Origin of the sequence: Nostoc sp. UHCC 0302, from assembly GCF_038096175.1 — a bacterium.
Classification (GTDB): domain Bacteria; phylum Cyanobacteriota; class Cyanobacteriia; order Cyanobacteriales; family Nostocaceae; genus UHCC-0302.
This window is the reverse complement of the sequence record NZ_CP151099.1, coordinates 1,385,928-1,847,300: the sequence shown is the minus strand read 5'-3', so window position 1 is coordinate 1,847,300 and position 461,373 is coordinate 1,385,928. Positions and strand designations below refer to the sequence as shown.

The 461,373-nt window shown below is 41.0% G+C and carries 389 protein-coding genes, 2 tRNA genes, 1 other RNA gene and 5 pseudogenes (1 of these 397 cut by a window edge); 207 read left to right on the top strand and 190 right to left on the bottom strand.

All coding sequences use genetic code 11. The annotated features are described in order from the left end of the window. Positions 1-192: 192 nt before the first annotated feature. Positions 193-2,613 carry a sucrose synthase gene (locus WKK05_RS07675; RefSeq protein WP_341529158.1) on the top strand — a complete coding sequence of 807 codons (2,421 nt, stop codon included), beginning with the start codon at positions 193-195 and terminating at the stop codon, positions 2,611-2,613. 121 nt (positions 2,614-2,734) lie between these two features. Here the strand turns inward: WKK05_RS07675 and WKK05_RS07670 are convergent, their stop codons facing one another. The 3 genes from WKK05_RS07670 to WKK05_RS07660 form a co-directional block, all read right to left on the bottom strand. Continuing rightward, the gene (locus tag WKK05_RS07670; protein WP_341529157.1) at positions 2,735-3,286 is read right to left on the bottom strand and encodes a peptidoglycan-binding protein; all 552 of its coding nucleotides are present in this window, start codon (positions 3,284-3,286) and stop codon (positions 2,735-2,737) included. A gap of 550 nt (positions 3,287-3,836) precedes the next feature. Continuing rightward, on the bottom strand, positions 3,837-4,925 hold the full coding sequence (gene cax / locus WKK05_RS07665) for a calcium/proton exchanger (RefSeq protein WP_341529156.1): 1,089 nt from the start codon (positions 4,923-4,925) through the stop codon (positions 3,837-3,839). Positions 4,926-5,419: 494 nt separating this feature from the next. Continuing rightward, positions 5,420-5,581 carry a hypothetical protein gene (locus WKK05_RS07660; RefSeq protein WP_341529155.1) on the bottom strand — a complete coding sequence of 54 codons (162 nt, stop codon included), beginning with the start codon at positions 5,579-5,581 and terminating at the stop codon, positions 5,420-5,422. Between the two features lie 140 nt (positions 5,582-5,721). Between WKK05_RS07660 and WKK05_RS07655 the strand changes: the two genes are divergently transcribed. Then, positions 5,722-8,460, top strand: coding sequence for a DUF3536 domain-containing protein (locus WKK05_RS07655; RefSeq protein WP_341529154.1), 2,739 nt, complete (start codon positions 5,722-5,724; stop codon positions 8,458-8,460). Positions 8,461-8,518: 58 nt separating this feature from the next. On the opposite strand, the gene WKK05_RS07650 is transcribed toward WKK05_RS07655, so the two are convergent. The 5 genes from WKK05_RS07650 to WKK05_RS07630 form a co-directional block, all read right to left on the bottom strand. Then, positions 8,519-8,764, bottom strand: a complete 246-nt coding sequence (locus tag WKK05_RS07650; protein WP_341529153.1) for a hypothetical protein — start codon at positions 8,762-8,764, stop codon at positions 8,519-8,521. 32 nt (positions 8,765-8,796) lie between these two features. Continuing rightward, a complete protein-coding gene (locus WKK05_RS07645; RefSeq protein ID WP_341529152.1) occupies positions 8,797-9,042 on the bottom strand; it encodes an HNH endonuclease in 246 nt (81 codons plus the stop codon). A gap of 326 nt (positions 9,043-9,368) precedes the next feature. Next, entirely contained in the window at positions 9,369-11,654 is a 2,286-nt protein-coding gene (locus WKK05_RS07640) for a dynamin-like GTPase family protein (RefSeq protein ID WP_341529151.1), read from the bottom strand. Positions 11,655-11,701: 47 nt separating this feature from the next. Continuing rightward, positions 11,702-12,756 (bottom strand): IS630 family transposase gene (locus tag WKK05_RS07635; RefSeq protein WP_341525019.1). Its coding sequence is split into 2 segments (ribosomal slippage): positions 11,702-12,361 and positions 12,364-12,756, totalling 1,053 coding nucleotides; the frame shifts between segments, so codons are not numbered across the junction. 363 nt (positions 12,757-13,119) lie between these two features. Further along, positions 13,120-14,013, bottom strand: a complete 894-nt coding sequence (locus tag WKK05_RS07630; protein WP_341525207.1) for a transposase family protein — start codon at positions 14,011-14,013, stop codon at positions 13,120-13,122. 231 nt (positions 14,014-14,244) lie between these two features. On the opposite strand from WKK05_RS07630, the gene WKK05_RS07625 reads away from it, so the two are divergent. Then, positions 14,245-14,646: a PPC domain-containing DNA-binding protein gene (locus WKK05_RS07625; RefSeq protein WP_341529150.1), complete on the top strand. Its 402-nt coding sequence runs from the start codon at positions 14,245-14,247 to the stop codon at positions 14,644-14,646. A gap of 86 nt (positions 14,647-14,732) precedes the next feature. Here WKK05_RS07625 and WKK05_RS07620 read toward each other — a convergent pair whose 3' ends face one another. From WKK05_RS07620 to WKK05_RS07590, 7 genes are all read right to left on the bottom strand, one after another. After that, positions 14,733-14,864 (bottom strand): hypothetical protein, encoded by a 132-nt coding sequence (locus WKK05_RS07620; protein ID WP_341531299.1) that lies wholly within the window; start codon positions 14,862-14,864, stop codon positions 14,733-14,735. Positions 14,865-15,056: 192 nt separating this feature from the next. After that, positions 15,057-15,314: a hypothetical protein gene (locus WKK05_RS07615; protein ID WP_341525374.1), complete on the bottom strand. Its 258-nt coding sequence runs from the start codon at positions 15,312-15,314 to the stop codon at positions 15,057-15,059. Next, positions 15,283-15,537, bottom strand: coding sequence for a hypothetical protein (locus WKK05_RS07610; RefSeq protein WP_341525373.1), 255 nt, complete (start codon positions 15,535-15,537; stop codon positions 15,283-15,285). Before WKK05_RS07610 ends, WKK05_RS07615 begins: the two co-directional genes overlap by 32 nt. A gap of 222 nt (positions 15,538-15,759) precedes the next feature. Continuing rightward, the gene (locus tag WKK05_RS07605; RefSeq protein ID WP_341529149.1) at positions 15,760-17,028 is read right to left on the bottom strand and encodes an MFS transporter; all 1,269 of its coding nucleotides are present in this window, start codon (positions 17,026-17,028) and stop codon (positions 15,760-15,762) included. Next, the gene (locus WKK05_RS07600; RefSeq protein ID WP_341529148.1) at positions 16,988-17,467 is read right to left on the bottom strand and encodes a MarR family transcriptional regulator; all 480 of its coding nucleotides are present in this window, start codon (positions 17,465-17,467) and stop codon (positions 16,988-16,990) included. Before WKK05_RS07600 ends, WKK05_RS07605 begins: the two co-directional genes overlap by 41 nt. A gap of 133 nt (positions 17,468-17,600) precedes the next feature. Beyond that, the gene (locus WKK05_RS07595; protein ID WP_341529147.1) at positions 17,601-18,455 is read right to left on the bottom strand and encodes an ABC transporter permease; all 855 of its coding nucleotides are present in this window, start codon (positions 18,453-18,455) and stop codon (positions 17,601-17,603) included. Beyond that, complete coding sequence (locus WKK05_RS07590; protein ID WP_341531042.1) at positions 18,412-19,260, bottom strand: ATP-binding cassette domain-containing protein; 849 nt, start codon at positions 19,258-19,260, stop codon at positions 18,412-18,414. The genes WKK05_RS07595 and WKK05_RS07590 overlap by 44 nt, the downstream gene beginning before the upstream one ends. Before the next feature lie 284 nt (positions 19,261-19,544). On the opposite strand from WKK05_RS07590, the gene WKK05_RS07585 reads away from it, so the two are divergent. The 3 genes from WKK05_RS07585 (at position 19,545) to WKK05_RS07575 (ending at position 22,568) form a co-directional block, all read left to right on the top strand. Continuing rightward, positions 19,545-20,765, top strand: a complete 1,221-nt coding sequence (locus WKK05_RS07585) for an AbrB family transcriptional regulator (RefSeq protein ID WP_341529146.1) — start codon at positions 19,545-19,547, stop codon at positions 20,763-20,765. A gap of 25 nt (positions 20,766-20,790) precedes the next feature. After that, positions 20,791-21,483 (top strand): phosphoribosylanthranilate isomerase, encoded by a 693-nt coding sequence (locus WKK05_RS07580; RefSeq protein WP_341529145.1) that lies wholly within the window; start codon positions 20,791-20,793, stop codon positions 21,481-21,483. A gap of 269 nt (positions 21,484-21,752) precedes the next feature. After that, positions 21,753-22,568 (top strand): DUF1838 domain-containing protein, encoded by an 816-nt coding sequence (locus WKK05_RS07575; RefSeq protein ID WP_341529144.1) that lies wholly within the window; start codon positions 21,753-21,755, stop codon positions 22,566-22,568. 158 nt (positions 22,569-22,726) lie between these two features. Here the strand turns inward: WKK05_RS07575 and WKK05_RS07570 are convergent, their stop codons facing one another. The 4 genes from WKK05_RS07570 to WKK05_RS07555 form a co-directional block, all read right to left on the bottom strand. Then, positions 22,727-23,101, bottom strand: a complete 375-nt coding sequence (locus WKK05_RS07570; RefSeq protein WP_341529143.1) for a pentapeptide repeat-containing protein — start codon at positions 23,099-23,101, stop codon at positions 22,727-22,729. Beyond that, positions 23,083-23,403 (bottom strand): hypothetical protein, encoded by a 321-nt coding sequence (locus WKK05_RS07565; RefSeq protein ID WP_341529142.1) that lies wholly within the window; start codon positions 23,401-23,403, stop codon positions 23,083-23,085. The genes WKK05_RS07570 and WKK05_RS07565 overlap by 19 nt, the downstream gene beginning before the upstream one ends. Positions 23,404-23,677: 274 nt before the next feature. Next, complete coding sequence (locus tag WKK05_RS07560; RefSeq protein WP_341529141.1) at positions 23,678-24,226, bottom strand: hypothetical protein; 549 nt, start codon at positions 24,224-24,226, stop codon at positions 23,678-23,680. 141 nt (positions 24,227-24,367) lie between these two features. Continuing rightward, the gene (locus WKK05_RS07555; RefSeq protein ID WP_341529140.1) at positions 24,368-24,973 is read right to left on the bottom strand and encodes a YdcF family protein; all 606 of its coding nucleotides are present in this window, start codon (positions 24,971-24,973) and stop codon (positions 24,368-24,370) included. A 298-nt stretch (positions 24,974-25,271) separates the two neighbouring features. On the opposite strand from WKK05_RS07555, the gene WKK05_RS07550 reads away from it, so the two are divergent. Further along, a complete protein-coding gene (locus tag WKK05_RS07550; RefSeq protein WP_341529139.1) occupies positions 25,272-25,862 on the top strand; it encodes a PEP-CTERM sorting domain-containing protein in 591 nt (196 codons plus the stop codon). A 402-nt stretch (positions 25,863-26,264) separates the two neighbouring features. Beyond that, positions 26,265-27,374, top strand: a complete 1,110-nt coding sequence (locus WKK05_RS07545; RefSeq protein WP_341529138.1) for a methyltransferase domain-containing protein — start codon at positions 26,265-26,267, stop codon at positions 27,372-27,374. Positions 27,375-27,887: 513 nt separating this feature from the next. Here WKK05_RS07545 and WKK05_RS07540 read toward each other — a convergent pair. Further along, positions 27,888-28,160 carry a metalloregulator ArsR/SmtB family transcription factor gene (locus WKK05_RS07540; RefSeq protein ID WP_341529137.1) on the bottom strand — a complete coding sequence of 91 codons (273 nt, stop codon included), beginning with the start codon at positions 28,158-28,160 and terminating at the stop codon, positions 27,888-27,890. 369 nt (positions 28,161-28,529) lie between these two features. Here WKK05_RS07540 and WKK05_RS07535 point away from each other — a divergent pair, with 369 nt between their 5' ends. Then, positions 28,530-29,378 carry a CmcJ/NvfI family oxidoreductase gene (locus tag WKK05_RS07535; protein WP_341529136.1) on the top strand — a complete coding sequence of 283 codons (849 nt, stop codon included), beginning with the start codon at positions 28,530-28,532 and terminating at the stop codon, positions 29,376-29,378. A gap of 157 nt (positions 29,379-29,535) precedes the next feature. Here WKK05_RS07535 and WKK05_RS07530 read toward each other — a convergent pair whose 3' ends face one another. The 3 genes from WKK05_RS07530 to WKK05_RS07520 all read right to left on the bottom strand — a co-directional run bounded on the left by WKK05_RS07530 (position 29,536) and on the right by WKK05_RS07520 (position 31,845). Next, positions 29,536-29,841, bottom strand: coding sequence for a CpeR family transcriptional regulator (locus tag WKK05_RS07530; protein WP_341529135.1), 306 nt, complete (start codon positions 29,839-29,841; stop codon positions 29,536-29,538). A 167-nt stretch (positions 29,842-30,008) separates the two neighbouring features. Next, positions 30,009-30,749: a phycobilisome rod-core linker polypeptide gene (locus tag WKK05_RS07525; protein ID WP_341529134.1), complete on the bottom strand. Its 741-nt coding sequence runs from the start codon at positions 30,747-30,749 to the stop codon at positions 30,009-30,011. Positions 30,750-30,981: 232 nt separating this feature from the next. Continuing rightward, a complete protein-coding gene (locus WKK05_RS07520; RefSeq protein ID WP_341529133.1) occupies positions 30,982-31,845 on the bottom strand; it encodes a phycobilisome linker polypeptide in 864 nt (287 codons plus the stop codon). 352 nt (positions 31,846-32,197) lie between these two features. Here WKK05_RS07520 and WKK05_RS07515 point away from each other — a divergent pair, with 352 nt between their 5' ends. The 3 genes from WKK05_RS07515 to WKK05_RS07505 all read left to right on the top strand — a co-directional run bounded on the left by WKK05_RS07515 (position 32,198) and on the right by WKK05_RS07505 (position 35,261). Further along, complete coding sequence (locus WKK05_RS07515) at positions 32,198-32,875, top strand: response regulator transcription factor (RefSeq protein WP_341529132.1); 678 nt, start codon at positions 32,198-32,200, stop codon at positions 32,873-32,875. A 316-nt stretch (positions 32,876-33,191) separates the two neighbouring features. Continuing rightward, entirely contained in the window at positions 33,192-33,731 is a 540-nt protein-coding gene (locus WKK05_RS07510) for a methanogen output domain 1-containing protein (RefSeq protein ID WP_341529131.1), read from the top strand. Between the two features lie 84 nt (positions 33,732-33,815). Then, positions 33,816-35,261, top strand: coding sequence for an ATP-binding protein (locus WKK05_RS07505; RefSeq protein WP_341529130.1), 1,446 nt, complete (start codon positions 33,816-33,818; stop codon positions 35,259-35,261). 284 nt (positions 35,262-35,545) lie between these two features. Here WKK05_RS07505 and WKK05_RS07500 read toward each other — a convergent pair whose 3' ends face one another. After that, positions 35,546-37,078, bottom strand: coding sequence for a YifB family Mg chelatase-like AAA ATPase (locus tag WKK05_RS07500; protein ID WP_341529129.1), 1,533 nt, complete (start codon positions 37,076-37,078; stop codon positions 35,546-35,548). A gap of 55 nt (positions 37,079-37,133) precedes the next feature. Here WKK05_RS07500 and WKK05_RS07495 point away from each other — a divergent pair, with 55 nt between their 5' ends. Then, entirely contained in the window at positions 37,134-37,484 is a 351-nt protein-coding gene (locus WKK05_RS07495) for a histidine triad nucleotide-binding protein (RefSeq protein ID WP_341529128.1), read from the top strand. 172 nt (positions 37,485-37,656) lie between these two features. Then, positions 37,657-38,739: a photosystem II q(b) protein gene (gene psbA, locus WKK05_RS07490; RefSeq protein ID WP_341525488.1), complete on the top strand. Its 1,083-nt coding sequence runs from the start codon at positions 37,657-37,659 to the stop codon at positions 38,737-38,739. Between the two features lie 840 nt (positions 38,740-39,579). On the opposite strand, the gene lpxD is transcribed toward psbA, so the two are convergent. The 4 genes from lpxD to WKK05_RS07470 form a co-directional block, all read right to left on the bottom strand. Further along, complete coding sequence (gene lpxD, locus WKK05_RS07485) at positions 39,580-40,626, bottom strand: UDP-3-O-(3-hydroxymyristoyl)glucosamine N-acyltransferase (protein ID WP_341529127.1); 1,047 nt, start codon at positions 40,624-40,626, stop codon at positions 39,580-39,582. Between the two features lie 211 nt (positions 40,627-40,837). Continuing rightward, positions 40,838-42,070, bottom strand: coding sequence for an NAD(P)/FAD-dependent oxidoreductase (locus tag WKK05_RS07480; RefSeq protein WP_341531041.1), 1,233 nt, complete (start codon positions 42,068-42,070; stop codon positions 40,838-40,840). A gap of 51 nt (positions 42,071-42,121) precedes the next feature. Further along, positions 42,122-42,280, bottom strand: coding sequence for a rubredoxin (gene rd / locus WKK05_RS07475; RefSeq protein WP_341529126.1), 159 nt, complete (start codon positions 42,278-42,280; stop codon positions 42,122-42,124). 218 nt (positions 42,281-42,498) lie between these two features. After that, positions 42,499-42,693: a hypothetical protein gene (locus WKK05_RS07470; protein ID WP_341529125.1), complete on the bottom strand. Its 195-nt coding sequence runs from the start codon at positions 42,691-42,693 to the stop codon at positions 42,499-42,501. Between the two features lie 453 nt (positions 42,694-43,146). On the opposite strand from WKK05_RS07470, the gene WKK05_RS07465 reads away from it, so the two are divergent. The 4 genes from WKK05_RS07465 to WKK05_RS07450 all read left to right on the top strand — a co-directional run bounded on the left by WKK05_RS07465 (position 43,147) and on the right by WKK05_RS07450 (position 47,907). Beyond that, positions 43,147-43,704 (top strand): SRPBCC family protein, encoded by a 558-nt coding sequence (locus tag WKK05_RS07465; RefSeq protein ID WP_341529124.1) that lies wholly within the window; start codon positions 43,147-43,149, stop codon positions 43,702-43,704. 5 nt (positions 43,705-43,709) lie between these two features. Further along, positions 43,710-44,285, top strand: a complete 576-nt coding sequence (locus WKK05_RS07460) for a DUF924 family protein (RefSeq protein WP_341529123.1) — start codon at positions 43,710-43,712, stop codon at positions 44,283-44,285. Between the two features lie 231 nt (positions 44,286-44,516). After that, complete coding sequence (rplI, locus tag WKK05_RS07455) at positions 44,517-44,975, top strand: 50S ribosomal protein L9 (RefSeq protein WP_341531040.1); 459 nt, start codon at positions 44,517-44,519, stop codon at positions 44,973-44,975. 289 nt (positions 44,976-45,264) lie between these two features. Continuing rightward, positions 45,265-47,907 carry a replicative DNA helicase gene (locus WKK05_RS07450; protein WP_341529122.1) on the top strand — a complete coding sequence of 881 codons (2,643 nt, stop codon included), beginning with the start codon at positions 45,265-45,267 and terminating at the stop codon, positions 47,905-47,907. 304 nt (positions 47,908-48,211) lie between these two features. On the opposite strand, the gene WKK05_RS07445 is transcribed toward WKK05_RS07450, so the two are convergent. Together WKK05_RS07445 and WKK05_RS07440 are read right to left on the bottom strand one after the other, a co-directional pair. After that, positions 48,212-48,733, bottom strand: a complete 522-nt coding sequence (locus tag WKK05_RS07445) for an FKBP-type peptidyl-prolyl cis-trans isomerase (RefSeq protein WP_341529121.1) — start codon at positions 48,731-48,733, stop codon at positions 48,212-48,214. A gap of 79 nt (positions 48,734-48,812) precedes the next feature. Continuing rightward, on the bottom strand, positions 48,813-49,136 hold the full coding sequence (locus WKK05_RS07440; RefSeq protein ID WP_341529120.1) for a phasin family protein: 324 nt from the start codon (positions 49,134-49,136) through the stop codon (positions 48,813-48,815). A gap of 1,151 nt (positions 49,137-50,287) precedes the next feature. Between WKK05_RS07440 and WKK05_RS07435 the strand changes: the two genes are divergently transcribed. Further along, positions 50,288-50,485 (top strand): NblA/ycf18 family protein, encoded by a 198-nt coding sequence (locus tag WKK05_RS07435; RefSeq protein WP_341529119.1) that lies wholly within the window; start codon positions 50,288-50,290, stop codon positions 50,483-50,485. Between the two features lie 164 nt (positions 50,486-50,649). Here WKK05_RS07435 and WKK05_RS07430 read toward each other — a convergent pair whose 3' ends face one another. Together WKK05_RS07430 and WKK05_RS07425 are read right to left on the bottom strand one after the other, a co-directional pair. After that, the gene (locus WKK05_RS07430; RefSeq protein WP_341529118.1) at positions 50,650-51,765 is read right to left on the bottom strand and encodes an ABC transporter permease; all 1,116 of its coding nucleotides are present in this window, start codon (positions 51,763-51,765) and stop codon (positions 50,650-50,652) included. A 256-nt stretch (positions 51,766-52,021) separates the two neighbouring features. Beyond that, positions 52,022-52,897: an Npun_R2479 family HD domain-containing metalloprotein gene (locus tag WKK05_RS07425; RefSeq protein WP_341529117.1), complete on the bottom strand. Its 876-nt coding sequence runs from the start codon at positions 52,895-52,897 to the stop codon at positions 52,022-52,024. A gap of 832 nt (positions 52,898-53,729) precedes the next feature. Here WKK05_RS07425 and WKK05_RS07420 point away from each other — a divergent pair. Together WKK05_RS07420 and WKK05_RS07415 are read left to right on the top strand one after the other, a co-directional pair. Further along, positions 53,730-53,801: transfer RNA gene (locus WKK05_RS07420), tRNA-Gly, on the top strand. 97 nt (positions 53,802-53,898) lie between these two features. Then, positions 53,899-54,051: a hypothetical protein gene (locus WKK05_RS07415; protein WP_341529116.1), complete on the top strand. Its 153-nt coding sequence runs from the start codon at positions 53,899-53,901 to the stop codon at positions 54,049-54,051. Positions 54,052-54,091: 40 nt separating this feature from the next. Here WKK05_RS07415 and WKK05_RS07410 read toward each other — a convergent pair whose 3' ends face one another. Next, positions 54,092-54,712, bottom strand: a complete 621-nt coding sequence (locus tag WKK05_RS07410; protein ID WP_341529115.1) for an O-methyltransferase — start codon at positions 54,710-54,712, stop codon at positions 54,092-54,094. A gap of 484 nt (positions 54,713-55,196) precedes the next feature. Further along, on the bottom strand, positions 55,197-56,147 hold the full coding sequence (locus WKK05_RS07405) for an RpoD/SigA family RNA polymerase sigma factor (protein WP_341529114.1): 951 nt from the start codon (positions 56,145-56,147) through the stop codon (positions 55,197-55,199). Positions 56,148-56,540: 393 nt separating this feature from the next. On the opposite strand from WKK05_RS07405, the gene WKK05_RS07400 reads away from it, so the two are divergent. Both WKK05_RS07400 and dpdE read left to right on the top strand, forming a co-directional pair. After that, a complete protein-coding gene (locus WKK05_RS07400; protein ID WP_341529113.1) occupies positions 56,541-57,941 on the top strand; it encodes a Rieske 2Fe-2S domain-containing protein in 1,401 nt (466 codons plus the stop codon). A 385-nt stretch (positions 57,942-58,326) separates the two neighbouring features. Beyond that, entirely contained in the window at positions 58,327-61,635 is a 3,309-nt protein-coding gene (gene dpdE, locus WKK05_RS07395; protein ID WP_341529112.1) for a protein DpdE, read from the top strand. A gap of 199 nt (positions 61,636-61,834) precedes the next feature. Here dpdE and WKK05_RS07390 read toward each other — a convergent pair whose 3' ends face one another. Next, positions 61,835-62,083, bottom strand: coding sequence for an RNA-binding S4 domain-containing protein (locus WKK05_RS07390; RefSeq protein WP_341529111.1), 249 nt, complete (start codon positions 62,081-62,083; stop codon positions 61,835-61,837). Between the two features lie 352 nt (positions 62,084-62,435). Between WKK05_RS07390 and WKK05_RS07385 the strand changes: the two genes are divergently transcribed. From WKK05_RS07385 to WKK05_RS07375, 3 genes are all read left to right on the top strand, one after another. Continuing rightward, on the top strand, positions 62,436-62,639 hold the full coding sequence (locus tag WKK05_RS07385) for a hypothetical protein (protein WP_341529110.1): 204 nt from the start codon (positions 62,436-62,438) through the stop codon (positions 62,637-62,639). A 34-nt stretch (positions 62,640-62,673) separates the two neighbouring features. Then, entirely contained in the window at positions 62,674-63,483 is an 810-nt protein-coding gene (locus WKK05_RS07380) for a glucose 1-dehydrogenase (protein WP_341529109.1), read from the top strand. Between the two features lie 258 nt (positions 63,484-63,741). Continuing rightward, a complete protein-coding gene (locus WKK05_RS07375; protein WP_341529108.1) occupies positions 63,742-65,376 on the top strand; it encodes an alpha-D-glucose phosphate-specific phosphoglucomutase in 1,635 nt (544 codons plus the stop codon). Positions 65,377-65,468: 92 nt separating this feature from the next. On the opposite strand, the gene WKK05_RS07370 is transcribed toward WKK05_RS07375, so the two are convergent. The 4 genes from WKK05_RS07370 to WKK05_RS07355 form a co-directional block, all read right to left on the bottom strand. Next, entirely contained in the window at positions 65,469-65,903 is a 435-nt protein-coding gene (locus WKK05_RS07370; RefSeq protein WP_341529107.1) for an Rrf2 family transcriptional regulator, read from the bottom strand. Positions 65,904-66,241: 338 nt separating this feature from the next. Continuing rightward, the gene (locus WKK05_RS07365; protein WP_341529106.1) at positions 66,242-66,895 is read right to left on the bottom strand and encodes a sigma-70 family RNA polymerase sigma factor; all 654 of its coding nucleotides are present in this window, start codon (positions 66,893-66,895) and stop codon (positions 66,242-66,244) included. A 338-nt stretch (positions 66,896-67,233) separates the two neighbouring features. Beyond that, complete coding sequence (locus WKK05_RS07360) at positions 67,234-68,607, bottom strand: DUF2330 domain-containing protein (RefSeq protein WP_341529105.1); 1,374 nt, start codon at positions 68,605-68,607, stop codon at positions 67,234-67,236. Positions 68,608-68,641: 34 nt separating this feature from the next. Continuing rightward, positions 68,642-69,487 carry an RnfABCDGE type electron transport complex subunit D gene (locus WKK05_RS07355; RefSeq protein ID WP_341529104.1) on the bottom strand — a complete coding sequence of 282 codons (846 nt, stop codon included), beginning with the start codon at positions 69,485-69,487 and terminating at the stop codon, positions 68,642-68,644. A gap of 479 nt (positions 69,488-69,966) precedes the next feature. Between WKK05_RS07355 and WKK05_RS07350 the strand changes: the two genes are divergently transcribed. After that, positions 69,967-70,644 (top strand): polysaccharide deacetylase family protein, encoded by a 678-nt coding sequence (locus tag WKK05_RS07350; RefSeq protein ID WP_341529103.1) that lies wholly within the window; start codon positions 69,967-69,969, stop codon positions 70,642-70,644. A gap of 105 nt (positions 70,645-70,749) precedes the next feature. Here the strand turns inward: WKK05_RS07350 and WKK05_RS07345 are convergent, their stop codons facing one another. Beyond that, positions 70,750-71,088: a helix-turn-helix transcriptional regulator gene (locus WKK05_RS07345; RefSeq protein ID WP_341529102.1), complete on the bottom strand. Its 339-nt coding sequence runs from the start codon at positions 71,086-71,088 to the stop codon at positions 70,750-70,752. Positions 71,089-71,405: 317 nt separating this feature from the next. Between WKK05_RS07345 and WKK05_RS07340 the strand changes: the two genes are divergently transcribed. The 6 genes from WKK05_RS07340 (at position 71,406) to WKK05_RS07315 (ending at position 74,672) form a co-directional block, all read left to right on the top strand. Next, positions 71,406-71,753: a hypothetical protein gene (locus WKK05_RS07340; protein WP_341529101.1), complete on the top strand. Its 348-nt coding sequence runs from the start codon at positions 71,406-71,408 to the stop codon at positions 71,751-71,753. Between the two features lie 220 nt (positions 71,754-71,973). Then, positions 71,974-72,321, top strand: a complete 348-nt coding sequence (locus WKK05_RS07335) for a hypothetical protein (RefSeq protein ID WP_341529100.1) — start codon at positions 71,974-71,976, stop codon at positions 72,319-72,321. A 127-nt stretch (positions 72,322-72,448) separates the two neighbouring features. Continuing rightward, entirely contained in the window at positions 72,449-72,799 is a 351-nt protein-coding gene (locus WKK05_RS07330) for a hypothetical protein (RefSeq protein WP_341529099.1), read from the top strand. An 87-nt stretch (positions 72,800-72,886) separates the two neighbouring features. Then, on the top strand, positions 72,887-73,249 hold the full coding sequence (locus tag WKK05_RS07325; RefSeq protein ID WP_341529098.1) for a hypothetical protein: 363 nt from the start codon (positions 72,887-72,889) through the stop codon (positions 73,247-73,249). A gap of 133 nt (positions 73,250-73,382) precedes the next feature. Next, positions 73,383-73,772 carry a hypothetical protein gene (locus WKK05_RS07320; RefSeq protein WP_341529097.1) on the top strand — a complete coding sequence of 130 codons (390 nt, stop codon included), beginning with the start codon at positions 73,383-73,385 and terminating at the stop codon, positions 73,770-73,772. Between the two features lie 378 nt (positions 73,773-74,150). After that, on the top strand, positions 74,151-74,672 hold the full coding sequence (locus WKK05_RS07315) for a hypothetical protein (protein WP_341529096.1): 522 nt from the start codon (positions 74,151-74,153) through the stop codon (positions 74,670-74,672). A gap of 72 nt (positions 74,673-74,744) precedes the next feature. Here the strand turns inward: WKK05_RS07315 and WKK05_RS07310 are convergent, their stop codons facing one another. Continuing rightward, complete coding sequence (locus WKK05_RS07310; RefSeq protein WP_341529095.1) at positions 74,745-75,209, bottom strand: PIN domain-containing protein; 465 nt, start codon at positions 75,207-75,209, stop codon at positions 74,745-74,747. Positions 75,210-76,326: 1,117 nt separating this feature from the next. Next, positions 76,327-76,692: a transposase gene (locus WKK05_RS07305; protein WP_341529094.1), complete on the bottom strand. Its 366-nt coding sequence runs from the start codon at positions 76,690-76,692 to the stop codon at positions 76,327-76,329. Positions 76,693-76,764: 72 nt separating this feature from the next. Here WKK05_RS07305 and WKK05_RS07300 point away from each other — a divergent pair, with 72 nt between their 5' ends. The 3 genes from WKK05_RS07300 (at position 76,765) to WKK05_RS07290 (ending at position 79,970) form a co-directional block, all read left to right on the top strand. Further along, the gene (locus tag WKK05_RS07300; protein WP_341529093.1) at positions 76,765-77,175 is read left to right on the top strand and encodes a hypothetical protein; all 411 of its coding nucleotides are present in this window, start codon (positions 76,765-76,767) and stop codon (positions 77,173-77,175) included. Between the two features lie 318 nt (positions 77,176-77,493). Further along, entirely contained in the window at positions 77,494-78,345 is an 852-nt protein-coding gene (locus WKK05_RS07295) for an SDR family oxidoreductase (protein ID WP_341529092.1), read from the top strand. Between the two features lie 810 nt (positions 78,346-79,155). Continuing rightward, a protein-coding gene (locus tag WKK05_RS07290; RefSeq protein WP_341529091.1) for an IS5 family transposase occupies positions 79,156-79,970 on the top strand; the annotation gives its coding sequence in 2 pieces (ribosomal slippage) (positions 79,156-79,516 and positions 79,516-79,970; 816 coding nt in all). Between the two features lie 105 nt (positions 79,971-80,075). On the opposite strand, the gene WKK05_RS07285 is transcribed toward WKK05_RS07290, so the two are convergent. Together WKK05_RS07285 and WKK05_RS07280 are read right to left on the bottom strand one after the other, a co-directional pair. Next, a complete protein-coding gene (locus tag WKK05_RS07285; RefSeq protein ID WP_341526991.1) occupies positions 80,076-80,519 on the bottom strand; it encodes a transposase in 444 nt (147 codons plus the stop codon). 135 nt (positions 80,520-80,654) lie between these two features. Further along, complete coding sequence (locus tag WKK05_RS07280) at positions 80,655-81,149, bottom strand: helix-turn-helix domain-containing protein (protein ID WP_341526990.1); 495 nt, start codon at positions 81,147-81,149, stop codon at positions 80,655-80,657. A gap of 247 nt (positions 81,150-81,396) precedes the next feature. On the opposite strand from WKK05_RS07280, the gene WKK05_RS07275 reads away from it, so the two are divergent. Then, on the top strand, positions 81,397-82,143 hold the full coding sequence (locus tag WKK05_RS07275) for an ABC transporter ATP-binding protein (protein ID WP_341529090.1): 747 nt from the start codon (positions 81,397-81,399) through the stop codon (positions 82,141-82,143). 158 nt (positions 82,144-82,301) lie between these two features. Here the strand turns inward: WKK05_RS07275 and WKK05_RS07270 are convergent, their stop codons facing one another. From WKK05_RS07270 to WKK05_RS07240, 7 genes are all read right to left on the bottom strand, one after another. Then, positions 82,302-82,646, bottom strand: coding sequence for a hypothetical protein (locus WKK05_RS07270; RefSeq protein ID WP_341529089.1), 345 nt, complete (start codon positions 82,644-82,646; stop codon positions 82,302-82,304). A gap of 964 nt (positions 82,647-83,610) precedes the next feature. Continuing rightward, positions 83,611-83,835, bottom strand: a complete 225-nt coding sequence (locus WKK05_RS07265) for an NblA/ycf18 family protein (RefSeq protein WP_341529088.1) — start codon at positions 83,833-83,835, stop codon at positions 83,611-83,613. Between the two features lie 537 nt (positions 83,836-84,372). After that, positions 84,373-85,068, bottom strand: a complete 696-nt coding sequence (locus WKK05_RS07260) for a class I SAM-dependent methyltransferase (protein ID WP_341529087.1) — start codon at positions 85,066-85,068, stop codon at positions 84,373-84,375. Positions 85,069-85,296: 228 nt separating this feature from the next. Then, positions 85,297-86,403 carry an iron-containing redox enzyme family protein gene (locus tag WKK05_RS07255; RefSeq protein ID WP_341529086.1) on the bottom strand — a complete coding sequence of 369 codons (1,107 nt, stop codon included), beginning with the start codon at positions 86,401-86,403 and terminating at the stop codon, positions 85,297-85,299. A gap of 246 nt (positions 86,404-86,649) precedes the next feature. After that, a complete protein-coding gene (gene glgB, locus WKK05_RS07250; RefSeq protein WP_341529085.1) occupies positions 86,650-88,944 on the bottom strand; it encodes a 1,4-alpha-glucan branching enzyme in 2,295 nt (764 codons plus the stop codon). A 312-nt stretch (positions 88,945-89,256) separates the two neighbouring features. Further along, entirely contained in the window at positions 89,257-89,580 is a 324-nt protein-coding gene (locus tag WKK05_RS07245) for a hypothetical protein (protein ID WP_341529084.1), read from the bottom strand. A 1,259-nt stretch (positions 89,581-90,839) separates the two neighbouring features. Then, positions 90,840-91,076 carry a hypothetical protein gene (locus WKK05_RS07240; protein ID WP_341529083.1) on the bottom strand — a complete coding sequence of 79 codons (237 nt, stop codon included), beginning with the start codon at positions 91,074-91,076 and terminating at the stop codon, positions 90,840-90,842. 518 nt (positions 91,077-91,594) lie between these two features. Here WKK05_RS07240 and WKK05_RS07235 point away from each other — a divergent pair. The 3 genes from WKK05_RS07235 to WKK05_RS07225 all read left to right on the top strand — a co-directional run bounded on the left by WKK05_RS07235 (position 91,595) and on the right by WKK05_RS07225 (position 95,169). Then, on the top strand, positions 91,595-92,299 hold the full coding sequence (locus tag WKK05_RS07235) for a hypothetical protein (RefSeq protein ID WP_341529082.1): 705 nt from the start codon (positions 91,595-91,597) through the stop codon (positions 92,297-92,299). Between the two features lie 96 nt (positions 92,300-92,395). Further along, positions 92,396-94,231, top strand: a complete 1,836-nt coding sequence (locus tag WKK05_RS07230; protein WP_341529081.1) for a penicillin-binding protein 2 — start codon at positions 92,396-92,398, stop codon at positions 94,229-94,231. 650 nt (positions 94,232-94,881) lie between these two features. Then, entirely contained in the window at positions 94,882-95,169 is a 288-nt protein-coding gene (locus WKK05_RS07225; RefSeq protein ID WP_341529080.1) for a hypothetical protein, read from the top strand. Positions 95,170-95,321: 152 nt separating this feature from the next. Here the strand turns inward: WKK05_RS07225 and WKK05_RS07220 are convergent, their stop codons facing one another. Then, positions 95,322-96,338 (bottom strand): catalase family protein, encoded by a 1,017-nt coding sequence (locus WKK05_RS07220; RefSeq protein WP_341529079.1) that lies wholly within the window; start codon positions 96,336-96,338, stop codon positions 95,322-95,324. 188 nt (positions 96,339-96,526) lie between these two features. Between WKK05_RS07220 and WKK05_RS07215 the strand changes: the two genes are divergently transcribed. After that, positions 96,527-98,743: a CHASE2 domain-containing serine/threonine-protein kinase gene (locus tag WKK05_RS07215; protein WP_341529078.1), complete on the top strand. Its 2,217-nt coding sequence runs from the start codon at positions 96,527-96,529 to the stop codon at positions 98,741-98,743. 231 nt (positions 98,744-98,974) lie between these two features. After that, on the top strand, positions 98,975-102,778 hold the full coding sequence (locus tag WKK05_RS07210; protein ID WP_341529077.1) for an EAL domain-containing protein: 3,804 nt from the start codon (positions 98,975-98,977) through the stop codon (positions 102,776-102,778). A 176-nt stretch (positions 102,779-102,954) separates the two neighbouring features. Here WKK05_RS07210 and WKK05_RS07205 read toward each other — a convergent pair whose 3' ends face one another. Both WKK05_RS07205 and WKK05_RS07200 read right to left on the bottom strand, forming a co-directional pair. Beyond that, positions 102,955-103,521, bottom strand: coding sequence for an IS630 family transposase (locus tag WKK05_RS07205; protein ID WP_341524715.1), 567 nt, complete (start codon positions 103,519-103,521; stop codon positions 102,955-102,957). A 2-nt stretch (positions 103,522-103,523) separates the two neighbouring features. Then, entirely contained in the window at positions 103,524-104,024 is a 501-nt protein-coding gene (locus WKK05_RS07200) for a helix-turn-helix domain-containing protein (protein WP_341524716.1), read from the bottom strand. A gap of 762 nt (positions 104,025-104,786) precedes the next feature. On the opposite strand from WKK05_RS07200, the gene WKK05_RS07195 reads away from it, so the two are divergent. The 5 genes and pseudogenes from WKK05_RS07195 to WKK05_RS07175 form a co-directional block, all read left to right on the top strand. Next, positions 104,787-106,550 (top strand): ATP-binding protein, encoded by a 1,764-nt coding sequence (locus WKK05_RS07195; RefSeq protein ID WP_341529075.1) that lies wholly within the window; start codon positions 104,787-104,789, stop codon positions 106,548-106,550. A 59-nt stretch (positions 106,551-106,609) separates the two neighbouring features. Continuing rightward, positions 106,610-108,700 carry an ATP-binding protein gene (locus tag WKK05_RS07190; protein ID WP_341529074.1) on the top strand — a complete coding sequence of 697 codons (2,091 nt, stop codon included), beginning with the start codon at positions 106,610-106,612 and terminating at the stop codon, positions 108,698-108,700. Next, positions 108,681-109,073 carry a response regulator gene (locus tag WKK05_RS07185; RefSeq protein ID WP_341529073.1) on the top strand — a complete coding sequence of 131 codons (393 nt, stop codon included), beginning with the start codon at positions 108,681-108,683 and terminating at the stop codon, positions 109,071-109,073. Before WKK05_RS07190 ends, WKK05_RS07185 begins: the two co-directional genes overlap by 20 nt. Before the next feature lie 6 nt (positions 109,074-109,079). Next, the gene (locus WKK05_RS07180; protein ID WP_341529072.1) at positions 109,080-109,487 is read left to right on the top strand and encodes a response regulator; all 408 of its coding nucleotides are present in this window, start codon (positions 109,080-109,082) and stop codon (positions 109,485-109,487) included. 130 nt (positions 109,488-109,617) lie between these two features. Further along, positions 109,618-110,424 (top strand): annotated as a pseudogene (locus WKK05_RS07175) (IS630 family transposase); the annotation flags it as partial. A gap of 262 nt (positions 110,425-110,686) precedes the next feature. Here the strand turns inward: WKK05_RS07175 and rpsU are convergent. The 6 genes from rpsU to WKK05_RS07145 all read right to left on the bottom strand — a co-directional run bounded on the left by rpsU (position 110,687) and on the right by WKK05_RS07145 (position 115,461). Continuing rightward, the gene (rpsU, locus tag WKK05_RS07170; protein WP_341529071.1) at positions 110,687-110,875 is read right to left on the bottom strand and encodes a 30S ribosomal protein S21; all 189 of its coding nucleotides are present in this window, start codon (positions 110,873-110,875) and stop codon (positions 110,687-110,689) included. Between the two features lie 128 nt (positions 110,876-111,003). Then, positions 111,004-111,312, bottom strand: coding sequence for an RNA-binding protein (locus WKK05_RS07165; protein ID WP_341529070.1), 309 nt, complete (start codon positions 111,310-111,312; stop codon positions 111,004-111,006). A gap of 376 nt (positions 111,313-111,688) precedes the next feature. After that, the gene (locus tag WKK05_RS07160) at positions 111,689-111,832 is read right to left on the bottom strand and encodes a hypothetical protein (RefSeq protein ID WP_341529069.1); all 144 of its coding nucleotides are present in this window, start codon (positions 111,830-111,832) and stop codon (positions 111,689-111,691) included. Between the two features lie 365 nt (positions 111,833-112,197). Further along, positions 112,198-113,463, bottom strand: coding sequence for a dihydroorotase (locus tag WKK05_RS07155; protein ID WP_341529068.1), 1,266 nt, complete (start codon positions 113,461-113,463; stop codon positions 112,198-112,200). 137 nt (positions 113,464-113,600) lie between these two features. Further along, on the bottom strand, positions 113,601-114,953 hold the full coding sequence (locus tag WKK05_RS07150; RefSeq protein WP_341529067.1) for a histidine phosphatase family protein: 1,353 nt from the start codon (positions 114,951-114,953) through the stop codon (positions 113,601-113,603). A 151-nt stretch (positions 114,954-115,104) separates the two neighbouring features. Next, positions 115,105-115,461: a hypothetical protein gene (locus WKK05_RS07145; RefSeq protein WP_341529066.1), complete on the bottom strand. Its 357-nt coding sequence runs from the start codon at positions 115,459-115,461 to the stop codon at positions 115,105-115,107. Between the two features lie 806 nt (positions 115,462-116,267). On the opposite strand from WKK05_RS07145, the gene WKK05_RS07140 reads away from it, so the two are divergent. The 7 genes from WKK05_RS07140 (at position 116,268) to WKK05_RS07110 (ending at position 122,776) form a co-directional block, all read left to right on the top strand. Continuing rightward, positions 116,268-116,927: a methyltransferase domain-containing protein gene (locus WKK05_RS07140; protein ID WP_341529065.1), complete on the top strand. Its 660-nt coding sequence runs from the start codon at positions 116,268-116,270 to the stop codon at positions 116,925-116,927. A 161-nt stretch (positions 116,928-117,088) separates the two neighbouring features. Then, a complete protein-coding gene (locus WKK05_RS07135; protein ID WP_341529064.1) occupies positions 117,089-117,823 on the top strand; it encodes a class I SAM-dependent methyltransferase in 735 nt (244 codons plus the stop codon). A gap of 220 nt (positions 117,824-118,043) precedes the next feature. After that, complete coding sequence (locus WKK05_RS07130) at positions 118,044-118,883, top strand: hypothetical protein (RefSeq protein WP_341529063.1); 840 nt, start codon at positions 118,044-118,046, stop codon at positions 118,881-118,883. A gap of 734 nt (positions 118,884-119,617) precedes the next feature. Further along, positions 119,618-120,166 (top strand): thioredoxin family protein, encoded by a 549-nt coding sequence (locus WKK05_RS07125; protein WP_341529062.1) that lies wholly within the window; start codon positions 119,618-119,620, stop codon positions 120,164-120,166. 71 nt (positions 120,167-120,237) lie between these two features. Further along, complete coding sequence (gene pyrH, locus WKK05_RS07120) at positions 120,238-120,966, top strand: UMP kinase (protein ID WP_341529061.1); 729 nt, start codon at positions 120,238-120,240, stop codon at positions 120,964-120,966. Then, entirely contained in the window at positions 120,953-121,501 is a 549-nt protein-coding gene (frr, locus tag WKK05_RS07115) for a ribosome recycling factor (protein ID WP_341529060.1), read from the top strand. The genes pyrH and frr overlap by 14 nt, the downstream gene beginning before the upstream one ends. A gap of 153 nt (positions 121,502-121,654) precedes the next feature. Next, on the top strand, positions 121,655-122,776 hold the full coding sequence (locus WKK05_RS07110) for a geranylgeranyl reductase family protein (protein WP_341529059.1): 1,122 nt from the start codon (positions 121,655-121,657) through the stop codon (positions 122,774-122,776). A gap of 128 nt (positions 122,777-122,904) precedes the next feature. On the opposite strand, the gene WKK05_RS07105 is transcribed toward WKK05_RS07110, so the two are convergent. After that, positions 122,905-123,768 (bottom strand): Tab2/Atab2 family RNA-binding protein, encoded by an 864-nt coding sequence (locus WKK05_RS07105; RefSeq protein WP_341529058.1) that lies wholly within the window; start codon positions 123,766-123,768, stop codon positions 122,905-122,907. 267 nt (positions 123,769-124,035) lie between these two features. Here WKK05_RS07105 and WKK05_RS07100 point away from each other — a divergent pair, with 267 nt between their 5' ends. Together WKK05_RS07100 and WKK05_RS07095 are read left to right on the top strand one after the other, a co-directional pair. Beyond that, positions 124,036-124,578, top strand: a complete 543-nt coding sequence (locus WKK05_RS07100; protein ID WP_341529057.1) for a Uma2 family endonuclease — start codon at positions 124,036-124,038, stop codon at positions 124,576-124,578. A 131-nt stretch (positions 124,579-124,709) separates the two neighbouring features. Beyond that, complete coding sequence (locus WKK05_RS07095) at positions 124,710-125,456, top strand: DUF561 domain-containing protein (RefSeq protein WP_341529056.1); 747 nt, start codon at positions 124,710-124,712, stop codon at positions 125,454-125,456. A 103-nt stretch (positions 125,457-125,559) separates the two neighbouring features. Here WKK05_RS07095 and WKK05_RS07090 read toward each other — a convergent pair whose 3' ends face one another. After that, a complete protein-coding gene (locus tag WKK05_RS07090) occupies positions 125,560-126,708 on the bottom strand; it encodes a DegT/DnrJ/EryC1/StrS family aminotransferase (protein ID WP_341529055.1) in 1,149 nt (382 codons plus the stop codon). A 392-nt stretch (positions 126,709-127,100) separates the two neighbouring features. On the opposite strand from WKK05_RS07090, the gene fetB reads away from it, so the two are divergent. Then, the gene (fetB, locus tag WKK05_RS07085; protein WP_341529054.1) at positions 127,101-127,877 is read left to right on the top strand and encodes an iron export ABC transporter permease subunit FetB; all 777 of its coding nucleotides are present in this window, start codon (positions 127,101-127,103) and stop codon (positions 127,875-127,877) included. Between the two features lie 203 nt (positions 127,878-128,080). On the opposite strand, the gene WKK05_RS07080 is transcribed toward fetB, so the two are convergent. Both WKK05_RS07080 and WKK05_RS07075 read right to left on the bottom strand, forming a co-directional pair. Then, the gene (locus WKK05_RS07080; RefSeq protein ID WP_341529053.1) at positions 128,081-128,485 is read right to left on the bottom strand and encodes a four helix bundle protein; all 405 of its coding nucleotides are present in this window, start codon (positions 128,483-128,485) and stop codon (positions 128,081-128,083) included. Between the two features lie 82 nt (positions 128,486-128,567). Beyond that, positions 128,568-130,346: a hypothetical protein gene (locus WKK05_RS07075; protein ID WP_341531039.1), complete on the bottom strand. Its 1,779-nt coding sequence runs from the start codon at positions 130,344-130,346 to the stop codon at positions 128,568-128,570. 613 nt (positions 130,347-130,959) lie between these two features. On the opposite strand from WKK05_RS07075, the gene WKK05_RS07070 reads away from it, so the two are divergent. Both WKK05_RS07070 and WKK05_RS07065 read left to right on the top strand, forming a co-directional pair. After that, the gene (locus tag WKK05_RS07070) at positions 130,960-132,186 is read left to right on the top strand and encodes a succinate--CoA ligase subunit beta (RefSeq protein ID WP_341529052.1); all 1,227 of its coding nucleotides are present in this window, start codon (positions 130,960-130,962) and stop codon (positions 132,184-132,186) included. A gap of 211 nt (positions 132,187-132,397) precedes the next feature. Then, entirely contained in the window at positions 132,398-133,279 is an 882-nt protein-coding gene (locus WKK05_RS07065; RefSeq protein WP_341529051.1) for a CoA-binding protein, read from the top strand. 346 nt (positions 133,280-133,625) lie between these two features. On the opposite strand, the gene WKK05_RS07060 is transcribed toward WKK05_RS07065, so the two are convergent. Both WKK05_RS07060 and WKK05_RS07055 read right to left on the bottom strand, forming a co-directional pair. Further along, entirely contained in the window at positions 133,626-135,380 is a 1,755-nt protein-coding gene (locus tag WKK05_RS07060) for an EAL domain-containing protein (protein WP_341529050.1), read from the bottom strand. Positions 135,381-135,709: 329 nt separating this feature from the next. After that, entirely contained in the window at positions 135,710-136,441 is a 732-nt protein-coding gene (locus WKK05_RS07055; RefSeq protein ID WP_341529049.1) for an isopentenyl transferase family protein, read from the bottom strand. Between the two features lie 377 nt (positions 136,442-136,818). On the opposite strand from WKK05_RS07055, the gene WKK05_RS07050 reads away from it, so the two are divergent. Together WKK05_RS07050 and WKK05_RS07045 are read left to right on the top strand one after the other, a co-directional pair. Then, a complete protein-coding gene (locus WKK05_RS07050; RefSeq protein WP_341529048.1) occupies positions 136,819-137,229 on the top strand; it encodes a hypothetical protein in 411 nt (136 codons plus the stop codon). A 57-nt stretch (positions 137,230-137,286) separates the two neighbouring features. Then, positions 137,287-138,414 carry an acyltransferase family protein gene (locus WKK05_RS07045; protein WP_341529047.1) on the top strand — a complete coding sequence of 376 codons (1,128 nt, stop codon included), beginning with the start codon at positions 137,287-137,289 and terminating at the stop codon, positions 138,412-138,414. A 39-nt stretch (positions 138,415-138,453) separates the two neighbouring features. Here WKK05_RS07045 and WKK05_RS07040 read toward each other — a convergent pair whose 3' ends face one another. From WKK05_RS07040 to WKK05_RS07030, 3 genes are all read right to left on the bottom strand, one after another. Next, on the bottom strand, positions 138,454-139,038 hold the full coding sequence (locus WKK05_RS07040; protein WP_341529046.1) for a Uma2 family endonuclease: 585 nt from the start codon (positions 139,036-139,038) through the stop codon (positions 138,454-138,456). Positions 139,039-139,398: 360 nt separating this feature from the next. Beyond that, complete coding sequence (obgE, locus tag WKK05_RS07035; RefSeq protein WP_341529045.1) at positions 139,399-140,430, bottom strand: GTPase ObgE; 1,032 nt, start codon at positions 140,428-140,430, stop codon at positions 139,399-139,401. A gap of 120 nt (positions 140,431-140,550) precedes the next feature. After that, positions 140,551-141,219 carry a Mo-dependent nitrogenase C-terminal domain-containing protein gene (locus tag WKK05_RS07030; RefSeq protein WP_341529044.1) on the bottom strand — a complete coding sequence of 223 codons (669 nt, stop codon included), beginning with the start codon at positions 141,217-141,219 and terminating at the stop codon, positions 140,551-140,553. A gap of 364 nt (positions 141,220-141,583) precedes the next feature. On the opposite strand from WKK05_RS07030, the gene WKK05_RS07025 reads away from it, so the two are divergent. Beyond that, positions 141,584-142,684 carry a glutamate-cysteine ligase family protein gene (locus tag WKK05_RS07025; protein ID WP_341531038.1) on the top strand — a complete coding sequence of 367 codons (1,101 nt, stop codon included), beginning with the start codon at positions 141,584-141,586 and terminating at the stop codon, positions 142,682-142,684. Between the two features lie 88 nt (positions 142,685-142,772). Here the strand turns inward: WKK05_RS07025 and argJ are convergent, their stop codons facing one another. Beyond that, positions 142,773-144,014 carry a bifunctional ornithine acetyltransferase/N-acetylglutamate synthase gene (gene argJ / locus WKK05_RS07020; RefSeq protein ID WP_341529043.1) on the bottom strand — a complete coding sequence of 414 codons (1,242 nt, stop codon included), beginning with the start codon at positions 144,012-144,014 and terminating at the stop codon, positions 142,773-142,775. A gap of 1,078 nt (positions 144,015-145,092) precedes the next feature. Here argJ and WKK05_RS07015 point away from each other — a divergent pair. Further along, complete coding sequence (locus tag WKK05_RS07015; protein WP_341529042.1) at positions 145,093-145,662, top strand: DUF3611 family protein; 570 nt, start codon at positions 145,093-145,095, stop codon at positions 145,660-145,662. Between the two features lie 204 nt (positions 145,663-145,866). Here WKK05_RS07015 and WKK05_RS07010 read toward each other — a convergent pair whose 3' ends face one another. The 4 genes from WKK05_RS07010 to WKK05_RS06995 all read right to left on the bottom strand — a co-directional run bounded on the left by WKK05_RS07010 (position 145,867) and on the right by WKK05_RS06995 (position 152,418). Further along, a complete protein-coding gene (locus tag WKK05_RS07010) occupies positions 145,867-148,674 on the bottom strand; it encodes an ELWxxDGT repeat protein (RefSeq protein WP_341529041.1) in 2,808 nt (935 codons plus the stop codon). A gap of 632 nt (positions 148,675-149,306) precedes the next feature. Then, on the bottom strand, positions 149,307-150,512 hold the full coding sequence (locus tag WKK05_RS07005; RefSeq protein ID WP_341529040.1) for a DUF4336 domain-containing protein: 1,206 nt from the start codon (positions 150,510-150,512) through the stop codon (positions 149,307-149,309). A 126-nt stretch (positions 150,513-150,638) separates the two neighbouring features. Next, the gene (locus WKK05_RS07000) at positions 150,639-151,193 is read right to left on the bottom strand and encodes a cysteine hydrolase (protein ID WP_341529039.1); all 555 of its coding nucleotides are present in this window, start codon (positions 151,191-151,193) and stop codon (positions 150,639-150,641) included. A gap of 154 nt (positions 151,194-151,347) precedes the next feature. Next, on the bottom strand, positions 151,348-152,418 hold the full coding sequence (locus tag WKK05_RS06995) for a phosphatase PAP2 family protein (protein WP_341529038.1): 1,071 nt from the start codon (positions 152,416-152,418) through the stop codon (positions 151,348-151,350). Positions 152,419-152,474: 56 nt separating this feature from the next. Here WKK05_RS06995 and WKK05_RS06990 point away from each other — a divergent pair, with 56 nt between their 5' ends. After that, positions 152,475-152,606, top strand: coding sequence for a hypothetical protein (locus WKK05_RS06990; RefSeq protein ID WP_341529037.1), 132 nt, complete (start codon positions 152,475-152,477; stop codon positions 152,604-152,606). Positions 152,607-152,861: 255 nt separating this feature from the next. On the opposite strand, the gene glgA is transcribed toward WKK05_RS06990, so the two are convergent. The 4 genes from glgA to WKK05_RS06970 all read right to left on the bottom strand — a co-directional run bounded on the left by glgA (position 152,862) and on the right by WKK05_RS06970 (position 158,173). Then, positions 152,862-154,340, bottom strand: a complete 1,479-nt coding sequence (glgA, locus tag WKK05_RS06985) for a glycogen synthase GlgA (protein WP_341529036.1) — start codon at positions 154,338-154,340, stop codon at positions 152,862-152,864. 419 nt (positions 154,341-154,759) lie between these two features. Beyond that, on the bottom strand, positions 154,760-155,875 hold the full coding sequence (locus WKK05_RS06980) for an ATP-binding protein (protein WP_341529035.1): 1,116 nt from the start codon (positions 155,873-155,875) through the stop codon (positions 154,760-154,762). A gap of 6 nt (positions 155,876-155,881) precedes the next feature. Then, positions 155,882-157,048 carry an FIST N-terminal domain-containing protein gene (locus tag WKK05_RS06975; RefSeq protein WP_341529034.1) on the bottom strand — a complete coding sequence of 389 codons (1,167 nt, stop codon included), beginning with the start codon at positions 157,046-157,048 and terminating at the stop codon, positions 155,882-155,884. A 312-nt stretch (positions 157,049-157,360) separates the two neighbouring features. Beyond that, on the bottom strand, positions 157,361-158,173 hold the full coding sequence (locus tag WKK05_RS06970; protein WP_341529033.1) for a hypothetical protein: 813 nt from the start codon (positions 158,171-158,173) through the stop codon (positions 157,361-157,363). Between the two features lie 138 nt (positions 158,174-158,311). On the opposite strand from WKK05_RS06970, the gene WKK05_RS06965 reads away from it, so the two are divergent. Continuing rightward, positions 158,312-160,003: a M91 family zinc metallopeptidase gene (locus WKK05_RS06965; protein WP_341529032.1), complete on the top strand. Its 1,692-nt coding sequence runs from the start codon at positions 158,312-158,314 to the stop codon at positions 160,001-160,003. Between the two features lie 23 nt (positions 160,004-160,026). On the opposite strand, the gene WKK05_RS06960 is transcribed toward WKK05_RS06965, so the two are convergent. Beyond that, complete coding sequence (locus WKK05_RS06960) at positions 160,027-162,015, bottom strand: ATP-binding protein (RefSeq protein WP_341529031.1); 1,989 nt, start codon at positions 162,013-162,015, stop codon at positions 160,027-160,029. After that, on the bottom strand, positions 162,012-163,283 hold the full coding sequence (locus tag WKK05_RS06955; RefSeq protein ID WP_341529030.1) for a DUF4255 domain-containing protein: 1,272 nt from the start codon (positions 163,281-163,283) through the stop codon (positions 162,012-162,014). Before WKK05_RS06955 ends, WKK05_RS06960 begins: the two co-directional genes overlap by 4 nt. Before the next feature lie 640 nt (positions 163,284-163,923). On the opposite strand from WKK05_RS06955, the gene WKK05_RS06950 reads away from it, so the two are divergent. From WKK05_RS06950 to WKK05_RS06940, 3 genes are all read left to right on the top strand, one after another. After that, positions 163,924-165,843, top strand: coding sequence for a protein kinase (locus tag WKK05_RS06950; protein ID WP_341529029.1), 1,920 nt, complete (start codon positions 163,924-163,926; stop codon positions 165,841-165,843). A 1,317-nt stretch (positions 165,844-167,160) separates the two neighbouring features. Then, positions 167,161-169,395, top strand: a complete 2,235-nt coding sequence (locus WKK05_RS06945) for a hypothetical protein (RefSeq protein ID WP_341529028.1) — start codon at positions 167,161-167,163, stop codon at positions 169,393-169,395. Next, positions 169,352-171,730, top strand: a complete 2,379-nt coding sequence (locus WKK05_RS06940) for a hypothetical protein (protein WP_341529027.1) — start codon at positions 169,352-169,354, stop codon at positions 171,728-171,730. The genes WKK05_RS06945 and WKK05_RS06940 overlap by 44 nt, the downstream gene beginning before the upstream one ends. Positions 171,731-172,005: 275 nt before the next feature. On the opposite strand, the gene WKK05_RS06935 is transcribed toward WKK05_RS06940, so the two are convergent. From WKK05_RS06935 to WKK05_RS06910, 6 genes are all read right to left on the bottom strand, one after another. Then, positions 172,006-172,443, bottom strand: coding sequence for a hypothetical protein (locus tag WKK05_RS06935; RefSeq protein WP_341529026.1), 438 nt, complete (start codon positions 172,441-172,443; stop codon positions 172,006-172,008). Between the two features lie 107 nt (positions 172,444-172,550). Beyond that, positions 172,551-173,735 (bottom strand): FtsW/RodA/SpoVE family cell cycle protein, encoded by a 1,185-nt coding sequence (locus WKK05_RS06930; RefSeq protein WP_341529025.1) that lies wholly within the window; start codon positions 173,733-173,735, stop codon positions 172,551-172,553. Between the two features lie 288 nt (positions 173,736-174,023). Then, a complete protein-coding gene (locus WKK05_RS06925) occupies positions 174,024-175,097 on the bottom strand; it encodes a UDP-N-acetylglucosamine--LPS N-acetylglucosamine transferase (protein WP_341529024.1) in 1,074 nt (357 codons plus the stop codon). A 75-nt stretch (positions 175,098-175,172) separates the two neighbouring features. After that, positions 175,173-175,784 carry an FHA domain-containing protein gene (locus WKK05_RS06920; RefSeq protein ID WP_341529023.1) on the bottom strand — a complete coding sequence of 204 codons (612 nt, stop codon included), beginning with the start codon at positions 175,782-175,784 and terminating at the stop codon, positions 175,173-175,175. A gap of 3 nt (positions 175,785-175,787) precedes the next feature. Next, positions 175,788-176,450 carry a hypothetical protein gene (locus tag WKK05_RS06915; protein ID WP_341529022.1) on the bottom strand — a complete coding sequence of 221 codons (663 nt, stop codon included), beginning with the start codon at positions 176,448-176,450 and terminating at the stop codon, positions 175,788-175,790. 4 nt (positions 176,451-176,454) lie between these two features. Next, positions 176,455-177,357, bottom strand: coding sequence for a hypothetical protein (locus WKK05_RS06910; RefSeq protein ID WP_341529021.1), 903 nt, complete (start codon positions 177,355-177,357; stop codon positions 176,455-176,457). Between the two features lie 194 nt (positions 177,358-177,551). On the opposite strand from WKK05_RS06910, the gene WKK05_RS06905 reads away from it, so the two are divergent. Further along, entirely contained in the window at positions 177,552-178,796 is a 1,245-nt protein-coding gene (locus tag WKK05_RS06905) for a glycosyltransferase family 4 protein (RefSeq protein ID WP_341529020.1), read from the top strand. Here WKK05_RS06905 and WKK05_RS06900 read toward each other — a convergent pair. Continuing rightward, positions 178,757-179,722 (bottom strand): annotated as a pseudogene (locus WKK05_RS06900) (glycosyltransferase); the annotation flags it as partial. The gene WKK05_RS06905 and the pseudogene WKK05_RS06900 sit on opposite strands and share 40 nt — an antisense overlap. 52 nt (positions 179,723-179,774) lie before the next feature. On the opposite strand from WKK05_RS06900, the gene WKK05_RS06895 reads away from it, so the two are divergent. Next, positions 179,775-180,161, top strand: a complete 387-nt coding sequence (locus WKK05_RS06895; protein ID WP_341528461.1) for an IS630 transposase-related protein — start codon at positions 179,775-179,777, stop codon at positions 180,159-180,161. After that, complete coding sequence (locus WKK05_RS06890; protein ID WP_341528462.1) at positions 180,080-180,721, top strand: IS630 family transposase; 642 nt, start codon at positions 180,080-180,082, stop codon at positions 180,719-180,721. Before WKK05_RS06895 ends, WKK05_RS06890 begins: the two co-directional genes overlap by 82 nt. 15 nt (positions 180,722-180,736) lie before the next feature. Here WKK05_RS06890 and WKK05_RS06885 read toward each other — a convergent pair. The 5 genes and pseudogenes from WKK05_RS06885 to WKK05_RS06865 form a co-directional block, all read right to left on the bottom strand. Beyond that, positions 180,737-180,937, bottom strand: a pseudogene (locus WKK05_RS06885) (glycosyltransferase family 4 protein); the annotation flags it as partial. A gap of 186 nt (positions 180,938-181,123) precedes the next feature. Continuing rightward, positions 181,124-182,635 carry an ATP-binding protein gene (locus WKK05_RS06880; protein WP_341529019.1) on the bottom strand — a complete coding sequence of 504 codons (1,512 nt, stop codon included), beginning with the start codon at positions 182,633-182,635 and terminating at the stop codon, positions 181,124-181,126. A 10-nt stretch (positions 182,636-182,645) separates the two neighbouring features. Further along, positions 182,646-183,197, bottom strand: a complete 552-nt coding sequence (locus tag WKK05_RS06875; RefSeq protein WP_341529018.1) for a heme NO-binding domain-containing protein — start codon at positions 183,195-183,197, stop codon at positions 182,646-182,648. A gap of 235 nt (positions 183,198-183,432) precedes the next feature. Continuing rightward, a complete protein-coding gene (locus WKK05_RS06870) occupies positions 183,433-184,152 on the bottom strand; it encodes an iron-containing redox enzyme family protein (RefSeq protein ID WP_341529017.1) in 720 nt (239 codons plus the stop codon). After that, positions 184,149-184,919, bottom strand: a complete 771-nt coding sequence (locus tag WKK05_RS06865) for a methyltransferase domain-containing protein (RefSeq protein ID WP_341529016.1) — start codon at positions 184,917-184,919, stop codon at positions 184,149-184,151. Before WKK05_RS06865 ends, WKK05_RS06870 begins: the two co-directional genes overlap by 4 nt. 601 nt (positions 184,920-185,520) lie before the next feature. Here WKK05_RS06865 and WKK05_RS06860 point away from each other — a divergent pair. Next, positions 185,521-186,531: a hypothetical protein gene (locus WKK05_RS06860; protein WP_341529015.1), complete on the top strand. Its 1,011-nt coding sequence runs from the start codon at positions 185,521-185,523 to the stop codon at positions 186,529-186,531. Positions 186,532-186,597: 66 nt separating this feature from the next. Here the strand turns inward: WKK05_RS06860 and WKK05_RS06855 are convergent, their stop codons facing one another. From WKK05_RS06855 to WKK05_RS06840, 4 genes are all read right to left on the bottom strand, one after another. After that, complete coding sequence (locus tag WKK05_RS06855) at positions 186,598-186,804, bottom strand: phycobilisome linker polypeptide (protein ID WP_138504247.1); 207 nt, start codon at positions 186,802-186,804, stop codon at positions 186,598-186,600. Between the two features lie 227 nt (positions 186,805-187,031). Beyond that, positions 187,032-187,520 (bottom strand): allophycocyanin subunit beta, encoded by a 489-nt coding sequence (apcB, locus tag WKK05_RS06850; protein WP_341529014.1) that lies wholly within the window; start codon positions 187,518-187,520, stop codon positions 187,032-187,034. Between the two features lie 68 nt (positions 187,521-187,588). Next, positions 187,589-188,074 (bottom strand): allophycocyanin subunit alpha, encoded by a 486-nt coding sequence (apcA, locus tag WKK05_RS06845; protein ID WP_341529013.1) that lies wholly within the window; start codon positions 188,072-188,074, stop codon positions 187,589-187,591. Between the two features lie 371 nt (positions 188,075-188,445). Further along, a complete protein-coding gene (locus tag WKK05_RS06840) occupies positions 188,446-191,763 on the bottom strand; it encodes a phycobilisome rod-core linker polypeptide (RefSeq protein ID WP_341529012.1) in 3,318 nt (1,105 codons plus the stop codon). Positions 191,764-192,252: 489 nt separating this feature from the next. Between WKK05_RS06840 and WKK05_RS06835 the strand changes: the two genes are divergently transcribed. After that, positions 192,253-192,783: a hypothetical protein gene (locus tag WKK05_RS06835; protein WP_341529011.1), complete on the top strand. Its 531-nt coding sequence runs from the start codon at positions 192,253-192,255 to the stop codon at positions 192,781-192,783. A 34-nt stretch (positions 192,784-192,817) separates the two neighbouring features. Here WKK05_RS06835 and WKK05_RS06830 read toward each other — a convergent pair whose 3' ends face one another. After that, positions 192,818-193,543 (bottom strand): 2-phosphosulfolactate phosphatase, encoded by a 726-nt coding sequence (locus WKK05_RS06830; protein ID WP_341529010.1) that lies wholly within the window; start codon positions 193,541-193,543, stop codon positions 192,818-192,820. A gap of 124 nt (positions 193,544-193,667) precedes the next feature. On the opposite strand from WKK05_RS06830, the gene WKK05_RS06825 reads away from it, so the two are divergent. The 12 genes from WKK05_RS06825 (at position 193,668) to ssrA (ending at position 204,456) form a co-directional block, all read left to right on the top strand. Next, entirely contained in the window at positions 193,668-194,849 is a 1,182-nt protein-coding gene (locus WKK05_RS06825) for a class I SAM-dependent methyltransferase (RefSeq protein ID WP_341529009.1), read from the top strand. A gap of 305 nt (positions 194,850-195,154) precedes the next feature. Next, positions 195,155-195,700, top strand: a complete 546-nt coding sequence (locus tag WKK05_RS06820) for a PEP-CTERM sorting domain-containing protein (protein WP_341529008.1) — start codon at positions 195,155-195,157, stop codon at positions 195,698-195,700. Between the two features lie 432 nt (positions 195,701-196,132). After that, a complete protein-coding gene (locus WKK05_RS06815) occupies positions 196,133-196,711 on the top strand; it encodes a PEP-CTERM sorting domain-containing protein (RefSeq protein WP_341529007.1) in 579 nt (192 codons plus the stop codon). A 478-nt stretch (positions 196,712-197,189) separates the two neighbouring features. Beyond that, positions 197,190-197,672, top strand: a complete 483-nt coding sequence (locus WKK05_RS06810; RefSeq protein WP_341529006.1) for an ATP synthase subunit I — start codon at positions 197,190-197,192, stop codon at positions 197,670-197,672. 59 nt (positions 197,673-197,731) lie between these two features. Further along, entirely contained in the window at positions 197,732-198,493 is a 762-nt protein-coding gene (gene atpB, locus WKK05_RS06805; protein ID WP_341529005.1) for a F0F1 ATP synthase subunit A, read from the top strand. A 144-nt stretch (positions 198,494-198,637) separates the two neighbouring features. Next, the gene (atpE, locus tag WKK05_RS06800) at positions 198,638-198,883 is read left to right on the top strand and encodes an ATP synthase F0 subunit C (RefSeq protein ID WP_012411162.1); all 246 of its coding nucleotides are present in this window, start codon (positions 198,638-198,640) and stop codon (positions 198,881-198,883) included. A gap of 184 nt (positions 198,884-199,067) precedes the next feature. After that, a complete protein-coding gene (locus tag WKK05_RS06795) occupies positions 199,068-199,496 on the top strand; it encodes a F0F1 ATP synthase subunit B' (protein WP_341529004.1) in 429 nt (142 codons plus the stop codon). 266 nt (positions 199,497-199,762) lie between these two features. Then, complete coding sequence (locus WKK05_RS06790; protein WP_341529003.1) at positions 199,763-200,335, top strand: F0F1 ATP synthase subunit B; 573 nt, start codon at positions 199,763-199,765, stop codon at positions 200,333-200,335. Further along, on the top strand, positions 200,332-200,883 hold the full coding sequence (atpH, locus tag WKK05_RS06785) for an ATP synthase F1 subunit delta (RefSeq protein ID WP_341529002.1): 552 nt from the start codon (positions 200,332-200,334) through the stop codon (positions 200,881-200,883). Before WKK05_RS06790 ends, atpH begins: the two co-directional genes overlap by 4 nt. 237 nt (positions 200,884-201,120) lie before the next feature. Further along, the gene (atpA, locus tag WKK05_RS06780; protein WP_341529001.1) at positions 201,121-202,641 is read left to right on the top strand and encodes a F0F1 ATP synthase subunit alpha; all 1,521 of its coding nucleotides are present in this window, start codon (positions 201,121-201,123) and stop codon (positions 202,639-202,641) included. A 98-nt stretch (positions 202,642-202,739) separates the two neighbouring features. Then, the gene (locus WKK05_RS06775; protein ID WP_341529000.1) at positions 202,740-203,687 is read left to right on the top strand and encodes a F0F1 ATP synthase subunit gamma; all 948 of its coding nucleotides are present in this window, start codon (positions 202,740-202,742) and stop codon (positions 203,685-203,687) included. A gap of 379 nt (positions 203,688-204,066) precedes the next feature. Beyond that, positions 204,067-204,456, top strand: a transfer-messenger RNA (tmRNA) gene (ssrA, locus tag WKK05_RS06770). 235 nt (positions 204,457-204,691) lie between these two features. Here ssrA and WKK05_RS06765 read toward each other — a convergent pair. The 4 genes from WKK05_RS06765 to WKK05_RS06750 all read right to left on the bottom strand — a co-directional run bounded on the left by WKK05_RS06765 (position 204,692) and on the right by WKK05_RS06750 (position 208,621). Beyond that, positions 204,692-205,924 carry a DUF4336 domain-containing protein gene (locus WKK05_RS06765; protein WP_341528999.1) on the bottom strand — a complete coding sequence of 411 codons (1,233 nt, stop codon included), beginning with the start codon at positions 205,922-205,924 and terminating at the stop codon, positions 204,692-204,694. 158 nt (positions 205,925-206,082) lie between these two features. Then, positions 206,083-206,868, bottom strand: a complete 786-nt coding sequence (locus WKK05_RS06760) for a hypothetical protein (protein ID WP_341528998.1) — start codon at positions 206,866-206,868, stop codon at positions 206,083-206,085. A gap of 225 nt (positions 206,869-207,093) precedes the next feature. After that, positions 207,094-208,074 (bottom strand): aldo/keto reductase, encoded by a 981-nt coding sequence (locus WKK05_RS06755; protein WP_341528997.1) that lies wholly within the window; start codon positions 208,072-208,074, stop codon positions 207,094-207,096. Positions 208,075-208,384: 310 nt separating this feature from the next. Continuing rightward, positions 208,385-208,621, bottom strand: a complete 237-nt coding sequence (locus WKK05_RS06750; protein ID WP_341528996.1) for a hypothetical protein — start codon at positions 208,619-208,621, stop codon at positions 208,385-208,387. Between the two features lie 298 nt (positions 208,622-208,919). Here WKK05_RS06750 and WKK05_RS06745 point away from each other — a divergent pair, with 298 nt between their 5' ends. The 7 genes from WKK05_RS06745 to WKK05_RS06715 all read left to right on the top strand — a co-directional run bounded on the left by WKK05_RS06745 (position 208,920) and on the right by WKK05_RS06715 (position 219,894). Beyond that, entirely contained in the window at positions 208,920-210,833 is a 1,914-nt protein-coding gene (locus WKK05_RS06745; protein ID WP_341528995.1) for a GTPase family protein, read from the top strand. Between the two features lie 350 nt (positions 210,834-211,183). After that, entirely contained in the window at positions 211,184-211,681 is a 498-nt protein-coding gene (locus WKK05_RS06740) for a hypothetical protein (RefSeq protein ID WP_341528994.1), read from the top strand. A 174-nt stretch (positions 211,682-211,855) separates the two neighbouring features. Next, positions 211,856-212,905, top strand: coding sequence for a type 2 isopentenyl-diphosphate Delta-isomerase (gene fni / locus WKK05_RS06735; RefSeq protein WP_341531037.1), 1,050 nt, complete (start codon positions 211,856-211,858; stop codon positions 212,903-212,905). A 344-nt stretch (positions 212,906-213,249) separates the two neighbouring features. Beyond that, a complete protein-coding gene (gene sppA / locus WKK05_RS06730) occupies positions 213,250-215,085 on the top strand; it encodes a signal peptide peptidase SppA (RefSeq protein WP_341528993.1) in 1,836 nt (611 codons plus the stop codon). Positions 215,086-215,462: 377 nt separating this feature from the next. Continuing rightward, complete coding sequence (locus WKK05_RS06725; protein WP_341528992.1) at positions 215,463-218,207, top strand: ATP-binding protein; 2,745 nt, start codon at positions 215,463-215,465, stop codon at positions 218,205-218,207. 22 nt (positions 218,208-218,229) lie between these two features. Next, the gene (locus WKK05_RS06720) at positions 218,230-219,507 is read left to right on the top strand and encodes a response regulator (RefSeq protein WP_341528991.1); all 1,278 of its coding nucleotides are present in this window, start codon (positions 218,230-218,232) and stop codon (positions 219,505-219,507) included. Between the two features lie 147 nt (positions 219,508-219,654). Next, on the top strand, positions 219,655-219,894 hold the full coding sequence (locus WKK05_RS06715) for a hypothetical protein (protein ID WP_341528990.1): 240 nt from the start codon (positions 219,655-219,657) through the stop codon (positions 219,892-219,894). 102 nt (positions 219,895-219,996) lie between these two features. Here WKK05_RS06715 and WKK05_RS06710 read toward each other — a convergent pair whose 3' ends face one another. Continuing rightward, positions 219,997-220,710 (bottom strand): GDYXXLXY domain-containing protein, encoded by a 714-nt coding sequence (locus tag WKK05_RS06710; protein ID WP_341528989.1) that lies wholly within the window; start codon positions 220,708-220,710, stop codon positions 219,997-219,999. Between the two features lie 249 nt (positions 220,711-220,959). Then, positions 220,960-222,381 (bottom strand): DUF2157 domain-containing protein, encoded by a 1,422-nt coding sequence (locus WKK05_RS06705; RefSeq protein WP_341528988.1) that lies wholly within the window; start codon positions 222,379-222,381, stop codon positions 220,960-220,962. A gap of 210 nt (positions 222,382-222,591) precedes the next feature. Here WKK05_RS06705 and WKK05_RS06700 point away from each other — a divergent pair, with 210 nt between their 5' ends. Further along, entirely contained in the window at positions 222,592-223,557 is a 966-nt protein-coding gene (locus tag WKK05_RS06700; RefSeq protein WP_341531036.1) for an RsmB/NOP family class I SAM-dependent RNA methyltransferase, read from the top strand. A gap of 475 nt (positions 223,558-224,032) precedes the next feature. Then, the gene (locus tag WKK05_RS06695; protein WP_341528987.1) at positions 224,033-224,470 is read left to right on the top strand and encodes an NUDIX hydrolase; all 438 of its coding nucleotides are present in this window, start codon (positions 224,033-224,035) and stop codon (positions 224,468-224,470) included. Between the two features lie 210 nt (positions 224,471-224,680). Here WKK05_RS06695 and pip read toward each other — a convergent pair whose 3' ends face one another. Continuing rightward, positions 224,681-225,634, bottom strand: a complete 954-nt coding sequence (gene pip, locus WKK05_RS06690) for a prolyl aminopeptidase (protein WP_341528986.1) — start codon at positions 225,632-225,634, stop codon at positions 224,681-224,683. 409 nt (positions 225,635-226,043) lie between these two features. Between pip and WKK05_RS06685 the strand changes: the two genes are divergently transcribed. Then, positions 226,044-227,098 (top strand): IS630 family transposase gene (locus WKK05_RS06685; RefSeq protein WP_341525019.1). Its coding sequence is split into 2 segments (ribosomal slippage): positions 226,044-226,436 and positions 226,439-227,098, totalling 1,053 coding nucleotides; the frame shifts between segments, so codons are not numbered across the junction. Positions 227,099-227,948: 850 nt separating this feature from the next. Here the strand turns inward: WKK05_RS06685 and WKK05_RS06680 are convergent. After that, positions 227,949-228,890 (bottom strand): IS982 family transposase, encoded by a 942-nt coding sequence (locus tag WKK05_RS06680; protein ID WP_341525064.1) that lies wholly within the window; start codon positions 228,888-228,890, stop codon positions 227,949-227,951. Between the two features lie 512 nt (positions 228,891-229,402). Here WKK05_RS06680 and WKK05_RS06675 point away from each other — a divergent pair. The 3 genes from WKK05_RS06675 to WKK05_RS06665 all read left to right on the top strand — a co-directional run bounded on the left by WKK05_RS06675 (position 229,403) and on the right by WKK05_RS06665 (position 232,040). Then, positions 229,403-229,963 (top strand): HdeD family acid-resistance protein, encoded by a 561-nt coding sequence (locus WKK05_RS06675; RefSeq protein WP_341528985.1) that lies wholly within the window; start codon positions 229,403-229,405, stop codon positions 229,961-229,963. A gap of 907 nt (positions 229,964-230,870) precedes the next feature. Next, entirely contained in the window at positions 230,871-231,263 is a 393-nt protein-coding gene (locus WKK05_RS06670) for a hypothetical protein (protein ID WP_341528984.1), read from the top strand. A gap of 33 nt (positions 231,264-231,296) precedes the next feature. Then, on the top strand, positions 231,297-232,040 hold the full coding sequence (locus WKK05_RS06665; protein ID WP_341528983.1) for a gamma-glutamyl-gamma-aminobutyrate hydrolase family protein: 744 nt from the start codon (positions 231,297-231,299) through the stop codon (positions 232,038-232,040). Positions 232,041-232,166: 126 nt separating this feature from the next. On the opposite strand, the gene WKK05_RS06660 is transcribed toward WKK05_RS06665, so the two are convergent. Then, on the bottom strand, positions 232,167-232,757 hold the full coding sequence (locus WKK05_RS06660; RefSeq protein WP_341528982.1) for a DUF4126 domain-containing protein: 591 nt from the start codon (positions 232,755-232,757) through the stop codon (positions 232,167-232,169). Positions 232,758-232,988: 231 nt separating this feature from the next. On the opposite strand from WKK05_RS06660, the gene WKK05_RS06655 reads away from it, so the two are divergent. Beyond that, complete coding sequence (locus tag WKK05_RS06655; RefSeq protein WP_341528981.1) at positions 232,989-233,330, top strand: hypothetical protein; 342 nt, start codon at positions 232,989-232,991, stop codon at positions 233,328-233,330. Between the two features lie 98 nt (positions 233,331-233,428). Beyond that, the gene (locus WKK05_RS06650; protein ID WP_341528980.1) at positions 233,429-234,409 is read left to right on the top strand and encodes an aldo/keto reductase; all 981 of its coding nucleotides are present in this window, start codon (positions 233,429-233,431) and stop codon (positions 234,407-234,409) included. A gap of 502 nt (positions 234,410-234,911) precedes the next feature. Here WKK05_RS06650 and WKK05_RS06645 read toward each other — a convergent pair. Further along, on the bottom strand, positions 234,912-235,637 hold the full coding sequence (locus WKK05_RS06645) for a hypothetical protein (protein ID WP_341528979.1): 726 nt from the start codon (positions 235,635-235,637) through the stop codon (positions 234,912-234,914). Between the two features lie 1,011 nt (positions 235,638-236,648). On the opposite strand from WKK05_RS06645, the gene WKK05_RS06640 reads away from it, so the two are divergent. Then, positions 236,649-238,136 (top strand): MFS transporter, encoded by a 1,488-nt coding sequence (locus WKK05_RS06640; protein ID WP_341528978.1) that lies wholly within the window; start codon positions 236,649-236,651, stop codon positions 238,134-238,136. 594 nt (positions 238,137-238,730) lie between these two features. Next, positions 238,731-239,699 carry a pentapeptide repeat-containing protein gene (locus tag WKK05_RS06635; RefSeq protein WP_341528977.1) on the top strand — a complete coding sequence of 323 codons (969 nt, stop codon included), beginning with the start codon at positions 238,731-238,733 and terminating at the stop codon, positions 239,697-239,699. Positions 239,700-240,174: 475 nt separating this feature from the next. Here the strand turns inward: WKK05_RS06635 and egtD are convergent, their stop codons facing one another. From egtD to WKK05_RS06610, 5 genes are all read right to left on the bottom strand, one after another. Next, positions 240,175-241,212, bottom strand: coding sequence for an L-histidine N(alpha)-methyltransferase (gene egtD, locus WKK05_RS06630; RefSeq protein ID WP_341528976.1), 1,038 nt, complete (start codon positions 241,210-241,212; stop codon positions 240,175-240,177). A gap of 267 nt (positions 241,213-241,479) precedes the next feature. Then, positions 241,480-242,880, bottom strand: coding sequence for an ergothioneine biosynthesis protein EgtB (gene egtB, locus WKK05_RS06625; protein ID WP_341528975.1), 1,401 nt, complete (start codon positions 242,878-242,880; stop codon positions 241,480-241,482). Next, on the bottom strand, positions 242,855-243,643 hold the full coding sequence (gene egtC, locus WKK05_RS06620) for an ergothioneine biosynthesis protein EgtC (RefSeq protein WP_341528974.1): 789 nt from the start codon (positions 243,641-243,643) through the stop codon (positions 242,855-242,857). The genes egtB and egtC overlap by 26 nt, the downstream gene beginning before the upstream one ends. A gap of 50 nt (positions 243,644-243,693) precedes the next feature. Next, positions 243,694-244,748, bottom strand: a protein-coding gene (locus WKK05_RS06615; protein ID WP_341525019.1) for an IS630 family transposase whose coding sequence is annotated in 2 segments (ribosomal slippage) — positions 243,694-244,353 and positions 244,356-244,748 — 1,053 coding nt in all. Because the reading frame shifts where the segments join, the coding sequence is not laid out codon by codon here. A gap of 315 nt (positions 244,749-245,063) precedes the next feature. Then, positions 245,064-246,428: a carbamoylphosphate synthase large subunit gene (locus tag WKK05_RS06610; RefSeq protein WP_341528973.1), complete on the bottom strand. Its 1,365-nt coding sequence runs from the start codon at positions 246,426-246,428 to the stop codon at positions 245,064-245,066. A gap of 212 nt (positions 246,429-246,640) precedes the next feature. Here WKK05_RS06610 and WKK05_RS06605 point away from each other — a divergent pair, with 212 nt between their 5' ends. Further along, complete coding sequence (locus WKK05_RS06605) at positions 246,641-246,805, top strand: hypothetical protein (protein WP_341528972.1); 165 nt, start codon at positions 246,641-246,643, stop codon at positions 246,803-246,805. A gap of 127 nt (positions 246,806-246,932) precedes the next feature. Here the strand turns inward: WKK05_RS06605 and WKK05_RS06600 are convergent, their stop codons facing one another. From WKK05_RS06600 to WKK05_RS06590, 3 genes are all read right to left on the bottom strand, one after another. After that, positions 246,933-247,811: an isoaspartyl peptidase/L-asparaginase family protein gene (locus tag WKK05_RS06600; RefSeq protein ID WP_341528971.1), complete on the bottom strand. Its 879-nt coding sequence runs from the start codon at positions 247,809-247,811 to the stop codon at positions 246,933-246,935. Positions 247,812-247,826: 15 nt separating this feature from the next. Beyond that, positions 247,827-249,557 (bottom strand): GTPase HflX, encoded by a 1,731-nt coding sequence (gene hflX, locus WKK05_RS06595; protein WP_341528970.1) that lies wholly within the window; start codon positions 249,555-249,557, stop codon positions 247,827-247,829. A 324-nt stretch (positions 249,558-249,881) separates the two neighbouring features. Continuing rightward, positions 249,882-250,490, bottom strand: coding sequence for a hypothetical protein (locus tag WKK05_RS06590; protein ID WP_341528969.1), 609 nt, complete (start codon positions 250,488-250,490; stop codon positions 249,882-249,884). 164 nt (positions 250,491-250,654) lie between these two features. On the opposite strand from WKK05_RS06590, the gene WKK05_RS06585 reads away from it, so the two are divergent. The 3 genes from WKK05_RS06585 to WKK05_RS06575 all read left to right on the top strand — a co-directional run bounded on the left by WKK05_RS06585 (position 250,655) and on the right by WKK05_RS06575 (position 253,779). Further along, positions 250,655-251,113: a M67 family metallopeptidase gene (locus WKK05_RS06585; RefSeq protein ID WP_341528968.1), complete on the top strand. Its 459-nt coding sequence runs from the start codon at positions 250,655-250,657 to the stop codon at positions 251,111-251,113. Between the two features lie 173 nt (positions 251,114-251,286). After that, entirely contained in the window at positions 251,287-252,459 is a 1,173-nt protein-coding gene (moeB, locus tag WKK05_RS06580; RefSeq protein ID WP_341528967.1) for a molybdopterin-synthase adenylyltransferase MoeB, read from the top strand. A gap of 114 nt (positions 252,460-252,573) precedes the next feature. Beyond that, complete coding sequence (locus WKK05_RS06575) at positions 252,574-253,779, top strand: MFS transporter (protein WP_341528966.1); 1,206 nt, start codon at positions 252,574-252,576, stop codon at positions 253,777-253,779. Positions 253,780-253,831: 52 nt separating this feature from the next. Here WKK05_RS06575 and WKK05_RS06570 read toward each other — a convergent pair. Then, positions 253,832-253,963, bottom strand: a pseudogene (locus WKK05_RS06570) (hypothetical protein); the annotation flags it as partial. Between the two features lie 7 nt (positions 253,964-253,970). Next, complete coding sequence (purE, locus tag WKK05_RS06565; protein ID WP_341528965.1) at positions 253,971-254,489, bottom strand: 5-(carboxyamino)imidazole ribonucleotide mutase; 519 nt, start codon at positions 254,487-254,489, stop codon at positions 253,971-253,973. 148 nt (positions 254,490-254,637) lie between these two features. Here purE and nagA point away from each other — a divergent pair, with 148 nt between their 5' ends. Further along, positions 254,638-255,801 (top strand): N-acetylglucosamine-6-phosphate deacetylase, encoded by a 1,164-nt coding sequence (gene nagA / locus WKK05_RS06560; protein WP_341528964.1) that lies wholly within the window; start codon positions 254,638-254,640, stop codon positions 255,799-255,801. Positions 255,802-256,045: 244 nt separating this feature from the next. On the opposite strand, the gene WKK05_RS06555 is transcribed toward nagA, so the two are convergent. The 4 genes from WKK05_RS06555 to WKK05_RS06540 all read right to left on the bottom strand — a co-directional run bounded on the left by WKK05_RS06555 (position 256,046) and on the right by WKK05_RS06540 (position 259,387). Next, positions 256,046-256,222 carry a hypothetical protein gene (locus tag WKK05_RS06555; RefSeq protein WP_341528963.1) on the bottom strand — a complete coding sequence of 59 codons (177 nt, stop codon included), beginning with the start codon at positions 256,220-256,222 and terminating at the stop codon, positions 256,046-256,048. A 416-nt stretch (positions 256,223-256,638) separates the two neighbouring features. After that, the gene (locus WKK05_RS06550; protein ID WP_341528962.1) at positions 256,639-258,222 is read right to left on the bottom strand and encodes a B12-binding domain-containing radical SAM protein; all 1,584 of its coding nucleotides are present in this window, start codon (positions 258,220-258,222) and stop codon (positions 256,639-256,641) included. 294 nt (positions 258,223-258,516) lie between these two features. Beyond that, on the bottom strand, positions 258,517-258,825 hold the full coding sequence (locus WKK05_RS06545) for a hypothetical protein (RefSeq protein ID WP_341528961.1): 309 nt from the start codon (positions 258,823-258,825) through the stop codon (positions 258,517-258,519). A gap of 298 nt (positions 258,826-259,123) precedes the next feature. After that, the gene (locus WKK05_RS06540) at positions 259,124-259,387 is read right to left on the bottom strand and encodes a hypothetical protein (RefSeq protein WP_341528960.1); all 264 of its coding nucleotides are present in this window, start codon (positions 259,385-259,387) and stop codon (positions 259,124-259,126) included. A gap of 530 nt (positions 259,388-259,917) precedes the next feature. On the opposite strand from WKK05_RS06540, the gene WKK05_RS06535 reads away from it, so the two are divergent. The 3 genes from WKK05_RS06535 to WKK05_RS06525 all read left to right on the top strand — a co-directional run bounded on the left by WKK05_RS06535 (position 259,918) and on the right by WKK05_RS06525 (position 261,181). Next, positions 259,918-260,217: an RNA-binding protein gene (locus WKK05_RS06535; protein ID WP_341528959.1), complete on the top strand. Its 300-nt coding sequence runs from the start codon at positions 259,918-259,920 to the stop codon at positions 260,215-260,217. Between the two features lie 138 nt (positions 260,218-260,355). Continuing rightward, positions 260,356-260,661: a hypothetical protein gene (locus WKK05_RS06530; RefSeq protein ID WP_341528958.1), complete on the top strand. Its 306-nt coding sequence runs from the start codon at positions 260,356-260,358 to the stop codon at positions 260,659-260,661. 205 nt (positions 260,662-260,866) lie between these two features. Beyond that, on the top strand, positions 260,867-261,181 hold the full coding sequence (locus WKK05_RS06525) for a hypothetical protein (RefSeq protein WP_341528957.1): 315 nt from the start codon (positions 260,867-260,869) through the stop codon (positions 261,179-261,181). Between the two features lie 1,157 nt (positions 261,182-262,338). Here WKK05_RS06525 and nifH read toward each other — a convergent pair. Beyond that, positions 262,339-263,244 carry a nitrogenase iron protein gene (gene nifH / locus WKK05_RS06520; RefSeq protein ID WP_341528956.1) on the bottom strand — a complete coding sequence of 302 codons (906 nt, stop codon included), beginning with the start codon at positions 263,242-263,244 and terminating at the stop codon, positions 262,339-262,341. 1,118 nt (positions 263,245-264,362) lie between these two features. Between nifH and WKK05_RS06515 the strand changes: the two genes are divergently transcribed. Then, positions 264,363-264,539, top strand: coding sequence for a hypothetical protein (locus tag WKK05_RS06515; RefSeq protein WP_341528955.1), 177 nt, complete (start codon positions 264,363-264,365; stop codon positions 264,537-264,539). 475 nt (positions 264,540-265,014) lie between these two features. Here WKK05_RS06515 and WKK05_RS06510 read toward each other — a convergent pair. Next, positions 265,015-266,069 (bottom strand): IS630 family transposase gene (locus tag WKK05_RS06510; RefSeq protein WP_341525019.1). Its coding sequence is split into 2 segments (ribosomal slippage): positions 265,015-265,674 and positions 265,677-266,069, totalling 1,053 coding nucleotides; the frame shifts between segments, so codons are not numbered across the junction. A 60-nt stretch (positions 266,070-266,129) separates the two neighbouring features. Here WKK05_RS06510 and WKK05_RS06505 point away from each other — a divergent pair. The 10 genes from WKK05_RS06505 (at position 266,130) to WKK05_RS06460 (ending at position 276,856) form a co-directional block, all read left to right on the top strand. After that, entirely contained in the window at positions 266,130-266,285 is a 156-nt protein-coding gene (locus WKK05_RS06505) for a hypothetical protein (protein ID WP_341528954.1), read from the top strand. A 38-nt stretch (positions 266,286-266,323) separates the two neighbouring features. Then, positions 266,324-267,010: a magnesium protoporphyrin IX methyltransferase gene (gene bchM, locus WKK05_RS06500; RefSeq protein WP_341528953.1), complete on the top strand. Its 687-nt coding sequence runs from the start codon at positions 266,324-266,326 to the stop codon at positions 267,008-267,010. 366 nt (positions 267,011-267,376) lie between these two features. Continuing rightward, entirely contained in the window at positions 267,377-267,856 is a 480-nt protein-coding gene (locus tag WKK05_RS06495) for a hypothetical protein (protein WP_341528952.1), read from the top strand. Positions 267,857-268,004: 148 nt separating this feature from the next. Then, positions 268,005-268,385, top strand: coding sequence for a DUF423 domain-containing protein (locus WKK05_RS06490; RefSeq protein WP_341528951.1), 381 nt, complete (start codon positions 268,005-268,007; stop codon positions 268,383-268,385). 610 nt (positions 268,386-268,995) lie between these two features. Next, positions 268,996-269,850 (top strand): STAS domain-containing protein, encoded by an 855-nt coding sequence (locus WKK05_RS06485; RefSeq protein ID WP_341528950.1) that lies wholly within the window; start codon positions 268,996-268,998, stop codon positions 269,848-269,850. Positions 269,851-269,928: 78 nt separating this feature from the next. Then, positions 269,929-270,324: an STAS domain-containing protein gene (locus WKK05_RS06480; RefSeq protein ID WP_341528949.1), complete on the top strand. Its 396-nt coding sequence runs from the start codon at positions 269,929-269,931 to the stop codon at positions 270,322-270,324. Continuing rightward, complete coding sequence (locus WKK05_RS06475) at positions 270,311-270,709, top strand: anti-sigma regulatory factor (RefSeq protein WP_341528948.1); 399 nt, start codon at positions 270,311-270,313, stop codon at positions 270,707-270,709. Before WKK05_RS06480 ends, WKK05_RS06475 begins: the two co-directional genes overlap by 14 nt. Positions 270,710-270,718: 9 nt before the next feature. Then, complete coding sequence (locus WKK05_RS06470; RefSeq protein ID WP_341528947.1) at positions 270,719-271,726, top strand: ATP-binding SpoIIE family protein phosphatase; 1,008 nt, start codon at positions 270,719-270,721, stop codon at positions 271,724-271,726. Positions 271,727-272,241: 515 nt separating this feature from the next. Further along, positions 272,242-274,416 (top strand): ATP-binding protein, encoded by a 2,175-nt coding sequence (locus WKK05_RS06465; RefSeq protein ID WP_341528946.1) that lies wholly within the window; start codon positions 272,242-272,244, stop codon positions 274,414-274,416. Beyond that, positions 274,409-276,856 (top strand): response regulator, encoded by a 2,448-nt coding sequence (locus WKK05_RS06460; protein ID WP_341528945.1) that lies wholly within the window; start codon positions 274,409-274,411, stop codon positions 276,854-276,856. Before WKK05_RS06465 ends, WKK05_RS06460 begins: the two co-directional genes overlap by 8 nt. Here the strand turns inward: WKK05_RS06460 and WKK05_RS06455 are convergent. Further along, entirely contained in the window at positions 276,853-277,602 is a 750-nt protein-coding gene (locus WKK05_RS06455) for a nucleotidyltransferase domain-containing protein (RefSeq protein WP_341528944.1), read from the bottom strand. The two genes, WKK05_RS06460 and WKK05_RS06455, sit on opposite strands and share 4 nt — an antisense overlap. Before the next feature lie 428 nt (positions 277,603-278,030). On the opposite strand from WKK05_RS06455, the gene WKK05_RS06450 reads away from it, so the two are divergent. Continuing rightward, complete coding sequence (locus WKK05_RS06450; protein ID WP_341528943.1) at positions 278,031-280,766, top strand: TIGR02921 family PEP-CTERM protein; 2,736 nt, start codon at positions 278,031-278,033, stop codon at positions 280,764-280,766. Positions 280,767-280,954: 188 nt separating this feature from the next. On the opposite strand, the gene WKK05_RS06445 is transcribed toward WKK05_RS06450, so the two are convergent. The 6 genes from WKK05_RS06445 to WKK05_RS06420 are packed head-to-tail and all read right to left on the bottom strand — an operon-like array spanning position 280,955 to position 287,204. Next, positions 280,955-282,112: a cysteine desulfurase family protein gene (locus tag WKK05_RS06445; RefSeq protein ID WP_341528942.1), complete on the bottom strand. Its 1,158-nt coding sequence runs from the start codon at positions 282,110-282,112 to the stop codon at positions 280,955-280,957. 50 nt (positions 282,113-282,162) lie between these two features. Then, positions 282,163-282,573, bottom strand: coding sequence for a hypothetical protein (locus WKK05_RS06440; RefSeq protein WP_341528941.1), 411 nt, complete (start codon positions 282,571-282,573; stop codon positions 282,163-282,165). After that, entirely contained in the window at positions 282,554-282,898 is a 345-nt protein-coding gene (locus WKK05_RS06435; RefSeq protein ID WP_341528940.1) for a hypothetical protein, read from the bottom strand. The genes WKK05_RS06440 and WKK05_RS06435 overlap by 20 nt, the downstream gene beginning before the upstream one ends. A 15-nt stretch (positions 282,899-282,913) precedes the next feature. Further along, a complete protein-coding gene (locus WKK05_RS06430; protein WP_341528939.1) occupies positions 282,914-284,740 on the bottom strand; it encodes an ATP-binding protein in 1,827 nt (608 codons plus the stop codon). Continuing rightward, positions 284,737-285,831: a helicase-related protein gene (locus WKK05_RS06425; protein ID WP_341528938.1), complete on the bottom strand. Its 1,095-nt coding sequence runs from the start codon at positions 285,829-285,831 to the stop codon at positions 284,737-284,739. The genes WKK05_RS06430 and WKK05_RS06425 overlap by 4 nt, the downstream gene beginning before the upstream one ends. Further along, complete coding sequence (locus WKK05_RS06420) at positions 285,816-287,204, bottom strand: HNH endonuclease domain-containing protein (protein ID WP_341528937.1); 1,389 nt, start codon at positions 287,202-287,204, stop codon at positions 285,816-285,818. The genes WKK05_RS06425 and WKK05_RS06420 overlap by 16 nt, the downstream gene beginning before the upstream one ends. Positions 287,205-287,301: 97 nt before the next feature. On the opposite strand from WKK05_RS06420, the gene WKK05_RS06415 reads away from it, so the two are divergent. The 3 genes from WKK05_RS06415 to WKK05_RS06405 all read left to right on the top strand — a co-directional run bounded on the left by WKK05_RS06415 (position 287,302) and on the right by WKK05_RS06405 (position 288,889). After that, positions 287,302-287,574 (top strand): hypothetical protein, encoded by a 273-nt coding sequence (locus WKK05_RS06415; RefSeq protein ID WP_341528936.1) that lies wholly within the window; start codon positions 287,302-287,304, stop codon positions 287,572-287,574. Between the two features lie 74 nt (positions 287,575-287,648). Next, entirely contained in the window at positions 287,649-287,870 is a 222-nt protein-coding gene (locus WKK05_RS06410; protein WP_341528935.1) for a hypothetical protein, read from the top strand. Positions 287,871-287,980: 110 nt separating this feature from the next. Further along, positions 287,981-288,889 (top strand): DUF4351 domain-containing protein, encoded by a 909-nt coding sequence (locus tag WKK05_RS06405; RefSeq protein ID WP_341528934.1) that lies wholly within the window; start codon positions 287,981-287,983, stop codon positions 288,887-288,889. A 64-nt stretch (positions 288,890-288,953) separates the two neighbouring features. On the opposite strand, the gene WKK05_RS06400 is transcribed toward WKK05_RS06405, so the two are convergent. The 10 genes from WKK05_RS06400 to WKK05_RS06355 form a co-directional block, all read right to left on the bottom strand. Beyond that, a complete protein-coding gene (locus WKK05_RS06400) occupies positions 288,954-289,391 on the bottom strand; it encodes a type II toxin-antitoxin system VapC family toxin (RefSeq protein WP_341528933.1) in 438 nt (145 codons plus the stop codon). Then, positions 289,388-289,738 (bottom strand): hypothetical protein, encoded by a 351-nt coding sequence (locus WKK05_RS06395; protein WP_341528932.1) that lies wholly within the window; start codon positions 289,736-289,738, stop codon positions 289,388-289,390. Before WKK05_RS06395 ends, WKK05_RS06400 begins: the two co-directional genes overlap by 4 nt. A gap of 10 nt (positions 289,739-289,748) precedes the next feature. Continuing rightward, complete coding sequence (locus WKK05_RS06390) at positions 289,749-293,267, bottom strand: hypothetical protein (RefSeq protein ID WP_341528931.1); 3,519 nt, start codon at positions 293,265-293,267, stop codon at positions 289,749-289,751. 14 nt (positions 293,268-293,281) lie between these two features. After that, positions 293,282-294,196, bottom strand: a complete 915-nt coding sequence (locus WKK05_RS06385) for a DUF4007 family protein (RefSeq protein WP_341528930.1) — start codon at positions 294,194-294,196, stop codon at positions 293,282-293,284. Positions 294,197-295,005: 809 nt separating this feature from the next. Next, a complete protein-coding gene (gene mutS / locus WKK05_RS06380; protein ID WP_341528929.1) occupies positions 295,006-297,630 on the bottom strand; it encodes a DNA mismatch repair protein MutS in 2,625 nt (874 codons plus the stop codon). Between the two features lie 86 nt (positions 297,631-297,716). Next, positions 297,717-298,238 carry a hypothetical protein gene (locus tag WKK05_RS06375; protein ID WP_341528928.1) on the bottom strand — a complete coding sequence of 174 codons (522 nt, stop codon included), beginning with the start codon at positions 298,236-298,238 and terminating at the stop codon, positions 297,717-297,719. Positions 298,239-298,246: 8 nt separating this feature from the next. Next, positions 298,247-299,506, bottom strand: coding sequence for an AAA family ATPase (locus WKK05_RS06370; RefSeq protein ID WP_341528927.1), 1,260 nt, complete (start codon positions 299,504-299,506; stop codon positions 298,247-298,249). 232 nt (positions 299,507-299,738) lie between these two features. Continuing rightward, complete coding sequence (locus WKK05_RS06365; protein WP_341528926.1) at positions 299,739-300,842, bottom strand: AI-2E family transporter; 1,104 nt, start codon at positions 300,840-300,842, stop codon at positions 299,739-299,741. A gap of 139 nt (positions 300,843-300,981) precedes the next feature. Continuing rightward, positions 300,982-301,422: an NUDIX hydrolase gene (locus WKK05_RS06360; RefSeq protein WP_341528925.1), complete on the bottom strand. Its 441-nt coding sequence runs from the start codon at positions 301,420-301,422 to the stop codon at positions 300,982-300,984. A 34-nt stretch (positions 301,423-301,456) separates the two neighbouring features. Beyond that, positions 301,457-302,065: a hypothetical protein gene (locus tag WKK05_RS06355; RefSeq protein ID WP_341528924.1), complete on the bottom strand. Its 609-nt coding sequence runs from the start codon at positions 302,063-302,065 to the stop codon at positions 301,457-301,459. A 417-nt stretch (positions 302,066-302,482) separates the two neighbouring features. On the opposite strand from WKK05_RS06355, the gene folD reads away from it, so the two are divergent. The 8 genes from folD (at position 302,483) to WKK05_RS06315 (ending at position 313,197) form a co-directional block, all read left to right on the top strand. After that, the gene (folD, locus tag WKK05_RS06350; RefSeq protein WP_341528923.1) at positions 302,483-303,361 is read left to right on the top strand and encodes a bifunctional methylenetetrahydrofolate dehydrogenase/methenyltetrahydrofolate cyclohydrolase FolD; all 879 of its coding nucleotides are present in this window, start codon (positions 302,483-302,485) and stop codon (positions 303,359-303,361) included. A 130-nt stretch (positions 303,362-303,491) separates the two neighbouring features. Beyond that, positions 303,492-304,421, top strand: a complete 930-nt coding sequence (crtE, locus tag WKK05_RS06345) for a geranylgeranyl diphosphate synthase CrtE (protein WP_341528922.1) — start codon at positions 303,492-303,494, stop codon at positions 304,419-304,421. Between the two features lie 90 nt (positions 304,422-304,511). Continuing rightward, positions 304,512-304,967 (top strand): divergent PAP2 family protein, encoded by a 456-nt coding sequence (locus WKK05_RS06340; RefSeq protein ID WP_341528921.1) that lies wholly within the window; start codon positions 304,512-304,514, stop codon positions 304,965-304,967. 132 nt (positions 304,968-305,099) lie between these two features. Then, the gene (locus tag WKK05_RS06335; protein ID WP_341528920.1) at positions 305,100-305,339 is read left to right on the top strand and encodes a hypothetical protein; all 240 of its coding nucleotides are present in this window, start codon (positions 305,100-305,102) and stop codon (positions 305,337-305,339) included. Between the two features lie 299 nt (positions 305,340-305,638). After that, complete coding sequence (locus WKK05_RS06330) at positions 305,639-309,946, top strand: PAS domain S-box protein (protein WP_341528919.1); 4,308 nt, start codon at positions 305,639-305,641, stop codon at positions 309,944-309,946. After that, on the top strand, positions 309,943-310,404 hold the full coding sequence (locus WKK05_RS06325; protein ID WP_341528918.1) for a response regulator: 462 nt from the start codon (positions 309,943-309,945) through the stop codon (positions 310,402-310,404). The genes WKK05_RS06330 and WKK05_RS06325 overlap by 4 nt, the downstream gene beginning before the upstream one ends. A gap of 56 nt (positions 310,405-310,460) precedes the next feature. Further along, positions 310,461-310,763 carry a hypothetical protein gene (locus tag WKK05_RS06320; protein WP_341528917.1) on the top strand — a complete coding sequence of 101 codons (303 nt, stop codon included), beginning with the start codon at positions 310,461-310,463 and terminating at the stop codon, positions 310,761-310,763. Positions 310,764-311,232: 469 nt separating this feature from the next. Further along, positions 311,233-313,197, top strand: coding sequence for a response regulator (locus WKK05_RS06315; protein ID WP_341528916.1), 1,965 nt, complete (start codon positions 311,233-311,235; stop codon positions 313,195-313,197). Here the strand turns inward: WKK05_RS06315 and WKK05_RS06310 are convergent. Beyond that, positions 313,184-313,417, bottom strand: a complete 234-nt coding sequence (locus tag WKK05_RS06310) for a hypothetical protein (protein WP_341528915.1) — start codon at positions 313,415-313,417, stop codon at positions 313,184-313,186. The genes WKK05_RS06315 and WKK05_RS06310 overlap by 14 nt on opposite strands. Between WKK05_RS06310 and WKK05_RS06305 the strand changes: the two genes are divergently transcribed. Both WKK05_RS06305 and WKK05_RS06300 read left to right on the top strand, forming a co-directional pair. Further along, on the top strand, positions 313,406-314,371 hold the full coding sequence (locus tag WKK05_RS06305; protein ID WP_341528914.1) for a protochlorophyllide reductase: 966 nt from the start codon (positions 313,406-313,408) through the stop codon (positions 314,369-314,371). The genes WKK05_RS06310 and WKK05_RS06305 overlap by 12 nt on opposite strands. A 922-nt stretch (positions 314,372-315,293) precedes the next feature. Next, complete coding sequence (locus WKK05_RS06300; protein WP_341528913.1) at positions 315,294-316,082, top strand: DUF1868 domain-containing protein; 789 nt, start codon at positions 315,294-315,296, stop codon at positions 316,080-316,082. Between the two features lie 241 nt (positions 316,083-316,323). On the opposite strand, the gene WKK05_RS06295 is transcribed toward WKK05_RS06300, so the two are convergent. Both WKK05_RS06295 and WKK05_RS06290 read right to left on the bottom strand, forming a co-directional pair. Continuing rightward, on the bottom strand, positions 316,324-317,046 hold the full coding sequence (locus WKK05_RS06295; RefSeq protein WP_341531035.1) for a carbonic anhydrase: 723 nt from the start codon (positions 317,044-317,046) through the stop codon (positions 316,324-316,326). 248 nt (positions 317,047-317,294) lie between these two features. Then, positions 317,295-317,786, bottom strand: a complete 492-nt coding sequence (locus WKK05_RS06290) for a DUF1499 domain-containing protein (RefSeq protein ID WP_341528912.1) — start codon at positions 317,784-317,786, stop codon at positions 317,295-317,297. Positions 317,787-318,139: 353 nt separating this feature from the next. Here WKK05_RS06290 and WKK05_RS06285 point away from each other — a divergent pair, with 353 nt between their 5' ends. The 3 genes from WKK05_RS06285 (at position 318,140) to WKK05_RS06275 (ending at position 319,624) form a co-directional block, all read left to right on the top strand. Beyond that, positions 318,140-318,838: a pentapeptide repeat-containing protein gene (locus tag WKK05_RS06285; RefSeq protein WP_341528911.1), complete on the top strand. Its 699-nt coding sequence runs from the start codon at positions 318,140-318,142 to the stop codon at positions 318,836-318,838. A 74-nt stretch (positions 318,839-318,912) separates the two neighbouring features. After that, entirely contained in the window at positions 318,913-319,350 is a 438-nt protein-coding gene (locus WKK05_RS06280; protein WP_341528910.1) for a (2Fe-2S) ferredoxin domain-containing protein, read from the top strand. A gap of 1 nt (position 319,351) precedes the next feature. Then, a complete protein-coding gene (locus tag WKK05_RS06275) occupies positions 319,352-319,624 on the top strand; it encodes a hypothetical protein (RefSeq protein ID WP_341528909.1) in 273 nt (90 codons plus the stop codon). 77 nt (positions 319,625-319,701) lie between these two features. Here the strand turns inward: WKK05_RS06275 and WKK05_RS06270 are convergent, their stop codons facing one another. From WKK05_RS06270 to WKK05_RS06240, 7 genes are all read right to left on the bottom strand, one after another. Then, a complete protein-coding gene (locus tag WKK05_RS06270; protein ID WP_341528908.1) occupies positions 319,702-320,430 on the bottom strand; it encodes an ABC transporter ATP-binding protein in 729 nt (242 codons plus the stop codon). A gap of 73 nt (positions 320,431-320,503) precedes the next feature. Continuing rightward, a complete protein-coding gene (locus tag WKK05_RS06265; protein WP_341528907.1) occupies positions 320,504-320,731 on the bottom strand; it encodes a ferredoxin family protein in 228 nt (75 codons plus the stop codon). 238 nt (positions 320,732-320,969) lie between these two features. Then, on the bottom strand, positions 320,970-322,181 hold the full coding sequence (locus WKK05_RS06260; RefSeq protein WP_341528906.1) for an ATP phosphoribosyltransferase regulatory subunit: 1,212 nt from the start codon (positions 322,179-322,181) through the stop codon (positions 320,970-320,972). Beyond that, positions 322,181-323,125, bottom strand: a complete 945-nt coding sequence (locus WKK05_RS06255) for a J domain-containing protein (protein WP_341528905.1) — start codon at positions 323,123-323,125, stop codon at positions 322,181-322,183. The genes WKK05_RS06260 and WKK05_RS06255 overlap by 1 nt, the downstream gene beginning before the upstream one ends. 196 nt (positions 323,126-323,321) lie before the next feature. Continuing rightward, positions 323,322-324,134 carry an inositol monophosphatase family protein gene (locus WKK05_RS06250; protein WP_341528904.1) on the bottom strand — a complete coding sequence of 271 codons (813 nt, stop codon included), beginning with the start codon at positions 324,132-324,134 and terminating at the stop codon, positions 323,322-323,324. Positions 324,135-324,256: 122 nt separating this feature from the next. After that, positions 324,257-324,820, bottom strand: coding sequence for a thermonuclease family protein (locus tag WKK05_RS06245; RefSeq protein WP_341528903.1), 564 nt, complete (start codon positions 324,818-324,820; stop codon positions 324,257-324,259). Beyond that, the gene (locus WKK05_RS06240; protein WP_341528902.1) at positions 324,810-325,178 is read right to left on the bottom strand and encodes a 2Fe-2S iron-sulfur cluster-binding protein; all 369 of its coding nucleotides are present in this window, start codon (positions 325,176-325,178) and stop codon (positions 324,810-324,812) included. Before WKK05_RS06240 ends, WKK05_RS06245 begins: the two co-directional genes overlap by 11 nt. Before the next feature lie 105 nt (positions 325,179-325,283). Here WKK05_RS06240 and WKK05_RS06235 point away from each other — a divergent pair. Beyond that, positions 325,284-325,368 (top strand) — tRNA-Ser (locus tag WKK05_RS06235). Between the two features lie 365 nt (positions 325,369-325,733). Here the strand turns inward: WKK05_RS06235 and WKK05_RS06230 are convergent. Then, positions 325,734-326,558, bottom strand: a complete 825-nt coding sequence (locus WKK05_RS06230; RefSeq protein ID WP_341528901.1) for an ATP-grasp domain-containing protein — start codon at positions 326,556-326,558, stop codon at positions 325,734-325,736. Positions 326,559-326,686: 128 nt separating this feature from the next. Here WKK05_RS06230 and WKK05_RS06225 point away from each other — a divergent pair, with 128 nt between their 5' ends. From WKK05_RS06225 to WKK05_RS06210, 4 genes are all read left to right on the top strand, one after another. Further along, entirely contained in the window at positions 326,687-327,460 is a 774-nt protein-coding gene (locus WKK05_RS06225; protein WP_341528900.1) for a nucleoside phosphorylase, read from the top strand. Between the two features lie 376 nt (positions 327,461-327,836). After that, a complete protein-coding gene (locus tag WKK05_RS06220; RefSeq protein ID WP_341528899.1) occupies positions 327,837-328,400 on the top strand; it encodes a retropepsin-like aspartic protease in 564 nt (187 codons plus the stop codon). A gap of 169 nt (positions 328,401-328,569) precedes the next feature. Beyond that, positions 328,570-329,430 carry a GH25 family lysozyme gene (locus WKK05_RS06215; protein ID WP_341528898.1) on the top strand — a complete coding sequence of 287 codons (861 nt, stop codon included), beginning with the start codon at positions 328,570-328,572 and terminating at the stop codon, positions 329,428-329,430. Positions 329,431-329,755: 325 nt separating this feature from the next. Beyond that, positions 329,756-332,173 carry a DUF4082 domain-containing protein gene (locus WKK05_RS06210; protein WP_341528897.1) on the top strand — a complete coding sequence of 806 codons (2,418 nt, stop codon included), beginning with the start codon at positions 329,756-329,758 and terminating at the stop codon, positions 332,171-332,173. Positions 332,174-332,309: 136 nt separating this feature from the next. On the opposite strand, the gene WKK05_RS06205 is transcribed toward WKK05_RS06210, so the two are convergent. From WKK05_RS06205 to WKK05_RS06190, 4 genes are all read right to left on the bottom strand, one after another. Beyond that, the gene (locus WKK05_RS06205; RefSeq protein ID WP_341528896.1) at positions 332,310-333,419 is read right to left on the bottom strand and encodes a Gfo/Idh/MocA family oxidoreductase; all 1,110 of its coding nucleotides are present in this window, start codon (positions 333,417-333,419) and stop codon (positions 332,310-332,312) included. Between the two features lie 47 nt (positions 333,420-333,466). Beyond that, complete coding sequence (locus tag WKK05_RS06200) at positions 333,467-333,934, bottom strand: DUF4870 domain-containing protein (RefSeq protein ID WP_341528895.1); 468 nt, start codon at positions 333,932-333,934, stop codon at positions 333,467-333,469. A gap of 268 nt (positions 333,935-334,202) precedes the next feature. Further along, positions 334,203-334,499, bottom strand: coding sequence for a hypothetical protein (locus WKK05_RS06195; protein WP_341528894.1), 297 nt, complete (start codon positions 334,497-334,499; stop codon positions 334,203-334,205). 232 nt (positions 334,500-334,731) lie between these two features. After that, positions 334,732-335,628 carry a polysaccharide deacetylase family protein gene (locus WKK05_RS06190; protein ID WP_341528893.1) on the bottom strand — a complete coding sequence of 299 codons (897 nt, stop codon included), beginning with the start codon at positions 335,626-335,628 and terminating at the stop codon, positions 334,732-334,734. A 437-nt stretch (positions 335,629-336,065) separates the two neighbouring features. On the opposite strand from WKK05_RS06190, the gene WKK05_RS06185 reads away from it, so the two are divergent. Further along, a complete protein-coding gene (locus WKK05_RS06185) occupies positions 336,066-336,224 on the top strand; it encodes a hypothetical protein (RefSeq protein ID WP_341528892.1) in 159 nt (52 codons plus the stop codon). A 17-nt stretch (positions 336,225-336,241) separates the two neighbouring features. Here the strand turns inward: WKK05_RS06185 and WKK05_RS06180 are convergent, their stop codons facing one another. After that, complete coding sequence (locus tag WKK05_RS06180) at positions 336,242-336,538, bottom strand: acylphosphatase (protein ID WP_341528891.1); 297 nt, start codon at positions 336,536-336,538, stop codon at positions 336,242-336,244. A 53-nt stretch (positions 336,539-336,591) separates the two neighbouring features. Here WKK05_RS06180 and WKK05_RS06175 point away from each other — a divergent pair, with 53 nt between their 5' ends. The 5 genes from WKK05_RS06175 (at position 336,592) to WKK05_RS06155 (ending at position 341,665) form a co-directional block, all read left to right on the top strand. Continuing rightward, positions 336,592-336,720: a hypothetical protein gene (locus WKK05_RS06175; RefSeq protein ID WP_341528890.1), complete on the top strand. Its 129-nt coding sequence runs from the start codon at positions 336,592-336,594 to the stop codon at positions 336,718-336,720. A 38-nt stretch (positions 336,721-336,758) separates the two neighbouring features. Continuing rightward, on the top strand, positions 336,759-337,136 hold the full coding sequence (locus WKK05_RS06170) for a DUF1823 family protein (RefSeq protein WP_341528889.1): 378 nt from the start codon (positions 336,759-336,761) through the stop codon (positions 337,134-337,136). 245 nt (positions 337,137-337,381) lie between these two features. Beyond that, positions 337,382-339,040, top strand: a complete 1,659-nt coding sequence (locus WKK05_RS06165) for an alpha-amylase family glycosyl hydrolase (protein ID WP_341528888.1) — start codon at positions 337,382-337,384, stop codon at positions 339,038-339,040. A 194-nt stretch (positions 339,041-339,234) separates the two neighbouring features. After that, the gene (locus WKK05_RS06160; protein WP_341528887.1) at positions 339,235-340,278 is read left to right on the top strand and encodes a 3-deoxy-7-phosphoheptulonate synthase; all 1,044 of its coding nucleotides are present in this window, start codon (positions 339,235-339,237) and stop codon (positions 340,276-340,278) included. Between the two features lie 445 nt (positions 340,279-340,723). Beyond that, a complete protein-coding gene (locus tag WKK05_RS06155) occupies positions 340,724-341,665 on the top strand; it encodes a class I SAM-dependent methyltransferase (protein WP_341528886.1) in 942 nt (313 codons plus the stop codon). Positions 341,666-341,914: 249 nt separating this feature from the next. On the opposite strand, the gene WKK05_RS06150 is transcribed toward WKK05_RS06155, so the two are convergent. After that, positions 341,915-343,825 carry an acetate--CoA ligase family protein gene (locus tag WKK05_RS06150; RefSeq protein WP_341528885.1) on the bottom strand — a complete coding sequence of 637 codons (1,911 nt, stop codon included), beginning with the start codon at positions 343,823-343,825 and terminating at the stop codon, positions 341,915-341,917. 441 nt (positions 343,826-344,266) lie between these two features. Between WKK05_RS06150 and WKK05_RS06145 the strand changes: the two genes are divergently transcribed. The 3 genes from WKK05_RS06145 to WKK05_RS06135 all read left to right on the top strand — a co-directional run bounded on the left by WKK05_RS06145 (position 344,267) and on the right by WKK05_RS06135 (position 347,521). After that, positions 344,267-344,470 carry a hypothetical protein gene (locus tag WKK05_RS06145; protein WP_341528884.1) on the top strand — a complete coding sequence of 68 codons (204 nt, stop codon included), beginning with the start codon at positions 344,267-344,269 and terminating at the stop codon, positions 344,468-344,470. Positions 344,471-344,779: 309 nt separating this feature from the next. Continuing rightward, positions 344,780-345,619 (top strand): cyanophycinase, encoded by an 840-nt coding sequence (locus WKK05_RS06140; protein ID WP_341528883.1) that lies wholly within the window; start codon positions 344,780-344,782, stop codon positions 345,617-345,619. A 225-nt stretch (positions 345,620-345,844) separates the two neighbouring features. Beyond that, positions 345,845-347,521: an alpha-amylase family glycosyl hydrolase gene (locus WKK05_RS06135; protein WP_341528882.1), complete on the top strand. Its 1,677-nt coding sequence runs from the start codon at positions 345,845-345,847 to the stop codon at positions 347,519-347,521. Here the strand turns inward: WKK05_RS06135 and WKK05_RS06130 are convergent. Beyond that, complete coding sequence (locus tag WKK05_RS06130; protein WP_341528881.1) at positions 347,518-347,760, bottom strand: hypothetical protein; 243 nt, start codon at positions 347,758-347,760, stop codon at positions 347,518-347,520. The genes WKK05_RS06135 and WKK05_RS06130 overlap by 4 nt on opposite strands. A 26-nt stretch (positions 347,761-347,786) precedes the next feature. On the opposite strand from WKK05_RS06130, the gene rpsO reads away from it, so the two are divergent. The 3 genes and pseudogenes from rpsO to aroF (WKK05_RS06115) all read left to right on the top strand — a co-directional run bounded on the left by rpsO (position 347,787) and on the right by aroF (WKK05_RS06115) (position 350,207). Further along, on the top strand, positions 347,787-348,056 hold the full coding sequence (gene rpsO / locus WKK05_RS06125) for a 30S ribosomal protein S15 (protein ID WP_341528880.1): 270 nt from the start codon (positions 347,787-347,789) through the stop codon (positions 348,054-348,056). Positions 348,057-348,068: 12 nt separating this feature from the next. Continuing rightward, a complete protein-coding gene (locus WKK05_RS06120; RefSeq protein ID WP_341528879.1) occupies positions 348,069-348,539 on the top strand; it encodes a PAM68 family protein in 471 nt (156 codons plus the stop codon). Positions 348,540-349,149: 610 nt separating this feature from the next. Beyond that, positions 349,150-350,207, top strand: a pseudogene (aroF, locus tag WKK05_RS06115) (3-deoxy-7-phosphoheptulonate synthase). Positions 350,208-350,547: 340 nt separating this feature from the next. On the opposite strand, the gene WKK05_RS06110 reads toward aroF (WKK05_RS06115), so the two are convergent. Next, positions 350,548-350,832, bottom strand: coding sequence for a hypothetical protein (locus tag WKK05_RS06110; protein ID WP_341528878.1), 285 nt, complete (start codon positions 350,830-350,832; stop codon positions 350,548-350,550). A 441-nt stretch (positions 350,833-351,273) separates the two neighbouring features. Then, positions 351,274-355,083, bottom strand: a complete 3,810-nt coding sequence (locus WKK05_RS06105; protein ID WP_341528877.1) for a PAS domain S-box protein — start codon at positions 355,081-355,083, stop codon at positions 351,274-351,276. Between the two features lie 606 nt (positions 355,084-355,689). Between WKK05_RS06105 and clpP the strand changes: the two genes are divergently transcribed. Next, positions 355,690-356,319: an ATP-dependent Clp endopeptidase proteolytic subunit ClpP gene (gene clpP / locus WKK05_RS06100; protein ID WP_341528876.1), complete on the top strand. Its 630-nt coding sequence runs from the start codon at positions 355,690-355,692 to the stop codon at positions 356,317-356,319. A 99-nt stretch (positions 356,320-356,418) separates the two neighbouring features. Here the strand turns inward: clpP and WKK05_RS06095 are convergent, their stop codons facing one another. Beyond that, positions 356,419-356,916 carry a hypothetical protein gene (locus WKK05_RS06095; protein WP_341528875.1) on the bottom strand — a complete coding sequence of 166 codons (498 nt, stop codon included), beginning with the start codon at positions 356,914-356,916 and terminating at the stop codon, positions 356,419-356,421. A 267-nt stretch (positions 356,917-357,183) separates the two neighbouring features. On the opposite strand from WKK05_RS06095, the gene WKK05_RS06090 reads away from it, so the two are divergent. Beyond that, a complete protein-coding gene (locus tag WKK05_RS06090) occupies positions 357,184-358,077 on the top strand; it encodes a hypothetical protein (RefSeq protein WP_341528874.1) in 894 nt (297 codons plus the stop codon). A gap of 14 nt (positions 358,078-358,091) precedes the next feature. Beyond that, positions 358,092-360,014, top strand: coding sequence for an Hsp70 family protein (locus WKK05_RS06085; protein ID WP_341528873.1), 1,923 nt, complete (start codon positions 358,092-358,094; stop codon positions 360,012-360,014). Positions 360,015-360,716: 702 nt separating this feature from the next. On the opposite strand, the gene WKK05_RS06080 is transcribed toward WKK05_RS06085, so the two are convergent. The 4 genes from WKK05_RS06080 to WKK05_RS06065 form a co-directional block, all read right to left on the bottom strand. After that, positions 360,717-360,917, bottom strand: coding sequence for a hypothetical protein (locus WKK05_RS06080; protein WP_341528872.1), 201 nt, complete (start codon positions 360,915-360,917; stop codon positions 360,717-360,719). A gap of 177 nt (positions 360,918-361,094) precedes the next feature. Then, positions 361,095-361,946, bottom strand: a complete 852-nt coding sequence (locus tag WKK05_RS06075) for an alpha/beta fold hydrolase (protein WP_341528871.1) — start codon at positions 361,944-361,946, stop codon at positions 361,095-361,097. Between the two features lie 102 nt (positions 361,947-362,048). Further along, positions 362,049-362,867 (bottom strand): response regulator transcription factor, encoded by an 819-nt coding sequence (locus WKK05_RS06070; RefSeq protein ID WP_341528870.1) that lies wholly within the window; start codon positions 362,865-362,867, stop codon positions 362,049-362,051. A 158-nt stretch (positions 362,868-363,025) separates the two neighbouring features. Next, a complete protein-coding gene (locus WKK05_RS06065; protein WP_341528869.1) occupies positions 363,026-364,993 on the bottom strand; it encodes a scytonemin biosynthesis sensor histidine kinase in 1,968 nt (655 codons plus the stop codon). Between the two features lie 1,396 nt (positions 364,994-366,389). Here WKK05_RS06065 and scyA point away from each other — a divergent pair. The 25 genes from scyA to WKK05_RS05940 all read left to right on the top strand — a co-directional run bounded on the left by scyA (position 366,390) and on the right by WKK05_RS05940 (position 399,775). After that, positions 366,390-368,270 carry a scytonemin biosynthesis protein ScyA gene (gene scyA / locus WKK05_RS06060; RefSeq protein ID WP_341528868.1) on the top strand — a complete coding sequence of 627 codons (1,881 nt, stop codon included), beginning with the start codon at positions 366,390-366,392 and terminating at the stop codon, positions 368,268-368,270. A gap of 395 nt (positions 368,271-368,665) precedes the next feature. Next, a complete protein-coding gene (gene scyB, locus WKK05_RS06055; RefSeq protein WP_341528867.1) occupies positions 368,666-369,727 on the top strand; it encodes a tryptophan dehydrogenase ScyB in 1,062 nt (353 codons plus the stop codon). A 50-nt stretch (positions 369,728-369,777) separates the two neighbouring features. After that, positions 369,778-370,746, top strand: coding sequence for a scytonemin biosynthesis cyclase/decarboxylase ScyC (scyC, locus tag WKK05_RS06050; RefSeq protein ID WP_341528866.1), 969 nt, complete (start codon positions 369,778-369,780; stop codon positions 370,744-370,746). Positions 370,747-370,802: 56 nt separating this feature from the next. Beyond that, positions 370,803-372,083 carry a ScyD/ScyE family protein gene (locus WKK05_RS06045; RefSeq protein ID WP_341531034.1) on the top strand — a complete coding sequence of 427 codons (1,281 nt, stop codon included), beginning with the start codon at positions 370,803-370,805 and terminating at the stop codon, positions 372,081-372,083. Between the two features lie 132 nt (positions 372,084-372,215). Beyond that, positions 372,216-373,559 carry a ScyD/ScyE family protein gene (locus tag WKK05_RS06040; RefSeq protein WP_341528865.1) on the top strand — a complete coding sequence of 448 codons (1,344 nt, stop codon included), beginning with the start codon at positions 372,216-372,218 and terminating at the stop codon, positions 373,557-373,559. A gap of 173 nt (positions 373,560-373,732) precedes the next feature. Further along, positions 373,733-374,923: a scytonemin biosynthesis PEP-CTERM protein ScyF gene (scyF, locus tag WKK05_RS06035; RefSeq protein WP_341528864.1), complete on the top strand. Its 1,191-nt coding sequence runs from the start codon at positions 373,733-373,735 to the stop codon at positions 374,921-374,923. Positions 374,924-375,098: 175 nt separating this feature from the next. Beyond that, positions 375,099-376,001, top strand: a complete 903-nt coding sequence (locus tag WKK05_RS06030) for an EboA family metabolite traffic protein (protein WP_341528863.1) — start codon at positions 375,099-375,101, stop codon at positions 375,999-376,001. Between the two features lie 117 nt (positions 376,002-376,118). Continuing rightward, complete coding sequence (locus WKK05_RS06025; RefSeq protein WP_341528862.1) at positions 376,119-377,063, top strand: TatD family hydrolase; 945 nt, start codon at positions 376,119-376,121, stop codon at positions 377,061-377,063. 152 nt (positions 377,064-377,215) lie between these two features. Then, on the top strand, positions 377,216-378,139 hold the full coding sequence (eboC, locus tag WKK05_RS06020; RefSeq protein WP_341528861.1) for a UbiA-like protein EboC: 924 nt from the start codon (positions 377,216-377,218) through the stop codon (positions 378,137-378,139). 50 nt (positions 378,140-378,189) lie between these two features. After that, on the top strand, positions 378,190-379,284 hold the full coding sequence (gene tyrA, locus WKK05_RS06015) for a bifunctional chorismate mutase/prephenate dehydrogenase (RefSeq protein ID WP_341528860.1): 1,095 nt from the start codon (positions 378,190-378,192) through the stop codon (positions 379,282-379,284). Positions 379,285-379,370: 86 nt separating this feature from the next. Further along, positions 379,371-380,015, top strand: a complete 645-nt coding sequence (locus WKK05_RS06010; RefSeq protein ID WP_341528859.1) for a DsbA family oxidoreductase — start codon at positions 379,371-379,373, stop codon at positions 380,013-380,015. Further along, the gene (locus tag WKK05_RS06005) at positions 380,012-381,226 is read left to right on the top strand and encodes a 3-dehydroquinate synthase (protein ID WP_341528858.1); all 1,215 of its coding nucleotides are present in this window, start codon (positions 380,012-380,014) and stop codon (positions 381,224-381,226) included. The genes WKK05_RS06010 and WKK05_RS06005 overlap by 4 nt, the downstream gene beginning before the upstream one ends. A 94-nt stretch (positions 381,227-381,320) precedes the next feature. Then, on the top strand, positions 381,321-382,721 hold the full coding sequence (locus WKK05_RS06000; RefSeq protein WP_341528857.1) for a nucleotide pyrophosphatase/phosphodiesterase family protein: 1,401 nt from the start codon (positions 381,321-381,323) through the stop codon (positions 382,719-382,721). Positions 382,722-383,530: 809 nt separating this feature from the next. Next, a complete protein-coding gene (locus WKK05_RS05995) occupies positions 383,531-385,750 on the top strand; it encodes an anthranilate synthase (RefSeq protein WP_341528856.1) in 2,220 nt (739 codons plus the stop codon). A gap of 246 nt (positions 385,751-385,996) precedes the next feature. After that, positions 385,997-386,839: an indole-3-glycerol phosphate synthase TrpC gene (trpC, locus tag WKK05_RS05990; RefSeq protein WP_341531033.1), complete on the top strand. Its 843-nt coding sequence runs from the start codon at positions 385,997-385,999 to the stop codon at positions 386,837-386,839. A 270-nt stretch (positions 386,840-387,109) separates the two neighbouring features. Then, entirely contained in the window at positions 387,110-388,063 is a 954-nt protein-coding gene (locus WKK05_RS05985) for a zinc-dependent alcohol dehydrogenase family protein (RefSeq protein ID WP_341528855.1), read from the top strand. Positions 388,064-388,209: 146 nt separating this feature from the next. Continuing rightward, a complete protein-coding gene (trpA, locus tag WKK05_RS05980; protein WP_341528854.1) occupies positions 388,210-389,043 on the top strand; it encodes a tryptophan synthase subunit alpha in 834 nt (277 codons plus the stop codon). Between the two features lie 156 nt (positions 389,044-389,199). Continuing rightward, entirely contained in the window at positions 389,200-390,432 is a 1,233-nt protein-coding gene (gene trpB / locus WKK05_RS05975; RefSeq protein WP_341531032.1) for a tryptophan synthase subunit beta, read from the top strand. A gap of 82 nt (positions 390,433-390,514) precedes the next feature. Then, entirely contained in the window at positions 390,515-391,657 is a 1,143-nt protein-coding gene (gene trpD, locus WKK05_RS05970) for an anthranilate phosphoribosyltransferase (protein WP_341528853.1), read from the top strand. A 92-nt stretch (positions 391,658-391,749) separates the two neighbouring features. Beyond that, positions 391,750-392,814: a 3-deoxy-7-phosphoheptulonate synthase gene (gene aroF, locus WKK05_RS05965; protein WP_341528852.1), complete on the top strand. Its 1,065-nt coding sequence runs from the start codon at positions 391,750-391,752 to the stop codon at positions 392,812-392,814. Positions 392,815-393,297: 483 nt separating this feature from the next. Continuing rightward, positions 393,298-393,900 (top strand): hypothetical protein, encoded by a 603-nt coding sequence (locus WKK05_RS05960; RefSeq protein ID WP_341528851.1) that lies wholly within the window; start codon positions 393,298-393,300, stop codon positions 393,898-393,900. Positions 393,901-394,657: 757 nt separating this feature from the next. Beyond that, entirely contained in the window at positions 394,658-395,950 is a 1,293-nt protein-coding gene (locus WKK05_RS05955; protein ID WP_341528850.1) for a hypothetical protein, read from the top strand. Positions 395,951-396,136: 186 nt separating this feature from the next. Further along, positions 396,137-396,574: a hypothetical protein gene (locus WKK05_RS05950; protein ID WP_341528849.1), complete on the top strand. Its 438-nt coding sequence runs from the start codon at positions 396,137-396,139 to the stop codon at positions 396,572-396,574. A gap of 939 nt (positions 396,575-397,513) precedes the next feature. Further along, positions 397,514-398,683 carry a sulfate ABC transporter substrate-binding protein gene (locus WKK05_RS05945; protein WP_341528848.1) on the top strand — a complete coding sequence of 390 codons (1,170 nt, stop codon included), beginning with the start codon at positions 397,514-397,516 and terminating at the stop codon, positions 398,681-398,683. A 90-nt stretch (positions 398,684-398,773) separates the two neighbouring features. Beyond that, the gene (locus tag WKK05_RS05940; RefSeq protein WP_341528847.1) at positions 398,774-399,775 is read left to right on the top strand and encodes a PstS family phosphate ABC transporter substrate-binding protein; all 1,002 of its coding nucleotides are present in this window, start codon (positions 398,774-398,776) and stop codon (positions 399,773-399,775) included. A gap of 336 nt (positions 399,776-400,111) precedes the next feature. Here WKK05_RS05940 and WKK05_RS05935 read toward each other — a convergent pair whose 3' ends face one another. Both WKK05_RS05935 and WKK05_RS05930 read right to left on the bottom strand, forming a co-directional pair. Then, complete coding sequence (locus WKK05_RS05935; RefSeq protein WP_341528846.1) at positions 400,112-401,233, bottom strand: Gfo/Idh/MocA family oxidoreductase; 1,122 nt, start codon at positions 401,231-401,233, stop codon at positions 400,112-400,114. A 333-nt stretch (positions 401,234-401,566) separates the two neighbouring features. Beyond that, positions 401,567-401,776 carry a hypothetical protein gene (locus tag WKK05_RS05930; RefSeq protein ID WP_341528845.1) on the bottom strand — a complete coding sequence of 70 codons (210 nt, stop codon included), beginning with the start codon at positions 401,774-401,776 and terminating at the stop codon, positions 401,567-401,569. A 589-nt stretch (positions 401,777-402,365) separates the two neighbouring features. Between WKK05_RS05930 and WKK05_RS05925 the strand changes: the two genes are divergently transcribed. After that, a complete protein-coding gene (locus tag WKK05_RS05925; RefSeq protein ID WP_341528844.1) occupies positions 402,366-403,004 on the top strand; it encodes a TenA family transcriptional regulator in 639 nt (212 codons plus the stop codon). Positions 403,005-403,025: 21 nt separating this feature from the next. Here WKK05_RS05925 and WKK05_RS05920 read toward each other — a convergent pair whose 3' ends face one another. Further along, positions 403,026-404,291, bottom strand: coding sequence for a M28 family peptidase (locus WKK05_RS05920; protein WP_341528843.1), 1,266 nt, complete (start codon positions 404,289-404,291; stop codon positions 403,026-403,028). A 193-nt stretch (positions 404,292-404,484) separates the two neighbouring features. Next, the gene (locus WKK05_RS05915) at positions 404,485-404,937 is read right to left on the bottom strand and encodes a DoxX family protein (protein WP_341528842.1); all 453 of its coding nucleotides are present in this window, start codon (positions 404,935-404,937) and stop codon (positions 404,485-404,487) included. Positions 404,938-405,467: 530 nt separating this feature from the next. Between WKK05_RS05915 and WKK05_RS05910 the strand changes: the two genes are divergently transcribed. Further along, positions 405,468-405,890, top strand: a complete 423-nt coding sequence (locus WKK05_RS05910) for a hypothetical protein (RefSeq protein ID WP_341528841.1) — start codon at positions 405,468-405,470, stop codon at positions 405,888-405,890. 274 nt (positions 405,891-406,164) lie between these two features. After that, positions 406,165-406,734, top strand: a complete 570-nt coding sequence (locus WKK05_RS05905) for a pentapeptide repeat-containing protein (protein ID WP_341528840.1) — start codon at positions 406,165-406,167, stop codon at positions 406,732-406,734. 345 nt (positions 406,735-407,079) lie between these two features. Here the strand turns inward: WKK05_RS05905 and WKK05_RS05900 are convergent, their stop codons facing one another. Next, entirely contained in the window at positions 407,080-409,182 is a 2,103-nt protein-coding gene (locus WKK05_RS05900; RefSeq protein ID WP_341528839.1) for an S-layer homology domain-containing protein, read from the bottom strand. 753 nt (positions 409,183-409,935) lie between these two features. On the opposite strand from WKK05_RS05900, the gene WKK05_RS05895 reads away from it, so the two are divergent. The 4 genes from WKK05_RS05895 to glpK all read left to right on the top strand — a co-directional run bounded on the left by WKK05_RS05895 (position 409,936) and on the right by glpK (position 415,846). Then, positions 409,936-410,223: a hypothetical protein gene (locus tag WKK05_RS05895; RefSeq protein WP_341528838.1), complete on the top strand. Its 288-nt coding sequence runs from the start codon at positions 409,936-409,938 to the stop codon at positions 410,221-410,223. Between the two features lie 315 nt (positions 410,224-410,538). After that, complete coding sequence (locus WKK05_RS05890; protein WP_341528837.1) at positions 410,539-411,402, top strand: oxaloacetate decarboxylase; 864 nt, start codon at positions 410,539-410,541, stop codon at positions 411,400-411,402. A gap of 1,207 nt (positions 411,403-412,609) precedes the next feature. Further along, the gene (locus WKK05_RS05885; RefSeq protein ID WP_341528836.1) at positions 412,610-413,785 is read left to right on the top strand and encodes a helix-turn-helix domain-containing protein; all 1,176 of its coding nucleotides are present in this window, start codon (positions 412,610-412,612) and stop codon (positions 413,783-413,785) included. A 540-nt stretch (positions 413,786-414,325) separates the two neighbouring features. Then, on the top strand, positions 414,326-415,846 hold the full coding sequence (gene glpK / locus WKK05_RS05880) for a glycerol kinase GlpK (protein ID WP_341528835.1): 1,521 nt from the start codon (positions 414,326-414,328) through the stop codon (positions 415,844-415,846). A gap of 213 nt (positions 415,847-416,059) precedes the next feature. On the opposite strand, the gene WKK05_RS05875 is transcribed toward glpK, so the two are convergent. Together WKK05_RS05875 and WKK05_RS05870 are read right to left on the bottom strand one after the other, a co-directional pair. Beyond that, on the bottom strand, positions 416,060-417,094 hold the full coding sequence (locus tag WKK05_RS05875; RefSeq protein WP_341528834.1) for a hypothetical protein: 1,035 nt from the start codon (positions 417,092-417,094) through the stop codon (positions 416,060-416,062). A 13-nt stretch (positions 417,095-417,107) separates the two neighbouring features. Beyond that, positions 417,108-417,353, bottom strand: coding sequence for a hypothetical protein (locus WKK05_RS05870; RefSeq protein WP_341528833.1), 246 nt, complete (start codon positions 417,351-417,353; stop codon positions 417,108-417,110). 1,357 nt (positions 417,354-418,710) lie between these two features. Between WKK05_RS05870 and WKK05_RS05865 the strand changes: the two genes are divergently transcribed. Beyond that, positions 418,711-419,493, top strand: a complete 783-nt coding sequence (locus tag WKK05_RS05865) for a hypothetical protein (protein ID WP_341528832.1) — start codon at positions 418,711-418,713, stop codon at positions 419,491-419,493. Between the two features lie 281 nt (positions 419,494-419,774). Here the strand turns inward: WKK05_RS05865 and dnaK are convergent, their stop codons facing one another. Both dnaK and WKK05_RS05855 read right to left on the bottom strand, forming a co-directional pair. After that, on the bottom strand, positions 419,775-421,673 hold the full coding sequence (dnaK, locus tag WKK05_RS05860) for a molecular chaperone DnaK (RefSeq protein ID WP_341528831.1): 1,899 nt from the start codon (positions 421,671-421,673) through the stop codon (positions 419,775-419,777). A 184-nt stretch (positions 421,674-421,857) separates the two neighbouring features. Further along, complete coding sequence (locus WKK05_RS05855) at positions 421,858-422,352, bottom strand: Hsp20/alpha crystallin family protein (protein ID WP_341528830.1); 495 nt, start codon at positions 422,350-422,352, stop codon at positions 421,858-421,860. A 468-nt stretch (positions 422,353-422,820) separates the two neighbouring features. On the opposite strand from WKK05_RS05855, the gene rnhA reads away from it, so the two are divergent. After that, positions 422,821-423,732, top strand: coding sequence for a ribonuclease HI (rnhA, locus tag WKK05_RS05850; RefSeq protein WP_341528829.1), 912 nt, complete (start codon positions 422,821-422,823; stop codon positions 423,730-423,732). Positions 423,733-423,935: 203 nt separating this feature from the next. Here the strand turns inward: rnhA and cruG are convergent, their stop codons facing one another. Both cruG and cruF read right to left on the bottom strand, forming a co-directional pair. Continuing rightward, positions 423,936-425,132 carry a 2'-O-glycosyltransferase CruG gene (cruG, locus tag WKK05_RS05845; protein ID WP_341528828.1) on the bottom strand — a complete coding sequence of 399 codons (1,197 nt, stop codon included), beginning with the start codon at positions 425,130-425,132 and terminating at the stop codon, positions 423,936-423,938. A gap of 107 nt (positions 425,133-425,239) precedes the next feature. Continuing rightward, on the bottom strand, positions 425,240-426,148 hold the full coding sequence (cruF, locus tag WKK05_RS05840; protein ID WP_341528827.1) for a gamma-carotene 1'-hydroxylase CruF: 909 nt from the start codon (positions 426,146-426,148) through the stop codon (positions 425,240-425,242). A gap of 397 nt (positions 426,149-426,545) precedes the next feature. Here cruF and WKK05_RS05835 point away from each other — a divergent pair, with 397 nt between their 5' ends. Then, positions 426,546-426,980: a hypothetical protein gene (locus tag WKK05_RS05835; RefSeq protein ID WP_341528826.1), complete on the top strand. Its 435-nt coding sequence runs from the start codon at positions 426,546-426,548 to the stop codon at positions 426,978-426,980. Between the two features lie 69 nt (positions 426,981-427,049). On the opposite strand, the gene WKK05_RS05830 is transcribed toward WKK05_RS05835, so the two are convergent. Further along, on the bottom strand, positions 427,050-427,436 hold the full coding sequence (locus tag WKK05_RS05830; protein ID WP_341528825.1) for a response regulator: 387 nt from the start codon (positions 427,434-427,436) through the stop codon (positions 427,050-427,052). Positions 427,437-428,077: 641 nt separating this feature from the next. Between WKK05_RS05830 and WKK05_RS05825 the strand changes: the two genes are divergently transcribed. Further along, a complete protein-coding gene (locus tag WKK05_RS05825; RefSeq protein WP_341528824.1) occupies positions 428,078-428,869 on the top strand; it encodes an SDR family NAD(P)-dependent oxidoreductase in 792 nt (263 codons plus the stop codon). Between the two features lie 34 nt (positions 428,870-428,903). Here the strand turns inward: WKK05_RS05825 and WKK05_RS05820 are convergent, their stop codons facing one another. The 3 genes from WKK05_RS05820 to WKK05_RS05810 form a co-directional block, all read right to left on the bottom strand. Continuing rightward, entirely contained in the window at positions 428,904-429,083 is a 180-nt protein-coding gene (locus WKK05_RS05820) for a hypothetical protein (protein ID WP_341528823.1), read from the bottom strand. A 22-nt stretch (positions 429,084-429,105) separates the two neighbouring features. Then, a complete protein-coding gene (locus tag WKK05_RS05815) occupies positions 429,106-429,270 on the bottom strand; it encodes a hypothetical protein (RefSeq protein ID WP_341528822.1) in 165 nt (54 codons plus the stop codon). Between the two features lie 116 nt (positions 429,271-429,386). Then, a complete protein-coding gene (locus WKK05_RS05810; protein ID WP_341528821.1) occupies positions 429,387-430,334 on the bottom strand; it encodes an NAD-dependent epimerase/dehydratase family protein in 948 nt (315 codons plus the stop codon). 618 nt (positions 430,335-430,952) lie between these two features. Here WKK05_RS05810 and purD point away from each other — a divergent pair. The 10 genes from purD (at position 430,953) to WKK05_RS05760 (ending at position 442,051) form a co-directional block, all read left to right on the top strand. Beyond that, complete coding sequence (gene purD / locus WKK05_RS05805; RefSeq protein ID WP_341528820.1) at positions 430,953-432,254, top strand: phosphoribosylamine--glycine ligase; 1,302 nt, start codon at positions 430,953-430,955, stop codon at positions 432,252-432,254. Between the two features lie 428 nt (positions 432,255-432,682). Then, positions 432,683-432,949, top strand: coding sequence for a hypothetical protein (locus WKK05_RS05800; protein ID WP_341528819.1), 267 nt, complete (start codon positions 432,683-432,685; stop codon positions 432,947-432,949). A 12-nt stretch (positions 432,950-432,961) separates the two neighbouring features. Beyond that, positions 432,962-433,711, top strand: a complete 750-nt coding sequence (locus WKK05_RS05795; protein ID WP_341528818.1) for a hypothetical protein — start codon at positions 432,962-432,964, stop codon at positions 433,709-433,711. Then, the gene (locus tag WKK05_RS05790) at positions 433,672-434,421 is read left to right on the top strand and encodes a Druantia anti-phage system protein DruA (RefSeq protein ID WP_341531031.1); all 750 of its coding nucleotides are present in this window, start codon (positions 433,672-433,674) and stop codon (positions 434,419-434,421) included. The genes WKK05_RS05795 and WKK05_RS05790 overlap by 40 nt, the downstream gene beginning before the upstream one ends. 154 nt (positions 434,422-434,575) lie before the next feature. Beyond that, positions 434,576-434,992: a XisH family protein gene (locus WKK05_RS05785; RefSeq protein ID WP_341528817.1), complete on the top strand. Its 417-nt coding sequence runs from the start codon at positions 434,576-434,578 to the stop codon at positions 434,990-434,992. After that, a complete protein-coding gene (locus WKK05_RS05780) occupies positions 434,980-435,324 on the top strand; it encodes a XisI protein (protein ID WP_341528816.1) in 345 nt (114 codons plus the stop codon). The genes WKK05_RS05785 and WKK05_RS05780 overlap by 13 nt, the downstream gene beginning before the upstream one ends. A 438-nt stretch (positions 435,325-435,762) precedes the next feature. Further along, positions 435,763-437,712: a two-component system sensor histidine kinase NblS gene (locus tag WKK05_RS05775; protein WP_341528815.1), complete on the top strand. Its 1,950-nt coding sequence runs from the start codon at positions 435,763-435,765 to the stop codon at positions 437,710-437,712. A 260-nt stretch (positions 437,713-437,972) separates the two neighbouring features. After that, entirely contained in the window at positions 437,973-439,820 is a 1,848-nt protein-coding gene (locus WKK05_RS05770; protein WP_341531030.1) for a tetratricopeptide repeat protein, read from the top strand. A 106-nt stretch (positions 439,821-439,926) separates the two neighbouring features. Continuing rightward, positions 439,927-440,982, top strand: coding sequence for a DUF2891 domain-containing protein (locus WKK05_RS05765; protein ID WP_341528814.1), 1,056 nt, complete (start codon positions 439,927-439,929; stop codon positions 440,980-440,982). Between the two features lie 43 nt (positions 440,983-441,025). After that, a complete protein-coding gene (locus WKK05_RS05760) occupies positions 441,026-442,051 on the top strand; it encodes a phosphotransferase (RefSeq protein ID WP_341528813.1) in 1,026 nt (341 codons plus the stop codon). 112 nt (positions 442,052-442,163) lie between these two features. On the opposite strand, the gene WKK05_RS05755 is transcribed toward WKK05_RS05760, so the two are convergent. Further along, positions 442,164-442,400: a hypothetical protein gene (locus tag WKK05_RS05755; protein WP_341528812.1), complete on the bottom strand. Its 237-nt coding sequence runs from the start codon at positions 442,398-442,400 to the stop codon at positions 442,164-442,166. 1,405 nt (positions 442,401-443,805) lie between these two features. Between WKK05_RS05755 and WKK05_RS05750 the strand changes: the two genes are divergently transcribed. Next, entirely contained in the window at positions 443,806-444,798 is a 993-nt protein-coding gene (locus WKK05_RS05750) for a cyanophycin synthetase (RefSeq protein WP_341528811.1), read from the top strand. Positions 444,799-444,938: 140 nt separating this feature from the next. Here the strand turns inward: WKK05_RS05750 and WKK05_RS05745 are convergent, their stop codons facing one another. The 4 genes from WKK05_RS05745 to WKK05_RS05730 all read right to left on the bottom strand — a co-directional run bounded on the left by WKK05_RS05745 (position 444,939) and on the right by WKK05_RS05730 (position 450,036). After that, positions 444,939-446,147 (bottom strand): 4-hydroxy-3-methylbut-2-enyl diphosphate reductase, encoded by a 1,209-nt coding sequence (locus WKK05_RS05745; RefSeq protein WP_341528810.1) that lies wholly within the window; start codon positions 446,145-446,147, stop codon positions 444,939-444,941. A 383-nt stretch (positions 446,148-446,530) separates the two neighbouring features. Then, complete coding sequence (locus WKK05_RS05740; RefSeq protein ID WP_341528809.1) at positions 446,531-447,364, bottom strand: SGNH/GDSL hydrolase family protein; 834 nt, start codon at positions 447,362-447,364, stop codon at positions 446,531-446,533. A gap of 394 nt (positions 447,365-447,758) precedes the next feature. Continuing rightward, positions 447,759-449,177, bottom strand: coding sequence for an ammonium transporter (locus tag WKK05_RS05735; protein WP_341528808.1), 1,419 nt, complete (start codon positions 449,175-449,177; stop codon positions 447,759-447,761). A gap of 535 nt (positions 449,178-449,712) precedes the next feature. Further along, entirely contained in the window at positions 449,713-450,036 is a 324-nt protein-coding gene (locus WKK05_RS05730; protein WP_341528807.1) for a YnfA family protein, read from the bottom strand. Positions 450,037-450,171: 135 nt separating this feature from the next. Here WKK05_RS05730 and WKK05_RS05725 point away from each other — a divergent pair, with 135 nt between their 5' ends. After that, positions 450,172-454,827, top strand: a complete 4,656-nt coding sequence (locus tag WKK05_RS05725; RefSeq protein WP_341528806.1) for a GAF domain-containing protein — start codon at positions 450,172-450,174, stop codon at positions 454,825-454,827. Between the two features lie 83 nt (positions 454,828-454,910). On the opposite strand, the gene WKK05_RS05720 is transcribed toward WKK05_RS05725, so the two are convergent. Beyond that, the gene (locus tag WKK05_RS05720; protein ID WP_341528805.1) at positions 454,911-455,327 is read right to left on the bottom strand and encodes an anti-sigma regulatory factor; all 417 of its coding nucleotides are present in this window, start codon (positions 455,325-455,327) and stop codon (positions 454,911-454,913) included. Positions 455,328-455,471: 144 nt separating this feature from the next. On the opposite strand from WKK05_RS05720, the gene WKK05_RS05715 reads away from it, so the two are divergent. Beyond that, positions 455,472-456,662, top strand: a complete 1,191-nt coding sequence (locus WKK05_RS05715; RefSeq protein WP_341528804.1) for a SpoIIE family protein phosphatase — start codon at positions 455,472-455,474, stop codon at positions 456,660-456,662. Between the two features lie 66 nt (positions 456,663-456,728). On the opposite strand, the gene WKK05_RS05710 is transcribed toward WKK05_RS05715, so the two are convergent. From WKK05_RS05710 to WKK05_RS05695, 4 genes are all read right to left on the bottom strand, one after another. Next, positions 456,729-457,055: an STAS domain-containing protein gene (locus WKK05_RS05710; RefSeq protein ID WP_341528803.1), complete on the bottom strand. Its 327-nt coding sequence runs from the start codon at positions 457,053-457,055 to the stop codon at positions 456,729-456,731. Positions 457,056-457,163: 108 nt separating this feature from the next. Next, positions 457,164-457,868: a PIG-L deacetylase family protein gene (locus WKK05_RS05705; protein WP_341528802.1), complete on the bottom strand. Its 705-nt coding sequence runs from the start codon at positions 457,866-457,868 to the stop codon at positions 457,164-457,166. Positions 457,869-458,028: 160 nt separating this feature from the next. Beyond that, positions 458,029-460,041, bottom strand: a complete 2,013-nt coding sequence (locus tag WKK05_RS05700; protein ID WP_341528801.1) for a glycosyltransferase — start codon at positions 460,039-460,041, stop codon at positions 458,029-458,031. 21 nt (positions 460,042-460,062) lie between these two features. Next, positions 460,063-461,373, bottom strand: the 3' portion of a protein-coding gene (locus WKK05_RS05695) for a DUF3131 domain-containing protein (RefSeq protein WP_341528800.1). 210 nt of this gene lie beyond the right edge of the window; the window shows 1,311 of its 1,521 coding nt (coding positions 211-1,521); its start codon lies beyond the right edge, outside the window; its stop codon occupies positions 460,063-460,065.

Below are 461,373 nucleotides of genomic sequence, written 5' to 3'. Positions count from 1 at the left end.
ACAGATAGTTTAAGTAAAGAAGAACACGATGTGAGTGTCTGCTGAAAAGCAGTTAGCTTTAGGGTACACAGGTAAATATGATTTATCTGTGTAAATTCGTGTTTGTCAGTTGTGCAGTAAAAGGTAGAGGCTGAATTTTTCTACCTGGAAACTCAACAATATAAAACAAAATTGTCGTCTAGTGGAGTTACCATGTCTGAATTGCTCCAAGCAGTCTTAGATAGTGAAGAAAAAAGTGATTTACGTTCCTTCATTAGTGAATTACGCCAGCAGGACAAGAAATACTTGCTGCGGAACGACATCCTGAATGTATATAGTGAGTATTGCTCAAAATACCAGAAATCTGAGGCGTTTCGTAGTTCTTCTGACTTAAGCAAGCTAATTTACTATACTCAAGAAATTATTCAAGAGGAACCAAACTTCTGTTTTATTATCCGTTCTAAGATTGCCAGTCAAGAAGTTTATTGGCTGACGTCAGACTTGAGTATTGAGCCAATGACGGTGCAAGATTTACTGGATCTGCGCGATCGCTTGGTGAACAAATATCATCCCAACGAAGGCGACCTCTTAGAGTTGGACTTCGGGCCATTTTATGACTATACCCCAGTGATTCGCGACCCCAAAAATATTGGGAAAGGGGTACAATTTCTCAACCGCTATCTATCTAGCAAAATCTTTCAAGACTCCAAACAATTGCTAGATAGTTTACTAAATTTCTTACGCCTGCACCACTACAATGGTGTCCAGTTGCTAGTTAACGATCGCATTCAAACACAGCAACAGCTTTCTGATCAAGTTAAAAAAGCCATAGCTTTTGTTAATGATCGCGCCAATGATGAATCCTATGATGAATTCCGGTTTCAACTGCAATCAATGGGTTTTGAACCGGGTTGGGGTAATACAGCGGCGCGGGTGCGAGATACCTTAAATATTCTCGATGAATTGATCGACTCTCCCGATCCGCAAACACTAGAAGCTTTCATTTCTCGCGTGCCGATGATTTTTAGAATCGTCCTAGTGTCGGCGCACGGTTGGTTTGGGCAAGAAGGCGTTTTGGGACGTCCTGATACTGGTGGTCAAGTGGTGTACGTCCTTGACCAAGCTAAGAGTTTAGAAAAGCAACTGCAAGAAGACGCGCAGCTTGCTGGGTTAGAGAGATTGAACGTCGAACCAAAAGTGATTATTCTCTCTCGCCTCATTCCTAATAGTGATGGTACTCTGTGTAATCAACGTTTGGAAAAAGTCCACGGCACTGAAAATGCCTGGATTTTGCGAGTACCTTTGCGAGAATTTAATCCAAACATGACTCAAAACTGGATTTCCCGGTTTGAGTTTTGGCCTTATCTAGAAACTTTTGCTGTTGACTCTGAAAGAGAACTGCTAGCAGAATTCCAAGGTAGACCCGACTTAATTGTTGGGAATTATACTGATGGGAATTTAGTAGCGTTTTTGTTAGCACGACGCATGAAAGTGACCCAGTGTAATGTCGCCCACGCGTTGGAAAAATCTAAATACTTGTTCAGTAACCTCTACTGGCAAGAGTTGGAAGAGAAATATCATTTTTCATTGCAATTCACTGCTGATTTGATTGCAATGAATGCCGCCAATTTTGTCATCAGCAGCACCTATCAAGAAATTGTAGGTACACCGGATAGCGTGGGACAGTATGAGTCTTATAAGTGCTTCACCATGCCGGAGTTGTACCATGTGGTAAATGGCATTGAACTATTTAGTCCCAAATTTAATGTTGTACCGCCTGGGGTAAACGAAAATTACTATTTCCCCTACACGCAGAATCAAGATAGAGTAGAGAGCGATCGCCAACGTATTGCAGAAACCCTCTTTACCCTAGAAGATCCAAGCCAAATATTTGGCAAATTCGACGATCCTAGCAAGCGTCCTCTGTTTTCAATGGCGCGTCTTGATCGCATTAAAAACCTTACAGGTTTAGCCGAATGCTTTGGTCAAAGTAAAGACTTACAAGAACATTGCAACTTAATTTTGGTAGCGGGTAAGTTGCGCGTCGAAGAATCAGGCGATAACGAAGAACGCGACGAAATTATCAAACTCTACCACATCATTGACGAGTACAATCTTCACGGCAAAATCCGCTGGCTAGGTGTACGCCTATCTAAAACAGATTCTGGTGAAATTTACCGAGTTATTGCCGACCATCAGGGAATTTTTGTGCAACCAGCTTTGTTTGAAGCTTTTGGTTTGACAATTTTAGAAGCGATGGTTTCAGGATTGCCAACTTTTGCCACACAATTTGGTGGCCCACTGGAAATTATTCAAGATAAGGTTAATGGTTTTTACATTAACCCAACACATTTAGAGGAGACAGCCACAAAAATTGTGGATTTTGTCACAAAATGCGAACAGAATCCTAAGTATTGGAATGAAATTTCCCAACGAGCAATTGAGCGAGTTTATAGCACTTATACTTGGAAAATTCACACTACTAAGCTGCTATCTTTAGCACGGATTTATGGCTTCTGGAACTTTACCTCGAAGGAAAATCGGGAGGATTTGATGCGCTATATTGAGTCCTTGTTCTATTTGATTTACAAGCCAAGAGCGCAACAGCTATTAGAGCAGCATAAGTATCGGTAATTAGTCGTTAGTCATTTGTCAATAGTCATTTGTATTTACAAAGAACAAAGCGCAAAGTCTGCTCGCAGGCTTACGGCGCTCAGAACTTTGTAAGAGAGGACAAAAGACAAATGACAAATAACTAAACTGTCAACGCACGCCAAGTGCGTTGACCGACTATTCCATCCACTGTTAAATCTCGTTGGTTTTGAAAAGATTTAACAGCAGTTTCTGTCAGCGCTCCAAAAATCCCATCAACCCGAATGGCATAACCGTTAGAGACTAATAGCCGTTGCAAGGCTCTAACAGCAATACCAGAAGTTCCAAAATGCAGTGTTGGCAGAGGTTGGCTGCTAAACTTCTGAAATCGTCCTACAGCCTTTGCACGGTTTTGTTCTAGGGATTGAGAATACTTCTTAGATTCAGTTAAGTCCGAAGAGCTAAGGGGCTGATTCTTTTTCCTAATTTTTTTGTTACTTTCCTTCTCTAGTGTAAACCCTGATAAAGCAGTCTGGGAATTTCCATCTGCTTGGATAAACTCAGGTGTTGTTACATCAGCAGTTATCTCTAACTGACTTTGGTTCGACTGTTGCACGCCATTTTCCATCTGAAATAATTGCTGCTTTGGCAAATTGGGCTCAGATGATTGTCTTGTTACTAATACGCCCGTAATTAACAGGCTAATTTCAGTCATGGCATTTCATTTTACTAAGACTAATGCTTCTTTTGAAGAACAAAAACGCTGCTATTCTGTAATCATACATACCGAACTAATTAATAAGATCATGCACTAATTTTTTTCTATAAATAGACATGATCACATTTACTTCCCTCCTACAGTTTAACCAGAACAATTTCATGAGGCTTTGTATATTTTTTATCTTTAATCAAGCCATGAATATGTCAAATACTGCTCCCAAATCAACGGTTTAGACAATAGCATACTATGCGATCTCATGGGAATGCTATCAAGCAAATTTGCCTAATTCTCTTTGACTCGTAGTTATCTGCTGATGCGGCTTTTAGTATGTTTAGACTGGTAGCGGAAACACTGCTAGATGCACAAAATTAGTTGTTTAACTAGTCATCAATACAGCATTTGCCGATAATGATAGACTCTTGATTCAAGAAAATTTGTCCCCCTTGAGAGGGGAGTTCTAAAATTTTTATTAGATAAAATGTGCTGTAATCAAGAAAAAAGCGATCGCTTTCGATGAAGCTACAAGCGATCGCCCCTATGCTAACTACCCCACACTATCCATAACTGGATGGAAGTAGAAGGCAAACCCTAATACTGTGTAGGCAGCTAATAAAAGCGTGCCTTCCAACCAGTTAGACTTACCATCAGAACTAATACTATTTGCAATCAGCACAGACACAGCCACAGCTACCAATTCAAAGGGTTTGAAATCCAAATCCATTGGCTGGCCGAATATCCATCCCGCTACCACTAACACAGGAGCGACAAACAGGGCAATCTGCATACTCGATCCCACAGCCACGGAAACGGAAAGATCCATTTTATCTTTCATGGCTACTGTGACGGCTGTAGCGTGTTCAGCAGCATTACCCACAATAGGAACTAAAATTACCCCTGTAAATAGTGCCGTCAAACCTAGCTGAGATGTCGCCACCTCTAGAGAATCAACCAGTATTTCTGACTCAAATGCCACTAGTAGGGTACATACTAACAGCACGCCAACCCACAGGGCAATATTTGGTTTGGCATGATTTTCTTCTGCCTCTGCCTCTGCAACACCTACATCATATAAATAAGTGTGTGTTTTCATAGAAAATAGCAGCGTTAGGGCATAAACCAGGATTAACACGATCGCAACAGCAATAGATAGGTATTGTAGAGTTTGTGGAGTAATTCCTTTAGCCGTATAGTTCATGGCTGTGGGTAGCAGAATTGCAATCACCGCCAAATTCATCGAAGCAGCATTTACCCGCGCCACAATTGGTTGAAATGTCTGTTCTTTGTAGCGCAGTCCTCCCAAAAGCATCGAAAGACCCATCACTAGTAGTAAGTTACTAATAATTGATCCTGTAATACTGGCTTTGACTACATCTATTAACCCAGCCTTTAAAGCTACTAGAGCAATAATCAATTCTGTAGCATTGCCAAAAGTAGCATTTAACAAGCCCCCCAATGACGGCCCAACTACTACGGCAATTTCTTCTGTAGCTGTACCCATCCAAGCTGCTAAAGGCAGAATCGCTAGCCCAGCTGTAATGAAAACTATCAACTCTCCCCACTCCAAAAAGTGGGCTGCTAAGGAAACCGGAATAAACAATAACAAAACGAAAAGAAGAATGTTTTTACCTGACATTTTTTACCTTAATTTGAGGGTATCCTATGCGAGTCTTGAGTCACCAAACTTCTAGCCTCTCTACGAGCGGCTCTGACTTTGCGCTTAGCTTAGAGTTCTCGCTGAGACTTGAGGAGCCAGCACTGTAGGGGGGAAGCCCCCTTGGGGTGACTGGTGTTGCTGAGTAAAGTATGAAAGTTATGAGTCTTAAGTTGCACAAAGTTTTTAATTCATAACTCATAACTCATAACTCATAATTCAGCAGTCCAACAGCACTCTCATAGGATACTCTCAACCATCTTTCGTTCCATTCAGAGATTCTACTGTTTTCAGACTTATGCTAGATATATAAAATAAGATTGCAATTTATGATGTTTTCGCAATCTTTTGTTGCAAAAGTATGAATTTCAGCCAAAATTCTACATCAAAAATGGGGTTTAATGTATTAAAAGACAATTAAATTGTGATTGCCCCTGCCAACAAGAAAACCCCTAACCAAGGCGTTGTTTAATGGCTTATGATTTCATGCCTTTGGGGAAAGGTCTCTCTTGCAAAGTTCCTTTAAGTTGGCAGAGTCCTTCGGGTTCGGCAGTCCACTCGGCGGCAGAGCCGCACGTGTGGCTGCACTCACCGCCCAACGGACTTTGCGCTGTGCGATAACGCAGATTTCCGATCATCCTAAGACCCCTTCCACGGAAATTTGTCTAAATCCCATAGTTGTCATATATACCGGATTTTGTATCGAAACTGTTGTAGAAAGGTTTACGCACAACATTTCCGACGCAACTGTAAGTTTTTTGTTTTGGATAATATATACATGACTTCTGCTGCTGAAATGCCGGCTAGCTCTGGCTCAACATTCACGTTACATTCAGATTCTCAAAACACTCAGCAAACCGATCCCCTGAGAACGGCAACTGGTGTTTATGTGACGGTGCATGGTCATTTTTACCAGCCACCGCGGGAAAATCCTTATCTAGACGCTATTGAACGCCAACCAAGTGCGACACCTTTCCATGACTGGAATGAGCGGATTCATTGGGAATGCTACCGTCCGAATGCTTTTGCCAGAGTGTTAAATGACCGTGGCGAAGTAGTGGGGATCGTGAATAACTATGAGTACTTCAGCTTCAACATCGGGCCGACGCTGATGTCGTGGCTAGAGCGCTACGATGTGGAGGTTTATCAGCGGATTTTAGAGGCAGATGCCAAGAGTTCACAACGTTTGCATGGTCACGGTAATGCGATCGCGCAGGTATACAATCACATCATCATGCCCCTGGCGAATGAACGCGACAAATACACCCAAATTCGCTGGGGCAAAGAAGACTTCCGTTCTCGCTTCGGGCGTGATCCCGAAGGTATGTGGCTAGCAGAAACTGGTGTAGATTACGCCACTCTAGAAGCTCTTGTGGCTGAGGGTATACGCTTCATTATCCTTGCACCATCTCAAGCACTGCGCTGTCGTCTCCTACCCACCCAAGATGATCCCAATCCTGAATGGTACGAAGTTGGTGGTAGTCAGATTGATCCCACACGTCCCTACCGCTGTTATTTGAAGCCTACACTCAGTAATTCATCTTCACCTCTGAGTGCGATCCCCGCTAGTAATGGCAAGACTGACGGCTCTGTGTCTTCTCACAAAGAAGAACTACCTTATATAGATATATTTTTCTACGATGGCCCAATATCGCGGGATATGGGTTTTAGTGATGTTGTCTATAATTCCAGCCACTTTGCAGGACGCATTGGTTCAGCGGTGCGTGGGGATCATCGTCCAGCACAATTGATTTCTGTAGCGACGGATGGAGAAACCTTCGGACATCATAAGAAGGGAACCGAGAAAACATTAGCCTACTCTTTTATTAAAGAGTTTCCGCAGCACGGTTGGACAGTCACGAACTTCGCCCACTACCTCAGCTTAAATTCTCCTACTTGGGAAGTTGAATTAAAGCCAGTTACTGCCTGGAGTTGCGCTCACGGTGTTGGCAGATGGGAAGATGATTGTGGTTGCGGTGGGGAAGGGGGTGTTTGGCATCAGAAATGGCGTCGTCCTTTGCGCGATGCCTTAGATTGGCTGCGGGATCAGATAACAGAGGTATATGAGGAACACGGCAGGCAGTTATTTCGTGATCCCTGGCAAGCACGGGATGAATATATTCATGTGGTGCGCGATCGCTCTCCTGCCAATGTCAGCCGTTTCCTTACCCGTCATCAAACCCACAAACTAACAGCAGCAGAACAAGTAGATGCCTTGCGCTTGCTGGAAATGCAGCGCCATGCTTTGTTGATGTACACCAGTTGCGGCTGGTTTTTTGAAGAACTTTCTCGCCCAGAAGGAACGCAGATTCTGCGCTACGCCGCCCGTGCTTTGGAACTGGCGGGAGATGTCGCTGGTGTGCAGTTAGAAAAAGGCTTCCTCAAACGTCTTGGTTTAGCTCCCAGCAATGTCGATGACTTCAAACATGGTGCAGAAATTTATCGCCAGTTAGTGTTAACTGCTCAAGTTGGTTTCAAGCAAGTAGCAGCCCATTACGCCATTACTTCTCTGTTTAACAATCAGGGATCAACGCTCAACGCTCAACACGCTGCTCAACCCTCGCTTCCGCTAACAACAATAAATACTCATACAAAACGAGTTTATTGTTACACCGCCAATGAGCTAGATTACCAACTGCAACGCATGGGATCGCTGAGTCTCGTAGTAGGGCATTTAAAGTTAGTATCAGAAATTACTTGGGAAAGCGAGCATTTAGTATTTGCTGTTCTACATTTGGGAGGCTGGGATTTCCACTGCTGTATTCAAAAATTTGCTGGACGGCGTGACTACAGTCAATTAAAAGAAAAGCTGTTTAGAGCGCTGCAACAGGCTAGTGCGGCTCATACCATCTTGGTGATGACGCAGCTATTCGGGGATCAAGCTTTCAGCTTGCAAAATCTCTTTGCTGAAGAACGCCACCGGATTATGCGGCTGTTAAGTCAGGAAACACTGACACGTTTAGGACAGCTTTATACCCAGGCATACCGTGATAATTATGGTGTGATCATGGCGTTTCATCGGGATGAAATCACAGTGCCGCAAGAATTGCAAGTAGCCGCAGAGATAGCTTTAGGACATCGCTGTCTGGCAACATTGCGATCGCTTGAGCAAGACATCACCGAACCGCAAATGAGTTGGAATCACATAGTAGAATTAGAGGCGATCGCCACCGAAGCAAAACATCTGCGTTGTCGGTTGAATATTCCTGAAGCGAAGCAGATATTAGAACAGTTGATTATGCGCTTGCTTTGGCAAATGTTGCATGATGCCAATGGCAGTTTCGATGCAGATATCCAACAGTTGGAAAGGTTGATTGATGTAGGGTATCAGCTAAATCTGGGCGTTTCTCTAGAGCGATCCCAAGAACTATACTTTAGCTGTCTGCACAGTCAAATAATACCGTTGTGTGCCACTAGTCTTGCTAATGAAGACGATACTAATCAGTGTCGTCAGTTGTTCAAATTGGGGCAGAAGTTAGCTGTTGATGTCAGCATGATTTTTAATAAGTTGGGTTAGGATTTGCACCAACAATAACTTTTGTAGAGACGTTGCAGTGCAACGTCTCTACCCCTATTCAACCTGGGGAGCGATCATCGCAATGGTAAGGATAAAGCCATTCACATTTGAAGAGTCCACGAGTATGTTTCTCAAAAAATGTTCCAGCGTGGTGTTTGGGTGATATATCAATCCCAGCTTTAGTTTTTATCTCATATAACTTAGGGAAGGCTGCTATGAAAACAGCTACAACAGCAAGTAGCCATAAGGAAACGGTTTTTAGTTTAAGAAGTCTTGAATAACTGCTGTTGAAGTTTTGCGACATAAATCTTAATAAAACTAAAAATTTATTTTAACCTAAAGCTGAAAATAGCGTCTGAAGCGGGTATCAATATTGTCTGTTTTCTGCTGATTACAGGTGAAGCAAAGAGTGTGCAAGTTGCTGAGATCATTTTGCCCACCACGGGCAAGAGGGATGATATGGTCGATAGTAAGATTAGTTTCTGAAGTTATTTTTCCACAGCTTTGGCATTGGTATTTGTCGCGTTGGAAAACATATTGTCTCACTTCGGAAGGGATGCGAATACGTGGAGTTTTACTCATGGATTACTCTCATTAATCATACTGCGAAGGTCATCAAGAGGTGATTTTACCTCAGCAATTTCGGTTGTTTCGTTAAATTCTGGTTCATCAGGGCAAAATTCTAAAGTGACTTTGATTCTGACTTTTCCTTTTTGCTAACCATTGCCATTAAATCTCAATATTTAAGTTTCTATACCCTGATTCAACCATCTCACAAAGAAATAGTATTAGACTTTATTTACTCTTTTATTTTTGCAGTAGAAAGTTCGTAGTTAGCATTTTAGCGCCAACTACAAGCTGTATACAGATAATTATGCAAAATCATCTGTATTTATCTGCGACTAATACTAAACCTCTGCTAAAATATCTGAAATCACAAAGCCATTGCTAGGAAAGCTGCTATCAATATCTATTGAATCAATAGTAATATCTATAAAATCTGCATTACCTATTTCAGGCAATAAATGGTCATACAACTGCATCGCTTGCAAACAACTGTTGATAGCAAAAACGGCTGAATTATATGCCTCAATCTTTTGCTCAACAGCACTTAATAATCTTCGATTATTAGTAATCTTCTCTTCAGCTTCTTGTTCCAGCATTTTCTCTAAATAAGCACGTGCATAAGGATATTGTTGCAAAATTACATCTGCTTGTTGAACTGCCATTGGTAGTAGCTGAGTTTTGAGAGTTTGGTTAATGATTTGGCGGAAAGATTTGCGAATAGTTTGGGATACCTTTGGCTCAAAATCCAACTTTAATAACTGCCTAATTGCTGGTTCTGCTTCTATTACACTTTCAGCATCATAACCTTGAGAAGTTTGTAGCAAAGTCTGACGAAATTGATATATAGAAAAAGTTCCTTCATCGTAAAATCTGGGACTTTCTCGCACGAAGCGATCGCACTCTACACTAGCTGCACTAACTAATGATTGAGTAACTTGTTTTTCTATAGTTTTGATTGTTTGTTCAATTCCACCGTCATCACCTAACAAACGATACAATTGACGATAATATTCTGACTTGCGAATCTTTTCGATTAACCGCTGGAAAAAATTAACAACAAGTTGCTGAGAAGACTCAATTAAAATATCTTCTAATTGATTCGCTAAATAATAAAATGCCTCTACTAAAATGGCAATGAAAGGTGCAGTAGCATTGCGAGGATGGCTGAGGGTTGCGCGTCGATAAGCGTAAGCAACAGAAAAAGTGTCTAACAATTCATCTAAACGGCGAATCATTCGTGCTTGTAGTTGCCGAAAATCTGCTTCAAAAGCCTCACAAGAATTATTAATTAATTGATTAACTTCTTCTGTGATGTGCTGGCTAAAGTCTTTACCAACTTGCTGTAGTTGCTGATTTAAGCGCTGCAACTCTTGCACCTTCATTGTTTCAATTTCTCGTGGCTGGCTATCTAAATCTCGTTGCGTACTTTGATAATGTTTTTTGAGTTTAATACAAACGTCTTCCAAGTCATCAGCAAGATTTTTAAATAATTGTGGACGTTTTTCTTCGGTAAGATAACGAGTGATAGCTGTGCGAAATTCCTCAATTCCGCTATCTTCAATTAACTTTTCTATAATTTCATTTCCCCAATCTCCAAGAATCCGTGTATAATTTTGATTTGGGGTTTCAAAACCGTTAACAGAGACACGAAATTTAGTAGAAGCAAGCTTGCCTGAATTTACACAATAGTTGTTAAATGCATAGACAAATTGTGGAATTTCTTCTTTACCATCTAATCCTTTGACACTTTCGGCAAAGAGAGAATCTAAACCAAATCTATCGTGTTTATTTGTCTGTTTAATCTGACTACCGTAAAAGCCTAATAATCCACTAGTTTTATAAACTCTATTTGTATCACGAAACTGCCCATTAATTAAATCATCTAATCTTTGCCTTAGTTGGGCATTAAACCAAGTTTCATCGATGCGGTTGAAGATATAGAAAACGCGATCGCGTATACCCCCATTCTCCCGCATCGTTTCTAAAAGTGTCGTTTCTTCCTTTGCCAAGTCACCCGCCGCCGCAGGTTTCAGCACACATACCACGGCTGAAGTATCAGGATGTTGAATTTTGTCATAAGTTAACTGTGCATCCTTCTCTACTGGTGCATCTATACCAGGTGTGTCAATAATTACATTTCCATCTTGCAATAAGCGATGATTGCAGTAGTAATCAATTCGTTTCAATACAGCGCTATTGCTACCACGACGCGCATATCCAGCAGCTTCCTTAAGATTGGAAAAGTTAAATTGTTCCATTGAATATGTAGCATTATTCACCGTGTGAATGCGATCGCGGTTTGCTATATATCCCTCTACCAACAACATTAACGCCTTCGCCTGTTTTGCACGTTCTGATTTATTCTCACCACCCTCCTGCTGGATAATCGCTTCACAACCTTGACGTAGCAAGTTAATTACATCGACTTGATTGATATTAGCTACTGTCTTAAATCCTAATTGCTGACACAAAGAAGCTACTTGTTCTCGAATTTCTGCTTCACTCAAAAACGTTAAAACAACACGTTCTTGATCTACTTGTGCATACTCAATTCTGCATTCTGTACCTGTAGCGTGTCCCTCAGCACTATATAGTAATTCCCTCTCTAACAGGGCATTAATTAGCATAGACTTAAGTAGGTAGGCACCGAAATTTTCTACTATGTAACAAAATCTTAAGTTGATAATCTAGAGCTAAATTTTACACGATGTGTGTTGTGATTGTTTTTTTTTCCTCTAGCTTGAACACCATTGATGACGGCGTAAGCGAGATCTAGCTCATCATCAAATGCTTGCCCGGATAACTCATCTTTCTTGAGATGTTGCCATTCCAATTCAATTGGATTCATTTCTGAGCAATATTTCGGGAGAAAAAAGATGTACAAACCCTGACTTTCCCATTTTTTCCACAATTGTTGAACTTCTTGGCAGCGATGTATTGGCCCGTTATCTTGCACAATCACGCTGATACGTCCAGTTTCTTGGGCTTGTTTGGCTTCTTTCTCCATCATTTCTATATAAGATTTACGGTCAACACCACCGATAACTAAACCGTAAACAAAACTGATTAAAGGTTGGAGAAGCCCGATAATACTTAATCTGCGACCACGGCGTTTAGTCTGTTCTAACCGTTTTTGCTCACCTCTAAAGTAATATGTATAACTAGGTTCGCTCCACATACAGAACCCTGACTCGTCTAGGTATTTCAGGTCTATTTCACCAGTGGCAGCAGCTAATTCCAACATGTCTAGGTCTGCTTGCTTGTTTGCTCGTGCTACTGGGTCTTGTTTTCCTTTATGGCTTTTCCTTGTCCGTTTCCAATCGACCCCCTTTTTTTGAGTACCCGTCTTAATCTGTCGGCACTCATCTCAACGTTGCGTTCTGTTTTCAACTTCAAAGCTAACTGAGAACTATTGTATGTGCGTGGCTCGTTTCTGAGGCATTCTTCTAAAAATATCATGTCATCCTCAAGCCACTTTGGTTTCCCCCCTCGCCCAGGAGATTCCCAAAGCCCTTCTGTGCCCAGTTTTTGCCATTGATGCAAAACTTTTGTGACTGTTTTTTTGTGACAATCAAAGTGATCTGCTATCTTCTCTACATACCAACCATGTGCATTTAGCCTGATTATTTCCGCCCTGTCTTTGACTTTCTGTGGTACATCCTGTTTTCTCAGATTTAGTAAAGTTTGGTCTTGCTCAGGAGTCAGAAATACCCTTAAACGCGCACCCATACACCAACTACCTTGTAGATGCATTATCAGTCTTTACATATCTTAACATAGCTGACTTTTTTGGCACCTACCTACTTACCCGCGCTAAATGCACCTGCAAACACAATCTCAAACTTTGGAGAAATTGCTTTACCAAGAGAAGTTTGTACAGGTGTAATGTCTTGCGAACGTAGCGTTGGTTCTTGTTGTAAAAGTTGTAATAGACTTGTCCGAAAATTCCAAAGCCAGACTGTTCAAAGCTTTGGGGCAAAACTTTGATATCTTCGTAAATACGTAATTATAAGGCTTTGAGATAGTTAGTGATAATTTAGAGGCATAAAAATTAACTCCTAATTTCTAAAAATTTATGATTTTTGCTACTAGCTAAGTTGGCAGAACTAAGCTACCAATTCTTAACCTAACTAATCCGCAAACTGTTAAAATAATCTGCTCATACGTCTCAAGCTTTAAGCGAAATCTTTGTGAGGCTATGCGGAATATTTTAAGTAATCGAATCAAATGTTCAATGAATATCCGATTACTAGATAAAGCCTTATTTTCATCTTTTTGCTGTTGAGTTAATTCTCGTTTTGGTTTCTTTTTATGAGGAGTAGTGATATTCTCACCTCCTTGAAAGCCTTTATCACCTGAAAAGGGTTGAGATTTATCAAATTTATTTTGAGATTGACGAAACAATTTTATATCTGCTGTTGGCCCAGGAACACCTACTTCTACCTCTACAATATCTTTGCCTTCTGGTATGCCAATTATCAGACTTTTTAATGTATGTTGTCTCTTCTTTCCAGAAAAATATTTCTGTTGCTCTTTTTGGTCAGAATCCCTATATATTGGCTGTTCTAAGCTATCGACTAATAGCCTAAAATTTGTTAATACTTCTTGAACAAATAGTAAATCACTTTCATTATTTGATACTTGTTCTAATAAACTAGCAGGTAATATATCACGAAGAATTGGTATCCAGTCGTGAAATGTATCATTAGCTTCGGTTTTGGAAACACCAAATAGCATTCCTAATACTTGGAATGTTGGCATCTGTCTTAGATAAAATAGACATAAACATACTTGTTCTTCGGTTGATAACTTTTCGGGACGACCACCACCAGCCGCATTAATTCTAATTTTATGACTCTCTTGTTTAGCTTTGATGTATCGATTTCGTTTTAAGGCGCAATTTAGCAGTGATTGCAATTGTTCGTAACTAATCCCTAAAATCTGTTTTGTTCGTAGTGGATACTTTTGTATATAATCTAAAATCATAACTAATTGTGGAAAATGGTAGACGCCCAATCTAACGTTTTACCATTTTTCTTTTCCTAAGTTAATATTTCGGACAAGTTTAATATAGACTCAACTTGCTCTTTCAGATTTTTGCACTGAGGTAGCACGTTTGACATACTTAGCACCCAAAAATATTACCGTATATTTTATTAATATTTACAGATGTAGCGGTTGAGTGTTATTACTGATAAAAATCTTGCACTTTTAACAATGAAAGTATTTGCTATCCGACTAAAACCTAACGAGGATTTAAGACAAAGTTTAAAAAACTTTGCCAATCAAGAAAATATCAAAGCAGGGTTTATATTAAGTGCGATCGGTAGTTTGCAACAAGCAACAATTCGCTTTGCTAATCAAGATGTTAGTACAGTATTAACTGATAAATTTGAGGTTATATCTCTCAACGGTACAATAGCAACCACAGGTGTACATTTACACATTGCTATTTCTGATAACAAAGGTAAAACTCTTGGTGGACATCTTGATAATGGATGCATTATTTATACAACTGCTGAAATAATTATTGGTACTAGCCAAGAATTTACTTTTAATAGAACTTTTGACGGGCAAACAGGTTACTTAGAACTAGAAATAACTAGGAATTATTTATAAATTTAGTTGGCTAACTTTAGAGATTTTCAAAAAAATTATCGAGTAATGGCGTGGCAAGGCTAAAATGTTGCATTAGAATCACCTGTTTATTGGGTTTCAAAAATCGGATAAAGATGTTTAAGTTTGACACGAGCATCATCAGTAGTAAAGCGCCAAATGACTTTACTTGCGGTGCAGTTGCGTTCTTGTTGCCAAGCCAATAGCACTAACTCAGGCAACTTGAAACTTCTTAGTTTTCTATCCCCATCCAATTTTCATAATCCCCTTTTTAAAGTCCGCATAAGCGGACTTTATTTGTTTACTCTAAACTTCCAGTTGCCTCTATTCATCAATTTCTCCGAGACACCCCCATCAAGAGCGCACTACTGTGGGGGAGGATGCTTGAGTGTCAGTTTAGCGGCGTCGAGCCGCTAAACTGACAATCTCTGTGGACACGAAACCAGTAGACCCGTTGCGCGTCGGATCAACTGAACTTTAGAAGCAGTAAACTGCCCCAATCGTTTCCAATCAAAATCGGAAACACTAATTTGACGAGTGGTGTCGCCACTCACCCATCCAATACTGATTCGTTTTGCCATCTCTGCTTTGACCAAATCCCCCTTTCTGAATCCATGTCGCGTGGTTGTTCCGCCATATTTACGGGGTACATTCCCAATAGAAGGAACCATCAAGTGAAGCTGTCTTCTTGAAATAGGTGGACGACGAACAATCACAAACGGTGCAGAAGTGAGATTCGCGTCCTGACGGTTCAGACAACAGTCGAACTGCCTTGATCCGCAAATCGGTGTAGACCCATTCTGCTCTACCTTCTTCGACCCAACGTTCGGCGCGTTGAAGTTTTGTTGGCATTGCAGGACTATGATCTGGATTGAGAACTGAAATTCGTTGCATAAGTTGTTAGAGAGATAATCCCAAAACTTAATGTCTCTTAGCTCAATGCTTACGGTGTGTCCGAGCCTAAACCTCGCTGGATAAGATTCCATCCCCTCACAAATAACCCAGTCGAGAGAAGTAACTGGTAGTGTCTGATCCGTAAACATCTGCTGAGCTATTCGCAGCTACGGTCGGGTTATCTCCGACCACTCCCCCACCTCAGCCTAAGCTAGGTGGGGGTCATTGAAACTCTTGCAATGCCCCTAACTTGGCAATTCCTGGCCAAATCATAGCTACTGCCATCACTACAACAATTGTGCCAATTCCACCACCAACAACAGAAAGTACTGGGCCAAAAAAGGCGGCTGTTAAGCCTGACTCAAAGCCGCCTAACTCATTTGAGGCACTAATAAATACACTGTTGATAGCTGCAACCCGACCACGTAAATGATCAGGAGTTCTAATTTGAACCAAAGTATGGCGAATCACAACGCTAATACTATCTAGTGCGCCGCCGAGTGTCAGCATCAGCATAGACAGCCAAAACCAACGCGAAAGCCCAAAGATAATTGTCACAATGCCAAAGCCAACCACTGACCATAATAAGGCTGGGCCGGCTTTGCGTAACGGTGGCAGATATGCCAAGGTAACTGCCATAATCAACGCACCAATAGAATGGGCTGCTTGGAGATATCCCAACTCTACTGGCCCTACGTGCAGAATATCTTTGGCAAAGATAGGTAATAGTGCGATCGCACCCCCCAACAATACTGCAAACATATCCAATGTTATGGCTGCTAAAATCAACTGATTTTGCCAAACAAATTTAGCACCAGCCGCCAGTGCTTTAAATGAAAGTGGCTCGGTTGAGCGAGTAGTTTTTTTCTCTTTAATTGCTACCGTTAAAATAAAACACAGCAAAGCTGCGATCGCAGCTAAAACATATACTCCTGTAGCACTTCCCAGAAGTGCAATCCCAAATCCGCCCAAGGCTGGCCCAATGACTGCGGCCAACTGAAAGCTACTGCTATTCCAAGTGGCTGCATTTGTAAAAGCGCTGACTGGTATCAATTGCCACATCAAAGCATCACTGGCAGGCTTCGAGAATGCCCTGGCAACACCTGTTAATACCAAACAGGCGTAGATTAGAAAAACTGCACCTTTAGTAAAGGAAAGCACCGCTAAAGCCAATGAGCAGAGGGCTAGCAGCAGCACTGATAGCAACATCGTAAGTTTGCGAGCACGGCGATCGGCGACATCTCCAGCAATCAAGGTGAGGGCGATCATGGGCAGTACTTGCGCTAATCCTACGCCACCTAACACTAAAGCTGAGCTAGTACGCTCATAGAGTTCCCAGCCAATCGCTACAGTCTGCATTTGCGACCCCGTGAACAGCAGCAGACGACCAATCGTAAATAAGCGATAGTCGCGAAATCTCAGGGCTGCAAAAGGATCGTGTTGTGCAACCTCACTGTTTGGGGGAGTTGAGTTCTGTTTGCTCGAAGACATTCTTTAGTAGAGCTAAAACTTCTTCAATGTGAGAAATTTCCTCGGCTGTCAGACCTTTGAGCAGGTCACCAATATGAGCGCGAGTATGATCGAGGGCTTGTTGAAGATGATACTTACCCTCATCCGTGAGATTGAGGACTATTCGTCGTCGCTCTTGGGGATGATGAGAGCGTTGCACTAAGTTGCGTTGTACCAACCGTTCTGTAGTGGCTGATGCTGTGGCAGAGGTGATACCCAAATGATCTGCCAGATCAGATAAAGAAGCACCAGGATTACGGTTAATAAATGCTAGCGATCGCAACTGAGGTATAGACAGAAAAGCGGCTTTGTGAGCGCGCATCTCAGCTCGGATAAACCGCATTATTAATGGAACTGTATCCATTACTCTTGCGGCACATTCTTCGGATGTTGCACCTTTAACGGGTTTATCCAAGGTCATGGGATGGTTATTCTCCTAATTACGTCGGTCACCTGTGGATCAAATCGTCCACGAATGATGACCAAGCTGATTAACGTTAATAAGAGAATTGTACAATCCAGACCAAAGTCATAACCGCTAGATTCATTGCTGATTACATTCCCACCCGTGGATAAAGTCGTCCACTGATGATGGCTAAGCCAATTAATGTCAATAAAAGAATTACAACATCCCAACCAATGCCATAGACGCTAGAGCCATTGAGTAGCATTGCACTGCGTAAGCCGTCAACCTGATATGTTAAAGGATTCAAGTGGGAAATAAATTTTAACCAGTCGGGCATCATTGAAATTGGATAAATGGCATTGCTGGCAAAAAATAACGGCATAGTTAACATTTGCCCAATTCCTGTCATCCGTTCGCGGGTTTTTGCCAAACAGCCAACAATTAACGAAAAAATACAAAAACAACCCGCCCCTAGCATTACCAGTAGTAGCACTTGCAAAAAAGCTAAAGGATGGAGATTGAGTTTGACGCCTAAGAAAAAGGCCAATACATAAATGACTGCTACCTGTGATAAGCAACGTACTCCACAAGCTAAAGCTTTGCCTAAAACCATTGCGATGCGGGGTGTAGGACTTGCCAGAAATTTCTGTACAATCCCTAAATCCCGCTCCCAAATTAGTGTCATTCCACCAGTAAAAATAGCTACATTCAACACGCTTTGAGCAAGAATGCCCGCAGCCATAAAGTCTAAATAAGGTAAACTGCCTGTCGGAATCTCTCGAATGCGAGAGAATACTTGCCCAAATATCAGCAACCATAATGACGGTTGCACGGCTCTAACTACTAAATCAGTGGGATCGTGGCGTAGTTTACGTACTTCTAATTCGGCGATCGCAAAAGTTTTAGTAACTAGCTCTCTAGTTGCAGAGATAAAATTTCTTTTGCGAGTTGGTGGTGCTTTAACCCAACCGTTGAGCAGCACGTCTGATTCTGGCTGTATCACGATAGTTCACTCCTGATGTTAACTGGTCACCTGTATAGTGAATAAACACATCATCTAAGGTGGCGTTGGGTTTATTCAAAGAGGCTTTTAATTCGCTTGGTGTGCCTGTGGTCACAACTTCACCTTGTTGCATAATCACCACTCGGTTACATATGCTGTCCGCTTCTTCTAAAAAGTGGGTTGTTAAAAATATAGTTGTGCCGTAATCAGTACAGAGTTGTTGTACAAGTTGCCAGACTTGAGTACGGGCAATTGGATCTAAACCGACAGTTGGCTCATCAAGAAACAAAATTTCGGGTTGATGCAGAATTGATATAGCAATTTCTAGTTTGCGGATCATCCCACCAGAGTAAGTTCGCACCAAGCGCTGTGCAGCATTCTGTAAACCCATGAACTCCAGAATCTCACGGATGCGGCGATCGCGATGCTTAGAAGAAATTTCATACAGCTTGGCAAAGATTAACAGATTTTCATAACCTGTCAGCGTACCATCAGCCGAAAGAGCTTGAGGTACATAGCCAATAACCCGTCTGACAGCGTTAGATTGACGAGCTACATCATAGCCAGCTAGGATTGCTTTCCCAGCACTCAGAGGTAGCAAAGTCGTCAACATCTTAATAACTGTACTTTTGCCTGCCCCATTCGGCCCTAGCAAGCCAAATATTTCACCCTGTTCTACAGATATGTTCAAGTTATTAACAGCGGTTACTTTGCCAAAGTTGCGCGTCAGCCCCTGGGTTTCCAGAATGGTTGGTCTTGGCTCTCTGGCAGGTGGTTCTGACCAATCTGCTTTTTCTCTCAGTATTGTCACAAGTTTAACGCCATCCTTTACTTAGACAAGCTAAATATTAGCTTCTCAATATATTGAGAGGAAGTCAAGAGATTGGCAGGGGAGAATGGGGGAAAAGGAGGACAAGGGAGATAATAAATACTGACTCTTGACCAATGACCAATGACCAATGACCAATGACCAATGACAAATGACAAATTCTGATCATCCCCTTGATATGGTCAATTTAAACCTTGAGCAGATTGCGCAATCGCCTTGGCTTGAGTACATAGTTAAACTAATTAGAAAAGCGCAGTTCAATGAATCAAAGCCTAAGTGTTGCTCCTACTGTGGAGGAACCCACTCATGAAAATCCTGCTGTGACTAAGCAACAGGAGTTTGTCAAGCAATTAACTGTTTTGTTTTTGGAAATGCTTTTGGCATTACCTTTGGGTTTACTCTTAGCAAAATTTCGCAGTGGCGGAATTGCCTGGATATTCGGTGGAATTGTTGCTGGGACAGTGGTTCTTCAAGGATGTCGGATTTTTTATCAATATTCCCCTAAACCTAACCGCACTGCCAGAAAAGTAGGTATGGCACTTGTAGGATTGAATGTTGGCGCTTCTAATGGCTATAGCGATATAGCCACTGTTGCTTCTAATGTCCCAATTTTTATATTTCTGACCTTATTTCTATTGCTGTGTGGCAGCTGCATTGGCTACATTTACTCCCGTGTGAGCAAAACTAACCTATTGACAGCAATGTTGGCTACAGTTCCTGGAGGTGTAGGAGTGATGGCAGCGATCGCAGCGGATTACGATAGAAATGTTAGTCTTGTAGCTTTAGTTCAAGCAATTCGCGTTACTAGTGTAGTTTTTCTGATTCCTCTAATTGCCAAGACATCAGTTGGTAATTATTGGAATTCGCCAACACTTCCCGTCAAAAATGCTTTACTTAATTTTGATCCATCTCAATTAGGACTACTTTTATTAGTATTGCTAATCACTGGATTAGTAGTTTATTTCGCTATTTTATTTAAAATTCCTGCGGGCGATTTTTTTGGTGCATTGTTGATTGGTATAGGGTTTAATCCTTTGCTACATTTGTTGCCTTTTACAGGTGATATTCATTTTAATCCGCCCCAACTAATCAATTTATTAGGTCAAATGCTTTTGGGAATTACCATTGGTGAGTATTGGGGAGATAAAGCCACTTTTGGGAAAAAAACTATAGTTTACGCCTTGATGTCTGTAGCAATGACCCTTGCAGCCGGAGCGATCGCTGCTATACTTGCGATGCAATTAACTAGTTGGGACTGGTTGACTTGTCTGTTAGTCACAGCACCAGGAGGATCAGCAGAAATGATTTTGGTTTCTTTAGCATTGCATCATAATGTTGAAGTTGTCACCACTGGTCATTTAGTGCGACTGATTGCAATTAATAGTTCTCTACCACTTTGGATATTTTTGTTTCGTCGTCTTGATAGTGAAGTTTCAAAAGTAGAGACGCGTCATGGCGCGTCTCTACAAGTCAAGAGTTAGTTATTTCTCCCCCAGTCCCTAGAAAATGGAAAGAACAGCAATCCCAAGAGTCAAAATTTGCTGTATCAGCAGCATACAAGAAGCATGGACTGCTATCCGTTGTGGTGCGTCTGCCCTTGGTTTGGTTTCTCATATGCCGAGTGGCCCAGGTGTAATCTCTGAGGAACTAATTACAAAAATTGTTGCTTCTGTGCCACCACCAATTGCTACCTTTTTACTTACTTCTAGCCAAGATGCTCAAGAGATTATTCAGCAGTTGAGGCGTTGCCGAACAAATACGGTGCAAATATGCGATCGTTTAGAATTGGGAAGCTACCAAGATATTAGAGATGCTCTCCCAGGAATTTCCATTGTCCAAGTAATTCACGTGACTACAGAAGCATCTTTAGAGGAAGCAATTAGCGTTACTCCCTACGTAGATGCAATTTTACTAGACTCTGGCAATCAATCACTGGTAGTAAAAGAATTGGGAGGCACAGGACGTTTACATGACTGGAAGTTAAGCGCCAAAATCCGCGAACAGGTAGATGTACCAATTTTCTTAGCTGGAGGTTTGAAACCTGAGAATGTTGCGATCGCAGTCAAGCAAGTAGCTCCTTTTGGGCTTGATTTATGTAGTGCGGTTCGTAGCAACGGCGAATTAGATGAAAATAAACTCAAGCTGTTTTTCCAGCAATTGAAATATTGTACGCAAGAGTTTTCACCAGGATTTAATTAAAAAAGAATTCAGAAGTCAGAATTCAGGAGTTAGAATCAACGAGCCTAGGAGATTTAAACCCACCACCTATAAGCACCACCAAATTTTGAATTTGGTGCGGGACTTACACCCATTTATTCATCCGCCTTGCGGATTCGGCAGTTCCTTTTAAAAGCCAGATAAAGAGCCAATTTTACTTCTGACTTCTGACTCCTGAATTCTGCTGTATCTGAGTGCTATATCATGCAGAAAGTATTCTTTTTATTATGCAAATTCTCAGGATGCTTTAGATGGTTGCCCAAATTCAAGAACTTGAAGCGCAGCACTGGGTTAAAACTCGCTCTTCTCTCGACCCTACTGAATCCACCTTCCTAATTTGGAAAGGTAAAATCTACGCATTTATTCCTGGTGAGAAGCGACACCTCCTGTTTAAAATTCTGGGATTGAGCGTGAGTAGGTGTATTCCGACTACAGATGGTAGCTGGGATTTTACTTCTAGGGAACTAACTTACTACCTTAACCCACAGACAGATGAGATTTTACGTAAATGGGAGAATCCTTGGACAGGCGAGACAGTACCAGTAATTCACGTAGCGAATGATCCGGTGCAGGGTATCTTTCAAGGAAAATTTCCCGCGCAAGTAGAGGGTGATAGCACAACCTTCGTTTTTGACATATTTCCTTTTTACCCCAATCCTTTGGCAGACGATCCCAAATTTGCTGAGTACAGCCCAAATCAGACTTATCAAGCAGCAGAATTGTTTAAATTAACTGTGCCAACAGCAGATTTATTCAATCCAGCACTCACCTCAGTTTCTCAACTAAAGCTGAGTTGGGATCGGATTGGCCAGTGGGTTCCGTGGATGAAAATGGGCGATCGCCCCGGTCAACTAATCTACAGCGCTGTTGGTAGCAAAGTCAGTGGTTTAACTGAACTGCCCCAACTGTTACAAGACGAAATTAATACCCGGATTCCTCTGTATAAGAATGCTCCGAAAGTATTTCGAGACGGGGAAGATATGACTTCATGGTTGTACTTTCAAAAGCACTTCCAGGCTTATTTGGCTGGCGAAATATTTCCGCTTCCCGCAGCAGAAGAGCTGTAATTCGTATTCGTAATTCGTAATTCGTAATTCCTAATTAAGAAAGCAAGTCTAGTAGTGGCGCGACACAGCTAAAATGGTGTAATAGCTAAAGGCTCATAGTTGGGCTTTAGCCCTAAAAAACATAAATCCTAATGCACAAACTTAGCTGTGCCACGCCACTAAATTTCCAATTTCCGCATATTTTTGCTTACGGGGTCAAAACCTCTAGAAAATCGGGTGCTTTCATCGTAGTAAGCGCCAGTCAGATTTGCTCCATACAATTTAGCATTGTTGAGTTTTGCTCCCCGGAGGTTCGCTTCATTCAGTTTGACACCGCTCAAATTAGCTCTGGTCAAATTCGCTTTAGCTAGGTTAGCTCTACTCAAATCCGCTCCCCAAAGTTTTGCTTTAGCTAGATTAGCTTCACTCAAGTTAGCTCCCCATAAATTGATTCCAGGCAAATAAGCTGCAATTAGTCTAGCCCTACTTAAGGTGACGCCTGGAAAATATCTTTCTCCTGCGGCGTAACGTCGCTTTATTTCGTAAATGTCCATGCTTCGTCAACTTTCTTCAGTAACAAAGAAGTTATTTGTTTCCACTCTTGGTTTAGGTTGCCGGCAAATTCTGGCTGACCACTGCGTCGATACCAGTAACGCGCATTGCTCAAATCGCCTTCTTTACGGTGTAAATAGGCATGAACCCAAGCACTGTCAGCATCACTGGCATTTTGGACTATTTCATGCGCTTTGCGCCAATCGCCTTTTCTATCACACCATAGTGCTTGCAGGGCTGTTGGCAGTGTTTCAGGACATGAGGGCTGTTTTTCAATCAATTGCTGAAATTCTTCAGTAATCACGATCACCACCCAAAAAGTATCAAACCTCTATCTCCAAGATACTCTTTAGCTGGTCTCTAGGCGTTCGGGTTTTCTAGGAAAAATTTAGAGTCGCACATCAGTGCTAGCCTACTAGATTTTCTCTCTGCTGCCTACTGATTACTTATAGCAGTTTGCAATTATAGTGAAGTACAAAACCTAAGCTTCAAAGCCAGACATAAAAACTGTTTGACTCTTGCCTCGCCTCGGCTGCGCTCGGCGACCACCTGCCCACTGTCCACTGCCTCCTGCTGTATTACCTCGGATTTTGCATGGCTGGAATAATTTCAAACTGGAAAGAACCTATCATACGGTCATCAATATAAACTTCCATTTTATGCTTACCAATTGGATCACCGGGAGCGATCGTCCAAAAATTCTCGATTACACCATCTGAAGCTGATTGTGTGCGTCTAGTTACTACCGTAGTGCCGTCTCTTGATATTGAAAAGTCTTCACCATTATCTGTACCCCATGTTTGCGGAGGTTTTGGCAAACGCAAGATTTCCCACCATTTCACCTCACCCTGATAGTCTTTAAGTTTCATCCGCCAACCGTAGGCGATTCCCTCCTCAAGTGGCACTCTAGTTGTAGGAATAAAAGTAGCTTTACCTCTAGAGTCAACTCTCCTCATTCCAAATTCAACTTTGCTGACACCAATCTGCGTCTGATTCGTTGGCTGAGAAAATGGCATAAGCTTCTGCGCCAAAACAGAACTAGCATTGATTGGCTCAGAAGCTATCACCCCAGATATCAGCCAAGAAAAAGCTAGTACAACTCTAGCGGCCCAAATTCTCGTTAGCATAATTTTCCGGTCAGATATTTGGTACTTATTCAAGTGTTCTGACCTATTCTCCGGGTTGAGGTTACTCAAAACTGATTTTTAAAGTAAATCTTAAAAGTAAATTGCTTTTAGTTAAAGATTCCAAAAATATCAAGTTAGCTGCTAGATTTTAAACACTAAGTAGACAAAGTAAAAATAAGTTTCTCGGATCAAAAACTCTATCTGACTGCGAAAACTGCGATAGCGAGTGGTAGGTGTGGGAGACGAATGTGCATCCATTCCTAAACCTTGTGCCATCAATACGGCTCGCTTCATATGCAATGGATCACTGACAATCAGAAACTTGGTTAATTGATGAGCAGATGATACTTCCAGAGCATTTTTGAGGTTCTGGTGAGTTGTGCGAGATTGAGTTTCGGTGAGAATATCGGCAGCTTTTACCTGTTGTGCGATCGCATAATTTCTCCCAACTATAGCTTCGGCTGGTTCATTACTATCGCCTACTCCGCCAGTAAAAATGATCGTCTTAACAACTCCATTTTTATACAGGTTAATCGCGTGGTTAATTCGCTCTCTGAAAACAGGAGATGGTTCTTCTCCCCAAGCTGCCGCTCCTAAAACAATTGCGGCATCTGCCTTGATATTATTACTAATGCTGCCATATAAATAAATACTTGAGGCTGTAGATGCGATCGCCAGCAACAAAGCAGATATCAAAGCCAACATCACCAAAACTAAACATTTTTGGAGAATTCTGTAATTGGGCATGGCTCAATATAAATCTGCAAAAATAATCAGACGCAACGCTTTTAGTAAAGTTTCAGAATGTGATATTAAATAGGGCTAGGTAGTCGGGTTTGAGAAAGAAGTTACTATTCGATGAAGATTGTATGAAGGTCAATAGATGTATCTTGCTTATTTCAAGCATTTATGTAAACTTATCAAAGTCATGAAAAGATAATGTACTAAACGTACTTAGTGGAAGCCTTGCATAAACTTGTAAGGCTTTTTGTTTGCTACAAGGAACACACTCGTTCTGTAAAGTTTTTAGGAGCCTGGAAAAGCCGTGAAAAACGCAATTAAACTAGGTGTTGCCATTACAGTTTCTGCGATCGCTTGGGTTGGTGTAGCAGTGAGAGCTGATGCTGCTAAAGTAAATATTGTGAACAATAATGCTAGTAGTATCGAAGATTTGCAGATTGGGAACAAACTATACAATGTGAACTTTGTTCAAGATTCAGCGATAAATTTGTTTGACCCCACTAAATCTACTAGTACACCATTGTTTGAAGATACGGACGCCTTAACAGCGGTGAATGCAATTACTAATGTGTTGAATAGCCTAACCCCAGTAGCTACTCTTGCTGGGGGAAATAGTACTTTGTTCGTACCTATCGGCCCATATGATTCCGGTTTAATTACAGAGTTTAGCTCAAGTTATGACTCAGGTCAGTGGGATTTAGATGAGCGAACAGCATTTGGTTATCCACAGCCAATTGGGTCAGAAATTAGTTTAAATTATGCCACCTTCACCTTTACAAAAAGTATACCTACTGCGGTTCCAGAACCTAGCGATATCTTGGGTAGCATAGCAGCAGTTGGGCTATTAATCGCTATGAAAAGAAAAATGGCATCTTCTGAAAGTAATAGAATCTAGTAAAATTACTAATTTTTGTCAAGAAGCTAAAAATATCGGTTCTTTAGTCAAAGATAATTCTATTTTGGAGAAGTCATTCAATTTTATATCTATTTGAAAAAAGAATGTGACGAATAGACCATTTGTAGAGACGCGATGAATCGCGTCTTCACCCAGGGATGTGTTGCAATCATTAATTAAATTGGTATTAGATTTTGCGGAAATTTGTAGAGGCTTCTGCGGTGAACTAGCATGGTCTTCTCCCTTTGGGAGAGGCTTCCTCTATTAATTCATGTAAAGTAAAGCCGTTCTTATTCTTTATACTTGCCTTTAGATTTACTAGATAAATAGCTGTTGATATTAACGCATAAATATTATCTACAAATGAGTTTATATTAATTAAAATATATAAAACGAAAAATTATGATAAAAAAATTCTATGTAGCAAGTGCAATATTAACTGCCAAAGATTCTCAAATTGTAGCAATATTTGATTCTAATCATCAGAAAACACAGATTATTGTCAACAAATCTTGGTTGACTATTCTAGAAATTTTCATCCATGAACAATCTTTAGAAGTTGCGTATCAGCGCTTCCAAGAAATTAATTGTTCACTTATTTCAAAATACTTACTAAATCAATGTATCCAAGCCCGTAATAACTCAAATAATTTCTTGGTTTTGTTAGGTAATAAAACATTAAAGATTTCTCAAAAAGAGTTACTTAATTTGAGGAGTGCAGACCAAAAGAATGATTTCAGTGCGATTAGTCTAGAAACTCACCAGGTGCTTATCTGCCTATTTCACCAAGAATATTTAATAGCAGACGAATCAAAAATTTATAGTTTTGATGATTTTAGCGAAACAGTAGAATATTTGGCAACATTGGGTCTGCTTTCCCCAGCGGTAAGTACTTTAGATTGGGGTGATTTGAAACGGCAATTTCCTTTATGCCATAAGTTTGGCTTTACTAGAGGAACCCCTATTGATAGATACTATTTAGATCAATTTGTTAACGAGATTCGGCATCAAGTTGTCGGCTCTGTATTGGAAATAGGTGGCACACTACTAAATAAAGAAATTTATCAGTTTTTTCATGCAACTGAATATCAAACCCTCGACGTAGTATCCAGACCAGGAGTTACTTTAGTTGGTGATATTCATAATTCAACAATAATTATACCAGAGTCTCTAGATACAATATTGCTCTTTAACGTGTTGGAACATTGTCATAATCCTTGGGTGGTTGTACAAAATATTTATAATTGGCTGCGAGTAGGTGGTAAGTGTTTTTGTATGGTTCCAAGCGCCCAAAGATTACATAATGCTCCAAAAGATTATTGGCGACCATTACCAGATGGAATGAAAGAGTTATTTCAAGATTTTTCTGAACATAATTTGCATATTTATGGTAATCCTCTAACAGTTTTAGCAAGTTTTATGGGAGTTGCAGTACAAGAATTATCAACTCAAGATTTAGATGATTTTCATCCAGATTATCCAGTGGCAACTTGTATAGCTGCACTGAAGTAAGAGCATTTGGAAAATGTTTGTCACACATGGATTTAGAGTTAATTTATTAAGTAAATCTAAATTAGTAATGTGGGATAGCTAAAATTGTGCATTATTTTGAGAGATAATCACTTAGCTAATTGGCTGTTAATGATGACCTAAGACCATATTCTGCTAAATCTAGCAGCGTGACTTCCAGTTTTTGAACATCAGTGATCACAACCCTCAAGTTGTATCACTAAGAGTTTGTTTGGAATATCATAGGGGTATCAGAGCGTAATATTTTGTTGTCATTGTGATCGCTGTTAAGCGTAATTAATTAAGCAGACTTAATAACCCTGTTTTGTCACTCTCAAAAAACAATAATCAAAGCAAGGTTCTGCAACTTTGATTGAGTCAAGCTTTGAGCTTCTATTTCCTAATAGTAATTAAAGTTTGTAGCCAAATCCTGAAAATTAAGGCTAATAAAGCCTTTGGGCTATTGGGTTCTACCAAAGTGACAAAACAGGGATAATTAGGCGATCGCATCGCAACTCACCTTAAGCTCTCTAAGGTATAATTTAAAACAGCACGCTCAAGCGAGTAGTATCTTGTCTGACCTTTTTTGTAGTTCTTCACCAAACCCGCTTCCGTCAAAACTTTCAAGTGATGACAAGAAAGTGAAAGGCTAATATCCAAGCGTTGAGCAATTTCTGAACAACTTATTTCGTCAGCACCAAGCAATAAATCTACTAGGCGCAGGCGTGTTGCGTCTGAAAGAGCCGTAAAGACTTTAGCGCGGTTTTCATAGTTCATTTTCTCAATCATCCCTATATCCTAACAGCATCTAACCCCCTACTAAAATACTCAAACCATCATTTGACCATTTTTTGTAAATTCTGCTATGCTAACTACAGTAGTCAAATACTTAAACAAGTATTTAACTTTGACTATTGATCATCTGGAGCTAGAGATAGCTGACGAGATCCAAATTATAAAATTTATTGAAGACGGAATATGTTATTCGCAGTCAATCGCTATTTTGCGTCTTGCTGTAACAAGATTGGGCGAATTGACTACTCAAATGTATTGCAACTTCGCTGATGCCTTTAGATGTAATTATCATTGCGGAGTGTTTGCCTGATATTGAGCTTCACGGGATCTTACCGTTTGAACTTCAGAAAAAGGATGTAACCAATGAGTATAAACAGTCGTTCTCTTCTTGAACTGCCACACGTTGAGGCAGAACTTACCTACCTCACTCCAATGGCAGAAAAGCCTTTCAACTACACCTACGAACCGCCACCAGGAATCCCCCGATCTAACGGCAAGTACGAGACACACAAGCTGCCAATCCATGATGCACGGGCGATCGCCCAAAACATATCCTTAGATCAACAAGGCTTCGGGTTTACTGAACATCATAGCAATGTCAACAATTTCTATAATGAGGATGAGATCCGCCGCATCTATTATCTTGAAGCTGAAGAACTCTTAAAAGAGGTGACAGGTGCAACTCAAGTGGTGGTGTTCGACCATACTTTGCGTAATGCTCAACGCTTACAGCAAGGTGAAACCGGAATCAGGGAGCCAGTGAAGCGGGTACATAATGACTTTACAGCCAAATCTGGCTATACTCGCGCACGTGTGGAGTTAGCAGCGCGAGGCATAGATAACATTGATGAACTGCTGCAACAACGGTTTGCTGTGATTAATATTTGGCGACCGATCGCACCAGTTCAGGAATCACCATTGGCGCTGTGCGACGCTCAGAGTATCGCACCAACAGACCTTGTAGCTGGGGATTTGGTGTATCGCGATCGCGTTGGTGAAACCTACGCTATCACGTATAATAAAACACACGAATGGTTTTACTTCCCAGAAATGCAACCAGACGAGGCAGTATTTATTAAGTGCTTTGACTCCGCCGAAGATGGAAGGGCGAGGTTTGCTGCTCATACTGGGTTCGACGACCCAACAAGCCCAGCAGATGCCCTACCGCGTCAGAGCATTGAGTTACGGACGCTGGTTTTTTATCCTGCATAGATAAAATACTGTTAAATACAGCGGCTACGGTCTATTTCTTCTAAGATACAAGGGTGTGTTTTCGACGAGAGTATAGCACCATTCGAGATTTTTGGTGCGTTATTGACTTTAGTCCATAACGCACTCTTGTATCATTCTTCTTCAATGGCTCTTAGCATCAACAATTTCTATCAAATCTAGTGTACAAACCGCCATACTTAAACCAATATTGCCTCAACTGATTACAAGGCGTAAGTAAACTAGCTTTGACACGATAAAGAAAAACCTGACGATGGTCGCCCATCCAAATTTTGTCAATCGGTTCAACAGAAATTAATGTTCCTCCCAAAGCAGCCATACACTCGGTAAATCTCTCAACGCAGGAATAATCTATAGTTTCAAATATAAAAAAGTTGCCTGAACAGATTAAATGACGGCTTCGTATCCAACATTGGAGCTTTTTGTGTGCTTGTGGTGGCAACATTGTTTTGCTCAAATCATTTTATCTGAATGCAGTTGTGCTTAGCAAATTATTTGATGAAGTTGTACCTGAAAAATAATTTTTGTCTTTAATTGCATACAATAAATTTATAATTCTTTTGCTTTTTTTAAAGGTTGGCGGAAGTGCGATCGCACTTCCTAAATTTTCAGTTAATATCCGCCAAAATTTGGCAGTAAGCCAAATGCAGGTAACAAATAAAATGAGACAATTAGCGCTACTAAAGAAGCTAATATCAATAACACAACATCCCTGTCCGAACTGTGTAGGAAAGTTTGTAAATTGAAAGGTTCCGCTTTTTTATAAGCGGTACTGGGAAGTGGCAAATTATCACGATAGTCTATGCCATAACGAGCCATTCTAGCAAAAGGTAATTCGCCTTGAGAACGCCCTTGTAAAATCCGTCGCCGTTGATAAGGAACTGTGTTATAACCAAAGTTATTGATGTACTCTTCACTATTTAGTAAAGCATCGATAAAACCTTGTAGCCCTTCAGTAGCTAGCACAATTGACCAAGCTAGTTTTTCACGTTCGTTGTAAACTTCACGACCTAAGAAGCGTTGTACACATATCTGAACAAAGCGATAGTTATTGTTACTTTCGTAATTGAGTCGTCGGAATGTATCAGATATTGCTAACCCTCGAATAAAATCCCTAACTGTTATTTGACCGTTTCTAAGTTGGGATTCCAAAAAGGGTTTTTGCGTACTAGATAATATCTGTTGTTCGTGGAAGATTTGGCGATAGGATGCCAGAATTAAAACATCCATTTCCGCTGGTGATGGCAGGTTTTCGGCTGTGTAAATTCTGGGTTGTTCATCGCCAAGAATTTCATATCCAGATACACGATGATTTTGAGATGAAGGAGAATAGTTTAATAAAGGAATAGGCATATTAAAGTTATAGATTGAATAATGGAGTTGGGGACAACGGAAATTACTAACTCTTTCTTTCTGCCTCTTTAATTTCAAGTAATCCAGCGATAGAAAGATTCAACGGCAAAATTTTTAAATGAGGAGGGTAATAATGTTCTCTTCTCTGTAATTCGGCATTTTGTAATAAGTTACACCCCTAATGAAGTAGCTAAAAAGCTATTCATTCATGAGATTTTTCACCGTTATCGAACTAATTAACAGGTGTGATACTGGCAATTACACCGCCTTGTTGGTGAATTCGCTGGTACTCTTGCGAGAGCTTATCAAACGGTACGAGATAGACTTGATTGCTGCGCCGAAATTTAGAAATCTGGTTGACTGTATTTGCTCGATAACCTGTGACTTCAATTCGGTATACTTTACCTTCATCACTGGCTACCACACCATGACTAGTTCTAGAGCCAAGAGGTGGATTGCGGAATGTTGCACCATCGCTGGCTGGTGAAATTACAGGGGTTGGAGTATTTTGAATTACCAAGCTGTTTAAGCGAGGTCGTATCCCTGCCAAGTTGCCTTTTAGACTGCTACTAGAAGCACCTCGTACTAATTGGAATGTATGAGTAAACTGCACAATATTTTGGCAGGCTTCTGTTTTGTAGCCTCGAATATAAGGCACAATATTTTCCCCAAACGTATTTTGATACTCGTCACTATCGAGATAACTATCTATTTCAGCCTCAAAACCTTTCTCATCTAAGATTGTGCTATGTAGCCGCATTTCTTTGAGGTCGATGGGAGCGCGACCCAGGAGATGCCTACAGTTCAACTCAATAGCTCGATAACGAGCGCAACTACTAAAAAACCGGGAACGGTACAAATCAGACTTCGCTACCCAACGCACAAACTCGCGAACGCTGATTTCACCACGCTGAAACTGTGACTCAGGAACTGTGAGCCGCTCACTTTCCATCACATAAGCATTTCCTAAAACCTGTTTGTAAACAGCTCTGATGGTAGCTTCAAGTTCTTCTACTGAATCACCAGACACTCTCTCTGTTGGGTAGCTATCTTCAAACAGGCTGACACCTAAACGTGAACTTGGGCCAAAAGCCATTTTCTGCAAATCTCCTGACGAAAGATAGAATTCTCTTGAATTGGGGGTTGGGGAAGGTGGGGCCCCCTCTGGGGATAAGGGGTAATGGGGATTAGGGATTAGGCAATAATTAAATTTCCTATTTACCCATTCAAGATTTCAATCCAAAATTGTTATGAGGAGGTTATTGAAAACGCACCTAAGAGAGAAAAGTACATCCTAAAAGTAAGGAAATTGCTCAGGAAATTGTAAAGAAATCGGAAAGAAATTGCGAAATGGAAAAATTGTAACTTTTTGCAATATTTTCTCAATGAGAGTTCGCAAATTGTTTTAAACATACTTTTATAGTTAAAAAATATAGTAAAAAAATACTATGCGGATTCTTTTAGTTGAAGATGATGTACGCCTAGCTGAAACTTTAGCGGAAGCCTTGACAGACCAGCGTTATATCGTTGATGTAGTTACAGATGGTGAAGCTGGCTGGAATCAAGCTAAAATTCTGGATTATGATTTGCTGCTGCTGGATGTAATGTTGCCAGAACTTGATGGAATCAGTTTATGTCATCGGTTGCGATCGCACAGCTACAGTATGCCTGTTCTCATGCTCACAGCTCGCGACACTGTTAGCGACAAAATTACCGGACTCGATGCAGGAGCAGATGATTATGTCGTTAAACCAGTGGATTTACAAGAACTATTTGCCAGAATTCGCGCCTTGCTTCGACGGGGTAATGCTTCATCGCCGCCTATCCTAGAATGGGGTGATTTACGTCTTAACCCCAGCACCTATGAAGTAATGTATGAGCAAAACCTCCTACATTTAACTCCTAAAGAGTACGGTATATTAGAGTTATTGCTACGAAATGGCCGTCGTGTCCTGAGCCGCAGTGTAATTATTGAACATATTTGGTCGCTAGATTCTTCCCCTGAAGAACACGCTGTGAAAGTTCATCTCAGAAGCTTGCGCCAAAAGCTTAAAGCAGCCGGAGCTTGTGAAGATTTTATTGAAACAGTTCACGGTATCGGCTACCGTCTCAAGCAACTGGACTAATAGTAAAGAAGCTGTAGCATCCGCAGATTTGAGTTATGTACTCCGAACTCCTTAGTTATTTGTATTCCTCAGAATTGGATGCAGTAGCTCAATTACTCATTTACAAAGCTCAAAGACACGCTCACAGAGTACTAAGACTGATTCATCAGGTGTTAAAAGTTTCAATTGAACCCTAGCAGTTGGGCTTTGATTTCTCCCTCTACTACGCTTCATGCGTACTTTTTAGCCATAATTACTTAGTTTATGAAGTAGTTATTTCACTGGAAAATTGGGGAATCATAAAATTGTAATTCAAAAACTGCAAGATAAAAATTTTATGAATAAGTCCCTTGAGTACTCGGTAGACGCTCTCAATGTACCTTTAGAGCGGGATATATTCTTACGTACATTAATTCGCGAATTATCCGGCACTTTACAGCAAGTAATTGGACTAGAAGAAGCCTCTGGATTTATTAGCGTAGTTGGCGAAAGGATGGGTAGGCAGATTAATCAAAATTATAAGTCTGCTTTGGAAGTTTCAAATCTTTCCCCTGAGCAAGTTGCCGCTGTGTTGGTTGATTTGAAAAAACGAATTCAAGGCGACTTTTATGTAATTGAGCAGAATGAAGAAAAAATTGTATTTGGTAACCGTGTTTGCCCGTTTGCAGAAAAAGTACACGATCGCCCTGCTATGTGTATGATGACCTCAAATGTTTTTGGTACGATCGCAGCTAATAATCTTGGATATGCCAAAGTAGAATTGCAAGAAACCATAGCGCAAGGTGCTGCTGGATGCAGAGTGGTTATTTATTTAAAATCTACAGAAGAGTCAGAAGATGCAGAAGGTCGAGAATACTTTAGAGGGCTAGAAGCATAGTAAATCGAATAGCACTAAGCTGTCTTTAGAGTTTTAGCTTAGTGCAATTTTGCACATATAGCAAAACTCTCAAATTAGAAACCTATGACTCCTGAACAGTTTCTTGAATTTGCCAGAGTTTTACCAGAACCTTTACTCTTAGTGAACAGTGAGGGTCAGCTTTTAGCTGGCAATCAACCAGCAGCAAACTTGTTGGGATTACGCCGTCAGGATTTCAAAGAAAGGATGCTCTTTGATTTGGTTACTGAACCTGCCAACGAGCTAGTCAAGTACTTGCAAGCTTGTTCCACTAGTAGAGCAATGGTTATTGGTACTCTGACTATACACAAAAATGATGGACAAACGTTAATATGTCGTAGCCAAGGCGCAGTCATTCAACCTTTATCTTCTGAGTCATCAGCTTTGATTCTCCTACGTTTGGAAAATCGCGCGATCGCTAATAATAATTTTATCCTTTTAAATAAAAAAATCGACGAATTAGGCAAAGAAATCCAAAAACGTAAACTAGCAGAAGAAGCTCTTTTAAAAGCGAATGAAGAGCTAGAAAGTCATGTTCAAGAACGTACAAAAAATTTAAGAGAAACATTAAATGAATTGCAAATTGCTCAATCTCAACTAGTTCAAGCTGAAAAAATGTCTGCTCTAGGCCAATTAGTCGCAGGTGTAGCCCATGAAATTAATAACCCAATTAGTTTTATCTTTGGTAATCTTACCTATGTTAGTAACTATGTGAGTGATTTGCTGTCATTAATCAAACTCTACCAGCAACACTGTTTCAACACAGAGATAGAAATTTCTAATAAGATCCAAGAAATTGAATTAGATTTTATCTGTACTGATTTACCTAAAGTCTTAAACTCGATGAAAATGGGTGCTAAGCGCATACATGAGATAGTGCTGAGTTTGAGAAACTTCTCTAGGCTTGATGAGGCTGAAATGAAATCAGTTAATATTCATGAAGGCATTGATAGCACTCTCTTGATTTTACAAAATCGGTTAAAAAGTCAAGGAGAACATCCTGATATTCAAGTTATTAAACAATACGGCAATTTGCCTCAGATTGATTGCTACCCTGGACAACTCAATCAAGTATTTATGAACGTTCTGGTTAATGCTATTGATACTTTGAAAGAGTCAACAGTTGGTTGTAAGGTGGCAGCATTTAAAGGAAAAGTAACTGAGAAAGTGGACAAGCCAACGGCTGACTACAAGGTCAAACTAACTACTGACAATCCCACAATTCACATTTGCACTGAAATTTTAGACAGCAATCAAGTGATGATTCGGATTGCAGATAACGGCTGTGGTATGACAGAAGAGGCAAAGCAAAAAATTTTTGACCCATTTTTTACCACTAAACCTATTGGTTCAGGGACAGGCTTAGGAATGTCGATTAGCTATCAAATCGTCAATAAACATGGTGGAGAAATTAGTTGTTTATCTACTCTTGGACAAGGTACAGAAATTGTAATTAAGATTCCTAAAAAACAATTAATTAACTCCCAATACGGTTCGGATAAGGTTTTTTAATGAAAGTTATAGATCACAAAGACGCGATAAATCGCCGTCTTTACAATAATCAGTCCTTTGTAGGCGATTTATCGCGTCTCTTCCCTTAACCGAACCGTATTGAATTAACCCTCATTAGATAGTCTATTTTAAATTCTCTTCCTACTCAAGGAAAAGAGGGTAGATTTAGCTGTCAAACTCTATTACAACGTGAATTAGTTGAGACAGTTGGAGACGGTTTTAATTTCCAAGCGGAGTTAATTCGTTGCTAGTTTACACTTTAATTTTAGCTTCTATCCCCAGTATCACTGCATTCTATCGATAGTACGATACTGAATCGCTTCCGCAACATGATTGGCTTGTAGCTGATCTTCTCCTGCCAAATCTGCAATAGTCCGCCCGACTTTAAGAACGCGATCGCTTGCTCTTGCCGATAAACCTAATTTTCTAATTGCTGCTTCTAATAAATTGCGACTAGCATCATCAAGTTTGCACCACGTCTGAAGATGACTACTCTGCATTTGGGCATTGCAACGCAGATTTGGTTCTTTTTGGAATCGGGTAGTAGCGCGATCGCGTGCTTCTTGTACTCGTTGGCGCACTGATTTTGACGCTTCTCCCATCGGTTGTTGAGTAATCTCTTCTGGTTTCAAACGGTTTACTGCAACTTGTAAATCAATCCGATCCATTAATGGCCCAGAAAGCTTTGACCAATATTGTTCGCGTTGCCGTGGTGAACAAGTACACTGTTGAACGGTATCGCCATAGTAACCGCAAGGGCAGGGATTAGTACTTGCTACTAAAGTAAACTGTGCAGGAAACATTACTGATTGTTTGGTGCGAGAAATCGTTACAAAGCCATCTTCCAACGGCTGACGCAGGAATTCTAAGACATCGCGTTTAAACTCGGTCAATTCGTCTAGAAATAAGATGCCATTGTGTGATAAGGATATTTCCCCTGGACGCGGGAAAGTGCCGCCACCCACCAGAGAAGGCCCGGATGCTGAGTGGTGAGGACTGCGGAAAGGGCGATCGCGTACTAATGAACCGCGATTTTTTAATAAACCAGCGACTGAGTGAATGCGAGTTACTTCTAAAGATTCAGCAAAAGATAAGGGCGGTAGAATTCCCGATAAGCGTCGTGCCAGCATTGTTTTACCGCTACCAGGTGGTCCTACAAAAATTAAATTGTGTCCGCCAGCAGCTGCAATTTCTAAAGCACGACGCGCATGAGCCTGTCCTTTCACGTCGTGTAAATCTGCGGGCTGTAGAGACGTGATGTGCAAAGTCTCTACATTGTCAGCAAACTGTACAGGTTGATAACGCCCTGGATTATTTAAAAAATCAACTACATCAGACAAATGTTTGCAGCCGTAGACAGCCAATCCTTCTACCACCGCTGCTTCTTGGGCATTATCAGCAGGGAGAACTAAACCAGCAATTCCCATCTTTTGAGCATTAGCAGCAATAGGTAAAACACCAGCCACTGCCCGAAGACTACCATCCAGAGAAACTTCTCCTAAAAATAGATAATCTCCCAGCAAATCAGGGTTAACTTGCTCAGAAGCTGCTAAGATGCCCACACTAATAGGCAAATCGAAACAGGGGCCTTCCTTCCGTAAATCAGCTGGAGTTAAGTTAATCACAATCTTTCTCATAGGAAAGGCAAAACCTGCGTTTTTTAGCGTTGCCTTGACCCGTTCTCTTGACTCCTGAATCGCTGAATCAGGGAGACCTAACACAACAATTCCTGGTAATCCCCCTGACACATCGACTTCCACGCCTACTTTGACGGCATCGATGCCCACAATTGATGCACTCCAGACTCTGGCAAGCATTTCTTCTACAGCACTAAACCTTTAGAATCTCTAGCAGAAGAGTAGGTATATTGACATGAGTGAAACCACAGAGACGATTTTCAGCAAAATTATTCGGCGGGAAATTCCAGCGGATATTGTTTATGAAGATAATTTAGCGCTGGCATTCAAAGACATCCACCCGCAAGCACCTATTCACATCCTTGTCATTCCTAAGAAAGCCATTCCCCAATTGGCTGATGCTGAATCTCAGGATCATGCTCTATTAGGGCATCTTTTATTAACTGCAAAGCGTGTTGCCGAAGAAGCAGGGCTGACAAACGGTTATCGCATTGTCATCAATACTGGTGATGACGGCGGTCAAACAGTCTCCCACTTACATTTGCATATCCTGGGAGGACGCCAGTTGGCATGGCCTCCTGGTTGATAAAACCGATGAATCGCGTCTTTCGGCGCGATTCATTAGAAAAACATATCACTATGATAATCAATACTGTTGTTAACATTACTTTACAAATTTTAATTTTGCTTCTAAAGTAGTAAACAGGTAAGCAAGTTTACCTACCCAAACATCATAAACAAATCGCAATCATAAAACCATGACAGCAACCTTACAAAGACGCGAAAGCGCCAACGTATGGGAGCGGTTCTGCAACTGGATCACCAGCACCAACAACCGCCTATACATCGGTTGGTTCGGCGTACTGATGATTCCCACCTTGCTAGCTGCAACCACCTGCTTCATCATCGCCTTCATCGCTGCACCTCCAGTAGACATCGACGGCATCCGCGAACCAGTAGCAGGTTCCTTAATATACGGCAACAACATCATCTCCGGTGCAGTTGTGCCTTCTTCCAACGCCATCGGCTTGCACTTCTACCCAATTTGGGAAGCAGCATCCTTAGACGAATGGTTGTACAACGGTGGCCCTTACCAATTGGTAGTATTCCACTTCTTGATTGGTGTATTCTGCTACATGGGACGTGAGTGGGAACTATCCTACCGCTTAGGAATGCGTCCTTGGATTGCAATTGCATATTCAGCCCCAGTTGCAGCAGCAACCGCAGTATTCCTCGTATACCCAATCGGACAAGGTTCCTTCTCAGACGGTATGCCCTTGGGTATCTCCGGAACCTTCAACTTCATGATTGTCTTCCAAGCGGAACACAACATCCTCATGCACCCCTTCCACCAGTTAGGTGTAGCAGGTGTATTCGGCGGAAGTTTATTCAGTGCAATGCACGGTTCTTTGGTAACCTCTTCCTTAGTTCGTGAAACAACCGAATCAGAATCACAGAACTACGGTTACAAGTTTGGACAAGAAGAAGAAACCTACAACATCGTTGCAGCCCACGGCTACTTCGGTCGTCTCATCTTCCAATACGCTTCATTCAACAACAGCCGTTCCTTGCACTTCTTCTTGGCAGCATGGCCAGTAATCGGCATCTGGTTCACCGCTTTGGGTGTCAGCACAATGGCTTTCAACCTCAACGGTTTCAACTTCAACCAGTCGATTATTGACTCACAAGGTCGTGTAATCAACACTTGGGCAGACATTATCAACCGCGCCAACCTGGGTATGGAAGTCATGCACGAGCGTAACGCTCACAACTTCCCTCTGGATTTGGCTTCTGCTGAAGCTGCTCCTGTAGCCCTAACTGCTCCTGCTATCAACGGTTAATTCCCAAGATTAGCTAAATAGAAAACGCCTCCCAGAAATGGGCGGCGTTTTTGTTTTCCATAACAAAATCATACAGAGATTTTGGTATCTGTGTATTTTATTCACAAAATTCCTGCCTCATATAAATAGGTAGAGGTTTACAGGTATATACCTCTACAACCGATTTGTTGGTTACAAATATTTTTGAAATTTTATGAAGTTGTAGCTTGAACGCTTATAAAAGCTGTACCCATGAATATAAAGTTTTAATCGCTGGAATTATGTCTAAACACTTTATCTTAAATGCTTGATTTTTTCTGTTTAATCAACAAAAATAAAAACAGGATATAAAGATATCATAGTCAACTTAAGTCATGTAAACCCTTTTCTCCTAGTCCGCTAATGCGGACTTTCTTTATGTAAATTTTAACTATGTATCTATTATTTGCTCAAGTTCAAATAAAAAGCGATTTGATATTAAAATTTTTCTAATAAAAAGCCAATTCTGTATGGCATTAAGATGAGTGAAATCTTAGCTAATATCGCTTATGGATATTCTTGATAAAGACTTATTGGCTTTTTTTGCTGGTGTCGGGTTACTAGTTTTCTATCTCATCTTCTCAGCTTTAACTGAAAACTGAAATGGGTACTAAACTCCCCTGGAAGAAATAATCGCCTTTATCTTATAATGGCTAAATGTGCTGAGATTACACCTTTTAAAAGCCGTTTCGCGTCTACATTACTAAAATTTATTCATAGAGGAAAATCCTACTGTTTTAGTAGTGCTTCCCAAAAAAAAGTTAGAAGTTTTTAACTCCTAACTTTGCACCTATTTAAGACAGGGTAAGTTTGTATTCTTACTCACTTTTGCCCTAGTTGATGTTGTAATTGTTTGAGCGATTGATACATTTCTGGCAGGCGGTTAGAAATAGCGCATACTTTCAAATATAGTTTGTGAGGAATTGCTGGCATACCAGAGACAATTTGCCCTGGTGCTATATCATTATGAATTCCAGCTTTAGCAGATGCGATCGCCCCATCACCAACTTTCACCTGATTAGAAACTCCTGACTGTCCCGCCAGGATAACGCGTTTCCCTAGTTTTGCACCGCCAGCTATACCAACCTGACCTGCAATTGCACAGCCAGTATCAATGTGGCAACCATGTCCTATTTGTACTAAATTGTCAATTATTGTATCGCTGCCTATACGTGTTTCCCCGACAGATGGACGATCTATGGCACTGTTGCTGCCGACTTCTACCCTATCTTCTAAGACAGTGTAGCCGGATTGTTCCATTTTGAACCAACCAGTGCGGGTAGGAACAAAGCCAAAGCCTTCTGCACCGATTACAGTGCCACTGTGAATCATGCAATCTGCACCAATGCGGGTGCGTTCGTGGATAGTACAGTTGGCGTGTAAGGTGGTGCGATCGCCGATTTTAACATCTGGATAAATAACTACATTAGGATGAATGATTACACCATCACCAATCTCTGTCCTTTGCTGAATTACAGCATGAGGGCCAATGTAAACATCCTTACCAACTTTTGCTGTGGGGTGAATTACCGCAGTCGGATGAATTTCTGGAGCTGGGCGATATGGTTGGTAAAAAATTGCGATCGCTTTAGCAAACAATAATCGCGGATCTGGGGTTACTATCCAGGCGATACCGCGTTCCTGTGCTTGAATCTGTAATTTTTCGTCTTGAGGCAAAATTAAAGCACTAGCACTTGTCTTACTGACAAAAGATGAAAATTTAGACCCCTCTATATAGCTGATAGTGCCAGTAGTAGCTTCATCAAGGGCTGCTACCCCTGTAATTTCTGGATCATGGTCTGGGTTAGTAGTGAGACTATGAACAGTGGCGGTGTTGCCAAATTGATTTACGATTTCGCTGAATTTCATTATTGGGTATTTAGTGTTTTAAATAATCGAACCGCATTCGCATAGCGTCTCGCAGAGAAGACGCAAAGAACGCAAAGAAAATTCTAGGATTTTTTCAAATGTTATTAAAGGGCATTGAGAGTACAGACGCAATTATACTCTTACGAGAAGCCGAAGCAGAGCGTCTACGCGTCTGTACAGGAGTTAGGAGTTATATTTGTCCCTCTCGCCCCTAGCTTCCCATCGCGTTACCAGCTAAATACGCCGTTGTCCAAGCACTTTGGAAGTTAAAGCCGCCAGTAACACCGTCTATATCTAAAATTTCTCCAGCAAAGTACAAACCAGGAACTAGTCTACTTTCCATCGTCTTGAAGTTAACTTCTTTAAGTTTGACACCACCGCAGGTAACAAATTCTTCTTTAAAAACGCCCTTGCCACTAATTAAGTATTCTCCTTGAGTGAGTTCTTGCACCAGCTGATTTAATGTTTTACTAGATAATTCTGCCCAACGGTCATCTATAGTAATGCCTGCACGAGCGATAATATATTGCCAGAGGCGATGGGGTAGCTCTACGCCGCGATGTAATGCGATCGCTTTTTTTGCCCATTCGGTTTTGACTGCTAAGATTTTTTCCCGCACTTGTTCTTGGTGTAAATCCGGCAGCCAATTAATCGATAATGTGGCTTGATAACGGCTCTCGTGTAGAATTCTCGCACCCCAAGCAGAAAGTTTCAAAACAGCTGGGCCACTCAAACCCCAATGAGTAATTAGCAATGGCCCAGTCTGTTGCAGTGGAGTTTTTCCGCTAGCAGACAACCGCAACTGTACAGAGTTAACACTAACTCCAGCTAATGCCCTCAGCTTTTGATCAAGAATGTTGAAGGTAAACAAAGAAGGAACTGGTGGTTCAATTTCATGGCCTAGCTCTCTGGCTATTTTATAGCCCACAAGACTGCTACCTGTGGCTAAAAGCAAGCGATCGCATTTAATCGTCTCTTGCGACTTGAGAATAATTTCAAATCCCTCAGCTTCGGGAAGTCGTTTCACTGAGGTGACAGGTGTGCCAATGCGAAGTTCTACCCCAGCAGCCACAACAGCTTTCATCAGACAGTTCACGACTGTTTCTGAACTGTTTGTAATTGGAAACATTCGCCCATCAGCTTCAGTTTTTAACGGTACTCCGTGCAGGGCAAACCAAGTTACGGTATCGTTGGCTTGAAAACGAGTGAACGCACCCCGCAACGCTTTTCCGCCTCTGGGGTAATTTTGCACCAACCCCTCTGGTTCAAAACAGGCGTGGGTAACATTACAACGTCCCCCACCAGATATGCGAACTTTTGCCAGTGGTTGACGACTGGCTTCGAGTAAAGTAACTTGGGCTTGAGGATTAGCTTTAGCACAAGCGATCGCGCCAAAAAATCCCGCTGCCCCACCCCCAATAACTACAATTTGTAACGGCAACAATTTCAACAATTTCTCTTCAATAGCACCTACTTTCTAGGCTAGCCGTTATTTTCACTGTTTTTCAAATTCCTCTTTATCTGCACCACAAACTGGACACACCCAATCATCGGGTAAATCTTCAAAGGCTGTTCCCGGTGCTATGTCGTTATCTGGATCGCCTTCTTCTGGATCATATACATAGCCACAAACAGTACAAGTATGGGTTGCCATTTACCTTTCCTCTAGTGAATTGTTTGTACTGCTTCACTATGTAAATACTTTTGACGGAAAGTTACAATAGGCAGGCTACAATTCTTAAGCAGCATTTATCACATCACAGAATTCAGAATCTAGGAACCAGAATTTGGAATTTAACTTGTATGACTAGCGGATTTGAATCCCCAAGCTCTTAAATTCTGACTCTTGAATTCTAGCTACTGAATTCTTCTTCAAAAACGCCACCACGTCCTTTGGACGTAACTGATAATTCCTGTAGCGATCGCTGCTAGCAATATTAGCCAAATAATTCCACCTGGAAGAAAAGTAAGAATGCCAAAGCCTCTCAGTACCCATACGGCTATCCCAACGCCAAGAAGGATACCGAAAACCTGGGTTAGTCTGCGATTTAAAGAAGATTGACTCACTTAATTTTCCTCTCTACTCAACAACTAGCACACTTTCTGTTGACAATATATATAAAGTTACGGTTAAAACAGAAAGAACACATCTAAATGGATTGACACTAGCCCCAAAAATTTTTTATAACTCTTGCTGCTTACCCACCGTATCAGCCTCCAGGACTGATTACAACTTGAATATTAGATAGTGTTTGTGTCATTTTAGCTATTAAATAATTATTTTTTCATAGTATAGTTTTGAGTTTGATAAAACTTGCTTAAGTATTGATTATGTAAATTGTGATAATAAATACTGTTTTTTAAGTAAATTATCGGGAAAATTACCAAAAAATCACAGTTTCAGGAAAATATATATATCAGACTGGAACTAAAATTTAGGGGGTTAGAATTGATCAAGTTTTGACAGCTTGCAATTTTAACCAAGTTTTGTGGGTAAGTTGAGGAGTAACTAAAATTAATATGTCTGCGTCTTATATCTCAGACTCAAATATTACAGGTTCAGATATGGCTTGGAATCAAGACAAGCAAAAGTTACTAGTGCAGGGTGAAATTTTGGTAGAAACGCGATCGCACAATATGTGGGGTGGCGCTGTCACAGCCTGGATGTATTTGCCACTAGTGCGAACTCAAGTATGGCAGCAACTAACTGATTATCCTCGTTGGGTACAATATTTTCCTGATATCACCAAAAGTGAGGTATCACATAAAGGCGAAGTCAAACGTCTGTATCAAGCAGCACAAAAAGCTTTTTTCTTTTTCACAGCGCAAGTCGAAATTTACCTCAACGTTGCAGAAGTGCTGGGGCAGCAAATTCAATTTCGCATGGAAAAAGGAACTTTTGAAGACTTTAATGCCAAATTAGAGTTAAAAGATTGCGGTAACGGTACAGTGCTTGCTTATACTGTCCAAGCCACACCGATTATTCCCATCCCCTCTGTTTTTATTCAACAAGCAATGAACCTTGAGTTGCCTGCGAATATGCGTAAAATGCGACAAGTGCTTTGTAAAGGTCAGTAAAAGCAATGTCACAGGCAAAAGCTATTTTGGAATTTTGGTTTGGCCAATCTGATGAACCGAGTTACGGAAAACCTCGACAATTTTGGTTTAGCAAACAACCAAATTTTGATGAGGAATTGCGAACCCGATTTCTTAAAGATTACCAACAGGCGGCAGCAGGATACTTAGACGAGTGGATTAATTCACCTGATACTTGTCTGGCACTTATTCTATTGCTCGATCAGTTTCCTCGAAATATGTTTCGCGGTACTTCCGAAGCCTTTGCTACCGATTGGGAAGCACTGTCAGCAGCGCAACACGCTGTAGCACAAGGCTGGGATCGCGAATTTTTGCCTGTGCAACGTTGGTTTATCTATTTACCCTTTGAACATAGCGAAAATCTGGTTCATCAACGTGAGTGTGTGAAGCTATTTCAACAACTTAGTCATGATCCTGATTGTGCTAATGCAATTGAGTACGCAATTTATCACTTAGAAATAATTGAGCGTTTTGGACGCTTTCCTCATCGCAATAGCATTTTGGGGCGTTCCTCAACTCCAGAAGAGAAGGAGTTTTTACGGCAACCAAATTCATTATTATAGAAAAATCTGCTACGGTTGGGAGGAAATCTATGAAGTTCTGAGCGTCAGAAGTTGACACTCAGAACTTTTTAGTGATTTTTATGGCAGCTAATGTTGCGATCGCACCCCGCCTTTCGCTACGATCTTTAAGCTTTATGCTATTGGCAAAGCCGCTGGGGATAGAGCTACACTCACATGAGCTATCCAGCCCTAACTCAAATTAACGATATTTTACAGGAAAAACGCAGAACAATGGTGAAACGTGTGCAGTTAGTTTTAACTCAGGATGTCAGCAAGCTAGGAAAATCTGGCGACTTAGTGGACGTAGCTCCCGGCTATGCTCGTAATTTTCTAATTCCTCAAAAGTTGGCAACTCATGCCACTGCTGGCATTCTCAAGCAAGTAGAACGCCGTCGCGAACAAGAGCGTCAACGGCAATTAGAACTCAAGCAACAAGCGCTTGAGCAAAAAGCAGCTTTAGAAAAACTTACTAACTTGACAATTGCCAAGCAGGTTGGTGAAAACGAAGCAATTTTCGGTACAGTCACTACCCAAGAAGTTGCAGATGCAATTCAAGCAGCCATCAGTCAAGAAGTGGATCGTCGCGGGATTACCCTTCCCGATATTAACCACCTTGGTACTTATCAAGCCGAAATTAAGCTGCATTCTGAAGTAACGGCACAAGTTGATATTCAAGTCGTCGCCAGCTAGAAGGCTATAGAGGGGCAGAGGAGCATACTTCTCTACGAGAGGCTGCGCCCTAAGCGCAGCTATGCCGCAGGCTTTACGACTGCGCTCAGTAACCAGGGGGCAGAGGGGCGGAGGGAAAAAAACTTTAAGAGAAATTAGCATATTCCCCCTATCTCCTCCGCTCTCTATCCCTCCATCCTCTCACTAACTCGTGACTCCTAACTCCTAACTTTTGTAGAGACGCGTAGACGCTCTGCTTCGGCTTCTCGTAAGAGTATAATCGCGCTCTACTCCTGACTCCTATTTTTATATGGCTGAAGCACTAAGTTTTCAAGGCGATGGTATTGACCGCCTACCACCCCAAAATATTGAAGCGGAAGAAGCGATTTTGGGGGGAATTTTACTAGACCCAGAAGCGATTGGTCGAGTGAGCGATCGCCTTTTTCCCGAAGCTTTTTACATTAGCGCTCATAAAGATATCTATCAAGCAGCGTTACGCCTCCACGCTCAAGGTAAACCCACAGACTTGCTCTCAGTTACCAGTTGGTTAGCTGACAACGATCTACTTGCCCGGATTGGCGGCAGAAATAAATTAGCAACTCTCGTAGATCGCACAGTTTCAGCAGTTAATATCGATAGCTTAGCTTTATTGGTAACAGAAAAATACCTACGGCGGCAGTTAATTAAAGCTGGCAATGAAATTGTACATCTCGGTTACGAGCTTCAAACCGAATTACCAGTTGTCTTAGACCAAGCAGAACAGAAAGTTTTCGGCGTTACTCAAGAGCGTCCCCAATCAGGTTTAGTTCACATTTCTGACACTTTAATTAATAATTTTCAGGATATCGAAGAGCGAAATCAAGGCATCGCTTTACCTGGCATTCCTTGCGGATTTTATGATTTGGATGCGATGACAAGCGGCTTTCAGCGTTCTGATTTAATTATTGTCGCGGGCCGCCCATCAATGGGAAAAACCGCATTCTGCCTCAACCTTGGTCATAATGTCGCCGCTTCTTATAAATTACCAGTTGCTATTTTCAGCTTAGAGATGTCTAAAGAGCAGCTGACACAACGTCTGTTAGCTAGCGAGGCGGGAATTGAAAGTGGTTATCTGCGTAGTGGACGCCTCAGTCAAACACAATGGGAACCTCTTAGCCGTGCAATTGGTGTCCTCTCGGAAATGCCAATTTATATTGACGATACGCCGAATATTACAGTTACCCAAATGCGTAGTCAGGCGCGACGACTGCAAGCAGAACAGGGAACCGAATTAGGATTAATTGTCATAGATTACTTGCAATTAATGGAAGGAGGAGGTGACAACCGCGTACAAGAATTATCAAAAATTACACGTCAACTCAAAGGTTTAGCACGGGAATTATCTGTGCCAGTGATTGCCCTTTCTCAGCTGAGTCGAGGAGTGGAATCGCGAACTAATAAACGTCCAATGTTGTCAGATTTGAGGGAATCCGGTTGTTTAACTGGTGATAGTCTGGTGACATTAACAGATAGTGGTGTGCAAGTACCAATTAGGGAATTAGTAGGTAAATCTGGTTTTGCTGTTTGGGCGTTAAATCAAACCACAATGCTCTTAGAGAGAGCAATTGTTAGCAATGCTTTTTCTACAGGTATCAAGCCTGTATTTACCTTAACAACTCGATTGGGTCGAAAAATTTGTGCTACAGCTAATCACAAGTTTCTAACAATTGATGGTTGGTGTAGACTAGACGAATTAAGCCCTAGACAACATCTGTGTTTACCAAGACATCTACCTAGTCATGGGCAACAAACCATGACTTATGCTGAGGTTGCATTATTAGGTCATTTAATTGGCGACGGTTGTACATTGCCACGTCATGCCATACAGTACACTACCAGGGAGATAGATTTAGCTGAGAATGTTGCTTTCTTGGCAAAAGAAGTTTTTGGAGATGCAATTGTTCCAAGAATTTCACCTGAACGTGGCTGGTATCAAGTTTACTTATCCGCAGCACAACGCCTCACTCATAGTGTGAGAAATCCAATAGCCAAATGGCTAGACTACCTTGGTGTTTTTGGTTTAAGATCTTATCAAAAATTTGTACCTCAAGACTTGTTCTCGCAACCACAAGAATTAATAGGCTGCTTTTTAAGACATCTTTGGAGTACAGATGGATCTATCAAGTTGGTTGCAGGCAAAAGGCTAAGACCTATTGCATATTATGCAAGCAGTAGCTACAGATTGGCTTTTGATGTACAAACACTTTTGTTAAGGCTTGGCATTAATGCAACACTCAAAATAGTTCCTCAATTTGGCAAAGGTAAAAATCAGTATCATATAAAAATCACTGGTAAGCCTGACCTTGAGTTATTTATTCAAAAGGTTGGAGCAGTAGGAAAATATAAGCTAGCTTCGCTTCAACAGATTTTTGAACACCTTGAAAACTGTATTCACAACACTAATAGAGATATAATCCCTAAAAATGTTTGGAAAACACAAGTTGTTCCTGCAATGAAAGCTGTTGGCATGACAACGAGAGCATTACATTCCAATATTGGAACCTCTTATTGCGGCTCGACGCTTTACAAAGTAAATTTGAGTAGAGAAAGAGCTTTAAAAGTTGCTAAGGTTGTTCAATCAAGTGAATTACTTGCTCTTGCCAACAGTGATGTTTATTGGGACGAAATAGCTTCAATTGAATATAGCGGCGAGGAAGAAGTGTTTGATCTGACGGTTCCTGGCTTGCATAATTTTGTTGCTAATAACATTGTTGTTCACAATTCTATTGAACAAGATGCGGACTTAGTAGTAATGCTCTATCGCGATGATTATTATAATCCTGACAGCCCCGATCGCGGCATTGCAGAAGTGATAGTAGCAAAACACCGTAACGGGCCGACAGGCACTGTGAAACTTCTATTTGATCCACAGTTTACAAAGTTTAAAAACTTAGCTAGACCAAGCCATTATTGAAATGGGGCATTGAGAGTGCTGAGTTAGGAGTTAAGAGTAGAGACGCGATTAGACTCTTACGAGAAGCCGCTCTTCGAGCGTCTGCGCGTCTGTACAAAAGTTAGGAGTTATTCTACTTGTCTCCCCTGCTCCTCGGTTACTGAGCGGCTTGCCTTGAGCGTATCGCTAAAGCGAAAGCTCCGCTAACGCCTTGGTCTCGCAGAGAAGCCGAAAGCAGTCGTAAAGCCTGCGGCATAGCTACGCTTAGAGCGCAGCCTCTCATAGAGCAGTATGCTCCCATGCCCAATGCCCCATTCCCTATTTTCTATTTAACTCCTACCAATTCCACATCAAAAATTAGGGTGGCGTTGGGTGGAATCACGCCACCAGCACCACGAGCGCCGTAACCTAATTCAGGAGGAATAATTAACTTACGACTACCGCCTACTTTCATCGTGCTAAGTCCTTCATCCCAACCTTTGATTACTTGTCCAGCACCGATTTTAAATTTGAAGGTTTGGTTGCGATCGCGTGAACTATCAAATTTCTTACCATTTTCTAGAGTGCCGGTGTAATGAACCTCAACTGTTTGTCCAGGCTCAGGAGTCGCTCCAGTCCCTTCTTTTTCATCGACATACTTCAGTCCAGAGGGGGTAGTTATGGTATTGGCATCAGACATAGGTTTGTTCGCTATTAGGATATTGTTTTCAGTTATAGCTGTGGGCGCTGGCGTCGTTTGGGTTATTTGGGTAGCAATAGCAGTATCCTGTTTACTGCCTACTTGCACCAACACCAAAAGCACAACACTTACCAGCATAAACGCCACGCTGAGGAAAATTGCTTTCAAAATTCAGTTCTCCCTATTTAGGTAGCCTGGTAAAAGGATTATCAACAGGACACATTTAGTTTAAATCAGAAAAGATATCCTAACGCCAAAGCTTATTTTCTAAATCACGCAGTTGACGCTCTAAACGGTCAATTCTACCCCGCAGTTCATCCACTTCCGACTGGCGAGGTACTCCTAAATCCTGCAACATATTTCGCATTTGCCGTTGCATTTGGGCATCCCAGTTTCCCTGTTCTGACTTTAACTGCTGTGCAAGATCATCGATTACCGCCTTGGCTTGTTCAGGATTTAGCTTACCGTCTTTTACCAAATCATCGCTGACTTGCCGCAATTTATCAGCTACTAACGACGTTGTGCCAATCCCCACCATCATTAGCTGTTGCAACCAGTTGTTGCTGTCCATACTCCCTTCCTCTTACTTATTTCAAACCAGCCGACCCTTGCTCGTGAGTGTACCCAATCAAGCTATGCTGGAAGCCTAGTTATTCTAGCCTACAGCTCTATTTTGGCAAATTGGCAAACACAGAGAGCAAAGAGCGTTGTAGTAAAACTCCTTAAGTTTATGGTTAACCCCATTACGGGAAATTTTATTGTCAAGGATGAGGACATTTGGATAGGGTGCTGGTTCAGCCTCCTGGATTTTTAGCCAATTATGAGTCAGCAGAGTAGCAGGTACGGAAATTACTCCATAGTTGATAATAAAGGCGATGTCTAAATCAAAGAGAAACTGATTTTTATACGTCTATTACTTGGTATTTTATTTCTTGATTTTTACAGTAATCAGGAAACTTAAAAGTAAATTGAGTCTCTTTTATTTTCTGGAAAGAGCAATCAAACAGCCATATAAAAACAGTTTTTTGACTTTATTTTTACAAATCTTCAATTTTTATAACTTTTCTTATAACAGGTGTGACAAAATAGCTGATCCAGTCCAGTAGGGATTGAATCTTCTTCCAAGTCCAGAGCGCCTTTTTTGCATAGGCGATCGCTTTTAGTATATGTGCTAAAAGTGCCGTATTGTAAACTATATTTCTGTGTTTAAATATCATTCATTTTAAAAGACATAACTAAAGTAGTTATGCCTGTGTTTTTAATTTGGTTATTAGCGCAAATTCTCACTGAGCGAGGCTCAAAGCAGGCATCTTATAAAGAAATACTTCCACGTAAGTTTATAGCTGTTGTAGTATAAAACCAGTTCTAAGCTTTAGTTGTTAGCTTAATTAAATTAGTTTTTAACTAAAAATTATTCTTTTTGCAATAATTTTATTCATTTTTGACTTGAATGACATACTAAAATATATGTAGACAAAATTCTGTAAATTATGTCTCAAAAACCAATTTTATAGGCTTGATTTATCCCAAATAAATTGTCAAGATCAAAACTGAACTTAGACCAAATATCTTCCTTCTAATTGTACTTTTGCTAAAAACACCCTTTATAACAAAGAGAAAACTAATGGCTAACATCCAAATTTATGAAATACATATTTTTTTGGGAAATAGTTTAAATTCCAAAAATGCAGTCAACTAGCAAAATAAAAGGTATTCAAAGCAATGAGTAAAGTAAATATTAATAACTCTACACAACTGAGTCTAGAACAGCATTTCAAACTAAAAGTTTTAGAAATACATATTCAAGGTTTAAACCAACAGCAAGCACAAAAGCTATTAGTCAAATTTGCTCAAATAGCTATGCTCAAAGATAATATTATTAGTAATTATAAAGGCATTAAATCAATAGATTCGTATTAATTTTTAGACTGTGTGAAATTAGCTCTGATACTGCTATGGTAATCCCAGTTGATTGGTAAAAATTTGAAGTTTAAAAACCCCGGTTTTTTTGAAAAACTGGGGTTATTGTTTCTTACGAATTTTTTGGATTGCTATTTTGTCCAATTTCAGGGCATTAGTCAAAGCTATCTTCTTAAACTGCGAGGGTCAAGAGCATCTCTTAGCCCATCACCAAGTAAGTTGAATGCTAGCACTGTAAGGATAATTAACACCGCTGGCGGCCAGATTAACCAAGGTTGTAGCACCAAGATAGAAGCATTGCTTGCTAAAGAAAGCATATTACCCCAAGAAGGGTCTGGTTGTTGAATCCCCAAGCCAATGAGACTCAGTATCGCTTCTGCGCCAATAAAGCTAGGAACTGCAAGAGTAGCAGAAATGACTATATAAGTAGCAGTTTGCGGTAAAACGTGGCGGAGGATGATATACAGCGGGTTACCACCCATTGCGCGTGCTGCTTGTACAAATTCTCGCTCTTTAATTGATAGTACCTGTCCACGAATTACTCGTGATAAGCCAGCCCAACCAATAATCGAAGTAATTATCACAATCAACAAAAAGCGCTGGGTACTGCTTAAACCTGCTGGTAAGACGGCTCCCAAAGTAACCAAAAGATAAATACTAGGGAAAGTCATCAGCACTTCTGCTAAGCGCATGATGATGGTATCAGTCACACCTCCGAAGTAACCGGAAATTCCACCTATTAGCAAACCAAGAGGAAAGGAAATAGCAACGCCGAAAATACCGATAAACATACTGATGCGACCACCGTGTACTAAGCGGCTGAATTGGTCGCGTCCTTGGTCATCTGTACCTAAAAGGTTGAATTTTGCTGTACCTGTTGTACCAAATAAATGCCAATTTAAAGGAATACCAGGAATTACTGTGACTTCATCCCAACTTGGGGGTAGTGGGAAACTAACCTGGAACAATCGGTATTCTGGCCCAGAAACAAATAAGCGCAAAGGTGAGGGTTTTGTAAAGTCTACAATCAGTTTGCGATCGCCTGTTTCTAAGTTTGTATTTCCCTGAGTCGTTGGATAAACATGAGGCCCGATAAACTGCCCTGACTGAGAACCCCAGTATATCTTAGTTGGTGGCAGTAACGAACCATTAGGTTGTGAGACATAAGGGTCGTAAGGGGCCACGAAATCAGCCGCAATTACAGCTAAATAGAAAATTAACAGTAAAATTGCCCCAAATCGTGCCAAAGGATTTTTCTTTAGTCGTCGCCACCAATCCATAATTTTGAGTCAAGGGTTAAGGGTTAAGAGTCAACAGTCAAGGGTCAAGAGTCAAGGGTCAAAAACTCTAGACTTTTATATGAACTTACGCACAGTGACGAAATCAAGTCATTGCGTTAAGCGTAGCCATGCCCGAAGGGCTTTACGCAGTGATAGCGAAGTGTTCGCCTTGGTGTTGCAGACAAGCAATCTCAAACCTTTATTTTACGTCGAGAGTGCGTAACTCCTGTTTTAGCTACTGACTCTTGACTAATATCTAACCATGTCGCTGCTCAATTAAATACCTTTGTTCTTCCTGTTGTTTTTCATGTTCTACAACAAACACATTTGAGTAAAGATTAGCAAGAATTTGTTTTCCCTGCTGTGTCAGGGAAAGGTAGTGTAGCCCCTCTTGGATATACGGATAGACTCCATTCCAATAAAACTTAGCGTAGTTATTCCGTAAATCGGCAGGCGTTTTGTAACCCAAAACTTTGTTCATCCCCGTTTCTTCAAACTCGTAGAACAAAGAAGTAATTTTTTTTAAGTAACGTGGGTCGCTTAATTGACCAATTAAATCAGCAGCACGTACTAACCCAGCAAAGCACTTTGAATCTTGATGATCTTCGGCTGTAGGCACAGGAAAACGAGTTAATTCAATATTGCTCTTAATCGCTTCAGCATCTATTAACTTATGACCACCAAAACGCTCATCGATAAACAGCTTTGCTCGGTCAACATGATAGGGTGTAAGACTCGCATCAGAAGCGCCAGGAGCGACAGAAATCATTCTGCCATTTTTACCTGTGGCATAGAAACCTGCTGCCTCTCGGTCTTGGCGGCACACTCCCTTAACATAGCCAATATCATGGCAAACTAAGGAGATAATAAAATGTAACCAATCTTCACTGGAAACACCGCCTTCTCTAATGTGTTTACCACGTAAAATCTCTTGACCCACCAAGGTGACAAGGACTGTGTGTTCAACATTGTGATAAAGGGCATCACTATTGGCAATGTTTTCCAAAGCCATGCTACCTGCCCAAGCGATAATATCCTGATAATCATTTTTTAAGCAGCCGTAGGTGCGATGATAGCCTTCTCGAATTTGATTTACAAAGGCATCAATTAGAATCTCAGTGGCATTGAACATATCTGGTTACTCAGGTGGATATAAATTATGTATTGATTTCAAATGGCATAACTTAGAGTTGCCTTGATGGGAATTTAGAATAATCCAGGCTGCTCCTTTGTAACTCAGGTATAGGCGTAGGCGCTAGATTTCCGTATGCCTGGATTGTCATTATATGCTGTGAATTTCTCACAGGGATGGGGTTTCAAAAGAATTACCTGACGCGTAAACCAAATAATAATTTTGTATATTAAAATGCTCGTACTCTGTGAATTGATTGGATACAACATTTAGATTAACCATTTTTTCATCTATGACCTTTGGTTGGCAGTGATCCAAATAGATATACTGTGTGACCTAGATAAGATAAATGTGGTTATAAAATAGCTGTATAATTGATAACTTAAGTATACTGTTTTAAAGCTTTCAACTTGGTAATTACTCGTATGAAAAGCATATAATCGGTTTATAATATACTAATTAAGCTAAGCCACAGATAAGTACCCAAGAAAAGGGCCAAGTCGAAAAATAAGCACAAATTTCAGTTTTATTAAGAAAAACAAAATTTTGGGACGGCGATCGCTTCTTAGCCTTCTTAGTGAGATAGGCGTAGTCATTATCCAACTAGTCAATAAGACGATGAATTGATTCCTGTCTCGCTACGAGTAGTGCAAGTAGTGTAATACATACATTACACTCTAGTTTTGATAAAAAACCGCCAGACTCAGATATTTAGTAAAGATATATAAATTCATTGACAACACTTAGTTAAAAATTTACTTTTTAAATTCTAATTTGGCAAAAACAAGTAGTATAATACTATGTGTTGTTATTAGAAATTAAAGTTCTGTTTGCGGGTGTAATTCAGTGGTAGAATGTCACCTTCCCAAGGTGAACGTCGTGGGTTCGAGTCCCATCACCCGCTTTTGTATATTTGTACATTCGCACATTATATGTCAATCATTAATGTTGACGTTTAATTTGTCATTTAACAAATATACTATCCCTTCATTCTATCTATATTGAAGAATATCTTAGTACCACAAAACTTTGATGAACACTGGAATGATCCAGGTCGTCGCGATCGCCTTTTAAAATCCATCCGTTGGCTAGAAACCGAACCATCCATCATATTAGGAGTGAGCACTCATATCATGGCTGTTGGTCAAAAATAGGCAGCTTAACGATTCCTATGGAGTAAATACACACTTGAATTTAGTCAGCGGTAACGATCGCGATCGCAAAACCATCATACCCTTTGCTGCCCACAGTTTGGATTGCGGTAGCACTAACACGTGGTTCAATCGCGAGTAGCTCGTTGAAGCGACGCACTCCTTGGACACTGAGATCACTGCTAGCGGCATCGATTACCGCTCCGTTACGCACGACATTATCCGCGATGATTAACGTGCCACGCCGGGAAAGCTTGAGCGCCCACGCGAAGTAATCTGGATTGCTTGGCTTATCGGCGTCAATGAAAATTAGGTCAAATGGGCCACAACCTTCGGCGGCGAGTTGCGGCAAAGTATCCAGCGCCCGACCGAGGCGCAAGTCAACAACTTTGGCAAGACCAGCACGCGCAATATTGGCGCGGGCAATTTCGGCGTGCTTTGGGTCTGCCTCCAGTGTGATTAAGCGACCGTCGGTGGGTAGCGCCCGTGCCAGCCAGATTGTGCTGTAGCCGCCTAGCGTACCAATCTCTAATATGCTGTTTGCCCTATGAATCTGCGCTAACAGCAGTAGTAGCTTGCCCTGATTTGGCGAAACGTTGTGCGGTGGTAGACCCTCCGTCGCACTGGCTTCGAGCGCCGCATCCAGAGCGGGGTCGGGCGGCACAAACAAATCGGTGATGTAGCTATCGACCGCAGTCCATTGCTCTTGAGCCATAAATCCTCTTTTTTATTTTGAGGTGTTTCGTTAGTTAATTCAACGTGAGTTCGATGAACCTCTCCCTTCCAACCTGCCTCTCCGAAGCGGAGCTACGGTGACACACAAGAGACCTAACCCCCAGCCCCTTCCCTGGTAGGGAAGGGGAGCCAATCCTCAAAGCCCCTCTCCGCATCGGAGAGGGGTGTGGGGAGAGGTCTGCCGACTTGTCTGTACACGGTAGCTCCTCGTAGGAGAGGGGCTAGGGGAGAGGTCAACATAGCACTTGTCGAACTCACGTTAATTCAGTAGTAATTACTTATGCAAAATAAATTACATAATTGTCACTCCTCCAAGAAAAAGAACTGCGAGAAGGAGTACCTCACTAAAAATAGCTCCTGTTACCAGATCATGGACGGTAGCTATTCCTAGTGAAATGATCAGAGCGATTATCTTAAGAAGACAAATACTGTCCAAGTTCTGGTTGTTGACGACGCAAAATAGTCATAGCTTGCTGCTGGATTTGACGAACTCGCTCTCTGCTGACATTTAACCGTAGCCCAATTTGGGCTAAACTTAGCTCTTGATCATCCTCAAGTCCAAAGCGCCAAATTAAGACATCGCGCTGCATCGGTTTGAGTGATGCCAACAAATTATTCATATCTTGGCGTAGAAGTTCGATGGTTATCTGTTCGCTTGGGGAAATACCTTCATCTGCCAAAAGTTCACCGAGTTCCGTATCTTGATTTTCTCCCACCCGAACATCTAAAGAAAAAGGCTGACGAGATGCACTGTAATATTCACGGATTTGTTCTGGTGATAAATCCATCACAGCGGCAATTTCTGCGATCGTAGCTGGACGTCCCAATGTCACAGACAGTTCCCGCTGAACTTTCTTAATTTTGTTAAGTATTTCAGTCAAATGAACGGGTAAGCGAACTGTTCTTGATTTTTCTGCGATCGCTCTTGTCATGGCTTGACTAATCCACCAATATGCGTAGGTAGATAATTTATAACCACGATTCGGATCAAACTTCTCTATCCCCCTTTGTAAACCAATTGCTCCTTCTTGAATCAAATCTAAAAATTCGAGATTACGACGTTGATATTTTTTGGCAATCGAAACTACCAGCCGCAGGTTGGCTGTTACCATTTTTTGTTTAGCTCTGTGACCCTGCTGAAGTATAGATTGGACTTGTGTTTCGGTTTTTTCAACAAAAGTCGCTAATTCGCTCAAAGTTGGTTCACGCTCTAGCTGTTGGCTGAGTTCATTTTTAGATTGCTCAATGGCAATCATTTGTTGTACCTGTCTACCATAAGCAATTTCTTCATCTGGTTTTAATAAAGGATATTGACCAATTTCTTGCAAATAAATGCGAACCATGTCTGAACTGAGGCTGGACATACAACTTAAAACTTAATTCTCTTTTGACAATCAGGGGGACTTAAAAGTATAAATCAAATAGCTCAATCAAGTTTGGTAATTTCGATAGTTAAGAAATGCTCAAACCATTGCAGGTTAAGGCATTGTGAGGATTAAGTCAATAATGCTTTTTTGATGGGCGAATGGCAAAGGCGATCGCTTTTCTTTTCAGTGCCATAGGCGATCGCTAATTATATCGCTCAACGCACTCAATCTTTGAGGATCACTGTCGTTCTCGGTTTGGCTATACTCACCCTCATGTCCTGGATAGTTCATTGGCAGTAGGGAAATTACCCCTGTTTAACAGGAAACGCGAGAATGCTGGATGTATACAATACACCTAAGAGTTTGTGATCAAGATTAATCAATATAAAAATGCTTGAGAAAGAACTTAATTTAATAGATGGTTTTCAGGAGGAAATATCTCCGGGTGGTAATAAAGCGGATAGTTTTGATAGTAAAGAGGCATGGTATCCCGTCCATTACCTTGAGGACTTAGACAAATCAAAACCAACCCCTTTTACACTGTTGGGAAGAGATATTGTAATTTGGTGGGATAGACTTGCCGAATCTTGGAGGAGCTTTGAAGACCAGTGTCCTCATCGTTTAGCGCCGTTATCGGAAGGCAGGCTTACTAATGATGGGTTGTTGGAGTGTCCATATCACGGTTGGACTTTTTCTGGAGATGGAGATTGCCAAAGGATTCCCCAGCAACAAAAAGGTGGAACAGCAGAGATTTCTAAACGAGCTTGCGTAGTATCATTACCTACTATTGAAAAGCAAGGACTCCTGTTTGTATACGCTGGTATGTCCGAAAATGCTGCCAAAACCAAAGTTCCGGTTATTCAGCCATTAGAAGAATCTCCCGAAGGATGGGTTCTAATTAATACATTTAGGGATGTGCCTTATGATGCGCTAACGCTTTTAGAAAATATACTAGACCCTAGCCACGTATCCTTCACACATCACCAAACGGTAGGAAATAGGGCAAATGCAGCACCTTTAGAACTTGAAGTAACAGAATCTGGAAAACATGGATTCAAAGGTATTTGGAAACAAGGTTTACAACCAGGGCAATCAGGAGAATTATCTACAACCTTCGTCGCTCCTTCTTTAATGTGGCATGACATCAACTCCCAACGTGGCAGAATTTTAACTGTTGTCTACGCTACACCTATCCGTAAAGGAGAATGTCGTCTGTTCGCCCGTTTTCCCTTCAAGTTTCCTTCTGTTCTTCCGAGTTTATTTATTAAGCTAAGACCGCGTTGGTATTATCACATAGGACAAAATGGTGTTTTAGAAGATGATCAAATTTTCCTGCACTATCAGGAAAGGTATCTTGAAGCCAAAGGAGGTAGCCCTAACTTTACTAAAGCGTTTTACCTCCCTACCAAAGCAGATAGTTTTGTTTTTGAGTTGCGTCAGTGGGTAAACCAATATAACGCCGAACCATTTCCCAAAGAAACTTTTTCTCCCCCACTGCCAAAAGATAAACTGCTAGAAAGATACCATTCGCATACAGAGAAGTGTGCCAGTTGTAGCTCGGCGCTAGCTAAAATTGAGCAACTGAAATTCTGGAGTGGAGTTGCAGCAGTACTTGCTTTAGCAAGTGTTCCAATGCTGACGTTATTTAACACAACATCAGTTTTAGCAGTTGTCATTGAAACTGTAGCTCCCTTAATCTTTGGAGTAGTATGGATAGGACTGAATAAACTCCAAAAGCAGTTTTATGATGGACGAGCCGTACCTCCAAGGAACCTACCTGAGAAAAACTGAAACCTAACATAGAGAATCAGCTAGTCCCACATTCTGACTGGCGATAATTAAGATGAGTCGGGATATATCTGCTTTCGCTTCATCTACAACCCTTGCTTTGCGTATAGTTTTGCTTTTGGTTGATGGTGAGCAAGGGCAAATCAAACCATCCACCCAGCACAAGTTTTTGCACTAACACACGCAGTATCAATTTTAAGGGGGTTAGGCAATGTGAGTGCGGAAGTCCTGGTTTTTACGTGGTATACGAAACAGAACTTTCAAAACTTGCCAGCACTATAATGTAACTGGCAGAAACCAGTTACAATTGAAATTCTGCAAAATTTCCAGACATGAGTTTTGAAAACATTCTGGAAAGTTATTTTAGTACGCTTAGGGGACTGAAACTATGATTAAGCTTGGCTCACTAGTAAAGTCCTCGAACAATTCTTTGGGGATTGGAAAGGTTATTGACATCACTCATGGTGATATCCTTGTTGAGTATTTCTGCTCATTAGGGCAACGTTTGCAAAAATCTTTGCCTTTAAATTCACTGTCTCAAGTTAAACTACAGTGTCAGACTCGATGCTATATCAAGTTAAAAAACCAGGATAAATGTATAACTGGCAGAATTTTTGCTTGGGACGAAGACACTCAAAAGTATCAGGTTGATTTGCCAGATAAAAAAACTGTAATTATTAGTGAACAAGAAATTTACGTCCGTTGCAATCTAGCTATAAAAGACCCTATTGAAACTTTAGCAATCAAAGGTCACGAAACGCCTTACTTGCACGACAGAAGATTGGCTTTGCTTAAATGTTTAGTTAAGCAGCGTGCTGTTAGTCGTGGAATGACGGGATTGATTTCGGCTAATATTAATCTTTATCCTCATCAAGTTGAAGTTGTCCGCCGCGTACTAGAAGATGTCACTCAACGTTACTTACTCGCAGATGAGGGGGGACTAGGAAAAACTATTGAAGCAGGTGTAATTCTACGTCAATATCTCCTAGATGAACCAAAAAAAGGTGCAGTGGTACTTGTCCCAGGACATTTACTTCAACAATGGCGCAATGAATTAGAAAAGAAATTTTACATCTCTCATTTTCCAAAACGAGTAGTAGTGCTGGCATTTGATGATATACACAAAATCAACCCGAAAGCGAATATTGGCTTGCTGATTCTAGATGAAGCTCAGCAAGTTGCAGTAATGGCTAATTCTGACGAAACAGCAGTGCGCCAGCGTTTTGAAACTTACAAACATCTGGCTCATAGAAGCGAACGTTTACTTTTATTATCTGCCAGCCCTGTTCTTAGGCATGAACAAGATTTTCTGGTAATGCTACACTTACTTGAACCAACAACTTATAAACTTGATGATTTAGTAAGTTTTCATGCTCAAGACCAAAGTCGTCAACTCCTTGGCCGAGTTATCCTCTCACTAAGAAAAGATACAAATCCTTCCAAAATTAAAACCAACTTAGAGCAACTCCAAAATTTATTACCTGAAGATAAGTATTTACTAAATCTGACAGAAAATTGGAAAAATTGTTTACCAACAAACTCCGCTGAACAAGATACAATTATCCAGTCCATTTGTACACACGTTAGTAATACCTATAGGCTACACCGCCGAGTACTTTCTAACCGTCGTGCTTCCGTAACAGATGTCATATTTAATCGCAAGATTACACCTAAAGAAGAATACGATTTAGATGAGCGCTCCCCAGACATCCACGAACTGATTGAGAAATGGCGTAGTGTCGCTCCTAATCAAGAGGATTATAGACGTATTTTTCTGCTGTTGTTCTTGGCTGCTGGTACGTGGTTAGGCATTTTAGAACAGGTAATTGCAGCACGTTTAAATGGGATTTCTCATCCTGCACTCATCAAAGAGTTTGGCAATGATGATATCAATATCTTGATTCAAACTCCAAAGTTTACTGGAGAAAAAGAGATTTTGATATCCTTGCAACAAATTATTAGTCAACCATCGGAAGATGGAGACCGCATCGAATTACTAAAAATTATCCTCCTCTATCGCTTATCAGAAATTCTGGGGTTGCAATCATTTCGTAGCAATATTAACCAACTAAGCGAGAGAATAAAACAAAGAATTCAAAGACCTATTCCTGGTGATTCTTTGCCAAAAACTGTGATATTCACTGGTTTTAAACAAAGTTGTTTAGAAATTGCTCGTTGCTTATCCATGACTTTTGATAAGGCAAGTGTTGCTGTTCATCAATCAGAACAAACCGTTGCACAAATTGAGAAAAATTTAAACCAGTTTCAAACTAATCCTAATTGTTTTATTTTAGTTTGTGACTCTTCTGCTGAGAACGGTCATAACTTCCAATTCATCGATTGGATGATTAATTTTGACATTCCTTGGAAACCCAATCAACTAGACCAAAGAATTGGCAGAGTTGACCGGATTGGTCATTCTACAGATTTTAACTTTACTGTCTTAGTTGGCGCTGATTTAGAAGATAGTCTTCATGCTGCTTGGTATAACTTCCTCAAAGACGGACTGTCTATCTTTAATCAATCAATTGCCAGTTTCCAGTTTTATATTAGTACGAAGTTACCAGAATTAGAAACGATTCTATTTGATTCAGGAGCTAGTGGACTATTAAAAGCTACAGAAACAATTCAACAAGAAATTTCTGAAGAGGAGATAAAAATCAGTGAAGAAAATGCTTTAGATGAAATTAACGCTCAAGAGCATGGTAGTAGATATTTTCAAGAGTTAGATAATTATGATAGTAAACATCTTGAAATCAAACAAGCTGTGGAAGGTTGGATTGAGCAGGCACTACACTTCAAATCAATTTATAGCCCAGAATTATCAGATGTGAAATCTTATCAAGCAACAAAGCAAACCTTAGTTGCTGCGGATGAATTTAAAACTCACTTTGCTAATAGCAATATAGACCAATTTGGTACTTATAATCGCAGAGTAGCCAACCAGAATCCTGGCATCAAGCTTTTTAGAATTGGAGAAGGATTGGTAGATGGACTCTTGAACTATGTAGAATGGGATGACCGAGGTCAAGCTTTTGCTCTTTGGCGTCAAGATACATCTTGGGATACTAGTAAAGGAAAGGAGTGGTTTGGTTTTGGATGTAACTATTTAGTTGAGGGCAATCTCAAAGTTGTCAAACAAATTTTAGCAGATTATCAACTAGATAATTTTCAATCCAGTATCTGGAAGCGGCGTGTCAATGCTTTATTTCCTCCAATAGTTGAAACTATCTTTATTGATACTCGCTCTGAAGTACTATGTGGTGTTCAAGATGAATTGCTCTTAAATATTTTACAACGTCCATATAGTAAAGATAAAAATAGTAAGGGAACACAAGATTATAATCTGGCAAAGGAACGTATAGAGATTATTGACAATTTTATTGCTGTTAATAATTGGCAAAACATTTGCTATCAAGTGCGTGATACGTCTAAGAAGTTACTTACCGAACGTCCCGATTTTGTTAAATTATCCGAACATTATGCTCAAGTTGCTGAGCAAAAATTAGCGCACAGAGTAGAACAATTACGTTTACGCTTGAATCGGCAACCTTTGAATAAGACTCTAGCTGAAGAACTGGAGATAGAAACTGCTTTAAGTGCAGCCATTCTCCAGGGAATTCGTGAACCGGAGATTCAACTTGATTCTGTCGGTTTCATAGTTGTATCTGGGCGACCTTTTCCTGGGTATTCTTAATGCTTTTTCATTAGCTTTGTAAGTAAGTCGGCGCTACTACTTTCTCTAAGATACAAGGGTGCTTTGTCACCAAGCGCCGCACCTAGAATTGTTAACTATTCAAATGCATTACTCATGCGATCGCGTAGCGTCTCCCTTTTGGGAGAATCGCCTGCTGTATGCTAACGTTGCTTGACTTGTCGAGGTTGCAACGCCTTCCTCAAGTTTCGTCTGGAAGAACTGTTACTGGGTCTTGCTCTTCACTGTTGTTTAGATTGACTTCAAAAGTTTTTCCTTCCACTGTCACTTGATCACCTGGTACTAATCGCCGTCCTCGTCGGGTTTCCACTTCACCATTTAGTTTTACATTACCACCTTGAATCATTAGCTTGGCTTGCCCTCCAGTTGGCACTATACCCATCAACTTTAAAAATTGATTTAACTTTATTGTGTTATCTCTGGGTTTCATAGTAAATAAAAGCACAGTTCCTTAATTGTCAGCTAGCGTTAATTAAGTAGACCTAATTAAACTGAAAATATTTTGTGGTTCGTAGTTTGTGTTTTAGCACTAATTACAAAATTTAATTTCTTCATGTCTACCTAATTATCAAGTTAAAGCAGATACTGCAAAATACAATTACTGCTATTTCCAAAAGATTTTATCTAAAGGAGATAGAAGCTTATTTGTTTTTAGTAAATCTAATAATTTATCTTAACACTATCGCATCATCCAAATAAACCTAATAGTAGTACTTCCTGAGACTTACCAGAGTTTGCACTCTCGTCTTACTGTTACGCTAGTTGAGTTTTTTCAGTCAATTATGAGAGCAATATGGAGTCGACGAGGGGCATTTGTAGCTACTACTAAAGGTAGATTAATCAGTTTGTGTGGGATGAATACGATTGATGGGCAACCAGAGTTAACAAAAGCACCTGCAAGCTCTGAGAAAAAATTATTTTCTCAGGCAGATGAAACAAACTTAACTACGGGTTACAACTCAGGGGAAACATCATCTACTACCTGAAGTTAGCATTCTGTGTTTTGGAGAAAAACTTGTCATGAAAGGATTAGCAGGGAAAAATGCGCTGATTACAGGAGCGAGTTCCGGTATTGGGCAGGCGATCGCCATTCGTCTTGCACAAGAAGGCTGCAACATTGCAATCAATTACCGTAAGAGTGAAGAAGAAGCACAAGACACAGAAGAAATAGCAATGCAAAAAGCTTGCGGACAAGTAGAAGAATGCAGCCTGCGCTCTCTTTTGGTTCAAGGAGATGTTTCTCAAGAACAAGACATTATCAAAATGGTGAATACAGTTGTCGAGAAATTTGGCAGTCTTGACATTTTAGTCAATAATGCCGGAATTCAAATCGAAAAAGCATCTCATGAAATCACAGCAGACGAATTTGACAAAGTTATTTCAGTCAACTTGCGGGGTGCTTATCTTTGTGCGCGAGAAGTAATCCGGCATTTTCTTTCTCGTAATCAGGGCGGCGCGATCATTAATATTTCCAGTGTGCATGAAATTATTCCTCGTCCGTTATACGTCAGCTATTCCATTAGTAAGGGAGGTATGGAAAATTTGACGAAGACTTTAGCACTGGAGTACGCAAACCGGGGAATTCGTGTGAATGCGATCGCCCCCGGAGCAACTATTACTCCGATCAATCAAGCTTGGGTAGATGACCCTGAAAAGAAAGCAGTAGTAGAGAGTCACATTCCAATGGGGCGAGCAGGTAATTCCGATGAAATGGCGGCTGCGGTCGCTTTCTTAGTATCCGAGGAAGCAGCTTACATCACTGGACAAACACTGTTTATCGATGGTGGACTAACCCTCTATGCCGATTTCCGAGAGCCTTGGTCAGCCTAAGTTTGTTACCCTATTTGGGCGAAACGGTCTAATTGTCATGGTGCTACGTCGATTGTTTTCAGAACTATTAAATTCGCTCTGCCTGTGGACAACCGTACTACTGGCAATGCACTTGTGCAAGCAGGGTAAAAGCTTGACAATCTTGGTCTCTTGCCAAGCGTCTAGCCAAGACGAAAAATTTTCTTAACTAAATGAACAGTAGAAATTCTTATAATGAGCATTTGGCAAAAGAAAATGCCTTATTTGTGAAATATTTCCATGAATATCCGTAACATTTCTACTAGTCCCTTCCCCGATCAGAAGCCCGGTACTTCTGGACTGCGAAAAGCAGTTACTGTTTTTCAGCAACCCCATTACCTAGAAAACTTTATTCAGTCTATCTTCGATACTATCGGAGATTTCCAAGGACAAACCTTAATCTTGGGTGGTGATGGACGCTATTACAATCGGCAAGCGATTCAAATCATCCTCAAAATGGCTGCTGCTAATGGGGTTGGACGTGTGAAAGTTGGTATTGGGGGTATAATGTCCACCCCAGCAACTTCCTGTGTAATTCGTAAGTATAATGCTTTCGGTGGCATCATTCTATCAGCCAGCCATAATCCCGGTGGCCCAGAAGGAGATTTCGGTGTAAAGTACAATACCAGTAATGGGGGGCCAGCACCAGAAAAGGTGACCGCAGCAATTTTTGAGCGTAGCAAGTTAATAGACCATTACAAAATTTTAGAAGCACCAGATGTAAATTTAGACACACTCAGTGAGTCTAAATTAGGAGATATGGTAGTTGAAGTCATTGACTCGGTGCAGGACTACGAAAAACTCATGGAGTCGTTATTCGACTTTGAGCGGATTAGAGAACTGCTCAGCAGTGGAAATTTTCGGATGTGCATGGACTCGTTGCACGCTGTAACTGGGCCTTATGCTCATAACCTATTTGAGCAAAGACTTGGTGCGCCAAGAGGGACGGTAATCAACGGGACTCCCTTAGAGGATTTTGGTGGTGGACACCCTGACCCCAATTTGGTCTATGCTCACGAATTAGTCAAGATATTGTTTGGCGAAGCGGCTCCCGACTTTGGTGCAGCTTCTGATGGTGATGGCGATCGCAACATGATTCTGGGACGCAAATTTTTTGTGACACCAAGCGATAGTTTAGCAGTTATAACAGCAAATGCTACTTTAGTTCCTGGTTATCAAGATGGTTTAGCTGGAGTAGCGCGTTCTATGCCCACTAGTCAAGCAGCTGACAGAGTAGCAGCAGATTTGGGGATTGATTGCTATGAAACGCCAACAGGCTGGAAATTCTTCGGGAACTTGTTAGATGCCAATAAAGCCACTGTTTGTGGAGAAGAAAGCTTTGGTACTGGTTCAAACCATATCCGAGAAAAAGACGGGCTGTGGGCGGTGTTATTTTGGCTGAACATATTAGCAGTCAAACAAAAATCTGTTGAGCAACTCTTGCAGGAACATTGGTACAAATACGGTCGTAATTACTACTCTCGTCATGACTACGAAGCCATAGATAGTGAGCGTGCCAATCAACTGCTTGCTAACCTCTATACTCAAATCCCCACTCTCAAGGGGAAAAAATTGGGCAATTACGAGGTTGAATATAGCGATGACTTTAGCTACACCGACCCAGTAGATGGTAGCATCAGCGAAAATCAGGGAATTCGCATTGGATTTACCGATGGCTCTCGGATTGTCTACCGCCTCTCTGGAACTGGAACTCAAGGCGCGACGTTGCGAATTTATTTGGAAAGCTATGAGCCTGACACTAGTAAGCAAAATCTTGAGCCGCAACAGAACCTTGCAGACTTAATTACTATTGCAAATGAAGTTGCCCAAGTACGCACATTTACAAACATGGAAAAACCAACTGTAATTACTTAAGAGGGATGAAATATTAGGGATGAGAAAAATCCTCAGTTTCTCATCTCTAGTGTTTTATTCTCCCTGCTCCCTGCTTCCTGCTTCCTTTCTTGCTAGATATAATACATTAACTCCTGCGCTCGGCTGGCTCGCCTTTCACAAAGGTCTTGGAGTGTATGTTTTTGCAAAACTAAGTTCGCTGCTTGACGTGCTTCCTGCCAGACTTCCTGAATCAACTGGTTTTCTATGGTGTTGGGAGTCGGCTCATCAGTAGGGACAGCAGCGTCTAAGCCTTCCATACAGCTTAAAGCATCTAAAACTGTAATTGTCCGTGGGTCTCTTGCCAGAACATAGCCACCTTTGGCTCCACGTATGCTCTTAATCAGGCCTTGCCGTCTTAACGTTGCCAAAAGTTGTTCCAAATAGCGGTTTGGGATATTTTGTAATGCCGCTATTTCTCGAATTTGTAGAGATTCCCCGTTAGGGTAGCAGGTTGCCAGCTCTAACAGGGCTAGAAGTGCATATTCTGATTTGTTAGAGAGTACCACAGGTGTAATGTTTTAAATTTATTTCATACTACAAAGTGACTGCCTCTGTTTTCCTAAACTTTTGCTCAGGAAAGCTAAAGATTCAACTTTTGAGGGCTAGTTGATCCCAGTTTAAAGACGAATAACGATAGAAGCAAATATTATTTTTTTTCTATTTGATAAATGAAAGTGATGAATTGGTATTAGCTATCGTGTTTACAAGTTGCATTATTAATTAACAAAAGTCAAATAAATTTATGTAAAATAAAAAGCGATCGCACTTTAAATTCCTCATTGAATAGGCGATCGCTAATCTGAATTAAAAATATTAGCTGATAAAAAGTTTCAAAAATCTAGCTTCATAACAAACCCTCCAACTCAGCAAATTTTCGTAAGCGTGGTAGACACTGACGTTGATAAAAACTGCTCAATGTCGGGATTGGCAACCCGAACTCCTCAGACAACTCTCTCCAGCTAACTTCTGGGGGTAGGCGTTTTAAAATCAACACCTGACAATTTACGTCTGGACGCCCTTTAATGTGAGTATGACGCAGTTCTCCATCAGAGTCTGTTTTGATCCATATCTCCAAGTTTTCCAAAATGGGAGGTGCTTGGGGGGTGGCAGGCAAGTTATCTATAGGGTCAATAGTTTCATTTCTGTCACCCGATGTAGACTGATAATGCCTAAGAGAGACTGTTGTGGCTTGTTCCCGGTGCAGGTTTAGGTAAAAGTCTTGTAATCTGCGTTTTAGGTAAGCATTCAGCCAAGTAATAACACTGCCATAAGTAGGGTCATAGGTTTGACCTGTCAAACCTTCACAGACGTTGCGACAGAAATACAACCAAGTTTGTTGCAGTGCATCTTGATAGTAAGGAGTACTTTCCCTCCATAGTTTTCTGGAAGTCAGGCGAATAATTTGCGTGAGCAGCTTCTGACGCTGAATGCTTCCAGGTGGGTGTCCACAGGCTTGGACAACTAAGCCACGTAGCTGTTCATCGAATTCAACAACCATAGCAATCTTGGCGAACAAAGCACGGATATCTTAGTATTACGTATAAAGATGTTCCAGCAAATGACCCTTTATCGTAATCCTGCTTCTTTTTTTAATTTTGTTGCTAAAAATATCTATCCAGAGGTAGAAAAATCTAGCAGCAAGTGGTGTTAGAAGTACTAAGCCATACAGGTGTTTCCACCAGGAAAAAATGACACGGAAACGGCAGACGCGCTTGCACTCTGTAATGCACAGTTTTGAGTTTCCGTTAAGTCCGAACTTGCGAACCTAGAAGTTGACCTCAACACAGAAGAGTCGGTAGGAGAATCCTTCTCCTATGTCTATTTGTTTACGTTCCTTTAATATAATCCTAGCCAAGACCAGAAATTTTCCCACCAAGAATAAGTTAGATTACCAACACTCAGTTTCATTTTGTTACGAATTTCTTGGATATTCCAGTTGGTTAGCTTGGCAAGAGTTTGTGCTTCTTGTTCAAAACGCTTGGGTAAAGACCGCTTATACTCTCTACCAGCCTGACACTTAATTTCCCCTGTAAAAGGATGTTGCAAAATATAACGTCCTTGAAAAGATTCTTGATTGGAAGTTTGTTGAAACATCGGGTCTTCAGGGAATTTATTGCGGGTGTAGCGGATATGCAGACGAGTAATAAACACATTACTGCTAGGAAAGCGACGAAAGTTTGGGGGTACTGACAGATTATTTTCAGAATTATCATCTAGCCAAAATACGCCTGCTTGTTTAAGTTCTTGTGGGGTTAAAGGTTCGGCAGAACAGGGGTCGCAACTACCCATATCCCAGGCGTATTCCAGAAAACCGACTTTTTTATCTTCTTTAGTGTAGGCAGTTTGGAACATTGACTTGTAGAATTCACCAAATTCATCTTTAACAAATAAGGGAATGTTGGTGTCGGAAGGGATTTTCACTGTTCGGTAGTTAGTGATTTCTGCACCTCCTTTCGAGGAGAGGATGTAGACAATCAAATCCTGCTCTGTCGTAGCATTGATCATGCCCAAACGTATTGGCAACATGAACTTCGGTGACTGATAGGAAATTTGCAGCGGACGAAGAAACTGGTAGCCAGATTGCTCGAATTTATCTAGATTGACTTTAGCAACAAAGAACTTCATTGAGGAGCGAATGTAGGGCTGTAGTAACTGTTTTGCTCCTCTAGGAATTTTGTAGCCGTTGCGTTTAAGCCAAGTTTCCAATCCTCCAGATTCTTTAGCACTCAGAATCAAAATGTCGTATTCGCCCACGTTAAAACGGGCTTCGACTGTGACACCCAAATTAGCATCCCCGCCCCTCTCTCTAGCTGCGCCACCTCTTACTGCTGCACTGGGTGCAGGCGCTTGCTCAACCCAATCGGTGGCAGCGCAGGGATCAGAATCAAAATATTCTACTAATCGTGGTGCGCTAAAAGCATCCAAGCGCTCGATAATTTTAGGTTCAGCTACATGAACTTGCTCTTTTTGCAGCACTGTTGGCACAGGTACTACCATTGCAAAATCTTTGACTTCGCCCTGGAAGTCGTTTGCCATCGTCAGAACAGTGCGATCGCCATCCCGCGCCATCACTACCTGAGAAGCTTTGTTATATAGCTTTGTATCTGCTTTAGCTACATAAAATCCACAAAATGCCCAAGCTGCCGGTGCAAAGCACAGCACAGCTACAACTGTCAGCAGTAATGGTGTTAAAAGTCTAAAAAGTTTCATTTTATACCTCTATAAATAAATAGGAGAGACACGATTATCCTGTAGAGACGCGATTAATCGCGTCTCTACAGGAATCTCCTTTATCTGTGCTACTCTCCCAAAACCAAGAAAATCGTGGCGCTGACCAGAGAACATCTATCAGGATGGTCAATGGGGCAAGGGTGAATAGCGCCCAGAAAACTGCGGTGGAGACAAAGAAATAATTCCGTAAGATAAAAGTCAAGATGGCGATGCATATTGCCCAAACTATACGCCCGATTTGGTTGTTGGGAATAGATCGCGGATCGGTGACCATAAATAGGGCAAACAGCAGCAAAGAACCGCTCATCAATCGATGGCAGTAAACATCCCAAGTCCAACCCAGCCAAAGATTACGAATTGCTTCTAATAAGGAGTAAGCACCCAAAAAAGCTGCTGTTGTGTCCCAGCGGCCAACCCGCTGCAAAATCATGCCACCAGTGCCAGCAAATAATAACCCATACCACCAATCCTCGCCCCACTGTCCTGGAGAAACCCAAGCATCGGGGGTCAAAACCAAGGCGGAAATGATCCCAAAATTAGCAGGGTTAAAGAAATGTTTATCGCCAACTTTAAAGATAAATTTACTAGCGATCGCAATTGCTGCGGCGAAAGCCATTGTTGTCCAGTGGTCGGTTCGCAAAAGCAGGCTAAGTCCTAAAGAGCTAATTAAGGCACTGCGGAGATTCGTTATTTGTCCTTTGCAAATGACTGATGACAATATCCATTGCGTTGATAAACAAGTTGCGATCGCTACCGCAATTAACTCTGGTCGCAGCGTCCAGTCTCTAGTACCGATTCCCAAGACTAGAAACAAGCCCAGAAATAAAATTTGATAATCTCGTATATCTTTGAATAGCATTACCCCATATTTCGGGGATTTCCCCTATATTTCTCATCAATTTAGACGAGTACAGGCAGAAATAATATTGTTGTTACAGATTTTGTTACAAACACATACAGCAAGCTGCTGTTTGCTCTCTAGGCAGGGTGGGCAAATGTCACGTTAAGATGTAGTTGAAAGAATACAATATAAGTCTCAAAGTCAGGTATAAAGCCTGTTTTCATTCTGAATTTTGCTATAAATTTTTGTTACCTCGTTACCCTAAGTAAGTGGGTACAATTATTTAGAAGACGCATTTCAACTTCGCTCAATGCTCGTTAGCCTGACTAGAAGAGGGTTGAGCGCAGTCGAAACCCGGCAATTTCAAGTTAGGTTTAATTTAGCCCTTCTACTTATCTCTGTATTATTTTTTAGTCACACCATAATTGACTGTTTATTAACAGAAAATTTAGCTTGCTTTCCACAACAAGATATTAAAAGCTACGCCAAAAATTGAGATGCAGTTTGCTCCTCTTTACCCGATTTTATATCGCTTTCTTCAACCGACTTTTCCCAACTGTCTTTGGAGTGGTGATCGCAATTCCAAAGCGATCGCACTGACGTTTGATGATGGCCCCCATCCCCAATACACACCAGAAGTATTGACTGTTTTAGACCGTTACAAAATCACAGCTAATTTTTTTTGGTTGGGTGTTTGCGTTAACCGTTCACCTGGAATCGCCAAAGCAGTTAGCGATCGCGGACACTGGATCGGATTGCATGGCTATGATCATCGCTCTTTTCCCATGCTTTCCCCCAATGACCTCAAAGAAAGTTTAGAAAAAACCCAAGTTGCTATTCATAGCGCTTGCAACCTGCAACCTCAACAAGTGCGCGATGTCCGTCCCCCCAATGGTTTCTTTACACCCGCTATCTTAAAACTCTTCTCTCAGTGGTATTACCGACCAGTAATGTGGAGTGTCGTACCAGAAGATTGGGTGCGTCCGGGAGTTGCTACTGTGGCACAGCGAGTTATCAACCAAGTGCAAAACGGCTCACTAATTGTCTTACATGATGGTGTCTGCGGCGGGCAAGATGTTGCTGCCACAATCAAAATCCTCATTCCGCAATTGCTACAACAAGGTTACGAGTTTGTTACTGTTGATACCTTATGGCAGCAATCTCAAACCAAATAAGCAATTAAAGACTCAAAACACAGAATAACAGGCATTCTATGAGGTTACAGGGGATAATTTTCTTGAATGTAACCTCTACCCTGTAACCTATTCCCTTGTTTTCTCCTAACTCCTAGCCTGTTGCTGTTGAGTGACTTCAGGTTGCAAGCTAGGTGTTTTAGGCAGATCATCAGTCCCTAATAGAGTATGTATCTCACTTAATGAACTCGGTTTTGCAGCTGGTTCTTCTGATGAATCACTCGCATACTCAATTAGTTCTTCTACTGGGCAATTCAGGGCTTTGCAAAACCTAATGATTCTTTCAATATGATCTGTGCCAGTCCTGCCGCTTTCCCAGTTTTGGATAGTGCTTTCAGTCACGCCTACAAGACGTGACAACTCAAGCTGGGTTAACCCTGCCTTTTCTCGAAGCAAAGCAATCCTTGGTTTTGGCTTTTGTTTCACAGCTATAGCACTTTATATTTTATCTATAGTGGTAGATCCTAACATCAAAAAAAACTCCCGCCCAGGAAATCACCAAAAAAACTTAAGCCTAAACTCTTGACACACTCAAGTTCTTTGGTTAAGATATTTAGGTAGGGAGGTAAATGAAACGCAGACATTCATTTTTCTGTTTAGAATGATGCTAATTTATTTTCTATCTCTCAATAGATTGTGGAAGCGGAATAAATTCCTGAAAACTCTTTAAAGAGTTTAAGGAGTGTAGCTTCTGGTCAATTTTCAACCGAGTTTAAATATACACCACTACGAGGTTTAATACCATGTTGAGAAAAGCTCATGTGTTTGGGCTGTTAGCCGCTGCTTTGGCAGTTGCACCTGCCGCTGCTTTGGCAGATCAAGTTCAAGGTAGTTCTAGTAACACTACTCAAACTTCTGTGACTTCTGGTATCAATAACGTTACAGCTCAATCTGCCAACACCAGAACAGCTCAACAGCAAAGTCAGAAGGGTAGTCCTTTCTGCAGCTCTGGCAACCAAATCCAAGCCTCCAATGCTAGTGCGGCTCAAGCCAGTGCGCTTGCTGGTCTGTACAATGTCACTGGTCAAACTGCCTCAACAGATACTTACCAGAGACAAATTGCTAAAGCTCAAGGCTATTTGTGCCGATAAACCCCAGTGCAGATTTAAATCTTTGGATTCTAGTTTGACTTTTTAATATTCAAAGGTATTTATACCGTTTCTCTAAAATATGACGACAGATTAAATCAGACTTGTAATTGCGCTGAAGCGCTACTACAAACGATATGTTGCTTTCATTTAGAGAATTGGTATTACCTTTTGACCAATTTTTAACCAAGTTCCACACATACCATTAAACAAGGTCTACACCATGTTGAAAAAAGCTCATGTTTTTGGACTGTTAGCCGCTGCTTTGGCGGTTTCACCTGCTGCCGCATTTGCAGATCAAGTTCAAGGTAGTTCTAGCAACACTACTCAAACTTCTGTGACTTCTGGTAATAACAATGTTGCTGCTCAATCTTCCAGCACCAGAACTGCCCAACAACAAATTAATAAGAGTAATCCTTTCTGCAACTCTGGCAACCAAATTCAAGCCTCCAGTGCCAATGCGGATCAAGCTATTGCTCTTGCTGGAATATCTAACGTCACAGGTCAAACTGCTTCTACAGATACTTACCAGAGACAAATTGCTAAAGCTCAAGGTTACTTGTGCCGCTAAATTTCAAGTTACTAATTGGTTAAATGAGGCTCTAGGCGTTGCTAAACCTTTGAAAATTTGAGCAGCGCCAACCCTTAATAACCAGGAAACTACTAATTATCACTTAATTAAATTCAAAAAGATAAATATGCTCAAGAAAACCTCTACTTTCGGTTTTTTAGCAGCAGCTTTGATCATAGCGCCAACCGCTGCCTTTGCTGAACAAAATCAAGGTGGTCAGCAGATTCTAAATCAAAGTGCTACTGTTTACGGCAACAATAATGTTGTTGGTCAACAAGGCTCTCAGTTTAGCAACCAAAGCCAAAATCAGCGAGGAAATAGCTCATTTTGCAACCCTGGTAACCAAATTCAAGCGAATAATCAGATTTTAAACCAAGAAGCGATCGCAATTGGTTCTGGTAATACCGTGGCACAAAATGCCAGCCAAGAAAATATCCAGCGTCAAATTAATGCTGCCAGGAATCGCTTTTGTCGCTAACAACAATTAACTCTATAGGTTTTACCGATTTCCTAGCTAGCAAAGCTAAAAAATCGGTTATTTTACTATTAGTATGGTGATAAAGTTATGCTCACCAAACAATGCATTTCACTACTTGCCCTGCCTGCACTGATGATATTACCTGCGGATATAGTTAGAGCAGGTGATATTGATATTCAAACTGAAAACGCTAGGGTAATAGTTGATCGTGATGGTGGAATTATAATTAATTCAGCTACAACTGGAACAACTATTCTTCCCCAACGCCAGACCACATCAGTAGTACCTATTTACAAAAATCAGCGTTTTCGGATTTTGAAATCATCAAGAAGAACACCAGTTCTCTTGTGTAGGCAGAGGGAGTATACCCGGAATCAAACTTACAGCGATCGCTATGGTAGGGCTATCAACTACGCTTCCAATTCTACAACTGTAACTACGTGCCAATAGCGAACTAAGTAATTCGTAATTCGTAATTCGTAACTCGTAATTCCTCATTTCATAGTGAGATGGTGTGAACAGTTATAGAGTAAAAGTTACGAATTACTTTGACCATTATCACAATCTTTATTAGGAGATAATAATGAATCTCAAATTACTTCCCCTAAGTTTATTTACTTTAGCAAGCGTATCATCGTTTATACCTGCGTTTACGCCTTCTGCAAAGGCAGCCTGTGTCTTAGCTGATGTGGGTGTGCAGGTGGCAATTCATGGCCGCAATAGTACTGCTAACCAAAGTAATAATGTTAATCAGCAAGCTGCTGATGATTGCTTTGGTAATGCTGTTACTACTACAGGAACTCAAGTTTATACTGGTTCAGGCTCAGTGCAACAAACCCGAAATAGTAATCAATATGTTGTTGGAGGTAACAATCCAACTGGAGTGAAAATTCCAACTATTAAAATTCCAGTAGGAGTACAAGTGAATATAGAGAGTCCAGCTTACGATCCAAATTTTCTCCCTCGCAGATAAATATCTTCACAAGCTGTCGCACTAATAGATTTTTTTCTATTTAATAGTTTTTGGTTTTTCTCGGCTATCAGCAGGTAGATGAAGTTCAAAAACCGCTATTTTATCATACCTGCTCTTACCTCGATTTACACTGGACTTACTGTAGTAGTATTGTGTCAAGTTTGATTGGATAAGTTCGTAGTTGCGCTGTCTTCGCTAAAGTTACAGACAGTATATACTTCTCAATTTTTCATTGACAGAGTAGTAGCATAAGCAACTTCTGACAATTTGTTAATTTTTAGAACAATCAAACATCTGCGGTCAATAATTTTACTTACTTAGAGCGCTATAAGGTAAACTATTTAGCAAGCTTGGATTGAAGTTTTGCCAGAAAAGATTATGAAAGCTTTGCTCTTGGTAATTGCTCAAAAATTGTTAAATGTTATACCTATTTTTTCCGTTATCTGCATCCTAGAAATTTTAGCGATCGCTCCTGCTTATCCTCAGTCAGCAACTAGCAATCAAACAAGTAATGTCGGCAATGACGCCAGCTTTAATCAAATATTGCAGTCTAGCCCCCAAGTACCTGTTAATAACAATAACACGATTAACTACCCCAATATTTTCCCTTTAAATAACGTTCCTAATGCTTTTGTCAATACTGAAAATGACTTTGGCTTTAATCTTTCTGCCGGGGTAAATACATTAGATACTGCGAATCTCACGATTTACGTCGGTATCATTTATCAACCCGGACGAACAGAGGATCATAACATAAGAATGACTCGTCTGCGTAAGGAAACAGAATTGCTCGAAACCCAAAAGAAAACAATGGAGGCAAATCTGACTTTACTACAGAAACAAATTGATGAAGCAACTATTCGTTTACAGCGCTTACAACAGCCGATTCAAAATAATTAAATTATACACTTAGCTAGTACCACTGCATAGAATAATTCAACGTGACATTATTAATGATTTTAAAATGTAGCTTTATTTTCGCCGTTGTGTACTAGATATTGTTGCTTGTAGCTGATTTTCTAGGTTTGCACGCACCCATAACTCAGCTACTGACCAAACCCAACACTTGTTGGGAGCTTTGGCAAAATCTTCATATTTATGGGTGACAATTGCATCAAGTTTTTGATAATTGACACATACTAGTTCTACAGCAGATTCAAAATCTTTTAATGGTGATGAACGTGCTTGCTGTAAAATACTTTGGTCTACAGAACAAATCTGAATTTTCACTTGTAACCAACTGACGACAATCTCAGCAATCTTATTATTCCGTAAACGGCTGGCGTAAGCATAAATTTTTTGCCATCCTACATCTGTTAAATGGATTTGAATCGATGGATTAACTCTATCTAATAATTCTCTAACATCTTCTACACATTCGTTACGATTCATCAGAGCTTCTAATATTAAATCAGCATCAACTAAAATTTTGATCACTTTTAACCTCCTTTATTGACTGATAAATTTAGTGTTAGAAGCTGATTCATGTTTAATCTTGTTTACTGACGTTATATCAGTATAGGTTGTTTCTGAATTAACAAAGAGATAAGTCGGTGGTGTGAACTTCAAAAACCACTGCCTACTAACTGTTTGACAAAAAAATATGCAACAGAGAACGTGCATGAGTTTATCAGGATATATCTCAATTTTGTAGGGACATAATATTTAACTTCAATCTGAAAGAATAGGATTTCAGATTTGATATTAAATTTTTCGGAAAGCAGAGATGCTGCAAAAATAAAAACAGCTTTAACATTATCCTGCCTAAGAAAGATTAGCACTCTAGTGACAATAATCTGAAATGACGATAAATAATTATTCTAGTTCCAGGCAAAATTGACAGATTTCTCCAAGTAAGTTGGAGAAAACCCTGTATTTTATCATTTTTTTTCTATTTAGCTAAAACTATTAGACTAAAGTAGAGATACACTGACGTTTTAAAGTAATAAGTACTCTTTAAGAAAAAGATTATATCTTAACATTAATCAGTCTCAAAAATAACGACAAAATAATACTTAGAAATACAACTATTTGTAGTAATAAATTACACAAAAATAAAGCTAAGTACTGAATTTAACTCAAATTCTGCTGTTAATATTTCACTCCATAGTTATAAATTTTCTTGCCTTCTTACTTATTGGAAAGGCAAGACTTTTTTTGAAACAAAACTAGTTAATAGATTAACCGATATCCGTGCCTACAATATTATTTATAATCGAGAAAATTATAGTAAATTTTGACATCTCACGTTCACACATCTCATCTATAAATCAATAATTATATGCAGAAATATCAAAAGAGTCTGGCTGTTTCATGACTGTTGCCTGTCTATTAACTCTTCTGGTATTCATCTACTATTATTTATTTAGTTGCTGCTGGCAAATTTTTTAATTGACCCATTTAGCTAAGAGCTGCCTCTTGGTTTTTGTATTGCATTAAGAGGTAATATTCAGGAGAAAGGTATATAAAGTAGAATGACCTTTTAATAGCAATGGTTTGAGAATTTACCTGCTTTTGCTTGATGTGGTGAAAACAAAAAATTATTCATAACATCTCACTGTAATATTTGAATTTTTTTAAGGCTGATTTCCATCTTCTGTAACATTCTATCTACTGTAGAAATACCAATTATGACTCCTGTTTTTTCTGCCAAAATTGAGCGAATTTCTGATAAAGTAGCATCATTATTGGCTTCTACTATTTCTTTGAGAATATTAAATTGTTCAGAGTTGAGTTTTGGTGGTGTTTGTTCCGTCCTGATTTTAGGTGCGATACTACCTGTTTCTCTATACTGTTTTAGTAATTTCTCGATAAAACTTAAAGTTACACAAAATCTTTTGGCTAATTGACGTTGTGATATTCCCCCTTGTAAATATGTATCCAGAATTTTTTGGCGTAAATCGAGGGAATATGCTTTCATTTTTACCTTTCACTAGGATACGCACCTTTATTTGATTAAGTGTACTTCATTAGATAGATAAACGCTATAAATATGAATAATATTAGTATCTCTGATAAAGATATAGAGATTTTACTGTGTGGAAAATGGCGCTTTGATACAGATTGGGAAAAAAATTATATTGAATTTAAAGATGATATGACTTATGAACAAACCAAAATTCAAACATTCTTTTTATCTAAGCCTAAAGAATTTATAACAAGCAATAAATTTACTGGTGTATGGCACGTAAATGATAAAAAATTGTGTTTAATTGTTAAAACTGTTCCAAAATGTCTTCTAAATTTACATCTATCTCTATTAGTTGAGGTTTCTGCTGTAGATATAATAGCTAGCTTCAGTTCTTTGTTTATTATAGAAAATTATAAAATCAGTAAAATTAATAGAGATAAATTTCTCATAATATATGGAGGTAAAACAATAGTTGGCACAAAAATAAATTAATACTTGAAAAATACTAGATTTTGCTAAATCGCTTTTGCTATCATCGGTGGCTTTTACCACATAACCAAAATTTTTCATCCCTGTAAGAAACTTGTTCTATTACCATACAAATCTCTATCTCTAGAGTATTGTTGTCCGTTAGATTAAGGAGATTGAGTGATTGAAATTTTATTCGTATTTAGAATACTTGTAGACTTGTAGAAGTGTATTTGACCAAGGGCTTATCAGTTAAGGGTTTTACTTTAACGACAGTGCCATTCGAGTGTAGGTCTAAGGTATTGCATGAAATTTAGTACACTCTAACAGGATTTGCTGATAATGCTGAAAATTTTAGTAACGGGTGCGACTGGAAATGTCGATCAAGAAGTTCTTCGCTTACTGCTATCCCAAGATTGTGATGTCTGTGCCGCAGTTAGAAACCCAAAGAGCGCTAAACAGATATTAGGCAAAAGTATCCAGAGCGTCGCGTTCGACTTTACCAATCCTGACACCTTTGTAAATGCTTTTAAGAATATCAATAAACTTTTTTTAGTGCGTCCACCTGCCCTTGCTAATGTTCGCAAACAAATTGCCCCAGCGCTAAATGCTGCAAAACTTGCAGGTGTTGAACATATCGTATTTCTTTCAATACTGGGAGCCGAACGCAACCGTTTTGTGCCGCACTCAAAAATTGAACGCTATATCGACCAATTGGGCATTAAAGCCACCTTTTTACGGTGCAGCTTTTTTATGCAAAATCTTAACACTACACACCGAGAGGACATCAAAACTCGTGGTGAATTGCTTCTTCCCGCAGGTAAAGGTAAAACAAGTTTCATTGATGTGCGAGATATTGCTGCTGTTGCAGTTCGTACTTTAATTGAAGATGGGCATCAGAAGAGAGCCTATGCGCTTACGGGTGGGGAAGCCTTGACCTATTATGAAGTTGCAGACATCTTCACATCGTTTTTAGGTAAACGGGTATGCTATAATCCCTCTTTGCTAAAGTTTGTTCGACAAATGCGCTCATCGGGGTTGCCAATAGACTTTGTTTTAGTGATGGTAGCAATCTACACAACCGCTCGTTTAGGATTGGCGGGCAACATCACATCTGATACAGAGCAATTGCTCAATCGTTCACCGTTGACTATACGGCAGTATGTCAAGGACTATCAGCAGTTCTGGCTATAAGCTAATGTAGTACAATTTTGCTTAACTTAACGTGAGTTCGACAGAACTAAAAAACAGCAGGAGGTCGAGCAGGTAAGTCTTTGGGATAAATATTTTCTAACAGCAATACCTTAGCCAATTTACGAGGGGCCAAAGTCTGTGGAGACGGCATGAATCCGTCCTTGCATAAGTAAGCTTGGCAAAAATCTGGGCTAATAAAATAGGCTCAGGAATTTGTTGTCGTTGTGAGAGACAATAACTCTACTACGAAGCGCTCTACCTCTTCATGCTCTTATTTTGGCAGAGGTATTGAACAGTAAATGAAATTTATAGTCCAAACCTGGAAATTAAAGCTCCCAAGGCTTTCAGTAATTGACTTTTCCCAAAGTGACAGGAGAGGGTTAAGTAGGAAGACAAGAATAAATTGTGTCATTGCGAGCAAAGCTAAGCAATCTCAAATCTTTGCAAATGCTACCCTACGGGATACGTTATGCGAATGCCTACGTTTCACTCGCAGTAACCGTATTCTATTTTATTGTGTTCACTCACTTAAAACCTAAATATTTAGTTCTTTCAACAACATAATAAAACCGCAGATTCATCTTGCTTATATCGGATGATATTGTGAGAATATCGAAAGTCATACTATCTTAAACTTAGAAATAATTCTCTAGAACGAGGATTTTTAAGCTCTAATTGTAAACAATAGAGGCATAGTAAATAGCGCCTAATTGCTAAGAGGCTATTTATAAAGTAAATCAAAAGGCGACCAGGCGGGGATTACCACAAGGATTAAAATACCTCATGTACAGTATATTTACATAGTTGCTCATGGCACGAAAGTCTTATCCCACAGACTTGAATGATATGGAGTGGGAAATCCTGGCACCCTTAATTCCACCAGCCAAAGGAGGAGGGCATCCGCGCACAACTGATATGCGCTCAGTATGCAATGCGATCTACTATCACTTAAAAACTGGATGTCAATGGAATATGCTTCCAGCAGACTTTCCTCCCAGTTCAACAGTTTACAGCTACTACAGGAAATGGCAGCGCAAAGGGGTTTGGGAAAAATTAAACCATACACTACGTGGTCAGGTTCGCTTGAAATTAGGTAAATCAACACAACCAACTGCGTTAGCAAAGCTCGCCGTAGGCATCGCAGCAGACAGCCAATCAGTAAAGACGGCTGAAAAAAGGGGGATGTGTATGGCTTTGATGGGGGTAAAAAGGTAAAAGGACGAAAACGCCAGACTTTGGTTGATAGTCTAGGACTCTTGTTGAAAGTGGTGGTTAGTGAAGCAAATGCCCCAGAAAGATTACTTGCTGCCTACGCTTTGATGGAACTGCTAGAGGAACGTCCAGAATTGTTGGAAAAAGTTGAAGTCATGTGGGTTGATTCCGGTTATGACGGGGATAAATTTGCGCTTTGTGTTTGGTTAATGATTCAAGCTCATGTTGAGGTAATGCGGCGTACTGAGCAAGAATTTCAGATTTTGCCCAAACGTTGGGTAGTAGAAAGAACATTTGGGTGGTTTAACCAGTACCGCCGTCTTAGTAAGGATTATGAGCGTCTCCCAGAAATGAGTGAAGTAGCTATATATGCTGTCATGACTCGTATTATGTTACGTCGTCTTGTTGTCTAAAGATTTACTTTATAAATGGTCTCTGAGTTCAGAATTTCTCCTGCAACAACATCAGGAATGTCTGTTACCCATTTTACCCAATTGTCAGGTGCTAATACCAATTCTCTATGAGCCTGCATAAAATAGAGATTGATGAAAAAGAGCTTCAAGAATGAAATCATAACTTGTAAGAGTTGATACTAACTCAGAAGATAATTGAGCTAATTCATCTTGAACCCGTTGACGCAACTGGTCTAAATTTGAGAAGTTCTCGCCTTTGAACTGGCGTTTAATAAACTGCCATAATCTCTCTATAGGATTAAGTTGAGGACTATGAGATGGTTGAAAAATTGGGATAATATTTTCAGGCCAAGTGAGTGCTAAGGCTTGATGTGCTGAGGCTCTATCCATTTGTATTAAGGCCATATCTGAGCCTAATTCAAGAGAAAGGGAATCAAGAAATTTCTGAAAATTTTCACTGTTTAAATGAGAATATTCTTGGCAAAAATGCCATCCTGATATGGGTTCAACTACTCCATAAAGCCAATATGCTTTTCTTGGCCACTGCACCTTAACTATGGGCTTGACTTGCGCGTGCCGTAATTACTCGCCCAGTTTCGGTTTTCAAACCTAATCTGGTCTCATCCTGGCACAAATAACGTAATCGTTTTCCGCCACCCAATAGGTTTTGTAAAGCTACCAAGGCTAAGGGAATGTTTTTTTAAAAAGGCTTATAGCTTGCTCATCAATAGACGAGCTTATGGGTCGAGGTACTTTTAGTTTTGCCCCTAGTTTATAGCGTACTAAACTATAAACTGTTTTGTACTTTACTTGCACATTCCATTTTTGCTCTATCCATTCGACAATTTGCCCATAACTACTAAATCCCTCCAGGGATTCTAACTTTGACACTAACTCCGAAAGCATTTCTCCTTGAATTACAGGAGTTGCTCCTGGTGCAGTTTTTACTTCTAGAAGCTTGGATAATCCCCCTTGCCGATACCTTTGCAACCACCGTGTTACTGTTGACCCATCTCTGCCCAATCTTCGGCTCAATTCTTGATGCTGTGTCACTTGTTCTGTTTTTATCCACCACAGCATCTGTAAACGCTCTTTTTCAAATGCTGTGCGCGTATTTTTCAAGCTTTTTGACAAATACTCAGCACTTTCTTGAACTTCTAGATTGAAAGGGCGTGCCATCGGTTCCTCATGAGTCTCTATCTTCCATATTCTTTATTCTACATTTATATGCACGCTCATTTAGACTTGGTATAAGCTGATTAATTTTTTGGTACTGACATCGGCAGGTTTTGACATCGGGTTGTAGATTCACTTAAGAAGTGAGATTTATCGTAACTTGAAGTGTGTCATTACCAAAGACTATATTATTGATGTATGTTAATTGTTGTGTCAACATTCAATATTTCTGGATGTAAATAGACTTCTAATGAACGTAGATGAACGCCGATACGAAGATAAACCAAATTTCACAATTTTAGAAGTTCAAGAACTTGATGTAAATTATGGTGGTATTCAAGCTCTAAAAAAGATTAATTTAACTATTCAACAAGGTGAGGTAGTCAGTTTAATTGGTGCTAATGGTGCAGGCAAAAGCACAACTCTTCGCGCTATATCTAAGATAGTTAACCCTAAAAGTGGCAAAATTATCTATAGCGGACGTAATATTACTCGTCGTCAAGCACACGAAGTTGTAAAACTTGGTATCGCTCATTCTCCTGAAGGGAGAAGAGTATTAGCACGGCAAACAGTTTTAGATAATTTACTATTGGGTGCTTATATTCGCTCTAATCAAGCAGAGGTAAAAGCAGATATTCAACACCAGTTTGACTTATTTCCGCGTTTAGCACAACGACGTCATCAGCTAGCAGGAACTCTCAGTGGTGGTGAACAACAAATGTTAGCGATCGCCCGTGCTTTAATGAGTAAACCACAACTGTTACTCTTAGATGAGCCTAGCTTAGGTTTAGCACCTGCGATCGTCCGAGAAATTTTCTCGATTATTCAAAATTTGCGTGCCACAGGCGTTACTATTTTGCTAGTTGAACAAAACGCTAATCTTGCCCTACAAATTGCCGATAGAGGATATGTTTTAGAAGCTGGTTGTATTACTTTAACAGGTGCGGCATCCGAATTAATTAGTGATGAGCGAGTTAAAAAAGCCTATTTAGGATAATCAAACAAACACTTTGTAGGTGTAAATATATGGTAAAACCTTTTGGTTTTAGTCTATCTCTTAAAGCAGCAACCGGAGATTTTGGAAAACAATAAACATTACCTATGCCGGATTTAATCAGCGAATTTGAGTTGACTATAGGATAGCTATTTACCTAATTATTCAGTTGCAACTGGATAACATTTAGGTTCAGTTATGTAATTATCATTTGCACTTGAGTCTAGTTCAAACTTATAACCTGTATCTGAATTTTCATCCTTAACAACTTTAATGATAAATGCTGGATGTTCATTTCGTTCACCTGATGTAAAGCTAATTGCACCTGTTACACCGCATAACTTATTAGTATTTTTTACTTGCTGTTGTAATTTGTATCGTAGTTCTTGTGTGTTTGACTCTTGAGATATATTTTTTAACCCTTCGATAATAACTTTAGTTGCATCATAAGCCCCGGCAGTTCGCCAATTTACTTTTACTGGCCAAAGAATTTTTGCATTGTTCATAAACATACCCATTCAAAGATTTATTTACCCTCCTACATTTGCTCAGTTGACATCTTTCCAGTTATGCATTGAGATATAGCAGAATTCCGAAGCGGAGCCGGAGACGCTCCGCCCCCGGCTAGAAGTCAGAATTCAGAAGTAAAACAGCCTTTATACTTAGATTTGAAACCTACAGGACTCATATTTGATTGTTGAAATACACGTATTGGCGTGACCGGATTAAAATAGTGGATTAATAAACCGCAGAGGCACAGAGAAGCCAGTGCGTTGCGGGGGTTCCCCCCGTTGTAGCAACTGGCGCGACACAGAGAGAGAAAAGAAAATTGTCTTGATGTTTTATGTCCAAAATCAGCCCGGTCACGCCACTACATATACTTAAATTTGGTCAAACAAAAAACGATTATTTACGAGAAATGATTACTGAGGTTTGGGCTTGAGGTTTGGAGCGTAACTACTGACGCTTAGTATTCCAGTCAAAAGAATCTGAAGTTCTTTAAAAACAAGGCAGAAGCAATTTTTAACTAATATAGTTAAAAATCGCTTCTGCTTAGTTGATGGGAAAAATTTTACCCAAGTCTCAAATCTAGAAATTCCGGCATCGGGTTTAGTAGCGTATCTAAAAAAGTTTGGGCAAGTTAAAGTATTTCGGAGAAGTTTCAAAAACGTTCGCGTAGCGTCTCGAAGAGAAACTCACAGATATTACATTATATTTGTAGATGACAAAGATGCATTGCTTTTAATATCTATGGCAAAGTTACTGGTTCCCCAACTTGTTCGTCAGTTGCGTCTACCTTGGGAAGAAGCAACTGGCGAACCCGTAAGGATGAGGTGTGATTGGCTTATCTAGTTCCTTGATTAGTGCAGGTGTTCCTAGTACCGTTACGCTAACGTAATTCATAATTACGTTTTCACAAAGGTTTCAGGCATTCTCAATGGATGGTTTATTTACGCCGTGCTGTACTAGTTAATCAGAGATTGACGACAAAGATAACGATGTAGATTGTATTGATTGTATATCTTTGCTATGACTAATGATATTGTCTTTAATCATACCTATTTTTACAAACTTGACCAATAGCTTTTGTGCTTGCTCTTGACTTAATCCTTGAATATGCATTTCTAAAACTTTTAGCTGAAATTGCTGTTCTAGAGTAAGTTCTATAGACTTCATAATCTCTCTATTATTCATGGATTTTAATCTGTTTATTTGTTAGGGTTTGTATTCTAGAGCCAGAATGCCAAGGTAAGTTAATCAGTTATTTTTCTGCATCTATCTGCACAGAACCATCAAAAACGTTCGCTCTTCATAGAGTATTCTTTTTTGCTGGTTTGAGCCTCCTACACTTGGGTGACCTTAATGGGTGATTTTAACAAGAAAGGCAGAAGTTCGAGGGTAGGTGGAAAGAATTAGAGACCAATTATTTGTATCAGATATTTTGTGAAATGGTATCAGAGATTATTTTTTATACCTTCTAATCATTCAGATACAATCATAGTCTCGTCTGGTTTTATAACAACGGACAGTAAGTTTAGTAGAGTGTTTCATTAATTCGTAGCGAATAGACCAAAAATAAACTTTGCGGCCTTTTGTGTTTCAATAGGCTTTTCCTAACAGCTTTGTCAACTGCTATATTTTGAGCGATCGCCAAGAATAACCCTTGGTATTATGAGTAGAGACGTGCAATGCAACATCTCTACGATGACGGCTTGGTTAAATATTCCTTACTCACAAACTTGTCATTACTTGAGCTAGCTGATTAGATAAATCATTTGCTGATTCTTGGCTTTTACTAAACAAAACACCAGCTAAAAAGTAATAATCGCCAGAATAAAATGCCATGTTGTTTCCTCGTAATTCTTCTATATGTTTTTTGACTTTTGGTTCTGAGCTATAATAACCAAATTTCAAAGGCAAGACTACAAAATTATTAACACTGTAACCGTTTTTTTGTGCCTGTTCAATTGTACTTTTTGGGTTAGAATAGCTAGATACTAAAACTAAAACATTATCGTAACCCAACGATAAAAGCTCATTAGTAACTGTAGCTCCGTCTATACCACCAAATAATAAGGGCATATAAATATCTTGATCTGGTGCAGGTAGATAGGGCGGATTAGCTACAAGGTAATTAGCTTCGGGTTTAGAAGACTCAAACAAACATGAATTATAAATTACATATTTATTTGTGAGATTATATTCATCAATGGTTGAATTTGCAGCTTTCCATGCAGAAGTATTTAATTCAAATCCACGTATTACACCATCAAACTTGTTTCTCAGTAACGAGTTAATTACAGGGCTACCGTCACCCGAACCAAACTCAACAATAGACGCAGCATTTTTACAGTTTCTTAATACAAGATTTTCTAGGCAATTGGAGTAGAAATTAGATTCTTCTGGACAAAAAAAGATGTCTTTCATTTGACTGCACTTCAATGTGTAAGGTAGAATCAATGTAATAGGAGGTTCTTTGCTGCCTTAAAATAAGGCAATAAAAATTTTTCCTTTAGTAACAACTTGCTTACTAAAGAAATTGTGTTTTAGATGGATTAGCGATAGTAATGGTTGAGAATTATCAAATTAAAAACGCCAGAAATAATCTGCCATTTTTAATTTCTAATTATTTGTTGTTTGGATTAATCACATGAGTTAGACAGCTAATTCGGCTGCGCGTATTGAGCGGACTACAGCTTGAGCTGCGCGATCGCCCATTAGCTTTTCCTGGTCGTAGCCAAGTACCAATTCCCAGGCATCATCGGGATAGTGTTCTGCCAAAGGCAAAGCCACATCATCCAGCATCCAGCGCCCGTGGCGTTCATCTTCCTTGATGTGCAGTTCCCAGTAACCCATCGCCGCTTCCGACAGTCCCAGTCGTTGCGCTGCCGTGAGATAATTTCTGTAAGCTGCTGGCCCAGCTACCTCAAAATATGTCAACGCACCGTTGTAACGCAGAAAATAGCGTTTGCGTTCGGTCGTCAGAAAGTTATGATTGTCACAAGCTAAGACTTCCCAAGGTACTAAATCAAAATATCCTTCGGGTTCAGTATTCATGTCAAACTCTGTGAGCATTTGGGCAAAAAATGTCGAGTGCTTGCGAGAGAAGCGACCATTGCCATATTCTTCCAGTAATACGCGCACCAGAGTACACTGCATTTCATTAGCAGCACCGCCCAGAATGCGAGAAAGGCGACTACCTTCCACCAAACCATCAAAAGAAGCGATCGCCAACAAGTGACAATAGCCAGCTACCGTCATTTCCTCGCGGATATAGCGGCTATTTTCTGACAAAGGCGGATCTAAATCAGCATTCGCACGCTCAGTTAAAGCTTGTTTTACATTTAGCTTTTGTAGTGCTGCGACATCGATTTGTGCCAATTCCCACTCTTGCCAAGCAGCTTCAATTTGGTTACGACAGGAGAGCAAATAAAGCGATCGCTCATTAGTATAGTGCTGCAAATCGTCGTACCAAAACAGCTTCAGCCGATTAATTCGATAAAGTATCCGTTGCAGAAAACGGTGAGCTTGTTCGTTACCATAACCGTTTTGGTAAGCAGCGCGAATCGCCGAAAAGAGCGTCCGTTCAAACTCATTAGCATCTATCGTTTCCGCATCTAGTTGATTATCCAAATCCTCCGTTGCCAGCAGTCTTATAAATTGCTGCTCTGCACGGTCGTACTTGGTAGCGGCTCTTTCCTTTTGTTGCGTACTTTTGTCCCCAGTTTTAACGCTAGGAAACTTAACTAAATTGCTTTGCATGGAATCTTCGGTAGCTTTGCAAAGAGTGAAATTAGTTTCACCTCTAATACCTTAATATCCACACTCGTAGCGTCTTTTACATCTTTCCAGGGTTATAAAGAAAGATTAACTCTCAAAGAGGTATACAAAAGGTAGGTGCGATCGCTCGTGGTTATACCTGTCAGATTAAGATAGTTTTAACTACAATTATTCAAAATTCAGAAATGTAAAAGCTTAAAAAGGGTGGGTATAGTCCCACCCTCTCAATTAAGATTTCAGTGCTTGAGCAGTCTTCTGCTTATCCAACTTGAGAATCAACACACCCAAAGGTGGTAGACACAAATCCAACGAATAAGGACGACTATGCAAAGACCAATCATCCGTCCACTTACCGCCTAAGTTGCCCATATTACTGCCGCCATACTGACGAGCATCGCTATTGAACAACTCAGTGTAGAATCCATGTTCTGGTACACCTATACGGTAATGAGAATGAGGTTGAGGTGTGAAGTTGCAAATCACAACCACAAAATTATCAGAATCTTTCTCACGACGGATGAAAGAAACAACGCTATGACGATTATCGCTACAGTCAATCCACTCAAACCCCGGCTCAGCAAAATCCTGAGTGTACAAAATTGGTTCAGAACGATAGAGATGGTTCAGTTCTTGGAAAAACGTTTTTAACTGTTGGTGTGGTTCATACTGCAATAACTGCCAGTCTAAATCAGCCCAAACATTCCACTCAGTCCACTGCCCAAACTCCATGCTCATAAACATGGTTTTCTTGCCAGGGTGAGCAAACATATAGGAAAATAAACAACGCACATTAGCTAACTTCTGCCATGTATCTCCTGGCATTTTGCCAATAATATTGCTCTTGCCATGCACCACTTCATCGTGAGACAGAGCCAGCATGAAGTTCTCGCTGTGGTTGTACCACATACTGAAGGTGATATTGTTTTGGTGGAACTGGCGGAACCAGGGATCCATGCTGAAGTAATCCAGCATATCGTGCATCCAGCCCATATTCCACTTCAAGTTAAAGCCTAGTCCACCTGTATAGGTAGGCCAAGATACCATCGGCCAGGAGGTGGATTCTTCTGCAATTGAAAGAACACCAGGGAAATAGCTGAAAATGGTGTGATTTACTTGACGCAGGAAATCTGCTGCCTCTAGGTTTTCTCTGCCACCATATTGGTTAGGCAACCATTCTCCCGGCTCACGGCAGTAATCATTGTACAGCATTGAGGCGACAGCATCTACGCGGATGCCATCAATGTGGTACTTGTCAAACCAGAAGAGGGCATTTGCTACTAGGAAATTCCTAACTTCGTGGCGGCTGTAGTTAAATACCAACGTACCCCATTCTTTATGTTCGCCTTTGCGCGGGTCAGAGTGTTCATAAAGGTGACTACCATCAAAGAAGGCTAAACCATGACCATCTTTAGGAAAGTGACCAGGAACCCAATCTACTATTACACCAATGCCGTTTTGGTGGCATTTGTCCACAAAATACATGAAATCTTCTGGACTACCAAAACGAGATGTGGGAGCAAAGTACCCAGTTACTTGATAACCCCAAGAGCCATCAAAAGGATGCTCTGCAATGGGCAGCAGTTCTAGATGGGTATACCCCAATTCTTTGGCGTAGGGAATAAGCCTGTCTGCTAGTTCTCGGTAGGTAAGAAAGCGCGCGCCTGGCTTGAGTTCAGAAACAATAACTACAGGTTCAGTTTCACCATTTGGTAGTTTAGCTGGTTCTGAACTAGAAGCGTGTAACCAAGAGCCTATATGTACTTCGTAAACTGAGACTGGTTGAGTTAAAGGGTCAGTGTGACGCCGTTTTTCTAGCCACTCTTCGTCACTCCATTTGTACTTATCTAAGTCGGTGACAATGGATGCTGTTTTCGGACGGGGTTCTTGCCCAAAACCGTAAGGATCAGATTTTTCGTAAATGTGTCCTTCTAAATTTTTGATTTCATATTTGTAATGCTCTCCCACCCCGATTTCGGGAATAAACAATTCCCAAACTCCGGTGGGGCCTTTACGCATTTGGTGTTTGCGCCCGTCCCAGAGGTTAAAATCTCCTAGTACTGAAACATTTCGGGCATTGGGGGCCCAAACAGCAAAATAAACACCTTTAACGCCGTCTATGTCGGTGGGGTGCGCTCCCAGTTTTTCGTAAAGCCGATGATGGTTACCTTCACCAAATAAATGCAAGTCAAACTCAGTCAAACGGGGAGAACGAAAAGCATAAGGATCGTACGTAACACGCTCATGTTCCCCTTCTTTAATCCGCAATTGGTAATTTGTCAGTTCTGCCGTTTCAATTGTGCATTCAAAAAAGTTTGGATGATGCACTGTTTGCATTGGATATTCCTGCCGTTGTTCAGGAAGGACTACCCATGCAGCACTCGCATTTGGTAGATAGGCTCGCACAGCCCAGACAGTTTTGCCATTTAGTTCTATGGGATGAGACCCTAGTATTTCAAATGGATCGTGATGCTGATTCCAAACTATCCGGTTAACCTGTTCGGGGGCAATCGTGGTTATGGACATGAGGCTACCTACGTAAAATAACGTTATTGACTAAATGTGTTGTTTTATTATCTATATATATTCTTTACATTTATTTGCAATTTGTCGCCACAGTTATCGTACCTCAGAATTAGTCATCAATCCTTTTGGTAGAGAAAGGAGTGGGGGGTAGAGACGCGATTCTACTCTTACGAAAAGCCGCTCTTCGAGCGTCTACGCGTCTGTGCAGGGAGTAGGGGAGTAGAGACGCGATTATATCCTTACGAGAAGCCGCTCTTCGAGCGTCTAGGCGTCTGTGTAGGGAGTGGGGAAGAATGACAAATGACAAATTTGTCAAAAATTTAAAAACGGTAAAAACTGGCGTAACGCATTACGTATACGTATGAGGTAAATGTTTTGTCGGATGTTGGGAGTCAGTTTTGGTGGGGGAGCTGTTTGTAGCTGTGCTTGCAATTCGGCATATTCGGCGGCAGTCAGGGGTTTACCATCAATAGGCGATCGCGCATCTACAATAATCTGCGATCGCAATACTTCTTCCGGTATATCTTCTGGGGGCGGTAATGCTATTACTGCTGCTTCCCAATGGCTACTTAGCCCCACGAAGGTAGCGATACTCCCAATTAATACCAAAAATTTGATTGCTTTTCTTGTTTTCACTCTTCCATCTCCCTCTCTTAGCAACGCCACTCGCTTCTTCGTTGGAGACGCTGTGCTACGCCAAAGCATAAGACAGGGCTACCTCACCAACGTAGTGGCTCATCAGCAGTTAGCGTTCAAAGCAATTTTCTCCCATCCCTGCGGCATCTGCTGAATTTATCTCGGTAAAAATAATGCTTTTTTTATTAAGTATTATCTCTTAAGTGGGAAAATTTGTGTGGAGTTGGTGTAGATGCGCTTAACTTTTTCTTTGCCTTACCTAAAGGAGAACCATAGGGGTAGCATAGTAGCTTTTACTAGGACATTACTTTTTGTTATTTCTCAATTTGGGGTAAGAAAAGTTACAGAATTGTCAAACTAGTCAGCGGCTTGATTTTCAAGATATACAAGCCGAAAGCTATATTTTGTTTGTTGTCATTAATTTGCTTATAGCCCAGAACTAGCTCGGCTTAGCAACAATTGTCAATAATGACCAAGCTGCACTAGTTAATATAAAGCTACTCTAGCAGTTTAGTGAAAAAAATATGGTGATGAATTCATGATAATACAGGAGATTTCAAGTTGATGAAGTACACAACATAGGTCTCATGGTTACTGAGCGGCTTGCCTTGAGCGTACCCCTACGGGGAAGCAAGCTACGCCTCCGGTCTCGCAGAGAAGCCGAAAGGAGTCGAAGTAAAGTCATGTATAAAGCCTTTTTACCTTCTGTTAGCATAGCGGGGCGTAGCCCATTCTGACGCTAGGCCGCGAGCGTCTCCGGCTCCGCTCCTGAATTCTGAATTCTGCTGTATATAAATAAAGCAAAGATAATCGCAGCAAATTTTCCCAATAAAAATCTGGCAATGCCGAGAAACACACCAAGTCACTTATCCCAATATGGAATGGACTGTAGGAAATGGTCAAGAGCAATGCCAGCACTAAATAGGTAATAGATTTTTTTGCCCTATCAAAACTCAAGAGTCTACGCTAATGGCATTAAGGTAGCCACAAGACAGTTAAAACTTTCAGGACTTAACTTTACTTGGTCTTGGAAGAAGATTTTCTCGTGGAAAAATTTCAGGCGGACACTTGGTAGCGGCAGAATATAGTCCTCACCAGTGTCCTTTAGGGGCTGCCCCACTTAGCTGAATATTGTAGCCAATTCCAAGTTTTGATGTTCAAAGATTAAGTAGCTCAGTGTTTGACGCAAACCTCAGAGAACCTAGTTATGTAGGAGGAGCGTTGTTACTAAGCTGTTTTGGGCGTTATTTAGACTGAGTTTAGGGTTTTTTGGTAGGACTAGTAGTAGGACTAGCAGTGGGACTAGCAGGTGTAACAGCGGGTGTAGTGGCGGGCGATGTCGTAGCTGCTGGGGTAGACCCAGTATCAGTCGGCTCAGCTGCGCCTGTAGCTGCTGGAGAACTGGTAGTACCAGCATCACCACCACCACCTTCGCAAGCACCGAGAATTGTAGCCAGACTTAACATTAGAGCCAAACCTAAGATTTTTGTTTTCATAACTCCTCTTTCACCAATTGTGGCTAGAACAATTTTTCGCCTGTTGAATACGATACCGTATTTATTGCGTTTTTTTAAATTCATCAGATTACATATTTAAAAGTAATCCTTTGAACTAATTTTTTTTGTCTAAGTGTCATACAGCTAGCTGATTGGTTTCTCCTAACTCACAAGCAAGGTTACTTAATCAGCAAACAGAGATTACCAATTTTGGTAGCGAACGGACATATGATAACAAATATTTTTATTTTTTTGGCAGAGTATTGCACCTTACTCCTCTGGGTTGCCATACTTTAGATGCAGATGCGATACCTACACAGTGAATCTATCCAGTTATTGTTCACTGATGTAGACATTGCAATATTCAATAGAGGCTAGCAAACATCAGTACGGCGAGCTATCGCAACAATTAAAAGGGTGTAGGGTATTATGTGTGCTTATTACACAAAAAGCGATTTTAACGTTAGCAAAAACAGACAATCAATCTAAAATACTGTATTTACAATCCAAAAAAAGTTATGGTTGTTGCTCGTAAATCAGCTGCTTCTGGAAAGGGAACTTGGTTCCGGCGAGATTCTACCTTGCGTTCAGGGAAGCGACGCGCAGCGCGTCAAGAGTCAGCAGTGCCAAGCGCTTCTACACCTGCTGCTCAAAGCGCATCAGTATCTTCTCAAAAACAACGGCATTCCCCAAAAAATTCATCAGTTTCTCTCACGAACGAGGCGATTATGCCCAAAGTAGGGAAAAAGCCGGGTAAGCAACAATTCTCTAACTTAAATAAACAGTCGGGTACAAAACACAAGAGTCCAAAGGAGGATTTACGAAGCGGAAGCGTTCCTGTAATGCCTAGCTCTGAATCGACGCCTTTGTGGTTGCTGCGTTTACACACCTTACATCGTTATTCCTCAGTTGTGACATTTTTGTTCGTAGCAGCGACACTTGCGGTTTATGGCTGGACAGTATATACCCAAGAGCTTTGGAATCAGGGATACCACAGAGTACAAAATCTGCGGCGTCATGAGCGACTATTGACGACTACCAACGCAACGCTAAGAAATAAAATGGCTGACGAAGCTGAACAACCAACAGCTGGGCTATTATCCGCAACTCCAGAAGGAACGATTTTCTTACCTCCAGCATCTCAGAGTCCTAATCCGGCATCATCTACCACAACGCCAAATTCTAAAACGCAAGAGCAAACGTCCTCGCCATTGGGATATTAAGGTTAAGAGTCATTTGTCATTTGTCATTGGGCATTGGTCACTAATAAGGACAAATGACAATTGACAAAAGACATCAAATGATAAAGGACGACGCAAATGCAGAAGTCACCAAGCAAAACAAGATTCAGAAATTTTCGGAAGCCAGCTTTTACAAGGCGGCAGAAGGGTTCTAGACGAGGGTTATTAGAGAGACTAACCTCTCAGGCTCAAGAGCAAACAAGCAATAGCAAATCCCGGCTGTTTATAGTATGGGGCGTGTTGATGCTGGCAGGGTTGGGGTTAGCTGTTAACTTGTATAACTTGCAAATTGTACTTGGGCCAAAGTTAACTCAGAAGGCGCGAAATCAGCAAATGGTCAATTTGCGTCCTTTTATGCCCCGTCGTCCTGTGGTAGATCGCGGTAATAATGTGTTGGCGATTGACCGTCCTGTGTATACTTTGTACGCGCATCCTAAGCTGTTTAATAAGTCTAATGAGGAGATGGCACAGCAACTTGCGCCAATTTTGGCTAAAGAACCTACTGAACTGGTGAAAACCTTTCAAAGTAAAAAAAGTGGGATTATTCTTGATCCTGCCGTGCCGGAAGAACTTGGCGATCGCATTAATTCTTTTCGCTTAAATGGCTTAGAGTTAATTCAAAAATACTCCCGCTTTTATCCATCAGATGATTTGCTTGCTGATGTGGTGGGCTACGTAAATGTAGACCGTCGTGGTCAAGCTGGTGTGGAATACTCTCAAGAGAAGTTGCTAGAACGTCCAGTGCAAACGGTGCGGCTCAGTCGAGCGGGTAACGGGGCGCTGATGCCAGAGCATGCCCCGGAAGGTTTTCTGCATTTTGATGACCTGCGACTGCAACTGACAATCGATAGCCGTCTGCAAAGGGCAGCCCGCACGGCGCTGAAACAACAAATGGAGAAGTTTGGCGCGAAACGTGGGGCAGTTATTGTCATGGATGCGTTCGATGGTTCTTTACTAGCTTTGGTTTCTCAGCCTACTTATAACCCTAATAAATACTCTACATCTGATATTTCACTATTTAAAAACTGGACGGTGGCGGATCTTTATGAACCAGGTTCGACTTTCAAACCTTTAAATGTAGCGATCGCTTTAGAAAATCATGTCATCAAACCAGATGATACATTTAATGATCCTGGTTTCATTCGCGTAGCTGACCGCACAATCAAAAATGCGATGAATAATGGCTATGGGCGGATCAGCATTGCTCAGATTTTGCAATATTCCAGCAATATTGGCATGGTGCAAATTATCCAACGATTGCAGCCTTCAGTTTACTACAACTGGCTGGAACGCTTGGGTTTAGGACAAACTGTTGATACAGATTTGCCTTTTGAAGTTAGTGGTAGCCTCAAAAGTCAAGAAAAGTTTATCTCGTCGCCAATTGAACCAGCTACTACCTCCTTTGGCCAAGGCTTTTCTCTGACACCAATACAACTGGTGCAAATGCATGGCGCTTTAGCCAATGGCGGTAAGTTAGTCACACCTCATGTAGTCCGAGGACTGATTGACAGTAAAGGGCAAATGCATTACCTTCCCAATCGCTCCACACCGCGGCAAATTTTTTCCCCTGAGACAGCCCACACAGTAGTGAAAATGATGGAAAGTGTGGTCACTGACGGTTCTGGCAAAGCTTCACAAATTCCGGGGTATCGCATAGCTGGTAAGACTGGGACAGCTCAAAAAGCTAGTCCCACAGGCGGCTATATCAAAGGTGCTAGAATCACCAGTTTCGTGGGTATTCTGCCAGTAGAATCTCCTCGTTATGTAGTCTTGGCATTGGTAGATGAGCCAAAAGGAGAAAGTGCTTACGGTTCTACTGTCGCCGCACCGATTGTTAAGGCTGTAATGGAAGCGCTGATTCCTATAGAACAGATTCCACCGAGTCAGCCTGTGAGTCAAGGGAGTGGGGAATAAGAGGCAGAAGGGCAGGGGGCAGGCTGACAGGTATAGGTTTTTTACAATTAGGAGGAATTGAAGCAATAGAAATCGTCAACAGGAGTATGAGGCAATACGGTTCAGTTAAGGGCTACTCGTACAAAATTTTGGGTTTTCGAGACGCGATACGCTGTCTCTACGAGTGTTTTGGTCTTATCTGAACCGTATTGGAGTATGAGGAAAAAAGCAATGGCGCAAAACAACTACTCACATCTAGAGTGGGACGCAACTTTCCTTTTTTGGCTTTTGCTTCCTGATACCATTGTTTTAATCGTTGATGTACTGTACTTGCCTTTTGTGAGTTGACTTTGGCAATGAATTTTGACACTTTGCTCAAGCTACTTGATTTTGTCATCACTATGCCAAAACTCCATCTTGCCAGTCCTACTACTTGTGGTAGCGTGACTATGTGGCATTTTCTGTGACACTATATTTGTCCACTGTTTGAGGTACTCATTTTTTAGCATTTGAGCCTCTGTTTTCTTGTGTGAGTCTGCTTTTATTTTTTGTCGATAGTGAATGAATACTCACACCCTTATAAAAAACCTACACCTGTCAGCCTGCTCCCCTGCCCGTTATGATGTGATTACCTTAAGATATAGAGTTGTTTCAATGCAAGGAATGAAAAAATGAAGGTCTGGCTTGCCTGCTTTTTGGTGCTGTTTGCCTTAGCAGAATTCTTTGATTGGTTGCAAGAATTTAATCTACCATTGCCGATCTATATTTTGGGAGGGGCTTTTTTAGCCGTTGCTTCTAACTACGACAAAATTTTTGGCTCCTATTTCAGTGATACTACTAGCATCGAAGCACTAATAGAACAACCTCAGTTAGATTCACTCGGACAATCTACTGCGCCAATTTCCTTTCCAATTCCCAGTTCTGTTAAAGATGATCAAGCATCTGAAGCAGAGCAATAGTAATTTGTAACGATGCTCCGCCCCGCTACGCTAACGTAATTCGTAATTTAGCAACGCCTAAAATCTCTATAGCTTGTGCCAATAACATAGGTGCGTTAGCCTTTGGCATAACACACCCTACTGGACTGTCTAGACTAATTACGAATTACGCATTATTTAGGCTCATCTAGAACGGCAGTATATGGTTGAGGCTCTCTGAGGCGCTGTTCACTATAGTCATGGCGAGACTTGGCAGTTTGCAAGTATATTTTACGAGCTAAATTAATACTACCTAACGGTTCATGTTCAGGTAAGGTGTGCCAAGGGGAGAAAGCTAACCCCTCATCTAACCGCTTGCGCTCTTCAAAGTCGAACTTCTGAGCAGGGATTCTCACAGTTGCCAGCTTAATAAATGGTGAATCTTCTTCTTTCCACTCTTTAGTTGCATCTTCGATTGACGTCTTTTCCTCGTCTACAAAAAACTGTACTAGAAAATCAAACTTTGCTTCTTTGCCTTCCTGGGTGAGATATTTGACTGCTGCCTCACGCAGATAATTTTCGGAATCAGGTTTCGCATCAGGAACTTGATCCTGTTGGTGTGGCTTTAGTGAAAACTTAATGACACGAGAGCCAAGCTTAAAAGGAGTAGTACCCCAGTATTGAATGAGTAAGGGATTAGCTACCTGCCTGCTACTCGCAGCTTGGAGAATTTCAAAAACTGGCGCAAGCGATCGCAACAATTCTGGATCAGCCTGACCGCTACCAGCTTTCCCTAAATCAGCAAACTGTTGGGCATCTCGCGCTATGAAGACTGGATGATTGAGAAAAATAAAGTCTTGTGTATGCTTCTCGTCATCAAATACCTTTTGTCCTTCTACTTCGAGAAGTTTGATGGCTAAACCACGGATATCTGGTTCTAAATCAGATTTTAATTTGCCGCGTTTTTCCGGGGTAGAAGCATTAGATAAACGCAGCCAAATTGGATAAGTCCGTTTTTTAGCAAACACACCTACCTGCAATGATTCGGGTATATCGTCTTCAACAATGAATTCTCCCCAAACCAAACCATGACTTTTAGGATGTAGCTGGCGCAGGTCTGGCCCTCTCTCTGCTTGTTCTTTTAAGGTGCTTGCTAATATGGCATCGGTCGCTGCCTCTTGTGTGGCAGTAGATAAGCTCAAATCGCTCATGTTTTTGTTTCCTTGACTACAAATTTTGAACAAATAAAATTGAAATACTTAGATGAGTATATAGGCTCAAAAATTATCTATTAGTTAAGATTTACTTTATAAACAGGTGAACATAATTAAATGTAAAATGCCAACACTTGAAATCTTCTGAGAAAGCAAGTTTTCCCTCTGCCTCCTGCTGCAACGCTGTGATTAGTGAACTATTAGAAAAACTCCGTGCCGCGTTCGTTAAAGATAAGAGTTCTCGTGAAACTTCTCCCAGCAATCAGTGGGTGCAAATTATTGTGGTTACTAGTGTGGGAGTCACCGCCTTGATCTGGGGAGTTCGGGAACTCAAATGGTTGCAGCCTTGGGAGTTAAGAGTTTATGACGAGATGTTGCGATCGCGTCCCCCAGAAACGCCTGATCAGCGGATTTTACTGGTAAAAATAACTGAAGAGGATCTGCAACGAGAGCAAGGGAATCTGTCAGACCGCACAATTAATCAGCTATTAGAAAAACTAAATTCGTATCAACCTCGTGTTATTGGTTTATATCTTTTCCGACCAGGGCAGAAAAACTTAGCGGCTAACCTTCAAAATCGAAATAACATCATTAGCACTTGCTTATTCAGTAGCATAGGTAGAGATGAAATTCCACCACCACATAATTTTCCTATTGATAATGTCGGCTTTAGCGATATAGTTACTGATAATGAAAGTGATCAAATTCTCCGCCGCAGTTTGTTATTTGCTAACTCTCCAGACAAGAAATGTACAACAGGATTTTCTTTTGGCTCGTTAATTGCGATTAATTATTTAGCAAAGCAAGGTATTAAATACAACTTTACTCAAGAAGGAAACTTTCAGGTAGGTAAAATTCTCTTTCCACGCCTAGAAGCTAATTCTGGTAGCTATAAACATCTGGATGCGGCTGGCTATCAAATGCTGTTAAATTACCGTCATCCAGCTCACCTTGCTCAAGAAGTCAGCCTTTTGGATGTTCTTAGCGATCGCATTAACCCCAATTTAGTTAAAGACCATCTTGTAATTATAGGCAGTACAGCGGCTAGTCTTTCTCCAGGCAGCTTCTACACACCTTACAGCACTTTACCAGACCAACCAGCAAGAATGTCTGCAATGATCATTCATGCAGAGATAGCAAGTCAAATTATCAGTACAGTCTTAGATAGACGGCGGCTAATTTGGTACTGGCCAGACTGGGCTGAACTTATTTGGATATGGGGTTGGTCACTAATCGGCAGTCTTTTAGTATGGCGGTGGCAACATCCTTTACTATTGCTAACTCTAGGAGGCATAACTTTAATTGGCTTGGGAGGAATCTGCATTGGTTTATTTTTCTTAGCTGGATGGATACCAATCATTCCGCCAGCCCTGGCGTTGGTAATTAGTGGTGTTGGTGTTATGGCTTACACTAGCTACCAAACCCAGCAGCAAACTAGGGTAATTATTCTGCAAGTTGAAAAGCAACAAGAAGCGATCGCGCAATTAAATATCCTTTTACAAGACAAAACAGCAATTTCCGACTCAGAACTTGACCTAGTTCCTACAATTGATACACCAGAAAAAAGAGTTGGTGACTTCCTTTTAAGCAGACGCTACAAAATTTCCCAAATCCTCGGTACAGGTGGATTCGGTCGCGTTTATTTGGCAACAGATACTCAGCGGCCAGGTAATCCTATTTGTGTAGTTAAACAATTAATGCCAGCCCGCCAAGATAGCAAATTTTTACAAGTTGCTCGCAGATTATTTAATACTGAAGCCGAGATTTTAGAAACCTTGGGTAAACATGATCAAATTCCGGCACTGCTAGCATATTTTGAAGATGAGCAAGAATTTTATTTAGTTGAAGAATACATTCAAGGACATACTTTAACCGAGGAATTACCACCTGTAATGAACTTACAAAACGAATCCTTTGTAATAAATATGCTCAAAGGAGTTTTAGAAGTTTTGGTGTTTGTTCACCAGCATCGTGTAATTCATCGAGATATCAAGCCAGCTAATATTATAAGACGCGCTCTAGACAATCGCTTAGTGTTAATTGACTTTGGTGCAGTCAAATTGATGCAACCGCCGAGTGAAAAAACAGAATTAGCCACAGTGGCGATCGGGACGCGGGGTTACACGCCACCAGAGCAATTTGCGGGACATCCCCGCTTGTGTAGTGATATTTATGCTTTAGGAATTATTGGTATTCAAGCAATAACTGGAATCCCACCGCAAGAACTCCAGCCAAACCCAGAAACGGGTAATGTAATATGGCGTGAAATGGCGCAAGTTAGTGAAGAGTTAGCGGCAATTTTAGATAAGATGGTTTGTTATCATTTTAGCGATCGCTATCAATCAGCCGCCGCAGTTTTACACGATTTAAAACTTATTGCAGAATCAGTCAATTCTCAATAGTACTTATTATAGCGGTTACTGCTTATCTACAGTAAAGAAATAATTAGCCACAGATGAATACAGTAGGGGCGCACATCTGTGCGCCCTTACTTAAAGAGAGTAACTTTATTTACTACTAGCTATAGTTGTAATATTTACGATTGACCACGTAAGAGCCTTATCTACCCAGAGAAGTATGACTTTAACAGTCTCCTGGCTGTTATAAATTTACATAAATAGCTAGTAATATTTATGACTGTTGTTCAATCAGATCGCCGTCTTCTTACAGTGCTAAAAGCAACTTCACAAATTGCAGGTATGTTTGTAGCTCTGGTTGGCTGCGCCGTACTGGTTGGCTGGTTAGTTGATAATCAAACTTTAAAAAGTATATTACCAGAGTGGATAGCTATGAAACCTAATACTGCTTTAGGCTTTGTGCTATCTGGTCTGACATTAAATTTTCTCAAGTCAACAGCAAAACTCAAACGTAGATTAGCTCAGGGGTTTGCTTTAGCAGTAACCATCTTGGGCTTACTGACAATCAGTGAATACACATTTGGCTGGAATTTGGGAATTGATCAACTGCTATTTTTCGATAACTCAGCGATTTCCACCCCTGGGCGAATGTCACCTATATCAGCATTCAACTTTGTCTTGATTGGCTTTGCTTTATGGCTTTCAACTTCCGCCAGGTTACGTTATCAGCTAGTTCAGCTATTGGCACTGCTCACCACACTGACTTCCCTACAGGTTTTGATGAGCTACATTTATGGAGCCAAAGCACTATTTGGGCTGGCACATTTGACGCACTCAGCTATTCATACAGCTATTACGTTTATTGTACTCTCGCTTGGCACGTTGTTTATAGCTCCCTCTGAGGGCTGGATGAGCCTAGTAGTCAGCAATAGCGCTGGTGGAACCACAGCCAGAGTGTTACTACCTGCGGCGATCGCCATTCCCTTTGGCTTAGGATGGCTCCGGGTGCTAGGGGAACAACTGGGGTTGTTTGATACTGCCTTTGGATTGTCCCTGCACGTGATTGGTAATGTAATTGCCTTCATGGGTTTAATTTGGTACTGTGCCAAACGGCTTTATGGAGTAGATATCCAGCGTCAACAAGCAGAAGAAGCATTGAGAGTTGCTTATGCTGAACTAGAAGTAAAAGTAGAGCAACGCACAGCAGAGTTATTTCAAGCAAATCAAGTTTTAGAGCAACAAATTGAAGAGCGAAGGCGAGTAGAAGCAGCTTTGCGAGAAAGTGAAGATAAACTCCGGGCAGTTGCTGACAATGCCCCAACAGTCATTTATCTCAAAACTTTAGAAGGTCAACTTCTACTGGTAAATCGGCAATTCGAGATGTTGTTTGGGATGCAGCGAGAGCAGATTATTGGCAAGCGCGACTTTGAGCTTTTTCCAGAAGAACAGGCAGCGACTTATCGGGAAAATGATCTCTTGGTAATAACAAGCGGGGAGGCGTTGAATTTTGAAGAAACTGTTTTGCTTTCTAATGAGTTACGTACTTACCTCTCGATCAAGTTTCCCTTGTATGATGCAAATCAAGCGCTTTATGGCATAGGAGGGATATCGACCGATATCACCGAACTTAGACAAGCCCAACTGCAACAGCAACGACTCGCGTCAATTGTGGAAAACAGCCCGCACTTCGTTGGTTTTTACACGCTTGATGGTCAAACTATGATTATTAACTGTGCGGCACAGGAAATAGTTGGTTTAGAAGCTATGGCAGTGCAGCAAACTCAGTTTGCAGATTACTACGAGCCAGAATCTTGGAACTATGTAAAACAAGAAGTTTTGCCAATTGTTTTAGAGCAAGGGCGGTGGGAAGGTGAAACTATTTTCCGCCATTTCCAAACTGGCGAATTGATTCCCGTTCTGCAAACAATTTTTGTTACCCGTGAGCCAAAAACAGGAAAACCAATCAACCTAGCAACTGTTGCTCGCGATGTTCAACAACGCAAGCAGGCAGAAGCAGCATTACAACAATCCCTGAAAGAGTTAGCAGAGATGAAGTTTGCACTCGATCATTCCTCAATTGTTGCGATTACAGATGGCAAAGGAATCATTACTTACGTCAACGATAAATTCTGCGAACTTTCTAAGTATTCTAGAGAAGAATTGATTGGACAGAACCATCGAATAATTAATTCCGGCTATCACTCGAAAGCCTTCTTTCAGCAGATGTGGGCTACGATTTCAACGGGGCAGGTTTGGCAAGGAGAAATCAAAAATCGTGCCAAAGACAATACATTTTACTGGGTGGCGACTACCATAGTGCCTTTTTTGGATGCCGCAGGCAAACCATATCAGTACATTGCAATTCGTTCCGATATCACCAAACGCAAGCAAGTTGAGTACACCCTCCAAGAGCAAGCCCAGTTGTTAGACCTAGTTTATGAAGCCATCTTTGTCCGCGATGCCAACAATGCGATCGCTTATTGGAATCATAGCGCCGAAGAACTGTATGGTTGGACGAGTGCAGAAGCGATCGGCAAGATTCCTCATTCCCTATTGCAGACTCAATTTACACCAAGCTGTTTGAACCTTGATGATATCCTGCGTCAGCAAGGACATTGGGAAGGTGAACTAACTCACACGCGACGAGATGGGAGCCAAATTATTGTCGAAAGTCGTCAGGTGTTAATGCAAGATGCAGAAGGTCAAGTAAAAGGAATTTTAGAGGTTAATCGAGATATTACTGAGCGTAAACGAGCAGAAGAACAATTGCTGCAAAATGCATTTTATGATGCACTTACAGGTCTACCAAACCGCGCTTTATTTATGGAGCGCTTAAAACACGCGCTTGAGCAAGCCAAACGGCAGGAAAATTATTTATTTGCTGTACTTTTTCTCGACCTGGATCGGTTTAAGGTAATCAATGACAGTCTTGGACACTTAATGGGAGACAAATTTCTATTGACTATTGCAGATAGAGTACGAGTATGCATTCGCTCTATGGATATAGTCGCCCGGTTTGGTGGAGACGAATTTACAATCTTGCTTGAGGGAATCCAGAATGTAGCAGATGCCATTAAAGTGGTTGAGCGGATTCAACAACAACTGGCATTACCTTTTGAACTGGATGGACAAGAAGTGTTCACAACAGCAAGTATTGGTATTGCTTTAAGTTCGACAGTAGACTACGACCAACCAGAAAACTTGTTAAGAGATGCTGACGCAGCGATGTACCGAGCCAAAGCCTTGGGCAGAGCGCGTTATGAACTATTCAACCCAGAGATGTATGTTGATGCTCTCGATAGATTGCAATTAGAGACTGATTTACGCCGAGCAATTGAACGTCAAGAGTTCCGGGTTTATTACCAACCGATTGTTTCGCTCACTAATGGTAGAATCTCAAGTTTTGAAGCTCTGCTGCGCTGGCAGCATCCAGAGCGAGGTCTAGTTTCTCCGGCAGATTTTATTCCCATCGCCGAAGAAACTGGACTGATTGTCGAGATTGGTTACTGGGTGTTACATGAGGCGTGCCGCCAGATGCAAGCTTGGCGAGTGAGCCATCCTACCAACTCACCAAATAAAATCAGCGTTAATCTCTCTGTCAAACAATTCTCTCAGTCTGATTTGATTAAGCAGATTGAAGAAATTTTGCACTCGACTGGTCTTGATGCTGGCAGCCTAGTACTAGAGATTACTGAAAGCGCAATTGTAGAAAACGGTGATGAAGCCATTGCTCAACTTTCACAACTTCGAGACTTGGGCATTGAGTTATCAATTGATGACTTTGGGACGGGCTACTCTTCATTAGGTCGTCTTTATCGGTTTCCAATTAGTGTGTTAAAGATTGACCGCTCCTTCGTTAGCCCAATGGATGCTGATAGCAGAAATTTAGAAATTGTTGAAATAATTGTCACGTTGGCACACAAATTAAATGTTGATGTAACCACCGAAGGAGTAGAGACAAAAGAGCAATTAGCACTGATGAGAAAGTTGAACTGTGAATATGGGCAAGGATATTTTTTCTCTACCCCACTCGATAGCTCAGCTGCAACGTTATTAATGGCGGCGAATCCGCAGTGGTGAAGTTTATAGTAATTCGTAGTTCATAATTTCTCAAATGCATTACAGGCTTAGGTTGAGCCAAAAAACCAGATAATCGGGAAAAACTAGAGCAGAATCTTTTACTAGTAGTCTGCCAAACTAAGAATGCCGGGTGGAGGTTGGGAAAAGGTCAATACGGTTCAGATAATACCAATTCTCTAAAAGCTAGCTACAGATAGTGCCTCTAAAATATATTGTCTTCGGGCAATAGATACAATAATTTGTTTGGTTAATTTCCCAATTTCAGCGTAGAGAGCAGTACGTAAATCATCAAGTTTTTTAGGTAATAACCAACGCAGTCGGCGCTTAATATATTGCCAAACCTGCTCAATTGGGTTTAACTCGGGAGAATGTGCAGGCTGAAATAATAAAATGATGTTATCTGGTACTTGAAGACGTTTGGCTTTATGAAAGGCACCATTATCCAGTTGAATAATTAGTACTGAATCAGTAAAATGTTGAGAAATTAGATTGAGGAATATCTGAAAACAGTCAGTATTAAGATGTGAAAATTCCCAAAAAAAGCTTTCGCCAGTCAGTGGTTCGATGATTCCATATAAATATGTTGCTTTGAACTGCCACTGGTGTACACCAACGGGTTTGACACCCTTGCCTGTGATTTTCCGTCCTGTGATTGTTTTCAATCCAATTCGAGTTTCGTCCTCGCACCAAAAACGAATCGTTTTCGTTGTGCATAAAACTGTTAAGCAAAACCAAGACAGCATTGCTAAGTTGTGTGCAAGGTTTTTTTAAATGCCTCTACTTGTGGTTGTTTTTGTTCAACGCTTTTGGGGCGTGGTACTTTTGGCGATGACTCCAAACGGTAATAAACCAGTTTGTGAACTGTCTTGTAGCAAGAATTGACTCCCAAGTTTTGTTCTAGCCACTCTACAATTTCTTGATAACCATTAAATCCAAGTGGTTCTTGCAATCTTTTCTCTAATGCTTTTTCTGCCCAGTTTGGGATGGTTCTTGGTCTTCCTGGCGAAGATTTTTGTTTTAATAGTCCTTCAATACCGCCTGCTTTGTACTGTCGAATCCACTTGTGTAGGGTCACTCGATTTCGACCAATAATTTCTGCGGTTTGAGAAATTGTTTGACCATGCCCTGTTTTGAGTAAATATAGTAGCTGCACTCTTTCTTTAGCCGTCGCAGTTTTTTGTATTGCCAGTAAATCTTTGAGTTCTGCGACAGTCTCTTTAATTTCTAGTTGATATACCCCTGACATTGTTCATCTTTGTATCTAGTTTCATCTTATTATCTCATCTGTAGCCTTATTTCAGAGAATTGGTATAAGACCAAAAAACTTGTAGAGATCGGCGATTTATCGCGTCTCGAAAACCCAAAATTTTGTACGAGTAGCCCTTAACTGAAACGTATTAGGGAAAAGGTTAAAGGAGAAAGAGAAAAGAATTAAAAACCTTGTTCAAAAAAGCGTACCACTAGTTGTAACTGCTGAACTGTAAATGAGTATTCGCCTACTAATTTTCTTAAAACGGTCTACCCTAGCGCAGGAAAAACAAAGGTGATGTACAGTTATAATTGGGTAGATAACTGTACTCAAACAAAGACAAAAGTACGCCCCTTCTATCTGGCTATGCCGTAAGTCGGGCAGGTATCTAGAAACATGAAGATGAGGGCATTTAGTGATATATGTCTAACTAACTTTCAAATTCTTCCCTAAGAAAGTCAGAAACGCCACGCCATTTGTCGTATTCTTCGGTCTGTAATATTCAGAATAAGCAAAGGCAATGTTAGAAACTAAGCGCTTAGAAATTGCAGAATTAGGGGAGACCGCTTTAAAAAGATGCCAGCCTTATTCTTAATTGCTTGTTGTGTGTAGTAGTTCTGGGTGTTGACGCTGGTATCTTTGTTTGAGAGTAAGTACCTTCGCAATTGGCACTGAAGCAGATTGAATAAATATTATGGAACTTGGGTGAACCTGGACAGGAGCTGCTGAGGCAATATTTCTTAGAAGCGGAGTAGTCTAATGACGAATGAGGAAGTGGAGCAGATATGTTTAGACGATATTCTCATTACTGAAGAGCTGTCCCGTCGAGTACCCAGAACCACTGACCTCAAAGAAGAGAATAATGCACTTCATGCCCTGGTACAGCAGCTCGTTGAGCAGCCTGAAATTCTGCTAAAGAAGCTTGTAACAATAACTACTCAACTATGTCGGGCAGAAACAGCAGGTGTAAGCTTACTTGAAGTAACTCAGAGCGGGGAAGAAATTTGCCGCTGGGTCGCACTAGCCGGGATGTTAGAAGCCTATGAACAAACTCCCACTCTTTACACCTTTAGTTGCTGCGGCATCTGCCTAGAACTTCAAGCCCCACTGCTCTATTCCTATCCAGAACGGTATTTTACTTATTTGCAACAGTTTAAGCCAACAATCGTTGAGATACTCGTGGTTCCTTTATTAATTGCCAATCAACCAGTTGGTACGATTTGGATTGTATCTCACAATGAGCATCGGCGGTTTGATGGAGAAGACTTACGGCTGATGACAAGCCTCGCAAATTTTATAGCAGCTGCCCTCTACAGTAACAAGGCCAATCAAGCAGCCGAAGAATTTGCACGCAGCGAGCGAGCAGCACGAGCAGCAGAATCTGCCAATCGTCTCAAAGACGAGTTCCTCGCTGTTCTATCTCACGAACTACGTTCCCCCCTCAACCCGATCTTAGGCTGGTCAAAACTCTTACAAACCCGCAAATTTGATGAAGCAAAGACGGCTTATGCTTTAGCAACTATTGAGCGCAATGCCAAGTTGCAGTCTCAGTTGATGGAAGATTTACTGGATGTTTCCCGCATTCTTCAAAGCAAGCTCAGTCTGAATATCAGTTCTGTTGATCTGTCCGCCGTTATTGAAGTAGCGCTTGATACTGTGCGTTTAGCGGCTCAAGCAAAGTCAATTCAACTTAAGACAATAGTAGAACCGAATGTCGAGAAAGTTCTGGGTGATCCCAGCCGCTTGCAGCAAGTTGTCTGGAATTTACTGTCTAACGCCGTTAAGTTCACACAGACCGGGGGTAAAGTGGAAATACGACTTGAGTACGTGGGTACACAAGCGCAAATCCGGGTGAGTGACACGGGTAAGGGCATCAACCCAGAATTTCTGCCTCACGTGTTTGATTACTTCCGGCAAGCTGACAATAGCACAACAAGAACCTTTGGCGGCTTGGGGCTTGGTCTGGCGATCGTTCGTCAAATCGTTGAAATGCACGGTGGAACAGTCAAAGCAGAAAGCGAGGGAGATGATAAAGGTTCTACCTTTACTGTGTTGTTACCCATCAGGAATGCCGAGCCTGAAGCATGTGAAGACAAGGATTTGCCTGAAAAATCCCCTAATCTTCAGGGGGTAAAGGTGCTGGTCGTGGACGATGAAGTTGACACCCGCGACCTAATAGCCCTCATCCTCAAAGACTATGGTGCTTCTGTGTATGCCGCTGCCTCAGCTTCGCAAGCACTAAACGCCTTTGCACTGCATAAGCCAGATATTCTCTTAAGTGATATTGGTATGCCAGAAATGGATGGCTATATGCTGATTCGGGAAATTCGTAGACGCGAAGCGGCTTGTCGTCAGACATCGCTACCACCTGAGCAAGGAGGAGAAATTCGAGCGATCGCACTGACAGCCTATGCTGGAGAGATTAACCAGCAAAAAATTCTCCAAGCAGGATTCCAAAAACATTTGACTAAGCCAATAGAACCAGCTCAGTTAGCTATGGTAATTGCTAGCCTAGTTAAATAATAAAATAGTTATCCTAAGAAGTTAGGAGTACACAGTTGGGTATAAATTCCGGTTTTAAAATGCTAAAGGATCAGTTCCTTCCAGAACGCAAAGAAGCAATGCTGGCTCGCATGGCGAACCGCATCCGGCAATCACTTAACCTCCAAGAGATTTTGGATGCAACTGTGGTCGAGTTGCGTGCATTTTTGCAAACCGACCGAACTAAGGTCTACCGCTTTGATCACGACGGGCATGGACACGTCGTTGCGGAAGCAAGCGCCCCCAATCGTCTGCCTTCTTTGCTGGGATTGCACTATCCATCTGATGACATTCCGCCTCAAGCACGGGCTTTATTTGTCAAAGCACGTACCCGCTCCATTGTCAATGTCAACGAGCAGCGCATTATCCTCAACTCGCTGCCGACTCCCAAAACAACCGCAATCGGGGACTTGACTGTTGCAGAAGTGCAAGAGCAATCCCTCGAAGATATCTTAAGCCGTCCTGTAGACCCCTGCCATGTAGACTATCTCACCCAGATGGGTGTGCAATCTTCTCTGGTAGTGCCAATCATTTATCAACAGGAACTTTGGGGGCTGTTGATCTCTCATCATGCCGAACCCAGAGAGATTACATCTGAGGATTTGCAGGTCGTCCAATTGCTCGCTGACCAGGTTTCACTGGCAATTACTCAGGCGAGCCTGCTGAGTCAGGTGCAAGAACAGCAGCAGCGCGAAGCGATCATCAATCAGATTGCCACTTTGCTGCACGCGCCTCTGGCCCCTGAGCAGATTTTGCATAACGTTCTGGAGCAAGCAGTAAAAGCTTCTGGCAGTTCCGGAGGAAGGTTGTACCTCACTTCCCCGGATGAGGCTTTACCAGCCCATGTTTATACTTACGGAAATCAGCCGACCCCATCCCAGCTTGAACATCCAGACTTATTAGAAAATCATCCCCTCTGGCAAGAGGTAAAGCCAGTCTCACCTGCTTCCATCGTCCCTAGCTTGTCCCAAGAAGATAGACCTGCTGTGCGAGTAGTAATTAATCTTCAGGAAGAACCGCGTCTGCACCAACTGATTGAATCCTTCCAGACCACACCAATTCGGGGTTTGATTGTTCAACCTTTGTATTATGGTAAAGAATTTCTGGGGTATTTGACGTTCTTTCGTGACCAAATCGGCACAGAAGGTCTTTGGTCGGGCTATGAGGAGGGGGATGAACGCCAACAGCGGCCCCGCCAGTCGCTGGCGCAATGGCAGGCGCTCAAACAAAACAAAGCTCACCCCTGGAGCATCGAAGAGATGGAACTCATCCAGTCTCTGAACATTCACCTATCGCTAGCTGTGCTGCAAAACCGCCTCTATGAGCGCGAACGGCAGCAACGCCTGGTAGTTGAGATGCACAACCAGGCCCTTTCTCATGCCCGAGCGGCGGCGGAGGAAGTGAGTCGCCTCAAGAGCAACTTCTTGGCCTCTACTAGCCACGAACTACGAACCCCTCTAGCCTCGACCTTAAACTACTTAAAGTTGCTCAAAGAGCGCCTTTATGAAGATGAAGAAGAGTTGCGCCAATATATCGACGGCGCTTACCAATCAACGCAAAATCTGGTTACCATTATTAACGATGTACTTGACATTGCCAAGATTGAAGACGGGCGCATAGCCTTAGATTTAGAGACAGTTTATCTGCAACAGCTTTTAAAAGAGCAATGTTTTCTTTCTGGAGCCGAAAGCCGCTACAAGGCAATTCCTCTAAAACTCCACTGTGAAATCGAGACTGTTTTCGCCGACAAGATCAAAGTCCGTCAGGTGATGACGAACCTGCTGGATAACGCCTTCAAATTTACAGATGAAGGTCAAATTGATGTCCGGGCCGTCATCGATAGTACGGGGGCAATGGCTCAAATCTCAGTGCGCGACACAGGCATGGGGATTGAGATGGAAAGCTCAGAGAAGCTATTTGCCCCATTTGTGCAAGCTGATGGTTCTGCCCAGCGCTCCCACGGAGGTACTGGTTTAGGGCTAACTATCTGCAAGCGATTGGTGGAACTGATGGGTGGTAAGATATGGCTTGAAAGTCCTGGACTAGGACAGGGAAGCACGGTGACCTTTACCCTGCCCCTAAACGAACCGAGTCAGATCATAGGTGACAATCTTGAACATCCTACTGGTTGAAGATAACCAACTCCTGGCTAAGGGAACCGCCAAGCTAATCGAACGCTTGGGGGGTCATCAAGTGTTTATTACTGCCGAACCTAAAGAGATTTTCCAACAATGCGAAGCGGGGGCAGTGGAACTGGTGATTATGGATATCAATTTGCCGGGGGCGTGCTGGCAAGGACAAAAAGTCGATGGCTCTATCCTGTCGCGCTATCTGAAGGAACAGTGGAAACAGATACCGATTATCTTGGTCACAGGTTATACCATGCCCGCCGAGCAACATTTCCTATTGTCCGAATCTGGGGCTGATAGTTGCTATACCAAACCCATTACTGACTATGATGCCTTTTTGGGCATGATTACTCTTCTCGGTCAAAGGAGGAATTGAATTCTCATGTACAAGCTGGCGATTTTGGATGATGACGAACACTGGTGTCGTATCGTCCAACGCTTTCTGAAGCAAGAATATACTGTGGCAACCTATAAGTCAGTGTCTAGTTTCTTGTGGGAGTTAGAGGAAGTAAAGCAGTACGATATTTTTCTGGTCGACTTCGTGCTACCTACGGCTCGACATGAGCTAAATACAGATGGCATCCAAATCATTACCGCTCTCAAGCGACGCTTGCCTTATTCTCCTGTGGTCATCCTTGTCACGGCTTACATGAGCAGGAATGAGTTAGAGGTTCATGGCAAACAAATGTGTCCAGAAGCGGACGGATTTTTTGCCAAGGATGCTGGACTAGAAATATTGGCTCACCAAATGAAGCAACTGCTCACACAAGATACGAATGAGGACAGGTAGCGGGAATAGGCGTGAAGAGTAATCAATATAGAAACATTTCGCTATTGGAATATATTACCTTAAGCTGAGATTGTAGTTTTAACTTGACCGAAACGGCGATCGCCGCTTTTCAAATCAAGGAGCAAAGGCGTTAATAGACGACATGCATCAAGCACATCTGTGGCAAGCTTGACAGTCAAACGCGCCAGATGGGGGACTCTGGAATGGACGAAAAGTTGCAGATTGGTTAAGTGAAGTCACCGGAACAAAGATTAGTAGATATAGGGGGTGGGAAATATTACGGCAGATGACGTTTAGACTACGAGTACCTCGTCCGTCTCACACAAACAGCGATCCTTTTGAGCAAGAAGCCTGGAAAAAAACTAGCTACGGAAGTTGCAAAGCTAAGAGCTACTTAACCCAGATGCAGAAATTCAACTTTGGTGCGAGGATAAACACCGTTTAGGACTCAAGCCAATTATTCGACGAGTTTATTTTCCGTCGATAGGAAACACCTATTGCTAAAGTCAATTGGAGGTTTAAGTGGTTGTGGTTGTATGCCTTTGTACATCCCCAAACTGGAGAAAGTTATTGGTGGATTTTCCCTTATGTCAACACTGAACTATTTAATCAGGTTTTAGCAGATTTTGCCTCGGAATTTGAGTTAGGCGTTAATAAACGCATTCTTTTAGCTATTGACCGAGCTGGATGGCATACCAGCAAAAATTTAAAGATTCCAGAAGGGCTGCATTTAACATTTTTACCATCTCATTCACCCGAATTACAACCCGCAGAAAGATTGTGGACTTTGGTTGATGAACCAATTGCTAATAGAACATTTGAGACACTTGATGATTTAGAGAAAATTTTATTTCATCGCTGTCAATCTTTGCTTCAACAGCAAGATTTGATTCAAGGGTTAACTGGTTTTCACTGGTGGATTAAAATCGGGGCTTAATCGTAAGTGATTTACCGAACATGATATCAGTCTACATAGGATACTTTGACACATGGTTTCTACGATATCCTTACAACTCAGCAGTAGAATGATAGCTATGGGTAAGTTTCTCTAGCATTAAAATCCTGTTGACCATTTCCGATTAACTACGACCTCGCAAGAAGGGTAAAGCATTCTTAATTTTTGATTCCTTATGTTGATTTCCATAAAGCAATACCCTCATAGATTTTATGAGGGTATTGCTTTATATCTATGTCAGTTCTTAAGTACGGAAACGTCTTTTACTTTGCTTGTGCAAAGCAAGTTTTTTACGCTTGCATTTTTCTATAGGCGTTTCAAAGTGACGATGCTTCCTCATATCTTGAAAAATTCCAGCTTTGGAAACTTCTCGCTTAAATCGCCGTAAGGCAGACTCAATGTGTTCATTGTCACCCACTATTATTTGGGTCATTATCTCTCCTACTAAATTGACTTACTTAATGGCTCATAGTGGTAAGCTGTCTAGCTGACTAGAATGCAAAAAAGGGAGGCTCTTTGTCTGACCTGAAAATTCACTTGTAAAATTTCAGGTTTCAAAGCTTAGTAACGGTTACGTCCACCGCCCCCGCCGTATCCTCCCCGATTACCACTAGAAGAACCTCTATCTTCTCTAGGCTTGGCTTTGTTAACTTTGAGATCACGACCCATCCATTCAGCACCATCAAGAGCTTCGATGGCAGCTGCTTCTTCAGCCTCAGTTCCCATTTCTACAAATCCGAAGCCGCGTAGCTGTCCTGTTTCACGGTCAGTAGGTAGTTGAACACGTCTTACAGTACCGTATTCTGCAAAAACAGCGGTCAAAGTGTCTTGGGTAACTTCGTAAGAGAGGTTGCCTACATAAATTGACATCGATTATCTCCAAAATTATCACTGTGTAGAGATTTAAATTTCGGAGAAAAGCCTGTAAATACCAAAAGGGAAAAACCTGTCAATACTAAGAACAAAGATACTCACCGAATTAACTCTCGTTTTATAGCATGACATATAAGTCAATTCTCTGCATCCACTAAATGGTTAGTTTACCAGTGATGACGTAGGTGCGATTGCCCGAAAAGCAGTTGTGGCATTCTGGCAATTACAAATTGCCTTACTTATCGATTTTTTTGTCGTAGACTTTCCCTAAGCGTTATATCGCGGTTCTGGTTATTTAATGTTCTAAATTTTCCACTGAGTAACAGCTGTATAATCACCGCTACCTCAACAGGTGTGGATTTGCAGTATACCATTAGCCGTAATATGCGATCGCAACTTGATTGTTTCCATCACGGAGCGTGGGATTGAAATTAATGAACGAAATGTAAGTAAGGTATACTGGTACTCTCTGCACAATTGCTACCAAAACGCGTTTAACGAGTGTGTCATTCGACACAGAAATAGAAATCTATCGCATTGGAGAATCTGTTATATTTTGTCGGTAATTTTCCTGGCTCAGCCGCGCTTCTTCCGAAATAAACGTAACCATACATAAGAAATTCCAATTACAATCATGTTTTTTATAATTAAATTTATACTATTAATGTATGAAGATTTATGTCGTGATATTCTAACTCTGCCAACTAGAGTTGTAGATATCAGTACCGCACATCGTTGCATGGCTGTTACACGTGGTATTGTTTTGTGCGCCTGGACATCTCAATGCGGCTAACTCGGTATGCTGAGCAATGATGTCTGTTCTAAATCTTCCCTATTCAGGGTGGTAATTGGATTTCATTTCGTTACACTCAATATAGGCAACTAACACCAAGTTTGCACAACTCGTCCCTGTAACTGTTGTCCGAGCCAAGGTGTATTGCTAGAAAGTGTATGTAGATTTTTCCTTTCAACTTTCCAGGTTTGCTGGGGGTCAAATAGAGCCAGTTCTGCTGTTTGATTAGGTATAATCGCACTAACTTGCTGCCCCAAACACTCTGCTGCACGGCTACTTAAAGCCTGCCATAATTCTAAAACTGTGAATTCTTTAGTTTCTACAAGATACTGCCACAGCAAAGGCAATGCTAATTCTAAACCAATTGCTCCCGATGGCGCTTCAGCAAAGGCCTGGACTTTTTCTTCGTAGGTGTAGGGTGCATGGTCAATGGCGATCGCATCTATTACACCCGCACGCACTCCTTCACGTAACGCCGTTACATCACAAGGATTGCCCAAAGGGGGATCTAAATGCAAGCTAGTGTTATAACTTTTAACTGCTTTGGTATCCAGCAAAAGATGCATCCAAGTGGTGCTGGCAGTGATCGGTAAACCAGCAGCTTTTGCACTTGCTATCAGTTCCACACTGCGACTTGTAGAGACACGCATAATATGCACTGGTGTGCCTATAGCAGCTACCAATTCTAACAAAGAAGCGATCGCAGTAGTTTCAGCACTAGCGGTTACTGGAGGTAAACCCAGACGAATTGCTTCTGCACCTTCTCTCATTACCCCATTTGCTGCTAATTGGCGATCGCACGGCCAAAATGCTACTGGTTTGCCCAACGGCTGAAGATATTCCAACACTCGCCGCACCAGCCCCAAATTTTCTAACGGTCTACCATCACTAAAACCAACAACTCCAGCATTTGCTAAATCTGCCAATTCCGCCATCTGCTTCCCCGCTACATCTAGGGTAATAGCGCCCCAAACTTGAAGTAGGGGAGAAGAATGCAAACTCTCTTTTGCCCCTCTACTCCTCTGTAACTGTGCCACAAGCGCGGGATTATCAATAGCTGGGGATGTATCAGGTAAAATGCTAACTCTCGTAAAGCCGCCAGCCGCCGCAGCTTGTAACAGAGAAGAAAGTGTTTCTCGTTCTTCAAACCCTGGTTCACCTGAGTGACTGTATAAATCCACTAACCCAGTTCCGAGAACTAATCCCCGACAATCTTTGATTTGAGTATCAGGACTGATATCAGAAATTTTAGCAGCCACAGCTTGGATTTCATCATCAGCAATTAGCACATCAGCTATTTGATCAGTTCCAGAAACTGGGTCAATTACCCGTACTTGTTGTAGCAGTTCAGTCATAAAAGTTTTGAGTTATGAATTAGGAGTGATGAGTTATTTACTCTGCACTTCTAACTTTATTCCTCACTCCTCACTCCTAACTTTTTTACAATTCCCCTCACTCCTATAGAGACGCGCCATAGGGCATCTCTACTTTTTTACAATGCCCCAGCTGCTGTTTTGTCAAGTACGCCTCCACCTAAATGAGCAGTGATGTTCATTGCTTGCACTACTGGTAAACCATTTAACCCAGAGGGATAGTCAATCACACTGACTGCACCATTACCCTGGCGGAAATTCCAGAAATTTTTCAGCGATAAACCGAGAACATGACAAAGCAAGGTTTTATTAGTCGCGTCGTGAGCTACTACTAATACTGTTTTGTGTTGCTTGCTTAATGCTGCTTGCACAATTGATTGCCAAGCTGCGACGCTGCGTTCCCACACTTGTTGCAAATTTTCCCCTTCTGGCATTTGGACTTCTGCTGGCACTGTCCGCCAGCGGTGCAACTCTCCCGAAAACTCCTGCTCTATTTCTGTTTCTAACTTTCCTTCCCAAAGTCCGTGACCGATTTCTCTTAAACCATTTTGTAATTCTAACTCTACACTGGGATGCTGCTTTAAGATAATCTCTGCTGTTTCTTTGGGACGCAGCATTGGGCTACTCACGGCAAAATCAATCGCTACCTCTTGGAGAAATTCACCTGCTTTTTGGGCCTGTTGTCTGCCATTGTCGTTGAGAGGGACATCAATTTGCCCTTGAAATCTAGTTTGGCGATTCCACTCAGTTTCCCCATGACGTACTAGCAACAATCGTACTCCTTGATGATCTGGTCGTAATGAGGGCAGATTTTCTCCAGTATGTTGCGTCTGATTTAAAGACTCTAGTTGAACTGCTTCCCCCAATCCTCCAGAAAAATTAAGTATAGTAACGCCGCAGTTAGATTGCTGGATGGAATGGTAGCGACTTGGGGGAATATCCAAAGCTGTGCTGATGAGAGCGCGATTAATGCCGTTATGCCCCACTATGAGAATGGTTTTGTCTTGATGATGGGGCAAAATCTCTTGCCAAAACTGCTGCGCCTGTTTGTACAAAGCTAAGACAGGGAAATGTTCTCTTGTTCCCTCTGCATCTTTGATAAGCATTCGCAATTCATCGGGGTGTTCGTGCCACGTGCGGTAATCTTCTGCAAACTTCTGTTTGACATCAGATGTAAGCAATCCTTCCCACAAAGGCAGGTCAATTTCCCGCAGCAAATCAGAAACTTGGGGAGTGGTAGCCTGCTCAGGATAAGTAGCTAACTCGTTATAGATAATATCTGCTGTATGTTTTGCTCGTTGTAAGGGACTACTGTAAATTACGTTGAATAGAATATTACTGAGGGCTTTGCCTACTTTACTAGCATCGTTACGACCTTTATCGGTTAATGTTGACGCATCGGTGCGTCCTTGAATGCGCCGCTCGGTGTTGTAGCCGCTTTGACCGTGGCGTACAATGATGACACGAGTCATCGTCTTGCCCTCCTCTATCTAAAGGACTAATTTTACTGCAAAATGTCTGCGGAATTATCTAGTAGATAGATTTAGTATTTAAGCCAGCAGTAAAACTGCCCATCTAAATCCTTTAGATGGGCAGTAACATTGAGTAAAAAATTATACCTAATTACTCCTCGCCTAGATCCAACTGCACTTGCGCTCCTTGATTGTCGTTACCAGATTCAGCTGGTACTAACAAAACAGGAGTGTTTGGCTGCGAGAGTGATTCGTTAAAGCGTATTTTGACTGTAGTAGCGTTGCCTCTGCGATTATTCGTTGAAGAGTTGCTTCCTGGATTATTTGGCTCAAAAAATCTTTGGAAGTCATCTTGGGCTGTTCTTTTATTAATTCCTATTAGAGAATCACCAGTAACTGTGTATTGTTCTGTATTTGAGATTGATGCTGGTGACTGTGCGTACACCGAGTTTCCTAGGCTCATAAAGGCTGCCATCATTCCCAATGAAGCAATAATTTTGGTGTTCATTTGTTTTATCCAAATTCTTTTGCTATTGCTTGTTTTTATTCTCTAACCAGATTTTTTATAAATCTTAATGCTTTAGGCTAACTGGTTCTATAAAGAATTGTATTTTGTAAAATCATAAGTTGTCAATAATGATTAATTTTCTTAACTATAAATAAATAGACAAAATACTATTCTAAAAATGTATCGAATAATGCAGAAATTCAATATTATGTAGTCAAATTATAGCTGTTTGTAGTTGAGTCTAATACAGACCTAACCACTAACCCTTTACCTACAAGGGAAGGAGAGTAATACTCAAAGCTACTCTACTTGTAAGAGAGGTTAAAACTTTACTGCACTCAACCTAGACCGCCATATTAAAATAATATTAATTAAAATTAGATAAACTAATCGTACTGATAACTCAATTTAGAATTTGGCAACAAAAATAATAGTTTTTCTCGAATAAGAAGTGTCTACAGCAATCCAAGCTGAGTTGTAAACTGTTTGTACGAAAAACTGAGGAATAATCAACTTATTCACAAATTACAGATAGATTGCGATGGTAGCGATCGCTTATCCGTGATTTAGTTAACCTAGAGGCGACACTAGCTAGAAAATATCTATTATGAGGGCAGCATCACAAGAAGCCGTTGGTGGAGTTGCTGAGGTTGTCTGCTGTCGGTGATTTTAGCTGTTCAATCACAGCGTTATCATAAAATTTGCCTATAATTAGGTTAGCTTACTGACATAGTATAATACGCAAGATTAAGTGTTAATACGCTAAGTAATAATCAAGCAGGTAGTTAAAATACGTAGTTATATTTGTGAGGAAGGTTATGCAAATAGATAAAGTTATTGAGAGCTACGATCATGGAGCAGTGGATTATGAAGCAATTATGCTGCGTTACTGGCACATTGATCGCGAACCGTTAATTGCTTCCTTGCAACTTAGTCCAGGACAAACCGTGCTGGATGCTGCGGTAGGAACGGGTCTCAATCTTTTAGCCTATCCTGAAGGGGTACGTGTCGTCGGCGTTGATCTTTCTCATAAGATGCTCGATGAGGCACGTAAAAAGCGCGTATCCGCAGATATAACCCTGAAGATAGCGGATCTTCAAAATCTTGATTTTCCAGATAATAGCTTTGATGCCGCAGCATCGGGATTTACCCTTTGTGTTGTTGCTGATCCTGTCCGCGCTCTTGAGGAGATTTTACGAGTTACCAAACCTGGTGCATTTATCGCTATTCTCGATTATTGCAAGTCGCAAGACCCAGAGATAGAGAAATGGCAAGAGTTAATATCTGATGCAACTTCACAGTTAGGCTTTCCGACTGGCAAGATTAAGTGGAATGCATTGATGGATTATGATCAATTAATTTACAACAGTAAGCTTCCGATTGAGGTACTTCTGGATGAGCGCACAGAGAGTCCGAACCCGTTCTTATGTGGTTGTCGATTACTGCTTAAAAACTTGAAAAGTTAAAGACAACAGTATGTTGAGTTTTGTACTGGCAACATCACAACTGCCAGCTAACACTTCAAGGCAGGGGATGGATGTCCTCTGTGCTTAGTTATGGCTTAATATATTATCACTGGGTTTTTTGATAAACACCTATCCACAAAGTAATCCCCTTGAGCAACTCAATGGAAGAGTGGTACAAGCAAGACCTTGCTTATATTCATGATGTTGGTTACAGTGATTACGCTCTCAAATCTGCTCCTGGCATACTGGAAATCCTGGCTCAAAACAATATACACGAAGGTTTAATTGTGGAATTGGGTTGTGGCAGTGGATTGTCTGCATTGGAATTTACCAAAGCTAATTATCGTGTTCTCGGAATTGATATTTCTGAGTCGATGATTGCAATAGCCCGAACCAGAGTACCGGATGCCGAGTTTCAAATTCAGTCGCTGTTTCAGGCTGATATTCCTTTATGCAATGCCGTGACATCAATCAGTGAATGTCTCAACTACCTATTTGATCCAGAGAACAATCGCCAACTACTAGTTCAACTTTTTCATCGCATCTATAAGGCATTAGCTCCTGGAGGTATTTTCTTATTTGACATTGCAGAGCCAGGACAGGTTGACCAAGGAATTACAACCAAAGGGTTCACTGAAGGAAAAGATTGGATAGTTCTTGTTGAGAAGGAGGAAAACCAAGAGCAGGAGACATTGAGCCGTCGAATCATCAGCTTTCGCCAGGTAGGAGAACACTACAGAAGAGATGATGAAGTACACCATTTGCGGCTGTACAAAGCAACAGAGATTGGTGAAGAACTTGAGCAAGTCGGTTTCCAAGTTCAGATCATGCGAAGTTATGGTGAGTATGTACTGCCAAAAGCCCACGCCGCATTTATTGCACGTAAACCAATATAAAATGGCAACAAGCGATCGCAGCACAGCATAAAACCGTGTTTCAACTTCCCTAGCACACTGCAAAAGTTATTTACCGCTGCTGAAACACAAACATTAACTATCAAGCCTAGATCCATTTCAGTGATTGTTTTATAAATTCTGCACGAGATTGCGAGCAGACTGCACATCTTTTGCTACAAGAATAATGCAGTAGAAATAGATGTGAGAAAAAACAGTAAAGATGAAATTAAGCCAAACCTTCACAGTGGTTGAGTTTTTGAGCCGCTCAAAGTACGGAGATCCTGAGCGTGGGGACGATCGCCTTGTGATTACCCAAAACTTCGTCGCTGTCCTAGATGGTGCTACAGAGACTTCAGGCGCTCGTTATGATGGTCTTTCCTCCGGTCGTTTCGTGGCAGAAGTTGGCGCTCAAGTTCTGGAAAATCTTGATGCCAAGATTACCGCAATAGAGGCCGTACAGCAGTTAAATCAAGCTGTGGGAGAGTCTTTGCTACGAGTCAAACCAGATAAAACTCCCAATTATAGTCCTTGCTTCGTCATGGTAGTGTTTTCTGCCGCACGCGGAGAAATTTGGCGAGTTGGAGATTGTCAATACTTACTTGACGGTAAAGGTAACAATCCCTCCTTGCAAGTTGATGTCGTCACAACTAAGTTGCGATCGCTAATTGTGCGTTCCCACCTTGCTCAAGGTAAAACAATAGAAGAACTCCTGCAAGATGATCCCAGTCAAAAACATTTAACAACTTACTATGTACTGCAAACAGTTTTTCGGAATTATCTTGAAGACCCTTTCGGGTATGGGACTATTGATGGTACAAGAGTGCCTGACCAATATATTGAAGTAATTAAAATTCCAGAGCAAACTAAATCTATTGTGCTTGCTAGTGACGGTTATCCAGACCTCAGAGTAAGTCTTGCCGAAAGCGAAACAGCTCTTAGCGAAATATTGGCTCAAGACCCTTTATGCTATGACCTTTATTTAGCACAAAGAGGACTTTCACCTGATAGAGAATCATTTGATGATCGCACTTATGTTCGTCTTGAGTTGACATCAATTTAATTCCGATTCTTGTACCCCTTTCAACAACTACAGTGAACATCCAACTAGGTTTGCAGCTATTGATGGTAGACTACTCACACAAAGTTGGTAAAGTTAGACAAACTCGCGTTAAACGTATGATGCGATCGCTATTAAATTATTGGTGTTTATAGAGGTAAACAACACACTGTTATAAAATACGTTTGCCTTGATGTCGCTGATGCCACTGCCAAGCGTGAGTCAGGATTTCGCTGAGGTTGGGATATTGTGGATGCCAACCCAAAACTTTAGTTGCTTTATCGCTACTGCCGACTAAAATCGGGGGATCACCAGCCCGGCGATCGCCTTTAGCACTTTGCTAACTCCTAAGTCCTTTTGTTACCCGAATGCTTATCGCATAGCTCCTCTGCAAGAGGCACGCGCAATTGCATAAATTAGATAGAACCAGAAAGCTTTATTTCAATTGAAATAGAATAAGGGTTGGCTGTAAAGCCATACCATTGCTGTGTCTCTATCATTGAATTTTTGGCTTATACAAATGAAAAGCGCTGTATGTGACAATTACAATGTTATTGATTGTGAAGTGGTGAAAATAGCACCAGTAGTAGATTCAGTAGTATTACAATTTACGGTAGCTAAATTCGTTTATAAAATTATTTGATATCAGGCATCGGCTTAGGGATGGTTTGCATCTGGAAACTGACGCTAAATTTACCGAGATTTTGTTTATTCCTAGTTCCTTCAAGTTAGAGAAAATGACTATACTAGAAGCAATTGGCACTCCAATTGGAGGCTACGCACCTGATTTTGAACTGCCAGGAATTGATAATCAAGTACATCATCTCAGCCGTTATTTAAACAAATTCCGCGCAGTCGGCGTCATTTCCATGTGCAACCACTGCCCTTATGTAGAGTTGTATATAGACAGGCTTAAGAGTATTCAAGCGGAATTTGCTGAAAGCGGCTTCATCCTAATTGGGATGAATGGCAGTAATGGTGATCATAAAGAAAGCTTTGACAACATGAAAGCTTTTGCCGAACGTTACGAATTCAACTTTCCCTACCTGTGGGACTCAACCCAAGATGTTACCCGCAGTTTTGGTGCCACGAAAACACCAATGGCTTTCTTAATAGATAAAAATGGTATAGTACGCTACAAAGGGCAAATCGATGATCATGTCCATGACCCAGCATCTATAGGAGAAAATTATTTAAGAACTGCGATCGCCTCTCTGTTTCAAGGTCAAGAAATACATCTAGTGGAAACAGAACCAGTGGGTACTTCATTGATCTGGCGCAACTAGACATAGATAGTCCCTGTAACTGCTATCTTAAATTGGAGGCAATTGCAACTTTTTTGATAAAGCGTAACTTCATGGGAACGAATTACCGACGGGTTTTACTCAAACTGAGCGGTGAAGCCTTAATGGGCAACATGGGCTATGGCATTGATCCAGAAGTGGTCAAAGGCATAGCACAAGAAGTAGCAGAGGTGATAGCCACTGGCACTCAAATCGCCATCGTCGTTGGCGGCGGCAATATTTTTCGGGGCGTCAAAGCGGCGTCGGCGGGGATGGACAGGGCAACCGCTGACTACATTGGCATGATTGCCACGGTAATGAACGCCATGACGCTGCAAGATTCCCTAGAACGAATAGGGGTTCAGACGCGGGTACAAACTGCGATCGCTATGCAAGAATTAGCGGAACCGTATATTCGTCGTCGTGCCATCCGTCATCTTGAGAAAGGGCGGGTGGTAATTTTTGGTGCAGGTTCTGGAAATCCCTTCTTTACCACAGATACCACTGCTGCTTTAAGAGCCGCAGAAATTGATGCCGAAGTGATTTTTAAAGCCACCAAGGTAGACGGAGTATACGATGCTGACCCTCACGTTTATCCTGATGCCAGGCGTTACAACAGCCTCACCTACGCGCACGTCTTGGCTCAAGATTTGCGGGTAATGGATAGCACTGCGATTGCCTTGTGTAAAGAAAATAATATCCCAATTCTTGTATTTGACTTGTCGGTGCGAGGCAATATCCACCGTGCAGTTTTGGGAGAAACTATCGGTACCCTTGTGGGAGGTTCTTGTGACATTAGCTGAAGCTGAAAGTACGATGCAAAAGACTGTTGAGGCGACTCAACGTGCTTTTAACACAATTCGCACTGGTCGCGCCAATGCGAGTTTACTAGATAAAGTAGCAGTAGACTACTACGGTTCGCCTACGCCCTTGAAGTCACTGGCAAACATTAGCACACCAGATGCCACAACGATTCTGATTCAGCCTTACGATCGCAGCAGCTTAAATCTGGTCGAAAAGGCGATTTCCCTGTCAGATGTGGGATTAACCCCCAGCAACGATGGTTCTGTAATTAGGCTAAATATTCCGCCATTAACAAGCGATCGGCGTAAAGAATTTGTCAAAATTGCTGCTAAGTATGCCGAAGAAGGTCGCATTGGCATTCGTAACATTCGTCGCGATGCCATAGATGCCATTCGCAAACAGGAAAAAAACGCTGAAATTTCCGAAGACGAAGCACGCGACCAGCAAGACAAACTGCAAAAACTGACAAACAAGTACACTGCTAAAATAGACGAATTATTGGCAGAAAAAGAAAAAGACATCTCAACTGTCTAAAGTGTGATGTATAAAGAATAAATGCTGAAGAATTTATCGATGATTCTTCAGCATTTATTCTTTTTGGGGATATTTACTAAAATTTATCTAAATGGCCAATATTTCCTAAAAAAACAAAAAAATTAACAAATTTAGGAGCCAAAATTTAGCCATATGTACGACTGCATCATCGTCGGCGCTGGGCCAGCTGGTGGAACAGCTGCATATCATTTAGCCAAGCAAGGGCGCTCAGTATTAGTATTAGAAAAAGAATCCTTACCAAGATATAAACCTTGTGGTGGTGGTGTATCGCCAGCGATCGCTCAATGGTTTGACTTTGACTTTAGTCCGGCGATTTCTGTGAAAGTAGACTCCTTGCGCTTTACCTGGAAATTGGGTGATCCTGTGGAAGCGAAAATCGCCACAAAAGAACCAGTCTGGATGGTGCGGCGAGATGTTTTTGACCATTTCCTAGTACAGCAAGCCCAGAAGCAAGGCGCTGAACTCCAAGACAACACAGAAGTAACAGGTATTGAGTTTAAAAGCGACCATTGGCAAGTTAACACAGCCAATGGCCCAGTTACAGGTCGCTACTTAATCGCGGCTGATGGTGCTAAAGGGCCGATGGCAAAATGGCTAGGCTTCAAAGACCGCAAACGCCGCTTAGCTGGGGCTTTAGAAGCAGAAGTTCCTGCTGTTGTAGAAGATAAATCCACCATTCACTTCGAGTTCGGCTTGGTGAAAAACGGCTATATTTGGAACTTCCCCAAAGCTGATGGTTATTCAATTGGCGTAGGTACATTTATCGGCGGTGAACGCCAAGACTTCAAAAAGATTTTGGATGAGTACGCGCGATCGTTCAATGTAGATATTAAAACTAGCAAGCAGTATGGTCACCCCATTTCTATATGGGATGGCACTCAAAACTTGCATACTCAAAATGCCGTTTTGGCAGGGGAAGCTGCTTGTGTTGTTGACCCCATGACAGCAGAAGGTATTCGTCCCTCAATTTTTAGCGGATTGCTAGCAGCGGGAGCTATTAATGAAGCCCTTGCTGGTGATTTCGACGCTTTAGAAAAATACAGCAATGCCATCAATGAGCAATGGGGTAGTGAAATGGCTTGGGCGCAAAAATTAGCTGGAGCATTTTATCGCTTTCCCGGCATTAGCTATAAAGTTGGTGTCAAGCGTCCCTCCGGCGCTCAGATCATGGGTAAGATTCTCTGTGGAGAACTGCGCTATGGCGATGTTGCAGGCCGAGCGCTGAAGCGTTTAATTCCAGGTTTTGGGGGCTAGTCATAAGCAGGAGTGGGGGGGCAGGGAGCAAGGGGGGCAGAGGAGCAGGGGGAGCAGGGGGGGCAGAGGAGAAAAACTCCTAACTCAGCACTCAGCACTCAGCACTTTCAATGCCCTATGCCCCACTCTCAAACTATATTTATTTCTTGCAACAGCCAAAAACCAGCAAAAGATTCTGCTTGGGGATCGGACTGCACTCCTATAAAATGCACTCCATTAGCTTTTTGCTTGGACTCTTCAAAACCTTTAGCTTCAGCTAAAGTTTGGGGATTCTTAATATTTGCTAAAATCCAGCTTTCAGTCACACCAGTTTCTAAAACCAATCTCTCCCCTTTGCTGGTGTCAAATCTTAAAAATGCCAACTCTAAACCAGACATCCAAGCTGCTAAGGGCAACGCTCTGGGTGAAAAAATCAAAACGCCAGGAATACGAGTTTCTGGGGACACTTTTGCCAACTCTAAGGGAAAAGCTTCACCAAAGCCAATTTCCCATTCTGACATTTCTAGAAAATCCGCGGCTTGTAAGCTGACAAAAGTCCATTGCTGTCCTTCTAAAGCATCTGGTAAACGTTGGGGTAAGGGTTTTTCCAAACGTACTGAGGGATTAGTTCCTCCTTGATACCCTGGTTCTTGAGGGTACACTTGCTCCATCCGTTCTTCCAGCCATTGGTTGAGAACTAGAGTGCGGCGGCTAGGCTGGGCGGGAACACCTAACTCTTGGCAGGCTTTAGTTATCATGTTGCTCATTTGACGGCGGAAAAAGCGGATTTTAATTGGTGCTTCTCCTGCTTTGTCAATGGCTTCTTGCAACGCCGTCCTTAGCCAGCCCGAATTTACTTGAGTACTAGAACAATATTGAGCATAGCGAAACAAAGAATCTGTTTTTGTGCTGATATCCGCAGGACTCTCGCAAACTAAGACTTCCCAAACTTTTTTCTGATTTTCGTCCAGAATAGGACGGGAGTAAAAATCGATTTCCCAAATACTGCCCATGTTTTGCGGTAAAAATCTGGCTGTTATATTTATCCTGATATTTTGATCATACGAGTGTTAGGGCAGCATTGGACATTAGGAGTGCTGTTAGCGATAGCAGGACATTGAGCAGCCTGCTGAGTGCTGAGTTAGGAGTTTTTCTCCTCTGCCCCCCCTGCTCCCCTGCCCCCTCATCTCCACGACTCACCAATGCCATACACACTGTTTCGTTAAAATAAGGTGGCGTTGAATGTCCAGGAAAACCCAAACGTTTCTATCAGAGGTTCTATGTCCCTGACAATTCAAGACTTGGAAAAAATGCAGCAGCAGTATCCTGACTACCGCATGGAACTAGTTCAAGGAAATATCATTGTTATGAGTCCGTCAGGATATGAATCAGATGAGGTTGCAGCGGCGATGATTGCTCAGCTACATAACTGGGTTCGACCTCGTAAACTTGGACGGGTAGCAGCTTCCAGTGCTGGTTTCAGACTGCCAAACTCGGATTTACGCGCACCTGATGCGTCGTTTGTTTTGGCACAACGCTTGCGTCGCAGTCCTAAGTCTTTTGCTCAGTTGGCTCCTGATTTGACGGTTGAAGTTAAGTCCCCCAGCGACAATTTAAAGGAATTGCGAGCAAAAGTTCAAGAATTTCTGGCTTTGGGAACGAAGGTAGGAATTCTGATTAACCCTGATGAACGGATTGTTGAAGTTTACGACTCTGGAAAAGAAGTAATCATACTTCGTGATGGGGATGTGCTGACGCTTCCCGATTTGCTTCCAGGACTGGAAGTGCAGATTTCAGATTTGTGGTCGCCAGAATTTGATTAACAGTAAAAATTAATAAATGGGCAGTTAATCGCGGTTTTTGTGGGCTAGTTGTCTCTCCTTTACCCTCTACCCCTAGCGGTTAACGCCTAGTAGTGTAAAAATATTCCTACTTTCGTAACTCAATAAAAAATATGACTATGCATTCCACACTTCAAGGTGCATTTACTAACCGCCGTGTTCTGAAAGTTATTAGCGGTTTGAATAACTTTGACAGCGATCGCGTTGCTGCTATTGTTAAAGCTGCTGAACTTGGCGGTGCTACTTTTGTCGATATTGCTGCCGATCCTGCCTTAGTCCAATTAGCTAAATCTTTGATAAATTTACCGATTTGTGTTTCAGCAGTAGAGCCAGAGCAATTTGTGCAAGCTGTGGCGGCTGGTGCTGATTTAATTGAAATTGGCAATTTCGATTCCTTCTATGCCCAAGGACGTCGCTTTGAGGCTCCTGAAGTACTAGAGTTGACTCAGCAAACCCGCGCTCTCCTCCCCGACATTACCCTATCTGTCACCGTTCCCCACATCCTGAAACTAGACCAACAGGTACAGCTAGCAGAGGAACTGGTGAAAGCCGGGGCAGATATCATCCAGACTGAAGGCGGTACTAGTAGCAACCCAGTTCATCCAGGAAGCTTGGGATTAATCGAAAAAGCTGCTCCCACCTTGGCAGCAGCTTATGAGATTTCCCGTGCAGTTTCAGTGCCTGTATTGTGTGCTTCAGGGATTTCTAGTGTCACAGCACCATTAGCGATCGCCGCTGGTGCTGCTGGTGTTGGTGTTGGTTCTGCCATCAACCAACTTAATAGCGAAGTGGCAATGATTGCTGCTGTGCGTGGCTTAGTAGAAGCTTTGGTGACTGCTGGCAGTCGCGCGATCGCTTAGATAATAGGAGTGGGAGAGGGGGAGAGGGGGGGACAAAAGTAATTGTTGACTTAATATCCTCCACTCTCCCACTCCCCCACTTCCCCACTCCCCCACTCCTCCTTTATCCCAAACAATCCTTCAAAGCATAAATTACCTGATCTTGCTGCTGGTCTGTAAGTTCTGGGAACATGGGCAAGGATATGACCTCATGACAAGCTTGCTCTGCCACTGGTAATTCCCCTTGCTGATAGCCCAAACTTTGATAAACTGGCTGCAAATGTAAAGGGTAAGGGTAGTAAATCATTGAACTTACTCCCTGCTCTTGCAATTGATTACGTACCCAATCTCGATATTTGGCGCTAGAACCATTTCGATCCTCGCCTGAGATCCGAATAGTGTATTGATTCCAGACCCCAGCTCCCCCCGGTAATTCTTGGGGTGGAATGATACCTGGAACTTGACTGAGGAACTGGTAATAATAATTGGCGATCGCTCGCCGTCTATCATTCCAAATATCTAAATAACGCAGCTTAATTTGCAAAATAGCCGCTTGTAGAGCATCCAAGCGGCTATTTACACCTATTTCCTCGTGGATATAGCGAATTTTACTCCCATGATCTCTTAATATTCGCAGCTTGACTGCGATCGCTGAGTCATTAGTCGTGATTGCGCCGCCGTCACCACAACCCCCAAGATTCTTGGTAGGGTAGAAACTAAAGCAACCAATATGTCCAATGCTTCCTACTTTTTGATTCTCCCAAATTGCTCCTGTAGACTGAGCGCAATCTTCAATTACTGACAAATTGTGAGCCTCGGCGATCGCCATCAGCGCCGTCATATCTACAGGCTGTCCAAATATGTGAACCGGGATAATCGCTTTGGTTTTAGGTGTAATCGCTGCTGCTATTTTCTCCACATCCAAATTAAATGTAGTGGCGTCAATATCAACGAAAACTGGCTTTGCACCCACGGCGCTAATCACTTCAGCTGTAGCAATGAAGGTGAAAGGCGTTGTAATTACTTCATCGCCTGCACCAATTTCTAAAACTCGTAGCGCTAAATAGAGCGCATCAGTACCAGAATTACAAGCTACACATTCAGATACACCGTGATATGTAGCAAACTGTTGTTCAAAGCTTTCGACCTGGGGGCCGCCAATATAACGACCAGAAGCCAGAACCTCTAAGACGACTGCACTCACTTCTGCTTCGATAGTGGTGTATTGCTGCTTGATATCAAACGCAGGAACGGGATTTACACTTTGGATCATGAGTTCTCATTTTATCTGAAGATACAGAGGATGCAATTCGACGGTCAATTTTTGCTGATTGAATTGTTAATCAAAAAGCTAATTGTAAGACCGTCGCCCAGGATACGAATCTGTTATGGTTTTTACTAAAATTGTGGTGCAGTAAGCGATCGCACATTTAATTTACAGATATAAGGATACTAGGTATTTGCCATGTTAGTGCTGTGCTATTTTGAGCAAAGCCGGAGATACTCTGTTTTCAGAGAAGTCTGAGGGCGGGCTTTTGCTGCTCTGAAATTCAGTGATTTTGAATTGCAGAAAGTGATATATATCAACCAAGATCCAACACATAGAATCAAAGTTCCAGGTGTGGAGGCTGTTTTAAACAGAAAATACCAGGAGATAGATCAGCCATGCAGGGTTTAATCAAGCTAGATATGGTAGATTTGGCTTTCGCTATAGGATTAATGGCGATCGCCATTGGTTTATCTGCGTGGGAAAAAATAGGACTAGAGTTAAATTTAGCCCTTGCTAGCGGTAGAACTATCCTACAACTACTCGTATTGGGATACATTTTAGATTTAATCTTTGCCCTGGACAATGTTTGGGCAGTTTTGGCGATTTTAGTAGTATTGCTGACAATTACGGCGATTGTCGCACGAAATCGCATCAGCCAAAAGATTCCTTATGTCTTGCCTTTGGTGTGGGGTGCAATTTTCGCCAGTACTGCTTTGACAGTGCTTTACACTAACTTCTTGATTATTCAACCAGATAAATGGTATGAGCCACAGTATATGATTCCCCTAACAGGGATAGTTTTGGGTAATGCTATGAATGCAGCCGCGATCGCCGGGGAACGCCTTGTCAGCACCATCAACGCGTCTACTTTAGAAATAGAAACCCACTTGAGCTTAGGCGCAACTCCAGAGCAAGCAGTTAGCCAATACCGAAAAGAAGCTATCAGAGCCGGATTCATTCCTACCCTGAATCAAATGATGCTTATAGGTATGGTAGCAATCCCAGGAATTAGCACCGGACAATTGCTGGCTGGAGTCAAACCCCTAGATGCTGTATCCTATGAAATTTTGATTATGTTCATGATTGCTTTCGCGAATTTATTGACAACACTTTTAGTTACTAAGGGATTGTGTCGTCAGTTTTTTAATTCCGCCGCGCAATTGGTGAAATGAGGGGGAGTGGGGGAGTGGGAGAGTGGGAGAGTGGGGGAGTGGGGGAGTGGGGGAGTGGGGGAGTGGGGGAGTGGGGGAGTGGGGGAGTGGGGGAGTGGGAGAGTGGGGGAGTGGGGGAGTGGGAGAGTGGGGGAACGGGGGAACGGGGGAGTGGGAGAGTGGGGGAGTGGGAGGTGGGGGAAGCAATATCTTCCTTATCTGCCTCATTTTCTCTTGTTATCTGAAGTAGGAATGATCCATTTATCTGAGTTGTGAATCATGCTCACGAGGATACTAAGAATCGAATTATAAGTGCGATAGAGGTTCCGTCCGTTTTCAACATCAAGATAATTACAATTAACCGCAAATTCTAGCCACGTTTGAGTTTCTCCTGCTTCTGCTTCTGCATCACTCAGTTTGGCTATAAATGCTGCTTCATATCTCCGTTTGCGCCATGCTTCTGCTAAATTAGCGCATACCGAACGTGAGGCGCGACGAATATGATCTGTTAAAGAATACTTTTCTTCCACAGGAAATTTCTTAGAAAATTCAAAAATTTGCATAGCAGCATCAAATGCTATTTGATACACGTCCAAATCTCTATGACCCCTAATTAATTCCCTTGGCATCTCTCCCCATCACCTCATACATGGAAATACAGAAAAATTCACTCCCCCCTCTCCCACTCCCCACTCTCCCCCACTCCTCTTCCTACCCTTCTAGTGTGCGCGTATAAATTATCTGACCTTGGGCGTTATAGAGGAATAGGGACAAGTTGGCATTCTCACTAATTATGCCTAGCGCTTCCTGTAAGATTTGCAAGTGATTGGCAATGTCATTAGAAGTACTTGGGTTCTCTGAATAGCTACTAGCCAAGCTATCTTGAATTAATTGGTCATATTCAGGAGTCAACCGGACAATAATTCCTTTGTTGTCTATGCTAAAAATACAAATTTGGATTGCATTAACACAAGTTTTATCTAAGTCAGCGCGGGTTTGTTGCAAACTACTAACAACTTGTACTTTTTCTTGTGCTTGTTTGAGTGCAGCTGAGTAGGGTTCGATAAGGGTCTGAGCTTGACTGTAGTAAAAGCTATCCCGAGTAATCTGTTTACTAGCTTGCAAAGCTTGATCCCAATATGTAGCTGCTGCTTGCCATTGGTTTTGCTGCTCATAGGCTTTGGCCTGTTTGGCGGTGCTAATAGCTTGTTGGTAGGTTTTAGCAGCTAATTGTTCTTTAGTAGCGCGATCGCGTGCTGTTGCTAGTTTAGGTTTATAGTCTACTAACAGCTTTTGTGCTTCTTGGTATTCTGGGCTACTCAACGGAATAATATTCAAAGCATTAACTGCTACTTGCCAAGTAGACTGAACTTTTTGCCAGTCATTCAAGGATTTGGCGGTAGTTTGTCGGTTTGCGGCGACATTAGCCACCGCTTTGGCTGCTGTGAGTTTTTTTAACCATTTTTCCTCAGTGAGTATCTGTTGATTAACAGTGTGTAAGCTCACACGATAATTAAGTAATTTAACTTGTACTAGTGCATACAGTTCGCTATTAGAAGTTATCGCCTCTAGTGGTGCGATCGCCTGCCGCCATAAATGTTGCCTAGCTTGCAATTCCTCTAGGCTATTTGCAGGAGTTTGAGTTTTTTGTACCGCTAAGGATGCTGTCTGTAAAGCCTTTACCACTTGGTCAATTTTTTCTGACCGTGCAGACAAACTTACTTTTAGTTCTTCTGAGGTTTGGTAACGGGGTGACCAATGAGGAATTATCTTCAAGGCTGTGCTGGTTGCTTCAAGTTGCTGTTGTACAGCTACTAATTCCTGTTCAGACTTCGCACGGCGTATTAGTTGCGGAGATTCTGTTTTTAATTGTTCAGCAGTTTGTATTTCTTTACATTCAGACATCACACAAGGGCGACTCAGTAAGTAACCAGCACTGACTGAGACTACAACTCCTACCAAAGCTGCACCCAGCAAAATCGGTTTAATTTGACGTGCTGGCTTAGAGTTGGAAAAATTAGCTACATCAGTGAAAGAGTCAAACAGTTCTTCCTCTTCAGTCTCATCAGTTGATGATGAGTAGGTCAGAGAGGAAGCTGAGGGAGGAAGAAAGGGAGAAGGAGGGAATAATAATTGTTCACTAATTCCTGCTTTTCCTGCTTCCTCTATCTCCTCTGCCCCCCTGCCCCTCGGCTTGACTGCGAGAAAACGTTTGGCATAAGGGAGTTTTTCACTGAAGACTCTGAGGAAACACTGAACTCGCTGCTCTCTAGGGGGTGAGAGGGAATCGAGTACTTCTTCAAGTACTGCAAAGATTTTCTCAGAATCAACTATCGTTGCTGATGAATGTTGCGTTAAAATCAATAACTCGTCTTTATTGATCGCGCACTTAATCTGGAAGACTTCAGCAGATGGAACTTGTGCAAGCAAGTGTTCTTGGAAAGTTTTAGCTAAAAGCTCTAAATCTTCCTGCTGAACTGCTTCTTTTATAGAACGTTCCTGCGGATCTTCTAGATAATAATTTTTCTTATTGTTAAGGGTAGGAGTTGAAATTGTTCGGTTTGTTGAATCCAGATGCACAGCTTAACCAACCATAGCCAGAAAATTATATGACCAACTTTCTAACACAAATTCTGATATTTCAGGAAAAATTAAAAGAGCAGCCATTGTTTGCGTTGCTACATTTTTAAACTGCTAGATGCCAAATTTGGCAATTTGACTTCAAGTAGAATTTAGCGATAAAAAATGGGAATAATAAAATTTTTGAGTAGCTATCGCCCTCAAATCATTTACCAACTAGTTGTGAACAAATTATCTAAAGGTTAAGGAAAGGATGCTATGTTAGAGGTTTTTGACATAAATGCTGGTTATCTTCTATCCTGGCAAATTTACGGAGAATATTAATCACGTATTATGGATTAAAAAAAAGCAGATCAGGTATAGAAATTAATTTGCCTCATTTGCTGAATTCGATAAGATTGATCCGTGAAAAAGAAATTTTTATAGCTGCCAAAAGCTGAATTTCACAATAAAGGTGCTGCACAAGATTGAAGAGAGTGCCAAACTAAATGCTTTGCAAGTCACGATACTAAGGTGTGCATCAATGGATTTATTGGAGTACCAAGTTAAAGAATGGTTTGGGAAAATAGGCATTCCTGTATTGCCTTCGCAACGAATTGACCATCCCACAGATTTAAAACGTTTAAAAATCCGCTATCCAATCGTTCTGAAATCTCAGGTACATGGAGCTGAGAGAGCAAAAGCTGGTGGAGTCAGGTTTGCAGAAACGACAATTGATGCGATCGCTGCCGCGCAAAGTATTTTCAATTTACCGATTTGGGGTGAGTTACCAGAAGTTCTCTTAGCAGAAGCTCAATACGACGCTAACCAAGAATTTTATTTAGCAGTGGTTTTAGACACAGCTGTTTGCCGTCCAGTACTTTTAGGTTGCAAAGAAGCAGACATCGATTGGGAATCGGCTGGGGAAAAAATGGAGTATGTTGTCGTTGAACAAGAATTTTCCCCATTTTATGCCCGACGACTAGCTTTAAAAATGGGCTTGAAAGGTACGTTGATGCAATCAATCAGCAGCGTTGTAGAGAAGATGTACCATTTATTTGTGCAGAAAGACTTGGACTTTGTGGAAATTAATCCCTTAGCAGTCAGTACTTCTGGTCAAGTGATGGCTCTCAATGGTAAAGTCAGAGTCAACGAACGGGCAATCAAGCGTCATCCAGACCTTACCGAGATGGCAGCAAAAATCATCAGCCGTCATCCCTCTACTGAAATCAATAGTATTTTGGGCGACTGGGATGGGGTTACGATGCGCGGTAAAATTGGTATCTTGGGCAATGGTACTGGTTCAGTAATGGCAACTTTGGATTTAGTCGCTAATGCTGGTGGTAATCCTGGTGTATGTTTGAATTTACGTCATGCGTTCCTTACAGATAAAACACCAACTACCTTCCGCGATCGCTTAGAGACAGGTCTAAAAATTCTCGCTGCTGACAAGGGTATTCAAGTAATTCTAATTAACTTCCTGGGTAGCATTCCCCAGCTTGAGGAAGTGGGACAAGTCATTGCGGAGTTTGTACAGTCAGAAAAGAGCGAACTAAAATCACAAGTTGTACGCTCCAATGGTAGTAAAAGCCGACGAGAAGTTTCTGTTCTACCCTTAGTTATCCGTCTTGCTGGTTCTGAGTTCAATGCTGTTAGAGAATATCTAGATACAATAAAAACCCACAGTGATGCCCTGGTAGTAGTAGAAAATTTAGATGAGGCAGTAGACGAAGCAGTTCGTCTTGCTAAATCAACCGTTTCTAAAAAGTAGATTGAGACACACTGAAGTGCTGATCCAATAGCGCAGTCTTAGCGAGTCTGTAAGCATCGGAAGTATAGGAAGAGACTTCATCTCTCATGCAAAATTCGTTTTTAAAAGTTTGCTACAGAGGGTTTCCCTCCTTGCACGCCAGTTTGCACAACAGGGTAACCCCTACAAACAACTGGCTTAACTTTTCGCAAAATTCAAAAATTATTTTTCTATGAATTTAACACCAGACAGCAAAGTTATTATCCAAGGTTTTTATGAATTCATCTCAGCAACTCACATTGCTCAAATGAAAGCTTATGGCACAAATTTAGTAGCTGGTATCAATCCTGGATCTGGTGGAGAGCAACAGTATGGTGTGCCAGTATTTGACTTAGTGGAGGAAGTAATAGAGCAATTTGGAACAATTGATACAACAATTATTTGTGTACATCCTTACCAAGTACTGGATGCAGCATTAGAAGCGATCGCTTCTAATATCCGTCAGATTATTATTATCTCTGCTGGTGTGCCACCTTTAGATATGGTGCAGTTATTACGTAAAGCTGAGGCTTGTGAAACTCTAGTGGTAGGGCCTAACAGTCCGGGGATAATTGTACCAGGAAAAATTCTTTTAGGTACTCACCCTAGTGAATTTTATACTCCTGGCCCCGTAGGCATCGTTAGTCGTAGCAGTACCCTCACGTACGAAATCGCTTGCGAGTTAACAAAAGCAGGTTTGGGACAGTCGATTAGTGTGAGTATTGGTAGTGATGCGATCGTTGGTTCATCGTTTCTGCAATGGCTGCAAATTCTTGATGAAGACGATACCACAGAGGCAATAATTTTAGTTGGTCAACCTGGAGGTGGTAGCGAAGAGACTGCGGCGCGGTATATAGCTGAGGCAATTGATAAACCAGTAATTGCTTACATTGCAGGTAAACAAGCACCACCAGCGAAACATTGGCGTCAGACTGGAACTTTAGCCACGATTATCGGACGTGATCCTAACTTTGGCACAGCCCAAAGTAAATTAATTGCTTTTAAAGAAGCAGAAGTCCCCGTAGCTGAACGCCCTTCTCAAATTCCAGAATTGCTGAGAAAAGAGATTAATTGATCTGCTCTTTAGGGTAATTGTAAACTTGTAGTGGGTATTTCTAAGTTGAGGTGGCATGTTCCCGGCACTTATCTTATGGGTTAGAGTGCGGGGCTTACCGTTTAATAGCTAAACCTCAAACCCTCTCTAAATTAGCTTTTGTCATTCTAGTTTAGAGAAATGGTATTACTACAGGCGATCGCAGAAAATTCCTAAAGCGATAAGGTCGAATAGTCAACATTACACTCTTGAAATCTACTGTTTCCTCCAGTTGAGCAAATTCTTGGTATGTTAGTTTAATTCTGAATAAGGAAAACGGCAGACTTAAACAGCATAAATACCCGCAACAAAAACACAGAAACAAAAGTCACCACTGTGGATTTGCCATAATTAACGCCTCTGCTGCCTTGCTCTCCAATGGCTTCGAGAAAAAATATCCCTGGCTATATTCACATTTCAAATCTTTGAGCTTTTGAAGTTGCTGCTTTGTTTCCACACCTTCGGCAGTCACATCTACACCTAGTTTTTTTGCTAGGGTGACAATTGTCTCAACAATATCTAAATTCCCTGAATCAGCACTGTTTCCACTAACGAAGGACTGATCAATCTTCAAGCCATTAATTGGAAAGTGGTGGAGACGACCTAATGAGGAATAGCCTGTACCAAAGTCATCAATTGACAACTGAATTCCTAAATTTCTCAGTTGCTTAAGCATAATAATCGCTTTCTCGCCGTTTTCCATAATGATGTTTTCTGTAATCTCCAGCTTCAAACTCTGCGGATCTAAACCAGTTTCTTGTAGTACTTGATTGATGTGTTGTAATAACTTTTGTTGACTGAACCGAGAGCTACAAAGATTGACATTGATGCTCAAGGGACAGTTCATATTTGCTGAGTCTAGCGGAAATCGCTCTTGCCACTGGTGTGTCTGACGACAGGCCTCACGCAGCACCCACTCGTCAATAGGAATACTCAGCCCAGTTTCTTGCGCGATTGGCATGAACTCCTCTGGCACAAGAATTCCTTGTTGGGGATGTAACCAGCGTACAAGCGCTTCAAAACCAGTTATCCTCCCCGTCTTGAGTGACACAATAGGCTGGTAGTAAACCCGGAACTCCTGACATTCAATTGCTCGCCGCAGGTCATTCTCTAGCTGCAAGCGTTTTATTATCTGAAGATGCATATCAGTGTCAAATATCTCGTAGCGTGCCTTGCCCTGTTCCTTAGCTCGGTACATAGCGATATCGGCGTTACGCAGGAGGTCTTCGGCTTGGTTATAATTTGTTGCGCTCCAAGCAATACCAATACTCACTGTGGTAAAAATTTCTTGTCCTTGTAGAGTCAAGGGTTTTGCGAGTTGTTCTTGTATCCGCTCAGCAACGCGTACCGCATCGCTGATATCTTCAATACCTTCAAGCAGGATTGTGAACTCGTCTCCTCCCAGGCGTGCAGCTACATCTATAGAGCGCAAACATTCCTTAATCCTTTGAGCAATGATCAGCAATAATTGGTCGCCAAATGTGTGTCCCAGGCTATCGTTAATAAATTTGAAGCGATCTAGGTCTAGAAAGAGGACAGCAAATAGATGGTCTGAATGCCGTTTTGAATACTCCACCGCATACCTTAAGCGGTTCATAAAGAAACCTCTGTTTGGAAGTCCTGTCAATCCATCATGAAGGGCGTCATAAACTAGTTGCTCTTCAGCAACCTTGCGTGCGGTAATATCACGGGAGTTGATAACTATGCCTTTTACAGATGGTTCGGCAAGAAGATTGCTACCAGTCGATTCCAGAAAGCACCACGAACCATCCTTGCGTCGAAAACGAGACTCTACTCTGACAGTTGAACCTAAGTTTTGAATTAGATAATTAAAGATGTTAGAACTTTTTGGAATATCTTCAGGATGAATAAACTCAAAAGCGTTTTTACCGATTAATTCCTCTGGCTTATATCCCAAAATCCTCTCAATAGATGGACTTTCGTACCGAATAGTCCCATCTGGTTCAAAAATACCAATAATGTCAGAGCTATTTTGAATCAGCGAACGGAATTTAGCTTCACTTTCGCGCAGTGCTGCTTCAGTTTCCTTGTATTCAGTAATGTCTCTACCACTGCTTGCCATGCTAATGAGGCTCTCCGCTTTACTTTTTACGGCTGACTTCATAACCCGCTCGGTCGAGACGCTTGTGACTACTTGTATTGGTGAGTTTAGCATTCTATCTTTAAGATACACCGTTTATAAGTTTATTTACTTTACCAAATTGGTTACATATAGATGTTCTCAATGGATGGTGTAAATAAACTCAACAAAAAAAAACCAGCTTCTTCAAGAAACTGGGTTTTTTATTGGAGTGTTGTACTTACGTTTGTTCAAACCGACTTACTTGGCTCCTCTTTTATGACTCTTTTGATGAAAAAATATCATGTGTATTTTAAACACAACTTCACGATTTAGGAGATGCCAATTTTTGTCAAAGATTGTCGTTGCTCATACTCGACCACAAGCCTATCAAAAGCTTGGCACTGCGATCGCGAGTACTGTAAGTAACCCGAAAACATTTCGCCAGTCAGCTCAGCGCTGAGGCAATCTTCTTGAACACTATTCCACATTTGATGCGGTGATTGCCCAAACCGCTGGCACCAGTCTAAAAGTATGTCATAACCAAGAACAGTTCGGACAAATGCCAATTTGCGCTGCTCTGGCCACATTCTGTCCAGTTCCTCTACAAGTGATGGTTGTCCAGGGCGAGATATCAGTGCATCCTGCATTCGACGCCACAAATGGCTGTAGTACGCGGCTTCGTTCGGAATCTTCAAGTACTCAATTGTGGTTTGGTACTTGTCCAGAATACCGCTGTTAAACAAAGCTGTGCATAGCGAAACTGATCCTCCCTCAAGGAGCAGCAAATCATGCCGAAGTGAGAGTTGGTCTATGATCTGCGAGGTTAATGATAAAGCTTCAGCTGTACTCATGTCTCCGTCTGCTACCTGACGTTCTTCAAGATATATACGAGTCGTTCCGTCAAGCTCATCAATCAATGGCCTCCCGCTACCAGTAGCAAGCTCCTGATAAATTTGTATGCGATCAAGCACAACAACTGGAGCTTTGCTTTGCTTTGCTAAGACAACAGAACGAGTAGTTTTACCGACGCTGGTTGGGCCAAGAATTAGATGCAGTTGCATAACGGGTAACACTTAAGTGCCGAGAAATTTTACGTCATGAGCTTAAAACAAGGCACTCTGGAGAAAATATGAGATATTTACGGTAATTTTTCTCAATACAAAATAAATCTAAGTATTAATACTTAAAGATACTTTGCAGGCTAAATTCCGGATGAATAAATTTACTCAACCCAGAGTTTTTTTAATCCCTTTACTACTTCAACGCCATGTTGAACTTGAGCTTACCTGCTTTACTGGTTGTGCTTTCAGGAGTGCGATCGCCGTAGGCTTAAGCTTCGCTTATCGCAATGAGGTACAATCGCTCATTACCCGCACAGGATTTAATTTATGTTTTAAAGTTGAAAATAGTTTGATAACAAGTGTTTGTTAATAAACCAATGAAAATTTTAGGGTTAGTTCTGCCTGCTTTGTTAGTGCTGATCTCGCCTGCAATGGCAGTTGAGTTTAAAGGACAGAATATTGACGGTAAAAAGCTACCTGCCAAAGCTTACTATTATGCAACTGGTGGAGTCTATAACGTTCAGGTACGCTTTCATAAAAAACAAGCGACACTTTATTTTGCTGACAGAAACCAAATAACCATACAGTTGAACCAACAGGTAATCACAGACTCCAATAATATTGAAGGCTTTGGAAAAATAGGACAATATCCTGTCAATAGAACATTCAGTATTGGGTTGGTGTATGACAATAATTGGTTAGGCAACAGCAGTGATCAATTACAACAGTCAAATCCGCTGGAAGGTTTTTGGAGAATTAGTCTAGACAAAGGTTTAGACAAAGAGTAGTAAGTAAGAAATGGTGTAGTCTAAATCAATAGAAAAACCCTGTAATTAATCGTTTCAATGCGCCTTACCTCACTTGATGTTTTTCGTGGCATTACCATCGCTGGGATGATTCTCGTCAATATGGCGGGAGTCGCAGATGACGTATATCCACCCCTTGCCCATGCGGATTGGAATGGTTGTACACCAACCGATTTGGTATTTCCGTTCTTTCTATTTATTATTGGTGTAGCGATGACTTTTTCTCTGTCAAAGTACACCGAAGCCAACAAACCCACCTCAGCAGTTTACTGGCGTATCTTTCGCCGCGCTGCGATTCTCTTTGCCTTGGGGTTGCTGTTAAATGGCTTTTGGAATAAAGGCGTTTGGACTTTCGATTTGAGTAGCATCCGTATTATGGGGGTATTACAGCGGATTAGTCTGAGCTACCTCTTAGCTTCCCTTACAGTCCTCAATTTACCGCGTAAAGGGCAATGGATACTAGCAGTAATTCTACTAATCGGTTACTGGTTAGCAATGATGTATGTACCAGTACCTAATTATGGCGCTGGTGTGCTGACACGTGAAGGTAACTTTGGTGCTTATATTGACCGCTTGATTATACCTGAAGCACATCTGTATGCTGGCGATGGGTTTAAAAACTTGGGAGATCCAGAGGGACTTCTCAGCAGTATTCCCGCCATTGTCAGCGTTCTCGCTGGCTACTTTACGGGGGAGTGGATACGCAGCCAACCGAAACAATCACGTACAAGTGTAGGGTTAGTATTATTTGGCATTGGTTGCTTAATTCTCGGTTGGGTGTGGGGGTGGACATTCCCTATAAATAAAAAACTGTGGACGAGTTCCTACGTTATCTTTACCAGCGGTTGGGCATTACTCTTGCTTGCAGCTTGTTATGAACTCATCGAAGTGCGGTTGATACGTCGCTGGAGTAAAGCTTTTGAAATTATGGGTTTAAATGCGATCGCACTTTTCGTTGCATCTGTTTTACTAATTAAAATATTAGTCAAAACCCATATTGGCAGTGGAGAAAATGCTCCTAGCACTTACAATTGGATTTATCAAAATCTTTTCGCATCGTGGGCGGGTACATTCAACGGTTCCCTGCTATTTGCTCTAGTCACTGTATTATTGTGGTTAGCAGTTGGCATATTGATGTATCGCCAACACTGGTTTCTTAAAGTCTAACCTCTGCACCTCTGCGTCTCTGCGTGAGCCACTTCTATCCTACTTCTCCACATTAAAATTCACCTTATCGTAAACATCTGTCAGCAAAATTTGGCAAGGAACAGAAGCTAGATTTAAACTTGCTTCCCCATCTTCATATTCCGAAAATATCCATCTATTATTATCCGTTTTAAAGTACTGCTCAACGTGCATTTTGTACTGGTCAATTAGAATATACTCCTGAAAACTAGGAATCGACCGATAAGCAGCAAACTTCTCATCTCTGTCATAACCTTTAGTTGATTTTGATAACACCTCAGCAATAAACACTGGATTAATCAGAGTATCTCGTCTTCCTTCTTGATATTCCAAAGGAGTTCTCACTATCATTACATCAGGGTAAGTGAGGATTCGTCTATTAGGAATCCAAAGACGCTGATCTGTTACAAAGACTCGATAAGGCTGACGCTTCAGAAGAAAGTTAAGTGTACCACTTAAGTTAAGAGAGATTTGGTTATTATCCGGTGTTCCACCTGTCATTTGAATAATTTGTCCATCAACATATTCATGACGTTCTTCTGAATTAACTTCGAGTTCTAGGTATTCTTCAGGTGAGTAATAGCGTTGTTCTTGTGCAATAGTCATAAGATTTTACCCCCCAAGGCTGCTAGCTGTCGGTATGGCTGCATCGGTTTCAATAATTTTTCTTGGAATTATCTCTGGATTTAATTTACATCCAAAGATTACTAATACCTTTATCACAATATTTGATTATGCAAAATTTTGTTGTTGCTAAGAGATATAGAAATAAGAGAGTAGGAGAGAGAACTAATAACTCCTGTGCAGACGCGTAGACACTCGAAGAGCGGCTTCTCGTAAGAGTATAATCGCGTCTCTAGTCCTAATAACAGACGCGATTAATCGCGTCTCTACTCCTAACTCCTGTACAGACGCGTAGACGCAGGGAGTGCGGCTTCTCGTAAGAGTATAATCGCGTCTCTACTCCTAACTGAAAACTGCTTCTTCTGCCTCCGCTGCATTGAGTTCATCGAGAATTCGCCAAACTTCTTGTAACATCGGGTCTAAGCCAGTGCGGGTAACCGCTGAAATCAAAAAAACTGGAGCATAAGAAAGGTGATTAAGTTGGGTAGCTAGCGCTTCCAAATCCACTGTTTCCGTATCAACTGCGTCAATTTTGTTTAATGCTAGAATTTGCGATCGCTCCGCTAACCCTCGTCCGTATGCTTGCAATTCTTGCTGAATTGTATTGTAATCCCTCACCACATCATCACTAGTAGCATCTATTACGTGCAGCAAAACCCTTGTCCGCTCAATGTGGCGCAAGAAATCGTGGCCCAGCCCTGCCCCTTGAGCTGCTCCCTCAATCAGTCCGGGAATATCAGCGAAAACTGTCCCATCGCCAGTGGGTTTCCGTACTACGCCCAAATTGGGAATTAGAGTAGTAAAAGGGTAATCGGCAATCTTTGGGCGTGCAGCTGACAAAGATGAAATTAAGGTAGATTTTCCGGCATTTGGCAGTCCAATAATCCCCACTTGTGCCAAAAGTTTCAACTCTAAGCGCAGTTGCTTAATTTCTCCTTCTAAACCTGGGAGGGCGTATTCTGGGGCGCGGTTACGGTTGCTCAAAAAATGCTGGTTTCCCAGTCCGCCTTTACCACCTTGGGCAATACGCAAACTTTCTCCATGTGTGGTTAAATCACCTAGCAATGTTCCAGTTTCCGCATCATAAACAGCCGTACCGCAGGGAACTTCGATAATTAAATCCTTGCCATTAGCTCCAGTGCAGTTATTTGGGCCACCACGCCCACCATTTTCTGCCTGGAAACGATGATTGTATCTAAAGTCCAGCAAAGTTTGCAGGTTCTCGTCGGCAACGAAAATTACCGAACCACCTCGTCCCCCATTACCACCAGAGGGACCACCAGCTGGTACGTACTTTTCCCGCCGGAAGGCGACAATACCATCGCCACCCTTGCCTGCTGCAACTTCAATTTCTGCTTGGTCGATAAATTGCATATTTTAGAGTCCTGAGTGCTGAGTTGTGAGTCATGAGAGTGAGTTATAAATTATAAGTTTTAAAACTTCATTCCTCACTTTTTACTTTTAACTTTCCATTCAGCACTTAGGACTCAGCACTCAGATATATGGTGAAACATCTTCACCACAATCATCTGCCAGATAAGAGAGGGCGCGAAAACGCAAGCCTACTAGTTGCTCATACAGGGGATTAATTTTACACATTGGTGGAATATGAACAATCTTACGTCCAAATAGGGTGACATCCCGCTCAAAAGGACATTGAGCAGGAATCATTTTACATAAAAAGCGGGCTACTCTTGGGTCTTGGATATCTAATCCATCTAGCCATTCCCGCAAGGGGTGTAGTGCGTTAATTTGACGCTTTGTCAGCTCAGCAGTGGGGGTAATTTGCTGTGGGTGTTCTAAGGTATGGCGCAGTGACTCTAGTACATTGTTCGGTTGTTCTAAGGCTTGGCACAACTGGTGAAGAACTTCATCTTCACTGGGAGAATAAGTACCATCTGCGATCGCTACCATGACAGCTGTACGTAGAAAATTTTCTGCTGCTGGTGTCCCTTTACCTAATACAGTGGCTAATTCTTCTGGTGTGATTACCTCGAATGAATCCAAGCTAATCCCAGGAGCTAATTCATCCTCGGTGATACTAGCAATTAATTGCTGTTCTTGGGCATCAAAATTACCATCAGCCCAAGCAATGGTGAGCAGTCCACGTAACCAAGCGGCAATTTGTTCGCTGCTATAGGGGGATTGAACGGCACTTATCATAAACTCACGCCTTAAGCTTTCTCAGACAATACTAAGCTACCTCTAAGGTGGTTAAACTGTTACATAGTTAACTTAAAGGCGCTAAAGATTGTTTTTATGTTGAATAATCACAAGAAAAGCTCAACGACAGTTGCTTCAAGTGGCGTATAATCCCCCAAGCTATCTACGCAATTACTGCGCTGCGTAGGGTAGACAAAAATAAGCAAAACGATCGCTTCAGAATAGAGCGTAAATTAGAGAGATTTTCTGATTGTCACGTCGGTCTTAGGGTAAAATCCGTTTGGATCATCTTGAGAATTTTTTCTACTAAAGACCAAAATCTAAAGTTGTTTAACCGTAAGTAATTGTAATTAAGGTATAGATGATGTTTTTTTTCGGCATTGAGCATGAAGTCGCTTTTATTAATAAGGAGGGAAAGTTCGCTGATTTTTCTTGTACAAAATTTGCTGACTTCAGCCAAATTGTCGAAGAACTGCCTACATACCCTAATGACTATCCTCAGTTACGTGTCGGAGATGCTGGCATTAAGCAGAAGAGATGGTACATTGAAGGGTTTGAACGATTTGCTGATTCTGACAAGGTGATTGACTGTCTACCTAAAGGCATCGAAATCAGAACAACTATACACTCAGATATTCAAGGCGCTATTGCTGAATTATCAGAAAGTTTTCGCTTACTGCGTAAGGTTGCTGCTAGCTTTGGTTTCTCACCTGTTTTGTTGAGTTTTAATCCCTATAAAACAGTTTTTGAACCTCAACCCCCGTTAAATGATTATGAAATTAAACAGCTACAAGCTTATCCTGATGAGCAAACTGCCAATATTTATATGGTGACATACGGCCCAGATTTAAATATTTCTGTGGCAGATTTATCTATTGAACAAATGATAGATATTGGTAGAAAGTTAACTTATTACAGTCCGTACATCGTTCCTTTTAGTTATAGTTCTCCTTTTTATAATGGGAGTTTGTGGGAAGGGTTTTCAGTACGAACGTTTGTTAGAACAGGCAAAAGACCAGCAGCACTAGTTTTTGTTGAAAATCAGGAACAACTGATAAAAAGCGTACCTTCATTAACAAAAATTGCACGTATTCCGGCTGAAGTGGGTCGCATTGAATTTAAGGCTTGTGATAGTTGTGATGATTTTTCGATTTATGCCGCTTTATTGGCATTATTAAAAGGTTTGGTGTTAGATAAAACGTTGCTAGGTAGAGCAACTATACCCGATGCGAGCTTACACCAAGTATCTGCAAAAAAAGGATTTGATCATGAAGAGATTTTAGCGATCGCCACCCAGATTTTGCAAGCAGCTGAGGTTGCCCTTGGGGATGATCCAGATGTTCATCTTTTAACGCTGTTAAAAGAGATGCTGGCAAAACGAAAAACAAAATCCCATGAACTAATAGAATTATTCCAGCGTGTAGGTTCAATAGAAGAGGCATTAACGCAGACTTATCAAGAATAAAGGGACTGGGGACTGGGGACTGGGGTGGGTAAGTTGCTTTCCTTACCCAAATATCTCTTAATTACGAATACGAATTACGAATTACGAATTAAGTAGTGTATTCAGCGTTAATTTTCACGTAGTCGTAACTCAAGTCGCAACCCCAAGCTGTACCTGTACCATGTCCATTACCAACACTGACTGTGATTAACACTGTATCCTCTTGGAGATATGCACTTATGGCTGCCTTTTTTAAATAAGCACTCGCGGCTGCACGGTCAAAGGTTAAAGGTTGACCATTTTCAAATAGTAAGAAATCTCCTAACTTAATTTGCAGGTCGTCTGGCTCAAAAGGTATACCTGCACGTCCAGCGGCGGCGGCGATGCGTCCCCAGTTGGGATCACGACCAAAGATTGCAGATTTAACTAAGGATGAACCGGCGATAGTTTTAGCGATTTGACGGGCTGAGAGTTCGTCGTGCGCTCCAGTTACTTGCACTTCAATCAAGCAGGTTGCACCTTCGCCATCACGGGCGATCGCTTTGGCTAAATGCTGGCAAACTGCTGTTAACATTGCCTCTAATTTCTCTGCTTCTGTCCCAAATTCGGTAATGGCTGGGGTGCGGGATTGTCCATTTGCCAGGGCAATTAAGGTGTCATTAGTACTGGTATCACCATCAACTGTGATCGAATTGAAACTTCTATCAGCTGCCCTTGTTAACATTTGCTGCCAAAGGGTGGGTGAAACCGCGGCATCACAGGTGACAAATGCTAGCATCGTCGCCATATTGGGATGAATCATCCCGGAACCTTTGGCAATGCCGCCAATTCGTACCGGGCGATCGCCTATAGTTGTTTCTAAAGCAATGGATTTTGGCACTAAGTCAGTGGTAATAATTGCCCTTGCGGCGTTATCTGATCCTGTGTCGGAGAGTGCTGCTACTACTTTGGGAATTCCGGCATTAAGTTTATCCATCGGAATTCGTTGCCCAATTACTCCCGTGGAAGCCAATAACACAGAGTCGGAGGCGATGTTTAGTGCTTGGGCTACTGCCATTGCAGATTGTAGAGTATCAAACCAGCCTTGAGTTCCTGTAGCTGCATTTGCTTGTCCGGCGTTGCAGAGAATTGCTCTAGCGCTATGTTTCGCTTGTAAACGTTGACGGCAATAGTCTACACAGGCAGCTCTAACTTGACTGGTAGTGAATACACCTGCTGCGATCGCTTCCACATCTGAGAATATCAAAGCTAAATCTGGCAACCCTGAAGGTTTCAGTCCTGCGGTTATTCCTGCCGCCCGATACCCTCTAGCTGCTGTAACGCCACCACTAATTTTTCGCCAATCTGCCATTATTTTTCCCCACAACTATTAGTTTGGTAGGTAAGTACATCACTGCTCTATCCTCCCGTCACAACCAGCCGTGCTTGTGACTTTTACCGCACACGGCTGAGGTTAGTTATTCAGCTACCAAAGAGGTGGCTTTTCTTAATGAGTAAAAATATTCATTAAGATTTTATCTGCTGAAGGCAATAATAATAGAGCAACTGGCAATTAGCATAATTGTTTTTACCTTTCTTATGAAGCGGGCATGATTTCAGGTAGACAGTAAGCTTCTACCGTCTTGAAGGTGATAACGGTGAAGACAACCCTATGGCGGTGACGGTAACGACACTCTTTTCGGAGGTAATACCAATTCACGAAAATCTTGATACATATAGATTTCTCGTAGGGACACGGCAATGCCGTGTCCCTACCAAAGTATTTGTATCATTCTTAAAGTGAAATGGTATAACCCCTGTTTTGTCACTCTGGGAAAAGAAAAATCAAAGCCAAATTTTGAACTGTAGATAGAACAGGCATTTGAGTGTTTATTTTCTAACACAATGGCTGAAATCATGGTTTTTTGGTAAAAGTCTTATGCTGTAAGCATTCCAGATTATTCTCTCCCGAAAGTGATAAAAGAGGGATAACGGTCAAGATTTACTCGTTGGCGGTGCGGGTAACGATTCCTCAACGGTGGCAAGGCAGATGATAACCTAACTGGCGGTACTGGTAGCGATATTTTCGTGCTGGCGACAGCCGCAGGTCGAGCGAGATACCATTATCGACTTTACTTTAGGTCAGAGCGAAAAAATCGGCTTGTCTGGCTTGAGTTTCAATCAGTTATCTTTTTCTGGCAATGAGATTTGATCGCATAAATTATTGGCGTCGTTGTTGAGCTTGGGTTGTTGCTTGTACTGTGTACTGAAGTAATTTAATCTACTTCACTCTTGACTCCTAACTCAGCACTCTCAATACTCCCTGATAATTGAGATTTTATTTCTCAGGATGTTGGGGTGTTTCTGTCTGGGGGTGGGGGTATATAGTGAACTGTAGAAATATTCTTTGTAGTTGGGGGATATGCCAATTAGGCTTAATGGAAAAAAATATGCAAACTGAATCAGAAGTGCGATCGCCAGCACCAGAAACTAGAGGAATTGGTAATACTATTCGCTTGACAGGCTGGATTGTTTTGTGGATACAATTGGGGCTTGCAGTGGTTTCTGGTCTGGCTTTGTTGTTTGCCTCTACTGGTCGTGGCTTTACTGAGCAACCTAACGCCGGTCTTGGGGTTGGCATATTTTGGGCTATATGTGGTCTTTTAATACTGTTGTTTAATGTGTATTGGGATTTTCGCTATACTCGCATAGGTAAAAGTCTAGAAAATCCTAATCCAGCTCTGCATCCCAGTAAGGTGGATACAGTTAGAATCATCAGATTGGGAATATTTCTGAGTTTGGTCGGAATATTACTAACCATCTTGGGTGCTGGTGCAACTGTCGGAGTGCTAGTAGCAAAATCTATATCCCAACCCCCAGGCGTAGCAATCACCGACCCCTACAAGATTATTCGAGCGCTGGATGTTTTTGTGATGGTAGGCAACATTAATGGAATTGCTGCTCACTTTGTGGGTACTGTCGCTTCTCTATGGTTGCTGGAACAAGTGCATAAACACTAATCAATTTAAAATTTACTTATTCACAATCAAGACTTGTGAATGAAACTCATACCATTTCTAAAAATTTTGTAACAATGAATCGACTGTAGGGGCGTACAGCTAGCTGTACACCCCTACCCGTATATTTGTATCAAGATTTTAGTAAATCCACCTCAGAACTCCATTAGGGAATGGGGTAAATTTCCCATTCCCTATCCCTAAAAACTACGCTTGAATCACGAAATTATTTGCTGTGAGAGTTGGAGTGTTATTCAGAGTAGCAAACTGACCACCTTCCTCAAAACCGCTAAGACTGCCATTAGCGTTGTAATACAGTGCGCCACTAGATGAGTTGTAGACAATAAAAGCAGAACTAGTGGAAGCAGATAACTCACTGGTAACAACAGCAAATTCACTACTTTTGCTAAACCCATTACCCGCCGCACTAGTTAACTGCGTGAAAATGGTTTTATCTAAGACAATCTTGTCGCCTTGTGAGTTGTTGAAGTCAGTGATGGTATCGTTACCCAAAGCAGATGTGTTGTAAACGAAGCGATCGCTACCAGCACCACCAGTAAGAGTATCATTTCCAGCACCACCTACGAGAGTATCGTTGCCAGCACCACCAATGAGAATATCCTTGCCTGCATCGCCCCGCAGTAGGTCGTTGCCACTCTTGCCGTCGATAGAATCATTACCCCCCTGACCATTAATCACATCGTTGGAATTGTCAAGCCCCGCAATGTTATTGTTCAAGTCATTGAGAAAAGTGACGATATTAGCTTGCGAAATCTTAGTCGGATTGGCGTTAGCATCTATGACATTAATACTGTTACTAACGCTAGTCTCTCCGTTAAATACTATATTACCTATAGCTTGTTGTGAGCCAGATGCAGCAGCATTCTCCAGGCTTTCTAAATTAAAGTTTTGCAGTGTGACTAAAGTATCTGCTACACCTTCAAAAGTAAGTTCTAAATTCTTCCCATTTTGAGTTAATTGCAGATTTTGGGCAGTTAAACCAGCCCCGGAAAATTGTACTGTGTCCACTTCGGCGATTACTGCTGCTGAAGGGTTTGACCCAGAACCAAAACCACCAAAATCAGTGATGCTCTGACTATCCCCAATACTCACTAAAAACTTGTTTTGACCACCTTTGCCCGTCAGAATATCGTTACCAACTTTAGGATCACTCTGAGTTTCTTTAATCTTCAGACCCCACAGTTCTGTACCGTTAGTGCCGTTATCTGCGGAGAAAAACAGGGTGTCATTCACCAGAATCAAGTCGCCCGGTTGAGAATCATCTCCGTTGGGATTAATATTGTTGACAAGGACAGTGCCCCCCGCCGTGCCATCGCTTTTCCAAAGTTCAGATCCGTTGATGCCATCATCGGCTGTAAAAAATAAAGTACCATCAATATTAGTCAGGTTTTCTGGAAAAGAAGTAGAACTGCCAGAATTAATATCTTTGACGAGGAAAGTGCCTGCGGCTGTGCCATCACTCTTCCACAGTTCTATTCCGTTAGTTTTGTCATAAGCTGTGAAAAATAGAGTGCCACCGACATTAGTCAAGTTACCTATATAGGAATTGGTACTGCCGGCATTAATATCCTTGACGAGGACAGTGCCTGCTGCTGTGCCGTCGCTCTTCCATAACTCCTTTCCGTGGGTAGGGTCAAAAGCGCTGAAATATAGGGTGTTGCCGACGCTAATCAGGTCAAATTGAAAAGAACTATCGTTGCCAGGATTAATATCTTTGATAAGGACAGTACCTGCTGCTGTACCGTCAGTCTTCCACAACTCTAATCCGTGAGTGCCATCATTAGCGCCAAAATAGAGGGTGTTATTGATATTAACTAGTGTGGTAGGAAACGAATCATTTTTGCCGGGATTAATATCTTTGACGAGGACAGTACCTGCTGCTGTGCCGTCGCTCTTCCACAACTCTGCACCATTTTTACCATCATTAGAGACAAAAAACAGAGTCCCATTAATGTTGATCAAGTTGGTTATGAAAGAACCACTTTTGCCGACATTAATATCTTTGACGAGGACAGTACCTGCTGCTGTGCCGTCAGTTTTCCACAACTCTGCGCCATTTTTACCATCATCAGCGGTAAAAAATAAGGTGTTGTTGACGTTGGTCAGGTCGCTGAGGTATGAACCATTGCTACCGGGATTAATATCTTTAACAAGGACTGTCCCTGCTGCTGTACCGTCAGTCTTCCACAACTCGTTGCCGTAGGTAGCATCAGTAGCATTAAAAAACACAGTGCCATTGACATTAATCAGTCCATCTGGAATAGAAATGTCTGGGTAATTATCACCGCCTGGAACGATATTCTTAATCAGGGCAGTGCCTGCTGTCGTACCATTGCTCTTCCACAAATCAACTCCGTTACTGCTGTTATTAGCAGTGAAAAACACAGTGCCATTGGCATTGATCAAATTTCTTGGGGAAGAACCATTGTTGCCCGGAATAATATCCTTGACTAAGAAAGGGTTCGCCAGAACGGCGCTATAAGTCTCCATCACTTCTGGTAAAAAGGCTAGGGAAGGATTAAATTCATTTGTCGTCACTTCCAGTTCCCAGTCACCTCCTAATGTGCTGCTCCCAGTTGGTTTGGCAGAAGCGGCAATATTAGCGCCTGTGAGTTGGTGCAGTTTCTGAATAAATTCTGCTCCTGCATCACCTGCCGCCACGTTACAGCCATAGAGGAGGAGAGAGGCAGAGGAGGAGAACCAAGTTTGGATCTGATTTGTGTAGCGCTCTAAGTTATCTAATCCTAGATGGGAATTACCCAAATACAAACAGCCTGGTGAACCGTGACTAACGATGTGAAGGGTTGCTAGATGAGAGTATTTAGCCAACGCCGCGGTAATTTGGCTGACACCATCGCTATTTGGGTTTAAGACTAATATTTCAACTCCCGATACTGCACCTGCAATCAGCTTTTCATAATTACTTACTGCTGAATCAATGACTATGAGGTTGCTGATTTTGATGTTAGAGGTGCTGAATGATGAAATAACCATGAAATTTACCTTAATTTTTCAGTTTATTTAGGAACACAAATAAATTAGTCAGCCTATTCTCAGGTTTTCTCCTGATTTCCCGCACTTTTGTGCAAGCTTCTACTTAGACGTTTCGGGTTAACCAGATATGTATCAATTTATTAGATGCGTTTCTGCTGTAATACCGATTGATTGGATGATATTGTTATAAAAATGCAACGTAAGTGTTTTTGATCACATGATTAATGTGACCCCTATGACAGTCAATCTGAAGAAATCAAATAGGGTTGTATCAAAAAATACTTATGGTCTAGTCTTGCTTGTTGAGGCAGAGTTAGGGATGCGAGATGTATTATCTAGGATGAGTTATAGCGTTTTTGTCTACATATTCCTTAAATTTTGACTTTTCACTCACCTGTGAAAGCCTTATCAGAGCAAACCTTTGTAAAAACAGAAAAATATAGGAAAAAGCGAACTTTGCCAGCTATCCAATATTAGGGTCACAATTAATTCAATTACTTAAGTAAGGAAGTATTAAATTCAGCTTCGTATTTTGTATTTTTGCTTAGTTATTTAATTGTTCTACTACTTAGACCAGTAGCGAAGTTCGATTGGGCAAAACTTAGCGTGGCAGTAAATTTGATTGCACATCTCTAGACTCTTTCCTGGGCTGGGGTTGCGATCCCGCGTTTAACTAGACCCGCCTCAAGTTCTCTGATAAATTTAAAATCCTTCTCCAATAAGGGTTGGCTTGTGCTTTCAGATAACTCATCACTTACCGAGCGGTTTTTCTCAAGGAAAGTGAATGCTTGTCGGAATTGAGACGGACTTGCTTGAATTTGCGAATCAAAGTGACAGGGAATAATTCGTTGAAAATCCCAAGTAGCAACTTTATCAGCCCAGTTAAGTACTTGTCTTGGTGCTTGAGGAAGAATCAGGACTTGCAAAATTGGTGCAACAAATGGCCGTCCGTTACCTCTTAAGGCATAAAATGATTGCTGCCAGTTCTCTTCCCATCGAAAGGGATATAGTCCAAAGTATGATTTTGGCGATCGCTCTGGTGCTTTTAGAGCATCACGAAACATCTGCTTCAGTTCAGTTACCTTCAGCACACTGGGACGAAAGTAAAGCGCAAACAATGAAATGCGTTGCCATCCCTTACGCCGATTTGCTTCATTGTCGGTAATTACCTCTAAAGCATTGTCTCTTGCGTGAAACAGCAAAGGGTAAGGGTCTAACTGAAGAATTTCCGGTGGTTCTTCTGGTATGGACACAACTGAATCAGTCACAAGTAGGCTGCGCGATCGCTTATGGAAGAGAGCTACTTCTGCAAAAGATCCCCGTCCCAAATTGATATCCAGTACCTCATAGTCGAATTCATCAGCGAAGGGAGCAAGGCTTTTATCTTCAGGAAGTATCTGAGTGCGTTTTTGCGGAAAGCCAAGCCAACTCAACGGTAGGTTTAGCGGAAAACTCCACTGATTCGGAGCTACGAAAACCTGCGCTTGGGGAAACCGTCTAGCGAAGGGGCCAACGAAGACTTTGTGTTCCAATCCAGAACTAGTTGGCAGTATGATGTACTTGACATCGCCGTGCTTTGCCACCAACTCGCTAACCAAGCGTACACATTCTATAGTTGGAGCAACAGGTGCATAAACTAGCAGACCCCCTGCTTCGAGCTTAACAACAGTCATCCGAATTGGCACAATAGTGTAAAGGATGCCGTGAAGCTGGTCAAATGTCCAGATAGTGTCTTTAATTATTTCTTTGCAAGTTGTCCGCCGCCTACTGTATGGATAAAGTGGTACAGCAGGCCAGAACGTCCATGACCAATCTCTTGCATGGGTGCTTGATTGCATATATTCCTCCTACGGCTGTCTCTGTACATTTATGTCTTCTAGCAATTTCGTGTTTTTAACATTAATTTTTATATTAGAAATGTAGTAAATTTTATTAGGTAAAAGCTCAACTTTTACAATAAAAAATTATCCTTTGTGAGAAATTATTATTTTATCTAAGTATTTATTGAGATTATGTTTATCTAGAGGTTCAGTTATAATATTGTTGATTCCAATTAGCTGGCTTAAAATTAAAATAGCTGCTTGGTGGTAGTTCTCACCTCCATTTGATGCTGAGTAGTACTCTAAAACATAAGAAATAATGTTGTTTTCAAAAAAATCTATAGCAGTTTTTAATACACAGCCTTCAGTATCAATACCGCAAAGCAAGACTGTTTGAATATTGTTTTCTTTCAGAAAACTAAGAGTTTCTTCATTACAAGCAGTATATATAGTTTTATCAAAAATTACTTGAGCAAATGGCTCAATTTCATCAACAATTTTTTGTTCCGTTTTAGAAAAAAGTTCATGCCAATTGAGATATTTTACATAAGGGCTGTTAGGTGTATTTATAAATCTTGTGAAAACGACGTATTCAAATATATTTTGCTCTAATAGAGATTTTACCCTTTGTGGAACATGATTTGTATTGTGAGATATAAATCCATTTTGAATATCAATGATAAATAGGCAGAAGTTCATATAGTAGCTGTTATGCTTGATTAGTTTGTTAGATATAAGTCAGTCAAATATTTATGCGTAGACGCCTTAGCGGCTTGCTGAAGGCATTGCTCGAAAGTCAAAAAGGAAAGCTCTAAGGCCTCCCTGCGTTATAAAATTATGCTGGGAAGCTTTTCTAAATAAGCGCTAGCTTTTTATCAACTAGGGAAGCTCTATCTAACAGGTCGGATTTCTGCACGGCTTTTAAAATGAAAATACAGAAGATCAACCATACTAAGCCTATCGCATAGCCAGCTAATATATCAGTAGGCCAATGTACGCCTAGATAAAGCCGACTAAAGCCTACCGCAATAATTAAGATAACAGTTAAAGCTGAAATCTGTTTTTTCCATTGAGGAAATTGCTGCGTTAAAATATAGGCAATAAAACCATAAATCACGATTGAAACCATTGCATGACCACTAGGAAAGCTATGTTGACCAACATCAATAATATGGTTCCATAATGCTGGACGCGCCCTCCCAAAAATTACTTTCAACAAATAATTCAAGCCTATCGCACCTGCTGTAGCTAGACTTAAGGTAGTTGCTTCCCAGTGATGGTTATAATATTCCCAATTTATTTCCAATCCCAAACAAATCACCAGCAAAGTCAGTGGGTCAGCAAGAGAAGTTACACCAAGCATGATGCGGTCAAATAGTGGTGTGTGTAGTTTCTGGATTGCTAACAAAATGCCTTGATCTACACCATATCTGTGTAGTAAGGCGGTAACAACTACAAGCGTTCCAACAGCACCTGATACTATAATAATATTGCGTTTGGTTGAATACTTATTAAGGCTAACGCGGAGATTTTGGAATGACAAGTAATTAGACAGGTTTGATAGAAACTGACTGCCCACTTCATTTGTAGCTAAAATTTTTGCTTTTTTTCCTGCTGTGCTGATGTGAGCTTTATTGACAAAGACTTTGCTGGTTTTCTTTGTATAATCTAAGACAATATCTCTGAGGAGGAAGCCAATATCTTTAAAAGTAAAATCTTCATGAAAAATAACCAGAACATTGCCTGTGAATTGATTAGCAGTAGCTCGTGCAATTATTTCTTCCTGTGATAATCTCAATTCCAGGTATTTTTTGAGAGCTTCAGAATGAAGAAGTCCGCTTACCTTATATCTAGCTCTTCCTTTTATAGTAGTATGTATTGCTTGAATCCAAGGATTATCGATAGTATTTAAATAATTATTCATATTTTTAAAAGTAACTTTCTGTCAATTGTTATCTCTAAAGAAGATTTTACTACTGAGTGAGGCTGAGGCGGTTCTCCCAAGAGGGAGACGCGATCGCCCTAGAATATGTTTTCAAACCCCAAACTGGAGAAATCTGCCTTGGCTTAGGTTTCGTTCCTCAAACGCCACTTGTTGAACTGTTGGCATAACCGCAAGAGCAAGGTATAAAAAAGACTAAGGCAGCCGCCTGAGCGTACTGCCTGTTACAAAGAAAACTCAACGAGGGTAATGCCAAAATAATTCCTAATTGTTAACCCATAATTGTAAACGTGCAGGCCAGCAACAATAAATACAACTTCTCGTTCTCGAAAAAAGAAAGTTAGTTGCTAGTTACACAATTACGAATTACGAATTACGAATTACGAATTACGAATTACGAATTACGAATTACGAATTATTTAGACTTACCATTTGTGTCTTATCCAGTCGTAAATCTTTAAATACTCCGCCGCTGGATTATTCCACGAGTAGTCATACTCCATTCCTTGAATAGCTAGTTTGCGGAAGTCTTCAGGAGACTGATACCACAAATCAATTGCCCGACCCATTGCTGACTCCAGAGCAAGGTAATCCGTCTGATAAAAGACATAGCCATTGCGTTTTTCTGGAGGTAAATTTTGTTCGTAATCTCGGTCAAATACTGTATTCACCAGCCCACCAACACCGCGAACAATGGGTACAGTGCCGTACTTCAAGCCAATCATTTGAGTTAACCCACAAGGTTCGTAATTGCTAGGGACAACAATCATATCTGCCCCTGCATAAATTAAGTGGGATAATTCTTCGTTAAAACCCAATTCTAAATGCACATCGGGGTTACTATTTAAAAATTGTTTTTCGTGCTGGAAATGAGCGTTTATTACTGATTCTGTTGCTGAACCTAGTAATACAAATTGCGCCTCTTTAGCTAGTGCATAATAAATTGCGTGATGAACAAGATGCACACCTTTTTGATGATCTAAACGACCAATGTAAGCAATGATTGGTTTATCAGCATAGCGGAGCATCAGGCGCTCTTGCAAAGCTTTTTTGTTATATAGTTTTTGTTCAAAATCGTCTTGTTTGTAGTTGTAGGGGATATAGCGGTCAACTTTGGGATTCCAAAAATCATTATCAATACCGTTGAGAACCCCACTGAATTTATCTTGTTGCAAATGTAATGTATGACCTAAACCGCTACCAATCTCTGTATACTGGGCTTCCCAGGCATGGTTAGGTGAAACTGTGGTGACTGCATTGGAGTAAACGATACCCCCTTTCATAAAGTTCAAGGCAAAAGGATTAAAATTATCACGTAGGCGAGCGTAATCGAAGTAGTAAGGCGCTCGATTTAATCCTGTGCCGCGGAGAACGTCAATACCACCTATCCCCTGATGCTTAAAGTTGTGGATGGTGTAGCAAACCCGTTGATACTCCATGCCATGATATTTGTAAATTTCATAGAGCATCACAGGAACTAAGCCTGTTTGCCAGTCATGGCAATGAATGATATCGGGACGCTTATTGCTTTTGTGCAGAAATTCTAAAGCTGCTTTGCTGAAAAAGGCGAAGCGCATATTGTCATCATCGCAACCGTAATAGCAGCCGCGATTAAAGAAATTATCCTCACTGTGAGGTTCAATGAAAAAACATACCCGTCCATGTACCCAACCGCAATAAACTGAACAGTGAATTGCTGCATCAAACCAGGGAACCCACAAGTTAAGGTAGGCATCATGCAACCCCCAAATATGGTCGTAGCGCATACAATCGTATTTGGGCAGTATCAGTTCTACACAATTTCCCTGATTTTCTAATTCTCTACTTAGCCCGTAAACAACATCCCCTAAACCTCCTGCTTTAATAACAGGAGCGCATTCCGAGGCAATCTGTACAATGTACATACTTATGTCCTCGCTTCACAAATATTTATTTAAACTCTATTTTTATCAGTATATAAAAAATGTACTTATTGACAAGGGAGTGGCTTAATGGTGGTGATAAAAAGTTGACATACACCCCCTAATTAGGAAATTTAGTGGTATCAATTTTAGCCAGAAAATACTACTAAAGATACCAAAATGCAGAGAATAGTTAGATAATCAACTACTAAATGGCTGATTAAAATCGCAAATAATGCATTGCAGATATCTTCAATTGGACATAATTATAAGTTTAGGAGCTAAAGAATTGCCGCGACCAATGCGATCGCTAAATGTAATTTATGAAGCAAGTATAATTATTAACGGTTTTTAACAGCATTTTTACTCGTATTTTACCAATTATTGGCTGTATTATTATTTCAGTTAAACTTTTAGACTCCTTAGTATTCTCTGGTAGTCTTTTTTATAACTAAATCGGATTCCTGTATTAATTGAGATGTTATCGGTAGCCTCAAAATAAATTCTGTACCTTCTCCTAGTATGGAATTAAAATAAAGTTGACCTTTATGTAATTCAGTCACAATTTGATAGCTAATAGATAAACCTAATCCAGTTCCTTTACCTACAGTTTTAGTTGTGAAAAAAGGGTCAAATAATCTAGATTTAATTTTCTCTGAAATTCCAATCCCATTGTCTTTGATTAAAACAAGGATTTGATTTTCATTGATTAGACGAGTCTGAATCAAAATCGTATTGGGATGAGTAATAATGTCCTCAAAGCTGCGCTGCTGATTTGCTTCTTCTAACGCATCAATCGCATTAGACAGAATGTTCATAAATACCTGATTGAGTTGGCTGGGATAACACGCCACCAATGGTAGTTGTTGATAATCTCGAATTACTTGAATAGTATTAGGATTTTTTGAAGTTCCTTTCAAGCGGCTATTTAAAATCATTAGTGTGCTATCAATTCCTTGATGAATATCAACTATTTTAAAAGTTGCTTCATCCAATCGGGAATAGTTTCGCAGGGATTTGATAATATTAGAAATTCGCTCTGCTCCACTATACATTGATTGTAACATATTTTCTAAATCGTTCTTAATAAAGTCCAGTTCTATAGCTTTAACTTCTTGTTTAATTGCCACCGCAGGCTCAGGATAATACTGCTGATATAGTTGAATTAATCTGAGTAAATCTTGAAAATAAGAATTAGCATGAGTTAAGTTTCCGTAGATAAAGCTAACGGGATTGTTAATCTCGTGGGCGATACCAGCAACCAGAATACCAAGAGCAGACCTTTTTTCAGATTCAACAAGTTTTACCTGTAATGCTTTGAGGTCTTTTAAGGCAATCTCTAGCTCACGACTGCGGTTTTCTAAAGCAGTTTGTGACTCTTCTAACTCTCGAATCACACCTTTGAGGATGGCTTCGCTGCGATCGCTGGCATCCTCTAATTGGTTGCGATCTGCTTCAGACCGCTCTAGCTTTTTTTTCAGAGTCCGAATTTCTTTTTCTAATTTTTTAATTTGCTCTTGAGCATCTGCTGACTCCATAAATTTTTATTTTGTACCTAAAATTAGAGTAACAAATGTTTCTTGATGATAATAATTTATTCCTTGTAATCTTAGTGGAACAAATTCGCCATAACTGTAGAATCCGCAGATGGGTGTAGTTTTAGGGAGAGCTTTTTTCACGAGATGAAACTCTTCTTTTGCTCTTGTACCTAAAATCCAACGACGACAGCAACAAGAGAATAACAACACTGCTTCTGGTTGCGTACCTGGATAATTTTCTAAAGCTATTTTTAAGGAATTTTCTGCTGCTTCAATAACTTGATTACGACTAATTTCTGTTACTTGTACTATTGCTTGTTCAGGAATATTACACAGAAAAGTAATGCTGCCTGTTTCAGTATTGCAACTATTAGGAACCCTCATGTAATAGTATTCGCTATCTTGTTCATAAACTGCTAGTGCATTCTCAGGGCTTGGTAAGCGATCGCCTAAATAGCGTCTATAAAATTCTAGTGCTGGTTTACCATCAATCTCATGTAAAACTGTCTCGTGAGCTTTGGTGACAATACTCTTATGACCAATCGGTTGTAACCCACATCCTCTGCCAAAAGAGAATTGCAGGTTTCCAGCAAAGATGAGGACGGGTAGAGCATCTGTTAGGACTTCAGTTCGACAAAATTGGTAGGTCGTTTGCATTCGGAATTGATCTCCGGCCATACCACCAATAATCGGAACCTGTGAACCTAAAGCTAAGTCCAATCCGCAAAGAATCGAATCACTGCTAGTTATCGAACCATCGCTTGTGTAACTTGCAGGTAGCGTAATACAGAGTTTGGGAGGTGTGTTAATGTTTTGAGTTGCCTGTTTAACCGCCGCCAAAGCAGCTGCGATCGCATTCTCTTTGGTTCCATATCCCACTCCTGCACGGATTTCTACCGTATCAGAGCAAAAAAGCATAAGTGTGAGAGAGTCTTGCTGAAAACCTAATATTGAAGACATCTCACCATCTGTCGTACAACCAATCAGTTCGATTCCGGGAAACTTCTCATTGATTGCTTCGAGGATTAGGGTATGTTCAAAATCAATCGCAGCAAATAATAGACCCGCTTGAGGAATAGTGTCTGTCAACGCTGTCAGACATTGATCTAAAACTTCCTCAATAGCACTTTGAGAATCAGGATCTTCACTGTGGCCAACAGCAACTTTTAGCATTATTACCTCTTAGCAAGTTTGCCTCACTTCCAGACTTAGTATTCCCACTTAGTTTGGTAGAATTGCAATATTTCAGAACCCCGCTTTCTTTAATAAAGTTAAATTCTCAGTTCTCACCAATGATTCAGTACTTCTAATGCAGTTAGCTGTGTAATAACTATTCGCAAAAATATTTGTAGCACACAAATCAGATATAGAAGCGTACTTATGTACGTCCATCCATATCTGTTGCATTCGTTTTAAAATTGCTATAAAACGAGAATGGACTTTCAAAGCTATCACGCCCGAAAGCCAAAAAACACGATTAATTGCCTAATTAAAAATATTAATTGATATTTTGGGAATGCCAAAATATTCTTCTGCAACTTTTTTGAAAGCGCGTGCTAATGTCTGACAATCTCCTTCTGAAGTGCCTCTTAAAAGATTTTCATGGCTTTTACTCACCATTGTGTATTGAAATTGAATATTACCAAAGTTTTTGAGAAGTTGCTCTAAAATTTTGTCGCGTGGTAATGTTTCATCAATATCATTTACTAGGGTTTTTGCTAAAGAATATTCTTGTAAAAACTTTTCTTTTTTCTTGGCTGCTAATATTTCTTCAAGTCTTACTGGTTCATTACTGTTTGTCGGTAACCCTGTTTGCTGTGCATCCTCGTTTTGTGAAGCAGATGTATTAATTTGATTGACTACAGAAGCAGCTACTTCATCAGCTTCTTGTTCATACTTGTCTCCTGGTTCACCAACTGTTAGTGCTGGTTGTACAAGTGGCTCAGAAAGGGATTGAATTTGTGGTTGTGTAACTTGATTTTGACGTTTAATTGCTATGTCGGCAAGGTTATGGCCAAACTTAGATGAGTGTTCTTTTTCTTGCTGCAACGACTCATCCATCTTGGTTTGTAACAAAGTAAGTCGTTCCTGTCCTTCTGAGGTAATAGTGCCGTACTTTGCCTGTATTTTGAGTTTTGTTGCTTCGACCTGATACTGTTGAAGTTTTTGATTTTCCAATTTCGCCTGTATGAGAGGCTTATGAGAGCGAAGTTGAGGATAACTAGTTAAGGGCTGACTTTGCTCTGATTTAGCAGCAGATGAGTCAGCTTTTTTGTGGATTTGTAGCCGTTGTTTCATCGCTAATCTGATAAGTCAAGAGTGGATGTTAAATATATTATCTCACCCACTATTGCCTTAATTCTTTAGACTTCAGTCGAATTTATGGAGTTGGCGTATGCGCGATCGCTCAGCTTCAACTTCTTTTAAAATATATTAATGAACTTACAAAAAATAAAATATCCTAGATCAGAGAATACTAATTTGAAGAGGGGCTGTAAAATGAAATTCTCTACAACTCGCTTATCCACTGCCTCCAATCCCAAAACCTCAGAAAATACCTCTTCGCTTGCGCCTCAATTTTCTAGTATTCCACCAACAAATGCGACAAGGGGACATAAGCTAGTTGAGGATATTGAAAATGATGCTTTTGCTAAGCAACAAATGGAGACAAGTAAACTAGAGCTACAGGCGAAGTATGGCATGATTACGCCAGAAGGGCAGGAGTGCCTAACTGTATTGCAAACTAAAATGGATGGATTATTAAATGCGAGACTGCAAAGAGCAACTCGACGTGCTCATAATTTTGCCAATATTCCAATAAGAAGACCAGATACACCGACATCAATTCAGGCAAAGCTGACTATTGGCGAGTCTGGAGATAAGTACGAGCAAGTGGTGCAACAAATTCATCAGTCACAAAGTAACAAACTTCAAAGAGAAGCTTTGCCTGAAGAAGATGAATTGCAAATGAAATCGGCAGTGCCGAATAGTAAAAGGTACATCCCTACTCTCAAGAACCAAGAAAAAATTCAGTTAGTGGAATTTAAAAAGAATAAATTGCAGCAAGAAAAAACAAGATATCAAAGACTTCAAGAAATTTTTATAGTTAAAGGCATTAAGCTGGAAACACCAATACATTTTAATATTCCAGCCATGAAGCAAGGGCTAGATTCTATAAATGAATTAATTGAAAAGGGTCTCGAATCTGTAGAGCAAGAATTAAGTATCAGAGAGAAAAACTGGTTTGCTAGAAAAAATAAAATTAAGAAATTACGTCAAGGTAATGAATTATACGGTGGTGTAGATGAACATAAAGTAGCCAATATTGATCTGGAAGCAATCAGCCAGGGATTAGATGCGATTGAGAAAGAATTAGTAACAACAAAAACTGAAGCAATAGATGAATATAATCAAGTCGCTAGTGATGTCACCAATAATGACAAAAAACAACCGACAGTTAATATAACAGCAGAAATAAAAGGTGATGAAATCGTTGTCGGCAATAATATTAAAATTAAATCTACATATTTTGCTGAGACTATAGATAGACCAAATGATGAATTACAAATAAACTTATTAACAATAGTAAGAAAGATAATTCAAACACCAATCGGTTTTAAATTAATAAGTGAACTAGTAAATAGTAAAAAGGATGTAGATATATTCTTGACTTCACCTTCTCGAAAAAATGGTTCATCTCAGAGATCAATAGATGCTGCTGGTACTGGACATGGAGCCAAGAAGGGCAAACCCAGCCAAGATCCTAATCATCGAGGTACGGGTCTGCCTTCTCGAAGTCAAGTGTTCTTTGATCCAGACCAACAATTAGACCTAAGTACTAAAGATCCCAGCAAGCAACCCGCGAATATATCTTCTACGCCGACATACAATGTACCAGACGATGCCAAACTTTTCCATGAGCTAACTCATGCGCTTCATGCTGCTCACGGCGAACAAGACGTGACCCAACTCAAACAACGTAACTCAAACGACTTGTACACTTTAGGTGCTTGGAACAATCAGGAAGAGAAAAATACTGTGAAAGATGAAACTGAATATCTTAAACAGATAGGTTTTCCAGTCCGGCGAATTATGTATGGCAAACTTGGGGGACGGATAGATAAATAAGTAATTTGTAAATTGACTTAAAATCACATCCACCCGCCAATTTCTGCCTCAGTCAGCGGCTTCTCTAGCTTGGTATATTCTGTCTGAGCCGCCCGCAACAAGTGCTTCATCTGTACTGGTTCTGCGGCATCAGCAGCTAGAAAAGCGGCGTTTAAGGCAATGTTACGAATATTACCACCAGCCACATTCAACCGCGCTAGTTGCATTGCATCCAAGCCTTTTGTCGGTGTATCTGCGGGAAAGACGCGTCGCCAAATTTCTGCTCGTTGCGTTGTATCAGGGAAAGAAAACTGCACAACAAAGCGGATGCGTCGCAGGAAGGCTGTATCAATTGCACTCTTAAGGTTAGTTGTGAGAACTGCCAAACCTGGGTAAGATTCCATACGTTGCAATAGGTAGCTAACCTCAATGTTGGCATAGCGATCGCGTGCATCTTTGACTTCACTACGTTTACCAAATAAAGCGTCAGCTTCATCAAACAACAAAATCACCCCGCCTTGTTCGGCAGCATCGAACACCCGTCGCAGGTTCTTTTCTGTTTCCCCAATATATTTACTGACTACTGACGATAAATCAATCCGATAAAGGTCGAGGCGCAACCTCCGCGCTAGCACTTCCGCACCCAAGGTTTTACCTGTACCGCTGGCTCCGGCAAATAGAGCGCTGATTCCCAACCCCCGTCCACTCTTGGCAGCAAAACCCCAATTGTTATATACGGTACTCCTTTGCCGGACATGAGCCGCAACTTCCCGCAAAATCTGCTTCTGTGCTTCTGGTAATACCAAGTCTTCCCAATCAGCAAAAGGCTCAATCCGTTGGGCGAGTTCATCCAACTGCGGCCGTGCTTGTAGGCGACAAGCATCCCAGACAATATTACCTATATCACTATCCTGTTTTTGGGCTAGCTGTCCTGCGGCTTCTGCACAAGCAGCGCGAATGGTTGCGGCGCTCAGGTTAAACTGATCCACGAGATTTTTTACTTGCCCGTTCATTTGCGGTGCTAAGTCAGCTAGTGCATCTTGCCAAACGGCATCTTGTTCTTTGGAAGTAGGTTGATGCACATCAAAACTGACTACTAGGCGTTGTTGCAAGCCAATGCGTTCTCTACTTGTGATGATCAAAAAGCCTTTAGTGCGTTCGATGAAATGAGCGATCGCATTGATTCGCGCTACATCATTTGTCTCTAGTTCGTTGCAATCGATTAGTAAGGCACTTCTACTTAAAATTGTCTCGCGAGTCCACAGCCGGATGAGATTATCCAACTCGCTGGGAATGAGTGGGATAACTTGTGCTGGCATTACCCACAAACTCAAACCCTGGAGTTGACAAATTTGGTTTGCAATGGTGCGTTTGCTTGCAGTTTCGTTACTACATAACTGGATGATTGGTGAAGTATTTGTCTTCTGAGCTTGCGTCCAGACTGCGGCTATGCGCTCTGCCAAAGCTTGGTGCGACGGTACTAAATCATTCACCTCTTCTAATGGTTCGATAATTCCAGCTAAGCGTTCGTCAAGATATTGGATGCCAGTTAGATAATGCAAAATCCGCTCGTCAATTCTCAGGGGACTGAGGGTAAGAGCATGGCCATCGCCAATTTGAATCAACCGCCAACGACGTAAGGGTGCATTTGGAGCGATCGCATCCCAATGGACGTCAGGCAAGGCAGCTAGAGCTAAACTCAAGGTTGGGTAAGCACGTTGGGCATCTGAGTGAGCGACACTACACAATCTAGCAAAATCTCCGCTCAATTCCATCCCTGCACACAACAGCAACAAATCGCGCTCAAAAGATGACAGAGCAAACATTCTGCATAGTTTATCCAATGCTGATGGTGCAGGCATTGCCGCAGCTGCTTGCTGTAGAGCTTGCTGTAAACTCTCTTGCTCTTCAACCAGAGGTTGATTTTGTGAATTTGCTGTGTAATTTTCTAAAATACCTCGCACCACGGCTAAGGCTGCTGCTAGGTGCTGCTGGTTTGCCTCATCCCAATTGGGAGCGATCTTCTCATTCATAAAATTGTCACCTGTGGCGAATCATATTCCCCTGTCTTATTTTTGTGTAGCGGACTTTGAGCGCCGTCTACTTGCACCTGTACAATATAATTTCCTGGCTTGACTTTAACTGGAATAGTAATGACATCAGTGTCTTCGGTGCGTGCTGCAACGGGGAAATAATAAGCTACCGAATTAGTAGCTGACACCTCATTAAGTACCAAAACTACCCGCTGTGTTTTACCGACTTTTGGAGAAAATTTAACAGTAATTTCTGCTGAACGTAAATCTTCGCCACTATTATCAGCTTGAGTAACCGATGCTGTAATTGTGGGATGTAGTACAAAAGCCGCAACGTTGGATTCTACTAGATCAATCGGTTGCCCTGCATTATCCATTGTCAGATGTACAACTTGTACACCTTGGACGCTTGCGTATAAATTTGGGGGTATTAACAAGCTGATTTGGCTTTCTTTGACATCCTGTGGTACTAATAATGTCTGGGCATTACCTAATCGAACTCTTGTGACATCTCCCTTTAACTGTTTACCACGAATTACTAATTTACTACCTGCAACAATCAATTGCTCTGTATTTCCTGGAGCAATAACTTGCTCAATGTTCGGTTGAGACACAGGCAACATATAAAAACCTTCAGGATTCTCCAAGTTACTGCTCTCAATTAATATCATCGATGCCAAATATGTAGCTGAAGGTCGGTAATGGGTTTGTAAAATAGACCATAACTTGGAAGTTTCTTCCATGTTAAAAAATTCTGGATTCAGTTTTATTTGTCCCATTTGCTCAGCTAAATCGGACACGGAAATACCAGCCAAAGCTTGGGAAAAAGCACTTGAAGTATTAGTTGTAGATGCATTTATTAAAGTATTCTCAATAATATCTGCTGTAATCACAGGTGTTTTATGTAACATTTGCAGCGCGTAGCCCAATAAAAGCTCTGCTTGAAAATCTTTTGCTCCGTAAGCTGTGATTACGTAATGTAAGTCTAGAGCTAGTGGCGGAGTCGTAGAGCGTGGAGTTCCATTTAGGCGTGAGTGTCTGTTCCGAAATTCTTGAGAAATCCAATCTACATTTCGATTCTGCGTCACTTGATAGAGAAAGAGGTTAAGTTGAGCGCGTTCGTCAGCTTCAACTGAAATTCGATCAGGTGGTAGGGCTGTTACCATTACATCACCAAGACTGGCAGTGATCGGATCACTGACTAAACCATTTTCCAGCAAGACTTTTAGTACTGCTGTCACGGCGGCTATAGAGAGCGCATTACTCATTCTCATTCCTCATGGCTACAGCACATCTTAATCATGTACGCCAGAGTAAATTGACAGAATATATTTTGCAAAAATTTGAACATCCTTTTGCTGGGAATTAGTACCCTGATCCAAAAACATCCTGTCAATCTAATATGGGCATGGGGCATTGTGGCATCTATATTGATACTGCTCGAAGTAGTATTTTCAAATCAGCTAGACATCAATAAATTAAAGTTTATAGTTGCGCTTTAGCGCTAAAGCGCAACTACGAGCCACAAGTATCTTTAGTTTTATTATGTCTACTTACTTAGCAGCTTAAATTAAGCTTAATTCGAGGGGTAGAGTTTATATGACGGAAGAATTAGGGAACAGCTTTCAAGAGATGATCAAAGAATCAGGTAGATAACGCTCGTCGAATCGGCGTTAAATCAGATATCAGGAACAAATTTCAACTGCCATTAGTCATAATTTTAAACATTTTAACAGATAAGTAGCCTTATTTTAAGTTGTTAATATGCTAAGCTGAGTGTAATTCAATAAACCTTAGTAATATAAATCACTAATGTCTGACATTATAGAGCAGACAAAAAATTTGTGATATTTAGTTGTATTTCAGATTAAAACTAACTCTTTAAAGTAATAGGATGGGTTCCATCAGATGAAAACCCCACCTTCATCAAATTCTTGGAATGGTCGCTTTGTAGGTGATAACCAGCGATACCGTTTAGACCAAAAGTTAGGCGGGGGTGGCATGGGAGAAGTCTTCCTCGCGATGGACACCCGTGTAGGTCAGCAGGTGGCGTTGAAGCTACTCAAAGATACGCTTGTAGCATCACAAGAGATGAGGAAGCGCTTTGAGCGTGAAATTGCAGTCTGTGCAGCACTCCAAAGCGACCATATTGTCAAAATTAGTGACTGTGGAGTGACTCCTGAAGGTTTTCCATTTTATGTAATGGAGTACTTACGGGGACAAACACTCAGGCAACTACTGCTGCGCGAAAAACGGCTATCTGTTGAGCGCACTGTGAAAATTATGGCTCAAGTTTGCAAAGGTTTACAGCTTGCCCATCAAGGAGTTACCTTACAACGAGATGGTGGCAAAAGCACGGAACATATTAAGGTTGTTCATCGTGATTTGAAGCCAGACAATATTTTTCTAGTACCTACAGATTTGGGAGAGTGGGTGAAAATTTTGGATTTTGGCGTAGCCAAAATCCGTAGTGAATCTACAGAGAATACGAATATAACCAATATAACTAGTACATTTATTGGCACATTTCGTTATGCACCTCCTGAGCAAATCCAAAGTGATCTAAACCTGAATTCAAGGGGAGATATTTATAGTTTAGGGATTATCCTTTATGAAATGCTGAGTGCAGCAGACCCATTCGGGATCAGCATTAAGGGTAATCAGGTGAGTGAAGCATCCTGGGTATTAGCTCATGCTTATGAGCCACCTAAACCGTTGCGATCGCAACCAGGATGTGAGAATTTATCTGTAGAAGTGGAGGCTGTAGTTATGAAATGCCTCCAAAAGAACCCAGACAATCGCTTTGCAACAGTAGAAGCCTTAAATCAGGCTTTGCAAGCGGCTGCGAAATCTGTAACGGGGACTATTAGCACGTCTGGACAAGCTAATGTCCATCCGCAACCTTTGTACAATCAAGGTTCCAATTACGAAACCGTTACTCGTTCCTCAAGCGACGATACTATTCTGCGTCCCCAACCTTCCTACAATCAAGATTCCAATCACGAAACCGTTACTCGTTCCTCAAGCGACGATACTATTCTGCGTCCCCAACCTTCCTACAATCAAGGTTCCAATCACGAAACAATTCCTCGGCCTTTGAATCCTACTACGCCAAGTCAACCAGAAGAAACCCTTATAGTTCCGCCACCTCAGTACAATCAAGGTTCCAATCACGAAACGACTCCTCGACCTTTGAATCCTACTACGCCAAGTCAACCAGCAGGTATCAATCCTCAACAGCCTCCTGTGAATAACCCTCAAGCAGCCAAACCGGATGCCACGTTATTTCAACCGCGTCATCCATCCAACCCCAGCGGGCAACAAGTGCCGCCAGATGGCACGTTGTATCAACCACGGCAGGCATCCAACGCTAACAGCCAACCAGGGCCACCGGATGCTACTTTGTATCAACCACGGCAAGCATCTAACGCTAATAGCCAGCCAGGGCCACCGGATGCTACTTTGTATCAGCCACGTCATCCATCCAACACTAATAGCCAACCAGGGCTACCGGATGCTACTTTGTATCAGCCGCGCCACACATCCAACACTAACAGCCAACCAGGGCTACCGGATGCTACTTTGTATCAGCCACGACACGGTTCTAACTCCACTAAGCCACAAGTTTCACCGGATGCCACTATTTTTCAACCAAGGCAAGATAAGCAGCCAAACAATGAAACTAATAGTCATTTATGGCGAACCATAGGAGTGGTTTGTGCTAGTGTACTTGCTTTAGCGTTAGCATTCTATTTGTATAATCGTCTAGCGAATAGCAATAACTTAGAAAATGGTATAGAATCACCAAAAACTAATATTACAAGGTGATTTTTGCGACATTCTGAACTTATACTCAATTAAATCAGTGAAGGCGGTTAAGTATATAAGCCAAGTACTATAGTGCTTCTGGGTTGAATCCAATACAGGCCTAACCCCCAGCCCCTTCCCTGCAAGGGAACTACCGTGTACAGACAAGTCGAATTTCTTCTTAAATCCCAAAGATTACCCACTTAATCGCAGTGATGGTTAGGGTGCGGTAAAACTAAAGCTAAAACCTTAGTTAATCAGGTTTAAAGTGAGGTCTTGAGAATTCATGCAATCAGTATATTGAATTCGGGTGGTCGTTTATTGAATTCAGGTAGTCGTTGATTGAATTCGGGTAGTCGTTGATTGAATTCGGGTAGTCGTTGATTGAATTCGGGTAGTCGTTGATTGAATTCGGGTGGTCGTTTATTGAATTCGGGTGGTCGTTTATTGAATTCGGGTGGTCGTTTATTGAATTCGGGTGGTCGTTTATTGAATTCGGGTGGTTGTTTATTGAATTCGGGTGGTTGTTTATTGAATTCAAGCAGTGGTTAGGGTGGGGTAAAACCCAGATTCTTGAGCAACTTCAGACTTGTGTGTACACCGTAGGCAAGGGAAAGGGAGTAAGATTCAAAGCCTCTCTCCTTTTAGGAAAGAGGTCAGAGTGTATGTCATACAAACGAGAAGCGCTAGATTCAGAAGAATATCTAGTGGCGTAGGGCTTACGCACACTCTACTGGCGTGACCGGATTAAAATAGTTGATTAATAAACCGCAGAGGCGCAGAGAACACAGAGAGAAAAGAAAATTTTCTTGATGTTTTAGGCACTAAATTAGCCCGGTCACGCCATTACTGGTGTGATCAGACTAAATTTGGCATTATATTTATAGTTGATTAAGCCAAGACAGCGCTACTATAAATTTCTATTCCACTATTTTAGTTTTGCCATGCTAAGCGAATTGTTGGCATTATTGGAGATTTTCCCCTAAGTCTCAATGCATTAGAAAAAGCTAAAAGGAGTTTGGCAATTATAAATACTGGCATTATCGTTTTCTTAATTGTACTTTTGAAGATTTTATAAGGGTAAAAAAATCTGCGATCGCAACTGTTTTGAGTGAAGCCTAAATGGTTTTGCTCTGGTTAAATTAAGAAATTCGTATTTTGATATAGATATTTGTATTAATGTGACTTCTATCGATTGACAGATATGTCAACAATATATTAAATATATAAACTTCGATAATAAAAAGCAAGGAGCTACTATCAAAGTTTTTGCAGACATTAATTTTCTACTCAATACTACTATTTATGTATATTAAAAAAATATAAATATATAAAAGCATGGACAAAAATGTTATAAGTGCTAGTTGTTCTACTCAAAACTTAACATTTAGACCAGGTGATCCTCCGGCTGCGTTTGAAGTTATTGTTAATAATGACAGCGATCGCTTCGCAAATTTTCAACTAGAAGTTCTCGCAGCAGGAGAGAATCGCAACCCAGCATATCGCTGGTATAGACTTGAACCGGAAGTTGCAGCAGCTAAACCTCCCGGTAGTAGTACTGTATTTCAAGTCTTTATACTTAATACTCCTATTCCTGGATTTGTCGGGACAATCAACTTAACTATAAATATTTTTTCCCCGCAGTTAGCACAACAGCGCAGACTTGTACTGCGTTTGAAAATTGAACGAGACAATAGCCCAACTCATTTAAGTGTAGAATTGCCTGTTAGGGAGTTCCAAGTTTATCCCCGCAACACAGTAGATATACCTGTGCGAGTGCGGAACTTAGGACAACAACCAACTGATGTGGTATTACGTTTTACAGGCGTTGATCCTTCGTGGCTGCTTGGTAGTGCAGAGCGGCGCTTAGCAGTAGAACCAGGTGGACAAGCAGAAGTAACTTTTCAATGCCAACCTCCATCTGTTGTGCAAGCACCCAGCCAAAACTATCTGTTTGCCATTGAAGCTGTTAGTAATAATAGTTACCCAGCAAAAGCTGAAGGCAGTGTGGAAGTTTTACCTGTGGGTTTTATTGAGTTTACCACCAAAGAAAAACAGCAAAAAATCCCCAGTAAAAACGCATGGTTACCAGACTGGAAATCTGATACAGGCTCCTTTGAATTGCTATTTAAAAATACTAGCAACCTGCAACAGCAAATTGATGTACAAGTTCAGGGTAGAGACTGGCGAAAATGTACTTTTAAGAAGTCACCGGAAACAGCGAATCTGAATTTAGGTGAGACAACGAAAGTTATTTTAGATGCTAAAACGAAACGTCCTTGGATAGGTATAGGAAAAACTTTGCAGTTCGAGGCGAAATCGGAGTTATCAGACCAGCGGTTGGGTAGTACAGACCCTGCCACGCAGACATTAGAATTACAGGCTTTGCCAATTATACCCTTATGGTTGCAACTGGCAGCGATCGCATTATTAGCATTACTCCTAGCATGGTTGCTGCAAACAGAGCCAATTATGCATACTCGTTCTGTGAACTCAGTTGGTTTTAGTGGTATTGGTTTATCTGTTGTCAGCGGCTCAGACGATTGCACCTTAAGACTTTGGAGCATTGGTGACAAAAACTTAGAACCAGAAAGAATCAAGTATGATGGGCAGTCTGTTGCTTGTGGTAGACAGCAAAACTCTAGAGGACTTTTGGCAATTACCAATAACCCTGTGCGGGTCTCGCGCTTCATGCCATTAGAAAATAATCGTGTTGCAGTTGGTCTAGACAATGGTGTAATTGAGCTAAGGGATGTACCTTCAGGTAGAAAAATCGGCGAACTTCAAGACCGCCAAGACCCAAACGCTATAGGTGACAGGGTTTTTGACCTAGTATTTACTTCTAACTCACTTTACTTATTCAGCAGTTATGGCAGTGGTAAAGTTAGAGTATGGTCAAGACTATCGCCCAATAGAGATTTTCTGCCAGAAGCAACATCTGTTGATGTCCAGCGTGAATTGAAATTATCAGGTTTTGAAGCTCGCGCTCTCGCTTTGAGTTCTGATGCTAAAACTCTAGTTGTTGCTGGAAACTATAAGCGTTTCGTACTTTTACAGTGGGATGCAACTCAGTCTAAAAAACAATTTCAAAGTTTATCAGAGCAAAAACTAGAAAAATTCGACGAAAGAGTAGGGCGTCAAGATTATGTTTGGGCATTAGCCTTTGTACCTAACTCTCCCGAAAAAATATTAGCAACTTCTGATTCGGCGGGATTCATTACGATTTGGAATTTAAATCAATGCCAAACCATCAAAAATTCCAATCCGCAAGAGCAAGTAAACGAATTAAATTGCTCGCCCATAGACCGCTGGTCAGCATCGAAAACATCGGTGCGGACTTTGGCATTTAGCGAAGATGGTCGGTTGTTAGTAAGTGGTGGAGATGATGGACGAGTCATTGTTTGGGACTTAACCGCTGAACATAAACTCGACAAAACAAAAGCAGCCGAAGGTACAAAAATTTACGAAAGCCCCAAGAAAATCAATAGTATTGACTTGAAAGAAATTAATCAACAAAAGCTAATTGTCAGTGGCAGCGAAGATTCTCAGGTCAAATTACACAGCATCAAGTAAGGGAGTCGATGGTATGCAAGCTAAACTCAATCCATTGAAAGTTATCATCAACCCACCGGGAATTCAATTTGGTATGCCAGGAGATACCATTGAACTCCATGCCGTCGTCATCAACCAGGGAGACCAGAGTGCTGTTATTGACTTATATTTTGTTTTTGATGAGGTATTTCAAAATTTAATCGGCTGGTCTAGTTCTCCGAGAGAAAGCCTAGCGCTAGCTCCAGGGCAAACTAGCGACGAAGTAACATTTGAGTTTCATATTCCAGTTGAAGCCTTCCCTGGAACCTATGACTATACCCTAGTCGTAGACGCCCCTCAGCATTATCCCCAAGATACTCCCATAACCTTCCCGCACCAAATTAAGGTTCTGCAAAAAGAACAGACCGCCATTCGAGTAAACGACCCCACATTTTCTATCAGACCTAACACCAACCCCAACAAGGCGCTGATTTTTAGTCCGAATGAGCCTTTGCAAGTGGAGGTAATAGTTGACAATCGCTCTAATTTGGTAGACCGTTTCCGTTTGGCTTGCCCAGACTTAGACGAAGATTGGTTCACAATTAGATATCCCACAACTGGATTAGAAGGGACAGGGTTAGTATCTGAGGGAGCTGCACTAGAACTTAACCCTGGTTCTAAAGGTCAAATATTGTTACAATTTCACCCACCAGGGGACACCCTTGCAGGCAGCTATTCTCCAACAATTCGTTTGTATTCGGAGAACTCTCCAGATTTAGTATTACTGGATTTGGTTTACATCCAAATTCCGACAAGTTATCGCCTTGATGTAGAACTGACTACTATATTGGCAAGAGTCAGCCGTAGCCTTGGCAAGTATGAATTATCGCTGGCTAACCGGGGCAATATTGTCCGTGAATTGATATTGAGTCTTGAAAGCCGAGACGAAGAAGAACTGTATACATACAGTTTTGACCCAACCGAGGTAAGATTATTACCCAGTAAAAGTAATGTTGCTAATTTGACCCTCAAACCTAAACCGTGGTGGCGGCGACCGTGGTTTGGTGCGGGGTTAGAGATCAATTTTCAAGTAGGTATTAAAGACAAACAAGATTTACCCCTACCTAATACATTGCCCCAAGGAACCTTAGTATGGAAATCCCGCCCTTGGTGGCAATTTGTATTGTTGATTTTATTAATTTTGGGAATATTGGGAGTTTTAGGATTTCTGATTTGGCGAATTTTAAATCCCGACCCTTTGAGATTAGAAAATTTTCGTGCCAATAATTCTCGAATTACAGAAGGTGAGGATGAGGTAGCTTTGAACTGGGATATTCATAATTACAAACAGTTGCAAAAGCTGGTTTTAACAACCAAAGGGTCACAACCCATTCAACCTAAGACCTATGATTTTAGCAATGGTATTCCCGATGAACTTGGCAAGGGAAACACTGAAATACCTCCTTGTCAAGTAAAAGAAAAACAAGAACTGATTTGCAAAAATGTTAAACCTGGATTCAGCCAAAAAGGAAATTATACTTTTGAGCTACAAGCCTTTTATCGTAAGGGACTGCAACTTTTTTCCAGAAATACTCAAACAACTACCCAAACAACTCAAGTAGAAATAGCTGAGAAAGAAATAGCAGAAGTGCTGAATTTTAAGACTGATAAACCGCAGTATAGAAAAGGTGAAAACATTCTTTTAAGTTGGGCAATTGCGCGTCCTGTGCTGCTTGGGCAAATTCAGATTTCTGGTAATGCAGATAATGGTACATCTTATAGTGAACCAGTTACTTACAAGTTTAATCAGGGTAATATTGACCCAAAACTTCAAAAACTTTGTACAGAAACAAATCAATTGCAGTGTACAAATGTTCCTCTACTAGCATCTAAGGCTGGGACGTTTACATTTGAAATGAAAGCTTTTTCCAACAATGGAAGTGCTAGAATTAGTTCTAAAAAAACAGACTCTAAAATTGAAATACTGCCGAAACCATTTAAGATTGTTTCTTTTACAATCAATGGTAGTGAACAACCAAATGTGGTTCTCAATGAAGGAGCAACTGTTACTCTGGGTTGGAGGGTAGAGGGAGAAAACATTCAGGTTAAACTTCTGCCATACGGCAATGATGTTTCACCAGTTGGTTCATTACGGTTACCAGTTAATCAAGCATTCCCAGAGCAAATCGCACTGCAAGTAAATGATAATTCTGGTAAGCAACAGCCTCAACAAAGAGGATTTGCAATTACAGTTATTAAAAAAGTAGTGCCTACTCCTACTCCCAGCATTAATCCAGTTCCGCCTGTTTTTCTACCTAATAATAATCAACCACCTAAGAATAACCAACTACAAACTAATCCTATTCCTGGGAGGTAAGATTTATCAAAGGTTGACTGATAAATAGTGCTAAGAAGTAATTCACATAGTGGTTAGTGGTTTGCGCTTTAGCGCTAAAGCGCAAACTACAAACTTTAATTTATCGCATCTGTGAAAGGTTAAATTAAAACACTAGCTAAAATACTTAAAATTTGGCTCTTACAGCTAATATCAAGTTGGTGAAGTACACAAGCTAAGTCTCAGTCCCTCGCGTAAAGCCTATTTTACTTCTGAATTATGCTGTATTATTTTTTTTCGAGAATGATAAAACAGGGCTAATTTAAATCGTCAAGTTCACCAACTTTAATCACTGAAACTGTCACATCTCCATCGTTATCGCCAACTTCAACATCAAAAAAGAAGGCGCACAGTGTCGAAGTTTCTGATACCGCTAAGGTTAGGGTATCATCATAACCGTTCAAAGTTGACCAGCCTGCTGGAACCTCTATATTGGTTTTTAAATTCTTGAACTTACCACCATAAATCCATAGCATTACTATGGGTTCGCCCTTCTGAACATCACCTTGGACGTAATCAAAAGAACCTTTCCGAATTCTAACAACGTGAATTCCTGGCTTGATTTCTGTGTTGACTCCTGTGTTTTGAATCTCAGTCATGCGTTGCGAAAACAGGTGGTAGCAGTTCTTTTTGCTGTTAACCACTAAATCTATAATATTAGTTGTTTGAGTTGTTGCTTGAGATGCTGCTGTCATTGTTTTCCATCCTTTAATATTTGTGCTTATATCATCTAGCGATCGCCACTAAAGATGCAAGGACAGTTAAGACAGTTAAGAAAAAAGTCTTAAAAAATTGTGGTTTTCTATAAAGACCGACGCTTGCCCCCATTTTGCAGTAGAGGTCTTTGCAAAGGTACTACTTCAGCTTCACTACTCTCACGTGCTACCCGAATCAGCAGCCCAGCAGCTAACAAGCTGGCAATCATGGAATTACCACCATAGCTAAACATGGGCAAGGGTAAGCCTGTGGTAGGTAGAGAACCTGTAGCAACACCAATATGCAGCAATGATTGTCCTACCATCAAAATCGTCACACCAATCGCTACCAGTCGATGTACTGGATTTTTAGCTTTTAGTGCCACAATTAATCCGAGTGTGGCGAATAAAGCTAACATTAACAACAACACAATACTGCCAATAAAGCCAAACTCTTCGGCAAACACGGCAAAAATAAAATCGGTGTCTTGAATGGGTAGATAAAATAGCTTTTGTTGAGAAAGTCCGTATCCAGCGCCCCAAGTTCTCCCAGAACCCACTGCTAGTAAACTTTGTACTAACTGGTAACCATCTCCTGTAGGATCAGCCCAAGGATTGAGGAATGACATTACCCGTTTACGCTGATACTCTTTAAGACTAATACTTAGTACTGCTAACACGACTCCACTGAGTGCTGTTCCGCCTAAATATTTGTAAGGTAACCCGCCTGCTAGGGCAATTAACCAAATCGTCATACCGCAAAGGGCTGTTGTACTTAAGTTAGGCTGAGCAAGAATTCCTAAAAGTATAAAAGCGAAAATCCCCAACCAAGCGAGGCGAATTCGCCAACTTATTCGTTCCCACTGACCAAAAAGTCGCGCACTTTGCAGCACTAAAAAGGGTTTAATTAATTCTGAGGGTTGTATAGGAACTGGGCCTAGTAGCCTACGGGCTGAACCAAGGTCTGTCTTTCCCAATCCTGGTAACAGAGTAATGATTATTAATCCTAATAGCAGGATTACTAACCAAGGAGATAACCCCAAAATTTTACGCAAGGGAACGTTAGCAAAAATATTGAATCCTATTAAGCCAACTAGCATCCACAGCAGCTGACGTTTAATGTAGTACAGACCATCTTGATAGTTAGCGTCAGCAACGGGATAGGATGCTGAGAATAACATGATCAATCCGACAAACAGCCAAATCAATGTTAGCCAGCGTAACACCCGCGCCTCTAATGCCCAGCGGGAGACGGAATTGTCAAAAATTGGAATCAGGTGGCGTAGATTCACGGTACAAGGAGTAAAGAGTTAGGAGTAGAGACGCGATTATACTCTTATGAGAAGCCGCTCTTCGAGCGTCTACGCGTCTGTACAGGAGTTAGAAATAAAATTCATAAGTTATAACTTACAAGTTATACCTCATCTGCGTAAATTAGTCTGGCGATCGCTACTGTCAATTGTTAAATTGTTCAACTGAAATCATCAAAATAGTTCTGAAGCTTAACCGCTGGAGGAAGCTATAAATTCTCCAAAGCCGCCTGTAGGATGCCGATGCAGGCCGAGATTCGCTTTTAATGCCTATAACTCGTAATTATGCTGGGCTGCTTGTACAGCACCATTAATGTAAGATGGCACATACGAGTTGTTTCTTGGTGGTGTTTGGTCTAAAAGTATGCCTACAGTAGTGATTGCCTCTTCAATATCCTTGACCAAATAAGCTTTGCTAGCTCTTTTTGCTTGGCGATCGTACAGTCTAGGAAAAGCCAATGCTACCAACGGTACACCCACAGATGCACATTCGTAAACTGTGTTGTAGCCAGCCCCACCAACGACTATATCAGCTGCAATTAAACATTCAATTCCCGGCTGGTGAGACACCCATAAAGCCTGTGGGCAATTTGCAGGACAATTAGCAGCTAAAATCCTGACTGCACATTCAGGAAAAGTTTTATGTAAATTTAGTGCTATTTGACCAAAAATGTGTAGTTCAGAAACTTGGCCAGTTGCACACACAAGAAGAGTGTTGACAGATTGATCTACTTTGAGGATATGCGATCGCACTGTAACTCTATCTGGTAACTCCCAAGCATTACGAATCAACCAAGGTGCTGTATGCTGCACACAAGGCAAATCACACAAAGATAAGTCTTCTCCTTCTCCTGGTACAATCACCAAATCAAAATTTTCTACCACAAAAGACCGCAAATCTTTGGCGGTAATATAACGAGGATTGATGTCACGATGAATTAAGATTCGCGGCAAATAATGCAATTCTGGTAAGATATCTGCTAACTCACCACCCAAACCTCTAGGAAAAGTATCAATAATCAAGCGATCGTAGTGAGTATTGCATAAAATTTCCCGTACTTGCCTACAAGTTGCAGAGAAACCAATATTATCGGGAATCCAATCCACTAAGCAACCTTCATCACCTATCTGCTGTGCATAAGGGCTATTTGTGATAATCCTCACTTTTATGTGATTGGCTGCTATTCTTCCCAAGGACAAAGCACGAGTCAAATGTCCCCAACCACCACCTAAAGCGTAAATTAACCACTCTTCAGTGCTATTAGCGGTAATGGGGCGTTTAGCCCGTGCTGAGTTGGGAGTTATGAGTGAGGAGTTTAAGGAAGTTTTTAATTGATAACTCAAAGTTAAAACTCTATAACTAAATAATTTTATTGCTTTTAATTTATAGTTTTGTACTCAGCACTCAGTACTGTAGCTTTAACTTGCTCCCATATTGCTTTCAAAATCAGCATCGTTTTCATTTTCAAAACTCGTAGCATCAGCTTCTGTAAAGTCTACATTGCCAGTATTGGGGTCGTAGGAGTATCGGTCACGTTCATAATAATAGTCACTACCCCAATAACCAGACTGATAATTGCCATATCCAGAATAATAGGCGTAGTCTTCTTCGTATGACTCGTTACAGTAGGGACAGTCTGTTCTATCAGTACGTCCGCAGCAGCGTTTGAATAGAAAGCCTACCATGCGATCGCATTCCCATGCTGTATCTGCGAAGTTTACCACAATTTCGCAAGCACCAATTTGGATGCGATCGCCATCTTTCAGGTTACCAGTAGTCAACTGCTCGCCATTAATTTTTATGCCAGTACTTGTATTTTGGTCAATAATTATTAATTCTTGATTTTGCCACTCAATCAAGGCGTGGTAGTCTGCAACTAGGTCATCTTGGATTACCACTCTAGAGACTCTTTCACCATTGCTTTGTTGCGGCATTTGCTGAAATTCTCGCCCAATTGCTACTGGAGTTTCTAATAATGGTTTTCGGCTTTCTCCTGTATTAGGGTCTATCCAATTTAGCTGAATCTGCAAAGTTTATTGTCCTCCTGTTGAGTTGACAGCATAAGCTAGAGCTGCCCTTTGTTCACGGCTAAGAATATCAAATCCTAAACAGGAAAATGCAATAGGTGATATTTCAAACTTCGTATATAAAGTTGTTTTGGAATTAGGATTTATCAATGAAGTTTTACCTTCTTTGACTCTCACTGTATAAACTAACTTATTATCTGGTGTTCCAATCTCTAAACCATTGTTGCGTGTTTGAATCCGATAAATTTCTTTATTCCCAAAATATTGTAGCTTATAGTTTCCATCGTTTTCTCGTTTCAAAACATATAATTCTTTATTTTTATCTGATTCCAGCTTCCATTCACCTTTAGCAGTCACTACATAACCTAAGACTTTATCCGAAGCATTTTTAATTTTAATTCTACCTGGCTTATCTACCTTGATCCTTGCTAACTCTTTGTCATTTCCATCAACTAGTTTTGTTCCATCTGCTTGTGGTTTTAGAGCGTATAAATCAGAACCACCATCTGTTTTGAACTTAATTTTATCTGTCTGAGCAGTAACATTAATTGCAGAAGGTATTGGTTGAGAACTGTTCAGTTGAGATACTTCATTACCTGTTTTACTACAGGAAAAAACTGAGGTACTTAAAACACCTAGAATTAACACTACTAAAATTTTGTTTTTCATATTTTTATTTAGAAAGTATTTTTGCTAAATTTAATACTTGATAAAGGCTCAAAAACATTGCTGTAACTGTTTGATATACTGCTTCTTGTTCCTCTGCAATCTGTGGTGATATTCTTACAGAAATATGCATTGCTTTCTCTGTAACTTTTAAGCCTTTTAGATAAGTTAAATCAGGCAGTATTATCGCATCATTGACTTCATTTTTTAAAATTTTAACTGCTCCATAGCGGCGCTGAGGATAAGTTAAGCTTAAGTTAATGTCTAATCCCAAAAATTTTGTTTTTGATTTATGCTTGCTTTTACCACTGCGGCCAGTTTTCCAGCCATATTGCCTTTTACATATACCACTTGTACTTAATTCAAAGCGAGTTTTATCTAAAAACTGTCCTTGAACTTTCAACCATGTATCTTCATAATTATCTATATTCCATCCTGGCTTATTAGGATGCTTTATGGTATTTATCTTATTTTCTTTTCTCTCTATTGGCTGAAAGGATAATTGCAAATCAATCAAAGCTGATTGATCCATATCTCTAGACAGCATCTGCACGATTTTTTTTGTGAGTTCAGAACGAAAAAAACTAATCTTTAATTGGTTGAATTTATAACGTTTTACTAATGCATAAATCCCTGCGATAACCAAAATAATAAAAGCCAAAAATAGAAGAATCACAATCAGAGCTTGTAATCCCTTATCAAGGCTAATATTACCTACAATCATAAATAATATAAATAAACCTACTATCCCTAATAAATAGTAAAGTGCTTTATTCGCATATTCTTTTTGCTTTAATTCAGAAATTGTATTAATTTCTTCTATCTTATATAAATCAGCTATCACATTGGCAACTGGTGCTTGTATTGCATAGCTGAGAGTTTTTCGGAAATCCTTTAATTCAATTGCCATATTACCTAAATACTATAAACTTAATTAAAACAAACATCTACTAATTAGATATTGAGGAAGTTTTCATTATTATTAAATTTATTTAAATTATTTTAAAATTTATGTTTATAAAAATATATTAAATAAAACATATACAATTTCGCCGTCAGTATAACAAGGGAAAAATTAGCTGTCAATGAAACTTATAAATATTTATGACGCAACCAAGAATTGCTTATATTTCCTTTGATTTAGTTCCCGCACCAAAGGGAGCAGCTATTCATATTGTGGCTTTTTCTATGGCTTTAGCAGCAGCTTTTGGTGATATTCAGTTAGTAACAGTTTCTCCTCTAACAAAAAGTATAGATTCTAATGAAATTCATCCGCAAGTTATGCAGACAATGTTACCAGCTTTGGGAGATAATTTGATTCAGAGAATTTTGCATTTTCGCCAATTGCTAAGAGTATGGTTGCAAGGACGGCGATTTGAGACAGTGCATATCCGTTCGATTTACGAAGGTTTTGTCATTGCAGTTAATAAAAAGCAATACTGCGATCGCCTAATCTTTGAGGTGAACGGCTTACCTTCTGTAGAACTAAAATATCGTTATCCAGCCGTGGCTGATGATCCAGAACTGCTGCATAAACTGCACTCACAAGAGCAAATTTGTCTAGAAGCCGCAGACTTAATTGTTACACCCAGTAGTGTCACTGCTGAATATTTACAAAACCGTGGTGTACCAGCAAATAAAATTCGAATGATTCCCAATGGTGTAGATCTAGATGTCTTTACCTACTGTGTAGGAAATATAAACAACGCCCAGTCTGCCTTCTCGAACTTAGTTTGTGTAGCCACAGACTTCCAGTCTGAGAGTGTCTTACAGATGTTGTATTTCGGCACGCTTTCATCTTGGCAGGGTGTAAATTTAGCGATTGAGGCTTTAGAACTAGTAAACCGAGATTTTCCTGCCTGCTTAACAATCATTGGACAAGCCAGAGATTATCAAATTAAAAGATTAAAGCAGCTAGCATTAAAGTTGGGAATTGCAGATAGGCTAACTATTTTAGAACCAATGTCACAAAAACAGTTGGTTGAACATATCCATGCTTCAGATGTAATTTTAGCCCCACTAACGCCCAACGATCGCAATTTAGTCCAAGGTTGTTGCCCTTTGAAGATTTTAGAAGGTATGGCAACGGGAATACCTGTGATTGCTAGCGATTTGCCAGTAGTACGAGAATTAGGTGAAGATGGGGTACATTTTTTGTTAGTCAAGCCGGGTTCAGCAAAGGCAATTAAAGATGCAGTATTGCGGTTGCGAAATGATCGAGAATTGATAACCCAGCTTGCAGCCAATGCCCAAAGACGAATTGCAGAGTATTACACTTGGAAATGTGCAGGTGAAGCTTTGATTGCTGCTTATACAGAATTGGGAATTAAACGGTCAATTAAAGTTTGAAGTAGTTGTTGTTCCTGAGTTATAGAATACTCATTGAGGATGCGATCGCGTGCTGCTTGAGTAATCTTATTTTTTTCCTTTGCTGACAACGCCAAACATTCCAATACAGCTTCGCCTAACTTATGCAAATGTGAACGAGGCAGCAAAAAGCCATTTTCACCATGTAAAATTACCTCTGGAATCCCACCAGCATCACTAGCAATACAGCAACAACCACAAGCCATCGCCTCTAATAGCGCATTCGGCATTCCTTCCCAGAGTGAAGGCTGAAGGTAAACATCGCATAGCCGCAGATATTCGGCAACTATGCTAGGGTTAGGCAAGTGTCCTGTGATAATAATCCGCTGGGCATTTTCTGGCTGGTGAGTTGCATAAAGTTGCAGCATAGATTCCTGAGAAGCCCGTACCTCGCCAATAATTAACAGACAAGCCGAACGTTGAGTGCGAACCGTTGTCAAAGCATTTAGTAGAAACTGCTGACCTTTTTTTTCACGCAATTCTCCACAAAATCCGAGTATCACTTCATCTGCGGTAATTCCCAAAGACTTCCTAGTAATTTCTCCCCTTTTTGCCTCTGGAGAAAATATTTCTGTATCAACCGCATTTTTCAACACCAAAACATCATTTCGTCCACTTAATAGCTGAATTTTGCAAGACATATCAGCACTTACCGCAGTGATTAAATTGGCGTTTTGCAGCGTCCATTGCAGCCGGGCAAAATCTCCAGGCGGAAACATCTCTCTATCAATATCATTACCACGGGCGCTAACTGTACTGGGTATTCCTTTGAGTGCTGCAAACCAAGTAGCCAGAAAACCACTTGGGAACAAATAATGACCCCACACAGCATCATAAGCACGATTCTGATGCAACCAATCCAGAACGTTTAGAGTATAGGGCATCGTCATGTCCCAATGACGGTATACAGCACTTGCGTCTATTATAAGGTACACTAAATAAAAATATAAATACTTTTAAATGAAGTCCTACTCTGTCGATCTTCGAGAAAAAATAGTTGCAGCACATCTTGAGAAAAACATTTCAATCAGGAAAGTGGCTGACATTTTTTCAGTCTCAAAGAGTTTAGTACAAAAGCTTGTAAAACAACAAAAACTTGAAGGAAATTTGCAATCCAAGGCGCGAGGAAAGCCACAATTTAGTCATTTAACAAATGCTGACACAGAGTTGAGAGAATTAGTTGAATCATATCCAGATGCAACATTGATAGAGTTGTGTGAATTATTTGCAGACAAGACTGGTAATTGGGTAGGTCAAAGTGCAATGTGTCGTGCGTTACAGAAATTAGGATTAAATCGGAAAAAAAAACAAAGCGGAGTACCCAAGCAGGGACGGAGAGAGTCCTAAATTTAAGACTAAATTTTTGGGATAAGGTCAAACATATAGAGCCAGAAAACTTAGTATTTTTGGATGAAACTGGTGCTCTACTTGGGTTAACTAGGACTCATGCGCGTTCACAAAGGGGAACAAGAGCTTACTCTACTAACCCCTTCTACAGAGGCTCAAAAGTTACGATAATTGGAGCAATTAGTATTAAAGAAGTAGTTGCATTGATGACAATAAATGGTTCAATGGATGGCATTGCATTTGAATTATTTATTGAAAAGTTTTTAGTGCCAAATTTATGGTCAGGAGCAGTGGTAGTAATGGATAATTTATCCGCGCATAAACTAGATTCAATTGTGCCAATGATTGAAGCTGTCGGTGCAAAAGTTATATGTTTATCACCATACTCCCCCGATTTTAATCCAATTGAATTATGGTGGTCACAACTTAAATCTTTTTTACGTACTTTTGCTCCAACTACAACAGAAATGGTTGATCAACTAATCTCAGTTGCACTCGATTTAATAAATCCTCAACATTTAAGAAACTGGTTTGCTAGTTGCTGCTACTGTACCTCATAACAGCCGTAAATGCTGTAAGCCTATACGATAGATCCGAGAATTTGCCTTTAGAATTTCTGGTGGCAAAAGTTCACCAGGTTGCAGATAACGACTCCAAGTGACAACATCGATTTCCATACCCAGTTGGCAGAGGGTAGCTACCAATCGCGTTGCACTACTAGCCAAGCCCCCCAAATCTGGCGCAAATCGTTCTGTAATCAACAGAAGACGTTTCATAATAAGTATGTAGTCAACAGTTTAATAATGAGTTTAAGATAACTTACTCACACTCTAAAAATTGACTTTAAGTATCCTTATACTACGCAAATTAAATAAATCCTTCTCTGCGAGACACTGTGCATAGGTTGCTTCTCCATAGCAGTAAGCACGGCAATTGCTGCAAGGGAAGCACGAAGCTACCACTCAAATTTTTCTTTGCAACGCACTGCCTTGTCTTGGCAGTTCAATATACTTTTTATTTAAATAATATTTAACTAAACTCAATGATTTATTGCTACTAGGTGGCTGGCTATTAATAGATAAAGGGATTTCAATTAAGAACTCAGTTCCCCGACCATGTTCTGATAAACATTTAAGTATTCCCTTATGTTTGTCAACTACAATTTGATAGCTAATTGATAAACCCAAACCTGTACCCTTACCTATAGGTTTAGTGGTGAAAAATGGATCAAATAGTCGTTCCTTAACTATTTCTGTCATTCCCGAACCATTATCAGTGATTTGAATAACACAGTTTGTTCCTATAATTTCTGTTGTAATTGTAATTTTATTAGGATTAGCGTGAATTTCTGCGATCGGGCGCTGACTATTATAGTTATCCAATGCATCAATCGCATTACTGATAATATTCATAAATACTTGATTGAGTTGTCCAGCATAGCACTCTATTAAAGGCAAATTTCCATAATTTTTAACTACTTCGATACCCGGATGCTCAACGTTATCCTTTAATCTATTCTGCAAAATTAGCAAAGTATTATCTAGCCCTTCGTGAATATCAACACTTTTCATTTCTGCTTCATCAAGACGGGAAAAGTTACGTAATGACAACACAATTTCAGAGATACGCTCAGCTCCCATTTGCATTGAATTTAAGATTTTAGGTAAATCATCTATTAAAAAATCTAAATCAATTTCCTCAATATAGTATTCAATTTCTGGGACAGGATGAGTATAAAATTGCTGATAAAGATGCACTAACCTCAGTAGAGACAGTGTATATTCTTTTGTATATTTTAAATTGCCATAAATGAAGTTAATAGGGTTATTAATTTCGTGAGCAACTCCCGCAACTAACTGTCCTAGACTAGACATTTTTTCAGCCTGGACTAATTGAGCCTGGGTTTGTTGTAGCTCCTTAAGAGATTTTTCTAATTTTTTGGATTGTGCTTCCGCAATTTCTGCCAACTTCCCCTTGATTTGCAGTGCACTTTGTAGTTGCGCTCTTTGCTGTTTTAGCTCATTAGTTAACTTTTTAGCATCAGACAAAGCGGTACTCTGAGCTTTTAGTAGAAAGAGAAAATCAATAATTGGGTCGTGAATTGCAAAATCTTTGAGTTTGATACCCAGAGGTGCGAGGCTGGCTGTCTCTGTAATCCAAGGAGAACCTAAGAAAAACATTACCTCCTGCTCTGCCTGATACATCATCTGACCCTTTAGCTGCATTCCATTATGGAGAAACTCCAATATGAAGAGAGCGCGGGATTGTTTATTAATTGCATCAAAATCAACTGGAATTTTTGGACGATTAATTTGGAAATTCTGGTCAATTAATTGACCAACTAATGGTTCAGGACTAATACGTCCTAAAACATCACCAGCTTGTACAATTTCCAGATTACGATTAAAGGCAAAGTGAAAAGGAAAAGCTTTCACCAGCAATTCTGGTGAAAGAGTAAGGTGAGGAGAAGCCATGCTGCTGCACTCAATTTGGTTTATAAATTACTAAAAATTCATCATGTTCAGCATCTTCATCCCGGCTCTGGGTTTGGGTAATATCAACTTTGGTATCAAATCTTGCTCCCAATCCTTTCACTAACCCCAGAATCATAGGAGACAGCCCTTCTCTACTAGAGCGATAGTGTAAGTTCAAAGAATTTTCCTCCATCTCAGTACACTCAAATGATGGGGGTTGGAGTTTAGGAAAGCTCACTCCTACACGAGCGTGAAGATTGTCAAGGTTTTCTAAAAACTCTGGCAGTGTATCCCCACTCATATCCATCATTTCGCCATAGCCTTCTTGAGCCGTGTACTGAACCCAGAATTCTCCAAAAGCTTGCATAATCTCTGCGGATGATAAACCCAAAATGACACTAGCAGCTTTTACCAGCCTATGGGTGATGTCATCAGGATAGCCTTCCATACTGAGGAAAACATCTACGTCTACCTCAGCTTTCTGCTTAATTTCTTTCCAAGTCTGTTCACTAAATCGACTGCACACCATGTCTTGAATCGCCTTATTCACTAATCCGTACATGGAAGCCTCCTGTTGCTACAACTAAATTTTGCTTTGTGAATATAACTGAGACTGGATAACTAATGCTCTAAACAAGTTATTTAAGTAACTATTTCTTCGGTTGCAACTCTTGAGTTGATTTAGTCTCCAGTTTCAAAAAAAAGCAAAAATTAGAATAATATATCTGTATTGTATTGGTGCAAAATAGGCTTTAAGCAACCGTATTTTTACTTACTAAGTGTCCTAAAGTTAATTATTAAGTAAAGAGTAAAGAATGATGAGACAAGTTATATTTAGAGCTTTGTCGGTAAATTCCATTAAAAAATTGGACACGGGCATCCATTGCCTCAACAATAGCCTGCTTTACAATCTCCTCTTCACGCATTGTAATCCGAGGTTCAATCGCTGCTGCAAGCTTTGCTGCATGGCTATCGTCTACATCAATATGGACTTCAAAAAATATCAGCGATTCTTTCGGCAAAGGCGCAGCACCAATAATTCCTTTGTATAGTTGTGTATACAACGAGCTAACAATTCCTTCAGAAGCATAACAAACAGCACCCAGTGCAGCTAAATAGCCGTACTTATGTGGAATACTCAAGTAAGTTTCAATGAGGGCGCGAGTTTCAGGAGCAGTGGGTAGTGCTGCTAAAGTTTCGTCATCAATGCCAAGTGCGCGGGTAAATCGCCGAAACAATTCTGGATGAGACTGAGTGACATCGCCCTGTCCCATTTCGTCAAATAAATTTTCTAAGATTACTAACTGTGTGGTTTCATCTTGGCAGCAAGCCAAGATACTAGCCAGAATTCGATTAAATTCTTTGGAAAATTTGTACATTTGAACAGCTAGCAACTGTACGTCTGCGAGAAATAAATTTTCAGTACGACAGCGGATGAGAAACTCATGGTTCCATAGAGGATGATTAACCGTGATTTCACGGAAGGGATTTTTCACTAAAGAATATATCTGTGTCATCGTGATACTTGTATAGCTAAATGAAGTGGTTGGTCAAATAAAGGTTTAAAAAATGATTCGTCTAGAGCGATATGTTCGGGAGTAACACGTAATTCCCGTAGCGATGGCATTGTATTAAAGCCAGCAACTTTAAGAGCATTAAAATAATCCTCAAGAGTTTTGTGAATTAATTGAACATTGAGCCAAGAGCCGTCTCGTTTCCAAATACGACCTGGAAACTGCTGGTCTCGCTTACTAAAGTAGCCTTTACCTTCAACTTGAAAATAAAACGGGTATGCTGCCTCACGCATATAGGGAAAGGATGGATGGGGAACACTGAATACGAATCGGCCGCCAGGGCGAAGAATACGTATAATTTCCGCCATGCATTCCTGGGTCTGAGCAATTGTTAAATAGTTGAATAAAAATACTGCAACAACTAAGTCAAATTCACTATCATCAAACTGTTTGAGGTTAGTAGCACATCCTACTTCGTAGCTAATACCCAAAGCATCTTCTACTTCTTGCAAACTAGCTGCTTCAATCATGCTTTGAGAAAGGTCTATACCATGTACACGTTCAGCACCACGTCGCCGTAGCTCTCGGCTGCAATAACCTTCACCACAACCAAGGTCGAGTACTCTTAACCCAGCTACAGGCTCACAAAGCTCTAGTACAAAAGGGCGTGCTGTAAAGTCTGAGAGAGAACTGGGTTCTCCTCTAATCCAATCTGATGCTGTGTGATTATATAAGTTTCTAGTTGAGTTTTTATGAGTTAAATTTGACATTTTCAACTATTTACATTTGGGTTATTTTTGTTGAAATTCAGCTAAATATATAAAATTGTCTTGGATCTGCGAATGAATATCATCGATAGGCTAGCTATTAGTCCTAGTTTTTCATCCAAAAATAGCGTATGTATTTCAAATTTTGTCTTCTCAAATAAAACAATCTATTTATCTTCTAACATTTGCTTTTTTGATTGATAATGTTGAATTTACTTATTTTTATATTCTTGATGACTTACAGACAGCAAAAAATTCTAGTTTTAAAGAAAAAGTCAATTTGCCTAGCTAACTACTTTTTAATTTCTTTAAATAAAAACAGCTAAATAAATCTATCTTTATAAATCTTGTAGGATTAAAATTCATAAATATAGATTTGTTTAAACTAGTTTTATTAGCGTATTTAAAAATTTTATAAATATTAAAAAATATTAGTTGCAAATGCTCTTTGACTCCAAACAAATAATAAATAAAAAGCAGTATATTTTAGGAGGTATAAATAAAATTACATTGCTAATTTATAAAAGTCAGATTTGTTTTACAAATAAATCTTTTTTGTATTGATAAATAATTTAGTTAATTTAAAACAGCTGCAGGAGAAACGATGCTAGAAGAACTGTTAAGAGAATCATCAGTGTGTAATCAATTACAATATGAACGTGCGATCGCATTCTCTGAGCTTGGCGATCGCCTGTTTGATCAGCTTGCTGATAGCATGGCTACAAGGCGACAGTACCGACTACTGTTTGAACACAAATTAAAGCCTGAGTTATTCCAGCAGATCCAAGTTGCTGCTGCGGCTTATATTTCAGAATGTCTAAATAGTCCAATCATTCTTTCAGAAGCTGAAATGCTTCAACGGCTATTAGAAGCCAGAAATACTTTGCCGAACTACACTGGTACAGGTCTTTTAATGCCCAAGCGAGAACATACTCTAGCATTTAACCTATTTCAAAAAAGTGTTGCTGAGGCTTTTTGCCAACTGGGAGGGCAAGACTTGATTGATGCAGTGGATTTACCAGTAAATCTCCGCATGGTCTATGGTAAGACTGATATAGAAAAGACACGTCTGCCTTTTGCTAGTTCCAAGTGCCACAGCGATGTTTGGGCAGGTGTTCCCGCTGATGCCACTGTAGTAATTTTGCCACTGTTTGGTGACATTGATAATATCACTATAGAAGCGGGTGAAATGCCCCGTCAGATGGAACTACAGGCTATGCGGGTGATGTCAGACTTCGATGAAGGACGGGATATTCCAATGGTGGTTTCTTACACAGAAGCACAACTACGACACGGCACGATGTACTTTAATGATGCCCGTGGATTGCACCAAACAGTTAGACGAAAAACTGAAGGTCTAAGAATATCAGTAGATTTCCGGTTCCGTAGGAAATTTAATGAAGCTTATCGGGCAATGGTAGCACCGAGCAGTGGTGGTGTTGAAGAAGATATGAGTGTACCTTATGAAGATTGGCTCAAGGTTGGTAAAGAAACGCTAATTGTGTTTGATGAAACTGTTGAACAGGCTAAGAACAGGCAGAAACCTAGTTCTCCAGTTCCACTTTACACTCGCGGTTATCGCCTCATAAATATATTTAATACCAAATTGGAATAAGCAATAAAAAAGAGGTCTTTTTTGACCTCTCAACAATTCCCTACAATAATTTTCTTTTTACAAAAACTATGACAATCCAGCGTTAGCACCTTGCTTACCAGTGGCTAGTTCCACTTTGATAATTTTGCCGCCTGCTTTTTGAATCCGTTGCTGTTCACGGAACCAGTTCTCATAGGGAACTAGCTTGGTGAAGTAAGTATTTTGCAGTTCGCGTTGGGTACGAATTCGGGTTTGGCTAGGAACAAGTGCAGTAATTTTAAACAAACGAGCCATATTTTGTGAATCTCCTGTAGTATTTGTGGAAACTTTTTTTATCTCAATATTTTGAGTGCAAATCTTAAATTATTCATTCCAAGGCTGGAAATCAAACATCAATACTAGACCGCTAACACTCATCAGTGAATATTTAATCAAAGTAAGCAATAAAACGTTCTAGCACTCACGATTGATTTCCAGACCTTAATACAGCCGCACCTAAATTCTTAAGCGCAAACCAACTCCTAGCTTAAGCCAGAAGAGATATAGTCTAAGTAAACGCCCATTTCCTTACCAGCTTCAGAACCTACCAAGCTAGAAGTTACTTCTTTAATAGATTGGATAGCTTGCACGGTAGCACCAACGGGAACACCCAAAGAGTTGTAGGTTTCTTTCAAACCATTCAACACACGCTCATCTAGGATGGAAGGATCTCCAGCCAACATAGCGTAGGTAGCATAGCGCAGGTAGTAGTCCAAATCGCGGATGCAAGCAGCATAGCGACGGGTGGTGTACATATTGCCACCGGGACGGGTGATGTCAGAGTATAGCAAAGACTTTGCTACAGCTTCTTTGACGATCGCAGCTGCGTTAGCGCTGATGGTGCTAGCAGCACGTACGCGCAGTTCGCCTGTAGAGAAGTAAACTTTCAGCTTCTCTAAAGCGCTACTGTCGAGGTACTTACCTTGAACGTCCGCAGAATTAATTACAGCGGTAATTGCATCTTGAGCCATGTTGTTATTTCCTTATTTCCAACAGTATTGCAATACTTCGTGTTTCGTGCCGAGGAAACAGCTTCGCCCTACAGCAAAGCGCCAATTAGGTAGTCGAAGTAGTTACCAGCTTCAGCTGCGTCATCACCAGACAGCAGTGTAGCAGATACATTCTTCAGTCCGCGGATACCTTCAGCAACACCCTCAATAGGAGTTCCCAAGGACTTGTAGAGTTCACGAGCGCCAATAACACCGATTTCTTCGATGGGGGTGACATCACCAGCAACGATACCGTAGGTGACGAGGCGGAGGTAGTAATCTAGGTCACGCAGACAAGTAGCGGTCAATTCTTGACCGTAAGCGTTACCACCAGGAGACACAACATCAGGACGCTTTTGGAACAGTTGATCGCCAGCTTGCTTAACCAGACGTTCGCGATTTTCTGTCAAAATTTGAGCAATCCGCAGACGGCGCTCACCACTAGCAACAAAGTTTTTGATCCGATCTAATTCACCAGGGCTGAGATAGCGAGCCTCTGCATCAGCATTCACGATGGACTTCGTGACGATACTCATTAATGGATTCCTCCAGTACGAATGAAACCAGGATTTGATTAAACTGGTGCGACTTGAATTTGGTTGACTGAGATTATTTTCTCGTCTTCTTAGAGACAACAGTTAAATAACTGCTATTGCTAATAGATTACGAGTTTGCTTGACTTAATACAAGTACACAAGCTTTTAAACTCAGCTACCTTCCGCAAAACATTTTCCGGCATTCTGTTGAGCATTTATGACTGCTCTTAATACTTTGTAATATTAATTTTCAGATTTAGTATTCTGAAAGCATTATTACGAAAGGTTGCGAATAGGGCATAGGGCATTGGGAAGGGGGCATTGGGAAGAGAATTATAATTTCTATTCCCTAATACCCCAGTCCCTAGTTCCTACTCAGCCGCTGTCTGTACACTGCCGAGGTAGTTACCTGTTGGCAAGGATGGAAAGCGGTTGTAAGGCACCACGTCTTCTCCAAAGAAGCGGGAATATTCTGGGCTATCCACAATTGCTTCTACAGCAGCTTGTAAACCACTATCAGCTAGCAGTTTGGTATGCTGATGAATTTCTTCTTGAGTTGCAGGTGTGCGCCCCACGAGGTGACGGAAAAGGAACTCAATTACCTTGGCGTGGGGATAAGGTGTGTAGAAGCGCTGACGATAAATTTCCGAACTTGCTAGTTGACGGACAAACTCCCGCACGGAGATTTCGCCATTCTGGAGTTTGTTGTCTAGGTCAGTACGGCGGAAATTATCAGGCACTTCACTGCTAAATACATCCAAAACCTGACAATAAATGGCGTTAATAACCTGTTGTCTTTCGACTTGGTTTATGCCATCACTCACGCGGTAAATGCGTACGTGTTTACGGTAGGTTGTACCTCTACTAACTTGGGTGGACTGTTCGCTTACGCCGTTGTAGGAACGACCGAGTTCACTAACCAAAGCTTGGCTATCGTTAGCGGATATATTTGCGATCGCCTTCACCGTCAGAGGAGTAGAGACATACCCGACACGAGGTTGCACTGGCTTAAAGCTAGGTACAACTACGTCATCGTTTTGCTTGGTAAGCTGGTTGTAAAGCTTCTCTGTATTCGGGAAGTTCGCCGCTGGTAAGGTTGGGAAGCGACGGTAAGGCACTGTATCTTCACCAAACACTTCGCGATACTCCTGACTATTCACCAAAGCACCAATAAAGGCACGAATTCCTTGAGTAGCCAAAATCTGGTTATACTTGCGGATTTCTGCCTGATCTAATGGTGCGCGCCCCAAGAAGTGTTTAGTTCCTAACTCAATCACCTTGGTATTGGGGTAGGGTGTATAGAATTCCTTCAGGTAGAGGTTTGAGTAACCCAAACCTTCAATAAACTCCTTCACACTAATTTCGCCGTTCCCCAGCTTGCTTTCCCAAGCCGTGAATTCGTTTTTGGCGATGTATGGTGCAATATCGCGCTCAAAAATCTGCCGATATGCAGCGCTAATCAAAGTTTTGACAGCAACTTTGTCACTGGTATTTGCCACCAGTTTGAAGATTTTGGTTTGTTCGCGTTGCTTGCTGACGCCTTGGTTAATCCGGAACTGAATATCTGGTTCTGTACGTTTTTCTGTAACTGTACCCAGTTTCACAAAGTTCGGCGTTTCTTCCTTCTGGACTTTGACGCCAATATCTTCGCCAATACTACCAACACGCAACTGTCGCCCTGCGACACCACCAGGAGTCAGATACCGTTCATAAGGAACTGTATCTTCACCAAATGCCTCATCGTACTCTGGAGTGTTAATGATGGCGTCAACCACCGCATAAAAGCCCTTCTTAGAGGCCAGATCAAAGTACTTGTTGAGTTCTTGACGACCATAAGTTGGACGACCCAACAAGCGGCGGTGAATGTACTCAATCGCTTTACAAACATACAGCGATGACCAGTACAGATTGCGGAATACATCCGACTTAGCCAAAGCCCGAATAAACTCCCGCACGGAAATCTGACCACTTTCCAGTCTGATTTCCAATGCCTTCTGGCGCTGACCTTCGTACACATCCCGACCAAAAACTTGCAAGTAAGCAGCTCTAATCACTGCTTGCGTGGAGCTTTCAGAGAATTTTACACTCGTACTCTTGGGTATTTTTTTACCAATGGTGGTTGGGATTTGATCCAACTTGAACACCTTGGGCCCAAGCGTACCTGGTGCTTCACCCCGCGCTTTGGGATTGCTATTTTGGTTATTAATTCCTGGGCCTTGGTGAATCAGGATGCGTTTGGTATCCTTGCCAAAAGGAGCCGGGCTGGTGCTGGGGTTGCGAGTTTCTTTCGGGAAAATCGCCCCAAACTGAATTTCTAACGGGTCGTTACCAGAACCGTAGGGGTGCTGATCTGGTAATGGTTGTTCGTAAGCGGCGAATGTCGTGATGAACTGAGGTATCTTGCGGAAAGGCGCACTGTAGTTAAACAGGTCTTGCTGCGGCCCCCAGTTGCGGCATTCTTGTGCCTCTTGACCCAGACCCCGGAGGTAAGGTACTGTCTCTTCACCAAAATAGTCACTATATTCAGCAGAATCCACCAAGGCATCTACCAAGGCAGGTAAACCACCATTAGAAATAATCGCGAAGTATTTTTGTACTTCTTCGCGACTGCTTGGCCCTCGTCCCAAAATGTGACGGAAAGCCAGTTCAATGACTCGGCTGTTAATAAAAGGCTGGTAAAACTGTTTTTGGTAAAGGGGAGATTTAGCTAAACGACGAACAAACTCCTTCATGGAGATGTCGCCATTTTTCACTTTGGATTCAATATCAGATATCGACAAACTATAAGCACGGGTAATGTCGCGCTCAAAGACTTGCCGATAGGCTGCTTTGATCACCTCATTTTTTTCAGAAGCTGACAACCCAGACTTCATGACAAATTTGGGTCGCCGTTCTGCCGCATTAAAGTAAATTTGAGGTAATTGCAGCCCTTGTTGGTCGCCAGAAGGACGTTGACGTACTTTATTCGAAGGTGTGGCTGCTTTAAATTCTGTCAGCAGAACATCCATGTACTGAGACACAATTTCTGTAGCCTCAGCGTCCCTACGGAAAAAGGAAAGGGATGCAGCTTTAATTTCTTGCAAAGCCACCAACGTTGCTTCACCAGAGCAAGCATTTTCAATTATTTCCCGCAGACCTCTTGTATTCACGGCGATGATGTTGGGGTCACCAGCAACGATCGCATAAGTAGCGTAGCGCAAGAACCACGATAAGTCTCGTAAGCTCTTGGCCATGTTACTTGGGCCATAACGAGCAATGTTAATTGGCCTGAAACCTGGAGGAGTTGGGCCGCTGGGCGATGAGTTAAAGATTGAACGTAAATTTTCTAGGAATCCACCACGGCTTTCAACGTAGGTTACAGTTCCTAGTCTCATTCCATCTCCAACATCAGCACCAGCAGCAACGGGTACTATTTCTACTTCTCTTGGCTTTTCTAAAAAAGCCATTGGCGAACCACCGACAAAAATCCGGTTAGCAGCCCGAGATACGATAATCTCAGAATTTTCCGTGAGCGTCTGGGATATTTCTAGACGCTTTGCACCAGATGCAAAATAGCTTGCTAGTTCATTTAATTCCCCGTTTACCAAAAAGCGGTCTTGCTGCTCCGCTTGGGTAATTGTAGCTACAGCTAGGGTTTGATATAGTTGCGGACGCGCAACTGAGCTTCCACCACTTGCCTTAACACTCATCGGATTTTTAAAACTCCCATCATAATTATTTATGTGTTAAGTCTGGGTCGCTTTGAGGCTTGACACATCGGTGTATTTATGCCTTAAGAGCTTAAGAGTACCGCCTTCAAAACTGCCAGTAAATTAACCCAGTTAGCTTTTAGATTAGAACGTTTTGCGTTCTCAGGGCTGGTTTATTAAGAACTATGTAGATCCTGTAATCTTAATGCATCCATTTTTAAAACTTGATGGTCTTGTTTTCCTGAAACAAAACCTGCGTTTTCTAACTCAGTAGTAGAGTCGCGACTCTCTACTGCTATTACAACAGATGCAAAATCTGAGTTGAAACAAAATTGCTTTTAGCAATATCAGTGGACAGTAGTTTAGAGTCAATGTTAAGTTGTTTTTGCTACTAGCAATAAATGCTGTAGCTGACACTACCTTTTGAATAATTCCCAAATCAGGGACGTTTAAACTGTAGCTACAAGTATTTATATACAAGAAAAGAATATGTATAAAATTTATAGCCACAATAATTTAATCAGTGCTACTTTATCTGCCATAGGTATTATTTTGGCTGTTGCTCCTGCAAATGCGCTTCCAGGACAAAACATTAGCACTGTTGTCCAATGGGCAAAGACCAAATCTCAACTACCAACTCTGAGATACAACAGCGAAGCCCACGGTTATGACGGTACAAAGGGAAAATTATACTTTTATACTGATGTCACCTCTCAAAATGGGACAGTGACTAAAGAGGGAATAACAGTTAGTGGTGATAATCGCCTCAAATTCACCACAAAGAATGCCAGAGCAGTAAAATTATTACAAAATATTTATAATTCGGACATTGCCACCGACTTCCAGAAGTCTCGATATGTGATCAAAATTGGTCGTGACCAGTATTATCGCGGGCAAAAGTTTGCTTACATCACTGCTGAAGTGCAGGGTGGGTCATCATTTCAGATAATTCCTTTAAGGAATTTACAAGAGTTTATAGATAACGCAAAATATTGCCAAACCAATCAATGTGACCTTTGATGTAACCCTGTAGCTGAGAATTTTGAATTGCTGCTCATGGCTGTTTGACATAAGCATTATCAGTAAACAAAGGCACGCAATCGCTAATATTGTAGGCAGCAGCCAGTTCAACGTCAGATTCAAAACCTGCTGCAATCAACTCTTTACCTGAACTACATTTTTGCAAGTACCCTAAAAAATCATGCTCAAAAGCCTGAAACGTCGCCACAGCCATTTGAGCTTCTGGTGAGAGACTACCATGCAAATAACTAAGAATTGCCCCAGCACCAATTAAATCTTCAAATGCAGGTCGTAGGCTACCATCATCTTTCCATCTCTCACCACCAGGAATTACTGCAATTTTATTGCCATACTTTTGGGCAAACTGCGCTACAGCTTGGCAATTTCGTAAGCAGCCAGCCAAAGTTGGTTTATTCCCAGTTGTTAAAGTTAGAAAAGAACCATTAGGTGAAGGCAAAACTAATCTAGTTCCAGATGGAATCTGCTCTATTGACTTTGGTGAAAGCGAATATCCAGTTGTAGTCCAGCGTTGTCTATGACTTGCCAACTCTGCTTGCACTGACTTGGCATAATCTACAACTGATTCATCTTTATATGCATAGGGAAAAATTATCGCGCCGTTGTTAGTGGCAATTTCTACACAAGTTGTAAAAGACAGAATATCAACTATTACAACTACATCACTGTTCGGAGCCAGTTGAGCAACTCCATGTAGACCCCACTCACAACATAAATCAAACTCTGACTGGTCGTAAATCATATTAGTCTGAATATTCTTGATCTGATTGTGGAATAGGTATCTTGCCCGTCCTACAATAGATTACCTGATGTACCTCAAGTCTCTAGCATTTACTAAATTCAAAATTGCCACAATTTTGCTCATCATGTCAGATTCCCAAACTGTTAGCGCTGCTGTTGCCAAACTCTACAACACCTACCCTTTTCCACCAGAAGCCCTGTTAGATGAACCCCCTCCAGGCTACAATTGGCGCTGGAATTGGTTAGCCGCTTATAACTTCTGCACAGGTCAAAAACCCCAAAAGCAAGATATCCGCATTTTAGATGCTGGCTGTGGTACGGGAGTGGGTACAGAGTACTTGGTTCACCTCAACCCGCAAGCTTCTGTCGTGGGAATTGACCTGAGTACTGGCGCTTTGGCTGTAGCAAAAGAACGTTGTCAGCGTTCTGGAGCTAACCGCGTCGAGTTTCATCACCTGAGTTTGTTCGATGTGGAACAGTTACCAGGTGAATTTGATTTAATTAACTGCGTTGGGGTTTTACATCATACCCCCGATCCAATTCGTGGTATTCAAGCCCTGGCGAAGAAATTAGCCCCAGGTGGTTTGATGCACATTTTTGTCTATGGAGAGTTGGGGCGCTGGGAAATTCAACTCATGCAAAAAGCGATCGCTCTTCTCCAAGGTGACAAAAAAGGCGATTACCGCGATGGTGTCCAAGTCGGACGACAAATATTTGCTTCCTTACCAGAAAATAACCGGATTGTCAAATACGATAAGCAGCGTTGGTCACTAGAAAACCACAAGGATGAATACTTTGCGGATATGTATGTTCATCCGCAAGAAATTGATTACAACATAGAAACATTATTTGAATTAATTGATACTTCCGGCTTGGAGTTTATTGGCTTCTCGAATCCAGCTTTTTGGGATTTAGAAAGACTTTTGGCGAAAGCACCAGATTTAATCGAACGAGCAGAAGGATTGAGCGATCGCCAGCGTTACCGCTTGATAGAATTACTAGATCCAGAAGTTACTCATTATGAGTTTTTCCTGGGTCGCCCTCCTCTAATTAAAGCCGACTGGTCAAAAGATAACGCTCTATTAACCGCAATTCCCGAACTTAATCCTTGTATTGATGGATTTCCTAGTCAATGTTTCTTTAATTACGATTACCAAATCGTCAACTTGTCAGTAGCAGAGTTTGAGTTTCTACAAAAATGTGATGGTAATTCAACAGTGGCAGAGATTTTAGCAGGTGTGCAATTGGGATTGGATGGAGTTAGAACGCTCCTCAAGCAGCAGTTGATTTTATTGACACCAGTTTAGGTTTAGGGGTGTAGGATAAGAAGCTTTTTTTACACCCCTTCTCCCTTCTGCTAAATTTTGCTTACCTAAGAAAAAACGCAGTCAAGAACTAAAATTTATCAAAATCACAGTTGTTTTACGTATGCAGATTCAACTGAGCAGTGCAGTATCTATTTACACTAACTTCATGAATAATGGAAAAAAGTGAAGATTTCATCAATCATGCTTTTTCCCTCTATGTATAAAAATATAAACAGAATAAATTCTTTATAGCTTCATTTAAGAGCTTGTACTGTGATTAGCAAAAATTATAGGAAAAATTTTTGATGAAATTACTTAAACAGTTAGGTGTTGCTACTGCTGGTGTTGCAATCTCTTTCGCTGCTGTTGGTGCTAATTCAGCACAAGCAGCTAGTGTTACATTTTTGGGCCAATCTGGCAACAGATTTGATTACGCGCTCAAGTTTGATTCTGCTAACCTTCCAGGTGATTTTGAAAGACTGAGAGTTGGTTCATTAATAAATTTATCAGGATTGGAGGGTGTAACTAACGTGACTACTGACTACCCAAATAGGCTGTCAGCGGTAACGATAGAACCTGACTTTGTGACTTTGAATTTGATAAACTTTGCTCAAACTGGAAAAGTAAACACACTGTCTACATTCGGTAAATTTTCCATTTTTAGTTCTGTGACAACACTTGGTCAGCTTCAGTGGGATATTATCCGCCGAAACCCTACTGGTACAGCAACAACCTTTTCTGGTACACTCCCAGCATCCGTTCCCGAACCCTTTACAATCAGTGGTTCAATGTTGGCTTTTGGGTTGGGTTTGTGGATGAAGCGTAAGCAAGCAGTTTCCCAAAAAGCGTAGTAAATTCACTAGTTATCATCCTAATTGACACCCATTCGGGTTTCGGTGCTAAAAATTATGCCCCTTAAAGAGTATGTCTGTAATGCTCTTTAAGGGGCATAATTTGCACTACAAAATTTTACTCGAACTACTGTAAATATATTGCGATCGCCAAGGGACACTGGCAAAGCCAATCGCTAATTTCTTTAAACAACTGAATTAATTTTATGGAGTTGAATATTATAAAACGCTGTCAATGTAGCTATGGACACATTTGATTAAAATTTAATATAACTTTGTAGTAACTTCATGAATAACATAAATACAGTAAAGATTTAGCCAATCAAGCTTTTTCTTTTTCCGTATATAAAACTATAAGATTACATTCTTTAAAGGCTCGTCTACGAGCTTGTACGGGAATTATAGGATTTAGAATTCTAGGAGAATCTTCGGATGAAATTAGCCAAACAGCTTGGTGTTGCTACCGCTGGTATTGCCCTCTCTTTCACAGCTATTGGTGCAAAACCAGCAGATGCAGCCTTTGTAGGAGTATATGATCCAAATAAATGGACGTTAATTAACAGAGAAGCTGATGGATTTGTAGACACTAGTGGTTCCCCCGAACAGATACAACTGTTTAGTGGGGATAACGGCTCTACTAATTTCGGAACGACTGATTACTTAGTAAAAGCCCCAGTTGCTGGAGCAGTGACCTTTAAATGGGATTACGCAACTGAGGATGATTATGCTTTCTATGATGCATTCTCCTTTGTGAAGAATGGCAGTGTCCAAGATATTTTCTTTGACATTACACAAAGTGGGCAGGGGACATTTACCACGACACTTGCTCAAGGTGATGTATTTGGCTTTAGATTAGAGACATTAGACAACATCGCTGGCAGAGGAAATGTAACAATTTCCAACTTCAGTGCACCTGTACCTGAACCTTTCACGGTGGGTGGTTCACTAGTTGCTTGCGGGTTTGGCTTGTGGATGAAGCGTAAGCAAGCTGCTTCCCAAAAAGCTTCATAAATTAGTCAGTACCACTGAGACAAGTGTGTAACTGGTTTCGAAATTCTGTTTGACAACTTTAAACTTAAAATATATTGTCCCCTGGCCGCTTAATATGCTCTTTCAGGGGTATTTTTTTGGTTAAATCAGGAGTGAGAAAAAAATTTTCATGCTTTGCTATTCTCAAGTAGTAATGATGCTTGAATAGTAGAAGCAATTTTTACTACATAAGAACAGCGATCGCTCAAGGCGTACTAGCAAAGCCAATCGCTGCTCATAACTCTTAGTTAATATAAAGATGGGCAGTACACACTCCACTCTTGCCCTTGCCATTGCCTTTGTCCACTTCAATTTTTCTGTGCTACTCACTTGTAGCTACCTGAAAGTTAAATGGTCTAACCTCCTACGCCTTATGTGCTTGTGGTTGTTTGCTGACAAGAAGTTAATTGTTTTTTTCTAAAGTATTGTTACCGGATCGTGATATGATTCAGCTGACTGAATGTGCAGTCATCATAAGTTAGCTGTACTAGTTTCAAGTCCTGTGAGCTTGTCAGACGAATCAATTGCACCAACTCCGACAACACGACAAGATGCTAAAACTGGTTCTGAAGACACAGAATCGAGCAACTCTATGCAAGAGTTCTATCAACTCTACCAAAAGTTGTTAGTAATCACACTTGTCTTGACGGGGATTATTTTTATCTCTGTGTGGATTTTTTATTCCTTAAACATTGCTCTGAATTATTTGATTGGAGCGTGTACAGGTGTGGTTTACTTAAAAATGCTGGCTAAAGACGTTGAGCGACTCGGCGGTGAGAAACAGCGTCTGAGCAAAAATCGTCTTGCTCTGTTTGTTGGGTTGATTATATTAGCAACTCAATGGCATGAGTTAAAGGTTTTGCCCATATTTTTGGGGTTTTTAACTTACAAAGCCACGCTCCTTGTCTATACAGTGCAAACTGCGTTTATTCCTGATTCTTAAGAAGTCAGGCTCACAAAGACAATAATCCCATCCTCGCTTTTGGGGAAAATGCTTGAAGAATGCAAATGCTTACTGTCTTAAACGCCTTTAATTCTTTTCCCCTCGCCGAATTAGAAGTAGGTCATCATCTCTACTGGCAATTAGGCAATCTTAAAATTCATGGGCAAGTTTTTCTCACCTCATGGTTTGTGATTAGCATTTTAGTAATAGCTTCCATAGCTGCTACTCGCAACGCACAAAGAATTCCCAAGGGCATCCAAAATTTGATGGAATATGCCCTAGAGTTTATCCGGGATTTGGCAAAAAACCAACTTGGTGAGAAAGAGTACCGCCCCTGGGTGCCATTTATTGGCACATTGTTCTTGTTTATCTTCGTATCGAACTGGTCGGGTGCTTTAATTCCCTGGAAGCTAATCAAGCTGCCATCAGGTGAATTGGCAGCTCCCACTAATGACATCAATACGACCGTAGCATTGGCACTGCTAACATCTTTAGCGTACTTTTACGCTGGTTTTAGCAAGCGGGGTTTGGGCTACTTTAAGAAATATATAGAGCCAACACCTGTGCTATTGCCGATCGCAATTCTAGAAGATTTCACCAAGCCCCTCTCCCTAAGCTTCCGTCTTTTTGGAAATATATTGGCGGATGAATTGGTAGTAGCGGTGCTGGTTCTGCTTGTTCCTTTATTTGTACCTCTGCCTGTAATGGCTTTGGGTTTGTTTACCAGCGCCATTCAAGCTCTGGTATTTGCTACCCTAGCTGGGGCATATATTCATGAGGCAATGGAGGGACATGGTGGAGAAGAGCATGAGGAGCATTAAGCTTCTCAGTTGATAGCACAGTTCCAACGAGCGTAGGCGCTCAAAACTTCGCAAAGCGCGATCAAAGAACTCGGTGCAGCGTGAAAAACACGTTTCTAGTCGTTAACGTTTGTTAGTTTTGTAATCAAAGCAAGGAAAATCAACATGGATCCATTAGTGCAAGCTGCTTCAGTTCTCGCTGCTGCTTTAGCAATTGGTTTAGCTGCAATTGGCCCTGGTATCGGTCAAGGAAATGCTGCTGGACAAGCAGTAGAAGGTATTGCTCGTCAACCTGAAGCAGAAGGAAAAATTCGAGGAACTCTGCTATTAACCTTGGCTTTCATGGAATCCTTGACTATCTATGGTCTAGTGATTGCCTTGGTGTTGCTATTTGCTAACCCCTTCGGCTAATACCTAAAAATTTGTGTGAGTGTGGAGACGTGAATCATCACGCCTCTACAAAAATCGGAATATTTTGGGTATTTAGTAGTTCTGATGTTAAGTTGACCCTTGTTGGTTATGGGTCTCTAAAATATGAAAGGTTGGACGATGTTGCTAGCCATGAAAACTGCTACTCCAGCCAAAGAGGAGAGAAATGTTTGATTTCGATGCTACCTTGCCCTTCATGGCATTGCAGTTCCTGCTATTAGCAGCTTTGTTGAATGTAATTTTCTACAAGCCACTGACCAAGGTACTAGACGATCGCGACAACTACGTCCGAACGAATAACCTAGAAGCACGGGAACGTTTGGCAAAAGCCGAGCGCTTAACCCAGGAATATGAGCAGCAACTAGCAGAAGCTCGCAGACAATCGCAAGCTACTGTAGAAGCAGCTCAGGCTGAAGCAAAGAAAATTACAGCCGATAAAATCGCTGAAGCGCAAAAGGAAGCTCAAGCTCAACGAGAACAAGCTGCTGTTGAAATAGAACAACAAAAGCAAGAAGCTTTTAGTTCTTTAGAACAACAGGTTGATGCTCTAAGCAGACAGATTCTAGAAAAATTATTAGGGCCAACTTTAGTTTAGATAAACTCACAAAACTGGCCCTGTGAAAGCATAAGCGCAGCTGGGCGCTTGTCCCAGAGCGCTTAATTAAGTGTCAAAAAAAGGCACTTTTTCCCCCTGGGAAAAGACACTTTAATTTGCCTTTGGGAAAATACAAATTGTTTCCCTTTGGGAAAAGACACTTTATTTTCCTTGGGGCAAACACAAATTGTTTCCTTTGGGAAAAGACACTTCATTTCCCAAAGGGAAAATACAACCGTATTAGCAAGCGAGCAGCGCACTTGTAAATGGGTATCATGGGGACATTCTTATTACTTGCCGCAGAAGCGAACGCTGTTCACTCTGAATTGGCAGAAGGCGCAGCCGAAGGTGGTTTCGGTCTAAATATAGACATCCTAGAAACCAATCTTATTAACCTAGCAATTCTGATAGGCATACTATTCTACTTTGGACGTAAAGTTTTAAGCAATATCCTGAACGAGCGACGAGCCAATATTGAAACCGTAATTCAGGAAGCAGAAGGACGCTTAAAAGAGGCACAGACTGCCCTATCGCAAGCCCAAGAGCAGTTAACTCAGGCTCAGGCAGAAGCACAACGCATCCGCAAAGCTGCTGAAGAAAACGCCCAAGCAGCGAAAGAAGCTACGTTAGTGCGGGCAGCGCAAGATGTAGAACGGTTGAAACAAACAGCAGTAGCTGATTTAAACAACGAAAGAGAGCGAGCGCTAACTCAACTGCGGCAGCGGGTAGTTGCTTTGGCATTGCAAAAAGCCGAATCGGAACTCAAAGGTGGGATTGCCGACGATGCTCAACAAAGTTTAATTGACCGCAGCATCGCACAACTGGGAGGTAGGGTATGACAAGTCAGGTAGCAGCAGCTGAAATAGCCCAACCTTACGCACAGGCACTGTTGTCGATCGCGCAGTCAAAAAACTTGACCGAAGAGATCGGAGAAGACGCACGCACTTTGCTAAGCTTGCTCTCAGAAAATAATCAGCTACAGAACTTTATTGGCAACCCTTTTATTCAGTCTGAGAATAAAAAGGCTGCGATCGGGCGAATCTTTAGTGAAAGCTCTAACCCCTACTTACGCAACTTTTTACTACTATTAGTAGATAGACGGCGTATTGTATTCTTGGAACCGATTTTACAGCAGTATTTGGTGTTGTTGCGGCAGTTAAATCAAACCGTATTGGCGGAAGTCACTTCAGCCGTTCCCCTCACCGAAGGTCAAGAGCAGGCAGTTAGAGAAAAGGTCATCGCCATCACCAATGCCCGCCAAGTAGAATTAGAAACTAAGGTAGACGGCGAATTAATCGGTGGTGTGATCATTAAAGTAGGTTCGCAGGTAATTGACGCCAGTCTCCGGGGTCAGTTGCGCCGCCTTTCCTTGCGCTTGAACCAGTAGCTAGAAAGTTAGGAGTTAGGAGTTGGAAGTTAGGAGTTGGAAGTTAGGAGTTGGAAGTTAGGAGTTAGGAGTTAAGTAAATAGTAATTTATTTTGACTTTTAACTTTGTAACTTTGCTTTTTAACTCATCACTCTTATATTTATCACCTCCAATTCATTACTTTTCACTCATCACTCCTAACTCTTAACCCTAACTAAAATTACTTCTTCCGTCTCGAAAGTAAAAAAGATAGACACATGAGCATTTCAATTAGACCAGACGAAATTAGCAGCATTATCCAACAGCAAATTGAGCAATACGACCAAGAAGTCAAAGTTGCTAACGTCGGAACCGTCCTCCAAGTTGGTGACGGTATTGCCCGGATTTATGGTCTGGAAAAGGCTATGGCTGGGGAACTATTAGAATTTGAAGATGGCACAGTTGGCATCGCCCAAAACTTAGAAGAAGACAACGTGGGCGCGGTGTTAATGGGTGAAGGGATAGAAATCCAAGAAGGTAGCTCCGTAACAGCTACTGGCAGAATTGCTCAAGTGCCAGTGGGAGAAGCTTTAATTGGACGAGTTGTAGATGCCTTGGGTCGCCCCATCGATGGTAAGGGAGATATTAAGTCCTCAGAAAGCCGTTTGATTGAATCTCCAGCACCCGGTATTATTGCGCGTCGGTCTGTACACGAACCCATGCAAACGGGTATCACAGCTATTGACTCGATGATTCCTATCGGTCGTGGTCAGCGGGAATTGATCATTGGTGACCGCCAAACAGGTAAAACTGCGATCGCAATTGATACAATCATCAACCAAAAAGAAGAAGATGTAGTCTGTGTCTACGTCGCTATTGGTCAAAAAGCTTCCACTGTTGCTAACGTAGTCCAAACATTGCAAGATAAAGGCGCTATGGACTACACCGTTGTCGTTGCCGCTAGTGCCAGTGAACCAGCAACACTACAATACTTGGCTCCTTACACTGGGGCAACTATTGCTGAGTACTTTATGTACAAAGGCAAAGCTACCCTAGTAATTTACGATGACCTCTCCAAGCAAGCCCAAGCTTATCGCCAAATGTCCTTGCTGTTGCGTCGTCCACCCGGACGGGAAGCTTATCCTGGAGACGTATTCTACATCCACTCTCGTTTGCTAGAACGGGCAGCTAAACTCAGTGACGAATTGGGCAAAGGTAGCATGACCGCCCTGCCAATTATCGAAACTCAAGCAGGTGACGTTTCGGCATACATCCCCACCAACGTGATTTCGATCACCGATGGTCAGATTTTCCTATCTTCTGACTTGTTTAATGCTGGTGTTCGTCCCGCAGTGAACCCTGGTATTTCCGTATCCCGCGTAGGTTCTGCCGCTCAAACCAAGGCAATGAAAAAAGTTGCCGGTAAAATCAAATTGGAACTAGCACAATTTGACGACCTGCAAGCCTTCGCACAATTTGCTTCCGACTTAGATAAAGCCACTCAAGATCAGTTGGCACGCGGTCAACGCTTGCGGGAACTGCTCAAGCAGTCCCAAAACGCTCCACTCTCCGTATATGAGCAAGTGGCAATTCTATATGCAGGTATCAACGGCTACTTAGATGATATCGCTGTAGATAAAGTCACCGTCTTCACCAAAGGTCTGCGGGACTACTTGAAGACTGGTAACACGAAGTACGCGCAAGCAGTACAAGCCTCGAAAGCACTAGGTGACGCAGAAGAAGCTGCTTTGAAAGAAGCACTAACAGAATACAAAAAGACCTTCAAAGCAGCAGCGTAACTATAAAGTTATGAGTGAAGAGTTAAGAGTTAGGAATTAATCACACACTCCTAACTCCTAACTCCTAATTCCTAACTCCTAACTCTGAATAAAAGAATATGCCCAATCTTAAAGCAATACGCGATCGCATTCAGTCGGTCAAAAACACCAAAAAAATCACAGAAGCCATGCGGCTTGTGGCGGCTGCGAGAGTCCGTCGTGCCCAAGAACAAGTACTCTTGACTCGCCCCTTTGCTGACCGTTTGGCACAAGTATTGTATGGCTTGCAAACTCGTCTGCGCTTTGAAGAAGCAGACTTGCCACTGCTGAGAAAACGGGAAGTTAAATCAGTTGGACTGCTGGTAATATCTGGCGATCGGGGTTTGTGTGGCGGTTACAATAATAACGTCATCCGTCGTGCAGAAAACCGCGCCAAAGAAATTAAGGCAGAAGGTCTAGACTACACATTTGTGCTTGTTGGGCGCAAAGCTACACAATACTTTCAACGCCGTAATCAGCCTATTGATAAAACCTACAGTGGCTTGGAGCAAATTCCTACCGCACCAGAAGCCACTGAGATTGCCGACCAACTGCTTTCCTTGTTCTTATCAGAAAAAGTAGACCGGATTGAGTTAATTTATACTAGATTCGTCTCCTTGGTTAGCTCCCGTCCCGTAGTGCAAACCCTGGTTCCCCTTGATATCCAAGGTCTCGAAGCAGCTGATGATGAAATCTTCCGTTTGACAACTCGTGGCGGTCAGTTTCAAGTCGAACGGCAAAAGGTAACTAGCGAAGTCCGCCCGTTGGCTCGTGATATGATTTTCGAGCAAGATCCAGTACAAATTCTGGATTCTCTGTTACCTCTGTATTTGAGTAACCAGTTATTGCGGGCGCTGCAAGAATCAGCAGCTAGTGAACTAGCAGCACGAATGACAGCCATGAGCAATGCTAGCGAAAACGCTGGTGAATTAATTAACACCCTAACGCTGTCTTACAACAAAGCACGTCAAGCTGCAATTACCCAAGAACTCCTTGAGGTTGTTGGCGGTGCAGAAGCACTAACTTAGGGAATAACTTAATTGCTAGTTGTAATTAATAGCTAATTGCTAGTTTTTTGGAAATTAGCAGTTAGCTATTTTTAGTAGCTGGGATTTTTCGACCAGATGACCAAATAATTACTAATTCGTAATTCGTAATTCGTAATTACTTCGTGTCATAGTCCCGATTGAAATCTTTGATAAGCGTGGTCTTCTCCCTTGGCGCTAGCCTCTCCCTTTGGGAGAAGGGGAGACGCCTGCCGTAGGATGCCCAAAGGGCTGTAAGGCGAACAATCAGTGGAGGGTTTTTCAGCAGTACTGGCTTAAATCGAAAGACATAAATCTCAAAATTCTTCGTCTGATAACACATTTAAGAACTGGCGTATTATAATTAGAATATGAAGTGCACGGGTCCGTCACGGTTTCGACAGGTTGGCGAACGCTGCTCTGTGATTCAGGTCGAGAGTGAGTCGTCTCTCGGAAATCAAAGACTCGAAAAAAAAGTAAATGCGAATAACATCGTTAGCTTTGCTCGTAAGGACGCTCTAGTAGCTGCCTAAACACCTCTTATAGGTTCGAGCGTCTTTGGTTTGACTCCGTTAAGGACTAAAGACAAAACCCCAACGGATGCTCTAGTAAGCGTTCTCTGGTTGGCTTGCTAGCTAAGATTAAATCAGAGCATCCTACGTTCGGGATAATGAACGATTCCCGCCTTGAGGGTCAGAAAGGCTAAACCTGTGAATGAGCGGGGGGTCAATACCCAATTTGGACAGCAGTTCGACTCTGCTCGGATCCACTTACAATAATAAACAAGTCCATCTAGCAGTTTTAACCTCTAGATGGACTTTGTTTTATGAGCAGAAGTAAAGATTTTGGATTGCAACGTCTCTACACAGATGAAATTTGTACAAACAATCCTTAACTAATACCAATTCAATTAATGATTGCAACACATACTTGGGTGAAGACGCGATGAATAGCGTTTCTACAGATGGTCTGTTTGTCACATTCTTTTTAAGATTGGTAATAAGTTGTTACGTTTTTTCCTTAGCTGGTGGCACAATGCCATACTTGTTTAGACCGTAATCAATTTTCCTCAGTATTTTAAAATCCTCCTCTGGCAAAGGATAACTGCTACTGCTGAAAAAACCGCCACCGCTAACAGGCTGCCTTTCTAAGAAAGAGAAAGCTTGGCGAAATTGATAGGCTGTTGCTTTGATTGGTGAGTCAAAATGGCAGGGAACAATCCACTGGAAGTCCCAACTTGCCACCTTATCAGCCCAATTGAGAGTTTCACTAGGTGCGCGGTTCAGAATAAGTGTCTGCAAAATTGGTGCGACAAACAACCGCCCGTTCCCTCGGAGTGCATCGAACGATCGCTGCCAATTCTCCTGCCATTTAAAAGGATACAATCCAAAATATGCTTTCTTAGAATGTTCTGGTGCTTTGAAGGCATCGCGAAATACCTCACCCCAGTCAATTATTTCCAGCGCACTTGGTTGGAAATACAAAGCAAACAGAGAAATCCGCTGCCATCCTTTACGGCGGTTTGCCTGATTATCTGCAACGATATCAGATGCATTATCCTTGGCATGAAACAGCAAAGGGTATGGATCTAATTGGACGATCGCAGGCGGATTTTCTGGTATGGAAACCACTGAATCTGTTACTAGTAAAGTGTGCGATCGCTTATGGAAAAATGCAACTTCTGCAAATCTTCCTGGGCCAAGGTTAATCGGCCCAAGCATTGCATAATCAAATTGATCAGCAAAAGGTACTTTGCTGCTATCTTCTGGCAATAGCTGAGTACGTTTAGCAGGTAAGCCAAGCCAGCTAAGTGGTAGATTAAGCGGAAAACTCCATTGATTGGGAGCTACAAAAACCTGTGCTGCGGGAAAGCATCTAGCAAAAGGGCCTACGAAGACCTTATGTTCTAGTCCAGAGATAGTAGGCAAGATAATGTATTTGACATCACCGTGTTCTGTCACCAACTCATTTACAAGCCGGATACATTCGGTCGTTGGTGCAACAGGAGCATAGACAAGCAGACCACCCTGATCTAACTTAACTACAGTCATCCGAATCGGCACGACAACATAGAAAATGCCTTGAAGCTGGTCAAAAGTCCAGATTGTGTCCTTAATCACTTCTTTGCGAATAGTCCGCCGCTTGCCGAATGGGTAGAGTGGCAAAACAGGCCATAATCGCCAAGAAAAGTCCCTGGCATTAAACAGTTCTGTGTTTCCTACGCGTTCATCATCAGCCACTCTGCGACCCCCCAGTTGCCAATCCTCAAATTTTTGATTCGCCCTCCCCGAAGTTGGAGTTTAGCAAATTCTGGTACTGACGACTAGGGAGTGTGGAAAGTAGGGAGATGAGGGAGAAATAACTCCTAACTCCTAGCTCAGCACTCCTAATACCCCTACTAGATTGGTGGTGGGTTTTCAATGATTTCGGTTGGAGAAAGAGTAGTCATATTGAAAGCCTGCCACTCTTTGGTCACGTACTTAAACTTGCCAATGGCTATATCCACAATTTTAGGACGTTCCTGCCACTTTGCAGTTAAATCAGGCCAGTAATCGCCGCTCATGCTTAGTAAATAGCGAGCCTTAGCGCGATCGTCTCGTGTTTGGATATTGTCAACTTTTAGCCGCGCTTGAGCAGTGGTAAAAATACCATCCACGTCGTCGGGAGCAATTGACGCTCGACCAGTTTCACACCAAAAGTGAAAGTTGTATCCATTGCCAGCCTTGACTGAAATACTACCATCCTGCTCGTAACGCACATCTGTGACTTGATTAGTATTATTAGCAAAATCCTCTCGAAAAGCAGCCCCTTCAACTCCTTTGGAACTTTGAAGGAGATGCCATTTACCATCCTGCTTACTGAGCATATAAGCCTTGATATTTTTGATCTCAACTCTAGTATTCCAAGCAGGATTACCTTCGGCAGCTTCATACAGTTGCCCCCATGCAATCATGGCTCTAGAGCCTTCTGGATTGTCTCCCATACCTATACGAGGACGAGACGCCCAGTCATAACTTGGAGGAACACCATGCGGTATTCCCTCATGAAAGGGTTTCATATCGTCAATGATAGTTGTGAGCAAATTGGCTGTCTCTGGAATCTGTGCATTGACTCTGAAAGTAAAACAGCAAACAACTGCAATGACAAATATTGAGAAAAGTATGGGCAGTTTTTTGACTTGCATATCACTCCTCTTTGTTACTCACTGGGTAAATTTATTACCAGCAGTCTATTTGGCATGGATGTAGCCGTTTTTAGACCTTGCTTGATGCGTAGACGCGTCAGACATCGCTTGTTGCTCCAGCTATCCTTTGAGGATGGCTGCACTGTACCAATGGCAAAGCTGAGGCTTACTAATACAGCAAGCCTCAGCAACCTATAAGTGGTCGCACTGAGCAAAGTAAGTATTTTACTTTGTTTGGAAAATATTTTGTACCATTTTTTTATCTGCACTCGCCGCAGCTTTATCTAACTCAGTAATTTCACTGGAGTTCAATTGCCAACCCAATGCACCAATATTATCCCTAGCTTGCTCTAAAGTTTTCGCTCCAGGGATGGGAATTGTGCCTTTACAGATGCACCAGTTAATTGCTACCTGTGACATGGTTTTGTTCCTGTATTCTGCCACTTCTCGCAAACATGATAAAAGCGATCGCGCTCCTGGTAATAGCTGTCTAAAAAGTATTCCTCGCACGCCTTTGGGAAAAGACCCTTTTTCAGTGAACTTCCCTGTCAACAAGCCCAACGCCAGAGGGCTATAGGCAATTAGTTTTATTCCCAGTTCATCACAAACGTCTTTAAGCCCTAGTTCCGTAACAGGATACGTGGACAGCAGCGAATACTGGACTTGCAGTGTGGCAATTGGGACTCCTCGCTCAGCAAACTTTTGCTGCACACGCTTGAGCCGTTTAGGGCCATAATTGGATAGTCCTACTCCCTTCACTAGACCTTGCTCATAAAGATCGGCGAGACCATCCAATAGCCCTCCTTCTTGCCAGGGAGCATAGTTTGCCGTAGACCAATGCATTTGTACCAAATCTACATTTCTTCCCAAGCGTTGAGCAGACAACTTACAAGCTTTTACCATTGACTTGCGTGTCCATCTCCAGGGATACGCAGCAAGTTTGGTAGCAATACAAATATTTTCTCTGCCAAAACCTAAATATTCTCTAGAAAATTGTCCCAAGAGTAGCTCACTGCGCCCATTCAATCTGCCAGTGCCGTAAGAATCTCCTGTATCAAATAAAGTTACGCCGTTATTTACACATAGATTAAAGACAGCTTGCAACTGTTGATCCATACTTTCGTCATATCCCCAGAGCAATTGGTTGCCCCATGCCCAAGTTCCGCACCCCATGCTTGGCAGGGATAATTTTTGGCGAGTCTGCATCTTTGCTCTCTGTAGATTGCCTTAATAATTATCAGGCAATTCATTGTCCTTACTTTGGCGATATTCCTTGAAATTGAGTCTCAAAAGCTTTCCATCACCGAAATAAGCAGAACCATTCCTAAGTACCTCAAAATTGGCGTTGCTGAGTGAGAATGTGAATTTGTTTCACGCAGAGGCGCAGAGACGCAGAGAGTAAGAGTTGAGAGTATCCGATTTTTGCATTTCATATCTAAATTCAGCAACGCCTCAAAATTTATACTTTCAAGAATAGTGAGGATTTTTATTTTATTATGGTGGTCTAACCTGAAGGTCATAAACAGGCTTCTAGCCAGGAATAATAGCGTCTGACAAGTTCTTTCAGAAAATTTAGCTCTTCACCCTCAAGATTGCTAAATATCTGGCGATATTGCCAACCTCGCTCATAGCGACTTAGCATTTCCTCTGGAGTAAACCGATATACATCTCTTGTTTGCCAACAAATTGACTCCAAAAATGGCAGATGTTTTGGGACAACAAGTGGATGAATTGTTGGTTCAGGGGTTTTCATTGCTACCCTAATCGAAGAATTTAGCTATCTCTACTTCTAGAATAATCTAGGCGATCGCTCTTCATCTCCCAAAATCTCATCAAAAAGCGATCGCACTCTAAATCTTCGATTTGACTCAATTTTGCTCCTATAGCAACTGAGCAATATAACTAGCAGTCTAGTACTCATCCAAGAATACGAAACATCCTCCACAGACTGGAGACGATAGACTTTTTACAAGAGTAATTTTTGCAAAAAGCAACTTTACAAACTTAATAGTTATTGTTTTTACAAAAAATTTACTGGCAGGTATGGGGCAATGGTACAACTAAAACCGTGGCAGTGGGTTGTCTTAGCAACCCCGATCGCTTTCATTATCATTTTTTTACTCATATCCGCAGGCTTGCAAATCCATGCATGGGGCATTAACTGGATTTGGGCTGTGTTCACCCTCATATTCGTAGGCTGGCGTTGGCTGTTGGTGAAGTGGACTCAACCAGCGGTAAATCAAGTAGAAGCTGTATTAGCACAAGTCCGCGAAGAACTAGAATCAACTGCGGAAGATACAGCTACATCACCGAGAGAAGGTGACGCCACTAAGCAAGCAGAAACCGCACTTCAGGAGATTCTCATAGCAGCACAAAGCGATCGCCCGATTTGGGAAGACTGGCAAACCTTTTGGACGCGCTGCCAAGATTTAGTTGTGGCAGTTGCCCATATTTACAATCCTGAAGTTCAATATCCCTTGTTAAACATTTATGTTCCCCAGGTTTATGGATTGATTCGGGGAACTGTGGATGATATGGATCAGTGGATGCAGAATTTATCCCCTGTTCTGAATCAGGTGACAGTTGGGCAAGCATACCAAGCATACGGAGTTTACCGGAAGTTGGAGCCATCCGCTCGCAAATTTTGGCGGGTTTGGAATTGGGCGCAGTGGGTTTTAAATCCTGTGGCGGCTGTGGCAAAACAAGCTAGTCAGGGTTCTAGTAACCGAGCAACTGAGCAATTATTAGTAAATTTGAGCCAATTAGTCCGAGAAGCTGCCCTCAGAAACTTATGCCGACAAGCGATCGCTCTCTACGGACGTACTACACTAGCTGTTACAGCATCTGCTACATCTACACCAACTTTACCCAGAGTCAAAACTCAAGCACTCCGAGACATTCTCAATCAGGCAGAACCAGCCGAAACGGTTGAGCAAAAACCCGTCAATATTCTCCTTGTGGGGCGCACCGGGTCTGGAAAAAGTAGCTTAATTAACACGCTATTTCAAGCGGATCTCGCCGCTGTTGATGTCTTGCCCAGCACTGATCGCATTCAGAATTACCAATGGCAGTCTCAAACTGGGGCAACCCTCACTCTTTGGGATACACCTGGTTATGAACAAGTCAACCGCGCAGATTTACGAACATTAGTACTTGATTATGCTACCAATGCTGATTTACTGCTGTTAGTCACCCCTGCCCTTGATCCTGCCTTACAAATGGATGTGGACTTCCTGCAAGATATGAAGGCAGAAGTTGCAGACTTACCGACAATTGCGATCGTCACTCAGGTGGATCGTCTGCGTCCAATTCGTGAATGGCAACCGCCTTATGATTGGGAATGGGGCGATCGCCCAAAGGAAATTGCAATTCGGGAAGCTACGGAGTATCGTGCTAAGCAACTAGGTAACTTCTCTAATCTAGTTCTACCCCTCGTTACGGCAGACAGCAAAACAGGTCGAGCCGCCTGGGGAGTAGAAACGTTATCCTTGGGACTAATAGAAGCGATCGCGCCTGCTAAGCAACTCCGACTTGCCCGCTTTTTACGTAACCTAGAAGCCCGTACAATTGCTGCTGCGAAAATTATCGACCACTACACCTTCCAGATGGCGACGACACAGGGACTAACGGCATTGCTCAAAAGTCCTGTCCTCCAGTTCGTTTCTACCCTATCAACCGGATCTCCAAAGTTAGCCTATCTGTTGGCAGAGCAAATTCCTGTAGAACAGTTGCCTGTTGTAATTGGCAAACTTCAGATGGCGTATGAGCTTTTCTCGCTATTGAATACTGGTAACTCTAACCCGCTCAACTTTGAGTTGCTATCTCTGTGGCCACTGCTGTTAGAAAACCCCACCTCACCTGAGCGCAACGCCTGGGCATTCGGTCACGCTTTAGTAGAATACTGGAGTCAAAACCTCACAGTTGAACAACTCCGGCAGCGCTTTGAATACTATCTTGGACAATAAAGTACTGTATTTGTCATTTGTCATTGGTCGTTTGTCATTTGTCACTTGTACTGAGCGTTCGCGTAGCGTCTCGCAAAGAAGTCGTAAAGCCTGCGGCATAGCTACGCTTAGGGCGCAGCCTCTCGTAGAGAAGTATTTGTCATTTGTCGTTTGCCAGTACTTATTCTCCTTCTCCCCTCTGCTCCCACAATCCCAATTAGGAATTACGTTAGGTGAGTCCGTGTATCGTTAAAGCGAAAGCTCCACTAACGCCTTGGTCTCGTAGAGAGCGTCATTACAAATTAGTTTTTCCATAATCTTTTTTGAAGATTTTATTAATAGCTCACTCTTTAATAGACAAGGATAAAAATATGAAATTTTTCAATATCACATTATCAGTAATAATTTTTATTTTAACCTTTTTTAGTATGTTGTTAACTGCTAAAGCTGGAGAAATTTATCACTTTAAAAATGGCTTAAAACTTTACGTAAATGTAGTAAATTTGCACCCTTTTCTTGTAGACCATGAAAAAGTGCTAATTATTCAAGATAATCAAAAACAATTAAAACAAATACCATTATATGCTGATGCAGGCTTAGGAAGCCCAGCATTTTTATTTAAGCAAGGCAAAGATATTATTTTAATTGATAGTAATGGCTATTGGTATAAATTCAATCAACAAGCTGTCTTAATTGAAAAGCTGTGGAAATGGGACGAAGATTTACCAAAAGGTTTTATTGGTATCATTGCTTATGATAAGCAAAAAAATGATTATATTTTAATAAAAAATAAAAATATCGCAAAAAATGATGTTTATAGGTATAAAGATCCTGATATGCCCGACTTATTGAACAAGTCGAGGTTATAAGCGGATCAGCAGAATATCAAGACAGTATTACCTACATTCCTTTATAACTTATGACATAAAACAATGTCTGAATCTTCGCTCTGCAAAAACCGGTGTTGAAATATGCTAATAAGATTGGACTATAACAATGTAACAATAGCGATCGCAAGCAAATTTTCTAAATCATACCCACTAGTGAACGCCCCTACCAACATCTCCGCAGAAACTCAGTCTCGCAAAGCAGATCATATTCGTATCTGTCTAGAAGAAGATGTTCAGTCCCATCAAGTCACCACTGGGCTAGAACGCTATCGCTTCAACCATTGCTGCTTACCAGAAATAGACCACAACGATATTGATATTAGTACAATTTTCTTAGGCAAACACCTTGGCGCACCCCTGTTAATTTCTTCCATGACTGGAGGAACAGAACAAGCGGGAATTATTAACCAACGTTTGGCCGAAGTCGCACAACACTACAAAATTGCAATGGGTGTTGGTTCCCAAAGAGTAGCGGTAGAAAAACCACAGGTGGCTGATACATTTGCTGTTCGCAAATACGCTCCCGATGTTCTCTTATTCGCCAACTTAGGTGCTGTGCAACTTAACTATAAATATGGATTGGATGAATGCCTGCGGGTAGTTGATATCCTAGAGGCTGATGCCTTGATTTTACATATTAATCCTCTTCAAGAATGCATTCAACCCAAGGGTGATACTAACTTTCGAGGTTTGCTTGACAAAATATCTAAATTATGCTCTGATTTGCCAGTGCCAGTCATTGCTAAGGAAGTAGGTAATGGCATTTCAGGAGCGATCGCAGAAAAACTGATTGCGGCTGGCGTGACAGCAATTGATGTGGCTGGTGCGGGTGGAACTTCTTGGGCAAAAGTGGAAAGCGAACGGGCAGAAAATGCCTTGCAGCGCCGTTTAGGGAAGACGTTTGCCGATTGGGGTTTACCAACGGCAGAGTGTATTACAAGTATTCGCTCTCTGTCGCCGGATGTACCATTAATTGCTTCCGGGGGATTGCGTCATGGATTAGATGTAGCGGTAGCGATCGCTTTAGGAGCAGACATAGCAGGTTTAGCAATGCCTTTTTTGCAAGCAGCAGCAGCATCAGAAACCGCAGTTTACGAACTGGCTGAGGTATTAATCGCCGAAATCACCACAGTATTATTCTGCACTGGCAACACTAGCTTGTATCAGTTAAAGCACTCCGGCAATTTACAGCGCATAGAATAGGTAAATAAGTCATCTGTCATTAGTTATTTGTTATTTGTCATTTGTCCAATGAACTCTTGACCTTTGACCCTTGACTGAATGGCACTAAGTTAAGCGTAAACCCTTGATATAAATGGATGAGAGGGTGTGGCGTGTGGGGTGTAGGTATTGGGGAATCAAGAAAATGTTGAACTCCTTAACGCAACTAAAGTTTAATTGTCTTAAACACGAACCTGCAACCCTACCCCCAACACCCTGCCCTGACGAGGTTTTACATGAGTCTTAGTGCCATTCGACTCTTGACTCTTGCACAGACGTGTTAATCGCGTCTCTACGATTTTTGACTCTTAACCCTTATCTTAATTATGCGTAATTTTCTTAAACAAACTTTTGCTAGCTTAATCGGCAGTTTACTGGGGCTGTTTATTTTCGCGGGTCTGGGAACAACTGGACTGTTCTTGCTAATATTGGCTGCTACCTCTTCCAAAAATACTGGCCCAGAGGTAAAAGATAAGTCAGTACTGGTTTTTGACTTGTCGATGAAAATCACCGATGGCGCACCTAGTTCTAGCGAAGTGCTTCAAAACACACTCTCAGGTGTAGATGACGAAAGGATGGCACTTTACAAAGTTCTAGAAACTTTAGAAAAGGCGCGACGTGATCCGCGAATTGTTGCTATTTATTTAGATGGAACGCGTACAAACGAAGCGAGTGGTATTGGCTATGCTTCCCTCAAAGAAGTCCGTCAAGCACTGGAGAAATTCCGGGCGGCGGGTAAAAAAATTATCGCCTATGGCGGAAACTGGAGTGAACGAGAATATTATCTAAGTTCGGTGGCAGATACCGTTGTACTTAACCCTGTGGGAATGATGGAAGTCAACGGTTTGAGTTCACAACCGATGTTTTTAACGGGAGCATTACAGAAGTACGGTATTGGTGTTCAAGTCGTGCGTGTAGGGAAATTCAAAGGAGCGGTTGAACCATTTATCCTCCCGAAGTTAAGTCCAGAGAACCGCGAACAAACTCAGAAATTATTGGATGATGTCTGGACAGAGTGGCGGGCCGCTGTGGGAACAAGTCGTAAAATTAACCCCCAACAGTTGCAAGCGATCGCAGATAATCAAGCAGTACTAGAAGCAACAGAAGCTAAAACCAACGGTTTGGTAGATCAGGTAGCATACCAGGATCAAGTGGTAAGTGACCTGAAAAAATTGACAAATAGCGAGAAAAAAGACAAAACATTCCGGCAAATTAACTTGTCTAACTACGCGCAAGTTCCTGGTAAATCCTGGGGTATAGAACGCGAATCAGCAAATAAAATTGCCGTTGTTTATGCCGAAGGTGAAATTGTTGATGGTAAAGGTGAAACTGGGGAAGTAGGAGGGGAACGCTTTGCCAAATATTTCAACAGACTGCGACAAGATAATAATGTTAAAGCTGTTGTACTGCGGATTAACAGTCCCGGTGGTAGCGCCACCGCAGCTGAAGTCATGCAGCGAGAAGTGCGGCTGACTCGTGAAGTCAAACCAGTTGTAGTCTCAATGGGTGATGTCGCCGCCTCCGGTGGTTACTGGATAGCCAGCGATTCTAATCGGATTTTTGCCGAACCAAATACAATTACAGGTTCAATTGGAGTATTTGGCTTACTGTTCAATGGGCAGAAGTTAGCAAATGATAATGGTATCACTTGGGATTCAGTAAAAACTGGACGTTATGCTGATAGTCAAACAATTTCTCGTCCGAGATCACCTCAAGAATTGGCAATTTATCAGCGTAGTGTTAACCGCATTTACAGTATGTTTTTAAATAAAGTTTCTCAGGGGCGGAAACTGCCAGAACAAAGAGTTGCCGAGATTGCCCAAGGACGGGTTTGGTCAGGTGTAGCAGCTAAAGAAATTGGTTTAGTGGATGAAATTGGCGGTTTGAATACTGCGATCGCATACGCTGCTAAGCAGGCGAATCTCGGAGATAATTGGGAAATACAAGAATACCCTCGGTCTAGCGGCTTTGGAGAACGCTTTTTCGGGCGAGTAACCGAAGAGGCGCGGACTGTTTTAGGAGTTGAAGAGGCAAAACTTAAACAATCCAATCCCCTTAATGCAGAATTCCAAAAACTGCAACAGGAAATAGAAATGCTGCAAAATATGAATGATCCACAAGGAATTTATGCTCGTTTGCCTTTCAACTTAAAGATTGAGTAGAGATGTAGGATGTAAATGAAATACTAGGGGTATGGGGTTATAAGAAAAAACTTCTTCTCCTATACCCTTACACTAATTCTTTAAAATTAGGCCTTACGCACACTCTAAGAATTCTTCTCTTTTGCCTATTAAATTACGAATTACTACTCATACCAATTCTCTTGTAGAAAAGCAACACATCGTACCACTTCGTGGAAGCAAGCTACGTAGTAGCGCTTAAGCGCAATTCCTTGCCTGATTTAATCTGTAATCTGTCGTCATATTTTAGAGAAACGGTATTACGAATTACGAATTAGTATAACTGCTGAGAATTTTTGATACTCAAATGGGGAATGCTAAGGCTGTGAGATGTGTCCCTTTGGTTAGGACTTGAGCCTATGCAGCTCCCCCAGCAACAGAAATCTGTCAAGTTTCATAGCTTTAACCAGAAAATCCCTTTGCAACTAGTTCTAGTTGTGCCATTTGTCTTACAGATTTTTGCTGTTGTCGGGCTAACAGGATATTTATCGCTGCAAAATGGGCAGAAAACAGTCAACAATCTGGTTAATCAGTTAATGAGCGAAGTGGGGGGTCGGGTAGACCAACATTTAGATACCTATTTAGCAGTCCCTTTGCGACTCAATCAGATGAATGCTGATGCTGTAGAAAGAGGGTTGATAAATCTACAAGACTTGGAAAATACAGGTCACTATTTTTGGCAACAGATGCAGATCCATGAGGTCAGCTATATTTTTTATGCCTTGACCACAGGCGAATATGTAGGTGCTGGGCGTTGGATAAAAGACCAAGGAGTGACAATCGATGAACTTTCCCCAAGAACCCAAGGGAAAAGTAATACTTATCAAACAGACCATCAGGGAAACCGCATCAAAGTACTGACAAACGGCGAATACGAACCTCTAAAAGAAGATTGGTATTTAAGAGCAGTTCATTTAGGCAAACCCGTTTGGAGCAAAGTTTATAACTGGGACGACACTCCAGAATTTGTCTCTGTTAGTACTGCCCGTCCAGTGTATGACAAGAACAAACAGATAATTGGGGTTTTAGGAGTTGACCTGCTGCTATCTAATATCAGCGATTTTCTTCAGCATTTAAAGGTGAGTCCATCTGGAAAAATCTTTATCGTAGAACGGGATGGACAAATCATAGCTAGTTCTAGTGATGAAAAACCTTTCATCTTAGTAAAAGGAGTTGCACAACGGATTAACGCGCTCAAAAGCACCGATAACCTAATACAAGCAACTGCTAAACATCTAAAGGATCAATTTGGTAGCTTCAGTCAAATTCAGAAGAATCAAGAACTAGTAGCTACCCTCAATAACCAGCGCCAATTCATTCAAGTTACCCCTTGGAAAGATGAAATTGGATTGGATTGGTTAGTGGTAGTAGTAGTGCCAAAATCTGATTTTATGGCGCAGATTAATGCTAATACCCGCACAACTATTTTGCTTTGCTTGGGTGCGCTCTTTCTAGCCACAATACTCGGAATTTACACTTCCCGCTGGATTGCTTATCCGATTCAACGACTAAATATAGCTAGTGAAGCGATCGCTAATGGACAACTTGATCAACAAGTCGAAGTCAAAGGAATTCAAGAGTTAGGTAATTTGGCTAAGTCATTTAATCATATGGCGAAGCAACTCCAAGAATCTTTCACCACTCTTGAGCAACGTGTCGCCGCAAGGACAACTGAACTACAAGCAGCTAAATTAGTAGCCGATTCCGCTAATCATGCCAAGAGCGAATTTTTGGCAAACATGAGTCATGAACTGCGTACACCACTCAATGGCATTCTCGGTTATGCTCAAATCTTGCTACGCGATAAAACTGCAACTCCGAAGCAAAAAGACAGCGTTAGTATTATTCACCAGTGCAGTTCCCATTTACTAACACTGATTAATGATATTTTGGATCTCTCAAAAATAGAAGCTCGAAAACTCGAACTCTTCACCAAAGATTTTCACTTTGAAACTTTTCTCAACGGTATAGTTGAAATTTCTCGTATCCGCGCTGAACAAAAAGACATTTCCTTTACCTTTGAGCCACGCAATAAGCTGCCGTTGGCACTTAATGCTGATGATAAACGGCTACGCCAAGTATTAATTAATCTGCTGGGTAATGCGATTAAGTTCACAGACAAAGGGAGCGTCTGCTTGAAAGTCGGAGTAGTCAATGACTCATTACCCATTCACCGCATCCGTTTCCAAATTGAAGATACGGGCGTTGGTATGACTCCACAACAGTTAGAAAAAATATTTCTGCCCTTTGAACAGGTTGGTGATCAGCAACGTATGACAGAAGGTACTGGTTTAGGACTCGCCATCAGTCAGCAAATTGTGCAAATAATGGGTAGCCAATTGCAGGTAGAAAGCACAATTGGCGAGGGAAGTACCTTTTGGTTTGAAGTAGATTTACTTGAGGCAAGTGGATGGATTGAACTGGATGCGACTAAATCTGCAAATCAGATTGTAGGTTACCAAGGCAAGAAACAGAAAATTCTAGTAGTAGACGATCGCTGGGAGAACCGCTTTGTTATTCTCAACTTACTCGAACCATTAGGCTTTGAATTGATCGAAGCTGAAAATGGTCAGGATGCTCTTACCAAATATCAACTACATCAACCCGACTTAATCATTACTGACATCGCCATGCCTATTATGGATGGCTTAGAAATGCTTAAAGAATTACGCAATCAACCAAAAGGGCAAACCCTGCCTGTGATTGTGTCGTCTGCCAGCGTATTCAGCTTTGATCGCCAGCAAAGCTACGACGCAGGCGCAAATAATTTCTTACCAAAACCTGTCCAATCAGAAGAATTATTTTATCAGCTTCAACAACAATTACAGCTAACTTGGCAGTATGAAACAGCAAGCATTTCTGTTCATGATTCTGCTTCTGATGTCATTGATGCCACATTAGTAATTCCACCCGTTGCAGAATTGCGATCGCTCTACAGTGCTGCTCGAATTGGTGATATTCAGGGAATTAAACTGGAAGCACAACGTCTTCAACTGCTTGACGCACAGTATCAGCAGTTTGTGCAATCAGTTTTGCAACTCGCAGAAGCACTCGATAACAAAGCCATTATTAAATTAATAAAACCCCACCTTAACGGTAATTAATTAATATAAATAGAGCAGACATATGGATACTTCACAACCGCTCATTCTAATCGTAGATGATACTCCTACTAATGTGAAATTGCTGTTTGAAGTGCTGGAAACAGCAGGTTTTAGGACATTAATTGCCCAAAGTGGCGAAGATGCACTCTTAATTTTAAACGAGGTAAAGCCAGATTTAATTTTGCTGGATGTAATGATGCCGCCAGGAATTAATGGCTTTGAAACTTGCCAACAATTCAAAGCTAAGCCTTGTACTCAAGAAATTCCTGTAATTTTTATGACGGCACTTTCAGATAGCCAAGATAAGGTCAAAGGGCTAAGTGTAGGTGCAGTAGACTACATCACCAAACCTTTTCAGCAAGAAGAGGTGCTAGCACGGGTGCAAATTCATTTGCAATTGCGGCGACAAGCCGTAGAACTGCGACAGCTTAATGAAACATTAGAACAGCGGGTGGCAGAGCAAACAGCTCAACTGGTACAGAGTGAAAAAATGTCTGCTTTGGGAAATTTGATGGCTGGGGTTGCTCATGAAATTAATAATCCTGTCAGCTTTATTGCCGGAAATATTCCGCCAGCTTTAGATTATATTAATGATTTATTTAAATTAATCAACTTATATCAACAAGAATTACCAAACCCTAGTAAATCGCTGTTAGCACAAGTTAAGGCAATTGACTTTGAGTTCCTGCGTGAAGATTTGTGGAAACTACTATTTTCTATGAAAGATGGTGCAGAGCGGATTTGCAAAATTAGTACCAGCTTACGTATATTTTCGCGAGGAGATTCTGATAATACTCAACTATTTGATATCCATGAAGGAATCGATAGCACAATTCTGATTTTGCGTCATCGGCTCCAGAAGAATAAAAAACGCCCAGAAATTAAAATTATTAAAAACTATAGTGAACTGCCATTAGTAAATTGCTATCCTGGTCAACTTAATCAAGTGTTCATGAATTTATTGGCAAATGCTATAGATGCATTAGAAGAATCTGATTTTGGGGAAAGTAAAAAACAAAATTATCAAATAATAATTACGACAGAATTGAACTTAGATACTAGTATTAGTATTTATATTAAAGATAATGGGCTAGGAATGTCTAAGGACATCAAAGAACGTATTTTTAATCCTAGATTCACAACGAAAGCGGTTGGTAAGGGAACTGGGCTAGGATTAGCGATCGCTCATCAAATTATTGCAGAAAAACATAAGGGTCAGCTAAGTTGTACCTCGACTCCAGGACAAGGAACGGAGTTTACAGTTAAAATACCCATAGCACTCGACGGTTCACTTGGCTAATCAAGTTTGGTAGGATAAATCAAGTATAAATTGCTTATTTTCTGCTGTCCTAGTGCTGAGTGTTGTTGAAACCAGCTGACAATATCAGCAAGGATGTGTAAAGTAGTTGAGAACTGATTATTACTTTTACACTCGACACATCCATCTATGGATAGAAAAATGAAACGTCTTTTGCTGCTAGTTATCTCCTGTAGTGTGACTGGGGTAGTATTAGGAGGAACCGCAAGTTGGGCAGAAAGCAGTCTCTGCTTGCAAAACAGTAACGTTACAAATGAGTGCCTGACTCTAGATCCAATACAAAAGACTATAGAAGGCATGAGTACTGGACTGGTAGCAGGGGCTGGGGCCGCTTGCGGTGCAGCATGGCGTCTACGGCATGAAGATTAACTAACGTGCGTCTAAATAGCAGATTCTTGCCGCTTAGCAAAGTCCAAGGTTAAGGGTCAAGAGTATTAACCCTGACCCTTGACTATCCCGCTTAAATGTATACTAAAAGCGATAGTTGCGATCGCGTACCCACATACTAATAGGTACGGCGTTACCTTGTGGATCGACTTTCGCTTTTACTACCACAGGGGGTCGCTGTCCTCCTCGGTTTCGTTGGGCTTGTCGGATATCGTTGTTAATCTGCTGCCGTTGGTTTTCAGGGATGTAATATGTTTCTAAACCATAGTTGACAGAGCCATCTTCATACACCCCTTTTAAAGCTACCTGATTTGCCCTTAACGAAGTGGGGCGCTCTCTAGTAACTCGTAAAGGTCTCCAAGCTCTGGGAACACCACCACCAAAAGATGGCTGCTCTTGCAAAATCACATACAAGTTCGTTCCATCTGGCACTCGTCTGCCACTTCCACGGCCTTTCATAACCAACTGTTGCCAGCCTGGTAATCTTCTCAAGGTTTCAGTACGGGATATGTTATAGTTTAAGTCCAGAGCGTTAGACTGCCGTACATTAGCGGGGTTTACAGGCGCAGTTTGCAAAATTACGGTCTTGCCCGTCACGTCTGTGTACAGCGCTTGAGCTGGTACTGCCATAATTAGCCCTGTTTGGATCAGCAAAGGAGCTACTAGCCGCCAAGCAGGTAAGGGTTTATTCGATTTCTGTTCTGAGGCTATCAGATAATCGCGAAAAGTAACCTTTTCAGAGAATTCGGCTTCAGGAGACAAAGATTTATTTTTAGATTCAGAAGAGCTACTTGTCATGAGCGTAGTCCTACAGAGAAATGGGTGTTGAAGAGGTCAAAAGTAACGAAATTAGGACTGACGCAGAGACATAGGGATTGGGGATTAAGGGAGCAGGTGGTCGCACCTCGACTGCGCTCGGCGACCACCGAGCGTAGCTGAGGTGGAGCAGGGGAGAGAATAATAACTCCTGTACAGACGCGTAGACGCTCGAAGAGCGGCTTCTCGTAAGAGTATAATTGCGTCTCTACTCTTGACTCAGCACTCAGCTTAGTTCTTACTTTTAGAACTAGATGCAGCAGGTTTGCGGCGTTCAAACCAGAGTCCAGCACTAATTAGACCTGAACCGCATAAAACAAAGACCAACGACTTAAAAAGTAAGTCGGTGTCGTACTCTAGTATTCGACTAATAATTTGCAGCGTGAACAGCAGCATACCGCCCCAAAATGAGCTTCTTTTGTTTAGCTTCAATCCTTCTTGAATTAGCCCCCAAGCTAATATCGCCAAAAGTACATTGAAAATAAAAATGCCTAGTTCATCAATGCGAGTGATAGCTTGATGCCAAAAAGGTACTATGGCAATGGCTGCAATAAAAGTGGTAATCAGCGCAGTTGTGAAAATCACTTCTCGGCGAGGAGGATTGTTTCTTTGACGCAGCAGAAACAACCACTGCAATACCGCTAAACCACTGAGAATCCCCAAATCGATTATCGGCAGAGACTGGAATAAATTCGCCAAAGTCGTTGGCGGATTATAAGTATAGTTTGGAGTTTGCCAAAGCCAACGAAAAGACAAGACATAAAAGACAAGACCAAAGAACACCAGCGCTAAACTACGAGCCAGGGGTAAAAACAACCTGTAATTTATCGTTGGGAACAGTAAGTCATCATAACTCCAGAATAATGCAGGTGGTAGTGCAAAAGCAAAGGATGCCACCCAAGGTGCTACATCAGCATAATTGAGAAGTGGCAGAGGATTGAGGCTGGCTTGTAAGGAACTAGCAAAGGCTAAGGCTGCCATACCAAAAATCCAACGCGAACGACAAAGGTAGGCTAGGGGAACATACAACAGCCATGATAGTAAAGGCATATGTTGCACGACCAGCCGTGACCAAGTCAATTCACTTTGAGAGTACCACAAGTCTCCTAGTCCCGTCCAATATCCAATTTGCATGAGGACAATTGCCAAAATGCCCAATGAATTTAAGGACAGGCTGTAAGCCATGACTAAAACACCAATCCCCCAAGCGAGAAACAGTTGGGAATTTGAGCCGTCAATATTAAACATCTGAGCCATCAACGCGAAATTTGCGCCTAAAATGAGAGCGCTAAGAAAGAGTAATCCTTCTCCCAATAAGCGCTTGCTGCGTTGTGACTTTTTACCTTCAGGTTGTCTCCACGTGTAAAAACCAGTGATAGTAGTCGATAGAAACAAACTCATTAACAAAATGAACTTGACTTCTCGTGACCACGCTTGCCAATTTGCTGCTACAAAGGTAATGATACCTAAGCATAAAAGTATGCTGCCTACACTAATGACGATGACAATAAAGCGATCGCGTGCAACAGCGTCCAGATTTTTAAATTGATAACGGTCTGCTATTTGCTCATACTGCGAAGAACTAATTAATCCTTCATCCCTCCATAATTGTGCTTCTTTGCGTAATTTCTGCTGAAAATTATCTAAGAGCATGACCTTCTCCGGTGCAATGGGCTAATGAGAGCGATCGCGTCTGGTCAGCTTCTAGTTTTTGAATGAAAGCTTAGGCAGATGCACTCTTGCGATCGCAATTTTAATGGCGGTCATTATCTTTTCAGTATGAAGCCAAATAGCTTAATTACATTGTTCTTGTGTAACAGTTTTATTGTTATTCTGATACAACACAATTATTTATATATGCAAATTGAAAAACCTTCTAATTTATTACTTAAAGTTTCACGCCGTTTGTTTGCAAATCTTGATGAGCGTGAAAGTTTTATTGAGGCTTTAGTTAACCCCCAGCCTTTTCAACCCAGTATTCTTTGGTGTCAAGATAAGCCAGATATGTCGCCTTTTCCAGTAGAAATACCAACCGATTGGCAACCACAATTTATTGACCGTTTATGCTTAGGGGAAAAACCTGGACAGCATCCTTTGCATGAGCAAGGATATTTCTATTGTTTGGATTTTTCTTCTGTCTTTGCATCTAGTACTTTATTAACAATTCCTCAACCAGTGCGTTTAGTATTTGATATGTGTGCTGCACCAGGAGGAAAGAGTATCTTTGCTTGGAAAGCTTTGCAACCAGACTTACTGATCAGTAATGAAGTTATTGGTAAACGCTTGGGAATGCTAATTTCTAATTTAAAGCGTTGTCATATTAGTCCTAGTACAGTGGTTAATAGAGATTCGAGTATCTTTGCTGAAATGATACCTTTTTCTAGCAATCTAGTGATTGTAGATGCTCCTTGTACTGGTCAATCTTTACTTGCAAAAGGTGAAAAAGCTCCCGGTTGCTTTCATCCAACGGCTATTAATAAGAGTGCAAATAGACAAAAACGGATCATAGCTAACTCTGCTAAACTTGTCTCACACCAAGGCTACCTAGCTTATATGACTTGCACTTATTCATCTGAGGAAAATGAGCAGGTTTGTGAATGGTTTTTGGAACGCTTTCCTCATTTTCAAGCATTAGAAATCAGCCATTTAGCAAAATATCAGTCACATTTAACTACAATGCCTTGTTATCGAATGTTTCCTCAAGATAGGTTAGGGGCTGGTGCATTTACAGTCCTATTCAAAAATACTTATGAGGATGAAGATAAAGAAATAAATTTAGATACAATATCCTCATATTACATATATCAAAATATAAAAAAGCTAAGTTAATTACATTGAGGCTTAACATTTCAGAGCGATGCTAGATTTTAAGCGATCGCCTCAACAAGAATGTGCTTGTCAATCAGCCATAAGGAACACATTTTTTTACTCAATCGATTTTATGATTGTAAAATCATAGACATAATAATTGTTATTTAGATGCAACTAATTACAGAAAATTCTTGTCTTTCTATGAATAGACTGTATTACCCTAAATGTAAACTTATGAATAATACATTTTTTCTCGTAAAATTTGTAGTCTACAATACCATGTTTCTTAATCTTTGCACAATTCTCTACTTGGGAGTAAACCCCAATATTTAAAAATCAACAACTTTCACTATTAACTCATGCAACAGAAAATCTGCTATATAAGGCGTTGGCAATTTAGTATTCATCTAAAATAAAATCATCCGAAATCAGCTCTCGACTTTTTGAAATAAAAATTGTACAAAAAGACTAGATTGTAGAGGATCGAAGTCACATGACTCGAAAAGTTAGCAAAGTTTTTAAACAGTCTGGAGTAATTCCCTATAGAGTCAAAGACGGCAAAATCGAAATCTTGCTGATTACAACCCGTAACTATCAACACTGGGTAATTCCGAAAGGAGATATCCCGAATGGAATGAGTCCACCTGCTTCAGCAGCTAAAGAAGCGTGGGAAGAAGCCGGGGTAATTGGGCAAGTAAATGTCAATGAACTAGGTACTTATAAATACCGTAAACGAGGTAAAATTTATCGAGTCAAGATGTATTTGCTACCAGTTGAAATGCTCAGCGAACATTATCCAGAAGCAAGCCAAAGAAAACGGCAGTGGCTAGATGTGAACAAAGCTATCAGACGGGTTAAATTTAGTTCACTCAAACGCATTCTTAAGGGCTTTTTTCTACCTAAATCTGATTCTTGTGCATTTCGATGCTAGTACAAAAAAGTAAAAGCTAGCATAAAATCTTTGTCTATTTTTAACTGTTGGATACCTTCGTCAGTGCTTGCTAGCCGAATAATGATTTTGTAAATTATAATGGCTCTAAATTGCCTGCGATGTTCTCACGCTTGGGGAGACAAGAAACCGAAGTATTTTAAATCTGGTTTTGGACTACCCAAGCAAACAAAAATACTACTTAAATTTGTATCAGCTAATTAAATTTACCAACTTCTCTGTTGCCTCAATCAAAGCACTGCGAATTCCTGGTTCACTCATCGAATGTCCAGCATCAGGAACAACAATAAATTCTGCTTCTGGCCAAGCTTGATGTAATTCCCAAGCAGATATCATCGGACAAACTACATCATAACGTCCCTGAACGATCGCAGCAGGAATCTGACGGATGCGGTAAACATTTGAGAGTAATTGATCTTCTGTTTCAAAAAAACCCTTATTCATAAAATAATGGCATTCGATACGCGCAAAAGCTGAAGCAAACTCACTTTCACCAAACTTTTGCATGAGTTCTGAATCAAAAAAAAGTCTACTTGTACTAGCTTCCCAAATCGACCAAGCACGCGCTGCTGCCAATTGAACTTCTAAATCTGGACTGGTCAAGCGTTTGTAATATGCTGCGATCATATCATCACGCTCAGTGATGGGAATTGGTTTTAAATATTCTTCCCAAGCGTCAGGAAAAATATAGCTAGCACCCTCTTGGTAAAACCATCGCAACTCTTTTTGTCTCAACATGAAAATCCCCCGGAGAATTAATCCCAAGCATCGAGAGGGATGAGTTTGACTATACGCTAATGATAAAGTACTACCCCAACTGCCGCCGAAGACTACCCACTTTTCAATACCTAAATGTTCACGTAGTTTTTCAATATCACTTACTAAATCCCAAGTAGTGTTTTCTCGTAATTCAGCGTGAGGTTTGCTTTGCCCACAACCACGCTGGTCAAACATCACCAACCGCCATTTCTCTGGGTGGAAATATTGTCGATAAAAGGGTGGACACCCACCTCCAGGGCCTCCATGCAACAAAACAATTGGCTGACCTAGAGGGTTACCTGACTCTTCAAAATGAATAGTATGGAGGTCAGAAACCTGTAAACTACCTTCTAGGTATGGTTCAATCGCTGGATACAGTTCTCGCATTCTGCGTATCTTAGTAGATTTTTACCCTATTCGAAACCAACTCCACTGCTGTGCTATTGGTTTAAGTGAATAGTATTTCTATTAAACAGGACTTATGCAGAAAGATACTTCATTTTTTCTCTCTCTTACACCCCTTAACCAAACCCTTGATTTTTCGCGTGTATGCGTAAGTTCTAAAAAAAATTTGTGTAAGTTTCCGGCTACAACGTACCCCTAAGAGAAAAGGATTTTAGACTTTCATCTTATCGCTACAGCTTGTTGGTAGTGATTGTGGTTGGTCTGTTTTCTCGTGTCAAACTAACTTAATTTTTATCCCACTAAAAATAAATATTAAGTAGGTAGGTGCCAAAAAAGTCAGCTATGTTAAGATATGTAAAGACTGATAATGCATCTACAAGGTAGTTGGTGTATGGGTGCGCGTTTAAGGGTATTTCTGACTCCTGAGCAAGACCAAACTTTACTAAATCTGAGAAAACAGGATGTACCACAGAAAGTCAAAGACAGGGCGGAAATAATCAGGCTAAATGCACATGGTTGGTATGTAGAGAAGATAGCAGATCACTTTGATTGTCACAAAAAAACAGTCACAAAAGTTTTGCATCAATGGCAAAAACTGGGCACAGAAGGGCTTTGGGAATCTCCTGGGCGAGGGGGGAAACCAAAGTGGCTTGAGGATGACATGATATTTTTAGAAGAATGCCTCAGAAACGAGCCACGCACATACAATAGTTCTCAGTTAGCTTTGAAGTTGAAAACAGAACGCAACGTTGAGATGAGTGCCGACAGATTAAGACGGGTACTCAAAAAAAGGGGGTCGATTGGAAACGGACAAGGAAAAGCCATAAAGGAAAACAAGACCCAGTAGCACGAGCAAACAAGCAAGCAGACCTAGACATGTTGGAATTAGCTGCTGCCACTGGTGAAATAGACCTGAAATACCTAGACGAGTCAGGGTTCTGTATGTGGAGCGAACCTAGTTATACATATTACTTTAGAGGTGAGCAAAAACGGTTAGAACAGACTAAACGCCGTGGTCGCAGATTAAGTATTATCGGGCTTCTCCAACCTTTAATCAGTTTTGTTTACGGTTTAGTTATCGGTGGTGTTGACCGTAAATCTTATATAGAAATGATGGAGAAAGAAGCCAAACAAGCCCAAGAAACTGGACGTATCAGCGTGATTGTGCAAGATAACGGGCCAATACATCGCTGCCAAGAAGTTCAACAATTGTGGAAAAAATGGGAAAGTCAGGGTTTGTACATCTTTTTTCTCCCGAAATATTGCTCAGAAATGAATCCAATTGAATTGGAATGGCAACATCTCAAGAAAGATGAGTTATCCGGGCAAGCATTTGATGATGAGCTAGATCTCGCTTACGCCGTCATCAATGGTGTTCAAGCTAGAGGAAAAAAAAACAATCACAACACACATCGTGTAAAATTTAGCTCTAGATTATCAACTTAAGATTTTGTTACATAGTAGAAAATTTCGGTGCCTACCTACTTATGTGATATTAGGCGATGATACGGTTAAATTTAAAGAAGTCTTTTCTGTTGGGAGTGAAATCAAAACTTTTTTTCGGAATTTACTGAATTTTTTATTTCTTAGATCAGTAGTGATTTTACCATCGTTCGGGTTAATACTAATGCTTAAGTAGCTTAACTTTTAATACTTTCAGTGTTTATACGGTTAAATGGGATGGCATAACTTCTTCAATCCTAGGTCAGGAATAGAAGCTTATAGCTTGTCAGATTAACTTACTAGCTTTCCTCATATCGTTAACACATATAGCTTTCAAGGTTCTTCTAGTTAAGCAGTCGCTATTAACAGAGACTTGTAGCTCATACGCATAAGCTGGATAAAAATTTTACTAAGCTAATTCACACATACTAGTAATGACGAATGTAAATAGAGCAGTTAAAGTGTGTGTTAGAGAGATTAAAAATAGGGAAAGAGCTTAAGTTGCAAGACTTTCAGCTTTTCATAACAGGTTAGAGTTCAGTAGTTCACAAAGTTACCGTAGTAGTCCAGCTACGGTTTTTTCATATCTACTTTTAAAGTGGGTGAAAATCATTAATGGAAGTCTTGCATATTTATTTAGCCAACACCTGATAAGTTGCGTAATACTATCAGTAATACAGTTGCAGCCACTACTGATATGCCTTCAAGCAACAAAGATGCAGTTCCTTGCCCATCGTAAATGAGAATTGAATTGTGCAAATACTTTTGGTGATTTCCTAATTCTGTTTCAGTTTGTCTCTCAATAGGAAAAATTTAGATCAGCTTACTAATGACGATTAACGCCTAATGTGAATTAAATAGGTTGAGACTGAAAAGTGAGAACATTGATGCCAAAACGGCGGCGAAGCAATAGACGTAGTGTGTGAGATGCAACTTTGGCAGCAATATGTACACAAAAGCCATCAACAGTTTTATTAAGTAGGCGTTCGGGATTACGGCCAGTATTTTGAATTTCGTGAAAAACACCTTCAACGCGTTGGCGAACACGACTAATAAAACGTTTCAAAGCATGAGAATGTTGAAGATGCTGGTTATCGCGCTTGTTTGTCCAGATACGATTACCAGTGCGGCGAGCGATGGCAGCTTGCCAGTCGGCAGAAATAAAGCCTTTATCTGCGTAAATATCGCTGTGCTGAACCATCTCTAAAACAGCATCAGCGGCAATTCTTTCATCAGTATTAGCAGGTACTATGTCATAAGCAACGGCAATTCCATTCCACGTTGATAGCATTACTAGCTTGTAGCCAAAATAACTCATTTCTCTAGCAGCACATCGACCAGGGGCAGCGTTTCCGGCAAAGTCACTATATCGCTTGTCTCGTTTGAGTCCTAATACTGGTAACGGTTTAGTATCGAGAAGGAAATATTTTTCACTTCCTTCAACCAATTGCTCTACCCAACTGCGGCGTAAGTTCTCTAACATCCCATCTAATTTGCGTAACCGCCGATTAAATTGACTCTGGTCGAGTAAATTTGGAAACCATTGCTTGTAATTTCCCCTGATGAAACCAAGAAATTGTGTTTCTCCGGGAAATGGTAGATAATCCATGACCAATGCTAGTGTCATGATTTCGCTATCACTCATTCTCGTCTTCGCACCCGGTTTTATCAAAGTTTCATTTTTTACTTGCTTTTGATACCAATCATCGACTACTACAAATATTGTTGTAATTAATGTTCCAAAGTCTATGCTAGTCATGGGGGAAGTCTGAGTTAAAAGTCTGGTAACTTTCATCTTCTTACTTCTCCCGCCTTTTTTTCTAATTCACATTAGGCGTGATTAGACTTCTTATACAAATAGTGTATAAGCTTTCTCCTTCACAGCCAGAAGCGATCCATAGCATAGTCTCCGCTGTTACCAGCATCAAAGTCAACCCTTGCTACTTTTTCCACCCCACTATGATTTTTTTCAAGACAACTCTCTAGAGAAAGAATAATTACAGCTAAATCTTATAAGTTGGGAAGACTTACTTTACTACAAGGGGATGAGGAAGTCGCAACATAAGATAATATATGCTATTTGTCTATTCATAACTAATTTCTTTCTCCTGATTCCACTAAAAACTTGAGACATATTTGTCTATGTCTAAAAACAAGTAATTACATAGTAAAAACACAAGTAACTCTGTCTTACATATCTCTCAAAAATTAACTAAGTAAATAGGTAATTGCTTGGTAGATTTATTACTCATTTATTTAGCAAAAATTGAGATATTTAGGAAAATACCAACACATTTTGGAGAAGCAATGGATTCTCAAATTATTAGAGAAGAAAAAAGAAATTTTGGATTGGCAATAGTATCAGGAACTTTGATGGTTCTGCTAGGAATTGCAGCGATCGCAGAACCATTTATAGCCACGATTGCCATCACAATCGTACTAGCGTGGATTTTACTAATCGGTGGTGTTATCCGCATTGTCCATGCATTACAATCACGGCATAAACGAGGTTTTTGGTCACAGCTACTGATTGGTATTCTATACTTAATTGCTGGAGTTCTATTAATTAGTAATATTTTGGGTGCTGCGCTTTCCTTCACTTTAGCCTTGGGATTTGTCATTTTTTTTGAGGGTGTCTTTGAGGTAATTGCGGCATTTCAAGCGCGTCGTGACCGAAACTGGGGTTGGATATTGTTTAGTGGCATCACAGCTATTATTCTGGGTATTTTAATTTTGGAGCAATGGCCTTTCAATGCAGCTTGGCTAGTGGGAGTATTCGTAGGTATTGATTTTTTGTTGACGGGTATTTGGATGATCATGCTCGCATTAGCTATCAGCAGACTTCCTAATGATCGGGCAAGGGTTTGATCTCCATACAGGTTTTCACACTAGACTTGTAGAGAGAAATTTTGGTCAGTTTAATTTAACGAGGTAGCGAATTATCCTGAGTCCAGCGCTGCCTCATCTAACTATATAAATCCTAAATCTTCGTGAACAACAAGAACCCCGCTTGATTGGAGAAACTGGGGTTATGAACTTTACAATTTTTACAAATTAGATAGGATTGCTATATAGGACTCATATTTGATTGCGTGAAAAAAGCTCAGTACACTTTTATTCCTTTTTACCTGTTTTCTATCTTTACGAGTGTTTCAAAAATCAAATCGGATTATTAAGTAGGTAAACACAAATAAATTAAAGCTTGTAGTTGCGTTTTAGCGCTAAAGCGCAACTACAAACTATAAAGCATCTTCAGTTGAATTATTTCTACTTACTTGTATATGATTTAGTAAGGGTATTAAATCGATATATTAATCTGTTATTCGTACATAATGAATACTGACTTTTGACTCCTGAATTCTGTTTTTAGAAAAAAGTTTTTATTTTTATATATTAGCTAGTTAAACATAAAAAATAACTTATACGAAAGCAGATACGCTAGAGAAAGTTTTAGCTACTCTCAAGACAGACAATTTTGGCGCACTAGAAGGCAGTATTTGTTTTGCCAAGTTTGATAAAAATGTTCGCTTGAATATTGAGGAAGGATTAACCAATTATTAAAAGCGATGTATAGAAACCTTCTTCACTTGGCGATAAGCTCTATTTACTTGGCTGTAAGATGTCATAAAGCTGGAGCAATTACAAAAAATATTGGCGTTCAAAAGCTTTTCGTATCCTGGTTAAATGACCTAGTAAGCTAAAGTGACTTCTCTTTAGTAAGCCCCACAAGAAGCAAATCAGCGATACACTGGAGAAAATTTTTGAGGAAGCGTTGATGGCAAAAAAAAACGGGGTGAAAGGTGAAACGTCTGAACAGGAATTGTCTACGGTTTCAGATATTGAAGAGTCCGAAACAATTGAAGATTCGCCTGCACCAGTGGAGGATGTCCCTGAGATTGACGACATCTTGAACTCACTCAAAAGCTTACTGAGTAGTGTAGAAAAGCTGCAAAAAGTCCGGCAGGAAGTGGGCGATATCAAACCTTTGATCGGGCGAATGCTTGATGGCGAACTGCTTGCTGGTGAAGAACTTGAGCAACTTAAAACAGGCGTCAGCAGTCTTTCTCGTCTTGTTCGTGCTTATGGTGACCATCAAGCAGCACTTACTAAAGCGCAACCTGCTAGAAACCTGCTGGATCAAGTGCTGAAAGAACGTCAAGCTCAATAAAACGTTCTTTTGGGTCTTTAAAAAAGAAAAACGATGAGTATAAAATCTCGAAAAGCATTAATTGGCATTACGACCTACGGTCGGCAGGCAGCATTACCATTTTCGCTGCCCAGTAATTATATAGATGCAGTCCGTGCCGCTGGTGGCACTCCTATATTATTACCACCAGGAGAAACTGACCCGGCCATAGTCTTAGAGCCTCTGGATGGTTTGATACTTTCTGGTGGCGGAGATATTAATCCTGTTTGCTACAAAGGTTGTGATCACGCGAGTATTTATTCTGTAGATTCCGAGCGTGATACTTTTGAACTGCAACTAGCCAAATTTGCTTTAGAGCGTCATTTACCTGTCTTGGGTATCTGTCGGGGTTTACAAATTCTCATCGTTGTTTGTGGCGGTACTCTGATTCCTCACGTGCCAGAGGTGTACGGTACGTCAGTATTACACCGTCTAGAGCCTGAACCTGGACGGCGTTTACCAACAGAACACATAGTCAGCATAGACGTCGAAAGCCGTTTAGCTGACTGTGTACAAAATACTCACATAACCGTAGTTTCCTGGCATCACCAAGCAATACACAAAGTACCATCTGGTTGGCGTGTTGTTGCTCATGCTTTAGAAGATGGAGTAATTGAAGCAGTAGAACATGAACATCATCCTTGGGCGATTGGTGTACAGTGGCATCCGGAGCTTTCAGTTAATGATCCAAATCATCAAAAAATTTTTGAAGCTTTTGTTCAAGCAACACGTACTAGGCAAAGTTTACTAACAGCGTAAAAGGGGTTGGGGATTGGGGATTGGGGATTGGGTAAAAAGCGGAAAAATTATGTCCGGGGCTTTGAATGTGGATAAATTTTTGAACGATTTCTCAATACCCAGTCCCCAGTACCCAGTACCCAATACCTAGTATTGAGAAGATAGTTTGCTGGTAAAGAATTTCCAGATTCTTTGAATAGCAAATATTAAAATACTAATCACAATGATTCCTGCTACGGCTGGTAACGCGATCGCTAGTAGAGAAAGTGCGATCGCGCTCACTAACTCGATGGTTGACACAACTGGATTTGTTAATCCACCTGAGACGCCTGTAGAAGTTAGGCGCAAGATATTCATCAAACCCTTGGTTATTCCTGCACTTCCCCCGCCTGCTATTAAGGCAATTGTCCATTGGGCGATCGGATTCATGTCAGGAGTAACTGAAGCTGCTACGACTGTACCAGCGATCACTGCGGCGGGTGTAGCAGCAATATCCAGTATGTGATCTAACCAAGGTATGTAATAACCAGTAATTTCCAGCACGCAAGCAACTGCGAACACCGCAAATGCTTGAGGGGATTCCAGCCAATTCAAGTCAGTGGGGTAATCTAAATGCCCAAAAACAGAAGCAGCACTCAATACCAGTAGTGGAACAAATACTCTAAAGCCAGCCGCCGCGCTTAAACTAATCCCCAATAGGAATTCAATAAATGTATTTAGGTCAAGTGTGGGAGTCAAGCTATCCTCCTAATAATCAAGCTTGAAAGTACTGAGTGGGGAAGTGAGCGAAAAATAAATCTTAACTGCTAACTGCTAAATCCTAGCTTTTTACCATCACTCAACGGTAATTTAACGTTAACAGTAGCAAATTCTGCTCAACCCTTCATCAGCCTTTAGGTTTTACGAGGGTTATTTTTTATCTGGCTAAAATCAACTCAATTTTTTGTTGCCTGCTACATTGTGCGACTTTTGTCTAACGTAAATCTCAAAAAAATTATTAATACATCACTCGGTTATGCCAATGCATCGCTTGGTTATGCCAATGCATCACTTGGTTATGCCAATACATCGCTCGGTTATGCCAATGCATCGCTCGGTTATGCCAATGCATCGCTTAGTTATGCCAATACATCGCTTGGTTATGCCAATGCAGACCTGGAAAAATTAATTTATGCTTCTCCTTATACAAATTCAATGAATGGTTGCAACACACCGTTGGATGAAGGCGCGATTCATCGCGTCTCTACAGATGGTCTATTTGTCGCATTCTTTTTTAAAATTGGTATTAAATGTCTCAACATACTTGTTTGAGAAAATACTTCTAATACTAGATGACTTAGTAATTAGGAAAGGGATAATGCGGAAAGACTCGTTTTTATCTTCCTAATTACTGACTTGGAAATTATTTTATGAGAACCAGAAAGCTAGGCAAACAAGGTTTGGAAGTTTCACAGATAGGGCTTGGTTGCATGGGAATGTCTGAGTTTTATAGTGGTCGTGATGAACAGGAAGCGATCGCCACAATTCATCGGGCATTAGAACTGGGAGTTAATTTACTTGACACTGCTGATATGTATGGCCCCTTTACTAATGAGCAACTAGTAGGTAAGGCAATTAAAGCTCACCGAGACAAAGTAGTAGTAGCAACCAAATTTGGTAATGTCCGTACTGAGGATGGAGGTTGGAAAGGAATTAGTGGCAAACCAGAATACGTTCATCAAGCTTGTGAAGCTTCACTAAAACGTCTAGGGGTTGAAGTGATTGACCTTTATTATCAACATCGGGTAGATCCAACTGTGCCTATTGAAGATACTGTAGGGGCAATGGCAGAGTTAGTGCAGCAAGGAAAAGTCCGTTATTTGGGACTTTCGGAAGCTGCCCCTGCGACAATTCGACGGGCGCAGGCAGTTCACCCAATTACTGCACTACAAACAGAGTACTCACTTTGGAGTCGAGAGCCAGAGGATGAAATTTTATCTACTGTGCGCGAATTAGGAATTGGATTTGTTGCTTACAGTCCATTAGGCAGAGGTTTTTTATCAGGTGCAATCACTAGCCCTGATGACCTCGCAGCTGATGACTTTCGCAGAAATTCCCCCCGCTTTCAAGGCGAGAATTTTTATAAGAACCTGCAATTAGTGGAGCAAGTAAAGACAATTGCCACGGAAAAAGGAGTAACTTCTAGTCAGCTTGCACTTGCATGGCTTTTGGCTCAAGGCGAAGATATAGTCCCAATTCCTGGTACTAAACGCCGTACTTATTTGGAGGAGAATATTGCAGCGACGGAAATTACTCTAACGTCAGAAGAGTTGAATCGACTTGAAGCAGTTGCGCCTAAAAATGTAGCAGCAGGTGAGCGATATCCTGACATGAGTACTGTTAACCGTTAAGCCATAATGTTGTCAACCTGAAGTAAGCTCTGAATACAAGTTAGTTTACTTAATAAGTAGTTCAATAGAAAAAACATCAATTGTCAGGTGTGTTATGCGAAACGATAACGCACCTAATTATTTTTTTACTCTCTGATAGAGAGCTTAGTTTAACGTGAGTTCGACAGATTTCAAAAACCCCTCTCCAAACCTCTCCTCCAGAGGGAGAGAGGCTTTGAAACCTTGATTTTTTCGTTGAAAACTAAGAATATTTTTGCCCCTCTCCGATGCGGAGAGGGGTTGGGGAGAGGTCATCGAACTCACGTTAGTTTAAGTTGAGAGGATAGTTAAGAAATCAATTAGTTTTATTAAAAATACTTTCCAAGCAAAAAAATATCAATAAATGCTTGAGAGAAGTTTTTAACTTAATTTGATAATCATGATTAATAAGTAGCTTGCAGTATAGGGACTGGTGTTGCAAGCGTCTCTTGTCAACACATTATGCACCAAAAAGTTTTATTAATTATTTGCCTTTAATTTGTTGAGATGTAGCTTCCATAAAGTTAATAAAAACCTGTATTATCTTATGAATCCCCTCACTACCTCCTGCAATTAAACCTCCTGTAAGTAAGGCATCTAAACAACGAAAAATAACAACTTGTATTAGATTATTTGAATCAATAAACACAAGTGGCTCAATTGAGCGAATACCGATTGCGCTCATTAAAAGACCGAACAAAAGGGATGTCCATAAGGCAATGATTCGTGTATCAGATTTATAAGCTGCTCTTTGGCGCTGCTTTTCATTTAAATTATCAATTTCTGGGTTAAGTATTTTTAATGCTTCTTCTTGTTGTTGTGTAAAATTATCAATTATTTGTTGTTCAAAACTCATTCCTTCAGGTGGTAAACCTGTGAATTCGTTCAATTGTAAACTAGTCGTTGGGGTTTGTTTTTGTTGCGATTGTATAAGTCTTATCTTCTCGTCAATTAGATATTTATCTTGCTGAATACTAATATCTAATTGCTCAACGTATGGCCCGCGCCAAGTAGTTATAAAAACTTCTAAAGAGCGCTCTAGTAATAAAGAAATAAACAATGGTAAAGTGAGTACCTGTATAACGTCATTAAGTCCAAATGGTTTTAAAGTAAATGGTTGAGATGATAACCAAGTTGAAAAAGTTACTACTAGAAAACTAATAATGATTAATAAAATAGGCATAGGAGATTCTGAAGAAAGCTTTAGCAACGTTTCTATACTCCTGTTGAGTATCACAACATTTAAAACAGCGTTAAGGTGAGAACTACACCTGCTGAGTTACTTAACAGCATTAATTTGACAGAACAGTAAATAATTTATGATTCAACCCTTTTCTCTGGGAAGGCGATCGCTTTGCTTTGTAGAAAGAGCGATCGCGCCAAGTGCAGATCGCTTGACTCACGAAAGTACTAAAATAAATTAGGCGCAAAACCCAGACCAGACAAGGCACTAAGAACCCTTTTAAAAGACAAATCACGACCAAATAGAGAAAAATTACAGATATGCTAACCGAGAACATGGAAAGCAGATAACTACTTCCCCTTCTCCTTCTCCTTTCTCGCTAACGGTGTGATTACTGCTCTCCAAAAGGCAATACAAGAAGTCTAATGATCAGCCGTTACGCAAATAAACTTGCACAGATAGCTTACAGATTCTGTATATGAAATCACTATCACTATTAAAGTAAATGAATAAAGTCGAACCTAGTAGACCTCTGCTATATACAAGGTAGGGCTTCGCTACACTTACTGAGAGCAATGGCAGAAATTGGCGAGAAATCCTTAATAATTCTTCAGGATTAGGTATCATAAAAATATAAGTCAATCCATTTCTGTAAAGTGTAAGCTTATAGACCCTTCTAGCTGGCAGAGTCAAATTGACCGCGCACCAGATGGGTTTGCTGATACTTATGATCAGATTTAGGAGCTAGCAAAACGTGATCAGTGCTGGAATACCACCAAGCTTCACCACAAGGTTTACAAGCCAGTGCGCGAAGCAACCTGGTTGAAAGGTAGTCATGTTTTTCCGATGAAAACTCAGATTTACAAGGTTAATACATTGAATTTTATTCTCAGTGATTAGTGTAGTGATTGCTGCGGCTATTCAAGACAACAGTTGCGCCTAATTTGTCACTAATCTATCCAATGTTGTATTTAGTTTTTCGCATTGGGAATAATTCTAGAATGCTTCGCTATTACACGTTTTAATATTTATAAATTTATGGATTTAGTTCAGGTTGAAACAGATGCACCTGTTAGTCTAGAAATTGCTCCGATTGCTTCCCCATCACCAACACTTTCTCCAGCCTCAATACCTAGCCCTCGAATTTCTAAAGATGCCATTCGTAGGAGTTTGAAAGCCTCTACTGTCGATGCTATTTTCGCAGCGGCTTTCACTATTGGGACTGGTGGAATTTTGCTTGGTAATTTCTTGGTGGAGTTGAATGCAAGTCCAGTGGTGTTTGGAATGCTTTCCTCTATCCCCATGTTGGTGAATCTGATTCAGCCTTTGGGTGCGTACTTGTCTGAACGTACCACTAGCCGCTTTCAGTATGCGTTACGCACTCATGGGATTGCTCGGCTACTATGGTTGATTTTAGTACTTGGCATAGCCATGTCAAGTTGGGGATGGCTTAATTCGGAGCAATTGGTAGATTTGACGCTTTTGATTGTCGTCGTCACTCATCTTTTAGGAGGACTAGGAACTGCATCCTGGTTCAGTTGGATAGCAATGCTAGTTCCACGGCGATTGCGAGGCAGATATTTTGGGCTACGCAATAGTGCAACCAACTTAACCGAGTTTATCTGCTTACCCCTAGCGGGTTTAGCTGTATCACATTGGTACGGAGGGGCTATTCAAGGTTATGGAGTGATTTTGCTACTAGGCATTGTGTTTGGAATTATCGGCTTGGGATGTCAGTATTTCCAAGTGGATATGAATCCACAATCACAAAACACTCATGGCGTCAGCTTACCTCAAACAAGTGAGATTGAGTTAGATACTGTATCAGATGAACCAAGCGGAACTTCTGAACCGATTTCTCTACCACAGATAGAGACTCCACAAAACGAGTTAGTTAGCAGCGTCTGGAAAAACTCCAATTTTTTGATGTTTTTGGTTTATTTTGGCTCATGGACGCTTGCTGTTAGCCTCAGCGCCCCGTTTTTTAACTTCTATATGCTTGATACGCTGAGTATAGATGTGAGCTGGGTAACTCTCTACAACAGTTTACGAGCCGGGGCGCATCTGCTAATGCTGATTATGTGGGGTAAATTAGCAGATAAGATAGGCAACCGCCCTATTCTAATTTCTAATGGAATTCTAATTGCAATTATACCGTGGCTGTGGCTGGCAATTGGTTCTACTCAGCTTGATCTCTGGTTATGGTTACCGCTGTTACACATTTTTATTGGAGGTGCTTGGGCGGCAATTGATTTGTGCAGCAACAATCTCCAGATAGAAATTGCGCCAGTTAAAAACCAGTCTATCTATTTTGCGATCGCAGCTGCTGTTGCTGGGGGAAGTGGTGCGTTAGGCGTAACTATAGGTGGCTTTATGGCTCAATTTGCTGGGTCTTTTGGCATTCTACAATTGTTTGTTGTATCAGGATTTTTGCGATTAGCAGCACTTATTCCACTAATGATTAACAATAAGCCGAAATCGTTAGGTCAAGATAGTAAAGATCAGGAATGTAGCAATCCTGCTTAATCTCTGAAAATAGAAATCCTCAGATTCCCGACTTATTAAATAAGGCGGGAATTTTATTATAAATTTTTTATTTATATCGAGTTTAACGTATTAATATAAAGTAGTTTTTGTCAATAAGCTGACGTTGCAAACCTATAACTAACGCATAGATACGAATAATCAAGAGTTTAGGTAATACCATTTCATTTTAATAATGATACAAATACTCTGGTAGGGGCATGGCAATGCCATGCCCTTACGAGAAATCTATATGTATCAGGATTTTCGTGAATTGGTATAAGAAGTGCCACCTTTACCTTTTTATACCATTTAGCTTGAAAAGTGATCCAAATATGTTGATAGTGACATGACAATGCCGTGCCTGACGATAAATCTGTATGTATCAAGATTTTCGTGGATTGATATTATACTCCTAGTTTTAATGGAAAAATTTTCTGTGTACGCCCTGAAACGAAACTGATACTGATACAATTGCTCAAGCAAGTAGATTATATTCTCAAATTTTTAATTTTTCATTCCAAGGTGTTTCAGAAAAAGGAGACTGCAAATCTAGCGCTATTAAGTTTAGCTTGTAGGCTTTTTCAGCAAAGTATCATGTACATACTTAATAATCATTTCTATCTGATTTGTCTTGGTTTGATTTCACTTACGCCTTTAGCAATTTGCTTGGGAACTGTTTCCCAAAAAGACACACCAATAAAACAACTTTGGGTTAGTGTTGAAGCTGCAAAAGGACAAAAAGACAGTACATCCAGAATTTCGGCGCTAGAAAAACTAGTCAACGCTGGTGTTCCTCTAAATAATATTCCTCTAAAGGATGCCAACCTTTCCCATGTCAAGCTCTCTTCTGCCAATCTAAGTAGCGCCTACCTTGTAGGCGTCAACCTTTATCGTGCCAACCTAAATAGTGCCAATTTGAAAGGAGCCAACCTAGAAGGAGCTAACCTTATAGGAGCTAACCTTGAAGGAGCTAACCTTGAAGGAGCCAAGCTAAGTAGTGCCAACTTAAGTAGCGCTAACCTCAAAGGTGCTAATCTCAAAGCTGCCGATCTCTACCGTGCCAACCTTTTTAGTATCAACCTAACAGGCGCTAACCTGAACGCAGCCGACCTCTCCCGTGCTAAGCTCTATCGTGCCAACCTCAGTAATGCTGACCTTGTAGGTGCAAAGCTTTCTCGTGCTGTGCTAGAAGATGCGAAGCTGTTCCATGCTCAGCTTTCCCGCACTACTCTTTTTAGTGCTGACCTCACAGGTGCTGACCTTTTTAGTGCGAACCTGAACGCAGCCGACCTCTCTTACGCCAATCTTAAAGATGCCAAGCTTTCCATCACTAACTTAAGTAGTGCCAACCTCAGTAATGCCAACTTAAGTAGTACCAAGTTTTCTAGTGCCAATCTTACTAGTACTAACCTGACTGCTGCTCAACATCTAACTCTTCATCAGATAAAAACTGCTAAGAATTGGGATAAAGCCTGCTACGATCCTGAATTTCAGCAACAACTAGACTTGTCTCTAAAAATTACACACAATGCTGAGCAAGATTGTTCCTCTGACAGTTACTAAACTGTCAAAATTTCAACAGTTGACAGTTGACAATTGACAGTTGATAAAAAGAATTACTGATTACTAATTAATACCTCTTGAATCCTGCTCACTATCAACTATCAACTGTCAATTGATAAGTAGGGGGGGTCAACCTTAAATGAGCCAATTATCAATTGATAATAATTTATTTTTTAACTGATATCTTGCGTTAGTAAATAATATAGTTTCTCTAGAATATTACGATATATAAAATTAGGATTGTAATTGCACTTAAGCGCTACTACGTAGCTTGCTTCCACGAAGTGGTACAATGTGTTGCTTTCATTTAAGCAATTGTTATAACTTTGAGGCACAATTTAAATAGTTGCGATCGCACAGAATTGCTATATTCTCACAATTGATATAAGTAAATGTAAACTGCTAACGGAAAGTATAATAATGCTTTTCGTTAGCAGCTAAGGTTAACTAGCTATAAATCCTCAAAACGTCAAAATTACGCTCTTTGTAATTGACACAACAATAAACCAAACCACTGATTTGGATCTGTCCACACATTCAGAGGTATTAAACCCTGCGTGGTTAGTTGTTGCTGAAGGATGTCAAGGTTGAATTTGCGAGAAATTTCAGTGAGTATAGTCTCACTTGCTGCAAAATTAACCGTGAGGTTGAGCGCGTCTAATTTTACTATTTGCGATCGCAAACTTCGTAAATGCATCTCTATTTGATGCTCAGTTTCGTTGTAAAAGCAAGAGTGTTCAAACTGCGTCGTGTCAAAATTTCCCTGAAAGCGCCGATTTAAATGCTCCAGCATATTAAGGTTAAACGCTGCTGTTACCCCTTGGCTGTCGTTATAAGCTGGTTCCAAAATATTTTTTGGTTTTTGTAAATCTACCCCCAATAATAAATATTCACCTACCTGTAAGGGTTCTATAATTTGAGAAAAGAAGACATCACACTCTTGGGGTTTGAGATTGCCTAAAGTGCTACCAATAAAACAAATCATCCTATTAGGTAGTTGCGTTGGTAGGATTTGTGCCAGAGCTAATTCATAGTTTCCTGCTGTTGCATAAACTTGCAGTGAAGGATAATCTGCTAGTAACTGCTTAGCACTACTTTCCAAAATACCTGCACTTACATCAATTGGCAGATAGCGCAGGGGATAACCTAGCTGATTATAGGCATCTAATAAAATTCGGGTTTTGGTAGAACTGCCACTGCCAAGTTCCACTAATTCACAAGCGCCAGTTATTTTGGCAATTGCTCCAGCACACTGCTTTAAAATCGCCGTTTCTGTACGTGTTAGATAATATTCTGGCAACTCACAGATTTGCTCAAACAACTCAGAACCACGGTCATCGTAAAAGTAAGCGGGAGGTAGAGATTTTGGCGTTTGAGTTAAACCTTTAACTACATCACTTCCTGCACTAGGCGCAACTATTCGGGTTGCTTCGACCAAACGCTGTATCTGCAAGCGGTTTTCAATACTGTTTTGGGAAGAGAACTGGCTGCTTACAGCTTTAGATACTGACATTTAACCTCCGTATGCTTGGGGTAATGGTTGCTTTTGAGAACAAACCCTTACCTCAACCAGTGAAACACATAGTGATAGCCTATAAAATCATTTCTGAGCTAGTTTACTCAAGCTTTAGAGTTATGTAGGAGAATTCAGGAGTAGAGACGCGATTATACTCTTACGAGAAGACGCTCTTCGAGCGCCTACGCGTCTCTAGAGGAGTCAGAATTTATTATCTCCTCATCTCCCTACTCAGCACTCAGAATTTATTATCTCCTCATCTCCCTACTCAGCACTCATCCCTGTACTAGCAGCACAGCGGAACCCTGCAAAAATCTGGCGCACGCCAGGATGATACCAGTTGCGAAAACTAGAACGCAGTACCCAAGAACGAGTTGCCCAACTCCCGCCTTTTAAAACGCGGTGCTGTTGGTCAAAATAAACTTGTGAGTAACCGATGTAAGGGTAACTTTGAAAACCGTCATACCCAGCGAACCAAGAAGCTGTCCACTCCCAGACATTGCCTAGAGTGTCGTATAAACCATAGGCACTTTGCCCAGCAGGGTAGGTATCTACTGGTGTTGTCTTACCGATTAGGCGATCGCAATTACAATTTTCTGATTGGGCTGTTGGTTCTTCATCACCCCAAGGATATGTGCGGCGACGATTGGCATTAGCATCCCAACTAGCTGCTTTTTCCCACTCAGCTTCTGTCGGTAGCCGCTTGCCTACAAACTGGCAGTATGCTTCTGCCTCATACCAACTGACACCACAAACTGGATGATTATCCCATAGGCGTAGCTTGCCGCCGTAGGCATCGTCATTGTACCAGTAGAGAGGTTGTTGCACCTGCTCGGTTTGTAGCCATTGCCATCCAATTTGTGACCACCAGCGAGGATTTTGGTAACCTCCTGCTTCCATGAATGCCCGATACTGTCTACAAGTCACAGGGTAACGGTCAATCCAATAGCTATCCAGATAAACTCTATGGACAGGACGCTCATTATCCAAAGCATCACTTGAGTCACTCCCCTGCTCAAATTCACCTGCCGGAATTAGAATCATCTCGGTGGAAGGAGTGGGAGAGTGGGAGAGGGGCAGGGAGCAGAGAGGCTGAGGGGCAGGGGGGCTGAGGAGAGAAGGAGAATAACTAGTAACTTTTGACTCTTGTACAGACGCGATTAATCGTGTGTCTGCTCCTGACTTCTGTACAGACGCAATTAATCGCGTCTCTTGACTCTTGACTAATTCCAATACAAAACTAATAATTTCACAGTGTTGGCTTTCATGCTGAATCAAAAAGCGCCAGAGACGTTGTTGCTGGTCAATATCAGCTACTTTAAAATATTCAAAGACTTTTTCTCTAACTGTGTCTAGGTAATAACGAATTTCCTCTAAATTTGGTAATAAAACACGTTCTGATTTGGGTAAACCATCAGCGGCAAACAGCCTCCGATATTCTGGGAACAGACAAGGTTTACTGGCGCTCCGCTCTAGCAACCATAAAGACTCTGTATAAGCAATATGCCCTAAATGCCAACCAACAGGGCTAAAGTCAGGATGAGGCTGACTACAGAATGTGGCTTCATCTATACCTTCAAACAGTGCGAGGGTTTTAAAACGACATTCATCAAAGGCTTGAAAAATAGCCTCTTTTACACTATATTTGCTCAACTTTGATATCACAGTTTTCTCCCACACTGATGATGCTATTTTCTGGAAAAGCAATCCAATTAGCGACAAATAATGGTTCAGAAGCAATGATGACAGATTTAGGGAAAGTTAAATCATCTTGCAGCCAGTACAGCGATGGTGCTGGTGAAGTGGTGGAAAAGCGGGAGGCAATCAAGCGATTTCCATCACTAAAAACTACGTTTGCAGAAACTTTTACTTGATGGCGTTTTGCCATCTCTAAAAGCGTTAATAACGTACTACGTAAAGCATACTCTGGAGGTCGATGTTTGTTATTTTGTGCCTGCGAAAGTAGTAATGCAAAAATATGTTCGGAATCAGTACTACCATTAATTTTTTCGTAAAAATCGTGATTCAAAACACTACGAATTTTTCTGTGTAATGTTTGCCGAAAATTTTCTATCCGTCCATTATGAATAAATAGTAATTGTTGATAATTAAATGGTTGACAATTAGCAAAATCTAGGGCTTGTCCTGGTGTGGCACTGCGGACATAAGCAAGTACACACTTGGACTCAACGTAACGGCTAAGATGGGGCAGATTTATGTCATTCCAAATAGGCAGCGTATTTTTATAAGTAAAAGGTTCGGCCTCTTTTTGACTATGATACCAACCCACGCCAAAACCATCTGCATTTACTACTCCAGATGACATTTCGCGGGGTTGGTAACTCTGAACTATTAATGAATGTTCTGGTTTATACAAAAGATGCTCTAGAGAGACAGGCGAACCTAGATATGCAAGTAAACGGCACATGATAAAAATAAGTAGGTAGGCACCGAACTTTTCTACTATGTAACAAAATCTTAAGTTGATAATCTAGAGCTAAATTTTACACGATGTGTGTTGTGATTGTTTTTTTTTCCTCTAGCTTGAACACCATTGATGACGGCGTAAGCGAGATCTAGCTCATCATCAAATGCTTGCCCGGATAACTCATCTTTCTTGAGATGTTGCCATTCCAATTCAATTGGATTCATTTCTGAGCAATATTTCGGGAGAAAAAAGATGTACAAACCCTGACTTTCCCATTTTTTCCACAATTGTTGAACTTCTTGGCAGCGATGTATTGGCCCGTTATCTTGCACAATCACGCTGATACGTCCAGTTTCTTGGGCTTGTTTGGCTTCTTTCTCCATCATTTCTATATAAGATTTACGGTCAACACCACCGATAACTAAACCGTAAACAAAACTGATTAAAGGTTGGAGAAGCCCGATAATACTTAATCTGCGACCACGGCGTTTAGTCTGTTCTAACCGTTTTTGCTCACCTCTAAAGTAATATGTATAACTAGGTTCGCTCCACATACAGAACCCTGACTCGTCTAGGTATTTCAGGTCTATTTCACCAGTGGCAGCAGCTAATTCCAACATGTCTAGGTCTGCTTGCTTGTTTGCTCGTGCTACTGGGTCTTGTTTTCCTTTATGGCTTTTCCTTGTCCGTTTCCAATCGACCCCCTTTTTTTGAGTACCCGTCTTAATCTGTCGGCACTCATCTCAACGTTGCGTTCTGTTTTCAACTTCAAAGCTAACTGAGAACTATTGTATGTGCGTGGCTCGTTTCTGAGGCATTCTTCTAAAAATATCATGTCATCCTCAAGCCACTTTGGTTTCCCCCCTCGCCCAGGAGATTCCCAAAGCCCTTCTGTGCCCAGTTTTTGCCATTGATGCAAAACTTTTGTGACTGTTTTTTTGTGACAATCAAAGTGATCTGCTATCTTCTCTACATACCAACCATGTGCATTTAGCCTGATTATTTCCGCCCTGTCTTTGACTTTCTGTGGTACATCCTGTTTTCTCAGATTTAGTAAAGTTTGGTCTTGCTCAGGAGTCAGAAATACCCTTAAACGCGCACCCATACACCAACTACCTTGTAGATGCATTATCAGTCTTTACATATCTTAACATAGCTGACTTTTTTGGCACCTACCTACTTATCTGCTTTTAATTACTATATAAAATAAGCTTACTCACAGTAAATCTTAAGTACTGGCGTGACAAGTCTAAAATGCTGCATCAAAATCCTCTGTTTTTGAAGTTTCAAAAACGGCATAGATATGCTTATAGCGATTCTCATTTGCATAAGCAATACGCTTCGGGAAATACAACTAGCTGTACTATCCGAAGCGTAAGCGTATTCATCTATGGTTAATTATTTATTTACTCAGCACTGTTTAACCAAGCAACTGTAATCCTTTAATTTGCAAGTTATGCTCGATGTGCTGCATTTCCTCGATTGTCTCTCCAGTAACTATTCCGTAAATATCGGTGTGGATTTTTCCGTATTTGATTTTCTCTAGCGCCGACAGGATGATAAAGTCTTTACGTTCTAGTTCTGCTTTTAAGGTGACTAAAATAGATTCCAATGACCCAACCATGCGATAGTCACTAGAATATTTAGCTACTTCTTTTCCGATTCCTAGTAGAGTATGGCGCTGTAAGCAGAGTGGAGTCGAGCCATTAACTCGGAAATTAGCATCGATCGCAAAAAGCTGTCCATCTTTATCTTCCAACACGTCAAAGCCAATAACGCCGAAATAACCGTGCTGGTGAGCATACTGACCAATAGCAGCAATCATCTCAGAAAATATACTCATGTCAGTTTTGCGGTAGTCAATCAGTCCCCCTAAATAGTTTCCTTCTGGGGTAACGAGTTGGGTTGTAGTACCAATGAGCGTTATATCTCCCGTTTTACCGACATAAAACTGCACGCAGTAGTTCTGTACGGCATTCTTGACGAACTCCGAAACAATAATTGTATCTAGTAACTCAATTTCAAGATATTTTTTCAGTTCTTCCAAACAGTAATCCAAATCGCTGGCGCTCTTAATAATATATGTACCTTCTCCTGAGAGTCCGTGAGAGGTTTTAATTAAATATGGGAATTGTTCTGGTAGATGAATGTCTTCGAGATTAGAGGTGTGAAGATTGTAGCTTTCGTATTTTGGACATGGCACTCCCAATTCTGCTAACGTCACTTTGCTGAGCAAGTGGTAGTGGATGTCTGGATCTACGGCGTGTTTTTCTTGTTTTAGATGATCAAAGGGAAATAAAGTGATTAGTTTGTCAAAGGGTTCGCGATCGCGTAGTATGCGCTTTGCACTCAGCGACTCCGTACCCCTATCGGGAAGCAAGCTACGCGCAGCGTCCTGAAGGGCAGGAACCTTGCTTTGGCTGAGATCATCTAGATAAGTCGAGCAATCGAATATTTCTATATTGGAATAGCTAAAACCAAAATGCTCCCGCCAGTAATCAATCAACAATTTTCGCGGCGGACTAATAATAATTCCTGGAATGGCATCGCCTAAAACAGCCAGAATTTTCCAAGGTTCCTTCTGGCAAATCTTGTCAAAAGAGGTTTTGGTAGCTTCACTACTGCCATCTTGAATAAAGTATTTTTTCCTGTTGGGATAAGCAGCCCAACTAGCAGTTGCAGGATAATTTAAGATGAACGCATAACGTGCATCTGTAATATCTGATGCAAACAGATCAGAAAGAGAACTCCCTTGAAAGTAATGAAAGTCGTATTTTGAATTCATGTCTAGTTTAAATTTAACTATAGCGATTCTAAATTCTCTGTAACACCTCTCTTTGGTAAGAAGATACAACTACCATTGGTATCAAATTAAGCATCAAAGCACCTCGTAACACCATTTCAGGTTAAGGTTGATGCAAATAGGGGGCAGGGGAAGTAACAATAACTATTGCATCGGCGTGCGATTTTAACGCAACCTCTTACATTAGCAATGTATTGACTCACATTGTTAATGCATCAACTTACATTGGCAATGTATCGACTTACATTGGCAATGTATTGACTCACATTGTTAATGCATTAACTTACATTGGCAATGTATCGACTCACATTGTTAATGTGTTGGCATACATTGCTTATGCATCAGCTTACAAAAATTGAAGTACCCTTTTTTTAAACTAGCCCTCCCTGCTCCCTGACTCCTGTAGAGACGCGTAGACGCTCGAAGAGCGGCTTCTCGTAAGAGTATAATCGCGTCTCTACTCCTGACTCCTGGCTCAGCACTGCTTCAGTAACGCTTGGTAAACGCAGCTACTCTATCTTGCCCTGCGGTTATATAAGCACAAGCCATATCTGATGAGTTATGCGCCCAACCAACTCGTCCTTGACGGTCTATGAGAATACACCCAGCTTCTCCCTTAACCTTGGATGCTAAAGCGTCAATTGCCATTTGTGCCGCTTCGTCTGGGTGTCTGTCTCCAGTCAAGAAATCAATTGCAGTTTTAGCCAAAACTACCGGGATAATTGACTCCCCATCACCAGTTGTTGAACAACCGCCAAATTTATTATCAGCGTACAAGCCAGAGCCAACTAGTGCGCTGTCACCAACGCGACCAGGTGGTTGATTCATAATGCCTCCAGTTGAAGTACCAGCAACTAATGTGCCGTTAGCATCTAAAGCTACACAACCAATGGTGTTGGGACGATCAATAACTTCTTGTTCTTCTTCCCACTCTTGCTGTAACTCATCGGCAATTAAGTCTTCTTTGGCAATCATCTCAACTCCATTATCTGCGGCAAAGCTTTCAGCATTGCGGGCTACTAAAAGCATGGGTTTAGTGTCCATAATCTTCCGTGCCAAGGAAACAGGATGACGCACACGTTGAACAGCTGCTACTGCTCCCCAACTTAAAGTACTACCTTCCATGATTGCTGCGTCTAATTCTACTTCTCCTTTAGAATTGAGAACCGCCCCGAAACCTGCATTAAATGTTTGGTCAGATTCCAAAACTCGGATAGCTGCCTCAACAGCTTCTTCAGCAGTCCCACCGTTTATTAGCACTGTCCAACCAGCTTCGGCTGCTGCTGTGCAACCTGCATTATTAGCTGCTACTTTCTCTGGTGTGATGGTTTTTGCTCCACCGTGAACAATGATAGTTGGTATCATATAACTCTCTTTAGGTTAGTAGGAATTTTGGGAAACTACGTTTTGTGCTTCCGGGATTGCCTCAACGGTTTCATCTATTAGTTGGAGCGATCGCACCTTTAAAGTTTCTAAACCTAAGCCCTTTGTTGCTGAGATAAAGACAGCTTGTGGATAGTCTTGCTGTACTTTAGCTAAAGTTTCGCTATCTACTTGGTCAATTTTGTTAAAAGCAATCAAACTTTTTTCTGGAATTGTCGGCATATCTTGGAGTATTTCTTGCACACTAGCAATATGGCTTGCCCAAGCTGGATGGGATAAATCCACGACATGAAGTAAGACATCTGCCTCAACTACTTCCTCTAAGGTGGCACGGAAAGCATCTATTAACGATGGCGGCAATTCGTGAATAAATCCTACAGTATCTGTTAACAGAATTGTCCTACGCTCTTGAGTTTCTGGTTCTGTAATTACCACTTTGCGGGTTGTTGGATCGAGAGTGGCAAATAGTTGATCTGCTGTGTAAACTTCTGCGTTAGTTAACACATTCAGCAAAGTGGATTTACCTGCATTGGTATAACCAACTAATGCCACAACTGGAATTTCTTGCTCTTGGCGTTGGTGGCGGATGCGGGCGCGATGGGCTTGTAATTGGTTGACTTCCTGCTGTAGTTGGGCAATTCGTCGCTGAATCACTCGCCGTTCCGTCTCTAGTTTGGTTTCGCCCGGCCCCCGTGTACCGATCCCCGCCCCTAATCTAGACATTTCCTGACCGCGACCGCGCAGGCGAGGTAACATATATTCGAGTTGCGCTAGTTCTACTTGTAATTTTCCCTCTTGAGTGCGAGCGCGTTGAGCGAAAATATCTAAAATTACTCCTGTGCGGTCTACAACTCGAATGCCAATTTCGCTTTCTAAGTTACGGGCTTGAGATGCAGATATATCTCGGTCAAAGACAATCAAATTAGCTCCTAACTTTTGAGCCAAAAGGGTGATTTCTTCAATTTTTCCTTTTCCAACAACTGTTTGCGGGTGAGGATGAGAGCGTTTTTGCCGCATTGTGTCGAGTACAATTCCCCCAGCACTTTCTACCAGACGCACAAGTTCTCCAAGTCCATCTTCAAATCGTTGGGAAGAGATATTGTCTGTTTGCACTCCCACCAGCAACACTCTATCTTGCTCGGATACAATTTTTTGCGATAATAATATTCCATCTCCGGCTTCAGAGATTTCTTTCTCCCATTCCTGAACTAAATCGTCAAAGTCTAGTTCAGTTATGTCATCTAAACTTAGAGGAGGTGAAATTATCCAAGGAGTTTCTAAATCAGGAACAAGGTTTGCTAAAAAACCTTCTTTGGCTTGGCGATCAGCTTTGCTGGTGCGCTTCGCGCAATCGCTTACATTTAACATAACAAGAGCATCTAGCCGCTGGCGTTGCATTGCAATCAATGCTGCTTGACTTGGTGGTTCTGATGTAAATTGAGTAGTAAGGCAATGAATTCCACTCAAGCGTTTTGCGCTGTGACGGGGTAATTCTTCCGGTGGTATTTGGGTTTGACTTGGTGTACCTACAGCAACTCGAATGACTTGTCCGCGTCGATTGATATAACAACAAACTGGTTGATGAATATCTGTACTGATTGCAGCTAAGGCTTGGGCAAACTCCGGCGTAACTAGTCTGTCTCCTGGCTGTCGCTCTTCGTAAAGCTGTTGTAATTCTTTAAGTTTGCTCGTCTTTATGCCCTGAATATTTCCATAAACTTTGTGCATAATATTAACTTGGAAATGTTATATAATCTCAATCAGTTAATACTTGCTTTATTTTAATTAAAATTAATCTGCCAAATGTAATAATCTAACAACCTTATTAAATACTCCAAAAGAAAGTTTGTCTAATACTAAAAGTCTTTAAAGATGTAGAAATGTAAATTTAAAATGTGTTGTACTTGAGATATTTTGATATTTTAGACAATTGTCGAAGGTGAGGTTTGGGGCATCGCACTATTAAAATTAAAATCCTCAGTAGAGACGTTGCAATGTCTCTACTGAAGTTATCGGTTGTGCAAATTATCTTATCTCAGGCGTATTGCGGTACTAAGGGTCTTGAACTTTGACCACATCAAATTTAGAACAGCCGGGAGCATTCAATACATTCCCAACCATCTTTTTATCTGAGGGTGAGACATTTCCTTGCAGGTCAACAGTTATATAACCACTGGGTCGAGAAATCCAGCTACTAGCTTTTAATTCTAAAGTATTAGGTATTTCTGGTGAATTGAAAATTGTATAAATTCCTTTCATTCTAAAAGAACCAGAAGGAACAGTTGGGTTACTAGCATGAGCTGAAAATAGAAAAACAGCATCAATATCAGTTGTGCTTTTAGCTGCAATCACTAATTTTAAGTTTGTTAAACCTTGAGCGCATAAATATGTTCCTTGCCAAGTCCCATTTAAAAATGCTACTTGAGAGGCACTTTTAGATAGTTGCTTCGATTGATGATCAGCAAATGTTTGAGTTTTATCCTGGCTATCCTCAGCTATTACAGCTACTGAATTAGGCAAATATGAACTAGATAATAGTGCAGTAGTTGTTAAAATTATTAACTTGATAGTATTTATGTAAGTCTTCTTAACGTCTTTTGTAGCAATTTCTGATTTGAATAATACTAAGCATTTTGAAACAATACTGAGAATATAGTTCACAATTACCTCGCCTCCTAAAAAAGAAAATATAGTATAAATTTATGCAAAATTCGAACAAAAGTACATAATTTTACATATAAAATAGAATATTAGTAACAGTAAAGATATCTGTCATACTGTCGTTACAAATGCTCGCGTAGGTTGCCAAAATTAGAAACGCAGAGATGATACGACTTAACGAAGAACACTTGCAAGCCATCCGTACCCACGCCGAAAGTACTTATCCCGAAGAGTGTTGCGGTATAATTTTAGGTTATCTAGCTAGTGAGGGCAAAACTGTGGTAGAAGTAATGCCAACAGAAAATGCCTGGAATACAGAGATAGCGGATGATTTTCTAGGTGATCGCACAGCAGAAAGTAAAAAGCGGCAATATGCGATCGCACCATTAGTTATGTTACAAGCACAAAAAGCAGCACGGGTGCGATCGCTGAATATCATTGGTATTTTTCACTCTCATCCCGATCATCCTGCCATACCCTCAGAATGCGATCGCATATACGCTTGGCAAGGCTACTCGTATATAATAGTTTCCGTCCAAAACGGCAAAGCTAGAGAACTCAAAAGCTGGAGTCTTGATGATACTCATCAGTTCCAAGCTGAGGCAATTGAAAACATAATTTAACTGGGCTGAGTACTGGGTACTGGGAAAATGTTCCAACATTTAGGTGAGGTCAAAGCAAATTCCATAATTTTTCCGTTTTTATTCCTAATCGCTAATCCCCAATCCCCCAAACCATAGATATCGTTTTTCGATAGGATTAATATTCCCCTCTTCCACATCAATAGATTACTGCTATGCTCAATCCCAATCTGGATGAAATCCAGTTGACAAAAGACGATTACGAACGCTACTCCCGGCACTTAATTTTACCGGAAGTGGGATTAGAAGGACAGAAACGCCTAAAAGCTGCCAGTGTTCTGTGTATCGGTACAGGTGGATTAGGTGCGCCGCTGTTGTTATATCTCGCCGCGGCGGGTGTCGGTCGCATCGGTATTGTTGATTTTGATGTCGTCGATACTTCTAACTTACAACGGCAAGTAATTCACGGCACATCTTGGGTGGGTAAACCCAAGATTCAATCAGCAAAAGAGAGAATTTTGGAGATTAATCCTTATTGCCAGGTTGATCTGCATGAAACTCGTCTCACTTCTGAAAACGCCCTGGAAATCGTCCAACCTTACGATATCGTTGTGGATGGTACTGATAACTTCCCCACTAGATATTTAGTTAACGACGCTTGCGTATTGTTAAACAAACCTAACGTCTACGGTTCAATTTACCGTTTTGAAGGGCAAGCCACTGTATTCAACTACGAAGATGGGCCAAATTATCGTGACCTTTACCCAGAACCACCACCACCAGGAATGGTTCCCTCCTGTGCAGAAGGCGGCGTACTGGGAATTTTGCCAGGAATTATTGGTGTAATCCAGGCAACAGAAACGGTAAAAATTATTCTGGGACAGGGCAACACCTTGAGTGGACGGTTGTTGCTATATAATGCTTTAGAAATGAAATTCCGGGAGTTGAAACTGCGTCCCAATCCTATCCGCCCAGTAATTGAAAAGCTGATAGATTATGAACAATTCTGCGGTATCCCACAAGCTAAGGCAGAGGAGGCGAAACAGCAGATGGCAATTGAAGAAATGACTGTCACAGAGTTGAAGGAATTACTTGATAGTGGTGCAAAAGATTTTGTACTGCTAGATGTTCGTAACCCCAATGAGTACGACATAGCTAAGATTCCTGGTTCAGTGTTGGTTCCCTTACCAGAGATTGAAAATGGGAATGGCGTTGCCAAAGTGAAGGAAATATTAAACGGTCACCGCTTGATTGCTCATTGTAAGATGGGCGGGCGATCGGCAAAAGCTCTCGGCATCCTCAAGGAAGCCGGGATTGATGGTACGAACGTCAAAGGCGGAATCACCGCTTGGAGTCGGGAAGTTGATTCGTCAGTTCCAGAGTATTAAGTAAGGATGAGGGGGATGAAGAGGATGAGGGACATAAGGAGGATAAGAGGGACAAGGGGAATAACTTCCGACTCCTGACTTCTGACTTCTGCCGTCTACTCCTCTACTCCCCTGATGACTACCTCAAAATCTCATTACAATATTCTCTGGGTACAAGTTTCGGCATTGGCAGTTGTGCAGGGGGCAATTACTCTCGCTTGGTTGATTTATAACCTATATGTACCCCAACTTTTAACTCTATTTGGTTTTCCCGCCTCGTTAGCAATTGGCTTGCTGATATTTGAAAATGCCTTGGCTGCGGTGATGGAACCACTGATGGGTGGACTTTCGGATCAAGCTAGGCGCTGGGTAGGAAGTCGTTTTCCCTTTATCTCGTCAGGTGTGATTCTGGCAGCGACTTTGTTTATTGCAATACCATGTATTGTGATATTTATCCCACCAACTACCGTGATTCGCTCGCTACTACCAATCACATTGGTAGCCTGGGCATTGGCAATGACAGTATTTCGTTCTCCAGCTATTTGTCTATTGGGAATGTATGCAGCACCAGCTGAGTTACCCTTGGCAGGAAGTTTTGTGACTTTAGTCGGTGGTGTTATCGGGGCTTTTAAACCAGTTGCCTCTAAGTTTCTTCTCAGCTTAGGGCCAGTTTTGACTTTTGCGATTGCTTCTTTTGTGCTGCTGGGGGCTGCGGCTGTCTTGCGGTTAGTCAATCCTCCTGAAACCCCAGTTGATAAACACCTAGCAGATACAGTCAAGTTACCTTTACTAAAATTAGCTTTGATTTTGACAACTGGTTTTAGTCTAGCCTGGGGTATCCGGTTTCTGATGGATGTCTTGGGCAAGCTGTTAAAAGTACAGTTTAGTACTGATAATATCGATGTGCCGATGGTATGGATTGGATTAGCGATCGCTTTTGCAAGCATCCCCGCTGGAGCCTTAGCAGTTAAAATTGGTAACCATTCAGCAATGTTAACTGGTATCTGTGCAACCATTTCCTCGTTACTGGTAATGGTATCTGTGGGCGCACAAATTCCTCTAATATTATTAATAGTCGCAGGTTTTAGTCTAATTATTAACGGGGCAATTCCTTTTGCTTTAGAGCTAGTGTCTCAACGCTGGTCAGGATTAGGAATTGGGACGTATTTTGGTGGATTCGCTTTAGCGATGAGTTTGTTTGCAGTAGTGTTTCCTCACCAGCAAGGAATGACATCTTTTGGTGGTGCGATTGGGTGTACATTAACTTTTTTGCTAGCTGGAATTTGCATTGCAGGGAGTAGTATTTTTGAAACGCAAAGAAACACAGAAGTTAATAAGTAAGAATAAAGGTATAACTCTGAGCGGCGGCTTCCGCCAAGCAGAAATTCAGAGAGATTGTGGCGAGAGCAAACACAATCAAGTTTTTAGTAAGAACTTTGACAGCGTTTTTCTGGCAGCAGAACCCGGTTTCTAGCATACAAAAACCAGCATTCATGAAGAATACCAAAAAGGCTGCGATCCCAATCGGATTACTAGAGCATCTGTTGTAAATATTCTTCATAACCGATTTGTTCTAGTTTTGCTTGCTTTGCTAACACCGATTCAGATAAAGTTTGGCGATATTGCAGCACTTTTTCTAGTAATTCTGGTTGCCCAGTTGCAAGAATTTGCACAGCTAAAAGACCAGCATTTTTGGCATTACCTATTGCTACTGTTGCCACTGGGATACCCGCTGGCATCTGTACAATCGAATACAAAGAATCAACGCCTTGCAAATTACGGGTGGGTACAGGAACGCCAATCACAGGCAGAGGCGTGAGAGATGCTACCATACCGGGGAGATGAGCAGCACCACCAGCACCAGCGATAATTACTTTAATGCCACGTTGGTGGGCAAGTTTAGCATATTGCACCATGCGTTCTGGGGTACGATGGGCTGAAACGATCGCCACTTCATTTTGTACACCAAATTCGTCACAAATTGCGATCGCGTCTTTCATAGTGGGCAAATCCGAATCGCTGCCCATAATAATGCCAACCAGAGGAGTCATAATAATTAAAAATTAAAAATTGTTAGAGCCAAGTATTAAAGGTGGCTGATGTCGTTCATCATCTCATCTATTGGCCTAGCTTTGCTTGATTAATTGGCATAAATTACATCTAAAATCGGGTCATATTCAGATATTTTCTCGTGAAGTGATGAGCAAAGCAGCACAAAGTACCGTAGATATTATTAATGCTAGAGTTCCTGGTTACAAGGATTTGCAGATGCTCTTAGTGAATCAAGAGAGCATAATTGAGCAAATCTTGCCAATGACAACAGTAGAAGCACACAGCCGTAATACCCAACTGGATGTTGCAGGTGATTGGATTTCTTTGGGCGGTGTCGATTTACAAATTAACGGGGCGTTAGGATTAGCATTTCCTGATTTAAACACAGAAAATGCTCATCTGCTCCCAAAAATATCCCAATTCTTATGGGATGTCGGGGTAGATGGATTTTTACCGACATTAGTGACAACTTCTATAGAAAATATACAGCGATCGCTAGCTGTCATAGCAGATGTTTTCCCTAATCAACAAGCAGGAGCGAAGATTCTCGGAGTACATCTAGAAGGCCCATTTTTAAATTTCCAAAAGCGCGGCGCACACGCAGCAGAGTATTTGTTACCCCTAACAATTGAGGAAGTAAAACGGGTTCTGGGCGATTATGCAACGCTTGTAAAAGTCATCACTTTAGCACCGGAGTTAGATCCCACTGGTGTAGTAATTCCATATTTGCGTACCTTGGGTATCACGGTGAGTTTAGGACATTCGCAAGCCACAGCAGCTCAAGCAAGACGTGCCTTTGAATTGGGTGCAACAATGGTAACCCACGCTTTTAACGCTATGCCACCATTACATCATCGGGAACCAGGGTTATTAGGTGCAGCCATAATTGATCCTGATGTGATGTGTGGTTTTATTGCGGATGGTCAGCACGTTTCACCTACGATGCTACAAATCTTACTCCGCGCCAGTGAGTACAAGCAAGGGCTTTTTCTGGTTAGCGATGCCCTTGCTCCTTTAGGATTACCCGATGGGGTGTATCCTTGGGATAGCCGACAAATTGAAGTAAATGATGGCACAGCACGATTGCCTGATGGCACTTTATCAGGGACGACTTTACCTTTATTGGTTGGAGTGCAGAATTTGGTGAAGAGGGGAATTTGCGACGTGGAAACTGCGATTATGTTAGCTACGGATGCTCCTAGACAAGCAATTGGTTTACCAGGCATTACTTCAAATCAACCTGCTAATTTATTACGTTGGCATTGGAATAAAGCTACAAAAGAACTAACTTGGCAGCGATTACTAAGCTAAATTTTGTCCTTGCATATTGCAGTTCTGTATCAGCCTACAGAACCTTACAACGAAATTTAAAGTTAGTGAAGTACACAACCTAAGTCTTATGGTTACTGAGCGTAGTCGAAGTAAACCCTTACTTAAAGACTGTTTTACTTCAGGATTCTGACTTATGAATTCTGCTGTATCTTCTGGGATTTTCGATTTACTAACTTTTTAGAAAAACAGACACCGATATACTGCAACAGCTTTTACATGAAAGCTATTCATCTTCGTCTCCTGCTGGCCGTTCGCTACCACTTTGTTGGGCGTTCCACTCCACCACAATACGTTCCAACATTTCAGACTGCGTACAGTTATTAACATCTGCGTAGGTTTTAATTAACTGTCTCACTTTAGGACTAATGTAGCGTATCTCTAGTTGGTTACTTTCAGCCATGTCCTTTAAGGTTGGGTATCTACTACGTATGTTGAACTATTAAACTATGTCTCTTCTAATAAGCTTTGTTAATAGAAAACACCCCCTATCGGCTGCTATCCCCAACGTCACTAATGCAAAAACAACACAATCATTAAATTGGTGCTGCTTGTTTAAGCCATAGTTATGTTCTAGCAAAAAAGGCGATAACTTTATTTTAATGCAGGCGATCGTCCACTCGTTTGGTTTTTCCAAAAGAAAACAGAGAGGGACTTTTTACCCCTTTGCTTTGAGACTATTTGTAGTTATAGCGGTTCTCACTTGAGTCAAATACAGAGCTAATCCCCCAGATTAAGCCTTCAAGCCTCTTTACTAGAAGCAAAGAGGTCAAACTATATTGCATACCAATGAGAAGCGCTATAGTTACATCTATAATTTTATTTGACCAGCATTGGTTCTGGCTCAGGCTGCACAGGTACTCTCAATGGGTCGTAGCCTAGTTGTTGAGTAATTCTTTCCCTAGCTAAAGCGCGATACTCCCAAAAATGTTCTCCAGCAGCACATAGGCCTAAATACATATTGAGAACTTGCGGCTTTGTCCGCAGAATTATCCATAGTTGTCGCCAGAACTGCAAGCGAATTTCAGGTCGCCGTATGCCCTGATGCCAGATTAATTGAGCAACAAGCCGCAACCCTTTACCTGGAGAAAATTGCATCGTTTGCTTTCGCTCTGCTAGGGAGCCGATACTGAGACATTGCTGAAAACAGCGTCTGAGATAATTTCTGGGTTCATATAAAGTCCAGAAGCCTTCTACATAATCTTTAGCAACTTCATCAATTGAGCGGGTGGGGATGAAATTCATTAAGGTGTTCTGGTCACCCAACTCAGTACCACCAATACCTTCTACTAAACGCTGCTCTGTTTGCAAACGGTTCCATAGAGCAGTATTAGGCAACGCTTGAAGGATACCCAGCATTGGTTGAGGAATACTGGTTTGCTCAACAAAAGCTTGAATTCGTTCTCCTGCTCCTGGGCGTTCTCCATCAAAACCAAGGATAAACCCTGCATAGATGAGCATCCCTGCATCGTTGATTTTGCGACAGGCTTCGATTAATGGATTACGAGTATTTTGCAGTTTTTGTGTAACTTGCAGGCTGTCTTGGTCAGGAGTTTCTATGCCGAGAAAAACTGCATAGAAGCCTGCTTCATTCATCAGATGCAGCATTTCATCATCTTCTGCCAAATTCACAGAAGCTTCAGTGATGAAGGTGAACGGGTAGTCGTGCTGCTTCATCCAAGGAACCAATTCTTTGAGGAAGCGTTTGACGTTACGCTGATTGCCAATAAAGTTGTCATCAACGATAAATAGTGATCCTCGCCAGCCTAAATCATAAAGAGCTTGCAACTCGGCTATGGCCTGATGAGGCTCTTTAGTGCGTGGTTTCCGACCGTAGAGGACGATGATATCGCAAAATTCGCAGTTGAAGGGGCAACCGCGAGAAAACTGCATAGCCATCATTAAGTAGGCATCCCGTTGCAGCAGGTCAAAACGCGGCATTGGGCTTTGGGTGACATCAGGTTTTTCCAAAGAGCGAAAGATTCCTTGCTCTTTACCGTCTTTGAGGGCTTCGAGAAATTGTGGAACTGTCAACTCCCCTTCATCCAAAATTAAATAATGCGCTCCAGAGTCTAGGGAATCTTGGGGGATTGAGGTAGGGTAAGGGCCTCCGACTGCAACTTTTTTACCTAATCGCACCGCTTTTTTAATTAGGGCATGGAAATCTGGTTTTTGCACCAGCATTGCAGAAAGAATTACTAGGTCACACCACTCCCAATCTGCATCTGTCTCTTGATTAACGTTGCGATCGCAAAACCTAATTTCCCAATCTTTGGGTAAAAGTGCTGCTACTGTAATGATCCCCAGTGGTGGTAGAACAGCTTTAAGTCCGGCGATTTCCATGAAGCGATCGTAAGACCAAAACGACTGGGGAAACTGAGGGTAAATTAATAGTGCTTTCATAAAATCCTTTTTGCACAACTTCTTGTACTACGAACACCCATCAAAAGCTCAAAGCATCTCATAGAGATTTGCAATTGGCTCATAAAACTGGAATGTTACCCCAAGCCAATTAACGCTTGTAGGTAGTATTTAATACTCTAGTCAAGGTATTAGAAATAGGTATATGATGATAAACACACTAAAATTATTAATTTGTCCTTGCCCATTTAAAGTTGCAGCACACTTATTAGAATCATTGTAATACCTTCGTCAACACGTTAACGAAGATATTGTATCTCCTAAAAAATAAAAACTTTAGTTTTCTCTATTTAATGTAACAAAGTTAGAGTTAGCGCTAGCCTGCATACTGCTCACACAAAAATTAATGTGTTCACGGATAGCCCGTTCATAAACTATAGTCTGCTTTGTTCGTATTCCTACAGGCTGATATATCAAGTTAATTTCGGGAAATTCGCTCCAATACATCAGAAAAATGTCTTTTGCAGGAGTGATAATTTCATAGTTATTTTCTTGTCTTTTCTTCTTCAGCCTACAGTTATTTAGTTGTAATTTTTGTCTAAATAGTTTTTCAAATTCTGGAATTACATTTGATGCAGTGTTCATAGTTTATGGACGTTTAAACGTGCTATTTAGGTAAAGAGTGTGGTGTGAGTCAAGTATAACACTTCAGTTACCTATTACAATTTTTTGCAACAAAGCTCAAATTATTCCCATTAACTGCGCTTCGCGTCGCTGTCTGCACAAGGAAGTTCTCTAGTAGCATTTAGATAAGTTTGCAGATGAGTTACTAAAGCACCTAATATATACTAACTTCAATCAGATTTACACCACGCCGGGAAAAATTACCACCTAACGACTCACAAAATATGACTCCACAAGAGTCTGCTACCTTAATTTTGCTCTATCTTGATTCAACATCTTGCTCAAAAACCAAGATAAAATTATTTATAGTTTTTTTGTACTGAAAACCATAATCTAACAAAGCTTGCTTTAAAGTTTGCAACTCAGCTTCCTTGAGTATATATTTATTGAGTGATATCTCAATAGCTTCTTCGTGTACAGTAAAAATGAAACAGTCTTTAAACTGATTATAATCCCAATTTAATTTTCTAGCTGCATTTAATTCGATGGCAGCTAAAGTATCATCAAATTTGTTTGTAGCCATAAATTTTCTCTTCCCTGAGCTTAATTATATTTTAACAATTACTACAGAGAAAAAATAAAATATCAATATTAATGAAGAGTAAAGAAGTAAGGCAAGCCATGTTTTATTTTCCAAAATATCTACCTTTAGGTCAATGTTTTACTCAAGAATGTATCTTTAGGTATCTAAAAGCCCATCCTCATATAGCAAAACCCGTGTGATATCACTTCTCACACGCCTCTTGTGTTTCAGTATTCAGCTACAGCAGACGGCAGCATTAATTGAATGTGTCTACATCAGATTCAACCTGTACAAACTATGCTTTTAAGCTGTGCCACAATTGTACTTAGCAGCACATTGCTCACATAACTTTATGTAACGCTTTTTCCAACTTTCTCTTTAAAAGTTGTCTGCTATGTGATGATTAGAAGTGAGAGTTAATTCGGTTAACAGCTTTTGTTTTTAATATTGACAGGTTTTTTGTTTTTGGTATCTACAAACTTTTCTCCGAAATCTAAATCTCTACACACTTATGATTTCGGAGACAATCTATGTCAGTTTATGTAGGCAATCTTTCTTACGAAGTTACAGAAGATAGCTTGAATGCTGTGTTTGCAGAATATGGTTCTGTAAAGCGGGTTCAACTACCTACAGATCGTGAAACAGGTCGGATGCGCGGCTTTGGTTTTGTAGAAATGGGTACAGATGATGAAGAAACGGCTGCCATTGATGCGCTCAATGGTGCAGAGTGGATGGGACGTGACCTGAAAGTCAATAAGGCTAAACCCAAAGAAGACAAAGGTTCGTTTGGTGGAAGCCGGGGAAACAACAGCTTCCGCAACCGCTACTAAGCTTCATAGATTTAGCTCTTTGAGCTAACTCAAATAATCTAGTAAGTGAATTTTATTTAGCAGTGGCTCAGGCAAGAATGCTTGAGCCTTTTTGATCTAACATTTGGAAGAAACCAAAACTCATTCTCTGAAATTCTTATGACAAACTCAACCTTTCCCGTTGAACCTGCCGTTCTGATCACTATCATTGGCGAGACAGTACTCAAAGACCGTATTGTTAGAATACTAGGAAGCCACGATGTAAGCGGTTACACTATTACTCAAGTACAAGGTGAGGGCGGTCATGGAAGACGCTTATCAGACTTAGCAGGCTACAACACTAACATTGAAATTAAGACTATTGTTTCACTAGAAGTATCTGATGCTATCTTTTGGGCATTGAAAGAAGAGCAGGGCAAGCACGCTTTAATTGCCTTCCGACATAATGTAGAAGCTTTCTATTAATTAGCTCTTTTTTATCAGTTTCGTTTTCTAAACCACTAACTTATTAGCTGTCAAGAATTTTAATGGATCTTTACTTGGGTTGAATTAACAGAGTAGTTTCGGTTATCAACTTACAAAATTCTAAAGTCCAACTATTTTTTAGAATTCAAGTACAAAGATCCATATAAATATATATAATTTTTTGCAATTTAACCCAGGTAAATTAATGATCAATACCTTAATAATATTCTCAAGCACTTACTGTATTAGCATTTGTGCCTTTTTAATTCCTGCAAACCTGATTGCTACCTCATCAACAATAATTCTTACATTATTGGGTCGTCCAGCTATACAAATATTGCAAAGTGTTGGAATTGCTAGTTTCTTTGCTCTATTGATGATACTGCACGTTTTTGCTTGGTTTGTGATTGGAGTAGTTATGGCTCCCACATACATTTTATTGGGGCTAGGAAGCATCTGTTTGTTGGTTAATTTAAGAGCGATTTTCTCATCTAGAAGTTTTGCGATCGCACATAGCTAAGATACCATTTGCTTTTAAGTCAGCGCCTCGCAGCTAAAGCCACGAAGGGTTCGAGCAACGATGGACAAACCAATCCTGGAAAAAGATGGGGCTAAATCTGAGTTGGAAGTTAATATACCGTGGTACGTGGCGGTACATTCGTGCCTTATGGACTTAATAAAATAACCCGTGCAAGCGGGTTTAGTCTGTGTAGCAGCGATTATAAATCGCTATGTTCAAAAATATTTAGAACACATGAATCAGTTGTAGAGGTGTACAGTTTTACGCCCCTAATAGCTCATATAGTTATTGATTTGATCCATTATGTCTATTTGGGTCTTTTTTCTCCTTTTTTTTATCAGGATCTTGTTTTGGTTTTTTGGTTTCTCTATTACTCTTTTTTTCTTTCGACATAATTATTCTCCAATATAGTCATATGTAAAATCTTTACAAGGTGATATTTTTTGCCGAAAGAATTCGTCTGAAACCTCAAGAAGGTTCCAGCAAGAGAGAAAGCTTTAGCTAGAAAATATTTCCATGAAAGCCGCAAAAAAACTGATTATTGCTAGGCGATCGCTGCAAGTTTCAAATTAAATTTTGCTTATCTAAAAATTTACTTGCATTTATTTTGACTGCCTAACTAAGTATAACGTTGTCGCTATTTTTATATTGCTATTATAGCAGTTATATTCTATTAAATAATTTTAAGTTATGAGTTAGCCTTAACATTTTTAAAAATTTTCTCTTATTTGTCTTATTTAGCTAGTACTTTCTATAAGTGATTCGAGGAAGCAACCGAAGCTGTAGTTCGGAATCGTTTATATTGTATGTAGAGAAAAGTCTTGAAGAGTAATTTAATTATTACTCAGTATCTCCAAAAAAAAACAGCGACATTTTGCGCTGTAGTAAATACCATCGGATAATAACCAATAAGCTAATTTTAGTCCTAATATATTTAGATATGTAGTCAAGTATTTATTTCTTATTACTATAAAAAAATAACTAACAGAAAAAATCTGAAAGTAAAGATTCATATCTAGGTATAGTAACCTGTAAACATCGATAGTTAGACCTACAAATAAACCGAATTTCACCCCACATTAATGTGGGGTGAAAACTACAGCAGATTGCAGGTCACCATAGCTTAGGGTGGGTATTAGCCCACCCTAAAGTATTGCTTACTTAGTAGTACTTTCTACTGGTGCTTCAGCAGATGACTTGCCAATCAACATGGCAGCATTTTCTTCGCTTTCAAGGACACCGAATTCAATCAACAACTCTTCTAGCTCTTCCATTTCAATAGGTGTAGGAATGGTGAGATTTTTGTTGTTAATGATCTTGGTAGCCAATGCGCGGTATTCTTGACCTTGATTGCTGTCAGGTGCGTACTCGTTAACAGTCATCCGGCGCAACTCAGCGTGTTGCACGATGTTGTCACGTGGTACGTAGTGAATCATTTGGGTGTTCAAACGTTTTGCCAAGGTTTCGATCAGTTCGATTTCCCGGTCAACGTTACGGCTGTTACAAATCAAACCACCTAAGCGCACGCCACCGGTGTGAGCATACTTGAGAACACCACGAGCAATGTTGTTAGCTGCATACATCGCCATCATTTCACCTGATGTCACGATGTAGATTTCTTGTGCTTTACCTTCACGAATAGGCATAGCGAAACCACCGCACACAACGTCACCCAATACGTCGTAAGACACGAAGTCAACGTCTTTGTATGCACCGTTTTCTTCTAAGAAGTTAATAGCGGTAATGATACCGCGACCGGCGCAGCCTACACCAGGTTCTGGCCCACCAGACTCCACACAACGGACATCCCGAAAGCCAGTCAGCATAACTTCTTCGAGTTCTATGTCTTCCACAGCGCCTCGTTCAGCAGCTAATTGGAGAACGCTTGTTTGGGCTTTGCTGTGTAGCATCAAACGGGTAGAGTCAGCTTTAGGGTCGCAACCAACGATTAAGATGCGTTGACCCATTTCTGCCATAGCTGCTAGGGTGTTTTGGGAGGTGGTAGATTTACCGATACCGCCTTTACCATAGAAAGCTATTTGTCTAATTTTTTCGTCAGTCATGGTTGGTGTTTTCCTACAATTATTTTGTCTATGGATTTCAGCGGTGATGTAAGACGTTGTTCGCTTGGGTGGCGAGAGGAGCAAAGGGTAGACGCAGCAGGGCTTGCCGTGAGATATCCCTCAAGGGACATTGCAAGTATTACCAGACGCACAGTAAGATGACCTAACCAAAGGAAATGATGCTTGTGTAGCAAAATCCTGTAGGTTCAGCTGCTTGGAGTTGATGTAGAAGAAATCTATATTTACCGATAGGAAGTTTTTAAGACCAGACTGAAGCATTGCCGATTGTTGTAACAGAATCCCATAGGTTGCTCAGACCCTAAGAGTGGTTACAGTAGGACTTGAAGTTTACGCAGACTTTTTCCCTGAACCCACAACCAACCAATAATGCAATCTACTCTAAATGGTCGCTACAACTTTCATGATTTTGCTTATGTCATAGCTGTTGATAACTTCTAATCGGAGCTGAATTTCCCTATATCTTCAACTAAGAGCAACTTATGCACTGGTGTTTATTGCAAATATTCCTTGAGAATCAGTAAATCACGCCGTGATTAATGAGTGAGGATAAATCTTAGCTTAAAGGTGGCAAGCTACAAATTCCTTGCTATGCCTTGGCCAACATCTTGATAACTATTTATTCAGAATGTGGAACGGTACTTGCTCTGATTGAAGTTTCCGCGGCAATATTAAGCAACTACCGAAACATGGTTCGGTAATAAAATAGTTGCTCTTGCTTGCACTAAGCTTGTAACCGTTCTGATTACTATGGTTTACCAGACTGTGCTAAAAGTCTTTCTTCCCAGACTTCAAAGCTAATCGCATCTGGCGGATAATCCTAGCTAGGTTAGCCAACTCTTGCTGACTAATACCGAGGTAAGTTCTGATTGTCTTCGAGTTGTTACGAAGAGCACTATTCTAATTCATCTGGTTTGATTTCTTCGTTACAAAAACTTGTAACGAATGAAGTGGATTTACCAGAACAAAAAACTTTATTGAGCATACCTCAATATTGCTGAAAGTTTTTTGTGCTTTTACTTTTTGATTCCTATAACAACCATAACACAGGTCTTCCTAATTTATTGGGTTAAGGCGAAATTATTTATTTACTTGACCTAATGTTGTCTTTATTTGCTTTAATAGCTATAACCGATGCACTGGCAGCTAGAAAATTTATAAATTTATTGATTACAGTATATTCTCAATATGAAGTATTTTTATTCTGCAATTCTAAATATAGAAAACTAGTTGGGCAAAAAGCTGAAAAGCATACTGCAAAAGAAAATTTTGCCTAAATTTTAAAGTTTTTACTCTTTTTGTACAGCTAAGTAATTCAAATTTACATTGAAATTAAAACTTGAATAACGTGCTGAAAAACTCAGCACATTAGCTATTACAATCTTAGAACTCATAGAAGTTAAATATTTTTGAAATTATAGTTACAATATTTAGCAAAGTAAGTAGATATGATTGAAATTAAGATATATTATGGTTTGTAGTTGCGCTTTAGCGCTAAAGCAAACTTTCATTCATTTGTGTCTAATACTTAGATGTAATCTTATAATCTTTTAGCAACCAAACAACTATTTTATTAATTAACGGTTTCAAACGTAACTAACTAAAAGTGTTTCTATATTTTCTATTACAGTAATGTTAGGAGTTAATTTTGAAACTATATGTAGTTATAGTTACTAACTAGGGTAAAACATCTTAATTCTGTGAAATGTGTAAGTAGGTAGGCACCGAAATTTTCTACTATGTAACAAAATCTTAAGTTGATAATCTAGAGCTAAATTTTACACGATGTGTGTTGTGATTGTTTTTTTTTCCTCTAGCTTGAACACCATTGATGACGGCGTAAGCGAGATCTAGCTCATCATCAAATGCTTGCCCGGATAACTCATCTTTCTTGAGATGTTGCCATTCCAATTCAATTGGATTCATTTCTGAGCAATATTTCGGGAGAAAAAAGATGTACAAACCCTGACTTTCCCATTTTTTCCACAATTGTTGAACTTCTTGGCAGCGATGTATTGGCCCGTTATCTTGCACAATCACGCTGATACGTCCAGTTTCTTGGGCTTGTTTGGCTTCTTTCTCCATCATTTCTATATAAGATTTACGGTCAACACCACCGATAACTAAACCGTAAACAAAACTGATTAAAGGTTGGAGAAGCCCGATAATACTTAATCTGCGACCACGGCGTTTAGTCTGTTCTAACCGTTTTTGCTCACCTCTAAAGTAATATGTATAACTAGGTTCGCTCCACATACAGAACCCTGACTCGTCTAGGTATTTCAGGTCTATTTCACCAGTGGCAGCAGCTAATTCCAACATGTCTAGGTCTGCTTGCTTGTTTGCTCGTGCTACTGGGTCTTGTTTTCCTTTATGGCTTTTCCTTGTCCGTTTCCAATCGACCCCCTTTTTTTGAGTACCCGTCTTAATCTGTCGGCACTCATCTCAACGTTGCGTTCTGTTTTCAACTTCAAAGCTAACTGAGAACTATTGTATGTGCGTGGCTCGTTTCTGAGGCATTCTTCTAAAAATATCATGTCATCCTCAAGCCACTTTGGTTTCCCCCCTCGCCCAGGAGATTCCCAAAGCCCTTCTGTGCCCAGTTTTTGCCATTGATGCAAAACTTTTGTGACTGTTTTTTTGTGACAATCAAAGTGATCTGCTATCTTCTCTACATACCAACCATGTGCATTTAGCCTGATTATTTCCGCCCTGTCTTTGACTTTCTGTGGTACATCCTGTTTTCTCAGATTTAGTAAAGTTTGGTCTTGCTCAGGAGTCAGAAATACCCTTAAACGCGCACCCATACACCAACTACCTTGTAGATGCATTATCAGTCTTTACATATCTTAACATAGCTGACTTTTTTGGCACCTACCTACTTACTGTTTGGGACACAAGTCATAAATAAAGCCACGCGGCTCACACTTACTGTGCTAAAAACTGATACTTGGCGTGTTTGCGTGAGCCATCATCCCAAAAAATCTGTGAAAGCGATCGCTCTTAGCGCTTCCTATCAATGATAATTTTAAGCATTGGGAACCGTTAGAAATCGAAGTTTATGAACGCAGCCGACGATAAAACGATTGTTCGTGAGTATTTCAATTCCACAGGGTTTGACCGTTGGAGGCGGATTTATGGCGATGGCGAAGTCAACAAAGTCCAATTAGACATCCGCAACGGACACCAGCAAACCGTGGATACAGTTCTTGGCTGGCTGAAAGCTGATAATAATTTAGCTGACCTGTCAATCTGTGATGCTGGGTGTGGTGTGGGTAGTCTCAGCATCCCTCTGGCCGCAGATGGCGCTAAAATCTATGCCAGCGATATTTCTGAAAAAATGGTCACAGAAGGTAAAGAAAGAGCCTTACAAACCTTGGGAAACGCTGAAAATCCCACTTTTGCTGTGCAGGACTTGGAATCATTAAGTGGTAGTTACCACAGCGTTATTTGCTTGGATGTTTTGATTCACTATCCGCAAGAAAAAGCAGATGAGATGATATCTCACCTTTGTTCTTTGGCACAGTCGCGGATAATTCTCAGTTTTGCACCTAAGACCTGCGCTCTAACTATACTCAAGAAAATTGGCAGTTTCTTTCCTGGGCCGAGTAAAACAACTCGTGCTTATCTGCACCGCGAAGCTGATGTAGTGAAAATCTTAGAAAGCAATGGTTTTGCTGTGCAACGTCAGGCGATGACAAAGACTCGCTTCTATTTTTCTCGTTTGCTAGAAGCTACACGTAAGTAAGCGGAAAATCGCAGCAAAATAAATACTATCGCTTTTGCTGCGATTTGACTTTCTCAAGTGTAAGAGTTGATAGATTCTAGCTTGAGGATTAGTCAAAAAGGTGGCATTTATTATCACCTTATATTCATCTTCAGTAGTGATATTAATTACAGGCGATATACTTGTTTGCATTCAACCTTGCAATGCCGACAAGTAGGATGCCTACTTTACAGTTTTATTTTTGTATGCAACTCCTTATGGAGCGTAAAATTTCTCCATCTCATGGCAGAATTTGATGATTCAACTGTTGCCATAGTTTTCTGATTACTGGAAGCTTTGCGAAAGTAAGGTTAAAATCGCTAGCAAAGTGTAAATCTGAAGTGAACTATGAAAACTGCTGAAAAATTGGCCGCTGGTTGGCTACTAACACTCGGATTCATGTTTTTGACACTATCAGTCTCAGCGGTATTTGATAAATATGCTACATCTAAGGTAATCCCCGTATCTCACGAGCAGTATGAATTTGACGCACCAAATGCTAATTACGAAGATGATAATACTGCTGTTGGCGGCCTGATTTTTGGCGTTCCTACCCTGATACTGGGGGGATGGTTAGGATTGGAATTATACCGTCAAAATCGGCAAGAAAAAAAGGTACTGAAACAACAAGCAAGCGATCGCCTGCAATCGATTTTCTACGAAATGCTGCAAGATAATAGTGGGCGGATGACTGTACTGGGCTTTGCCATGCAATCACAACTCCCAGCAGCGGATGCCAGAGAATATCTAGATAAGAAAGCTAAAGAATTCAATGCTAATTTTAAGGTGAGCGAAGAAGGGGCTGTATCATATCATTTTGAAGTTTAATCGAGCAAGAATTCAGGAGTCAGAACTCAGAATAATTCTGTACTTAGAATTATGACTACCTTTTTGAAGTCCTAAGTAATTGCATTCTGACTTCCGAATTTTGCATTCTGTATTCTTCATTTAGAGATTTCTATCTTCGCTAAGTCTAATGACACAAATTTTCTTGAGCATAGCTGCCATTTTAGGCGGTTTGTCTGTTGCCGCTGGAGCCTTTGCTTCTCATGCCTTGCGTGAAAAAATCACTGAGCGATCGCTAGAAATTTTTGAAACCGCCGCTCGCTACCAAATGTATCATGCTTTAGCACTTTTCCTAGTAGCATTATTAATTAGTCGCACCGAATCACCTCCAGCCACTCTCATAGCCAGTGGCTGGCTATTTATCGTCGGCATTGCTATTTTTTCAGGAAGCTTATACGCTCTTAGTTTAAGTGGTGTTAAAGTCTTAGGAGCAATAACACCATTGGGCGGTGCAGCTTTTCTGGCTGGTTGGGGTGCTTTGGCTTTTGCTGCTTGGAATTTGAAGTTTTAAAACCTAAATTCTCTGCTACCAACTGTCACATCAAAATCTGTTTTATACTAGTGTCAGTGAATAAACTAACTACCTGAAAACACTTCAATATTTTTAAAATTCAGGTAGTTAGTTAACTAAAATAACTCATTTTGAAGCGCAAACTTTGCTTCTAATTAAGAGATGCGTAGTCGCTGATAAGGCAGAGTATGAACTAATCAGCACAATCATCAGAATATTCTCATTTCTAGAATTGATAAAAAGCAGTATTGCCTCGCAAACAGCAAGCTGAAGATGGAAGGTCAAGTTAATGCAAGCTTGCTTTCCTGACGAAGCGAAGAAAAAGGTGGTGTGAAAAACTGTCAGCTAGGTAACGTAACTCGTTAAGTTTATTGTTACACCTTATTTATATAATAAAGCAGTTGAGTCATTAGCCTTCAAGGAACTACCTGAAACTGCATATTTGGTTACTATCACCTCGTGACTCATTAGAAAAGTCAATAAGGAATTTTTAACCAACCCAACCTGGCAAGGTGGGTTCGCGGCGAGGAGTCAGTTAATTAACCTGATGGACTGAAACTTAATTTTTACACTCACTTACTCTATTAAGACAGAGAAAAGGAGCCTTGCTATGGGCTTGAGCGGCAAAAGTCATATTCCGGAAATTCTGGAGAAATACGAAACAGAACTGTTAGCAGACTGGCTGCAAGAGCTAAAGTCCGCAAGTACCCGCAAAGGGCTGCTTAAAGAGGTGGAACTGCACCAGGAGTGCAGAGAGTTCTTGGAAACGTTGAAAAAAACTGTAAACCAAGGTAACTTGAATGACATTCAAGCTCCTGAGTGGAGAGAGGTACGAGATACACTGAGCGGAATTTCCCGTGTGCGTAGCCAAAAGGGCTTTACCCCAACGGAAACGGCAACTTTTATTTTCTCATTTAAACAACCCTTGTTTACCCGTCTACGTTCTGAACTGGCGCAAGATGCAGCAGCTTTGGTTGATGATATCTGGTTAGCAACCACCCTTATAGATAAGTTAGGGCTGTTCACAACAGAGGTGCATCAAAAAGTCCGTGAAGAAGTGATTATGCGTCAACAAGAGGAGTTGTTAGAACTTTCCACACCCGTTGTCAAGCTGTGGGATGGTGTTTTAGCTCTACCAATCGTCGGCACGTTAGATAGTGCGCGTACCCAAGTAGTCATGGAGTCCCTTCTGCAAAAAATTGTAGATACGGGTTCAGAAGTAGCCATTATTGATATTACTGGTGTACCAACTGTAGATACCTTGACGGCTCAGCACTTACTCAAAACCGTTACCGCTGCCCGTTTAATGGGTGCTGATTGCATTATCAGCGGCATTCGACCCCAAATCGCTCAAACAATCGTTTATCTGGGAATAGATTTAGCTGACATAATCACAAAGGCATCGCTGGCGGATGCTTTTGCTTTAGCGTTAAAACGCATTGGCTGCAAAATTGACTGCGCCTAAAACTTGTCTTGAAAATGGGCATGGGAGAGAAGAAATCTTTTTGACGATTGGCTGTCTTGAGGTTGAAGAGGTGTAATTATGGAGCGCATTCCAATACTTCAGATCGGAGAATTCCTGCTAGTAACGATTCAGGTTGATATGCACGATCGCCTAGCGATGACTTTGCAAGATGACCTGACAAACCGCATTACTCAAACAAGCGCTCGTGGTGTGTTGATAGATATTTCGGGTTTAGATATCGTTGATTCTTTCATTGGTCGTATTTTAGGGCAGATTGCCAAAATATCACGAGTGCTTGACGCCCAAACCGTTGTAGTCGGAATGCAGCCAGCAGTAGCTATTACATTAGTAGAGCTAGGACTTTCCCTGACAGATGTTCGCACAGCCTTAAACCTTGAGAAAGGTATTGCACTCTTGCAAGCCGAGTTAGGGACATCTCCTTTTGGGCGCAAGACTGGATATGCAAAAGGTTGAAACGATGAGCATTCAGTCCCCCGCAGATATTGTTTTGGTTCGGCAAGCAGTGCGGGAGTTGGCTGTAAGACTTGGCTTTAGCCTAGTAGACCAAACAAAAGTTGTGACAGCAGCAAGCGAAATCGCTCGCAACACTTTAGATTATGGAGGCGGTGGCACGGTAAAATTAGAAGCCCTAGAAGAAGGCAATCGCCGTGGTCTGCAACTAACTTTTGAAGACTCTGGCCCAGGAATTGCCGATATTGATTTAGCCCTAAAAGATGGTTACACCACTGGCAAAGGTCTAGGTATGGGGCTTTCTGGAACTAAGAGGCTGATGAATGAATTTAACATAGTTTCTCACGTTGGCGAGGGTACTTGCATCACGATTACTAAATGGAGGTAATTCAACATAATGATCGGCCCCGTTGCCTTATCTATTTTAGAGCCTAGTCAGGTTGGAGAAGCGCGACGGAAAGCGATCGCTCTTGTTGGTCGTTTGGGTTTCAACGAGACACAACAGGGGAAAGTCGGTATTGTAGTTACCGAAATCGCTAATAACTTGGTGCAGCACGCTAGAGACGGTCTAGTACTTCTACAATCAAAGTTCAAAAACGACATTGCAGGCATAGAAATCATCGCTTTAGACTCCGGGCCAGGGATGGCGAATATCGATGAGTGCTGGCGCGATGGTTTTTCCACAGGCGAGACACCAGGCAATGGCTTGGGTGCAATCACACGCCTTTCAGCTTTTGTCGATATTTATTCGATGCCAAATTTGGGAACAGCAATAGTTGCCCAACTTTGGGCTAAGCCTTCATCAAACAGCTTGCTAACTGACAAGCTTGAAGTTGGTGTGGTGGGTCTGCCTAAAACGGGTGAAGAGATTTCCGGCGATGCTTGGGCAACTTATCAACAGACTACCCGGAGTTTATTGCTAGTTGCAGATGGCTTAGGTCATGGCCCACAAGCCGCTCAAGCATCGTCAGCAGCCGTGAGATTTTTTCAAGAAAACGCCTCGATGAATTCAGCAGCGATTGTAGAAGCAACTCATGGGGCATTGCGGAGTACACGGGGAGCAGCTATGGCGATCGCTGAAGTAGACTTTGAACACCAAGTCGTTCATTATACTGGAGTTGGCAACATTGCTAGCAGAATTCTTACTGCTCAAAGTAGCCATAGTATGGTTTCCCACAACGGCACAGTTGGGCATGATGTGCGTAAGATTCACGAGTTCAGCTATCCCTGGTCTAGCGAAGCGGTGTTAATCATGCACTCCGATGGCTTAAAAACCCAGTGGCACTTAGAACGTTACCCCGGACTGCTATATAAACATCCCAGCCTCATCGCCGCCATTCTCTACCGGGATTTTAATCGAGGGCGCGATGATGTAACTGTACTGGTTGCCCGTGAAGGGGAGTAGCGCTTCTCTACGAGAGGCTGCGCCCTAAGAAGCGTAGCTATGCCGCAGGCTTTACGGCTACGCTCAGTGACCGAGGGCAGAGGGCAGGGAGCAGGGAGGGATAGTTCACAGAAAGAGTACTTTAATTTTTGTAAGCTGATGCATTAACAATGTGAGTCAATACATTAACAATGTAAACTGATGCATTAGCGATGTGAGTTGATACATTAACAATGTAAGTCGATGCATTAGCAATGTGAGTTGATACATTAACAATGTAAGTCGACGCATTGGTAATGTGAGTTGATACATTAACAATGTAAGTCGACGCATTGGTAATGTGAGTTGATACATTAACAATGTAAGTCGATGCATTGGCAATGTGAGTTGATACATTAACATTGCAAGAGGTTGCGTTAAAATCGCAAGCTGTGCAATAGTCATTTTTACTTCCCTGGCCCCTCGGTCACTGAGCGTAGCCGTTCGCGCAGCGTCTCGTAGAGAAGTGCTGCCCCTTGCCCTTTTGCCTCTAAACTATGAGTACAACCATCCTGACCTTAGAAATTCGCTTTGAGCAAGATGTTGTGATGACTCGTCAGCGAACACGGCACATAGCAGAGTTGTTAGGATTTGATTCCCAAGACCAGACTCGCTTGGCTACGGCTGTCTCAGAAATTGCTCGGAATGCCTTTCAATATGCCAAAGGCGGGAAAGTAGAATTTCGTGTAGAAGGTACGTCTCCTCAGCACTTTCTCATTTGCATTCGTGATACTGGCCCAGGTATCCCAGATTTAAAAATCGTATTAGAAGGACAATACAAGTCAGTTACTGGATTAGGATTAGGCATCCTTGGCACACGGCGACTGATGGAACTGTTTGAAATTGAGTCTACGCCAGGAAGTGGCACAACTGTGCTGATGGGGAAACCCTTGTCGAAGCAGGCTTTAGAACTGACATCTGAGCGATTAGTACAAATTGCTGATGAGTTAATCATGCGCTCATCGCAAAGTCCTTATGAGGAAATTCAGCAACAAAACCAAGAACTGCTTCGGGCTTTAGAATCATTACGTAAGCGTGAAGAAGAATTAATTCAGCTAAATCGGGAACTTGAAGCAACTAATCGCGGTGTTGTCGCTTTATATGCAGAGTTAGACGAAAAAGCAGATTCTTTAAAACGAGCTAATGAACTCAAAACCCGCTTTCTTTCAAACATGAGTCATGAGTTTCGCACACCGCTGAATTCGATTATTTCTCTGTCTCGATTGCTGTTAGACCGAATAGATGGGGACTTAACGCCAGAACAGGAAAAGCAAGTCACGTTCATGCAAAAAGCTGCTGAAAATCTTTCTGAGTTAGTGAATGACTTGTTAGATATAGCCAAGGTTGAAGCCGGAAAAATTGTTGTACATCCGGCTCAATTTGAAGTACGCGAGTTATTTGCAACCTTAAGAGGAATGCTGCGTCCTCTACTTGCTCATAATTCCTCAATTTCCCTGTTGTTTCAAGAACCAGATAATATCCCCACGCTTTACACAGATGAAGGTAAAGTTGCCCAAATTCTCAGAAACTTTGTCTCCAATGCACTGAAATATACCGAGCAAGGTGAAGTAAGGGTGAAAGTAGAAATGGCTAACAACGCCATTACTTTTTCTGTCGCTGACACAGGTATTGGCATTGCACCAGAAAATATTGAACGGATTTTTGAAGAGTTTATCCAGATAGAGTCACCACTGCAAAAACGTATCAAAGGTACAGGTTTGGGACTACCACTTTCACGCAAATTAGCTGAACTCTTGGGGGGAAGAGTCTGGGTAACCAGTACTTTGGGAGGTGGTTCGATTTTCTATGCGTCCATCCCGATAAATTATCCTGGTGCAACTCTTGAGTCACCCTCACTACCAGGTACTTGGCAATTAGATCCGATTCGTATTCCTGTACTTGTCATAGAAGATAACGCCGAAACACTTTTTACTTACGAAAAGTATTTTCAAGGTGCGATTTATCAACCTATCCCAGTACAGACACTCGAACAAGCCAAGCAAGCACTGCAAGCATTTAGCCCAGTTGCTATTATGTTAGACATTTTACTAAAAAAACAAAACACCTGGGCTTTACTCTCTGAACTCAAGGAGAATCAAGCTACTAAAAATATTCCCATTATTGTGATTACCGTCATTGATAATGAAGCCAAAGCTAAGGCTTTAGGCGCTGATGCGTTTTTAATTAAGCCTGTAGATAGATTGTTACTGTTAAATCAAATTAATATGCTGGTCAAGCAAGGTAAGACCCAAAAGCTCTTGCTCATCGATGACGACTCGACATCACGATATGTGTTAAAACAATTTTTGAATGATTCTACGGGCGGATCAAGTACGTGTCTACGCGTAATTGAGGCAAATGATGGACGCGAAGGACTTAATGTAGCTCGGTTAGAAAATCCTGATTGCATCATTCTGGATCTTTCTATGCCAGAACTTAGTGGTGCTGAAGTTGTCTCGCTACTGAAAAGTGACTCAGCCACTAGAAATATACCAATAATTATTTATACTTCACAACCGCAGGAAGCCGAAGAAATCACAGAACTAGCACAAAGTACAGTCGCTATTGTCTCGAAAGAAATGGTATCCTCTGAAGTAGCGATCGCTCAATTAAAAGAAGCACTGATCAAAGCTGGACTGGCTTTTTCAAGCTTAGGTGTAGGCCATGTCTAACCATCCACCAGCCACTATTTTGCACGTAGACGATAACGAAACTACCCGTTACATTGTGACGCGGATGCTGCGAAATGAAGGGTTTATTGTGATGGAAGCAGCTACAGGTGAAGCCGGATTGCAATTAGTTGCTTCTCACCCCCCAGACTTAATTGTCTTGGACGTGAAACTTCCTGATATCAGTGGATTTGAGGTTTGCCAAAGAATTAAATCTAATCCAGCTACTGCCTTTATTCCTGTACTTCATCTCTCCGCCAGTTATATCGAAAGCAAGGACAAGGCACAGGGGCTAAATAGTGGTGCAGATGGCTATCTTGTGCATCCTGTCGAATCGATAGAGTTGATTGCAACAGTGAAATCTCTACTTCGTATCCGGCAGGCTGAAGAGTCAGCTTTGGCTTTAGCGCGGCAGTGGCAAATTACATTCGATTCTATCAGTGATGGCGTTGGTTTACTGGATAAAGAAGGTAGATTTGTTCGATGTAACACAACAATGATGTCGCTTTTGCAAAAACCGTTGAGTGAGATTATCGGTGGTTTACACCAAGAGGTGACGCAAACGCTAGTTGGTTCCATTGATGCTACACCCTTTACAAAAACTCAGGAAACTCGTCATCGCGAGAGCCTAGAGGTACAGTCTGGTAGCTCTTGGTTTTCGGTAACTATAGACCCGATATTTGATCAAGCTGGATTTACAGGTGCTGTTTACATCCTCGCTGACATCACAGACCGCAGACGTGCAGAAGAAGCCCTGCGTTTTCTGGCGGAAGCTAGTACTGTAATGGCTAGCTCACTTGATTATGAAACTACACTAACTAATATCGCTAACTTGGCAGTATCGCAGATTGCTGATTGGTGCATCATCGATATGGTTGAAGATGACGGGTTGGTTCATCGCTTAGCTGTTAGCCATCGAGATGCAGCAAAGGCAGAACTGGCGAGGGAGTTAGCACGTAGCTACCCGCTAAACTCAAAGGCGATCGCTGGAATGCCAAAGGTAATCCGAACTGGAATCCCAGAGGTAGCAAATGAAATTTCTGAGAATTTACTGCTGGAATATGCTAGGGATGAAGAGCATTTACAACTTCTCCAGAGTTTAGGAATCCACTCTTTGATCATGCTGCCGCTGATTGTTAACGGGCAAGTTATTGGGGCAATGGCTTTGATAAGTGATCAAGCAGATTGTTCTTACTCAACAGCCGATTTAACTTTTGCCCAAGACTTAGCGCGGCGTGTGGCTTTAGCTGTAGATAATGCCAGGCTTTACCGCGAAGCTCAAAATACTAATCGCATGAAGGATGAGTTTTTGGCAACACTTTCGCACGAGTTGCGATCGCCTTTAAATGCAATGCTTGGTTGGATTCGGTTACTCAATACCCGCAACTTTGATGAAGTGACAAAAACGCGGGCGATGGAGACAATTGAGCGCAGTGCCAAATCACAAGCGCAGTTAGTTGAAGATTTACTCGATGTCTCTCGAATTATTCAAGGTAAGCTGCGCTTGAATGTCCGCCCAATTGAACTAAGTTCAGTGATTGAGGCAGCAATTGAGACGGTGCGTCCCGCTATTCAAGCCAAGGAAATTCAATTCCAAGTTGTACTTGATCCAAAAGCTGGCCCAGTTGCAGGTGATTCTGACCGTTTGCAACAAGTTGTGTGGAATTTGTTATCAAATGCCATTAAGTTCACACCCAAGGGTGGAGATGTGATTGTGCGCTTAGAACCAGTAAATTCCCATGTGGAAATTACAGTTAAAGATACTGGTCAAGGCATTAATTCTGAGTTTGTTCCCTATGTTTTTGATCGGTTTCGCCAAGCTGATAGTTCAATCACCAGAGTTTACAGTGGGCTAGGGCTTGGCTTAGCAATTGTGCGCCATTTGGTAGAACTACACGGTGGTACAGTCATGGCTGACAGTCAAGGTGTGGGACACGGAGCCACTTTTAAAGTGAAGTTACCCCTGATCCCTGCTCAGGTTCGAGCCAATTCCATCTTGCGAGTCCACCCAACCGTTAAATCAGAAGTGCTTCTGGACAACCTGCCATCGCTCAATGGCGTACGAGTTTTAATTGTCGATGACGAGACAGATTCTCGCGACTTTCTCTTTGCAACTTTAGAACAGTATGGGGCAGATGTCACCGCCGTAGCTTCAGCCAGCGAAGCACTGGCAGGCATGATCAAAATGAAGCTAGATGTTTTAATCAGTGATATCGGGATGCCATTTGAAGACGGCTACAGCTTGATTCGTAAGGTGCGGCGATTGACAAAAGAGCAAGGCGGACAGATTCCGGCGATCGCCCTGACAGCTTATGCAAGACCTGAAGACCGGATGCGAGCGATCGCGGCTGGCTTTCAGATGCACGTTCCTAAGCCTGTGGAGCCAGCTGAATTAGCGACAGTCGTAGCAAGTCTCACAGGAAGAACTGGGCAATTTATTTAAGCCAGTCTCAATCGTACCAACAAATCATGCAAATCTGCTTTAGCTGAAGGTGTTTCAGGTAGTGAACTTGCTTCGTATGCTTGTTGCAATTGATCACGCGATCGCTCATACTCTCTTTGATGAAAAGCTACATCATCATTTGACAAAACCGACTTCTCTAAACCTGTCAGCTTTTGGGAAATTAAATCATCAATGTACGGTAAATTAAAAACCTGATTAAGATTAATTAAATTAGCTTCAATCTCGCCTGTTTGCATCAAGTAAATGCCTGTTAATAATACACGATAAACATAAAGCAAGGGCTTAACTCTTTGCGGCTCTTCTTTGACAAATAGTTTCCATTGGGTTTGGGCAAAACCAAAGTAATGGTGACTGTGATGACGAGTAATACAGTTTTTAGCAATTAACTTTAATTCTTCATGTTCTGGTGTAGTTTTTAATATTAAAGGTGAATATAATTGCTCTAAGACATACCCATTCTTTTTTAGTAGCATCAAAAAGAATTTTTTGATGTCATGAGTTACTAAATCAATTTCTAAAGATTCACGGACTTCTGAAATTTCAATAGTTTCAGTCCCATTGTTTAATCCCACAACTTCCCGTACTGGTAAAATGTGGACACCCCGCAAGTCATAGTCAGAATCAGGTGATGGAAAGCCATATAAATGGGAACCGCTGATAGTAGCAAATAAAAGTGGGTAAGGCTGTTGATTGGTAATTGTACTAATAGAAGTTGGAATATTCATATTGTTTTTTATAGTTTTAGGTATTGCACAAACTTAAAATTAGATGTAGTAGCGTAACCGGGCTAATTTAGTGCATAAACCATCAAGACAATTTTTTTTTCTCTCTCTGCGTCGCGCCAGTTGCTACAACGGGGGGAACCCCCGCAACGCACTGGCTTCTCTGCGCCTCTGCGGTTTATTAATCCACTATTTTAATCCGGTTGTGCCGCACCTCGATAGACGGATAATTTCAAGATGGTGCGTTTCAATAGACTTGTCCTAATGTTATTGGCGACTGCTATAACTACATTTTTCAATTTGCCGATTCAATCAGCAATGCTGGTAAACCCGCTTCAGTAGTCATGGTTTAATGCTTGGATACAGGAATTCGCTGTAAAAGGTGTGTATAAATTAATAACCATAGACTAAAGACTGGGCGGAGGTTTGCTTTGAAGCCTTTTTGGAACGCTATTTTTTATGCGATATTTGGGATTTGGAATATAATTTTTCTGCTACTTGTCTATGTCGGAATATTACCTGTAGTTGGTGTGCCATTAGTTCTAGCTACATTAGCAGGTGACATACCCACCGAGTTTTCTTTAACTCTGGCAGCTTTGATAGCAGTACCAAGCATTTGTACTTTAGTTGGATGCTTAAAGTTTGCAGGACAGCCACGGCAACTGATTCGGTTATTCTATGGTGTGGAAGCACCACTGATTTTACTGTGTCTGTTGCGGTTATTTGTGATCCGGGAACTGACCCCTGCTAGCACTCAAATTATCGCTACACTGAGCGTGTGCATAGCGGCGTTTTTCCTAGAACTATTTCACGGCTACGCTAGCAGGCAAAAAAGTGCAGCATGGCTACAGATGCTTATTCATAGCTTAATGCTACTGATTGGGTTGTATGTCAGTGCTGTGCTGCTATTTTACGCAGTTCCTCTAGCAGTGGTGATTGTACAGGAATTTTTGAAATTCGAGTGGGCTAGAAACCTTTGGCAGGTGCTTACCCCAGATAATTTTTTCTTGACACTATTAACGTTGCTTCTCTGGGGCTTCAGCACTACCTTATTCGTTGCTATGCCTTTAGCGTTTGTGGGGTTGTATGTTAACTCTACACGCCGGATATTAGTAAGATTTGCGTCTCAGTATGGGCGGAAGCGATCGCTTGCAGGTGCTTTAGGAATCGCTTTTGCTTGGATACTCATCTTCATTTCTTTGCAACAACAGCCACAAGTCCAAGCATTTTCTTTGTTAGAAAATCCTGCAACTACTGATAGCAATCGGCAAACGCTTTTGGCAAAGTCGAATGTAATTCGAGAAGGTTTGGTTAACGCTTACTTGTCAGACTATCGCTACCTCAGCAGCATCAAAGATAATAACCATATCTGTGCTATGTATCGTAGCGTTTTTCACTTACCAGAATCGCAGTGTCAGTGGCTACAAAAGCAATACAATTACTTGATGTCACCTTGGTTGTACAACGGTTCTAGTAAAGATAGCGAAAAAGCCGAAAAGCTTTATGCAGAATTTTTTGATACACCGCTGCAAAAAGCCGAACGCAACGCAGTCAGTCATGCTGTGCAATCTACATATAATCAGCAAGAAGTGAAAGCAGGGCTGCTGAATATTAATGAGAAAAAAGTTTGGCTGCGTGAGCAACAAGTTACAGTCGCAGAACATGGTGATTGGGCTGATGTCGAACTTTACGAGGTGTATAAAAACGAAACACCAGAAGTTCAAGAAGTATTTTACTCCTTTTCGTTACCTGAAAGTGCTGTGATTTCAGGGTTGTGGCTGGGTGATACAAGCGATCGCACTCACCGCTTCCCCTTTGTTGTCTCGCCTCGCGGTGCTGCTCAAAAAGTTTATAATTCACAAGTCAGACGTGAACGTCCGATAGATCCAGCATTGTTAGAACAAGTCGGGCCAAGACATTATCGCCTGCGGGCATTTCCCATTCCCCCGAAATCATCGCCACTCGTTGACAGAGTAGCACAACAGCGACCAACAGAAATGCATCTATGGCTGACTTACAAAGTTATGCGACAAGATAAAGGTTGGGCATTACCGAATTTAGGAGAAAAACGCAATATTTTCTGGACTAATTACAGCCAGCGCCTCCGCAATGGCAAGGCGGTAGCACCAGAGGGGGATGTTTGGTTAGAATCATTCCTCGCAGCCAGCCAACAAGCACAGCCAACATTTCATCAAGTCAACTTCAGCGAAGGCTACAGCATCACAGCAAATCCTATCAGTAATTACTCCTTACCCAACGGGCAGCGATTTGCTGTTGTTCTCGACAGTTCTCGCAGTATGGGTAACCACCTCAAGGAGTTGTCGCAAACTTTTACATGGTTGCAAAAACCCAGCTTTGCTAAGAACGATGTTGATTTGTATATCACTACTGCCAAAGGTGCTGTACCCAGAAGATTAGACGATATCCAGCAGTTTCAACCCGAAAAAACTACCTTTTACGGCACAATTCAACCACAAGAGATGGTACAGCAGTTTAATCATTTACAGGGTGATACAGCTTATGATGCTGTTTTGCTGGTGACTGATGAAGGTAGTTATGAACTATCTGAGAAAAATGGCACGTATCCCGCCATTTCTGCGCCACTGTGGATGATACATTTAGGAGACTTGCCAGCAGCTTATGATGATGCCACTATCAAAGTCATGGAAGATAGCGGTGGCGGAGTTTCACAAGAATTGCCAGAGGTTTTACAACGAATAGCAACCAAAACCGCTTTAGGAAAATCTGTAGTGAATGTCGTGGATGGTTACGCTTGGGAGATGATTTCTAATCCTGCTTCTGTTGCCACAGACGGTTTCTTGCAACTGGCGGCGCGGCAATTGATACTAGGGTTGAGTAAACAAATCAAGCTCAGTCAGTTGGATACTCTAGATGCTGTTCACAGCATAGCCAAAAAATCGGAGATTGTGACACCATATTCTTCAATGATTGTGCTGGTAAACGATGAACAAAGAGAAGTACTCAAACGCGCCGAAGCAGAAAGCGATCGCTTTAACCGCAAAGTCGAAAACGGCAAAGAGGAGTTAAGCAAACCCAGTAATCCTTTAAGTGTCAGCGTACCTGAACCTTCTGATTTATGGTTTGTGGGTATAAGTGCGATCGGGTTTTTACTGTTGAGGAGATATCAACGCCGTACTGTTAATTGAGATGTTAAAGAAGACGCGGTGTTTATTCTTCGCGTCTTCTGGTTACTGTAATATATACTCTAATCTTACGGTTCTCACCGTAATTTTTTTTTGAAAATATAGATAAATATTGGATTTAGTTGCGCTAAAACGCATACTATTTTCAGGCGCTCAAACACTACTACTAAGGTAAGTTTTTTTGTATATTTTTAGAGAAGTTGATAAATTTCATTTACTGCGCTGATTATTATAAAAGATGCTTTTTTAATTTCTTCTTTGGTTGTAAATTTTCCAATACCAATTCTTAACGCTCCCTCAATTATATTCTCTGCAAGATTCATAGCTTGCAGAACGTGAGATGGCGCGACAATGCCTGATGAACAAGCCGCACCTGTAGAAATAGCTAATTGATGGCGAACTCTAGCAATAATGGCACTATTAGGGATGTCAGGGATAGAAATATGTAAGTTACCTGATAAACGGTTGTTTAAGTCTCCATTCACCAGTAAATTAGGAATTTCAGCTTGAAGTAAGCTTTGCAGTTGATCTCGCAAAAGTGCAATCGCATTTTCATCTGCTGACATTTCTAATCGTCTTAATTGACAAGCTTCCCCCAAGCCAGCGATTCCGGGGACATTGAGTGTACCTGGTCTTATCCCCTGCTCATGTCCACCACCATAAATAAGTGGTTCAAGAGGATAACCTTTTTTCACTACTAATGCACCAACGCCTTTGGGTGCATAAAGTTTATGTCCAGAAATAGCTAGATAGGTAATCCCCCAGTCTTGGAAGTTGATGGGAATTTTACCGACTGCTTGGGAAGCATCACATAAAAAAGGGATATGGTATTTTTGAGCGATCGCTCCAATTTTTTCTACTGGGTAAATTGTCCCTACTTCATTGTTAGCCGCCATCACACAGAGTAAGGAAGCACCGCCAGAGCAGACTTTTTCTAGATGTTCTAGATCAATTTGGGCTTGTTGATTGACATTTAACCAAATAATTTCAGCAAGCCCTTTTTTGGCTAATACTTTACAGGCATCTAAAACTGCTTTGTGTTCAACTGGGGAAACAATTATTGTGGCGGGAGTATTTTGTTGAGAAATATGTCCTTGAATTGCTAAATTAATACTTTCTGTTGCACCAGATGTAAAGATAATTTCCTTGACAGAAGCATTGATTAATTCAGCTATGTGTTGACGAGCTTGTTTAACTGCTTGTGCGGCTTGATTGCCATAACCATGATCTACACTATTAGCATTACCAAAAGCAGTAGTCATATAGTACATAACTGTTTCTGCTACTCTAGGGTCAACGAGAGTAGTTGAATGGTAATCAAGGTAAATTATGTTTTCTTGTGTAGTCATTGCCTGTCAAAATTTTCCGCTTGAAATTTTTTACATATTTTTTTAAGGCTTTACTGAATAGTTAAATATTCTAAAATTATTAATCGTAGGTAATCTAGCATCTGTAAATAATATTTAATATTATCATATTGTTGAGAATTATTAAAATAAAATTGAGTAATATTAGGAATATCAAACACTCGCTTATGTTGTAATTCTTTAATTGCTTCTTGTGGGTTGTCTATAGAACCTGTGGCTTTAATTTGGCTAGCATAACCCCGAATGTCTGTAGTTAATAGCTCAATTTCTTCTAACACTGTAAATTCTTCTTCGGATGTAGAAGATTGATGAGCGATCACTTTTCGTTCTGATTTAGTATTTTGATAATCAATAGTTAATTGGTCTAACAGTTTAATAATATAATTTTTAGTTAATTCAGGATTTTGATTAGTTAGGGTGGTATTAGTCATCGTTAACTCCATAGGTGACAATTTTTTCAATGCCAAATTTATCTGGACGCACAATTAAATATTCATTTCCTTTACGATAAACTGCTGAACCATCTTGACGATAGGCTGATTTCGGTACTCTTAATGCTCCTTTTTTGTTAAAATTGTGCGCTTTACGGAGTAATTTTAACGGTTCAATTTCTTTTCTAGCTGCATGATCTAAAATGTTATGGGCAACGCTGATATAACTGGCTTGATCCCATTCGGTTAAGTATTGTTCAATTTCAGCAATTTCTGAGGATGTGTATTCTTGACAGAGTTGTGCAAAAAACGGGTCACTTTGTGGTTCATTTGCCATTATTTTATCAGTTACTTACTCATTCTCTAAAAATCTTCTGGCAACTCTCCCCCAATCAATGCGATTATCTTGAGCATTCTCTTTGCGTTTACCTTCTAGCTCATCTTCATACCTTGCCCAAGCCATTAATAGTAGTTTCAATCCATCTAAGGAGTTAATCAACCGAGAACGTAAAGTATCTATATCGGCTTTCTCCACATCTTCCTCTAATATTTCTACTAAATTTTGATAAGCAGGATGATTGGTATTTAATGTAACAATAATTGCTCCACCTCTGGATTTGACAGAGAAGAAAGCAGCAGTATCAAGAGGAGATTGTGCAAAGGTATATTTTAAGCCGTCATCTACTGTAGTTGCTGCTAATAGTTCTGCTTGGGCTTCAGTAACTCCCTCTTCTTTTAAAGTTTCTTTAATAACTTGTTTGCGTTCTTCTTTTGGTAATTCTTCATCTGCATCACTTTTACCTGTGTAACCCTGTAATTTACGTTCTTGAGTCACAGTAGTAGCTACTTTTTCAGGTTTATAGGGGTCGTGTCCGTGCCGTTTTTCAGTGGTACGAGTGCCTTTTGTTTGGGCTTTGATTAAGCGACGAATCAGGCTTAATTGACTACTAATTTTATGAGCAAGTTCTAAAAGAGGAAGTTTTGGATCTTCATCTTGAAGTAATTCTTCTTTGAGTTGAGCAACGGTTTTTCCTTCTTCTAATAAAGATTCAATATCTAGTTGTAAAATTTCTCCAAAATTACGGGCTGATTGCTTGTTATTTGTGACTCCAAATATGTCATCAAGAGATGGTGGAAATTCTACTTCAATACCCCACCAGCGTTCTGTAGGATCATAATTATTAACTAAGTTTTGGTCTAATTCTAATTCTCGTCCAGCACGCACAACAGAAACTCCCACGTTTTTAGCTGCGTGTTGTCCGTGTGGTAAACTGCCAGGATTTTTTCCAGGTTCGGCTAGACGTGCTTCTTCTTTGGCGTAGGAAAAACGCACTTTTACATCATGTTCTTTGTCTTTAAAATTAATTTTATAGGTGGCTTCATAAGATGTATCGCCTTCCCAAGGTCGGAACATTGCCTGATTATCAAATGGTTGAGGACAGGAGGTTTTTTCGATTAGATAACCAGGGTCATTAGGTAGGGCATATTTTTCTATAATGATGTCATATAAAGCATCTAAATCAAATGCTAACATCCGAATTTTGACTTCATGCCTATTGATAAATTTGCGATACATTCTCCCAATCACAAATTCAGAATTATCAATAATCGCTTTTCCTGTCCGCCACATACAACGGTCGATTTTTGACCACACTACTAATGTGCCACTGTCACCAAATTTCTGACCGATTTTTGTCCAAGTCATTGGAATTGATCTAGCGGTAGGTTCGGGTACTTCCGTCAGTCGCCGATTTTTGATTTCATCTAAGTCAAGGTAACTGTGGAGTGCATTTTCTATGCCATTTTGCCATGACCAGACATCAACCCGTTGGCATTGAGAAATGGAGGATGAGGGTAAACCCATACCAAAACGTCCGATTCCGGTATGTTTATCTTGGTCTAAATATGTACCATTGCCAAATTGCAGGGCTAGACGTAAAACATTTGCATCCATACCACGACCATTATCTAACACGGCGATTTGTTCAATACGCGATCGCTTTCTCCCCTCTACTTGTTGTTTTCGTTCACCACACAGTAACTCTACTTGGGATGCACCGGCTTGAATGGCATTATCCATTAATTCGGCGATCGCATAAGCGGCGTTTTTATAACCGTTATCGCGCATTGCTTGAACAGCCAGGTGAGTCGGAACGATATCATGGGCGTTAGCATTCATGGGTTTTTCCTCCAAACGTCTTCCCAATTGTGAAAGGCTGATGCAACTGAACCAAAACCGGGGAGTTGGCTATCCACAACGGTGACAATTTCGGCGGTAGCATTACCCCCAGCTTTGAGTCCGCGAATGGCGCGTCCTACCATTTGGCTGTAGAGGACAAGGGATTTGGTAGGACGGGCGATAACGGCGGCGCTGGTTTTGGGTGCATCGAATCCAGTGGTTAAAACGCCGTAGTTACATAAAATCTTGGTTTGGGGCTGTTCGTCTTTAAAACTTTGAATCAGCCTTTCCCTCTCTGATTTGGGGGTATCACCTGTAACAGCATCAGCATTAAATCCTCTGAAACGCAAAATTCCGGCGATGAGTCTAGCGTGTTCAACGGAGGTATTAAAAACGATAATCCGTTGATGATGTTGGGCGAGTACTTCTAGTTCGAGGATGATGCGGAGGTTGCGTTGTTCGTCTGCTGCTAACCGATTGAGGATATATTGGGGGATGTCTAATTCTGTATTAATCCGATTCAGGTCTTGGGGAGTTAGTTCAATACCCGTTTCATAAAATAAGGAACGATAGTTAACTTTAGCGAGGTATTGTTCATCGACGAGATAATCAATGGGGTTGTCATAACCTGGGATTTCTAAAGTAACTTTCTGTTGGGCGAAGAATTTTGCTAGTTGTGCATCGGTGTTAATATCAGCCCAAGTCCGTCCGGGTGTAGCGGTTAAACCTAATAAGGCGGTCTTTTCGTAGGGGATGACTAAAGCATCTAAGACGAGTTTATAGGTTTCGGCAACTGCTTGATGGGCTTCATCGATAATTACCAATGAACAACGCACACCCAGTTGATTAATAAAGCGAATACTCTTTTTTGCGGCGTGATAGACTTTCGCTAATCCTGCTACTACTAAGCCATCTTGAGCTTGTGCTAAGTCTAACTCATGGCTACCCCAGAAGCGGTAAGTGGTGGTGGTGCGATCGCCTAAACAGTCCCAGGCTTTTTGAAATTCTGTAACTGCTTCTTCACACAGTTCTTCACTATATGCCAACCAAATTACTAAAGTGGGTTTATTGTTTCTTAGGCGTAAACCCAATTAGCACTAAAACCTTGCATAGTTGCTAAGGAAATTAAAGGTAGGGTTGTTATTTTATAAGCCTTGCTCAAAACTTCTAAATTTAATAAATCCTCAGTTTGACTAACTTTTAATTCCGATACAAATGACTCAGTATATTTTAACCATTGATTTCTAGAAATATTTGCATAGGCAATATTTAAACCTATATGTTGCAATTCTACAAAAGCTTTAAAATAGTCCTCATCTGGTAAATTATTAGACTTGGAAGAATTAACAGATTTTGTAGTGGGAATTAAATTCCATAATTGATCGTGAGCCACAAATGACCAAGGCAGATAATGATCTAATGAAATCTCATCCTTATCCAATTTAACTTTAGAATAAATACATTCAATATCTTGATATTCTAAAATAGTTTTCCAATATTTTTTTTGATTGTCTAAAGAATCTCTTTCTTGCGGCATAAATAATTTGTTAACCACATTAGGAGTGCTGGGGTTTCTTTGCTGCATATAATTTAACCATTCCCAAGATGCCCAGCCTCTAACTATTGTGTAATTTTCCTCTAAATACTGAATCCAATCTGGATGTAAAATAATTGCGTTACAATTTTTCTGGTCTTCAGCGTTAAAACAGTATAAAGGCTTCTTACTATCAAATTGATTATTAGCTAGATTAATTATAGCTTGATTAACATCATAATCTTTTAATCCTCTAGTTTCTTGAGCAAATAAAGGACGAATTAAACGATAAGAAACATAGCGATTAATAGAAATAACAGTATCATCAATATTTTGATTATTAATAGTATTACGTAAAAGTTTTTTATCTGTATCTCTAAACTTTAAAATTGGTTCTGTAATTTCTAGCTCAAGAGCATTTAATTTATTAGCAATTTGGTCTTGTGTTCCAAAAGACAGTTTAAAATAGTTATGAGGATACCAAGCATTAGCTAACATCTCAACAATAATCTCTCGGAAGCTAATAGGCGATAGAGTGTCGAATCTTCTTCTTTTTACAATATCTAATAATGATAAAAAATAAAGGTATTTGTAAGAGTTAGTTGTATCGTTAAATATTTGTGCTAAACCTGTAACATTAACTTTATCTGATAGTGGTAAATTTTGAGTCATAATTTTATTTTTAGATAATGTTAAATCCCCTAAATATATTTGAATGAAATCATTTGCTGCTGATTTATTAATCTTATTTAATGCTTTAACAATGTCTGCAACAGTTTCAGCCGTGGGGTCAATTTTTTCGTGATACCAACGGAAGACAATCGGACGATCAACACCTAAACCTGTCGCCAGTTGGCTTTGGCTGATGTTGTACGACCCTAAAACCTGTCTGAGCGCTTGTCCTGCTTTTCCCATAATTTCTATTATCACAGGTCAGGGAGCAGAACTTTGTTAACATTTATGATAACTTATTCTTGCATTTTGTTATCATATATGATAACTAAGGTTGTAGAAAAAACTTAAGACTATGCAAGTAGAAGATTGGCAAATGTTCGATGAGGATGGGAATATAGCCGTTTCTCAGATGATGCAAGACATTAAACAGGCTCTTTCTAACCAACCTTTACCAAAAGTACGTGAGCAACTTCATCAAAAAATTCAAGAACTTTCAAAAAAGTATGGTGAAGTCTATGACACAGAAGTTAGATATAGAATCTCATCTCGATTGACTGCTTGGGCTTCTGAAGTTCACGATCTTAACTCTGCTTTTGGTTTTAATTCTCAATACTGGGATTTGTAAGACTATACAAAAATCCTTAATTTAATTGTTTGGTTTGTGACGAATCCTACTTTGTAATATTAAACAGGTGCGTTATGGCAGAAGAATTTGTGACATTAGAAGATAACAGCAGCAATCAAGTCCAGGTAAGTAGAGAAAAGATAAAACACCTGCTAGTTGGTAGTCCTAATGTAGTGAAAAATACTATCTATCGCTTGCATACTACAGGTTATGCAGAAATAGGCTCTTGGTCTAAACCTGTAAAAGCAGGTAGCTTAGGTAAATCAGGCGATGTAGTGAGCGTATTAATTAGATAGCAAGTCTAGGAAATAAAAGGTGTAGGGAGTTGGGGCAATGGCTACGCCCGCCAAAGGCATCGCGCATTGCACCGACTCTTAATAATTTAAATAACTAGAGAACTAATTGAATGACACGTTTCATACATGATAAATTTGCCAAAGACTATCTTGAGGAATTGCTAAAAGATTACGGAGAAGTCAAGTCATCAGAAAAAGTCTCAGGAGAGATTAAAGAAATAGATGTTTTCTTCACTCCTGACAAACAGCAAAGCTCTAATTTACAAATACTGGGTTTATTAGGAAGATTTGCTGAAAACCCTGCACTCATAGAACCCTTCCGCAATCCAGCTTCTACCGATGAAATATGCGACTGTATTCTCAAATTATTAGAAGTCAAGGCTCTTTTACGACGAGAAGCTAAAGCTAATAAAACCAAACTTCAGGACTCAGGAATTCCCAAATTGTGGGTTCTTACTCCAACAGTATCTGAAACTAGATTGTCTAGCTTTGGAACTATGCAAAAAGAAGGTTGGTTATCAGGAGTACATTTTCTCGCAGATGCTTTGCGGACAGCAATTGTAGCGATACATCAATTACCACAGATACCGGAAACGTTATGGTTGAGGCTTTTGGGTAGGGGAAGCGTACAGTCACAGGCAATTATCGAATTGCAAGCGTTACCATTAAATCATCCATACCAAAAAGCAACCCTGGAATTAGTTTACAACTTGCGCGAAAACTTGAGAGTAAATCAAGAATTAGAAGCAGATGATAGGGAGTTAGTTATGCGATTAGAACCACTTTATCAAAGAGATAGGGAACAAGCCAAACAAGAGGGAAGACAGGAAGGAAGACAGCAAGGAGAACAACATTTAATTATACGTCTGCTCAATCGCCGTGTTGGGGAAATTAGTGAATCATTAATCGAGCGAATTAAAGGATTATCGATTGAACAATTAGAAAATCTAGGAGAAGCATTACTAGACTTTTCTAATGTTGCTGATTTAGATGCTTGGTTAAATCAACAACAAGGATAAAAAGTGTAAGGAGTTGGTGCGATCGCGCCAATTCTTTATTATTTAAATAGCACGCACAGAGACTTCATTTATCTTGTTGTGACCAATCCTCAATCTTTAAAGAAGGTACTTGAGAAAAATCCCGATAGTTTCGCGTCACTACAACTGCATCATTGCTCAAGGCAATTGCTGAAATTCGCATATCCTTCTGCAATCGCTGTTTTGATAAAGTTGGATTTTCATTTAGCAATCGCTGAAACCTTTGGCCTGCTTTTTCATCAAAATCTAATACCCTCACTCGTCCGAATAAAGCAACTGTCCGGTTTAACTTGCCATATAGTCGCACAACATCTTCAACTTCCCGCGCATTGTTGATTCGTACTACCCAACCATTAAACAATTCCTGAACCGTCACGATGGAAATCGCTACCTCTGCTCCCACCTCTGCAACTCGACGGCTCACTTGTGGATGTCGTTCTAATAACAGCGACACATGATCTGTATCTAACAGCCAAAGGCTCATACAGTGCTATTTACATCTAACTCGCGCTCAGTACGCAGTTCCTGAGCCAGATCCGCAAACTCTTTATCTCCCTCAAACATCCCAATAAAATCTGTCCAAGGATTATTCACCACTTCTAGGGTCAGCACCTCAATATTTGCCAGTCTAGCTTTAATTTGCTCCTGTACAGCTGCGATCGCATCTAAACGGGTTTGGGCTTCAGCTGTACAATTAGGCAACTCTGGGACTGATGCGATAAAAAGTCCCGACTGAGCCTGTTCAACCAGAACATGAAGAGACAGCCTATTAAAACTTGTGACGGCTAGAAGATTCATAAATACTGGTACTAGGTTCTCCTTCCCCATCATAATGCTTCTTTTAACCGAAGTTCTTCTCATCAGCTCGCTTTTCATCTATCTGAATAACCGTCTCTGGCAAATCAGCATTTAAAATCCGTTCACTCAACTTTGCCAAAACCGCTTGTCGTAACTGCTGATCGTCAGGTAATTTAGCCAAAAATTCGTCAACAATCTGTTCAACCTGCGATTCTCTCCCATGATCCACCCATAGCATTCGATTGATTTCTTGCCCATCGGGACGAGTCATTGTAATTCGTCGGGCTTCAAAACCTTCTCCCTTGGCGGCTACTTCCTTTTGCAAAGCTTCCAGATTCTTAAACCGTCGCACCAAATCCGCTAATTTCATCTCAAATGTAGTGGCATCATCATCCGTCCATGATTCAGCAGGTTTATCCGCAACAATCATCACCAAAGCTTCCAACCACTGAGAATCACTTGCAGTTTCATCGGATGCTGCTCGAATAAAGCGTTTTAGTGAGGATTCAATACATTTTCCGGCTAAATAATTCGCCCTTACCCGCAAATCTTCTCTGAGTTTTGTTTCCTTACTTCTGACACCAAAGCCTTCATAAATCAGTTTTTGACAATCACTCAATAAGCGATCGTAAGCTGTATGAATCTCTCTGAGGGCATGAACTAACTTAGTGCGTAAAGTTTTCGCAGTGATACCATCATCCTCGGCTTCAGTGCCGATAGAGGGTAAATTACAAGCTGCTGGTAAAGCTTTAAACAACAATTCATCAGGTTCAACAGTAGTTTTTAATGCCTTTAAAATTGCTCTTGGTTCATCTGCTAACCGTCGGGTTTTTTGAGTATATTTAGGCAGTTTATTAACAAATTGATAAAGAGGAGTAACTACCGTTAACAGAGTGGCATTACGAACTTTACCCAATTTTTTTAACTGAGGATTGCGTAAAATTGCTTCTAATTCTTTGAAAACTTCTGCTCTTAATCCGACTACTGCAAAATACTTAACTGCAAAGCGTTCAGGATATTTAACTAATAATTCAAAATGTTCTGTTCCTAATACAGGAATAAATGTACCGTCTTGATAAAGCCCCAAATCATCAGCATGATACAACAGTACCGCCGCTAAAATAACTGGTACTGCACCTTGTTTTACACCGTAGGGAGGTGCTGCTAAATGTTGATAAAGTAAATCAAAAGTTTGGCTTGTTTCTGTTGCTGCTAAACAAAAATTCTCAACCGCTTCCCACAGATAATTCAAACCCGAATTTTCTAATGGTGGATAAAAATCCCAATAATTATCTTCTTGGCGATAAATCCCTGTTTCTTCTAACAGAGAATAATACATACTAACTTCAGGGCCATAACCCTCTAAAGCTAATCTTTCTTCATTTTGATGTTCCAACATTGCCTGAATTAATTCTCGTCTAGCCTTTGCCCCTTGAGAGGTTAAATCTCGACGGTTAATTAATTCATTCCACAAAATTGCACTGCGATGATAAACGCGATCGCAAATATCAGAAAGCTTACTATTAAAGTCAGTAATGTTATTGAGTATTTCGACTTGCCCTTGAATCCAACATTGCTGATTTACACCTATACTAAATGACTGATTGAGAGTTTCATCTAAAAATTCTTCAGCTTCTTGTAAACGATAATTTACCTCTTTTCTCGCTACTCCATCAGTTTGTAACTCTTTGGCTGTTTTTTTGATATTATTTAAAGCTACAAATTCTAGAGTACGAATTCGCAAAATATCTAAGTTAATTGCACTCAAAATAACTAATGGTTTACCATCGCTAGTTGTGGAAGGAACAGAACTTGTGGTGAGCGCAGTCGAACCACTAGGCATTTCGTCATCTACCCAATACCCAACAAAACCATCTGCATCTACACTACTACAACGTAATTGATTCAAATCTTGGGAATTATCTAAATAATGCCGTTCAAAATAACGTAAAGTCCCCGTCTGATAACTATGACGTTGGGCTACTATTGGTCTTAAAGGACGCTGGAGAGATAGCAGTTTAACTAAAGGCGATCGCTCTTGTTCTATATATGTACTTAACTCACTATCAACATTAAAATCAGAACCTTGCCAAATCCGCAATTCATCCAATTGACGGCGATGAGTAATTAGATTTTGTTTTAGTAGTTTATCAATAATTTGTTGCCAATAATTAATTTGTGTTTCTGAGGGGCGATCGCACATTGCTAAAGATACTAAAGTTCTTGTCGCCCTCATCGAACCCGTCACTGTAATCAGGTTCAACATCCCAATAGTTTTTAGTACCCTCAGACTATCTTCTTCTAAGCGTTTAGCATCATTAATTAAATCTTGAATTTCTACCCATCTTTGCAAATTAGGGCGAGAGGCTAAACCCATTCCCGCAGCTTCAATAAAATAGTCATAAACTCGATCTAACTTAAGGCTTGGTAAGTTATTATTTTTAACTGTTACTTCTTCTAAAAAATTACGAAATGATAAAGGCTCACCACTTGTTAAAAATGTGAATAAAGAACGGTCATTTTGAGCATACCGTTGACAGAGGGTTGGTAAAGCTAACGCAGATAAGGGATGTAGCGGATAAACTTTTTTTATAACTTGATCGGTTATTTCTTCATCTACAATTATTGGTTCTAAATATTTACTCCATTCCTCAGAGTCACTACGAATAGCACAGCTTATATTGTCTGCTGCCGACGAATCAATCACTTCTCCAATTAGACTCATCATTTGTCCAGACGATTCAGTAAAAGCAATATCCTCAAATCGCCCTTGAATCTTTGCCCATTCGTTTTTTTGAAAAGTTGCTAATCTTTGAGTATATTCTGCAAATGCTTGATGTAAAATACCTAAAATGTAAATAGGAGCTTTGCTATCTTTTGGTAATTCGGCTAATTGTTGTAAAAGATATAAATCCTCAGCACCTTGAGCATGAGCAGCATACTCTAAATTCTTACCCAGTTCATCAATAACAAGTAAAATACCAGTTTTAGATTCATTGGCAACTTCTAACACCAAATTAGGAATCTCTTTACCATCAATTTTTCCCCCATTATTAATTTCTGCTTCTAAATCTACCAACTGACGAACAACATTGATTTTATTTTTTTGGGTAGCAGTCCAAAAAGTATCAACACCTGTTAATAAAGCTCTGATAATGGTATGACTAATCGGTTCTCTTTGTCCCGTAGCCACAGCCCTCATTAATCCTACCGAGTTAATTTTGTCTTGAATTAATTGATAAATCTCACTATCTTTACCTAATTTATCTTCAGCTATTGATAAAGCTTTAGAGTGCATTTTGTTTTGAGAATTAGCACATAGCGAAATTAAATAATGAGCAAAAGCAGATTTTCCAGTACCATAAACACTGGTTAATGTCCAAGCTCTATTTCCTTCATCAGAACTAAAACTATTTAAGATCCGTGAGAGAGAATCAATTGCTCTTTTAGTCAGAATATAACCCTCTAAAGCTTCCACACTATCTAAATCTCTTTCTAGGTTAATAGAACGAGAATAGCGGCGCTGGAGGCTGAAATAATGCGATAGCTTTTTGTTAGTCATAATTTCCTTCATTATTATTTAAAGTTATAATATTTATCTAAAATTTCTTCTGCTAATATCTCTGGGCTGTCGGGGAAAGATAGCTGAATTAATCCGGCGGTGTCGGAAAGAACTATCGTATCAAATTCTTTAGAAACTATCTCAATAGCTGCACATAAAATACTTTCCGTCAGTTTAAAGACCATCCCCGGACTACCTTCATCATAAAGTAAACTGGGAATGTTAATGGTCTGTCTTCCCTGACTTGCCCAACTAGCATATTCTAAACAAGTAGCGACTATAACTGATGGAGGTAAATTCGCTTTTGCACCGATTTTAAACTGATAATTTTTCCCAAAATGGCGAATTAAACCCAGTTCGTTAAAAGGACAATCAATAGAATCTTCGACTGGGCTATTGTCTCTCATTAAATCTTGTGTCGCATACATTCTTAAAATACAATTTACATCTTTAATAAAAGAAGATTCAGCAATAGTTTTATTGAAATTATTTATATAATCTTTCAGACCCACTAAAATATCTTCTTTTGTAAAATCCAAATCTCGAAAAACATTAAAAATATAATACCAAGCAGCTGCTTCACAAGTGGGTTTTAACAAATTCCAATGTAATAACCATAATGATGCCGGATCTTCTAAATAAGCATCCCATCCATTATTTCCTAAAAGTTTCTCCCCAAATTTTGTTGGTAAATTATTTTTATCAAGAAGTTTGAATGCACTAGACCAATAACGAATAGCACGTACCATATTTTTCCCAACACCTAAACGTACAGGAGCATCATCCTGCGAGAAGATATCTGGATTTTTCTTGGCTGTATCAAATCCTTTTTTCAACCAACCAAAACGAGGGTGAAAAGTTTCATGGTTAGCAAATACAGGATTTACTGCATTTTCAAGATATTTAAAGTTCAGAGTAGTTTGGATCACGGTAGTATAAGGATATAATAGTAAGTCTCTTGTTTATTCTGGCTCAAAGTAGACACAATGTTAATTGGGTTAAAAGAGCATGAAATTAAAATTATACTAAAAATGTGATTTTTATTCCATATATTTACTTGATTTTAGTTAAATAAGTAGACTGACCTTGTAGAACTAAAATAGTTACATGGAGAAAAAAATATAAATACAACACTTTTTAAGATTAAAGATTCTTGTTAGCGTTGCATTAATAGCACTTCAGGAATATTAATGCACAAGCTTATCAGTAAGTTAGATATAAGGGTTATTAACTGTAATTAAATCGTACTCACTCAAGAATATTTTCTCTATTTAGTTGATTAAGCAACTTTCACCTTTAGAATCTTGGCACAGTCGCTAGCCTGTTAGAATCATTCATCATGTGTTTTATTTTTCCGGCTGCACCACTGCTAAATAAAAATTATAAATTAGGATTCAATAATCTAAAAATTTCCTTTGAAGACGTAGTTGATGCTGGTTTTTTGGTCTAATCTTGCTCTCAATTAAGTAATACTGCTTTTCATAACAATAAGATATAGAATCTTATTGTCTTACCACAATCTGTGGAGCGGGATTCAAGACAAAGTAAACAAAAATCAAATGTTATAGAAGTCAACCCAAAGTATACTAAAAAGTACCGAGTTAGCGTCTATGAGTGGAGCTACGGTAGATTGATTACAAATATAATTTAACAACAATAAATTGTTAATAAATACGCTATTTTGGCAACACTAACATTAATCGATCAACGCGGACAAGAAATTAGTCAATAAACAACATCAATCGAGGTTTTGCAAACCTAGAGCAATCTTACTGTGTTTCTCAATTTGTCCCATAACTTGTCTTGCTCGTTGAATCACCACTGCTGGTAAACCCGCTAACCGTCCGGCTTCAATTCCATAAGATTTATCAGCGCCTCCCGGTTGAACTTGGTGCAAAAAGATAATTTGGTCAGGTAATTCCTTCACCGTCACCTGATAATTTGCCACATTCGGTAAAATAGTGGCGAGTTCATTTAACTCGTGGTAATGAGTTGCAAAAATCGTTCGCGCCCGAATATCGACTGCTATATATTCCGCTACCGCCCAAGCAATCGAAAGACCATCAAATGTAGCTGTACCGCGGCCGATTTCATCTAATAATACCAGCGACCTAGAAGTGGCATGGTTGAGAATATTCGCCGTTTCATTCATTTCCACCATAAAAGTAGATTGACCAGTTGCCAAATCATCTACTGCACCTACACGAGTGAAAATGCGATCGCACACTCCTAACCTAGCAGACTTAGCAGGCACAAAACTGCCAATCTGCGCCATTAACTGAATCAATCCCACCTGGCGCAAATAACAACTCTTGCCACTGGCATTCGGGCCAGTGAGGATGACTAAATCAGGGTTGTCATTTGTAATTTTTTCTGGGTCATATGCTAATGACTCCTGTAGAGACGCGATTAATCGCGTCTCTACATCTTGACCAAGTTGCGTTGAATTCGGCACAAAGAAACCCGCAGGCAAAGACTGTTCCACCACCGGATGACGCCCATCAACAATCGTTATCTCCCTTCCTGACAACATTTCTGGACGACAATAACCTTGTTGTACAGCCAACTCAGCCAAACCACACAACACATCCGCCGCCGCCACTGCACGAGAAAGATTGCGAATTACCTCTGCCTCTTGTCCCACCTCTTCCCGCAGTGTGGCAAAAATCTCATATTCCAACTGATTTAAATCATCCCGCGCCGTGAGAATCCGCGCTTCTCGTTCCTTCAACTCTGGGGTAATGTAACGTTCCTCATTCGTTAGCGTTTGCTTGCGAATGTAATTAGCAGGAACTTGGTCAGCTTTGGCACGAGAAATACTAATGTAGTAACCAAAGGTTTTGTTAAATCCTACCTTCAGCGTGGGAATTCCCGTTTTTGCTCTTTCGTCAACTTCTAAATTTGCAATCCATTGCTGGTCTGCTTCGACAGTCGCCTTTCTCTCATCCAACTGGGGATTAATCCCAGAACGAATCAATCCACCTTCTTTAATCAGTATCGGTGGTGACTCGACAATATGCGCGTGTAATTTTTCTGCCAATTCTGATAAAATCGGCGGCACTTTTTGCAAAGCTTTTAAAAAGGGAGAACGAGCATCCGTTACTAAGCGAGATAATTCTGGTAAGCGCGCCAGAGAATCTGCTAAAGCCACTAAATCTCTAGCACTAGCATTCCCAGAACTCGCCCTGCCTGTGAGTCGTTCTAGGTCATAAATTTGTCGTAACAACTGCCGTAAATCTTGACGCAGGGGCGTATTTTCTTGCAATTCTTGGATGGTGTCTTGCCGCGCCCGAATGCCTTTAATATCGAGTAGCGGTTGCAACAACCATCGCCGCAAAGCCCGCCCACCCATTGCTGTACTAGTTCTATCTAATGCCCAAAGTAGGGAACCGTGAAAAGTGCCATCACGGACTGTTTGAGTAATTTCCAGGTTACGGCGAGTTTGATTATCAACAATTAGATAATCAGTGGGGGTGTAGGTGCGTAGCCTCTGGAGGGAAACTGGATTTTCTTTTTGAGTATCTTCAACATATTCCAGAAGACCACCAGCGGCGCGGACAGCGAGGGGGAGATGGTCGCAACCGAGTCCTTCTAGCGATCGCACTTTAAATTTCTGCAATAATTTAGGTCTAGCTTCGGCTTGCGAAAAGGGAACTTGCGATCGCAAACTATAACAAAATGATGGCGGCAAACATTGGGGGAGATGCGGCGAAGTTTCTCCGGGACGGAGTAAACTACCTAAATCGGGCGCGTTGGTAGGAACTAACACCTCTGAAGGCTGCAAGCGCATTAATTCTTGTGTCAGGAGTTCTAAATCGCTACCTTGAGTTGTGAGGAATTCTCCTGTAGAGATATCTGCGTAAGCTAAACCCCAATGATTTGCAGCAATAACTACTGCTGCTAAGTAATTATTGCGGCTCGATTTTAGCATTCCATCTTCGAGCAGAGTACCAGGGGTGAGGATGCGCGTTACTTCCCGCCGTACTAATCTTCCAGTAGCTTCGGCTGCATCTTCTACTTGGTCGCAAATTACCACTGCATAACCTTTCTCTACCAACAGTGTAGTGTAGCGTTCCCAAGAGTGATGCGGAACACCGGACATTGCTACCCGTCCCTGTTCTCCGGCTTGCTTGCTAGTGAGGACTAATTCCAATTGTTGGGCTAGCGTCACAGCATCTTGGAAATAGCATTCAAAGAAATCTCCTACCCGATACAGCAACATCGCGTGAGGATATTTATCTTTTGTCTCGACATAGTGCAGGTACATTTGACTTAACTTGCTGCGGTCTACCTGTCTATGGTCGGCAATAAAAGTACTAGCGTCGGGCTTGCTAGATGGAGTTTCGGAGTGAGAAGCGGTCATAGATGCTAGGAGTTACGCACAAAAAAGCCACAGTATTTGATGATAGCTTGATGTGAAAGTTGAATGGGCGATCGCTCAAAGATTTTTTATGCTTTTCTGCGACTGCTACGACGTGTAGGTTGTTGCGGTGGAGGTGGTTCTTGAGATTTTAGCCCATCATCATCAGTTAAAAACTCTACATAGAAACCTTTTTGGTGATAGTGCTTACCTAAGATCACAATACTAGCATCGCCCATAGAAGTCTCTTGTACAGCTTGAGTAGGAAATTGAGCCGCTAAATTTTTTAGTGCTTCTGCCTGCCAAAGCACAATCTGCTCACTAAAAGCTGCCCAAGGTGTTGTTTCATCAGCAGCATAAGTTATGATTTCAGCAAATTTTTGAGCTGTTGGGTACTTATTTATTGTGTTTGTTTTGGCTTGTGCAATATGATTACCTGTTTCTATAACGCTGGCTAAAGGAAGTACTAGCGTTGTCCCTTTAGCGATTTCTGCTTGAATTTTTTGATTTACGCGCTCAAAATTCCATTTATTATTACCAGCGATTTCTTTACCTGGAACTTGTAACCAAACACATAAAAGCGATGTATCAATGAGTAGCACCTTTCTCATATTAGTCACTATTCGCCATGAGAAAGGCTTCTTTCAATTGCACCCTTAGTTGTCATATCACCTAAAGAATAGGATGCAAACAACTTAGGAAAATTCTCAATATCTTCTAAAAGCGTAAGTTTACTTTCTCCGGTTTCATTATCGCGGTGTGCAACAACCACAAATGGAACTATCTCTGGGCCTAAAGCATCAAGTAACGCTGGGTTATGGGTAGTAAGTAGAATATCAATTTTTCTTTTGCTGCCAATTTCTCGTAAGATTCTGACAAGTAATTCTGCACGCGATGGATGCAGCCCACTATCTATTTCTTCAATTACAATTTGACTACCTTCTGGCCTTGTGAGTAATGCTGTGAGTATTGCCAGAAATCGTAAAGTTCCATCTGACATACTTCTGGCATCAATTTCTGTAATATGTCCAGGCTTCCATTCTTCCTGACAGTAAAGCATTGCATCAGTGCCAAATCTACCAACTTTTTCTGCCCATACTCTTTGAATATCACCTCCCGGTAAATATTTAATATATTCAGATAAAGTTGATTCTATTGCTGCTTTTTGTTCATCAGATAATGCGGCTAACACGCCTGCAATATTAGATGCATCACCCTCTAATTTATCATAAACTATTGAATAATTACGCATTTTATATGGAAGAGGATTGAGAATAAAAATATTTTCTATATATTGAATTAAATTATATATTTTATCAGCCATATCTTGATTTAATTCACTCAGAAAGCCTGAGCTAGCATCGTTTAATATAGTTTGAGTTTTAGAAAAAATATCTCCCCAAATCACAGATGAGACTACATCATTTTCGAAAACATCAATTTTTCTATCATAATTACTCAAATTTGAAGACGCTTTAAAACAAAATATGTTTTTAGGCTTTTCTTCTCCATTGTTTTGGTAATTTTGACTGATTATACTTTCATTCAAAATACATATTATTGGTTTTGTTTGTATTGTAATTGAGTAAATATAATCTGTATATTCATTTTCACCTGAAATAACAGCTTGTAATGTGAATTGTTTTTCTGGCTTAAGTGCAGCCCACTCTAAGCCTCCGCGAATTGAAGAAAGTGTTGAATCACCTAATAAAGCTGGTTTAACATCTTTCTTAATAAATGTTCTTTGTAAGAATTCTAAAGCTTCAACTACATTAGATTTACCACTCGCATTTGTACCAATAAGAACAGTCAACGGGTCAAGTGGAAGTTCTGCATAACGAAAACTTTTCCAATTTTCAAGGATGAGTTGCTTAAGCATAACCCGCTCCAAAAACTCTAGTGTTTCACTTTAATTAATAATCTAAATAGTAGCTAGCGACTAGAAGTCGCAGCTACACAAACTCTCGTCCACCTGCATGGATTCAAGATATGAAGCTACTTTTACAGGCGTTGTTTGTATAGTCTCACACTTCTACTTTGATGGGGCAAGTTGAGATTCGCTACTACAGAAATTGTGAATCCCAAATGTGATCCATTATCAGCGTCGAATTTTAGCTATGAGTTACGACTACATCACTCGTGACTTTTGCAGGTTCTAACTCTATATTCTCTGACGGATTAAACTCACCTGCGCGCCAGCTATCAGCTATATCTTTGATAAAACTAGCTACAGGTATGGCAATTAACAAACCTAATACTCCTCCTAATTTTGCTCCCAGTAATAAGGAAATCACGACCCACACGGGATTTAAGCCAGTTAAATCACCGAGAATCCGAGGTGAAATAAAATTAGAATTTACTTGGTCAATTGCCACAGCTACACCTAAAACTTCTACTCCTAACCAAAAGTTTTGCAACGCTACCAAAGAACTCACTATGGCAATACCTACGCCTGTCCCAAAGGGGAATAGAGAAAACAAGCCAATTCCAATACCAAAAAGTAAAGCTAGGGGAACTTGCAGAGCCAAAAATGCCAATGTAACTGTCACTCCCAGTACAGCCCCTAATATTGCCTGACCAATAAAGTAATTGTGAAAATCCTCTTGCAATAATTGCCGAACTTTTGTCTGAATGTTAAGGGGAAACCATTGAAAAATACCATCCCAAAGACGGTTGCCATTCAGTACCAAGTAAATAGTCAATACCACTGTTAGCAGTACATTAACCACAGTCCCAATGGTATCGACCGCAAAACCGAGAATTCTACCAGTGAAAGACTGAAGTTGGTTAGATACTTGTTCGAGTACTTGGGTAACTAAGGCACTTAAATTAATCGGAAGGTGCTGTTGCTGTAACGCCCAATCTTGAAAAGCTTGCAGTTGTAAAGTGCCAGAATCAACCCAACTGGGCAAAATGTTAGCTAGCTCGTTAAGCTGTTGTAAAATTAGCGGAACTAAGGTGATACCCAAACCTACTAAAATCACCAGAGTCAAAAGCAACACTCCCCCAGTCGCTAGGTTGCGTTTGACGCCTTGTCTTTGTAGAAACTGAATCGGATAGTCTAAAACAAAAGCTAGAAGGATGGCGGCGGCAATAACGTTGACTAGGGGTTGAAAATATTGTACAACCTGGAGTAATAGCCAACCGTTGAGAATGGCAATCGGAAATGCTAGTCCTAAACTTATCCATCGCGGCAGTTTGTTTACTGAGTGCATTCGTGATGACTCCACAAGATATCTAACTATATTGTGGCTTGTAGACACTAGGGAATAATAACAGCGATCGCTTTTGGACTAGATTTATGGCTAGTTTCAGGTAAATGAATTTTTTTGACCCCATTAATGTCTTCAATTATCAAAAAGTTTGTTGCTTTTTCTCGATAAAGTCCAGCATAATTCGCTGATGCATTTGCCCCAAAGGTCTGACTTCAGCAGCGTTTTGCGAATAACAATCACCTCGGCGAATATCTTCAGCTGTCAATAACCCCATATCCCAACCTTCATTGAGAACCAGTTGATTTAATTCCACTAACAGTGGTGCATGGAAAACATGACGAACAGCTTTATCATCCTGATAACAGCCAAATTCAAAAAAGGGCGGTAGATTGTAGCCGATTTCTTCTAAAACTTCTCGCTTGACTGCTATATCTGGAGTTTCACCGGGTTCAATGTGACCGCCAAATAGCGCCCAGTAACCAGGATAGGCAATAGTAGGAATATTGTCTCGCAGTTGCATGAGAAACTTGTCTTCTTGGTAGAGAATTGCGATCGCTACAGACACCAGTTGATCACTCATAATTTTTTTATTTGGCTGTTTTCTGTTGTAATTATTACTCTTCTTCTAGATAAACTTCCCCAAATTCTTTGCCAGCTAAGGGGATACTTTGATAGCGAATTTTACCCTTAACTACCATTTGCGATCCCTCTTTCAGACCACTTTGATTAGTAATAACCCAGATTTTGCCAGTTGAGTCATTGATTTGATAAGCCCATCGTTTTACCAAGGGAGCTTGCTTTTCCACCTTACCCTGGATGTAAACTACAGTCTGATTGTTTTGTTTTGGTTTAATTTCCCGAATAGGAGTAACGTTACTGCCAATTTTGAAGGGGAGTATCCCATTTGACCCAGCTGATGTTGAATTACCGCAACTACAAAGCCCTATTATCAACAAACAGGTCAAAAAGAGGTAAAAAGGACGCTTTGAATTCTCACCATTCCCTTGTAAAGTAGGGTGTTCGGGGGTTAGGTTTTTCATTGGCTTTTCCCCATAACGCGAAAACTGAGATGTAGCGAGAGGCATTTTTGCCGAAAGTTTGATACTGTACCTGTACAAGAACCAACAAGAAAAATTTTTTGCTTGTTGCATAAAAGCCATCGGTTGAGCAAATTTTTGCATCGCTACTTGCCTTATCGCCAGTTTCATTAGGTCTGTTTCCATTTATACTGTTTTCTTCTTGATCAGAAACACACTCTCAACTGAGCAAAAAACGTTCTGATTTCGTCCTTAATCCTTTATTCTTCAGATAACACCACTGATCTGAGAAAATAAACATGATGGACTTGCAAAAACTAGGGGGGTAAGGGTGTGGGGTATATGGGAAAAAAGATTCTTCACAATGCAGGGTTTAGGAATTGGGCGAAGTTCCCCTAATCTTTTGAATGGAGTTTGAATCACTATTCAGTCCCTAGTCTCCCTTCGGTTTCGCCAGTCGCTCATGGGGAAAATCCCCTACAGCCCTTCTCCTAAAGGAGACGCACTCGCGTTCGGGCATCCTACGGCAGGCGCTAGCCTCTCCCTTTGGGAGAAGACCGCGCTGGCTCACCAGTCCCCAGCCCCCAGTCCCAAGAAATTCTTATGGAAACAAAAACTGGCAAACTTATCGATGGTAAAGCAATAGCTGCAAAAATTCAGCAAGAACTTGCTGTTGCCATTACACAATTACAACCAAAAATTGGACGACCTCCTGGTTTAGCTGTGCTAATGGTTGGTGATAACCCAGCCTCAGCAGCTTATGTACGCAATAAAGAAAAAGCTTGCGCTAAAGTCGGTATTGCTTCTTTTGGCAAGCATTTTCCTCGCGAAACCACCCAAGCGGAATTAGAAGCAGTAATTGCAGCACTCAACCAAGATGAAAAGGTAGATGGAATTCTTGTACAACTACCCCTACCTGACCACTTGGATGCTGTTACTCTGCTACATCAAATTGATCCCGATAAAGATGCTGATGGACTACACCCTGTGAATTTGGGGCGACTAGTGCGGGGAGAAGCGGGTTTACGCAGTTGTACCCCAGCTGGTGTAATGCGGCTTTTAGAGGAATACAAGATTCCCTTGCGCGGGAAACAGGCGGTAGTCGTGGGACGCAGTATTTTGGTGGGTAAGCCAATGGCATTAATGCTACTTGAAGCTGATGCTACAGTCACGATCGCTCACTCGCGATCGCATGACCTTAAAACTATCACCCAAAATGCTGATATTCTAATTGCAGCAGTGGGTCGTCCCGGATTAATTACTGCTGACATGGTGAAACCGGGCGCTGTTGTGGTAGATGTGGGGATGAATCGCATTACTGATGTTAGTGGCAAAAGTCGCTTGGTCGGCGATGTCGATTTTCAACCAACTGCTGGCGTGGCAGAATTCATTACCCCAGTTCCTGGCGGTGTTGGGCCGATGACTGTCGCCATATTGTTGCAAAATACATTTGCCAGCTATTCCAGAGCAGCAAGGAAGTAAAAAGTGATTAGTTAAAAGTTATGAGTAATTGTTCCTAATTCTTAATTTTTAACTCTAACTCTTTTAGCTCCAGACCACCTTAAAATTGTGTCGTATACGACAAAAATCGTAAAATGTCAGGAATTTGATAATGGTAGCAACGGATAACGTTCAAAAAACACCAGAGGAAGCCACGTTTAGCTTAACAGCCTATCTCAAAGAACGACAAAAACTTTGCGATACTGCTTTAGATCAGGCTATCCCCATCATTTATCCCGAAAAGATTTATGAGGCGATGCGTTACTCACTATTAGCAGGAGGTAAGCGCGTGCGGCCAATTCTCTGCCTTGCTACCTGTGAAATGCTCGGCGGTACTATCGAAATGGCAATGCCAACAGCCTGTGCCGTGGAGATGATCCATACAATGTCGTTGATTCACGACGACCTACCAGCGATGGATAATGACGATTACCGTCGCGGTAAACTGACGAATCACAAGGTTTATGGCGAAGATGTCGCGATTTTGGCGGGTGATGGTTTGTTAGCTCTGGCTTTTGAGTTTGTCGCCACTCAAACCCCTCAAAACGTTGCCAGGGACAGAGTGTTGCAAGTGGTTGCCCGTCTGGGGCGGGCGCTAGGGGCTGCTGGCTTAGTTGGTGGTCAAGTCGTTGACCTAGAATGCGAAGGAAAGTCAGACATTTCTTTAGAAACGCTGAATTTTATTCATGAACACAAAACAGCCGCCCTTTTGGAAGCTTGCGTTGTTTGTGGTGGGATCATCGCTGGGGCATCACCTGAAGATGTACAACGACTAACTCGTTATGCTGAAAATATTGGGCTAGCGTTCCAGATTATCGATGATATTCTCGATATTACTGCCACTCAAGAACAATTGGGTAAAACGGCTGGCAAAGACCTCAGAGCCAAAAAAGTCACCTATCCCAGCCTTTGGGGACTTGAGCAATCCCGCTCAAAAGCCCAAGAACTAATTAAGGCAGCTTGTACAGAATTAGAAACATTTGGGGAGAGAGCCAAGCCACTCCAGGCGATCGCTCACTTTATTACCAGTCGTAATCACTAAGTTAATTTGGGACTTTGGAATTTAGGTTGAATCTAAATGTTTCCTCAACCAACAACCACTTCTGATATTTACTAACCTAACCAAAATATCATGCAAGACATAGGCAACATTTTAGACAACCGGGTGCTACTGGTTGCTCTGATAGCTTGTTTAATTGCTCAAGCATTGAAGCTAATCATTGAGATAGTTAAACATCGCAAACTGAATGTGCGTGTTTTAGTAACAACTGGAGGGATGCCCAGCGCCCATTCAGCTTTAGTTACGGCTCTAGCGGCTGGTGTTGGGCAAACACTTGGTTGGGCATCTCCTGATTTTGCTGTTGCTGCCGTTTTTGCAATCATCGTCATGTACGATGCAGCAGGAGTTCGCCAAGCCGCCGGGAAGCAAGCACGTATTCTCAATCAAATGATTGATGAATTATTTCATGAAAAACCAGATTTTAGCCAAGACCGTCTTAAAGAATTACTTGGACACACACCAGTTCAAGTCATAGCTGGGTCGGCTTTGGGTATAACTATTTATTGGTTAGCTAGGTATACTTACTAAGTTACAGCTAACAAATCTCTGTTTAAGCCTGTGTTGGTAATCGAAAATTAATAATTAATTGGTAATTTGGTGAGCCATTGTGTTAAAAGGGTTCCCAGCTTTAAGGATCTAGCCATCTGGCGAAGCAGTCCGATGAGTCCAGCACTCTTGGCAGGGTTTCCCCTTCGAGCAATTTTTGTGTGGAGAAAAGTCAGAGCTAACGCCCGCCGGAAATATAGCTCCTGGGTGGTGTTAGGTGACTGGCGTCAAATGGCTACACTTATCGCCTTGGGTATTGACGCGGCTTTCCAAGGCATTTCTGTTAGGTGGGCAATGTCTGACTTGAAGCATTGCCGCCAGTTGCCGTTCTGGCGTAGTTTCTTCCATGAGTAACTGGTGTAAAGTACTTCTTTAATCAGTGGTTATTAATCATCAGAAAAACTACTAAAAAATCACCGTAATCATTAACCATTACCACACCTATAAATATCGCCAATGTTATAAATATTCATTCATTATGTAATAGCATTTAACGAAATATCTGCTACATCATATATATAGCTATATAACAATTCTATTGTCCTCAGATGTCCCCAAACCGATGAAATTAATCGTACTCCTCTTGCTGAAGTGCAAAAACTTAGCCAGAAGCTTATAGACAGATATTTTTCCAAAGCAAAGTTGAGATTTAGATGACTAAGGCAAAAGCGGCAATTTCTAATAACCACTTTGCCAGAGGTGGCGAAATGGGAGCGCTGATCCAGAGCATCAACTGGGCTGCAACACCAGTTGGATCTGCCAAAACTTGGTCACAAAGTTTACGAACATCTATAAATATTTGTTTAACATCTCGCTTTCCAATCATCATTTTTTGGGGTGCAGATTTAGTTCAGTTTTATAACGATGCCTGTCGTCCAATTTTGGGAGAAACCAAGCACCCCAGAGCTATGGGACAGCGGGCGCAGGAGTGTTGGTCAGAAATCTGGGATGTAATGGGGCCAATGTTGCAAGGCGTGTTAACCACAGGTCAAGCAACGTCGTTAGATGACCAGTTACTCTTAATTAATCGTTATGGTTATCTTGAGGAATGCTATTTTACCTTTTCCTATAGCCCAATCGAGGATGAGACAGGAGCGATGTCTACGACGGTCACTGAGCTTTGTCGAAGTGCGGGCTATACCTACGCAGGAGTATTTACAGCAGTTACAGAAACCACAGAGCGCATTTTAGGAGAGCGCCGTCTGCGAACCCTACGGGAATTAGCCAGCAATACAGCCGCAGCCAAAACCATCAAGTCAGCCTGCCAGGCTGCTACGAATACCTTATCTGCTAATCCTGATGACATTCCTTTTACCTTGCTGTATCTAATACAAGCTGATGGCAAGCAAGCACAGCTGGTTGGCACTGCCGGAATTAATCGGGAAATACCAACTATTCCAGCACAAGTAAACTTGACTCAAGAAATAGATACATGGTGCTTGGCACGAGTCAGCCAAACTGGGCAAGCAGAAATTGTTGATGATTTAGCAACTCGATTAGGTGCATTGCCTGATGGTATGTGGAACACATCTCCATCCACAGCCTTCGTCATGCCCTTAGTGAAGCCTGGGTTTAACACTCAATCGGGTAAGCCCGCGCTAGCTGGAATACTTGTGCTGGGAATTAGTCCTCAGCATAAGTTTGATGATGACTACCAAGGGTTTTTTGATTTAGTGGGCAGCAATGTGGCAACAGCGATCGCGATTGCTGGTGCTTACGAAGAAGAATGCAGGGGAGCAGCACTTCTCTACGAGAGGCTGCGCTTAGTGGCCGAGGAGCAGGGAGCAGGGAGCAGGGAAGAAGAAGATAAATTCCCCTCTGCCCCTCTGCCCCTCGGCTCCTCTGCTCGAATTCTCTTGGCTGATGACAATGCAGAGATGCAAAATTACGTCAAGTGTCTATTAAGTCAAAAGTATGAAGTAGAGACAGTAGCGGATGGCATAGCTGCTTTAACTGCCATTCGTCGGCAAATACCCGATCTAGTTTTAACAGATGTGATAATGCCTGGGTTAGACGGATTTGGGTTGTTGCGATCGCTTAGGTCTGATCCAGAAACGAGAGAACTGCCGATCATTATACTTTCTGCTGGTGCTGGAGAGGAGTCTGGTGTTGAAGAGCTACAAGCTGTAGCAGATGATTATTTGATGAAGCCGTTCTCGGCTCGTGAACTCTTAGCTTGCGTTGAGGCAACCCTAAAACTGTCGCAAACTCGTAAGCAAGCAGCCCTGGCAGTACGTGAACACGCCCGCGAAGCCAAGGAAGCACAACGCCTGCTGCAAATCCTTTTAGACTATGTTCCAGAGGGAATTACAATCGCAGGTGGGCCACCTGATTTCCCCATTATCGCCAACAGTAAATTCGCGCTAGATACGCTGGGTATTTCGGGCGAAAGTCTTACTGGCATATCCTCTGACGAGGATATTGATTCCTACGGAATATTTCTAACCGATGGTGTAACACGTCCAAATCCTGAGCAAATGCCTCTGTACCGCGCCACGCGCTACGGTGAAATTATCTCTAATGAAGAATGGGTAATTCAACGCCCAGACGGTACGCGGATTACTGCGATCGCTAATGTATTACCAATCCGAGACACACAGGAACAGATTATTGGTGCAATCAACTGCTGGCGAGACATAAGCAATCGCAAGCAGATGGAAGAAGCACTACAGCAAGGAGAAGCGGAACTTCTGTTGATCGCAAATGCACTACCAGTTTTAATATCCTTTGTAGATTCAGAACAACGTTACCGCTTCAATAACCGAGCCTATGAAGTCTGGTTTGGACATCAAGCAACAGAAGTTTATGGCAAGTATATGTGGGAGGTTTTAGGTGAATCTGCTTATGAAGCGATTCGTCCCTACGTAGAACAGGTATTGGCAGGAGTGCAAGTCACCTACGAGACCCAAGTACCTTATAAAAATGGTAAACAACGCTATATTAGTGCCACATACGTTCCTCAATTCGATAATCAAGGAAACGTTCAAGGATTTGTCGCTTTAGTGAGTGATATTAGCGAACAGCAAGCTGTTTTGCAGCAGCGTGACCAGGCTGAAGCAGCATTGCGTGAGAGTGAGGCACGCTTTCGCCAAATGACAGACACCGCTCCTATACTAGTTTGGATGTCTGGGACTGACAAGCTCTATTACTACTTCAATCAAACCTGGCTAAACTTTACCGGGCGGACTTTAGAACAAGAAATGGGCAATGGGTGGACAGAGGGAGTTCATCAGGATGATTTTCAGCGTTGCTTAAGCATCTATGTGAATGCTTTTGATGCTCGACAAAATTTTGACATGGAATATCGCCTCAGACGCTTCGATGGCGAATACCGTTGGATTTTAGATACCGGAGTACCCAGGTTCGCACCAACAGGAGAGTTTCTCGGCTATATCGGCTCATGTGTAGACATTCACGCTCGCAAGCAGGCAGAAGCAGCATCTAAAGAGAGTGCTGAGCGCTTGAGTTTAGCTTTAGCCGCAGCCTATATGGGTGACTGGAGTTGGGATGCGGCAAACGATGTAGTTACATTATCAAAGCAGGCAGCCCAAATCTATGGCATCCCACCTGGCCCCCACATGACTTGGACACAAATGCGCGAACTGCTGCATGAAGAAGACAGGAATCGCGCCCATCTGGGAGTGATACTGGCAATTGAAGAACACAGCGACTATGACGTTGAGTACCGTGTGATTCGACCCGATGGAACCCAGTGCTGGGTTTGTGCCAAGGGACGCGCTCAATATGATGCCAAAGGACAGGTTTTAGGAATGTTCGGTGTTGTGCAAGATGTGACCGATCGCAAACTCTCAGAAGAAGAGCTACGTCAGAGCGAAGAGCGATACCGAATTTTAACAGAAGTCTCGCCGCAAGTTATTTGGATGAGTACTCGCGGTGGTTATATTACATATTGCAACCAGTACTGGTTTGATTATACCGGACTGACAATAGAGCAAACTGTTGGTGATGGTTGGGCTAGTGTTATTTACCCGGATGACCGCGATCGCGCTTTGACCACCTGGAAGCAAGCTCTTCGTAATGGTACAAACTACGACGTAGAAATCCGCCTTTGCCGCGCCGCTGATGGTTTATATCGTTGGTATGTTATCCGAGGTTTGCCAGTTCGAGATGCCGCGGGGCAGATTATTAAGTGGGTGGGCATCGCCAGCGATATTCACGATCGCAAACTTGCCGAAGCCGCCATGAAACAACTAAATGAAACACTAGAGCAAAAAATTCAAGAGCGCACCGCCCAACTAGAAGCCGCCAACAAAGAACTGGAATCCTTTTCTTACTCAGTCTCTCACGACTTACGCGCACCGTTTCGCCACATTGCTGGATTTGTCGACTTACTTCAGAAACGTCTTGGCTCAACGACCTTAGATGAAACGAGTCAACGTTATTTAAAGACAATCGCCCAAACTGCAAAACAGGCAGGAATATTGATTGATGAGTTGCTCACTTTTTCCCGGATGGGGCGCAGCGAAATGCGCTACATCAACCTGAATATGCAGCAACTAGTGCAAGAAGTGCAACGTGATTTACTGACAGAAACCAAAGGACGCAGAATCAATTGGCACATCGAAGCCTTGCCAGATATCCAAGGTGACCCCTCCATGCTCCGGCTCGTCCTCTACAATCTGATGAGCAATGCCGTGAAATATACTCAGACTCGAACTTTAGCAGAAATCTCCATTGGCAGCACCATCAATGAAAACGAAGTTATCTTTTTTGTGCAAGATAACGGTGTTGGCTTTAATATGCAATATGTACATAAGCTGTTTGGAGTATTTCAACGGCTGCACAGCGACCAACAATTTGAAGGCACGGGCGTTGGATTAGCAAACGTACAACGCATTATTCATCGACATCAAGGTCGAGTCTGGGCAGAGGGTGTAGTTGACAGTGGAGCCACTTTCTATTTCTCTCTCCCTAAGCTGTTGAAAAAGGAGAGTGAATGAACGAACTAAGGCGAATTCTGCTGGTTGAAGACAGTGCAAACGATGCAGAGTTAGTACTGGCTGCCTTGTCAGAAAATCATCTCGCTAACGAAGTAGTGGTGGTACGTGATGGAGAAGAAGCACTGGATTATCTTTATCGACGTGGGTTGTTTCGGTTGCGGATGGAGGGGCATCCTGTTGTCGTGCTACTCGATTTGAAACTACCTAAAGTTGATGGACTAGAAGTGCTAGCAGAATTGAAGTCTGACCCAGTAATGCGAATGATACCAGTAGTGGTATTGACCTCTTCTCGCGAGGAACCAGACTTAATTCGATGCTACGAATTAAACGTTAATGCTTATGTCGTCAAGCCTGTAGATTTCAACGAGTTTGTCTATGCCATTAAAGGTGTTGGATTATTTTGGGCAGTGATCAATCAGCCACCTCCGGGTGCTTTACCTCCTGCACCTAGTCGTTAGTAAGGGCAGGGGAGATGGGGGAAGTAGGGGAAGCAGGGGAGGCGGGGGAAGTAACAATGACTATTGCATCGGCGTGCAATTTTAATGCAACCTTTTACATTGGCAATGTATCAGCTTACATTGTTAATGCATCAACTTACATTGGCAATGTATCGGCTCACATTAGCAATGCATCGACTCACATTGGCAATGCATCGACTCACATTGGCAATGTATCGGCTCACATTGGCAATGCATCGACTCACATTAGCAATGCATCAACTTACATTGGCAATGTATCGGCTCACATTGGCAATGCATCGACTCACATTGTTAATTTGTTAGCATACATTGCTTATGCATCAGCTTACAAAAATTGAAAGTAAGTGGACACAATAAAATATAATACTGTCACTACGAGTCGAACGAAGTGAAACGAAGCAGTCGCAAGGATTTGAGCTTGCTTCTCTTCGAGACGCTAGGCGTAGCTTGCTTCCACGCAGTGGTACGCTTTGCTCGCAATGACACAACTTATTTTTGTCTTCCTACTAAGTACCCTTTCTTTAAACTAGCCCTCCCTGCCCTCTGCTCCTCGGTCACTGAGCGTAGCCGTAAAGCCTGCGGCATAGCTACGCTTAGGGCGCAGCCCCTCGTAGAGAAGTGCTGCTCCCTGCTCCGCCATCTCCCCTGCCCCCTAGCCTCCCCTGCTCCCCCAACTCGGTATAATATTAATGAACGTGCATCATAGCGTCCCAAACCATAAAAATTAAATTTCAATTAAATAAGCAACTGTCAGAAAGGTTTTATGGCTGAACACGCTGGAACTGCTCAATGGATGTATAAGTACTGATGTGTGTCCTTCGTTTCCTGCTTTTGGAAGACAGCCCCTTGGATGCTGAGCTTGTCCAAGCGATACTATCTGAGGGAGGAATTGATTGCGAACTATTGCGAGTCGAAACCGACGTTGATTTCCTGGGTGCTTTGGAAACAAAGGCTTTCGACTTAATTCTTGCTGATTTTGTTTTACCATCTTTTGATGGAATGTCTGCCCTGGAAATTGCCCGAAATTACTGCCCAGATATCCCTTTCATTTTTGTCTCTGCTGTACTGGGTGAAGAATTGGCAATTGAAGCCCTGAAGAAGGGTGCAACCGATTATGTGTTGAAGCAACGAATAGGACGATTGGTTCCCTCGGTGCAACGAGCATTGCGGGAAGCGAAAGAGCGTCATGAGCGCAAGCGAGCAGAGGAGTCTTTACAAAATAGTGAAGCCAAGTATCGCAGAATTGTAGATACCTCTTATGAGGGGATCTGGATGGTTGACTCCCAAGCACAAACAGAGTTTGTGAATCAGCGGATCTTTGAAATGTTGGGTTATACGGCAGAAGAAATGATCGGTTGTTCCATATTTGATTTTATGGATGAAACTGATGATATAAGCAACCAACAGAAACTAGAATGGCTCAAGCGAGAAGGTAATGGTTTCAAAGAAGGTCGATGGCGTTGCAAAGATGGTTCGTATATATGGACACTGATTTCAGCTAGAGCGATTTTTAATGAACACAGTGAGTTTGCAGGGGCGATCGCTATGCTTACTGATATCACAGATCGCAAGCGCACCGAAGAAGAACGCGATCGCCTCTTGCAACTTGAGCAGTTAGCCCGTACTGAAGCCGAAACAGCCAACCGAATTAAAGATGAATTTCTCGCAGTCCTTTCCCACGAATTGCGATCGCCCTTAAATCCTATTTTGGGTTGGGCAAAATTACTACAGAACGGGAAATTTGATGCAGCAGCACTCAAAAAAGCGCTGGAAACTATTGAGCGCAATGCCAAATTACAAGCGCAGCTAATTGAAGACTTACTCGATGTGTCACGCATACTTCAAGGTAAACTTAGCCTCGACATGGTTCCAGTCAACCTAACAACCATAATTGAGGCAGCAATGGAGACTGTGCATCTGGCAGCAGAGGCTAAAAACATTCAAATTCAGACAAAGCTGGATTCATCTGCTGGGTACGTTTTGGGTGATTCAGGTCGTTTACAGCAAGTCATGTGGAATTTGCTATCGAATGCTGTCAAGTTCACACCAACTGGCGGCCAAGTAAATATTTGCTTAGAGTGCATCGACAAAGAAGCTCGGATTAGTGTCAGCGATACCGGCAAAGGCATTAACCCGGAATTTCTTCCTTATGTATTTGAATATTTCCGTCAAGCAGACAGTGCCACAACCAGAAAGTTTGGTGGCTTAGGATTAGGCTTAGCGATCGTCCATCACTTAGTAGAACTGCATGGTGGAACAGTTTGGGCAGAAAGTCCAGGCGAGGAGCAGGGAGCTACCTTCACAGTTAGTCTACCGTTAATCAAAGAAAGGTTAACCATCAAGGAGAAAGCAACTGCTGACACCTCAATAGCTCCTGCTACCTTACCGCTGGCAGGGATACAAATTTTGCTTGTAGATGATAATGCAGATACCCGCGACTTTTTTAACTTTGTACTGGAAGAGTTTGGTGCGATGGTTACCCTAGTATCATCAGCAACTGAAGCATTACAAATATTGTCAAATTCCAAACCAGATATTCTACTGAGCGATATTGGAATGCCAGAGATGGATGGGTATACACTGATTCGGAAAGTGCGGGCTTTAGAGGTAGAAGAAAGAAGACCACAAATACCAGCGATCGCCATGACTGCTTACGCAGGCGAAATCAATCAGCAGCAAGCAATTGCCGCCGGATTTCAACAGCACATTGCTAAACCTGTAGCACCAGAAGATTTATTAAAAGCGATTTTCAACTTAGTCAAAAATACTTGACAGCTATAGACAATAATTTCTTCCCGCCCCCTGCTCCTCGGTCACTGAGCGCAGTCGTAAAGCCTGCGGCATAGCTGCGCTTAGGGCGCAGCCTCTCGTAGAGAAGTGCTGCCTCCTGCCCCCTGCCCACATCAAAAATACCACCTACTGGTGAACATGGTGTGAGATCATGGTGACAGTCAAAGGTGATTAACGTAGTCTGAACAGAATGGAACAACATCGGAAGTCAACAGTCGTGATCACGGGGACATCTTCGGGGGTCGGTTTGTACGCGGCGAAAGCTCTTGCCCAAACCGGGAAATGGCACGTGGTAATGGCCTGTCGGGATCTGCCGAAGACCGAAAAAGCTGCTCAATCTGTGGGAATACCCCAGGACAGCTACACAATCATGCATATCGACTTGGCCAGCTTAGAGAGCGTTCGGCAGTTTGTGAATAACTTCAGAGCCAGCGGAAGGTCTCTGGACGCTTTGGTGTGCAATGCCGCCATTTATATGCCTTTATTAAAGGAGCCGTTGCGAAGCCCAGAGGGATTTGAGTTGAGCGTAGCTACAAATCACCTCGGTCATTTTCTTTTGTGTAACCTCATGCTTGAGGATCTGAAAAAGGCATCAACTTCGGAACCGAGGTTGGTTATATTAGGAACCGTCACGCACAATCCCAAAGAGCTTGGTGGAAAAATTCCGCCGCGTCCCGACTTGGGAGAGCTTAAAGGCTTTGAAGCCGGATTTAAAGAGCCAATAGCGATGATTGACGGCAAAAAGTTTGAGCCAGTCAAAGCTTACAAAGATAGCAAAGTCTGTAACGTGCTAACCATGCGGGAACTGCATCGACGCTATCACAACTCAACTGGGATTGTCTTCAGTTCTCTCTATCCGGGATGCGTTGCAACAACGCCTTTATTCCGAAACCACTATCCCCTGTTTCAGAAACTCTTCCCGCTTTTCCAAAAGTACATCACGGGAGGATTCGTTTCTGAGGAATTGGCTGGTGAGCGGGTAGCAACTGTTGTTGCTGCTCCTGAATACAACAAATCTGGAACCTATTGGAGCTGGGGAAATCGGCAGAAGAAAGATCGCAAGTCGTTTGTTCAACAAGTCTCGCCGGAAGCAAGCGATGATGACAAAGCTAAGCGCTTGTGGGAACTGAGCGAAAAATTGGTTGGACTGGCGTAAAGGCAATCAAAGGAAGCCTAAGATTGCAAAATCCAGAATCTCCTGTAAAAACGCTGCGCCTACCGCGCAGCGTCTTTGCTAAAAGAAGGAGATACCCGAAGGTCATTTGTCTTTAGAAAAGATAAAGAACAAATGTCCCATGACTCCAACAGTTTGCCACGGGTAGGGGATTGCACCCATGTCGATTTTTCGCAGTAATACCAATTAGAAAAAACAATGCAACAAATAGTCCATTTGTAGAGACGCGATGAATCGCGTCTTCACCCAAGAATGTATTGCAATCATTAATTGAATTGGTATAAGAAGTCAATTCTATTTAGGTAATTGTCATTTATTTTTACATGATGATTTCGTTTGTAGTAGGGACTACAACTCTGATTTTATGTAAATTTAATGTTTTTTAACAATGTACAATTGACAATTAATATCAAGTTCGTTTAATTACTTATAAAATGTCATTGCGAGCGAAACGAAGTGGAGCGTAGCAATCACAAAGTCTCTGCGATTGCTTTTCTACGAGACGCTGCGCGAACACTTCGTACACTGCGGGTTCACCGTAGGAGTACGCAATGATAAATATTTATACGAACATGATATAACAAGCACCTCTGGCTTGAAGGGAGAGGATTGCTCAAAGGAAAATTTTTATCTTTTTCCCCTTCTAAGGGGAGGTTTTGAACCTTGAATGAACCAACTGTCAACTGTCAACTATACTTGTGAAAGAGCCTTTAATATTAGCGAATAAGTCTTTGAGCCTCGTGAATGAGTATTTGTTACTGGCGAATTACTTAAAAATTTTGCCTTCTCCCCTCTCCCAAAAAACCTTCCATTCCACAAAAAAGCTAAATACTTTTTAAATCACTCAGTTAATCGAGATAATTTTCCCTAAAATCTATGCAGTGAGAGCGCGAGGCTAAGAAGATTGGACGACAATTATCAAACCTACTTAAATCGGGTAGCAAGAATGCTGCTGCCAGAAGCTTACAAATCCCAAGTCCAGCATATCCAGGAATCTTCTAAGTTTCAGTTGCATTCTGGGGCGAGACAAGCAGTGCCTTTTCCTGGCTATACGCTAATTACCCCGTCTGCGGATGAAGAATCAGAAAACTCCACTTTCTATGCCAAATTAAAAGCTTACCAGCAGGAACTTTTACAGTTGCCTGTTAACAGTGATTTGATTATCCCTGTACCCCCTGCGAGCTTTCATTTTACTTTGGCAGATTTGATTTGGGACAGTGCTTACCGTCACGCCTATGAAAAAAATCCTGAATTTGAACAACAATTACACTCTTGCTGTAATGAAATATTTCAGCAATATCAACAATCCATAACACGCGGAACTAATCCGATTTCTTGGCAAATGCTGGGATTGATTGTAATGCCAAGAGCTATAGCTGTTTGTTTAGTACCCAAGGATGAACGCTCTTATGACCAGATTATTAAATTTCGCCGTACAATTTATCAAAATCCCAAGTTAATTGCTTTGGGCATTGAACAAAATTATCACTTTACAGCCCATATTACTTTAGCCTATTTTGGGCAGATTTCCCCTGATCTAGACCGCGGCAAATTCAGCACCTTGCTTTCTCAGTTGAATCAGCAATGGTTGATGGATTCCCCAGAATTTTTGATTCACCGCGTCGAACTGCGAAAATTTGACGACATGACGCGCTATTATCGTGAACCAGATTGGCCAAGTTTAGATTTTTGAACTTGAAGTTACGTTAGCTAGATTATGATTTAGGAATTAGTAATAGGTAATAGGGAGTGCTTTAGAAGTTTACCTGTTACCTATTTATTTTATAGATATAACTAAGAACGAAAGTTAATTAAGTAGTGCAGTGCAACACACCATTTTGAACTCGTCTATTACGGTGCGTTAGGCGTTCCGCCGTAACATACCCTACATTTGCTTCTTACGTTTTTTTAGGTTGAGCTACTTAGTTGAAACTTTAACTAATAATATTAACTTTACCAGTGTCAATATCGTAACAAGCACCAATAATTTTTAGTTTGCCTGCACTGAGAGATTTGGCCAAAATTATTGAGCTTTCCTGCAATTTTTCAGCCTGATATTGAATGTTAGCTATAACTACATCCTGGGTTATGTCGCCCGTCGTTAACTTTACCCTTTCTATAGATGGTTTGATACCCTCAACTATCAAACTAATTCTGCCAGGAGGTGGTTCGTTTTTGATTGCTTCTGCTACTGCGCCGCATCTTTTGTGACCTAAAACTACAATCAATTGAGAACCTAATACTGCTGTAGAATATTCTAGACTACCTATAACCGTGTCGCTAACAAGATTACCAGCCACTCGCACGACAAACAAATCTCCAAGCCCCTGATCAAAAACAATTTCCGCTGGTACTCTGGAATCTGCACAACCCAAGATGGAAGCAAAAGGATATTGAGCTTTAGCCACTAGTCGCAGACGTTCTAGTGATTGATCAGGATATTTACGTTTTTGATGTATAAATCTTTGGTTACCATCCAGCAAACGTCTAAGAGCTTCATTAGGACTGACTGGATTGGGGTTGGCTGGATGAACGTCAGCAACTGCAACTTGCTCTGTATTCCAAAGGCGATCGCTAACAGCAGCAGCTGTAATACCTAGCACACCTGCCATTTGTAAAAAATTACGACGTCCTATAAATCCATTAATTCGACTCATCAATCGACCTGCACCTGACAACAGCTTTGTGGTTGTCAGGAACATATCAGACTTATGGGGGATGCAAGAGTACCCTTAGACACGATTTAAGAGTCATTTAATCTTGAGGGATTGGGATTGAGCCTCTCCCACAGCCTCCAACCTCAACGGCGATTATGGGCTGCGTTTTCAACCTGCAACTACAAAACAAACGCGTTCAACAATGTTGCTTTGATTATAGATTTCACGGTTAAAGGAACTTCGATGTGTCAAATGTTTAAATCGCGCAGAGCCAGACGAATTTGCTCAACGCGTCTACGGTTAACACCAAAATCCGAATCTCCTACGCGAGAGGCCGATCGCAAATGAATTACTGACTCATTAGGAGGAAAATAAAACTCTACGTCATCAACGAATTTGAAGATGCGGCTTTTAGAAAGAGCATGAATGTAATTATCTGTTTGTTCTACAACTTCTGTACGGGGAACAACCGTTAGAACTTTTAGTAGAGTTTCTCGTACTTGATTCCGATCTAGATGATAAGTGATCGGATCAATGGCGTGTTTGGGATCAGCATTTTGACTGACAACACAGTTGTCTGAAGCCGGACAAGAACTAAGATGACCACTATCAACTCCCAAGGTAGAATAGCCAGCCCAACTAGCGTTAGGAAGTATTAAACTACCAGCTAGGGTTAGGAATAATACAAAAGTGATATTCCACAGGAGTGGTTGCACAAACGCTTTTAGCAGACGAAACATTATAAATTTACTCCTCAAGGTTTAAATAGCACTCAATTATTTTCGGTCATTTCGGCTGCTTGTTGCGAACTGTCGATTTGTTTTCAACCGAATTATCTATCCAGCTAGATGCGTACAATAGTACTATTAGACTAATCTATTTATATAAATGTCTCAGAGGATGTTTAGAAAGTCTCAAAGTATACTAAAAACCCCTCTCCAAACCTCTCTCCGTTTCGGGGAGAGGCTTTGAAACTCCCATTACCTTGTACTGAATAGGAAACTAGGGGGTTAGGTTTAGGAGATTTTGTGTTAACAATAATATTTTTAAAACATCCTCTCACGATTCTCATAAAATCAATTTGTAAACTTGAATGAAAAATATAATTTTTACTAGTTTTAATAGCTTTTTAAACCGTAAAAAAGAATCTGTTTTACTATTCGACTCAATTGCTGCTGCTAATGAAGTTGCTCTGATGCTTAACGGGGAATGGGATGGCTGTAATGCTGTAGTGATAACCAAATGTGACGAGATAGCTGTAAGCACTGCGACTAAACTACTATCAGCTGAGTGGTGCTATCAAGGCGCATCAAGAGCTGTTTTAGCTAGGTTAACAACTAATGAACTTTTGCGCCGTTATGCACTTGGAGAAAGGAATTTTATTAATGCTAATTTAAAATGTGCAGTACTGACCTCAGTCAAATTGAGTCAAATTAATTTAAGCTATGCAAAATTGAGTATGGCTGATCTAAGTCAAGCTGATTTAACTCAAGCTGATTTAACTCAAGCTGATTTAAGCGAAGCCAATTTAATGGGATCTGATTTGAGTGGAGCTAACTTAATTAGAACAAATTTAACTCAAGCAGACTTGCAAAAAGTCAATCTGAGCGGGGCTAACCTAACTAGAGCAAACTTAAGTGAAGTAAACCTCATGAGTGCAAACTTAACAGGAGCAAATTTAGCATTTGCCGACCTTAGAGGCGCAAATTTTCACTTTTCTAAATTGAATGGGGCTAATTTGACAGGAGCCAAAATTATTAAAAGTGATTTGGCTTTTGCTAGCCAAGAATAATATTGTATGATCTGCGAGAACAGACTCAAGGCGAAATTTACATTATCCTGTCAGAGAAATAGATAGGGTCATCCATGAAAAAACTGCTCCGACGGATCAACGCACTGATCCAGCGCATCATTCAGCGGTTCTCATCTAATTCTCCACAACCTTCGCCTTTGAGTTATCGCCCGTCAAGCACTCCTATTCCAACTGTTTCACCCCGTTGGGAGTCTGGTTTAATACTTGTATGTTCACAGTGTGCATACGAGCAAAAAGGTAGTTCCTATCGAACTGACAGAGGCTCAACGGCTTCAGAAGAATTACAGAATTGGTTGAAATCTCGGCTAAAATTTGAAGGATTATGGGGTGAATTTCGGGTTGTCAGCACCAGTTGTTTGGGAGTTTGCCCCAAAGAGCGGATTGCTGTGGTAGTTACAAGGGATGTAGGTGGTAGCAGTAGTCAGTGCTTAATTACCGATCCGCAGAGCGATCGCGAACTTCTTTACTCATACATCAAGCAAAGATTTTAGGATGAACATTGGAATAATTGAGCCTCATAGTAGCGGTTTTTTAGAAGTTCTCCCGGAAGGTGAAGGGAGTGACTATTGGCAAATTACAGCCATACACATCAATGGGGAAGCGTTCCGTCCTAGCCCTCGGCTTTATCGTTCAGCGTCGGCGGCATTAGCAAAAGCTGCACAGATATATGATTGGATAGCTGACCACAAGCACGAAATTAATAATGGAAGTTGCTACTGCTCACCATTAAATCTCTTGCTGTGGTCTCAAGCAAAAGTATGTTAGTTGCCTTTGGATAAAGATGCGATCGCCTATTTTGTAGGAGAGCAAAAGTTTGAAAACACGCCCTAGTTAACACTTTCTCAATGCCTTTTACCTGCTCCAAGGTATAGTTCACCGACTTTAGGATCATTCAACAATTCTTCACCAGCGCCGGACATAGCATCACGTCCAGACTCCAGTACATAACCGCGATCAGCCATTTCTAAAGCTTTACGGGCATTTTGTTCCACTAATACGATCGCTGTACCTGCTTGGTTGATTTGTCTCACCTGCTCAAATACTTGGGTTACCAAGATGGGAGATAAAGCAGCAGAAGGTTCATCTAACAGTAACAAACTAGGTTCCAACATCAATGCTTTGCCCATTGCTAGCATTTGGCGCTCCCCCCCGGAGAGAGTCCCAGCGCGTTGACGACGGCGATCGCTCAGTCTAGGAAACATTGTAAATATTTTATCTTTAAGCGGTTTTAGGGGAATATTACGAACAAAAGCTCCCATTTCTAAATTTTCTTCGACACTCAGAGAGGGGAAGACATTAGCTATTTGTGGGACGTAGCACATTCCCTTTTGAACAATTTGATTTGACTTTAGCCCTACGATATTTTCATTTTTGAAGGTAATTGTGCCTATGTGGGGGGTCAAAAGCCCAAAAATAGTTTTTGCTAAAGTGGATTTACCTGCACCGTTGGGGCCAATTACTGTCACTAATTCCCCTGGTGCAACCCGAAAATTGACACCTTGTAGAATATCTACGTCTTTGATATAGCCAGCGTGGACATTTTGAACTTCTAGTAAATAATCATTAGTCATTGGTCATTAGTCATTTGTGATTTGTCGGTGGTCAGTGGCAATAAACAACTGATAACTGACCACTGACTATGAACTATTGCGGAGTTTTTTGCAACTCTGGTCGTTCTTCTGCGATGATCGCCCCTTCTACCGGGCAAACTTGGAGACATATGCCACAGTCGATGCAGGTGGAAAAGTCAATCCAGTACCAATCAGTCCCCTTAGCGTTTTTGCCTGGCCCATCATGAATACAAGCCACTGGACAAGCATCTACGCAGTCAGCAACGCCTTCACAGACTTCTGTAACAATCGTGTGCGGCATATCCTTGATTCCCTCTGTATATAAAATAAATCGGCTATTTCTAGCCTAGCAGGGGAGTGAGGACTGGGGAGTGGGGAGTGGGGACTGGGGAGACAAGGGGGACAAGGAGGACAAGGGGGACAAGGGAGACAAAATATAATTTCTGCCTCCTTCCATATGACAAATGACAAATGACAAATGACTAATGACTAATACCCTATTCCCTATTCCCTATGCCCTATGCCCTATAAACATTCACTTAACTCAATGATTCGATTGTGGGTGAACCATCGGGTTTGATCCAGGCAATTTGGGCAATGCTGCGATCGCGTGCATATTGGCGGATAGCTTCTGCATCTCTTCCGCCCAAATCCATTTCTACCCGCACTAGATGGGTAGAAGTTCTCAGTTTTTGAGCATAGGCAAAGGCAGCAGCCTCAGCACTCGATGTTTCTGGTACTACCAGCCAGTTACTAGCTGGGGTAGTTTGTGGTAATTGCTGAGTAGACAAAAGTACTTGGTATAAATCTTCTATGTTGAGTACAAAACCAATGCCGGGGATATTTTCTCCTTGAGGATGATATAGTCCCAAAAGCTTGTCGTAGCGACCACCCTGCCCTAAAACTCTGGCTTGCGACTCCATATCAGTCACAACTTCAAAGACTATCCCAGTGTAGTAGTCTATGGTTTGAATCAGGCTGAGGTCAAGGATTAACGGAAAATTGCGCTCTGATTCTAGTAGTTCAACTAAGGATTTGAGGTTATTTACCGCTTCTTGCTGCGCTTCGTCTAAATCTAAGCTGCTGACTTTTTGCAATACTTCGGTACTCGTGCCGCGCAAATCTAGCATGATTCTGGCACGTTGACGCAGTTCCTCGCTCAGTGGCAAATTATCTATGGTAATGCGATCTAGATGAGCGATCGCACTGCGAACTTTATCCTGTAAATGAGCGGGAAAAGCATTTAGGAGCGATCGGGTGATCCCCGCTTCACCTAAAATTAAATGCCATCTCCGTAAACCTAGTGCTGCTAAACAATCTGCTACCAACAGCAGTACTTCTGCATTAGCCAGCAACCCACCCGTACCTAATAATTCAACTCCAGCTTGATAAAATTCCTGCTGGCTATTGTGTTTACTTTTCCAGGTGCGACGGAAAACATTGGCGTTGTAGTATAACCGCTGTGGATAAGTTACACCTGCCATCCGAGTAACAACGGTGCGGGCAATAGACGCCGTTAATTCTGGACGCAGCCCTAATTCATCATCTTCGGTATTTTGCAATTGAATCACCATCTGGCGCTGGATTGCTTCCCCTGCCATCAGGGTATCCATACGCTCTAGAGTTGAGGTGATAATCCTGTGATATCCCCAACGGTGAAATACCTGCTGTAACCTATCTTCAATCCAGCGTTTTTTTGCCACATCCAAGGGCAATAAATCCCTGGCTCCTGCTGCTGGTTGATACACCATTATTTTTTCTTCCCACCAAACAAACCACCAAACAAACCATTGCCCCCAGACTTATCTGGTTGCTTACCTCCTTCATGAGGAGGTGTACTCACTTTAGTAACATTAGATTGTACCCCTAAAGCTTTATCTATTTTAGGTTTCCATTGCAACGCTGTTTGGTCGTTAGGGTCTAATTTGAGAGCATTATCAAAGTGAATTTTTGCCATTTTTAACTGATTTTGCTTTAAATACACCAATGCAATCAAGCTATGGCAGCGACTATTCTTCGGCTCTAGCTTCAATCCATCCTGCAACTCTACTTTGGCTTGGGCAAATTGGTTTTTGTCAATCAAAGATTGAGCGCGACGGATGTACTGTTCGACGATTGAGTCTTCTTTAGCTGGGGCTGGGGCTGGTGCTGGTGCTGTATTTGGCTTAGGTGTAGCTGAGTTAGTTTTTGGTTGAGTTGGGGGCGGTGGTGCAGATACTTTGCCTGCACTCCGCATTAAATATACTAAGTTCAACTCACTAACTTGGGCGATAACTTGTAGTACTTCTTGTAAAGAATCATATTGAGTTTCTGCGATTTTAGCGATCGCACTTCTATAAGAATGGTCGATATTATTAGCACCAGCTAACTGTCTAGCCAAGTCTGTATGCAGTTCTACGGTAGTAGGTTCTTGTACTAAGCGCTTGCCCACTTGTGACAACATGAGAATATATTCCGCACGAGTGCCTTCTTTAGAAAGTTTTTCGTAAGCTGGGTTCACTAACTTAGATAACAACTCGTTGGCTAGCTGTTTGTCTGTAGGGTTTGCAGTACTAATATCTGGGTGCAAGCTACGGGCGATTTTTAGATAGCGTTTGCGGATATCTTTGACATCAGCATTAACTGGAACGCACAAAACTGCGTGATGATCAATGAAATCATATTTAAAAAGTCCACGATCTATTTTGGAAGACATAGAGCGGTGTTGCACCAAAGGGGCAGTTAGATTTTTTCTAGTTTACTTCGCTTGATCAGTAGTAGTCAGTAGCAAATTGTCATTTGTCATTTGTCATTGGTCATTTGTCATATGGAAGGAGACAGGAATTATATTTTGTCTCTCTTGTCTCCCTTGTCCCCCCTGCTCCCTGCCCCCTGCCCCTCTTCCCCACTCCTCATTGCCAGGCTGACAGCGGCGGAGTTTGTAGAAGTTCATGGCTAAGCTTGTCATGAATATAACCATTGGTAGCCAGAATTCTACCTGATTCAATTTTTAAAGGAGTGCGATCATAGGCAGTAACTTTACCCCCAGCTTCTTGTAATAAAATTATCCCAGCGACAATATCCCAAGGAGAAAGCCCTCGTTCCCAGTAGCCATCAAGTCGCCCACAGGCTACATGCGCTAAATCTAAGGATGCTGAACCGCTACGCCTGACTCCTTGAGTCAGATGGGTGAGATGACAAAATTCTGCATAGTTGTTGTCAGATGTTTCGCGACGATCATAGGCAAATCCCGTTACTAAAAGGCTTTTACTCAGTTCTGAAGTTTGTGAAACTTTGATGGGACGACGGTTACGTGTTGCTCCTAAACCAGCAGCAGCACGGAATAACTCATTATGTAATGGGTCGTAAATTACACCAACTTGCGGAATATTATCAATTAACAGCCCAATGGAAACAGCGAAAAATGGGTATTGATGGGCGTAGTTAGTTGTGCCATCTAAAGGGTCGATTGCCCAAAGGTATTGATTCTCCTGATTTCCTAGTTTGCCTGATTCTTCAGCGAGTATGGAGTGTTGGGGAAAGTGGCGGTGCAAGACTTCTAAAATCAACTTTTCTGAGGCTTTATCAGCGGCGGTGACTAAATCTCCAGGGCGTCCTTTTTCAATAATTGCATCCTCTAACTTACCCAAGTAATCTTGCAATAAAGCACCAGCCGTTAGTGCCGCTTCCGTGGCAATGTCTAGGAAAATTTGTAGATTTGTCATTAGTCATTAGTCATTGGTCATTGGTCACTTGTCATTTGTCATATGGAAGGAGGCAGGAATTATATTTTGTCTCTCTTGTCTCCCTTGTCCACCCTGCTCCCCTGCTCCCCTGCTCCCTGCTCTTAAAGATTTTGGCGGCGAAATTCATTAGGAGTAAGGCGCATGGGTTTGTCTGGGTTCCAAATTCCTTGCCCCATGAGTCTAGCCCATTGTTGAGCGCGTTCTAAACGTTGGTCATATTTATGGTTGGGCGATCGCGTTACAAATAGTGCATTCCCTTGTTTGACCAATTCTTCATTTAACAACACCTTATTTTTCCACACATAAGCCAAAGTTCGCCCGATTTTGTCTTTCGCTTCTAAATCAAACTCCAGCGTTACCGATTGTTCTGTGCCGCCAATTAGATTCTCTAACTGTTCTTTTGCTTGTTCTCCCCAAGGCCGTTGTCGCAAATCTGGTGCATCAACACCAACTAACCGCACCTGGGAAATCAAATTTGGTTGTTCAGCCATGCCTAATACTTCTAAGCTTTGGCCACTGACTACCCGCGCTACTTTCACGTCAGCCTGATTGTTCGCTTGCTGATTTTTGCCCTGGCAACTCACTAGAAGCAACAAGCAAGCTAAAATAGCGATTTTTCGCGCCCAAGCGCCAAGACTTTTAATTTTTAACTGGTTACTCTTCATCTAACGGTAAACCCGCTTTAACTCTCCCTCTAGCAAAATAACGCCCAAACTGGAGTTCATAAACTTCATCTTCGTCTTGTGTCTCCACTTCTAAGTCAGAACGGGGATAACTCACACACAGCAACGCATAACCTTGCCGACGCAACTCTGGCGACAATCCAACCGCCTCCGGTTGGTAAATTTCTCCCGATAAGACTCTAACAGCACAAGTGGTACAAGCCCCATTCCGACAAGAAAACGGCAGTTCTACTCCTTGTTTTTCGCCACTGTGCAAAATGTAGCGGTCTTCTGGCACTTCCAGGGTGTATTCAGTATTGGTGGCGCGATCGCGAACTCTAATTGTGTATGTACGAGACATCTTGTTTGGGATTTAGAATTGGAACTTTCAAATTTAATCTAAAATTCCTGCTTTTATCTTTGCATTTTTTGGAATTTTAGAGTAAGATTGTAATTCGTGACATCTGGAGAGATGGCCGAGTGGTTGAAGGCGCAGCACTGGAAATGCTGTTTAGGGCAACTTAACCAGGGTTCGAATCCCTGTCTCTCCGTTTTAAAGTAAGCAGGGTAAGGGTTTTAGCTCTTGCCCTTTACTATTTTACCTTTTTGTGAGTGTGAAAGTTGTGAAATAGATTGGTGAAGTTGGTTGAAGAATTGGTTGAGAAAAAATCACCTCTATTTCACCGCTGGCAATGTCAGCAGTCAAGGCAGCTTTTTAACGCAAAGGTAGGCGGAGGTTTTCTAAAGATAATTTGTTATGTCCCAAAATAATTAGGTGCATCTTAATATAGAGAATTGGTATTAGAGCGATCGCATTTGCATTGTAAGTTAGGTCACCCAACTATAGTAGGGTGCGTTGTTGTGCAGTGCAACGCTTTTTCCGCAGCCTACGGCAAACACATCCTTACAATTAAAGTTAGTCGTTTACAGCTTCGTAATCTTCTAAAGCTGCTTTTGCACCGGCTTCTATAATCAAGCTCAAATCACATCCATACTCTCCACTACAGCTAAAAGAACCAAGTTCTAGTACATAAAGTTCCTCTTCTGATTCGCAGATGTCTACTGTGTAAAGAGATTCTGGATACCATTTCACAACCTTTAATACGTCACTAAGGTAGCTTTCTAAATAGCCGCCCTTAATCGTTTCATCAATTCTTTCTTCTCCAACTAGATAGAGGGAGCCAGTAATAATTTGATTTTTATAAACGAAGAATCTCCACTCTTTGGTGATTGGCTTCTTACTACTGACTAATACAAAAGTTGTTTCATCTCTTTTGAGTTCGCTTCCTAAAAACTCTATAGTATTTAATACCTTTAGGTTAAAAACTCCGGCACGAAATGATTTCATATTACTATCAGGTCTGATAAATAAGTCCCCATCAGAACTAAAATATTCTAGAATTTCTTCTCGCCTGCGGATTAGTTCACCTAAAGAAATAAAAAAATACTTATTATTGAGTAAGTATTGACCAAAATAAGTATAGTAGGTAGAACAACGAAGATTCTTTTCATCCATATAGGCCCCAGGAATCCAAGAAGTTCGTAAAATATTCCGACCTAAATTTAGAGTTCCTCGAAATAAAACACACTCATGTTCAGGAAAATATTGATTTGCATCACTGGAATGAAATTTAAGGTAGCTTGTCTCTTTCCACTTGTAGCCTTGGCTTTGCAATTTTTCTAGAAATTGCTCATCAGCATCAAAAATATTTCTTTCAATTAGCCAATTTACCTTTTTCATAGTTTTCCTATATTATCATTTTATCAATATAATTATTTTGCAAAAATTAATGTCAGTGATATATATTTTTCACCAAAATGGCAAATAATTGAAACACTTTAATTTTGCGTTACTGTACTCTAAACTATATGACTAGTAAACGCTTCTATCACATTGGCTTTGGACAAGAAGATTTGGGATCATCGCCTCCTCGCATCGCTTTATTATCTGGTGATCCTGAACGTGCGGCTTTCATTGCTCAAACTTATTTGCACAATGTGCATTTGTTGTCGGAGAATCGGGGGCTCAATAGCTATGTAGGATACTTATCAAATGGTCGCCCTATTTTATCAGCTAGCAGTGGTATGGGTGCGCCTTCGTTGAGTATTGTAGTCAATGAGTTAATACAAGTAGGAATAAAGCAAATTATTCGGATTGGAACTTGTGGCTCAATTCAACCTTATATCAGTGTCGGCAGCATTATTATTAGTAATGCAGCATTGTGTCGCCAGGGTGCAGCCAATGACATTGCACCTGTAGAATATCCAGCCGCAGCTGATCCGTTTCTCACAGTTGCATTAGTGAAAGCAGCAAGAGAATTAGAGGTTGAACATTACGTAGGAATTACGGCATCAGTAGATACTTTTTACGAAGGACAAGAACGCACAGATTCAGCAAATCCAAATTTAATGCGATCGCTACATGGAATTACAGAAGAATATCAGCGCTTAAATGTCTTGAACTACGAGATGGAATGCGGTACGTTATTCAAAATGGCAGGAGTGTATAATTTTGCTGCTGCTGCTGTTTGCGGTGTAGTTGCTCAACGTAGTGTTGCTGAAAATATCGTTTTGTCTAAGAAGGATATTGCTGTAAAGAATGCGATCGCAGTTGCTGTACACGTAGCTGCAAACTTTGATTAAATCAGCAAATATCTAGCTACATCAAATTTAAGCTTTCATTATTTAATACTCTTGAAAAATTTTTTGCTACATAATTAATAGACTGTAACAGCACACAGTTGTGCCACGCTAATCATGCGGTTTAGGTAGTTTTATCATGTCTTTACTTAAACTTTATTTATCAATTAGTGATTATAGGTAATATGTATTGAATAAGATACTATTTCATCTTATAAAAACACATAAATACAAAATAAAAGATGCTTACAAGTAACTTCGGGATTAATTAATACTGCATTATAGTGTAATTTGTGTTAATTACTAAGTGCTAATTTTTACAAAAAGTTCTGGTATTAAGTTATCAATAAATATAGGAAAATTCGGAGAAAAAAATAAAATGAATAAAGCTTGGAGGTGTTGGAGAACAAGCATTAACCTAGCTTTGATAGTAGCAATACCGATGTTGATATATTTACCATTTTCCCATCAGGCAACAGCGGAAGATCCAGGAGCATGTTTTATGATCACGTCCTCTGGTAAAACCGTAGGATTAGCAAACCTTTGTGGGACAACTGCACCCTTAGAGAACGATAGTAGAGTTTTTCGAGTTCCTATTAAACGCCGTCTTGGTGGAACTCCGATAATTGATGTTACCTTCAACGATAAACAAACCTTTGAGATGGTTATGGATACTGGTGCAACCGGCACAGTGATTACTCAAGAGATGGCAAGTACACTCAAACTCCAGGCTACAGGTAGAATGCAAGCTCAAATTGCTGATGGGAGCCTAGTACAATTTTTTACTGGTAAGGTAAAATCTATTGCAGTCGGTGGAGTTACAGCCAATAATCTTCAGGTAGCGATCGCTCCAAAAGCAGGCATTGGATTACTGGGTCACGATTTCTTTGGTAATTACGATATTAAAATTTTAGAGAAACAGGTGGAATTTCAGCTTCGCTAACAGGAGCCACAAATAAAACAGGTTTCATATTTTACTTTTAAACCTAGACTTTGTACTTAATTAACTTACAAATTGTAAATATTTTACCTAAGACACATAAGATTTCCATAAAAACTTGATAGGTCTTTGTAGTGAGTAAAGTATTCTCTTATACAAGGGCAGACAACTTATGTCAACAGTTGAAGGTATTGACGTTGCTGAATTCAGCGGGAATATCGATTGGGAAAAAGTAAAAGGTCAGGGTATTCGCTTTGCTTTTGCCAGAGTTAACTATGGAACCAGGAATAAGGATACTCAGTTTGCGTCTTACTGGGCTGCCATTAAGAAAGCTGATATTATCCGTGGGGCATATCTCTTCTATCGTCCTTCTGAAGATATTGACCCTCAAGTAACAATGTTTGCTCAAACTCTGGAAATAGAACCAGGTGACCTCCCACCAGTCGTAGACATTGAACAAGACTACTACAATCATGGGGAGAATGATCATTGGGATGACTTAAGTCAGACAGAAAGGGTTAACCGGGTTGCCAAGGTCTTATCTGCCGTAGAAACTGCTACAGGCTATAAACCGATCATCTACACTGGGCCTAGCTTTTGGAACGATAAGATTAAGACTTCACGTTTTGCTGATTATGACCTGTGGATTGCACATTATAAAACAAATACTCCTAAGATTCCCGGCGGTTGGAACCTTTATACTTTCCACCAGTACGAAGGGGATCAAAAAGGTTTTCCTGGTATCCAAGGTGATGTAGACCGTAACCGATTCAATGGTACTCTTGATCGTCTCCAAGCTTTAACAGTTCCTGCTGTTGCACTTCAACAAGGCCGTATCGGCCCGAAGGTGAAGAAGTTGCAGCAGGCTTTGAAAAAAGTCGCTCAAGACTCAAGTCACCCAGAATTCGATCCAGGTGCAGTAGATGGGATGTTTGGGCAAGGTACTAAAAAAGCTCTAATAGCTTATCAGAAAGCCAATAGCCTCGAAGCTAATGGTATTGTTGCACCTGGAGATAAATTAGCGATCGCCTAAGCTATAGATTCGACTGTTAACAAATACAAATACCCTAAATTACGTCTCTAGGTTACACAAAACCAAAAAAGCATTTTTCTACAATCGGTTACCACTATATTTCTAAAACGTAAATTATAGTGGTTTTTAATTGTGTGCAAATTAAAAGTACTTTTACCTTAATAGCTTGATCATCTTATACTATATTCCACTCAAGCACGAATCTCTAAAGTACCCTCAAGGGTACTTTTTTTTAAAACTTTATCAATACTAAACTATAGCAACAGCACTTAACCTTTGTAAAGAAGCTGTTAACTATTCAAATATCATACATGAGTAACTTAATATGCCTACCGCAACAGAGCCTAATTTTATTGATTATATAATCAGTAATGACACAAATATTCAAAGTTTTACATTATTTGAGAATAAAGATCCCAGATTTGATGGTGCAATTAATGGTGGTAGCACATCATTAGTTTCTGGCGATGATAAACCTTATGATATTGGTTTTAAATTTAAATCTTCTCAACCTGGTAAAATTAAAGCTCTTAGGTGTTGGATATCCTCCCAAGATAATATCAATCAACCTCATAAAGCTAGACTATGGGATGCTGAAACACAGCAGAAATTAGCTGAGGTTACATTCACAAATATTATTGGCGATGCTTGGAATGAAGCAGTCTTATCTACACCAATTGATATTCAACCTAACAAAGTTTATATCGTCTCTGCTGATGTGCTGAAAAACTTACCCCGACAAGGTAGTTTTTTTGTCACACCTTTTCTCAAAGGCCCAATCACAGCACTAGCTACAAGCGAATCTCCAAATGGTGTATTTGCTTATTATGATTTAGATGGAGGATATGACGATCCAGCTTTGGCTCCCGTTTTTCCTCAAAGAAGTTTTGAAAATAGTTACTACTATCAAGATATTGTTTTTGAGACTCAGGCTCAACCTCCAACGCTCCGAGTGAGAGAGCATGTTACAAATCATCCCATCTTTTTAGAAAATCTCAAACCTGGGACTGAAAATTGGCTGCCAACTAGCTATGCTACTCGGCTAGAGATTGCTGCTTTTATGTCTGCTGAATCTATTAATAAAGGCGAGACAATAGATATCAAGGCAAACGTTCTTACTCCTAGTAATATTAAGATTGAAGTTTATAGATTAGGATATTACGGGGGGATAGGGGCAAGATTAGTTAAAAGCGACGATAATATTGCTGTAAATAAACAGTCTATATCTGATGAGTTAGTCGACCCAGCAAGACTACTTGTTCGTTATAACTGGGAGAAAACCTACACCATTGCAACTGATGACACTTGGGTTACTGGTTGTTATATGGTGAAACTAACCGAGAAAGTAACAACTACACAATGTTTAGCATTTTTTGTCGTCCGAGATGATGCCCTAGATTCAGACATCATCTATAAATTTGGCTTTGCAACTCATCTTGCTTACAATAGTTTTTCTTACAGGGGTGGCAATCGAAAATCAACATACTCAGGTGGCGAAAGGGCTTTGCAAATTACTCATGATCGCCCTTGGGAAGCTAATGCTTATAACCCCAGTGCAGTAAATAGTAATCCCTTACGTTGGGAATTTAATACTGTTCGCTGGCTAGAAAAAAATTCCTATCGTGTTTCTTACTGTACTGGTCAAGATATTGATAAACAAGGGTCAGCTTTTGTTAAAAAATATCGCACGTTTATGAATAGTGGCCATGATGAATACTGGAGTTTTAAAGAATATAAGGCTATTAAAGAAGCAATAGAATCTGGTGTAAATATTGTTTCACTTTCAGCCAATACTTGTTATTGGAATATCAAATGGCAAGATAATTATAGAGTAGCTGACCTTTATAAACTGAATGAACCTTTAGCAGGGGGCGTTGTAAGTAACTATATAGAAGACATTTTTAACTCTCCTCCTACTTATCGCTTTCGTAATCCACAATTATTTAATCAAACATTTGATGGATGCAAAGTCACAGGTGAGTGCGGATTATTGGGCGTTGGGTATATCGGCGATATTTCTAATATTTATGCAGGCTATGACCTGACAGTAAAAAAAGAGGATAATGTTTTTAGAGGAACTGGCTTGTCTGTAGGTTCTAAAATCACTCAGTTAGTCGGTTATGAATGGGATCATATCGATCCTGATTCTCAGGCTCAGCCTCAAACTAAATCAGACACACCCAGTTTTTTAGACTCTATAATTTTTGAGTCAAATATCTCTGATCCTATTCCTCCAACTTCTAATGTCTCTGAGTCGTTTATAGGGGCTTTACCTTCAGAAGCAGTGCAGACAGCGCAAGGTGTCTACTTTACTGCTCCTAGTGGTGCTAGGGTTTTTACTGTTGGCTCCATACAATCATCTTGGGGATTGGATTCATGGGGACTAACAAGTCCTAGAGAATCTACAGCCTATAAGCGAGTAATTTACAATGTATTTGAGGACATGGGCGTATGGGGAGGATTCCCGCCACCTACGTCAGTTCAATTACTAAAACCTGTTATGACATCAAACTTTTTAAGCAACCCTCAATTAAATTCCGAGCCACATCATTTTAATAGCCTGTTGCATCAAATTTCTGCTTTAGCAAGCGAGGCTAAAGATGAGCATGTGAAGTATAAATTAGAGCTAGCGCTTAAGCAACTTAGATATGGCGATTATCAGGCAGTAAGTACATACTTAATTGATGCTGGTTATCCTGAGCTAGTTTCACAGGTTCCTAATCCCCCATCAATTGAAGAGTAAGTATATAGATAGGGTGTACAGGTTGTACACCCTAGATTTTGGTGTATTTAAGATAAATGGGAAACGCTATAGAATTATCGCAAAATTCCTAATTTGAGATTCTTTATCTGCATCTCTGCGTCAGCCAAAAAAATATTTATGCAAGAGGTTGATTCCCTAGAAATGTTTCCAAATCGGGTACATCAACCCAGCTTGATGTTGCATGAGATTTATGAGATAAATCCATCAACAACTGAGAATAAACTCCTTCTCGCAACGATGGTGTAATTTCTTGCAGGCTATTAATTCCTTGCACCCATTGATCAACTACACGGATAAATGCAGAAATGCGTCCATCGGCATAATTTTTCGGAAATATTAATCTATTAGGTATTTCTATTTCAGTGAGTGGTTTACCTGGCTGAGAACCCCAAACACGAAAGCCATGTATATAGTCTTTTTGATTTTCACTACCTAATACTAAAGTACCGCGATCGCCATACACTTCTACCCAATGTGTCCTCGGTGCATGAACAACGGCGCTAATGGAGACTTGACAAGGTGTGCCATCAGCTAATTCTAGTGCCAGTATACAAGTGTCATCTGTATTTACTGGTTTTGATTCTCCGCTAGTTGGGTCAACTCGTGTAGGAATGGCAGTACTTAAATGAGCATTTAATCTGCGTACAGACCCAAATAGCCAATAAATGTAATCGAAGGCGTGGGAACCTAAAGAACCTAATGCACCCCCTCCTTTATCTTGAGAAGAATACCAGTTCCAAGGACGTGAAGCATCAGCACGCGAAGAACCTAACCAATCAATTCTAATTAGGCGCAACTCACCTACATAGTCAGCTGATAACAGTTCTGCAAACAGCTGCCATCCTGGTACAAAGCGAAATTCAAAGTCTACAGTTGCAATCACGCCTTTTTCTTTAGCTAATTTATAAAGTTCTTTAGCTTCAGTAGCATTTAAAGCAGTGGGTTTTTCGAGTAATAAATGTTTGCCTGCTTGCAGCACAGTTTTTGCCATTTCATAATGCAAAAATGGCGGTGTGGAAATGCTGACTGCTTGCACTTCTGGTAATGCCACAATGTCTGCAATTGTATTGCAGGCATGGGGAATATTATGGGAGTCTGCTATAGTCTTAGCTTTATTTATATCCCGATGATAAACAGCAACAACCTCAGTATGAGGATGTGCTTGAAATCCAGGAATGTGGACTTTTTGACCAAATCCAGTACCTGCGATCGCCACTCCAACCATATGAATAATTCTCCTAATCTTTAACTACTTTTATCGTGTGACTCCTTTTACCGCAGAATTCTTATTGTCAAAGGATAGCGATAATGCTGCCCCCTAAAAGCTTTAATGGCAGCAAAAGTTACTAAATATGATTGTAGTAGCAATATTAATAAAATTAAAGACAGGAAGGTAATTACTAACCCATCTAAAGTTATATTGATTTGATTTACTGCACCATTGGTAGTAAGTGCAACACTAAAACTAGTTAATATTACTATTAAAGATATAATTATTACTATTAATGTATAAAATGTTAACGATATTTGAAAATTTAAAGATTCTTTGCCTTGAAAATCAATCCAGGGATATCGTGCTTTTTTGAATCGCCAAATCAACAGTGGCGCTAAAAGATTCAATGGCAGATATAAAGGTACGCCAAGAAACACTAAAAAAAACAATACTATCCACGCTAACAAAGCTGAGAGATGACACCACATCGCCCATATACGCATTTGTTGTTTGGGTTTTTCTCGCATGGTTTTTTGTTTTTAATTAGATTTGCGGATATTTGTCAATTTAACTATATGTAAAAATGCTAAACATGAACTAAAAATCTGAGAAAACTTAGGTATAGTCTACCAATTCTTCTCTGCAAGACGCTACGCTTTGCTTGCTTTTCTGTGAAATTAGTCGCTCTGCAAAGGGACGGCATTAATGGCAGTTTCTGGTCTACAGCAAGTAGCAGAAGCGTCTACAGACTTTCCGCGTTCATCCCCGACTAATTGATTCTGAACTCTTCTTCAATTATTTTATCAGTCTATATTCTTCTACATGACCTTCATACACAAACCAAGTCGAAATAGGCTCACCTCCTTCTCTGGGTTTAAGTTTATCCTTAAAAGTGACTTTCCAGTGATCGCCACCATAATAATTTGGACTTTTCGGATCTTTAGAACCACGATCAATAGATGAGACAAAAAATAGCGTACCTGCTTTAGCTACATATGTGGGATCAGATTTTAATAGTTTGTCTACTTGTTGCGGTTTAGGCTTGAAAGTAGTATCACCAACATCTTCTTTTATCCTTAAAATACTTGACATTGATTATCTCCTGCAATGGTAGTTATAAAGCTTTGAAGCATCAGTTATTGACTGACTGAATCTGCAAAAATAACCAGATAAATACTATTAAGTAATGTATCATTGCTTACTCAGATATATAGTGCTAAGCAATACAATTGCAATTTAATTTTACAAATAGTCATCGTAAGTAATATTTTTCTCAAGAGGCGCTTTAGAGTAGTACAGACTTTGTTTCTACAAAGAGATAATACTAGCATTTTTCATTGTTATTTAGTGGGTACCATCCTTTACCAACTTCTATCAGAGCATTAGTTGTTTTTTTACGATTCATCATTAAACGAGGAATTTTATAAAAGTTTTTTAAACAACCATAATTTAGGATTTCATTGTTATATAAATAACTTGACAAATAATATTTAGATACATAACGCTCTACCTGTTTATTATAAGCTCCATAAGGGTAAGCCAGATGAGATGCAACTTTCTGCTCTGGGTCTAAGTCTTGTGTACATTTTCTCAGTTCAATCCTCGCCTGCAAGATTTCATTAACTAACTGATAACGAGGTAGTTTCGTTAAATCTTTATGATTAAGTCCATGAGATTGAATATCATAAAAGCCTCTTCGCAAGCCTTCTCTTAATTCTCGGCATCCTAAATGAGTTACATCTCTACTATTACTCTTAGCTAAAGTACCTGGATTAATAAATAAAACAACTTTTACTTTAATACCATATTTCTTTTCTAGCTTAGATAAAATGGGTAACAAAATAGTATATACTGTCTTATATCCATCATCAAATGAGATCATTACAGGCGTTTTATTTCGATGATCATCAGGGATGTGTTGTGATTTTTTTAAGAAATAATCGTATAAATCTTGAGAAGTTAAAAACCAATAGTCATGAAGAATAAAATACTCTAAGAGTTTTTCTAAATCTTGTTTAGGGTAGTCCATCTCTCCTTGATATGATTGTAAAGTAGTATTTTTAGAATCAATAATCCCATGAAAGCCTAAAATAGGAATTGTCGGCTGAGTGTGGGTAAAGTTGAGAATAAAAAAAAATATAATGGCTACTAAAGCCAAAGTAAGAGGAAAAGATTTAGGTTTTTGTGAGTTAAAGAAGTTATTATTGTTATTACCAATCATTTTACTAGTAGTATCTCCCCGAAAAGTTTTATCAGTGCTACGGAGAAATTTGCATTGGGATTTATGGCGCTTCTCGTTTATATAAAATAGACTTTGACCTCTCCAAACCTGTCTGCTTGTATAATAAAAGCTTTAAGGCTTACTCCCCTTCCCTTGTAGGTAGGGGGCTGGGAGTTAAGTCTGTATTGAATTCAACTGCAAACCGCTATAATTGAAATACCAAAATCGTTTAGTAGCATTAAGGTAGTGTATCCTTTTTTGCTTCCAAAGAATCTATACAGCTTGTTAAAATTTCCCTTTTACAAGGCTATCTTTGTAATTTATTTTAGTAATATTTAGAATTTTACAAAAAGCTACCAATGCAGACTTTCTTAAGTAGGCGAGAGAATCAGTAATACAGCAGATTACAAGCTGATGAAGTACACGATATAGGTCTCATGGTTACTGAGCGACTTGCCCTGACTTGTGCCGAGCATCTCGACTTCGCTCGATGGAACCGGAGCCGAGGTAGCGTAGTCGAAGTAAAGTCAGGTATAAAGCCTGCTTCCCTTCCCCATTCTGACGAATGTATTCTGAATTTTGCTGTAATTAGTTAATTAACAATATTTTATTGCTAGTGGCCTACTTCAAATCCGCGTAATCCTTCTGGTTGTTCATATTCAATCACAACTTCTTTGACCACAGCCGCAGGTGGGCCAGAGTAACACCAGCGAACCATCTCTTCCACAACCTCGCGCGCTCCTTCAAAGACTGCTTCTACACGACCATCAGGGAGATTCCGCACCCAACCTGTTAATCCTAACTGGCTAGCTGTATCCACGGTAGCGTAACGATAGCCCACTCCCTGGACTCGGCCAGAAACGAATACATGGGCGCGGATGATCTTTGGCAGCGATGTAGAATTCTGCATAGACTGGTCTATTCTTTACGATTTCCAGTCTACCTAGTTTGTGTATACACAACTTGCTTTTAATTCAAAGTCGCAAAATTAATCGTCGTCTTCGTCTTCATCGCCCCGATATGTGTACTGGCGATCGCGATTATCCTAGCTATCATTATGTCGTTTCTGCTTATCGCGTATTATATCTCTGAACATACCTAACTAAAAATTTTAAAATTTTAAAGTGCTTATGTCTAACTTACCACCACTTAATACAGCAACTATCTGGGCAATCCTCGAAGAAAAACTTGATGATGCCACAGTCAACCAGTTGGTATGGCATTATTTAGGCTATCGCTACGACTCTTCTACTGAAAAATGGGACAATAGTGAAGTAAAACCAGAGTGGCGTGATGAGTATCCGCAACCGCCAGACTTTATTGATAGTCGTCCTGCGACAGTCAAATTAACTCGTTCTATTCCTCCAGAAAACAAACAAATTCTGAAAGAGAAACTAGGTTTCAAAGGTTACAAAATCGGCGAATTTGGGCCTCGGCAGACTCGTAGGGCAACAGCGGCAAATTGGTTATTAAGTTATCTCCACAAAACTAACATCAAAATAAAATAATTTTAAGCAGCAGATATTTAATATATTCCCCTCTTTACTAAATATCTGCTCTTGTAACTATTAATAATAGTTCATATTCTTTCACGAAATTTATCTAGAGGAAAGTAAAAAAAACTATTAAAAATTACTAATTTATTCCTGTAGATAGAGGTAAAGCTTATTTAATTATTTCTGCCGAGCGATTGGCAAACTTAATTTATCATTAGAAAATACTTCTAACAATACTTTCTATTTCAACCACATATATGGCGAAGCCAATTGAATTTAACTTATTTGCACCTTATAACGAAGGAGCTGCATTAATTGGTTCTTTTTCTGATTGGCAAGAAATTCCGATGGAAAAAGGAAATGATGGTTATTTCCGTACAACTGTTGACTTAGAAGACGGTGTTTATCAATATAAATTTCGTGTTCAGTCAAAATCATGGTTTTTTGAAGCTGATCAGTGGGTTGATGTTACAGATCCCTACGCAACTAATATTGATGAACCGAGTGGAAAAGATGATGGTATTGTCAGAATTAAAGATGGGCAAAGAATTGTCGATACCTATGTTTGGCAACATGATGATAAACCTCTTCCTGCTGACCATGAATTAGTGATTTATGAACTACACGTTGCCGACTTTTCTGGTGGTGAAGATGATCCTTATGCACGAGGAAAGTATAAACACGTTATTGAAAAATTAGATTATTTGACTGAACTAGGAATCAATGCTATTGAGTTGATGCCACTTAAAGAATATCCTGGCGATTATAGCTGGGGTTATAACCCGCGTCATTTCTTTGCTACAGAATCTAGCTATGGTACTACAGAGGAATTAAAACATCTAGTTGATGAGTGTCATGCCAGAGGTATTCGGATCATTATTGATGGTATTTATAACCATTCAGAAGCATCAAGTCCGTTAACACAAATTGACCATGATTATTGGTATCATCACGAACCCCGCGACCCTGATAATAACTGGGGGCCGGAGTTTAATTATGAACATTACGATGAAAATCTAGAGACTTATCCAGCACGTAAATTTATCGGCGATACAATCCGATTCTGGATTGAAGAATATCATATAGATGGTATTCGTTTCGATGCTGCACGGCAAATTGCTAATTACGACTTCATGCATTGGATTGTTCAAGAAGCGAAAAAGACTGCTAGCATGAAGCCTTTTTATACTGTTGCTGAACACATCCCTGAAACTACCAGCATTACCAATGTAGATGGCCCAATGGATGGTTGCTGGCATGATAGTTTCTATCACTGCATTTTAGAACATATCTGCGGTGATACATTTGATTTAGAGCGTCTCAAAGATGTTATTGACTGCAAGCGTCAAGGCTTTTTAGGTTCCACAAATGTGGTAAATTACCTCACTAACCATGATCATAACCACGTTATGGTAGAGTTAGGAAATCGTGAAATTTTTAACGAAGAAGCCTTTAATCGGGCTAAATTGGGAGCAGCAATTTTGATGACAGCAGTCGGCGTACCTTTGATTTGGATGGGTGAAGAATTTGGTGAGTATAAACCCAAACAAATTGAATCTGCAAAAATCGATTGGACGTTGTTAGGTAATGACCTAAATCGTGGTTTATTTGAATACTATAAAGGCTTAACAAACCTACGTAAAGATAATCATGCTCTTTACACAGAAAATATTGATTTCATTCATGAAAATCCAGAGGCAAAGGTAGTAGCTTATAGCCGTTGGAATGATGAAGGTTCTCGCGTAGTTGTTGTAGCCAATTTTTCCGAAAACTTCTTAGGTGGCTATCATGTTCCTAACTTTCCCAGCAGTGGCACATGGCACGAATGGACAGCTAATTATGATGTCGAAGCTGGTGACGATGGCATCATAGTCGACTTAGGCGCATATGAAGCTAAAGTCTTTGTTTGGCAGTAATAAAATACACTGCTACTATACAGTAGTTAAATAACGCAGAAAAAGGAGACAATATTGTCTCCTTTTTAATTATGTAAAAAGAGACTTCTAGCAGTAGTTATTATCTTTGTCAAGCATCAAGAAAGCTATTTTTAAAATATATAAGTATGATACAATCTTGATTCTGAGTGCGTATATAATGCGAGAGCCGCGCCATGCACAATATATTATTTAACGCTAATATTGAGAACTATCACGTTTTATTAACGCCCAATGAAGTTAAATCAAGATTACCTATAACAGAATCCGCTGAACAAACAGTTGTAAAATATAGACAAGAAATAGAGCAAATCCTAGATTTTCAGGATCGCCGAAAATTTATAGTAGTTGGCCCATGCTCAATTCATGATCCGGAAGCTGCGATCGCATATTCCCAAAAGCTCAAGGATTTGGCTGAGAAAGTCAAGGATAATCTGCTACTAATAATGCGGGTATACTTTGAAAAACCCAGAACAACTGTAGGGTGGAAAGGATTAATTAACGATCCAGACATGGATGATTCTTTCCATGTCGAAAAGGGGTTACTAATTGCGCGTAGCCTGCTATTAAAAATTACAGAATTAGGATTACCTACTGGCACAGAAGCATTAGACCCAATCATACCACAATATATTAGCGAACTAATTACATGGTCTGCCATTGGAGCGCGGACAACCGAATCGCAAACTCATCGCGAAATGGCCAGTGGACTTTCAATGCCTGTAGGTTTTAAAAACGGCACTGATGGTAACATTCAAGTAGCTTTGAATGCTTTGCAATCAGCTAGAAATCCTCACAATTTTCTCGGTATTAATCAAAACGGACAGGTAAGCGTATTTCAAACTAAGGGTAATGCTTACGGTCATGTAATTTTAAGAGGTGGTAATCAGCCCAATTTCGATCCAGATAATGTCAAACTGGTAGAAGAAAAATTAAAACAGGCAGATTTATCACCAAGAATTGTTATTGATTGTAGTCACGGCAATACAAGTAAAGACTACAAATTGCAGCCTGCTGTATTGGAAAGTGTGATTCAGCAAATAGTTGATGGTAATACATCAATAGTTGGGATGATGCTGGAATCAAATTTGTATGAAGGTAATCAACCAATTGCTGATAAGCGAGAAGAATTAAAATATGGTGTTTCTGTAACTGATAAATGTATTGGCTGGGAAGAAACTGAAAAAATTATTTTGGCAGCTCACGAAAAACTAAAGTAGTATAGCAGTACTCGAAAGCAGCCACCGGATGGTATTTGGTTTAGTTACCCCAAGCCTGAAGGTGGTTTTTTCATATTAATTGATATATTTTTCTCTAACTAATATATATAAAGATTTGTAAGTATTTTAAAATACCCAGTTTTTTTTCAATAAATCATGTTATTAGTAATTCGTGCAGCAGTTAACACTGTCTTGTAAATGCTATTTACGTTTGCGGTGCGATCGCCTATAGCGACTGTTAGTGAATTCTCAGATTGAGATAGGATTGCTGTGTCAATGCACTATTCTCTGGACATCGCAGCGGCGGCGCGTGTAGCCTTCACATAAGTTAATCTCTATTATACATATACCTGTTTGTCTGTGTTGAACAAAACTTGAATAATAAGCAAACTCTCTATATATGAAATTAGTGGAATCAACTCTGATTTTTGTGGAGAATTAATTTATGAAAACCTTCTCTAGTTTGAACACGGATGAAAAAGAAATATTGTCTTTATCAAGAAGAAGACAAAAAGAAATTCAGCAATTTATTTTTTTTAAGCTTTTCCCCAAAATATTTAAACAATCCATTCGTCAAACAAAGCATTTCCGCGAATGGTATAGAATTCCGATGAATTACGTGAGAATAATGGAGTTACCATTAACTATCGAACTATTAGATTTAAATATTAAACAAGCAATATTAGACATTTCAAGTCCTAAATTGTTGCCGTTATACTTAGCCGTTAGTGGTTATCAAAAACTTACTATATCCGATTTATTAGACTATTTTGTTGAAGATTTTAAATCTTTTTCTCAAGAATTCACTATTTCACCAAAGCTCGATGTTTTTGACGCAACAAATATTCCTTATGATGACAGGACATTTGATCGAGTTTTCTCAGTTTCAGTATTTGAACACATACCAGACTTTGGGGATATAGATGCTGTACGAGAAGTAGCGAGAGTGCTTAAACCTAGAGGAATATTTGTACTCACACTTCCAGCTAGCAAGAATTACATGGAAGAATGGGTTATAAACCACAACTTCTATTGGCCTGGATACACAAGAGATGATGGTTCTGTATTTTATCAGCGTCGGTATAACGAACAGTCAATACGAGAACGCTTTGGAAACTTAGGATTGGAGATAGAAGATATAATCTTTATTGCTGAGCATCCTATTAAACCATCTGTGCTGAATGAAAATGGTAAGTTACTTCATAATGACTCTTATGTTAGGGATTTATGGCCCCTTAAAGTAGCGAATAAGTTACCTAAAGCTCCACTGTTACCTTATTTGTTATATTCTTCGCTATCAGAAAGATATCACTATCTTACAAGAAACTCGGAGGACGAGAATATACGGCAAGTAGCAGTCAAACTAAGACGTTTAGCAACGATTTAACTGGTCAATGTAATACTATTGTCAAAAAAACCTTTGTAATAAATTGGCTGTAGGTTAACATAGCTGTACTACCTTACCTATGAATGTATAGCAGGTATTTCGTGAGATGGTGTTAGCTAGAGCAGCATAAAACCGAATTTGCAACGCCTGCTGGAATAAACAAATTATAATTAACCTCCTCAGTGAAATTAGCTGAGGAGGTTTATGTATCAAAGTCTAAACGCGTTAAGGATTTCTTTGCTACTTAAATCACAAAATCGCCCCAGTTTCTTTTAGATAAACCCGTGTAAATGGCTCTTCTTCTCCCAAAGTGTAGTCTTCAATCAACCCTTTGCGACGAATAGAAACCTCATTTCCTTTTTTAATTACCACAGTAGAACTGTCGAAGACATCCCGCACCAATATCATCTCAGTTTCGGTAGGATTATCCAAAACTACTAGATTACTATTCTGGTAAAACATACCATCTTCATCTAGTATGTCCTCACTGTACTCGGCAATTAGTAAATCCAGTTTGGGATTACGCAGCAAAGTTTGGACATTGCTGTTGTAATCTGGGCTTAATACCTTTTTCGACCGATTTATAAAAACTGCATCACGACAAACAGCGCCTATTACCCACTCTGGATGTTGCAAAAGAATATGGTCAATAGTTTCTTGCAGTTCATCAACTGAGATTTTATTAAAGGTGATAATTGGTATTCTGGCATATGTACCCGATTCAAAAAATGTTTCTAAGATACGGGAAGGCACATCAACACTGTCACCAACCGCTGGTTTAAGATGCATCAAAATTCCAGGTGCAGCATTAATTTCCAGAATTGCAAAGTTGCTGGACTTCCAAGATTCTGAAAGACTTTTGGTAATGATATCAATACCCAAGCAAGTCAACTGGAAATGTTGGGCAATATCTTGTGCCAAGATGATATTGTCGTGGTGAACTGTATCTGTTGCATTGATACTCACACCGCCAGCGGAAAGATTAGCGACTTTACGGAGGTAAACAGTGCGGTCTTTTTTAATAACGCTATCTAGCGTCAAACCTTGTTCTTCTAAATACAATTCCATCGCCTCATCACGCTGAATCTTACTCATCGGCGAGGTAGGTGTATCCAAACGTCCAGGCTGACGGTTTTCTTGGCGAATTAACTCCTCAAGAGTTGAGTTACCATCACCAACAACCGATGCTGGACGGCGTTCGGTGGCGGCGACGAATTTGCCATCGACACACAGCAAGCGAAAATCCGCTCCTGAGATGCTTTTCTCGACAATTATCCTAACTGGCTGCTCTTCGGGAATCGCTGCTAGCGCTCTAGCGTAAGCTGATTCTAATTCTTTTGAGTCTTGTACATCAGCTGTGACACCAATTCCTTTATGACCTACCACAGGCTTAATTGCTACTGGATAACCAATTTCTCTTGCTACCCCTAAAGCTTCCTTTTCTGAATAGACGATCGCACCATTCGGTACTGGGAAACCTAAAGTTTTCAAAAATGCCTTACAATCATCTTTCCGGGTAGTAAACTCTGAATCTAAATGGCTATCATTATTAAATGTTGTCGCAACCCCGCGGACGTGTTTTTTACCAAAACCGTATTGCATTAGTCCTTCCTCCCACAAATAAAAGGCAGGAATACCTTTTTCGTAGGCTGTCCGCAATAAGGCGTAAACTGTAGGCCCGCCGTAAACAGATTGCCGGAATCGGTTTTGCAGCCTCACAAGCTGCTCATCAAACAGGAAGTCTCTGTTTTGGTTAATCGATTCAAACCAATCCCAAACAAAGTAAACTACCTCTCTTGTTGTGCGTTCATGTAGCGATTGCACGCTAATTCGCACGTAAGTGGGATATACCTTAACACCCCAACGGTTGAGGTGCAAACCCATATCAAGCTTGCCCACTTCTGATACAACTTGGGCAAACAGATGAGCATAGGATTCATAGGTTTGCTCACCTAATTGTGGATAGCGATCGCCAATAGCTGAGATATAATTCTCAATTGGTAAAGGCTCTCTATACTCAGTTAGAGCAAAGTCAAATACTAGCGCCCCTGTCTCTAAATACGGGTTGGGGCCAATGTAATGCTGGAAGTTGAAAATGTCGAATATATCATTTTTTCGAGCATTGATACGGATTGCATCGACGCTTTTTTGTTGAACCATTGATTACGAACCTCTGGCTAAACACCCTGAAAGTTAAAGTCTGATTTGTGGTTACTCAGACTCATCGATTCTAGATTAATTCAGATTCCCTTTTGGGGATTCAGTAATGTAATACTGAGTCTTGAGTCCTGTGTCGTTCCCTACGACTAAAATCGCTTATTTATAACCAATTTGCTGCTCCAAACAAACCAAAAGTGTTTTTACGTACCTTATATTACTCAGTAAGCAGCACTCATCACTCAATTCAGCATTACACTAACCCAATTACTACGCATTTCCAACTATCTCAGGGCATAATTAAGCGGCTATGAGTCAGTAGGGATGAAATATCAGTCCGTACACAACTACCAGGGATGATAAAAGATATAACCTTTGAAAGGTGCAGTACTCTTCCAACAAATCGTATAAAAGAGGATGAGCTATTTAGGAGATAGCAATATTATGAATAGCACGCAAGCTGCTTTAAGACACGAAATTCGACAACTTGCTGAGGAGGCTTTCCACAGCAAGCTGATTTCTGGGCATGGAGATGGGCCAGATATAGATGAGTATCAAATTGTCTTCCAAGGCAAACCTAGACATCTCCCATTAGAACAAGCACGTTTTTTCTTAACTAACTTGCTTTACAAAAACGGTATTAAGTAGTACGTGGCATTCACTCAATCAAAATTCAACAAACCAATTAAGTTCACAATCCGCAATTAAGAAAAAAATAAATTTCGCCTCTAGAAACTACCTCTAGAGGCTGTTGAATTAATAGAATTAATCTTTATTAATTAAAAATTAATTATTAATAAAACTATTACTTCTGTCTTTTCCCTCCAAAGTTTCATACCGCAACTTAGGGATGAAATATTAAGCTTACATTTTGTATCTTAATCAACCTAATGGACGATTTTATAGTTTGAATTGTCATGATTCATTGAAATTAGTTAACTCAAATCAGGAGAACTTATGACGGATAGCAATATTAAGCGTCAGCTGGTGATTATTGGCGGAGCCGAAGATAAAGATGGAGATTCCCAAATTTTGCGGGAGTTTGTGCGACGCGCTGGCGGTACGAAAGCGCACATCGTGATTATGACCGCAGCAACAGAACTACCCAGAGAAGTGGGAGAAAATTATATTAGAGTGTTTGAGCGATTGGGAGCAGAGGATGTTCGCATAATTGACACAGAAACCCGTGATGATGCAACTTCTTCTACTGCATTAGCAGCAATTACTAAGGCAACTGGCGTATTTTTCACCGGGGGAGACCAAGCTCGGATTACTAGTATTCTTAAAGACACCGAAATTGATCAAGCTATCCACAAACGTTTCGCTGAAGGCATAGTTATTGCAGGAACTAGCGCCGGAGCCGCTGTTATGCCAGATAAAATGATTGTGGAAGGCGACTCACAGACACATCCGCGCATTGAAACTGTGGACATGGGCCCCGGTCTTGGTTTCTTACCTGGGGTGGTGATAGACCAACATTTTTCTCAGCGCGGTCGCTTGGGACGCCTAATTTCAGCTTTATTACTAGAGCCTGCTAGCTTAGGTTTCGGTATTGACGAAAACACCGCTATGGTAGTGACTGATAACCAAATTGAAGTAATTGGCGAAGGTGCTGTCACTATTGTGGATGAGTCAGAAGCTACATATAATAACGCTGACATAATCCTTAAAGATGAGCCTTTGGCGATTTGCGGAGCTAAACTGCATATCTTACCACATGGCTACAAATTTGACCTGAAAACTCGCAAGCCTATCCTGAATAATGGTGCTGTGCCAGCTGCTGCCACAAATGTCTAACTTTTAGCAGATACATTTAAACTGAGTAACTAGTCAATACTTCTAGATTATTGATATTTATCTCTTGAATGTCCTCCCAGAATCTTTTAAAAAGGGGAAATATTCCTCCTCTTTATTAGGATACAAGGGAGGATTAATTATTTTATTCTGACTTCAGAAAGAAGCTATAAGTAATATTAAATACCACAATAATTCTAGAGATTGTTACTAGAGGAATTCCCTCCAATGGGTGAAAATACAAATCTAATAGAATTTAATTTATTTGCTCCTCGTAACCAAGGAGCCGCTTTAATTGGGTCTTTTTCTCCAAACAAAGAGATACCAATGCAAAAATGTGAAGATGGTTATTTTCGGACTCAAATTGAATTGCAGGATGGCGTTTATCAATATAAATTTCGCGTTCAAACCAAAAGTCCAAATTTTGCGCCAGATGAATGGATAGATGTTATTGATCCCTATGCAACAGATGTTAATGAAACAGAAAAGTTTGGGATAGTTAGGGTTAAAGATGGGCAACGTATTGTTGATACTTACGTTTGGCAGCATGATGACAATCTCTTACCTAATAATGAGGAATTAATTATATATGAAATGCACGTTGCTGATTTTACAGGTGATGAAGCTGATCCTGAAAAAAGAGGCAAGTATTTAGGAGTAATTAATAAATTAGATTATCTTTGCGAATTAGGAATTAATGCAATTGAATTAATGCCAGTCAATGAGTACCCTGGGAATTATAGCTGGGGTTATAAAGTTCGCCACTTCTTCGCCACAGAATCTAGTTACGGTTCAACATCAGATTTAAAACAGTTAATTGACGAATGTCATGCAAGAGGCATTCGCGTCATAATGGATGGAATTTATAACCACACCGATGAAGAATGCCCATTAATGCTGATTGACCGGAATTACTGGTACTACAAACATATGCATTATCCTGAAGACCCAAGTAATTACTGGGGGCCAGAGTTTAACTATGATAATTATGACGAAAAACTGGATGTCAAACCAGCATGGAAATACGTCGGTGATGTAGTGCAATTTTGGATTAAGGAGTATCACATTGATGGAATTCGCTTTGATGCAGTGCGCCAATTAGCTAACTTTGAATTTCTAGACTGGCTGGCTCAACAGGGGAAAATTCATGGCTCACACAAACAGTTTTACAACATTGCCGAACATATTCCCGATACAAGTACTGTAGTTAAGCCGGATGGGCCATTAGATGGGTGTTGGCATGAAAGTTTTCGTTACTTTGTAATTCCAAACATTACCGGAGAATTTAATTTAGAACAACTCAAGGAAGTATTAGACCCCAGAAAACAGGGTTATGCAACTGCTACGAATGTGATAAATTACTTGTCAACTCACGATCGCGAACGAACCTTGCGAGAATTAGGCGATCGCGGTATCTTTGACACACCTGCATTTGAGCGAGCCAAACTAGCAGCCGTTCTCTTGTTTACAGCGATGGGTATACCCATGTTATGGATGGGGCAAGAGTTTGGCGAATACCAAAAAAAGAGCGAAGACGTCACTAAGCCACAGAAGATTAATTGGTCTTTATTGACAAGCGAGCAGAATCAGGATTTATTTGAGTATTATCAAAAACTTATTGCTCTACGCAAGCAAAATCTAGCCCTGCAAAGTGACAATATAGAGTTTTTCCACGAAAATGCAGAAGCTCAAGTACTAGCATACGTCCGCTGGCATGACTTAGGCTTTCGTGTCATCGTTGTCACCAATTTTTCTGACCATAATCTAACTGGTTATCACATTCCAGATTTTCCCACAGCTGAGTCTTGGCGAGATTGGTTCACCAATCAAGAAGTAGAAATTGGTGAAGATAGTCTAGTTGCCGACTTGCCAGCCTATACAGCTAAGATATTTGTTTGTTACTAGTTAAAGCGCTTGGCGCGGGACTGGGGATTGGGTATCGGCGACTGGGGACTGGGGTTATTAGTTATTTCTCCCCCTGCTCCCTCTGTCACTGAGCGTAGCCGTAAAGCCTGCGGCATAGCTGCGCTTAGGGCGCAGCCTCTCGTAGAGAAGTGCTGCCCCCTGCCCCCCACTTCCCCGCCTGGTAATACCACATACACCTTAAGAGCGGCTGTGATATTATGGGAGACTGCTACATACATTTGAAAAACTAGAAATAAAATCGATCATGGCTCTCACGCAACTGCGAAAACAGGAGATTATCTCCAGCTACCAAGTTCACGAAACTGATACCGGTTCTGCCGAAGTCCAAATTGCTATGCTAACTGAGCGCATTGTCCGCCTCAGTGAACATCTCCAAGCAAATAAGAAAGACCATTCCTCCCGTCGCGGGCTGTTAAGGCTAATTGGTCAGCGCAAGCGTCTTCTAGCTTATGTCCAGCAGGAAAGCCGGGAAAAGTATTTAGCTTTGATTGCTCGTCTCGGTATTCGTGGATAAGGATGAGAGCTTATGTCTGCTGAAGAATCTGAACGCAGTCGCTTACCCTTTGAGCCAAACAAAAAGCGCCAAAAGCCTGCAAAAACTCAAAGTAAGCCACCAGCACAGCTCAATACCTCTGAGAAACAGCCTGACAGAAAGCCGCCTTACACCAAAGAAGAGATGGCAATTCCCCAGGTAGTCAGTCAGCGGATGATCCGGCGAGTGGCTGCATTCTGTGGTATACCAACAGTTTTGGGCATCGCTACCCTGATTGTCAGCTATTTACTTGCAATCTACTCTGATATCAAACTACCTCCCATCGCCGTATTATTGGTGAACATGGGACTGTTTGGTTTGGGGGTACTGGGGATAACTTACGGAGTCCTTTCTGCCTCTTGGGATGAAGAAAGACCTGGAAACCTGCTAGGGCTGGGTGAGTTTAGTACCAATTGGGGACGGATGGTGGCGGTTTGGCGCGAAACTCGACAGAAGAAAGTATAGTTACTGGCGTTCAGGTTTCGGATAGCTGGGGTATTGGGTAGATTTTAAAGTGAATGTTGAAGTTGAAATTTTATAACTTCAACATTGCTAATTAAAACTTTATAATTCTTGTCTTACTCAATATTCAGCTATTACTTCTCGCCGCTCGTTCGCTGTCAGGCGTTCTTCCTGGGTAGAATATCTAAATTTTTAACAAACCACATTCTCTGTGAGAGGCTTCCGCCAACACCTCCGGTCTCGCAGAGAAGGAAGACAAGGAAGAGAGTAGTTAAATACCTGAGCGCTATATACAGCAGATTTCAAGTTGACGAAGTACACAATATAGGTCTCATGGTTACTGAGCGACTTGCCCTGACTTGTGCCGAGCATCTCGACTTCGCTCGATGGAACCGGAGCCGAGGTAGCGTAGTCGTACCCCTCCGGGGAAGCAAGCTACGCGTAGCGTCCCGCAGGAAAGGGAGTCGAAGTCAAGTCAGGTATAAAGCCTCTTTTCCTTCCGTTAGCATAGCGGGACGTAGCCCATTATGAATTCTGCTGTATATAATATTTTTTTGTTCTAATTATTTTTATTTTGCTAAATAAGCTACTCAATTAAATTAGGAACTTACACATGATTATAGTAATGAAAAGTGGTTCCCCGGAGGCGGAAATAAACCGGATTGATGAGGAACTATCCAGTTGGGGATTGACACCAGAAAAAATTGTCGGTCAACACAAAGTAGTAATTGGTCTAGTAGGTGAAACCGCCAGTTTAGACCCACTAAGCATTCAGGAACTTAGCCCCTGGATTGAGCAAGTCTTGCGGGTAGAGCAGCCTTACAAACGGGCTAGCCGCCAGTTTCGTCATGGGGAAGCTTCTGAAGTAATAGTTGATACTCCCAATGGAGCAGTTGTATTTGGTGAACACCATCCCTTGGTAGTTGTTGCTGGCCCCTGCTCTGTAGAAAATGAAGAAATGATTGTGGAGACAGCGCGGCGTGTCAAGACGGCTGGAGCCAAGTTTTTGCGCGGTGGGGCATACAAACCCCGGACTTCACCTTACGCCTTTCAAGGACATGGCGAGAGCGCTTTGGAATTGTTAGCAAAGGCGCGGGAAGTCAGTGGGCTTGGGATTATTACAGAAGTGATGGATGCCACAGACTTGGATAAAATTGCTGAAATTGCTGATGTAATTCAGGTGGGAGCAAGGAATATGCAGAATTTTTCCTTGTTAAAAAAAGTGGGAGCGCAGCCGAAGCAGTTCTTTTAAAACGGGGGATGGCAGCTACTATTGAAGATTGGTTGATGGCAGCTGAGTATATTCTGGCGGCAGGAAATCCAAATGTGATTTTGTGTGAGCGGGGAATTCGTACCTTTGACCGTCAGTATACTCGAAATACCCTAGATATATCAGTAGTGCCAGTGTTGCGAAAACTGACCCACTTACCAATTATGATTGACCCTAGTCACGGCACAGGTTGGTCTGAGTTTGTCCCTTCAATGTCAATGGCAGCGATCGCAGCTGGTACTGATTCTCTCATGATTGAGGTTCACCCCAACCCCGCTAAAGCCTTATCTGATGGTTCCCAATCTCTCACGCCAGACCGTTTCGATAAGTTGATGCAAGAACTTGCAGTAATTGCTAAGGCAGTTGGGCGCTGGCAGCAACCAGCAGTAGCTTTAGCTTAAAATGCAGTTGCAATTACATCTATAAAGCTGATTTTGGGCATATATCATGATATATGTCCTTTTTTCTATAGAGTCGCTTTAATTGAGGAAAAAGCGATCGCTTTTTTTGCCCCATTCCAAGCATAAAATTTTGAAATAATAGATGACCCTAATAAATATACTTTATTTAACCGCGCATGATGTAGAAGATAAGCTGTAAGACATTTAATTTTTAGACAGTAAACGGTTAGAATGCTTGTTAACTGTTTAATTTGAATATTCGGTTTTAGCTCATTATCTTAGGATTTAAATAAATAATTAAAGCGCCTGCTCTCGGAGTTTTTTAAGTTGTAAATTTACTCTATGATTGCCAAATGCTTTCATACTCTCTAACGAAAAATTGTACCTGTCTTAAAACTAAATGAATCATGGCGGAAGAAGTCTTCCAAGATGAGATTACAGAATTTGCCCAGCAGTCTACTAATTCAATTCCAACTAATTCCGAATTCTGATCCCAACTAAATCTAAGTAAGTAATCATCATGCCCTGGCATACGACACTGGATGAATTTTTCAGCAATAGTGCCAGAAGTGAAACCGTTATCAGTAAGAATTTTAGTGAGAATTGCAGCGTGTATGCTATCCATTGAAGTGCCTTAAATCAAATATTATGTGTAGCGCTGTTACGGAAATTACTGAAAACGATAATTTATTGATAATACCAATTCAATTAATGATTGCAACACATCCCTGGATGAAGACGCGATTCATCGCGTCTCTACAGATGGGCTATTTGTCACATTCTTTTTTCAAATTGGTATAACTATACTGCTCCCGCTTTAACTACTAGCAATGCATTCCCTGATGTGCGTTATCAGCAAGATAGTTCATCCCTAGATTAGTTTGTCGATGGTGCTATGTCCCCTGTGAATCTACTCCAATTAGCTTTATTACACCTTGAACTAAATCCGTACTAAAACGGAACTAGTAGCGTAAAAGGCTTTCCCTGTTTAGGTTTCAATTTTTTTATACTTATAAAAGTTTATTAAAGCTGTAGAAATTGAAAAATTGATTAATGCCCGGCCAGACTAGTTAAGAAGATTGTTTAAGACTTGCAATAGTTGCCACATAGTGTAAGGTTTTAACAAGAATGTTTGCATACCACTAGCTTGGACAAGCTGTTGGTTATCTAATAGTCCGCTAGAGGGAATAATTTTAACTAGTGGATTCATTTGCTGCAAAGTACGGATAGTAGTCAAACCATCCATAGCTGGCATCACCATGTCTACCAAAACTGCACTAATTTCTTGGCGATTTTGCACATACAATGCGATCGCTTCAATGCCATCATTAGCAGTAAGCACTCGATAGTTGTATTTTAAAAGCATTGTTTTGGTGATTTCTCGAATTTCAGCTTCGTCATCTACCACTAAAATCAATTCTCCATTTCCCGCCGGGAATTCTAATTCTTCTTCTGATTCCGTTTGGTTTGCCAGCACTGCTTTTAAGAACACCTGAAATTTTGTTCCTTTACCGACATTACTAGTTACATTAATAAAACCACTGTAACTTTTAATAATACCAAGCACAGTTGAAAGACCAAGACCTGAACCTTTACCAATTTCTTTAGTTGTGTAAAATGGCTCGAAAATTCTATCTAATATTTCTTGAGGCATACCGATTCCGGTATCATTGACAGTAATAACAATATAAGAACCAACATCTGCATCAAGATTCATTTTGGCATAGGTTTCATCCACATAAAAATTTGTAGCAGAAATACTCAAACTTCCACCGTTTGGCATGGCATCACGACCATTTATCACTAGATTTAGTAATACTTGGTGTAGTTGTGTAGCATCTCCATATATAGACCAAAGATTTGGTACTAGGTCAGTCTCAACTTTAATATTTCTAGGGAATGTTTGTTGAGCCAACTGTTGAATTTCTAATATTAAAGGTTGGACTTCCAAAAGTTCCCGCTTACCTTCAACGCCACGGGCAAACAATAGTACTTGCTTAACCAAATCTGCACTGCGTTGAGTATTGTTTTCTAACATTTGAAGCAGTAGCTGATTTTGCTCATCACTAACTTTCATCTGTAAAAGTTGAGCGGATAACAGCATGGGAGTTAGGATGTTATTGAGTTCGTGAGCAATGCCGCTAGCTAGTGTACCTAAGCTCTCCAACCGCTGGGCGCGTTGAAATTGGGCTTCGTGTTGTTTCTTTTGCGTTATATCGGTGTTAACGATGAGAATAGATTTTGGGTTCTCTTGCTCTACCAGACTCCAGCGACTTTCAACTATGATTGTCTGCCCTTGTTTTGCTATTTGATGCAATTCCCCATACCATTGACCTGTGAGCTGAGTTTGGTACACGGCTTCTTGCAATTGTGGCAAATTATCCTTGTACAATAGCTCATTCACATTCTTGCCTAGAGCTTCTTCTGATTTCCAACCATAAATTTGTTCAGCGCTTTTGTTCCAAAATATAATTTTATTTTCTAAATCTTGAACAAGAATTGCATTTGTAGTTACATCAAGCAACGCTGCTTGTTCACGAATTTTTGCTTCGGCTTGCTTGCGTTCGCTGATATCTACTGACACGCCCACCATGCGTATTGCTTTACCAGTTTCGTCATAGAATACTTGGCCTTTATCCCCTAACCAACGTACTTGACCATCAGGCCAAACCACTCGAAATTCAGTTTCATATTCTGTGTGGTTTTCAATCGCATTCTTCACATCAGTAGCTATGCGATCGCGGTCTTCAGGATAAATACCATTAAGAAAAGCTTCATAAGTAGCCAGGCTATCATTTGGTGCAACTCCAAATATCGGAGTGTCTTCGTTAAAATACACCACGTTATTAGTTAAGATGTCCCAGTCCCAAGTACTCATGTGGGCAGCTTCTAGGGCTAACCTCAGTCGTGCTTCGCTCTCTTGCAGTGCTTCCAGAGCCTGCTTATGCTCAGTGATGTCAGCAGAAATGCCAATGATGCCGACTAATGTATTTTCGTCATCATAGATTGGGGAATCTGTAACTAGTACCGGGAAGGTTGTACCGTCTCGACGGCGCACGAGAAATTCACCTGACCAACTTTCACCACGCTGCAAGTGAGACATAATTTCAGCTGCTTGCTCTTGTGAGGTTTCAGGTAATATAGTCTCCAGGATGTTTTTACCCTTCACTTCGTCAGCTAACCAACCGTAAAGGGTTTGTGCAAAGTTATTCCAATAAATAATTATGCCGTTCAAGTCAGTGGCAATAATTGCCTGTTGCACTGCTGATAGGAGATGCGCCTGAAAATAAATTTCTGTCTCAGCCCGCTTGCGTTCGGTAATATCACTAGCTGCACCCAAAATCTGCATGGGGATGCCGTCTGCATTTTGGGCAAATACAGTCTCTCGACTATGTAGCCAACGCCACTCGCCATTGGCGTGTCTCATTCGATACTCTATTTCAATGACTTCACTATCTTTAAGAGTATGAAACCGTTGCAAGTGTTCGTTGATGCGTGCTATGTCATTTGGATGAACGAGATTTGGCAGTACAGCCTCTCTCATTGTTTGAATTTCTTGGGAAGTGTAGCCAAGGATTTCGACAATTTGACGGTTTACATAAATATTGCGCCGTTCAACTAAGTCATAGACATATACGATATCCGGGGTTGTTTCTGCAATTCTCTGAATAAAATGCTGTTTTTCTTGCAGCGCTGCTTCTACTTGCTGACGCTCTCTCAGTTCGGTTTGCAACTGCTCAAAGAGCGTAGATTGTTGAATGGCGATCGCTAACTGGTCGGCAACTGCTAAAGTTAATTCTACTTCTTCTTCTTGCCAAGATAAAGATTCTTTATTTCTCAAGACTGCAAGGCTACCCCAAACCAATGAACCAAAGTGTAACGGTACAATTAACCATGCACCCCGATAAATTTGCCCCAAGTTGCGGTTAATTTCATCTGAACAAGTGCTAGCGTTTTCAATTTTAAATACTTCTAATCGCTTGAGCCTAGCAGTAATTTCATTACCAACATCAGAAATTTCTAGCCCTAAAGAATCTGGTAAATCTGGGTTCTGGCGATAGTCCATGACATTTAGCCACAGTTGCCGTTCGGGGAGATACTGCATAATTTCAGCTCTATCAGCTTGTACCAGATGAGTAATCTCACGCGTTGCTGTGGAAAAAATAGTTTCTAAGTCCAAAGAATTCCGGATGCTTTGAATCACTCGATTGAGCGCCTGCTCTCTTTGAAAGAGGCGTTGAGTTTGTTCGTACAGTTGGCTTTGTTGTAAAGCGATAGAGAGTTGAGTTGCTAATTGCTCAAGCAAGTCAATCTCCAACTGCTGCCATTGGCGCGGTTTTGAACAGTAGTTTGCTACTAGTAGTCCACATAACTGTTTTCCTTGAAGAATAGGAACTACTAAGTTTGCCCTGATTTGCAGATTTGCTAATAAATCAACGTGACATGGAGATAAATCTGCTGTGTAAATATCTGTTATGGTTTGGATGCGATTTTGTTCGTAAAGCTCTCGTCTACTTGGATCTGCAAAAAATGAGTCTGTAATTTTCCTTCCTAAGATAGATGCATAACTAGAGTCTACAGATTCAACAATTACAACTCCACTCCAATCGGCTTGAAAGCGGTAAATAAACACCCGATCTGCTTGCAGAAACTGCTGTACTTCTTTTACTGTTGTGTTCAAAATCTCTTCTAAATTCAAACTCTGCCGGATGCGTTGAGCAATCTCTGCCATCAGTTGCACCCGCTGGGTTTGCTGCCGTAATGCCGCTTCTGCTGCCTCCTGCTGTGCGGCTAATTTTTGGATATTAGAAAAACTTTCACGCAGCGCCACTAACTCTTCAATGACCTGCTCTTTGCTCTTTTGTTCATCTCTCATTGCTTTACAACTCTAGAAAAAGATTTTTTTAAAGCAACAGATAGTAAGATTTCTTAAAAATTCTATCCTTGAAGCAGAATTATTACTAACAAATTTTGTAAAGTTTGTTCTGTTTTGACAATTAGCAAAGCTTTGGTAAAAGCAGAATGTCATGAACTGATTACATTGGTATAGTTAACTAAGAACGCTTATACTTTAACAAAGGCATAAATACACGCTTCATAACGTATAAATGTACTACTATCTGTCCGTAGTTGTGCTAAAGCGAAGACAGCGCAACTAACAACCTATCAAATCAAACTTGACAGAATAGTACTCAGTCAATTTATTTGTTGCAAGATTTTGACAAATGATATAACTGTCACATTTGTGCCGGGTAAACGCTGTAAAGGTATGATGCAGAGCATTCTGGATGCAGGTTATCCATATCCACATCAAAAATTCGCCATAATCCTTGCACCTCAGCAAACTTGACATTTAAGCAATTGCTTATATATTATTTATATAGTTAAGCGAATGCTTAACTATATGTTTTATCGGAATGAGTACACCTGTAGATAGAAGTACGAAACTGCAACTTTAAGATTAAGAGTTGAGACAAAAAATATGAATTATTCTTCTCAAATCAGTATCCCAATTATTATTCAACAATCAGAACATGGGGAGCGATCGCTAGATATTTATTCGCGTTTGCTTGCAGAGCGAATTATATTTTTGCGAAGCGAAGTTACAGATGAAGCAGCTAATCTGATTGTTGCACAAATGTTATTTCTTGACGCAGAAGATCCAGAGCGGGATATTACATTGTATATCAATAGCCCTGGAGGTTCGGTATCCGCAGGAATGGCTATTTACGACACCATAAACCAAATTCGTTCAGAAGTTTGTACAGTATGTATCGGCATTGCAGCCTCAATGGGAGCATTCTTACTGGCTTGCGGAACTAAAGGCAAAAGATATGCTCTACCAAGCGCTCGGATTATGATTCATCAACCATCAGGAGGCGCTCAAGGAAAAGCATCAGATATTGAAATTGCAGCCAAAGAAATTTTGTATTTCCGCAAATTAATTAACAGAATACTTGCGGCTAATACTGGTAAAACGCCAGAGCAAATTGAACTTGATTCGGAACGGGACTTTTTTATGAGTGCTGAAGAAGCCAAAGCCTATGGATTAATTGACAGTATCATTTTGAAAACTGCAAATATTCAATCTCCAACCAATTCTGATATATAGGAATCATATTTGATTTTTGAAATTATCTGCGTAGGCGGGGAGTGGGAATTAGGGAGTAGGGAGTAGGAAATCAGGATTTTCGATTTGTACTGAGTTTTTTCAAAAATCAAATCCTAGCCTTATAGGAATCCGAGTTGATTCCTGAATCACTCGTAGAGACAGGAAACAGATAATACCAATTTCAAAAAAGAATGTGACAAATAGACCATTTGTAGAGACGCGATGAATCGCGTCTTCACCCAAGGATGTGTTGCAATCATTAATTAAACTAGTATAAAAAAGAATAAAAGTGTACTGAGTCTTTTTCAAATAGAAACCGCTAGAGAATGGCAGTAAAAAAGGCAGAGAGGCAAGGAAGACAAGAATAGCTAGGTTAAAAAACGGGTGCGTTAATTTATTGCAAACCGATGCATTGACAATACAGGTAAACGTTTTGGCATAACCGAGCAATGTTTTGGCATAACCGAGCAATGTTTTGGCATAACCGAGCAATGTTTTGGCATAACCGAGCAATGTTTTGGCATAACCGAGCAATGTTTTGGCATAACCGAGCAATGTTTTGGCATAACCAAGCAACGTTTTGGCATAACCAAGCAACGTTTTGGCATAACATCGACTTGATTTGATAGCCAGTAGGGTGCGTTATAGACGTTAGTCCTAGCGCACCGAATATCTGGGATGGTGCGGCGCTTGGCGACAACATACCCTACTAGCTGCCTCACTAATCACAGATGAGAAAGGATACCTCTTAGGAGTTAATGTGCAAGTTTATTTGCAATATCTTCGGTAGATAGCGATCGCTCAACAAGTCATAGCACAATCAATAACGCTAGGGTTGTATGTGTGGATGACGGCGACATCATAATGAAAACAATAACTTCAATTTTTACAGAAGAACGCAACCAACTCCAGATAGATATTGAGAACACAACCAGCGTTGAGCAGGTAGTTAAGCTGGTTCAGAACCGACTTGATAATCTGGAAAGAACTTACATTAGCCAGTTAAATGTCGCTCAAGTACGTCTGGCTTCCTTTTTTTTGGATACACTGCGCCAGTCTATCGCTACGCTTGCAGCGGCTCACTTTTCTCAAATTGTTCCTACAGAGCAAAAGCAAATTACTAACCCAACTACAAATCCTCCCAACAGAATAATCCTAAAACTGCTAAAGGCACTGATTTATATAGGTATTTTAGGTTGGTTGTTTTATTTAACTCAAACTAGTCCAGGTGCGTGGATGGGTGTCTTACTGGCTTTTGTGCTTGTGGGGCTAGAAGTTGTGCTGCAACTCGACAAAAACGATTCAACCTCACAGCAATTATTGCAATCAGCTCAACCTGTACTTCGGGTTGATAGCAAAGTCCTTTTAGACAACCTTGCTGATGCTCTTAACACTATTGACTTAGCAGTCGCTAGATTTGAAACTGGAAACAAACTAGAAAACGATCGCGGCGTAGAAGAATTGCCAGAGTTACTGACTTTTCTGCAAAGGCTAATCGGCGCATCATTTCTTGATAAATCCCAAATGGTGAGTGAACTAGCAAAACTTCTGCCACAAATTTTAATGTCTCAGGGAATTCGCACTCAAAATTACCAACCAAAAGATCCAAACAGCGATCGCGAATATTTTGACTTTGAGCCAAGTATTGATCCATCTACCAGAGATTTTGTGACGATAACCCCCGCTTTGTTGAAAGGCGATCGCTTACTCAGACGCGGGCGGGTAATTGAACCAGCATATTCTGAGGCGAGAGAATAAAAGATAATAAGAGTATGGAAATTTTAGAAACAATCGGTTTTGATTTGGGACACGGTGAAACAGCGGTAGCGAAAGCTATAGTAGAGAGCATTGAACCTCCCCAGATGTTGGAGATTAATAACAGAAAAAACCAAATCACAGCTCTTGCTTGGCATCCCAAACTTGGTTATCTTGTTGGAGAACAAGCATTAATTCAAGCTGGTGTTACCCAGCTGACAATCTCTTTCAAGCAAAAACCCAACAATGATCCTAAGTATCGGGAGACAATTAGCACTTTTGTTGCCACTTACTACCATCTTTTAAAAGAAAGTAGACAAATTGAAGCCGGAGAAACTACTTACTTTTATGTAGGTTGTCCTTCAGGATGGTCAACAAGCGATCGCTTAGAATATCAAAAGCTACTTCAAGCCGCTGGCATTCCTTTACTGAATGTTATCCCTGAATCGCGGGCTGCTTTCATGCAAGCTAAAGAAGGCGGTAAGCTAGAGTATGAAAAACTTCTTTCATCGGTATTAATTATCGATATTGGTTCTTCAACTACAGATTTTACTTTAGTTAAAAGCTTAGAAGAAATCCCGATAGATTTCGGGAGTAATGCTTTGGGTGCATCTCTAATTGACAAGGCGATTTTTGCCCGTACTCTTGCCAATCACGAGCAATCAAGCTTACTCGAAAAAGTATTTATTGAATATCCCCATCACCAAGCGCGTTGCGAACTTGCCTGCCGCAAAACAAAAGAAGATTACTTTTCTAACGAACAGCTATACAACGATCCGCAATCGTTTGCACGCGGTTTTGAATCTATCAACGAGGAAATTTATTTTATTCCTCAAGTTAATAAATTAATTATGGAGGAAATTTTAAATCAACCCCTACCTGAACTAGGGCAAAAGAGTTGGATTCAATCCTTTCGCGACTCTGTAAACGAGGCTAAAGAAAATCTCAAACAACTTGGCGTTATACCGAAACTTGTGCTGATGACTGGTGGTGCTTCCCGGATGAAGTTTACGCACCAAATTTGTCAAGAACTCTTTAGTGAACCAGAAACACTGCTTCGTCCTGATCCTGAACCTGAACGCTGCATTGCATTAGGTTTAGCGCGGGTAGGAAGATGGGATTTGCGTGCTGCTGCCTTCAAAGAAGAAGTCAACGAACTGTTTGAATCAAACAAGCTCAAAAAGTTGATTGAAAAACATATCCCAGAGTTAATTGAATCGTTGACTAAACCATTAGCCGAGAGTTTAATTGACAACGCAGTTAGACCAGGGATAAAAGATTGGCAGAAGAACAAAATACGCACTTTAGCCGATTTAGAAATATCTATGAAAAGTCTGGCAGAGCAGTGGCTTAAAGGTGATATTGCTCAACAGATAATTAACAAGCAATGTATTAATTGGTTTAATAATAAAATCCAACCTGATCTAGCCGCCGAAACTGACCCTATCTGCCGCAAATTTCAGATACCCAGAAGTAGTTTAAGGTTTGAAGATAGTATCGACCCAGCTTTTGTTAACCCAGAGCTAAGAATTGGAGACGCTATTCTTGCTGATACAGTGGCATTTATTGTCAATGTAGTAATTGGTAGCGGCGCTGTTGCTAGCATTATAACTTTAATACTTACTGGACACTTAACTTGGCCGATTGCATTAGTATATGGTGCTTCGGTTATGGCCGCTGGAATGGAGCTAAATCGCAAGGGTGTTCAAGAAGCAATCAAAACAAATGTAGATATCCCCGGTTGGCTGCGTTCTAGTTTTTTAAGTGACAAGAAAATTGACGATATGTGCCAGCAAATAAAGCCTGAGTTAGAAAAGGTTTTTCGTGAACAACTGACAGCAAATCAGGAAGCTTTTGACCAACTAATTGAAAAAGTTGGAGATGGGTTACAAAAAGCCCTGACTACTAAAGTTCAAGAGGCAGTAATTCTGATTCAATAGAGTATTTTCTTTAAATTAAACTGACAGCAGAATTCAGAATTCAGGTGGTCGCACCTCGACTGCGCTCGGTGGCCGCCGAGCGCAGTCGAGGTGAGTCAGAAGTCAGAAGGAAAACAAGCTTTCTACCTAACTTTGAGACCTATATCGTGTACTTCATCAACTTGAAATCTGCTGTAACTCATACCAATTCACGAAAATCCTGATACATATAGATTTCTCGTAGGGGCATGGCATTGCCCATGCCCCTACCAGGGTATTTGTATCATTATTAAAATGAAATGGTATAAGAGCCTTTAGCTGTGTCACGCCACTACATATACTTAAATTTTTTAAAAAATAAAATTCAGATTTCTATAGTAATCATTTTAATTACTAATTAAATTTGCTGAACTGTTAACTAAAGTTAAATAAAACCCTACAATCTGTGAGATTAATAAGATAGTAGGGAAAGGAAATAGAAGAACTAATTTTGTTATTTTTCCAATATCGCTCATTAGTCAGCGGATTTTGTACCGTCTCTAGCTAGATATAATTGTTAAAAACTTTCGTGAGTATGGATACATTTTACTAATTTTCGCTCAGAATCACCCTAAGAGGTTTTACTACGTAAAGCCTGTCCCGCTCTGAGTTGGAGAGGGACAGACTTGAACAAAAGTTAAAGGCAGGGAGAGTTTTGTTGAACTCACGTTAAACGTGGAAATCTTAACTTATTGACTGCGGACTCCATGCTGAAATTACATCTTCTACTACAGATACTTTATTTTGAGAATTAGTAGCTCCTTCATCTATTAAAACTTTGAGAGTGACAGTATACACATTGTTTATTAGTTGGTGTCCGTAACCTATAACTTTCCCTAGTTTTCCAGTTTCTTGGTTTAAGACATATTCATCAATGTTGAACATAACAACCTCCCTCATCAGTTGGGGGCTTATGAATGGTATGTCATTCATTTTCTAGAAGTTGCTAAATAAACACTTCACTCTTCTAGTAGGTTTTATACTAAACTCAAGGAATATTTTATAGCCTTGGTAAGTATATCCTTAAAACTCAGAGATTGTTATAATTGTTAATATTTGGAACTAAACTAAAAACCTACTTATTGCATCTAATAGTGCTTCCGGCTGATCAGCACGAATCAAGTGTCCGCTGTTTTCAAATATTTTCAAGTCAGCATTTGGAATAGCTTGAGCAATTTCTTCAGAAAACTCTGGGGCGCAAATCCAGTCGTGTCGCCCTGCAATCACAAGTGTAGGTGAAGTAACTTTATGCAATTCATTGAGGATGTTATAGTCGCGCAAGAAGCCACTAAAAGCAACATTGATTGCGTCAACTGAGAGAATAGTTTGATCTGAAGCAGGGGAGTCTGACTGTGAGTTCTGGCTGACGGAGTACATTGACCCCATCACTTGAAAAAACTCGCGCAGCTGTTCCTCAGTTTCAAATTTACCTTCCCAAAGTCGAACAGCAATTGCTTTTTGTTCTTCAGTTCCCCGTTGCGCTAGAATCTCTTTAGCTCGTTCTAGAAACCGGGAATTAGCTGCTGTGGCTATGACAATCAAGTGGGATACATTCTGGGGATAGCGTACTGCATAAGAAAGAGCAACCATCCCGCCATAAGAAGAACCGATTAAAATAATTTTCTCTAGTCCCAGATACTTGCGTAAGGCTTCCATATCCTCGACATTATTATCTAGGGTATAGGTTTCTTTGAGTCCACGCGCTGACCTTCCCTGACCGCGATGGTCAAAATAAATCAGTTGCAGTTGACGGCTGAGAGGAGAAAATGCACGTTTATAAGAAGTATGGTCAGCCCCTGGGCCACCGTGAATAATAAAAGCAACAGGCTGTTCGCGTATTCTTTGCCCTTCAAATACTAAAGCGGAGCCTTCGACATCAAAGTAGATTTCTGTATCCCGAATTTTAGCTCGCATTGTTTAAGTCTGACTCTAAGTTTGCAATGCAACTTGCATCTATTATGAAGACTCGCACAATCCGGCGCTTTTTTTACATCTAAGTACCACCTAGCGTCTCGCTCATCTTTGCAATGCTACCTGATGTTCTCTACGCCAAGCTTGCGGAGGTAAGCCGTGATGTTGGCGAAACTGACGGGAGAAATGAGATACATCTTGATAACCCAATGTTTTAGCAATTTGCTCGACTGTCTGATCATTATTTTGCAGTAAGTACCGCGCTCCCGCCATGCGACGTTTAACAATCCAGTTATTTACAGTCTCTCCTGTCTGCTTTGCGACTCTGTTAGTTAAGTAAGCAGGTGAGTAACCAACTGCTTCAGCCACATCACACAGAGTAATTCCTTGATCATAATGAGCTTCGATGAAGTCGAAAATTGTTTTTAATTGGGGATCACAAGGAAAGATTGACTTCGGCGGAACAATTCCTGAAGATTTAGTTGCAGGTACTGATTTGGCTGCTTTCTGGAATTTCGCAACACACCAGTATTGCAGAGTCGCTTGCCTTTCTAGCCTAATTGCGATCGCTCTGAGTAATTCGTCTAGTGTAGACGGTTTAGTCAGATAGTCGTCTGCTCCTAATTCCATAGCTTTGCGAACATTTGCCTTAGTACCACTACCAGTGAGAAAAATGAAAGGAATAATTGCTGTTACAGAATCTTGACGTAGCGTATTGAGAACGGTGTAACCATCCATGTCAGGCATTGTAATGTCGCAAACCACTAAATCGGGTAAATGCTCTTGTACTTGTTGAATACCCACACGACCGTTTTCAGCACCTAACACATTAAAACCTTTAGCCTCCAGACCTGTTAAGTAAAGGTTACGGGTGACGTTATCATCTTCAATGACGAGAATTTTTTTTGCTGATTCGTACATCATTTTTTTTACCACATCTTTTAGCTGGCAATGGTGACTCAACACTGCTCTAAGTATTAATTAAGGATAAGAGTAATAGCTTCTTACAAAAGTTATAAACTTGAGTTTTCTATTAACAACCATCCTCGCCTCAATACTCATAATTTCTAACTACTAGACTTTTAATTGGTTGATGGCAGCATTACAGTAAATGTAGTACCTACACCAATTTCACTTTCCACAGCGACTTGACCGCCATGTAAATCTACAAGGGTTTTGAGAATCGATAGCCCCAGCCCAGTGCCAGGTATACTATCAACATTACTACCACGATAAAATGGCTCGAATAATCGTTCTTGATCTACAACAGAAATGCCAATTCCTTGATCTTTAACCTGAAAAATTACTTTTCCATTCTTGTTAGAGACTCGCAAATCAACTCCTACATTAGAGGGAGAATACTTAATTGCATTATCGAGCAAATTTTGTAGAATTTGCTCTAGCAACCTTTTATCCACACAGGCTATGAGAGAGTTACTTTCACTTATAAAATTAATTGGTTTTCGGCTACTACTCATCTGCATTCTTGCCACTAAATCATTGCAGAACTCGACTAACTCCAATTCTTTTAGCTCAATATTAATTTTTGCAGCTTCTGCTTTAGCAAAGAACAAAATATCATCCAGCATCTGGCTGATCTGTTCAATAGCTTTTTGAATGTGATCTAGTAATGGTTCTATTTTCTTGCCTGTCCGTTTATCTACTTGTTCTTTCAGTAAGCTATTAGAAAATGAAACAATATTCAACGGAGTACGGAATTGATGGCAGACCGTAGACAAAAAGTGCGATCTCAGTTCGCTAAGTTGTTTTGCTTGTTCTAAAGCTTGATTCAGGTCTGATTCTGCATATTTGTAATCAGTGATATCAATACCTGTAACTAGTTCGACTGGTTTTTTATTAAAATCCAGCACTCCTTCAAGCTTTGTAACCGCACAACCTAGCCAGCGTTCTGAGCCACTTTTTGTTAGAAGATTTATCTCTTGGTATTCAAAGTTAGCTGCTTGATTTTGGTTGCGTACCTGCCTACTTTTTCTGCTCTTAATCAATCGTCGAAGATCAAACCCATTCAGCAATTCCTGCTTGGTGTAGCCAGTAAGCTTTTCTACAGCCGGATTGACGTAGCACAGCCGCGTGCCTTGAATCAAAAAAGTGTTAGCATCTGTTGTTTCTGCTAAAGTCCGAAATCTAGTTAAATTCAACTGTAGTGCTTCTTCGCTCTCTTTGGTTTCAGTAATGTCCCAAATGCTCCACACTCTACCAATAATTTTGTCACCCAGCCAGTGAGGTTTGGAGTAGTGTGCAAAGAACCTTCCATCATTCAACTCTAAAATATCGTAGCTTTCAAAATCTGATTGGCTAGAAACTTCCCAAATGAGTCTAAAAAAAGCTTCTGGATCTTTAAGTTGGCTCTCAAAAAAGGCTCGACATTGAGGACATTTCTTTGATAGCATCAGGGATTCTGGAATCTGCCACATATCCATAAATCTCTGATTCAAACTTAGAATATCTCCCTCAAAGTTAACTGCAACAATACCAATAGCAGTAGATTCAAGAGTCGAGTGAAGTAAAGATAAAGATGTTTCTAATTCTGCTTCTTTTGTCTTTAATTTAGAAACTTCCTGTTGCAAATTCTCTTTAGTGCCACTTAATTCATCAGCCCATTTTTGCATACTTAGCTCTACTACCTCCTCGCTTTTATCATAAGCAAAGGCACAGCTAAACTTCTTACCTTCATGTTCTACATAAGTAAGGGATATTTCTACTAAAAATATCCGACCTCCTTTTGTCCGATAGCGCGATTTAAAAGTAATCGAATTTTGCGACTTGAGTTCTGACCAATTATGTATGGAAAAATCTACATCTACATCACGCAACGTCAGAGAAAGCAATTCCTCACGGGAATACTCCATCATTCGGCAAGTCGCATCATTGACGTAGAGAAACTCTGCATTTGCTCCTAAACAGAAAGCAGCATCTACAGCTTGATTTATCAGTAAATGAGCAAACTTAAACTCTGATTCTGGCTGTAGCGCCCGTTGAGAGTTGTAGCTAGCTAAGGCATAATCGCCAGAATTCATATCTTTAGCCATTGTTTAGATATAAACTTTAAACCCTTATTTTCTATGCAGATAAAATATCTGAATAATTTCATAATTTACAAGTTAAATTTTATACATAGACTTGTAATTGCTGATTTGGATGCATACAGTTCACTTGCCGTAGATTTACCTTGTAAATTTTTGACTCTGCACCTAAAATCTTAACTTTTCTTAACCACTTCTCTCAGAGATTAAACTACAGGAGTATGATTTTGAGCATCTGTCATAAGAAATACATAGTAATTAAGTGGTAATATGTAAAGTATTGCAAATAATGTAACAAGAAAGACATGAAGTTTTGAAAGATTATGTAAAGATTGCTTAAAGATTCTTAATAGCTAAAATCTGCCAATGTTTATTATTTGAATGTAGAAAATTATTTATAAAATTGGTTTTACAGCCTGTTGCTGTAAAGCAAAGCCAGTTTGCTGCTCTAAACATATTTCACCTATTAACCCTGCCCAAATAGGCATAATTTTGCTCGTGAATTTAGCTTCGTAACTTTTCTTAACTACCTTTCTCAGGAATTTAACTATACAATAATATGCCCAGTCATCTCCCCTAGGAAATAAGCTTTTATTAAAAAATTCCGTATTTGCTGATACTTACTCGTATAAAGAATTCATCCCCCGCAGCAAGTTACCTGAAAAATACTTAGACATCTACCAAAAGATATAAAAAATCTAATATCAATTTTTTTATGTGTTTATTAACACAAGAAATTAGTAAGAAATCAAAGTAGTAATAGTTAATTTTTCGCCTCAACTTTATTTTGAATTTTATTTTGAACTTTATATTAATAGCCCTTAAACCAAAATTAGTTAAAAAAATTATGTAACGATTACAACAAAAACGAAAAATATAACAACTTTATCTAAATATTGTTCATTGTAAATCCGACTACATAGTTTACTAGCTTTTATTTGGTATCAATATTTTAAAACAGTTAAGTAAGCACTATGGAAATCACGATAAAAGCAAAAAAAATGATATCCCCACCAAAAGATTTTTGATTGCAAATAATTTTTTTTCATGTTACCACTTATAGATTATGAATCTATCTAAAGAGATATAAGTACGTACTATAGCAATCATTATCAAAACGAAAAAATTGACATCCCCATCAAAAGATTTTTGATTGCACTAACGTATGTATCGCCTATACTCTGGTTACTAGGAGCATACATTTACTTGACTGTTGTACGGTTTACATAAAATTTTTGGTACTGCGCTCAAAAGCATCAATTAGCGGCAATTAACCATCTCTACTACTGACCGAGGTTGGTCATAACCGTAGCAAAACAACAGGTTGCTTGTATTAAATATTCTCAATCATTGTGATTGTATCAAGTGCCTTCGTGCAAGTTTCTAGAATTACGAGAAAGCAATGAGTCAAAACTATACTGGTTCAAATTCTCCTTCGATCGCCACTGAGGTGTACAAGGAAATTCCATCAAACAGCTATGTAGAATCTGTGCCTCGTGATTTACATCAGCTTCAAGAATTAGACAATATTACACAAGTTCAGCCTTTTTTAGAGAACGAAGCAGCCCCACCACTGATTGTTTCAGAAGCGATCGCCCAAATGTTAGCAAACTTGGGAGTAGCTTACGCTTTTGGTGTTGCTGGGGGCGCGATGGCTAGTCTTTGGGGTGCATTATCCAACAGCACCATCGACTTGCTCAACTTCCGTCATGAAGCCGGAGCCGCTTTTGCAGCTACTGAAGCATACTTTGCTAGTGGTCGTCCTAGCGTAGTCTTCACCACCGCTGGCCCCGGAATTACCAATGCTCTCACTGGGTTATTTGCTGCTCGTGGTGAAGGTGCAAAAGTGATTTTGTTATCGGCTTGTACATCAGCACCACAACGCGGACGTTGGGCAATTCAAGAAACTAGTAGCTACACATTACCCAGTGGCGGAATTTTCACATCCGGAGCGCTATTTAACTATGCAATCACGATTGAATCTGCGGCACAACTGCCACAGATTTTTCGCAAACTTGCACTCGGTTTAGCTCAACCAGGAGGGTTTGTAGCCCATTTGAGCATTCCCACTGGAGTGCAAACAAGTGTAGTTGAGGATATATCCTTACCTAATTTAGATGTGGCGCAGTATCCAATAACTGCTCCCAAAGAAGCGATCGCTAAATCTGTAGAGTTGTTATCTGCTGGCCCCTTTGCCATCTGGGTTGGTTTCGGCGCTCGTGATGCAGCAGACGAAATCCGCCAACTTGCAGAGAAAACCGGCGCAGCCGTGATCTGTTCTCCCCGTGGTAAAGGTATCTTTCCTGAAGATCATCCTCAATTTGTGGGTGTTACAGGTTTAGGCGGTCATGCTTCCGTCTTGGCTTATATGGAACAGCAACCTCCATTACGCACACTTGTATTAGGCACGCGTCTCGGCGAACCGACTTCTTTCTGGAGTTCAGCTATGGTTCCCAGTGGCGGCTTCGTACACGTAGACATTGACCCAGAAGTACCAGGGGTAGCTTATCCCCACGTTGAGACCTTCTCGGTTCAGTCTGACATCAAAGCATATTTGCAAGAACTATTGCAGATTTTACCAGATGCTGCTCACACCAAAACTTTATCGCTACCCAATCCCGAACGCAAAGCAATTGAACCAGACATAGACTACCCAGTCCGACCAGAAGTCTTAATGGCAGCAATTCAAAAAATAATTGTTGAAGGTAGTGATGCGATAGTTATGGCGGAGTGCGGTAACTCGTTTACTTGGTCAACACATTTACTGCGATTTGCCGAAGCCAATCGTTACCGAGTCAGTACCGGAGTTGGAGCAATGGGTCATGCTGTCACCGGCGTTTTGGGTGCAGCACTGGCACGGAATAGCAAAGCTGTAGGTATCGTCGGCGATGGTGCAATGCTGATGAACAACGAAATCAGCACAGCTGTGAAATACAACATTCCTGCCATCTGGATTGTACTCAACGACGCCCGTTACAATATGTGCCATCAAGGCATGAAAATATTGGGATTAAAGGGTGCAGATGCCACAATTCCCCCGACAAATTTTGCCATGATTGCGCGTGGTATGGGAGCAGAAGCTGCGACAGTTGCTAGAGAGTCAGATATTGAAGCAGCATTACAACAAGCGATCGCTTCAAATGTTCCCTTTTTAATCGATGTCGTCATTGATCCCGATAGACCAGCGCCTTCTGGTGCGCGTAATAAGAGTTTAGCAGCACAAGGAATCAAAGCAAATCAGGTGAAAAATTCAGCCAAGCCTGTTTCGTTTCCTGCTGTTTAACTTCCAACTACAAGTTTCTAATTCCCAGCCACGTTGAATTTAGAGACTCACCTCTTAATGTCGTCAGTGAAAGAAAGAAGTATGAAGTAAAAGCAGCAAGACTTCATTTGAGCAATAATTACGCCACAAAAACTGTGATTCTGCTTTTTTGATTTCTCAGCATTATTATTTTCATATTTGATCTCTGATTAACCAACGCCACTCATCGAAGAGCTGCTTTAACCTGCGGCAAGTTACATTAAGTCCCGGTAATCACTTGTTATTAAAATCTCTCTGCTTCCTTGCGTCTCTCTTAATAACAAGTCTTTCACCGGAAATGAAATTAGCTCGTACCTACATTTTTTACTGCTCATTAATTGCTAAAACCATACAAAAATCAAGATTGAGAGACCACAATGCTGCTATTTGAAACTGTTAGAGAAATGGGTCACGAACAGATTCTCTTCTGTCATGGAAAAAACCCAGATATTAGAGCAATTATTGCAATTCACGACACGACTTTGGGGCCAGCAATGGGTGCTACAAGGCTCTACCCTTATGTTAACGAAGAGGCTGCTTTAAAAGACGCTCTTCGTCTTAGTCGTGGTATGACTTATAAAGCTGCTTGTGCTAACATTCCTGCTGGTGGAGGAAAAGCAGTAATCATTGCTAATCCTGAAAATAAAACAGATGAAATGTTGAGAGCCTATGGACGTTTTGTTAATAGTCTCAACGGACGTTTTATCACAGGGCAAGATGTTAACCTTACTCCTGACGATGTACGAACAATTAGTCAAGAAACTAATCATGTAGTTGGAGTATCAGAAAAATCTGGTGGGCCGGCTCCCATTACATCGCTAGGGGTTTTATTAGGTATCAAAGCTGCTGTAGAATTTCGTTTGCAAAGGAAAAATCTTGAGGGGCTGAAAGTTGCTGTTCAAGGTCTAGGAAATGTAGGTAAAAATCTTTGCCGCCATTTACATGAACATGGAATTCAACTTTTCGTTACCGATATAGATCCAGTAAAGACAGAAGAAGCAAAAGAACTTTTTGGTGCAACTGTTGTGACACCAGAGGAAATTTACACACTTGATGTAGATGTTTTTGCTCCATGTGCTTTAGGAGGAATTCTAAATAGTCATACAATTCCTTTTTTGCAAGCTCCGATTATTGCTGGGGCAGCAAATAATCAATTAGGAAATGAACAATTACATAGTCAAATGTTAGCGAAAAAAGGAATTCTTTACTGCCCTGATTATGTAATTAATGCTGGCGGGCTAATCAATGTATATAACGAAATGATTGGTTATGACGAAGAAAAAGCCTTTAAGCAAGTAGATAATATTTATGATACGCTGCTAGCAATATTCAACATTGCTAAACATCAAGAAGTTTCTACTAACGATGCGGCAAAACGGTTAGCAGAAGATAGGATTAACAGTGTTAAACGTAGTAATACAAAAGAAATTGCTGCTTAATTTTTAATCCAAAACAGTGAATTATTAACTGTAGATTTTAGGAGTGATAAATGGAAAAAAATACGTTTGCAACATCAGCTTATATTGCTAGTTCACCAAAGACCGTCTTTGAGTATCTTTCCAGTCTAAAAAACTTGGATGAATGGACGCTTTATAGCCGGATGAAAGAGCAAATTGACGAAGATACTTGGCTGGGAACTGCTTCTGGCTATCACAAAAATCTTTACTATCATGTTAAAAAACTAGAAAATCCGCTTTTCTACGGCATTGAGTGGCACTGCGGGTTAGAGTATCAAAAATATTATCAAGTTTATCCTGTCTTACTTTTTCCTACTGACTATATCGAGCCGGGAACGGATGAACAAGGCGTGTACTTCCATTGGTTGAGCTTTGTCGATCCCAAACGGCAGACTCAAATGATTATGCAGGGAATTCACACGGTACACACTTCTGAGTGTCGTTCTCTTAAAGGGAATTTAGAACGTAAGGCTGGCCATACCTCAGCAGTTAAAGGGCGCCACTTCATCGATACTGACACCATCTATGTTGATGCTCCAGTTGAACTTGGGGTTGAATACTTAAAAGACTTACAAAACATCGATGAGTGGGCGCATTTACTACGACCAGATGGCGAGATTGCCTCTGATTCAGGTGAGTTCAAAGATGAATATGACCAGAAAGTAAAAGTTTCAGTGCGGATTCATGCTTTGAGCAAATACTATCTAGTTGAGCAAGAACACTTCTATCCAGACTACGAATATTATCAGCGTTCTGTAGCGCTACTTATCCCAACTGCCTATGCTTTCGCTGATCCAGAAGCTTCTGGTTTCATCCTGCATCGGATTACATTCTGGAAAGCAGATGGTTCTGTTAGTCACGGCAAACTCCAGATTGAAGACTTTGGCGCTGAAAGTATGAACATTAAACGCCTACTCGAAGCTAAAGCCGGCAACCTTCAGTCATTTGACCGAGGGATGAGCTATATACCAAAAACTCAAGAATTAGTTAATAGTCGGTAAGCATCGGCATTGGTCATTGGACAAGGGACTAATGACTAATGACAAAGGACAAAATTATGAAACCAAAGCAAGTCACCATTACTTTTATCACTTTTTGTATTGCGGTTTTTTCTGGAATGAAAGCTGCGTCAGCTGCATCGTTTTCGGTAATTGCCGACGGTCTTGACAATGCAAGAGGTTTGAGCTTTGGTTCTGATGGTAGCTTGTATGTTACAGAGGCGGGAACGGGAGGAAATGGTGCTTGCGTCCCACCAGTAAGTGGTCAAGGTGATTCTCTCTGCTACGGCGCAACTGGTGCAATTAGCAGAATTGAGAATGGGACAGCTAAACGTATAGTTACAGGACTTCCTTCTATAGCATTACCAGATGGCACTGGAGCAGCAGGGGTTCGCGATATTCAATTTGATGCCGCAGGTAAACCTTATGTTCTAGTGGGGTATGCAGCTAATCCAGCCGATCGCGATCGCAATCTCGGCAAAACTGATCTCGGAAAAATTATTGCTCCCAACTTTAATACCAATTCCTGGACAACTATTGCTGATTTAGCAAACTATGAACTCGCCAACAATCCCGATGGTGGCGATGTGAATAGTAATCCTTTGGGTTTTTTCATAGATGGCAATAATCTGGTAGCAGTTGATGCAGGTGCAAACGACTTACTCAGTGTGAAAACTGTTGGTAGTGGTTTGCGAACCTTAGCAACTTTTCCTCAAGATATATTGAGTAATCCAGTCTTTCCGCCTTCTGGTACTCCATCTAATGAACCTGGGCAAGTGCCAACTCCAACAGAAGCACCGCCATCAAATTTACCAATTCAATCAGTACCCTCAAGTGTTGTCAAAGGCCCTGATGGTGCTTATTATGTCAGCCAATTTACTGGTTTTCCTTTTCCTGAAGGTGGAGCAAAAATCTATCGAGTTGGCGCTGATGGCAAACCAACAGTCTATGCAGATGGCTTTACACAACTAACAGACTTGGAGTTTGATAGTGCAGGTAATTTGTATGCTTTGCAGTACGCCAATCAATCAGCTTGGAAAGGTAATCTAGAAGGTTCTCTAATTAAGATAGCTGCTGATGGTACACGTTCAACCATCCTCAGCGGCAATGGATTAGAGTCGCCTAGTGCCTTGACAATTGGTTCTGATGGTGCGCTCTACGTCACTAACCGAGGCGATCGCCCAGGACAAGGACAAGTCATCAGAATTGAGAATACAAAGTCTGTCCCTGAACCTAATTCTACTTTAGGCGTATTAATGCTCGGCGCTTTAGGCGTTGGGTGGCTGCAAAAGAACAGAGTCACCAAACAGCTTAAAAATCAAGCCGTGGCACACAGGTAAAGAGTTTCAAACCAAAGTTAGTGCCTCTTAAAAAGGGCATTAATCTACATTGCCTTCCCTGATAACTGGGATTCGTTGTCTTCAAAACCATAAAAACCTCCCCAAATTACTAAATTGTTAATCTCCAAAGGTATGAAACTCAAATCATTTGCTCTTACTCTTTTGACTATTTCTATTGCAACTGTTGCTGGAACCAAAGCAGCAGAAGCTGCTAGTTTTACAGTTGTTGCTGATGGTCTTGATAACCCAAGAAACATTGGTTTTGATTCTAATAACAATCTCTATGTGACAGAGAGTGGCAAGGGTGGCGATGGCAAAGACGGCAGATGTATCCCATCACCTAGCTCCCAATATATTCCTTTATGTGCTGGTAGTACTGGCAGCCTGCTGAAAATTACTCCAGACGGTAAGAAAGAAACTGTACTCTCGAATCTCACATCTTTAGCATTAACACCCTCTGGAGAACAAGCTGCTGGGCCTGCGGATATCAAATTTGATAACAAAGGTAATGCTTATTTTTTGACAGGCTTGGCTGGCGACCCGGGCAAACGCGATACCGTCTTAAAAAGCCCTAGTCTCGGACAATTATACAAACTTGATTTAAATACCAAGAAATTAACAAGTCTCGCGGATTTTGGAGCTTATGAACTCAAAAATAATCCTGATGGGACTGACATAATTTCTAATCCCTATGCTTTAGCAATTAAAGGTGATACTGGTTACGTCGTTGATGGGGGTGGAAACTCGATATATTCTGTGGGACTCGATGGCAGCGGTATTAAGAATGTACGTGCGATTCCAGAGAAACTAATATCACCAGATAAACTCGAATTTCCCACCCTTCCTGAAGGTACAACAGACCCAACAGGAGGCGCACCATTACCCCCAGGGTATACCACTGGTGAAAATGGTCTACCAGTATCAAACCAATCAGTACCTACAGGTGTTGTAGTTGCGCCTGATGGCAGTTTAACAGTAAGTGAATACACTTACTTCCCTTATCCAGAAGGAGAAGCACGCATCTTTAGCATTGACCCTAATACCTTACAAGCAAGAGTTCTCGCTGATGGCTTTACACAGCTAACAGGCGTGGCATACGACCCAGATGGCAACTTGTATGCTTTGCAACACATCAATAATTCAGAATGGAAAGAAATTCAACAAGGTGGTGTAATCACCGGTGATATTAGCGGTTCTGTGTTGAAAATAGCTCCTGACGGTAAGATCACAACTATCTGGGATGGTAAAGGACTAGAAGCTGCTTCTGGTATCACTTATGGCCCTGATGGCAAATTATATATCTCAAATAGAGCTAGACTCGCAGGAACAGGACAAGTTATCAGCATTGATCCTAGAGCCGCGAGCGTCCCTGAACCTACTAGCGTACTAACTACACTAACAGCTGCTGCTTTCGGCGGAGCGTCAATGTTAAAGCGTAAACGCAGCAAAGAATTAGCTAAGGCAGAGACTGTTTAATTCCTGTTTCCCTGGCAGAGCCAGGGAATGCTTACAAAATAGGCTGCTGACTCATATAGAAAGTTGCATTCCAAATAAGAGGCAGCAGTCCTAAATTAGGGTTCCCAAACTAGGACAGGGAACGAGATTAATCTAGCAACGAGTATAACTCAAACAACCAGGACTTAAAACTCATGGGATTAGCAAAAAATTTGTCAATTGGCATTCTCGGTGCTGGATTTATGGTAGTGGCAACAGCTGCCCAAGCCAAGTCTCTAACATTAACTTACGACAGTAGTATTGGTGAGCCTGGCTTCGGCCCTGGGCAACTTTTTGTTCCCCAAGGCATAACAGTAAATAAATCCGGCAATGTCCTTGTAAGCAACGGTCGCGGTCTTAATTCTGACGGCAGCTTTAATCCAAATATTGGTAACAAGGTCGAGGTATTTAGTCCTAAAGGTGACTATCTTGGAGCAATTGGCAAAGGCGGGAAAGACCCTGGAGAATTCGACGAGCCATCAGCTCTAGAAATCTCCCCGAAAACTGGGAATTTATATGTAGGTGATGTTTACAACAACCACGTTAGTGTTTTCGATTCCCAAGGTAAATTCATTAAATCTTTTGGCTCATTTGGCGGTCTCATACCGGGTAGGGCTTTCTTTGGGCCATCTGGTGTGACATTCGACAAAACAGGCAATGTGTATGTAGGTGATTTTAGCGGCGACAAAATTAATAAATACACTGCCGACGGTAAGCTAATTGGTTCCATTGGCACATCTGGCACTGCACCTGGGCAGTTCCAAGGGCCAGCAGGTGTAAGAATTTCCGAAACCAGCGGAAATATTTATGTTAGTGACCAGTTTAATAACCGCGTTCAGGTACTTTCTCCAGAAGGTAAACCTATCTTGACATTTGGTAAGCAAGGTACTGGAGATGGAGAGTTTAATCAGCCCATTGGTCTTGAAGTAGATGAGTATGAAAATATCTATGTAGCTGATTCTATTAACAGCCGCGTCCAGGTATTTGATAAAAACGGTAAGTTTCTTACTGCATTTGGTAAACCTGCCCGTAATCCAGCTGGTGAAGTTGTAGCCGCTCCTAAACTAGGAGACCCACCTTTTGGTGATCCTTTAGACCTCACACCAGGTTCATTTAACTGGACGGGTGGTACAGCCTATAAAGATGGCAAGCTCTATGTAGGTGATTTCTTCCAAGGTCGCGTTCAGGTGATCAAAGTCAATGGTGCAGCCCCAGTGCCTGAACCTAGTGCAGCATTAGGCATAGGATTATTCGCAGTTGGGATTACTGCTGCTAAATGGCGCAAAAATAAACAGAAAAAGTCAGTTATCACTCTAGAAAAGGAACTGGTAAATACTTCTATTTAACAAAGTTCTAAAGATTAATACCATTTTGAAACAAGAACGTGACAGATAGAACATTGTAGAGATGTTGCATGGCAACGTCTCTACGAAGGATTTGTTGCAATCATTTATTGAATTGGTATAAGCATTCCCTGGCTTTGCCAGGGAATTAAGAAAAACAAATATTTAAATAAAAATAATGTCTGCTGTAATTATTCACAAACTAACTCGTATTAATGACTTATTACATCACTGGGTTACACAACAAGTTAGTCAGGAAGCTGTTACTTGGTTAGATGAAAAAAGTAACCAAATCAAAAGCGACGCGAGTGCGCGAGTTTTCTTTACTGCGTTTAGTGCAGTACCTCGCTATATAGGCAAAAACCAGCTTCATCTAACTCCAGAAGATTTAAAAGCAGCTTCGGCAATACAAACAGGCTGGTCGCCGAATGATTGGAGTATAGATCAAGCTGCTCGTACACTACTAGTATTAGCTCTGCCACAAGATAATGCAGAAAAATATTTAAACATCTTAGAGCAAGTATTTATAACTGCTGATGTCGGAGAACTAGTAGCACTTTATCAAGCTTTACCCCTAATGTCTTATCCAGAACGTTTGCAAAAACGTGCTGCTGAAGGGGTTCGTAGCAACATGACAGCAGTATTTAATGCTGTCGCTTTACGAAATCCCTATCCAGCACAGTATTTTGACACTCTGGCATGGAACCAGATGGTATTGAAAGCTTTATTCGTAGGTAGTCCTCTACATCTAATCCAAGGTCTTGATTCTCGTGCTAACCATGAGCTAGCGAGGATGTTAATTGACTATGCCCACGAACGTTGGGCAGCTTCTCGCTCAGTACCTGCTGAATTGTGGCGATTGGTGGGGCGATTTGCCGACCTTGCCACTTTAGCAGATTTGCAGCGATCGCTCAATGACCCAGACCCAATTCAACAAGCTGCCGCTGCACTTGCTTGTGCTGACTGTCCCTTACCTCAAGCTCAAGTTATCCTCGCCACTTACCCAAATCTACAGAAGTCTATACAAGCAGGGTATTTAACTTGGAATAGTTTGAATCAAAAAGTCAAAAGTCAAGAGTAGAGACGCGATTATACTCTTACGAGAAGCCGCTCTTCGAGCGTCTATGCGTCTCTACAGAGGTCAAGAGTCAAGAGTTATCTCTCTCTCATCCCTTCATCCCCTCATCCCCTACAATCCATGACCAATATGATGTTTATCGACCCCCACATTCACATGAGTTCGCGCACCACTGACGATTACCAGATGATGCGTAAGGCGGGAATTGTAGCAGTAATTGAACCAGCTTTTTGGTTTGGGCAACCACGTACTAGTGTCGGCTCTTTCCAGGACTATTTCAGCAGTTTAGTTGGTTGGGAAAGGTTCCGAGCATCTCAATTTGGTATCAAGCATTATTGCACAATTGGCTTGAACTCAAAAGAAGCTAATAATGAAGCCCTTGCAGAACAAGTCATGGAACTATTGCCTCTCTATGCTTGTAAAGAAGGTGTAGTGGCTATTGGTGAAATTGGCTACGATGATATGACCCCCGCAGAAGATAAATACTTCCGCCTCCAATTAGAATTGGCAAAAGAGCTAGATATGTTGGTGATGATTCATACACCACATCGTGACAAAAAAGCGGGTACAAGTCACAGCATGGATGTCTGCATTGAGCATGGGTTAGATCCATCACGGGTAATTGTAGATCATAACAATGAAGAAACAGTAGAGGAAGTACTAGAGCGGGGCTTTTGGGCAGCATTCACAATTTACCCAAACACCAAAATGGGGAATGCCCGCATGGTAGAAATTGTCCGTCAATATGGGGGCATTAGCGAAGCGGGACGTGATAACGTTCGTCGCATTATCGTAGATAGTAGTGCTGACTGGGGAGTTAGTGATCCTCTGGCTGTTCCCAAAACTGCTTTACTAATGCTAGAGAGAGGAATTCCAGAAGCTGATGTGCAAGCAGTTTGTTATCAAAATGCTCTTGCAGCTTACGGCCAAAGTGGACAAATCCAAGAGTCAGACTGGCTTAATCCCTCACTCATCGACCAACGACAGAAGTTTAATGATAATTCTGTACTGCGGGGACAAACACCACTGGTAGAGTCCAGCCGTGAATATGCATTAATTGAGTAATTTGTCATTGGTCATTGGTCATTTGTCAGTAGCAATACATCCTTGGGTGAAGACGCGATTCATCGCGTCTCTACAAATGGTCTATTTGCCACATTCTTTTTTTAAATTGGTATTACTTCCCTGCACCTTGCTCCTCTGCCTCCCCACTCACTATGAATACTGCAATATTAAGTTCCCATCGTTCATGGGCATATCTACAATTGATGCGACCTGCCAACATTGTCACCGCATGGGCAGATATCATGGCTGGCTTTGCTGCTTCAGGCTGTTTTGTCCTCAGCAATCAAGCAATTGACAGCGAAGTTAGTTTTGTACCACTTGCATGGTTATTGTTAGCCACCACAGGTTTATATGGTGGAGGTATCGTATTTAATGATGTATTTGATGCAGAATTAGATGCTCAAGAGCGACCAGAGAGACCGATTCCTAGCGGGAGGGTATCTCGTACAGAGGCAACCTTATTAGGAAGCCTACTTTTGATTGTAGGTGTGATGGCAGCTACTCAAGTGTCTTGGTTGAGCGCTAGTTTGGCTACAAGCATTGCTTTAGCTGCTTTATTTTACGATGCTTTTGGGAAGCATCACCCCATCCTTGGCCCAATTAATATGGGGATTTGCCGTGGAGGCAACTTATTACTAGGGGCGAGTGTTTTGCCGGCAATATTAGGGCAATGCTGGTTTTTAGCTGTGATTCCCATAGTTTACATTGCTGCTATCACCGTTTTGAGTCGTGGTGAAGTACATGGAGCAAAGCAGAGTATTGCAGTAATAGCGCTGCTGCTAGTTATCGCAGTTATTGTGGGACTTTTAGGGCTAGGGTTGTTGACACAGTATGAGGCCTTGGCAGCATTACCATTTATTAGTGTGTTCGCTATTCGGGTGTTGCTTCCTTTTATTAAAGCTGTACGCCAACCTACTCCAGAACAAATCCGCATCGCAATCAGGGCTGGGGTATTATCACTAATTGTTTTAGATAGTACACTTGCTGCGGGTTTTGCAGGGTTGCCCTATGGTTTACTCGTCTTGAGTCTGTTGCCAATTTCAACAGTACTAGCGCAAATCTTTGCTGTAACTTAAAGCAACTAGCGTCGCAAAGAATAAACTTTTGAAAATCGGAGGCAAGGAAAATGCCTTTGCAATCCTCTTATTCGGATAGGCTTAAACAAACCGACCAAAGCTTGATTGCTTTGTTACGCGATCGCCTATCATTAGTATCATTACTAGCAGCATCAGAAGTTCCTTCTTTAGAAGAACAAATCGCTAATGTCGCTCCCTTACTTGCTCAAGCTGGAATCCCTGAATCTGTTTGGACAAGTGTAGTTAATAGCTGTCATGCCACGCTGATTCCAAATCCTACATTAAATCATGTCAAACCCCGACAAATTACGATTATCGGTGGGTGTGGCAGGATGGGAAAATTATTCCAAGAGCAACTTGAGTTAGTAGGTCACAACGTTAGTATTCTTGAGCAAGAAGATTGGGATTATGCAGATAAATTGTTGAGCCACGCAGAACTAGTAATAGTATCTGTTCCGATTGAATATACAGTTGACGTTATTAAACGTGCAGCTCAATACCTTTCTTCAACTACAGCTTTATGTGACATCACCAGTATTAAAAGTCAGCCAACTCAAGTAATGTTGGAACATCATTCAGGCCCCGTCATGGGATTACATCCGATGTTTGGGCCAAATATTAAATCGTTTTCTGGACAAAAAATAGTTGTATGCCCAGGACGAAATGATGATTTATTTGAATGGTTATTAGACTTTATCAAAAATCAGGGCGGAGAGCTAGTTGTTTGTACGCCTGAAGAACATGACCAAATGATGGTATTTATTCAAGCAACACAGCACTTCTTACGATTTAGCTTTGGTGTTTTTTTAGCGCAACAAAGAGTAGATATAGGCCGTAGCTTATCAATGTCAACTCCTAATTACCGACAAGAAATTGATATTGTCAAACGTTTATTTTGTCAAAACCCTCGCTTGTGTGTTGACATTATGCTAGCAACAGAAGAGAGATGTGATGCAATCAATTCTTTGGCTAATACATATAGTCGTTTGGCAAGACTGGTGGCTAAGAAAGATAGAGATGCATTAATTCGAGAATTTGAAAATGCTCAAGGATTTTTTGTAGAGGAAAACAAGTCTTTTTTAAATAACGAACTGCGTTCGCCTCCGGTCTCACAGAGAAGAACACCTTCGCGTAGCGTCTCGTAGAGAAGGACGCCAAATCTTATCAAGTCCACCTAGCTAAATATAATAAAGCTTAAAAACTCTCTGCGCCTCTGTGTGAAATAAAAACTATGCTGATAGATATCTTCCACGATACAGTTTGCCCCTGGTGCAGAATTGGAAAAAAACATCTTTTTGATGCACTAACACAATGGAATAAAGAAGCTGTAAACATCCGCTGGCATCCCTTTCTTCTCGACAATACTGTTCCTAGCTCCGGATACGAATTTCGTAGCTTTATGCAAGAGAGAAAAGGTATCAAAGAAGAACAACTTCAGCATTTGTTTGATTACACACGGCGTGCAGGTGAAGCAGCTGGCGTTAAGTTAAATTTTGAAAAAATTCGCTTAGCCGTCAATACTACGCTTTCACACAGACTGATTAATCTAGCGCCAGCGAACATCAAAAACAATATCGTAGAAGCAATTTATCAAGCTTATTTTGAAGATGGTTTAAACATCGGAGATATTGACGTTATTGTTGCCATCGGTGCAGCCCACCAAATGGATTCTACCGAATTAAAGCTGCAATTAAGCGATAATGCTGCACTTAATGCAGTTGTGGCTGAATCAGAATCTGCTCGGTTAAATGGCATTACCAGCGTGCCATTCTTCATCGTTAATAACAAAATCAAAGTTGATGGTTCTCACTCAGTAGACGTGTTTCTGGAAGCTTTGAATCGTGCCGCCCTTATAGAAATATCAGCAAAAATATGATAGTAGATATTAAGCAAAAAAGTATATCTCATCTGCGATCGCTTCAGCAGAGTGTTTCGGTTCGCTTCAATTATGAGGTTTTATTCACGAACAATCTGTTTGACTTAAAAAATCCCACTTTAGCGCAGGTAATTGCATCTGATGGGGAAAAAAAGCCAAAGAAAGTATTAGCAATCATAGATGCTGGTTTATTGCAATACTGGCCTGATTTATCTAATAAATTAGCAGCATATAGCAATTTTTATGCAGAAGTACTAACACTTCCTGTTGAACCGATAATAGTTCCAGCAGGTGAAGCTGCTAAGAATAATCCAAAGTTACTAGAGCAAATTCACCAAGTTATTGAATCAGCAGGAATATGTCGCCATTCCTACTTATTAGGAATTGGAGGCGGTGCTGTGTTGGACTTGGTAGGATATGCCGCTGCTACAGCCCATCGAGGAATCCGTCTCATCCGAATTCCGACAACAGTTTTAGCACAAAATGATTCTGGTGTCGGAGTCAAAAACGGTATCAATGCTTTTGGTAAAAAGAACTTTCTTGGCACATTTGCCCCACCTTATGCAGTGATTAATGATACTGCATTCTTGACAACCTTAGATGATCGCGACTGGCGTTCTGGGATTGCAGAAGCCCTCAAAGTAGCCCTAATTAAGGATGCTCACTTCTTTAATTTTATCCACTCCCACACCGCAGCCCTTGTCCGTCGAGACATGGATGCAATGCAACAGCTAATTTATCGTTGCGCCCAGTTACACCTCGAACATATTGCTAATAGCGGCGATCCTTTTGAAATGGGTTCATCTCGCCCTCTGGATTTTGGTCATTGGGCTGCCCATAAACTAGAGCATTTGACTAACTACAATTTACGTCATGGCGAAGCAGTAGCGATCGGCATCGCTTTGGATACCACTTACTCCTATCTTCTAGGAATACTTGGTTACTCAGAGTGGCAAAGCATACTCAGCACACTCTCGGCGCTGGGTTTCACCTTGTACGTGCCAGAGATGGCTGACCAATCATGTTTATTTCAAGGTTTGACCGAATTCCGTGAACATTTGGGCGGCGAATTAACCTTAACTTTATTGCAAGCTATTGGCAAAGGAATTGAGGTTCACGAAGTCGATTTATCTTTATACAAGCAGGCAATTTCGTTATTAAGTGATTTCGTCGAAACAAACCAAGCACCAATCACATTCAAAGTGGTGTAATGCCAATATTCTTCGTGTCTTTGTGCCTCTATGGTAGATATTAACCACAAAGACACAAAGCATCGCTTTAATATAAAATTTACTGTTTGTTCTTATGCAAAAAACTGTTGTTCTCAACGTCGTAGGATTGACGCCTAGCCTTGTAGGTGAGTATACGCCCTTCCTTTCCCGTTGGGCAGAACAGGCAAAAGTCATACCGATTGAACCCGTGTTACCTGCTGTTACCTGTACAGCACAAGCAACCTATTTGACAGGGAAGCTACCTAATGAACATGGAATAGTTGCCAATGGTTGGTATTTTCGGGATGAGTGTGAAATTAAGTTTTGGCGACAGTCTAACAAACTTGTTCAGGCTCCCAAGTTGTGGGACATGGCGAAAGCAATAGATCCGAACTTTACTTGTGCCAACTTATTCTGGTGGTACAATATGTACTCTTCGGTGAACTATGCCGTCACTCCCCGACCGATGTATCCTGCTGATGGCAGGAAAATTCCGGATATTCATACGCAACCGAAAAAATTGCGATCGCAACTCCAAAATGACTTAGGTCAGTTTCCTTTATTCAATTTTTGGGGGCCGAATACATCCATCCGTTCCACCCAATGGATTGCAGATTCAGCAAAGTGGCTTGAAGAACGTTCTAACCTGACGCTGACACTCGTTTATCTGCCACATCTAGATTACTGCTTACAAAAGTATGGCCCTGACATCAATAAAATAGCTAAAGATTTGCAAGAAATTGATGCGGTTTGTGCTGATTTGATCCAATTCTATGAAAGTCGGGGCGCTGAAGTTATTGTCTTATCAGAATACGGAATTACATCAGTATCCAAACCAGTTCACCTGAATCGGATGCTGCGAAAAAAAGGTTTGTTAACGGTGCGCGAAGAATTGGGTAGAGAACTCCTAGATGCTGGTGCTAGTAAAGCATTTGCTGTTGCAGATCACCAACTTGCCCATGTTTATGTTAATGATCCAGATTATATTTCCACGGTGCGATCGCTTCTAGAAGAAACTGAAGGAGTTGCCTACGTTTTAGATCAGAGCGAAAAATCAGCCTATAATCTGAATCATTCGCGATCGGGAGAATTAGTAGCAGTAGCCCAGCCAGATGCTTGGTTTACTTATTATTATTGGCTTGATGATAGCCGCGCCCCCGATTTCGCTAGAACTGTAGATATTCACCGTAAACCTGGTTATGACCCTGTAGAACTTTTCCTTGACCCGAACATCAAACTTCCCCAGGTCAAAATCGGTCTGAAACTTTTAAAGAAACAGCTCGGACTTCGTTACTTGATGGACGTGATACCCTTAGATGCTTCTTTAGTACGTGGTTCTCACGGTTGTCTTCCATCTTCTCCTGCTGAGAGTCCCTTATTGATCACTAAACAAACTCACTTGCTTGATTCATCATCAATTAAAGCGACTGATGTTTGCCAATTGATCCTTGGACATTTGAGTAAACAAGACTTACGCGCAAAAGTTGTTTTTTGAAATTAAGGGTTTAACACTAATTCGTAATTAAGAGGTGGGTGACTGGTGTTCAAGAGTCAAAATGAGCCAGCCACGCCACTATAAAAGAGCTTAAGTCCAAGTTTACAGAGGTATTAGCTTCAAGCTAATACCTCTGATACTGTTTCTCTGTGAAGCTGCATCATATTTAACCCCCGCCTTTGGCGTCCCCCCAAGGCATCGGGGGGACTACAGAGAGGTCGAATTAAGCGTATCTTTAAATAGAATTGGTATGACAGATGTACGCTTCTAACTGTGTATTCATATCAGGCATTTTGTAAAATAAAATGGTGTAATACCAATTCACGAAAATCTTGATAAATATAGGTTTCTCGTAGGGACACGGCATTGCCGTGTCCCTACCAAAGTATTTATATCATTCTTAAAGTGGAATAGTGTAAATTGTATTAAAAACGGGAATTAATCATATTAATTTTTCTATTTTTTTAATTCTACTAAAGAAAATTTATCTCAATATATATATTATTTTTATAACCATAGATAGAGGCGGATATTAATAAAAATTGCTTTTCAAAATATACTAAATGAGGTGAAATGACAAGCTAATAAATTGACACCTGAATCGAAAAATTCTTCATTTATATGTTGTTTTACATTGAGTAAGCTTAATTAAGAATAAATAAATAATTGCAAATATCTGCACTTCAGAAACAATAAATAATTTGAAATTGTTTCCAGATATTTAACCATTTAAATTTTACTTTAAATCAACTTAGTTATCAATAGTTATGAAACGCTTGTGACTAATAACTAATCTAGAGGGTCTATCTATGATTGCTGATTCCCATTCCTATACAACTCTTGGCGGTGTCAATGTCTCTCGCTCCATCACAGAAGTTAAGATGGAGACTGCTCTCGAAGAAATTTTATTCTATCTAAATTCTCAGCGTGGAGGCTTGCTAGCGAGTAGTTACGAATATCCAGGGAGATATAAAAGATGGGCGATTGGATTTGTCAATCCACCAATAGAATTGTCAACGCGGGAAAATGCTTTCACTCTCAAAGCCTTAAACGATCGCGGTAAAGGAATTTTACCATTACTGTTAGAGCGTCTATCTGAGTCGAACCAACTTCAAGAAATTAACTTTAACGAAGATAATAACTATATTGCAGGTTTTGTTAAACCAACAAAAGAATTTTTTGCTGAAGAAGAACGCAGCAAACAGCCTTCAGCATTTACAGTTATTCGCGAAATTTTACATATTTTCTCTAGCCAAGAAGACGAACATTTAGGTTTGTATGGTGCATTTGGTTACGACTTAGTTTTCCAATTTGAGCCAATCAACCAGCAGTTAGAACGTGCTAGTGATCAACGAGATTTGGTACTATACCTACCTGATGAATTGATAGTTGTTGACTACTATCAGCAACGAGCATTTAGTATTCAATATGAATTAGAAACTATATATGGCAGCACTAATAATCTGCCTCGAACAGGTGAGTCTGTTGATTATCTAGGCAAACGTCTAACACCGGCTCAAACTGCTGACCATGAAAGAGGCGATTATGCCAAACACCAAGTTGAAGTGGCACTCGATTATTTCCGTCGGGGTGATTTATTTGAAGTAGTTCCTAGCCAAAACTTTTTTGAAGCTTGTGAAGAAAAACCCAGCAAATTATTTGAAACTTTAAAGAAAATTAATCCTAGTCCCTATGGGTTTATTTTTAATCTTGGTGGAGAATACCTGATAGGTGCATCGCCAGAAATGTTTGTGCGGGTTGAAGGTAGACGCGTCGAAACTTGTCCGATTAGTGGTACTATCACCCGCGGACAAGATGCTCTAGACGATGCTGTGCAAATTCGCCAGTTACTCAACTCACACAAAGATGAAGCTGAGTTAACGATGTGTACTGATGTAGATCGCAATGACAAGTCCCGGATTTGCGAACCCGGTTCAGTGCGAGTCATCGGTCGTCGGCAAATTGAATTATACAGCCACTTAATACATACAGTAGACCATGTAGAAGGGACACTGCGATCGCAATTTGATGCTTTAGATGCGTTTCTCAGTCATACTTGGGCAGTTACAGTTACCGGCGCACCTAAAAAGGCAGCAATTGAGTTTATCGAACAGCATGAACGCAGCGCTCGACGTTGGTATGGTGGAGCAGTTGGTTATTTAAATTTCAATGGTAATTTAAATACTGGATTAATCCTGCGAACAATTCGGTTAAAAGACTCCATTGCTGAAGTCCGAGTTGGCGCAACTGTTCTGTATGATTCGATACCACAAGCAGAAGAACAAGAAACCATTACCAAAGCAGCCGCTTTATTTGAAACAATTCGTAGTGCTAAAGAAAGTAGCGGCACAATTAAGCCGCGTAGTTTCGCAAAATTGAGCAAATACCTCCCAGATGTAGAATCCGGGAAACGCGTCTTACTCATAGACCATGAAGACTCATTTGTTCATACACTAGCCAATTACATCCGTCAAACGGGTGCAAGCGTCACCACTCTACGTCACGGCTTCTCAGAATCGCTGTTTGATACAGAACGCCCTGACCTTGTTGTTTTGTCTCCTGGCCCTGGTAGACCTAATGATTTTCGAGTTCCTGAGACTGTTGCCGCCTGTGTCCGTCGCCAAATACCCCTGTTTGGAGTTTGTCTAGGACTGCAAGGCATCGTAGAAGCTTTCGGTGGAGAGTTAGGAGTTCTCAACTATCCTCAACATGGTAAATCTTCGCGGGTTTTCGTCACAGATTCAGATTCTGTTCTATTCCAAGGTTTACCAGAAACCTTTGCAGTAGGTAGATACCACTCATTATTTGCTCTACCGCAACGCTTGCCAAGAGAACTCAACATCACAGCGATTTCTGAAGACGATGTGATTATGGGCATTGAGCATCAGACACTTCCGATTAGTGCAGTTCAGTTTCACCCAGAGTCAATCATGACGTTATCAGGCGAAGTTGGTCTAACAATGATCAAAAACGTTGTGCGTGCTTATACGCTAAGTAAAGAATCATTAGTTATTGGGCATGGGGCATAGGTCATCCCTTCGGCTTCTCTACGAGACGCTTGGCGTTAGCGAAGCTTTCGCTTTAGCGATACGCTCAGGACAAGTGGGCATGGGGAATAAAGCTATTAGTTTGCTCTACTCTCCACTCCTCTTAAGAAAAAATGCCTCGTTTCACCCCACTGAATAAAAATTTGAAACCCCTTATATCAAGCCTTTTGCTATGCGTCATAATTACGAATTACGTAGCTTGCTTCTCGCCAAAGGCGAGTATTACGAATTAGTATGACTAACCAAGTTGCCCCGCCTCAGCATATTCTCGATGAAATTGTGTTGCATAAGCAACAAGAAGTTGCACAATTGCAGCACGAGTTGCCTTTAGCTTCTTTGCAACAGCAGTTAACTACTGCCCCAACTGTGCGAAATTTTCTGACTGCTTTGCAAGAAAATCCCAGCAAACCCAGCTTAATTGCTGAAGTTAAAAAAGCATCACCGAGCCGCGGAATTATCCGGGAAGACTTTGACCCAGTGGCGATCGCTCAGGCTTATGAACGAGGTGGTGCAGCTTGTCTATCAGTTCTGACAGACCAAAAGTTTTTTCAGGGTGGTTTTGCTAATCTGCGTGCAGTGCGAGCAAACGTAACATTACCGCTACTGTGTAAAGAGTTCATCATTGAACCTTACCAAATTTATTTAGCACGAACAGCAGGCGCAGATGCAGTATTATTAATTGCTGCCATCCTTTCAGACAAAGAACTCCAAGACTTTTTGCAAGTGATTCACGATTTGGGAATGACTGCACTAGTGGAAGTTCATACCTTGGCTGAATTAGATCGAGTGCTAAAGCTAGATGGTCTACGTTTAGTAGGAATTAACAACCGTAATCTAGAGGATTTTACAGTTGATTTAGGAATAACACAGCAACTTTTAGCACAGCGGCAACAAGAATTACAAAGCTTGGGTATCACTGTTGTCAGCGAGTCTGGACTGCATACACCTGCTGATTTATCTCTTGTAGCTGAAGCTGGTGTTCGTGCCGTTTTGGTAGGAGAGTCTTTAGTTAAACAAAGCGATGTAGAGCAAGCTGTGCATAGTTTATTGAAACAAAATCTCTCTGCCTAGAAAAAAAGCATTGAGAAAATTTAGCTCACTTGAAAGAGCGAGCCAAGTGATTTTACTTTGTGTCTTTGTGGTTGAAAAATAAATCTTATTAACCACAAAGACACCAAGAAAACTAAATTTTGAAGATTCCACTTAGACAAAGCTAGGGGATTCAGTGCAATCAAAATATACTTCTTGCAGAACTTGGGCCAAGGGGCAAGATAAAGGACTAAATTTCCCTTTCCCCTTAACCCTTTTCCTAAAAGCAAGCCAATGCTTTGAGGCAATTGTATGAAAGCGATAGTGATCACAAGCTTTGGAGACCCAGAAGTCTTTGCACAGCGAGAAGTAGATAAACCTACACCAAATGATAACGAAGTTTTAGTCAAGGTTTATGCAACCTCAGTCAACCCAGCCGACTGCGGAGTGCGTCAAGGATTTTTTGGAGCAAGGATTAAACTACCAGCAATATTAGGCTATGACGTTTCAGGTGTCATTGAAGCTATTGGTAAAAACGTCACAGATTTTCAAGTAGGTGACGAAGTTTATTACGCTATAGGACTTTTAGATGGTGATGGAGCTAATGCAGAGTATCATCTCGCAAATGAATCAATTGTTGTCAAAAAGCCTGTAAATATATCCCATATCGAAGCGGCTAGCGTACCTATAGCAGGAGGTATCGCATGGGCTGCACTCATCACCAGGGCAAACATCATCATTGGTGAAACCGTCTTAATTCATGGTGGTGCTGGCGGTGTTGGCACATTCGCAATCCAAATAGCTAAAGCAGCTGGTGCTTATGTATACACAACCTGCGGCGGCTACGACCTTGATTTTGTATATTCTATTGGTGCAGATAGAGCGATCGATTACCGTAATGAAGACTTTATTAACATTATTATGCAAGAAACAGGTGGTGAAGGAGTTGATGTGACTTTTACTACTGTTGGCGGCAATATTTTAGCCAAAAGTTTGATAGTGACGAAGCCTGAAGGACGTGCTGTTACTATAACTAGTGTTGCAGGTGATCTTAATACTGCCATTTTCAAAAATATCACTATCCACTTCGTACATTTAGATAACGCCCGCCCCAAGCTGGATGCCTTGCGAAACCTAATTGAACGAGGTCAAATCCTACCTATTGTTGGCATGACTTTTCCGTTGACTCAAGTAGCACAAGCCCATCAAAGACTTGAGGAAGGCGGTGAAGGTGTGCGCGGCAAAATAGCTGTCGAGGTTGCATGAATAAGTAAGTGTTTAAGCTGTGTGACATTTAATTTTCCATGTTTGCAGAGTGGCAAAAGGTAGGAGTGGAAGATAAAGGAGAGAATAACAAGCAATCCCCAATCCCTAGTCCCCAGTCCCCAGTCCCTTTTAGGTGAATTATTAAGATGACTTCTATATCTGAGTACTTTCAAACTTTACGTAATCGCAAACAGTCGGCGTTGATTCCTTTTATTACCGCTGGCGACCCTGACTTGGAAACAACTGCTGAGGCTTTACGCATCTTAGATCGCAATGGTGCTGACTTTATAGAGTTAGGTGTTCCTTACTCTGACCCCTTAGCAGATGGGCCTGTGATTCAAGCAGCAGCAACTCGCGCTTTGCAAAAAGGTACAAAATTAGAGCAAGTGCTAGAGATGTTGCAAGCCGTGAGTCCTAGCTTGAAAGCACCAATAATTCTATTTACTTATTACAATCCAATTTTGCACCGGGGTATTAAGTCGTTTTTAGCGGATATTGCTAATGTTGGGGTGCGAGGCTTGGTTGTACCAGATTTACCACTAGAAGAGTCAGAAGAATTAATAGAAACTGCTGCTAATTTCGGAATTGAGGTAATTTTACTCGTAGCGCCTACCAGTTCCAAAGATAGGATAGAAGCGATCGCCCGTCAATCTCAAGGATTTATCTACCTTGTGAGTGTAACTGGTGTTACAGGTGTACGCTCTCAGATTCAAGACCGTGTGAAGCATATCCTAACGGATTTGCGAACCATCACTGATAAACCCATTGGCGTCGGCTTTGGCATTTCAGGCCCAGAACAAGCGCATCAAATAGTTGAATGGGGTGCAGATGCAGTAATAGTTGGTAGTGCCTTTGTCAAGCGTTTAGCTGAAGGTAGCCCAACTCAAGGACTGCAAGCTGTAGAAAAACTTTGCCAAGAACTTAAAGCAGCAATTACAGAAAGTCGGCGAGAAAGTGCATCCCTTCAAGGGGTGAAATAAATTTCAACTTAGGGCATTGGGCATTCTTCGTTAGTTATTTCTTCCCCACTCCCTCACCCCCTACACAGACGCGATTCATCGCGTCTCTACCCCCAATCTCCCTTCTGCTGTTCGATAAAGACTTTAAACATCAAAGGATTTTAACAAGTGGTAAGCATACAAGACATTGACACTGCAATTTCGTCTGCAACTGCGCGGCCTGATTCTTTAGGCAGGTTTGGCAAATTCGGTGGTAAGTACGTGCCAGAAACCTTAATGCCTGCATTAAGTGAATTAGAAACGGCTTTTTATCAATATCGCAATGATCCCAGCTTTCAAGCTGAGTTGCAAGGTTTACTCCGGGATTATGTAGGCAGACCCAGCCCGTTATATTTTGCTGAACGTCTCACAGCACACTATGCTAAACCAGATGGCACAGGTCCGCAAATTTACTTAAAGCGTGAAGATTTAAATCATACTGGCGCTCACAAAATCAATAATGCTTTGGCTCAGGTGTTGTTAGCCAAACGTATGGGCAAGCAACGAATTATTGCAGAGACAGGTGCAGGTCAGCATGGTGTAGCAACTGCAACCGTATGTGCGCGTTTTGGGTTGAAATGTGTGATTTACATGGGCATCCACGATATGGAACGGCAAGCCCTAAACGTGTTTCGGATGAAGCTGATGGGCGCAGAAGTTAGCCCTGTGGAAGCAGGTACTGGAACTCTCAAGGATGCAACTTCTGAAGCAATTCGAGATTGGGTGACAAATGTAGAAACGACCCATTACATTCTGGGTTCTGTTGCTGGCCCTCACCCTTACCCGATGCTGGTGCGTGACTTTCATACAATAATCGGTCAAGAAACTCGCTCTCAATCTCAAGAAAAGTGGGGAGAACTCCCAGATATTCTTCTGGCTTGTGTGGGTGGAGGTTCCAATGCGATCGGATTGTTCCATGATTTTGTCAATGAACCTTCTGTGCGCTTGATTGGTGTGGAAGCGGCAGGTGAAGGTGTAGATACAGAAAAACACGCAGCAACTCTAACACGAGGACAAGTTGGAGTTCTGCACGGCGCGATGAGTTATTTACTTCAAGATGATGATGGGCAAGTAATCGAAGCACACTCAATTAGTGCCGGACTAGACTATCCTGGCGTTGGCCCTGAGCATAGTTATTTAAAGGATCTTGGTCGCGCCGAGTATTACAGTGTCACTGATAAGCAGGCACTAGAAGCATTTCAAAGGCTTTCCCAATTAGAAGGAATTATTCCAGCCTTAGAAACTGCTCATGCGATCGCCTATTTAGAAACTTTGTGTCCTCAGCTAGATGGCAGCCCCCGCATTGTGATCAATTGCTCCGGCAGAGGCGACAAGGATGTGCAAACTGTAGCAAAAGTCCTTAATCATTAGTCCCCAAAGTTCTGAGCGTCGCAAGCCGGCGCTCAGACTTCTCTGTTTGTTCTTCGCTAATGACCAATGACAAATCACCAATATGACAGCCGTAACTCAAGCTTTACTTGACAATATACTCGTTACTCCTGACTCATACGACTGGCCAAGTTTATTACAACAGTTGCTTGATCGGCGATCGCTAAGTGTTTCTCAATCTCAGGCTCTGATGGAAGGTTGGCTCACAGATGCCATTCCTCCGGTACTATCGGGGGCAATTTTAACGGCGCTTCAAGCCAAAGGCGTATGTGCAGAAGAATTGGTTGGTATGGCCAGTGTCTTGCAATCCCAAGGGCTGGGGACTGGTGATTCGGGATTAGGGATTGGGAAAACTTTTGCCCAATCCCCAGTACCCAGTACCCAGTCGCCAATCCCCTTAATCGACACTTGCGGAACTGGAGGAGATGGGGCTTCAACCTTCAATATCTCTACTGCTGTCGCTTTTGTTGCTGCCGCCGCAGGGGTAAAAGTTGCCAAGCATGGCAATCGTTCAGCATCTAGCAAGGCTGGTTCAGCTGATGTATTAGAAGCTTTGGGAATAAATCTCAACGCCAGTCCTGAGAAAGTTCAAGCAGCAGTTGGCGAGATTGGAATAACCTTTTTGTTTGCCCCAGGCTGGCATCCAGCACTAAAAGCAGTAGCTGCTTTGCGAAAAACGTTGAAAGTACGTACTATTTTTAACCTGTTGGGGCCTCTAGTAAATCCGATGCGACCCACAGGACAGATTATTGGTGTGAATGACCCTCTTTTACTAGAGCCGATCGCTGAAGCTTTATCACAATTAGGATGTCGGCAAGCGATCGCACTCCATGCAAGAGAAAGGTTAGATGAAGCTGGTTTGGCTGACATCACTTATTTAGCTGTACTCCAAGAAAAAAAAGTACGTTCTCTCACACTCAATCCTCAAGAACTCGGTTTGAGTCCTGCACCAACAGAGGCACTACGAGGCGGAGATATCCAAGAAAATGCAGAAATCCTCAAAGCAGTTCTGCAAGGTAAAGGCACTCAGGCGCAGCAGGATGTAGTTGCTTTAAATACAGCGCTAGCACTGCAAGTCGGTGAGGCCATTGATCGGGAAACCGATATTATATCCGGTTGTATCAAAGGAATTGTCCTTGCAAAACAAGTTCTGCAAAGCGGTGCTGCTTGGACAAAACTAGAACAACTTGCCCAATTTTTGCATTAATAGCCAACTTCTATTAACAACACACGGTAGGAACGCACATCTGTGCGCCTCTACTTAATTACACCCAGCCAGTATACAAAAGGAAAACGAAGATGATTGTAGTACTTAAAACTGGTACACCTACTGACGAAATTAATCGGATCAGCGAAGGTTTGAAAGACACTTGGGGAGTCACAGTAGAAAAAAGTGTCGGTGAACATAAAGTTATCTTAGGGTTAATTGGCGATACTACTGCCATTGATCGGATGCAAGTCCAGGAGTTCAGCCCTTGGATTGAGCAAGTATTGCGAGTAGAAAAACCTTTCAAACGGGTTAGCCGAGAATTCCGACATGGGGAAGCTAGCGAGGTTGTTGTACCCACGCCTAACGGTCGCGTTTACTTCGGAGAGCATCATCCTATAGTGGTGGTAGCTGGCCCTTGTTCCGTTGAAAATGAAGAGATGATTGTGGAAACTGCCAAGCGCGTGAAAGCCGCAGGAGCAAAGTTCCTGCGTGGAGGAGCTTACAAACCTCGCACCTCACCTTATGCGTTTCAAGGACATGGTGAGAGTGCTTTAGATTTGTTAGCAGCAGCGCGTGAAGCTACAGGTTTGGGGATCATCACAGAAATTATGGATACTGCTGACCTAGCAGCAGTGGGAAGAGTGGCTGACATTATCCAAGTCGGTGCTAGGAATATGCAGAATTTCGCTTTGCTCAAAAAGGTAGGCGCTCAAGATAAACCTGTGTTACTAAAGCGGGGAATGTCCGCCACTATTGACGAGTGGTTGATGGCTGCTGAATATATCCTGGCATCGGGAAATCCAAATGTGATTTTCTGTGAGCGGGGAATTAGAACTTTTGATGCCAAATATGCTCGCAACACCTTAGATTTGTCGGTGATTCCAGTATTGCGATCGCTCACACATCTACCAATCATGATTGATCCTAGTCATGGTACTGGTAAGTCTGAGTATGTTGCACCTATGGCAATGGCTGCGATCGCAGCTGGTACAGACTCCTTAATGATCGAGGTTCACCCGAATCCAGCTAAGGCTTTATCTGATGGGCCTCAGTCCCTGACCCCTGATAAATTTGACCGCTTGGCTCAAGAAATGTCAATTATAGGCAAAGTAGTTGGACGCTGGTCTATACCTGCATTGGCAACTGCTGTTTAGTTATATAAATAGGGCAGATATTTTCATCGCTTCTTCCTATTACCTGCCCTACGTTTCCTATTTAATGCAACTCGGCATTGAGCAAGAATTAGCGCTTGAATATTTTACAGATATCATGTGCTAATAAACAATAACACCAGGGATTTAGAGCTTGTTTTTAACTCTTTAATCTCTCGTTTTGTCTATCAAAATTAGTTAAAAACAGTTAGCTAAATTATCGACAATAAATCTAAATATTGTTCATTTCAATATTAGTAAATCTTGTTTACTATATATGAGGTTAGTAGAAGTTGAAGCGTAACTTTACTTATCCAATATTTAGATAAATCAATCAATAGTGAACTCCCTAAGTTCCATAGGCTAATAGCTAGCTCCAGCAATAGAAGAGTACAACAGTAAGTTATAAGCTCGGTTAATTCGTAGCTACTTGATGTTGTAACACTAACAAAGTTTTTAACCGTACAAATAGGAGGACAAGTTCTGATGGCAGATACAAATAATAGTGGTAGTAGTAACGCCCCTTCTAACGAAGAGTTAATTAACCAGCTTAAAAACTCACCCTTTGGCCCTGTCTTTGAGATTCCAAATGCAGACCAAGATGAAATACTAGCAGCTTTTGGCAAAGCTTTTGGTGATGGAGGTGGTAAAAATCCATTTCCAACTGGAAGTAGTCCAGATAACTTACCTTATGATGGCAATCCTTTCGCTGGTGAAAACTTCTGGAATATCTTCGCTGGCGGTGTAGATCCCACCAAAGGCGGCGACCCTTTAACTGGTGGCGGTGGTAGTCCATTCCCTACAGGTGGCAGTGGTAGTCCATTCCCTACAGGTGGCAGTGGTAGTCCATTCCCTACAGGTGGCAGCGGTAATCCACCTACAGGTGGTGGTAGCCCATTCCCGACTGATGGCGGCAGTATCCCATTCCCTACAGGTGGCAGCGGTAGTCCATCTACAGGTGGCGGTAGCCCATTCCCGACTGATGGCGGCAGTATCCCATTCCCAACAGGTGGCAACGGTAGTCCATTCCCTATTGGTGGTAGCGGTAGCCCATTCCCAACAGGTGGCAGCGGTAACCCATTCGCTTAGTAGCAACACTCATTAGAATTACAGCAAAATCCGCAGATTAATATAGATGAACTATCTATATTAATCTGCGTTTTAATTTGAATAATTTCAGCTATCGCCAAATAATTACTCTGTTGTTTTTTGAACTACACTATCACTTAAAAATCAAAACCTTCATTGTTAATATACTGACTCTTGAATGGGGCAAGTATTTATATTTACTATTTTATTTAGTAAAATGTAAAATTTTTTACAAGACAATACTGCTTTAATAAATGCTTAGGACAAGCAGCAGGGCGATCGCATGATGTCAATAAAACTATTCTCCTCTCAAGGGACTTCCAAAAAATAAATTATTACAAAATTATTTGTACATTTGTAGAGGCGCAAGGCCTTGCACCCCTACTGGAAGTCCCCAATAGACTCAAAATAATCTCATTAATCTCTGCTTTGGGATAATTGCCCAAAGTAACTAAAAAATTGACAAGCCAATCAAAAGATTAGTCATTGCAATTAAGATATTATTCAGGTAAATTTTTTAGTAAAGTATAGATAACAACACTTAGTAAGTATTGTATAAATCATAAAATTAACAACTTTTAAGTTGCTAAGACAAAATTTAAATTATCTGACTTAGTAAAATTAGTTTTTTAGAGAAAAAACGAAAAAATAATATTAGAAAATACACCTTAATTTGATTTAATTAATTTTTAATCTCACTGTAATGTGTCGAGTTTTGAAATTCCAAACCTGAATTAAAAATAGGAGATTATTACTGATGGTAGCGTCTGCTGTAAACTCCGTTAATGATAGTGGCAACACATCTACTACTGGTAATGCCTTGACTGGCGGCAATAGCAGTCTGCCTCAGCGATCGCCATCAACGTACCTAAAATTAATTGAGCGTGATCAGACATCTTTAGGTAGCAATGGCAATCCTCTCCCAGGTGGTGGTTTTAACCCGTTTGCAGGAAATGGTAGTAGTAAACTTGAGAAAATAATCTTCAACCGCTTAAAGTCGGTTCTCGGTGACGATTACTTTAATGGTACTAACAACCCGTTTACTAAAGGTGGTAGCAATCCATTTGTAGGTGGTGGCAGTTCTATTCCTAACAGTGCTAGTAACCCGTTTACAGGTAGCGGAACTAATCCATTTGCAGGTGGCGACAATCCACTTCAACAATCGCCTTTCGACCCTTTAAAAGAAGTTCTTGGCGGCAATTTACCCTTTAACAGTAATACATCCAATGCTGCTGGTAACCCGCCTTTTAATGAAAGCAACGCACCAATTGGTAATGGCAATAGGAATTCTGGCAGTAACAACGGAACTATTGGCAACTTCAACTCAGACTTTGGTAATGATAGTGCAACCATTGGTAATGGCAACTGGAACTATAAGAATAACAACGCAACCATAGGTAATGGCAATTGGCACTTCGGTAGTGACAACACAACCCTTGGTAATGGTAACTGGTATTGGGATGAGGGAAGTAACAACAAAACCCTTGGTAATGGTAATTGGAACTTTGGCGGTGATAACGCAACTGTTGGAAACGGCAACTGGGGCTTCGGTACTGACAATGCAACCATTGGAAACGGTAACTGGGACTTCGGTACTAACAATACAATAATTGGTAATGGCAACTGGGTATTCACCAGCGGTAATACAGTGGTTGGTAATGGCAACTGGTTAGAAAATGGTGACAACACAGTTATTGGTCTTGGTGACAAAACTATTCCACCAGGGATTAAGGGAGATGTTGAGGTACTAATTAACTCCCTTATAGGTAGAGTAGGTAAGGATTTCGTAGGATTAACAGGAAACTTGGGAGCATCAGATATCCAAACGCTTAATCGACTTATTTTTTCTAAAGGCGTTGGTGTTAACGATGGTGATATATCTACTGATGTTCAGCAGTTTTTGGGATCACTTAAGGCAATTTCGGGGAATGCGATCGCTTACCCATCTGTACCCAATCCTCAGTCTGTTCCTGAACCAGACTCCTCAACGTTGTTGGTAGTAACGGGACTTTTTTGTTTGCTATTGAGAAAGTTCAAAAAATATACATAATTCTGGTTGCTAAAATAGACGTTTTACAAAAAGCTGGACTGCAATTTTCAAAAAAAGTCAAGTACTTAACTGTATTTGTAACATATCTTTGTGAAATCTTTAAGTTGTATAACGAGCTAAAGATTCCATTCGCGACGAAAATTAGTTGAATAGAAATAAACTAATTTGACAATAAAAAGGATTGAAATGGGACTTCGCGACGGACTTTTGAACTCAAACAAAAAGACTATGGTCGTAAATGACTGCTGTAGCTTGATAGAAGCACAACTTGCTTCAAAGTCAGGCATAAGCGGCGTCGCTCTGAAAACTGCCTTCGCCGCTCTTAAAGGGGTCAAGCCAGGATATATCCCCTACGTTGTCGAGCAGATTCTGCCGCAGTGCTTCACAGCACTTGATCCTATTTGGAGCGAGGGTGAGCAGAAGGGCGACCCAGTTGGTCATCTTGCTGCGAGTCGTTCTGAAACAGCGGACGCGCTACTTAGCGTTACTGACGCAAGGCTTAAGGACGTATCGCGGGCGATTGTGCGAGGAACTTATCAAAAACTCCGCGGCTCAGCCAAGAAACACGTAGAGGAAGCAGTGCCAGACTTAGCTAAAGTAATCGATAAATATACCAAAGTCTGATCCATAAAAGAATGTACGCCGCAGTCCAATGCTGCGCCAAAATAGGTCAAACCCTGACTGAATTAGTAATGCTGTAAGAAGCTCTCCCCAAAGTCTCTTTACCTATAAGGAAAGCTTGGGGGAGAGCTTTCCGAAGCTTAGATGTTAATAACAATACTTTTTAAACATCCTCTAAATGTAAGGTTTACTTATATCTTGCACCAGGCGACTGGAAGTCGCGGCTACACAGGCAAAACCCACCTGGTGGGTTTCAAACCCTTGATGTTCCGTCAGTCCGCGCAGGCGGTGAGACCAGCGCTGCGGGAGGGTTTCCCTCCGCAGGCGACTGGCGTTAGCGTCAGCGTAAAGCCTTCGGCATGGCTTCGCTTAGAGCGAGCTTGCGTATCGCTAAAGCGAAAGCTCCGCTAACGCGCAGCGTCTCGCAGAGAGCGTCACCCGAAGGGACTTCGTTTGTATAGCCGCGATTTCTAATCGCCAAGCCTAGGTGGAAGATATCAGTTTAGGGAAAATTATCAAAGCCTCACTAAATATTATCCTTCATCCTAAGAAACATTTCTATTTCTTAAAATCTATAACGATTAGGCGATCGCTTTAGATTTCATTAGTTTCGTAATTTCCTAATTTAACCTGAATTCGACAAACCTCTCCCTGCCTTGAACTAAAGTTCAAGTCTGTCTCTCTCCGAGTCGGAGAGGGACGGTTTTGCGTAGTAAAATCTCTTAGAGGTCTTTTATTGGGCTAATTAAGCAGACATCATAGAGCTATCGAACTCACGTTAATTTATGGCTCTTCATAAAGGTTTGTGTCTATCAGCAGTTATGTAAACCATCCAAAATTTTAGAGGCGAAATAACAAACCTATATACTCATTATCCGCCTTATAATACTCATAATTCACGGTAACTCGATTAAGATACCGGATATTATTTGGAGAATATTGATGCGGAAGTGGCAGAATACGACAAAATCAGTGACTTTACTGGTTGGGCAAATTCAAAGCTATGTTGTGCAAGCTATATCTATTATTAAGCACTGCTGCCAACGAGCAATAGAAAGTTTGTGGAAAAAACATTCTCTCTACAACTTCCTGTGTCTGTTTTTGGTCGGAGTTGGCTTGAGCATGGTACTTGCTGCTTGTTCTTTTAGCAATGCTGATACCAGTGCAAATTCCCAGCGTGATGTCAAGTTAAAGCTTGTTTCCTACTCAGTTACGAAAGCAGCTTATGATCGCATTATTCCGAAATTTGTAGAAAAGTGGAAGCAAGAACATAATCAAAATATTACTTTCGAGCAGAGCTATGGAGCTTCTGGTGTCCAAGCTGGTGCTGTAATTGATGGTTCGCAAGAAGCAGATGTAGTACACCTGTCACTTGCCCTTGATACCTATAGAATTCAGCAAGCAGGGTTGATTCAACCAAAATGGGAAAAAGAAGCTCCCAAGGGTGGGATTGTCAGCAGATCAGTAGTTGTTCTTGTTACCCGTGCTGGTAATCCTAAAGGCATCAAGACTTGGACAGATTTAACCAAAGATGGGTTAAATATCGTTACACCTAACCCAAAAACATCTGGCGGTGCGATTTGGAATTTTTTAAGTCTGTGGGGTTCTATCAGCCAAAAAGGCGGTGAAGAAGCTCAAGCGATCGACTTTACCACCAAAGTCTATAAAAATGCTCCTGTGCTACCAGAAAGTGCGCGTGCGGCTACTGAGCTATTTTTCCAGAAAGGTCAGGGAGATGTTTTAATAACCTATGAGAACGAGGTAATTTTGGCTGAACAAAATGGCCCAAAACTCCCTTATTCAGTACCAGACACTAACATTTCTATTGATAACCCTGTCACCGTTGTTGACAAAAACGTTGCTAAACACGGTACTAGAAAAATTGCTGAAGCGTTTGTCGATTTTCTTTATACACCAGAAGCCCAACGAGAGTTTGCTAATTTCGGATTCCGTCCCGTGCAACCCTTCATAGCAGCAGAAGTGGCATCAAAATATCCTCAACTCCAAACCCTGTTTACAGTTGAAGATTTGGGAGGATGGGATGCTATTCAGAAGAAGTTTTTTGTGAATGGGGGCATTTTTGACAAAATTCAGTCTGCTAGCAAAGCATGAACAGTTTCTATTTCACAGTAATGGCTTAACTCAAGATAGCCATTTGCTGGCAAATTTTACATCAAGCCACTTTTTTACTATCTTTAGATTATGAACATTTACAATCAATTGAAGCATCACAGTTTACTTACCTCTCTAATAATTTGTACCTTGGGAATAACTTCCTGTGACAGGGCGCAGGAGATGAAAAACGAGGTAAGTGTTGATGGTGCAGCTGTAGGTTTTCCAATTGCTCAAGCTGTTGCTGAAGAATATCAAAAACTTAAACCTACTGCTCAGGTTAGTGTTGCTTCCAGCGGTACTGGCGGGGGTGTTAGTAAGTTTTGTGCTGGTAGCCTTGATGTCGTTAATGCCTCGCGTCCGTTCAGAGATGAAGAAATTGCAAACTGTCAGAAGAAGAACATTGAGTTTGTAGAGCTACCTGTCGCTTTAGATGGGATTGCAGTTATTGTCAATGCTAAAAATAATTTTGCCAAATGTCTAAGTATCGAAGAACTTAATAAGATTTGGAATAGTAAATCAACCAACAAAGTAACTAACTGGAACCAAGTTAATCCAAGTTTCCCTAACCAGCGTTTAAAACTTTATGCTCCAGCTTCGGATACTGGGACATTTGATTATTTCACACAAGCTGTCACTAAAAAAGCTAAAAATAGCCGCACTGATTACACTCCTAGCCAAAATCAAAATGTTCTTGTCCAAGGAATCGCTGGTGATGTAACTGCTCTGGGATACGTTGGGATATCTTACTATATGCAGAACCAAAATAAGCTGAATTTAGTTGGAGTTAAAAGTCCAAACGGTACTTGTGAGAAGCCTGTTCCTCTAGATAATATCGTGAGAAACGTTTATACACCTTTGTCTCGTCCTCTGTTCATTTACGTTAGTAAGAAGTCATTAGATACTAAACCCTTAGTAAGGGATTTTGTGAGTTTTTATATAGATAATTCTTGGAAATGGGTTGATGAAGTTGGTTATGTGCCGCTACCTGACCAAGCTTATGTGAAGGTAAAAGCAAAATCTGTATCTGGTCAAACGGGCAGTAAGTTTAATAAAGCAAAACCAGGGAAACCAATCTTAGACTTTATTTAACTTATGGGGGTTTAAGAATAGAGAAAAAAGGACGAAATCCAACACCTTAAAAAGGGGAATTAAACCTGAATTTTCCCCTTTTTAAGACGTAGTTATGGGATTTGCTACTGGTTAATATACAGCGCATTTAGAATTCACAAGTCAGAATTAGGAAGAAAAACAAGCTTTCTCGCTGGCTTTACTTCGACTCCTTTCGGCTTCTCTACGATACCGGAGGCGTAGCTTGCTTCCCCGTAGGGGTACGCTCAAGGCAAGCCGCTCAGTAACATGAGACCTATATTGTGTACTTTATCAACTTGAAATCTGCTGTATTTTTAGCGGCTTTAGAATAATCTTCTAAGACTTGCCAGAAGGTGGAGCAGCATTAATTAGCTCTGGTTTTTCCTCAGTGGCAGGATGCTCAATAGCTTGATCCGATGTCGGACGTGTATCTCGATCAATAGTTTCTATCCGTACAGGTTGACCTATCTCAATTGAGCGATAGAGTGCTTGAATAATCCGAACATCGCTTAATCCTTCTGTCCCGGATGGCTCTGGATCTTTATCTTGTAAGATGCAATCTGAGAAGTAGGTAAATTCAGCTGCTAGCTGGTCGTGCGCAGGAAAGGTGCGTTCTTGAGTCTCACCATCAATTGTCAGGTAGTGCTTCAAATCTCCATGCCAGGTATAGGCAGATTCTACCCGCAAGTCACCTTTGGTTCCTACAACTTGATAGGTGGAAACCTTTGCTCCTCCAAAGCTACAGGTAAATGTCGCGAGTCGCTCATTGGGAAAGCGTAAGGTAGCAGTAGCCATTTCTTCGACTTCGCTGAAGCGTTGTTCCCCTTTATTGGCTGCTACGGCAAAAACTTCGGTTGGTTCGTCTTGAAACAGGTATCGTACAGCGTTAATACAATAGATGCCAATATCATACAGTGTTCCACCACCTGTAACATTACGTAAACGAATGTTACCTTCTTCTACTTGCTGACTAAAAACTGAGTTGAAAATTCGCGGTTCACCAATTTGCTGCGATCGCAAAATTTCGACTGCTTCTAAGTTTGCTGGCTCTAAGTGTAAGCGATAGGCAATCATCAACTTTACACCGTTGTCATTGGCAGCTTTAATCATGGTCTCGCACTCTTGTTCAGTCACGGCCATCGGCTTTTCACACAGCACATGAATTGCCTGATTGGCTGCCCGCACAGTGTACTCGCAATGTAGGTGATTAGGCAGCGCAATATAAACTGCATCAATCTCTCCGCTTGTAAGACAGTCTTCGTACTCTTCATAGGAATAAGTACGTTGAATGCCATATTGTTTACTAAGTTCTTCTCGCTTAGTAGGGTCATCCGAAACTAGCGCAACTACTTCAGAGTTTTCCGCAGGGGCAAATGCAGGCAAGGCGGCTTCTTGAGCAAACCAACCTAAACCCACGACGGCGTAACGAATTTTGCGTTTTTCGTTTGTAGCTGCCATTTCTAGACCTCTTAATCAAGAACTTATTTTTAAAACATCGCTCTTTTACTGTGATGAAGTTCTTCAACTATTCCATCTTGCCGATGAGAGAGACTTTAATCATACTTATGAAATACATGGTCAAATAAAAAACAAGCTTCTGATGAGATTTACTTTCTCAATTATCCTGTTTGGAGGTCAGATACATTGTTACTGATGATGATTGAAGACATAGATCCCCAGCTTCTTAAACGAAACCGGGGATCTTGTTTCTCACGAATGATTTAGGATTGGTATAGTTGCAACTGGGTAATAGAAATTTTTCTATGTTCTCAACGTGTTCAACAACGAAATTCAATCATCTAACAAACTCATTAATGTTTGAACCTCTAAGTCTGGCGGTTCTGATATCTGACACCGTAAATCTAGCAACTGACTCTCTAATGCTTCAGCTACATATGCCATATTAGATTGTTGGGCAATTTTTAACTGATTTTCTTTGATTTTGATTTGTTGTAGCACGTTACTTACAACATAAATTGAATCGTAATCTTGAGAAATCATAGCTTTACATTTGTTAAAAATTTCTAGATTGAAATCAAATTGCTGATTAATCTATTCTCTTGAGAGTATCTAATTTTAAGTAAGTAGTATAGATCATATTAGTGCAAATGTGTCAACAAAAAGAGTAAAGATATCTCAAGTGCTAACATGACTTGTGCAGCAAGATTCTTAATTGAGACTGGCATAAAACTAAAACTGTGGGTGGGTAATACCATTTCACTTTAAGAGGGTAATATCGTGTCTGGTAAAACACTTATAATTAGGCTCGTAGTTGCGCTTGAGCGCCGTACATCTTCTTGCACTCAAGCGCAACTACAAACATACATTTTATTTCTAAGTAATTAGTCGGACTTGACATAACACAAAATTAAGGTCAGGGCAAACGCATCTAAATTACTCTTGACAATAGACAACATCGGTGAGTTGCTGTTTGTCTGTTAGCATCTTAGGGGCTGAGCAAAAACAAGTTGGAACTTGCTTTTCGTCACCCCACGATTAATGGTCTTGTGCATTCCGATCACCCAAAAAGTGGATGCTTAGCAGTCTGCCCCTCTCCATACCATCTCCCCGAAACACCTATTGAGCCAAAATGACTATTACCTGCAAACTTCTTTTACAAAATCACGCTCAAGATTGGCAAGAAGCAACTGTGCATCCCTTCCTAGAACAGTGTCAGTTAGGTATAATTCAACTCCAGCAATTCAATACATGGTTAATGCAAGATTATCTGTTTGTTGTAGAATTTACGCGGATGGTAGGGCGAGTATTAGCCAGCGCACCTCCACAACATTTTGATGTGATACTTGGGGGATTGGCAGCTCTTAAAGACGAACTCAATTGGTTTCAAGAAAAAGCTACCCAACGACAACTGAATCTTAATATAAATAAACAACCAACCTGTAGAGAATACTGTGAATATATGCAGAGTCTTGCAGAAAAGCCTTATCCTGTGCAAGCAACTGCATTTTGGGCTATTGAATTAGCCTATAATCAAGGTTGGCAACTACCAGGTAAAATGCCTGCACCTTACAATGAATTTGCAGAAAGATGGGGAAATATTGATTTTACAAAGTATGTAAAACTTTTGGAACAGCAAGCTAATGATGTTTTAGAAACGGCAGAAGAGGAAATTCAAAAACAAGCTGAAGAATCTTTTTTGATGGTGGCAAAATTTGAACATAATTTCTGGCAGATGGCTTTTCACATAGCACAGCATGAATCAAGATAATTATTTATAAATTTAACTTGGCTATTTCAGTAACTCTCTGACAATACTCAGCCCTACTTGCGTAGTTTCATTCAACATTTTTGTATCTACTATTTTATCATTCGGTGTATGGTAATTCGGTTCCTGTCCCCGGTAGAAAAAAAGGATTGGCACATCTTTGTTAGCAAATGATGCATGGTCGCTACCACCATAGGAAGAACCAAAGATTTTTACATCCGGGTCAACAGCTTTAGCGAATGCGATTAACGATGATGTACCACCAATAAGAAGCTGGTTGTTAACACCAACCATGTCGAAATTCAGCATTCCTTTCAATTCTGAGAGAAACTCTGGTGCAGCAGCATTCACAAAAGCCCGTGAGCCGTGCAAGCCGTCTTCCTCGCCATCGAAAGCAACGAACCAAGTTTGACGGGCAAGAGTTGTGTTAGCTAAATTACGAGCTAGCGACAGCACAACTGCTGTTCCAGAAGCATTATCGTTTGCTCCTGGAGAACCTACCACAGAGTCGTAGTGTCCACCAAGTAGAAGCTTTGGCTGAGTTACCCCTGGTAAATGAGCAATAATATTACGTCCAGTAATAACCTGCTGTTGAACATTGACATTTAAGCTGATATTGACTGGTGGATTTTGCGCCTGCTGAAGCAAGGAATTACCGCGATCGCTTGAAAGTGCGAGGACAGGAATTTTCACTGGTTCGCCTAATGTACCGCCATTTAAATTCCCTGGTTGATTGTTGACAATAACTAAACCAACCGCCCCCGCCGCAGCGGCATTTTTAGCTTTTTCAGAAAAGCGGATTTCACCACGCCGAACGATCGCGATCGCACCTTTAACATTCACAGACGCAAAGTCGCTAGGTCGTCCAAAGTTGGGAATTGCTACTAGTGCTGCATTCAGCTTGCTAGAAATTGTGCCATTGATTGCCCGACCTTCAATAATCGCACCATTAATAGTGAGGTTTGAACCTAAGTCTGCAAACTTTTCATACTTAAAAGTCTGAACTTTGGTAATGTAACCAACTTTACGGTACTGATTAATTAAATAGGTACTTGCCTTTTCCATAACTGGTGTACCAGCTACTCGCGCACCCATATTTACCAAAGCTTGCACATCTGCATAAGTTGCATTGGTACTCTCGTTCTCTTTAGCTTCAGCTTTTGGGAAATAATCTACAACATTTTTTAAGTGAGCTACTTGCGAATTGCCAGCCGTCGGTAATGCAACCAGGACAGCTACTAGTAGGGCTTTTAAATAAAAATTTGTTTGGTTTCTCTTTAAGGGAGTCATTAATGGTCGGTTCAATAAATCATATACTTTTTGGTTTCTCTGATTTTAATTATTTATAGATAAGAATGACAAATTAGTAGTTTAAAGCTTTAAAGCGATCGCTCAACAGGTATTGGCAAAGCCAATAGCAGTATATCCATCAAGTGGGTAGATAAAACGCTCGGTAACACACCTGTGCTACCCGTCAAGCTCTTTAGACATCTTTAGAAATCAACTTTGTCTGTTTAATAAATTCTGATGCTCCTCGTTGCGTCTCTGGTTGACGAGTACACCAATATGCCCAGGCAATCAACACTGCCTGAAATGGTAATCTTATTAAATAAAGTAATTGATTATGAGGAATTCCATCAACTTGAATATTGTGCAAAGTCATATAAATATTGGCAGGAAACACAGCAATAAATAAGGAAATTAGTCCCCATGCTGCTGCTACACTGACAAATGGAATTGTTAAGCCAATACCACCTAGAATTTCAAAGAAACCGCTAACATAAACAGATGTTAATGGCGGAAATGGTGGCGGTACAATGCGAGCGTATTGCTCTGGTCTCAGAAAATGGGTGATACCGACGATAATCAGAGCAACGGCAAAAATACCACGTAATAATTCTTTGCGGTGATGAACTTTGTCAAGTACAGAATTCATAGAAAATTGCAGATATACTGATTTGACTGTAAATATCGCTTTACAATTTTACGTCTATCTGAAGTTATTTTTTTATGCTGTTATGGGCGTAAAAAATCATCTTGCAAATGTAAATATGGTGTTTTCAACTCCAGTAAGGTACAAAATAACCCCTCCCCAACCCTCTATTTACCTTACCAAGGGGAGGGTGCGCGACAGCGCGGGTGGGGTGTATTTCATGTGCCTGGCAATTATTGTATAACTATTATTTAATCGATTAGACATGGTACAATCCCCAATTTATAGAAGTTAGAGTACTTATTAATAACTTTCTTAAGACTTACTATTTTTCTGTATCAGTGCTTCTAAAGATAGAAGAATTTAATGTATAACATGAGTAAGATTTTAGTTACATAATTTAAAAATTAGCAGGGATTTTATTCTTCCTGATTCAAGCTGGATTTTGGAAAGCAAGTTTAACAAACAGTAATGTTGCTAAGCTCAACAAAAGCTTTACAGGCTAATAGCTCTGTATTTATAGGAGTTGGAAAATGAGTAAAAATCAGAAAGATAAAGTTGATAACAGTGCAAATAAGTTGCAGCCAAATAAACATCTGAATAATGAAGCTAATTTAATTGCTCAAGAATCACCACAAAATATTAAAACAATAAATATAGATGGTCAGCGTCCAGTTGATCCAAGTTCTTTTGAGGTTAAAGACACCTTTAACATTGATGGTCAGCGTCCAATTACCTCAAATGATACTGAGGTTGAGGAAATAATAGACATAGATGGCGAGCGTCCCATTGTCTCTAGTAATCTTGTCTTTAATGAGACTCTCAATATAGATGGACAGCGCCCGATTGACCCAAGCGACTTAGAGATTGAAGATATTCTTGAGATAGATGGCGATCGCCCAATCGTTTCAAGTAATACTGCTGCTCCTAAAATTACAACCGATTACATAGACTAAAAAGACTAAAAAGTCTCGTTGAAGAATTTTTTGTGCCTTTGTAGTTTAAAAATAAACAGTCAGAAAGATACAAATATACTAAGTAAAATCGCTAAGGTATCTCTTAGGGATGGAATTTAGTAGTAACTTTAGATAGTGGCATAAGCAATTCTGAATAGCTAGCCTAAACAGGGATATTTCAGTATTCACTCTTGATTGAGTCACCATGCTGATTTTTAGTGACTTGGGCTGCGAATTTCCTGCCTGTCTGGGTGGGCGATATTGGCTCAACTGAATGTTCCTTAGCACAGCTACAGATACTGGTAAAACAGATATGAAAGCAGATGAACTTCTGAACAACTATGCTAGAGGCATCAGAGACTTTACTGCTGTTAACTTGAGCGAGGCAAACTTGAGCGGAGCCGATCTTAGGGGAGCAACTTTAGATAGAGCTATCTTAGATGGAGCTAATCTTAGCAATGCTAATTTAATGCAAACTAGTTTAATTGAAGCTGACTTGAACGGGGCAGATTTGAGCAATGCCAACCTAAGTGGTAGCAATTTAGGTGGAGCTATCTTGGATGGAGCTATCTTGGATGGAGCAACTCTAGATGGAGCGAATTTGAGTCAGGCTGATTTGACTGTTGCTAAATTAATTGATGCAAACTTGAGCGAAGCAGAGTTGCAGCAAGCAACCTTACAAGCTGCAAATCTGGATGGCGCTGATTTAAGCGGAGCAGACTTAAGTGTAGCCAACCTAACGCAAGCCAATCTCACCAAAGCAGACTTACACGAGGCAAATCTAAGTGGAGCAAATTTAGAGGGTGCTAATACAGAAGGAACAATTTTGGATGAGAATGCGTAAAGCAAAATCGGCGTTACTAAATAAAAGCATCAATTAGTAAACTAATCGCCATTCATTTTTACCGATTGATTTGCTTCTAGTAAAAGCTACCTTACGTGAACGCTTCTCTATGAGAGACTACGCCAATGCGAACAGCTCTGATTTTATGCACTTAAATGCTCATTAGTTAATCACGCTCCAGAACTGTAGGCACAGATAATTAAGAGAAAGGAGAAAGGAACAAGAAAAATGGGGGAGACGCGAAGGCTAATATTTCCTGACTCCTGTACAGACGCATAGACGCTCGAAGAGCGGCCTCTCGTAAGAGTATAATCGCGTCTGTACTCCTCACTTCTAAATCAGCACTCAGCTGGTCTTATTTCCTACTATCCACGTTGAATCACTTGTCTGGATAGCACCGAGTTTAGCTGTACTGCCGTTAGTAGGTACGTAATATGGTGAAGGCAAAGTTCCTGAAAGTTTGAATTTAGGATCAAATTGCTTTGCACCAGAACCTGCTGGTTTAACGTTGAAAAACAGGTTATTTTGTACACCAACTGATAATCCCAGCGAATTGTTAGGCGTCTTAGCTAAATTATAGAAAATATTATTACTAATCTTCTGGTTCTTACTCTCTCCTTTGTGAAAACGGAAGATTGGATCTTTGGAGTTGTTAATATACACAGTGTTGTTAGTAAACTTGAAATTGTCCTTTTGGTTACGGAAATTACCAATTAAAATGGGGCCGCCTGTTTTTTCAAAGACGTTGTGATGGACATTCAAGTTCGGATACTTATACCCAAACGAAGCAATAGGATAAGAGCCTCCGCGAATATAGTTATGGTCAAATTCAATATTGTTGCTTGATACTTCGCAAGCATAGAAGGGATTTTTGGGCCCATACCAAAGATTATGATGTACACGAATGTTAGTTGGTAGCTTATTCTCAGGGGATGCTAAGGATACCGTACTATTAAAGGTAGAATTATAAACTTCGCAGTTGTAACAATTGTGATTCCAAAGCTCTATAGCCATTTGTGGAGTATAGCCGCTACCCCAACCATTCCACTTATCGACCTTAATATCCAAGTTATAAAATTTAACATTCCTTAACTCCCCAGCTGGGCGATTTGAGCCAGGCCCCTTTGCCCAAGCATCACTGGTAGTTCCCATTGCTCGTCCACCACGTGTGGTGGTGTCAATATTTATGTCATGGAAATCAACATTTGTCAGGTTCCCAAAATCAAAAGCAGATGATTGCTTGGTGCTTTTGCCTGGAACGCGATTGTTATAGGTACTATCTGTAACGTTAATGTTGTAGAAGTTAGCATTAGATACCCTCTCCATATTCAGCGCTGAATTGGCGTAGCTATTAAATGCCAAATCATGAATTTCTAATTTATTGGCATCTCGAATACGCATACCCACTTCATAAGCACGATTTTTGCCATCAAATTTAATCCCACTTACGGTTAGGTTTTTAACTTTAGCTAGCTGAACCTGTCCCATGATGGTGGTCGAATTAACTCCTGAACCTACAAGCTTTACTCCTGATGGGACTGAGACTGCTTTCTCACCTAAATCAAAAGTCCCGGCTCCAACTCGGATAGTATATCCTTTATCAGCAGGAACGGAGGCTAGAGCTTTGTTCAGGGTACGCCAGGGTGAAGACTGTGTGCCTTTACCTTTATCTGACCCTTGGCTACTTACGTAGTATGTAGAAGTGGAGTTACTAGATGTAGAGCCACTAGATGTAGGGGTAAAGCTACCACTACCTGCAATGTACTGCTCAGGGATAGCATTAGAAATTTTTCCAGAGCCAGCTAAAGCTTGACACAAGAAAGCTGATACCTCAGCACGAGTGGCTAACTTATTGGGATTGAGGTACTTAACGTCAGGATAATCAACAACAAGACGTTTTTCAGTTGCTGCTGCTATTCCATTTTGTGCATAGTCAGGAACTTTACTTGCATCAGCAAAATTAGCTTTCAATGTTGTAATAGCAGACTGACTCGGAGAATAATTTAGGCCGCTAGCCAAAGCCACCAAAACTTGAGCGCGAGGAATATTTTGGCTAGGTTTGAAAACTTTACCAGGGTAACCTGAGAGGAATGCTGTTTCAGAAGTTGTTTTAATCGCAGAGTAGGCCCAGTAATTCGAGGATACATCCACAAAATCAACTGAGTTGCGAGTCTTAGGCGCGTTAGGAAAAGCCTTACCTATCATTGCTGCAAACTCGGCGCGAGTCACAGGGGAATTTGGTCGAAAAGTACGATTTGGGTAACCACTAATAATGCCTTGACTGGCAAGTTGTGTAATGCATGACTCAGACCAGTTACCTTGAATATCCGTAAATTCAGATTGAGCTAGCTTTGGTGCTGCTATCACTAGATGGGTAACTGCACTAATCATTATTCCCAATCCAACTAGTAAAGCAAAGCCAGACTGCCATTTGGAGACTTTAATCATTGAAATTATTACCTCATTAATAGTTTTTTCTGGTTTACGCAGATACTAGTGCCTTTTAAATATTCTAGAGTTTTTTTCTCTAATACCTTTGATATCTTTTGAGAGGTGTTCAAATTGCTGCAAGTAATCACCGCAGAGGATGCGTACCATTGTTGTATCGTGGTATGCTAACGAGTTAAAGTTTTCGCAAAGCGTTTACCTTTACAGCCAAAATTCTTGCGATCGCCTATAAAAAGTCACTTTTGGCATCTAACCTTAACTCTAGAATTATTTAGCTAATTTAAATTTGTGACTAAAGTCATGGGTCTATTTATGACTTTTGCCTGAATTAATTTTTCTAGAGGTGGGCGTTAATAGTAATTAAAGTATGATTTTACTTTGTTCACTCACATAATACCGAAAAGCTGCGATAAAGTAGCTTTTTTCCTTTTGCAAACAAATTTTGACTAAAAGCCGTTCTTAAAAGTTCGCATAAGTAAAATTGTGCCTAATTTTATACAACGTTACTTGATTTAATTGATTCTTGTTTGTTTTCCGGATATTTCACAAAAAAGCTGTATACGACTACAGACAAAATCCACTATACCTAAACAGACAACTAGAAAGTTACTTTAATGTCTTTAGAAGCCGTTGGTAAACTTTATACCAAAATGGAAAAGATTTTCTTGTTTAAGAAATAGAGGAAGGTAGTAAAAATAACCTACCTTAAGCCTTTGTCTGCCTGTTTTCATGTATTTAGGAGAAAGTTTTTAAATGAGTTACTACAACTTTAATGACCATTTTTGGCCTCGACAAACAGTTTGTAGTCAATCATTAACAGCAAAGCCAGTTAAAAAAACTACTCGCAAAAGTATAATAAAAGAAATCTTACCAATAGTATGTTTTGCTGTTTGGACAACGCTGTTAATCCAGGTTTTAGTTCTTGCTGCAACTAAGAATCAGGAAAAAAAATCTTTGGGAACTAGCAACTCTAATGGCGATTGTCTGATGTTTAGGGGTAGCGATCGCGTACAAATTTATTGCTCTACACCACACAAATAACTAACAGTTGAGATTTTGTTGATTTTGCAAAATGGATAATTTTTTAAATAACTAGAGACGAGTTTGTGGGATAAGTACTTTTGCGATCGCTTTTAAAATGCCAACTTTCAACCTTTTAACTCGGAATGTCGTCTTCAAAACTTAACACTTACTGTTGAGAACTCGAAACATCGAGCTTTTATCTCCAAAAACAAAGCTCAGAACTCTCTATTGTCTAAAATTTTAAACCACTAAGGTAGAGGCGTACAACTGTGCTAGGCTACTGTATTCTCAAAAGAGAGATATTTTTAGATCATTCTCCGTATCTATTGTTTTATGTCTTCTTCCCAAAAACTGCGACAGTTACTTGCTCGTCCTGAAATTATTGTGATTCCTGGTGTCTACGATTGTCTAGGAGCCAAGCTGGTTGAACAACAAGGTTTTGATGTAGTGGCTACTAGTGGCTTTGGTATTGCTGCTTCTACACTGGGTTTACCAGACTACGGCTTTCTGACGGCTACTGAAATGCTCTACAGCGTGGGACGAATTGCTCAGTCGGTGAGTATTCCCCTAATAGCTGATTTAGATACAGGTTACGGTAACGCCTTAAATGTTGTCCGCACGATTAAGGAAGCTGTGCAGTTGGGCGTGGCTGGTGTGCTGTTGGAAGACCAAGAATGGCCAAAAAAGTGTGGTCACTTTGAAGGAAAGCGAGTGATTCCCGAAGCGGAACACGTTGGCAAAATCAAGGCAGCTGTGGAAGCGCGGGGTGATAGCGGTTTGGTAATCATTGCTCGCACAGATGTGCGTGCGCCGTTGGGCTTAGAATCAGCGATCGCTCGTGGTCGAGCTTACATTGCGGCTGGTGCAGATATACTATTTGTAGAAGCTCCTCAGTCTGTTGAAGAATTAAAAGCGATCGCAGCTGCTTTCCCGGATGTGCCACTGGTAGCTAATATTGTTGAAGGAGGCAAAACTCCCGAAGTTTCTACGGCGGAGTTACAACAATTAGGTTTCAAAATTGCGTTTTTTCCTCTGACTGCCCTACTAGCTGTCACAAACGTCATGGCTGCTTGTTTCCATCACTTAAAAGAACAAGGAACCACGGCTGACTTACCAAATTTGGTTAAATTTAAAGATTTCCAGGAACTCGTCGGTGTTCCTCAATATTTGCAAATGGAGCAGAAGTTTAAATCTTAAATTTGAAACAATTCATAATTGAAAACAAGCTTAATCTTCATCCTTTGCTGCAAAATTTACCTGCTCGTAAAGGTCAATAAGTTTAATTTGAAAATCAATCGTTTGCAGCAGTAAGGTTGCAGATTGGTCTTCCAACTCAGTAAACACTTATCTATGCTTTGTCGAAGCATTTGGCTCCATATTTTTTTAATCAACTTAAAAAATAAATAACACAATCTCATCTAAGATATATTGACAAATCAAATAATCTAAGATGTAGATTAAATTCATCTAAAGGTAAATAAGAAAAAAGGAGAGATGAGACTTTATAGTATTTAAAACTTACCCATCACTCCTGATAACTAGCGTGTTGATAAGCTGTTACGTATTCTTCAATTACACCAGCGTACTACTTGTTCTTACCTCTAACTAAAGAGACGAATAATTATTAAGTTCTTCTGTATGTATGTATACAAACTTTTCCTTATTAAAAGCTATTTAGTAATTCAATTAATATAGATTTAATATAGACAACATCACAATATTTATTGATATTGATTAACAAGTAATCTATTTTTAAAGTATCAGTTATTAGATATATTTTTTAAAAAACCTAGAGCGAAGAGACTTCCAAAAAATAAATTATTCAGTAGTGGTGTGGCACAGCTAAACTTGTGCATTAGATTTATGCTTGTTGGGGCTGAAGCCCAACTACGAGCCTTTAGTTATTGCACGATTTTAGTTGTGTCGCGCCGATAAGTGTATTACGCTGTCACGTTAAAATTACGAAAATAAAGCGGGAGGCAGATCCACACTGCTTTTTACCTCCCCTACGATAATTGTTTAGAGATTTTTTTAATTGGAAGCCCCTAAGTCAAAAACCCCATAGTTAATTAAGCGATTAATTTTAATAAAAAATTAAAGTTTATATAATTTTGTATATGTGATCACAAAGAAAGAACTACTGGATGGTAGTAGAAAGTAGTTGCTAAAAAATGAGAATACTTCGCTGTTATCGGGTGTAATTGGATAGTAAATATTAGCTTAGAATTCAGTTATTTTTTCACTCAGCAGCTTTGTAAGTGTTGTAATGTATCTTAATATTATATTTAAGACTGCTGTTAGTGAATTAGTAAAATTTACCTTCCAGTAACTATCCTCACCGATTTCAATAAGAATATCTTGACTTTTTTATTCAACATTTCTAAACAATTTGCAGGATTTTAAAGTGAACATAGAACAATTTGTCCAACGCGCAGAATCATTGCACAAACATTTAGAAGATTTATACCAAACTGCTACTGTCTTACCTTGGATTCCACCGGATTTGCTGCCAGAAGCTTTTAAAGAACTCTATAGCACCTCAAAGATAGTCCAGTTAGCAGTGGAGGAATTGTATCAACAACATCACCAATTAATACAAACACAAAATTTGTTAGAAGTAGAACGTCAGCGCTATCAGGATTTATTCGAATTGGCTCCAGAGAGCTATTTAATAACTAATGTAGAAGGCGTAATCCAAGAAGCAAATCATGCAGCATCTAGGTTACTTAATGTTTCAAAACCTTTTCTGATAGGTAAAGCATTGATTAACTTTGTTTCTATGGAAGAACGTCAGCATATTCGCAGCGAACTCATCGGGCTATCTCAATTAGAGACGCACAGAGTTAGAGAATTAGTAGTACGTTTGCAGCCACGTCATTGCGAATCTTTTCAAGCAGCTTTGACAGTAATAGTTGTCCGGAATCAGCATAGTCAGGAAATATCTCTACGCTGGGTGCTGCATAATATTACAGAACGACAACGAGCAGAATTAGCTGTAGTCAAAAATGACAGTGACCTTATCCAAGCTCGTCCTGTACAGAAACATTCCAAAGGAGAAAATATTTCCGTTAATCCGCTAGAAATTTTGTATGTTTCTCAGGGTTGGGTAAAACTAACTACTTTCTGTGAAACAGGGGAAGAAGTTTTGATAGGGTTGGCAACAGCAGGAATGGTTTTTGGTTCTAGTATGACCTCTCTGAATATTTATCAAGTAACAGCCCTATCTGATGTTGAGTTAGTGTCAATTTACGTAACTGAAATAGAAGCTTCCCCGACGTTGAGCCATGTGCTTTTACCAAAAATTAATCAGCGTTTACAACAGACAGAATCTTTTCTAGCCATTTCAGGAAGGCGACGAGTACAAGAGCGCTTATATAATTTATTAGAACTATTAAAACAGACAGTAGGTGAAACTGTGCCGGAGGGAACTCGCCTCTGCGTTCGCTTTACTCATGAAGATATTGCTAGTGCCTGTTGCAGTACTAGAGTAACAGTGACACGATTAATAGGCAAATTACAAGCACAAGGCTTACTTAGTTTTGACTCAAAAAAACATATGATTATAAAAGATTTATATTAGTTAATTAAACATTATTAAGTTATGTAATTTTAAACTTAGTAATTATTAAATAGCTATCTAATTTGATTCATGAAATTACTTTTCTAGAGAACGAATGAGGAACAGGTAACAGTCAAGAACGTTATATGGCAAGGTTATAGCATGGTTAAGGTATATAAAAGAATTAACCACAGATGAACACACATACTCGCAGCGACACGGCAATGATGTGTTCTTTATTCAAATTATAATTGCTATATATGTACTGGTTTTTTCAAAAATTAAATAAAAATTTGAATATAAAAAATTATTGAACAATAAATTCGGATAAATATTATTGTTTGAGAGGTCTGAAACAATGCAAATATAAAACTCAACTATCAAAATTAAAGTTTTATATTTGATTTAAAGTTATGTTTTGACAAACTGGAATTCAACAACAAGCTGTTTTGAACATATACAGTTAAAATGTTGTATCAAAATGAGAACTTTTAAAAAATATAATATACAGATGATGTGTCCTAAATTGGTAAAATTGCTATCACGGCATTAAAAGCAGCTATGCAGACACTTGGCAGCACAACTCCATCATTGGGCTACATCTTAGCACTGGATTTAGGTACGACAGGCAACCGCGCCTTTGTATTTAATGCAGATGGCAAGATTGTTGGGCAGGCGTACAAAGAGTTGACGCAGCATTACCCGCAACCAGGATGGTTAGAACATAATCCTTTGGAAATCTGGCAGGACACTTGCTGGGTAATGCAAACAGCTATTGTAAATGCCCAAATTACTCCATCAAAAATTGCTGCCCTGGGACTAACCGTACAGCGGGAAACCTGCTTAATTTGGGATAAAACTACTGGGCTACCACTCCATCAGGCAATTGTCTGGCAAGACCGCCGCACTGCTCCTCTTTGTAACCAGTTGCAAGAGCAAGGCTATGCTCAAGATATTTACGATCGCACAGGTTTGGTGATTGATGCTTACTTTTCTGCTACCAAGCTTAGGTGGCTGTTAGACCAATTTGTAGGCATTGACCTGAAAAACGTCTTGGCAGGCACAATCGATAGTTGGGTACTGTGGAAACTGACGGGTGGTAAAGTCCACGCGACTGACCACAGCAACGCTAGCCGAACAATGCTGATGAATCTCAAAACCTGCGAGTGGGATGAGACACTACTAGATATATTCCAAATTCCTGCTCATATATTGCCTCAGATTCAGCCCAGCTTGGGATTATTTGGAGTCACCGATACGGCTTTGTTGGGCGCTGAAATTCCCATTACTGCCATCTTAGGAGATCAGCAAGCTGCTCTATTCGGTCATGGCTGCGATCGCCCTGGTTTGATGAAATGCACCTATGGCACTGGTAGCTTTTTGGTAGCTCACACTGGCTCTCAAATCGTGCGCTCAGAGCAACAACTAATTTCTACTGTGGCATGGACGCAAGTAAAGCCAAGCGGAACTTTAGATATAGGCTACGCCCTAGAAGGCAGTATGTTCACTAGTGGTGCTTGTATCCAATGGTTACGTGATGGCATCAAGCTGATTAAAACTGCTGCTGAAACTGAGGCAATGGCCAATCAGGTCGCAGATAATGGTGGAGTCTACTTTGTACCTGCATTTAGTGGACTGGGCGCACCTTATTGGGATATGAGTGCAAGGGGGGCTTTTTTTGGTATTACCGCCAGTGTACAACCACAACATTTAGTCCGCGCCGTCTTGGAAGCGATCGCCTATCAAGTTCTGGAAGTGGTGCAGGCAATTAATGCATCAAGCAGTATTCCAATGGGGCGATTAACTGTAGATGGTGGTGCTTGTGAGAACGATTTCCTCATGCAGTTCCAAGCTGATGTCTTAGGGATTCCAGTGGAACGCCCAAAAATGCGCGATACAACTGTGCAGGGTGCAGCATTTGCAGCTGGACTGTCTGCGGGATTTTGGGATAGTTATGAAGCCCTGGTGCAACAACGATACATTGAACGCGTATTTGAACCTAGCAAAGAGAGCGATCGCGCATTGTCCAACTTCACCACTTGGCAAAAAGCAGTTAAACGAACTCTCGCTTGGACAGAGTAGTTATCTGTGAGACATTTAATTTTCCCATGTTGGCAGAGGGGGAGATGAGGAGGACAAAGGGAATAACTTCTGCCTCCTGAATTCTGTACAGACGCGATTAATCGCGTCTGTACTCCTAACTCCTGTACAGATGCGTAGACACTAGAAGAGCGGCTTCTCGTAAGAGTATAATCGCGTCTCTACTCCTGACTCCTAAATTCTAACTAGCTGAGTTTAGCGAGAGTTTCCCCCCGCAATCAGATTGGAGTCCCAGGTATAAAAGCCGATTTTGTCAGGAACCCTAGAGAATCTCCCTGTTCGATACCCTCTAGATAGTTCATTCAGCACCTTATTTTTTACCTCTCTGATTTGCTGAGAATCAAGTTCTCCATAAATTCCAGCGATTACTTCAGCAACGCTGAAAACTTTCCCAGGATTTTGTTCAAGCAGAGAAGTGAGGGCATCAATCAAAAATTGACCATCAAATGCTCTGAGCATTGGTACTACTTTTGTCTGGGGAGGTACAAAAGCTTTCTTCTTTTTGTGTCTGCTACTCTTCGAAGCACCATTACCGTTATTTGGGACTACTAAATTTAAATCTAGTGTGTAACAACCTGGTTCTTCGGGAACAGCTGCCCAAGCATTTCTTTCTCTGCCTTGTGTCAGGGAAGATTGAACTCTACCTTTAACTACTTTGAATAGATTTGAGTCTAACTCTCCGTAAAGCGATCGCACGATGAAATCAATATGACAGACAATGCCTTTATGCTCTTGCAATAGCTGTTTTATAGCTTCCATCCGAGATAGAGCTTGATACTCAGACAGCATAGGAACTTCTGACACTTTCGCTGAGTTATCGTTACTCTCTGAAGGCGTCTCTATAACTGACAGTGTATTTGCAGGTTCACTCTCTTTCGTGTCAACAGTAGCAGAATTCTCTAGCTCAACGTTATCCGAGCCTTGAGGTTCTGAGTTTATAGATTCAACTAAGTCGATTTCAGAGATATCATCAGGCGGTGAGAGAAATAATAGCGGGCTTTCTTGGGAAGAATTTGAAGTTTCGTCAGTTGAGGCTAGTCTTGATATATGGTTTTTGCCATTTGAAAAAGACCAGTTAGACAACAAAGCTTCTACATGATCAAGCTGCGATCGCGCTTGCACAAACAGACGTTCGTACTCTTCTGTGAGGCGAGCATAGTAGTCTCGTAATTCCAACAGTGGCGAGAGGAAGTTACCTGGAGGTGGTTCTAACTGTACTTGTGGAGTCATAATAGGGCTTCAATCAATTTAGATCAGTATCACTTTTATAAGTCATTGGCCGAGGTTTTGCTTTGTGAGCTGCTTGCTGAGATTTCTTAGGTGCTTGCGGAGGGCGACATCTCTCGCAATAGAAAGGTCGAGGCCCAAAAGTCTCACGTTTTGTCACCTCGTTACACTCTTTACAGACAAACTGAAAAACACGAGTGTGAATCTCTCTTTTGTGCGCCCTAACAGTGTATTCTCTAACATCAATCAGTTTAGTTGCCATAATTAGGAATTTAGAATTTCCTGCGTATCAATGTCCTATCCATATAGCTATTCAAGCAAATGAAACCGCATCAGTGTGTGTTTATGTGGAAGTTTTATTCAAATCAATAAATTTGATTCCTAGTACAAGATGCAAATGTTGCTTGATAATAACCTGAGAGTTATTCATCGGTTTCTCCTCAACATATAGTTCATGATGAGCAGACACTACTACCATCCCTATATTGCTTGATTAGAGTAACGACTTTTATTGCCTGTAACGAGCTGCTTCTGCCTAATGCAACCTACTCTGTATTGAGAGTGGGTAGCTTTTAAATAGACACAATCCCTCACAATCATGCCATTGCTGTAACTCAAGTACTATATCTAGCACTGACCTCGCCAAAAGAAGGCAACCACAAACTGGTTTGGCTGGATAAGACTATGCTTTGACAACAGTGTCTTAAAGATTTTTTGAAGGTGCTTGAACAGGCTGTAAAAATCTTACCAAAGTATTCGTGCTTCAGTCCCAGGTTTTTATTTATAAGGATAAATTTTATTGATCGGGATGTCAGCGCATGAGGAAGTTTCTTCACCGTAATCAAGGGAATTGGGGATGGGAAACTGTGGAATTCTTAATTTCCGTAAGGAAAGCAAATCAATTTATCTCAAGTTGGTCTAATTGCCCATCATAAAAGTACCGAACTTCTAACCCCTCTTCCTGATGGTAGAGGGATACTCATTAACAAAGTTATTTACGTATAATGAACAACTATCTCCTGCTGTTAGGATGTAATTCCTCTTACTGCTCAAAGCAGAAGAGAGACTGAAAAACCCGTTAATTTTAGTAATCAAAGCCTTTGCCTATACATGCATTAGGAATAGCATATGCCTTCAATTTGGGTTCAGTATTGTTAACTAAAATACATTCGTTGTTAGCAGAGTACGAATAATAGAAGCTATGTTTTACTGTGCAGAACAGGCTACTTTCAGAGGTGCGACAATGCCTACTGCCAAAAATATCGATGAATCATTTCTGACTGCATCATAGCCTATAAGTAGGTAGGCGTAATTAAACGTAATATGTCATTGCGATGAGAAACAACGTTTGCAGAGCCTTACTGTAGGCTAGGAATCGCAATGACAGTCAATATTATATTTATTTACACCTATCTGTTATTAAATTGTCGAAAATCGAAATTAAGACAATCAAGGTTGTATCTATCTATTCACACTCCCAAAACAGGTAATGCATTTCAAGTCTGTCACAGCTCAAACCATTTGAGCAATTTGTCCAGTTTGATGAGGTTAATATTATTTTCGATCATAATCTCATCGTTGATATTAATAATATTTGCGTTGCGTAAGGAGAAAACTATATGCCTGACTTTGCTAGACTAACTCGCTTATCTCAATTAATGGCTTTTGCTGCTTGTGGTACTCTCGTGGCAGCAGTTCCTATAAATACACATGAATCCTCTGTTTTCGCGCAAGAGAGCAAACTCACTTCTACTCCTTTGCTGATATCCCAGTATCGACGTGGACGTGATTATGATCGCAATACCCGCAGACTCAGAGCCGAGTCAGGGCCAGATAATAGAGGACGTTGGCGATTTTATAAACCGGAAGATGTATCACGGGATGCAATGCAATCTCAAGGTTGTACTGATGTCGGCTCTGGCGCAGCAAATTGGCGCTGTCCCCGCTCTACTATTAGGGTGGAAGTAGATAACGAGCGTCCTGATTACGAACGTCCTGATTACAATCGCAATACCCGCAGACTCAGAGCCGATTCAGGGCCAGATAACAGAGGACGTTGGCGATTTTATAAACCGGAAGATGTATCACGGGATGCAATGCAATCTCAAGGTTGTACTGATGTCGGCTCTGGCGCAGCAAGTTGGCGCTGTCCCCGCTCTACTATTAGGGTGGAAGTAGATAACGAGCGTCCTGATTACGGACGTCCTGATTACAATCGCAATACCCGCAGACTCAGAGCCGAGTCAGGGCCAGATAACAGAGGACGTTGGCGATTTTATAAACCGGAAGATGTATCACGGGATGCAATGCAATCTCAAGGTTGTACTGATGTCGGCTCTGGCGCAGCAAGTTGGCGCTGTCCCCGCTCTACTATCAGGGTGGAAGTAGATAATCGGCGTTGATAGAACTTAGGGAATCCTACACTAACAAACTAAGTTTGATAGTGTAGGACTCAATACGTTTCGGATAAGCAGGGGAGGCATGGGAAGCAGGGGGAGAATTGGAGGAAATATTGAAGGCATTTTTTAATTCTTCTTCCATTTCCTCCCCTGCCCCTCTACTCCCCCCGCCTGCCTCAACCAAAAAGTTCCTTAACCGAAAGGTATTGGTGTAGGACTTACGCATGAAAATGAAAAATCAATTAAGCGATCGCCCCCTAAGTTTTGTGGACAAGCTGAAAATATTACTTGTTTTCCACAAAATCTGCATCAATTACATCATCAGTGCGATCGCCAGAGCCGTTAGGAGAGCCAGCAGCCCCATTAGCCCCGGTACTTCCCGCTTGAGCATAAACAGCACTACCCACTTGCATTAAGGCTTGCTGCAACTCATTGGTGAGAGACTTAATGCGATCGACGTTCTCTTGATTAATCGCCTCTTGCAAATCTTGCACCAGCCCTTCAACGCGACTCTTATCGGCAGCACTTACCTTATCACCCAAATCATGAAGTTGTTTCTGAGCCTGATAAACTAAAGAATCTGCCAAATTCTTCGTATCAATTTGTTCACGCCGTCTCTTGTCTTCTTCAGCGTGGGTTTCTGCATCCCGAACCATGCGTTCCACATCTCGCTTATCGAGAGTGGAAGCACCTGTAATCGAAATCGACTGCTGTTTACCTGTTGCTCGGTCTCTGGCAGTCACTGAGAGAATACCATTAGCATCAATGTCAAAGGTGACTTCGATTTGCGGTACACCTCTTGGTGCTGGTGGAATTCCGTCAAGGCGGAAAGTACCTAGACTCTTATTGTCTTTGACTAATTCTCGTTCACCTTGGAGAACGTGGACTTCCACGTTTGTTTGACCATCCGCCGCCGTCGAGAAGATTTCAGATTTTTTTACAGGGATAGTTGTATTGCGAGGAATAATCTTAGTCATCACACCACCAAGGGTTTCTACGCCCAAAGACAAAGGCGTGACATCGAGTAGTAAGATATCTTTGACTTCGCCCGCCAAAACACCCGCTTGAATTGCAGCACCAACAGCTACAACCTCATCAGGGTTAACGCCTTGGTTAGGATCTTTACCTGTTATCCGCCGCACTAATTCTTGCACGGCGGGGATGCGAGTCGAACCACCGACGAGTACAACTTCATCCAGTTCAGCATTGCTAAGTTTGGCATCTTGCAATGCTTGCTGCACTGGTTTGCGACAACGGTCAAAAAGATCCGAACACATTTCCTCAAATTTAACTCGCGTTAACGTCATATCAAGGTGTTTTGGGCCTTCTTGAGTAGCAGTGATAAAGGGGAGGTTGATATTAGTTTGAGTGGCACTTGAGAGTTCGATTTTTGCTTTCTCTGCTGCTTCAGTCAGTCTTTGTAAAGCTTGCTTATCTTTACGCAGATCAACACCTTCATTACGCCGAAACTCATTAGCCAGCCAATCTACAATCTTTTTATCGAAGTCGTCACCACCTAAATGAGTGTCGCCGCTGGTGGATTTCACTTCAAATACGCCATCACCCACTTCCAAAATAGAAACGTCAAAAGTTCCACCGCCAAGGTCAAATACTAAGATGGTTTCATTGTGTTTTTTATCTAGACCGTAGGCAAGGGCTGCCGCCGTCGGTTCGTTAATGATGCGGAGGACTTCTAATCCGGCAATTTTACCTGCATCTTTGGTGGCTTGCCGCTGGGAATCATTGAAGTAAGCAGGAACCGTAATTACTGCTTGAGTAACTTTCTCTCCCAAATATGTACTTGCATCATCAACCAACTTCCGTAGGACTTGGGCAGAAATTTCTTCGGGAGCAAATTGTTTACCTAGTGCGGGACAGTTGAGTTTGACGTTTCCGTTACTGTCACGCAGGATTTTGTAAGAAACTTCTGTCGCTTCATGGGTGACTTCTTCGTATTTACGCCCAATAAAACGTTTTACAGAATAAAAAGTGTTTTCTGGGTTCATCACTGCTTGGCGTCTAGCGATTTGACCCACCAAGCGTTCGCCAGTTTTGGTATAAGCTACAACCGAGGGAGTGATGCGCTGTCCCTCAGCATTGGGAATCACGACGGGTTGTCCACCTTCCATGACGGCAACACAAGAGTTCGTCGTTCCTAAATCTATTCCAACTACTTTTGCCATATATCTCCTCTTCAGTTTCAGGCAGGGAGCAGCACTTCTCTACGAGAGGCTGCGCCCTAAGCGTAGCTATGCCGCAGGCTTTACGGCTACGCTCAGTGACCGAGGAGCAGGGGCTGGAAGCAGGGGGGAAATATTATTAATTTCCAGTACCTAGTACCCAGCCCCAATACCCAGTCCCCAACCACTAACCGAGATTAACTTTGACAGCTTTGTGTTTTTCTGGTTCAGCTTTCGGCAAAGTTAAGCGGAGAATACCATCTTTGTATTCAGCTTGCACTTTGTCGTTTTGAATTAAAGAAGGTAACGGAATTACCCGCTGGAATTTGCCATAACGAAACTCAGAGCGAGTGAGACCATTTTCTTCGGTTCTGGTTTCGGACTTCCGCTCACCGCTAATTAAAACTGATTCAGGAGTCGCTTCTACATTTACATCTTTTGCTTCTAGACCTGGTATTTCAAGTCTTAAATGAAATGAATCATTAGTTTCTTCTATTTCGGCAGCAGGAGTAAATGTGAATCCAGTCCTTTCCCCATCATCAGTTGGGATCAATCTATCAAACAAGCGATTCAATTGACGCTGTAGGGTATCAATTTCTCGAAATGGTTCCCAACGTTCACTATCCCGCAACGATTGTAAACGTCCAATATCGCGGAATGGCTCCCAACGAATCAGTGCCATATCTATCACCTCTAAGCTACACTACTTAGTCTTAGGAGGCTCAATCTCAAGCTTCATCTTTGTGGATGACTTATATACCTTTCTCAATCAATCTTCAATTTTTAAAAGCTTAATCTCAAGCTTCCTAACTAACACGGTAGAGCAACTGAAATCTTGGTAGGTTCGGTTTTATCTCAATGAGCGATCGCAATAACCGTACCCTTTTAGCAGGTTCACAAGTCGTTACAAATTTGAACTATTATGATTCCAGTTGCTAGGTAGGTGCAGCATTATGAGATAGAGTATCACCACTTGGTGGTTCAGCAGTCGCTCATGGGGGAGACCCCCTACAGCCCTGCGGGCATCCTACGGCAGGCGCTAGCCTCTCCCTTTGGGAGAAGACCGCGCTGCCTCACCAGTTGATACTCTTCGGGAAGTCGCATACTCTACGAGAAGCGGCTAAAACATTGGCTGATAGATATTTATACCATGCCCACCCAAAACATAATCCAAAGCATATATACAGATGGCGCTTGTACTGGTAACCCAGGCCCTGGTGGTTGGGGTGTCGTTGTTTACTTCAGCGATGGCTCAATTCATGAGATGGGCGATGCATCAGCCCATACCACCAACAATAAAATGGAAATGCAAGCGGCGATCGCGGCCCTACAATTCCTGCATACGTCTGGACAAACTGAACCGATCACTCTCTATACTGATAGCGAATACCTAATCAACTGCGTTACCAAGTGGGTGAAAGGCTGGAAAAATAAAGGCTGGAAAAAAGCAGATGGTAAACCCGTTCAAAACCAAGACCTTTTGGAAACTTTAGACCAGCTCAATACTAAGCAAATCAAATGGCAATACGTCCGTGGACATTCTGGTAACATAGGCAACGAACGGTGTGATGTAATTGCTCGCACCTATGCCAGTGGCAAAATACCATCGCTACAGCAATTAGTCCCAACAAGTTCTTACAAATCTTTACCTTCTACAAGTGAACTAAATGTAGCAAAAGTGTCTGATTATGATACTAACTCTAGAATAATTAACAAAAGGATACCAGAAATCAGTACTTCTGCATCAGAAATAACCCCTATGGAACCATCAACTGGGCCAGCTGCGATCGCAACCGATGAAAAACCGTCTGAGATGAGGGTTTCGCAACTCCGGAACTTGGTCGAAACTCTGCGTATTGCTGATGAACTTGCCGAAAAAGGCTACCTAATCACCAGTTCCGAATTAGCAGACTTGATGGATGTCCACGCTAGCGCCGTCACCAGTCGGGGAGACGAGTGGCGCTGGCGAAACTGGATAGTGTCACGCGTACGCCGTGAAGGAAATCAAATACTCTGGGAGCTAGAACGCGCGGATCGAGTAGGAGGTGAAAGTGAGGAATAAGGTTGAGGAGGTAGAGGGGCAGCACTTCTCTACGAGACCGGAGGCGTAGCTTGCTTCCCCGGAGGGGTACGGCTACGCTCAGTGATCGAGGAGCAAGGGGGACAAGGGGGACAAATAAAATACTAATTCTTGACTCTTGTAGAGACGCGTAGACGCTCGAAGAGCGGATTCTCGTAAGAGTATAATCGCGTCTCTACGACTCATCACTCAGCATTGTACTTCCGTCCTCGCCACTCGCGGGGAGTACGGAATGCAGATAAGAAGATTCGCAATACAGCTATGGGATCAGCCAAAGGGGAAAGCCAGAACAACCAACTGCCTGTCGCACTTTTGCGATCATAGGAAGGTGCGATCGCTATAAGCATTGCAAAGCGAATCACTAGTAGGAATAAGTTTAGTCCCAGTAGTAGGTGAGGGGGAGAGGGAAAAAGGGGCAGAGTTGGGGAAAGGAGGAGGTAGGCTAGGACAACTAAAAGGGGTAAAGCTTGAACTGCCGAAAGTACCCATAAATCTCCCCATAGCTGAGCAATAGAAGAAGCATCTTTAAGGTCGAGACTTCGACCCCATTCTTTCCAAGTCTCCATTGCTCCCTCATACATCCGCACCTTCAGCACTTTCGCACCATCTAAAAAGCCCACGTTAAACCCACGGGCAGCAATATTCCGCGCCAAAGTGACATCATCACAAAAAGAACTACTGGCACTGATATACCCACCGACAGCAGCTAAAACTTGGCGACGACATAAAAAGCACTGCCCGTTTGCCATCACCCGTTCTGGCTGCTCCGTATTAATACCAGCTGGGTCAAATCGATACAGTAGAGTCATCAACAAAGCTGGTTGTAGCCAGCACTCTCCTGGGTATTTGAGGATAAACTGAGGCGAAAGGGAAACCAAATCATAGCCTTCTGCTTCAGCTGTCTTCACTAAACCAGCAACCAAGCCAGGATGGGGTTGAATATCAGCATCCAGTCCGAGAAACCACTGACTCGCCTCTGAACTATGCAAAAAGCCGTTATGCAACGCCCAAGGACGCCCCACCCAACCAGAGGGTAAAGGATCATCTGTCATCACGCGAAAGCGGGGATCTTGTTGCTGTGCTGCTTTGACTAATTCAGGGGTTCCATCTTGAGACTTGCTGTCTACAACAATAATTTCTCGAATTTCGTAGCTTTGCCGACTTAAGCCAGCCAACAAAGGACTAATGCGAAGCGCCTCGTTGAGTGTAGGCACGACAACGCTGACGCTCCCCAAAAGCTCTAACGTTGGCTGTTGGGGTTCTATTGGGGGATGGCGTCTTGGCCCTTTTAATAGGCGCGAAAGTAGAATTGCTGTTGCAGGTAATTGGATAAGTAACAACAAAAGCGATATGGCGCTTTCTATTGTCAAAGCGTTGTCCACTGTTAAATTTTACTATGGGAGTAGGGGAGTGGGGAGTGGGGGAGTAGGAGAGTGGGGGAGAAATAATAACTAATGTTCAATCCCCAATGCCCCATCCCCCATCCCTTCTATTTCAAAGCAACTTTGACGCTGGCCACTGAGACTTCTTTTGCTACTGGTTCAACGGTAAGTTGAGCAGATGTGCTTGAGCCTCTCAACCAGAGCGCCACGGCGGGAGTGACACCAAGCACTAAGCCTAGCAACACAGGGATGGAAAATCCAGCTGCCAAACTCATCACTGTAGCGAAACCAAAGTTACTTAAATAAACCACCAAGGGTATATTGAGTTGCGATCGCTCCAATGTAATTGGGTTGTTTCTCCACAAAACTGCTGCCACAGTCATAAATACTGAGCCGGTTCCCATCCACCCTAGAAAGTTTTGGTAAGGCATTCCAAAGAAAGCACCTGGTTGTTGCCAATACCAGAAGGGGAGAGAGGTTTGACTCATGGCGGGATCAAGTACAAAATCCCAGGAGGTGAGTAACAAAGCACCCAAGGCGATCGCACCTATATGACGCAATAAGCTGGGTTTTTTGTCCACTTCTAAACCTGCACGCGCTAGCAGGTAAGAAACGCATCCTACATAAAACCATGACAATGGGATTGTAAATGGAACTAAACCCGCGATTTTATAGCCTAAACCACTCAGGTAGCTGTAGTGACCAAAGGGAAATCCAGTGCTGGTTCCCAATAGTTCACTTCCTAAAGAAATAAACACTGACGGCAGCATAAATGCTAAGGTGCGACCTAAACCTAAAGTCCGCAAGCCATACAGAAACACAGCTACTGCACCCAAAATCATATAAGCCACACCGCCTCCAGCCATACTCCACTGCATGGCGGTCTGTCCTACGTCGGATAAGTTTAAAATTATTTCGGCATTGGGTACGACCAGTAGTATACCTACCAATCCAAACACCATTGACACAATATGACCAATGAGGCATACGCGCTCAACAATAACAAGTTGTCTCATGATAATTCCTTAACAAGATGTGACACGCGGCTACTCGGCTGCTAACAGTTTACAAATGTTTAAGAACATATTTAAGTACTTTGTGCCGCAATTCTCTGCAAACTTGTTTTGCTTTCTTGGGTAGAGCATAACAGCTTATTCATTGAAGCTATAAGAAATATAAGATAGACTTACTAGTCTAAGCCATGACCGTCAAATTCTAAATAACTTCATCTGGTTTGCTTTTAGTTTCTTGTTGCACTGTTAACCACAGGGTGAAAAACTTCCTCTATAGCAGAATATCGTTAACGGGAGACAACTGTCACGAACTAAATCAAATGCTTAGGTAAAGTAAACCCCTTGGTTGCTGCATAGAGTCGTGAAATAATAGCTTTACTCAGTACTGTAAAACCAACCCATGTCAATTTTAAAAAGAGTTCCTTGGGTTTCCCTGGCGCTAGTACTGCTTAGCTACAGTACTTTAGGCTGGATGATATCTGAAACAAATGCCCCACCGTTTGTGTGGGAGGTGGTTATATTTGCTATCTTGCTTTTACTGTTAACTTTGACTACTTCTTGGTCAAGGATGTCACGCTATTTTACTTTTTTGCTCAAATCAAAAGTCAAGACTTTCGCTATTTCCGTTTTAGCCGCTTTCTTGTTCTTTCTCATGCTTGCCTGGTTTCGCGTATTTCTTGATACCTTACTGATTCTTTCTGCCACTATATTAGTCAGGATAGACTTTCAAGCAGCTGGTTTTAACCAAAAGCTAGCCTTTGGGATGACCTCTATATTTTCATTTGCAGGTTTAGCTTTAGGTGCGCTAGTCTACAAGTCACTCTCAATCTTTTAACGGCTCTACAGCAACTGCATCATTTATAACTATTGAGCTCAGGATGAAGTCCTGACTCAAAGGAGATTTTTAAGAGTTACTGTCTAAAATTGCTCGAACTTGAGTTATTACTGCATCAGGATCAATAGGTTTCTGGATAAATCCATCAATCTTTATATCAAGAGCCTTCTTTGCATCATCTTCAGCAATACCTGTCACCAACAAAATAGGAATAAATTGAAATTTAGTCGATTCTCGAATGTATCGAACAACTTCAAATCCATCCATTTTGGGCATCATCACATCTAGTATTAGCAGGTCAGGTGGGTTAGGGTTTGTTTCAAGGAAGTCTAGCACCGCTGCTCCTGAATCAACAACTTCAATCTGGCATGACTCTGCTTCTAGAATCGTTTTCATCAAAAAAGAGTTATCAGCCACATCATCACAAATCAATATACGCTTAATAAAACCCTGCATTAGTCTTAATTTGAAAAAAATAGCTTTTTACTGGAACTACTATAAAAATGCCAAATTCTACAATCTTATATACACATACAAGCTTTAGTCTGTCCGGTATCAGACATATACGAACTCCAAATAATAAAATACCCACCCCCTCTAGGATGATGCTACGTAGCGTTAGCTACGTAGGAGCATCTCCTTGGCACAGTCTCTTGTAGAGAAGGCGCTAGCCTCTCCCTTTGGGAGAACACGTTACTGCCTTACTGTTTCAATGATATTTTTTATTTAACCCAACTATTGTGGCAGATAACCTCCAGCGTACTTTATTTGGGCGATCGCTTAAATAAAGTACGATCACCCTTAACTGCTCAACAAAGCTGCTTGCTGCTGGCTAAAAAGGCAATTGTGAGTTGCATATGCGTTGTAATAGAGTAACTCAACAGCGTAATATCTTAAAAAATTTCATAGTTATAAAAATGCTCTTCTTGAAGTTTAAAAGAACTTTTTAAGTTAGTTAATACTAAGTTTAAGTTATATTTAATACTAAGTTTAAATTATATCTTGGTAATAGCCAAATTATAAAATTATATTTTATAATTTGACTATTATTTCTTACTATGATAAAAGTATTAAATATTTAAATAAAGGGGAGAAGCGTGACAATTATTAGAGGAAAAACGGTACTTTTAACTGGTGCATCGGGTGGTATAGGAATATATATTGCCCGGAGTCTAGCAAAAGAGCGAGCAACTGTAGTGGCTGTTTCTCGTTCCGAAGCAGAACTAGAGAAAATATGCGATGAAATTAAAGTTTTTGGGGGAAAAGGGATAAGTATTCCTTTTGACATAACGGAGCTTACACAATTGCCTACTCTTGTGCAAGATATTAATAAAGCTGTAGGCGCAGTAGATATTGTAATTAATAATGCTGCTATACTAATTGTTAAAGCTTTTGTAAATTATTCTTTCAAGGAAATACAATCACTAATAGAAACTAATTTGCTTGCTCCTATTGAATTAACCCGTTTGCTACTACCAGGTATGTTAGAGCGCGGAACAGGACACATTGTTAATATTGCTTCTCTGGGTGGTAAAAAAGGAGTTGTTAATAACAGTGTTTATTCTGCAAGTAAAGCTGGTTTAATCATGTGGAGTGATGCTGCCCGGCAAGAACTAATTGGTACTGGTGTACATATTTCGACAATATGCCCAGGATATGTAAATGCCGGGATGACCATTAATAGTAACTTGTCAGTAAACCGATTAGCAGGTATTTCCACACCTATTAAAGTTGCGAATGCAGTTATCAAATCTATTAAACAAAACCGAGGCGAAATAATAGTCAATGAAAATCTGTTCAAAGAAAATTTGACTAAATTAATATTTGCTATTGGACAATTTAATCCAGAATTTATAAATAAAATTTATCAACTAATCAGTGTCAATTAAATGAAGTCAGGAGACGAGATAGAAGTAATTTTTGCTACTTGAGTAACTCCAAGGCACTTAGTAGTATTGAAGGAGACAGTCCGGCTTGAGGAAAGGAAAGTTTCTTGACCTCTGCCTCAAACAGGACTGCCTCCTGCCTTCTGATTTGAAAATAAAACTTTGGCAAAAACCCAAAAAAGGTATATGGCTGAAGTTGTTGAATGGCGACAGCCAAAACTAACACATTGATTGCGGGTTTAAATTACAACCGTAATCGGCTCAAAACTAACTTGATAACCAAAGTTATCCAAGCGTTTAATCAATTCTTTATTAACACTTTCGGGTTGTTGTTTGTCAAAATAATCAACTCCTAAATCTTTATAAGTTTCTTGGCAAAATATCAGATGATATGCGCTCGTCAAGATAGAAACTGCAACAGCAGCACGTTTCTTACCCCTTAGTCCACTAAATTAGGTTATTAAACCCAGGCCACCAGTACTCTCCAGTGAGATTTTTTCATTTGGGCTGCCTTCTGAATTTAATACAATGACTTAATCCACTGCCATTCCTGGCTCAAACCTTCCCTTAAAGAAACTTGCGGCTGGTATCCAAGAATTTTCTGCGCTTTAGATACATCAGCAGCGGTGTGGCGGGCGTCTCCCGTAGCTTTTTCTAAGTAGTTTCTGTTAACTGGTTTCGCGACAATTTCTGCTATTATGTCCAACACCTCTGCTAAAACCACTCTGCTACCACCACCAATGTTGAAGATTTCTCCAACTGCTTCGGGTACAGTAGCGGCAGCTAAATTAGCAGCGATGATATCACTAACAAAGGTAAACTCCCGTGTTTGCTGTCCATCACCAAAAATAGGAATTGCCTTATCCTCCAAAATAGACTTAAAAAATTGATGAAATGCCATATCTGGGCGCTGTTTAGGCCCATATACTGTGAAATAGCGCAATGCCACAAATGGCACACCAAAGTTTTTGTAATATAGTCCGCCTAATTGTTCAGCCGCTAGTTTAGTAATACCGTAAGGAGAAACTGGTTGTGGGCAAATCCCCTCGTGAGTAGGTAATGTTTCTGCATCACCATAGACACTAGATGAAGAAGCAAATACCAACCTTTTCAAATTTTTAGCATTTTTAGCTGCTTCTAGCAAAACTTGTGTAGCATTAATATTTCGTTCAGTATAATCTCGAAAAGACTGACCCCAACTCGCCCTGACACCTGCTTGCGCTGCTTGATGGTAGACTACATCAACATCTTTTAGAAGTGCTTGCCAATCTAAAAATTGCATATTTCCTTCAATTAATGTAAAGCCAGGTAAGCAATGTAAGTGGGCAACATTTTTACGCTTTAATATAGGATCATAATAATCATTAAATTCATCAATCCCAACGACTTCTTCTCCTTGTTGCAACAACGTTTCTACAAGTTGAGAACCAATAAATCCTGCCGCTCCAGTGACAATAATTTTAGCCATGTCTGTTTCTGAATGTTCTATTAATCACAATATTAACAGGTTAATACTTATATTCCATATCGTCATTACTTGAGGATTATTTTTTTAACCATTTAAATCACACAAAATTTCTAATAGATACTTAAAGAGTCTGATTAGTTTTGTCTGAGTTTCAGTATATTTATTGACTTGTTGTAAGTAGTAAAATTTATAAATATTTTAATTTGCTAAGTTAAATGTTAAGAACAAATACAGTATAAATTCTTTAGCTAAGGCAGATAAGCAAATAAGAGCAATTAAACTAAGGTATGGTGTGATTAGGTAATACTGAAATGCCATTAAATATAGCAACTAAAAAATGAGGAGGCACTGCGTTACACACAGAAGTCGGTTGCGAAGCTTCATCCGAGCCTCAAAACCAGGAGCAACGCTTGGCAGAACTTAGAAAAGTTTCTTTCGTTGCAGCAACCCCGCGTAGATCAGGGAGATTAGGAAAATTTTGCTTACGCTATCGTTTCCATGACTGCACACAATTTCTAATTGAACCAAGGGCTTGCATAAGTGTAAGAATTGGTGAAAAATTGATCCGCGAGAGCCGCTAGGGGATTCTCGTTTCGCAAGGCACGCACGAGGAAATCAGTGAAAGTTTTAGTTGTCGGTAATGGAGGGCGAGAACACGCTCTAGCATGGAAGTTGTTGGAATCCAAGCAAATTGAGCATGTGGTCTGTGTGCCAGGCAATGGTGGGACAGCAAGGATGGAACGTTGCCAAAACTTGCACTTGGGGGTAGACGATTTTGAAGGCATCAGCCGATTTGCTCTAGAAAATGGCATTTCTTTAGTGATAGTCGGGCCAGAAGTGCCTTTAGCCAGAGGAATCACAGATTACCTAGAAGAAAAAGGATTGATGGTATTTGGCCCTAAAAAAGCGGGAGCGCAAATTGAGGCGAGCAAAGCTTGGGCAAAAGCCTTAATGCAGGAAGCAAAGATTCCAACTGCACGAGCTGCGGTATTTACAGAGGCATCAGCGGCAAAATCCTATGTCAGAGGTACAGGCGCACCAATTGTTGTCAAAGCTGACGGCTTAGCAGCTGGTAAAGGTGTGACGGTAGCTGAAACAGTGGAACAGGCAGAAAAAGCGATCGCCGCAATTTTCCAAGGGCAGTTTGGTAGTGCTGGGGAATTTGTTGTCATTGAAGAATTTTTAATTGGTCAAGAGGTGTCAGTCTTAGCTTTGACAGATGGATTAACAATTCGACCGTTACTGCCAGCTCAAGACCATAAGCGGATTGGTGAAGGTGATATAGGCGAAAATACTGGTGGGATGGGAGCCTATGCCCCAGCACCCATTGCTACGCCAGAGTTAATGTCACGCATTCAAACAGAGGTATTAGAAAGAGCGATCGCCACTTTAAGAGCTAAGGGCATTGACTACCGAGGCGTGCTGTATGCTGGGTTAATGATTGCGCCCAATGGCGACCTGAAAGTTTTGGAATTTAACTGTCGCTTCGGCGATCCTGAGACGCAGGTAATCTTACCACTCTTGGCAACACCTCTAGAAGAATTAATCCTGGCTTGCGTACAGCAACGCTTAGGGGAACTGCCGCCGATTGCCTGGAAACAGGGAGCAGCTGCCACTGTCGTTGCTGCTTCAGGTGGTTATCCAGGGGAATATCAAAAAGGCAAAGTGATTACTGGTATTGAAGACGCAGAAACAGCAGGCGTGACTGTATTTCATGCAGGGACGAAATTGAACCAGCAACAACAAGTAGTAACCGATGGTGGTCGGGTTTTAAATGTGACTGGCGTCGGAGAAAATTTTGAGCAAGCGATCGCCCAAGCATATGCTGGCATCAAAACAATTCACTTTGAAGGGATATATTACCGTAGAGATATCGGTTATAGAGTGCTGAGTGGGAAGCAGGGGGAGCAAACCCCATAAGCGATCGCGTGATGTTACTTGTTGAAGATGGTGTGCAGGTGATTCGTTACGTTATTAAACTCTGTTATGTGCCAATAGGCTAACAGTGGGATACACTGCATGGACAATCCTGCACACTTAACAGGTATAGGGTAGCTAACGATGCCTAAATTGAACTATGCTTAGGCATTGTAGACATACAGCAGATTGCAAGTTAGTTAAGTACAAAAATACCCCTCCCTAACCCTCCCCTTGGAAAGGGGAGGGAACTAGATTGGCAATTTTCCCCCAATACATCGGGGGGATTAAGGGGGGTAAAGGATGTACTCCATTTAGATACAAAACGCTGTAAATAATAATGCTTCTACGACCAGCTACTCGACAAATATTATACTGAAATCATAAACGTTAGGTAAAATCTTCTAAAGCAATACTGTTAAAGGCAAGATATGCCAGGAAAAGAAATCCCTGATAGTGCTATTGAGTTGGTTGCGAAACATATCAACACAAGAAGCAACAAAAGTTATGGTATTCCTGTGATTGGACACGAGGAGAATATAGAAACTCCTCAAATATTTGAAATCATTCCATTCGATCAAATTGATGACAGTGACAGAAGATTTTATGCGATAGATGGCAGTTATAACAATGAGCAATTCTACAACGGTCTATGCATCGCTATTTATGCTGCTGGTTACATCTGCTTACCCTTGTGAAAGCAGATTAGGATGAACTCATTAGACGATCCAGTAATACTTGGGCAGGCATATTATCCACATAATATTCTTATTACACATCCAGGCCACTTGAATGATATTTACGATGAACTTCTAACTTTAGAGCCAATTAAATATCTATTCAAGTTTTTAGATGATGTACCAGATAAGGTTTTCGCGTACAAAAGAGAACAAATTTGTGCAAATCTATCAACACTGCTGGGGTTCTGTCAGGAAGTTTTGGAGATTGCGCTTATTCTTGAAATTATTGATCGTCCAGAAACAAAGGCTGGAGATTTTATTTTACGAGATGGTACGTTGCGGCCCCTACAAGTGAAACAGTCTTACTTAGTGAAGTTAGGAGAATATGCTCATCATAAGGGAGTTAAGGTAGTTGCTGTTACTAAACAATCTTTGACCAAGATGGAACTAGCTTATACATTTAAACAGATTGATAATTATCTTCAGGATCAACTTAAGTATGAGTATCCTTTTGTAGAAACAGATCCAAAGCGCAAGAAACTTTGTTGCTGGTTTGAGATTCCTGATGTAGTTCTCAAGGCAGCATATCAGGGAGATATGTTTATCAAAAAATCGATTCGCGGAGGAAGAGGATTTGGGTTGTTTATGGCAGCTCGATTAGATTATGTGGAAAAGCTACAAAACTACGATTGGCTTATACTTGATGTCAAGTACCTGTTACAGTCGGTTATGGAAGACGCATTCGATACTTTGTCTTTGATCATCAAAATGAGAAGTTGATAGGGATAGTTGGTCTTTGTGATCCTGTTATTGGTTTGGGTGTTAGAGATGACCAATCTATCGGGTGGACAAAAGATCAAAAAATGCAGCGACTATATAACTGCATGACTGCATATATTCTAGGAGCAATACCGCCATATAATAAGGTACTTGGTTCTAAGCTCATTGCCCTGACTTTAATGTTTCCAAAAGTTCGTAATGATTTTTATCAAAAATATAAAGATAATCCTTCTGTTATTACTGGAGAAAATAAAAAGCCTTATCTTGTTTATATCGATACACTAGGAGCATTTGGTAAATCAGCAATTTATAATCGTCTAGCAAACTGGGATTTTATAGATTATACGAAAGGGCAAAGTCATCTTCATATAACAGCAAATGGCAGATGGGAACTAATTAGGCAAGTTGTACCAGACGATGTTTTCAATAGTTACAAATTTGGCGAGGGTCCAAATTGGAAAATGCGTATCTTGAAAAGAGGTTTGCATGAACTTGGATTGTCAGCAGATATGCTTAGCATTGGTTGGCAAAGGGGATATTATCGCTGTACCCTGGCTGAAAATTGGCAGGAGTATCTGTTGGGAGATACAAATCAGGTGGTATGGAAAGATTTTACTCAAATAGATTTAGTAAGCTACTGGCATAAAAAATGGGTTACTCCTAGATTGGAGACTTTGCAAACTAATTTAGAGTTAGAACTTGGTTTGTAAATTTTTCTAAAGCTTATACGTTAAGATACCTGCAATACTTTTAAAAGTTAATTTAATATTCAAGGTATCTAATCTAATCTAAACCCAGTCTAGGATCAGCTTTAAGACTGGCGCTGATTTTTATCAGGTAGCGAAGCTGACTTATACTTAAATTATGCCCAAGTTAGACATTATCCATAATGCGGTAAAAAATGCACTGGTGAAGGACGGCTGGGTAATTACAGACGATCCCTACATAATTCAGTATCGAAGAACAACGTTGTATGCTGATCTTGGTGCTGAACGCCCCATTGCAGCTGAACGAGATGGTCAAAAACTTGTTGTTGAAGTGAAAAGTTTTATTGGCGCATCAAAGATACAAGATTTGAAAGAAGCTCTCGGTCAGTATGACATCTACCGTTATCTTTTAGAGGAAACAGCGCCAGACCGTAAACTTTACGTTGCTGTCGGTGCAATCACTTATAAAAGCTTTTTCAACCAGGATGTGATTCAACTCATCCTCCACAAACATCAACTTCCACTCATTGTCGTCGATACAGAGACAGAGGAGATCACACAATGGATAAATTAACTGAGTATCCTAAGATAATTAAGCGTATCCTGACGCAGTATGTAGAACTATGTAACCATCGTCCTAACCAAGATATCGAAACATTCTTGATTATGGATGAGCCGAAGGGTCATTATATTTGGATGAACCTTGGTTGGCAAAACGGCGATCGTATTACTGGTATGACCGTTTATGTTCGGATTCGAGATCGCAAATTTTGGATCGAGGAAGATTGGACTGAAGATGGTATCGCAACTGACCTAGTTCGTGCAGGTGTTAATAAGGAAGATATAGTGTTGGCATTCCATGAGCCTAAGATGCGGCAGTACACAGATTTTGCAATAGCATCGTAGCGGTGGCGCTCTCTTATAATGCAGTGCAGCGGAAGGTACAACAAATATTTTCTTACTGAGTTTAAGTTTACTAGCTGCCCCTAACCTGAGCCAAACAACTAGATTAAGATTTTGACAGGTTGGATTTTTTTTACACTACTACGCGTCTGTGCGTAACCCACCAGTCAAAAAATGGGGTTTAATGCGTTAATCCTCAACTGGATATCAACTCTGATCGCTGGAATAAGGTAAATTCGTTAAAGCTACTTTAACAAGTATACCCCCTGCACTCCCTAATCCCTTCCGTTGCCTTGGTCTCCAATAGGAGAAGTTCTGATCGCCGTCAGTCGGCGCTTAGACTTCTCTCCTCATCTCCCAACTAACATATTTGTCGAATTAACTGTTAATTTTTTAGTTGTTGGGGTTTATAACTAAACACTACTGACAACTTTATTTAAGATGCTGGCTCTGTTAAAAACAATTCGAGAAGCGATCGTCAATTGGTGGTCTGAGTTTACTCTCCAGACTAAGCTGTTGGCTGTAGCCACTTTAGTGGTTTCGTTGGTGATGAGTGGTCTGACCTTTTGGGCTGTAAATACAATTCAGCAGGATGCACGTCTGAATGACACCCGCTTCGGTCGTGATTTAGGACTGCTACTTGCAACCAATGTTGCCCCCCTAGTTGCTGACCACAATCTCACCGAGGTTGCCCGATTTTCTCAACGCTTCTACAGCAGCACCTCTAGTGTGCGTTATATGCTCTACGCTGATGAAAATGGGGAAATCTTCTTTGGTATTCCTTTTTGGGAACCGGAAGTAGAAAACTCTCTCACCATTAAACGGCGGATACAACTGCCAGAAGATTACCCTGGTGATGGGGAAAAGCCAATGGTACGGCAACACATGACCCCAGACGGGGCAGTCACAGATGTGTTTATTCCCCTAATCGTCGATGGCAAATACCTGGGCGTATTGGCGATTGGGACTAACCCCAACCAGGCGGCAGTTATTTCTACCAATTTCACTCGCGATGTTACCATTGCCGTTTTTATCACAATTTGGGTAATGGTGATTTTAGCAGGAGTGATTAACGCTTTGACAATCACTAAGCCGATTAAAGAACTGCTGGTGGGGGTGAAACAAATTGCTGCTGGTAATTTCAAGCAGCGCATTGACTTACCCCTAGGAGGCGAGCTAGGAGAGGTAATTTTTAACTTTAATGAAATGGCAGAGCGCTTAGAGCGCTATGAAGAACAAAATATTGAGGAACTGACCGCAGAAAAAGCCAAGTTAGAAACACTAGTTTCAACGATCGCCGATGGTGCTGTGCTGATTGATAACAATATGCAGGTGATTTTAGTCAACCCCACCGCACGGCGAATTTTCGGTTGGGAAGGCACTGAGGTGGTAGGCAGCAATGTTTTACATCACCTACCCTCAGTAGTACAAATGGAAATCACCCGTACCTTGTACGAAATGGCAGCAGGCGAATGTGAAAGTGCCGAGTTCCGCCTTCATTTAAACCAACCAGCCAAGCGGACAATCCGCATTCTGTTGACTACAGTACTCAACTCACAACGAGAAAGTATTAAGGGCATTGCCATAACCGTCCAAGATATTACCCGTGAGGTCGAGCTAAACGAAGCAAAAAGCCAATTTATTAGCAACGTTTCTCACGAACTACGAACGCCATTATTTAACATCAAAACATATATTGAAACCCTGCATGATTATGGTGAAGACTTGGGTGTACAAGAACGCCAGGAGTTTCTAGAAACTGTAAATCATGAAACTGATCGCTTAACTCGCTTAGTTAACGATGTTTTAGATTTATCCAAACTTGAATCTGGTCGAAGCTACAGCTTTGATGGAGTAGATTTGGCACAGGCGATTGAGCAAACACTACGTACTTACCAACTCAATGCTAAAGATAAAGGCATTGAACTTATTCAGGAAGTTGCTCCTGATTTACCCCTAGTAATAGGTAATTATGATTTGTTGCTACAAGTGTTTGGCAATTTGATTGGTAATGCCCTCAAATTCACCAAAGCGGGTGGTAAAGTGGCAATCCGCGCCTACCAATTAGATTTTAAGCCCAACTCTCATACTCAATCTCCAGGTGTGCGAATTGAAATTTCCGATACTGGAATTGGGATTGCCCAAGAAGACCAACACTCAATTTTTGAGCGCTTCTTCCGCGTCGAAAACCGAGTTCACACCTTAGAAGGCACAGGTTTGGGTCTATCTATTGTCAGAAATATCATCGACAGGCATCGCACTAAAGTTCATCTAGTGAGTGAAGTTGGCATTGGCACGACTTTTTGGTTCGACTTAACCGTATTTGAAGAAGAAGTACCACCAATTCAACTTGAGCCTGCTGTTGAAGCACCCAAAATTATTACAGCCTGAAGGAAGGTAGGGGGCAGTCGCTTCGCTCCAATTAAAAATGAAAAATTGATAATTAAAAATTGGGAGAATCCTCTTAAATTTTGAATTTTTAATTCTTAATTTTTAATTGGCTTGTGCTGGGTTTGAATCCCTCAAGAAGAGTGATTCTGAATTCTGCATTATTCTTCAAGTGCCGTTAGGTTGCTAATTTCCTTCAATTCTTTCCCCTACCCCCCTAGAAGACTAGAATTAGAATTGACGTGACTTTATCTAGTGTTAAAGTGTCAGACTCTTTGCCATTGCGCGATCGCTACATAGCCTTAATTGATGAAATTGTCGAAACCACCCTCAAGGGCAAGATTAGCTCTGTGGAACAAGTGTATCAAATGCTGCTCAAAGGTATCACTTCAGGTACAGGAGAAGTGTTTGAGCTAGCTTTGAGCGATCGCTTGAGTAGTATCCAAAGCCAAGTAGACAGCGAAAAAGATGAACTCAAAAAAGCGAAGGCTAGCCGGAGTTTGAGAGCAATAAAAACAATCCAAACTCAATGGCAACGTTGGCAAGAGCAAAATAAAGCCACAGAAGCGATCGCTTCTGCGGTTACAGAAATTACCACAGCCCCAAAAGACGAGCGTTTAGAGACATTTTTACGCGTTACTGACCCCAATCAGAAATATCCGCTGAATTTCCAACAATTACAGCAGTTGTCAAAAGCGTTACTGCAATTTGCTCAGGCAGATTCAGATTTACAGCAATTCTCAGAAGGCATTACCCGTGGTTTAGCTTCTTGGCAGCGTTTACAAGACAACTTGCTCAGTTGGATGTACGAACAAAATCAAGGTTCTCTGGGATTTGGCGGCGTACCGGGAGAACGTGGCCCTTGGGCAAGTTGGGCGAAGCAACTTAATAGTGAGTTATCCCAAGGCTTGTTTCGCACCTTAGCGATGGAAGAATCTCCAATTGAATTTGCCCAAAAGCAGCGCGGTATCACCCTCAGAGATTGGGTAGAGATGGCATTAACTTTACAGTACTTGCAACGCGGATTAATTAATTGGTTTGATCAACAAGCTTACGATGTGAAAGCAGGGCCAAAGTTGTCAATCTCTACTTTCTTGACCTTTGCAGTGATTTGGAGTCAATTAGCAAGTGGTTTTCAAAGCATTGGGGCAGTATACAGTAATGCTTCTTCTCAAATCATGCTCCAGATTTTGCGAACCTTTGCTCAACGTCCATATTTTCCCTTCTACGGCGGGATTTTTGCGTCATTTTCTGGTAGTTATTTACGCGATGCCTTAGATTATCTCAATGAACCGCTGCGACAAGTCGAAGGAACTCAGGAAAAAGCGCGGATATTGACACTTTTAGGCTATTCACAGCGTGCTTTAGGACAATACGAGCGTTCCATTGATTTGCATCAGCAAGCATTGGAGATAGCCAGAAATGCAGGCGATCGCGCCTGTGAAATTGCTAACCTAAACCACCTTAGCCGCACCTACGTGCAACAGCAAAATTATGGCGAAGCAATTAACAACAGTCAACGAGCATTGATACTAAGTCGGCAAGCAGGCGATCGCATAGGAGAGGCGAATGCACTCGTAAATTTAGGTTACAGCGAAGTCATGCAAGCTCAGCAATTAGAAAATACTGAACCAGAAATCTATGAATCAGCAATTAATTATTTAGAACAAGGTTTAAAGCTCTCTGAAAAATTAGGTGATATTCAAAGTAAAGCCTTATGTGTCAGCAGCTTAGGAATTGCTTATTTAGTGATTGGACAATTTCAAGCCGCGATTAAATATCTCGAAGATGGCTTTAAAACAGCACAAATTTCTGGTGACTTGTATCTTCAAGGGCGGAACTTAGCTCATTTAGCTGAAGCTTATTATCATCTACAAAATCCTGATAAAGCTATTTACACAGGTTCTTTAGGAATGTATCTTTTAGAGCAAATTGCTTCCCATGAATGGCGTCAACCAGCCGGTTTACTCACTATTTTGCAAGGACAAATAGGGGCAGATGCTTTCCAAAACTTCTTACAGCAACACCGTCCTAAAATCATTGCAGTTATCGGCGTAGATGGGTATGATCACATTCCGCAATTGTTAGCAGAATATAAACAAGATATTTAAATAATTCGTAATTCGTAATTCGTAATTAAAGAAATTTGTCAGTACTAAGTAGAGTGCATTATGGCTAAAGCCGTAATGCACTGCAACTAGACACGTCTCACGAAGTATGATTGAAGAATTAGAAATTAATGAAACGACTGCGGCACAATTTGCTCAATTAGTGCTGAATTGTGTTGAACAGGAGTATCCCAACAGTAATCTGTATTGGGCTGAGAGTGACGAAGATATAAAACCACCGCGTGAATTGACTCCTGCTTTTTATGGCTGCTTAGATTGGCATTCAGCTGTACATGGTCATTGGTTGCTAGTACGTCTGATGCGTCACTTTCCTGAAGCCAGCTTTAGCACAGCAGCAAAGCAAGCACTTAATCGAAGCCTAACGCTTGAGAAAATTCAAGGAGAGATTGCCCATTTCCAGCGGTTGCCCTTTTATGAATTTCCTTATGGTGTATCATGGCTTCTGCAATTAGCTGCCGAACTATACGAGTGGAATGATGCTCAAGCCAAACAATGGTTGATTGTATTGGAACCGCTAGAGAAATTGATTGCAGGTAACTTACAGCGCTGGATTAAAGCACTCACACGCCCCGATCGCACAGGGATGCATAATCAAACAGCTTTTGCATTTGGTTTAATGCTGGATTGGGCAAGAATAACCGAAAATACAGACATCGCTGAGTTAATAGAGAACAAAGCACAGCAATTTTATCTGGGCGATCGCAACTATTCCTTACAATTTGAGCCACTAGGCTACGATTTTTTATCGCCTAGTCTTGCAGAAGCAGACTTGATGCGGCGAATACTGCCAACAACAGCTTTCACTGACTGGTTAACTAATTTTCTTCCACAAATACCCGTTGAAAATACAGCAAATTGGTTAGAACCTCTGAAAGTAGATAATCCTCAAGACTATATGCAATCTCACTTCCACGGTCTTAATTTAAGTCGCGCTTGGATGCTTGAGGGCATCATTTCGGGATTGTCTAAAAGCGATCGCCGCAGAGAAACACTTCGCTCTACTGCTGTTGTGCACCGTCAGACTGGACTAGCACATATAGTGAGTGAACATTATGCAGCTACTCACTGGATAGGAACTTTTGCTGTTTACCTCACAACAAATCGTGGGTTGCAAAGGCAAATTATATCAATTCGTAATTCGTAATTTTGCTCTAATTAGCAACACTCGTAATTTGTATTACTCAGTTATGGAAAGCTCCAAAAACTCGCAGTTATCTAAACAAGAGATTGTTGAATTACTTAGTGCATGGTCATTTAGTGGGAATTTAACAATTCAGCCAACAAACCAAGGTACAGTCAACACAACCTTTTTTGTAGAAACGCAAGTAGGCAATTTTGTCTTAAAGCTTTACAACGATTCTACACCTACTGCACAAATTGAGTATGAACATTCATTACTGACATACTTGCATTCGTGCAATTTGTCTTTTGCGGTTCCAACTCCTGTACCAACAAGGACGGGCGAAACACTAATTTTGGTGAATCGAAATAACTCATTACTACGAATTGCTCTACTTCCTTTCATTTCAGGTCAGCCTAGCGATCGCAAAAATCTTGCTCATACTCATGCTGTTGGCGAGACACTTGGAGAACTGCATCATGCCCTTGCTGGCTTTGGTTCAGCAGGACAAATGGCTCAATTACCCGCCTGGGGAGATATTTATCATATCCATCCGTTAGTAACAGATCCGCTGGAAGTAACACAGTTACTAAAATTGCCTTTAACGCAGCAACAGTACATTATCAAAACATTCACAGAAATTTTGGAAGCTGCACCCAATCTATATAAAACTCTTCCAGTTCAAACAACTCATGCAGATTACCTTAGCCCTAACGTTTTACTGATAGAGAATCGTGTAGTCGGGGTTTTGGACTTTGAGTTTGCTACTTTTGATTTGCGCTTAATGGATTATGTAGCAGCACTCGACCACTTCACCCGATTCTCTTGGAAAGAAGCACCCAATTTGGAGTTTGTCCAAGCTTTTAGTACAGGATACGCCAAGTACAATTCTCTCACGCACTCTGAGGCAGAGGCACTAAAGTTAGTTTGGCGCTTGCAGCGAGTAAGCTGCATTGTCTACTGGACAGGCTGGTTTCGCGAGGGTAAAGTAACCTGCCAAAGTGTAGTTGATGCGGTGACAAACACAAGTCTACTGGAAGAGTGGTTGGAGGAAAATACAACTAAGCTGTTGAGTTACACTGCTCAACTGTGAAAGCACTGAGTTAGGAGTTAGGAGTTATTATTCTCACCCTTTTCCCCTTGTCCCTTTTTTATTCACAGTAATAAAATTTTTTCATTAGAACTACTTGGGAACTACTTGCATTTTAAATTACAGCTTCTTCGCGCTTACAATCAAAAACAACCATAAAAGAAGCGTTTGGCTTTTCCTGGCGTAGATGCTGCATATAGCCATCTGCATCGGAACGGCTGCGGAATCTAGCAACAATCTCCCGTTGTGTATCAGGAAGTAACCGCGCGATCGCCCAGGAATTAAGCCGCTCTCTGTATGCAATCCCTTGGTTTTCTGACTTAGGAGCTTTGTAATCAGTATTTTCTGGCATGATTTATGTTAACCGTATGAAGTTTTAGTGAATGTCGCTAATTGTTTAACGGTAGAAATGCACAAAGACCTTTTTTATGATGCTGCCACCTTGTTATTCGATTATTAATTAATTGTCAATAGTTAAAAGGAAATTTTGGATTAGCTTAGTTGCAAGGTTCATTTAGCCATCAGCCTCAAAGCCTTGATTTACAAGTACTAGAAGAAAAAACAAGGATAAAGTGTGAGGTAAGACAATTTATTCAGCCTATACAATTTGTACTAATCTACCCCTAGCAAAACTAGTACAAATGCTTTAATGCTAAATTTTTGCTTTAAAAACTACTAAGTTTTTTTAGCATAAGTATTATTACGCAAAATTTATCAGTAAGTAGACGTATAGGAATTTCCTAGATTTAAAATTTTGAGAGCAGTTTTTGTTAGACATCTGTTTTTTGCTGTTGCAATAACTCGTTACAATAACTTCCATTATCGTTAAGTAAGGTTTCTTAGGCAGTATTTATTGCTTATATAACACTGTGCTAATAAAGTATTTTTTGACCCTGATATAATACCGTAATACAAGCTTTATTATTTCAAAAGCAATCTCTTATCTTTATTCATTAAGTTAATTAAATTATTAATTTTTTGTAATTTATAAATTTATTAAATTTACATAAAGTATCTGATTATATTGCTTGCTCCATTCTTTTTAGATATTTTTATTTCTAGATAAATTAGAAATAAAAATTGTTTGTAAATTAAATTTTATTCTAAAATTTAATTTAAGGCTCAAAATTTAGTTTTGATGTTAACAACAATTGACTGATGGGAATAATTTTATTATGAGAGTTTTTGAGATTAATTGTCGAACTGAGGTCAAAATAAATGAAAACAGTGCTGGATTTGGCACTTGTAATGGAAGGATACCAACAGGATCATTGCTTTGGTGAAAACTATGCAGAACAGAGTTTACAATAGTACTTCCTGTTACTGTTAAAGTGACCACTATTTAGCCCCAAGTAAAACATGAAACTTCAAAAAGGTAGAGAGCAGAATAATCTACTTTGTGAACTCAATTATCAACTTTGACAATCATTTCGTTCTTGGCGGCTTTTAGTGCATCCGTTGCGCGATCGCAAAGCGTCTCATAGAGAAGACAGTTTGTGCATTTTCACAACTCAGATAGGATTCCTATATATGTTGTGTTGAGTTTTTTTAATCAAATAAGAGTCCTGTCGTTAGTTTAGAATAATTAAAGTTTTTCAAGTTTATTTAGTTATTTTAAAATTAATTTTACTGAAAAAAGAAACAACCTTTTATGAAAACTGCAAAAGCCGTTCAATAGTAGAGTTTTGAGATTTTTATATCTTGACCAATTGCTACAAATTAGTTAAAATTTTTACGATTAAGTTCTAATTGTAATAATGAAAACACCATTCATAACATCAATAATTGAAAAAGTAGCAGAGGAAATAGGTGCAGTAGTTGTAGTAGAGCCAGAATATCGCTATGTAGGATACATTAAATTCAAAAATGGGAATAGAACTTTTTTTCGTAATTACAGATTTAATATCAATTATCATGCCTCAGCAGAAATAATAAAAGATAAAGATTATACCAAGTTTTTTCTCAAGGAATTTGGGTATAAAACTACTGAAGGTAAAACGTTTTTTACTGAGCAATTTTGTCAAGCAATAAATAGTAATAGAAATATTGAGGTGGGATTTGATTATGCCCAAGAATTGGGATTCCCTGTTATCGTCAAGCCGCTTAATCTCACTCACGGGATACTGGTAACAAAAGTTTATACTAAAGAAGAGTACTATAAAGTTGCCCAAAAAATTTTGCAAAATAACTATGCATTAATTATCGAGCGATTTTATAGCGGTAATGACTATAGAATTTTGGTATTAGATGATGAGATTGTTGTAGCGTATCAAAGAATTCCTTTATTAATAAAAGGGGATGGGAAATCAACTGTTTTAGAACTTATGCAGCAGAAACAAGAAAATTTTATAACCAATGATAGAGGAAAAATTATCAAGTTTGAGGATGAGAGAATCCAAACAAACTTACAAAGACTAAACTTTAATTTTAATACGATTCTACCTAAAGATAAGATTGTCTATCTTTTAGACAATGCAAATTTATCCAGCGGAGGTGAGGCAATTGATTTAACCGAAAGTATTCATCCTGATTTTAAAAAATTAGCGATAAATGTCACAAAAGATATGGGGATGAGATTAGCAGGGGTTGATATTATTACAAATGATATAACATCGCCAATGGTAGACTATACCATAATTGAAGTTAATGGCTCACCAGGCTTAGATCATTATGCTTCATTAGGTGAAGCTCAACATAAAAGAGTAGAAAATTTATATCTCAAAGTTCTCAAAGCACTTGAAAATCAGTAAAAAAATTCGTAATTAAGAAGAGGTAGATTTACTCTAGCTTTCTTAATTACGTTAGCGCAGCGGGGCGTAGCCCATTATGTAGCTTGCTTCTCGCCTTCTCTACGAGACGTTATGCAAATGGTGAGTATTACGGATTATTATTAAACTAGTGTTACTGTAGCCTTCACTTCAAAAATTTTCTCAATCACATCTTCTACCACTTTATCTGGGGTAGAAGCACCAGAAGTAATTCCTATAACAATTTCTCCATCTGGTAACCATGTGTCTGCAACTACTAACTGCCCATTTAACTGACGATGTTCAATAGAATTTCGTGATTTAATTCGCTCAACACTATCAATATGATAGGAAGGTATTCCGCGCTCAAATGCAATTTGTTGCAATTGAGTCGTATTTGATGAATTAAAACCACCAATTACTACCATCAAATCTAAATTTTGTTGCACTAACTCCAACATCGCATCTTGACGTTCTTGGGTAGCGTCACAGATAGTATTGAAACTTTGAAAATGCTGATTCAACTCGGTGGGGCCGTACTTCTGCATCATAGTATGCTCAAGAAGCTTTCCAATCTTTTCAGTTTCGTCTTTGAGCATTGTAGTTTGGTTAGCAATACCCACCCGTTCTAAATCTTTATCAGGGTCAAATCCCGCTGAACAAGCTTTAGCAAATTTTGTCAGAAATTCGTCACGATTCCCACCATTGAGAATATAGTTAGCAACGTATTGTGCTTCCTGCAAATTTAGCACTATTAAATATTTGCCAGCAAAGGAACTAGTCGCAACAGTTTCTTCGTGTTTATATTTACCGTGAATTATGGAAGTGTAATCAATTTTTTTGTGCTTTTCAACTGTATTCCAAACTTTAGAAACCCAAGGACAAGTAGTATCGACAATTTTGCAGCCTTTCTCGTGAAGGGTCTGCATTTCTTGGACACTTGCTCCAAACGCAGGTAATATAACCACATCACCAGTGCCAACCACCGAAAAATCTTTTTGATTTCCTTCTACTGGGATGAATTTTACTTTCATCTCCTGCATACGTTGGTTGACAGAAGGGTTGTGAATAATCTCATTAGTAATCCAGATGCGTTCTGTGGGGAAATGCTGACGAGTTTCATAAGCCATAGCCACCGCACGTTCTACACCCCAGCAAAAGCCAAAGGCTTGCGCTAGTCGAATTGTGACATCACCACGTTGTAGAGTGTAGTTGCGATCGCGAATTTCCTGAATCAAGTTACTTTGATACTCAGATTGCAACTGGGTAGCAACTTCAGCTTGATGTCCAAACCCCTTGCGGTTGTAGTTTTCTGAATGTTGGAGCGATCGCTTAAAAGCTTTTGTATCCATTGAATTTGTCAACTTAAATCACTATTTTTTATTTTCTCGCGCTCAGACGCGATTTATACACAGTTGTGTTTAAACATATTACTTGTTCTTGGAGAGGAAGGAGTGGGGGAGCAGGAGGCAGGGAAGCAGGGGGAGAGATAACTGACTCTTGACCCTTGACCGAATGGCACTAAGACTCATGTAAAACCTCGTCAGGGCAGGGTGTTGGGGGTAGGGTTGCAGGTTCGTGTTTAAGACAATTAAATTTTAGCTGCGCCGCGGAGTTCAACATCTTCTTAATTCCCCACACCCGAACCTACACCCCACACCCAAAAGCAAGTTATATCAAGGGTTCGTGCTTAACAAGCGTGCCATTCACCCTTGACCCTTGACTCCTTCTATTCTTAAAGCCGAGATTTTAATTCGATGCCGCTATAAATCTGCAATGCAGAACGCCAAACTATATAACCTTCAGGACTTAAGTGCAAGCCATCAGTAGTGAACTCGCGGCGGAGATTACCTTCCTTGCTAGCAAACAAGGGGTATAAGTCTAAATATTTCACGCCTTGTTTGTTAGCGATGTTTTGCAATTGCTGGTTCAACTGGCTAATACGAGTATTGGTAACAGCCAGCAGTTTATCTCGTCCTTGCCAAGTTGCTTCTTCTCCCCCGTGGGGCAAAATCGACTGAACAACAATTTGCGCTGTTGGATGCAGCTTTCGCAGGTAACTTATAATTTGCCGCTGATTATCTAAAATTTCCTCATCGCCTGTTCCTCTGATCAAGTCATTAATACCAATCATGACAAAAATCGCCTCTGGCTGAGCGCGGTCAAAGAGATCCAATCGTTTCAATAATCCATTGCTGGTTTCGCCAGAAATTCCCTGATTTAGCCAATTTTTATTTTCAGGTAATAACTCAGTGGGAAACCATAGACTTAGAGAATCTCCCACCAATATATTTAAATGCGGAGGACGTTTTTCAGCAGCTACATTAGCTTCTTGCTTGAGAATATCTAGCCACTGCTGATAATTAAGTTGGTGACGTGGGCCTAAATTAGGTGTAGCAGCTTGGAGTTTGCTGTTCAGGTTGAGCTGAGATGCAGAAGTTGTAGTAGCAAAAAAAGCGGTCAATCTCTGCTGTTGCCAAAGCAGCAGGATAACCGCCAACATAAGTAAGCCGTTGGTTAACAGCGAGAAAAATGCCCAAATAGGAAAGGTTTTAGCAGAAGTGGACACGACTAGCGAAATTTCCCAATTGTTTGAATCAGATTCTAACTGATTCGCAATTAGTACTTTGCCTATCCACAGGAAAGTTAGGAATTAGGAGGCAGAAGGCAAGAGGCAGGAGGCAGAAGTAAAGAATTAGATTTCCCCCTTGTCCCCCCACTCTCTGCACAGACGCGATTAATGAGCCAGCGCGTTGCGGTGAATCAGCACTGCGGGAGGGTTCCCGGAGCAGGCGACTGTGTTAGCGCAGCCTCTCTAAGAGTTGGCTTTACGCTGCGCTAACAGCAGTCCCTCTACTTGGGGAGACCCCATCGGACTGCTTCACGCACGTGTGGCTGCACTCACCGTCCAACCAGTGGCTCCCCGTTGTAGCGACTGGCGTCGCGTCTTTACCCCCACCCTATTACTTAGGGCGATCGCCAAACTCGGAGTTATATCCCTCTTCGCCGTGTTCGTTGATATCCAACCCTTGGTATTCCTGTTCCTCCTTGACTCGCAGGCCAACTGTTGCATCAAGAATCTTCAGAATAATCCACGTACCAACTGCTGCGATTACATAAGCAACGACAATTGCAACTAGTTCAACCCCCAGTTCGCCAAAATTACCACGTAGCACCCCGTCTTTACCTGCTGAGTTGACTTGAGCAGTCGCAAAAATTGCTGTTAAAATCGCACCCACGGTGCCACCAACGCCATGCACAGGATAAGTATCCAAAGCATCGTCAATTTGCAGCTTGTGCTTGAAACTCACAGCGTAGAAGCAAACAAAGGCGGTGATGAAACCAATTAAAATCGCTGCTAGCGGTGTTACAAATCCGGCTGCTGGAGTAATACCCACCAATCCAGCAACTGCTCCTGTAGCGGCTCCCACTGCGGTTGGTTTACCTCTTAAAACTGATTCCAAAATCAACCACATTAAAGCCGCCGCTGCTGCCGCTGTATTTGTGGCAACAAAGGCTGTTGTTGCCACATTTGTGACAACATTACCCGAAGTACCGCCAGCTACAGATAAAGCACTTCCAGCGTTGAAGCCGAACCAGCCAAACCAGAGCAAGCCAGCACCCAACAAAATGAACGGAACGTTATGCGGTGGGCTAAGACGCTCAGGATAAGTTTTGCGAGGCCCAAGGACGATCGCTGCTACAAGGGCAGAGACACCAGAACTAATGTGTACTACTGTGCCACCTGCAAAGTCCAGCGCACCCAAACCACCAGCCAAACCTAAGAATCCGCCTTTAGCCCATACCATGTGGGCAAGGGGGGCGTAAACAAAAGTTGACCACAGCAGTACAAACAAGGAATAGGCACGGAAACTCATCCGCTCAGCGATCGCCCCTGAAATTAAGGCTGGAGTGATGATGGCAAACATAGCTTGATAAATCATGAATGCCTGATGGGGAATTGTCCCGGCATAAGAAAGTATTTCTGGTGGGTTTGACCCTTTGAGATAATCAGTTACCTCTAGCCCTACACCGTTCAAGCCGAACCATTGCAATCCACCAATAAATGGCAATCCTGGTGCAAAGGCAAGACTATAGCCCCACAAAATCCAAGTCACTCCGACGATCGCCATCAGCATAAAGCTCATCATCAACGTATTTAGAACGTTGCGCGATCGCACAAATCCACCATAGAAAAACGCTAATCCTGGTGTCATCAACAAAACCAGCGCTGCTGAAATCAGCATAAATGCTGTATCTCCAGTATCAGCAGTAGGCGGAGGCGGAGCGGCCGCTGGTGTTTGGGCAAAAGCATTGCCCATCAGCGGTACTCCCAATATTAGTAGGGTAATAGCCCCTATCATGAAAACTTTCTTCAACACTTCTTTTTGTCCCTAACCACCAACAATTTTGTATTACATTAATACATTTCAGTACTATTTGATACTCTTTTTTGTCTTGAAAATTACTCTACCTGAATTTTTTTGAAAGATTAACAAGAATATAATCACCTGTGTAGTTGTCAACCCTTAAATATGGTTGTAATAATGCATAAAAATGAAGTTATTTTTGGATTACTAGCATTTTGTCCAATTGTTACAAAATTCCAAGTTTTTATTTACCTACGGGCAAAAATAAAAACTATGCTGAGAATTTTGAAGTATTACAATTAGCAGTATTTGTTTCAGTAAATTCGCACAAATAAATATAAAATGATATTTATTTATAATTCACACTTGAATACGTAGTCGTTATCATTGCTACTTATCCTCAAGTAGGTAATAAAAAGCCTTGTTTTCATCTTGACTTAGTAATCGGGCAGCAGCTTCTGTTCAGATTTGCCGCTGTATCTTAGCGTGAAATTATTATGTGTTTAGTACAATGCAATACAAAATAAACATTGATAAGTATTATTACTTATCCTCTGGGTGCAAACATGATAATTAAAACACTCGCCACAGCTAAACAGGCTCCTAGGAGGTCGTAAAAGTCTGGAGTTACACCATCAACTTTCCAACCCCAAAGCATTGCCATAACGATAAACACGCCACCATAAGCAGCATAGACTCTGCCAAAGTTAGCGCTTTGGAAAGTAGCAATGATCCCATAAACAGCTAGAGCAATTCCACCCAATATCCCCCACCAGAACGACTTACCTTCGCGCAACCATAACCAGATCAAGTAGCCGCCGCCTATTTCAAATAAACCTGCCCAGACAAAATAAAGCAGAGACTTAATCATTTAAATCAATTTTTGAATATAGATTAAGTGGAACTCAGTGAAATTACGCTAACGCTTTTAACCAAACTCTTGTCATTAATTGAAGTAAGTCTGTTTATCTCCAGTAACGACTTCAGACCTAGATAAGACTCCAGGATGAAAGCACCATTACCTGATAACGAAGCACAGAGAATCGAGACACTTTCGCAGTATAAGATACTCGATACTCCATCTGAAGCCGCTTTTGATGACCTTACCCGTTTAGCCTCATATATTTGTGGGACTCCTATTGGCTTGATCAGCTTAGTTGATACAAATCGCCAGTGGTTCAAGTCAAAAGTCGGTTTGGAAGCATTAGAAACACCACGAGATATCGCATTTTGCGCTCATGCTATCCTACAAACTGACGTTTTTATTGTGCCTGATGCCACAAATGACGAACGGTTCGCCGATAATCCACTAGTCACTTCTGAGCCTAATGTCCGGTTTTATGCTGGTGTACCCTTAACTAATCCAGAAGGATACGCATTGGGAACACTTTGCGTAATTGATCGCGTACCACGACAGCTTTCTCCAGAACAAGTCGAAGCATTACGAATATTGGGTCGCCAAATCATCAAGCTATTAGAACTGCGGCGTAATTTAACCAGTTTAGTACTTGCAACTAAAGAACGTAAACAAGCACAGAAAGTACGTCGGCAATTCTTTAGAAGAGTTGCAGGAGGCTTTGGATTAGCATCGGCAATTTTAGTCTTAATTGGGGTAGTTTCTTACCAAAACACTAGAGGATTGATTGATAGTAATAACCGGATACAAAAAACCCAACAAAGAATCAACGAGTTGGAAGAACTCTTCTCGCAAATAAAAGATGCTGAAACTGGACAACGCGGCTATATCCTGACTGGAGAAGAGAGTTATTTAAAACCGTATAATCAAGCACTTAAAATTGGTAATCTAGAAATTCGGGAGTTAAGAGAATTAACAGATAGTCAATCCAATCAACACCAGCAGATCAATACTCTTGAAGCTCTAATAGCAGCAAAACTGGCTGAACTAAAACAGACCATTGACTTGCACCAAAACAAGGGATTGGCAGCCGCATTGCAAATGATTCGGACAAATCAGGGACAGAAGTTGATGGATGATATCCGCAAGCTCATTCATGAGATGGAGAACAAAGAAAAGCAGTTACTCCAGCAGCAGTCAAAAGCCGCAAAAGTTGGCGCTCGTAATACAATCCTGACAATAGCGATCGCTATCTCTCTAAGTTTGGTCATTCTAGGTGGAATCTACTACTTCATTTATCGCGAGGTCGCTGAGCGCAAGTTAACAGAGGAAACTCTTAACAAAGAGCGCGACTTTATTTCAGCAGTTGTTGATACAGCTGCCGCTTTGGTAATAGTCCTCAACTCACAAGGGCAAATCGTTCGCTTCAATCAAGCTTGTGAGCAAACAACAGGTTACTCATTTGATGAAGTCAGGGGTAGGTATTTCTGGAATCTATTCCTACTTGCTGAAGAGGTGGAGCCTGTAAAAGCGGTTTTCGGGCAGCTGCAAGCTGGTCAAGGTTCTAATGAGTACGAAAACTACTGGTTAACAAAGGATGGCAATCGACGGCTAATTGCATGGTCGAACACCATCCTACAAGACTATGAGGGTTCCGTTGAATACGTTGTTGCCACTGGGATTGACATCACCGATCGCAAACGCGCTGAACAACATCTGACTGTACAATATGCGATTACCCGCGTCTTAGCAGAATCCACTACGACTGACGAGGCGACTTCTCAAATTCTGCAAAGTATCTGCGAGAGTTTGGGGTGGGATTTGAGTGAAATTTGGCTCGTAGATCAGCAGGCAAATATACTGCGTTTTCTCGACAATTGGCATAGAGAATTGCTGGAGATGCAAGAGTTTGTAGCAGTGACGCAGCAAACCATCTTTGCACCAGGCATTGGACTACCTGGTCGTGTCTGGGCTAGTGCTGAACCTGTTTGGATTCCTGATGTCGTTAATGATCTCAGCTTCATCCGCACCAAAGTTGCTGCTCAAGTAGGACTGCATGGAGCTTTTGGCTTTCCGATTCATATTGGTCACAAAATCCTCGGTGTTATTACCTGCTTTAGCCGTGAGGTTCAACCACTTGACCAAGATTTGGTGAAAATGATGAATTCTATTGGAGACCAAGTAGGGCAGTTTATCAAGCGCAAGCAGGCAGAAGAAGAACTTCAACGCCAAAACTTGCGAGCGCAACTGTTTACGGAAATCACCCTCAAGATTCGCCAGTCTTTGCAAATTGAAGAAATTCTTCAAACTACCGTTACAGAGGTGCAAGAGATTCTTCAGACTGATCGCGTCTTGATTTATCAGCTTTTACCTGATGGCTCTCAAACCTTGGTTATAGAAGCAGTAGTTGCTGGCTGGCCCGCGATTAAAGGGCAAAACAGCACCGACTCCTATTTTCGAGCCGAATATCTCCAGCAGTACTGTTTACAACTTTACCGCCAAGGGCGGATGCAGGCGATCGCTGACGTGGATCTTATGGAAATCCAACAAAGCCATATGGAATTACTGCAACAATTTGGTGTCAAAGCCAATTTAGTTGTACCCATTCTGATCAAAGAAGAACTCTGCGGTTTACTAATTGTTCATCAGTGCAGCAAATCCCGGCAATGGTCTAGTTTTGAAACTCATCTTTTACGGCAAATAGCTGATCAAGTAGGCATTGCTTTAGCCCAAGCCCAGCTATTAGAAGCAGAAACTCGTCAACGACAAGAACTTGAAATTGCTCGTGGACAAGCCGAATTAGCTTCTCATACCAAAAGTGCCTTTTTGGCTAACATGAGTCATGAAATTCGGACTCCGATGAATGCTGTGTTAGGGATGACCAGCTTGGTATTAGAAACTCCCTTAAACCCGGAACAGCGAGATTTTATTGAAACAATTCGCATTAGTGGAGACGCTCTTTTAAGCCTAATTAATGAGATTTTGGATCTGTCTAAACTTGAAGCTGGTGAGATGGCTCTAGAAACTCTAGATTTTGACTTATCCATCTGTATAGAAGAGGTGGTGGAATTATTAGCTCCCCAAGCACATAATAAGGGATTGGAAATTGCGGCGTTAATCTACCGCAACGTTCCTACTCATCTCCAAGGAGATGCTAGCCGTCTACGGCAAATTCTCATGAACCTGATTAGTAACGCTGTCAAGTTCACTAGTGCTGGAGAAGTAGTGGTGCGAGTTGAATTGCGAACACAAACTTCCACTACAGCGACTATACACTTTGCTGTCACAGATACTGGTCTTGGCATTACTTCTGAAGACCAAGACAGGCTCTTTACCCCATTTACGCAAGTAGATGCTTCTACCACTCGCAAATATGGTGGTACTGGTTTGGGATTAGCCATCTGTAAACAACTGGTGGAATTAATGGGGGGAGAAATTGGGGTAGAAAGTCAGTTTGGGAAAGGATCTAAGTTTTGGTTTGAAGTAACTTTCGCCAAGCAACTTCAGCCTGTTTCTTCCATACACGATCGCGGACTTCTAAACAATCGCCGCTTGTTAGTAGTAGATGACAATGCTACTAATCGCAAAATTATCTATCATCAAGCTACCCGTTGGGGGATGCTGGTAGAAGAGGCTGATGCTGCTGATATTGCCCTGAAAGCTATTCAGGAGGCTGCTAAACAGAACAGACCTTATGATGTTGCTTTAGTTGATATGCAAATGCCCGAAACGGATGGCATGACATTAGGAGAGCAAATTAAAGCAAATTCTGCGATCGCACAATTACCTTTAATCATGCTCACCTCTACCAACCAACGTGATGAAGTGCAGCGGGCATTAAAAATTGGATTTGCGGCTTATTTGGTCAAGCCTGTTAAGCCTTCTCGGCTTCTCGATACGGTCATGACTATTTTAGGAAATCAGCTTCAGCCAGATAATTCCCATACAGTAGGTGTTAAAAATATGCCAGATTCGCCACCTATTAAACAAACTGATATCTTTGATAAATCTAAGATTAGAATTCTGCTAGCTGAGGATAATCTGGTGAATCAAAAAGTAGCCTTAAAGCAACTCCAGACCTTGGGCTATAAAGCTGATGTCGCCGCCAACGGTGAAGAAGTTTTGCAGCTATTGGCAAAAATTCCTTACGATTTGATTCTGATGGATTGCCAAATGCCAGTTCTTGACGGCTTGGAAACCACAAAAGAAATTAATCGTTGGCAAGAAAGCCAGTTTGCCAGCCGTCGTCGTCCTGTGGTAGTTGCAATGACAGCTAATGCTATGACAGAAGACAAACAAATGTGTCTAGATGCAGGTATGGATGACTATCTTAGTAAGCCTGTATCGAAAGATAAATTGGCAGCAACTTTAGAGCATTGGGGCAGCCTAATCTTCTCTCAAAAAGAAACAGTTACTGATGAGCAAATAGTTTCTAGCACAGATGAGCGTATAGTTGACCTACCAATTGATTGGGAACACTTGCATCAACTTTCGGAAAACAATACAGAGTTTGAATTTGAGCTATTGCAAATATTTGTGGAAGATAACCTACCCCGTTTAGAGGTACTTAAAGCAGCGATCGCGATTAATGACTTTCAGCAAATTTTACGAGAAGCCCATCACTTTAAAGGCGCTAGCGCTAACATGGGTATCTCAGCTATGTACTTAGCTGCCGACAAACTAGAACAAATAGCTATTCATCAAGAACGTCGAGGAACTACTAGCTTAATCTCAGAATTAGAAGAGTTTATCAACCGCATTCAAGCCTTCTTAATGAAGAGCCAGGAGTTGGAAGTTAAGAGTTAGGAACTCATAAAACTCATGAATCAGCACTTAGCACTTTCAGCGAAGGATTTATCAGGTTGAACTTTTGACTTACAGGTCTAAATTTAATAATATTTACTAATAAATAAACAGTAACGATTATCTGCTGCTCGCTCATAACTTAACTTATCAGCGATTGCGGACATGATTTTCAACCCACGTCCACGCTCTTGATCATTATCCTCGAATTCAGATATTTCTCGCAATTGCTGCTCTAGATCAAACGCTTCTCCTTCAGACCAAATGCGAATTTCTATATTTTCATTTAATCGTACAGCTTCTATCTCAATCTGTGTTTCGATTGGTAAATTTTTATGGGCGTGTTCAACAATGTTAGCAAACCCCTCTATCAATAGGGTTTGACATTGCCACCAAATCACTTTATTTGGAATAGGCGGTTGGTTGATTTGCTCAAACCAAGACAACACTTCCTGCGAAGCTGCTAAGTCTGTATTAATTTTTAGGCAGAGTTTATTATTCACTTTTTAGCCACTATAATATGTTGATAAAACCATATGTATAAATTAATTTATTTCAACGTTTTTGTCATATATTACAAACTAAATTAACTGCAATTTGCATTTGATGGCTTACTAGTTTTTATCCTGTTTAGTCAATGGCAATTTATGTTAAAAATCTTGGTTATAGATGACGATCCTATCGTCAGGGCAGCACTGAAAAGAACACTGGAAAAGCAGGGTTATGATACTACCGTAGCTAGTAATGGCGAGGAAGGAATCATCCAAGCACAACTGCTACGCCCTGCTCTAATTATTTGTGACTGGATGATGTCCCAGTTAGATGGGCTGGAAGTGTGTCGCCGAATCAAGGCTGATTCCGATTTAGCAACTACTTTTTTTATTCTGCTAACTGCTAAGGGAGCGACTCCAGGAGAAGCAGAAGATAGAGTTAGAGGACTTGATGCTGGAGCAGACGAATTTGTCTCTAAGCCAATTGAGATGAATGAATTGAAGGCACGAGTCAGGGCAGGGCTAAGGTTACACCAGCTAAATCAAGATTTACAAAGTCAAAAGCAAGTTTTGGAGATACTTAATCAGAATTTGCAAGCGCAAAAGCAAATTTTAGAAGCAGAATTAGCTGAGGCAGCTCATTATGTGCAGTCTCTGCTGCCTCCAAAGTTAGAGGGAGAAGTAAGCGTAGAAGCACTGTTTATTCCTTCAACACAACTAGGAGGTGATTCCTTTGATTATTACTGGATCGATGACGAAAATTTAGCAATTTATCTGTTGGATGTATCAGGACATGGGGTAGGTTCAGCCCTACTGTCTGTATCCGTGCTTAATGTTTTGCGATCGCAATCCCTACCCAATACAGATTTTTGTCAACCCAGCGAAGTCTTAAAAGCACTTAATCATGCCTTCCAGATGACAAACCACGGTGATAAGTACTTCACAATGTGGTATGGAGTTTATAACCGCTTGAAACGTCAACTCATATATGCTAACGCCGGACATCCACCAGGGGTGCTGCTATCAGGTTCCTCTGGCACAACAATCCAAGTTAAACAGTTAGGCTCTTTGGATTTGCCAATTGGCTTTTTGCCTGATGTTCACTTTGATGATGCTGCCTTTGAGATTGAAGAAAACAGCACTTTATATATCTTTAGCGATGGTGTTTACGAAATTAATCAGCCAGATGGTAATATGTGGGGACTCGATGCTTTCATTGATTTATTAACCAACTGTAGCCAGGAAAATACACGTCATTTAAACCAGGTATTGGCACACATTGTGACTTTAAGTAGTAAAGCAAATTATGATGATGATTTGTCTTTACTGAAAGTAAACTTTGGTTAATCCAGTATAACTTGTATATATTCACCAAAGACATTTATCATTTTAGATTGGAAATTTTTAAGTGAGTTATTGTGCTGCAAGTACTTGACGATTAAAATCCTCTTGGTCAGCAAATGTTTGAAAAATCCGATCCAATTTAGTCAATTCAAATAACATCCTGACCTGATCGTTGACAGAACAGACAAATAGTTTAGCATCGGCTTTTCGCACAGTTTGCATTGCTGATACTAAAGCGCCTAAACCAGAGCTATCAACAAATTTTACTTCTTTCAGGTCAATTAATAAGATATCAGAACCGCTCTCGATAATATCGCTAACTTCTCGACGTAGCTGATTACCTCTAATACCATCTAAAATTCCAGATAATTCTAGTACTGTTACCTTTAAACTCATATTTGCTCCTGTTGTTTTGTTGAATAAATTTATACATTGCTATTTTGGCATCTACCTTAAGTAAACGGCAAGATATATCGCAATATTTCTGCGATGAATATACAACTATTATTGTTGTAGTACTTGCTTTTTACTATTGGCGATCGCTGCAAAGAAGCTAGCATCAACCCATTGACGGGAAATTTCAAAAGCTTCAAAATAGCCATCTTTTTGTCCTAATTCTCTCGCCCAAAATCGAGACAAGACGAGAATAGCATCGAGTTGCATGAATGCTTTACTTAACTCAGACTCATAGCAACCGATAGCTGCAATCTTTTCCTCAATTACAGATGTAATATCTACAAAAAAGTTTGGCTCAAACCCCCGCAAAAAAACGGGTGGTGCTGAATACCACAGAGGGATATTTTTGCGGGTAGCAACATTAGAAACTGCAATTGCACATACTTCATGATCTCGATGTCCATATTTTTCAGGTTGTGGTGCGTGAGTTATGATCAAATCTGGTTGCGATCGCTGTATCGATTCTTCAACAACTTTGATAACTGGTTGTGTTGAAAAATTACATTCTTCCAGCGCATAAAACTCATAATCTGCACCGATGATTTTACCCGCTGCCTCTGCTTCTTGATGACGTTTACCCTTAATAGAAGAGCTAGAAAGGCTGCCGTCTGTTAATATTAAACAGCGAACATTCCATCCTGACTTCGACATTAAACTTAGAGTACCAGCAGCAGGTAATACTTCATCATCAGCATGAGCATAAATTGTTAAGACAGTTCGCTGATTATAGTTGTTGAAATCAGAATTATTCATGATAGTTTTTGTTGGTAAATTGCATTGAATAGAGATTTGAAGAGTGGGAGAAAAATAACTTAATACCCAATATCCCAATCCCCATTGCCCCTTCGCCCCTAATCCCCAAAGGGGGCCCCGAGTTCCCCAGAGGGGGCCTCACCTTCCCCAATCCCCAGCATTAAGCATTCTTCGGAGGTTGCCAGAAAGATGCCCGGATGATAGCCCACAAAAGTGACAAATTGTAGACAGCCCAGGCGCTATTAAGTAAGTGAACCCAAGGATTATTTAGATGACCAATTGCAAAGCGGTAAAGGCTCCAGAAGATTCCTAAAATAGTGAGAGCAAAGACAAGTAATTGAGGCCAAACTAGCCGCAGATAAATTCCAGATTGTCGCTGTTTTGGCGTTACTTGGAAGTTAATTTTTTGTCCAGTGAAGACGCTGATGACAGCTTGGATTAATAAGGGAAATAAAGCGATCGCATATTGTTCAGAGCGCCAAACTTCTCTAGCTGGAATACCCCAAGTAGCTGCCAAAAAAGTCAAGCGATTAAGGATAAAAGCTGGAAAAAAATGTATAGCAAAATCTGCCCCGTAGGTTTTCACTGGTACAATTTCTGTGAAAAAATAGATGATTGGGCAAGAAATAAAAACCAGAGTAGAAAAACCAGAGAAATAGCTATACATCGTCTTAAAATAGTGCAGTTTTTGCCAAAAACTTAATCCTGGCTCTGTCAGTGGGTTCTCTCGAATTAGTACTTGGATAGTACCTTGCGCCCAGCGTAGCCGCTGCTTAAGTGTAGAACTTAGGTCATCTGGTGCTAAACCTTCTGCCAAAAGTTCATTGTGATAAATAGATTTCCAACCTGCGCCATGCAGACGCATAGCTGTATTCATATCTTCTGTAATACTGTTGCTAGATACACCTCCAACTAATTGAAATTCATCTAAACGTTTTTCATCTTTGACAAACTCATCAGAAAAATGTTGTAGTCCAACACTAATCAGTGCATCACGCCTCAATACGGCATTTGTTCCCGTATAGAAAGCAGCATTCATGCCATCTTTACCCTGTTGGAGTGGCCCATAAAATAAATTGGCTCGATGTCCAAAGGGATCGCCTGGAGGAAGGTTGTAAAAATCTTGGCGAGTCTGCACAAAGGCAATTCGATTCTGCTCATATTTTCCTGCGAAGAGATTATAGGTGTAGAAATACGGCAAAACTCGCTTAAGAAATTGCGGTTTGGGAATATGGTCTGCATCCAGGGTGAGAATAAACTCTCCTGAAGTTTCTCCGGAAAAAATCGCGTAATTCAGATTACCTGCTTTCGCATGGTGAACGACACCAGCTGGTTTGGGACGAGCAATGTAGCGAAAACGAGCGATTTCAACTAGTTCCCGTTCTTTTTTACGAATAGCTGTTTCTAAAACAAGTCTTTCGTCTTTTAAGCGATCGCTTAATGTTTGTACAGCAGAATTGCTGACATTTTGATGAGCAGGATGTAACCAAAGAATCAACTTTTGCAGACTTTGGACAAATCCGGCAGTTTGGTCAAGGCTGTGAACTTGTTCTGAGGATAATTCTTGCAGCCATTGTTCAGCTGCTTTAGTCTTAGGTGTCAAATTGTCTAGTTGATTCAAGCGCTCCAACAAACGAGAATGCTCTGCGTCAAGCCGATTTGCTTCTTGTTGTAGTTGTGGCGATCGCAAATCTTCAATACACAACCTTTCTGTCATCTCTCTCATCGCAGGCGAGTTGCCATCATCCAACACATAAACCCGTAGCTTTGTCGGTGGATAATCTATTGCTAACGCTGCTCTAGCAGTTTCTTCCACAATTTCTGGCGGCTCGTTATAACAGGTGATAAATATATCTACTGTCGGCCAGTCGGATTTGGGTATAGCTGGCGTCAACTGGTCTAGAGACTTAACCTGTCGCACTAAAGGACGCCACAAGCCAATCACAAACATTACCCCACCGAAATAGCTATAAATTTCTGCTAGTAGTAAGGGAATAGAAAGCCACAGAGCATCAAAATTGACGGAATGGGTAATGCGCCATTGTAAATACCAGACTCCAAAAATTAAATTGATTTCTGCCAAGTACCGAAATAGCAGCGTTCTTTTTTTAAGGAGTGAGCGGCTGTTGCCTGGAAAGGTTGATGAATTGTCAACAAGGGAAACTGAAGTCATGTTGAAACCAAAATAATAAAATTAAAAAGCGAGTGGACGTTTGTTTCTAGCTTGGTAAAGCAAACTTTCTAAAACAACTGCGTTTGTATTAACGTCAACTGAAGCATTAACACCTAATTTTTGATTTTCATATCGTCCTGAAAGGTAGCCACGATTTTTATCAGCCAAATTCTGAGCAAAGTTACGCAGTGTTTGACTGTAGGGGTGATTAGGCATGAGAGCAAACCAAGAAAATGCCGCCTTAGTACTGACAAATCTGAATTGAGGATAGGATTTCCCCCTAGTGTTAACTGCTTGCCAAGGTTGATCATTGGCGTAGATGCTGTAATACAGAAAGTAAGGCGGACGGTCTAAAGAATCTTCATTGACAGCAGTCAAAATGCCAGTACGTTGAAAACGTTGTGCTTGCACTTGCAAAAGACTCTCGACTTGAGGTTTAACAGCGTCAGTCAAACCTATTTCTAAACCCCAGAGCAGATAAGGGTCATTCGTCAAGTAGTTGGTAGCTCCAGAGTTTTTAAAATTACGCTCGTCGACTTGCAGAGTAATACCATCTACCTGAACCGTCTTGACTGGGGGATTGGAGAGAGCATTATTAGCCTGAAGGTTCCACAACTTTAAACTGTGAGCCGCGTATTGCTCGTAGCCTAACCGTCCTTCCTGTACTTCCCGAATTTTTCCACCAGTTCCGGTAATGCCACCGTTTAACCAACCATCTTTGACGAGTTTTGATAAATTCCAACGAGCGACAATGCGATTAATGCGATCGCTATATTCTGGATAATGCGATCGGATAATATGTAGTCCTAATAAAAATCTCGCCATATCTAGAGCAGACCAACCACTGATCCCCTTGGGATCGGGGGTGTCATTAAGTTGGCGCATTTGGGCAGTACGAGTACTGTAAGCTTTGTTAGGCAATCCAGTTGCAGGTAGCGGCAGTGTTTCTAAAGTCTTGAGTAAGGTATTCATTCGCTGTTGAAACAGGTCTGGCGACAATAACCCTAACTGCCGTGCCGCATGAATTCCTAATAGAGCGCTACCTTGATCCCACCAAGTTGTCCACGGCAGATTGTCCACAGAATTTACTAAACCTGTTTGGGGATTCCAGTTGCGATCGAAATACTTCCAAGCTCGTTGGGCAGCAATTTGATCCCTTTCTTGGGTTAATCGCGGTGGAGAGGTTCTGATAGAAGGAGCAGCAGGTTTTTCTTGAGTAGCTGGCGGTTTTGGTACTATTGGCAGTGCTGGAGTGACTGGCGGTTTTGGTACTATTGGCGGTGCTGGAGTGGCTGGCGGTTTTGGTACTATTGGCAGTGCTGGAGTGACTGG

Coding starts and splice junctions, on each gene's coding strand:
- WKK05_RS07675 (WP_341529158.1), top strand. CDS start 193: ATGTCTGAATTGCTCCAAGCAGTCTTAGATAGTGAAGAAAAAAGTGAT.
- WKK05_RS07670 (WP_341529157.1), bottom strand. CDS start 3,286: ATGACTGAAATTAGCCTGTTAATTACGGGCGTATTAGTAACAAGACAA.
- cax (WP_341529156.1), bottom strand. CDS start 4,925: ATGTCAGGTAAAAACATTCTTCTTTTCGTTTTGTTATTGTTTATTCCG.
- WKK05_RS07660 (WP_341529155.1), bottom strand. CDS start 5,581: ATGATCGGAAATCTGCGTTATCGCACAGCGCAAAGTCCGTTGGGCGGT.
- WKK05_RS07655 (WP_341529154.1), top strand. CDS start 5,722: ATGACTTCTGCTGCTGAAATGCCGGCTAGCTCTGGCTCAACATTCACG.
- WKK05_RS07650 (WP_341529153.1), bottom strand. CDS start 8,764: ATGTCGCAAAACTTCAACAGCAGTTATTCAAGACTTCTTAAACTAAAA.
- WKK05_RS07645 (WP_341529152.1), bottom strand. CDS start 9,042: ATGAGTAAAACTCCACGTATTCGCATCCCTTCCGAAGTGAGACAATAT.
- WKK05_RS07640 (WP_341529151.1), bottom strand. CDS start 11,654: ATGCTAATTAATGCCCTGTTAGAGAGGGAATTACTATATAGTGCTGAG.
- WKK05_RS07630 (WP_341525207.1), bottom strand. CDS start 14,013: ATGATTTTAGATTATATACAAAAGTATCCACTACGAACAAAACAGATT.
- WKK05_RS07625 (WP_341529150.1), top strand. CDS start 14,245: ATGAAAGTATTTGCTATCCGACTAAAACCTAACGAGGATTTAAGACAA.
- WKK05_RS07615 (WP_341525374.1), bottom strand. CDS start 15,314: ATGGTTCCTTCTATTGGGAATGTACCCCGTAAATATGGCGGAACAACC.
- WKK05_RS07610 (WP_341525373.1), bottom strand. CDS start 15,537: ATGCAACGAATTTCAGTTCTCAATCCAGATCATAGTCCTGCAATGCCA.
- WKK05_RS07605 (WP_341529149.1), bottom strand. CDS start 17,028: ATGTCTTCGAGCAAACAGAACTCAACTCCCCCAAACAGTGAGGTTGCA.
- WKK05_RS07600 (WP_341529148.1), bottom strand. CDS start 17,467: ATGACCTTGGATAAACCCGTTAAAGGTGCAACATCCGAAGAATGTGCC.
- WKK05_RS07585 (WP_341529146.1), top strand. CDS start 19,545: ATGAATCAAAGCCTAAGTGTTGCTCCTACTGTGGAGGAACCCACTCAT.
- WKK05_RS07580 (WP_341529145.1), top strand. CDS start 20,791: ATGGAAAGAACAGCAATCCCAAGAGTCAAAATTTGCTGTATCAGCAGC.
- WKK05_RS07575 (WP_341529144.1), top strand. CDS start 21,753: ATGGTTGCCCAAATTCAAGAACTTGAAGCGCAGCACTGGGTTAAAACT.
- WKK05_RS07570 (WP_341529143.1), bottom strand. CDS start 23,101: ATGGACATTTACGAAATAAAGCGACGTTACGCCGCAGGAGAAAGATAT.
- WKK05_RS07560 (WP_341529141.1), bottom strand. CDS start 24,226: ATGCTAACGAGAATTTGGGCCGCTAGAGTTGTACTAGCTTTTTCTTGG.
- WKK05_RS07555 (WP_341529140.1), bottom strand. CDS start 24,973: ATGCCCAATTACAGAATTCTCCAAAAATGTTTAGTTTTGGTGATGTTG.
- WKK05_RS07545 (WP_341529138.1), top strand. CDS start 26,265: ATGATAAAAAAATTCTATGTAGCAAGTGCAATATTAACTGCCAAAGAT.
- WKK05_RS07540 (WP_341529137.1), bottom strand. CDS start 28,160: ATGATTGAGAAAATGAACTATGAAAACCGCGCTAAAGTCTTTACGGCT.
- WKK05_RS07535 (WP_341529136.1), top strand. CDS start 28,530: ATGAGTATAAACAGTCGTTCTCTTCTTGAACTGCCACACGTTGAGGCA.
- WKK05_RS07530 (WP_341529135.1), bottom strand. CDS start 29,841: ATGTTGCCACCACAAGCACACAAAAAGCTCCAATGTTGGATACGAAGC.
- WKK05_RS07525 (WP_341529134.1), bottom strand. CDS start 30,749: ATGCCTATTCCTTTATTAAACTATTCTCCTTCATCTCAAAATCATCGT.
- WKK05_RS07520 (WP_341529133.1), bottom strand. CDS start 31,845: ATGGCTTTTGGCCCAAGTTCACGTTTAGGTGTCAGCCTGTTTGAAGAT.
- WKK05_RS07515 (WP_341529132.1), top strand. CDS start 32,198: ATGCGGATTCTTTTAGTTGAAGATGATGTACGCCTAGCTGAAACTTTA.
- WKK05_RS07510 (WP_341529131.1), top strand. CDS start 33,192: ATGAATAAGTCCCTTGAGTACTCGGTAGACGCTCTCAATGTACCTTTA.
- WKK05_RS07505 (WP_341529130.1), top strand. CDS start 33,816: ATGACTCCTGAACAGTTTCTTGAATTTGCCAGAGTTTTACCAGAACCT.
- WKK05_RS07500 (WP_341529129.1), bottom strand. CDS start 37,078: ATGCTTGCCAGAGTCTGGAGTGCATCAATTGTGGGCATCGATGCCGTC.
- WKK05_RS07495 (WP_341529128.1), top strand. CDS start 37,134: ATGAGTGAAACCACAGAGACGATTTTCAGCAAAATTATTCGGCGGGAA.
- psbA (WP_341525488.1), top strand. CDS start 37,657: ATGACAGCAACCTTACAAAGACGCGAAAGCGCCAACGTATGGGAGCGG.
- lpxD (WP_341529127.1), bottom strand. CDS start 40,626: ATGAAATTCAGCGAAATCGTAAATCAATTTGGCAACACCGCCACTGTT.
- rd (WP_341529126.1), bottom strand. CDS start 42,280: ATGGCAACCCATACTTGTACTGTTTGTGGCTATGTATATGATCCAGAA.
- WKK05_RS07465 (WP_341529124.1), top strand. CDS start 43,147: ATGTCTGCGTCTTATATCTCAGACTCAAATATTACAGGTTCAGATATG.
- WKK05_RS07460 (WP_341529123.1), top strand. CDS start 43,710: ATGTCACAGGCAAAAGCTATTTTGGAATTTTGGTTTGGCCAATCTGAT.
- rplI (WP_341531040.1), top strand. CDS start 44,517: ATGGTGAAACGTGTGCAGTTAGTTTTAACTCAGGATGTCAGCAAGCTA.
- WKK05_RS07450 (WP_341529122.1), top strand. CDS start 45,265: ATGGCTGAAGCACTAAGTTTTCAAGGCGATGGTATTGACCGCCTACCA.
- WKK05_RS07440 (WP_341529120.1), bottom strand. CDS start 49,136: ATGGACAGCAACAACTGGTTGCAACAGCTAATGATGGTGGGGATTGGC.
- WKK05_RS07435 (WP_341529119.1), top strand. CDS start 50,288: ATGAGTAAAGTAAATATTAATAACTCTACACAACTGAGTCTAGAACAG.
- WKK05_RS07430 (WP_341529118.1), bottom strand. CDS start 51,765: ATGGATTGGTGGCGACGACTAAAGAAAAATCCTTTGGCACGATTTGGG.
- WKK05_RS07425 (WP_341529117.1), bottom strand. CDS start 52,897: ATGTTCAATGCCACTGAGATTCTAATTGATGCCTTTGTAAATCAAATT.
- WKK05_RS07405 (WP_341529114.1), bottom strand. CDS start 56,147: ATGTCCAGCCTCAGTTCAGACATGGTTCGCATTTATTTGCAAGAAATT.
- WKK05_RS07400 (WP_341529113.1), top strand. CDS start 56,541: ATGCTTGAGAAAGAACTTAATTTAATAGATGGTTTTCAGGAGGAAATA.
- dpdE (WP_341529112.1), top strand. CDS start 58,327: ATGATTAAGCTTGGCTCACTAGTAAAGTCCTCGAACAATTCTTTGGGG.
- WKK05_RS07390 (WP_341529111.1), bottom strand. CDS start 62,083: ATGAAACCCAGAGATAACACAATAAAGTTAAATCAATTTTTAAAGTTG.
- WKK05_RS07385 (WP_341529110.1), top strand. CDS start 62,436: ATGAGAGCAATATGGAGTCGACGAGGGGCATTTGTAGCTACTACTAAA.
- WKK05_RS07380 (WP_341529109.1), top strand. CDS start 62,674: ATGAAAGGATTAGCAGGGAAAAATGCGCTGATTACAGGAGCGAGTTCC.
- WKK05_RS07375 (WP_341529108.1), top strand. CDS start 63,742: ATGAATATCCGTAACATTTCTACTAGTCCCTTCCCCGATCAGAAGCCC.
- WKK05_RS07365 (WP_341529106.1), bottom strand. CDS start 66,895: ATGGTTGTTGAATTCGATGAACAGCTACGTGGCTTAGTTGTCCAAGCC.
- WKK05_RS07360 (WP_341529105.1), bottom strand. CDS start 68,607: ATGAAACTTTTTAGACTTTTAACACCATTACTGCTGACAGTTGTAGCT.
- WKK05_RS07355 (WP_341529104.1), bottom strand. CDS start 69,487: ATGCTATTCAAAGATATACGAGATTATCAAATTTTATTTCTGGGCTTG.
- WKK05_RS07350 (WP_341529103.1), top strand. CDS start 69,967: ATGCAGTTTGCTCCTCTTTACCCGATTTTATATCGCTTTCTTCAACCG.
- WKK05_RS07340 (WP_341529101.1), top strand. CDS start 71,406: ATGTTGAGAAAAGCTCATGTGTTTGGGCTGTTAGCCGCTGCTTTGGCA.
- WKK05_RS07335 (WP_341529100.1), top strand. CDS start 71,974: ATGTTGAAAAAAGCTCATGTTTTTGGACTGTTAGCCGCTGCTTTGGCG.
- WKK05_RS07330 (WP_341529099.1), top strand. CDS start 72,449: ATGCTCAAGAAAACCTCTACTTTCGGTTTTTTAGCAGCAGCTTTGATC.
- WKK05_RS07325 (WP_341529098.1), top strand. CDS start 72,887: ATGCTCACCAAACAATGCATTTCACTACTTGCCCTGCCTGCACTGATG.
- WKK05_RS07320 (WP_341529097.1), top strand. CDS start 73,383: ATGAATCTCAAATTACTTCCCCTAAGTTTATTTACTTTAGCAAGCGTA.
- WKK05_RS07315 (WP_341529096.1), top strand. CDS start 74,151: ATGAAAGCTTTGCTCTTGGTAATTGCTCAAAAATTGTTAAATGTTATA.
- WKK05_RS07305 (WP_341529094.1), bottom strand. CDS start 76,692: ATGAAAGCATATTCCCTCGATTTACGCCAAAAAATTCTGGATACATAT.
- WKK05_RS07300 (WP_341529093.1), top strand. CDS start 76,765: ATGAATAATATTAGTATCTCTGATAAAGATATAGAGATTTTACTGTGT.
- WKK05_RS07295 (WP_341529092.1), top strand. CDS start 77,494: ATGCTGAAAATTTTAGTAACGGGTGCGACTGGAAATGTCGATCAAGAA.
- WKK05_RS07280 (WP_341526990.1), bottom strand. CDS start 81,149: ATGGCACGCCCTTTCAATCTAGAAGTTCAAGAAAGTGCTGAGTATTTG.
- WKK05_RS07275 (WP_341529090.1), top strand. CDS start 81,397: ATGAACGTAGATGAACGCCGATACGAAGATAAACCAAATTTCACAATT.
- WKK05_RS07270 (WP_341529089.1), bottom strand. CDS start 82,646: ATGAACAATGCAAAAATTCTTTGGCCAGTAAAAGTAAATTGGCGAACT.
- WKK05_RS07265 (WP_341529088.1), bottom strand. CDS start 83,835: ATGAATAATAGAGAGATTATGAAGTCTATAGAACTTACTCTAGAACAG.
- WKK05_RS07260 (WP_341529087.1), bottom strand. CDS start 85,068: ATGAAAGACATCTTTTTTTGTCCAGAAGAATCTAATTTCTACTCCAAT.
- WKK05_RS07255 (WP_341529086.1), bottom strand. CDS start 86,403: ATGCAAAGCAATTTAGTTAAGTTTCCTAGCGTTAAAACTGGGGACAAA.
- glgB (WP_341529085.1), bottom strand. CDS start 88,944: ATGTCCATAACCACGATTGCCCCCGAACAGGTTAACCGGATAGTTTGG.
- WKK05_RS07240 (WP_341529083.1), bottom strand. CDS start 91,076: ATGAAAACAAAAATCTTAGGTTTGGCTCTAATGTTAAGTCTGGCTACA.
- WKK05_RS07235 (WP_341529082.1), top strand. CDS start 91,595: ATGGTTGTTGCTCGTAAATCAGCTGCTTCTGGAAAGGGAACTTGGTTC.
- WKK05_RS07230 (WP_341529081.1), top strand. CDS start 92,396: ATGCAGAAGTCACCAAGCAAAACAAGATTCAGAAATTTTCGGAAGCCA.
- WKK05_RS07225 (WP_341529080.1), top strand. CDS start 94,882: ATGAAGGTCTGGCTTGCCTGCTTTTTGGTGCTGTTTGCCTTAGCAGAA.
- WKK05_RS07220 (WP_341529079.1), bottom strand. CDS start 96,338: ATGAGCGATTTGAGCTTATCTACTGCCACACAAGAGGCAGCGACCGAT.
- WKK05_RS07210 (WP_341529077.1), top strand. CDS start 98,975: ATGACTGTTGTTCAATCAGATCGCCGTCTTCTTACAGTGCTAAAAGCA.
- WKK05_RS07205 (WP_341524715.1), bottom strand. CDS start 103,521: ATGCTGTCTTGGTTTTGCTTAACAGTTTTATGCACAACGAAAACGATT.
- WKK05_RS07200 (WP_341524716.1), bottom strand. CDS start 104,024: ATGTCAGGGGTATATCAACTAGAAATTAAAGAGACTGTCGCAGAACTC.
- WKK05_RS07195 (WP_341529075.1), top strand. CDS start 104,787: ATGACGAATGAGGAAGTGGAGCAGATATGTTTAGACGATATTCTCATT.
- WKK05_RS07190 (WP_341529074.1), top strand. CDS start 106,610: ATGCTAAAGGATCAGTTCCTTCCAGAACGCAAAGAAGCAATGCTGGCT.
- WKK05_RS07180 (WP_341529072.1), top strand. CDS start 109,080: ATGTACAAGCTGGCGATTTTGGATGATGACGAACACTGGTGTCGTATC.
- rpsU (WP_341529071.1), bottom strand. CDS start 110,875: ATGACCCAAATAATAGTGGGTGACAATGAACACATTGAGTCTGCCTTA.
- WKK05_RS07165 (WP_341529070.1), bottom strand. CDS start 111,312: ATGTCAATTTATGTAGGCAACCTCTCTTACGAAGTTACCCAAGACACT.
- WKK05_RS07155 (WP_341529068.1), bottom strand. CDS start 113,463: ATGACTGAACTGCTACAACAAGTACGGGTAATTGACCCAGTTTCTGGA.
- WKK05_RS07150 (WP_341529067.1), bottom strand. CDS start 114,953: ATGACTCGTGTCATCATTGTACGCCACGGTCAAAGCGGCTACAACACC.
- WKK05_RS07145 (WP_341529066.1), bottom strand. CDS start 115,461: ATGAACACCAAAATTATTGCTTCATTGGGAATGATGGCAGCCTTTATG.
- WKK05_RS07135 (WP_341529064.1), top strand. CDS start 117,089: ATGGAAGAGTGGTACAAGCAAGACCTTGCTTATATTCATGATGTTGGT.
- WKK05_RS07130 (WP_341529063.1), top strand. CDS start 118,044: ATGAAATTAAGCCAAACCTTCACAGTGGTTGAGTTTTTGAGCCGCTCA.
- WKK05_RS07125 (WP_341529062.1), top strand. CDS start 119,618: ATGACTATACTAGAAGCAATTGGCACTCCAATTGGAGGCTACGCACCT.
- pyrH (WP_341529061.1), top strand. CDS start 120,238: ATGGGAACGAATTACCGACGGGTTTTACTCAAACTGAGCGGTGAAGCC.
- WKK05_RS07110 (WP_341529059.1), top strand. CDS start 121,655: ATGTACGACTGCATCATCGTCGGCGCTGGGCCAGCTGGTGGAACAGCT.
- WKK05_RS07105 (WP_341529058.1), bottom strand. CDS start 123,768: ATGGGCAGTATTTGGGAAATCGATTTTTACTCCCGTCCTATTCTGGAC.
- WKK05_RS07100 (WP_341529057.1), top strand. CDS start 124,036: ATGTCCCTGACAATTCAAGACTTGGAAAAAATGCAGCAGCAGTATCCT.
- WKK05_RS07095 (WP_341529056.1), top strand. CDS start 124,710: ATGACTATGCATTCCACACTTCAAGGTGCATTTACTAACCGCCGTGTT.
- WKK05_RS07090 (WP_341529055.1), bottom strand. CDS start 126,708: ATGATCCAAAGTGTAAATCCCGTTCCTGCGTTTGATATCAAGCAGCAA.
- fetB (WP_341529054.1), top strand. CDS start 127,101: ATGCAGGGTTTAATCAAGCTAGATATGGTAGATTTGGCTTTCGCTATA.
- WKK05_RS07080 (WP_341529053.1), bottom strand. CDS start 128,485: ATGCCAAGGGAATTAATTAGGGGTCATAGAGATTTGGACGTGTATCAA.
- WKK05_RS07070 (WP_341529052.1), top strand. CDS start 130,960: ATGGATTTATTGGAGTACCAAGTTAAAGAATGGTTTGGGAAAATAGGC.
- WKK05_RS07065 (WP_341529051.1), top strand. CDS start 132,398: ATGAATTTAACACCAGACAGCAAAGTTATTATCCAAGGTTTTTATGAA.
- WKK05_RS07060 (WP_341529050.1), bottom strand. CDS start 135,380: ATGGCAAGCAGTGGTAGAGACATTACTGAATACAAGGAAACTGAAGCA.
- WKK05_RS07055 (WP_341529049.1), bottom strand. CDS start 136,441: ATGCAACTGCATCTAATTCTTGGCCCAACCAGCGTCGGTAAAACTACT.
- WKK05_RS07050 (WP_341529048.1), top strand. CDS start 136,819: ATGAAAATTTTAGGGTTAGTTCTGCCTGCTTTGTTAGTGCTGATCTCG.
- WKK05_RS07045 (WP_341529047.1), top strand. CDS start 137,287: ATGCGCCTTACCTCACTTGATGTTTTTCGTGGCATTACCATCGCTGGG.
- WKK05_RS07040 (WP_341529046.1), bottom strand. CDS start 139,038: ATGACTATTGCACAAGAACAACGCTATTACTCACCTGAAGAATACCTA.
- obgE (WP_341529045.1), bottom strand. CDS start 140,430: ATGCAATTTATCGACCAAGCAGAAATTGAAGTTGCAGCAGGCAAGGGT.
- WKK05_RS07030 (WP_341529044.1), bottom strand. CDS start 141,219: ATGATAAGTGCCGTTCAATCCCCCTATAGCAGCGAACAAATTGCCGCT.
- WKK05_RS07025 (WP_341531038.1), top strand. CDS start 141,584: ATGTTTTTTTTCGGCATTGAGCATGAAGTCGCTTTTATTAATAAGGAG.
- argJ (WP_341529043.1), bottom strand. CDS start 144,014: ATGGCAGATTGGCGAAAAATTAGTGGTGGCGTTACAGCAGCTAGAGGG.
- WKK05_RS07015 (WP_341529042.1), top strand. CDS start 145,093: ATGCAAACTGAATCAGAAGTGCGATCGCCAGCACCAGAAACTAGAGGA.
- WKK05_RS07010 (WP_341529041.1), bottom strand. CDS start 148,674: ATGGTTATTTCATCATTCAGCACCTCTAACATCAAAATCAGCAACCTC.
- WKK05_RS07005 (WP_341529040.1), bottom strand. CDS start 150,512: ATGCAATCAAGCACCCATGCAAGAGATTGGTCATGGACGTTCTGGCCT.
- WKK05_RS07000 (WP_341529039.1), bottom strand. CDS start 151,193: ATGAACTTCTGCCTATTTATCATTGATATTCAAAATGGATTTATATCT.
- WKK05_RS06995 (WP_341529038.1), bottom strand. CDS start 152,418: ATGAATAATTATTTAAATACTATCGATAATCCTTGGATTCAAGCAATA.
- glgA (WP_341529036.1), bottom strand. CDS start 154,340: ATGTACATTGTACAGATTGCCTCGGAATGCGCTCCTGTTATTAAAGCA.
- WKK05_RS06980 (WP_341529035.1), bottom strand. CDS start 155,875: ATGGAGTCAGCAGATGCTCAAGAGCAAATTAAAAAATTAGAAAAAGAA.
- WKK05_RS06975 (WP_341529034.1), bottom strand. CDS start 157,048: ATGCTAAAAGTTGCTGTTGGCCACAGTGAAGATCCTGATTCTCAAAGT.
- WKK05_RS06970 (WP_341529033.1), bottom strand. CDS start 158,173: ATGAAACAACGGCTACAAATCCACAAAAAAGCTGACTCATCTGCTGCT.
- WKK05_RS06965 (WP_341529032.1), top strand. CDS start 158,312: ATGAACTTACAAAAAATAAAATATCCTAGATCAGAGAATACTAATTTG.
- WKK05_RS06960 (WP_341529031.1), bottom strand. CDS start 162,015: ATGAATGAGAAGATCGCTCCCAATTGGGATGAGGCAAACCAGCAGCAC.
- WKK05_RS06955 (WP_341529030.1), bottom strand. CDS start 163,283: ATGAGTAATGCGCTCTCTATAGCCGCCGTGACAGCAGTACTAAAAGTC.
- WKK05_RS06950 (WP_341529029.1), top strand. CDS start 163,924: ATGAAAACCCCACCTTCATCAAATTCTTGGAATGGTCGCTTTGTAGGT.
- WKK05_RS06945 (WP_341529028.1), top strand. CDS start 167,161: ATGGACAAAAATGTTATAAGTGCTAGTTGTTCTACTCAAAACTTAACA.
- WKK05_RS06935 (WP_341529026.1), bottom strand. CDS start 172,443: ATGACAGCAGCATCTCAAGCAACAACTCAAACAACTAATATTATAGAT.
- WKK05_RS06915 (WP_341529022.1), bottom strand. CDS start 176,450: ATGAAAAACAAAATTTTAGTAGTGTTAATTCTAGGTGTTTTAAGTACC.
- WKK05_RS06910 (WP_341529021.1), bottom strand. CDS start 177,357: ATGGCAATTGAATTAAAGGATTTCCGAAAAACTCTCAGCTATGCAATA.
- WKK05_RS06905 (WP_341529020.1), top strand. CDS start 177,552: ATGACGCAACCAAGAATTGCTTATATTTCCTTTGATTTAGTTCCCGCA.
- WKK05_RS06895 (WP_341528461.1), top strand. CDS start 179,775: ATGAAGTCCTACTCTGTCGATCTTCGAGAAAAAATAGTTGCAGCACAT.
- WKK05_RS06880 (WP_341529019.1), bottom strand. CDS start 182,635: ATGGCTTCTCCTCACCTTACTCTTTCACCAGAATTGCTGGTGAAAGCT.
- WKK05_RS06875 (WP_341529018.1), bottom strand. CDS start 183,197: ATGTACGGATTAGTGAATAAGGCGATTCAAGACATGGTGTGCAGTCGA.
- WKK05_RS06870 (WP_341529017.1), bottom strand. CDS start 184,152: ATGACACAGATATATTCTTTAGTGAAAAATCCCTTCCGTGAAATCACG.
- WKK05_RS06865 (WP_341529016.1), bottom strand. CDS start 184,919: ATGTCAAATTTAACTCATAAAAACTCAACTAGAAACTTATATAATCAC.
- WKK05_RS06860 (WP_341529015.1), top strand. CDS start 185,521: ATGCTAGAAGAACTGTTAAGAGAATCATCAGTGTGTAATCAATTACAA.
- WKK05_RS06855 (WP_138504247.1), bottom strand. CDS start 186,804: ATGGCTCGTTTGTTTAAAATTACTGCACTTGTTCCTAGCCAAACCCGA.
- apcB (WP_341529014.1), bottom strand. CDS start 187,520: ATGGCTCAAGATGCAATTACCGCTGTAATTAATTCTGCGGACGTTCAA.
- apcA (WP_341529013.1), bottom strand. CDS start 188,074: ATGAGTATCGTCACGAAGTCCATCGTGAATGCTGATGCAGAGGCTCGC.
- WKK05_RS06840 (WP_341529012.1), bottom strand. CDS start 191,763: ATGAGTGTTAAGGCAAGTGGTGGAAGCTCAGTTGCGCGTCCGCAACTA.
- WKK05_RS06835 (WP_341529011.1), top strand. CDS start 192,253: ATGTATAAAATTTATAGCCACAATAATTTAATCAGTGCTACTTTATCT.
- WKK05_RS06830 (WP_341529010.1), bottom strand. CDS start 193,543: ATGATTTACGACCAGTCAGAGTTTGATTTATGTTGTGAGTGGGGTCTA.
- WKK05_RS06825 (WP_341529009.1), top strand. CDS start 193,668: ATGTCAGATTCCCAAACTGTTAGCGCTGCTGTTGCCAAACTCTACAAC.
- WKK05_RS06820 (WP_341529008.1), top strand. CDS start 195,155: ATGAAATTACTTAAACAGTTAGGTGTTGCTACTGCTGGTGTTGCAATC.
- WKK05_RS06815 (WP_341529007.1), top strand. CDS start 196,133: ATGAAATTAGCCAAACAGCTTGGTGTTGCTACCGCTGGTATTGCCCTC.
- WKK05_RS06810 (WP_341529006.1), top strand. CDS start 197,190: ATGTGCAGTCATCATAAGTTAGCTGTACTAGTTTCAAGTCCTGTGAGC.
- atpB (WP_341529005.1), top strand. CDS start 197,732: ATGCAAATGCTTACTGTCTTAAACGCCTTTAATTCTTTTCCCCTCGCC.
- atpE (WP_012411162.1), top strand. CDS start 198,638: ATGGATCCATTAGTGCAAGCTGCTTCAGTTCTCGCTGCTGCTTTAGCA.
- WKK05_RS06795 (WP_341529004.1), top strand. CDS start 199,068: ATGTTTGATTTCGATGCTACCTTGCCCTTCATGGCATTGCAGTTCCTG.
- WKK05_RS06790 (WP_341529003.1), top strand. CDS start 199,763: ATGGGTATCATGGGGACATTCTTATTACTTGCCGCAGAAGCGAACGCT.
- atpH (WP_341529002.1), top strand. CDS start 200,332: ATGACAAGTCAGGTAGCAGCAGCTGAAATAGCCCAACCTTACGCACAG.
- atpA (WP_341529001.1), top strand. CDS start 201,121: ATGAGCATTTCAATTAGACCAGACGAAATTAGCAGCATTATCCAACAG.
- WKK05_RS06775 (WP_341529000.1), top strand. CDS start 202,740: ATGCCCAATCTTAAAGCAATACGCGATCGCATTCAGTCGGTCAAAAAC.
- WKK05_RS06760 (WP_341528998.1), bottom strand. CDS start 206,868: ATGCAAGTCAAAAAACTGCCCATACTTTTCTCAATATTTGTCATTGCA.
- WKK05_RS06755 (WP_341528997.1), bottom strand. CDS start 208,074: ATGCAGACTCGCCAAAAATTATCCCTGCCAAGCATGGGGTGCGGAACT.
- WKK05_RS06750 (WP_341528996.1), bottom strand. CDS start 208,621: ATGAAAACCCCTGAACCAACAATTCATCCACTTGTTGTCCCAAAACAT.
- WKK05_RS06745 (WP_341528995.1), top strand. CDS start 208,920: ATGGTACAACTAAAACCGTGGCAGTGGGTTGTCTTAGCAACCCCGATC.
- WKK05_RS06740 (WP_341528994.1), top strand. CDS start 211,184: ATGAAATTTTTCAATATCACATTATCAGTAATAATTTTTATTTTAACC.
- sppA (WP_341528993.1), top strand. CDS start 213,250: ATGCGTAATTTTCTTAAACAAACTTTTGCTAGCTTAATCGGCAGTTTA.
- WKK05_RS06725 (WP_341528992.1), top strand. CDS start 215,463: ATGCAGCTCCCCCAGCAACAGAAATCTGTCAAGTTTCATAGCTTTAAC.
- WKK05_RS06720 (WP_341528991.1), top strand. CDS start 218,230: ATGGATACTTCACAACCGCTCATTCTAATCGTAGATGATACTCCTACT.
- WKK05_RS06715 (WP_341528990.1), top strand. CDS start 219,655: ATGGATAGAAAAATGAAACGTCTTTTGCTGCTAGTTATCTCCTGTAGT.
- WKK05_RS06710 (WP_341528989.1), bottom strand. CDS start 220,710: ATGACAAGTAGCTCTTCTGAATCTAAAAATAAATCTTTGTCTCCTGAA.
- WKK05_RS06705 (WP_341528988.1), bottom strand. CDS start 222,381: ATGCTCTTAGATAATTTTCAGCAGAAATTACGCAAAGAAGCACAATTA.
- WKK05_RS06695 (WP_341528987.1), top strand. CDS start 224,033: ATGACTCGAAAAGTTAGCAAAGTTTTTAAACAGTCTGGAGTAATTCCC.
- pip (WP_341528986.1), bottom strand. CDS start 225,634: ATGCGAGAACTGTATCCAGCGATTGAACCATACCTAGAAGGTAGTTTA.
- WKK05_RS06680 (WP_341525064.1), bottom strand. CDS start 228,890: ATGAAAGTTACCAGACTTTTAACTCAGACTTCCCCCATGACTAGCATA.
- WKK05_RS06675 (WP_341528985.1), top strand. CDS start 229,403: ATGGATTCTCAAATTATTAGAGAAGAAAAAAGAAATTTTGGATTGGCA.
- WKK05_RS06670 (WP_341528984.1), top strand. CDS start 230,871: ATGGCAAAAAAAAACGGGGTGAAAGGTGAAACGTCTGAACAGGAATTG.
- WKK05_RS06665 (WP_341528983.1), top strand. CDS start 231,297: ATGAGTATAAAATCTCGAAAAGCATTAATTGGCATTACGACCTACGGT.
- WKK05_RS06650 (WP_341528980.1), top strand. CDS start 233,429: ATGAGAACCAGAAAGCTAGGCAAACAAGGTTTGGAAGTTTCACAGATA.
- WKK05_RS06640 (WP_341528978.1), top strand. CDS start 236,649: ATGGATTTAGTTCAGGTTGAAACAGATGCACCTGTTAGTCTAGAAATT.
- WKK05_RS06635 (WP_341528977.1), top strand. CDS start 238,731: ATGTACATACTTAATAATCATTTCTATCTGATTTGTCTTGGTTTGATT.
- egtD (WP_341528976.1), bottom strand. CDS start 241,212: ATGTCAGTATCTAAAGCTGTAAGCAGCCAGTTCTCTTCCCAAAACAGT.
- egtC (WP_341528974.1), bottom strand. CDS start 243,643: ATGTGCCGTTTACTTGCATATCTAGGTTCGCCTGTCTCTCTAGAGCAT.
- WKK05_RS06610 (WP_341528973.1), bottom strand. CDS start 246,428: ATGAATTCAAAATACGACTTTCATTACTTTCAAGGGAGTTCTCTTTCT.
- WKK05_RS06600 (WP_341528971.1), bottom strand. CDS start 247,811: ATGATACCAACTATCATTGTTCACGGTGGAGCAAAAACCATCACACCA.
- hflX (WP_341528970.1), bottom strand. CDS start 249,557: ATGCACAAAGTTTATGGAAATATTCAGGGCATAAAGACGAGCAAACTT.
- WKK05_RS06585 (WP_341528968.1), top strand. CDS start 250,655: ATGATACGACTTAACGAAGAACACTTGCAAGCCATCCGTACCCACGCC.
- moeB (WP_341528967.1), top strand. CDS start 251,287: ATGCTCAATCCCAATCTGGATGAAATCCAGTTGACAAAAGACGATTAC.
- WKK05_RS06575 (WP_341528966.1), top strand. CDS start 252,574: ATGACTACCTCAAAATCTCATTACAATATTCTCTGGGTACAAGTTTCG.
- purE (WP_341528965.1), bottom strand. CDS start 254,489: ATGACTCCTCTGGTTGGCATTATTATGGGCAGCGATTCGGATTTGCCC.
- nagA (WP_341528964.1), top strand. CDS start 254,638: ATGAGCAAAGCAGCACAAAGTACCGTAGATATTATTAATGCTAGAGTT.
- WKK05_RS06555 (WP_341528963.1), bottom strand. CDS start 256,222: ATGGCTGAAAGTAACCAACTAGAGATACGCTACATTAGTCCTAAAGTG.
- WKK05_RS06550 (WP_341528962.1), bottom strand. CDS start 258,222: ATGAAAGCACTATTAATTTACCCTCAGTTTCCCCAGTCGTTTTGGTCT.
- WKK05_RS06545 (WP_341528961.1), bottom strand. CDS start 258,825: ATGAACACTGCATCAAATGTAATTCCAGAATTTGAAAAACTATTTAGA.
- WKK05_RS06540 (WP_341528960.1), bottom strand. CDS start 259,387: ATGGCTACAAACAAATTTGATGATACTTTAGCTGCCATCGAATTAAAT.
- WKK05_RS06535 (WP_341528959.1), top strand. CDS start 259,918: ATGTCAGTTTATGTAGGCAATCTTTCTTACGAAGTTACAGAAGATAGC.
- WKK05_RS06530 (WP_341528958.1), top strand. CDS start 260,356: ATGACAAACTCAACCTTTCCCGTTGAACCTGCCGTTCTGATCACTATC.
- WKK05_RS06525 (WP_341528957.1), top strand. CDS start 260,867: ATGATCAATACCTTAATAATATTCTCAAGCACTTACTGTATTAGCATT.
- nifH (WP_341528956.1), bottom strand. CDS start 263,244: ATGACTGACGAAAAAATTAGACAAATAGCTTTCTATGGTAAAGGCGGT.
- WKK05_RS06515 (WP_341528955.1), top strand. CDS start 264,363: ATGTTGTCTTTATTTGCTTTAATAGCTATAACCGATGCACTGGCAGCT.
- bchM (WP_341528953.1), top strand. CDS start 266,324: ATGAACGCAGCCGACGATAAAACGATTGTTCGTGAGTATTTCAATTCC.
- WKK05_RS06495 (WP_341528952.1), top strand. CDS start 267,377: ATGAAAACTGCTGAAAAATTGGCCGCTGGTTGGCTACTAACACTCGGA.
- WKK05_RS06490 (WP_341528951.1), top strand. CDS start 268,005: ATGACACAAATTTTCTTGAGCATAGCTGCCATTTTAGGCGGTTTGTCT.
- WKK05_RS06485 (WP_341528950.1), top strand. CDS start 268,996: ATGGGCTTGAGCGGCAAAAGTCATATTCCGGAAATTCTGGAGAAATAC.
- WKK05_RS06480 (WP_341528949.1), top strand. CDS start 269,929: ATGGAGCGCATTCCAATACTTCAGATCGGAGAATTCCTGCTAGTAACG.
- WKK05_RS06475 (WP_341528948.1), top strand. CDS start 270,311: ATGCAAAAGGTTGAAACGATGAGCATTCAGTCCCCCGCAGATATTGTT.
- WKK05_RS06470 (WP_341528947.1), top strand. CDS start 270,719: ATGATCGGCCCCGTTGCCTTATCTATTTTAGAGCCTAGTCAGGTTGGA.
- WKK05_RS06465 (WP_341528946.1), top strand. CDS start 272,242: ATGAGTACAACCATCCTGACCTTAGAAATTCGCTTTGAGCAAGATGTT.
- WKK05_RS06460 (WP_341528945.1), top strand. CDS start 274,409: ATGTCTAACCATCCACCAGCCACTATTTTGCACGTAGACGATAACGAA.
- WKK05_RS06455 (WP_341528944.1), bottom strand. CDS start 277,602: ATGAATATTCCAACTTCTATTAGTACAATTACCAATCAACAGCCTTAC.
- WKK05_RS06445 (WP_341528942.1), bottom strand. CDS start 282,112: ATGACTACACAAGAAAACATAATTTACCTTGATTACCATTCAACTACT.
- WKK05_RS06440 (WP_341528941.1), bottom strand. CDS start 282,573: ATGGAGTTAACGATGACTAATACCACCCTAACTAATCAAAATCCTGAA.
- WKK05_RS06435 (WP_341528940.1), bottom strand. CDS start 282,898: ATGGCAAATGAACCACAAAGTGACCCGTTTTTTGCACAACTCTGTCAA.
- WKK05_RS06430 (WP_341528939.1), bottom strand. CDS start 284,740: ATGAATGCTAACGCCCATGATATCGTTCCGACTCACCTGGCTGTTCAA.
- WKK05_RS06415 (WP_341528936.1), top strand. CDS start 287,302: ATGCAAGTAGAAGATTGGCAAATGTTCGATGAGGATGGGAATATAGCC.
- WKK05_RS06410 (WP_341528935.1), top strand. CDS start 287,649: ATGGCAGAAGAATTTGTGACATTAGAAGATAACAGCAGCAATCAAGTC.
- WKK05_RS06405 (WP_341528934.1), top strand. CDS start 287,981: ATGACACGTTTCATACATGATAAATTTGCCAAAGACTATCTTGAGGAA.
- WKK05_RS06400 (WP_341528933.1), bottom strand. CDS start 289,391: ATGAGCCTTTGGCTGTTAGATACAGATCATGTGTCGCTGTTATTAGAA.
- WKK05_RS06395 (WP_341528932.1), bottom strand. CDS start 289,738: ATGATGGGGAAGGAGAACCTAGTACCAGTATTTATGAATCTTCTAGCC.
- WKK05_RS06390 (WP_341528931.1), bottom strand. CDS start 293,267: ATGACTAACAAAAAGCTATCGCATTATTTCAGCCTCCAGCGCCGCTAT.
- mutS (WP_341528929.1), bottom strand. CDS start 297,630: ATGACCGCTTCTCACTCCGAAACTCCATCTAGCAAGCCCGACGCTAGT.
- WKK05_RS06375 (WP_341528928.1), bottom strand. CDS start 298,238: ATGAGAAAGGTGCTACTCATTGATACATCGCTTTTATGTGTTTGGTTA.
- WKK05_RS06370 (WP_341528927.1), bottom strand. CDS start 299,506: ATGCTTAAGCAACTCATCCTTGAAAATTGGAAAAGTTTTCGTTATGCA.
- WKK05_RS06365 (WP_341528926.1), bottom strand. CDS start 300,842: ATGCACTCAGTAAACAAACTGCCGCGATGGATAAGTTTAGGACTAGCA.
- WKK05_RS06360 (WP_341528925.1), bottom strand. CDS start 301,422: ATGAGTGATCAACTGGTGTCTGTAGCGATCGCAATTCTCTACCAAGAA.
- WKK05_RS06355 (WP_341528924.1), bottom strand. CDS start 302,065: ATGGAAACAGACCTAATGAAACTGGCGATAAGGCAAGTAGCGATGCAA.
- folD (WP_341528923.1), top strand. CDS start 302,483: ATGGAAACAAAAACTGGCAAACTTATCGATGGTAAAGCAATAGCTGCA.
- crtE (WP_341528922.1), top strand. CDS start 303,492: ATGGTAGCAACGGATAACGTTCAAAAAACACCAGAGGAAGCCACGTTT.
- WKK05_RS06340 (WP_341528921.1), top strand. CDS start 304,512: ATGCAAGACATAGGCAACATTTTAGACAACCGGGTGCTACTGGTTGCT.
- WKK05_RS06335 (WP_341528920.1), top strand. CDS start 305,100: ATGAGTCCAGCACTCTTGGCAGGGTTTCCCCTTCGAGCAATTTTTGTG.
- WKK05_RS06330 (WP_341528919.1), top strand. CDS start 305,639: ATGACTAAGGCAAAAGCGGCAATTTCTAATAACCACTTTGCCAGAGGT.
- WKK05_RS06325 (WP_341528918.1), top strand. CDS start 309,943: ATGAACGAACTAAGGCGAATTCTGCTGGTTGAAGACAGTGCAAACGAT.
- WKK05_RS06320 (WP_341528917.1), top strand. CDS start 310,461: ATGACTATTGCATCGGCGTGCAATTTTAATGCAACCTTTTACATTGGC.
- WKK05_RS06315 (WP_341528916.1), top strand. CDS start 311,233: ATGTGTGTCCTTCGTTTCCTGCTTTTGGAAGACAGCCCCTTGGATGCT.
- WKK05_RS06305 (WP_341528914.1), top strand. CDS start 313,406: ATGGAACAACATCGGAAGTCAACAGTCGTGATCACGGGGACATCTTCG.
- WKK05_RS06310 (WP_341528915.1), bottom strand. CDS start 313,417: ATGTTGTTCCATTCTGTTCAGACTACGTTAATCACCTTTGACTGTCAC.
- WKK05_RS06295 (WP_341531035.1), bottom strand. CDS start 317,046: ATGAGTCGAATTAATGGATTTATAGGACGTCGTAATTTTTTACAAATG.
- WKK05_RS06290 (WP_341528912.1), bottom strand. CDS start 317,786: ATGTTTCGTCTGCTAAAAGCGTTTGTGCAACCACTCCTGTGGAATATC.
- WKK05_RS06285 (WP_341528911.1), top strand. CDS start 318,140: ATGAAAAATATAATTTTTACTAGTTTTAATAGCTTTTTAAACCGTAAA.
- WKK05_RS06280 (WP_341528910.1), top strand. CDS start 318,913: ATGAAAAAACTGCTCCGACGGATCAACGCACTGATCCAGCGCATCATT.
- WKK05_RS06275 (WP_341528909.1), top strand. CDS start 319,352: ATGAACATTGGAATAATTGAGCCTCATAGTAGCGGTTTTTTAGAAGTT.
- WKK05_RS06270 (WP_341528908.1), bottom strand. CDS start 320,430: ATGACTAATGATTATTTACTAGAAGTTCAAAATGTCCACGCTGGCTAT.
- WKK05_RS06265 (WP_341528907.1), bottom strand. CDS start 320,731: ATGCCGCACACGATTGTTACAGAAGTCTGTGAAGGCGTTGCTGACTGC.
- WKK05_RS06260 (WP_341528906.1), bottom strand. CDS start 322,181: ATGGTGTATCAACCAGCAGCAGGAGCCAGGGATTTATTGCCCTTGGAT.
- WKK05_RS06255 (WP_341528905.1), bottom strand. CDS start 323,125: ATGTCTTCCAAAATAGATCGTGGACTTTTTAAATATGATTTCATTGAT.
- WKK05_RS06250 (WP_341528904.1), bottom strand. CDS start 324,134: ATGACAAATCTACAAATTTTCCTAGACATTGCCACGGAAGCGGCACTA.
- WKK05_RS06245 (WP_341528903.1), bottom strand. CDS start 324,820: ATGAAGAGTAACCAGTTAAAAATTAAAAGTCTTGGCGCTTGGGCGCGA.
- WKK05_RS06240 (WP_341528902.1), bottom strand. CDS start 325,178: ATGTCTCGTACATACACAATTAGAGTTCGCGATCGCGCCACCAATACT.
- WKK05_RS06230 (WP_341528901.1), bottom strand. CDS start 326,558: ATGAAAAAGGTAAATTGGCTAATTGAAAGAAATATTTTTGATGCTGAT.
- WKK05_RS06225 (WP_341528900.1), top strand. CDS start 326,687: ATGACTAGTAAACGCTTCTATCACATTGGCTTTGGACAAGAAGATTTG.
- WKK05_RS06220 (WP_341528899.1), top strand. CDS start 327,837: ATGAATAAAGCTTGGAGGTGTTGGAGAACAAGCATTAACCTAGCTTTG.
- WKK05_RS06215 (WP_341528898.1), top strand. CDS start 328,570: ATGTCAACAGTTGAAGGTATTGACGTTGCTGAATTCAGCGGGAATATC.
- WKK05_RS06210 (WP_341528897.1), top strand. CDS start 329,756: ATGCCTACCGCAACAGAGCCTAATTTTATTGATTATATAATCAGTAAT.
- WKK05_RS06205 (WP_341528896.1), bottom strand. CDS start 333,419: ATGGTTGGAGTGGCGATCGCAGGTACTGGATTTGGTCAAAAAGTCCAC.
- WKK05_RS06200 (WP_341528895.1), bottom strand. CDS start 333,934: ATGCGAGAAAAACCCAAACAACAAATGCGTATATGGGCGATGTGGTGT.
- WKK05_RS06195 (WP_341528894.1), bottom strand. CDS start 334,499: ATGTCAAGTATTTTAAGGATAAAAGAAGATGTTGGTGATACTACTTTC.
- WKK05_RS06190 (WP_341528893.1), bottom strand. CDS start 335,628: ATGATTGGTAATAACAATAATAACTTCTTTAACTCACAAAAACCTAAA.
- WKK05_RS06185 (WP_341528892.1), top strand. CDS start 336,066: ATGGTTACTGAGCGACTTGCCCTGACTTGTGCCGAGCATCTCGACTTC.
- WKK05_RS06180 (WP_341528891.1), bottom strand. CDS start 336,538: ATGCAGAATTCTACATCGCTGCCAAAGATCATCCGCGCCCATGTATTC.
- WKK05_RS06170 (WP_341528889.1), top strand. CDS start 336,759: ATGTCTAACTTACCACCACTTAATACAGCAACTATCTGGGCAATCCTC.
- WKK05_RS06165 (WP_341528888.1), top strand. CDS start 337,382: ATGGCGAAGCCAATTGAATTTAACTTATTTGCACCTTATAACGAAGGA.
- WKK05_RS06160 (WP_341528887.1), top strand. CDS start 339,235: ATGCACAATATATTATTTAACGCTAATATTGAGAACTATCACGTTTTA.
- WKK05_RS06155 (WP_341528886.1), top strand. CDS start 340,724: ATGAAAACCTTCTCTAGTTTGAACACGGATGAAAAAGAAATATTGTCT.
- WKK05_RS06150 (WP_341528885.1), bottom strand. CDS start 343,825: ATGGTTCAACAAAAAAGCGTCGATGCAATCCGTATCAATGCTCGAAAA.
- WKK05_RS06145 (WP_341528884.1), top strand. CDS start 344,267: ATGAATAGCACGCAAGCTGCTTTAAGACACGAAATTCGACAACTTGCT.
- WKK05_RS06140 (WP_341528883.1), top strand. CDS start 344,780: ATGACGGATAGCAATATTAAGCGTCAGCTGGTGATTATTGGCGGAGCC.
- WKK05_RS06135 (WP_341528882.1), top strand. CDS start 345,845: ATGGGTGAAAATACAAATCTAATAGAATTTAATTTATTTGCTCCTCGT.
- WKK05_RS06130 (WP_341528881.1), bottom strand. CDS start 347,760: ATGTATGTAGCAGTCTCCCATAATATCACAGCCGCTCTTAAGGTGTAT.
- rpsO (WP_341528880.1), top strand. CDS start 347,787: ATGGCTCTCACGCAACTGCGAAAACAGGAGATTATCTCCAGCTACCAA.
- WKK05_RS06120 (WP_341528879.1), top strand. CDS start 348,069: ATGTCTGCTGAAGAATCTGAACGCAGTCGCTTACCCTTTGAGCCAAAC.
- WKK05_RS06110 (WP_341528878.1), bottom strand. CDS start 350,832: ATGGATAGCATACACGCTGCAATTCTCACTAAAATTCTTACTGATAAC.
- WKK05_RS06105 (WP_341528877.1), bottom strand. CDS start 355,083: ATGAGAGATGAACAAAAGAGCAAAGAGCAGGTCATTGAAGAGTTAGTG.
- clpP (WP_341528876.1), top strand. CDS start 355,690: ATGAATTATTCTTCTCAAATCAGTATCCCAATTATTATTCAACAATCA.
- WKK05_RS06090 (WP_341528874.1), top strand. CDS start 357,184: ATGAAAACAATAACTTCAATTTTTACAGAAGAACGCAACCAACTCCAG.
- WKK05_RS06085 (WP_341528873.1), top strand. CDS start 358,092: ATGGAAATTTTAGAAACAATCGGTTTTGATTTGGGACACGGTGAAACA.
- WKK05_RS06080 (WP_341528872.1), bottom strand. CDS start 360,917: ATGTTCAACATTGATGAATATGTCTTAAACCAAGAAACTGGAAAACTA.
- WKK05_RS06075 (WP_341528871.1), bottom strand. CDS start 361,946: ATGCGAGCTAAAATTCGGGATACAGAAATCTACTTTGATGTCGAAGGC.
- WKK05_RS06070 (WP_341528870.1), bottom strand. CDS start 362,867: ATGATGTACGAATCAGCAAAAAAAATTCTCGTCATTGAAGATGATAAC.
- WKK05_RS06065 (WP_341528869.1), bottom strand. CDS start 364,993: ATGGCTAAAGATATGAATTCTGGCGATTATGCCTTAGCTAGCTACAAC.
- scyA (WP_341528868.1), top strand. CDS start 366,390: ATGAGTCAAAACTATACTGGTTCAAATTCTCCTTCGATCGCCACTGAG.
- scyB (WP_341528867.1), top strand. CDS start 368,666: ATGCTGCTATTTGAAACTGTTAGAGAAATGGGTCACGAACAGATTCTC.
- scyC (WP_341528866.1), top strand. CDS start 369,778: ATGGAAAAAAATACGTTTGCAACATCAGCTTATATTGCTAGTTCACCA.
- WKK05_RS06045 (WP_341531034.1), top strand. CDS start 370,803: ATGAAACCAAAGCAAGTCACCATTACTTTTATCACTTTTTGTATTGCG.
- WKK05_RS06040 (WP_341528865.1), top strand. CDS start 372,216: ATGAAACTCAAATCATTTGCTCTTACTCTTTTGACTATTTCTATTGCA.
- scyF (WP_341528864.1), top strand. CDS start 373,733: ATGGGATTAGCAAAAAATTTGTCAATTGGCATTCTCGGTGCTGGATTT.
- WKK05_RS06030 (WP_341528863.1), top strand. CDS start 375,099: ATGTCTGCTGTAATTATTCACAAACTAACTCGTATTAATGACTTATTA.
- WKK05_RS06025 (WP_341528862.1), top strand. CDS start 376,119: ATGACCAATATGATGTTTATCGACCCCCACATTCACATGAGTTCGCGC.
- eboC (WP_341528861.1), top strand. CDS start 377,216: ATGAATACTGCAATATTAAGTTCCCATCGTTCATGGGCATATCTACAA.
- tyrA (WP_341528860.1), top strand. CDS start 378,190: ATGCCTTTGCAATCCTCTTATTCGGATAGGCTTAAACAAACCGACCAA.
- WKK05_RS06010 (WP_341528859.1), top strand. CDS start 379,371: ATGCTGATAGATATCTTCCACGATACAGTTTGCCCCTGGTGCAGAATT.
- WKK05_RS06005 (WP_341528858.1), top strand. CDS start 380,012: ATGATAGTAGATATTAAGCAAAAAAGTATATCTCATCTGCGATCGCTT.
- WKK05_RS06000 (WP_341528857.1), top strand. CDS start 381,321: ATGCAAAAAACTGTTGTTCTCAACGTCGTAGGATTGACGCCTAGCCTT.
- WKK05_RS05995 (WP_341528856.1), top strand. CDS start 383,531: ATGATTGCTGATTCCCATTCCTATACAACTCTTGGCGGTGTCAATGTC.
- WKK05_RS05985 (WP_341528855.1), top strand. CDS start 387,110: ATGAAAGCGATAGTGATCACAAGCTTTGGAGACCCAGAAGTCTTTGCA.
- trpA (WP_341528854.1), top strand. CDS start 388,210: ATGACTTCTATATCTGAGTACTTTCAAACTTTACGTAATCGCAAACAG.
- trpD (WP_341528853.1), top strand. CDS start 390,515: ATGACAGCCGTAACTCAAGCTTTACTTGACAATATACTCGTTACTCCT.
- aroF (WP_341528852.1), top strand. CDS start 391,750: ATGATTGTAGTACTTAAAACTGGTACACCTACTGACGAAATTAATCGG.
- WKK05_RS05960 (WP_341528851.1), top strand. CDS start 393,298: ATGGCAGATACAAATAATAGTGGTAGTAGTAACGCCCCTTCTAACGAA.
- WKK05_RS05955 (WP_341528850.1), top strand. CDS start 394,658: ATGGTAGCGTCTGCTGTAAACTCCGTTAATGATAGTGGCAACACATCT.
- WKK05_RS05950 (WP_341528849.1), top strand. CDS start 396,137: ATGGGACTTCGCGACGGACTTTTGAACTCAAACAAAAAGACTATGGTC.
- WKK05_RS05945 (WP_341528848.1), top strand. CDS start 397,514: ATGCGGAAGTGGCAGAATACGACAAAATCAGTGACTTTACTGGTTGGG.
- WKK05_RS05940 (WP_341528847.1), top strand. CDS start 398,774: ATGAACATTTACAATCAATTGAAGCATCACAGTTTACTTACCTCTCTA.
- WKK05_RS05935 (WP_341528846.1), bottom strand. CDS start 401,233: ATGGCAGCTACAAACGAAAAACGCAAAATTCGTTACGCCGTCGTGGGT.
- WKK05_RS05930 (WP_341528845.1), bottom strand. CDS start 401,776: ATGATTTCTCAAGATTACGATTCAATTTATGTTGTAAGTAACGTGCTA.
- WKK05_RS05925 (WP_341528844.1), top strand. CDS start 402,366: ATGACTATTACCTGCAAACTTCTTTTACAAAATCACGCTCAAGATTGG.
- WKK05_RS05920 (WP_341528843.1), bottom strand. CDS start 404,291: ATGACTCCCTTAAAGAGAAACCAAACAAATTTTTATTTAAAAGCCCTA.
- WKK05_RS05915 (WP_341528842.1), bottom strand. CDS start 404,937: ATGAATTCTGTACTTGACAAAGTTCATCACCGCAAAGAATTATTACGT.
- WKK05_RS05910 (WP_341528841.1), top strand. CDS start 405,468: ATGAGTAAAAATCAGAAAGATAAAGTTGATAACAGTGCAAATAAGTTG.
- WKK05_RS05905 (WP_341528840.1), top strand. CDS start 406,165: ATGTTCCTTAGCACAGCTACAGATACTGGTAAAACAGATATGAAAGCA.
- WKK05_RS05900 (WP_341528839.1), bottom strand. CDS start 409,182: ATGATTAAAGTCTCCAAATGGCAGTCTGGCTTTGCTTTACTAGTTGGA.
- WKK05_RS05895 (WP_341528838.1), top strand. CDS start 409,936: ATGAGTTACTACAACTTTAATGACCATTTTTGGCCTCGACAAACAGTT.
- WKK05_RS05890 (WP_341528837.1), top strand. CDS start 410,539: ATGTCTTCTTCCCAAAAACTGCGACAGTTACTTGCTCGTCCTGAAATT.
- glpK (WP_341528835.1), top strand. CDS start 414,326: ATGCAGACACTTGGCAGCACAACTCCATCATTGGGCTACATCTTAGCA.
- WKK05_RS05875 (WP_341528834.1), bottom strand. CDS start 417,094: ATGACTCCACAAGTACAGTTAGAACCACCTCCAGGTAACTTCCTCTCG.
- WKK05_RS05870 (WP_341528833.1), bottom strand. CDS start 417,353: ATGGCAACTAAACTGATTGATGTTAGAGAATACACTGTTAGGGCGCAC.
- WKK05_RS05865 (WP_341528832.1), top strand. CDS start 418,711: ATGCCTGACTTTGCTAGACTAACTCGCTTATCTCAATTAATGGCTTTT.
- dnaK (WP_341528831.1), bottom strand. CDS start 421,673: ATGGCAAAAGTAGTTGGAATAGATTTAGGAACGACGAACTCTTGTGTT.
- WKK05_RS05855 (WP_341528830.1), bottom strand. CDS start 422,352: ATGGCACTGATTCGTTGGGAGCCATTCCGCGATATTGGACGTTTACAA.
- rnhA (WP_341528829.1), top strand. CDS start 422,821: ATGCCCACCCAAAACATAATCCAAAGCATATATACAGATGGCGCTTGT.
- cruF (WP_341528827.1), bottom strand. CDS start 426,148: ATGAGACAACTTGTTATTGTTGAGCGCGTATGCCTCATTGGTCATATT.
- WKK05_RS05835 (WP_341528826.1), top strand. CDS start 426,546: ATGTCAATTTTAAAAAGAGTTCCTTGGGTTTCCCTGGCGCTAGTACTG.
- WKK05_RS05830 (WP_341528825.1), bottom strand. CDS start 427,436: ATGCAGGGTTTTATTAAGCGTATATTGATTTGTGATGATGTGGCTGAT.
- WKK05_RS05810 (WP_341528821.1), bottom strand. CDS start 430,334: ATGGCTAAAATTATTGTCACTGGAGCGGCAGGATTTATTGGTTCTCAA.
- WKK05_RS05800 (WP_341528819.1), top strand. CDS start 432,683: ATGCCAGGAAAAGAAATCCCTGATAGTGCTATTGAGTTGGTTGCGAAA.
- WKK05_RS05795 (WP_341528818.1), top strand. CDS start 432,962: ATGAACTCATTAGACGATCCAGTAATACTTGGGCAGGCATATTATCCA.
- WKK05_RS05785 (WP_341528817.1), top strand. CDS start 434,576: ATGCCCAAGTTAGACATTATCCATAATGCGGTAAAAAATGCACTGGTG.
- WKK05_RS05780 (WP_341528816.1), top strand. CDS start 434,980: ATGGATAAATTAACTGAGTATCCTAAGATAATTAAGCGTATCCTGACG.
- WKK05_RS05775 (WP_341528815.1), top strand. CDS start 435,763: ATGCTGGCTCTGTTAAAAACAATTCGAGAAGCGATCGTCAATTGGTGG.
- WKK05_RS05765 (WP_341528814.1), top strand. CDS start 439,927: ATGATTGAAGAATTAGAAATTAATGAAACGACTGCGGCACAATTTGCT.
- WKK05_RS05760 (WP_341528813.1), top strand. CDS start 441,026: ATGGAAAGCTCCAAAAACTCGCAGTTATCTAAACAAGAGATTGTTGAA.
- WKK05_RS05755 (WP_341528812.1), bottom strand. CDS start 442,400: ATGCCAGAAAATACTGATTACAAAGCTCCTAAGTCAGAAAACCAAGGG.
- WKK05_RS05750 (WP_341528811.1), top strand. CDS start 443,806: ATGAAAACACCATTCATAACATCAATAATTGAAAAAGTAGCAGAGGAA.
- WKK05_RS05745 (WP_341528810.1), bottom strand. CDS start 446,147: ATGGATACAAAAGCTTTTAAGCGATCGCTCCAACATTCAGAAAACTAC.
- WKK05_RS05730 (WP_341528807.1), bottom strand. CDS start 450,036: ATGATTAAGTCTCTGCTTTATTTTGTCTGGGCAGGTTTATTTGAAATA.
- WKK05_RS05725 (WP_341528806.1), top strand. CDS start 450,172: ATGAAAGCACCATTACCTGATAACGAAGCACAGAGAATCGAGACACTT.
- WKK05_RS05715 (WP_341528804.1), top strand. CDS start 455,472: ATGTTAAAAATCTTGGTTATAGATGACGATCCTATCGTCAGGGCAGCA.
- WKK05_RS05710 (WP_341528803.1), bottom strand. CDS start 457,055: ATGAGTTTAAAGGTAACAGTACTAGAATTATCTGGAATTTTAGATGGT.
- WKK05_RS05705 (WP_341528802.1), bottom strand. CDS start 457,868: ATGAATAATTCTGATTTCAACAACTATAATCAGCGAACTGTCTTAACA.
- WKK05_RS05700 (WP_341528801.1), bottom strand. CDS start 460,041: ATGACTTCAGTTTCCCTTGTTGACAATTCATCAACCTTTCCAGGCAAC.